The following is a 461,373-nucleotide window of genomic DNA, read 5'->3' as shown; positions in this document are numbered from 1 at the left end:
GGTGCTCGGCGCCCCCGGGCTGGCCGATCCGGCCACCGGCGCCCTGCTGCCCGTCTCCTCGCTCCCCGGCTGGCACGGGCGGCTGCCCGGCGCCCTGCGCGAACGGCTCGCCGCGCCCGTGCGCGTGGAGAACGAGGTCAACCTCGCCGGACTCGCGGAACACCGCGGCGGCGCGGCCCGCGACCTGGACACGTTCGTGCTGCTCTGGCTCGGCCACGGCATCGGCGCCGCCGTGATCCTGGACGGCGCGCTGCGCCGGGGCGCCTCGGGCGGCGCCGGCGAACTGGGCTTCCTGCCCGTGCCCGGCACCGGGAGGCTGCCGTCCGCGACGGACTGCGACGGCGGGTTCCACGCGCTCGCGTCCAGCCCCGCCGTCCGCGCGCTGGCCGAGGCCCACGGGCTGCCCGTGCCGGACGCGCGGGACGCGGGCGCCGCCGAGCAGGCCGTGCGCGCGGCCGTCGCGGCGGACGAGGGGCGCAACGCCGCGTTCCTCGACGAGCTCGCCGACCGCGTCGCGCTCGGCGCGGCCGGGGTGGCCGCCGTGCTCGACCCCGGATGCGTCGTGCTCGGCGGCGAAGTCGGCCGCGCCGGCGGCGCCGCGCTCGCCGACCGGGTCGCCCGCCGCCTGCGGGACCTCAGCCCGCTGGCGACCGAGGTCCGCGCGGCCACGGTGGCGGGCAGCCCCGTGCTCAGCGGTGCGCTGGCCACCGCGCTCGACGCGGCACGGAGCGAACTCTTCGGCGCGCCGCGGTAGTCGGACCCGGCCCGCGCCCCCGGTCCGGATGTGACCCGGGCCACAGCGGCGGGTGCCGGTCCCGCGGCCGTGGCACACTGGGACCCGTACCAATGACGCAGCGCACTCCGGGGTCGGTGAAACTCCGAACCGGCGGTTAAAGTCCGCGACCCGGCCGCTTCCAGCGGCCGGTTGACCAGGTGGAATTCCTGGACCGACGGTTAAAGTCCGGATGGGAGGCAGTGCGCGGCGGAGCGGGACCGGCCGGCCCCGCGCGCCCATCGCGTTCCCGTGTCAGGGAACGGCCGGGCTGCCAGGCCCGCCACCCCGTTGCCGTTCGTTCGCCGACCCCGGAGCCGTGCCAGAAGAGGCAGGAGGACCCGGTGGCCGGCCCGCGAGCCCGCTCCGACGACGACCCCGAGGTCGCGGCGATGCGCCGCGCCATCGAACTGGCCGCACGCGGACTCGGCGCCACCAGCCCCAACCCGGTCGTCGGCTGCGTCGTCCTCGACGCCGCGGGCCGGCCCGCGGGCGAGGGCTGGCACCAGCGGGCGGGCGGCCCGCACGCCGAGGTCCACGCGCTGGCCGCCGCCGGAGCGGCGGCGCGCGGCGGCACCGCCCTGGTCACCCTCGAACCCTGCGACCACACCGGACGCACAGGACCCTGCACCCGCGCCCTGATCGACGCGGGGGTCGCCCGGGTGGTCTACGCCGTCGCCGACCCCAACGGGGAGGCCGCGGGCGGCGCGGAAACCCTGCGCGCCGCGGGCGTCGAGGTGGAGGAAGGGCTCCTCGCGACCGAGGCCGCGGCCGTCAACGCGCCCTGGCTCACCTCCGTCCGGCACGGCCGCCCCCACGTGCGCTGGAAGTACGCCGCCACCCTCGACGGGCGGGTCGCCGCCGCCGACGGCAGCAGCCGCTGGATCACCTCATCCGCCGCGCGCGCCGACGTGCACCGGCTGCGCGCCGCGTCGGACGCGGTGCTCGTCGGCTCGGGCACGGCCCGCGCCGACGACCCGCACCTGGCCGTCCGCGGCGTGCCCGCCCCCCGCCCGCCGCTGCGCGTCGTCACCGACACCGAGGCCGTCGCCGTACGGCCGGGAGCCCGCGTGCTCGACGGCGCCGCGCCCACCCTGATCGCCGTCGCGGACGACGTGCCGGCCGCGCGCACCGACCGGCTGCGCCCCGGCGCCGACGTGGTCAGGCTGCCGCGCGCGGCGGCCGGCCGCGGCCTCGACATCGGCGCGCTGCTCGCTGCCCTGTACGCACGCGACGTCAGGTCCGTGCTGCTTGAGGGCGGTCCCGGGCTCGCGGGCGCGTTCGTCGCGGCGGGAGCCGTCGACGAGGTCGTGGGCTACCTCGCCCCCGCCCTGCTCGGCGCGGGCCCGCACGCCCTGGCGGACGCCGGAATCAGCACCGTCGCCGAGACGTTGCGCCTTCGCGTGACCGACCTGGTCCGGATCGGCCCCGACGTGCGGATCACGGCCGTTCCCGAGTCCCCCGGCCATCCCGAGGCTTCCCACGCCCCCCAGGCACCCGAGGAGTTGTGAGTTGTTCACCGGAATCATCGAAGAACTGGGCGAGGTCGTCTCCGTCGACCGCGCAGGCGACTCCGCGCTCCTGCGCCTGCGCGGCCCCGTCGTCACGGAAGGCGCCCGGCACGGCGACTCCATCGCCGTCAACGGCGTGTGCCTGACGGTGGTCGAGACGGACGGCGGTGAGTTCACCGCCGACGTCATGGCCGAGAGCCTGCTGCGCTCCAACCTCGGGCGGCTGGCCCCGGGCGCCCGCGTCAACCTCGAACGGCCCACCCCGGTCGGCGGGCGGCTCGGCGGCCACATCGTGCAGGGGCACGTGGACGGCACCGCCGCGGTCCTGTCCCGCACCCCGGGCGACCACTGGGAGTCGGTGGCCTTCGAGCTGCCCGCGGCGCTGTCCCGCTACGTCGTGGAGAAGGGCTCCATCACCGTGGACGGCGTCAGCCTCACCGTGGTCGAGGCCGCCGACGACCGGTTCACCGTCGGCCTCATCCCCACCACGCTCGGCCTCACCACCCTCGGCACCCGGCGGCCGGGCGAAGTGGTCAACCTGGAGGTCGACATCCTCGCCAAGTACGTCGAACGCATGCTGGCCCACCAGGAACCGCCGCGGCCGGGAGACCGGGTGGCCCCCCGATGAACGTCCTCGACCAGCTGAACACCACGGCGTTCACCGCGTTCGGGCAGGACGTCATGTGGTCGGACATGACGGGGAACCTCGCCGGCCTCGCCGCCCTCGCCCTGGGCTGGCGCCGCTCCCTGCTCACCTGGCCCGTCCAGCTGCTCTCCGGCGTCATCCTCGTCGCGGCCTACGCCTCCGCCCAGCTCGGCGGCGGCGTCGGCAAGCAGCTCCTGGTGATCACCGTCGCCGTGTGGGGCTGGCGGCAGTGGCAGCTCGGCCGGCGGCAGTCGGGCGACGGGCAGATCGCCATCCGCTTCGCCACCTGGCCGGAACGGGCCGTCCTCGCGGCCGGCACCGCGGCCGGCACCCTCGCCGTCGGCGCGCTGTTCTCCGCGTTCCCCGACCTCTCGTGGAACCCGTGGCCCGACGCCTACATCTTCGTCGGCACGCTGGCCGCCATGTTCGCGCAGGCCCGCGGCCTCGTCGAGTTCTGGTTCGCCTGGCTGCTGGTCGACGTCGTGGGCGTCCCCCTGGCCTTCAGCAGCGGCCTGCCGTTCTCCGGCCTCGTCTACGTCGTCTACCTCGGCCTGGTCCTGTGGGGCCTGCGCGACTGGTGGCGGCACACCCGCACCGCGGCCCCGCGGCCCGCCCCGGAAGGAGTCCCAGCGTGACCGTCACCGACCACCCCGAGACCGTGGCAGCCCCACCGGCCCTCGACCCCATCGCCCGCGCCGTCGAGGAGTTCGCCCAGGGGCGCCCCATCGTGGTCGTGGACAGCGCCGACCGGGAGAACGAGGGCGACCTCGTCGTGGCCGCCGAGCTGATCACGCCCGAGCTGGTCGCCTTCATGATGAGCGAGTGCCGCGGCCTGATCTGCGTGCCGATGGCCGCGGACGAGATCGACCGCCTCGACCTGCCGCAGATGGTCGACAAGAATACCGAGTCGATGGCCACCGCGTTCACCGTGTCCGTGGACGCCACGGCCGCCCACGGCGTCACCACCGGCATCTCCGCCGCCGACCGCGCCGCGACCATCCGGCTGCTCGCCGACCCCGCCGCGGGGCCGGCCGACTTCGCCCGCCCGGGACACATCTTCCCGCTGCGCGCCCGCACCGGCGGCGTCCTGGTGCGCCCGGGGCACACCGAGGCCGCCGTCGACCTCGCCACGCTGGCCGGCCTGCGCCCGGCGGCCGTCGTGGTCGAGATCGCCGGCGAGGACGGCACCATGCTGCGGATGCCCGCCCTGCGGTCGTTCGCGCGCAAGCACGGCCTGGCCATCATCTCCATCGAGGACCTCGTCGCCTACCGCGGCGCCGCGGCGGGCGAGGACGCCGCCCCCGCCACCGTGCGCCGCGAGGCCGACATCGCCCTGCCCACCGTGCACGGCGAGTTCCGCGCGTACGGCTACCGTTCGGCCGTCGACGGCGTCGAGCACATCGCCCTCGTGGCCGGCGACATCGGGGACGGCGAGGACGTGCTGGTCCGCGTGCACTCCGAGTGCCTCACCGGCGACGTCTTCGGCTCCCGCCGCTGCGACTGCGGCCCGCAGCTGCGCGCCTCGCTCGACCGCGTCCGCACCGAGGGCCGCGGCGTCGTCCTCTACCTGCGCGGGCACGAGGGCCGCGGCATCGGGCTGCTGTCCAAACTGCGCGCCTACGAACTCCAGGAGCGCGGGCGCGACACCCTGGACGCCAACCTCGAACTCGGCCTGCCCGCCGACGCCCGTGACTACGCCGCGGGCGCGCGCATCCTCGCCGACCTGGGGGTCCGCTCCGTGCGGCTGATGACCAACAACCCGGACAAGACCGCGGCGCTGCTGCGGCACGGGCTGCGCGTCAACGGCCGCGAGCCGATGCCGGCCCCGGCCGGCGAGCACAACCTGCGCTACCTGCGGACCAAGCGCGACCGCATGGGCCACGACCTGCCCTGGCTCGACCCCGTTCCCGCCCACGCCTGCGGGAACCAGTGACCGCCGGCCGCCGACGGCGCCCACCCGGCGGACCGCGGCGGCCCGGCGCGCGCCGGAGCCCGGCCGGGCACCGGCGGCAGCAGCATCATGTGAACGACGACGACCCACCGCGGACGCGCGCGAACGAGCCGGCCGCGAGACGACAGGAGGCCGACGAGTGAGTGGCAACGGCGCCCCCCAGCTGACCGTGACGGACGCCGCCGACCTGCGGGTCGCGGTGGTAGCCGCCCAGTGGCACACGACCGTGATGGACGGGCTGCTCGGCGGCGCCCTGCGGGCCCTCGAAGAACTCGGGGTGCCGGAGCACACCGTCGTGCGCGTGCCCGGCAGCTTCGAGCTGCCGGTGGCCGCCCGCACCCTCGCGCTGCGCGGCTACGACGCCGTGGCGGCGCTCGGCGTGGTCATCCGCGGCGGCACCCCGCACTTCGACTACGTCTGCCAGGGCGTCACGCAGGGCCTGACCCAGGTCGGCGTCGACACCGGGGTGCCCATCGGTTTCGGCGTGCTGACGTGCGACACCGAGGAGCAGGCCCTGGACCGCGCGGGTCTTGCCGGGTCGAGCGAGGACAAAGGGCACGAGGCGGTCACCGCCGCCGTCGCCACGGCGGCCGTGCTCCGCGCCGTCCCCGAACCCCGGGCGTGAGCCGCCGCGGGCAGGCCGTAGGGTAAGAGGACCATGGCCAACAAGACTTTCGACGAACTGTTCGCCGAGCTGGCGCAGAAGGCCGCCACCGGCGACCCGTCCACCTCCCGCACCGCCGAGCTGGTGGCCGCCGGAGTCCATGCCATCGGCAAGAAGGTCGTCGAAGAGGCCGCGGAGGTGTGGATGGCCGCCGAGCACGAGGGCACCGACCGCACCGCCGAGGAGATCTCCCAGCTGCTCTACCACCTCCAGGTGCTGATGGTGGCCCGGGGCATCACCCTCGACGACGTATACGCTCATCTGTGAGCCGGCCGCGGCCCCCGCCGCGCCGCCGACTCCGTGAACACCGCCGAGCCAGCCGAGCCGAGCAAAGGAAGCCCACCGTCATGCTGCGCATCGCCGTCCCCAACAAGGGTTCACTGTCCGAGCCTTCGGCGGCGATGCTGCATGAGGCCGGCTACCGGCAACGCAAGGACCGGCGCGAACTCGTGCTGATCGACGCGGACAACCAGGTCGAGTTCTTCTACCTGCGCCCCCGCGACATCGCCGTCTACGTGGGCTCGGGCCGCCTCGACATCGGCATCACCGGGCGCGACCTGCTGCTGGACTCCGGGGCCAGGGCCGAGGAGATCATGCGCCTCGGCTTCGCGGCCTCGACGCTGCGCTACGCCGCGCGGCCCGGCACCGTCACCGACGTGAGCGAGTTCGGCGGGCTCACCGTCGCCACCTCGTTCGCGGGCGTCGTCGCCAAGCACCTCGCCGACAACGCCGTCGAGGCCTCCGTGGTGCACCTCGATGGCGCGGTGGAGACCGCCATCCAGCTCGGTGTCGCCGAGGTGATCGCCGACGTCGTGGAGACCGGCACCACCCTGCGGAACGCGGGGCTTGAGATCATCGGTGCGCCGATCCTCGAATCCGAGGCCGTCGTCATCCGCAGGCCGGGCGACACCGCGCAGGAGACGAAGGTGCGGCAGTTCCTGCGCCGCCTCCAGGGCGTCCTCGTCGCCCGCAGGTACGTGATGATGGACTACGACATCAGCGCGGAGCTGGTCGACAAGGCCGTCGCCCTCACCCCCGGCCTCGAATCGCCCACGGTCTCGCCGCTGCACGACAAGGGCTGGGTCGCCGTCCGCTCCATGGTCCCGGTCCAGGACGCGCAGCGCATCATGGACGAGCTGTACGACCTGGGCGCCCGCGCGATCCTGACCACCGGCATCCACGCCGCCCGCCTGTGAACGCGCCCGCCGGCCGGCTGCCGGACCTCCCCGTGACCTTCCGCCCGGTCCTCACCCGGGTGGTGCTGATGAGCATCGGCGCCGTCGTCTTCGGCGTCCTCACGTTCATCGCCGTGCTGATGCCCTCGGGCGGCGCGGTGAGCTGGGCCCTGGCCGAACGCCTGGCCCTGGCCGCCTCGGGCCTGCTCGTGTGGGCCGTGCTCGCCCTGCTGAGCCGGCCGCGGCTGTCCGCCGACCGCGAGGGCGTCACCGTGGTCAACCTCACCACGACCCGGCGCCTGTCCTGGGCCCAAATCGTGCGCGTCACGCTGCGCCCCGGCGACCCCTGGGTCACCCTCGACCTCGCCGACGGATCGGTGCTCCCGGTCATGGCGATCCAGCCGGGCGTCGGCAAGGACAAGGCGCTGGCCGAGGCGCGGGCGCTGCGCACGTTCACCGAGACCCTGGGCGCCGCGCCCGACAACGCCTGACGCCGGCCCGGCCCCGGGCTCCGCGCGCGGCGCGGCCCGGACGATGCGGCTCAGGCGGGCCCGAGCCGCATCTTGAAGCCCACGTGCGAACCGATGAAACCGAGGCGCTCGTAGAAGCGGTGGGCGTCGGGCCGGGCCGCGTCCGAGGTCAGCTGGACCAGGTGGCAGTCCTGGCGGCGCGACTCCTCGACGGCCCACTCCACGAGCCGCGCGCCCAGGCCCCGGCCGCGCTCGGAGCGGTGCACCCGCACGCCTTCGATGATCGAGCGGGTCGAGCCCCTGCGGGACAGGCCGGGAACGATCGTGAGCTGGAGCGTGCCGACCACCTCGCCCCCGCGGTCGGCGACCACGAGGAACTGCTGGGGGTCGGACCGCAGACGGTCGTAGGCGCGCCGGTAGGGAGCCAGGTCCTCCGGGGACTCGCGGGTGGCGCCCAGCGGGTCGTCCGCGAGCATGGCCACGATCGCCGGAATGTCCTCGGGCTCCGCGGGGCGGATACTGACCTGTTCCATGCCGGGCATGCTAGTCGGGCGCCGGTTCCGCCCGGCGACGCGCCCGCCCGTCAGGGCAGCGGCGGCAGCCCGTCCTCCTCCTCGGCCCGCGGATCGCCGCGACCCGAGAGCACCTCGCCGTACGCCTGCATCAGGTCGGGCAGCCGCAGCGTCGACAGTTCGTCGCGGGTCGGCGCCGTGCCCGACTCCGCCAGGCGCATGTCCCGGAACGCGCAGGACGACTCGTACAGCGTGCGCAGGAACCGGCCGTTGCCCAGGTCGTCGATCCAGCCCTCGGCGACCACGTGCCCCGCGATGCTCCGCAGCTCTTCGAGCGCCTCCGCGTCCCACACGTCGCCGTGTTCGGCGGCCAGCAGCTCCCCGATCGCCGTCAGCTCCTCGGGCCGGTAGCTGGGGAACTCCACCCGCGCCGCGAACCGCGAGCCGAGCCCGGGGTTCGCCGCGAGCAGCCGGTCCATGCCCGCCGGATAGCCGGCCAGGATGACGACCAGGTGCTCACGGCTGTCCTCGGCCCGCTTCAGCAGGACCTGGAGCGCCTCGTCCCCGTAGGCGTCGCCCTTGCTGTACCCGGAGTGCACCAGGCTGTACGCCTCGTCGATGAACAGCACGCCGCCGAGCGCCGAATCGATCAGGCGGTTGGCCTTCACCGCCGTCTGGCCGAGGAACTCGCCGACCAGGTCGGCACGTTGCGCCTCCACCAGCCGGTCGTGCGACAGCAGGCCGAGCGCGTGGAACACCCGGCCCAGGATGCGCGCCACCGTCGTCTTGCCTGTGCCCGAGGGCCCGGAGAACACGAAGTGCCGCTTCGGCGGCTGCACCGGCAGGCCCTGGCCCGACCGCAGGCGCGCCATGCGCAACTGCGCCGACATCGCGCGCACCTGCTCCTTCACCGCGCCCAGCCCCACCATGCGGTCCAGCTCCGCGAGCGCCCCGGCCAGCAGCACCGGGTCGGGCTCGGGCGGCGGCCCGGACGGGGCCGGCTGCCCGGCCGCGTGCCCGCCGCCCGCCCCGGCGGGCGCCCCGGGCGAGGGCGCCCGGCCGGCCCGGTGGCCGGGCGCGAACGGCATCTCCTCCGCCTCCCGCACCGCGGCCCCCGGCGGCATGCCCCCGTCGTCCTCGCGCAGCGAGGACGCCACGTGCGCGCCGTCCGGGTCCTCGGCCGCGAGGGCCGTCAGCCGCACCGCGGTGTCCATGAACTCGGGGTCGACCCCGTGCACCGCCCGGTACAACGGGATCGCCGCCGCACTGCGCCCGCTGCCCTCCCGCGCCCTGGCCAGCCAGTACCGCAACTCCTTGCGCTGGGGCTGCTCGCTGCGGCAGCGCATCAGCGCCGCGGCCAGCAGCGGCTCGGCCTGGTCGTACATCTCCAGGCGCACCCGCGCCATGCCGGCGAACAGGCCGGCCTCCACACCGAGCAGCGGATCACCGGTCAGCGTGGCGGTGAACCGGTACAGGCCCTCCCAGTCCTTCGACAGGTAGCAGCGGCAGGCGTGCAGGAAACGCGCGCCCGGGTCGGACTCGGGCGCGGGGCACTCGGCGAGCGCGCGGTCGAGCTCGGCCATCCGCCGCCCGTCCAGCAGGTGCGAGGCGTAGGCGAGCCGCAGGTCGCGGGGGCTCTCCAGGACCGGCTGCACCCACCAGCCCAGCCAGTACCAGGAACTCAGGGGCCGCCCGTGCCGGGCGCGTTGCTCGCCGAACCTGGCGCGGTGCCGGTACATCTGGGCCAGCGCCGCGGGCACGTCCGTGCGCAGCGCGTGCAGCCCGAGCCAGGCGTCCGCCATGCCCGGGTCCTCGCGGACCGCGGCGCGGAACTCCTCCTCGGCCTCCGGGTACGCCGCGGCGGTGTAGGCGTCGACGCCGCGCAACCAGGCCAGGTCGGCCCCGGTGTCCGGGCCGCGCGCGGCGGGCGGGCCCTGCGTGCCTGAACTCATCAAGACCCCCACAACGGGCTTCCGCCGCCCGCCCCGGGCACCCGGTGGGCCTCACGCACAGGCACGGTAGCCGCCATCCCTCGGTACTATCAGGATATCCGCAAAGGGCTTGGACGGATCTTCGGTGAAATGCCGCCGCTCGGCCGCCGTCCACTGGTCCCAGAACGCGTCGAGCGCCGGACCGTCCCGCCGCCGCCCCTGCCCGTGGGCCGTCGCCTCGGGAACGGCGAGCCACACCAGCAGCGCGAGCCACGGCCGCAGGGCTCGCCGTCCGGCCCCCACGCCCTCCACGATCACCACCGGAGCGGGCGGTACGACGGCGGTGCGGGTGAACGCGCGGCGTTCCCAGTCGTAGACGCGGTAGCGCGCGGGCCCTCCGGCGGCCAGCGGGCGCAGCACGTCGTCCGTCAGCCGGTCCTGCCAGCCGAAGAACGTGGCGTGGCTGGCCAGATCGTCCAGGTGGATCACGGGCGCGCCGCCGAGTGCGGCCGAAAGCCGCGCGGCCAGCGTGCTCTTGCCCGAGCCCGCGTGGCCGTCGACGCCGACCAGGCGCACCCGGCCGCACGACGGGCGCAGGGCGCGTACCCGGCGCGCGAGAGCGGGGAGCTCCACGGCGCCGTGCGCCTCCGCGCCGCCCGCACCGCCGTTCGCGTCGAAGATCATCGCTGTCAGCGTAACGGCGCCACTGGTCGACACCAATATTGCTTCCGCGCGTTCCCGGCCGCTTACTGGCCGCAGCGGCGGCGACGGGCGATAGTGGTCGGCACACGTCCGGAGACGACCGGAGCAGACCGGGAGATCATCACCGTGACCACGACGCCCCGCCGTACCGTTCTCGCCGCCGCGGTCGCAGCCGCCGTCGGCACCACCGCCTCCATCGGCCAGGGGGCCGCCGCGGCCGGCGGCCCGGCGCCCGGCCGCCCCAAAGCCTCCACCATCCAGAACAAGAGCTGGCGCACCGCCGCGCAGTGGCGTTCCGGCACGGCCGACGGCGTGGGCGTCGTGACGGGGGCGCGGCCCGGCGTCACGTTCCGCAGGGCCGCGGGCACCGTGGACTACGCCGACCCGCACACCGGGACCACCAGGACCTGGGAGTACGCGACCTGGCTCTCGCCGAGGCAGCGGGCCGCCGTCCCGGCGAGCGAGCTGATCACCTCGTGGAACGCGGACACGCCGGCGGGCACCTGGCTGCGCGTGGAGGTGCGCGGCACCTACACCGACGGCACCGATTCGCCCTGGTACACCCTGGGCATCTGGGCCGCGGGCGACGGGGACATCCGGCGCACGTCCGTCGACGACCAGGCGGACGGCAAGAGCAGCGTGTGGACCGACACCTTCTCGATCGACGACGCGGCGGCCGGGCCGCTGCTCGCCTCGTGGCGGCTGCGCCTGACCCTGTACCGGGCGCCGGGCGGCGACGCCGTGCCCACCGTGTGGCTCCTGGGCGCGATGACGTCCGCGGTGCCGGACCGGTTCGAGGTGCCCGCGTCCGTTCCCGGGCCCGCGGCCGGCGTGGAGCTGACCGTGCCACGCTACTCGCAGAACGTGCACGTCGGCCGGTACCCCGAGTACGACAACGGCGGGGAGGCGTGGTGCAGCCCCACCTCGTCGCAGATGATCGTCGAGTCCTGGGGGCGGGCGCCGAGCGCGGAGGAACTGGCCTGGGTGAACCCGGAGTTCGACGACCCGCAGGTCTGCCACGCCGCGCGGCAGACCTACGACTACCAGTACGCGGGCTGCGGCAACTGGTCGTTCAACGCCGCCTACGCCGCGACCTACCCGGGCCTCCAGGCGGTCGTGACCCGCATCGCGAGCCTGGCGGACGCGGAGCGGCTGATCGCGGCGGGCATCCCGCTGATCACCTCCCAGTCCTTCCACGAGGCCGAGCTGGACGGGGCCGGCTACGGCACCGCGGGCCACCTGATGACGGTCATCGGGTTCACCGAGGAAGGCGACGTGATCGCCAACGACCCGGCGAGCGACGACAACGAGGCGGTGCGGCGGGTCTACCGGCGCCGGCAGTTCGAGAACATCTGGTTGCGCACCAAGCGGTACGACGCGGCCGGGCAGGTGCGCGGCGGCACGGGCGGCGTGTGCTACCTCTACTACCCGACCCGGCTCACCGCGGCGCAGCGCGAGGCGCTGGCCGCCGTCGGCATCGCCTGACCCCACCACGAGCCCGCCGGGCCGCCCTCCCCAGGCCCGGCGGCCCCTTCCCGCGCGCCCGCACGGCGCCCGCGCGCCCGCACGGCGCCCGCGCGCCCGCACCGTTCGCGGGGCCGTGGCAGAGCTGCCGTTCCATTGGAGGCGCCTACCGGGTCACCTGGCAACGGGTCAGTTCGACCACAAGCTGGGATGCGAGAAACCATGGGGACATCGGGTGGCCATAGGGAAGGTGGTCATCGGACGGTGACGGGGACACTCCGTCCGCGGTCGGGAGGAAGAAGCCACCGAAGACGCCCCAGACGCGCGGTTTGCGAGCACGGACCGGAACGGGGTCCGTGAGGTGCGGACAGTGGCGCATGGCCAGGGCAGCGCACGGCTCGCAAATCGGCGGCTTGGTGGACAGGACGCCCTCGGGCCAGTCCGTTGCTGCCTCATCCGCATGAGGGCGTGGCAGAAGAAACAGCACGCCGCGGGTGGTGCGGCTGGCCGGACCACCGCATACCTGGCAGAGCTGCTCCAGCATGCAGCGGCGCTGGCGGAGGGAGTGCAACGCGCGGAACTCCGGACGTCCTTCGCCGGGCCTCTCGGTCAAACGTGCCCACAGCACGCCGTGCCGGTCGCGGTCGGTCGGAAGTTCGTCGCGATAGGCCAGCCCGGCGCGGCTGGGGTGGGTGGTCAGAGCTTTCGCGACCGCGCTGGTTTCCGCGCTCCAAGCGGCGGCGTAGGGGACGGGCAAGTCGTTCCGGCCCCATACCAGTGGTGGCGTGGGCGTGGTTGGGCGAGCAGACATGGTCGGGTTCTTTCCTGGTGTCCGTGAGTGGGCAGAGACGGTCTGAGGAATTGCGGAGACGGGCAGCTCCCGGTCCGGGGAATCGGCTGCTGCGGAGCATCCGCGCCGCCGTATGCCGAACGGCGACAGGGACGATCGAGGCGACGTCGATCGCAACATCTCCCACGAATCCACTTCGCGAGTGCGGGCGAGGCCAAGCGGTCAACGGTCGTGCTCCTCCGCCGAGCGCGGGAGAGTGAGGCGTTCGTAGAGAGGGGCCGAGGTCGCTCCGGGCATGCCGGTGCCTCCAGTCATGGGCAGGGGAGAAGTCGGGCGCCCCGGCCGTCGGTGCTGACGGCCTGGCTTTCTTTCGGCTCAACCAACTTCGCCCGGCAAGAAGTGCATGCGCAATAGAATCTGCTTGAGATTCAGCCTCTCCGTCGGCATTGGTATATGCCCGGGCAAACACATGGGCCGTCGTGCCATGCGTGACGGTGATGGGGGCGATCACAACGAGCCATCGGCGCGCGCATGCGCCGGAACGGAGGGCACATGGCCGCGAGACCGCAGCCGACCGCACGGCGCATCGGGCTGGGGCACGAGTTGCGTCAGCACCGTAAGAAGGCCGAGCTGACGATCGAACAGGCGGTGCGAGGTTTGCCGTTCGACGAGAGCACGCTTCAGCGAGTCGAGACTGGCTGGAAGTCCTTCCGGCAGGCAGGCCATCTGCGACTTTTGCTCGAGCGCTACGGTGTCAGCGACGAGGACGAGATCGAGCGACTGATCGCGATGCACTGCGATGCGGCCAGCCGGGAGTGGTGGACGGGCGTCGGGACCAGCAACCTCATGTCCGGGATGCAACGCTTCCTCGGCGTTGAGTCAGCGGCTCGGGAGATTCGTCTCTTCCACCCGACCGTGATTCCCGGCCTTCTCCAAACCGAGGGCTACGCGCGTGCCCTGCATGAGCTGACCAAGCCCATCGACGAGACGACCACGGAGTTCGGACAGAAGAGCGTGCAACTCCGCATGTTGCGCCGGGAGGCCATCACGCGCGAGGAGGAGCCCACGAAGATCTGGGGCGTCCTGTACGAGCCGGCCCTGCGCTATGCGATCGGCGGTGCGGAAGTGATGCGTGAGCAGTATGCCGAACTCACCAGGCTCGCCGCCCTGGACAACGTGACGTTGCAGGTCCTGCCTCAGTCGGGGAGCGGCTATGTCGCCTACCATGACGTCAACATCATGATTCTCAGTGAGGGTCTGCCGACAACCATCCAGACGGACACCGCGTGGTTCACCGTCGCGGTGTCGGACAAGTCTCGCGACGTCGGGCGGTTCTCCCGGATGTTCGACGCGATGGTGGCTGGGGCCCAGCCTCCCGGTGACACACCCAGGTTCCTGCAACAACTATCGAGAGAGGTCAACGAATGATCAACCGCCCTGCCGAGGTTCCGGCATCAGCTCTGGCGGATGCCGAGTGGTTCAGGTCCTCGTACAGCAACGGCGGGGGCAACTGCGTCGAGGCCGCTGACCTGACCGCCGCACACTGTGGTTCCGTGGCCGTCCGCGATTCCAAGGTCCCCGGCGGCCCGGTGCTGCTGCTGGCCTCCGGGCCCTTCGCCGCGTTCATCGACGAGGTGCGGGCGGGTCGTTTCGGCGCCTGACCCGTGCCGCATACCCACCCGGCCGAGACGGCCGCCTTACCTCCGGATGGCCGAGGCAAGGCGGCTTCTCGGATGCCCCGGGCGACGGCCCGCCGCGCCCCCGGCCCCGCGCCTCGCGGGCGCCCTCGCCCGGCGCCGTTCCACGCGAGTGTGACGCCGCTGGTCCCGCGCCCCGCGTGCCGCCGATGACGCCGGCGGCCGGGCGCGTACGCGCCGGATGCCCTGGGTAGGGCCGAGGCGTGATCCGGACGACATGATCCGGACGAGGAGGGACGAGGAGGCCCGCATGCGGCATCGTGGTGGTGCGCCGGGGGCCGCCGGCTGCCGCCCGCGCGCCGGTTCCCTCCTTCCGCCGAGCCGCCCGCCGACGACCCCGTCGGTGCGGGCGGCGCTTCCCGGCTCGCACTGACCACGACACCGTTCACCGACCGGCGGCCGTGATCCGGCGGCCGGCGTGTGACCTGCCGTCACCCCAGGGAGGAAACGCGATGACCAGTACCACGGACCGCATCGGGCGGGTCCGGCGCCATCTGCCGACCCAGGAGGCCCGCGATCTGCTCGCCCTGGCCGCCGACTTCGTCGAGCGTGAGGTCGGACCCGACGCCGCGGACGGGGAGGCGGCGGGCGCCTTCCCCCGGGACACGTTCGGGCGGCTCTCCGCCGCGGGCCTGCTGTCCCTGCCCTACCCGGGCGAGTACGGCGGCGGCGACCAGCCCTACCAGGTGTACCTCCAGGTCCTTGAGGAGCTGGCGGCGGCGCGGCTGACCGTGGGCCTGGGCGTGAGCGTCCACACCCTCGCCTGCCACGCGCTCGCCGTGCACGGCGCCCCGGAGCAGCGCGCCGCGCACCTGCCCGCCATGCTCGGCGGCGGTCTGCTCGGCGCCTACTGCCTCTCCGAGCCCGCGTCGGGCTCGGACGCCGCCTCACTGGCCACCCGCGCCGTCCGGGACGGCGACACGTGGGTGCTGACCGGCACCAAGGCGTGGATCACCCACGGCGGAATCGCCGACTTCTACACCGTGCTGGCCCGCACCGGGGAAGCGGGCCCGCGCGGCATCACGGCGTTCCTCGTGCCGGGCGACGCGCCGGGCCTGAGCGCCGCGGCGCCGGAACGGAAGATGGGCATGAACGGATCGCCCACCGCGCAGGTCCACTTCGACGGGGTGCGCGTGCCCGACGACCGCCGCCTGGGCGACGAGGGCGAGGGCCTCACCATCGCGCTCTCCGCGCTCGACTCCGGGCGGCTCGGCATCGCCGCCTGCGCGATCGGCGTGGCACAGGCGGCGTTCACTCAGGCACTCGAATTCACCACCGGGCGCAGGCAGTTCGGCCGGCCCGTGGCGGACTTCCAGGGGCTGCGCTTCATGCTGGCGGACATGGCCACCCAGATCGAGGCCGGCCGCGCGCTCTACCTGGAGGCCGCGCGGCTGCGGGACGCGGGTGAGCCGTTCGCCCGGCAGGCTGCCATGGCGAAGCTGTTCTGCACGGACGCGGCCATGCGGGTCACCACCGACGCCGTCCAACTGCTCGGCGGCTACGGCTACACGGCCGATTTCCCGGCGGAGCGCTACCTGCGCGAGGCGAAGGTGCTCCAGATCGTGGAGGGCACCAACCAGATCCAGCGGACCGTCATCTCCCGGCACCTGGTGGGCGCGTCCTGACCCGGCGCGGCGGGCGGCGCGCTCAGGCCGCCTGCCGCAGCCCCGAGTCCACGGCCACGGCGTGCGAGAACGGCTGGAGGCGCCAGTCGAGCCCCTCGGGGAGCGCGGCGAGCAGGACGCCGTCGCCGCAGGCCGGCGGCGCGGGCGCGACCGCGGCCCCGTCGTCGGCGACCACGCGTCCCGAGCCTGCGCACACGGTCAGGCCGAACGGGTTCCACGGGGTGGGGCACAGGGCGTGCACCGGCAGCGGTCCGCCGGGCGCGGCGGGCGCTATGGCCTGCGCGCAGTCGGGGCAGCGCACGCGGGCCAGGTCCGCGACGTCCGCCTCCTCGTCGGGGAAGTCGTCGATGTCGTCGTCGAACTCGGGCGCTCGGGCCGCTGGTTCCTGACGCTTCAGTGGCTTCACGGTGCGCATGTCATCCCCCTAGGGCGGCACGGTGGCGTCGGCCACACCAAGCACTTCCCGCCGCGATCAGCCAATAATCGTGAAGTTCATTCGGACGCCCTCAGTCGTTTGTGTTTTTGATCACACAAACGGTGGGAAAGCGTGGGCACCGTGCCCGCCCGCGGGGCGGCCGGTCACCACCGCCCGCGGTATTGGGTAGGTTACGGGACTGTGGAGGATCTGGACCGGCGCATCGTGGAACTGCTCGTCCGAGACGGTCGGATGAGCTACACCGACCTGGGCAAGGCGACCGGGCTCTCCACCTCGGCGGTGCACCAGCGCGTGCGGCGGCTCGAACAGCGCGGCATCATCCGCGGCTACGCCGCCATCGTCGCGCCCGAGGCCGTCGGACTGCCGCTCACCGCGTTCATCTCCGTGAAGCCCTTCGACCCCAGCGCCCCGGACGACATCGCGGAACGCCTCGCCGGCGTGCCGGAGATCGAGGCGTGCCACAGCGTCGCGGGCGACGAGAACTACATCCTGAAGGTGCGCGTCGCCACCCCGGCCGAGCTTGAGCACCTGCTGGCCCGCATCCGCTCCCTGGCCGGGGTGTCCACGCGCACCACCGTGGTGCTCTCCACCCCCTACGAGTCCAGGCCGCCGCGGCTGTAGAACGCGCTCCGGGCCCGGCCCCCGGGGACACGGCCTCCCGCGCCGGCCGCGAGACTTGCCCCATGACCGAACGCACCACCCGCGACGGCCGGCCCCGCACCGTGCTGCTGCGCCGCGGCGAGATCCACACACCCGCCGATCCCTTCGCCACCGCCATGGCCGTGACCGGCGACCGCGTCGCCTGGGTCGGCGCGGAGTCCGCGGCCGACGCGCTCGCCCCGGCCGCGGACGAGGTCGTGGACCTCGGCGGAGCCCTCGTCACCCCGGCGTTCACGGACGCACACGTGCACACGACGGCCACCGGGCTGGCGCTGACCGGTCTCGACCTGGCGCCGGCCCGTTCCGCGGAGGAGGCGCTCGCCCTGGTGCGCGCCCACACCGCCGGCCGGCCCGGCGGGGGAGCGCTCGTCGGGCACGGGTGGGACAGCAGCCTGTGGCCAGAGGACCGGCCGCCCGCGCGCGCCGAACTCGACGCCGCGGCCGGCGGGCGCCCGCTGTACCTCTCCCGCGTCGACGCCCACTCGGCCCTGGCCACCACGGCCCTGCTCGACCTGGTGCCCGGGGTCACGGCCCTGCCGGGCTACCACCCCACGGGGCCGCTCACCTCGGACGCGCACCACGCCGTGCGGGCCGCCGCCGACGCCGCGCTCGCCCCGGCGGAGCGGCGCGCGGCCCAGCGCGCGGCGCTCGGCCGGGCCGCGTCCCTGGGCATCGCGGCCGTGCACGAGTGCGCGGGACCCGAGATCTCAAGCGAGGCGGATTTCGCCGCGCTGCTCGAACTGGCCGCCGCGGGGGAGGGGCCGCTGGTCTTCGGCTACTGGGCCGGACTGGTCACATCCGCGAAGGAAGCGGCCGAAGTCCGCGAGCTGGGCGCCGCGGGCGCGGCGGGGGACCTCTTCGTCGACGGCTCCCTCGGCTCGCACACCGCGCACCTCCACCACCCCTACGCCGACGCCCCGCACACCGGCACCGCGCACCTCACCGCCGAGGAGGTCGCCGCGCACGTCGCCGCCTGCACCGAGGCCGGGCTCCAGGCCGGCTTCCACGCCATCGGCGACGCCGCGCTCTCCGCGGTCACCGACGGCGTGCGCGCAGCCGCCGGCCACCTGGGCGCGGCTCGCGTGCGGGCGCTGCGGCACCGGGTCGAGCACGCCGAGATGCTGACCGCGGACACGGTCGCCGCCTTCGCGGAACTCGGCCTCGTCGCCTCCGTGCAGCCCGCGTTCGACGCCGCCTGGGGAGGCCGGGACGGCATGTACGCCCGGCGCCTGGGGCCCGGCAGGGCGGCCACGCTCAACCCGTTCGCGGCGCTGTCGCGCGCGGGCGTCCCCCTGGCGTTCGGCTCGGACGCGCCCGTCACCCCCCTGGACCCGTGGGGCGCGCTGCGGGCCGCCGCGTTCCACCGCACCGAGGAGCACCGGATTCCGGTGCGCGCGGCGTTCGCCGCCCATACCAGGGGCGGCTGGCGCGCGGTCGGGCGCGACGACGCCGGGGTGCTCGCGCCCGGCGCCCCGGCGCACTACGCCGTGTGGGAGACGGGGCGGCTGGTCGTCCAGGCGCCCGACGACCGCGTGGCCCGCTGGTCGACCGATCCTCGGTCCGGCACGCCCGGGCTGCCCGACCTGACGCCGGGCGCACCGTTGCCCCGCTGCCTGCGCACCGCGGTGGACGGGCGGATCGTGTACGACCGGCTGAACGAGTGACGCGTCACGCCGCCGATACCGCCGAACGACGTGCGCCGACGCGGTCGCCGTGCGCCGGGCGGGGCCGCACTGACCTGCCCCTTTGACGGAAAGACGCAGGTCGGACGGCTGTTGACAGGCGGCGGGCGGGCAAGGGTAGGTTCGGCCGGGTCCACCACGAGACATCCGGTCGGCGCTCCGCCGCGCAGTCGCCGCATGCCGCTGGGCCAGTGGGCGGGGCACCCGAGCCGGTGCGCCGCCGGCGGGAGCCAGGTCCAGCTGGACGCGGCACGGGGCGGAAGGTTTCGCCAGGCCGGCTGGTGCGACCCCGGGACGGGGCCCGGGCGCTCAGTAGACAACGGCTTTCTGCGGACCCGCAGCCAGCGGGTCCCGGGTCGGACCGAAGGGCGCCGGGCCCCGATCCGCAGCACCCGCGTGGCTTCGGCGCGCCGCATCCGAGGTACGGTCGTTCTTCATTGCCCGCTCTCCCAGAGAGGCCACGACCGTGCCATCGGGCCCAGAGACGACCATGGCAAGCGACACCGAAGCCGCCGGTCCGCAGGTGTCCGCACCGCGGCCCGGGCCGCGGCCGGCGGCCCCCCGCCGCCCCGGACGGCTCCGCAGGGCGGGCGCGGCCCTGCGCGCGCACTGGCGGGCCGAGCTGGTGGCCGTCGCCGCCGGTCTCGCGCTCGCAGCCGCCTTCCCCCCGATCGACATATGGCCGCTGTCGATCGTCGCGGTGGCCGCGCTCTCCGTGCTCACGCGCGGCAGGACCTGGCGCCAGGGCGCCTGGTTCGGCTTCCTGCTCGCCTTCTCCTTCTTCATCGGCCTGTTGCAGTGGCTGCGGGTCATCGGCTGGGACACCGTGGTGGGCCTGTCGCTGGTCCAGGCGCTGTTCTTCGTGCCGCTCGGCGCGGGGCTCGCCGCCACCTCCCGGCTGCCCGCCTGGCCGCTGTGGGCGGCGTGCCTGTGGGTCGCGCAGGAGTGGGCCAGGGACCGGGTGCCGCTGGGCGGTTTCCCCTGGGGGCGGCTGGCGTTCGCCAACACCGGAACGCCGTTCACGCCGCTCGCCGCCCTGGGCGGCGCGCCGCTGGTGACCTTCGCCGTCGCCCTCACCGGCGCCCTGCTGGCCTGGGCCGTGGTGCGCCTGCTGCCCGCGCTCGGCAGCCCGCGGCGCCCCGCCCTGCCCGGCCGGGCGGTCGCGCTGCCGGCGTTCGGCGCCACGGGCCTCGCCGCCGCGGTGGCCGCGGCGGGCTACGCGGTGCCGGTGCCCACGGACGCGGACGACACGGTCTCGGTGGCGGTCGTGCAGGGCAACGTGCAGCAGCCCGGCATGGACTTCCTCGGCCGCCCCATGCTCATCCTCAACAACCACGTCGAGGCCACCATCGAACTGGCCGACGACGTCGCCGCGGGCCGTGTCGAGCGGCCCGACCTCGTGCTCTGGCCCGAGAACGCCTCCGACCTCGACCCCTACCGCGAGCCCGAGGCGCGCGCCGCTATCGAACGGGCCGTGGACGCCGTCGGCGTGCCGATCCTCGTCGGCGCCCTGGTCGACCACCCGACCAGGGACGGGTACGTGGAGAACCAGGGCATCGTGTGGGACCCGGAGACAGGGCCCGGCGACTCCTACACCAAGCAGCACCCGGTGCCGTTCGGTGAGTACGTCCCGTTCCGCGAGCAGCTGAGCAAGGTGATCAGCCGTCTCGAACGGGTGCCGCGCGACTTCTACCCGGGCGAGGAGCCCGGCGTCCTCGACGTCGGCCCGGCCCGCCTCGGCGACGTGATCTGCTTCGAGGTCGCGTACGACGGCATCGTCAGGGACACCGTCAACGCCGGGGCCAGGGCCCTGGTGGTCCAGACGAACAACGCGACCTACGGCCACACCGGTCAGCCCGAGCAGCAGCTCGCGATGTCCCGGCTGCGGGCGGTGGAGCACGGCCGGGCCATCGTCACCGCCGCGACCAGCGGCATCAGCGCCGTCGTCGCGCCCGACGGCACCATCGAGCAGCAGACCGAGGAGTTCACCAGGGACGTGCTCACCGCGGAGCTGCCCCTGCGGGACGACCGGACCGTCGCGGACCGGGTGGGCGCGGCGCCGGAGTGGGCGCTGACCGGGCTCGGCCTGCTGACGTGGGCCGGAGCCGTCGTGCTCGCACGCAGGGGACGGGCGGACCGGAAGGAGAGCGTGTGAGCGACCGAGCGCGCCGCGAGGGCGCGCCGCGGGGCCGGACGCTGGTGATCATTCCCACGTACAACGAGGCCGCCAACCTGCGCCCGCTGATCGCCCGCCTGCGGTCGGTGGCTCCCGAGTGCGACGTGCTGGTGGCCGACGACAACAGCCCCGACGGCACCGGCAAGATCGCCGACGAGATCGCCGACGGCGACGCGCAGGTGCACGTGCTCCACCGGGCCGGCAAGGAGGGCCTCGGCGCCGCCTACGTCGCGGGTTTCCAGTGGGGGCTCGATCGCGGGTACGGCGTGCTGGTCGAGATGGACGGGGACGGGTCGCACCGGCCCGAGGAGCTGCCGCGGCTGCTGACCGCGCTGCGCGGCGCCGACCTGGTCCTCGGCTCGCGCTGGGTGCCCGGCGGCCGGATCGTCAACTGGCCCCGGCACCGGCAGCTGATCTCCCGGGGGGGCAGCGCCTACTCGCGGCTGCTCCTCGGGTTGCCGCTGCGCGACATCACCGGCGGCTTCCGCGCGTTCCGGGCCCACGTGCTGGACCCCGAGCTGCTGGCGGACGTGGACTCGCAGGGGTACTGCTTCCAGGTGGACCTGCTGAACCGGACCGTCAGGGCCGGGCACCGGGTCGTGGAGGTGCCCATCACCTTCGTGGAGCGTGAGCACGGCGACAGCAAGATGAGCAGGGACATCGTGATCGAGGCGCTGTGGCGCGTCACGGCCTGGGGACTCGCCGCCCGGTTCGGGAAACCGGCCGGTGCCAGGCACACTTGAGACATGACGAGCGGCCAACCTCAACCGTCCCCCGCCCGGCAGCCCCGGGCCCGCAGGCCACGCGGCCCCCTGGCCCTGCTCCCGTTGCTGGTCGCGGCCTGGGCGCTGCTGGAGATCTGGCTGCTGCTCCTGGTGGGGGACGCGGCGGGCGGTGCGACCGTTCTCCTGCTGCTGCTCGCGGGTCTCGTGCTCGGCTCCCTGGTGATCAAGCGGACCGGGCGCCGGGCGTGGCAGCAGCTGACCGAAACGCTCCAGGCGGGCCGCGCGGCGCCGGCCGAGCAGCGGCGGGCCCGCGGCGGCAACGGGCTGACGATGCTGGGCGGCCTGCTGCTCATGGTGCCGGGACTGGCCTCGGACGTGCTGGGCCTGCTGTGCGTCTTCCCGCCGACGGCGGCCCTGCTGCGGCGCGCCGGGGCCCGGTGGGTGACCCGGCGCAGCGGACCGCTCGGCGTGGCGTTCCAGGACGCCAGGGCGGCGCACGAGCAGATGCGGATGCGCCGGGACGGCGACCGGGTCGTCCAGGGCGAGGTCATCAGGGACGACGAGGAGCCGCCGGGGCGCCCCGGCGGCTCGGCGCCCGAGGACGGCGGCCCGGAGCGGCGGCCCGAGCGGCCCTGACCGCGTGAGGAACGCGCGGAAGCGATCACACGAGACAACCACGCGAAACAAACAAAACAAAGGGGCCGGGTCACCGCACGTGACCCGAGCCCTCGTGTTCGCCGCAGGAGCGGCGTGCCTACGCCGTCTTGCGGCTGTCGCGCGGATGCACCGCGATGTTCATGGCGCCGGAGCGCAGGACCGCCAGCCGCTCGGCCAGCACCTCCTCCAGCTCCTCACGCGTACGGCGCTCCATCAGCATGTCCCAATGCGTCCGGGCGGGCTTGCCCTTCTTCTCCTCGGGCCCCTCGCCGTCGACGAGCAGGGCCTGGGCCCCGCAGACCTTGCACTCCCACTCCGGCGGGATCTCGGCTTCCACGGAGAACGGCATCTCGAAGCGATGTCCGTTCTGGCATGCGTACTCCACCGCCTGACGCGGCGCGAGGTCGATACCGCGGTCCGTCTCGTAGCTGGTCACCACGAGCCGCGTGCCGCGCAGAGCTCGCTCACTCATGAATCGTGCCTCCCGGGCTGATCGCCCACAGGACAGTTTTCGCTGTCATCATCACTCGGGTCAACGTCCGGTCGGCGATGAAGATTCCCGTTGCTGGTCATACGTCGCCCGTCGTACCGCCCCTTCTCGTACCCGCCGGCGCCCGGTTTGTCACATCTGCCAGGAGATGTCACCCGGCGTCCACGCAGGATGGCTCGGGGTGACGACACATCCGGCGGGACCAAGGGCGTAGAATACCCCGCTGCCGCCGGAGGTCGAAATCCATTCCGGATTCCGGTTTCCGCCACTCGAACGTACGCGGCGGCCACTGGGCCGACGGGCCGATCGCCGGGGCGCGCGGAACGGCGCCCCGGCCGGGCCGTTCCGCTTCGCGCGCGGACGCCCGGGCGGCCCGGTCGGCGGGTCCCGCGTCGACCGGACCTTTTCGCTGGTGTGAGTGGTGCGGCATGTGTCACTCTGTGGCCTGATAAGCGTGAAAAACGAGCGCCAATGGTCGAAAGGTGGCCGTAGCCGATGCCGCATTGGACTTCCACGGTCGGGGCCACTCAGCTCGCCCAGCTCCTCGCCTCCCAGGACAACGGGGAGCGCGCCGCCCGCAGACCCCCCGCCTACCGCGCGCTCGCCGACGGGGTGCGGCTGCTGGTCCTCGAAGGCCGCGTGCCGGTGGCGGCCCGGCTGCCCGCCGAGCGCGAACTCGCCGTCGCGCTGCGGGTCAGCCGCACCACCGTGGCCTCCGCGTTCGAAGCGCTGCGCGCCGACGGCTTCCTCGAATCCCGCCGCGGCTCCGGCAGCTGGACCGCGGTCCCCCCGGGCCGGCCGCTGCCCGCCCGCGCGCTCGACCCGCTGCCGCCCGATGCGGCCGGCTCCATGATCGACCTCGGCTGCGCGGCCCCCACCGCGCCCGAGCCGTGGCTCAGTCGGGCCTGCCGGGCCGCGCTCGACGCGCTGCCCTCGGCCGCCCGCACGCACGGCGACTTCCCCGCCGGCCTGCCCGCGCTGCGGGAGGCGCTCGCCGCCCACTACACGGCGCGCGGCGTGCCCACCATGCCCGAGCAGATCATGGTCACCACGGGGGCCATGGGCGCCGTGGCCGCCATCTGCCGGCTGTTCGTCCCGCAGGGCGAACGCGTCGCGGTCGAACACCCCTCCTACGCCAACGTGCTCCAGCTCATGCGGGAGGCGGGCGCGCGCCTGGTCCCCGTGCCGATGGCGGCCGGCGCCGGCGGCTGGGACCTGCCCGCGTGGCGCCGCGTGCTGGCGGAGTCCTCGCCCCGGCTCGCGTACGTGATGGCCGACTACCACAACCCCACCGGGGCCCTCACGGACGAGGAACGCCGCCGGGACCTGGTGGCCGCGGCCCGCGCCGCCGGCACCCTGCTCGTCGTCGACGAGACGATGGCCGACCTCGCGCTCGACCCGGTCCCCGGCGGGCCGCCCCGGCCGGTCGCCGCGTTCGACCACGGCGGCGCCGGGGTCGTCACCGTCGGCTCCGCCAGCAAGACGTTCTGGGCCGGCCTGCGCATCGGCTGGGTCCGCGCGGCCCCCGAGGTGATCCGCAGGCTGGTGGCCGGCCGCGCCTACGCCGACCTCGGCAGCCCCGTGCTCGAACAGCTCGCGCTGACCTGGCTGCTCACCTCCGGGGGCTGGGAGGAGGCCGCGGAACAGCGGCGCGCGGGCATCAGGCGCAGCCGCGAGGACGTCGTGGCCGCGCTGCGCGGGCACCTGCCCGACTGGGAGTTCACCGTGCCGCCCGGCGGGCTCACCCTCTGGGTGCGCACCGGCGGCCTGTCCGGCTCGCGGATCGCCCAGGCGGGGGAACGGCTCGGGGTACGCGTGCCCTCGGGGCCGCGGTTCGGGCTCGACGGCGCGTTCGAGGGCTACGTGCGCGTCCCGTTCACCGTGAGCGGGGCCGTGGCCGACCAGGCCGCTGCCCGCCTGGCCACCGCCGCCGGCCTCGTCGCGGCCGGGGCCGCGGGGCCCGACGCGGCGCTCGCGCACATCGCCTGACCGGCGCGGGCCGAGCCGTCCGCCGCGCGGCGGACGGCCTCAGTCGGCCGGAGCGGCCTCGGGGCCCTCGGCGATCAGCAGCTCGGCGAGGTGCTCACCGATCTCCTCGCGGTCGGCGGCCGGCAGGCCGGCGTCCGTCACCAGTGTGTCGACCTCGTCGAGCGAGGCGAAGGAACTCAGGCCCGTCGTCCCCCACTTGGTGTGGTCGGCCACGACGACCACCCGCCGGGCCGAACGGATGAAGTGCCGGTTCGTCTCGGCCTCGGCCAGGTTCGGCGTGGACAGACCCGCCTCGACCGAGATGCCGTGCACGCCGAGGAACAGCACGTCGAAGTGCAGAGAGGCGATCGCCGCGTCCGCCACCGGGCCCACCAGCGAGTCCGACGGGGTCCTGACCCCGCCGGTCAGGACCACCGTGGCCGCCCGCCCCGCGGCCCGGCCGCCCTCGCCGCTGCGGTGCGCGTCGTGGAACACGTCCGCCACCCGCACCGAGTTGGTCACCACCGTCAGCTCGGGGACGTCGAGCAGCTGGTGCGCCACGGCGTACGTCGTCGTCCCGCCGGAGAGCGCCACCGCGCTGCCCGGCGTCGCGAGCGCCGCCGCGGCCCGCGCGATCTCGCTCTTGGCGGACAGTTCGAGCGACGACTTCGCCTCGAAACCCGGCTCGTGCGTGCGCCGTTCCGCCACCGGGACCGCGCCCCCGTGCACCTTCTCCAGGGAACCCTGCCGCGCCAGCACGTCCAGGTCCCGCCGTACCGTCATGTCCGACACCTGGAGCATCCGCGTCAGCTCGCTCACCCGGATGCCGCCGCGGCGGCGGACCTCTTCGAGGATGAGCGCCCGCCGCTGGCCGGCCAGCAGGTTCTGGTTGTCGCTCATACCGTCTCCTCGTCCCTCCTGGGCCGCCGCGGGTCGGCGCCCGCGGCGGCACGGCGCCCGTGCCGACGCCCGTCATCCTCCCATGCCCCAACATCCCCCCGGCGGGGGCGGTTCGGCGCGGCCGTCGGCGGAGAAGAGCAAGGCAGGGGCAGCGACGGAGGGGACGGGGATGAGCGCGTACACCGACGGCGATGCCGGCGCCGGGGGCGGCGCCGGGCCCGGCGTGCCGCCGGAGCCGGTGGTCGAGCTGATGGTGCACGGGGTCGGCGGCACCAGCCCGGAGACGATGCTGGAGGACAACCGCACCACCCGCGTCACCGGCGACGCCACGGCCAACATCCACCGCCGCACCGACGACCTCGCCGACCGGCCGTGGGACCGCACGGGACCGGTCCGCGAGGCGTACATCTGGTGCAACCTCACCTCGGGGAACGGGGCCAGGGCCCTGTGGCTGCTCCTGCTGCCGTTCACGATCGTCAACCTGGCCCACTGGATGCGCCCCGCCGCCCCGGGACCGCGGCGCAGCCACGCTTTGTACGACACCCTGGTGCGGCTCACCGCGCTCTCGCTCACCGTGCTGCTGGTCGCGGGGACCTGCGTGGTCTCCCTCGACCTCCTGGCCTGGCAGTGCGCCGGCTCGGCCGCCTGCGCCGAACGCGTCGCGTGGATCGAGCCGTTCGGGCCGGGGGGCGGCTGGTGGGCGCAGCCGGGGCGCAGGCTCGCGCTCGCCGCCCTGCTCCCCGTGGCGCTCGTCGCGCTGCTGTGGGGCCTGTCCCACCGGACCTGGAGCGCCTACGAGTCCGCCTCCCCGCCCGTGCGCTCCCGCCCGGACGGCGGGGACCGGGCCGTGCTCAGCCTGCCGGGGTTCTGGTACGGCCGCGCCCTGGTCGCCCGCCTGCGCGCCGGGCACGTCGCGGTGGCCCTGCTGACCGTGGCCGCCGCCCTGCTCGCCGCGACCGGGCCGCACGACCGGGGCGAGCGGGGCAGCACGCCGCTGGCCGTGAGCGGCTGGCTGCTGCTGGCCGCCACCGCGGCGTTCGCCTGTGTCGTCGCCGCGCAGCAGGCGCGGCACGGACGGACGGAGGACGAGCCGGACGAACGGCCCGAGCCGCCCGTCACCCGCCTCCTGCCGTGGGGCGCGGTGGCCCTGCTCGCCCTGGTGCTGGTCCACACCGCGTGGAGCCGCCCGGAGTGGACGGCCACCGGCCGCCACCCCGCGGGCGCGGGCGCGTTCGCGACGCTGACCGTGGCGCAGGGGGCGCTGGTGGTCGGCATCGCGCTCACCGCGTTCCGGCTGCACCGCAAGGCCCGCGACGCGGACCGCGGCGCGCTCCTCGGCCTCGGCGGCGCCTGTGTGGCGATGCTGGCCTGCGGGGCCGGCGGCGTGCTGACCGGCGGCGTGGCGCAGCGCATCGCCGACTGGCTCGATCCCTCCTCCGCGCCGGGCGATCCCGGCGCGGCCATTCCCGGGCCGCCGGTGCTGCTGACCTGGGAGGCGTCGGCCATCCCCGTGCTGCTGCTGCTCGTCCTGGTACTCGCCGCCGTCGCCCTGGCGCACGTGCGGCGCACCACGAGGCGGCTGGCTCCCGGGGTGCGCGACCAGTACCCGGAGGAGCGCTGCGAGCCGCTCGCGGAGCGGAGCGACCGCATCGCGTCCGCCGTCGCGCGCGCCTCCCTGACCGACCACGCGCCCGCGCTCGTCGGCTGGATCAGCGGGGCCTGCCTCGTCCTCGGACTGGCCTCGGTGGCGGGCTCGGCCACCGGCGACTCGCCCTCCCGCGCGGCGGCCGACGCGCCCGCCGCCCTGTCCTTCGCCGCCGACGCCTGCCAGACGCTGGGCTCCTGGCTCATGGGGATAGGCGTCGTGCTGCTCGTGGCCCTGGGCCGCCGCGCCTACCGCGACAAGGCGTCGCGCCGGACGATCGGCATCCTGTGGGACATCGGAACGTTCTGGCCGCGCGCCGCCCACCCCTTCGCGCCGCCCTGCTACGCCGAGCGCGCCGTGCCCGACCTGTCCTGGCGCATGGGCACCTGGATCGACGCCACCGGCGGCCGGCTGATCGTCTCGGGGCACTCGCAGGGCAGCGTGCTGGCCGCGGCGGCCGTGTGGCAGCTGGACGCGGCCACCCGCAGCCGGGTCGCCCTGCTGACCCACGGCTCGCCGCTCGCGCGGCTCTACGGAGCCTGGTTCCCCGCCTACTTCGGGCCCGCGGCGCTGCGCGCCCTGCACCACGACATGCCGCGCTGGCGGAACCTGTGGCGGGCCACCGACCCGATCGGCGGCCCGGTCGGCGGCTCGGGGCCGGGGGAGCAGGCCGTCGACCTCGGCCCGCTGCCCGACCCGCTGCACTACGGGCGCAACCTGCACCGGCCGCTGCCCGAGCCGATCCTGGGGCACGGGGACTACGAGGAGGACCCGGCGTTCGCCGAGGAGCGCGCGGGACTGTTCCGCGCCCTGGTCGGTGCGCCGGTGGCGCTGCCCGAGCAGCCGACGGCCGACCCGCGGTCGGTCGCGCGGGACCGCCCCTGACGCGCGCCGTGCGCCCGGGCTCGCGGGACTCAGCGCGGCGCCGGCAGGTCCTCGGGGTGCAGCAGGGTCAGTTCCTCCGTGCTCGGCTCGGCGAGCCGGGCCACGCGCCCGGCGTGCCGCTCGACCATGGCCTCGAACGTCTGGCGCGCCGTACGGCCGTTGCCGAACGAGGGGCCGCGGTCGAGCATCGTGAAGTACTTGAGCAGCGCTTCCCTGGTGCCGTCCGCGAGGTCGTACTCCTGCTCGCCCGCCTGCTGGTCGACGATGCTCAGCAGCTCCTCGGGGGAGTAGTCGCCGAAGGCGATGGTGCGTGAGAACCGGGAGGCCACGCCCGGGTTGACCGCGAGGAAGCGCTCCATCTCCGCGGTGTAGCCCGCGACGATCACCACGACCGCGTCGCGGTGGTCCTCCATGAGCTTCACGAGCGTGTCGATGGCCTCGCGGCCGAAGTCGCGCCCCGCGTCCTCGGGCGAGAGCGCGTACGCCTCGTCGATGAACAGCACGCCGCCGCGCGCGCGGTCGAACGCCTCCTGGGTGCGGATCGCGGTCGACCCGATGTGCTCGCCCACCAGATCGACGCGGGACACCTCGACCAGGTGGCCGCGTTCGAGCACGTCGAGGGCGGCCAGGATCTCCCCGTAGAGCCGCGCCACCGTGGTCTTGCCGGTGCCGGGCGAGCCGGTGAACACCAGGTGCCTGCGCGCCGAGGCCGCCTTCAGCCCCGCCTCCTTGCGCCGCCTGCCGACCTCGATCATGTCGATGAGGGCCCGCACCTCGCGCTTGACGGTGTCGAGGCCCACCAGGGACTCCAGTTCGGCCAGCACCTCGTCGGCGGGCCTGCCCCCGCCCGCGTCCCCCGTGTCGCCCGCGGCTGCGGTGGCCGTGCCCGTCCCGGCGGCCGGGGCGGGTGCCGGGGCCGGCGCGGCCGGCGCCGAGGTCTCCCGCCCGGTCGGCGGCGGTGTCTCGCGCGGCGCCTGGGGCGTCTCCGCCTCCTTGAGCCGGACGTCGGCGCCCGGGGCCGTGCTCTCGTCGCTGTGGCATTCGGTGAGGACCGGGCTGTCCTCGGCGAAGACGTAGCCGCCGCGGGCGCAGCGCTCGGTGCGGCAGTGGCTGAGCGCGGTGCGGCAGCCGTCGATGATGTGGAAGCCGTAGCCGCCCGAGTCGGTCACCCGGCAGCGGGAGAACGAGCCGCGCCCGCCGGCGGACACGTAGACGCCCGCCTCGGCCGGGCCGCTGACGGTGCAGTCGGACACCTGGGGGTCGGCCTCCTTGGCCACGATGAAGCCCGTCCGCGCCCCGTCGACGCTGCACCCGGTGACCGTGCCGCCGCTGCCCGGGTCGCGGAACCACGCGCCGGTGCCGACGTTCTGTATCCGGCACGCGTCGAGGCGGGCGGTCGCGCCGTCGCTCACGGACACCGCGGAGCCGCGCACCTCCTCGATGCGGCTGTCCACGACGTCCGCGCGCGATCCCGCGTCGAGCACGAACAGCGCGTCCGGCACGTGGTGCACGCGGCAGGACTCCAGGACCGCCGTCGCGCCGTCGCTCACCCACACCGCCGGGTAGTCGCCCGTGGAGGCGTGGATCTCGCAGTCGTGGGCGTCGGCGTGCGTGCCCGGGTCCCACACCGACATCCCGTTGCGCCCGAAGCCGCTCACGGTCGTGCGCACCAGCGTCAGCACGGAGCGGGACCGCAGGTCGATCGCGTTCTCCGGGACGTCGGAGACCTCGCTGTCGGTGAGGGTCAGCACGGCCTCCGAGTCGAGCGAGATGCCGTCGCCCGTGGGCGTGCCGACCCGGCAGTCGGTGAGGTGGGCGGTGGCCCGGTCGGCGAGCTGCACCCCGGTGCCGCGCACGTCGCGGATGGCGCAGTCGACCGCGTCCACCGCGCTGCCCTCGCCGCTGACCACGAGCCCGGCGCCGCCGGAGCGCCGGATGTCGCAGCGCTCCAGCCGGAGATGGGCCTGGCCGCGTACCGTGACGCCGGGGCGCCCCGACTCGGTGACCCGGCACTCCTCGAACAGACCGCCCGCGCCGTCGGTGACGCTGATGCCCGCGCCGGTCGCGTTGCTGACGCCGCACCGGCGCACGGTGGGGCGCGCGCCGCCGCGCACCTCGATGCCCGAGGCCGACGCCGTGTGCACGGTGAGGCCGGTGAGTTCGGGCGTGCTGTTCTCGATGAGGACCGCGGGCGCCGCCGTGTCCTGCCCCTCGATGCGCAGGTGCTGCACGGTCGCGGAGCCGCGCACGGTCAACGGCACGCCGTCCGGCGGCGCGATCCGCGCGGGGCCGTCCTTGGCCTCGTCGGGGCCGCGCACGGTGACGGCCTGTTCGATCACGAGGTTCTCGCGGTAGGTGCCGGGCGCGAGCACCAGGACGTCGCCGTCGGCCGCGGCGGCCAGGGCTTCGGTGACCGTGGCGTACACGGCGGTCCGCCGCCGCCAGCGTGCTGTTCCGGTGTGCGTCACCTGGACCGAGCCCTTAGTCATGGAACCGATGTGCCCCAAACCTCGTGCGATGGTGGAAGCGCGATATCACGCGTACTTGGCGGCTCCACGGTAGCGCGCCGCGGACCGATCGAATGACTGGATCGCTGTTGACGCACGCGCGCCGTCGGCTCACTCCCGCGCGCTGGTTGTGCGCCCGAGCGCCCCCCAACCCTACGTGGTGACGGAGCGTGCCGGGGTGCGCACACTCGGTGCGTTCGCGCAGGAGCGCGCCTCCGCGTTACCCGCAATTCGCCGCGGAAACCGTCGAGTTGACCCCTCTTTCGAGTGATTGCCCACCATGTGGACAGCATCTAGCTTCGTTCGCGGGAGTCCCCCGAATGGCCCCGAAGTACGACCGCAGATGGGCGGGTGTTTCGCATGTCCACTTCTACCGAGCCGACGACGGAAAACGAGTCGGCGCACCCCAGGCTCAGCCTGGACACGGCGGCGGCGCGCAATCTCGCGACGACCACGAAGACGCCGCCGCAAATGCAGGGGATCACCTCAAGGTGGCTGCTGCGGGTGCTGCCGTGGGTGCAGGTCTCCGGCGGAACGTTCCGCGTGAACCGCCGGCTGACCCACACCGTCGGCAACGGGCGGGTGGAATTCGACTCGACGGGCGCGCAGGTGCGCGTCATCCCGGCGGAACTCGGCGAATTGCCCGCGCTCGCCGGATTCCAGGACGAGGACGTGCTGCGGGAGCTGGCCGCGGCGTGCGTGCAGCGGGACTTCGCGCCCGGTGACGTCGTCGTCGAGCAGGGCGCGACCGCGGACTCCGTCGTCCTCATCGCCCACGGCAAGCTGGCCAGGCGCGGCGCCGGCGCCTACGACACCGAGACCGACCACGGAGTGCTGGCCGACGGCGACTTCTTCGGCGACGAGGCCCTGACCGACGAGGACCCCGGCACCAGGGACGAGGGGCTGACCGCGCTGACCAGCGGCACCGTCCTGACCCTGAGCCGCGCCGCCTTCCAGGAGATCGCCTCCCGTTCCCCCGCGCTCGGCGAGCACCTCGCGGCCCACCGCGCCGCGGTCCCCGCGCAGCGCAACGCGCACGGCGAGGCCGACATCGCGCTGGCGTCCGGGCACGCGGGCGAGCCGGAGCTGCCCGGCACGTTCGCCGACTACGACGTGGCGCCCCGCGAGTACGAGCTGAGCGTGGCGCAGACCGTGCTGCGGGTGCACACGCGCGTGGCCGACCTGTACAACGAGCCGATGAACCAGGTCGAGGAGCAACTGCGGCTGACCGTCGAGGCGCTGCGTGAGCGGCAGGAGCACGAGCTGGTCAACAACCGCGAGTTCGGCCTGCTGCACAACGCCGACCTGAGGCAGCGCGTGCACACCCGCAGCGGCCCGCCGACCCCGGACGACTTCGACGAACTCCTGGCCGCCGTCTGGAAGGACCCGAGCGTCATCCTCGCCCACCCCAAGGCCATCGCCGCGTTCGGCCGCGAGTGCAGTGCCCGCGGTCTTTACCCGGGCACCGTGGAATTCGAGGGCCACGCGGTGCCCGCCTGGCGCGGGGTGCCGGTGCTGCCGTGCAACAAGCTGCCGGTCAGTGCCGCGGGCACCAGTTCCGTGCTCGCGCTGCGCACCGGTGAAAAGGCCCAGGGCGTGGTCGGGTTGCACCGCACCGGAATTCCCGACGAATACCAGCCCAGCCTTTCCGTCCGTTTCATGGGCATCAACGAACAGGCCGTCATGTCCTACCTCGTGAGTGCCTACTATTCGGTGGCCGTGCTCGTCCCCGACGCGCTCGGCATTCTGGAGGACGTCGAAGTCGGGCACTGAGGCGGACGCCGCGCACCGGGCGCGCCGGGGCGCGGCCGGCGCTGCCGGAACGGCGCCGGCATCCGGCGGTCCCCCGCCCGGCGACCCCACCGTTCCACCGATGCGCCGTTCCACCGTTCCACCGATCCACGGCTGTTTCCCGCGAGGCCGGGCAACGCCACCGCACCAGGCACATACCGACGGAAGGCACTCGCCGTGACCCCGCCCGCCACCGCACAGGACAACCGGCCCACCAGCCTCGGCACCAGGGCCGCCGCCAACCTGGCCGGCACCCTCAAGACCCCACCGCAGTCGCAGGCCGTCACCCCGCGCTGGCTGACGCGCGTACTGCCGTGGGTGGAGGTCTCGGGCGGCACGTTCCGGGTGAACCGCAGGCTCGCGCACACGCTGGGCAACGGGCGGGTGGAGTTCGACGCCGCGGGGCAGGACGTCCGGGTCATTCCCGCCGAGCTGACCGAACTGCCCGCCCTGCGCGGCTTCGAGGACCACGGCGCGCTCGACGCGCTGGCCGCCGCGTGCGTCCGGCGCGACCACGGGCCGGGCGACACCATCGCGCGGGCCGGGCAGCCGGTCGACGAGGTGCTGCTGATCGTGCACGGCAGGGTCCACAGGTCGGCGCCGGGCGCCTACGACGGCGAGACCTCACTCGGGGTGCTGGCCGACGGCGACTTCACCGGCGACGAGGCGCTGACCGGCCGGCCCGCCGACTGGCCGCACACCCTCAGGGCCCTCACCCGCTGCACCGTCCTCGCCCTGCCGCTGCGCGAGGTCCGCGCGGTCGCGGACCGCTCGGCCCGGCTCCGCGACCACCTGGCCGGCACCGCGCAGTCCGCCGTGCCGCGGCGCAACAAGCGCGGCGAGGCCGACATCGCGCTGGCGTCCGGGCACGCGGGGGAGCCGGTGCTGCCGGGCACGTTCGTGGAGTACGACGTGGCGCCGCGCGAGTACGAGCTGGGCGTGGCGCAGACCGTGCTGCGGGTGCACACGCGCGTGGCCGACCTGTACAGCGAGCCGATGAACCAGGTCGAGGAGCAACTACGGCTCACCGTGCAGGCGTTGCGTGAGCGGCAGGAGCACGAGCTGGTCAACAACCGCGAATTCGGCCTGCTGCACAACGCCGACCCGCGGCAGCGCCTCCACCCCAGGAGCGGCCCGCCCACGCCGGACGACCTCGACGCCCTGCTCGCCCGCCGCCGCAAGACCCAGTACCTGCTCGCGCACCCGCGCACCATCGCCGCGTTCGGCCGCCAGTGCAGTGCCCGCGGCGTGTACCCCGCGCACACCGAGCTGGACGGGGCCCGCGTGCACGCCTGGCGCGGCGTCCCCCTGCTGCCCTGCGACAAGATCCCCGTGACCCGCGCCGGCACCAGCTCCGTGCTCGCGCTGCGCACCGGGCAGGAGAGCCAGGGGGTGGTCGGGCTGCGCCAGACGGGCATCCCCGAGGAGTACGAACCCGGCCTGAACGTCCGCTTCATGGGCATCAACGAGCAGGCCGTGATCTCCTACCTGGTCAGCCTGTACTTCTCCGCCGCCGTCCTCGTGCCCGACGCCCTGGGCGTCCTTGAGGACGTCGAGATCTGAACGGCCCGCCCCGACCCCCTGCGCCGGCCGGCTCCTCCCGGTGCGCGCCGAGACACCGGCGCGGCGCCCGTCCCCTGCCGCCGCGCCGGACCGGCCCGTCCCGGCCGCGCACGCCGGTCCCCGGCGGCGCGGCCGGTGCGCGTCGGCACCCCGGCCCCGGGCCCGCGCCGCCGGTTCACCGCGAGGTCGTCAGTGGCCCGCCCCCTGCTCCGACCAGTAGCCGGTGCCGGGGTACTGGTGCTGCGCGGGCTGCTGGTGCCCCGGGGCCTGCTGCTGCCCCGGGTAGCCGCCCGGCTGCATCGGGCGCGGCACGGCGGGCCGCGGCGCGGCCGGCCGCATCTGCTGCGGGGCGGGAGCCTGCGGGGCGTGGCCGCCCTGGTAGGGCCGCGGCGCCCCCTGCTGCGGGAAGTAGGGCGCCGCGGGCTGCGGGGCCACGGGCCCCGGCAGCCCGCGCGCGGGCGTGGCCTGGTACCCGGGGTACCCGCCGGGCCCCTGCGGATGCGGCTGGGCGTGCTGCTGCGCGGGCGCCGGGGCCGCCGGCAGCGCGGGCAGGGCCGGCAGCGACGACTGCGCGTGGGCCGGCTGGTAGCCGAGGGAGTCGTAGGCGGCCGGCACCCGGATCGGCGCGATCTGCGGGGTCCCCCGCTCGGCCACCAGCCTGTCATAGATGGGGGTGTCAACGAACGACGGCGCAGAGTAGGCACCGCCGTAGGGGCGCGGGGAGGTCATGCTCCATAAGTTAAGCCCACCATGTGGTCGTTGGGGAGACCGATTAGAGGGTCTTTTCGTGTGCTTGCGCTGACTCCGGGTGGCCAATTCGAAGGAATTACGGGAAAATTCTGGAAAAAGGGTCGAAGCCCCCATGCGTGATGTTGTATCAGGGGTCCCGCAGGCGGTCCCGGGGGCCCGGGGTGGCATAGTGGGCCGTACCCGCAGAACCGGTGGCGTGACGACCGCCGCCCGACGGAGGAACCCACATGCTCAAAGGTGCGAACGTTCCGGTACCCGCCAGGTCGGTCCGTGTCGAGATCGGCTGGAACGCCGGCGGTGGAGTGCCCGACGTGGACGCCTCGGCCCTGCTGCTCGTCGACGGCGGCAAGGTGCGCTCCGACGCCGACTTCATCTTCTACAACCAGCCGCGGCACGCCTCGGGCGCCGTGCGCCACGAGGGCAAGCAGCCCCAGGGCAACGTCGTGACCGACCGCCTCGCCGTCGACCTCGCGACCGTCGAGCCCGGCATCGAGAAGGTCGCCCTCGTCGCCTCGGCCGACGGCGGCACGTTCGGCAGTGTTCCCGGCCTGCACGTGCGCGTCCTGGACGCCGACACCGGCGCCGAGGTGGCCCGCTTCGACAGCGAGGACGCCAGCAGCGAGACCGCGTTCGTGCTGGGCGAGCTGTACCGGCGCCAGGGCGCGTGGAAGTTCCGGGCCGTCGGCCAGGGCTACGACTCCGGGCTCGCCGGGCTCGCCACCGACTTCGGGATCAGCGTCGACGACGAGCCGGCCGCCGCCGCGCCCGCCCCCGTGGCCCCGCCGCCGCCCGCCCCCACACCCGCCGCCGCGCCCCTGCCGCCCCAGGCCCCCGCCGCGCCGCCCGCGGCCCCGGCAGCGCCCGTCGCCCCGGCAGCGCCCGCGGCTCCGGCCGCCCCGGCGAGCCCGATCAACTTGAGCAAGATCACGCTCACCAAGGAGTCGCCGGCGATCTCGCTGGCCAAGCAGGGCGCCTCGGGCCGCATGCATGTCAACCTCAACTGGGAGCAGCGCGCCCCGCAGAAGCAGGGCGGCGGCGGTTGGCGCGAACGCATCACCAAGGCGATGTCGGGCGGCCTCGACCTCGACCTGTGCGCGCTGTTCGAGCTGTCCGACGGCCGCAAGGGCGTCGTCCAGGCCCTGGGCAACGCGTTCGGCTCGCTCGACCAGCCGCCCTACATGCACCTGGACGGCGACGACAGGACCGGCGCCGTCGCCAAGGGCGAGAACCTCACGATCAACCTCGACCACGCGCGCGAGCTCAAGCGCGTCGTCATCTTCGTGACGATCTACTCCGGCGCAAGCAGCTTCCAGAACATCGCCGCCACCGTCACCCTCACCCCCGAGCGCGGCGCCCCCATCGAGTTCCACCTCGACGAGTGCACCGTCGCCTCGCCGGTGTGCGCCCTGGCGTTGCTCACCAACGAGCGCGGCGACCTCGTCGTGCACCGCGAGGCCAGGTACCTGGTGCCCGAGCGCGGCGTCAGCCCGCAGCGCACGGTCGACTACGCGTACGGGTTCGGCATGCAGTGGACGCCGGGACGCAAGTGAGGATCGCGCTCGTCGACTCGGGACTCGGACTGCTCGCCGCGTCGGCCGCCCTGCGGCGGCTGCGGCCGGACGCCGACCTGGTGCTGTCCACCGACCCCGGCGGCATGCCATGGGGCCCGCGCAGCACCGAGAGCATCACGGCCCGCGCGCTCGGCTGCGCGCGGGCCGCGGCGGCCGAGGAGCCGGACGCGCTCGTCGTCGCCTGCAACACCGCATCCGTGCACGCGCTGCCCGCGCTGCGGGCCGAGTTCGAGCCGGCCGTGCCCGTGATCGGCACCGTGCCCGCCGTCAAACCGGCCGCGACCACCGCGGGGCCGTTCGCGGTGTGGGCCACCCCGGCGACCACGGGCAGCCCGTACCAGCGGCGGCTGATCGAGGAGTTCGCGCACGGCGTGCCCGCGGTCGAGGTGCCCTGCCACGGCCTCGCCGAGGCCGTGGAACGGGCCGACGAGGCGGCCGTCGCCGCGGCCGTGAAGGCCGCCGCCGCGCTGACGCCCCGGGAGACCGCGGCGGTCGTGCTCGGCTGCACCCACTACGAACTGGTCTCCGCCCGCATCCGCGACCACATCAGGGAGGCCACGGGCCGGGCCGTCACCCTGTTCGGCTCGGCCGAGGCCGTGGCCGCCCAGGCGCTGCGCCGCATCGGCCGCCCCGCGGCCCCCGACGCCCCGGCCCGCGGCGGCCTGCGGTTCTTCGCGGACGGCCGCCCGGCGGAACTGCCGCGCGCCGCGCTCGCCTACGCGGAAGGGCGCTTCCTGCGCGGCCCCGGGGCAACGCCGTAGTCTCGCCGCATGAGCACTCCTCCCTTCATCCGCGACCTGCGCACCCGCATCGGGCACGACCTGCTGTTCCTGCCGGGCGTGAGCGCCGTCGTGCTCGACGACGCGGGCCGCGTGCTGCTCGGGCGGCGCGCGGACACCGGAGCGTGGGCCCTCATCAGCGGCATCTGCGAGCCCGGGGAGCAGCCGGCCGAGACGGCCGTGCGCGAGGTGTTCGAGGAGACGGCCGTGCACTGCGTGGCCGAACGGATCCTGCTGGTGGAGACGCTCGAACCCGTCCGCTACGCCAACGGCGACAACTGCCAGTACCTCGACATCTGCCTGCTGTGCCGCGCCACCGGCGGCTCGGCCCGCGTCAACGACGACGAGTCGCTCGACGTGGACTGGTTCAGGATCGACGCCCTGCCGCCACTGCGCGAGTCGGCGCTGCGCCGGATCAAGCTGGCGGGCGCGGACGGGCCGACCGCGTTCTCGCCCGGCGGCGGCCCGGCCCCGCGGTGAGGCGCGGCGGGCGTCACGTCTTGCGGTAGGTGTACGCCTCGCCCGCGGCCTCCGCGACCGCGGCCAGGTCGGCGCCCGCGGACGCGGTGACCAGCGCGGCCACCGCGCCCTCGACGAACGGCGCGTCCACAAGGCGCGTGCCGCGCGGCAGTTCGTCGCCCTCGGCGAGCATCGCCTGGACGGTCAGGACCGCGCTGCCGAGGTCGGCGAGCACCGCGACGCCCGCACCGCGGTCCGCGCGGCGCGCCGCCCCCGCGATCAGCTCGGCGCTGGTGCCGAGGCCGCCGTCGGCGGTGCCGCCCGCTGCCTCGACGGGGGCCAGCTCGCCGCCGCCGGCCAGACCGGCGGCCAGGGCGGCCACCGCCTGGGCGACCTCCCTGCTGTGGGAGACCAGCACGATGCCCACCCGGGCCTGCCGCTCAGGCATCGTCCGCCACCTCCGCGAGGGCGAGGAACAGCAGCGCCGTCGAGGCCGAGCCCGGGTCCATGTGCCCTTCGCTCCGCTCGCCCAGGTAACTGGCCCGGCCCCTGCGCGCCCGCAGCGCGACGGTGGCCTCCGCGCCGCGTTCCGCCGCCCCGGCCGCGGCGGCGAGGTCGGGCAGGGCCGCGACGGCGGGCAGCAGCGCGTCCAGCATCGTCTTGTCGCCCTGGGCCGCGCCGCCGAGCCGCGCGACCGCGTCCGCCCCCGCGGCCAGCGCCTCGCGCAGCTCCTCGCCCTCGACCCGTTCCGCGTCGCCCAGGGCCTTGCCCGCGCGGCGCAGCAGCGTTCCGTACAGGGGGCCGGACGCGCCGCCGACGGTGGACACCAGCGTGCGGCCCGCGAGCAGCAGCACGGCGCCCGGCGTGGCCGGCTCCTCGGCGTCGAGCGCGGCGGCGACCGCCGCCATGCCGCGGCGCATGTTGCTGCCGTGGTCGGCGTCGCCGATCGCCGAGTCGAGTGCGGTCAAACGGTCCGCGTCCCGTTCGACGGCCCGGGCGGCCGTGGTGAGCCAGCGCCGGAAGAAACCGGCGTCCATCGCAGCCACCTCTGCGCTCCTCTCAGCGTCTCTCAGCGTCCCCACCGCAGGCCCGGGGTGCTCACCGGGGCGTCCCACAGCCGGAGCAGTTCCTCGTCGGCCCGGCACAGCGTCACCGAGCAGCCCGCCATGTCGAGCGACGTCACGTAGTTGCCGACGAGCGTACGTGCCACGGGGACGCCCCGCTCGTCCAGGACGCGCCGCACCTCGGCGCCGAAGCCGTACAGTTCGAGCAGCGGCGTGGCGCCCATGCCGTTGACCAGCGCGAGCACGGGCCCGTCAGGACGCAGCTCGTCCAGGAGGACGCCGACCGCGGCGTCCGCGATCCCGCCCGAGGTCATCATGCGGCGCCGTTCGCGCCCCGGCTCGCCGTGGATGCCGATGCCGAGTTCGAGTTCGCCGGGCGGCAGGTCGAACGTCGGGCCGCCCTTGGCCGGCGTGGCGGGCGCGCCGAGCGCGACGCCGAAGCTGAGCGAGGAGTCCGCCACCTGCCGGGCGAGGGCGGTGACGCGTTCGAGCGGCGCGCCCTCCTCGGCGGCGGCCCCGGCGATCTTCTCCACGAACAGCGTGGCGCCGGTGCCGCGCCGGCCCGCCGTGTGCGTGCTGTCCTCGACGGCCACGTCGTCGCGGACCAGGACCTTGGCGACCCGGATGCCCTCGTCCTCGGCCAGTTCCGCGGCCATGTCGAAGTTCAGCACGTCGCCCGTGTAGTTCTTCACGACGAACAGCACGCCCGCGCCGCTGTCCACGGCCGCCGCCGCCCGCACCATCTGGTCGGGCACGGGCGAGGTGAACACCTCGCCGGGGCAGGCGGCGTCCAGCATGCCGGGCCCGACGAACCCGCCGTGCAGCGGCTCGTGGCCCGAGCCGCCGCCGGACACCAGGCCCACCTTCCCGGCCACGGGGGCGTCCGCGCGGACGATCACCCGGTGCTCGACGTCGACGACGAGCTCCGGGTGCGCCTGCGCCATGCCGCGCAGGGCGTCGGCGACGACGCGTTCTGCCGCGTTGATCAGCATCCTCACGGGCGGTCCTCCTGAACGGGCGGTGCGGATGTGCCGGGCGGTCCGGTGACCGCGCACCAGCGTACGGACCCGGCGGCCGTTCCACAGCCGCCCGGGCGCGACGCGTCGCGGCGCGAGGGCAGCGGTCCGCCGCGCCGGGGCGGCGCCCGGACGGGCCGCGGGCCGCGCCCGCGTGGACAATGGCGGGGGCAGGCCGCCCGGTGGGGCGCACCGGGGCGGCATCCGCACCAACCGCAGGGAGCCCGCATGCGCAGCGCCGACCTCCTCGCCGACGCGTTCGACCGGACCAGGGAAGCGGTCCACGAGGCGGTGGCGGGACTGACCCCCGACCAGCTGGCCGAACGCCCCGACCCCGGTGCCAACTCCGTGGCCTGGCTGGTGTGGCACCTCACCCGGGTGCAGGACGACCACGTGTCGGAGGTCGCCGGCCGGCCGCAGACCTGGACGGCCGACGGCTGGGAGGGCCGGTTCTCGCTGCCCTTCCCGGCCGAGGAGACCGGCTACGGCCACGGCCCCGACGAGGTGGCCCGGGTCCGCGTCGCCGACCCGGCGCTGCTGACCGGCTACCACGACGCGGTGCACGCGGCCACGCTCGACTACGTGCGCGGCCTCACCGACGCCGACCTCGACCGCGTGGTCGACCCCGGCTGGACGCCGCCGGTCACCCTCGGGGTCCGGCTGGTGAGCGTGCTGGCCGACGACCTCCAGCACGCCGGCCAGGCGGCGTTCCTGCGCGGGCTGCTCCTGCGCGGTTCCTGAACGCGCGCGGGCCGGCGGGGCTCAGGCCGACTCGCGCAGCACCAGCCGGCACGGCAGGTGTTCCGTGCCCGGCCTGGCCCGCCCGTCGATCGCTTCGAGGAGGCGCACGGCCGCGGCGCGCCCGAGCGCGCCGAGCTCCATGTCGACGGTGGTGAGGGGCGGGCGGCTCGCGGTGACCATGACGTCCCAGTTGTCGAACCCGACCAGCGCGATGTCGTCCGGTACCGCGTGCCCCGACTCGCGCAGGCTGTCCGCGGCCCCGCGCGCGATCTGGTCGCTGCCGCAGAACACCGCGTCGCACCGCGGGTCGGCGTGCAGCACGTGCCGCACCGCCCGCCGGCCCCAGGGCTCGTTCCACTCGCCGAACAGCACCGTGCCGCCGGCGGGTTCGAGACCGGCCTCGGCCAGCGCCGCCCGGAACGCCGCCGCGCGCACCTGCGAGGAGTGGTGCCTGGCGGGCCCGGTGATGTGCGCGATCCGCGAACGCCCCGCCGCGAGGAGGTGCCGCACGGCCTCGCGTGCGCCCTGCTCCTCGTCGGGCGCCACGGACAGGTCGTCCGCGCGCTGCGAGGGCGCCATGGCGTAGACGACGGGCACGTCGAGGAGCTGCCGCAGCGGCGGCCTCGGATCGGTGCGCCGCCCCGCGACGATGATGCCGTCGACGCGCCGGGAGGCCAGGGCCTGGAGGTGGTGCCGTTCGCGGATCGCGTCGCCCCGGGTGTCGCAGAGGAACACGGAGATCTCGCCGGCCCCCAGCGCGTCCTCGGCGCCGAGCAGCACCGGCAGGCTGAAGCGCCCGACGTGGTCGGTGGTCAGCAGGCCCACGGTGAAGCTGCGACCGCTCAGCAGGCTGCGGGCCATCTCGTTCGGCCGGAAACCCAGCCGCCTGGCGGCATCGGCCACCCGCGCGCGGGTCTCCTCGCGCAGCTTGCCCCGGTTGTTCAGCGCCTTGGAGGCCGTACCGGCCGACACCCCCGCGAGCGCGGCGACATCGGCGATGGTGGCGCGCGGCCGGGGGTCTCCCCGGCCCGCGTCCGGGCGTGCCCCCGCCCCTGACCGGCTGACCTGCGCATCGGACAACGCTTTTCCTCGATTCCCCCGGCTCCCCGAAGTCCTGTCCCGGGGCCCGTCCGTGCGGGCGCCGCGGCTTCAGGGCCGTGATCCGGCCCGGCAGCGACCGATCATACTCCGCGCCTGCGCCTCTTGACCCGTGGACCGGGCGCGCCTAGATTCCCGATGACGAAGGAAAAGGTTTTCCTTCTTGCCTCCGGCCGGGGCCTCGCCGCCGGCCGCTGACCGTCGTCGTCCCTCGTCCGCCCACCGAGGACCGCCGCATGCCGGTGCCCGCGGTGGGACCACCGCTGCCCGCCGGCCGTTGCGCCGGCCCGTCGACCGCGCACCCCAGGAGCCCGCACATGCCCCGCAGCCCCCGCCCCGCCCCCGGCCCCCTCATACCGACCGCGTCCGCCCGCGGCACGCTGCGCCCGGCGAGCGAGGCCGCGATCACCGGCGGGCTGTGGGCCGCCAGGCGGGCCGTCAACGCCGCCGTCAGCGTGCCCGACGGCTACGAACGCCTCACCGAGGCCGGCAACTTCCACAACCTCAGGCTCGCCGCCGGCACCGCGACCGGCGCGTACGTCAACAACCTGCCGTTCCTCGACTCCGACGTCTACAAGTGGCTCGAAGCCGTGGCCTGGCAGCTCGGCGACCCGGCCACGGACCCGGACGAGGCGGCCCGGCTGACCGAACGCGTCGACGAGGTGACCGCGCTGCTCGCCGACGCCCAGGACGACAACGGCTACCTCCAGTCGTACTACCAGGTGGTGCGCCCCGACCGGCGCTGGGCCGAACTCGGCTGGGGCCACGAGCTGTACTGCGCGGGGCACCTCATCCAGGCGGCCGTCGCGCACGTCCGCACCACGGGCCGCACCGGCCTGCTCGACATCGCCACGCGCTTCGCCGACCACATCGACTCCGTCTTCGGCACGGGCGAGGGCCGCCTCGACGGCGTCTGCGGGCACCCCGAGATCGAGACGGCCCTCGTCGAGCTGTACCGCTGCACGGGGGAGCGCCGCTACCTCGACCTGGCGGGCTGGTTCATCGACCGCAGGGGGCACGGCCTGCTGCCCGCCGGCGGCTTCGGCCCCCGCTACTGGCAGGACCACACCCCGGTGCGCGAGGCCGACGCCGTCACCGGGCACGCCGTGCGCCAGCTGTACCTGCTCGCGGGAGTGGCCGACGTCCACGCGGAGACCGGCGAGGCCGAACTCCTGGCCGCCGCCGAGCGGTTGTGGGAGGAAATGGCGGCCACCAGGACCTACCTGACCGGCGGCCTCGGCTCCCACCACACCGACGAGGCGTTCGGCGACCCCTACGAGCTGCCCTCGGAGCGCGCCTACACCGAGACCTGCGCGGCCATCGCCTCGGTCATGTTCAGCTGGCGGCTGCTGCTCGCCACGGGCCGCGCCCGGTACGCCGACCACATGGAACGCGTGCTGTTCAACGGGTTCCTCTCCGGCGTCTCCCTCGACGGCGCCCACTACTCCTACGTCAACCCGCTCCAGGTCCGCGAGGGGCACGTGACCAGGACCGGGGACCGCGGCGCCTTCCGCACCCGGTGGTTCCACTGCGCCTGCTGCCCGCCGAACGTGATGCGCCTGCTCGCGTCGCTGCCGCACTACCTCGCGGCGGCCGACGGCGCGGGCCTGACGCTCCACCAGTACGCGACGGGCGCCTACGCGGTCGACGACGTGGCCGGCAGCGGTGCGCGCGCGGCCGTCGAGGTCACCACCGACTACCCGTGGGACGGGCGGATCCGGGTCGCCGTCACCGAGACCCCCGACGCCGAGTGGACCCTCACGCTGCGCGTCCCGGCCTGGGCGGCCGGCGCGTGGCGCGCGAGCGCGGCGGGCGAACCCGTCGCCGCCGACGCGGCGGAGGACGGCTGGCTGCGCGTCAGGCGCCGCTGGCGGCGGGGCGACGCGGTCGACCTCGACCTGGACCTCGCGCCCCGGCTGACGGCCCCGCCCGCACGGGCCGACGCGCTGCGCGGCTGCCTGGCGATCGAACGCGGGCCGCTCGTCTACTGCGCCGAGCGCGCCGACCACCCCGAGGGCACCGTCATCGACGACCTGCGCATCGACCCGGCCGCTCCGCTGGGCGAGCGGCGGGAACCGGGACTGCTCGGCGGCATCGTCACCGTGTCGGCAGCGGGCGCGGCCGTCGCGCCCCGGGACACCGGCGACTGGTGGCCCTACCCCGCGGCCGGCGGCGGCCGCGCCGGGGCGCCGGTGGCGGCGGACATCACGGCCGTTCCCTACCACCTGTGGGGGCACCGCGCGCGGGCCGCCATGCGCGTGTGGCTCCCGGCCCTGGGCGCGGACGAGGGACCCGCGGCGGACGGCGCGGTCCGCTGAACCGCGCCGCGGTCGCGTGTGGTCGCGGCCTCGCCGGCGGTCGCGCCCCCGTCGCGACCGCCGGGAACGGGCTCACGGGCCGGTCACGCTCGGTCCGTGAGCCCGCTCCGGCCGGGCGGGCTCCGCGGCGGAGGCCGCCGTCGCGTGCGACGGCGCGCCCCGGGAGGTCCGTCGCGCGCTGACGCCTCCCCCTCGGGCACCTTGGTGCGGGCCCGGCGCCGCCGGGCCGGGCCCGGCTTCCGGCGACCTCGTGCGCGTCCCGTTCCCGGTCCTCCGGGGCCCGGCCCGCCGACACGACCGGGCGCACCGCGCCCCGCCTCGGCCCGACGTGCTCGGCGCCCCGCGCCCGGGCCAGGACAACGTGGGCCCCGTCAGCCGAAGTCGGTCCCGGCGCGGCGCCCGGCACGCCCCCGGCCCCGCGGCCGGGATGTGCCCCCGTCGCCGCGTTGCCGCATCACCCACGTGCGCCAGCACGAGGGCGATGCGGCGCCTCGCGACGCACCGCACCGGATCGCCGCTCCTCGGCGGGCAACCCCTGGCCGACGCGGCACCGGCGGGACCGGCACCGCGCCCCGCCGTTCACCGGCGGCGCCTGTGCGCTGCTCCGCCACCGCGGCCGGACCGGTCCCCGCGTGCCCGGGGGCCGCCCCACCGCGGGAACCGGCGGGGGCGCGGCACCGACTGTCGTTCACGGGGCCGCGCGCGGCGGCCCGTCAGGAGGGAGCAGGCCGTGATCCGCGACCGGGCCGGCGAGACGTCACGTGCCGGGGGGAGTCCACACCGTGCCACGTGCCTCGTACTCCAGCATCGCCTCCACCCGCACGGCGACGTCGGCGCCCAGCGCGCGGCGCGAGAGCCACAGGGCCAGGTCGAGCCCCGAGGTGACGCCTCCGGCCGTGACCAGGTCGCCGTCGTCCACGACGCGGGCGTCGACCAGGGTGCCGCCCTGCTCGACCAGGTCAGCGACGGCGCGGTGGTGCGTCGTGCACGGCCTCCCCTCGATCAGCCCCGCGGCGCCGAGCAGCAGCGCGCCGGTGCACACCGCCGCGAGCGTCAGGCCGGGGCGCGGCGCCGCGGCCAGCGCGGCGGGCAGCGCGCCGTTCTCGATCTCCGCCCAGATGCCGGGGCCCTCCCGGTCCCGGTAGCCGCCGCCCGGCACGACGATGATGTCCGCCTCGCGCGGCGCCCACCGGTGCTCCACCCGGGTCAGCGAGCCGTAGGCCCCCCGGATCAGGCGCGGCCTGCCCAGCGTGACGTACCTGACCTCGGCCCCGGGCGCGCCTCGGATCGCGCCCGCCCCCGAGAGCACCCCGAAGGGCGCGGCGAAGTCCAGTTCCTCGGCCCCGTCGAACAGCACGATGTGCACCCGCAGCGGCCCGTCGTGCCGCTCGCGCCCCGCCGCGTGGGCGCCGGCGGCCCGCGCCCCCGGCTCACCCGCGGCCCGCGCGCCCTGCCCGGCGAGCGCGCCCGCGCCCGCCGCCGTCGACCACTGGAGGAAGTTCCTGCGTTCCACCGCGTGCCTCCTGTTCCGTCCGGGCCCCCATGCCCAGGACCTGTGCGCCCAGCCTCGCGACCGAGCCCGGGCGCCGACAGGCGCGCCGCCGACGGAAGCCGCTAGGTTCCCGCCATGCGCACCGTGGCGGTGCTGGTGCCGCGCGCCGTGGTCGGGTTCGACGTCTCCGCGGCCTGCCAGGCGTTCGCCATGGCCCGGCGCGCGGACGGCGCCCCGCTGTACGAGGTCATGGTGTGCGGGGACGCGCCCGTGGTCGCGACGGCCGCCGGAACGCTGTGCTTCGTGCTGACGCCCACGCGCCCGCTGGCCGCGGCCCGCGCCGCGGACACCGTGATCGTGCCCGGCGTGGACCGGGAGGCCGCGGCGGGGCAGGACGACGTCCTCGACGTGCTCAGAGCCGCGCACGCCGAAGGCCGCCGGGTGGCCGCCATCTGCACCGGGGCGTTCCTGCTCGCCGAGGCGGGGCTGCTCGACGGCCGCACGGCGACGACCCACTGGCTGGCGGCCGGCGGGCTCGCCGCGCGCCACCCGGCGGTCACCGTCGACCCCGATCTGCTCTTCACGGACGAGGACGAGGTGCTGACCTCGGCCGGTGTCGCGGCCGGGCTCGACCTGTGCCTGCACCTGATCGGCCGCGACTTCGGCGCGGACGTGGCCGCGCGCGCCGCCGCCGCTCTCGTCGTGCCCTACCGGCGCGAGGGCACGGCCGTGCAGTACGTGAGGCAGCCGAACGGCGGCGGCGACGGCGGGCGCGGCTCGCTCGCGGCCACGCTCGACTGGCTCCAGCACAATCTGCACCGCCCGCTGCGCCTGGCCGACATCGCCCGCGCGGCGAGTCTGAGCGAACGGCAGTTGCACCGCAGGTTCCGGGCGGGCACGGGGACGACGCCGTTGCGCTGGCTGCTGCGCCTGCGCGTCGAGCGGGCCAGGGCGCTGCTTGAGACGACGGAGCTGCCCGTCGAGCAGATCGCGGGCCTGTGCGGTTTCGGCTCGGCCGTGTCGCTGCGGGCCCACTTCAGGGAACGGCAGGGCTGTGGGCCTGCCGCCTACCGCAAGCGTTTCCGCGCGGCGGGCGGCTCCGCGACCGGCGGGTCGGGCGCGCCGTCCTGAGGCCAGGGGCGCCGCCGCCCCGCGTCAGGACGGCACGGGCAGGGCGCGCCCGCGCCACTCCATGACGGACCAGGGCGGCGCGAGGTCGTCCTGGCTGGTGATCTGGTGCGGTTTGAGGCCGCGCGGGTCGGGCGCCTCGCGGTGGCGTGCGAACGCGCGCTCCGCGTAGCGGTGCCCGGTGTCGGGGCCGATGACCAGGTGCGTGCGGTCCGGGTGGCGCGCGGCCTCCCACCGCGCCGCGAGGTGGGCCGCCCCGGTGGACAGCCCGGCGAACACCGCGTGTTCGCGCAGCAGTCCGACGGCACCGGCGAGCGCGTGGCCGAACCCGATCCAGTGCACGGTGTCGTAGAGGTGGTGGCGGACGTTCCCGAACGGGATGGCGCTGCCGATGCCGGCGATGATCGCCTCCGGGTCCTGGAACCGTTCGCTGCCGAACGTCACGCTGCCGAAGGGCTGTATGCCCACCAGGCGGACGGCGAGGCCGCGTTCGCGCAGGGGCACGACGAGTCCGCCGGTGGACGAGCCGGTGCCGACCGCGCCCACCACCGTGAGGTCGCGCCCGGGCAGGGCGGCGGCCACCAGGTCGGCGAACTCCCGGTAGCCCGCGTAGTGCACCGCGTCGTGGTATTGCCGCATCCAGTGCATGTCCGGGTCCCGCGCGACCAGTTCGCGCACGCGGCGGACGCGGCGCTCCTGGTCGAGGCGCAGGTCCTGGGATGGCGGCATCTGGTCGACGGTGGCCCCCAGGATCTCCAACTGCACGCGCATCGTGGCGTCCACGGTGGTGGAGGCCACGATGTGGCAGCGCAGGCCGTACCGCTGGCAGGCCATCGCCAGGGCCAGGGCGTAGATGCCGCTCGAACTGTCCACCACCGTCTGCCCGGGACGGATCGTGCCGCGGTCGAGGAGGGCGCGGACGGCCCCGAGCGCCGCGTAGACCTTCAGCGTCTCGAAACGCGCCAGCACCGTGTTGGGGGTGAGCCGGATCAGGTCCGGGGCCTTGATGGCGTCGGTGATGTGCTCGTGAACGGCCCATTGCATGGCATTGCCACCTCGAATGAGAATTCCGCCCCGACCCCTTGGGCCGGGCCCGGAAAGGTGAAGTCTCTGGGGGATTCAAAAACATTGAGGGCGACGGACATTGTGCCCGTGGCCGACCGCGTCAAAACGCACCGGTCGGATTCCGACCGGTGCCCGCGGAACGGGAACCGGGCCGGTTTTCCATCCGACCAACAAAGGGGGTCCTGTCCTTCCCTGGGCGGGGACGAGGACGGCGGGATCCCGTTGATCAGTGGATCGGTAATGGCGCGCCGAGGAAGGCCGGTGTTTCCCCGCCGCCGCGGCGGCGGGGAAAGGAGACCGGTCGCGGGCCGGCCCGTGGAAGTTTTTCAGTGCGGTGTTCCGTCGTTCTCCGCGGTGGCGAGCTGGGAAATGAGCGTCTGCCTGGCCCGGGCGACCCGGGAGCGGACGGTACCGACCGGGCAGCCGCTCGCCGCGGCGGCCTCGGCATAGGGCATTCCGAGTATCTGGGTGAGGCGGAACGCCGTGGCGCGGTCGGACGGAAGGCGGGCGAGGAGTTCGTTCAGCGCGACGCCCTCCTCGAATCCCGGCACGTTCCCGTGCTGTCGGCCCTCCACGACGGACATCCAGTCCGGCGTCTCCGCGACGCGCGGGCGGGCCCGCTCGTAGCGGATGCGGTCGACCAGGGTCCGCCTGGCGATCGAGAGCAGCCAGGTCCTGGCCGAGGAGCGGCCCTCGAACGCGGGCAGGCTCCGCAGCGCGCGCAGCAGCGTCTCCTGCGTCAAGTCCTCCGCGCCCTGCGCGTCGCCGCTGAGCCGGGTCAGGTAGCGGTGCAGGTCGTTCCGTACGGCGCGGACGAACAGTTCCACCGCCTGCGGATCACCGTCCCGGGCCGCGAGCGCCCAGGCGGTGATCCGCGCGTCGTCCGCGCCGGCGTCCGGCGTCCTGGCGGCGGAGCGGCGGGCAGGACGGGACGTTTCGTCCCGCGGGGGGCGCGGCGGGTGCGGGGGGCGGCGGTGTCCGCCGGTGGGCTCGGGCACGGCAGTGGGCAGGTGCGTCACAGTCCTGTCGCCTTTCGCGTGGACCGTGCCGTCGGTGGGCCGGCACGGTGGGGAGGAAGGGCCGGGACCTGCCGGATGCGGGCGTGGGTGGGGCGTTGTCAGGCGGGGAGGGCCCGGCCGTGTCGCCGTGCTGCCGCGCGGGCAGCCCACGGCGGTGGCGGCCCGCGCGAGCCGGTGCGCCGCACCAGGAGCAGCTGCCGGGGAACGGGCGCGCTCTCCGGTGCGCGCACCGCGCGGTCGGCCGACGGAGGCGCGAGGCGGGAAGCGGGCCGCAGCGCGGGCAGCAGGACGCGCAGCGCCGCCCAGCGCAGCAGCGCGAAGACGGCGCGCTCGCCCCGCCACAGCCACCACGCGCTCAGCAGGGCGACCACGAGGTGGGCGCCGATCATGCCGGGCGTCTGCGCGGGCAGGGCGTGTGCCGCGCCGTCCACCGCGGCGCAGGCCGGGTCTTGGGCGGCGGGCGGGGCGTGGCACAGAACGCGCCCGGCCGGCGGCCCCGCGGACCCGTCGCCGTGCGGGGCCCCGGGGACGGCAGCCGAGGAAGCCGCAGAGGCCGAGAACGCCGAGAACGCGCCGTGCAGGAGCGCCTGCGCGGCGAGGGCGGCCAGGATCACCGCGGCCCTGCCGCGCTCCCGGCCGGTGAAAGCGGCGGCGGCCACCAGGACGGCCAGGAATGCGGCGGCGGCGGCCCACGGGGACGGCGCGGGGCCCGACATCACCATGTGGCCGGAAACGGCGAGTGTCACGCAGAGCCCCGAGAATACGGCTGCCCGCGCCACTCGCAACACCCGGCCCGCTTCCATGACTCCACCATGGTGACATCGCCGGGTCCGGCTGACGATATGCTCGACAGCACTTTCGTCGCGGGAGAAACACGTGTCGCGTTCCGGGAACCGGCCCGCCGCCCCGTACGACTTCTCAAGTGAATGAGTGCTGTGTCCGAGGCGCGGCCGGAAAGCGCCGCACGCCGACCGGAATCCGGACGCATCACGGAACGTGTCGGCCGGTCCGAGGAGCGGCGGGCCGTTTCCGTTCATGGCGGTGCGGTCCGCCGGGAACTTTCCGGGCCTCGCGGACGACACAAAGAGCAGAAAGATCCCGTGCCCACGGCCGAAACAGTGTCGCCCGCCCCGCGCGGCCGTCCCCGGAATCGAGGTTTCTTTATCCATGCATTGGTACGAGGATGACGGTTTTTGGGTCGATTTCGCCGATGTGATGTTCTCGGAGCCGCGCCGGGTCGCGACCGCGGAACTCGTCGCGGTCTCCCCCCTGCTCGCCCACCCGGCGGGCATGCGCGTGCTCGACCTGTGCTGCGGCCCCGGCCTGTACGTCGTGCCGCTGGCCCGCCGCGGCTGCGCGGTGACCGGCGTCGACCTCAGCCCCGCCATGCTCGATCGCGCCCGGGACGCGTGCGAGCGGGCCGGCGCCAGGGCCCGGCTGATCCGGGGCGACATGCTCACGCACGTCGAACCGGAGTCCTACGACGTGGTGCTGAACATGTTCACGTCCTTCGGCTACTTCCGCAGGCCCGAGGACAACTTCCAGGTCCTGCGCAACGCCTACGACTCGCTGGTGCCCGGCGGCCACCTTCTGATCGACATCATGGGCAAGGAGGTGCTCGCCGGGTGGATCGGGCGCCCGCAGGTCGTCGAGGCCGGCGACGCCTACGTCGTGCAGCGCGACACCATCCTCGACGACTGGACGCGCCTGCGCACCGACTGGACCCTCGTCAGGAACGGGACGGCCCGCGAGGCGTCGATCACCTCGACCCTCTACAGCGCCGCCGAACTGCGGTCCCTGTTCGAACAGGCGGGGTTCACCGACGTCGAGTGCTACGGCGGGTTCGACAAGTCCCCCTACGACAACCACGCCAAGCGCCTCATCGTGCGCGGCACCCGTCCCGCGGCGCGGGAAGGGGCGGGCGGGTGAGCGCGCGCACGTCCGCCGAGGGCCGGGGCGCGGGGGAGGAGCCGGGAGCGGCCGGGCCCGCGGGGACGGGAAGCGGAGCCATGCCGAGGAGTGGAGGAGCAGCACGATGACCATCGCCGCGCTCGAAGCGCTCACCTTCGGCCTCGGACGGATGGCCGCCGCGGCCGGCCGGGCCGGGCACCGCCTGTGCCTGCTGACCGGGAACCGGGCCGTCTACCGGCACGAGCTCGCGCGGCTCGCGCCGGACGCGCCCCTGGACGTCGTCGACGTCGACACCCACGACCCGGCCGCGTGCCGGGCCGCCCTCGCGGCCCTGCCCGACCTGCGCGGACTGATCAACTCGACCGACACCTGGAGCGTTCCCGGCGCCGATCTCGCCGCCGAGTTCGGGCTGCCGGGGCCCGACCCGGCCGCCGTCCGGGTGCTGCGGGACAAGCTGCGCGTGCGCGAACTGCTGCGCGCCCGCGGCGTCGGCGGGGTGCGGGCCGTCGCCGTCCGGCCGGGGCCCGGGGCGGCCGACGACGTGCTGCGGGAGGTGGGCCTGCCCGCCGTTCTGAAGGACTCGGCCGGCACCTCGTCGCGCAACGTGTGGCTCGTTCGCGACGAGCGGCACCTGGCCGCGGCCCTCGCCGAGGCCGGCGAACGGGCCTTCGCCGGACGCCTGTTCGCCGAACCGTTCCTCGCGGGTCCCGTCTACAGCGCCGAGACGCTCAGCTGGCGGGGCCGCACCCGCCTCCTCGGCGTGCTCAGCCGCCAGATGTCGCCGGAGCCGCACGTCCGGGAGGAGGCGTCCGGGTTCCCCGTGGCCCACCCGCCCGCCGAGCGGCGGCGGATCGAGGAGTGGGCGGAGGAGACCCTGCGCGCCGCGGGCCACCTCGACGGATTCGCGCACGTGGAGTTCGTGCTGACCGCGGACGGCCCCGAACTCGTGGAGATCAACCGCCGCATCGGCGGCGCGCTCGTCGGCGAGGCGCTGTGCCGCGCGCACGGCGTGAACGTCTACGAGGCCATGATCGACACCGCGCTCGACCGGCGTCCCGCGCTGCTGGACGGGCCGGAACCCACCGGTCCCGCGACCGCGTTCGTCCTGCTCTACCCCGACCGGGCCGGCACCCTGACCGGGTGGTCGGGGCTCGACGGACTCGGCGCGTTCCCCGGCGACCCGCGGTGGTACCCGACGATGGCCCCCGGCGACCGCGTGGAGCACCTGACCGACCAGCGGGGGTGCACCGGCATCCTCCTCGCCGGCGGGGCGACGGCCGAACTCGCCCTGCACCGCGCGCTGAGCGCCGCCGGCAGCGTCAGGCCGCTGGTGTCGGCCGGGGACTGAGCACGCGGGACCCCGCGGCGCCGCGTTCGACGCGCCCGGAACGGGGAAGTGCCCGGCGCCCGGCCCCTGGACAGGCGCCGGGCGCTGTGCTGTCCTACCAGCCGACCACGATGTACATCGATGGAAACGGGCGGCGGCGTCCACCGTGCCGCGCCCGCGTCCGCCCCGCCCGCTCCGCAGGCCCGGCCCATGGCCCGGCACGACCCCCCACCTGGAGCCGCTGATGTCTCCGTTGCCCGCCGCCGTCCGCACCTCGCCCCTGCTGGCGGGGGCGCTCGCGCTCGCCCTGGTCCTCGCCGCCGCGCCCCCGGCGTCCGCGGCACCCCGCCTCGTCATCGACACCGACTTCCCCGACCCCGACGTCCTCGTGGCCGACGGGACGTACTACGCCTACGCGACCAACGCGGCGGGCGGCAACGTCCAGGTCGCCACCGCGACCTCCCCCGACGGCACGTGGGAACGGCAGGCCGACGCGCTGCCCGAGCTGGGCGACTGGGCCAGGCCGGGGCTGACCTGGGCGCCCGACGTCTCGGAACGCCCCGACGGCTCCTACCTGCTGTACTACACGGCCCGGGACACCGCGTCCGACCGGCAGTGCGTCGGCACGGCCGTCTCCGGCACGCCCGCCGGCCCCTTCACACCCGTGGGCGACGGGCCGCTGGTGTGCCCGGCGGACCAGGGCGGGGCCATCGACGCGGCCTCGTTCACCGACACCGACGGCACCCCCTACCTGCTGTACAAGAACGACGGCAACGCCATCGGCGCCGACACCTGGCTGTACCTCCAACGCGTCTCCGCCGACGGACTGACCCTTGAGGGCGAGCCGGTGCCGCTGCTGAAGCAGGACCGGCCCGAGGAACAGGGGCTGATCGAGGCGCCCACCCTGGTCGTCCGGGACGGCCGCTACGTGCTGCTGTACTCCGCCGGCCGCTACGGCGACGGCAGTTACTTCACCGGCTACGCCACCGCCGACGCGCTCACCGGCCCGTACACCAAGTCGGAGACGCCGCTGATGAACACCGGGAACACCGGCATCACCGGCCCGGGCGGCCAGGACGTGGTCGGCGACGGCACGGGGGACCGGCTCGTCTTCCACGGCGTGCTGAGCGAGGACCCCCTCGTGCGCGGCATGTACGTCGCCCCGCTCACCTGGACGGCAGGCGTTCCCTCCCTCGGCTGACGGGCCGCCGCGGCCCCCGTTCCCCGGGCGGCGCGCGGATGCGGCCGGTGCGGTGGTCTGCCACGATGAGGAGAATGAACGGCCAACGCCCCCGCCCCGGCGCCTCCGGCGGCCGGGAGGAGTCACGGCTCGCGGAGTACCGCCGCAGGCGCGACTTCTCCCGGACCGCGGAGCCGGGCGGCTCCGGCGCGCGAACGGACGGCGAGCCGCGGTTCGTCGTCCAGATCCACGACGCGAGCCGGATGCACTTCGACTTCCGGCTTGAGGCGGACGGCGTGCTCAAGTCGTGGGCCGTGCCCAAGGGGCCCTCGACCGATCCGCAGGACAAGCGGCTCGCCATGCCCACCGAGGACCACCCGCTGGACTACCGCGACTTCGAGGGCGTCATCGCGGAAGGCGAGTACGGCGCGGGCTCCGTGATCATCTGGGACGAGGGAACCTACCGGCACGACGTGGACGCCAAGGGCCGCCGCTCCGGTGACGGCTCGGTGGCCGAGGCGCTGCGCCAGGGGCACCTGTCGTTCCGGCTCAACGGGTCCAAGCTGCGCGGCGGCTTCGCGCTCACCCGCTTCAGGCCCGGGGACGCGGCCGGGCGCGGCGAGGCGTGGCTGCTCGTCAAGCGCGCCGACGGCCGGACCTCCGGGGGCCGCCGCCGGCGCCCGGGCACCCCCGACCCGACCCGCGCCCGGTCGGCACGCACCGGGCGCACGGTCGGCCAGGTGGCGGCGGAGGAAGGACGGACCTGAGGGCCGCGCGGCGGTGGTAGGCCGCTGCCGGAGCCGGAGCGCGACCGCTTCGGCTGCTACCCGGCGGCCGGGCCCGGGGCCACGCAGGCCGGGGCGGAGATCCGCAGCCGACCCGTTTCGGTCAGCCGCCCGGTGCCCGTGTCCAGGCGCAACGTGACGACCGCGTCCGCCTGCTGGGCCGCGACGTGGACCCGGTCCCCGACGACGGCGAAGTGGCGCGGCCAGGCCGCGTCGAGCGGGTGCTCGGCGATGGCCGCCGGCGCGGCGCCCGTCAGGTCGAACACCGCGATCGTGTCCGGCCCCCGGTTGGACAGCAGCCCGAGGCGCCCGTCCGCGGCGAGGGAGAACTGGGCGGGCAGGTTGCCGCCCGCGTGCCGCGAGGCCGGGGCGGAGGCGAGCACGGAGAAGAGGCCGGGCGCCTCCTCCGCCACGGTCAGCAGCCCGGCCGCCAGCTCAGCGACGACGTGGGCGCGGGCCGGATCGCCCGTGCGCACCAGCTGCCTGGGGCCGGTGCCCGCGGGCAGCCGGCTGGCCGCGAGCCGTTCGAGCCGGCCCTCGCCGGTCAGCGTGTACGACCAGAGGGTGTCGCTGCCCAGATCGGTCACGGCCACCGTGCCGCCCTCGGGCCCGAGGGTGACCATGTGCGCGTGCGGCCCCTCCTGGCGGTCCTCGACCGGGCCCGTGCCGCTGTGCTCGGCCAGGTCGGTGCGGGCCGTCGGCGCGCCGTGCTCGTCGAGGGCGACCACGGCCGCGCTCCCCGAGCCGTAGTTGGCGACGAGCAGGTGGCGCGCGTCCGGCGCGACGGCGAGGTGGCACGGCTCGGCGCCGCCGGTGGACACGGTGCCGAGCACCGTGTCCACCGAGCCGTCCGGGCGCAGCGCGACCGCGCTGACCGCCCCTTCGGCCCGCTCGTGCACCGTGTAGACGACCGGCAGCCTCGGGTGCCAGGCCAGCCACGAGCAGTCCGGCAGCGCCAGTTCGCTCACCCGGTCGAGGGCGCCGTCGGCGTGCTCACGCAGGACAGTGATGCCGGGGACACCGTCCTTTGCCGTGTAGGAACCGACGCAGAGAAGTCGGACCGTCATCGACGCGCCTCCCGTCCTTGGCCGCCCCGCCGGGTCGCGGGCGCGGGACGCACCACGGTACCGGCCGGGTGCGGGAGCCGCCGTGCCGGCCGGGCCCGGCGGTCAGTCCGAGGTCACGATCGTGCTGCCGCCGAAGAGCGCCGTGTGCTCAAGGACGTCCTCCAGCGGGTCGTCGATCTGTCCCGTGTTCACCAGGGCGAAGCGCGAACCGATGGTGGTCTGGCCGGAGTAGTGCTCGTCCGCCTCGGCGGCTCCCGTCGTGAGCCCTGCCACGCCGAAGGTCGCCAGGACGAGTACCTGCCAACGTGTCCACCTGTGCATGTCCGCGCCTCTCCGAGAATGCCGACTGACGTAATGTCGCTCGGTCTTCTAATCAGGCGGGCAGCAAAAAGGTTACGGTGTCCAACAGCTCGTATGACCGTGCGTCAGGTGAGGTGCCGCGGGCCGGCCGCGCTCAGCCGGGCGGCAGCCGGTACACGCGTTCCGCGGTGCCGCCGAACACCTCGGCGCGCTCGGTGCCGCCGAGCCCCGCGAGGAGCTCCCCGGCCGTCTCCGCGACCCGCGCGTAACTCGCCGCGGGCAGGCACACCGGCCAGTCCGAGCCGAACATCAGCCGGCGCGGCCCGAAGGCGGTCAGCGCGTGGTCCGCGTACGGGCGCAGGTCCGCGACCCGCCAGCGTTCCCAGTCCGCCTCGGTGACCAGGCCCGAGAGCTTGGCGTGCACGTTCGGCCGCTCCGCGAGCGCCGTGATCAGGCCGGCCCACGGCTCGGTCGCGCCGGAGGCGATCGGCGGCTTGGCCAGGTGGTCGAGCACGAACGTCAGCTCCGGGAGCGCCCTGGCGGTCTCGATGGCGGCGGGCAGCTGGCGGGGGAGGACCAGCAGGTCGTAGGCGAGCCCCGCCGCGGCGACGGCGGCCAGTCCCGCCCGCACGTCGGGCCGGCACAGCCAGCGCGGATCGGCCTCACCCTGCACCAGGTGCCGGACGCCGACGAGCAGGTGCCCGCCCGGACCGGCGCGCAGCCGGTCCAGCTGCTCCGCGACGGCGGGGCCCAGGGTCAGGTCCGCCCAGCCGACGACCCCCGCGACGAGGGCATCGCCGGCCGCGAGCGCCAGGAACTCGGCCGTCTCGCCGGTGTCGGGCAGCACCTGGACGAGCACGGTGCGGTCGATGCCCGCCGCGGCGGCGGGGCCGGCCAGGTCCTCCAGGAGCAGGGTGCGGTGGATCGCGGCGGTGCGCGCCGTGTCGAGCCACGGCTGCGGCCTGCGTCCGAGGTCCCACACGTGGTGGTGCGCGTCCACCCGGACCGGCCGGGGGCCGGGCCCGCCGGCCGGGGTCACGCGCCGGCCCCCGGGCCGGCGGCGGGGCGACCGCCGGGCTCGTCGCTGCCGTCGAGCGCGTCGAGTTCGGCCCACAGCGCGTCGGGCACCTCGACGGCGGCGTCCCGGGCGTTGCGCGCGACCTCGTCGGCGGACCGCGCGCCGATGAGTACGCCGGTGACCGCCGGGTGCCGCAGGGGGAAGCCGATGGCCGCGGCCGGCAGCGGCACCCCGTGGGCCGCGCACCGCTCGGCCATCAGCCGGGCCCGGCGCAGCACCTGCTCGGGCGCGGGCGCGTAGTCGAAGTGCGCGCCGGGCGAGGGGTCGGCGAGCACGCCGCTGTTGAAGACCCCGCCCACCAGCACGCCGACCCCGCGGGCGGCGCAGCGCGGCAGCAGGTCGACGGCGGCCTCCCGGTCGAGCAGCGAGTAGCGGCCGGCGACCAGCACGCAGTCGACATCCGTCTCCGCGACGAAGCGGGACAGCATGGCGCACTGGTTCATGCCCGCGCCGATCGCGCGGACGACGCCTTCCTCGCGCAGCCGGGCGAGCGCCGGGTACGCCTCGCGGACGGCCGGTTCCCAGTGGTCGTCCGGGTCGTGGATCAGGACCACGTCGAAGGCGTCGAGGCCGGAGCGCTCCAGGCTCTCCATGAGCGAACGGCGCACGCCCTCCGCGCTGTAGTCGCGCACCCGCACCCGTCGCGCCGCGCCGGCGAAGCCCTCGGCGTCCGCCGCGGCCTCGGCAGCCGTCGCGGCGCGCAGCAGCCGGCCGACCTTGGTCGACACCACGGCCTGCTCCCGCGGCCGGCCGGCGAGGAAGGCCCCGAGCCGTTCCTCCGCGAGACCCGCGCCGTAGTGCGGTGCCGTGTCGAAGAACCGGATGCCCGCCTCCCAGGCCGCGGCGAGGGCGCCGGCCGCCTGCTCGTCCCCGACGGCCGAGAACAGTCCCCCCAGCGGCCCGGTGCCGAGGCCGATCCGGCCGACGCGGACGCCCGAGCGGCCGAGTTCCGCGGTCGCGCCGATCATCGGGTGCGCTCCGGCGCGTACGCCCGGCCGCGTATGGGCCGCCGCGCGCTCCGGTCGTGCGGGCGGCTCGGCTTCGTCATGGGGACTCCTTCGGGATGCGGCGGCGGGGGAGCGGGCGGCGGGTGCGGGGCGCGGCCGGTCAGTCCGCGCCGAGGTGGTCGCGCAGCCAGCGTTCCGTGCCGCTGACGTGCACGAGGGCCGCGGCCTCGGCGAGCGCGGCGTCCCCCGCGGCCAGGGCGGCGTAGATGGTCTCGTGTTCCGCGACGGTCAGCGCGGCGGCGTCCTCGTCCACCAGGCCGCGCCACACCCGCGCGCGCAGCGTTCTGCTGGAGATGCCGTCGAGCAGGGACACCAGGGTCGGGTTCCCGGTCGCGGCGAGCACGGCGCGGTGGAAGGCGGCGTCGTGCTCGGTCAGCGACTCCGCGTCCGCCCGGGCGGCGCGCATCGCCGTCAGGTGCCCGCGCACCTCGGCGAGCTGCGCGGCGTCGATCCTGGTGGCGGCGAGCCCGGTGGCAACGGGCTCGAACAGCCGCCTGACCTCGGTCAGTTGCAGCAGCGTCGGGCCGCGCAGCATCTCCACCGCCGCCCCGACGCCGTCGAGCAGCAGGTGCGGCTCCAGGCTGGTGACGTAGGTGCCGTCGCCCCGGCGGATCTCCAGCACGCGCGCGACGACCAGGGCCTTGACCGCCTCGCGCATCAGGTTGCGGGACAGCCCGAGTTCGGCCGCGAGCTGCTGCTCCGGCGGCAGTTTCGCGCCCGGCGGCAGCTCCCCTGAGCGGATCAGCTCCCTGATGCGGGCGATGGCCTTGTCCGTCAGTGACACGGGGCGGAAGCCTAGCAAGGCCATCCCATGTCTGGAAGGGGAGCGCCGCACGGGTGGACATGGGTGAACGGGGCCCGCTCCGATATATCGCCCGGAGGGTGCTTTCCGGCCGTGTGGGGTGGACGGCTGTCGCCGGGGGAACTATAAATCCATCCCATGTCCATGCGACGTGAACCGACGTGCACCCTTCCGCTCCGGCCCGCGCACCGGCGGCTGTCGTGACCGAGTCGATCACCGCCGTCGACGTGGTCGACGTGCGCTTCCCCACCTCTCGGCAGCTCGACGGCTCCGACGCGATGAACCCGGAACCCGACTACTCGGCCACCTACGTCACCCTGCGCACCTCCGACGGCGCGGCGGGCCACGGGCTCGCGTTCACCATCGGCCGCGGCAACGAGATCACCACGGCCGCGGTGCGCGCCCTGGAGCCGCTGGTGACCGGCCTGGCCGTGGACGACCTGCTGGCCGACCTCGGGGCGTTCTCGCGGCGCCTGACCGGCGACGGGCAACTGCGCTGGCTCGGCCCGAACAAGGGCGTCATCCACATGGCGGCAGGCGCGGTCGTCAACGCGGCCTGGGACCTGTACGCGCGGCGGGCAGGCAAGCCGCTGTGGGACCTGCTCGCAGGTCTCAGCCCGGAACAGCTCGTCGCCCTCGTCGACTTCCGCTACCTGCGGGACGCGCTCACGCCCGAGGAGGCTCTCGACCTGCTGCGCGCGGCGGAACCCGGCCGCGCGGCGCGCCGCGCCCGGCTGCTCGCCGAGGGGTACCCGGCCTACACCACGTCGCCCGGCTGGCTCGGCTACACCGACGACAAGCTCGTGCGCCTGGCCAGGGAGGCCGTCGCCGAGGGGTTCACCCAGATCAAGCTGAAGGTGGGCGCCGACCCGGAGGCGGACTTGCGCCGGCTGCGCCTGGCCCGCGAGGCCCTGGGCCCCGGAGTGCGCATCGCCCTGGACGCCAACCAGGCGTGGGGCGCGGGCGAGGCCGTCGAACGGCTCGCGCCGCTCGCGCCGTGGGAGCCGTACTGGATCGAGGAGCCCACCTCGCCCGACGACATCCTCGGGCACGCCGCGATCCGCCGCGCCGTCGCCCCGGTCAGGGTCGCCACCGGCGAGCACTGCCACAACCAGGTGATGTTCAAGCAACTGCTCCAGGCCGAGGCCATCGACGTGCTCCAACTGGACGCGGCCCGCGTCGCCGGAGTCACGGAGAACATCGCCGTCCTGCTGCTCGCCGCGAAGTTCGGCGTGCCGGTGTGCCCGCACGCCGGCGGCGTCGGGCTGTGCGAGATGGTGCAGCACCTGGCCATGTTCGACTTCGTCGCGGTCAGCGGCGCCATGGAGGACCGCGTCATCGAGTACGTCGACCACCTGCACGAGCACTTCACCGCGCCGGTCACGGTGCGCGGCGGTCGCTACCTGGCGCCGACCGCCCCCGGCAACGGCGCCGAGATGCGCGCCGCGTCGATCGCCGACCACCGTTTCCCCGAGGGACCCGTCTGGAGCGCTGGGCCGTCATGAGCGAAACCGTCATCGAGAGCGCCGAGTTCAGCGGCCTGTCCGCAGTCGTCACCGGCGGTGCCTCCGGCATCGGCCTCGCCACCGCGACCCTGCTCGCGGGCCGCGGCGCCCGGGTCGCCTGCCTGGACCTGAATCCCGAGGTGCCCGCTCCGCTGACCGGCGTCCGCGCCGACGTGGCGGACGACGCGTCCGTCCGGGCGGCGATCGCCCGCGTCGTGGCGGAGTTCGGCGGCATCGACATCCTGGTGAACAACGCGGGCATCGGCGCGCAGGGCACCATCGAGGACAACTCCGACGACGAGTGGCGGCGCGTCCACGAGGTCAACGTCCTCGGCATCGTCCGCACCACGCGCGTCGCGCTGCCCCACCTGCGCCGTTCGTCGCACGCGGCGATCGTCAACACCTGCTCGATCGCGGCCACCGCGGGGCTGCCGGACCGTGCCCTGTACTCGGCGACCAAGGGCGCCGTGCTCGCCCTGACCCGGGCCTGCGCCGCCGACCTCGTCCGCGAGGGCATCCGGGTGAACTGCGTGAACCCGGGAACGGTCGACACCCCGTGGATCGGCCGCCTGCTGGACGCGGCGCCCGACCCGGCCGCGGAACGGGCCGCCCTCCAGGCGAGGCAGCCCACCGGGCGCCTCCTCGCCCCCGAGGAGGTCGCCGCGGCCATCGCCCACCTGGCCGGCCCGTTCTCCGGCGGCACCACGGGCACCGCGCTCGCGGTCGACGGCGGCATGTCGGGCCTGCGGGTCCGTCCCGCGCCGCCCGCCTGACGGAACGACCACCGGGCGGGCGGCGCGGCACCCGGCCTCGCTAGGAAGAGGACTTCATCAGCTCGGCGAGCAGCGGCAGCTGCGCCGGGTCGTCGAGTGCGGAGCCGACCGCGACGGCCCGGCAGCCGGCGGACAGGAAATCGCCCGCGGTGTGCGCGTCAAGACCTCCCGTGGCCACGAACGACACGTCGGGGAAAGGGCCCCGCAGGGCGCGGATCCATCCGGCGCCCAACTGGGCGGCGGGGAACGCCTTCTGCCACATCAGGCCGAGCGCGCGCGCCCGCGACACCTCCGTCGCCGTGGCCACGCCGGGCAGGTGCGGCAGTCCGCGTTCCCGGCAGGCCGCGGCGACCTCGGGCAGCAGCCCGGGCGCCACGGTGAACGCCGCCCCCGCCTCGGCGACCTCGGCGACCTGCTCCACCGAGGTCACCGTGCCGGCGCCGACCACCCGGCCGCGTTCGCGGCCCGCGGCCACGGCGGCGCGCAGCGAGTCCATCGCGGCCCGGTCCTGCACGGTGACCTCGACCAGCTCGATGCCCAGGTCCCAGGCCCGTGCGCAGGTGTCGACGGTGCGCGGCACGTCGTAGCCGCGGAAGATGCCCATCACGGGTCCCGCGGCGAAGGCGCGTGCGAAGAAGTCGGTCATCGGGATGTTCCTCCAGTGGTCGTGCTCTCGGTCGTGGCGGCGGCCCCCGCCGGGGCCCGCCCCTGCGGCTCGGCCCCGGGGTCGCTGCCGGGGTCGCTGTCGGGGGCGCTGTCGGGGGCGCCGCCGGGGCCCGGGGCCCGGCCGCCGAGTTCGCGCGAGACGCGCGCGACGGCCGTGCGCAACTCCGGCAGCACCGCGCGCAGCGCGGGCAGCGGCGCCACCGCCGACAGGGCGGTCACGGAGACGGCGGCGAGTACCCTGCCGGTCGCGTCCCGCACTGGCAGGGCGAGGCAGTTGACGTACGGCTCGCCCTCCTCGTCGTCCTCGGCCCACCCCCGTTCCGCGATCACGGCCAGCTCCGCCCGCAGCGCCGCGGGGTCGGTGCGGGTCGCCGGTGTCAGCCGCGCGAAGTCGGCCCCGGCCAGCAGCCGTTCCCTGACCTGCGGCTCCAGGTGGGCGAGTATCGCCTTGGACACGGCGGCCGTGTGCAGCACGGCGGGGCGGCCGATCCGCGAGCGCAGCCGCGACGGGCCGCTGCCGTCGACCTTGTCCAGATAGACGATCTCGCCGTCCACCAGCGCCGCCAGGTGGACGGTGTGGCCGCACGCCTCCGCGAGCGCCACCAGGTGGGGATGGGCGATCTCGCGGATGTCGAGCTGGTCGAGGACCTGCTGCGCCAGGGCGATCACGCGGAAGCCCGCGGTGTACAGGCCGTCCGGCCGGCGCCTGGCGAAACCGGCGTTCTCCAGGGTGCGCAGCAGCCGCAGGGCCGTCGACTTGTGGACCCCGAGCAGTGCCGCGGTCTCGCCGAGCGAACGCGGCCGTTCCGCGACGAAGCCGACGATGTCCAGGGCGCGCGCGACGGTCTGGGACACCGGCTCAGCCCTCCGCCGCCGGGACGCCGCCCAGGCGCCACCGCTCGGGCGTCACACCGACGCGGCGGCAGATCTCCGCCTCGTCGGGAAGCGTGCCCTGGTCGCTGATGCTTTCGAGCGCGGCGCCGGCCGCCAGGTGGCCGAGCCGCAGCCGCGCGCCGTGGTCGAACCCGCGCAGCAGGCCGGCCAGCCAGCCGGCGGCGAACGCGTCCCCCGCGCCCACCGGTTCCACCACGTCGACGGCCGGGGCCGGCTCGCGCACGACCGCCTCGGCGCCGCCGTCCCGGGTCTCGCCGGGGAAGCACACGGCCTCGTCCGCGCCGCTCTTGACCACCAGGCACACCGGGGCGCCGATCAGCTCGCGCACCCCCGCCGCGTCCGACACCGGCCACAGCCGCGCCGCCTCGTCGAGGCCGACGAAGACCACGTCGGCCGCCCTGGCCAGGCGCAGCAGGGGCTCGGCCGCCTCCCGCGCGTCCCACAGCGCGGGCCTGTGGTTGACGTCGAAACTCATGACGGCGCCGGGCACAGGGCGGTCGAACAGCAGGTGGTCCACGAGGCGGCGGCAGCCCTCGGACAGCACCGGCGTGATCCCGCTGAGGTGGACGACGCGCGGCGCGGCGGCCACCACGTCCGCCGCGGCGGACACGTCCATCGCGGACGCGGCCGACCCGGCCCGGTAGTAGTACACCGAACTGCCCGAGGGCGCGGGGTCCTTGAAGTACACACCGGTGGGCCGGCCCGGATCGCGCGCGACGAGCCCGGTGTCGACGCCCGCCGCGGCGATCTCCGTGACCAGCAGCTCGCCCAGCGGGTCGGCGCCCACGCGGCTCGCCCAGGCCGCGCGGTGACCGAGCGCGGACAGGGCCATCGCGACGTTCGACTCGGCGCCGCCGGGCCGCAGCACCAGCTCGGAGCGGCTGTCGATCCTGCCGCCCGGCAGCGGCGTGACCTGGGCCATCGTCTCCCCGATGCACACCGCGTCCGGGCGTATTGCATATGTCGCAACCATGGTGCGCATGGTAGCGCGTGGCTGTTCCCCGGTGTCCGGCGCCCCCGCGCCCACCGTCCCGCGCGCGGGCGCGCCGCGTCTGCGCCGCTCGCGCCGCCCTGCGCGCGCAAGCGCCAGGGGGCCGGAGGAAGACGCTCTTTTCCCGCGGTTGGCATAAGACGGCTCCCCGCTGGAAGCCATACTGGGGGACGGCGGAGTTTCCAGGACGAGGACGTCGGGGACGACGGGGGCGAGGGACGGGCGATGGCCGAACGGGCGCTGCTCCAGGGCCGCTACCAGCTGCTCGATCTCATCGGGCGCGGCGGGATGGGCGAGGTCTGGCACGCCCGCGACCGGGCGCTCGGCCGGCGGGTGGCCGTCAAATGCCTGAAACCGCTGGGCACCCGGCAGGAGGAGCCGTTCCTGCGGGTGCTGCGGGAGCGCTTCAGGCGCGAGGCCCGCGTCGCCGCCGGCCTCCAGCACCGCGGGGTCACGGTCGTGCACGACTTCGGGGAGTCCGACGGCGTCCTCTACCTCGTCATGGAGTTCCTCGACGGGCGGAACCTGGCCGAGCTGCTGCACGAACGGCGCCCAGCCCCGCTGCCCGTGGCCGACGTCGCCGACATCGCCGAGCAGGTCGCGGGAGCCCTCGCCCACACGCACGCGCAGGGCATCGTGCACCGGGACCTGAAGCCGGCCAACGTCATGCGCCTGCCCGACGGCACGGTCAAGATCTGCGACTTCGGCATCGCCAGGCTGGCGCACGACATCGGGCTCAGCACCAAGCTCACCGGCACGGGCATGGCCGTGGGCACCCCGCACTACATGTCGCCCGAGCAGATCGCGGGGCTCACCGTCGACCACCGCAGCGACCTGTACTCGTTCGGCTGCGTCCTGTACGAAATCGCCACCGGCGCCCCGCCGTTCGACCTCGGCGACCCGTGGGCCATCCTCGTCGGGCACCGCGACACCCCGCCGGAGCCGCCGCGCGAGCGCAGACCGGAGCTGCCCGAGGACCTCCAGGACCTCATCCTCGCGCTGCTCGCGAAGGACCCGGACGACCGCCCCGCCGACACCGCGGCGCTCGCCCGCGACCTGGCCGCCGGCCTGCGCGCCACGACCGCGCTGCGCGTTCCCGGGCCCAGGCACCCCGAGCCGCTGCCGGAGTGGACCCGCGGCATGCGCGCCGGCTCCCGCGCGTCCGGCTCCTGGTCCCTGCGCCTCCCGCCGCCCGACCGCAGCGCCGGGCTCACCGGCCGGTGGACCACCGGGCTCGCGCCCACCGTCGTGGCGCGGTGCACCGAGGCCCGCACGGGACCCGCCCCCGAGTACCTGGCCGTGCTCGCCAGCAGGCACCGCGCCGGGCTCAGCCTGGGCCGCCTCGGCCGCTGGGAGGAGGCGTGCGCGGTGCACCGCGCGGTCGCCGCCGAACGCGCGCGTGCCCTGGGCGAGACCCACCAGGACACCCTGGAGAGCCAGTACGAGACCGCCTACGCCCTGGCGCGGCTCGGCCGCTGGGGGCAGGCGCTCGAAGGACTGCTGCACGTGGCGGCGGCCCGCGCCGCGCTGCTCGGCCCTGAGCACCCCGCGACCCTGGACGCCCGCTACGAGAGCGGCATCTGCCTGGGGCGGCTCGGCCGCCGGGCCGAGGCACTTGAGCTGTACACCGACCTGGTCCGCGCCAGGACCGCGGCCCAGGGCGGCGACCATCCGGAGACGCTGCGCGCGCGCCACGGCCGCGGCATCAGCCTGGGCCGCCTCGGCCGCTGGGACGAGGCGCTTGCCGAGGCCCGCGAGGTGTGGGCCTCGCGCGCCCGGGTGCTCGGCCCCGACCACCCGGACACCCTGGTCAGCCACCGCGAGATCGCCGTCGCCCTGGGGTGGCTCGGCCGCTGGGACGCCGCCCTCGACGCCTACCGCCAGGTCAGGGCCGCCCGCGAGCGCGTCCTCGGCCCCGGCCACCCGGACGCGCTGACCAGTCGCAACGACGAGGCGCACTGCCTCGAACAGCTGGGCAGGCCGGGGGAAGCCGTCGAGCTGTACCGGCAGGTGGCCACCCTCAAGGACGGCGGAGCGGCGGAAGTCTGATTTCCGCCCCACGTACGATGGGCGGCATGTCCTTTCTCCGCCGCCGCAACGCCGCTTCGCCCGCCGGCCCCGATTTCGACGTGCTGGCCATGGACCCGGGCGACTGGCCGGGAGTACTGGGCGCCGGACTGCTGCCGGCGCCCGACGGCAGCTGCCAGGGCGTCGTGCTGCGCTACGACTTGTTCGGCGGACGCGGCCCTGCCATGGTCATCGGGAACCTCCCCGAGGGCTCACCGGCCAGGGACGTGGCGGAGGGCGAGGTGCCGTTCGAGGTCCACCAGCTTCTGCTCGCCCTGGAGCTGGACGAGGACGTGCGCGCCACGGGCGTCGACGAGGTGCCCGTGATGCACGACGGGAACCTGCTGATCGTGCGGCGGATCTCCTGCACCGAAGGCCGCGTCTCCTGCGTCCAGTTCGACCGCAGCGACGGCGTGCTGGTCACCATCGCCAGTTGGGACCGCCCCATCACCGACGAGCTGTACCAGCTGCTGAAGCCGCTCCCCGCCGAGATGTTCCAGCGCTGAGCGCCGCCCCGGCCGCCGTCACCGCGTGCCGACCGCCGCGCGCACCGCGCGCCGGGCGAGCGACCAGTCCTCGTGCAGGCGGCGCAGCAGCTGCCGCCGCCTCTCGCCGAGGGAGGGGCCGCCGCCCTCCGCGCCCGCCTGCCTGGGCGCCTCGGCCTGGCGCACCGCCTGCTGCACCGCCTCCTCGCAGCGCCTGATCTCGCGCGTCAGGAACAGCGTCAGGTTCACCAGGAACGCGTCCCTGCCGCGCGGCCCGGCCGCCTGCGCGCTGTGGCTGATCTGCCGGCGGGTCAGCGGCGCGTTCCGCAGCCCGGCCCACAGGGTCGCCAGGTCGTAGCCGGGCAGGTACCAGCCGGCCGCCGACCAGTTGATCAGCACCGGGCCCGCCGGCGACATCAGGACGTCGGACAGCAGGGCACCGCCGTGGTTCAGCTCTCTGGGTAACTCGTGCCTGCCGCGCGAACCCAGGCCGTGCAGCAGGGTCGTCAGATCGCTCACGTCCCGGTCCGTGAGGAAGCCGAGCGTGTGGTAACGGGCCACCCACGCCGGATAGTTGACCACGTCGGGGAACAGACCCGCGGGCGGCTGCCAGCCGCCCAGGCGGGTGACCGCGCTGAGCGTGGCGCGCAGGTCGCCGGCCGCGGGCGCGTAGGGGTGCCGCGCGCCGGCCGTCGGCCGGCCCGGCACGAACTCGGTGACCAGCAGGCAGCGGTACGGGTCGTCGGCGACGAGCCGCGGCACCCGCACCGGCGGCCGGTGCCGGGCGAAACCGCGGTGCACCGCGATGTCCCGGCGGAACGCGTCGGCGTCCGAGCCCCCCGGGTCGAGCAGGAGCTTGGCGGCCACGGCACGGCGCCCGGACATGCCGGCGAGCACCAGGCAACGGCCGTTGTCGCCGAGCAGCCGGACGGCCGAGAACTCGGGGCAGACGTCCTGGACGACGGCGAGCGCGTGGCGCAGCCGTTCGCCGCGCGGGCCGGAGAAGTCGAGACCGTTCGCGGCCGGCGGCGCCGCCGCGGGGCCGCGGGCCCTGCGGGGCCGCTCGTCGGGACCGCCACCGGACACGCCACCGGAACGGCCGCCCGGGTGCGGAGGCCGGCGGGGGATCACGGGGGAGGGGGCTGCATACATGGGCGGGCATCGTCCCTTCGGGTGCCGGAGGGTTGCGTGGCGTCCCCGGGCCCGCCGGCCCGGCATCCTGGGGAAATGCCGGGCGCGGCACCGGCCCGGGGAAGCACGGTCCCCACATCACTCCCTCGCGCGGGTGGCACACCATGTGGCGTGCCCTGGCGAACCATGGCGAATCGCCATGCGGCGGCTCCGGGGCGGTTAGTGTCAACTCAGCCGAGATCCTGGGGGCTTGACGTGAGCAGACGACCCAATACCCGACTCGCGGATCTGTTCGGGCTCACCGGGTGGTCCAAGGGCGAGCTGGCCAGGCTGGTGAACCGCCAGGCAGCCGCGCTCGGCCATCCGCAACTGGCCACGGACACCTCGCGGGTGCGGCGGTGGATCGACGTGGGCGAGAGCCCGCGCGACCCGGTGCCCGAGGTACTGGCGACCCTGTTCACCGAGCGCCTCGGCCGTGTCGTGACCATCGAGGATCTCGGGTTGCGCCGGCCCGGGAACGCGGGGACGCGGCCGTCCATGCACGGACTGCCGTGGGCACCCCGGCGCACAGCCGCGGTCCTCACCGAATTCACGGGAATGGACCTCATGCTCAACCGACGCGGCATGGTGGGCGCGGGCGCCGCGCTCGCCGCAGGATCAGCACTCAGCGACGCCATGCACGACTGGCTCCTCGCCCCCCCGGGGCAGGACGCCGCGGGCCCCGACGACCCCCTGCCCAACGCCGACTCCGCAGGACTCGACCGCTACGAGGCCGCTCCGGTGGGCTCCGAGGAGATCGAGGCCCTGGAGCACTCCGTCGAGATCTTCAGGGCCTGGGACGCCGCGCGCGGCGGCGGGCTCCAGCGCAAGGCCGTGGTCGGCCAGCTCAACGAGGTCGGCGGCATGCTGGCCTACCGGCACCCGCCCCACCTCCAGCGCCGGCTGTGGGGCGTGGCGGCCAACCTCGCCGTGCTCGCCGGCTGGATGTCCCACGACGTCGGTCTCGAACCGACCGCGCAGAAGTACTTCGTGATCGCCGCGCACGCGGCCAGGGAGGGCGGCGACCGGCCGCGGGCGGGGGAGGCGCTGTCCCGGGCCGCCCGGCAGATGGTGCACCTGGGCCGCCCTGACGACGCCCTCGACCTCATGCAACTCGCCAAGTCGGGCATGGGCGAGGAGGCCCTGCCGCGGACCCGGGCGATGCTGGCGACCATCGAGGCGTGGGCCCAGGCGTCCATGGGCCGGGGGCAGGCCATGCGGCGCCTGCTCGGGGAGGCCGAGGACCTGTTCGTCGGCGACCGCGCCGACGTTCCGCCGCCCAGCTGGATGCAGATGTTCGACGAGGCCGACCTGCACGGCATGCAGGCCCTGGCCTACCGGACGCTCGCCGAGCACGACCCGGCCGCCGCCAGGGCCGCGGACCGGCACGCGCGGCAGGCCCTCGACCTGCGCGTGGACCAGCGGCAGCGGTCACGGATCTTCGACCAGATCACCCTGGCCTCGGTGTGCTTCATCGCCGACGACCCCGACCAGGCCGACCGGTACGCCAGGCTCGCGCTCGCCGCGATCGGTGAGAACTCCTCGCACAGGACCTGGCACCGGCTGCGGGAGATGTACCGCCTCACCGGCTACTACGCCGAGTACCCGAGGGTCGCCGCGCTGCGCGAGGAGATCGAGGAGGCACTGCCCGCGCGCGCCGCGGGCCTGCCCGCGGCGGCCCGCCTGATCTGAGGACGCGCGGGTCCGCGCCACCCGTCCGCGCCGTGCGAGGGAGCGGCACGGCCGGGTGCGGCGCGGCCCGCGCCCACGCGTTCGTTCCGGACGGTTTCCTGTGGCTGTGGCTGTGGCTGTGGCTGTGGCTGTGGCTGTGGCTGTGGCTGCGGCTCGCGGCCGGGCCGCTGCCCGGGGCCGAGGCGCGCCCGCGCGCCGGGCCGGGGGGCGGGCCGGGGGACGGGCGCCCCGGCGGCGGGGCCCGTTCCGCCCGGCGCCCGGGTCAGCCCCTGACCCGGGCCACCAGCACGCACGCGTCGTCGTCCCGATCCGTCTCGCCGCACGCGTCCACGACCACGCGCAGCGCTTCCATGGCGCTGGAGGCCGCCGTGAGCCGCGGCGCGAGCCCGATCAGCCGGCCGTCCCCCGCGTGCCCGGTGCGGGCACCGGGCGGGATGTCCGAAAACAGGCCATCCGTGTGGAGCACCAGCACATCTCCCGGCTCAAGCCGGTCGGCGCGCTCCTCGTACGCCGCGCCGCTCACCGCGCCGAGCAGCGGGCCGGCCGGGCGCGGCAGCGCCCAGCCCCGGCCGTCCCGGCACAGCAGCGGCGCCGGGTGCCCGGCCTGCCCCCACCGCAGCAGCCGCCCCGCCGGGTCGTACCGGCAGCACAGGACGGCGGCGAGCACCGGGTGCGCCCCGCGGTCGAGGAGTTCGTTGAGGTGGCCGAGCAGCGCCCCTGGACCGCTGCCCGTCATCGCGATCCCGCGGACGGCGCCGAGCGCGGTCGCCGCGCCCGCGGCGGCGGCCGGGCCGCGCCCCGACAGGTCGCCCACGCTCAGCACGCAGCTGCCGTCGGGGAGTTCGAGCGCGTCGTACCACTTGCCGCTCACCGCGCCGCCGGGCCGGGCCGGCAGGTAGTGGGCGGCCAGTTCGAGCGAGCCGGGCAGCCCCTCCGCGCGCCCCGGCTCCGGTGAGCCGAGCCATGGTGCGAGCGCCGAGACCGCGGGCCCCGCGACGGGCCCGCCCCCGGTCGGCCCCGGCCCGCCGCCTGGCCATCCGGCCGGCTCCGGCGCCGCCGCCGGGCCCCTGGCCTCGCTCACGTCGCGGATCATGGCCCACATGGCGACCGTTCCGCCCCGGTCGTCGAGCACCGGCTCGCCGGCCATCTGCACGGTCCGCTGGGACCCGTCCTGGCGGACGATCCTGAACTCGCAGTCCATGGGCCGCCCGTCCACCAGGCAGCCGGTGACGGCGGCGGTCAGCGCGGGCTGGTCCTCGGCGGGGAGGAAGGAGGGCAGTTCGTCCAGGGTGAGCGGGCCGTCCTGCACGGCCCGGCCGAAGATCGAGAACAGCTCCTCGGACCACACCGCCCCGTCGGTCAGCAGGTTCCACTCCGCGCTGCCGATCCTGCCGCCGGCCCGCGCCCGCGGCACGGCCCCGGGAGCCGCCCTGAGCTGGTCGAGCTGCTCGCCGACGTCGTCGAGCCGGTGCGCGGCCAGCGCCCACGCGGCATGCCGTATGCCGTGCCCTGCGCCGTCCGCCGACTCCCGGTGCCGCGCGGCGTCGAGGTCGTCGCGCAGGCGGCGGGCGCGCGCGATGAGGTCGTCGAGCGCGTGCCCCGCGGGAACGTGGTTCGCGGGGTGTTCCGGGTTCTGGGAGGGAAGCATGGGTGATCCCCGTTACGGCGCGGTCGGGCCTGACAGGCCGGAGCGGACGACTCAAGACTGTTGCACAGCCTTCCCCGCTCCGTAAGAGATTCAGCCGCCCGGGCGGGCGTGATCCGGCGCGAAGGTGTAGAACGGCTTCCACCGGCAAGGAGCCGACCGACGGAAATCCCGTTGCCTCGGGATCTCACGCACCGGATGCTGACCATATGTTCGCCAGTCCCAACGAAACAGGCATAGCGCCCAGCGGAAGCCTTCTCGGGCTCCTCCAGCGAGGGCGCGGCGACGGGTGGCTGCACGCCCTCGCGGCTCCCCGGGCGCAGGCCGTGGCCGCCCTGGAGCGCTGCGTGACGCACGACCCGCGCCAGGACTGGCGCCTGGAGCACCGCTCCCTCTACTACGCCAGGCTCTACGTCGAGCTGGACGCCGGCCTCGACGCGCTGGCCGCCCACCTGCTCGACCCGGACGACGCGGCACGGCCCGAGGAGGAGCGCACCGGGCTCACGCTGTCCGTGCTCGGCCACCTCACCTCCTACGGCAACCAGGACGCCATGCGGCTGCTGCGCCGCTACGCCGTCGTGGGCGCCAATTGGCGCTGGGCGCTGGACGAGCTGGCCGTGCGCGACGACGACGCCGGACTGCGGGCGCTCGGCCCCGAGATCCTGGCCAGATTCCCGCGCACCGAGGAGGGCGACGCGGCGCTGACCGCGGCCGTGCGGGACTCGTTCGAACCGCGTCCCTGGCACCTGTGGGCCGAGGACCCGGGCCGCCCCGGGCAGCGGGCCCGCCTCGAACGCGCTCTGGAACACGGTGACTTCGACCGCTGGCAGCGGCAGATGCGCCCGTCGGGCCCCCGGCCGGGCTGGAGCGTGCGCGCCGTGCTCGACTGGGCGCGCGAAGGCGACGAGCAGACGCCGCGCCAGCGGCGCGAGGCCGCCGCCGCCCGGTGCCTCGGCGCCGTCGCCGGCCCGGAGGACCGCCCCGAGCTGCTCGCGGCGGCGGCCGGCGAACAGCCCGCGGTGCGCGCCGCGGCGCTCCGGCACCTGGCGGAACGGGGCGATCCGGCGGTCTTCGGGCTGATCGAGGCCGCGGCGGCGGCGCCGGACAGGGATGTGGCGACGGCCGCGGTGACCGCGTTCTCCCGCATGCGCCAGGACGCGGCCCTGGAGCGGGCCAGGCACTGGGCGCGGCGCGAGGACGACCTCGGCCTGTGCGCCGCCGCCATGGTCGCCGACCGGGGGCGGGCCGGGGACGCGCCCCTGGTGCTCACCGCGCTCCTGCGCGCCGTCCGCACCCGCGGCAGCGACGCCAGGGAGCTGCGGCCCCTGGTGGAGGGCGCGGGGCGGCTGGCGGTGACCGCGGCCGTGCCCGTGCTGCGGCACGTCTATCGCGAGACGTCCTCCTCGCACCTGAGGGGCCACACGGCGCGGGCGCTGGCGGCCACCGACGCGACGTTCGCGGCCGGGTTCGCGGTCGAGTGCCTGTGGGACTGCGAGGAGGACACCCGGGAGGTCGCGGCGCGGTGCGCCACCACCGTCGACACCCGCGTCGTGGAACGGCTGCGCAGCCTCGCCGCCGATCCGGCGGAGCGGGCCGGGGTGCAGACCGCGGTCCGCGGGCGCCTCGCCGGCCGCGGCAGGTGCTGAGGGGCGGCGCCCGCCGCCGTCCGCGAGCGATGCTCATGGGACGTTCTCCGTGCGGACACGCGGATGTGGGCGCCGGCATCCCGGCGGCGGCGACAACAGCCGTATGCGCACGTCCCCGATGCCCGTCCCGCCGACGCGTTCCGCCCCGCTGCGCGTCGCCCTCGTCACCGAGTCCTACCCGCCCGACGTCAACGGCGTGGCCCACTGCGCACTCCAGACCGCACGGCACCTCGTGCGGCGCGGCCACCGGCCCCTGGTGATCGCCCCGGCCCCCGCGCCCGGCGTTCGCGTCCCGCACGAAGGACCCGCTCCCGTCGTGCGCGTCCCCTCCCTCCCGCTGCCCGGCTACCCCCAGTTCCGCGTGGCGCTCCCCAGCCGCAGGCCGGCCGCGGCCGTGGCCGCCCACCGGCCCGACATCATCCATCTGGCCAGCCCCTTCGTCCTGGGCGCGCGCGGTGTCGCCCTGGCCGCGCGGTTCGGCATCCCGGCCGTCGCCGTGTACCAGACGGATCTGGCCGGGTACGCCCGCACCTACCTGGGGGCGGGTGAACTCGCGGCCTGGCGCCGGATTCGCGCCGTGCACGCCGCCGCCGATCTGACACTCGCGCCGTCGAGCGCGTCCCTGCACGCCCTGCGGGCCCACAACGTGCCCCGCGTACGCCTCTGGGCGCGCGGCGTCGACTCCGCGCGCTTCCACCCGGACCGGCGCGACCCCGCGGTGCGCCGCGAACTGGCGTCCGACGGCGAACTGCTGGTCGGCTACATCGGAAGGCTCGCCCCGGAGAAGCACGTCGACCTCCTGGCCAGGGCCGCCGCCCTGCCCGGGGTCCGGGTCGTGGTCGTCGGCGACGGCCCGAGCGAGCGGGCGCTGCGGGCCGCGCTGCCCCGGGCGCGGTTCCTCGGCCGGCGCACCGGGGACGACCTGGCCCGCCTCTACGCCGCCCTGGACGTGTTCGTCCACACGGGCCCGTTCGAGACGTTCTGCCAGACCGTGCAGGAGGCGCAGGCCAGCGGCGTCGCCGTGGTCGCCCCGGCGGCCGGCGGCCCACTCGACCTCGTCGAGCACGGCCGCACCGGACTGCTCGTCCCGCCCCGCGACCCCGAGGCGCTGCGCGAGGCCGTCGCGGTCCTGCGGGACGACGCCGCGCTGCGCGCCCGGCTGGCGGGCGGCGGCCTCGCGGCCGTGGCGGGACGCACCTGGGAAGCCGTCGGCGACCAGCTGCTCGGCCACTACGCGGCCCTGCTCGACGCGAGGGCGGTGGCCGCCGGGTGACCGCGCCCGCGCGCTACCGCCAGCCGCCCGCGGGTCGGCTCACCGCCCGCCCGCGTGCGGCGCGTAGAGGTCGAGCAGCCGGGTGCGCGCCTCCCGCACCCGGTGGGCCAGGACCTCGCTGATCGCCCGCAGCAGCGCGTACCCGAACGCCGGGTCCTCGTCGCAGAGCGCCTGCACCTGCGCCCCGTCGAACTCGTACGCCCGCACCGGGCTCAGCGCCTCCGCGCCGAAGTCCCACTCGAACGGCGGGAACAGCCAGGACCAGCCGAGCAGCGCGCCGGTGTCGAGCGAGGCCACGGCCGTCGGCCGCGGCCCGGAGAGCCACAGGTCGAGCGTCACCGTGCCGGAGCGGATCACCCAGAACCGGTCGGCGAGCCCGCGTTCCTCGAAGACGCGTTCCCCCTGCGCGAAGGACACCTCGCGCGCGAGGCCGAGCAGCCGGTCGCGACCGTCCTCCGGCAGTGCGTGCAGCAGGCGTCGTGGTGCTGTCATCGCCGAGCCTCCTCCCGGCCGGGGCGTTCCCCGTCGGGCCGTGCCCCGGCCGGGACGTCCCGGTGGCGGACGGCGGGTGGCGCCGCGCACGGCCTGACGGCCGCGGCGGATGCCGGCCGTCGCGCGCCGGACGTTCCCGTCGAGGGCGGGCCCTCACTCCATTGGACTCCGAACGGCCCAGTCGCGCATCCCGGCGGCCGTCTGGAGTCGCCCCGGCGACCGAGGTCCGCGACAGTGAGGGGAGGGAGGGCTGCGAAGGACAGGCCCGAGGGAGGAACGTGAGCGCGACCCCGCACCCCGGCGATCCCGGCGCCCCGCCAGGGCCGGCGGCCGTCGTGCTGCTCGGCCCGCGCGGCGAGGTGCTGGCGAGTACCGAGGCGGTGGCCCGGCTCACCGGCCGCACCGCGGCCGAACTGCGCGGCACCCGGCTGGCCGACCTGCTCACCGGCCCGGGCGACTGGCCCGACCTCGACGAGCTGGCGGCGGCCGAAGCCGCGGGCAGCGGCGACCGGGCGCTGCGCCGAGCCGACGGCGGCACCGTGGCCGTCCGGCTCGACGTGCAACCGCTGGCACCCGGTGACGCGGGGCAGCTCGTCACGCTCACCGACCGCGACGCCGCTCGGCGCGCGGAGGAGGACCGCGCGCTGCTGTGCGCGCTGTTCGCGCAGAACCGCGTCGGCCTGGCCATCCACGACCGCGACCTGCGGATGAGCCGGGTGACCGCCGACCCGTCCATTCCGGTGCGCGGCGGCGCGGTGCCCGCCACGTTCACACTGCCGGCCGCCGTGTCCGACGTCCTGGTCCCCGAGGACGCCGGCGCCCTGCTCGACCGGCTGAGCCGCGTCGCGGCCACCGGCGAACCCCTCGACTACTGGGAGCACTCGGCCCGCGTGAGCGCCGCACCGGACCAGGAGCGTTTCCTCGCGGTCTCCGCGTCCCAGCTCCAGGACTCAGGCGACCGCCTGCTCGGGGTCCTCAGCGTCTTCACCGACATCACCGAGCAGCACCTGGCCCGCCGCAGGATGGCTCTGCTGCACACCGCCGCGGAACGCATCGGGCCCTCGCTCGACGTCGAGAGCAACGCCGAGGAACTGGCCGGCGTGCTGGTGCCCGAGTTCGCCGACCTCGCCGCCGTCGACCTGTTCGCCTCCGTGCTCTCGGGAGGCGAGCCGGGCACCCGCCTGCTCGGCGTGCCGGTGCTGCGGGTCGCGGCCACGACGGTCGACGGCGAGCCCTGGCCGGACGACACGTACCGGCGCGGCGCCGCGTTCCGCCTCGACAGTTTGGGCGAGGTGCGGCGGCCGGTCGGCGCGATCCTGCGCGACGCCGAGGTGTCGGCGCTCAGGCCCAGCTCCCTGAACGACATCGCGGGCACCGCGACCGCCCTGCTGCCCACGCGGGCCGGTTCCCGGCTGACCGTCCCGCTGCGGGCCCGCGGCCAGATCCTCGGCTCCCTGTCGCTGTGGCGGGCCGCGGCGCGCCCGCCCTTCACGGGCCCGGACACCGAACTCGTCGAGGAGATCGGCTCCCGCGCCGCGCTCGGCATCGACAACGCCCGCCGCTACACCCGCGAGCACCGCACGCTGGAGACGCTTCAGCGCAGCCTGCTGCCCAGGCCCGTGTTCGAGGTCAGCGCCGCGGAGACGGCCGGCAGCTACGTGCCCGCGAACACCGCGGCCGGTATCGGCGGCGGCTGGTACGACGTGATCCCCCTGTCCTCGGCGCGGGTGGCGTTCGTCATCGGCGACGTGGCGGGACACGGCCTGAACGCCACCGCGACCATGGGCCGGCTGCGGACCGCCGTGCAGACGCTCGCCGATCTCGACCTCGCCCCCGACGAACTGCTGACCCGCCTGGACGACCTCGCCATCCGCCTCGCCGACGTCGGTCCAGGACCCGACGACAGCCCCGGCGGCGCCGTCGGCGCCACGTGCCTGTACTGCGTCTACGACCCGGTCACCGGGCTGTGCAGCATGGCCGGCGCCGGGCGCGTCCCCCCGGTCGTCGCCCGCCCCGGCGCCCCGGCCGAGGAACTGCCCCTCAAACCGGGGCCGGCGCTCGGCGTCGGCGGCAGTCCGTTCGAGACCGTCCGGGTCAGGCTCGATCCGGGCTCGCTGCTGCTCTTCTTCAGCGACGAACTCGTCGCGCGCGCGGCCCGCGAGGGCCTGCCGGACGCGGCACTCGAACCGGGGGACGGGCAGGGCCAGGAGTCCGGGGACGGCAGGCCCCGCGAAACGGCCGACGGGCCGGCGGACGGCGGCAAGGACGGGAAGCGCGGCGAGGACGGCCCGGAGGACCGCGCGGACGGGTCGGACGGCACGGACGCCGGGACCGACCGCGCCCGCGCACGGCGCCTCGGCGTCCTGCGGGAACGCGCCGCCGCGGGCGCCGCGGACGGCGACTCGCCCGATGCCGTCGGCCGGGCCGTGCTCGACGCGCTGCTGCCCGGCCGCTCCCCGGCCAACGACGTGGCGCTCCTCGTCGCCCGCGTCAGGTCGCTGCCGGAAGGCGCCACCGCCGACTGGGAGTTCCAGGCCGAGCCCACCGTCGTGGCCGAGGCGCGCGACGCCGTCCTCTCCCAGCTCAAGGACTGGGACCTGACCGGCAACGCCTTCCCCACCGAACTGATCGTCAGCGAACTGATCACCAACGCCATCCGCTACGCGGGAGGCCCGGTCGGCCTCCGGCTCATCCGCGACGAGACGCTCATCTGCGAGGTGTCCGATCCCAGCGAGACCCAGCCGCACCTGCGGCGGGCCCGCCCGACCGACGAGGGCGGACGGGGCCTGTTCCTCGTCGCGCAACTCGCCCACCGCTGGGGCAGCAGGTACACACCGGACGGCAAGACCATCTGGACCGAACAGTTGCTCGAACGCGGTTGAGGTGCGGGAACGGCGATGTCGGTGGCAGCGCCTAAGGTGTGCCCGTGACCGTATCCGCCCAGGCCCCAGGCCCGCGGCCCGCTCCGGGACCCGCGGCGGACGAGGGGCTCGCCCGCAGGCTCCGCGCCCTCGCCTGCACCGCCCCCCTGCACGACCTCGACGCCCGCAAGGCCAACCTCGCGGGCGAGTACGGCACCTACGCGATGGCCGAGGTCGCGCTGGCCGCGATCGACCTGGTCACCCTCAGCATGGACTTCGACACCGGGGCCGACCACGAGGAGATCGTGACCCGGCTGCTGCCCCGCGTCGCGGCGCAGGCACCCCGCCGCCCCGCCGCCGAGCACGAGCGCGTGGCCCGCTGGGTCTTGGACAACCTCATCAACGTCGGCAGCGTCGACCGCGGGTTCCGCGCCGTCTACGGCACCTTCGGCCCCGACGGCGCCTACGTCCGCAGGGACTACGACTTCAAGCTCATCGAGGAGGTGCCGGGACCGGGCGGCGGCGTCTACCTGCGCACCACCGACGAGGCGGTCAACGTGCTCGTCGGCGCGCTCGACACCGACGTCACCAGCGCCCAGATCGCCGCCGAGGTGAAGCTGGAGGTCCTGATCAGCCGCGGCCGGCTCGCCGACGCCCAACTCGCCGCCGAGCAGGCCAGGTACCGCACCGTCCAGTACGCCGAGACGCTGCGCCGCACGCTGGAGGCCACCCGGCGCGACGTACGGGCCGTCGACTGGCTGCGCACGGTCCCCGACATGATCGCCGAGGCGCTCGACCACATCGGCGACCGCTACCGCCACGAGAACGCGATCCTCACCAACATCCGCAGGGCCAGGGACGAGGCCGTCGAGACCGGCCACAAGCTGCGCGCGGCCGAGCTGGTCGACATCGTCAAGGACTGCATCCGGCGCCACACCCAGCTCCAGACCCGGCTGCTCGAAGCCGGCCCGCTGTTCAGGGCCGAGCAGGACAGGCAGGCGTTCCGGCCGCCGGCCGCCCGGGCCGGCACCGACCTGTACGGCCAGCTGCTCGCCCCGCTGCTGCCGCTGCCGCTTGAGCGGGCCACCCGCGTGACCGACGCCTTCTTCGCCCGGGGCACAGGGCCCCGCCCGCCCGCGGCGGTACGCCTCGCCGACCTCGTCGAGCTGCTGCTGACCCCGCCGCCGCCGCGCGAGCACCTGGGCGCCGAGCTGCCCGAGCCCGACCTGGTCGCCACCCCGGACGACAGCAGGTTCACCGAGGAGCAGCTCGGCGCCGCCCTCGGCCTGCTCCACCTGCCGGAGGACGCGCCGCGGCGCCTGTCGGGACTCCTCGCGGAGGCCCGGCGCGCCGACCCGGACCTGCCCCACCTCGTCGCCCTGCTCGCGGTCCACGCGGCCAGCCCGCCGGTCGGCACCGCGCACCGGCAGGGCGAGCGGCGGCTGCTGTTCGCGGTGGACGACGGAACGCCGCTCGACGACCCCGACTTCGGCGGCGCCGACCTGATCGTCGGCACCGCGCTGCTCGGGCCGCCGTCCGCACCGCCGCCCCCCGCGCCCCCCGAGCCTCCCGGGCTCTCCGCACCCCCCGCACCCGCCGAGCCGCCCGCACCCGCCGAGCCCACGAAGGAGGAGGCACCGTGACCGACACCGCAGCCCCCCAGCACGAGGCGCGCCCCGCCGGGCCGCCCACGCCCGCGGACGCCGCCGACGCCGCCCGGCTCGTCTCCTTCGGCCTCCAGCCCAAGCTCGCGCCGGCCCGCGACGCCGAATACGCCGCACTCCTGCGCCGCTACCAGGAGGAGCCCGCCTTCGCCCGGCTCGCCGACGGCGTCGCCACCGGGCTCGGCCTCGTCGTCCTTGAGGTGTCGCCCAGGGCCGGCATGGCCGTGGCCGCCGCCGAGGACTCGGTCTTCGCCGTCCGCATGGGCGAGTACGCCCGCCGCGCCACCGCCGACCCCGCCGACCGCTTCCTGCACGGCCTGGCCCACCTCGCCGTCGCCGCCCTCGCCTTCCCGCGCCCCGCCGACCTGGCGGACGACGCCTACCTCGGCCGGATCACCGTCAACGGCGTCGAGGCGTTCGTCCGACAGGCGTGCCGCCGCCTGGCCGAGCGCGCCGCCGAGCAGGACGACAACACCGACCCGCCGTCCGACGCGCCCGGCCTCGAAGCCGCGTGGCGCGTGTACGCCCGCCGCAGCGCCACCGGGGCGACCAAGGACGCCCGCAGGCTCGCCGGTTCCACCACGGGCATCGTCGGCAAGGCGGTCGCGTTCCTCGCCGACTCCGGCTTCCTCCAGCGCACCGGGGACGACGCGGGCGGCACCTACCGCACCACGGCCCGCTACCAGCTCCAGGTCCGGGACATGGCCGCGGGCAGTGCCATGACCGAGCTGCTGGCCCTCGGCGTCGTGCCCGTCGACGACGGGGCCGGCAGCCTGCTGCCGCCCACCGAGGACAGCGACCTCGACCTCGTGGACGGGGCAGGACTGCCCTTCCACCGCTGACCCGCGCCCGCCCGCCATCCCGAGCCGAAGCCCACCGGAAGACCACCATGTACGAGCTGTCCCGGATCCGCCTCTACTCCATCGGACCGGCCGGCGCCCGCTACGCCGACACCGTGCTCGACCTGCGGGGGGTCGGCGCCCCGGTGCCGAGTCCCGCTCCCGCCCAGGCCGACTTCTTCGAGGAGGAGCCCACCGGGCCGCCCCGCCGCCCCGCCCCGGCCGGCGTGCTCTTCCTGGAGAACGGCGGGGGCAAGTCCGTGCTGCTCAAGCTGATCTTCTCCGTCATGCTGCCGGGGCACCGCAACACGCTCGGCGGCGCGAGCTCCGGCGTGCTGCGCAAGTTCCTCCTCGCCGACGACTGCGGACACGTCGCCCTGGAGTGGCAGCACACCGTCACCGGCGAGACCGTCGTGGTCGGCAAGGTCAGCGAGTGGCGCGGCCGGCAGGTCTCGGCGGACCCGCGCAAGTTCGCCGAGGCCTGGTACTCGTTCCGCCCGGGACCCGGCATGAGCCTGGACTCCCTGCCCGTCGCCGAGTCCACCGCGCTGCGCCCGCGCGCAGCGGACGACGGCAGCTCGGGCGCCAGGGGCAGGCGCCGCACCATGAAGGGCTTCCGCGACGTCCTCACCGAGACGGCCAAGGCGTACCCCAACCTCGACCTGGTGTGGGAGGAGGTGCACGAACGCTGGGTCGACCACCTGGGCAGGCTCGGGCTCGACCCCGAACTGTTCCGCTACCAGCGCGAGATGAACGCCGACGAGGGCGAGGCCGCGGGCCTGTTCGCCGTGAAGAACGACGCGGACTTCACCGACCTGCTGCTGCGCGCCGTCACCGACACCCGCGACACCGACGGCCTGGCCGATCTGGTGCACGGCTTCGCGCACAAGCTGGGCCGCCGCGCCGAACTGACCGCGGAACGGGACTTCACCGCCGGCTCGCTCGACCTGCTGGCCCGCATCGCGGAGGCCGCCGACGCGCGGGAGTCGGCCCGCGCGGTGCACACCGCGGCCGGGAACCGCGCCCGGGCCCTCGCCCAGCGGCTCGCGGCCCGCGGCGCGCTTGAGCGCGGCCGGGCCGCGGAACTGGCCGGCCGCGTCACCGACGCGGCGGCCGGTGTGGCCCGCGCCGAGGAGGCCAGGCGGCACGCCTCGGCCACCGCGGCCGAGCTGGCCTACCGGCACGCCTCGCTCGCCCTCGCCGCCGCCGAGAAGGCCGGGGCGGCGCAGCGCCGCGAGCTGAGCGACGCCCGCACCCTGCACGCCGCCTGGCAGGCGGCCGAGACCGTGCTCGCGCACCGCGCCGCCGCCGACCGCTCCGCCCGCGTCGCCGCGGCCATCCGCGAGGCGGAACGGGACGCCGCCCCCGCGCTCGCCGCCCGCGGCCGGGCCGCCGCCGCCCTGGTGCGGGCCCTGCACGCGGCGGCCGACGAGGGGGAAGCGGCGGCCACCGCGCACGAGGAGCGCGCCGGCGCCCTCCAGACCGAGGCCGAGACCGCGCACCGCGACGCCACCGCCGCCGCCACCGAGGCGCAGCGCGCCCGCAGCGAGGCCGAGCACCTGCGGCAGCGGCTCGCCGAAGTCGAACAGGAGACGGAACAGGCCGTCAGGGCCGGCTGGCTCGAACCCCCGGCGCCGGGCCGCGACGGCGCCCGGCACTCCGACCCCGCGCGCGCCGCCCTCGCGGCGAGCGACGCCGAGCAGACCGCGGTCGCCGCCTGGGAGGCGGCCAGGGAAGCCGCCACCCGCGCCGCCGAGCGGGCCCGCGAGGCGACCGCCGAGCACGCCCGCGCCGAGCTCGCGGCGGCCAGGGCCGCCGACGCGGCGGACGCCGCCGGCGCCGCCCACGCCGCCGAGCGCCGGACGGCCGCCGCCCTGGCCGCCGAGCCGCGGCTGGCGGCGCTGCTCGGCCTGCCGGGGCCGGCGGACGCCCACCAGGAGGGGCGGGACCGCGGGCCGACGGCCGAGGATCTCGACCGGCTGGCCGACACGCTCGGGGAGCAGCTCGACGAGGCGGTCGCGACGGCGGAACGCCGCCTGTTCGACCTGCGCACCGCCGCCGCCGACGACTCACGAATCCTGGGCGCGCTCGGTGACGGCGGTCTGCTGCCGCCAGGACCCGACGTCACCGCGACGGTCGAGTTCCTGGGCGAGCACGGCGTTCCCGCGCTGCCGGGCTGGCGCTATCTGGCGCAGGCGGTCGACCCGGCCGACCACGCGACCGTGCTCGCCGCCCGCCCCGAACTGGTCGACGGCGTGATCATCACCGACCCGGACAGCCACGCCCGCGCCCGCGACGTGCTCGCCGGCGCGGCCCTGCTGCCGCGCTCCGCGGTCGCCGTGGGCACGGCAGCCGCCCTGCTCGCGCCCACCCCGCCGCCCGGCGGCCGGGACAGCGGCGTCTTCCTCGTACCGCCCAACCCGGCCATGCACGACGAGAGCGCCGCCGACGCGGAACGGCACGCCCTGCGGGAACGCGCCACGGCCCGCGACGCCGACATCCGCGCGCTCGCCGCCCGGCTCGCCGAGGACAGGACGCTCGCCGCGCGGCTGGCCTCCTGGCGCGCGGGCTGCCCCGCCGGGCGCCTGGCCGACCTGGCCGCTGCGGCCGAGGCGGCCACCGCGGCCGCCGACGAGGCCCGCCGCCACCTCGCGGCCACGGCCGCGGAGCGCGCCGCCGCGGAGGAGACCGCCGCCGAGGCGGCCCGCGTCCGCGACGAGCGGCAGGAGGCGGCGCAGCGCGCCCGCAGGTCCGCCGACGCGCTGGCCGGTCTCGCCTTCCGGCTGCGCGAGCGCGACCGCTGGCAGTCCCGGCTCAGGGAGCTGGCGGCCGACGCCTCCGAGGCCGACGCCCGCGCGGCCGAGCTGCTCGACCGGGCACGGGCCGCCGACGAGGACCGCAGGGCGGTCCAGCGCGCCGCGGACGACGCGCGCCGCACCGCCAGGGCCCTGCGCGCCGAACGGGCCGAGGTGCAGGGTGCCCCTGAGACCTCGGAGGACTCGGGCGGAGCGGAGCCCGCCGGCGGGCGCAGGCCGTCGCTGCCCGCCCTGCGGGAGGCGTACCGTTCGGCATCCCAGCTGTACGAGAAGGTCGGCGTCGGCGCCGACCTGCGCGCGGAGCAGGCCAGGGCCGAGGGCGACGAGAGCGGCGCGCTGGCGGCACTCGACCGCCTCAGCAACAAGGTCAGGACCCGCGCGGCGCGCCTCCTGGACGGCCAGGAAGGCGCGGACGGGCCCTCGCGGCAGGCGGCGGCGGCCCGCGCCGAGGCCCTGGTCCAGCTGCTTGAGACCCGGGCCGCCGCGGCCAGCGAGCGCCTGGGCCGGCTGCGCGGCGAGGCCGAGCGCCTGGCGCCCGCGGACGGGGACGCCCACGTCGACCTGCCGGACGGCCTGGTGCCCGCGGACGCCGACGCGGCCCGCGAACTGCTGCGCACCGCGACGGCCGAGCTGAGCGCGCACGAGGACGCGCTCGACGCCGCCCGCACCGCCCACGAGGAGCTGGTCGGCGGCCACCGTGCCGCGCAGGACGCGGCCGGCGCGTTCGAGGAGACGGCCGCGCTCCTGCGGGACCTGCTGCGCGACCCGCCGCCGGGCCAGGCGGCCGGCGAGTACCCGGAGGCCGGCCCGGCGCAGGACGAGGCCGAGCCCTACCCGGGCACCCCGGCCGAGGCCCGCGACGCCGCGACGGAGGCCCGGCGCGCGCTGCGCTCGCGCGCCGCCGACCTGGCCACCGCGGAGGCAGCCGTCCGCGAGGCGGCGGACCGCCTGGTCAGGCACGCCAACGCGACCCGCTTCGAGCAGGTCCGCACCCCCGCGCGGCAGCAGATCAGGGAGCTGCCCGCGGCGGCGCTCCCCGCCCACGCCGCCGCGTGGGCCGAGGCGTTCGAGCCCAGGCTGCGGGTCCTCACCGACGAGCTTGAGCAGTTGGAACGCAACCGGGGCGGCATCGTCGACCGGCTGCGCGGCCTGGTGGAGTCCTCGCTCGACACCCTGCGCTCCGCGCAGCGCCTCTCCCGGCTGCCCGAGGGGCTCGGCGAGTGGTCGGGCCAGGAGTTCCTGCGCATCCGCTTCGACGACCCGGACCAGGCGACCCTGGCCGAGCGGCTGGGCGAGGTCGTGGACGAGACGACGCGCGCCGCCGTGCGGAAGAACTCCGATCTGCGCCGCGACGGCATGTCGCTGCTGCTGCGCGGGGTGCACGCCGCGCTCGGCCCGCGCGGGGTGACGGTGGAGATCCTCAAACCGGACGCGGTGCTGCGGGCCGAGCGCGTTCCCGTGGGGCAGATGGGCGACGTGTTCTCCGGCGGGCAGCTGCTCACCGCCGCCATCGCCCTCTACTGCACGATGGCCGCCCTGCGAGGCAACGACCGGGGCAGGGACCGGCACCGGCACGCGGGCACCCTGTTCCTCGACAACCCCATCGGCCGCGCCAACGCCACCTACCTGCTCGAACTGCAACGCGCGGTCGCCGACGCACTGGGCGTGCAACTGCTGTACACCACCGGCCTGTTCGACACCACGGCGCTGGCCGAGTTCCCTCTGGTGATCCGCCTGCGCAACGACGCGGACCTGCGGGCCGGGCTGAAGTACATCAGCGTCGAGGAGCACTTGCGCCCCGGACTGCCGCGCCAGGACCCGGAGGCCGAGCCCGTGCACGGAGAGATCACCGCGACGCGTGTCTTCCGCCGCCCCAGGTCCGCCTCCGGCGCGCAGGACTGAGCGTCGCGCGCCGGGAGAGGTCCCCGCGCACGCCGGGAGGGCACCCGGCGTGCGCCGGCGCGCTCAACGCCGCCGCAGCAGCCTGCGCCTGGCCACACTGCTCGGCTCCGACACCACGCCGTTGCGCTGGATCCAGGACTGGCGCGTGACCCAGATGTCGAGGACCGCCCACGTCGCGACGAACGTGCTCCCGATCGACGAGAGCGTCATGGGGAAGGCCAGCCAGGACCCGGCGAGCGTGCACAGCAGCACCACCACGACCTGGGTGAGCGTCAGCGCGATGATGATGACGGCGCGCACGGCGGAGGCGCGCACGGGGTCCGGCATGCGGGGTTTCGCGTACACGCCGCCTCGGCTCCTGCGTGATGAGATGCACGGACATGTCTCTGCGTACATGGTAGAACGCCTTGCGTGCCCGGTCGTGACGGGCGAGGATGGTGCGCTCCGCGCGTCAACTCCGGCCCGGTTCCACGATGTCCGCCGACCGCGTCACCGACCGGTAGTAGGCTCGCGCTGCCGGACCGTGTCGGCCACCACCGGACCGCCGGGAACCAAGGGGAGGGCATGCGCTTTCGCGGCAAGTCGATCCGACGGAAGATAGGGGCGCTGACTCTCGTTCCGCTGCTTTCCCTGGTGTCGGTATGGGCGTTCGCGACGGCGATCACCGTGCCGGAGGCCCGCGAGGTGACCGCGGCCAGGGACGCCGCCGAGGCGCTGGCGGGACCGGCCGAGGACGTCACGCTGTCCTTGCAGCGCGAACGCAGGCAGACGCTGGTGCACGTGGCCGACCCGCGCCGGGCCGACGCGCTGAGCCGGCTCACCGAGACGCAGGACGCGACCGACGCGGCCGTCGACCGGCTGCGGCAGCGCGCCGAGGACGTCGGGGACGACCTGAGCGAGGTCGCGGGGGACCGGCTCGACACCCTGCTGGCCACGCTCGACGGCGTCGAGCAACTGCGGGACCAGGTGCGCAACAGCACGCTGTCCCGCCCGGGCGCGCTGGACGGCTACGGCCGCCTGGCCGACCCCCTGCACGGCCTCCTCGCCGTGCTCCAGCCGGTCGACGACACGGATCTGAGCCGGCAGGCGCGGGCCGTCGTCGGCCTGGCAGAGGCGCGCGAGCTGCTCTCCCGGGCCGACGCGCTCATCGCAGGCGCCCTCGCGGCCGGTCAGATCGCCCCGGACGAACTGCGGGCCCTGGGCGACCTGATCGCCCAGCGGAACCTGGTGCACGAGACCTACCTGCCCGACCTGCCGCTTGAGGACCGGCAGGCCCACGCGAGCTTCTGGGAGAGCGGCACCGGCGGCCTCCTGACCTCGACGGAGGAGAGCGTGCTCGACGGCCGGCTCGCCGTGGTCAGGGCCGGCCAGTGGGAGCAGATCGGCGGCGACGCCCAGGAGCAGCTCGGCACCCTGCTGGCCGAGGCGAGGGACCGCTACGGCGCCCGGCTCGACCCCGACGTCGACTCGGTCCTCGTCCGGGCCGCCCTCGCCGGGCTCGGGCTGCTCGCCGTCGTCGCGTCCGCGACCATCGCCCTCAGGGCCGGCCGCGGCCTGGCCCGCGACCTGCGGACGCTGTCGCGACAGGCGGGGGACGCGGCCGAGTTGCGCCTGCCGGGCGTCAAACGCCGTCTCGCCGCCGGGGAGCACGTCGACGTGGAGACCGAGGCGCCGCGGCTCGACTACGGCGACGACGAACTGGGCCGCGTCGGCCGCGCCCTGAACACGCTGCAACGCGAGGCGGTGTCCGCCACGGTGGAGCGCGTGCGGACCCGGCGCGGCGTGTCGGAGGTGTTCGTCAACCTCGCCCGGCGCCACCAGGTGCTGCTGCACCGGCAGCTCAACCTGCTGGACGGGCTCGAACGGCGCACCGCCGGCAGCGAGGACCTCGCCGACCTCCACCGGCTCGGCCACCTCGCGGCACGCATGCGGCGGCACGCGGAAGGGCTGGTCATCCTGTCGGGCGCTGCCCCGGCGCGGCAGTGGCGCAAGCCCGAGCAGCTGATGGACGTCATACGCGCGGCCGTCGACGAGGTGGAGGACTACGAGCGTGTCGAGATCCACCGCCTGCCGTCGTTCACCGTGGCCGGCGGCGCGGTGGCCGACCTCGTGCACCTCGTCGCAGAACTGCTGGAGAACGCGACCGTGTTCTCGCCGCCGCACACGGCCGTGCAGGTGACGGGCGAACGGGTGCCGCACGGCTTCACGATCGAGATACACGACCGCGGCCTCGGGATGACGGCGGACGCCCTGCGCGAGGCCAACGAACAGCTCGCCAGCGTCCCGGACTTCGAACTGTCCGGCACCGACCGGCTCGGCCTGCACGTCGTCTCCCGCCTCGCCGAGCGCCACGGCATCCGGGTCTCGCTGCGCGAGTCGCCCTACGGCGGCACCACCGCGGTCACCCTCATACCCGGCGAACTTCTCACGGAGACCGCCGATGAGCCCGAGGAACGCGACCCGCTGCCGTACGCCCCGGGCCGGCCGGCGCTGCTCGACGGCCCGGTGGACGGCCCGGTCGAGCTGGAGGCCCCGGTGGGCCCGGCGGACGGGATGGGCGCCGCCGAGGACGCGTTCACCGGGCAGCCGCACGTCCGTTCCGCCGACGAGACCGACGGCCTCCGGCCCGGCTGGGACCCCGGCGGCGGCAGCACGTGGGGCCCGGCCCACGAACGCGACCACGAACGCGCCCGTGAGCGGACCGGCGAGCAGACCCGCGACCAGGGCCACGGGGCGGGTCACCCGCCGCCCGCGCCGCGACCGCCCCGGCGCGAGGGCGCGCCCGTGCTGATCAGCGACCACGGCCGCACCGTCGCCGGCCCGCCCGAGGAACGGCGGGCCCCCCGGGCCACGACGACGGGCTCGGGACTGCCGCGCCGCGTCCGGCGGGCAGGACCGGCGGGCCCCGCGGCCGGCGGCGGCGACCGGCCCGTGCCGGGCGAGCCGGGTGACGCCCCCGGCGCACCCGGTACCGGGGGCGGCGATGCCGTTCCCGACCTCGACGCCGAGGAGGTACGCACGCGCATGGCGGCCCTCCAGCGCGGCTGGCGGCGGGGGCGGCAGGAGAGCGACCCCGGCCGGGGCCAGGCCCCGCCGGAACCGGAAGTGTAAGCAGTCAGACCAGCGTTAGGCAGGACCGATGACCGCACCCGAGTCCGCGGCTCACGGCGGCACCCCGTTTCGCGGCACCGCGCAGGACAGCACCCAGATCGGCAGACTCCTCGACGAGCTGGTCGAGCGGGTGCCCGCCGTCCGGCACGCGCTCGTGCTCGCCGCGGACGGCCTCCCACGGGGCGCCTCCCGGGCCCTCGGCAGGGAGGACGGAGAACAACTGGCGGCCATGGCCTCCAGTTTCCACAGCCTCGCCAGGGGCGTCGGCCGGCACTTCAAGACCGGCGGCACCCGCCAGACCCTGGTGGAGCTGGACGACGCGTTCCTCCTGGTGACCGCGGCCGGCGCGGGCAGCGCGCTGGCCGTGTTCGCCGAGTCCGACGCCGACATCGGGCAGGTCGCCTACGAGATGGCGCTGCTCGTGAAGCGGGTCGGCCCCCTGCTCGCCACCGCGCCGCGCGGCCTGCCGGGCGCCCCCGGCTGACGGCCGAGCCCTCACCGCCGCGGCGCGCGGATGTCCCGAACCGGTGACAACGCCGCCCGGCGGCGAACCGCCGTGCGGGCCCGCCGCGTCGCTCGCGATGACGGTGGCGGCCCGGGACCGACGGGGGTGGCTCCGGGCCGCCCGTCGTCCTCCGCGCGGGCCCCGCGACCGGCGGTGGGCACGCGCTCCCGGGCGTCGCCGCCCTGGTGTCCGCGCCGGTGACCTGGCATCGTCCAGACCGTCCGTACCGCGCGCAGCGGGCGGGCGAGCCGTGCCACGCGTACCCGCCGGGAGCCGACGATGACTGCCATGTACGACGCGCCGAACGCCGCCGAGCCGCAGCCCCTGTGGCGGCCAGACCCCGGCCGGGTGGCCGAGGCGCGGCTCACGCGGTTCCACGCGTTCGCCGCCGGGCGCCACGGCGCGCCGGCCCCGCTGCCCGCGGACCCGGCGGGGGACTACGCGGCGCTGCACCACTGGTCGGTCACCGAGCTGGGGGCGTTCTGGCAGGCCGTCGCGGAATGGTTCGACGTGCGCTTCGCCACCCCCTACAGCTCCGTGCTGACCGATCCGGCGCTGCCGGGCGCCCGCTGGTTCACCGGCGCCACCCTCAACTACGCCGAGCACGCGCTGCGCGCCGGCGAGCCGGGCTCGCCGCGCGCGCAGGAACCGGCCCTGCTGCGGGTCGACGAGGAGCACCGGCCCGAGGCCGTCACCTGGTCCGCGCTGCGCGCGCGCGTCGGCTCCCTGGCCGCCGCGCTGCGGGACATGGGCGTGCGGCCGGGCGATCGGGTCAGCGGCTACCTGCCGAACGTGCCCGAGGCCGTCGTCGCGCTGCTCGCCAGCGCGGCCGTCGGCGCGGTGTGGACCTCGTGCGCGCCCGACTTCGGGGCCCGCAGCGTCCTGGACCGCTTCCAGCAGGTCGAGCCCGTCGTGCTGTTCGCCGCCGACGGCTACCGCTACGCCGGCCGGGCGCACGACCGCACCGGCGCGGTGGCGGAACTGCGGGCCGGGCTGCCCTCGTTGCGCGCCGTGGTGCACGTGCCGCTGCTCGGTACGGCGGCTCCGCGCGGGGCGCTGGAGTGGGACGCGCTCACCGCGCCGGGGGCCGAACCGGAGTTCACACACGTCCCGTTCGGCCATCCGCTGTGGGTGCTGTACTCCTCGGGCACCACAGGACTGCCCAAGGCGATCGTGCAGTCGCAGGGCGGCATCCTGCTCGAACACCTCAAGCAGCTCGGCCTGCACTGCGATCTGGGGCCGGGGGACCGGATGTTCTGGTACACCTCGACCGGCTGGATGATGTGGAACTTCCTGGTCTCCGCGCTGCTGACCGGCGCGACCGCGGTGCTCTACGACGGGAGCCCGGGGCACCCGGACACGGCGGCGCAGTGGCGGGTGGCGGAACGCAGCCGCGCCACGCTCTTCGGCACCTCGGCCGCCTACGTCATGGCGTGCGCCAAGGCGGATGTCCACCCGGGGCGCGACTTCGACCTCTCGGCGACCCGGTGCGTGGCCACCACGGGCTCGCCGCTGCCGCCCGACGGGTTCCGCTGGCTGCACGAGGAGGCGGGGGCCGGGTTGTGGATCGCCTCGGTCAGCGGCGGCACCGACGTGTGCAGCTGCTTCGCGGGGGCGGTGCCGACGCTCCCGGTGTGGACCGGTGAGCTCCAGGCTCCCTGCCTCGGCACGGACCTGCGGGCCTTCGGCCCGGACGGGCGGTCGCTGGTGGACGAGGTCGGGGAGCTGGTGGTCACCACGCCGATGCCGTCGATGCCCGTCGGCTTCTGGAACGACCCCGACGGCTCCAGGTACCGGGAGAGCTACTTCTCGATGTTCCCCGGCGTGTGGCGGCACGGGGACTGGACGACCGTGACCTCGCGGGGCACGGTCGTCATCCACGGGCGTTCCGACTCCACGCTCAACCGGCAGGGGGTGCGGATGGGGTCCGCCGACATCTACGAGGTCGTGGAGCGGCTGCCGGAGATCGCCGAGTCGCTGGTCATCGGCGTGGAGGAGCCCGGCGGTGGCTACTGGATGCCGCTGTTCGTCCGGCTCGCGGGGGACGCCGTGCTCGACGAGGCGCTGCGGGAGAGGGTGCGGCGGACGATCCGCGAGGCCCTCTCGCCCCGGCATGTGCCCGACGACATCGTCGAGGTCCCGGGCGTGCCGCACACCCTGACCGGCAAGCGGCTCGAAGTGCCGGTCAAGCGGCTGTTCCAGGGGGTGCCGCTGGAGCGCGCGGCCAACACCGGGTCCGTCGACGACCCCGACCTGCTCAGGCACTTCGAACGAATGGCCCACGAACGCGCCACTGTCAGTGACGATGACTACTCTGGGTAGCCAAGATCTTCCGATCCGTTGAGGGGGACACCATGGCACCCACCACCCGGCGCGCCCGGCGCGCCGACCGTTTCCTGCGCGAGTCGGCCGGGACGGTCGCGGTCATCGCGGACGCCGGCGGATTCGCCGCGATGCGCCGCTACGCGACCTTCCGCTTCACCGACCACGCGGGCTACCTGCGGCAGACGGAGCTGCTGCTGCGCTCCCTGGCGGAGCGCCACGGGCACACCAGCGTCGCGCTGTTCGACCCGGAAGGCTTCGCGGAGTTCTGCGCGCGCGAGGGCCTGGCGGCGGACAGCCAGGCCAGCCGCGCCAGATACACGGCCGAGGTCGCCGCGCGCGGGGCCACGGTCCCCTACGAGGGCCAGCCGATCGCCCGCCTGATGCCGGTGCTGCTCGCCGAGCACCTGCGCTGGGAGACCTGGGAGACGGGCACGGACCTGCTCGCTGCGGCCGGTTCCTGCCCGGCCTGCGACGCCCCGTACTCCCGGTGCGCGTTCCAGCGGGCCGCCGGACTGCTCGCCGCCGTGACGGAGCGGGCCGGCCCCGGCGTGCACCACCTGGTGTGCAGCCTGCTCGTCCCCAGCGGTCCGCTGACCGCGGCCCTGCACGTGGAGCGCGGGGCCGGCGGAGCGCTCGACATGGCGGAGCCCGACGCCCTGGTCCTGTGCACGCTGGTGGCCGTCGGCCTGGCCACCGGCGAGCCCGGCGGCCTGGTGCTGCGCTCGGTACCGGCCGGGGCCGTCGGGGGCCCGTCCTGGGACCGGGAGGAACGGGCGGCGCCGGGGCGGCGGGGGGAGCCGGCGGGGCCGGGCGAGGAGGTGCGGGGCTGGAGCCTGCGCGGCGGCCGGCTGCGGGCCCTGAGCGAGGGCGAGGTGTTCGCCGCGTACTGCACCGACGTGCGCACCGGCGAGCCCGTGCCACCGGAGCCCGGGGTCGCCTACCGCGCCGCCGATGAGCTGCCGCACCGCGACTGCCCAGGGGACTGACCCGCGCGGCGGCGGCGCGGTCACTCCCCGGACAGCACGGCCTGGGCCGCGGCGCGGGCCTGCGCCGCGCTGTCGGCCGCCCGGGCCGCCGCGGCGGCCCGCTCGCACTGCGCCAGGGTGTGCCGGGCCAGCGCGGCGCGCACGTGGGGGATGGCCGCCGCCGCCATCGAGAGACTGGTGACTCCGAGGCCGGTGAGGACGCAGGCGAGCAGCGGATCCGCGGCTGCCTCGCCGCACACCCCGCAGCTGCTGCCCTCGGCCTTCGCGGCGTCCGCGGCCAGCGCCACCAGGTCGAGGAGAGCGGGCTGCCAGGGGTCCTGGTGGCGTGCGAGCGCGCCGGCCTGCCGGTCGGCGGCGAAGGCGTACTGGGCCAGGTCGTTGGTCCCGAGCGAGAGGAACTCGACCTCCTGGAGCAGGGCGCGGGCGCGCAGGGCGGCGGCCGGGATCTCCACCATCGCCCCGTACCTCGCGTCGAGACCGGCCGCCCGGCAGGCGTCGGCGAACGCCCTGGCGTCCGCGCGGTCGGCCACCATCGGCGCCATGACCTCCAGGTGGACCGGCAGCCCCGCGGCGGCACGGGCCAGCGCGCGCAACTGGGTGCCGAGCACCTCGGGCCGGGCGAGCAGCGCGCGCAACCCGCGCACACCGAGCGCGGGGTTGGGCTCGTCGTCGGCCGTGAGGAAGGGCAGCGGCTTGTCCGCGCCCGCGTCGAGCACCCGCACCACCACGCGTCCCTCGGGGAACGCTTCGAGGACCCGCCGGTAGGCGGCCACCTGCTCCTCCTCGGACGGGCCCTGCCCGGCCCCGAGGTCCTTCGCGCGCTCGAAGAACAGCACCTCCGTGCGGAACAGCCCCACGCCCTCGGCGCCGGCCGCCATCGCGGCGGCCACGTCGTCGGGCCCGCCCACGTTGGCGAGCAGCGGCACCCGGTGGCCGTCGGAGGTCGCGCCAGGTCCTGTGGCGGCGGCGACCGCCGCACGGCGCCCCGCGGCGGCCTTCGCCAGCGCGGCCCGCTCCTCGGCGCTCGGATCGACCACCACCTCGCCCGTGCTGCCGTCCACGGCGACGACCGCGCCCTCCGCGAGGTCCCGCGCGCCCGCGAGCCCGACCACCGCGGGCACCCCGAGCGAACGGGCGAGGATCGCGCTGTGGCTGGTCGGGCCCCCTTCCTCGGTGATGAACCCGAGCACCAGCGTGGGATCGAGCAGCGCGGTGTCCGCGGGGGCGAGGTCCCGGGCGATCAGCACGTACGGTTCCTCGCTGTCCGGCACTCCCGGCACGGGAACGCCGAGCAGCCGCGCCACGATCCGGTTGCGCACGTCGTCGAGGTCGGCCACCCGCCCGGCCAGGTAGTCCCCGGCCCCCGACAGCAGCGCCCGGTACACCGCGAACGCGTCCGAGACCGCCTGCTCGGCGGTGGCCCCCACGCCGACCCGCCGTTCCATGTCGGCCAGCAGCTCCGGGTCGCGCGCCATCAGCGCCTGCGCTTCGAGGACGGCCTGGGCCTCCCCGCCGGCGAGGGTGCCGCGGGCCACGAGGTCGGCGGCCACGGCCTCGGCCGCCCGCCTGGCCCGGCCCACCTCCCGCGGCACGTCGGCCGCGGCCGTCGCCCCGGCCGGCGGTTCGAGCACCGCCGTGCCCATGTGCCTGACCTCGCCGATGGCCACTCCGTGGCTGACGCCGACGCCTCGCAGCCTGGTCCCCATCTCACCCGCCTTGTCGCGTTCCACGGACGGCAAACCACCGGAAAGCGTATGCCATCGGCGCGTTGAGCGGCGGTCGGCCCGCCCGGCGCCCCGCGCCGGCAGGCCGGTAAGGTCGGACCCCACAGAGCCGCCCGGCGGTGCGAGGGCCGGCATGACAGTTCGATCAGGAGGCGTCCGGGTGGCGGCCCAGGAGACGGAACAGCAGACGGACCGGGTCTTCACCATTCCCAACCTCCTGAGCATGGCGCGCCTGCTCGGCGTCCCCGTGTTCCTGTGGCTGGTGCTCTCGCCGGTGTTCGACGGCCCCAACCTGGACGGCTGGGCGCTGCTCGTCCTGGCCTTCAGCGGTGTCAGCGACTACCTCGACGGCAAACTGGCCCGCCGGTGGAACCAGGTCAGCGCCCTCGGCCGCATCCTCGACCCGGCGGCCGACCGCCTCTACATCCTCTCCACCCTCGTGGGCCTCACCTGGCGCGACATCCTCCCGCTGTGGCTCACGGCCCTTCTGCTGGCCCGCGAGCTGATGCTGCTGGTGACGGTGTGGCGACTGAACCGGCACGGTTATGCACCCCCACAGGTGAACTTCCTGGGCAAGGCGGCGACCCTCAACCTGATGTACGCGTTCCCGTTGCTGCTGCTCAGCGACGGTGGTGGCTGGCTCGCGTCCCTCGCTGCTATTTTCGGATGGGCGTTCGCCGGCTGGGGTACAGCGCTGTACTGGTGGGCAGGAGTCCTTTACGTGGTCCAGGTCCGCCGGCTCCTTACGGCGGATCCCACGGCCGACTGAGCTCGCCCTGGCAGCGTCGCAGGGGCCTGGCGCCCGCATGTGCCGCAGCTTTCCGGGGAGCCACCCCGGGCCCGGGCCCCTCCAGACGGGCGCAGTCGGAGTGACTGTCGACTCCCCAAGGAGGACACTTCCGATATGAAGGCCGTCGTAATGGCTGGTGGCGAAGGCACCCGGCTTCGCCCGATGACCGCGAGCATGCCCAAGCCCCTGCTGCCCGTGGCCAACCGCCCGATCATGGAGCATGTGCTCCGGCTGCTGAAGCGGCACGGGCTCACGGAGACCGTGGTCACCGTGCAATTCCTCGCCTCACTCGTGAAGAACTACTTCGGTGACGGCGAGGAACTCGGGATGGATCTCACCTATGCGCATGAAGAGAAGCCCCTGGGCACGGCCGGAAGTGTGAAGAATGCCGAGGACGCCCTCAAGGACGACTCCTTTCTGGTGATTTCAGGTGACGCGCTCACCGACTTCGACCTGACCGAACTCATCCGCTACCACAGGGAACGCGGCGCCCTCGTCACGGTCTGCCTGACCCGGGTGCCCAATCCGCTGGAGTTCGGCATCACCATCGTGGGTGAGGACGGCCGGGTCGACCGTTTCCTCGAAAAGCCCACGTGGGGACAGGTGTTCTCCGACACTGTCAACACCGGTATCTACGTGATGGAGCCCGAGGTCTTCGACTACGTCGATCCCGACGTCCCGGTCGACTGGTCGGGAGACGTGTTCCCGCGCCTCATGAAGGAGGGCAAGCCCGTCTACGGCTACGTCGCCGAGGGCTACTGGGAGGACGTCGGCACCCACGAGAGCTACGTCAAGGCCCAGGCCGACGTGCTGGAGGGGAAGGTCGACGTCGACATCGACGGGTTCGAGATCTCCCCGGGCGTATGGATCGCGGAGGGCGCGGAGGTGCACCCCGACGCGAAGCTCAGGGGGCCGCTCTACGTCGGCGACTACGCCAAGATCGAGGCGGGCGCCGAGATCCGCGAGCACACCGTCATCGGCTCCAACGTCGTGGTCAAGTCCGACGCGTTCCTGCATCGGGCCGTCGTCCACGACAACGTGTACATCGGCCCGCAGACCAACCTCCGCGGCTGCGTGGTCGGCAAGAACACCGACGTGATGCGCGCCGCCCGCATCGAGGACGGCGCCGTCATCGGCGACGAGTGCCTCGTCGGCGAGGAGTCCATCGTCCAGGGCAACGTGCGCGTCTACCCGTTCAAGACCGTGGAGGCCGGCGCCTTCGTCAACACCTCGGTCATCTGGGAGGCACGCGGCCAGGCGAACCTGTTCGGCGCGCGCGGCGTCTCCGGCATCCTCAACGTCGAGATCACCCCGGAGCTCGCCGTCCGGCTCGCCAGCGCCTACGCCACCACCCTCAAGAAGGGGTCCACGGTCACCACCGCGCGCGACCACTCCCGCGGTGCCCGCGCCCTGAAGCGCGCGGTCATCTCGGCGCTCCAGGCCAGCGCGATCGACGTGCGGGACCTGGAGAACGTGCCGCTGCCCGTCGCCCGCCAGCAGACCGCGCGCGGCAGCGCGGGCGGCGTCATGATCCGCACCACTCCCGGCGTCCCCGACTCCGTCGACATCATGTTCTTCGACGAGCGCGGCGCCGACCTCTCCCAGGCCAGGCAGCGCAAGCTCGACCGGGTCTACGCACGCCAGGAGTACCGCCGCGCCTTCCCCGGCGAGATCGGCGACCTGCGCTTCCCCGCCAGCGTCTTCGACGCGTACACCGGTTCCGTGCTGCGCGCCGTGGACACCACGGGCGTCGCCGAGTCCGGCCTCAAGGTCGTCGTGGACGCGGCCAACGGCAGCGCCGGGCTCGTGCTGCCGAGCCTGCTCGGCCGCCTCGGCGTCGACGCCCTCACCATCAACCCCGGCCTCGACGAGGCGAGGCCGACCGAGACCGCGGAGGCCAGGCGGGCCGGACTCGTCCGCCTCGGCGAGATCGTGGCCTCCGCCCGCGCCGCCTTCGGGGTCCGCTTCGACCCGGTCGGCGAACGTCTGGCCCTGGTCGACGAGCAGGGCCGCATCATCGAGGACCAGCGCGCGCTGCTCGTCATGCTCGACCTCATCGCCGCCGAGCGCCGCAGCGGCCGGGTGGCCCTGCCCGTCACCACCACGCGCATCGCGGAGCAGGTCGCCGCCTACCACGGCACGCAGGTCGAGTGGACCACCACGTCGCCCGACGACCTGACCCGGGTCGCGCACAAGGAGGGCTCGGTGTTCGGCGGGGACGGCCGGGGCGGCTTCATCGTCCCCGAGTTCTCCTCCGTCTTCGACGCCACCGCGGCCTTCACCCGGCTGATCGCGCTGGTGGCCCGCACCCAGCTGTCCCTCAGCCAGATCGACGCCCGCATCCCGCGCGCCCATGTGCTCCGCCGGGACGTGGCCACCCCGTGGGCCGTCAAGGGGCTGGTCATGCGCCGCGTCGTCGAGGCGGCGGGCGACCGCACCGTGGACACCACCGACGGCGTCCGCGTCGTCGAGGCGGACGGGCGGTGGGTCCTGGTGCTGCCCGACCCCGCGGAGGCCGTCACCCACCTGTGGGCCGAGGGCCCGGACGACGCCGCCGCCCAGGAACTGCTCGACACCTGGTCGGGCGTGGTGGACAGCGCCGACCGCTGAGCGGAACGGCCCCGCCGGCAGGCCGCGTTCCGGCCTGCCGGCGGCGCGTGCGACCATGTGGGCCATGCCCCAGCAGGAGCCCGGCTCCGGCGCGCGCCCCGACGCCTCCATGTCGCTGCTGACCGCCGTCATGAGCCACACCCTCGACGAGGGGTACGCCCAGGCGGCGGCCGGCCGGCGGGCCGCCGGACGGCCGGAGCTGCCGCGCACACTGCGCGCCAGACTCTGGCTGGCCGGCGGCCTCGCCCTGGCCGCCGCGGTGGTCACCCTCGGGGCCGCGCAGGCGCGCGAGGCGGAGCCGGTGCTCGCCAGGGAGCGGGAGGAGCTGCTCACCCGTGTCGAGGCCGGCACGGCGGAACTCGACGCGCTCCAGGCCGAGGTCGACGCGCTGCGGGCCGGTATCGACGCGGCGCAGCGCGACGCCGCGGGCGACGCGGGGTCGCCGGACGGCGAGCTGGCCGCGCTCCTGGCCGGCACCACCGCCGTCACGGGCCCCGGCATCGAACTCGTCGTGGACGACGCGGAGGACGCCACCGGGTCCGCGGTCGGCGGGCCGCGCGACGGGAGTTTCGCCGACACGGGCCGCGTGCGCGACCGCGACCTGCAACGCCTCGTCAACGGCCTGTGGCGGGCGGGCGCCGAGGCCGTCTCGGTCAACGACAGGCGGCTGACGGCCGTTTCCGCCATCCGGGCCGCGGGCGAGGCCGTTCTCGTCGACAACCGGCCGCTGGTGCCGCCCTACACGCTGCTCGCCGTGGGCCCGGGCGACGAGCTGGCGGCGGCGTTCTCCGCCACCGCGGAAGGCCGTTACCTGGAGGCGCTGCGGGAGGACTTCGGCATCCGTTCCGCCACCACCGTCCACGACGAACTCAGGCTGTCCGCCGCGTCCGGCCTGTCCACGCGCACGGCCCGGCCGGCCGCCTCGACGCACGAAGGAGCGACCCCGTGATCGCCGTCCTCGGACTGGCCCTCGGCATCCTCGTCGGGGTGCTCACCCGGCCGGTCGTGCCCACCGGGGTCGAGCCCTACCTGCCCATCGCCGTGGTCGCCGCGCTCGACGCGGTGTTCGGGGGACTGCGCGCCATGCTCGACGGGGTCTTCGACGACAAGGTGTTCGTCGTGTCGTTCCTCTCGAACGTCACCGTGGCCGCGCTGATCGTCTTCCTCGGCGACAAGCTCGGGGTCGGCGCCCAGCTGTCCACGGGCGTCGTCGTGGTGCTCGGCATCCGCATCTTCTCCAACGCCGCCGCGATCCGCCGGCACGTCTTCGGGGCGTGACCCGGTGACCGACGACGCGCGGCCGGCCGAGGAGGCCGGGCAGAGGCGTCCTGGCCCTGCGCCGGACGGGGCCCCCGCGGGCCAGGGGGCGGCCGGAGAGGCCCCCGCGCGGCCCACGGGGCGCCGCGCGCTGCTCGCGGGGCTCTGGCCGCCGCGCGCGACCCGCGGGCAGCTGGTCGCCGCCGTCCTGCTGTTCGTCCTCGGTCTCGGGCTGGCGATCCAGGTCCGCGCGACGGGCAGCGAGGAGACCGCCCTGCGCGGCGCGCGCCAGGAGGACCTGGTGCGCATCCTCAGCGACCTGGAGGACCGCACGGCGCGCCTTGAGGAGGAGCGCGACGGGCTCAGCCGGCAGCGCACGGAACTGGAGACCAGCTCGGACCGGGCCGAGGAGGCGCGGCGGCAGACGGAGGAACGCGAGCGCCAGCTCGGCGTCCTGGCCGGGACCGTGGCGGCCGAGGGCCCCGGCATCACGCTGCGCATCGACGATCCCCTGAGCGCGGTCGAGGCGGATATGCTGCTCGACACGGTGCAGGAACTGCGTGCCGCGGGGGCCGAGGCCATGCAGATCAATGACGTCCGCATCGTCGCGGAGACCTTTTTCGCCGACGAGAACGGGGGCGTCCTGATCGACGGTCGGCCCGTGCGCGCGCCCTTCCTGGTCCGTGCCATCGGGCGCCCGCAGGATTTGGAGCCGGCGCTGAACATCCCCGGGGGTGTGGTGCAGTCCCTGGAGAATCAGCGGGCGGAGGTGTCCGTCGAGCGGCTGGAGATGATCGTTGTGGACGCCTTGCGATCGGCGGAGCAGCCTGACTACGCTCAGTCGTCACCATGAGGCGTCCGGGGCCGCGGGGGCTGCCACGCCTTCGTGGCACTCGGTGAGGGAAACTGAACGAGGCCGGGGACGTCGACACGACGTCCCGCACAGCAGGTGAGAGAAAATGGACCGGTCCCGTGCGACGACGGGCCGGGCTAGGTACGAGGGGATCGCTGGTGAGCTTTTTCGCTAGATTGTTCGGCAGGCGTCGGCGCGGCACGCACAGCGCCGCCCGGGGCCACGCCCGCCAGCAAGGCGACCCAGCGACGGCACCCGGTGGCGAGCCCGGGCGCCCGTTGTTCCGGGACGAGGTGGCGGGGCCGGGGGGCATAGGCTCCCAGGGGCCGGGCGGCGGGACGGTCACCTGCTCGCGCTGCGGTCACAAGTCGGCCGCGACCAGCAGGTTCTGCTCCAATTGCGGCAATGGGCTGCGCGGCGGGCTCGACGGCTCGTCCGAGACGACGTCCACGATCTCGATCAGTGGGCTTGAGGCCTACGAGGCAGAGGTCACCGGCCAGCACCCGGCCCCCGCGCTCTCCTCCGAGGCGCAGGCCGCCGTCGAGGCGCTGCCGCCCGGTTCCGCGCTGCTCATCGTCAGGCGCGGGCCCAACTCGGGCAGCCGCTTCCTGCTCGACGGCGAGCTGACGACGGCGGGGCGGCACCCGCAGAGCGACATCTTCCTCGACGACGTGACGGTCTCCCGCCGTCACGTGGAGTTCCGACGCGGCCAGGACGGCAGCTTCACGGTGAGTGACGTCGGCAGCCTCAACGGCACCTACGTCAACCGCGAGCCACTGGACTCGGCCGTGCTCAACAACGGCGACGAGGTGCAGATCGGGAAGTATCGGCTGGTTTTCTTCGGCAGCCGGCAGGGGTTCTGACCCACCCGGCGGGCCTTCCGCCTGCCGCTCGGCGGTGCTCGACTATCCAAATGCACCGGGCACCGCCTAGGGTTGCTGTGTGAATCAGCTCGACGTCGTGGGCGTGCGGGTGGAAATGCCCAACAATCAGCCCATCGTGCTACTCCGTGAAGTCGGCGGTGACCGCTACCTCCCGATCTGGATCGGGCCGGGTGAGGCCACCGCCATCGCGTTCGCCCAGCAGGGTATGACCCCGCCGCGGCCGTTGACGCACGATCTCTTCAAGAACGTGCTTGAGGCGGTGGGGCAGGAGCTGAGCGCGGTACGCATCACCGACCTGCGCGACGGGGTCTTCTACGCCGAGCTCGTGTTCTCCAGCGGCGTGGAAGTCAGTGCCCGTCCGTCCGACGCCATAGCCCTCGCCCTGCGCGCGGGCACGCCGATCTACGGCAGCGACACCGTGCTCGACGACGCCGGGATCATCATCCCGGACGAGCAGGAGGACGAGGTGGAGAGGTTCAGGGAGTTCCTGGAGAAAATCTCCCCCGAGGACTTCGGAACGGGCAGCCAGTAGCGGCGCGTGGCGATCGTTGACGCGCTGAGTGTGGATGCCTAGCGTCAATGGGGCATGTCTTGGGAGGAGCGCTGTGTGCGTGCTCATCGCAACAGCCGGTGAGCGGCGAGGACACGGTCGGGGCATGCGGAACGGAGGCCGGCGTGACAGGTAACGGGGACAGCAGGGCGGTCGGCGGGATGACCTCCCTCCCCGGCGCGCCGCCGGCGCCGGGCCTCGGACCACCTCAGGCCGCGCAGGACCGCGAGCCGCACGGTCGGCTCGCGTACCGGGGGCCGAGCGCGTGCGCGGCGGCCGGCATCACCTACCGGCAGCTGGACTACTGGGCCCGCACCGGCCTCGTCCAGCCCAGCGTGCGGCCCGCGCACGGCTCGGGCACCCAGCGCCTCTACAGCTTCCAGGACGTCCTCGTCCTCAAGATCGTCAAACGGCTGCTCGACGCGGGGATCTCCCTCCAGAGCATCCGCACGGCCGTCCAGGCACTCCAGTCGGCCGATCTGGCCGATCTGGCCGGACTCACCCTGATGAGCGACGGCGCCACGGTGTACCGCTGCGCCTCGCCCGAGGAGCTGGCCGAGCTCCTGCGGGGCGGCCGGGGCGTCTTCGGCATCGCGGTCGGCGCCGTGTGGAGCGATGTGGAACAGGCGCTCGCGCGGCTCGGCGCGGAACGGCTGGACACGGGCGAGTCCGTCCCCGTCGCCCACCCCGAGGACGAGCTGGCGCGCCGCAGGCACCGGACGGGCTGAAGGCCGCACCCGCGCGCGGGTGCGTTGTCACAGGCGTGCGGCACCATCGGTGGTGTGAGAGGCCGACCGACGGTTCTGCACCTCGACATGGACGCCTTCTACGCCTCGGTGGAGCAGGCGGCCAAGCCGAGCCTGCGCCGCAAGCCCGTCATCGTCGGCGGGCTCGGCCCGCGCGGCGTGGTCGCGACCGCCTCGTACGAGGCCCGCCGTTTCGGTGTGCGCTCGGCGATGCCCATGGCGCAGGCCCGCCGCCTGTGCCCGAACGCGGCGTTCCTGGTGCCGCGCTTCGCCGTCTACCGCGGCATCAGCGAGACCGTGATGGCCCTGCTGGCCGAGCTGTCACCGCTGGTCGAGCCGCTGAGCCTGGACGAGGCGTTCATCGACCTCGACGCCGGCGGCGGCGCCGGGTCGGCCGAGGAGGCCCGCCGCACCGGCGAGCGGCTGCGCGCGCGGATCGAGGAGGTCACGGGCCTCACCGGTTCCGTCGGCCTCGCGGCCTCCAAGATGCTCGCCAAGATCGCCTCCGAGCAGGCCAAGCCGGACGGCCTGCGGCTGATCGTCCCCGGCACCGAGCGCGACCTGCTCGCACCGCTTCCGGTCCGCACCCTGCCAGGCGTCGGCCCGGCCACCGCCGAGACGTTGCGCAGGGCGGGGATCGCCACGGTGGGGGACACCGTGCGGGCCGGCGAGGCGGAGCTGGTGCGCCTGCTCGGCAAGGCGCACGGCGCCGCCCTGTACGCCATGGCCAACGGCGTGGACGAACGGCCCGTGGTGGCGGACCAGGAAGCCAAGTCGATCTCGGTCGAGGACACCTTCCCCGTCGACGTCACCGACCGGGCGCGCGTCAGGTACGAGGTCGCCAGGCTCGCGGACCGGTGCACGGAGCGGCTGCGCGCGGCGGGCCGCGCGGGCCGGACGGTGGTACTGAAGGTCAGGCGGCACGACTTCACCACACTGACCCGCTCCGACACGCTGCGCGGCCCCACGGACGACCCGCGGGTGGTGCGGGAGGCCGCCGGGCGGCTCATCGAGGGCGTGGACACCACGGAGGGCGTGCGGCTGCTCGGTGTGGCGATCAGCGGCCTGGCCGACTGGACCCAGGAGGATCTCTTCGCGCAGGCGTTGCCCGCCGCGGCCGAAGAGCCGGCGCCGGCCGTCGCCGAGCCGGCCGGGGGGCCCGCGGCCCCGGCGCCCGCATGGCTGCCCGGGCTCGACGTGGCGCACGCGCGCTTCGGGCCCGGCTGGGTGCAGGGCAGCGGTCTCGGCCGCGTCACCGTCCGCTTCGAGCGCCCGGGGTCGCCGCCCGGCCGGGTGCGGACCTTCCGCGTCGACGATCCGGAGCTGGGCCCCGGCACGCCGCTGCCCCTCGTGGAGGGCGCGGGGGCCGCGGACCCGCCCGGGGAGCGTGCGCTGCTCCCGCCGCGTGCGCCGGCCTGACGCCCCGGCGTGCGGGCCGGGGGCCCCGCGTGCCCGGCGGGCCGCTACGGGGCGGACAGCGGGTCGTCCGGGCCGACGCGCGGCACGTCGAGCCCGTAGTGGTGGTACAGCTGCAACTCCTGCTCGGGCGACAGGTGCCGCCCGACACCGAAGTCGGGGGCGTCGCGGATGAGGGTGCGCGTGAACGGGACGCGCAGGGCCTCGTCGACGAGCTCGCTGGGCTCCAGGGGGACGAACGCGTCCCGGGTGAAGATCCCGGTGCGCACGGCCGCCCATTCGGGGACCCCGGTGGCATCGTCGAGGTACACCTCGTCCACGGTTCCGATTTTTGCGCCGTCGCGGTCGAACGCCTTGCGGCCGATCAGGCTCCGCGGGTCGATATCGGTCTGCACGCTTCCTCCAACTGATCACCACTGGCCCCGAAGGCGTCCTATCTCTAAGAAAAGCCACTTTTCGCACACTGGCCAGTCGAGTGGCGCGCAGGTCCCCGCGCCGACCTGCGCTGGTACCCTCGGAGGCGGTCGTCAACCCCGTGCGGGAGAGTCCCGGTGCCCACCAGGCCCGGGCGCCGAAGGAGCAACTCCTCCCCGGAATCTCTCAGGCACCCGTACCGCGCGGGGCAGGCCACTCTGGAAAGCAGGGCGGTGCGGGGCGCAGGTGCCCGGGTCCGCCCTCACCGACGGTGCAAGCCGTGCCCCCGCGGCGCGGTGAAGCTCTCAGGTCGAGATGACAGAGGGGGAGGCCCGCCGGGCACCGCCGCCCGGCACCCCCGCAGGTCACCGCGACCAGGAGGAGCCTCCCGATGACCGACCGCCGCATTCCCCTGTCCGCCCTGGAGCAGGGCACTCCGTTCGCCGCCCGGCACATCGGGCCCGACGCGCGGGACCGCGCGAAGATGCTGGCGCAGGTCGGCTTCGGCTCGCTCGACGACCTCACCGCCGCGGCGGTGCCCGAGTCCATCCGCACCACCGAGGCGCTGCGCCTGCCCGAGGCGCGGGACGAGGCCGGCGTGCTCGCCGAACTGCGCGGGCTCGCCGCGCGGAACACCGTGCTGCGTTCCATGATCGGCCTCGGCTACCACGGCACGTTCACGCCGCCGGTGATCCTGCGGAACGTCCTGGAGAACCCGGCCTGGTACACGGCCTACACGCCGTACCAGCCGGAGATCTCCCAGGGCCGGCTGGAGGCGCTGCTGAACTTCCAGACGGTGGTGTCCGACCTCACGGGGCTGCCGACGGCCGGTGCCTCGCTGCTCGACGAGGCCACGGCCGCCGCCGAGGCCATGGCGCTGTCCCGGCGGGTCGGCAAGGTCAAGGAGGGCGTCTTCCTCGTCGACGCGGACTGCCTGCCCCAGACCGTCGCCGTCGTGCGCACCCGCGCGGAGCCGACCGGCGTCGAGGTGGTGGTCGCCGACCTGAGCGGCGGCATCCCGGACGAGGCGGCGGAACGCGGGATCTTCGGCGTGCTGGTGCAGTACCCGGGCGCCTCGGGCGCGGTGCGCGACCTCCGCGGGCTCGTCGACCGGGCCCACGAGCTGGGAGCCGTGGTCACGGTCGCGGCCGATCTGCTGGCGCTGACGCTGCTCACCTCGCCGGGTGAGCTGGGCGCGGACATCGCGGTGGGGACGAGCCAGCGGTTCGGCGTGCCGATGGGCTTCGGCGGGCCGCACGCCGGCTACATGGCCGTACGGGACTCCTTCGCCCGCAGCCTGCCGGGGCGCCTGGTGGGCGTCTCGCGGGACGCGGACGGCGCCCCGGCCTACCGGCTCGCCCTCCAGACCCGTGAGCAGCACATCCGCCGCGAGAAGGCGACGAGCAACATCTGCACCGCGCAGGTGCTGCTCGCCGTCATGGCCGGCATGTACGCCGTCTACCACGGTCCCGACGGCCTCGCCGCCATCGCGCGCCGCACCCACAGGTACGCCGCGCTGCTCGCGGCCGGGCTGCGGGAGGCGGGAGTCGAGGTCGTGCACGACGCGTTCTTCGACACGGTCACGGCCCGCGTGCCGGGCCGGGCCGCCGAGGTCGTGGCCGCGGCCCGCGCGGCCGGGGTCAACCTGTGGCAGGCCGACGCCGACCACGTCGGCGTCACGTGCGACGAGACGACCGGGCGCGGCGATCTGGCGGCCGTGTGGTCGGCGTTCGGCGCCGCCCGGGACGCCTCGGACCTCGACGCGCTGGACGCGCGCACTCCCGACGCGCTGCCCGAGGGGCTGCTGCGCCACGACGAGTACCTGACGCACCCGGTCTTCCACCGGCACCGCTCCGAGACGGCGATGCTGCGCTACCTGCGGCGGCTGGCGGACAAGGACTACGCGCTCGACCGCGGCATGATCCCGCTCGGCTCCTGCACCATGAAGCTCAACGCGACGGTGGAGATGGAGCCGGTGACCTGGCCGGAGTTCGCCGAGCTGCACCCGTTCGCCCCCGCCGACCAGGCCGAGGGCTACCTGAGCATGATCCGGGAGCTGGAGGAGCGGCTGGCCGAGATCACCGGCTACGACCGCGTCTCGCTCCAGCCGAACGCCGGCTCGCAGGGCGAGCTGGCCGGCCTGCTCGCCGTGCGCGCCCACCACCGCGCCACCGGGCAGCCCGGGCGGAACGTCTGCCTCATACCGTCCTCCGCGCACGGCACGAACGCCGCGAGCGCCGTCATGGCCGGCATGCGCGTCGTGGTGGTCGCCACCGGCGAGAACGGTGACGTGGACGCCGACGACCTGCGGGCCAAGATCGAGAAGCACGCGGACGAACTCGCGGTGCTGATGGTCACCTACCCCTCCACGCACGGGGTGTTCGAGGAGGACATCGCCGGGATCTGCGCGGCCGTGCACGACGCGGGCGGTCAGGTCTATGTGGACGGCGCCAACCTGAACGCGCTGGTCGGCCTGGCCCGTCCCGGCCGGTTCGGCGCGGATGTCTCGCACCTGAACCTGCACAAGACGTTCTGCATCCCGCACGGCGGCGGTGGTCCCGGCGTCGGTCCGGTGGCGGTCCGTGCGCACCTGGCGCCCTACCTGCCCGGCCACCCGCTCCAGCCGGCCGCGGGCCCGGCCGGCGGAGGCATCGGCCCGGTCGCCGCGGCGCCCTGGGGCTCGGCGGGCATCCTGCCGATCTCGTGGGCCTACCTGCGGCTGATGGGCGCCGAGGGGCTGCGCCGGGCCACACAGGCGGCGGTACTCGGCGCCAACTACATCGCCAAGCGCCTCGAAGCCCACTACCCGGTGCTCTACACCGGGCCCGGCGGGCTGGTCGCCCACGAGTGCATCATCGATGTCCGCCCGCTGACCAGGGCGACCGGCGTCAGCATCGACGACGTGGCCAAGCGCCTGATCGACTACGGCTTCCACGCGCCCACGATGTCGTTCCCCGTGGCCGGGACGCTCATGATCGAGCCCACGGAGAGCGAGAACCTGGCGGAGCTCGACCGTTTCTGCGACGCCATGATCGCGATTCGTGCCGAGATCGACCGGGTCGGGTCGGGGGAGTGGCCGAAGGATGACAATCCGCTGGCCAACGCCCCGCACACCACGGCCCAGTTGAGCGGCGAGTGGCCGCACCCCTACACCCGGCAGCAGGCCGTCTTCCCCACCGGCACCCGGGAGGAGCGGGACGGCAAGTACTGGCCGCCGGTGCGGCGGATCGACGGCGCCTTCGGCGACCGGAACCTCGTCTGCTCCTGCCCGCCGGTCGCCGAGTACGCCGACCACGCCGGCTGACCGCCGGACCCGGCACGCGAACCGGGGCCGGTCCGCGCCGTCGCGGGCCGGCCCCGGTGCCGCCGTGTCGGTCAGCTCGCCAGGCCGACGGGCGGTGCCAGCCGCGTGCTCAGCAGGGGCAGCAGCACATCGGTGCGCACCGCGCGGCCCGCGGCGATGCCGGGCGGCGCGGGAGTCAGCGGGACCAGCAGGTCCTGCGGCAGCGGACTGCCCTCGCCGGGCTCCGCGGCGGACTCGGAGTGCAGCCAGAGGGTCAGCATGTACAGCTCGGGCACCGACAGCAGGCGCGGCTGGTAGGTCTCGGGCAGGGACTCGGCCAGGCGCACCGTCCGCTCCGTCGACGCGATGTACGGGCCCTCGCAGAAGTGCGAGAACGCCCAGCCGTCCGCCGTGGGCGCGGCTTCCGCCGCCCCGACGGTTCGCCCTTCACGGGTCAGCAGGAAGCGCCAGCCCGTCAGCCGGGCGCCGGGCGGTGTGAGGGTCCCGGCCACCGGCCCGAGCCGGTGCACCGGCAGCGGCAGGTCCAGGTCCAGGTCGCCGTGGTCGAGGTACGGGGGACGCCCGGCCCGCGTCGTCGCGGGGCCGAGTGCGGAACGGACGCATTCCTCGGCGGCAGCCGGGGCCGCGGGGATGTTCACAGGCATGATGGGTCGCCTCTCGCTTCGGAGTAGGTCGCCTCTTGTAGGGAGACACGCCGTGCCGGATTTTATACGCGGCATGTTCTCCCTACGTTTCAAGTAGCCGACCGGCAAGGTTTCCACAAGGGGGGAATTCAGCCGCTCAAGAGGGCCGCGGTGGCGGTGAGTATTCCGTTGGTATATGCCGGGCCGGCGGCGGCGCGGCGGACGCGGCAGGCGTGCCCTCCCGGCCCCCTGGGCAGAATCGAGCGCGTGACACGCCCGACCGAGGAGGTGCCCCATGGGGGAGAAGGTCGTTGCCGACCGGTTCGACCTGGACGCGCGACACCGGTTCCGGGCCCGGCTGCACGCGTGCCTCGAAGCGCTGGAGACGCTGCTCCGCGAGAACCGGTTCGCGGGGCCGCGCGACCGCATCGGTCTTGAGGTGGAACTGTGCCTCGCCGACGCGCGCGGGGCGCCGCGCATGGTGAACGAGGACGTTCTGGCCCGCATGGCCAGCGGCGATTTCCAGTCGGAGCTGGGGCAATTCACCCTGGAACTCAATATGGTGCCCAGAAGGCTCTCCGGCCGGGTCTTCGACGATCTGGCCGAAGAACTGCGCATCGCACTCGGCTATGCCGACAGAATGGCGGGGGAATTCGGCGCCGCCCTGGTGCCGACCGGAGTGCTTCCGACGATCACGGCCGAGCAGATGGCACCCGGCACCTTCTCGGCCGACGACCGGTACACGCTGCTCAACGACCAGATCATGGTGGCCCGCGGGGAGCGGCTGAGCGTCGACATCAGCGGCACCGAGACGCTGCGCGAGACGTTCGAGTCCATAGCCCCGGAATCCGCCTGCACCTCGGTGCAACTCCACCTCCAGGTCACGCCGGAACGATTCGCCCCGACGTGGAACGCCGCCCAGGCCGCCGCCGCCGCGCAGATCGCCGTCGGGGCCAACGCCCCGTTCGTCTTCGGCCGCGAGCTGTGGCACGAGTCCCGCCCCCCGTTCTTCCTCCAGATCACCGACAGCCGGCCCCCCGAGCACGCGGCCCAGGGCGTGCGGCCCAGAACCTGGTTCGGGGAGCGCTGGATCGACTCGGCCGCCGACCTGTTCGAGGAGAACATCCGCTACTTCCCCGCCCTGCTGCCGCTGTGCGGCGAGGAGGAACCGCTCGACGTGCTCGACGCCGGCGGCACCCCCCTGCTGTCGGAACTGGCCCTGCACAACGGCACCGTCTACCGCTGGAACCGCCCGGTGTACGCGGTCGCCGACGGAACGCCGCACCTGCGGGTGGAGAACCGGGTGCTGTCCACCGGGCCCACCGTCACCGACATGGTGGCCAACGCGGCGTTCTACTACGGCCTGGTACGGGCCCTGGCCGATGCCGAGCAGCCGGTCTGGCACCGGCTGCCGTTCGCCGTCGCCGAGGACAACTTCTTCGCGGCGTGCAGGCACGGCATCGGTGCCGAGCTGACCTGGCCCGGCCGCACCGGCGGCCTTGAGCCGCGCCCCGCGGCCGAGCTGGTCCTCGACGTGCTGCTGCCGCTGGCCGCCGACGGCCTCGACGCCTTCGGCGTGGCCGCCGCGGACCGCGACCACTACCTCGGCGTGATCGAGGGGCGATGCCGCCGGGGCGTCACGGGAGCGGGCTGGCAGACTCGGGTCTACCACCAGGCGGTGGCCGACGGAGCGGACCGGAACGACGCGCTGCGCGCGCTCGTCCGGAGGTACAGCGAACTGGCGCGCTCGGACGCTCCCGTGCACAGCTGGCCGGACGGCACCTGACGCCCGGCCGGCCGCGCGGGCGCGCGACCGGGGCGCGTGAACGGAGGCGAAGTGGGGCCGAAGCCCGAGCCGGTGACCGAGGTGCGCGCGGACGGCGGCGGGGGCCTGCCGCGGCGCAGGGTGCTGGGTCAGGAAGTGCTGCTGGTCCTCGGCGTCTCGGTCGGCGCGAGCGCCATCGGGGCGCTGATCCGGTTCTCCGGCGTGCTCACGCGCCCGGGCGGGCTGAGCGAGCAGGCCGCGACGCTGAACGGGTCCCGCGCCCCCGACCGGCCCTGGCTCGACCTGGCGTGGCAGCTGTTCGGCATCACCACGGCGCTGGTGCCGGTCGCCCTGGTCGCGCACCTCCTGCTGCGGGAGCGGGCCGAGGCCGGCGGGCCCGGGCTGCGCGGCATGGGATTCGACGGGCGCAGACCGGCGTTCGACCTGGCCTGGGGCGCGGTCGTGGCGGCGGGCATCGGCGGCAGCGGCCTCGCGCTCTACCTGGGGGCGCACGCGGCCGGCGCCAACCTGACGGTCGTTCCCGAGTCGTTGCCCGACGTGTGGTGGAAGATGCCGGTCCTGGTGCTCTCGGCGATCCAGAACTCGGTGCTCGAAGAGGTCATCGTCGTCGGCTACCTGCTGCGCCGACTCGACCAGCTCGGCTGGACGCCGCTGGGCGCCCTGGTGGCCAGCTCGCTGCTGCGCGGCACCTACCACCTGTACCAGGGCATCGGCGGCTTCTTCGGGAACATCGCCATGGGCGTGATCTTCTGCTGGCTGTACCGGCGGTGGGGGCGGGTCATGCCGCTGGTCGTGGCGCACGCGCTGATCGACATCGTCGCCTTCATCGGCTACGCGCTGCTCGCCGGGCGGGTCGACTGGCTCCCCACCGCCTGAGGCCGGCACCGCTCGCCGCGGTGCCGGGCCGTCAGCGCCCGGGCCCTGAACCGGCGGCGAACGGCTGGGCCTCGATGCGTCCGGCGCCGCAGACCGAGCCGAGGTCCCACCCGGTGCTCGTCGCGCCGCGGGTGTCCGGCGGGATCACGGCGAGCCCGGCGGGGGCGGGGCCGCAGTCGCCGTCGGCCGGGTCCTGGTCGCCGGGCACCGCGCTCCAGTGCAGCCGCGCCCAGGCGCTGCCGCCCGGCTCGACGGTGAGCGCCCGCGCGTCCGTGGACTGGTCGCGGACGGTCGTGGTGGGGAGTTCGCCGCCCTCGCCGGTCGTCAGCTGGAGCCCGGGCCAGCCCTGGGTCCGGCAGCTGGCGTCGGAGGTGTTGGTGAGCACGAGCGCCGCGTAGCGGTGTCCCGCGGCCGGTTCGAGGGCGCGCACGGCGGCCGTGAGCGCGTCGGGCGAGCACCAGGCGGGACGGCCGTCCGGGGCCGCCGCGTCCTCGCGGGCGCCGTCGGCCTCCTGCGGGGCCCGCGCGTCGTCCGTGTCCTCCGGGGCGCTGTCGGGGGTGTCGTCGGCCGGGCCGGCCGCGGCGGAGTCCTGGCCGGCCTCCCGGCCGGAACCGGCGGCGGAGCCGTCCGCCGGTGCGGCGTCCGATGAGCGCGCGGGCTCGTCGGACCCCTCGGACGCGGAGCAGCCGGCGGCGATCAGCACGGCGATGGCGGCGGCCACGGCGGTGCGTGCGGAATGAGAGGTCATGGTTCCTCCGGTGGGGGGGTGTCCGGCTTGGCGGAGGAGTGCTGTGAGGATGGGACGTGCCCTCGTCACAACAGGTTCCCCTGGCGTCGATCGGCACGCCAGGACCGGGAGATGATCCCCCGTAAGGGCGACGAACACCGTTCCAGAGCCCTAGGATGACGGCGTGATCAGGACCGTTCTCCCGCCGCCCGCCGTCTGACGCGGGCGGTCCCGCCGATTCGCACGCCAGGCGGAGCCCTGGCGTCGCCCGGTCCTGCCCGCACTCGGGATGTGATGGCCAATCCTCGTCGTGTGGGAGAACTCTCGTGCGTCATTCCGTCTCAACGGGCCCCGCGGGGCCCTCGTTTCCCCCGGGCGGCCCCGAGCCGTCCGTGCCTGCCCCGGCCGGCCGCGGACGCGGTCTGGTCTTCGTCGCCCTCGCCGCGGTGCTGTGGGGCACCGGGGGCGCCGTCGGCGCCCGGCTGTTCGAGAGCAGCGGCCTCGGGCCGCTGGCCCTGACCTTCTGGCGGATGGCCGGCGGAACGCTGCTGCTGCTCGCCGTTCGCCCGCTGTTCCGCCGGCGCGCCCCGCGCCGGGTGGCGACCGGCGCGCCCCAGGCGAGTTGGGTGCGCCGCGTCGCGCGCGCGGGCGTGCTCGGGGCGTCGTTCGCGCTCTCCCAGGCCGCGTACTTCGCGGCTGTCGAGGGCACGGGGCTGGCCGTCGGCACGGTGGTCACCCTCGGCGCGGGTCCTGTGCTCGTGGCCATCGGCGGCCGGCTGTTCCTGGGCGAACGCCTCGGCCGGGGCGGTGTCGTGGCGGTGGCGGGCGCGCTGGCCGGACTCGTCGTGCTCACGCTCGGCGGAGCGGGCGGCTCGGGCACGGTACAGCTGCCCGGCGTGCTGTTCGCGCTGCTCTCGGCGGCCGGCTACACGGTGATGACCCTCTACAGCCGAGGCCAGGGCCGTGCCGGGGCGGGTGGCGGCCCGCTGGACAACGCCCTGGCCTCGCTGGCCGTGGGCACCGCGCTGCTGCTGCCCTTCGCGCCGGTCGTCGGCGTGCTGCCGCAGGCGGAGAACCTGGGCGTCTCGCTGTGGCTGCTCGGCTACCTGGCGGCCGTGCCCACGGCGCTGGCCTACGCGCTGTACTTCGCCGGGATGGCGGTGGTGCGGGCGGCCACGGCCTCGGTGATCGTCCTCATCGAGCCGCTGACGGCGACCCTGATCGCCGTGGCCTTCCTCGGCGAACGGCTGACCCCCGCCGTGGTCGCCGGCACCTTCCTGCTCCTCGGTTCCGTGGTGGGCCTCGTGCTCGCGGAGGGCAGGTCAGGCGCGGGCGTAAGCCGTCAGGTAGCCGGGAGCGGAGGCGGGCGCACCGGCGGGGACGGGCGGCCCGTGGACCGTGCGGACCGGGAGGACGCCGGCCCAGTGCGGGAGTGAGAGGTCCTCGGGGTCGTCGTTCGGGCCGCCGGCGCGCACCTTGACCGAGACTTCGGCGAGGTCGAGTGCCAGGACACCGGTCGCGGCCAGTTCCCTGGGGTCGGCCGGGCGGCAGTCGGCCGCCCGGCCCGGCACCACGTGGTCGACGAGCAGGTCGAGGACGCGTGCCTTCTCGGCCGTGTCCCGCACCGGGTGGGCCGTGCCGTGGGCCACCACCGACCGGTAGTTGACGGAGTGGTGGAACGCGGAGCGGGCCAGCACGAGCCCGTCCACGTGCGTCACGGTCACGCACACCGCCAGCCCGTCGCCGCGCGCGCCGAGCACGGCGGTCGCGCCGGTCGAACCGTGCAGGTACAGCCGTTCGCCCTCGCGCGCGTAGAGGGTCGGCAGCACGACGGGGGCGCCCTCGCGCACGAAGCCGAGGTGGCACACGTAGCCCTCGTCGAGGACGGAGTGCACCGACTGCCGGTCGTAGCCCACCCGTTCCTTGGCCCGGGCGGGGGTCGTGCGTGCGGTCCTCCGGTAGCCGGAGCCCTCGTGCGGCGTCCGGTCGGCCGCGGTGCCGGTGGGCGGGAAGGACATGGCGCCTCCTCGGTGGCGGACTTGCCGCCGGTATTGCAATAGTGCAAAATGGTCAATGTGCTAGGAGGATATCGGATCGAAGGGCGGCGCGCCGCCGAAATCGCGACCAGCGTGGAGAACGCCGTGAGCGCGGGGGACCTGGCCCCCGGCCAGGCCCTCCCGCCGCTGCGGGAGCTGGCCGCGGAGTTGGGCGTGAACCCCAACACCGTGGCCGCCGCCTACCGGGCGCTGCGCGAGCGCGGCGTCGTCGAGACGGCCGGCCGCCGCGGCACCCGGGTCCGCGCCCGCCCGGCGCACACCCCCCGCGAGGCGCGCGGGCCCGCCGTGCCCCCGGGCGCGCGCGACCTCACCGAGGGCAACCCGGACCCCGACCTGCTCGACTCCCTCGGCCCCGCGCTCGCTGCCTCGGCGGCCGAGGCCGCCGCGGCCCCCGTGCTCTACGGCGGCCCCCCGGTGCACCCCGACCTCGAACGCGTCACCGGGGAGCGGTTCGCGCGCGACGGCCTGCCCGAAGGGCCGCTCGCCGTCACCTCGGGCGCCCTCGACGCGATCGAACGCGTCCTCGCCGCGCGCCTGCGCCCCGGCGACGCGGTCGCCGTCGAGGATCCCGGCTGGGGCGCGCTCCTCGACCTGCTCCCCGCCCTCGGGCTGCGCCCCGTCCCGGTCGCCGTCGACGACGAGGGCCCGCAGCCCGGCCCGTTCGCGCGCGCCCTCGGGCAGGGCGTGCGCGCCGTCATCGTGACCGCACGCGCGCAGAACCCGACCGGCGCGGCGCTCACCCCGGCGCGCGCCGAGGAGTTGCGCGCGGCCCTCGCGGAGCACCCCGACGTCCTCGTCGTCGAGGACGACCACGGCGACGGCATCGTGTCCGTCCCCCTGTTCCCGCTCGCCGGCAGCACGAGGCGGTGGGCGTTCACGCGGTCCGCGGCCAAGGCCCACGGCCCCGACCTGCGGGTCGCGGTGTGCACGGGGGACGCGGACACCGTGGAGCGGGTCATCGGGCGCCAGCGCCTCGGCCCCGGCTGGGTCAGCCACGTGCTCCAGGGCGCCGTGGCCCGGCTGTGGGCGCGGCGCCCGGCCGGAGCGTCCCCGGCGGCGCGCGCCTACGACGAGCGTCGCGAGGCGCTGCTGCGGGCGCTCCGGGCGCGTGGGGTGCCCGCGCGCGGGCGCTGCGGACTGAACGTATGGGTGCCCGTCCCCGACGAGACCGCCGCCGTGGCCGGGCTGCTGCACGCCGGCTGGGCCGTCGCGCCCGGCGCGCGGTTCCGGATCGCCACGCCGCCCGCGGTGCGGGTGACGGTGGCCACCCTGGCCCCCGCCGAGACGGTGCCGCTCGCTGACGCGGTGGCCCGCGCCGTCCGCCCGCCCGCGCCGCGCCGCTACGGCTGAGGCGCGAGGCGGCGGCCCCGCGGCCGGGCACGGCGCCAACCCCCGAAGGTGAAGCAGCCTGAGAGGGAAGGGAGATGGCGCAGTAGCATCGCTACGTGTTGAACATCGACCGGCTCCGCGTCCTGCACGCCATCAGCCAGCACGGCTCGGTGAGCGCGGCGGCCGGCGCCCTGCACGTCACCACCTCCGCCGTGTCGCAGCAGATGGCCAAACTGGAACGGGAGGCGGGGCAGCGGCTCCTCGCGAAGAACGGCCGCGGCGTCCGCCTCACGGACGCGGGCCGACTGCTGAGCGAGCACGCCGGCCGGATCCTCGCCCAGGTCGAGCTGGCCCACGCCGATCTGGAGGCCCAGCACGGCCGCGCCGTGGGGGAGTTGCTGGTCGGCGCGTTCGCCACGGCGGCGCGCGGGCTGTTCCCCCGGGCACTCGCCGCCCTGCGGGCCGGCCACCCCAGACTGGAGCCGCGGCTGCGGGAGATGGAGCCGCAGGACGCGCTGCGGGAGCTCGACCGGGGCGCGCTCGACCTGGCCGTCGTCCTCGACTGGTACAACCGGCCGCTGGCCGTGCCGGGCGGGCTGTCGCGGCAGGCGCTGCTCGACGACGTGGCCGATGTCGCCATGCCCGATGACCATCCGCTGGCGCGCCGGGACCGGGTCGACCTGGAGGACTTCGCCGACGACCCGTGGGTGTCCTGGCCGCCCGGCGCGGTGTGCCACGAGTGGCTGCTCTTCACCCTGCGCGGCCGGGGCATCGAACCGCGCGTCACCCACACCGCGGCCGAGCACCACACCCAGCTCGCACTGATCGCGGCCGGGCTCGGCGTCGCGGTCGCCCCGCGCCTGGGCCGCGCCCCGGTGCCGGCCGGCGTCGCCGTGGTGCCGGTCCGGCGCACCATCACCCGCCGCCTGTACGCGGTGTGGCGGGCCGGCGACGACCGGCGGCCCTCGGTGGCCGCCGCGGTGGGCGCGCTGCGGGCGGCGGCCCGTTCCGTCGCCCAGGACCAGGAGGCGATCGACGCGACCGCCCCCGTGGGCGGCCCCCCGGACGCGGCCGGCTGATCAGGCCAGGCGGACGGTGTCCCCGCTGACGGCGATCTCCCGCGGGGCCAGCGGCTCTGTGGCCGGGCCCCGCACCACGCTGCCGTCCTCGATGGCGAACTTGCTGCCGTGGCACAGGCAGTCGATGGTCCCGTCGCGCACCTCGGAGACGGTGCAGCCCTGGTGCGGGCAGATCGCGGAGAAGCCGCGGTACTCGCCCGCCGCCGGCTGCGTCACCACGACGCCCTGCTCCCCGAACACCGTGCCCCCGCCCTCGGGCACCTGCGAGGCCGAGCCGAGCCGCTCGCCCGGCTCACCCCCGCGCTCGCCGCCGCCGCTGCCCGCGCCGCAGGCGCCGAGCAGCCCGGTCAGTCCCGCGGCGCCCGCCGCGACCACGCTCCGCCTGGTCGTGGGCCGCCGCAGGAGGCCCGCCTCGTCACTCATGTCTCTCCACTTTCCCTCGCCGTGCGGGCGGCGGGCACCGGCCGCCACCCCCGCCGGGGGCCGACCCTAGCGCCCTCGCGGGCGTGCCGACGCGTTCCCCTGCCGGTGCCGCGACAGGAACGGCGGCACAGGATCTAACCTGGGGGAATGCTGCGCGAAACGTTCGCGACCCGGTATGTCACCCCGTTGCGTGAGGGGGGCTCGCTGCCGGGCATCGTGGAGGCCGAGGATCTCGGCACCTATGTGATGAAGTTCACCGGTGCGGGGCAGGGCCGCAAGTCCCTCGTGGCCGAGGTGATCTGCGGCGGCCTCGCCCGCCGTCTCGGCCTGCGCGTACCCGAACTGGTGTGCCTGGAGCTCGATCCGGTGATCGGGCTGAGCGAACCGGACCAGGAGGTGCAGCAGTTGCTGAAGTCCAGCGCCGGGACCAACCTGGGCATGGACTTCCTCCCGGGGTCGATCGGCTTCGACCCGCTGGCGTTCGGCGTCGACGCGGCCGAGGCCGGCCGCGTCGTCTGGTTCGACGCCCTGGTCAACAACGTGGACCGGTCCTGGCGCAACCCCAATCTGCTCGTCTGGCACGGCGATCTGTGGCTCATCGACCACGGCGCCGCGCTGATCTGGCACCACAACTGGCCCACGGCGGCTGCCTCCGCGGCCAGGCCGTACGACGCGTCCGACCACGCGCTGGCGCCCTTCGGCCCCGACGTCGCCGCGGCGGCGGCCGAGTTGGCCCCGCTGGTCACCGAGGAGACGCTGGCCGGCACCCTCGCCGACGTGCCCGACGCGTGGCTCGCGGACGAGCCCGGCTTCGCCGGTCCTGGCGAGGTCCGCGCGGCCTACGCGGAGGTGCTCGCGGCGCGCGCCGCCTCCGTGCACGAACGCGTCGTCCTCGGCGAGCCCACGCCCGACCGCGGCTCCCAAGCCCCCGGCTGGCTGACCTCCTGGCCGCACCGCCGCCGCGACGCGGTCGCCCCCGGCCGGAAGGACGGCGCCCGATGACGACGACCCACCCCACCACCGGCGACGTCGCGGGGACCGCGGTCCGCGACGTGTTCGAGTACGCGCTGCTGCGCGTGGTCCCCCGCATGGAGCGCGGCGAGTCCATCAACGCCGGTGTGGTCCTGTACTGCCGCGCGCGCTCCTTCCTCGCGGCCCGGGTGCACCTCGACGAGGCGCGGCTCCGGGCGCTCGACCCGGCCGCCGACGTGCCGGGCGTGCTGGCGGCCCTGGCCGCGGCCGAATGCGTCTGCCTCGGCGGCCGGGCGGCCGGGCCCGCGGGCGGTGACGACGCCGGGCGCCGTTTCCGCTGGCTGGTCGCGCCGCGCAGCACCGTCGTGCAGCCGGGGCCCGTGCACACGGGACTGACCGCGGACCCGGCCGCGGAACTGGAGCGGCTGCTTCACGTGCTGGTCCGTTGACAGATCGTGCCTCCGCTTTCTAGCGTCACCCCAGGCTGGTTACTTGGCGGTAGCCCGGCTGTCGACGACGACGAGGAGAACACACCATGTCCACCAGCGATCAGCGCGTCGCCATCGTGACCGGAGCGGCCCGGGGCATCGGCGCGGCCACCGCGCGCAGGCTGGCCGCCCAGGGGCGCGCGGTCGCCGTGATCGACCTGGAGGAGCAGGCCGGTGCGGACACCGTCGCGGCGATCACCGAGGCCGGCGGCCGGGCGCTGGCCGTCGGCTGCGACGTCGCGGACGCCGAGGCGGTGCAGGCGGCGGTGGCCCGGGTCGCCGACGGACTCGGCCCGCCGCAGATCCTCGTCAACAACGCGGGCGTGCTGCGGGACAACCTGCTGTTCAAGATGACCGACGGCGACTGGGACACCGTCATGAACGTGCACCTGCGCGGCGCGTTCCTCATGGCCAGGGCCTGCCAACAGCACATGGTGCAGGCCGGGTTCGGCCGCATCGTGAGCCTGTCGTCCAGCTCCGCGCTCGGCAACCGGGGCCAGGCCAACTACTCCGCCGCGAAGGCCGGGCTCCAGGGCTTCACCAAGACCCTGGCGATCGAGCTGGGCAAGTTCGGCATCACCGCCAACGCGGTCGCGCCCGGTTTCATCGTCACCGACATGACCGCGCGGACCGCCGCCCGGGTCGGCGTCGGATTCGAGGAGTTCCAGCAGGCGGCGGCCGACAGCATCCCGGTCCGGCGCGTCGGCCGGCCCGAGGACGTGGCCGAGGCCATCGCGTTCTTCACCGACGAGTCCTCGGGCTTCGTCTCCGGCCAGGTGCTGTACGTGGCCGGCGGCCCGCTGGACTGACAGGCCCGGGACACCGGCCGGCCCGAGACACCGAGGAGCGCGCAGACCCATGAGTACCGCACCCGTCACCGTGATAACCGGCGCGAGCCGCGGCATCGGCCACGGCATCGCGAAGGCCCTGCTCGCGCGCGGCGACCGGGTGTGCCTCACCGGCCGCGACGCCGACGCCCTCGCCGCCGCCGTCGACGCCCTGGGCTCCGACCGGGCGATGGGCGTCGCGGGCAAGGCCCACGACGAGGCACACCAGGACGAGGTGATCGACCGCGTCATGCACGCCTGGGGGCGGGTCGACCACCTGGTCAACAACGCGGGCCGCAATCCCGTGCTCGGCGGCCTCGCCGACGCCGAACCCGCGCTGCTGGCGAAGGTGTTCGAGATCAACGTGCTGTCCGCGTTCGGCTTCGCCCGCCGCGCCTGGCACGCCTGGCAGCGCGAGAACGGCGGCACGGTCGTCAACATCGCCTCCGTCGCCGGGCTGACCGCCTCCCCCTTCCTCGGCGCCTACGGGGTCAGCAAGGCGGCCTTGATCAACCTCACCGAGCAGCTGGCGCACGAGTTCGCCCCCCGGGTACGGGTGAACGCCATAGCTCCCGCGGTCGTCAGGACGAAGTTCGCCGCGGCGCTGTACGAGGGCCGCGAGGAAGAGGCCGCGGCGCCCTACCCGTTGGGACGGCTGGGCGAGCCGTCCGACGTGGCCGGTGCCGCCGCGTTCCTCACCTCGGCCGACTCCGCCTGGATCACCGGGCAGACACTGGTGCTGGACGGCGGTCTGTTCCTCAACGCGGGACTCGGCTGACAGGCCGGTGTCGGTGCCAGGAGGTACGTTCGTGGTGACCGACGGCCCGATGGCGGGGCCGTCGCAAAGCACCGCGTATTCCTGGAGGTTCACGACGTGACCGGCATGCTGCCCGACTCCTGGCAGGGCGTCCTCGGCGAAGAGCTCGACGCGCCCTACTTCAAGGAGCTGACCGAGTTCGTCGAGGAGGAGCGGGCGCGCGGCCCGGTGTACCCGCCGCGCGAAGAGGTGTTCGCGGCCCTCGACGCCACCCCGTTCGACCGGGTCAAGGTCGTGGTCCTCGGCCAGGACCCCTACCACGGCGAGGGCCAGGGCCACGGTCTGTGCTTCTCCGTGCGCCCGGGCGTGCGCATCCCCCCGTCCCTGCGCAACGTCTTCAAGGAACTGCGCGCCGAGCTGGGCCATCCCATCCCGGACAACGGCTACTTGATGCCCTGGGCCGAGCAGGGCGTCCTCCTGCTGAACGCGGTGCTCACCGTTCGCGCCGGCGAGCCGAACTCCCACAAGGGGAAGGGCTGGGAGACGTTCACGGACGCCGTCATCCGCGCCGTGTCCGCCCGGCGGGACCCGGCCGTCTTCGTCCTGTGGGGCGCGTACGCCCGCAAGAAGCTGCGCCTGATCGACACCGACCGGCACGCCGTCGTCGAGGGGCCGCATCCCTCGCCGCTGTCCGCCAAGAAGTTCGCCGGCACCCGGCCCTTCACCGCGATCGACGAGGCCCTGGCGGCCCAGGGCCACGCCCCCGTCGACTGGCGCATCCCCGCTCTCGGCGCCTGAGACCTCAACCGGCCGCCGCGGCCTCCTCGTAGGAGGGCTCGAAGGCGTAGGGCACGGCCGCCGCGCCGGGTGCCGCACTGAAGCCACCCGTGCCCCGCAGTCCCACGAGGCCGCCGGTGGCCGATCCCGGTAGCACCTCGAAGGAACAGTGGACGGTGCCCCCGGCGTCGAACGTGCCCCACGCGCGCAGGACGAACGTGCCGTGGTGCCCGTCCACGCCGCCCTCGCAGCGCTCGAACCCGGAGAAGGAGCCGGTGCCGTCGGCCGCGTAGGAGAGGCTGTACAGGCAACGGGTGTTGTCGGCCGTGATGCGGCCGGTGTACGCGTTGGTGACGACGACCCGGGCCAGCCGCGGCCCGTCCGCCGCACCCGCGACAACCGTCTCCTGCCAGTCCCGGTGGGTGAAGCTGCCGCCGGCGGGCGCGGATGGTCGTGTCGGCATGGTGGTCTCCGTTCTTCGGCGGCGCGGGCCGCTCCCGCGCCGTGCGGTCACTCTGCCGCCCATACCTGACATCCGCTGTCAGGTGGGCGGCGCACAATGTCAGAGTGCGCGCCGACCGACTCCTGACCGTTCTGCTGCTTCTCCAGAACCGCGGGCGCATGACCGCCGGAGAACTGGCCGCCGAACTGGAGGTGTCGGTCCGCACCGTCTACCGCGACGTCGAGGCGCTGGCGGCTGCCGGCGTCCCTGTCCTGGCCGAACGCGGACCGGAGGGCGGCTACCGGCTCATCGACGGATATCGCACCCGCCTGACCGGACTTACCGGCGCAGAAGCGGGAGCACTGCCACTGGTCGGCATGCCATCGGCCGCGGCGCAGCTCGGTATCGGCGCCGAACTGACCACCGCGCAGCTCAAGATGTGGGCGGCCCTGCCCTCCGGGCTGAGCGAGCGGGCCGAGCGCGTGGCCGCGCGATTCCACCTCGACGCGGCCGGTTGGTTCCGCACCGAGGAGCAGGCCCCGTTCCTGGCCACGGTGGCCGCCGCCGTGTGGGAGGACAGGCTGCTGCGGGTGCACTACCGGCGTTGGAGCGGGGAGATCAAACGTGAACTGCATCCGCTCGGCCTGGTACTGAAAAGCGGTATCTGGTACGTGGTGGCCGCCACGGGGGAGCGAGTGCGCACCTACCGGGTCTCCCGGCTGCTGGCCGTCGACGTCGTGGGACCGGCACCGCGGCGCCCGGCCGGTTTCGCCCTGGCCGAGCACTGGACCGCCACGTCGAGCGCCCTCGAAGCCGCGCGCTACCAGGACCTGGCGACCCTCCGGGTCACCGCGCGCGGCCTGCGGCTGCTGCCCATGCTGTTCGGCGCCGCGGGTACCGAAGCCGCTGCCGGGGCCGGTGCGGCGGATGCCGACGGGTGGGTGCGAGTGGCCCTGGCCGTGGAGTCGACGAACGTCGCGGTCGGCGACCTGCTGCGGCTCGGCGCCGAGGCCGAGGTTCTCGGGCCGCCCGCGCTGCGCGCGGCCGTCGCCGAGGCCGTCGACGCGCTGCACCGTGTCTATCGCTGACGGCCCGTCGCGGGCGGCGGGCGGCGGGCGGCGGGCGGCGGGCGGCGGGCGGCGGCCGGGCGTCCGGGGGCGGCGCGTATCCTGCCGGTCCACGCAAGCGCGACCGCCGAGGAGGCAGCGACGTGAGGATCGGCGTGATCGGTCTCGGGGACATCGCCCACAAGGCGTACCTGCCCGTGCTCACCACCCGGCCCGGAGTGCAGCCGCACCTGCACACCCGGACCCGCGCCACGCTGGACCGCGTGGGGGACACCTACCGGGTGCCCGCGCGGCAGCGCCACTCCGATCTCGACGCGCTCATCGAGGCCCGCCCCGACGCGGCGTTCGTGCACGCCCCCACCGAGGACCACCCGGCCCTGGTGACCCGCCTGCTGACCGCGGGCATACCGACCTATGTGGACAAGCCGCTGGCGCAGCGGCTGGACGAGGCGGAAAGCGTCGTCGCCCTCGCGGAGGACCTCGGAGTGGGCCTCGCGGTCGGCTTCAACCGCAGGTACGCGCCCGCCTACGCGCAGCTCGTGAACCACCCGCGGGACCTCATCGTCCTCCAGAAGCACCGCAAGGGACTGCCCGAGGACCCCAGGCGCATGGTGTACGACGACTTCATCCACGTCGTCGACACGCTGCGGTTCCTCGCCCCGTCCGGCATCGACCGGGTCACGGTCGCCTGCCGGGCCAGGGACGGGCTGCTTGACCACGTGGTGCTCCAGCTCGCGGGGGAGGGGTTCACCGCCGTGGGGGTCATGAACCACCGCTCCGGCTCGGCCGAGGAGGTCCTTGAGGTGTCGGGCCAGGACGCCAAGCGGGAGGTGCGCAACCTGGCCGAGATCATCGACCACAAGGGGCAGCCGAGCGTCCGGCGGCGCGGCGACTGGGTGTCCGTGGCCAGGCAGCGCGGGATCGAGCAGGCCGCGGTCGCGTTCCTCGACGCGGTCGGGGCCGGCCGCACGCCCAGCGCGCGGGACGCGCTGCGCACCCACGAGCTGTGCGAACGGATCGTGCTCGCCGCGTACGAGGAGGGCGGCGCGGCCGTCACTCCTCGGAGGTGACCTCGGTTCCGGTGCCGACGTCCTCGCCCGCGGTCGGCTCGATCACGCCGAACCACACCAGGCACAGGATGATCACGCCGATCGCGATCCGGTACCACACGAAGGGCATGAAGCTGCGGGTGGTGATCCACTTCATGAACCACGCGATGATCGCGTAGCCCACCAGGAACGCCACGACCGTGGCCAGGATCGTCGGCCCCCAGGACACGTGCGAGCCCTCTTCGCCGATCGACATCAGCTCGTAGCCGCCGGAGGCGAGCACCGCGGGGATGGCGAGCAGGAACGAGTACCGCGCCGCGGCCTCGCGCCGGTAGCCGAGGAACAGGCCGCCGGTGATGGTGGCGCCCGACCTGGACACGCCCGGCACCAGCGCCATCGCCTGGGCGAAGCCGAACAGCAGGCCGTCGCGGACGGTGAGGTCTTCGAGCGACTTGCGCGGCTTGACCGCGCGGTGCTTGCCGCCGGTGGCGTCCCGCATCGCCATGCGGTCCGCGATGCCGAGGATGATGCCGAGCACGATGAGGTTCATCGCGATGAGCCGCAGGTCGCGGAACGGGCCGTCGATGGCGTCCTGGAGCGTGAGGCCGAGCACGCCGATCGGAATCGACCCGATGAGCACGAGCCAGCCCATGCGCGCGTCGGGGTCCGAGCGGCGCGACCGGTCGGTGAGGGAGCGCAGCCAGGCACGGCAGATGCGGACGATGTCCTTGCGGAAGTAGATGAGGACGGCGACCTCGGTGCCGATCTGCGTCACCGCGGTGAAGGCCGCGCCGGGGTCCTCCCAGTCGAACGCCACGGCGGTGAGCCGCAGGTGGGCGCTTGAGGAGATCGGGAGGAACTCCGTCAGACCCTGGACAAGACCGAGAATCAGTGATTCGAACCAAGACATGGACTCTGCGGCATCCCAGGGGAGAGTGTCGTGACGAGAGTGGTGCGTGAAGCGAGATCACTCTAAGCCAGGTGCGGGCGTGCCTCGTACCGGGGCCCCACCGAAGGCTGTTCGGGGCGCGGCGCGCGGCGGCGCGGGCGCGCGCGGGGCCGGCCGCGGGCCGGTGGCCGGGTCACCGGCGGCCCGGCGCCGGGTCACAATGGACCGGTGAACGAGCCCGTGCCGGTGACGAGGGTCACCGACCTCGGCACCGCGCGCCTGCTGCCCGACCTGGACCGGGCGGGCGCGTGGCTGCTGACCGTGGACGGTGCGGCCCAGTCCTATCTGGACCCGGCCGATCCCACGCACCTGGAGTTCGAGTACACGCGGCGCCTCGCCGCCGTGGTGGACGCCGCGGCGCCGTCCGGGGAGCCGCTGCGCGTGCTGCACCTCGGCGGCGGCGCGCTGACGCTGCCGCGCCGGATCGCCGCCGTGCGCCCCGGCTCGCGGCAGCGGGTGGCCGAGGCGGACGGGCTGCTCGCCGGGCTGATCGCCGAGCGCTTCCCGCTGCCCGAGGGGTGCGGCATCGACGTGGAGGTGACCGACGCCAGGGCGGCGGTGTCGGCGGCGCCGCCCGGCGGCGCCGATGTGGTGGTCGGCGACGTCTTCGGCGGCAGCCGCGTGCCGGCCCACCTGACCACCACGGGATACGCGGCGGCCGTCGCCCGGGCGCTGCGGCCGGGCGGTGTCTACGCGGCGAACCTCGCCGACGCGGCGCCGTTCGCGTTCCTCGGCTCGCAGCTGGCCACGTTCGCGCGCGCCTTCGACTGGCTGTGCGTGATCGCGGAGCCCGCGGTGCTGCGCGGGCGCCGGTTCGGCAACGTGGTGCTGGCCGCCTCCGACGCCCCGCTCGACGTGGCGCACCTGGCCCGGCGGACGGCTGCCGACGCGTTCCCGGCCCGGGTCCTGCACGGAGACGCGCTGGCGCCCCTCCTGGCCGGTGCCCTGCCGGTGACCGAGGACGCGGCGGTGCCCTCACCGAGGCCGCCCTCGGGGGCGTTCAGCGTCGGCTGAGCCGGGGTCCCGACCGGGCGGCCCGGTCAGGAGGCCGGCTCCTCCTGCGGGTAGGGGCGCAGGCTGTTCATGATCTGCTGGACGGTCTGCTCGTCCAGTTCCCCGGGGTAACCGGTGTCCATCACCAGGACCCATGTGGCCAAGTCGTTGTTGAGGTCGAGGTAGGAGACGGCGACGACCTTGCCGTCCGACGTGCCGCACTCGTCCTCGGGGTCGTCGGGAACGCCGGTGATGGTCGCGGTCGCCGTGTGGCCGACGATGCCGTGCTCGCTCTCGAACGGTTCGGCCTCGGTGACCTGGAGGGTGCCCCGCTCCTCCTGGTCGTACGCGGCCAGGGCCCAGGCGCCCGCCTCGTCGCGCACGGCGTCCTCGGTGCCGGTCGCTCCCTGCCCGCCCTTGGTGCCCGCGACGGCGCGCCAGCTGACGCCGTTCTCGGCCTGCGGGCACCAGCCGTCCATGTAGGTGGCGGGCGCGGACATGGAGATGACGGGCGCCCCGAAGGACGAGTCGTCCTCGCCCCCCTCGCCGTCGTCCGTGGTGTCCTCGTAGCCGACCATCATGCTCTCGTTGTGGGTGGTCCAGTCCTCGGGCGGCACGTCGAACGCGTTGTGCCGGTTCTCTATGGTCTGCACCTGCCAGTCGGGGGCCACGACGGGGTCCGGTACCTGGAGCACGCCCTGCCGGGGGTCGTCGGGGTCGGGCCGCCAGTCGCCGGTGTCCTCGGTCGGTTCGACGGTGGCGTCCTCGGTCGGCTCCGGGCCGACCTCCTCGGTCGGGCCCGCGTCCCCGCCGGCCTGCGCGCCCTCGTCACCCTTGCCGAGCACGACCACCCCGGCGATGACGGCGCCCGCGACGACCGCCGCGGCCACCGCGATCGCCAGCGCGGCCCGGCCGCGCGGTCCACGGCCCTGGCCCTTTCCGCCTGAGGCCAGTCCGGTGCCCCTGCCGTCGGTGACGGGCGTGAGCTGTCCCGGCTGTGCCCACTGCCCGGTGGGCTGCTGCCCGGGGAACGCGGGGGAGGGGGGCCCGTCCTGCGGGGCTCCCGGGGCGGGCTGCTGCCACGGGCCGGAGGGCTGCGGCTGCTGGTACGGGTTGGGCTGCTGGTACCCCGGCTGCTGATAGGGGTTGGACCACGGGGAGGACGGCTCTCCCCCCGGCTGTTGTTCTCCTGGCCTCATGGGCGTCGACCCTAAGCCCGGGAAGGCCGCCGGTCGGGGACGGGTGCGGTTTTGGGACGCACCTGCTACTTACTCACCGGTAGTACTCGTTGGTAACCTGCGGCCATGAGCGAAGAAAGCGCCGCGTCCACCGGGGACGCGCTCACCGCCTCCGTGCCCATGGTCCGCACGCTCGGCCTGGAGTTCCTGCACACCTCGGCCGAGCGGGCCGAGGTGCGCCTGCCGGACCGGCCCGAGCACCGCAACCACGTCGGCGGCCCGCACGCCGGCGCCATGTTCACGCTCGCGGAATCGGCGAGCGGGGCCGTCGTGCTCGCCGCGTTCGGGGCCGAGTTGTCGCGCGCCGTGCCGCTGGCCGTGCGTGCCGAGATCGCCTACAAGAAGCTGGCCCGCGGTCCCGTGACCGCGACGGCGTCCCTCGGCCGCCCCGCGGAGGAGGTCGTCGCGGACCTCGACGCGGGCCGGCGGCCGGAGTTCCCCGTCGCGGTCACGCTCACCCGTGCCGACGGCGCGGTCACCGGCGAGATGACGGTGATCTGGACGCTGCGCCCCAACGACGCGGCGCCGCAGGGCGGTTGAGTGCCGGGGCCGGGGCCGGGGCCGCGTGCCGTCCGGACCCCGGCACGGAGGGCGCCGCCGCCCGCGGGCGCTGTCCTCGTGACGGGCCCTCATGACTGCCCGCTGTCAACTGAGTTGATCCCGGCCCGCCGTCCGCTCCCTTTGCGCGACCCTCTCGCGCGGCCCCTTCGCGGCCGACTGCCGGCCGGGCGCGCAGGCCGCCGAGCGGAACGCCGTTCCGCGCCCCCGCGCGGGGGCGCCCGTACCCGGCCCCGTCCCCCACGCCGGGGCGGGTCCCTCCCGAAGCCTCCCGGGGGCGGTCCGCTCCGGGGCCTCGCCCCCTCCCTCATCGCCTCCGGCGAGCGCGTCGCCCCGGCCTGTCCGCCGAGGGCGACGCGCCGGAGCGACGTGCCCGGATACCCCGGAGAGCGGACCTAAAATGCGACATATCGGACCATAATGTAGCGTCTCGTTACGTTGGCATCGCTACTACAGCGAACACGCTGATATAAGGAGGCATTGATGCTCGCTCAGAAGACCACGCCGTTCATCGCGAACCCCACCGAAGAGGCAGCCGTCCACGCGCTGATGGCCGAGCAGGAGGCGCCGTTCAGTGACGCGCCGCTCTACTCGCCCGAAGCCGCCGGCATCCTCCTGCTGCTCCTCCTCCTGTCGCCGAAGTCCCCCTCGGAGCCGGGGGACAAGTGAACCGTGAACGAGACGGCATCGCCCGCCGCCCGCACGCGGCACCGGCCCCATCGGCGGAGCACGCCTGATGCTTCCCGCTGAGGGTTCCGTGCGTGCGGCCTACGCGGAAGCGATCGCTGCCTTGGCACACCGTGTCCTCGACACCCTCCGGGGTGTCGAGGGCACGGCCCCGCTCGCCGACTTCGTCGACGGGGCCGCGGACCCCAAGGCCGCCCTCGCCGCCGTGCGGGTCGTCGGTGCGGACACGCTCGCCCCCCAGGCCCTGGCCGGCGGGGCCCCGCACCCCCGGGACACCGCGATCCTCGCGCAGGCCGCCACGGTGTTCCCCGCCCCCGTCCACTCGCCCGCGCCCCCCGAGGGGTCCGCGGAGAACTGGGCCGTCGCCTGGCGCGACTGGGCCACCGCCCGACTGCTCGAACGGCACGCCGACGGCGGCCCCGAGCCCCACACCCCGCAGCCCGCCACCGGGCCCGCGCTCGCCCCCAAGGGCTCCTGGCAGAGCTGGAACGTGCTGATGGCGCAACTCGCGCCGCTCAGCCTGCCCGGCGTCGAGGGGCCCGTGTCCGAGGCGGCCAGGCGCCACCCCGTTTCCCTGGCCCGCGGCGTCACCCGCGCCATGCTCCGCCGCGACTACCCCACCGCCGCGCGACTGGCCCGCTGGACGGCGGCGCTGCACCGCGACCGGGTGCCGCTGCCGATCGACCCCGTTCCGCTCGTCGAGCACCTCGGGCTGCACGCGGGGGGCGGCCCGCGCCTCGCCCTCGACCTGGCCATCGCGCGCGCCCTGCTCGGCACCGACCCCGGAAGGACCGCAGGATGAGCAGGCAGCCGACATGACGGCGCCCGTCACCTCCATCGCCCACCAGGTCGCCAGCCGCGCGCTGCACTGGCTGCACGCCCACCGCGAACGCGGCGTGCTGCCCGCTGACAGCACCGCGGACCTCGGCGACCCGGACAGCGTCTACAAACCGCTCGGCGAGTCCGCGCTCGCCGGCTCCCTCGTGCTGCGCGAGGCCGCGGCGGGCAGCACGGAGATGCGGCTCGCCCGGGAGCTCCTCGACTACGCGTGGACGCAGTTCCGCGAGGGCGACCTGCTCTACGAGCGGCAGTTGCGTCACCTGCTGATGACCGATCCGCTGGAGACCTACGCGCACTTCACCCGCTCCGGCTACCGCCACGAGGGGATGGAGCGCCTGCTGCGCCACAACGCCGGGCTGAACTCGGTCCGCGCCGTCGAGGTCGTGCCCAACCGCAAGCTGGCCGTCGCCAACGCCGCGCGCCTGGCCGGTGTCGACCACGGCATCGACTGGACGGCGCTGGCCCGCGCCACCTGGCTCGGCGCGACCCCCGAGCCGTGGGCCATCGACTGGATGACGGCCTACGCCATGACGCACACCGTCTTCCACCTCACGGACTGGGGCGGGCGGCCCGAAGGGCTGCCCGCGGACATGGCCGGGTACCTCACCACCTGGCTGCCGGTGTGGATCGACATCTGGCGCGAGGTCGCCCAGTGGGACCTCGTCGCCGAGCTGATGATCGTCGGCGCCTGCCTCGACGAGCCCGTCTGCGACCCCGGGATCTGGGCGCTGCTCGCGGACGTCCAGCACGAGGACGGGCTGGTGCCCCGGGACGGCGACCCCGTTTCCGAGGACGAGGACCAGCGGTTCACCGACCATCAGCACACCGCGGTCGTCGCCGCCGTCGCCGGCTCGATCGCCGTCTCCCGCACCCTCACCGGGGCCGAAGACACCGGCGCATGAGCACCGGTTGGGCCACCGCGCCGGGCACGGACGAGGCGCGCCGCCTGCTCGTGCCGCTCGCGGCGGCGGCACCGGGGGCCAGTGCCGTCGCCGTCGGCGCCCATCGCGGCGGGCGGCGGCTGCTGGCCGCCACCGGAACGACCGAGCACGGCGGCGGCCGGGCGGCAGGCGAACACACCCCGTTCGAGATCGGCTCGGTCACCAAGACGTTCACCGCCCTGCTGCTCGCCGACCTCGCCGCCGCCGGCGTCGTGGCCTACGACGACCCCGTCGAACGCCACCTGCCGCCCGGCACGGCACCCCGCCCGCGCGGCGGCGGCCGGGTCACGCTCCTCCACCTCGCCACCCACACCTCCGGGCTGCGCCGGCTGCCGCCCGGGCTGCTGCGCAGCGCCGCGCCCCGCTGGTACAGCAACCCCTACGAGCGGTTCGGCCCCGGGGACCTGCTGGCCGCGACGCCGCGCGCGCGGCCTTTCGCGCGCCCGGGGGAGCGGGTGCGCTACTCCAACTTCGGGGTGGCCCTGCTCGGGCTCGCGCTCGCAGGCGCCGCGGGCACGGACTACGAGAGCCTGCTCGCCGAACGCGTCCTGCGCCCCCTCGGCCTCGCGGACACGGGACCGGGCGACGCGCCCGGCCGGGCCACGGGGTACTGGCACCGCAGGGCCAGGCCGGACTGGCGCATCCCCGGCCTCGCCGCCGCGGGAGCGCTCCGCTCGACGGCCGACGACCTGCTGCGCTACCTGGAGGCCCACCTCGCCCCGGGCGCCGCCGCGCCGCACGACGGCGCGCTGCGCACCGCGCTGACCGAGGTGACCAGGGCGAGGCTGGCCGATCCGCCGGGCGGCGACCGGATCTGCCTGGTGTGGAACGCGCGGCTGCGGCCAGGACACGAGCTGTACTTCCACTCGGGCGGCACCCGCGGCTGCACCGTGTTCACGGGGTTCAGCCCGCAGCGCGGCGTCGCGTTCACCGCGCTCGCCAACACCTCGCCCGGCGTGCGCGGGGCGTTCGTCCAGCGCGCCTACCTGACCCTGCGCGCGCTGGCCACCGCGCCCGACTGACCGGCCGCGCCCGGGGCCGGAGTGCCGCTCCCCGCTTTGTTAAGCATTGCCTTATATAAGCGAACGCTACTACTGTGGCGGCCGTGCACGCACTCGACGTCCTGGGCGACCCCGTCAGGCGCCGGATCCTCGAACTGCTCGCCGAAGGGGAGCAGCCCGCGGGAGCCGTCACCGCCGTCATCGGGGACGAGTTCGGCATCTCCCAGCCGGCCGTCTCCCAGCACCTCAGGGTGCTGCGGGAAACCGGCTTCGCCACCGTCCGGCCGCAGGGCACCCGCCGCCTCTACGCCATGGCCCCCGCGCGCTTCGCGGAGGCCCACGCCTGGCTCGACCACTTCGGGCGCTTCTGGGAGCAGCGACTCGACGCGCTCGGCACGGAACTGGCCCGCGAGAAACACCGCACGAAGAGGAAAGCCGCAGATGACTGACTTCATCGACCGACTCAACGCCGTCCACCGCGAGGTCGGCCGCCGGCGCATCCCCGCGGGGGACGGCGTCACGGTCGTCCTGCGCCGCCGCTACGACAGCCCACTCGAAGAGGTATGGGACGCCTGCACGAAGCCCGAACGCGTCGCCCGCTGGCTCGCCCCCGTCACCGGCGACCTCCGCCCGGGCGGCACCTACCAGCTGGAGGGCAACGCCGGAGGCGACATCCTGCGCTGCGAGGCACCCACCCTGCTGCGCGTCACCTGGGTCTACGGCGAGAACCCCACCGAGCGGGACGTCTCCGAGGTGACCCTGCGGCTCGCACCGGAGGGCGAGAACGCCACCCTGTTCGAACTGGAACACGCCTCCGTGTCCGACCCGGAGTTCTTCGAACGCTACGGGCCCGGCGCCACAGGAGTCGGCTGGGACGGCGCGCTCCTCGGCCTCGAATTCCACCTGGCCGGCACCGAACTGCCCGATCCGGAGACGATGCACACCACCCCCGAGGGGCGGGAGTTCATCGTGACCAGCAGCCTCAGGTGGGGCGCCGCCCACCGCGCGTCCGGCGCCCCCGCGGAAGAGGCCGACCGGGCGGCGGCCAACACCGCCGCCTTCTTCGCGCCCGACCCCGAGGCGCCGGAGACCCCCGCCCAGGACTGAACCCGCGCCCGCCCCGCCGCCCGCGGCGGGGCGGACCCGGCTCCCGTTCCGCACGGCCTGCCTCTACGATGGCCGGTATGTCCGCACCCGCCCGCCATCTGTGTCTCGCGCTCTTCGCGAACTCGGCGTGGTGCGTCCGCGACATCCTCTGTCGCCCCTGACCCAGGGCCGCTCCGCCCGCCCCCGACCGGGGCCGGCGTTTCACCCCACCCCCACGTCACCGACTGACGCACGTCTACGGAGCCCCCGTGTCCACGACCGCCCCGCCGTCCCCGGCCGCAGCCGCCAAGCGCGCCTCCCGGCCGCGACTGCTTCCCGTCCTCCCCCCGCCGCCCACCAGCGCACCGCCGCCGCCCGCGCCCGAGGCCCCGCCGGTCCGCCGTCTGCCGCTCGCCGTCTCCGCCGTGCTCGCCGCCGCGCTCGGCGCCTACGTCTTCGCCGCCCACGGCGCCCGCCCCGGCGTGCTGCTGCTCCTCGGCCTCGGACTCGGCTTCGCCCTCTTCCACTCCCGGTTCGGCTTCACCTCCGCGTGGCGCCAGCTGGTGGCCGTCGGCAACGGCAGCGGACTGCGGGCCCACACCCTGCTGCTCGGCACGACCGCCACCCTGTTCGCCCTGGTCATCGGCACCGGAACGGGCCTGTTCGGCTCGACGCCCGCCCCCTCGGCCGGGGCGCTCGGCATCGGCCTCCTGGCCGGCGCGTTCATCTTCGCCATCGGCATGCAGCTCGGCGGCGCCTGCGCCTCGGGCACCCTGTTCGCCGTCGGCTCAGGACAGACCTCGATCGTGCTGACCCTGGGCGGCTTCATCATCGGCTCGACCCTCGCGGCCTGGCAGTTCGACCTGTGGAACGACCTGCCCGCGCTCGACCCCTTCCTGCTGTCCGACCACGTCGGCTGGTTCGGCTCCTGGGCCGTGACGATCGCCGCCCTCGCCGTGGTCGTCGCCGTCTCGCGCGTCGTCCAGCGCCGCAGGACCCCGCCGCCGACCGGCGCGATACCCACGAGCAAGGGCGTCGCCGCCCGCGCCGTCCGCGGCGCCTGGCCGCTGGCCGCCGGCGCCGTCGTGCTCGCCCTCCTCGGCGCGGGCGTCCTGCTGGTCTCCGGCGGCCCCTGGGGCGTGACCAGCGCGTTCGCCCTCTGGGGCAGCGAAGTGGTGGGCGCGCTCGGCGGACAGCCGGAGAACTGGACCTTCTGGCAGCAGCCCGGCAACGCCGACATGCTGGCCGGCCCGGTCCTCGCCGACAAGAACAGCCTGACCGACATCGGCATCATGATCGGCGCGGCGGTCGCCGCCTCCCTCGGCGGCACGTGGGCGCTGCACCGCGGCGTGCCCTGGCGGACCGCCGTCGCCGCCGTGCTCGGCGGCATCCTCATGGGCATCGGCGCCCGGCTGGCCGGCGGCTGCAACATCGGCGCCTACCTCGCGGGCATCGCCTCCGGCAGCCTGCACGGCTGGATCTGGGCCGTCTTCGCCCTGCTCGGCACCTGGGCGGGCCTGCGGCTGCGTCCCCTGTTCGGCCTGGCCAACCCGAAGCCGGGGGACGGCGTCTGCTGAACCGCGGTCCGCGACAGTGGATTCGGGCCGGTGCCGCCGCCCCCCGTGCGGCGGCACCGGCCCGTCGCGGCAGCTCCCCCGTGGCTGCCGCGCCCCCGGCGGTCGGGAGACCGGCCCGGACCCCCGCCCTTCGTCGGGACCGTCCCGACGAGTGTCGGCCGCCGGCCGCGCGCTGTCGCCCGTTCCGGTCAATCCCGGTCAGGGCGCCCCGGGCGGCGACAGGATGATCTCGGCCGTGCCGTCGTCCACCGACACCACCACGAGCCCGAGGCGGTCCCGCGCACTCGGTTCCCACCCTCGCCCCGGACCGCCGGGCTCAGCGACCCCGACGTGATCCCCTCAACGACCGCCACGTCCCACGCGCCGGCGGCCCCCTGCCGCGCACCGCCCGCCCCCCTTCCCGCCCGCCGCGGTCGGGGCGAGAGCGAGCACCGCGAACGGCCACCGTCGTCGCGCGTACTCCGGTCGTCACCGCCTCACCCTCCGCCGCCCGGCCGGTGCGGGCAGCACAGATATATGCGGCACGGCCCGTGAGGGGTCCCGAGCACACCGCTCCCGGCGTCATCAATTCCGTCGACACCCGCGCCGGCGCGGGACCACACTGTGCGCATGCCACCCACGCACGGCCCCGCCCTGCCGGTTCTGTGGCTCTGCGGACCGCCCGGAGTCGGCAAGTCCACGGTCGCCTGGCACACGTTCCGCGCCCACGCCCGCTCCGGCACCCGCACCGCCTACGCGGACATCGACCAACTCGGCATCGCCTTCCCCGAGCCACCGGACGACCCCGGCAGGCACCGGCTCAAGGCGAGGAACCTGCGGGCCGTCCTGGCCGCCGCGCGAGCGGCGGGAGCGCGCCGCGCCGTCGTCTCGGGGGTGGTCGACCCCGCGCACGGCCCGCACACGGCGGAACTGGCCGGCACCGCCCCGACCGTCGTGCGCCTGCGCGCCGACCGGGCGGAACTGGGACGGCGCTTCCTCGGGCGCGGCGACCCGCCGCACTCCCTCGACGCGGTGCTCGCGGAGGCCGGCATCCTCGATCGCAGCACCTTCGCCGACGCCACTCTCGACACCACCGGGCTGCACGTCACCGAGGTGGTCCGCCGGGTCCGCGCCCGCGCCGCCGCCCACCCCGCGCGGCCCGCCGCCGCGCCGCCGCCCGCCATCCCGGGAACCGCCCCCGGCGGGCCGGTGCTGTGGCTGTCGGGCACGCGCGGCACGGGCAAGTCGGCCGTGGGCTGGGAGGTGTTCCAGACGCTGCTGCGCGCGGGGGTCGCCGCCGCGTTCATCGACCTCGAACAAATCGGATTCCTGAGCCCGGCGCCCGCGGACGACCCCGGCAACCTCCGGCTCAGCGCCCGCAACCTCGCCGCCCTGTGGACGACGTACCGGGCCGCGGGCGCCCAGGCACTCGTCGTCGTCGGAACGGACGGGAGCGCCCCGGCCGTCGCCCACATCACCGCCGCACTCCCCGAGGCCCGGTTCACACTCCGCCGCCTGCACGCCGGACCCGGCCGGATCACGCGGCGCGTGTTCCTGCGCGGCGCCGGGCACGGCCCCGCGCTTCCCGGCGACCCGCTGCGGGGAAAGCCCGAGCCCTACCTGGCGCGGGCCGCGCGCGGGGCGCGGGCCGAGGCAGCCGCGCGCGAACGAACGGGCCCGCCCGTGCCGCGCGTCCGCACCGACGACCACTCGGCCGCCGAGACCGCCCGGATGATCCTCGCCGCCACCGGGTGGCCCGGGCTCCTCACGGTGCGACCCCCGCGGCGCGCGTGACGCGTGTGACGCGTGTGACGCCCCGGCGGCCACGCGCCGCCTGCCGTCCGGCTCAGTCGCCGAGCGACCCGAGCCAGTCGATCAGCAGCCGGCTGACCTCCTCGGCCCGTTCCTGCTGGACCCAGTGGCCGCAGCCCTCCAGGATGTGCGAGCCCGACAGCCGGGGAAGCGTCGTCGGGAACGCCTCGATCGCACCGGACAGCCACGTCGTGGACGGGTCGAGTGCGCCCGCGATGAACAGCGCGGGCCGCGTGACCGGCGCGCCCTCGTGGTCGGCCAGGTCCTCCCAGTCCCGGTCGGCGTTGCGGTACCTGTTCAGCGCTCCGGTCAGCCCCGTCCGCTCGAACTCCGCGGCGTAGACGTCCAGATCGCGCTCGTCGAGCCACCCGGGCAGCGGCCCGGCGGGGAAGCGGTCCGCCAACCGCCCGCCGTGCGAGACGAAGTACGGCGGCGGCGCGTCCGGCCCAGGCATCGTGCCCGCCGACAGGGCGGCGTAGAACCCGCGCAGCCAGGCACGCACATCCGGTTCGATCTCCGCCTCGGCCCGGCCGGGCTCCTGGAAGTAGCTCACGTAGAACTCCTGCGAGCCGTCGCCGAGCCGGCCGAACATCTCCGTCGGGCGCACGCCGCCGCGCGGACTGTAGGGGACGCCGAGCATGCCAACCGCTGTGAAGACATCGGGTCGGAGCAACGCGCAGTGCGAGGCGATCTCCGCGCCCCAGTCGTGCCCCACGACCACCGCGGAACGTTCCCCGAGCGCCTCGACGACCGCGGCGGCGTCGGCCACGAGCTCCCGCATCCGGTAGGCGGCGACATCCGCCGGCTTCGACGAACGCCCGTAGCCGCGCACGTCCACCGCGACCGCCCGGTAGCCGGCCGCGGCCAGCGCGGGCAGCTGGTGCCGCCACGAATACCAGGTCTCGGGGAAGCCGTGCACCAGCAGGACCAGCGGCCCGGTTCCCTGCTCCACCAGATGAGTGCGCCCGGCCGGAGAGGGCACGATCCGGTGCCTCGCGTCCGTCGTCGTCCCTGTGTCCGCCATGGTGATCTCCTCGGGGCCGAACGGCGCATCCGGAACCACCCGAGGGAACCGGCCGCGCCGTGAAAGCACTGACTGCTCCCGATCATCAGGACGCGCGTCGGCGGACGCCACCGCGGTTGCCGTTCCGGCAACTCGCGCCGCGTCCGCCGCGCCGCCGCGGCACGGCCCGGGCGCAAGGCCCCGGGCCGTGCCGCGTGCGTGCCGGGGCGCGGCCCGGCACGCCGGGCTACCGGACCGGCCCCCGGCTGGCGTCCGGGGCGCCGCGGAGGATGGACCCGAACAGCTCCTGGAGCTCCGGGCCGGGATCGACCCCGTACTCGTCCGCGAGCAGGGTTCTCGTCTGGTGGTAGACCCGCAACGCCTCGGCCCGCCGCCCGGAGCGGTAGAGAGCCTGCATCAGCAGCCAGCTCAGCCGTTCCCGGGTGGGGAAGCGCATCCGCAGCGTCGCCACGTCCGCGGCTATGACGGAGGAATCGCGCCCCTGCCCCAGCTCCGCCTCCCACCGGCTTTCCAGCGCGAGCAGCCGCAGCTCCTCAAGCCGCGCCGCGGCCTGGGCACCCGCCTCGGACTCGCGCACCTCCGGGTACGGCGAGCCGCGCCACAGCGCCAGCGCCTCGTCCAGGGTCCGGCTCGCCCGCTGGAGCTCACCCTGGTGCAACAGGCGCCGCCCATCGCGCAGCAGCCGTTCGAAGCGGTAGGCGTCGACGACATCCGACTCGACATCGAGAACATATCCGGACGGATCGCGCCGCAAAATCCTGTTCCGGTACCAAGGGGGACTGTTCGGCTCCAGCATGCGCCGCAAATTGGACACATAGCTCTGGAGGTTCGCCATGGCCGCGCCGGGTGGTTTTCGGGGCCATACGGCCTCTTTCAGGCGATCCGGGTCCATCGCCTGCCCCGGGGTCAACAGCAGCGCCGACAGTACGGCCCGTTGGCGGGCCGGTCCCAATTCGACCGCGGACTCCCGGGACCACACCCGCACCGGGCCGAGCACGCTGACGTGTAAACCGACAACAAGTGTCACTTAAAGCCACCCTTCGGTCGCTACATGTGATGGCTGTGAACGCACGGGGTTGTGTCGCTCATCTTGGTGCACCGCCTTGAGCGACGATCAAAGCGCAGGTTGGTTGCCTGTCCAAGGGAAGTGTGCCCCGGGATATGGCTGTAAGTCACTTGAATGTTCGGATCCGCGGGGGCGGACGAGGTGACGCCGGGAGCGGCCTGGCGTGCGTGGACGCCCTTCGGTCGGTCTTTCGTGCGACTCATCTCCTCCGCACAGTTTTTCCCAAGGGCTTTGCCGTTTTATTGAAGTCTTCCTTCCCGTAGCTTCTCCAAGTCACCTCCAAGTCGCTGCCAAGAACCCGCCAAGACGGCCGTGGTACCGTTCCGGCAGTCGTGCAAGGAGCGCTCCTTGAGTAAATTCGAAAGCATTGCGTCCGGTGCGCACGAAATTCCGAATGGGGCGGTCTCGGTCGTTGGAATGTTCAGCGATGCGCCGGAGGTCACGGCTCCTGATGAGCTGTGGCGTTTGCTGACGGCGGACACGGAACGGCCTGCTCCCGAGGAAACGCCCGCCCGCTCCTCGGCCTCGGCCACCGCGGAGCCCGAGGCGGCGGCCCGCGCGGCCCTCTCCTCCGCCGGACTCACTCCCGAGCAGGTCATCAGCGCTCGGGCCGGACTCTTCACGCGCCAGGGCGGTGGCGCGGAGGCGTTCGGGCGACTGGCCTCCCTCCTCGGTCCGGCCGTTGCCGGGCAGACGCCCTGCCGCGCCCCCGGGGCGCCCGCAACGGCCGGGAACCCCGCCGCTCCCCACGCGCCGGAGGCGGTCGAGGCCGCGTTCGCGAGCCTGCTCCGCGACGAATGCGAAATCGCCCTTGTCGATGTGTCCCCCCGGGGCGAGCCCGAGGGGAGTATGTTTTTCGTACTTCAATCACTTGAAGGTGCCCTGCGTGACGGGCGCCGCATATCCGCCCTGCTCCGCGGCGAGGAAAACCGTCTGCACCTGCGATCCACCGGCCGGGACGATGTGGTCTTCGTCTTCCCGGGACAAGGCTCCCAGTGGCCCGGTATGGCTCTCGAACTGATGGCGGCATCCGCGGTCTTCCGGGAACACATGTGTGAGTGCGCCAAAGTTCTCGAACCCTTTACCGGTTGGAAATTACTGGACGTGCTCCACGGACTTCCCGGTGCGCCCGCCCTGGAGACCGCCGATGTGGTGCAGCCCGCCCTCTTCGCCGTCATGGTCTCCCTCGCCGCCCTGTGGCGCTCCTGCGGAGTCGAACCCTCCGCCGTCCTCGGCCAGTGCCTCGGGGAGATCGCCGCCGCCCACGTCGCCGGCGCCCTCACACTCGGGGACGCCGCGCGCGTCGTCGCCGCCTGGAGCCGGGCCCAGGCCCGCCACGCCGGACACGGAGACCTCCTGTCGGTCGTGGCCACCCGGCAGGAAATCGAGCCCCTTCTGGCCCGATGGCGGGACCGCTTGCACGTGGCCGGCACCAACGGCCCGCGCTGGACACTCGTCTCCGGCGAGCGCGGCGCCGCGGACGAACTCCTCGACGCACTCGCAGAACGGGGGCTGCGGGCGCGCAAGCTCGGCAACGGTCTCGCCGCGCACTCCCCGAACCTCCCCATCGACCCCGACGCCCTCCGCGACGAGCTCGCCGGCAGCGAAGCCCGGGCATCCGACCTGCCGTTCTACTCCTCCCTCACCGGCGACCGGCACGACACCGCGGGCCTCGACGCCGCCTACTGGGCCCGCAACATCACCCGGGAGATCCGGTTCGAGGCCGCGACCCGCGCACTCGCCGCCCGAGGGCACCGCACGTTCATCGAGATCAGTCCGCACCCGGTGCTGACCGTCGGCGTCCGGGAAACCCTCGACGACGCCGGCCTCGACGACCGGTCCGCGGTCGTGGCAGGAACCCTGCGCAAAGAGCAGGGCGGCGCCCAGCGCTTCCTGGCCTCGCTCCAGGAAGTGCACGCGCGCCAGGCCCCGGTGGATCCCGTCATCGTCCCCGGCATGGCGGAGACCCAGCAGCGCCGCGCCCTCCTGGCGCTGATCCGCACCCACCTGCACCACCTGCTGGGCACGCCGGCCGCGGCCACCCTCGACGCCGACCAGCCGTTCCGTGCCCTCGGCCTCGACTCGGTCACCGCCGTCGAGTTGCGCAACCGGCTCAACCGGGCCACAGGACTTCGACTTCCCGCGACCCTCGTCTACGACCACCCCACGGCGGGCGCGGTCGCCGAGCGACTGCGGCTCGACATCCTCGGCCACCACCCGGGCGCCCCGGGACAGGTCCCGCAGGACGACACCACCCCGTTCATCCCCGCCGAGAGCGCGGAGCCGATCGCGATCGTGGGGATGGCGTGCCGTTTTCCCGGGGGTGTGCGGTCGCCCGAGGATTTGTGGCGGTTGGTGGAGAGTGGGACGGACGCGATCTCGGAGTTTCCTGAGGATCGCGGGTGGGATGTGGAGGGTCTGTTCGATCCGGATCCTTCGGTGCCGGGGAAGTCGTATGTGCGGCATGGTGGGTTCCTCGATGATGCGGCGGACTTCGACGCGGAGTTCTTCGGGATCAGCCCGCGCGAGGCCCTGGCCATGGATCCGCAGCAGCGGTTGGTGCTCGAAACGTCATGGGAGGCGTTCGAACGGGCCGGTATCGACCCCACCACGCTGCGCGGCAGCCGCACGGGTGTGTACATCGGCGCGATGGCCCAGGACTACGGCCCGCGCATGCACGAACCCGCGACCGGCGTCGAAGGGCACGTCCTGACCGGAAGCACCGTCAGCGTGATCTCCGGGCGTGTGGCTTACACGTTGGGGCTTGAGGGTCCTGCGGTGACGGTGGATACGGCGTGTTCGTCGTCGTTGGTGTCGTTGCACTTGGCGTGTCAGTCGTTGCGGCGTGGGGAGAGCGCGCTGGCGTTGGCGGGTGGGGCGGCGGTGATGGCCTCGCCGGGGATGTTCGTGGAGTTCAGCCGGCAGCGCGGCCTGGCCCCCGACGGGCGGTGCAAGGCGTTCTCCGACGACGCCGACGGGACCGCGTGGTCGGAGGGGGTGGGGGTTTTGTTGCTTGAGCGGTTGTCGGATGCGCGGCGGAATGGGCGTCGTGTGCTGGCGGTGGTGCGTGGTTCGGCGATTAATCAGGATGGTGCGTCGAATGGGTTGACGGCGCCGAATGGTCCGTCGCAGCAGCGGGTGATTCGGCAGGCGTTGGCGGATGCGGGGCTTTCCGCGGTTGATGTGGATGTGGTGGAGGCGCATGGGACGGGGACGCGTCTGGGTGATCCGATCGAGGCGCAGGCGTTGTTGGCGACGTATGGGCAGGGGCGTGAGGTGGGGCGTCCGTTGTGGTTGGGGTCGTTGAAGTCGAATATTGGGCATGCGCAGGCGGCTGCGGGTGTGGCGGGTGTGATCAAGATGGTGATGGCGTTGCGGTATGGGGTGTTGCCGCGGACGTTGCATGTGGATGAGCCGTCGGGGCATGTGGATTGGTCTTCGGGGCGGGTGGAGTTGTTGCGTGAGGCGCGGGAGTGGGTGGTGGGTGCGGGGGGTGTGCGGCGTGCGGGGGTGTCGTCGTTCGGGATCAGTGGGACGAATGCGCATGTGGTGGTGGAGGAGGCGCCGGTGGTGGAGGCGCCGGTGAGTTCCAGTTCTGGTGTTGTTTCTGGTGTTTCTGGTGGTGTGGTGGTGTGGGTGGTGTCGGGGCGTTCGGTGGGTGGGTTGGTGGGTGTGGTGGGTCGGTTGCGGGAGTGGGTGGTGGGTGCTGGTGGTGGTGTGGGGGTGGGTGTGGTGGGTGGGGTGTTGGCGGGTCGTTCGGTGTTTGGGGTGCGGGGTGTGGTGGTGGGTGGTTCGCGGGAGGAGTTGGTGGGTGGGTTGGATGGGTTGGTGGGGGATGTGGAGTCGGGTGTGGTGTCGGGTGGTTCTGTGGTGAGTGTTGGTTCTGGTTTTGGTTCGGTGGTGGGTTCTGTTTCTGGGTCGGTGTCGGGTGGTGGGGTTGGTGTGTCGGGTGGTCGTGGGGTGGTGTTGGTGTTTCCGGGTCAGGGGTGGCAGTGGGTGGGGTTGGTGGTGGGGTTGTTGGAGGAGTCGGTGGTGTTTGCGGAGTGGATGGGGGTGTGTGAGCGGGCGTTGGAGCCGTTGGTGGGGTGGTCGTTGGTGGGGGTGTTGCGGTCGGGGGATGAGGGGTGGTTGGGGCGGGTTGAGGTGGTGCAGCCGGTGTTGTGGGCGGTGATGGTGTCGTTGGGTCGGTTGTGGGAGTCGTTGGGTGTGGTGGTGCGGGGGGTGGTGGGTCATTCGCAGGGTGAGGTGGCTGCGGTGGTGGTGGCGGGTGGGTTGTCGGTGGAGGAGGGTGCGCGGGTGGTGGTGTTGCGGTCTGGGTTGGTGGGGGAGTTGGTGGGGGGTGGGGGGATGGTGGTGGTGTCGTTGTCGGTGTCGGGGGTGGAGGGGTTGTTGGGTGAGGTGGGTGGTGGGTTGGTGGTGGCTGCGGTGAATGGTCCTGGGTCGGTGGTGGTGTCGGGTGAGGTGGGGGCGTTGGGGCGGTTGGTGGGGTTGTGTGAGGGGCGGGGTGTGGGGGTGCGGTGGGTGGCGGTGGATTATGCGTCGCATGGTCCGGGGGTGGATGTGGTGCGGGAGCGGTTGGTTGAGGGGTTGGTGGGTGTGGTGGGGCGTCGGGGGGTGTTGCCGTTTTATTCGACGGTGTCGGGTGGGTTGTTGGATATGGAGGGGTTGGGTGGGGAGTATTGGTTTGAGAATTTGCGGCGGCCGGTGTTGTTTGATGATGTGGTTCGGTCGTTCGGTGATGATGTGGTGTTTGTGGAGTGCAGTGGTCATCCGGTGTTGGTGCCGGTGATGGAGGGTGTTTCGGCGGTGGGGTCGTTGCGGCGTGGTGAGGGGGGTATGCGGCGGTTCCTGTTGTCGGTGGGTGAGGCGTTCGTGCGGGGTGTGGATGTGGACTGGTCCCGCCTTTTCCCGGGCCAGGAGCGGGCGGTGGCACAGGCGTGTGGGGATGTGCCGACGTATGCGTTTGAGCGGGAGCGGTTTTGGTTGTCGGGTGGTTCGGGGTTGGGGTCTGGTGGGGTGGGGCGTGGGTTGGTGGGTGGTGGGGTGGAGTTGGCTGGTGGGGGTGGTGTGGTGTTTTCGGGGCGGGTGTCGTTGGAGGGGTATGGGTGGCTTGGTGATCATGGGGTGTGGGGTTCGGTGTTGTTGCCGGGGACGGGGTTTGTTGAGTTGGGGTTGCGTGCGGGGGGTCGGGTGGAGGAGTTGGCGTTGGGGGTGCCGTTGGTGTTGGGGGTGGGTGGTGTGGATGTGCAGGTGCGGGTGGGTGAGGTGGATGGTGAGGGTCGGCGTTCGTTGGGGGTGTTCGCGCGGGGTGGTGAGGGAGAGGAATGGGTCACCCACGCCACCGGAACACTCGCACCCGGGATGCCGTCCGAGCCGCCGCGGCAGGAGGGATTGTGGCCCCCGGCCGGTGCCGTTCCGATGGATGTCGACTACGACCGGCTCGCGGAGAGCGGATTCGAGTACGGTCCCGCGTTCCGTGGGCTGGTCGCGGCGTGGCGGCGCGGGGACGAGGTGTTCGCGGAGGTCCGGCTTCCGCAGGAGCGGCACGGTGACGACTTCGACCTGCATCCCGCGCTCCTCGACGCGGCCCTCCACGCCGGGCTGCTCGCCGGCCCGAGTCACGTCAGGCTGCCGTTCTCCTGGTCCGGGGTGACGCTGCACGCCACCGGCGCGACCGCCCTCCGCGTCCGGCTGGCCCCCACCGGCCCCGACACCATGAGCCTTGAGGCGTTCGACGAGGCCGGCGAGCCGGTCGTCACGGTCGACGCCCTCACTCTCCGGGCCGTCACGCCCCAGCAGCTCCTCGCCGCCCGCTCCGACACACCGCTGTATCACCTGGACTGGGTGCCTGCGGACTCCCGGCCGAGTAGCGGCGCGGCCACCGGCGCGCGGATCGTTCTGCTCGGGACCGAGACGCTGGGGTCGACGCCGCCTTCCTTCCCGGACCTTGCCGCGCTGGCCGCCGGTGACGAGCACGCGCGTACCGCGGACTTCGTCATCGCTCCTTTCCTCCACCCTTCCGCCGGCAACCCCGCCGACGAGGTCAGGGCCGCGATGAACGAGGCCCTGGGCCTGGTGCAAAGCTGGCTCGCCGACGACCGGTTCGCGTCCTCCCAGCTCGTTGTGCTCACCCGGGAGGCGGCCGGCGACGCCCGCGACCTCGTGCACGCACCCCTCTGGGGGCTGATCAGGTCCGCCCAGTCCGAGAACCCGGGGCGGCTGGTTCTCGCGGACATCGACGCGCACGACGCGTCGTTCCCCGCCCTGCTGAACGTTCTGCCGAGCGGCGAGCCACAGATCCTCGTGCGCGCGGGGCAGGCGAGTGTGCCTCGTCTGCTCCGGCCCCGGGCCGGTGCCGGACCCTCGCCGTCCGAGTCGGTGGCGCCGCCCCCGCTCGGCGGAGCGAACGGAGAGGGAACGGTACTGATCACCGGGGGCACGGGAACGCTCGGCGGCCTCGTCGCCAAGCACATCGTGCGAACGCACGGTGTGCGCGAGCTGCTGCTGCTCAGCCGTCAGGGGCCGGCCGCCGAGGGCGCGGCTGCTCTCAGGGCGGAACTGGCGGCCCTGGGGGCGGAGGTCACCGTCCTCGCCTGCGATGTCTCCGACCGTGAGGCACTGGCCGAAGCGCTTGACGGCATTCAGCTGACGGCCGTGATCCATATGGCCGGGCTGCTGGACGACGGGGTGATCACATCCCTGACCCAGGAACGGATCGGCGCGGTACTCCGCCCCAAAGTGGATGCCGCCTGGCACCTGCACGAACTGACCCGGGCTGCCGACCTCTCGGCGTTCGTGACGTTCTCGTCGGCCGCGGGATTGCTGGGCAATCCAGGGCAGGCCAGCTACTCCGCCGCGAACGCGTTCCTCGACGCGCTGGCGCACCGGCGTCGTGCCGAGGGGCTGCCCGGCCTGTCGCTGGCCTGGGGGCTGTGGGCGCGCTCCAGCGGTATGACCGGCCACCTCGGCGCGGAGGAGATGCGGCGTCTCGGCAGGGCCGGGCTGCTGCCACTCACGACGGAGCAAGGGCTCGACCTGTTCGACGCGGCACTCGCGGACCGCCGTGCGGCCCTGCTCGTGCCGGCCGCGCTGGACACGCGGGGAAGCATGCTGCGCGGCGAGGTCCCGTTCCTCCTCCGGCGCCTGGTCCGGGCACCGGCTCGCCGCCAGTCGGCGGGCGAGTCGGCCGAGACGCTGAAACGGCGCCTGCTTGAGGCGTCCGAGGCGGAACGCGAACGCCTCCTGCTGGATCTGGTCCGCGAGCATGTGGCACACGTGCTCGGCCACGCGTCGGCCGGTGCGGTGGATCCTGGGCGCGGCTTCCTCGACCTCGGCCTCGATTCGCTCACCGCCTTGGACATGCGCAACCGGCTGACCTCGGCCACCGGCCGTCGGCTGCCGCCCACCCTCATCTTCGATCACCCGACCCCAGCCGCCGTCGCACGCCTCCTCCAGGCGGAACTCCTGCCGAACGCGTCCGAGCACGAGCCCTCGGAAACCGGCGAGGCGGAGTTCCGCAGGGCCCTGGCCGCCATCCCGCTCGACCGGTTCCGTGCGGCCGGGTTGGTCGGGCCGCTGCTCCGCCTGGCCGAGAGCGAACCCGCCCGCGAGGAAGCGGCGGCCCCGGAAGCGGCCGAGTCACTGGACACGATGGATGTCGAAAGTCTCGTGCGCGTGGCCTTGGGCGATCACTGACCAGTACGTGACCAGAGATTCGGAGTTCGACGATGGCCGCATCCAGCGAAGAAGTCGTCAGGGCACTGCGAGCCTCTCTCAAAGAGGCCGAACTGCTTCGGCAGCAGAATCGCGAGCTGACCGCCGCGAAGTCCGAGCCGATCGCGATCGTGGGGATGGCGTGCCGTTTTCCTGGGGGTGTGCGGTCGCCCGAGGATTTGTGGCGGTTGGTGGAGAGTGGGACGGACGCGATCTCGGAGTTTCCTGAGGATCGCGGGTGGGATGTGGAGGGTCTGTTCGATCCGGATCCTTCGGTGCCGGGGAAGTCGTATGTGCGGCATGGTGGGTTCCTCGATGACGCGGCGGACTTCGACGCGGAGTTCTTCGGGATCAATCCGCGCGAGGCGCTGGCGATGCACCCGCAGCAGCGATTGCTGCTCGAAACGTCATGGGAGGCGTTCGAACGGGCCGGTATCTCGCCCGATTCCGTGCGTGGGAGTCGCACCGGCGTGTTCGCCGGCGTCATGCACCAGGACTACGCGGCTCTGCTGCGTGAGGTGCCGGAAGAACTCGAAGGCTACGTGCTCACCGGTGACACGGGAAGCGTCGTGTCGGGGCGTGTGGCTTACACGTTGGGGCTTGAGGGTCCTGCGGTGACGGTGGATACGGCGTGTTCGTCGTCGTTGGTGTCGTTGCATCTGGCGTGTCAGTCGTTGCGGCGTGGGGAGAGCACGCTGGCGCTGGCGGCCGGTGTGACGGTCATGACCGGGCCGTCGGGGTTCGTCGAGTTCAGCCGGCAGCGGGCCCTGTCCCCCGACGGCAGGTGCAGGTCTTTCGCCGATTCGGCGAATGGCACCGGGTGGTCGGAGGGGGTGGGGGTGTTGCTGCTTGAGCGGTTGTCGGATGCGCGGCGGAATGGGCGTCGGGTATTGGCGGTGGTGCGTGGCTCGGCGGTGAACCAGGACGGAGGCAGCAGCGGTTTTTCCGCCCCGAATGGTCCGTCGCAGCAGCGGGTGATTCGGCAGGCGTTGGCGGATGCGGGGCTTTCCGCGGTTGATGTGGATGTGGTGGAGGCGCATGGGACGGGGACGCGTCTGGGTGATCCGATTGAGGCGCAGGCGTTGTTGGCGACGTATGGGCAGGGGCGTGCGGTGGGGCGTCCTTTGTGGTTGGGGTCGTTGAAGTCGAATATTGGGCATGCGCAGGCGGCTGCGGGTGTGGCGGGTGTGATCAAGATGGTGATGGCGTTGCGGTATGGGGTGTTGCCGCAGACGTTGCATGTGGATGAGCCGTCGGGGCATGTGGATTGGTCTTCGGGGCGGGTGGAGTTGTTGCGTGAGGCGCGGGAGTGGGTGGTGGGTGCGGGTGGTGTGCGGCGTGCGGGGGTGTCGTCGTTCGGGATCAGTGGGACGAATGCGCATGTGGTGGTGGAGGAGGCGCCGGTGGTGGAGGCGCCGGTGAGTTCCAGTTCTGGTGTTGGTTTGGGTGTTTCTGGTGGTGTGGTGGTGTGGGTGGTGTCGGGGCGTTCGGTGGGTGGGTTGGTGGGTGTGGTGGGTCGGTTGCGGGAGTGGGTGGTGGGTGCTGGTGGTGGTGTGGGGGTGGGTGTGGTGGGTGGGGTGTTGGCGGGTCGTTCGGTGTTTGGGGTGCGGGGTGTGGTGGTGGGTGGTTCGCGGGAGGAGTTGGTGGGTGGGTTGGATGGGTTGGTGGGGGATGTGGAGTCGGGTGTGGTGTCGGGTGGTTCTGTGGTGAGTGTTGGTTCTGGTTTTGGTTCGGTGGTGGGTTCTGTTTCTGGGTCGGTGTCGGGTGGGTCTGTTTCTGGTGGTGGTCGTGGGGTGGTGTTGGTGTTTCCGGGTCAGGGGTGGCAGTGGGTGGGGTTGGTGGTGGGGTTGTTGGAGGAGTCGGTGGTGTTTGCGGAGTGGATGGGGGTGTGTGAGCGGGCGTTGGAGCCGTTGGTGGGGTGGTCGTTGGTGGGGGTGTTGCGGTCGGGTGATGAGGGGTGGTTGGGGCGGGTTGAGGTGGTGCAGCCGGTGTTGTGGGCGGTGATGGTGTCGTTGGGTCGGTTGTGGGAGTCGTTGGGTGTGGTGGTGCGGGGGGTGGTGGGTCATTCGCAGGGTGAGGTGGCTGCGGTGGTGGTGGCGGGTGGGTTGTCGGTGGAGGAGGGTGCGCGGGTGGTGGTGTTGCGGTCTGGGTTGGTGGGGGAGTTGGTGGGGGGTGGGGGGATGGTGGTGGTGTCGTTGGGTCGGGTTGGTGTGGAGGGGTTGTTGGGTGAGGTGGGTGGTGGGTTGGTGGTGGCTGCGGTGAATGGTCCTGGGTCGGTGGTGGTGTCGGGTGAGGTGGGGGCGTTGGGGCGGTTGGTGGGGTTGTGTGAGGGGCGGGGTGTGGGGGTGCGGTGGGTGGCGGTGGATTATGCGTCGCATGGTCCGGGGGTGGATGTGGTGCGGGAGCGGTTGGTTGAGGGGTTGGTGGGTGTGGTGGGGCGTCGGGGGGTGTTGCCGTTTTATTCGACGGTGTCGGGTGGGTTGTTGGATATGGAGGGGTTGGGTGGGGAGTATTGGTTTGAGAATTTGCGGCGGCCGGTGTTGTTTGATGATGTGGTTCGGTCGTTCGGTGATGATGTGGTGTTTGTGGAGTGCAGTGGTCATCCGGTGTTGGTGCCGGTGATGGAGGGTGTTTCGGCGGTGGGGTCGTTGCGGCGTGGTGAGGGGGGTATGCGGCGGTTTCTGCTGTCGGTGGGTGAGGCGTTCGTGCGGGGTGTGGATGTGGACTGGTCCCGCCTTTTCCCGGGACAGGAACGAGCGCTCGCGGAGGCGTATGCGGACGTACCCACATACGCGTTTCAGCGGGAACGCTTCTGGCTGAAAGACTTGGAGCCGGACACCGCGGCGAAAGAACGTCGTACGCGGGAGACTGTCGACGATTGGCGCTACCGGATCGACTGGACGCCGTTGACGCCTGCGGCGCCGACGCCCCAACTGTCCGGCACATGGGTCGTTCTCGTTCCGGAGGAGAGCGCCCGGCCGCAGTGGATGGACACCGCCATCCGGGCGCTGGGTGATGGTGGTGCCGCCCGCGTGGTTCCGGTCGCGTTGTCCGTGGCGGATGCCGACCGCGAGGTTCTCGGGGAACGCCTCCGCGCCCTCGTCGACGCCACGGCCCCCTTCGACGGCGGCATCCTGTCGCTCCTGGCTCTCGACGCGCGTCCGCTGCCGTCCCATCCAGGGCTCACGGCGGGCGTGGCACTCACTCTTTCCTTGGTGCAGGCGCTCACCGACCTCGGTGGTACCGGCCGGTTGTGGTCCGTCACCAGGGGGGCGGTGACGACGGGGCCGGAGGACGCGCCGGCTGATCCCGCGCAGGCGCAGGTGTGGGGCCTCGGCAGGGTCATCGCCCTGGAGCACTCGGCACTCTGGGGCGGGCTGATCGACCTGCCGGAGACCGTCGATGAGGACGCTCTCTCCGGCCTCTGCCATGTCCTCGCCGGGCTGAACGGTGAGGACCAGGTCGCGGTTCGCGCCTCCGGCCTGTCCGGCCGGCGTATGGTCCGGGCGGCCGTCGGAGCCGCGGAACCGCGACGCACATGGGCTCCGGCCGGCACCGTTGTGCTCACCGGTGCGACCGGCAGCCTCGGACCGCGCGTCGCTCGCTGGCTCGCCGCCGGCGGTGCCGAACACCTCGTGCTCATCAGCCGCAGGGGACCCGAGGCCCCGGGGGTTGAGGAACTCGTCGCCGAACTCACCGACATGGGCACCACCGTCACCGTGAGCGCCTGTGACGTCGGTGACCGCGGAGCGGTGGAGACCCTGTTGGGGGAACTGCGCGAGGCCGGGCACACGGTACGGGCCGTCATGCACACGGCCGCCCACATCGAGTTGGCCCCCGTGACCGATACCACGCTGGACAGCCTCGCCGCCGTGCTGTCCGCGAAGGTCGCGGGCACAGAACACCTTGCTGACCTGCTCGATCCCGAGGACCTGGACGCGTTCGTGCTGTTCTCGTCGATCGCCGGCGTCTGGGGCAGCGGGGACCATGCCGCCTACGCGGCGGCGAACGCGGCGCTCGACGCGCTCGCGGTGCGCGGCAGGGCGCGAGGGCTGCCGATGACGTCCGTGGCCTGGGGAGTGTGGGAGGACGCGCTCAACACCTGGCGCGGCATGGAAGGGCTCGACCCGAACGCGACGCGCGAACGCGTGCGGGGCCAGGGACTCGCCCTGATGCGCGCCGACTTGGCGATCGCCGCCCTTCAGCAGGCACTCGACCACGACGACACGTTCGTCGCCGTGGCCGAGATCGACTGGGAGCCGTTCGCGTCGCTGTTCACCTCGATGCGGCCGAGCCCACTGCTCGGCGAACTCGCGCTTTACCAGCGGGCGGTGGAGCCCGGGACGCGACCGGCAGAGAGTCCGACGGCCGACGTGGTCCCCACGCGGTCGGCACTGTGGCAGCGGCTCGACGGGCAGCCGCGGGCCGACCAGGAACGCGTCCTGCTCGACCTGGTCGGCACCCACGCGCAGGCCGTGCTTGGGCATGCGTCGGCGGAGGCCGTCGGGCCGGACCGTGCGTTCAAGGATCTCGGTTTCGAATCACTGACCGCGGTCGAGCTGCGCAACCGCCTCGCCGCAGCCACCGGCCTCCAGTTGCCGGCCACGCTGGTCTTCGACCACCCCACGCCATCCGTGCTGGCACGGCACCTGCGTACCGAGGTGCTGGGGGCTGAGGAAGAGCCCGCCCTGCCCGCCGTCACCGCCGCCCCGCGCGCCACGGACGACGAGCCGCTGGCCATCGTGGGAATGGCGTGCCGTTTCCCCGGTGGCATCGACAGCCCCGAGGCGTTGTGGCAGGTGGTCGTGAACGGCGGGGACGTGATCGCCGATTTCCCCGATGACCGGGGCTGGGACCTGGGCAACCTGTTCGACGACGACCCCGGACGGCGGGGGACCAGTTATGTCCGGCAGGGCGGCTTCCTTGAGGACGCCGACCTGTTCGACGCGGGGTTCTTCGGGATCAGTCCGCGCGAGGCCCTGGCCATGGATCCGCAGCAGCGGTTGCTGCTCGAAACGTCGTGGGAGGCGTTCGAACGCGCGGGGCTCACCATGCGGGACCTCCACGGCTCCTCCACGGGAACGTTCGTCGGCGCCATGTCGCACGGCTATGGGCCGAGCGCCGGCGAGGCCACGCAGGCCATCGAGGACTATGTGGTCACCGGGAGCGTGCCGAGCGTGATCTCGGGGCGTGTCGCCTATGCCTTCGGGCTCGAAGGGCCCGCGGTGACGGTGGACACGGCGTGTTCGTCGTCGTTGGTGTCCCTGCACCTGGCGGCCCAGGCCCTGCGGCGCGGCGAATGCTCGCTGGCACTCGCGGGTGGTGCCGTGGTCATGCCGACGCCCGACGCGTTCATCGGGTTCAGCCGTCTGCGGGCCCTCTCCACCGACGGGCGGTGCAAGGCGTTCTCCGACGACGCCGACGGGTTCGGTCTCGCGGAAGGCGTCGGCGTCGTTCTGCTTGAGCGGTTGTCGGATGCGCGGCGGAATGGGCGCCGGGTGCTGGCGGTGGTGCGTGGTTCGGCGATTAATCAGGATGGTGCGTCGAATGGGTTGACGGCGCCGAATGGTCCGTCGCAGCAGCGGGTGATTCGGCAGGCGTTGGCGGATGCGCGGCTTTCCGCGGCTGATGTGGATGTGGTGGAGGCGCATGGGACGGGGACGCGTCTGGGTGATCCGATCGAGGCGCAGGCGTTGTTGGCGACGTATGGGCGGGAGCGGGCGGAGGGGCGTCCGTTGTGGTTGGGGTCGGTGAAGTCGAACATCGGGCACACGCAGGCCGCCGCGGGTGTGGCGGGTGTGATCAAGATGGTGATGGCGATGCGGCACGGGGTGCTGCCGCGCACGCTGCACGTGGGCGAACGGTCATCGCACATCGACTGGTCGTCGGGTGCCGTCGAGCTGCTTGAGGAGACGCGGGAATGGCCGGAGGACGGCCGGCCGCGACGTGCCGCGATTTCTGCTTTTGGAATCAGTGGGACGAATGCGCATGTGGTGGTGGAGGAGGCGCCGGTGGTGGAGGCGCCGGTGAATTCCAGTCTTGGTTCGGGTGTTTCTGGTGGTGTGGTGGTGTGGGTGGTGTCGGGGCGTTCGGTGGGTGGGTTGGTGGGTGTGGTGGGTCGGTTGCGGGAGTGGGTGGTGGGTGGGGGTTCTGGTGTGGGGGTGGGTGTGGTGGGTGGGGTGTTGGCGGGTCGTTCGGTGTTTGGGGTGCGGGGTGTGGTGGTGGGTGGTTCGCGGGAGGAGTTGGTGGGTGGGTTGGATGGGTTGGTGGGGGATGTGGAGTCGGGTGTGGTGTCGGGTGGTTCTGTGGTGAGTGTTGGTTCTGGTTTTGGTTCGGTGGTGGGTTCTGTTTCTGGGTCGGTGTCGGGTGGTGGGTCTGTTTCTGGTGGTGGTCGTGGGGTGGTGTTGGTGTTTCCGGGTCAGGGGTGGCAGTGGGTGGGGTTGGTGGTGGGGTTGTTGGAGGAGTCGGTGGTGTTTGCGGAGTGGATGGGGGTGTGTGAGCGGGCGTTGGAGCCGTTGGTGGGGTGGTCGTTGGTGGGGGTGTTGCGGTCGGGTGATGAGGGGTGGTTGGGGCGGGTTGAGGTGGTGCAGCCGGTGTTGTGGGCGGTGATGGTGTCGTTGGGTCGGTTGTGGGAGTCGTTGGGTGTGGTGGTGCGGGGGGTGGTGGGTCATTCGCAGGGTGAGGTGGCTGCGGTGGTGGTGGCGGGTGGGTTGTCGGTGGAGGAGGGTGCGCGGGTGGTGGTGTTGCGGTCTGGGTTGGTGGGGGAGTTGGTGGGGGGTGGGGGGATGGTGGTGGTGTCGTTGTCGGTGTCGGGGGTGGAGGGGTTGTTGGGTGAGGTGGGTGGTGGGTTGGTGGTGGCTGCGGTGAATGGTCCTGGGTCGGTGGTGGTGTCGGGTGAGGTGGGGGCGTTGGGGCGGTTGGTGGGGTTGTGTGAGGGGCGGGGTGTGGGGGTGCGGTGGGTGGCGGTGGATTATGCGTCGCATGGTCCGGGGGTGGATGTGGTGCGGGAGCGGTTGGTTGAGGGGTTGGTGGGTGTGGTGGGGCGTCGGGGGGTGTTGCCGTTTTATTCGACGGTGTCGGGTGGGTTGTTGGATATGGAGGGGTTGGGTGGGGAGTATTGGTTTGAGAATTTGCGGCGGCCGGTGTTGTTTGATGATGTGGTTCGGTCGTTCGGTGATGATGTGGTGTTTGTGGAGTGCAGTGGTCATCCGGTGTTGGTGCCGGTGATGGAGGGTGTTTCGGCGGTGGGGTCGTTGCGGCGTGGTGAGGGGGGTATGCGGCGGTTCCTGTTGTCGGTGGGTGAGGCGTTCGTGCGGGGTGTGGATGTGGACTGGTCCCGCCTTTTCCCGGGCCAGGAGCGGGCGGTGGCACAGGCGTGTGGGGATGTGCCGACGTATGCGTTTGAGCGGGAGCGGTTTTGGTTGTCGGGTGGTTCGGGGTTGGGGTCTGGTGGGGTGGGGCGTGGGTTGGTGGGTGGTGGGGTGGAGTTGGCTGGTGGGGGTGGTGTGGTGTTTTCGGGGCGGGTGTCGTTGGAGGGGTATGGGTGGCTTGGTGATCATGGGGTGTGGGGTTCGGTGTTGTTGCCGGGGACGGGGTTTGTTGAGTTGGGGTTGCGTGCGGGGGGTCGGGTGGAGGAGTTGGCGTTGGGGGTGCCGTTGGTGTTGGGGGTGGGTGGTGTGGATGTGCAGGTGCGGGTGGGTGAGGTGGATGGTGAGGGTCGGCGTTCGTTGGGGGTGTTCGCGCGGGGTGGTGAGGGAGAGGAATGGGTCACCCACGCCACCGGAACACTCGCACCCGCAGGGCCCGTCGCAGGTCACCCGGAGTTGTCCGGTGTCTGGCCGCCGCCCCAGGCCGTTGCTGTCCCGCTGGCCGGCTTCTACGACCGGCTCGCGGAGAGCGGATTCGAGTACGGTCCCGCGTTCCGTGGGCTGGTCGCGGCGTGGCGGCGCGGGGACGAGGTGTTCGCGGAGGTCCGGCTTCCGCAGGAGCGGCACGGTGACGACTTCGACCTGCATCCCGCGCTCCTCGACGCGGCCCTCCACGCGAGTCTCCTCGACGGTGTCGACGAGGTCAGGTTGCCGTTCTCCTGGTCCGGGGTGACGCTGCACGCCACCGGCGCGACCGCCCTGCGCGTCCGGCTGGCCCCCACCGGCCCCGACACCATGACCCTCTCGGTCGCCGACGAGACCGGTGCCCCGGTGGCGGACGTCGAGTCCCTGGCCGTGCGACCGGTCAGGCGCGAGCAGTTGGGTGTGCCGTTGCGGGACGCGCTGTTCCACGTCGAGTGGGCCGACGTCACGGCGGATGTGGCGGCGTCCGCGGCCCCGGCCCGGCGGGACACGGTCGTGACGTGGCGAGGCGCGGGACCGGTGGACGGCGGGCGGACGGCTGCTCAGGCGGTGGGGCCCGTCGAGGCGGCGGTGCGTGCCGTGGCGGTTCTCCAGGAGTGGCTGGCGCACGAGCGTTCCGCCACGGACCGGCTCGTGTGGCTGACCGGGGGCGCCGTGAGCACGCGGAACGGCGAGGACGTGACCGATCTTTCGGCGGCGGCGGCGTGGGGGGCGGTGCGTTCCGCGCAGGCCGAGCACCCCGGGCGCATCGTTCTGATCGATACCGATACCGACACCGACAGCGGCGGTGCCGACGAGGCCGCGCGGCTCGTGCGTGAGCTGCTGCCCCGCCTTCCGCTGGAGGCGGAGCCGCAACTCGCGCTGCGGGGCGGGCGGGTGCTCGCGCCGCGCCTGGCCGCCGCGCGGCCGGAGGCGGTGGCGCCCGCGGCCGGGAACGGGCACGGAACCGTGCTGATCACCGGCGGTACCGGGACGCTGGGCGCTCTGGTCGCCCGCCACCTGGTGCAGGCACACGGCGTGCGGCGGCTGCTGCTCGTCAGCCGGCGCGGCCCAGCGGCCGAGGGCGCGGCGGAACTGGTGGCCGCGCTGGCCGAGGCCGGTGCCGAGGCGAAGGCCGTGGCGTGCGATGTGTCCGACCGGGCGGCGCTGGCCGAGGTGCTCGGCTCCGTGCCGCAGGAGCACCCCCTCACCGGAGTCGTGCACGCCGCGGGCGTGCTGGACGACGGGTTGATCACGTCCCTGACCGGGGAACGGGTCGGGGCCGTCCTGCGCGCCAAGGCCGAGTCGGCGCGGCACCTGCACGAACTCACCCGGGACGCGGACCTGTCGATGTTCGTGCTGTTCTCCGCGGCCGGCGGCATCCTCGGTGCGGCAGGGCAGGGCAACTACGCGGCGGCCAACGCGTACCTCGACGCGCTCGCCGAGCACCGCCGTGCGCTCGGGCTGCCCGCGGTGTCGATGGCTTGGGGGCTGTGGGAAACGCTCAGCGACATGACGGGCGGGCTCGGCGAGGCGGGCCTGGCCCGCTTGCGGCGTTCCGGCGTGCTGCCGCTGGCGTCGGCGGACGGCCTGGCGCTGTTCGACGTGGCGCTCGGCCTGGAACGGCCCCTGGTGCTGCCGGTGCGGCTGGACCTGGCGGCGTTGCGGGACGCGGCGGAACGGCCGCCGTTGGTGCGCGGCCTCGTGGGCCGGGCGCGCCGCAGGCCGGCCCCGGCGGGCGCTCCCGCGACCGGGACGGACGCCGCGACCGGCCCCGCCCGCCTGGCGGGGCTGTCGGGCGAGGAGCGGGCCGAGGCGCTGTTCCACCGGGTACGCGCCGAGGCGGCCGGTGTGCTGGGGCTGGCCGGGCCGGAACAGGTCGACACCGCGCGGGGCTTCCTCGAATCGGGGTTCGACTCGCTGCGGGCGGTCGAGCTGCGCAACCGGCTGGGCGCGGTGACCGGCCTCCGGCTGCCTGCGACGTTGATCTTCGACTTCCCCACCGTGGCGGCGCTCGCGGCGCACCTCGACGCGCGGCTGGCGGAGGAGGCGGCCGTTCCGCCCGTGCTCGCGCGGCTCGACGGCCTCGAAGCGGTGCTCGGGGACGTGGCGTCCGACGACCCGGTGCGGGGGCGGCTCGCCGCACGGCTGCGCGACCTGCTGGGGCAACTCGACGCCGAGGCACCCCCGGGCGGCGCCGAGGCACCCCCGGGCGGCGGAGCGGGCGAGGCGGCCGGGGGCGGGGATGCCGTCGATGTCGAGGCCGCCACGCTCGAAGACATCTTCGACATCGTCGAAAACGAATTGCGCGGCTCATGAGGGGGCACGCCGGCCCGGGCCGCCGGGCGCGGTCCTCGCGGTGCGCGGGAAGGGTTCAAGGCCAAGATGACGAGTGACGAGAAGGTGCTCGACTACCTCAAGCGCCTGACCACCGACCTGCGCAGGACCAGGCAGCGGCTGCGCGAGGTGGAGGCGGAGTCCCGCGAGCCGGTGGCCATCGTGGGCATGGCCTGCCGCTACCCCGGGGACGTCGCGTCCCCCGAGGACCTGTGGCGGCTCGTGACGGAAGGGCGGGACGCGATCTCGCCGTTCCCCACCGACCGCGGATGGGACCCGGAACTGTACGATCCGGACCCCGCGCGCCACGGCAGGACCTACGTCCGGGAGGGCGGTTTCCTGCGTGACGCGGACCGGTTCGACGCGGCGTTCTTCGGGATGAGCGCGCGCGAGGCGGCGGCCACCGATCCGCAGCAGCGGCTGCTGCTCGAAACGGCGTGGGAGTGCTTCGAACGGGCCGGGCTCGACCCGGCCGGGCTGCGCGGCAGCGCGACCGGGGTGTTCGCGGGCGTCATCTACCAGGACTACGCGTCCCGGTTGCGGCGGGTGCCGCCGGAGTACGAGGGCTACGTGGGCAACGGCAGCACCGGCAGTGTCGCCTCCGGCCGTGTCGCGTACACGCTCGGCCTTGAGGGGCCCGCCCTGACGGTGGACACGGCGTGCTCGTCGTCGCTGGTGGCGCTGCACCTGGCGTGCCAGTCGCTGCGCAGGGGCGAGTGCGCGATGGCGCTGGCCGGCGGGGTGACGCTGATGGCGTCCCCGATGGCGCTGATCGAGTTCAGCAGGCAGCGCGGTCTCGCGGCCGACGCGCGGTGCAAGGCGTTCGCCGGGCGTGCCGACGGCACCAGCCTCGGTGAGGGCGTCGGCCTGCTGCTGCTGGAACGGCTGTCGGACGCGCGGCGGAACGGGCATCGTGTGCTCGCCGTGATCCGCGGTTCCGCCGTGAACCAGGACGGCGCGAGCAGCGGCCTGACCGCGCCGAGCGGTCCGGCGCAGCAGCGCGTGATCAGGCAGGCGCTGGCGGACGCGGGGCTGCCGGCCGCGGCCGTGGACGCGGTGGAGGCGCACGGCACGGGCACGACGCTCGGCGACCCGATCGAGGCCCAGGCGCTGCTCGCCACCTACGGGCAGGACCGGGAGCGCCCGGTGTGGCTCGGTTCCGTGAAGTCGAATATCGGGCACGCCCAGGCGGCGGCCGGTGTCGCGGGCGTGATCAAGATGGTGATGGCGATGCGCCGGGGCGCCCTGCCCCCGACGCTGCACGTCGACCGGCCCACGCCGGTGGTGGACTGGTCGGCGGGCGCGGTGCGGCTCCTCACCAGCGCCCGGGAGTGGCCGCGGGAGGACGGGGAGCCGCGCCGCGCGGGAGTGTCCTCGTTCGGTGTGAGCGGCACCAACGCGCACCTCGTCCTTGAGGAGGCGCCCGCCGAGGCGCCCGAGGCCCCGGCGGAGGACGCGCCCGCAGGGCGGGGCGAAGGCGCGGTGCCCTGGGTGCTGTCCGCGCGCGGCGGCGCCGCGCTGCGCGCGCAGGCCGGGCGCCTCGCCGCCCACGCGGAGGGGCACCCCGAGCTTTCCGCGGCGCGGATCGGCGCGGCGCTGGCCCGCACCCGCGCGGTGTTCGAGCACCGGGCCGTCGTGGTGGGCGCGGACCGGGCGGACCTCGTGCGCGCCACGGCGGCGCTCGCCGACGGCGGTCCTGCGCCCGGCGTGACGTCGGGGGTGGCGGGGGAGCCGGGGAAGGTCGTGTTCGTGTTCCCCGGGGACGGCGCGGAAGCGGGCGGCGTGCGGCCCGCCGCGGTGGCCGAACTGATGGCGGGCGCGCCCGTGTTCGCGCGCCGCATGGCCGAGTGCGCCGACGCGCTCGCGCCGCTGGCGGACTGGTCGCTGACCAGGGCGCTGCGCGGCGAGGACGAGGCGCGCGACGCGGGCCCGCTGCGCTGGGCGGTGCTGGTCTCGCTCGCGGAGCTGTGGCGCGCGCACGGCGTGGCCCCGGCGGCCGTGGCCGGCGGCGCGGCGGACCGGCTCGCCGCCGCGTGCGCGGCCGGCGCGTTACCGCTGGACGCGGCGGCCCGCGCGGTGGTGGCGGGCGGGCCCGTGCCGGAGCCGAACGGCGCCTCCGGGGTGCCGTTCCACGTGCTCGGTGCCGACCCTTCGGCGGTGCTCGGGGCGCTCGCGGCGGGCGGGCACACGGTGTTCGTCGGCGTCGGGGCGGCCTCGCCGCCGGAGCCGGGCCCGGCGGGCGGTGGCCCCGGCACGGCCCGGGTCGCCGTCGGCTGCCCTGCGGCCGGTGACGGCCGCGGGTCCGGCGGTGCCGCCCGCCGGTTCCTGACCGCACTCGCCCGGCTGCACGTCGCCGGAGTGCGGGTCGACTGGTCGGCGGCGTTCCCCGGAGCCGCGGCGGCGGGGCCCGCGGGCGAGGCGGACCTGCCGACCTACGCGTTCCAGCGGGAACGCCACTGGCTGGAGGACGCGCCCGCCGCGGCGGACCTCGCGTCGGCAGGTCTCGCACCCGCGGACCACCCCCTGCTCGACGCCGCCGTCGAACTCCCCGAATCCGGCGGCGTGTTGTTCACCGGCCTGCTCTCGACCCGCGCGCACCCCTGGCTGGCCGACCACGCCGTGCGCGGCGAGGTGCTGCTGCCGGGGGCCGCGTTCGCCGACCTGGCGCTGTGGGCCGCGCGGCGCTGCGGGGGCGGGCACGTCGAGGAACTGGCCCTGCACGCCCCGCTGGTCGTCCCCGCCTCCGGCGGGGTGCGGCTGCACCTGGCGGTCGGCGCGCCGGACACCGCGGGGCGCCGTGCGCTCAGCCTGCACGCCCGGCCCGACGGCGGGGACGCCGCCTGGACGCGGCACGCCGCCGGCACACTCGCGGGCGGGGCGGCCGAGGTGCCGGGCGACCTGCTGGCGTGGCCGCCGCGGGACGCAGAGCCGGTGGGCATCGCGGACGCCTACCGGGACGCGGCGGCGCGCGGCTACGCCTACGGTCCCGCGTTCCAGGGGCTGCGCGCGGTGTGGCGGCGCGGCGACGAGATCTTCGCCGAGGTGGCCCTGCCCCGCGAACAGGCCGCGGACGCGCGCCGGTTCACCGTGCACCCCGCGCTTCTCGACGCGGCCCTCCAGGCGTGGTCCTTCGGGGTGCCGGACGGTGACCGCGGCACGCGGCTGCCGTTCGCCTGGCGCGGCATCGGCGCGCGTGGCGGCGGCGCCTCCGCGCTGCGGGTGCGGATCGCGCCGCGCGGCCCCGACGAGGTCGCGCTCGACATCGCCGACGCGGCGGGGGCGCCGCTGGGGTCCGTGGCCGGACTCGTCCTGCGCCCGGTGCGGGAGCCGCGCGCGGACGCCGAAGGGCCGGGGCGGCCCGATGGCGCGCTGCTGCGTCTCGACTGGCGCCCGGCCCAGAAGCCGGCAGGGCCCGTGCCGACCGGGCGGGTCGCGCTGCTCGGGGACGTGCCGGCCGGCTGGCCCTTCGGGCCGGTGCCGTCCCGCGTCCGCGACCTCGCCGCCCTGGCCGCCGAGCCGCCGCGCGTGGCGCTCGTTCCGGTGCCGCCGCCGGCCGGGGAACCGCCGTCCGCCGTGCGCGCGGCCACGGCCCGGACGTTGCGGCTGCTGCGGGACTGGCTGGCCGACGCGCGCCTCGCCGGCACCCGTCTTGTGCTGGTGACGCGCGGCGCCGTGGCCGCGCGCCCGGCGGAGGCCCCACGGGACCTCGCGGGCGCGGCCGTGTGGGGCCTGGTGCGGGCCGCCCAGGCCGAGCACCCGGGGCGCTTCGCCCTGCTCGACCTCGATCCGGACGACCCGGGACCCGACGCCGCGACGCCGCGGGACGGCGCCCCGGGGGCCGAGGCCGCGCTCGCCCACGACGAGCCCCAACTGGCCGTCCGGGGCGGTGCGGTGGTGATCCCCCGCCTGGCGGACGTGCCGCTGCCCGGCGGCGGGCAGGCGCCGCCGCCCCAGGACGGCACCGTGCTGATCACGGGGGGCACCGGAACGCTCGGCGGCCTCGTCGCCCGCCACCTGGCGGCCCGCGGCGCGCGGCACCTGCTGCTGACCAGCAGGGCCGGCGAGCGCGCCCCCGGCGCCGCGGGGCTGGTGGCCGATCTCGAACGGCTCGGGGCCGACGTGCGGGTGGCCGCGTGCGACGCGGCGGACGCCGACGCGCTGCGGCGGCTCCTGGCCGAACTGCCCGCCGACCGGCCCCTGCGGTGGGTGGTGCACGCGGCGGGCGTGACCGACGACGGCGTCGTGGAGTCGCTGACCGAGGAACGCCTCGCACCGGTGCTGCGGGCCAAGGCCGAAGCGGCCTGGCACCTGCACGACCTCACGCGCCACCTGGAGCCGGCGGCGTTCGTGATGTTCTCGTCGGCCGCCGGCACGCTCGGGTCGCCGGGACAGGCCAACTACGCGGCGGCCAACGCGTTCCTCGACGCGCTCGCGCACCACCGCCGCGCGCTCGGCCTGCCCGCGGTGTCCATCGGCTGGGGACTGTGGGAGGCGCGCAGCGCGCTGACCGGGAACCTGGGCGCCGCCGACCTGGCCAGGCTCGGGCGCACCGGCGTGCTGCCGCTGCCGACCCGGGACGCGCTCGCGCTGCTGGACGCCGCGCTCGCGCCGACCGAGCCGGCCGTCCTCGCGCTGCGGCTCGACACCGAGGCGCTGCGTGCCGCGCCGGACCCGGCGCGGGTGCCCGCGCCGCTGCGGCACCTGGCCGCCGCCGGGCCCGCTGCCGCCGCCGCGCCGGGCGCGCCCGCCGCTTCGGAGGGCGGGCCGGGCGGGGCCGGGGCCGACGAGCCGCTGGCGCGGCGGCTGGCAGGGCTGGCCGACGCGGAACGCGAACGCGTCGTGCTCGACCTGGTCCGCGCCCACGCGGCGGCCGTGCTCGGCGAGACGACGCCCGAGGACATCGACCCGGCCCGCGGCTTCATGGACCTCGGCTTCGACTCGCTGACCGATCTGGAACTGCGCGACCGGCTCGAAGGCGCCACGGGCCTGCGGCTCCCGGCGACCCTGGCGCTCGACCACCCCAACGCGGCGCTGCTGGCCGGCCACCTCGTCGGCGAACTGCGGGCCGCCGCGGCCGACGCCCCCGTCGCCCCGGCGCTCGCCGCCCTCGACCGGCTCGAAGGGGACCTCGCGCCGTTCGCCGGGGACGACGACGCGAGGACCGCCATCGCGCTGCGCCTGAAGGACCTCCTGTCGCGGTGGGGGGCGCAGGACCCGCAGGGGCCCGCGCACGACCTGGCCGCGGCGAGCGACGACGAACTGTTCGAAGTGCTCGAAGGACTGCGCGCGTCGGACAGCGGAGCCCCGATGAACCTCCCCACGTCTTAGGAGCTGGCTCAGGTGGCAAACGAAGAGAAGCTGCGCGAGCACCTCCGGTGGGCGACCGCGGAACTGACCGCCGCGCGCCGCCGCGTGCGCGAGCTTGAGGAGGCAGACCGCGAACCCGTCGCCGTCATCGGCATGGCCTGCCGCCTGCCGGGCGGCGTGACCACCCCTGACGCGCTGTGGCGGCTGGTGGACGAGGGGCACGACGCCATCGGTGAGCCGCCCGCCGACCGCGGCTGGCCCGCGGACTTCCACGACCCGGACGGGCAGCGGCCCGGCACCTCCTACGTGCGAGTCGGCGGCTTCGTCGACGGCGCCGACCGGTTCGACCCGGCCTTCTTCGACATCAGCCCCCGCGAGGCGCTGGCCATGGACCCGCAGCAGCGGCTGCTGCTCGAAGCCGCCTGGGAGACGCTGGAACGCGCCGGGATCGACCCGCTGTCCGTGCGCGGTGAACGCGTCGGGGTGTTCGCCGGGCTCATGTACCACGAGTACGCCGCCCGCCTGCGCGCGGCGCCCGAGCCCGTCGCCGCGTTCCTCGGCGCGGGCAACGCCGGAAGCGTCGCCTCGGGGCGCATCGCCTACGCGCTCGGCCTTGAGGGCCCGGCCGTCACCGTGGACACGGCGTGCTCGTCCTCGCTCGTCGCCGTGCACCTCGCGGCGCGCGCGCTGCGCCGGGGCGAGTGCGCCATGGCGCTGGCCGGGGGCGTGACCGTCATGGTCACGCCCAGCGGCATGATCGAGTTCAGCCGGCAGCGCGGCCTCGCGCCCGACGGGCGGTGCAAGTCCTTCGCGGCCGGGGCCGACGGCACCGCGTGGGGCGAGGGCGTCGGCATGCTGCTGCTCGAACGCCTCTCCGACGCGCGCCGCAACGGGCACCCGGTGCTCGCCCTCGTCCGCGGCTCCGCCGTCAACTCCGACGGCGCGAGCAGCCAGTTGTCCGCGCCCAACGGCCCCGCGCAGCAGCGGGTCATCCGGCAGGCGCTCGACGACGCGGGCCTCACCCCCGACCTGGTCGACGCGGTCGAGGCGCACGGCACCGGGACGCGCCTCGGCGACCCGATCGAGGCCCAGGCGCTGCTCGCCACCTACGGCCGCGACCGGCCGGAGCAGCGCCCGCTGCGGCTCGGTTCCGTCAAGTCGAACATCGGGCACACGCAGGCCGCCGCCGGTGTGGCCGGGGTGATCAAGATGGTGCTGGCGATGCGGCACGGGGTGCTGCCGCGCACGCTGCACGTGGACGAGCCGAGCCCGCACGTCGACTGGTCCTCCGGCGCCGTCGAGCTGCTGACGAGCGCCGCCGACTGGCCGGAGACGGGCCGCCCGCGCCGCGCGGCCGTGTCCTCCTTCGGCGTCAGCGGCACGAACGCGCACGTCATCCTCGAACAGGCGCCGGAGCCCGGCGCCGCCCCCGCGGACGGCCCGGCCGACGCGCCCGTGACCGTGCCGTGGGCGGTGTCGGGGCGGACCGCGGACGCCGTCGGGGAGCAGGTGCGGCGGCTGCGCGACGCGGTGCGCGCGAACCCGGACTGGCGCCCTGCGGACGTCGGCTGGTCCCTGGCCTCCGGGCGGTCGCCGTTCGAGCACCGCGTCGTCGCCGTCGGCGACGACCGGGAGGAACTGCTGCGCGGACTCGACGCGCCGGCCGTGGAGAGCCGGCCCCGCGACGCGGTGTTCGTCTTCCCCGGGCAGGGCTCGCAGTGGCCCGGCATGGCCGTGGAACTGCTGGAGACCAGCGAGGTGTTCCGCGCCCGCGTCGCGGACTGCGCGGACGCGCTCGCGCCGTTCACCGACTGGTCGCTGACCGAGGTGCTGCGCGGCGGGGACGGACTCGAACGCGTCGACGTGGTGCAGCCCGCCCTGTTCGCCGTGATGGTGTCGCTCGCCGCGCTGTGGCGCTCCCTCGGCGTCGAACCGTCCGCCGTCGTCGGCCACTCGCAGGGCGAGATCGCCGCCGCCTGCGTCGCCGGCGCCCTGTCCCTCGACGACGCGGCCCGCGTCGTCGCACTCCGCTCGCGCGCCCTGCGGAGCATCGCGGGTCTTGGCGGCATGGCCTCCGTGCCGCTGTCCCGCGAGGAGACCGAGGCCCGCCTGAGCCGCTGGGGCGCCCGGCTCTCGGTGGCCGCGCTCAACGGCGCGCGCGCCACCGTGGTCTCGGGCGACGCCGACGCCGTCGACGAACTCGTCGCCGCCGGCCTCGGCGCCCGGCGCGTCCCGGTGGACTACGCCTCCCACTCCCCGCACGTCGAACGCCTCGAAGCGCAGATCCTGGGCGACCTGGCGGACCTCTCGCCGCGGGCCGGCACCGTGCCGTTCCACTCCACGGTCACCGGCGGCCTGCTGGACACCACGGGCCTCGACGCCGGCTACTGGTTCCGCAACCTGCGCCGCCCGGTCCGCTTCGACAGCGTCGTGCGGGACCTGGGCGACCGCGTGTTCGTCGAGTGCAGCCCGCACCCGGTGCTCGTCGTCGGCATCGACGACGCGCCGGCCGTCGGCTCCCTGCGCCGCGACGAGGGCGGCATGCGGCGTTTCCTGACCTCTGTGGGCGAGGCGTGGGCCGGCGGCGTGTCCGTGGACTGGCGGCGCGCCACCGCCGGCGGCCGTCACGTCGACCTGCCCACCTACGCGTTCCAGCGGCGCAGGTTCTGGCTCGACGACGCCGGCGGCGCGGGCGACGCGGAAGCCCTCGGGCTGCGGCCGGCCGCGCACCCCCTGCTGCGCGCGGCCGTGCCGCTGGCCGGGGACGGCGAACTGCTCCTCACCGGCCGGCTGTCGCTGCGCGACCAGCCCTGGCTCGCCGACCACCGCGTCCTCGGCGCGCTGCCCCTCCCGGGCGCCGCCCTGCTCGAAGCCGCCGTGCACGCGGGCGACCACGCCGGCTGCGACCTCGTGGAGGAACTGACGCTCGGCGCCCCGCTCGTCGTGCCCGAGGACGGCGGCGTCCACCTCCAGGCGTCGATCGGCGCCCCCGACGAGCACGGCCGCCGCGCGCTTGCCCTCCACTCGCGCCCCGACGACGCGGCCGACGCGCCGTGGACGCGCAACGCCACCGGCGTGCTGGCCGTCGCGGCCCGCCGCCCCGGCGGCGCGCCGCAGGCGCGGGCGGCGTGGCGCCCCGCGGCCTGGCCGCCGCCGGAGGCCGAACCCGTGCCGGTCGACGGGCTGTACGAACGGCTCGCGGCGGAAGGGCTCGACTACGGGCCGCGGTTCAAGGGGCTGCGCGCGATGTGGCGGCTGGGCGAGGACACCTACGCCGAGGTGTCGCTGCCGCCGGGGCCCGACGAGGGCCCCGACCCCTTCGCGCTGCACCCGGCCCTGCTCGACGCCGCCCTGCACGCGGCGGCTCCGACCGGGTCAGGACGGGTGACGCTGCCGTTCAGCTGGTCCGACGTCGCCCTGCACGCCACCGGCGCGACGGTGCTGCGGGTGCGCCTGCGCCCGGCCGGGCCTGACGCGGTGGCGCTCGACCTGGCCGACGAGGCCGGCGCACCCGTCGCCACCGTCGGCTCGCTGACGGGCAGGCCGGTGACACGGGACCGGCTCACCGCGGCCGGCGGGCCGCTGCTGCACGTCGACTGGGTCCCCGCCGCCCTGCCGCGCGAGGCCGCGCCCGGCGGCCGGTGGGAGGTCGACGGCGGAACGGACGACACGGGTCCCGCGCGGGGCACGGACCCCGGCGGCCTCGCGGATCTCACCGGACTCCTCGGGCCGGACGGCCCGCAGCCCACGGGGAACGCCGGGGAGACGGGGAACGCCGCAGCCGCCACAGACGAGGTGCCCGACGTGCTGTTCCGGCTGTTCCCGCCGGCGCCCGCAGGGCCGACCGGCGCGGACGGCGGGGCACCGCAGACCCCGGACGGCACGGCGCACGCGGCCACCCACCGGGCCCTGGCCGCGGTGCGCGCGTGGCTCGCCGACGAACGCCACGCCGACTCCCGCCTCGTCCTGGTCACCCGGGGCGCCGTCGCCGCCGCCCCGGGCGAGTCACCGAAGGACCCGGCGCACGCCGCCGTGTGGGGCCTGGCCCGCTCCGCGCAGACCGAGAACCCCGGCCGCGTCACGCTCCTCGACCTCGACCCCGCCCCCGGGAGCCCGCCCGTGCCGCGCGAGACGCTGGCCCGCGCCCTGGCCGCCGAGGAACCGCAACTCGCCCTGCGCGGCGGCGACATCCTGGTGCCGAGGCTGGCCAGGAGCGGGCCCGCGCTCCAGCCGCCGGCCGGCGAGGGGCCGTGGCGGCTCGACGTCACCCGCAAGGGCACCCTGGAGAACGTCGCGCTGCTGCCGCACCCCGACGCCGCCGGGCCGCTGGCGCCCGGGCAGGTGCGGATCGCGGTACGGGCCGCGGGCGTCAACTTCCGCGACGTGCTGCTCGCCCTCGGCATGGTCGACCAGGACGTCATGGGCGGCGAGGTCGGGGGCGTCGTCGTCGAGACCGGCCCGGGCGTCACCGGCTTCGCGCCCGGGGACCGCGTCATGGGCATGGTGCCCGCGTCGTTCGGGCCCCTGGCCGTCGCCGACCACCGGATGATCACCGCGCTGCCCGGCCCCTGGTCGTTCACCGACGGCGCGACCGTCCCCATCGCCTACCTCACCGCCTACCGCGGCCTGATCGACCTGGCCGGGCTGCGCCCCGGCGAGACCGTCCTGATCCACGCGGCGACCGGCGGCGTCGGCATGGCCGCCGTGGCGCTCGCCCGCCACCTCGGCGCCGAGGTGTACGCGACGGCGAGCCCCGCCAAGTGGGGCACGCTGCGGGCCATGGGCCTGCCGGACGACCGCGTCGCGACCTCCCGCGACCTCGCGTTCGAGGAACGGCTGCGCGCCGCGACCGGCGGCCGGGGCTTCGACGTCGTCCTCAACTCCCTCGCCCAGGAGTACGTCGACGCGTCGCTGCGGCTGCTCGCGCCGGGCGGCCGGTTCATCGAGATGGGCAAGACGGACATCAGGGACGCCGGGGAGGTCGAGGCGGCACATCCGGGCACCACCTACCGGGCGTTCGACCTCATCGACGCGGGCCCGGAACGCATCGGGCGGATGCTGGCCCACCTGGCGGACCTGTTCGCGCGCGGCACCCTCGGCCCGCTGCCCGCCTCGACGTGGGACGTGCGGGCCGCGCCCGAGGCGCTGCGGCACATGGGCCAGGCCCGGCACGTCGGCAAGGTCGTGCTGACCCCGCCGGGCAGGACCGACCCCGAGGGGACCGTCCTGATCACCGGCGGCACCGGCGTCCTCGGCACCCTGGTCGCGCGGCACCTGGTCACCGCGCACGGCGTGCGGCACCTGCTGCTCCTCGGCCGCCGCGGGCCGGACGCGCCGGGCGCGGCCGGACTCGTCGACGAACTCGCCGCGCACGGCGCCCGGGTGACGGTCGCGGCCTGCGACGCGGCCGACCGCGACGCGCTCGCGAAGGTGCTCGCCGAGGTGCCGGACGCCCACCCGCTGACCGGCGTCGTCCACGCGGCGGGCGTGCTCGACGACGGCGTCGTCACCTCCCTGACCCCGCGCCAGGTCGACGCGGTGCTGCGGCCCAAGATCCGCGCCGCGTGGCACCTGCACGAGCTGACGCGGGAGGCCGACCTCGGCATGTTCGTGCTGTTCTCCTCCGCTACGGCCACCCTGGGCGGCGCGGGACAGGCCAACTACGCGGCGGCGAACGCGTTCCTCGACGCCCTCGCCGCCCACCGGCGCGCCCGGGGCCTGCCCGGGCTCTCCATCGGCTGGGGCCTGTGGGAACGGGCCAGCGCCATGACCGGGCACCTGGAGGAGGCCGACCTGACGCGCATGCGCAGGTCCGGCCTGACGCCGCTGTCCGACGCGGACGGCCTCGCGCTGTTCACCGCGGCACTGGACGCGCCGCGCCCGCACCTCGTGGCCACCGGGCTCGACGCGGACCGGCCGACCGGGCCCGTTCCGCCGCTGCTGCGCGGCCTCGCCGGCGTCCCCGCGCGCCGCGCCGCGGCCGGGCCGGGCGCGGGCGGCGGCGAACGCCCCCTGGCCGCGCGCCTGTCGGCCCTCCCCGCCGCGGAACGCGACGCGCTGCTGCTCGACCTCGTGCGCGAGCACGCGGCCACGGTCCTCGGGCACGCCGAGCCGGACGGCATCCGCGGCGGCCAGGCGTTCCGCGCGCTCGGCTTCGACTCGCTGACCGCCGTCGAACTGCGCAACCGCCTGAACACCGCGACCGGGCTGCGCCTGCCGGCCACCGTGATCTTCGACCACCCCACACCGTCCGCGCTCGCCGCGCACCTCGGCACCCGGCTCGCCCCCGCGCCGGCCGCGCCCGCGCGGCCGGACGGCGCGGCGGACGGGGGCGGCACCGACGAGGAGCGGCGGGTCAGGGCGGCCCTGGCCGCCATCCCCCTCACCGCACTGCGCCGGGCGGGGCTGGTCGACACGCTGCTCCGCCTCGCCACCGGCACCGGCGGGGACCCGGCCGGCGGGCCCGGCGGCCCGGCGGCGGAAGCGGAGGAAGGCGACATCGACGCGATGGACGCCGAGGACCTGATCGGCCTGGCCCTCAACACCACGGACCTCTGAACGCGCAAGGGAGGGCGGAGACGACGATGGCGGCATCCAACGAACAACTCCTCGACGCGCTGCGGGCGTCGCTGAAGGAGACCAAGCGGCTCAAGCAGGCCAACCGGGAACTCGCCGACGCGTGGCACGAACCCGTCGCCGTCGTCGCGATGGCCTGCCGCTTCCCCGGCGGGGTGCGGTCCCCCGAGGACCTGTGGCGGCTGCTCGCCGCGGACGGCGACGCGGTCACCCCGTTCCCCGACGACCGCGGCTGGGACCTCGACGCGCTGTACGATCCGGACCCCGACCGGCCGGGCACCAGCTACGTGCGGCACGGCGCGTTCCTCGACGGCGCCGACCGGTTCGACGCCGACTTCTTCGGCATCAGCCCGCGCGAGGCCCTCGCGATGGACCCGCAGCAGCGACTGCTGCTTGAGACGACCTGGGAGACGTTCGAACGGGCCGGTATCGACCCGGAGTCGGCGCGCGGCAGCCGCACCGGCGTGTTCGTCGGCGCCGCGCCCCTCGGCTACGCGGGCGCCGACCAGCAGTCCGAGGGCGCCGAGGGCTACCTGCTGACCGGGACCACGGTCAGCGTCGCCTCCGGGCGCCTCGCCTACACGTTCGGCCTCGAAGGCCCGGCCGTCACCGTGGACACGGCCTGCTCCTCCTCCCTGGTCGCCCTGCACCTCGCCGCGCAGGCGTTGCGCCGAGGCGAGTGCGCCATGGCCCTGGCCGGAGGGGCCGCCGTGATGGCGGCGCCGCACATGTTCGTCGAGTTCAGCAGGCAGCGGGGCCTCGCGCCCGACGGGCGGTGCAAGGCGTTCGCCGCCGGGGCCGACGGCACCGCGTGGGGCGAGGGCGTCGGCATGCTGCTGCTCGAACGCCTCTCCGACGCGCGCCGCAACGGGCACCCGGTGCTCGCCGTCGTCCGCGGCTCGGCCGTCAACCAGGACGGCGCGTCCAACGGACTCACCGCCCCCAGCGGCCCGGCCCAGCAGCGCGTCATCACCGACGCCCTCGCCGACGCCCGCCTCGCCCCGGCCGACGTGGACGCCGTCGAGGCGCACGGCACGGGCACCTCGCTCGGCGACCCGATCGAGGCGCAGGCGCTGCTGGCCACCTACGGGCGGGAACGGCCGGAGGGGCGCCCGCTGTGGCTCGGTTCCGTCAAGTCGAACATCGGGCACACCCAGCTCGCCGCGGGCGCCGCCGGGGTGATCAAGATGGTGCTGGCGATGCGGCACGGGGTGCTGCCGCGCACGCTGCACGTGGACGAGCCGAGCCCGCACGTCGACTGGTCCTCCGGCGCCGTGCGGCTGCTGACGAGCGCCACGGACTGGCCCGGGACCCAACGGCCGCGGCGCGGCGCCGTGTCCTCGTTCGGCATCAGCGGCACCAACGCGCACGTCATCCTCGAACACCCGGGCCCCGAGCAGGACATGGGTCCCGCGACGGGCGCGGACCCGGGCACCGGCGCGGCCGTTCCCGCGCCCGTGCTGCTGTCCGCGCGCTCCGGTGACGCGCTCCCCGCGCAGGCCGCGCGGCTGCGCGACGCCGTCGCCGCACACCCCGCGTGGCAGCCGCGCACCGTCGCCCACGCGACCGCCACCGCGCGCTCCGCGCTCGAACACCGCGCCGCCGTCGTGGCCGCCGACCGCGCCGCGCTCCTCGCCGGACTCGACGCGCTCGCGCACGGCGACGACGCGCCCCACGTGGTGCGCGACCGCGCGCCCGGGCCGGGCAGGACCGCGTTCCTGTTCACCGGGCAGGGCGCCCAGCGGCCCGGCGCCGGGCGTGAACTCCACGCCCGCCAGCCGGCGTTCGCCCGTGCCCTTGACGAGGTCTGCGAGGCGCTGAGCACCCGCACCGGGCAGGCGCTGCGCGACATCATGTTCGCGCCCGAGGGCGATCCGCTCGCCCGCCTCCTCGACGACACCGCCGTCGCCCAGGCGGCGCTGTTCGCGCTGGAGGTGGCGCTGTTCCGGCTCACCGAGTCCTGGGGCCTGCGGCCCGACCTCCTCCTCGGCCACTCCGTGGGGGAAATCGCCGCGGCCCACGTCGCCGGCGTCTTCACCCTCGACGACGCCGCGGCCCTGGTCGCCGCGCGCGGCCGGCTGATGGGCGCCCAGCCGCCCGGCGGCGCGATGGTGTCCCTCCAGGCGGACGAGAGCGAGGTCCGCGCCCTCCTCGACGGCCGCGACCACCTGGCCGCGATCGCCGCCGTCAACGGGCCGAGGACCGTGGTCGTCTCCGGCGACGAGGCCGCCGTCCTCGGCATCGCCGCCCACCTGAACGCCGAGGGGCGCCGCACCAGGCGGCTGCGGGTCTCGCACGCCTTCCACTCCCCGCACATGGACGGCATGCTGGAGCCGTTCCGCGAGGTCGTCGCCGGCCTGGCGCCCCGCGAGCCCGGGCTCACCGTCGTCTCCAACGTCACAGGACTGCCCCTCACCGCCGAGCAGGCCGTGTCCCCCGAGTACTGGGCGCAGCACGTGCGCCGGCCCGTGCGCTTCCTCGACGGGCTGCGCCACCTGGCCGCCCAGAGGACCACCACCTGCCTCGAACTCGGGCCCGCGGGCGTGCTCTCCGCGCTCGCCCACGAAACGTTCACCGCCGACGCGGCCGACGCGGCCGACGCGGCCGACGCGGACCGCGACGGTGCGGCGGGCGGGCGCGGCGACGCGGCCGTCGTCGCCGTCCCGCTGCTGCGCAGGAACCGGCCCGAGCCGGAGACCGTCGCCGCCGCCGTCGCGCGGGCCCACGCCCGCGGCACGGCCGTGGACTGGGCCGCGTTCCACGGCGGGGCCGCCGCACCGCGCGTCGCGCTGCCGACCTACGCGTTCCAGGGGCGGCGGTACTGGCTCGCGCCCGCGCCGCGCGGCGGCGACGCCGCCGCCCTCGGCCTCGACACGGCGCACCACCCGCTGCTCGGCGCCGCCGTGCACCCCGCCGACGGCGACGGGCTCGTGCTCACCGGCCGGCTGTCCACGCGCTCCCACCGCTGGCTCGCCGACCACGTCGTGCTCGGCGCCGTCGTCGTGCCCGGCACCGCCTACCTCGAACTCGCCGCGCACGCCGCCCGCCTGACCGGCTGCGACCTCATCGAGGAACTCACGCAGGAGGCGCCCCTGGTCCTCGCCGCGGGCCGGGCGGCCCGGGTCCAGGTGACCGTCGGCCCCGCGGACGCCACCGGACGGCGTGCCGTCACCCTGCACTCCCGCCCCGACGAGGCGCCCGACGCCCCCTGGACCCGGCACGCCGACGGCGTTCTCGCGCCCGGCGCGCCCCAGCCGGGCCCGACCGGACAGGACGGCGCGGCGGGCCAGGACGGCCAGTGGCCGCCGGCCGGCGCCGTTCCCGCCGACCTCACCGGCTTCTACGCGACGGTGGCCGCGCACGGCTTCGCGTACGGCCCGGCGTTCCGCGGCCTGCGGGCCGTGTGGCGGCGCGGCGACGAGGTGTTCGCCGAGGCGGCGCTGCCCGAGGACCACCGGGCCGGAGCCGGTGCCTACGGCGTGCACCCGGCGCTGCTCGACGCCGTCCTGCACGCCGGACTCGTCGGCCACACCGGCGGTCCCGTGCTGCTGCCCTTCGCCTGGCGCGACGTCGCCGTGCGCGCCGCCGGGCCGTCCGTCCTGCGGGCCCGGCTGGCCCCCGCGGGCCCCGACGCCAGGTCCCTGACCGTGACCGACGGCACCGGCGCGCCCGTCGCGACCGTCGCGGCCCTGCGCGCCCGGCCCGTCACCCCCGCGCAGTTGCGCGCGGCCCGCGCCACCCACCACGACGCCCTGCTCCGGGTGCGGTGGACACCCGCCCCCGGCCCCGAGGGCGCGCCGGCCGGCGCCTACGCCCTCGTCGGCGGCGCCCTCGCGGCCCCGGCAGGCCCCGGGGCGCCGGCCGGGTACCGGGACCTCGCGGACCTCGCCGAGGCCGTGGCCGGCGGCGCCCCCGTGCCGGCCACCGTGTTCCTCACCGACGACGCCCCGCGCGAGGACGTCACGCCGGCGGCGGTGCGCGCCGCACTCGACCGCGCCCTCACCGCGCTGCGCACCTGGCTGGCCGAGAGGCGGTTCGCCGGGAGCAGCCTGGTCCTGGTCACCCGCGGCGCCATTGCCGTCGCCGACGACGAGGACGTGCCCGACCTGACGCGCGCCCCCCTGTGGGGCCTGCTGCGCGCCGCGCAGGCCGAGCACCCCGGCCGGTTCCGCCTGCTCGACACCGACGGCCCCGCGCAGGGCACGGAAGAGGGCGCCGGGGAGAGCGCGCTGACGGCCGCCCTGCCCGCGGTCGCGGCCTCCGACGAGCCCCAACTCGCCCTCCGCGCCGGCCGCCTGCTCGCCCCCCGGCTCACCCGTGCCGACCGTCCTGGGCCGGACGCGGGCGCCGCACCGGCCACCGAGGGCACGGTCCTGATCACCGGTGGGACCGGCGCGCTCGGCGCCGCCGTGGCCCGGCACCTCGCCGCGACGCGACGCGCGCGGCACCTGCTGCTCCTCAGCCGCGGCGGGCCCGGCGCCGAGGGCGCGGACGGGCTGCGGGCCGACCTGGTGGCCGCGGGCGTCCAGGTGACCGTCGAAGCCTGCGACGTCGCGGACCGCGACGCCCTCGCCAAGGCCATCGCCTCGGTGCCCGCGGAACATCCGCTGACCGCCGTCGTGCACGCCGCCGGCACCCTCGACGACGGCGTTCTCGACGCGCTCACGGCGGAGCGCGTCGACGCGGTGCTCCGGCCCAAGGCGGACGCCGCCTGGCACCTGCACGAACTCACCCGCGACCTGGAGCTGACCGCGTTCGTGATGTTCTCCTCCGCGACCGCGACCCTGGGCGGCGCGGGACAGGGCAACTACGCGGCGGCCAACGCGTTCCTCGACGCCCTGGCCCGGCACCGCGGCGCGCTCGGGCTGCCCGGAGTCGCCCTGGCCTGGGGCCCGTGGGCCGGCGGCGGGATGGCCGGCGGCCTCGACGCGCCGACCCACCGGCGCATGCGCCGCGCCGGTGTGGCGCCCCTGGCCCCGGCGGACGCGCTCGCGCTGCTCGACCACGCCTGGTCGGGGCCGGAACGCAACCCGGTGCCGCTGCGGCTCGACCCCGCCGCCGCGCGGCGCGCGCCCGAGGACCCGCCACCGCTGCTGCGCGACCTGGTGACCGCCGGGCCCGGCACCGGCGAGCCCCCCAGGCTCGCGGAACGGCTCGCCGGCCTCCCAGCGGCCGAACGCGAGGCCGCCGCCCTCGACTTCGTGCGCGCCCAGGTCGCCCAGGTGCTCGGCCACGGAGCCGTGGACGGCATCACGCCCGACCGGGCGTTCGACGACCTCGGGTTCGACTCGCTCACCGCGGTCGAGCTGCGCAACCGGCTCAACACGGCCTCGGGGCTGCGCCTGCCCGTCACCCTGATCTTCGACTACCCGACCACGGGTGCGCTGGCCCGGCACGTGCTCGCGGAACTCCCGCTCGACGAGGCGGGAGGCGAGCACACCGCGGCCGGGGCCGTGCTCGCCGAACTCGACCGGCTGGAGGCGGCGTTGACCGGTGTCGCCCCCGACGACCCCGGCCGCGCCGGGGTGGCGGCCCGCCTGCGCGCGCTCGCCGCCCGCTGGGACGACGCCAGGAGCGGCGGCGACGAAGCACGCGCCGGCGGCCTCGAAACGGCCGCCGACGACGAAGTCTTCGACTTCATCGAGAAAGAACTCGGCATCTCCTGAAAGGGCGGGCCGACGTGGCCGCAGAAGAAAAACTCCGCTACTTCCTGAAGCGGGTCACCACCGACCTGCACGAGACCCGAAAGCGCCTGGAGGAAAAGGAGGCCGCCGACGGCGAACCCATCGCCATCGTGGGAATGGCGTGCCGATTCCCCGGCGGCGTCGACAGCCCGGAGGGGCTGTGGCGCCTGCTCGCGGAAGGCCGCGACGCCATCGCCCCGTTCCCCGACGACCGCGGCTGGGACCTCGACAACCTGTTCCACGACGACCCCGACCGCCGCGGCACCACCTACGGGCGCGAGGGCGGATTCCTCGACGGCGTCGCCGAGTTCGACGCGGAGTTCTTCGGCATCGGCCCGCGCGAAGCCCTCGGGATGGACCCGCAGCAGCGGCTGCTGCTCGAAACGTCCTGGGAGGCGATCGAACGGGCCGGGATCGACCCCGCCACCCTGCGCGGCAGCGACACCGGTGTGTTCATGGGCACAGGACACCAGGAGTACGCGGCCCTGATGCAGCGGGCCGAGGACGACTTCGAGGGCTACCTGCTCACCGGCGGCGCGGCGAGCGTCATCTCCGGCCGCGTCTCCTACGTCTTCGGGCTTGAGGGTCCTGCGGTGACGGTGGATACGGCGTGTTCGTCGTCGTTGGTGTCGTTGCACTTGGCGTGTCAGTCGTTGCGGCGTGGGGAGAGCGCGCTGGCGTTGGCGGGTGGGGCGGCGGTGATGGCCTCGCCGGGGATGTTCGTGGAGTTCAGCCGGCAGCGCGGCCTGGCCCCCGACGGGCGGTGCAAGGCGTTCTCCGCGTCGGCCGACGGCACCGGTTGGGGCGAGGGCGTCGGTGTTCTCCTGGTCGAACGGCTCTCCGACGCGCGCCGCAACGGGCACCCGGTGCTCGCCGTCGTCCGCGGCTCAGCCGTCAACCAGGATGGTGCGTCGAATGGGTTGACGGCGCCGAATGGTCCGTCGCAGCAGCGGGTGATTCGGCAGGCGTTGGCGGATGCGCGGCTTTCCGCGGCTGATGTGGATGTGGTGGAGGCGCATGGGACGGGGACGCGTCTGGGTGATCCGATCGAGGCGCAGGCGTTGTTGGCGACGTATGGGCGGGAGCGGGCGGAGGGGCGTCCGTTGTGGTTGGGGTCGGTGAAGTCGAACATCGGGCACACGCAGGCCGCCGCGGGTGTGGCGGGTGTGATCAAGATGGTGATGGCGATGCGGCACGGGGTGCTGCCGCGCACGCTGCACGCGGACGAGCCGAGCCCGCACGTCGACTGGTCGTCCGGCACCGTGCGGCTGCTGACGAGCGCCATCGACTGGCCCGACACCGGGCGTCCCCGCCGCGCCGCCGTCTCCTCCTTCGGGGCCAGTGGGACGAATGCGCATGTGGTGGTGGAGGAGGCGCCGGTGGTGGAGGCGCCGGTGAGTTCCAGTTCTGGTGTTGTTTCGGGTGGTTCTGGTGGTGTGGTGGTGTGGGTGGTGTCGGGGCGTTCGGTGGGTGGGTTGGTGGGTGTGGTGGGTCGGTTGCGGGAGTGGGTGGTGGGTGGGGGTTCTGGTGTGGGGGTGGGTGTGGTGGGTGGGGTGTTGGCGGGTCGTTCGGTGTTTGGGGTGCGGGGTGTGGTGGTGGGTGGTTCGCGGGAGGAGTTGGTGGGTGGGTTGGATGGGTTGGTGGGGGATGTGGAGTCGGGTGTGGTGTCGGGTGGTTCTGTGGTGAGTGTTGGTTCTGGTTTTGGTTCGGTGGTGGGTTCTGTTTCTGGGTCGGTGTCGGGTGGTGGGTCTGTTTCTGGTGGTGGTCGTGGGGTGGTGTTGGTGTTTCCGGGTCAGGGGTGGCAGTGGGTGGGGTTGGTGGTGGGGTTGTTGGAGGAGTCGGTGGTGTTTGCGGAGTGGATGGGGGTGTGTGAGCGGGCGTTGGAGCCGTTGGTGGGGTGGTCGTTGGTGGGGGTGTTGCGGTCGGGTGATGAGGGGTGGTTGGGGCGGGTTGAGGTGGTGCAGCCGGTGTTGTGGGCGGTGATGGTGTCGTTGGGTCGGTTGTGGGAGTCGTTGGGTGTGGTGGTGCGGGGGGTGGTGGGTCATTCGCAGGGTGAGGTGGCTGCGGTGGTGGTGGCGGGTGGGTTGTCGGTGGAGGAGGGTGCGCGGGTGGTGGTGTTGCGGTCTGGGTTGGTGGGGGAGTTGGTGGGGGGTGGGGGGATGGTGGTGGTGTCGTTGTCGGTGTCGGGGGTGGAGGGGTTGTTGGGTGAGGTGGGTGGGGGGTTGGTGGTGGCTGCGGTGAATGGTCCTGGGTCGGTGGTGGTGTCGGGTGGGGTGGGGGCGTTGGGGCGGTTGGTGGGGTTGTGTGAGGGGCGGGGTGTGGGGGTGCGGTGGGTGGCGGTGGATTATGCGTCGCATGGTCCGGGGGTGGATGTGGTGCGGGAGCGGTTGGTTGAGGGGTTGGTGGGTGTGGTGGGGCGTCGGGGGGTGTTGCCGTTTTATTCGACGGTGTCGGGTGGGTTGTTGGATATGGAGGGGTTGGGTGGGGAGTATTGGTTTGAGAATTTGCGGCGGCCGGTGTTGTTCGATGATGTGGTTCGGTCGTTCGGTGATGATGTGGTGTTTGTGGAGTGCAGTGGTCATCCGGTGTTGGTGCCGGTGATGGAGGGTGTTTCCGCGGTGGGGTCGTTGCGGCGTGGTGAGGGGGGTATGCGGCGGTTTCTGCTGTCGGTGGGTGAGGCGTTCGTGCGGGGTGTGGATGTGGACTGGTCCCGCCTTTTCCCGGGCCAGGAACGAGCGCTCGCGGAGGCGTATGCGGACGTACCCACATACGCATTCCAACGCCGCCATTACTGGGTGGACACCGTTCCCGCCGACCACCCGCTCGGCCCGGACCCTGACCGCACGGCCGTCCCGGCGTTCCGCCGGCAGGTCGCCGCGCTTCCCGAGGGCGAACGGCCCCGCGCCGTCGCCGACCTGGTCGCACGGCACATCGCCGCGGTACTCGGCCGGGACGAGCCGATCGCCCCGGAACGCCCCTTCACCGCGTTGGGTTTCGTGTCCCTCACGGCGGTCGAGCTGCGCAACCGGCTCGGCGCGGCCACCGGGCTCGCCCTCCCCGCGACCGTCGTCTTCGACCACCCGACGCCCGCCGCGCTCGGCGCGTTCCTCCTCACCGGGCTCGCCGGAACCGAGGACGCCCCCGCCGACGAGGAGGCCCCCGCAGCCCTCGCCCCGGCCCCGGACCCGGTCGGCACCGCGGAGGACCCGGTCGCCATCGTCGCGATGGCCTGCCGTTTCCCCGCCGGCGTCGCCTCGCCCGAGGACCTGTGGGACCTGCTCGACCGGGGCGGCGACGCGATCGGCCCGTTCCCCGAGGACCGGGGCTGGGACCTCGACGCGCTGTACGACCCGGACCCGGACCGGCCCGGCACGTCGTACACCCGGCACGGCGGATTCCTCGACGGGGCGGCCGAGTTCGACGCGGGCTTCTTCGGCATCAGCCCGCGCGAGGCCCTGGCCATGGACCCGCAGCAGCGGCTGCTGCTTGAGGCGGCGTGGGAGACGTTCGAACGGGCCGGCATCCCGCCGGAGACGCTGCGCGGCACCAGGACCGGCGTGTTCGCCGGAACGAGCGGCCAGGACTACCCCCTGCTCGTGCGCGGCACCACCGGCGCCTCCGAGGGGTACGCGCTGACCGGCAACGCCGCGAGCGTGCTCTCCGGGCGCCTCGCCTACACCTTCGGCCTCGAAGGGCCCGCGGTGACCGTGGACACGGCGTGCTCCTCGTCCCTGGTGGCGCTGCACCTCGCCTGCCAGTCGCTGCGCAGCGGCGAGTCCTCGCTCGCGCTGGCCGGCGGCGTCACCGTGCTCTCCACCCCCGAGGCGTTCGTGGCCTTCAGCCGGCAGCGCGGCCTGGCCCCCGACGGCCGGTGCAAGGCGTTCTCCGCGTCGGCCGACGGCACCGCGTGGAGCGAGGGCGTCGGCGTTCTCCTGCTCGAACGCCTCTCCGACGCGCGCCGCAACGGCCACCCGGTGCTCGCGCTCGTGCGCGGCACCGCGACCAACCAGGACGGCGCCTCCAACGGGCTCGCCGCGCCCAACGGCCCCTCGCAGCAACGCGTCATCCGGCAGGCGCTGGCCAACGCCCGTCTGACGCCCGCCGACATCGACGCCGTCGACGCCCACGGCACCGGCACCCCGCTGGGCGACCCGATCGAGGCCCAGGCGCTGCTCGCGACCTACGGTCGGGACCGCGGGGCGGAGAACCCGCTGTGGCTCGGCGCGGTGAAGTCGAACCTCGGTCACACCGCGGCGGCGGCGGGCGTGGCCGGCGTGATCAAGATGGTGCTCGCCATGCGGCACGGCACGCTGCCGCGCACCCTGCACGCCGACGAGGCGAGCCCGCACATCGACTGGTCGGCCGGCGGCGTCGCACTCCTCACCGCGCCGAGGCCGTGGCCGCAGGGGCCGCGCCCCCGCCGGGCGGGCGTGTCGGCGTTCGGTATCAGCGGCACCAACGCCCACGTCATCCTCGAACAGGCCCCGGAGGCCGAGCCGCAGGCCGGACCCGGGCCCGAGCCGGCCGGGGACGGGACGGCGCAGCCGCCCGCCGCCGTGCCGTGGCTGCTGTCCGCCGCGACCGGGCCCGCGCTGCGCGCCCAGGCCGGGCGGCTGCGCGACCACCTCGCGGAACGGCCCGAGGTGCCCGTGCCCGACATCGCCCACGCCCTCGCGCTGACCCGGGACGCGCTCCCGCACCGCGCGGCCCTCGTCGGCGGCGACCGCGCCGCGCTGCTCGCCGGGCTCGACGCGCTCGCCTCCGGCGGCGTCGCGCCCGGGGTGCTGCGCGGCGTCGCGGCCGGCGGCGCCACCGCGTTCCTGTTCCCCGGGCAGGGCAGCCAGACACCGGGCATGGGGCGTGCGGCGCACACGGCGTTCCCCGCGTTCGCCGCCGCGCTTGACGAGGCGTGCGCGCACCTGGACCCGCACCTGGAACGGCCGCTGCGCGACGTGCTGTTCGCCAATGAGGGCACCCGGGACGCGGCGTTGCTCGACGAGACGGTGTTCACGCAGGCCGGGCTGTTCGCGGTCGGCGTCGCCCTCGCGCGGCTGCTGGCGTCCTGGGGCGTCGAACCCGACGTCGTGGCCGGGCACTCACTCGGCGAGCTGACCGCCGCCCACGTGGCCGGCGTCCTGTCGCTGCCGGACGCCGCCGCGCTGGTCGCCGCCCGCGGCCGGCTGATGGCGGCCACCGCGCCCGGCGCGATGGCGGTGGTGCGGGCCGCCGAGGCCGAGGTGCTGCCGCTGCTCGCCGGGTGGGAGGGCGCGGCCGGCATCGCCGCGGTCAACGGCCCCGCCGCGACCGTGGTCTCCGGCACCGAGCCGGCCGTGACCGCCATCGCCTCGGCCCTCGCGGAACGCGGCCACCGCACCCGGCGGATGCGGGTGAACCGGGCGTTCCACTCGCCCCTGATGGACGGGATGCTGGACGATTTCGCGCGCGTCGCCAAGGGCCTGGACTACCGGCCGCCGCGCACGACGCTCGTCTCCAACGTCACCGGGACCGCCGTCACCGACGAGGTCTGCTCGGCGGAGTACTGGACCCGGCACGTGCGGCACCCCGTCCGGTTCCTCGACGGGCTGCGGGGCATGGCCGCGGCGGGGGTGACCACGTTCGTCGAGGCGGGCCCGGGCGGCGGTCTTTCCACGCTGGTGCGGGACGCCCTCGCGGACGGCGCGGACGGCGCGGGCCCGGTCGGCAGCGCCGCGGCCGTGCCGCTGCTGCGGCGCGGCCGGCCCGAGGCCGACGGCGTCCTCGCCGGGCTGGCCCACGCGCACGCCCGCGGCGTGCCGGTGGCGTGGGAGCGGGTGTTCGCGCCCTGGGGCACGCGCCCGGTCGCGCTGCCGACGTACGCGTTCCAGCGGGCGCGCTACTGGCCGGAGGCGGCGCCGCCCCGCCCGCGGGTGGCGGCCACCGCGCCGCCGGAAGCCGCCCGGGCCCCGGCAGGACCCGGGGAACCGGCGGAACCGGCCGAGGAGCGGGGCGCGTTGCGGCGGCGGCTCGCCGGGCTGGCCGGCCCGGACGCGCACGCCGTGCTGCGGGACCTGGTCGCCGCCCACGTCGCCGCCGTGCTCGGCCACCCCACCACCGAGGCGGTGGAGGCCGCGCTCGGCCTGCCGGAGCTGGGGTTCGACTCGCTCGCCGCCGCCGAGCTGCGCGGCTCGCTGCACGAGGCGACGGGCGTGCCGCTCGCCACCGCCGCCGTGTTCGAGCACCCCACGCTCGACGCGCTGGCCGCCCACCTGCGGGCCGGGCTCGACGCCACGGCAGGACCCGCGCCCGCAGGCGGGGCCGCCCCCGGCACGCTGACCGGCCTCGCGGCCCGGGCAGCCGCGCAGGGCAGGGCGGCGGAATTCCAGGAACTCCTCGCGGTGGCCGCGCGGTTCAGGACCTCGTTCACCGCGGCGGCCCCGCCGGCCGGGCCCGCCGCCGTGCGGCTCGCCCGAGGCGGCGACGGCCCCGCCCTGCTCTGCTTCCCCTCGTTCGCCACGCGTTCGGGCGCCCAGCAGTACGCCCGCCTCGCCGCCGCCCGGCGGGGGCACGACATCTGGGCCCTGCCCGCGCCGGGGTTCACCGGCGACGAGCCGCTGCCCGCCGACCTCGACGCGCTCACGGCACTGCACGCGGCCGAGGCCGAACGCCGCGCGGACGGCCGCCCGTTCGTGCTCCTCGGCCACTCGGCCGGCGGCTGGATCGCCCACGCCGTCGCCGCCCGCATGGAACGCACGGGGCCGCCTCCGCTGGCCGTGCTGCTGCTGGACAGCTACTGGCCTGGCAGCGCCGCACTCCCGCTGATCCAGGCCGACATCGCGGGACGGCTCGGGCCCGGCGCCGTCCCGGACACCGGCGGCGCGGGGCGGGCGGGCCACTCCCGGCAGGACCCGTGGGACGACACCTGCCTGACCGCGATGGGCGGCTACGCACGGCTGTTCGCCGACTGGCGGCCCACCGACCTGGCCACCCCCGTGCTGCACCTGGCCGCCGCCGGGCCGCTGCCGGGCTTTCCCACCGAGGGCTGGCGGTCCTCCTGGCCGCCCGCGCACCGCGCCGACCAGGCTCCCGGCGACCACTTCACCCTGCTGACCGAGCACTCGGACACCACCGCGCGCGCCATCGGCGACCTGCTCACCGGCCTGTCCCGGGCCGCGCGGGCACGCGCCGGCACCCCGACGGAAGGACAGTGATGACCCTCGACCACGACCCCGCGCCGGACGCCGACCACCGGGCCGTCCACGACGGCCAGGCGCCCTACCACCGGCGGGCCCTCGCGTTCTACGACCTGTTCGTCATGCACGGCAGCGCGCCCTGGTTCTGGCGCTGCCCGCCGCGCAACTTCCGGCAGCTGTACGACACCTGCGCCGGCGCGCGGCACGTCGAGATCGGCGTCGGCACCGGATACCTGCTGCACCACGCCCGCTTCCCCGTGCCGGACCCGCGGATCACGCTGGTCGACCTCAACCCCGCGACGCTCGACTACACCGCGAAACGCCTGGCCCGCTACCGCACGGAACGCGTCGTCGCCAACGCCCTGGAACCGCTGCCGCTGCCCGAGGGCGAGGCCGACTCCGCCGCCCTCAGCTTCCTGCTGCACTGCCTCCCCGGCAGCATCGCGGACAAGGGCGTGGCCCTCGCCCACGCGGCGCGCGCCGTGCGGCCGGGCGGCGTCGTGTTCGGCAGCACCATCCTCGCCTCGGGCGTGCCGGTCACCCGGGCCGGTCGTTTCCTCATGCGTGAGCTCAACCGCAAGGGCGTCTTCCACAACGAGCGCGACTCCCTGGGCGACCTGCGCGACCGGCTCGACGCGCACTTCCCCCGGCACGAGCTCGTCGTCCGCGGCTGCGTCGGCCTCTTCCGCGCCTGGACCCCCGCCTGACCGTCCCGCGCCCCGCGCGGTCCCGGCCGCCCGCCCCTGCCCTGGCCGGCCGGCCCACCCGCCCGCCCGCCATCCGTTTCCCCGCCGACCCGCACCCCGAGCCCCGGAAGGACCCGCCCATGGGCAGCCACTGGTATCCGATAGAGGAAGCAGACGACTCGTTCCTCACCGCGGCACCGCTGCGGCACGCGCGCTCCGTCGATGTCCCCTTCTCCGCCGAGGAGACCTGGGCGGCGCTCACCGGCGACGGTGTGTCGAGCTGGACGCGGGGGATGCGCCGGCTCACCTGGACCTCGCCGCGGCCCTTCGGCATCGGCACGACGAGGGAGGTCGCCATGAGCGGCAACTTCACACTGCGCGAGCGCTTCTACCGCTGGGACGAGGGCCGGCGCAAGACGTTCACCGGCGTCGCGGGAACCCGGGCGATCTTCCGCCGCCTCGTCGAGGACTACGTCGTCGAGCCCACGCAGGAGGGCGCCCGGTTCAGCTGGCGATGGGCAGCCGAACTGCGGACGCCCTGGCGGTACTTCAGCTACCCGCTCGACCTGCTCGCGTTCGCGCCGACCGGCCGCTCGCACATCGACGGGCTGCCCGGCTACCTGGCGCGCCGGGCGGCGCGGCCCGGCAGCGCGCCGTCCGACAGCCGGCCGGAAGGGCAGTGACATGTGCGGAATCACCGGCTGGATCTCGTTCGAACGCGACCTCGCCCGCGAGGGCGCGGTCCTCGCGGGCATGAACGCCACCATGGCCTGCCGCGGTCCCGACGCCGAGGGCACCTGGCTGGGCCCGCACGCCGCGCTCGGCCACCGCAGGCTCGCCGTCATCGACATCGAGGGCGGCGCGCAGCCCATGACCGCCGAGACGCCCGACGGGCCCGTCGTCGTGACCTACAGCGGGGAGGCGTACAACTTCACCGAGCTGCGGGCGGAACTGCGCCGCCGGGGCCACGCGTTCCGCACCGCGAGCGACACCGAGGTCGTTTTGCGCGGCTACGTCGAGTGGGGGGCGGCCGTCGCGGACCGGCTGAACGGCATGTACGCGATGGGCATCTGGGACGGCCGCGCCGACCGGCTCGTGCTGATCCGCGACCGGCTCGGCGTCAAGCCGCTGTACTACCACCCGCTCGGCGACGGCGTGCTGTTCGGCTCGGAGGCCAAGGCCGTCCTGGCCCACCCCCAGGTCGAGGCGGTCGTCGACACCGACGGGCTCCGCGAGCTGTTCGGGTTCGTCAAGACGCCGGGCCGGGCCATCTGGTCGGGTATGCGGGAGGTGCCGCCCGGCACCGTCGTGACCGTCGACCGCTCCGGGGTGCGCGAACACACCTACTGGCGGCTTGAGGCCACCGAGCACCGCGACGACACCGACACCACCGTCGGGCGCGTCGCGGAACTCCTCGACGACATCGTCGCCCGGCAGCTCGTCGCCGACGTCCCGCTGTGCGTCCTGCTCTCCGGCGGCCTCGACTCCAGCGCCCTGACCGCGCTGGCCGCCAGGGCCATGGGGCGGCGCGGCGAACGGGCCCGCAGCTTCACCGTCGACTACGAGCAGCGCGGCGAGTTCGCCGCCGACGAGCTGCGCGGCAGCCGCGACGCGCCGTTCGCCCGCGAGGTCGTCGAGCACGTCGGCACCGAGCACCACGCCATCACGCTCGACCACCAGGAGCTGGCCGACCCCGAGGTCCGCGTGGCCACCGTCACCGCGCGCGACCAGCCGTTCGGCTTCGGCGAGGCCGACAACTCGCTCTACCTGCTGTTCCGGGCCATCCGCGAGCACTCGACCGTCGCGCTCTCCGGCGAGTCGGCCGACGAGGTGTTCGGCGGCTACCCCTGGTTCCACCTGCCGGTGGTGCAGCGGGTGGCGGCGTTCCCGTGGGTCACCGCCTCGCAGCTCGACCCCGCGGGCCACCCGACCAAGCTCATCGACCCGGACCTGCTGCTGTCCACGCTCGACATCCCCGGCTACTGGGCGCAGCGGTACGCCGAGGCGGTCGCCGGCCTCCCCGTCCGCGAGGGCGAGGACCCGCACGAGCGGCGCATGCGCGAGTTCTGCCACGTCCACCTGACGAGCCTGCTCGGCATGCTGCTCGACCGCAAGGACCGCATGAGCATGGCCGTGGGCCTCGAAGTGCGCGTCCCCTTCTGCGACCACCGGCTGGTCGAGTACGTGTACAACACGCCGTGGTCGATGAAGACGTTCGACGGCCGTGAGAAGAGCCTGCTGCGCGCCGCCGTGCGCGGCCTGCTCCCGGCCTCCGTCGCCGACCGGCGCAAGGCGCTGTACCCCACCACGCAGGACCTCCGCTACGTCGCCGCCCTCCAGCGGCAGGTGGGCGACCTGCTGTCGGCCGCCCACCAGGCGACCGACTGGTTCGACCGCGACGCGCTGCGCGCGGCCGTCTCGGGACCGCCGGAAGCGGTGGCCCGCGACGCCAGGGAGGCGTTCGAACGCGTCCTCGACCTGGCCACCTGGCTGGATGTCAGGCGCCCCGTCATCAAGATCTCCTGAGGAGAAGCCGACCATGGCCGTCGACAACGACCTGTACAACGCTCCTGACGCCTGGTGGCGGGACGATCAGCCCTTCGCCACGCTCCAGGCGTTCACCCCCGCCCGGTTCGCCTACTTCCACCGGGTGCTCACCGAGACCCTCGGCGTCGACCTGAAGGACACGCCCGTCCTCGACATCGGCTGCGGCGGCGGGCTGCTGGCCGAGGAGTTCGCCCGCGCGGGCTGCCGCGTCACCGGGATCGACCCCTCGGCCGCCTCGCTGGAGACGGCGACGGCGCACGCCGCGGCCTCCGGGCTGCGGATCGACTACCGGCAGGCCGTCGCGGAACGGCTGCCGTTCCCCGACAGCAGTTTCGACCTCGTCTACTGCTGCGACACGCTCGAACACGTCACCGACACCGACCAGGCGATCCGCGAGGTCGCCCGCGTGCTGCGGCCCGGCGGCTACTACCTGTACGACACGATCAACCGGACGTTCAAGTCCTGGATCGGCATGATCAAAATGGCGCAGGACTGGAAGTCGGTGGCCTGGGCGCCGCGCGACCTCCACGACTGGCGGAAGTTCATCAAACCGGCCGAGCTGTGGGCCCTGTTCGACCGGCACGGCCTGGACAACCTCGAACTCGTCGGCTTCGCCCCCGCCCGCGCGCCGCGCGAGGTGCTGCGCCTGGCGCGCAGCCGCGTCCGCGGGCAGATCACCTACGGGGAACTCGGGCGGCAGCTCGGCATGGACGTCAGCAAGGACACCTCGGGCCTCTACGCCGGCTACGCCCGCAGGACCGGGGAGGCGCACCGATGACAAGCGGCCAGGGAACGGCCCCCGACATCCGGGTGCCGGTGCTCATCGTCGGCGGGGGCCCGGCCGGCCTGACCGCCGCACTCGCCCTCTCCCGCTACGGCGTGCCCCACCTGCTGGTGAACCGCCACCACGGCACCGCCCACACCCCCCGCGCGCACCTGCTGAACCAGCGCACGGGGGAGATCTTCCGCGATCTCGGCATCGCCGACCGCGTCGAGGCCCGCGCGACTCCTGGCCACCTGATGGCCAACCACGTGTTCATGTCCACCTTCGCGGGACCCGAGGTGGCCCGTATCGGAGCCTACGGGAACGGCCCCGACCGGATCGGGGAGTACCGCGCGGCCAGCCCGAGCGGCCTGTGCAACCTGCCGCAGCACCTGCTGGAGCCGCTGCTGGTGGAAGCCGTGGAGGAGGCGTGCGTCGGACAGCTGCGGTTCGGCCACGAGTTCGTCTCGCTCGAACAGGACGGGCACGGCGTCACCTCCCGCATCACCGACCGGCGCACGGGACGCGACTACACCGTGCGCTCCGACTACCTCATCGGCGCCGACGGCGCGCGCAGCCGCGTGCTGGCGCAGCTCGGCATCGCCCTCGACGGCGCCACCGGCATCGCACGCGCCGTCACCACCTGGTTCGAGGCGGACCTGTCCCGCTACAGCGCCCACCGGCCCGCCCTGCTCTACATGGGCGCGGTACCTGGCAGCCCCCCGGCCGACGGGCGCGTGTTCGTCAGCCTGCGGCCCTGGACCGAGTGGCTGCACCTCACGTTCCCGCCGCCCGCGGCGGACGTCGACGTCGACGACCACGAGGCGGTGCGCGCCGGCATCAGGGAGAGCATCGGCGACCCGACCGTGGACGTCACCATCAAGAACGTCTCCGCCTGGGAGGTCAACAGCGCGGTCGCGCCCCGCTACGCGAGCGGCCGGGTGTTCTGCGTCGGCGACGCCGTCCACCAGAACCCGCCGACGAACGGTCTCGGTCTGAACTCGGCCGTCGCGGACTCGTTCAACCTGTGCTGGAAACTGAAACTGGCCCTCGAAGGACTGGCCGGCCCCGGGCTCCTCGACACCTACCACGACGAACGGCAGCCCGTCGGGCGGCAGATCGTGGACCGGGCGTTCCGCAGCATGGTCGACCTCATCGGCATCCCGCAGGCGCTGGGCTTCACCGAGGGGCAGAGCCCCGAGGAGCAGTGGCGGCTGCTCGACACCCTGCACGAGGACACCGAGGAGGCCAGGCGGCGGCGCGCCGCGCTCGCCGCCGCGACCGCCGCCATCCACGGGCAGGCCAACGCGCACGGGGTCGAACTCGGCTACCGCTACCGCACCGGCGCGCTCGTGCCCGACGGCACGCCGGAACCGGCCGACGAACGCGACCCCGAGCTGTACTACCGGGCGACCACGTGGCCGGGCGCCCGGCTGCCGCACGCCTGGCTGGAGAACGGCAGGCACCGCTGCTCCACGCTGGATGTGACCGGCCGGGGCAGGTTCACGCTGCTGACGGGGCCAGGCGGCGAGCCCTGGCGGGACGCCGCCAGGGACGCCGCGCTCGACACGGGCGTCGAGGTCGCCGTCCTGCCCATCGGCGCGGGCGGCGGCCCGCGCGACCCGTACGGGACCTGGGCCGAGCTCCGCGAGGTCGAGGAGAGCGGCGCCGTCCTGGTCCGGCCCGACGGGCACGTCGCCTGGCGCGCCAGGGACCACGGGCACGCCAAGGAACTGCCCGAGGTCATGGCCCGCGTCCTCCGCCAGCCCGACCCCGCCCCGCGCCGGGCCGCAGGCCCCGGCGCCTGACCGGCCCCGGCGCTCGCCGCCCAGGCCGGCGGGGCGCGGTCAGCCGGGCGGGCCCGGCTTGGCGAAGTGCCAGATCAGCATGGCCGGCACCCCGGCGCTCGCGGCCCTGGCCGCCTCGGGCGCCAGGGCCGCGAGCGCCCACGCCCCCCGCCGCGCCGGTCCCGGTCGCCGGGACCGGCGCGGCGGGGGGAAGCGGCTCGTCGCAGCCGCGCACGACCAGACCGGCCGCGAGCGCGGCCCGCAGGTAGTCACCGACCGCGTGGCGGTGGCTGGCGATGCGGCCCGGCAGGCCGTCCCGGCCGCGCACCGGGGGTGCCGAGCCCCGCGCCACCCGTTCCGGGTGGACATCCGCGATCACCAACTGCCCGCCGGGGCGGAGGGCGCGCGCCAACTCGGCCATGACCGGCCCGAGTCCGGGCACGTGGGTCAGCGCGAGGGAACAGACCGCCAGGTCGAAGGCCGCCGTGCGCACGGGCAGCCGGTCCAGAGCGCCGCGTGCGAACGCCGCTTCCGGTACCCGCCGCGCGGCCCGCACGAGCATGTCGGGCGAGGCGTCCACCCCCACGACGCGGTGGCCGCGCCCGGCCAGGCGCACGGCGAGCCGGCCGGTGCCGCACGCGGCGTCGAGCACGGCAGCGGCGCCTGGCAGCCCGTCGGCGAGCCGGTCGACCACCTGCTCGTCGTGGCCGAACGCCGCGTTGGGCGCGTCGTCGTACGTTTCCGCCCAGAGGCGGTAGCCCTCGGCCGGTGGCACGCGCGCGACCTCGACCGCGGCGTTCGCCAGCTCCTCGTCGTCGAGCAGGGCGCGGATCTCCGCGAGCCGGGCCGCCACGAACGCGCGGTCGTACTCGCCGGTGAACGCGCGCATGAGGGCCAGGCCCTGAAGACCCAGCACATAGGCAAGCGGATGTTCGACGGACACGGAGGCAGCCTACGGGGCGGCCCGGCGGGGACGGTACGGCCGTCGCTGCCCCGCTCGACGGCTCGCTCGGGCGGCGTGAGCCGGGAGGTTCCCGGGCGCGCGGGCGGGTGCAACGGGTGCGCGGCGCCCGCGCCGTCCGGGCCGCCCGCGCAGCGGCGGGGGCCCGGACGCGTCGGGTCGGTTCAGCCCTGATAGGGGGCGGCGACGTCCAGGACCCAGGTGACGCCGAACCGGTCGGTGAGCATGCCGTACAGCGGCGCCCACTGCGCGGGCTCCAGCGGGCGCACGACGGCCGAGCCCTCGGCGAGCCTGCCCCACAGGGCGCTGATCTCCTCGGCGCTCTCGCCGCGCACGGAGACGAAGAACGGGTTCTCGCCCCGGCTCCAGGGCAGCTGCGAGGGCACGTCGTAGGCCATGACGTGGAAGCCGTTCTCGCCGACGACCTCGCCCCACATCACCCAGTCGGCCTCGCTCTCCTCCTGCACGGCGCCGGCGTCCTTGTAGGTGACCGTGACCGCACGCCCGCCGAAGACGGAGTGGTAGTAGTCCAGCGCCTCCCGCGCGTTGCCCCGGAAGTTCAGGTGGGTGGTGGTCGTGACGGACATGGCCTGCTCCTTGCCTCGATGTGAACGCGCCGCCGACCGCCGACGGTCCGGCGGCTGCCGTGACCGGGAGCGATGCTCCCGAACGGCTCGTACGCCACGATGGCAGAGGTACAGGACAGCTTCGGTCCTGTACTGCGGGACGGGCGTCGCCTGGCGGGTGGCCCCGTGGTCCGTGGCTCGTGGCTCGTGGCTCGCGCCCGACGCGGCGGGCGTGCCGGCGTGGTGCGGACGCGCCCGGCGCGCGACGCGCGCGTGCGGCGCACCCGCGCCGTCGAGCACGCATCGTCACGGTGAAATCGCCAGGAGTGATGGACGGGTGGGGGTGCGGCTTGCTTGAGTCGTCGGTATGGCACCGCAGATGAGGCCCCCGGCCCTCGCAGCAGCAGCAGTCCTCCTCCTCGCCGTGGCTGCTCTGCCCGCCGTGGCCGCGCAGGGCGCCGTGCCCCGCGACTCCGGGCCGGCCCGCGCCGAGCCGGCTCCGCTGCACCGCGCCGCCGACCCCATCCCCGGCCGGTACATCGTCACCGTCGGGGAGGGCGCGTCCCCGGGCGCCGTTCTGGACGAGGCGCTTCCCGGCGTCGAGCCGCTGTTCACCTACACAGTCGCGCTCAACGGCTTCGCCGCGGAGCTGAGCGCCGATCAACTGGCCGCGGTGCGCGAGCGGCCCGAGGTGACGGCTGTCGAGGAGGACTCCTACGCCTCGGGAAGTCCCGCCGCCGCGCCCACGCCCCGGGCGGACGCCGCGAGTTGGGGTCTCGACCGCATCGACCAGCCCTACCTGCCGCTCGATCAGCGGTTCACGGTGCGCGGCACCGGAGCCGGTACCACGGTCTACGTGGTGGACTCGGGGATCGAGTTCGCGCACGCGGAGTTCGAGGGCCGCGCGGTGCGCGGCTTCGACTCGGTCGGCGACGGGCGCGACGGCGCCGACTGCGCCGGGCACGGCACGCACGTCGCGGGCACCGTGGGCGGCGCCACCTACGGGGTGGCCCGGGAGGCGGCCCTGGTCAGCGTGCGCGTCCTCGGGTGCGACAACCGGGGCTCCTGGGCGCAGATCATCGCGGGCTTCGACTGGGTCGCCGAGCACGCGGAGCGACCGGCCATCGCGCAGGCGTCCTTGGGCGGCGGGTTCAACCGGGCCGTCAACGAGGCCGTCGACCAGCTCGCCGAGCGGGGCATCCTGCCCGTCGTCGCGGCCGGCAACGACAGCAGGGACGCCTGCGAGGTGTCGCCCGCGAGCGCCGAGCGGGCGCTGACCGTGGGGGCGAGCGACCCGGAGGACCGGGAGACCGGCTTCAGCAACTTCGGCCCCTGCCTTGAGCTCTACGCGCCCGGGCAGGCGGTCGTCTCGGCGCGACTCGGCGGCGGCGGCACCGCGAAGGACGGCACGTCCATGGCGGCCCCGCACGCATCAGGCGTCGCCGCGCTCCACCAGGAGGCCAACCCCGGTGCCACGCCGCGCGAGACCGGGGACTGGATCGTCGAGCAGTCGACCGAGGACGTGCTCGACGTGACCAAGACCTCGCCCAACAGGCTGCTCGCCACCGGCGACCTGTGACGCCCGGAAACGTCCCGGGCCGGCGCCCCCGGCCGTCCCCGGCCGGGCGCAGGCCGGTCGGGGACGGCCAGGGGCACCGACGCGTTCACCGGGCCGGTGCGGCCGAGCGCGCGCGGCAGGCCGTCAGCCTGGCCACGACCTCCTCGAAGCTGTCCGCCAGCCAGGTGGGCCGTGCGGCGCGCAACTGCGGTGCGCCGTGCAGCCCGTAGGTGACGGCGATCGACCGCATGCCGCAGGCCCTGGCCATCACCAGGTCACCGGCGGTGTCCCCGACGAGCACGGCCCGTTCCGGCGCGGCGCCCAGGGAGCGCAGGATCGTCAGGCCGGTCTGCGGATGGGGCGTCGGATGGGTGACCTGGTCGGCGCCGACCACCACGTCGAACAGGTCGCGCAGGCCGGCCGCCGTCAGCAGCGCGTCCGCGTCCTCGCGCAGCGTCCCGGTGGCCAGGGCCAGGGCGAGCCCCTGGGCGCGCAGGGCCGCGAGGCCGGCCGCGACGCCGGGGAAGAGCAGGTCGGGTGCCCGGGGCAGCACGATGATCCGGAAGTGCCGCCGGTACTGGCGCATGCCCTCGGCGACTCGTTCGTCCTCGGGGCCCGCGCCCATCAGCCGCCCGAAGGCCCGGGCCGGCGGCAGGCCCACCGTGGCCCGCACCTCCCGTGGGTCGGGCCGGTCCCAGGCCATGGTGGCGAACGCGGCCGTGAAGGTGTCGACAATGCCCCGTGGCGTGTCGATCAGCGTGCCGTCGAGGTCGAAGACGGCGACATCCGTCATCGTTCCCCCTCGCCACGTGCCCGGATCCGCGCCGGAATCCGGGGGAGTGCCCCGCGTGTGCCGGCCCGGGCGCGGTTCCTTGCGCGGTGTAAGTCTGCTGCGGCGGATGTGGTCACGTGACGCGTACCCCCCGGTGATCGGTGAGACCGGTGCGCCGCACCGGCTGCGTGCGGCGAGTCCCGCCGCTGCGCAAGATCACCAAAAACGCTACCGGGCGGTGTGTGAAACGGCAACGGAATCCGGAAGGATGGCGAATTCTCTCCACGATCGCCATGTCGTGCGTCAGGGAAGGCGCGAATGGGACCGGCTGGTAATTGGCGGTCCCGCCGGAGAAGACGGTGCGTAATATGCCCCGGGCACAACAAAATTCGCTGTCGACCCGGCATTGTCCCGGACATGGCCCGCCGGGTGCGCGCCGATCCGGCCACGCGGCGGTGAATACCGGGCGTTTGGCGTGGCCGGGCGACCCGCCCGCCGGCCGGCCCGAGCCGCGACTCAGCCGTGCCTGGGCCACCAGTGCGGGAGTTGGGCCGCGATATCGGTGGCCGCCGCCTCCACGTCGGTGGCGTCGCCCAGGGCCCACGTCTCGAACGCGGTGACGACGCCGCCGGCGATGTATCCGGCGGGATACCCGGCGGCGGCGCCGGGCACGGCGACGCCCAGGCGGGTCAGTTCGCGGATCGCGGCGAGCGCCCGTTCGCGCTGCGCCGCCTCCAGGCGGCGGCGGAAGCCGGCGTCCGTGTCGGAGGTGAACAGGGCCCGGTAGGCGGCGCGTTGATCGAGGATTTCCCGCAACTGCCCGCGCAGCGCCCGTTCGTACGCCGCGGCGAGGTCGGCGGGTCCCGCGGCGGCGCTGATCACGTCCTGCGGCACGCGCGCCAGCCTGTCGACGGACTGGGCGAACACCTCGGCCGCGAGAGACCGGATATCGGGCCAGTGGCCGTAGAACGTCACCCGGTGGACGCCTGCCCGGCGGCAGATCTCGGCGACGGAGAGCTGGTCGAGGGAGGTTTCCGGCAACGCGTCGCGGAAGGCGTTCGTCAGGCGTTCGCGGGTGCGCACGGCTCGCGGCTCGGCGCGGTCGGCGGCCTCCGCGCTGCCCCGCCGTGCGCTTGAACCGGGCATGGGTGTCCTTCCGGGGGGTCAGGACCGAAGGCGGGAACCCCCCGGTCGGCGTTCATCGTACGGAAGTCTGGCCTCCGTCGACCGGGATCAGCTGCCCGGTGATGAAACGGGACGCCTCGGAGGCGAGGAAGACCATCACGGGGCCGAGGTCGCGATCGGGGTCGCCGTACTTCTGGCCGAGGGCGATCGACTGCTCGTTCTGCCAGAAGTGGGCCGTCATGCCGTCCTCGTCGAGGCGCCCCAGCGCCTCCTCGTACATCGGGGTGGCGATGGCGGGGAGGATCGCGTTGACGCGGACGCCGTCGGCGCCCCAGGCAGCGGCGGCGGTGCGGGTCCAGGAGTGCACCGCGCCCTTGGACGCGGAGTACGCGGGCGCCCCCGGCTCGGCGCGCAGACCGGAGACCGAGCCGAAGTTGATGACCGAGCCGCGTCCGTTCCGCGCCATCAGGCGGTGGGCCGCCTGGTTGGTGAGCATGGTGCCGCGCACGTTGACGGCCATCATCACGTCCCAGTCCTCGGGCGTGACCGAGGAGGCGTCGCCCGAGCGCTGGATCGCGGCCGGGTGGGCGAGCACGTCGAGGCCGCCGAGCTGCTCGGCCGCCGCGTCGAACGCGCGGGTCACGGACTCCGGGTCCGCGATGTCGACCGTCATGAACGCCGCCGAGCCCGGGCCCGCCTCGGTGGCCGCCGCGGCCACCCGCTCGCCGCTCTCGCGGTCGACGTCCATGCCCACGACCCGCGCGCCGGCGGCGACGTAGGACCGCACGGTGGCCGCGCCCATGCCGCGCGCGCTGCCCGTGACGATGATCTTGTAACCGTTCAGTTCCATGGGGTGACTTCCTTGTCCACTGCCGGCGCCCCGGGGCGGGGGCGCCGTGTTGCCGGCCGCGCCGATCGGCGCGGCCCCATCTAATTTACGCCTGTAGTCCAGCATCCCGGCGACCGGGATCCGCGGACCCGCCCGGTGGGCGTGGTCGACGCGATTGCGAGTGCGACGTTCGCGGTCCCCTGGTGCGGGTGGCCGAAAAGCATCCATTACAGTGCTGCGTATGAAAATCGTTTTCAGGAGGGCGGTGCTCGCCGTTGCGCTGCTCGTGGTGGGCTCGACCGCCTGTGGCGCCGGCGGCGCGGACCGGGAAGCCGGCGAGGACGGGGCGCGCGACGGCGTCGGCGTGACGAGCTGCGGCCGGGAACTGGCCATCGCGGAACCGCCGGAACGCGCCATCGCCCTGGAGCAGAACGCCACCGAGATCATGCTGGCCCTCGGGCTTGAGGACCGCATGATCGGCACCAGCTACCAGACCGACCCGGTCCTCGGCACACTCGCCGACGCCTACGCGGACGTGCCCGTCCTGGCCGAGCAGTACCCGAGCCGCGAGACCGTCCTCGCGGAGGAGCCCGACTTCCTGTTCTCCACGCTCTCCTCGGCCTTCGCCCCCGACGCGGCGGGCGAACGGGCCGACTGGGCCGCGCTCGACGTGCCCGCCTACCTGTCCGGCCACGACTGCGAGGACCCGGCGCTCACCTGGGAGGAGGACACCCACGAGGCGCTCTTCGCGGAGATCACCGAGATCGCGGAGATCTTCGGCGTCCCCGAACGCGGCGCCGACCTCGTCGACTCCCTGAACCGGCGGCTGGACACCGCGCTCGCCACCGCGCCGGACGCCAACGGCCTCGACCTCATGTGGTACTACTCCGGCACCTCGACGCCCCACATCGCCGGCGCCGGCGGGCTGCCCTCGACGACCAGCCGGTCCATCGGCGCGCGCAACGCCTTCGACGACGTGGACCAGAAGTGGTTCGCGGGCGCCTGGGAGGACATCGCGGAACGGAACCCCGACGTGATCGTCCTGGCCGACCTGACCCGCGGCGGGGACGGCGACAGCGCCGCCGCCAAGGAGGACTTCCTGCGCTCCCACCCCGCCGCCTCGCGGCTCGACGCGGTCCGCGCCGACCGGATCATCACCGTCCCCGGCTCCGCCATGGACCCGTCCGTCCGCAGCGTCGGCGCCGTCGAGGCGCTGAGCGAGGGACTCGCGGACCTCGACGGCTGACCCGCGCTCCGCCACCCCCCGCACACACACCCGCAAGACCTGCCACCACCGCACCCGAAGGACCCGGCATGACCGACCACCCCCCGTCGCCGCGCGAGCTGCTCACGCGCTGGGACGACCAGCAGGCCGCCTACATAGCCCACCGCGAAGCACGCTTCACCACCATGCTCGACGTGCTGCGCCTGTACCTCCCCGAGGACTTCACGGCCCTCGACCTCGCCTGCGGCCCGGGCTCGCTGTCCGACCGGCTGCTGAGCGCGTTCCCCCGGGCGTCCGTCACGGCCGTCGACTACGACCCCCTGCTGCTGCGCCTGGCCACCCTCGTCCTCGCCGACCACGGCGACCGCGCCACGACCGCCGAGACCGACCTGGCCGAGCCGGGCTGGCTCGCCCGCCTCGGACCGGGGAACTGGGACGCCGTCGTCACCTCGACCGCCCTGCACTGGCTGTCCCCGGGGCAACTCCTGAACGTCTACAGCGAACTGGCGGCCCACCTGGCGCCCGGCGCGCTGCTCATGAACGCCGACCACCTCAGGTACGGCCCCGGCTTCCCCACCCTGCGCGCGCTGGCCGAGCGGCACGACGAGGAGACGCAGACGGCCGCGTTCGCCGCCGGCGCGGACACGTGGGGCGACTGGTTCGCCCGCGCCGCCGAGGTGCCCGACCTGGCCGCCAGGTCCGCGGAGCGGGAACGCCGGTTCGCCGACCGGCCGCCGCAGCCCCTGTCGGGGCTCGACTTCCACCTGGCCGCCCTGCGGACCGCGGGGTTCTCCGAAGTCGGCACCGTCTGGCAGTACCTGGACGACTACGTCGTCTTCGCCCGCCGATGACCTCCGGCCCCGCCACCGCGCGGCAGCCCGCGGCGGGGCCCGGGCGCGCCCAGGCCCCGCCGCGGGCCGCCCGGCGCCCGGCCGTCCTGTGGGCCGCGGCCGGTGCCGTCGCGCTCCCGCTGTCCGCGCTCACGGCCGTGACGGTCGGCAGCGCCGACCTGCCGCCCGGCGAGGTGCTGCGCGTCATCGCCGGACGCCTCGGCGCGGTCGGCCCGGCGGAACCCACGCTGCGGGAGACGATCGTCTGGGACCTGCGGGTGCCGCGCGTGCTGCTCGCCGCCCTCGTGGGCGCCGGCCTCACGCTGTGCGGCACGGTGCTCCAGGCCCTCACCCGCAACCCGCTGGCCGACCCCTACCTGCTCGGCGTGTCCTCCGGCGCGTCGACCGGCGCCGTCACCGTCCTGGTGCTCGGCGCCGGCTCGGGCGCGGCGCTCGCCCTGCCGGCCGGCGCGTTCGCCGGGGCGCTGCTGGCCTTCGGCTGCGTGCTCCTGCTGCTGGGACGCGCGCTCGGCGGCACGACCAGGGTCGTGCTCGCCGGCGTCGTCGTGTCGCAGCTGTTCATGGCGCTCACCAGCCTCACCGTGCTGTGGGCGGGCGACGCGGAGCAGACCCGCAGCATGACGTTCTGGCTGATGGGGTCGCTGGCCTCGGCCACCTGGGGGAGCGTGGCGGTCTGCGCCGCCGCCGTCGCCGCGGGGCTCGTGCTGTGCTGGAGTCACGCGGGCGCCCTCGACGCGCTGGCCTTCGGCCGGGAGGCCGCCGCCGGCCTCGGGGTCCGGACGCGCCGGACGGAGATTGCCCTGTACACGGGCACCGCCGTGCTCGCGGGCGCGCTGGTCTCGGCCAGCGGAGCCATCGGCTTCGTCGGGCTGCTGGTCCCGCACGCGGCGCGGTTCCTGGTGGGCGGACGCCACCGCGCGCTGCTCCCGGTGGGCGCCCTGCTCGGGGCGACGTTCCTGGTATGGGCCGACACCGCCGCCCGCACCGTGTTCGCGCCCCAGGAGATGCCGGTGGGCGTGCTCACCGCGCTCATCGGGGTGCCGGCGTTCGCCGTCCTCCTCATGAGGCGGGTGTCCGCGCCGTGAACGCTCACGCCGCCGTGCTCTCGGCGCACGAGGTCTCCTGGACGGCGGGCGGTCGCCGGCTCGTCGAGGACGTCACACTCACCGCGCCCGCGGGCGGCTTCACCGGGCTGATCGGCCCCAACGGCTCGGGCAAGTCCACCCTGCTGCGGCTGCTCGCGGGACTGCGGCGGCCGTCGGCGGGCCGGGTGCTGATGGACGGTGTCGACCTGGCCTCGCTCCGCCGCGCGGACGTGGCCAGGCGCCTGTCCTTCACCGCCCAGGAGGTCGCCTCCGAGGTCGAGCTGCGGGTGCGGGACGTCGTCGCGCTCGGCCGCCTCCCGCACCGGCCGCGGCTGGCCGCGCCGGGCCCCGAGGACGAGCGTGTGGCACGGGAGGCCATGGAACGGCTCGGTGTCGCCGGCCTCGCCGACAGGTCCTGGCCCACGCTCTCGGGCGGGGAGCGGCAGCGCGTGAACATCGCGCGGGCGCTCGCCCAGGAGCCGGGCGTCCTGCTGCTCGACGAGCCCATGAACCACCTGGACGTCAGGCATCAGCTCGGCCTGCTCGAACTCCTGGCCGCCGCTCCGGTGACGGTGGTCGCGGCCCTGCACGACCTCGACCTCGCGGCGCGGTACTGCGGGCGGCTCGTGCTGCTGGACGCGGGCCGCGTCGTGGCCCACGGGCCGCCGGACGAGGTGCTCACGCCGGCGCACATCGAACGGGTCTACGGCGTGCGGGCCACCCTGGTCCCCGGGCCGTTCGCACGGCCGCACCTGCGCCTCGACCCCCTGCCAGGACCGGCGACCGCCTGACGCGTCCGCGGGCGGACGCGCCGGGCCGCCGGGGCTCATGAGGAGTTCTTGAGGACGCTCCAGCCGCCGTCCACGACGAGCGAGGCACCGGTCACGTAGGAGGCGTCGTCGCTGACGAGGAAGGCGATGGCCGCGGCGACCTCCTCCGGCCTGCCGAGGCGCCCCGCGGCGGTCTCCCCGGCCGCCGCCCGGCGGTCCTCCTCGCCGATCCCGTCCCAGGCGTGGGTCAGCACCGGTCCTGGCAGCACGCTGTTCACCCGGATCCTGCCGCCGTACTCGACGGCCAACTGCCGTGCCAGCCCGGTGAGTCCGGCCTTGGCCGCGGCGTAGGCGGGCCGCCCGGGCAGTCCGACGAGCGCGTGCACGGAGGAGACGAGCACCGCGCTGCCGCCGGTGGCGGCCAGATCGTCGAGGCAGGCGCGCACGCCGAGGAAGGACCCGGTGAGGCTCACCGCGAGCTGCCGGTCCCACTCCGCCGCGCTGGTCTCGTGGGCCGGCGCGACGCGGACGGCGTAGGCGTTGCTCACCAGTGCGTGCACCGGCCCGAACGCCGAACGCGCGGCTTCCGCCGCGGCGGCCCACGACGCCTCGTCCGCGACATCGCAGCGCTGGAACCGGGCGTCGCCCCCGGCCCGCCCGATGGCCGCGGCCACCTCGGCGCCCGCCTCCTCGTCGATGTCGGTGACGAGGACGCGGGCTCCCTCGGCGGCCAGCCGGTGGGCGGTCGCGGCCCCGATGCCGGAGGCCGCGCCGGTGACCAGCGCGCACTTCCCGGCGAGGCGCTGTGCGGACGGGACGGGGGCGGGACGCATGGTGGCTGCTCCAGCGGGGCCGACGGCAACGACAAGCGAGATTGAATATGAATACTTGCGGCGCGCCAAGGGGCCCCGGGCGCGATCCGTGTCGCGCGGGGCGCGGCGGGCTTTCGCCACGCCCCGCGCCGCGCGCGTGTCCGAAAGACCCTCTCGACCCCTCCCGCCCGCTTGCGCGGCCGGACCGGTGCCGTGAGGCTGGCCGGGGCCGCGGTGCGCCCGCCATGGCGACCCGGCGGCCGGTTCGTTCGGTGATCGCGAAAGAAGGGGAGCTTTTGCCATGGTCGCCATTCAGACCCGGGGAATCTGGCAGAACCCGGACAAGGACGCGTCGTATTTCACCGGTCTCGGTTCCGAGCACCTCAGTTGGGGCACGCCGGTGGACAGCGAGCAGAGCGCTTACCGCTTCAAGGGAAACTCCGCGGTGGCGGACATAGACGGCCCCGCGGTCGTACTCGGCACGTTCACGCATTACAACTTCCGGGTGCAGATGCCGTTCACGCGCTTCCAGGTGGAGCTGAAGGTCACCGTGACCGTCGAGGGCGGGATCAGGCGCCAGTTCACGCTTCCCTTCAGTCACTACGAGTCGCCCAACCGGGGCCCGGTGCACGACGACGAGGTCGGCATCGGCGTCGTCGCGGTGAAGAAGGCCGTGGAGATCGACGACGTCGAGTGCGACATGAAGGTCACCGGGTTCTACCAGTCCCTTCTCTCCGACGAGGTCACCGAGACGTTCATCAGTCCCGAGGACCAGTCCAACAGCGGGCAGCTCCTGGTCCAGTTCACCCGTTACGACGGCCCGCTGTAGCCCTGCGCGCCCGCCGGCCCGCGCCGCCGGTGCCCGGCGCCGGCGTCTTCCCGCCTCGTGCACAGCGGGTTAAGCTGACCCTTCGGCTTGTCGACGCGTCGTCAGGGGGAGCGGATGCCAGGATCGGACGCCCGGTCGCAGCGGGGCCGGGCCGGTGGCGCGTTGCGCCGGATCGCGCTGCGACTGCGGACGCCGAGGTTCCTCGCCGCCCGCCGGCGCCGCGCCGCGGACGCGCGCTCCGCCGCCGGCACCGCCTTCGCGCGGCAGGCTCACCAGCCCTCGCCGGCCGCCGACCACTACGCAGCGCAGGCGCAGGCGAGCCAGGCGTACCACCGCTGGCCGCAGTGACCCGCGGCGCGGCCGGTCACCGGGCGCGGCCCCGGCGCGGTCAGCGCAGGCCGCCGATCTCGATCGCCGGGCAGCGGTCCATCACCATGTCGAGTCCCGCGGCGCGCGTGCGCGCGTACGCGTCCTCGTCGACCACCCCCAGCTGGAACCACACCGCCTTCGCGCCGATGGTCACCGCCTCGTCGGCGACCGGGCCGGCGAGCGAGCTGTTGACGAACACGTCCACCACGTCGACGGGGAACGGGATCGCCGAGAGGGACGGGTAGCCCGGCTCCCCGTGCACCGTCTCGGCCTTGGGGTGGACCGGCACGATCCGCTTGCCGAACCGCTGGAGCACCGCGGCGACGCCGTGGGCGGCCCGGCCGGGGTTCGCTGACAGCCCCACGACCGCCCACGTGTCGCCGAGGTCGGTGAGGATCTTCCTGGCGGTCGCCGCGTCGCCGTACATGTCTGCCTCCTGGGGGTCGGCTCCTGCCCCCGGTACAACGGCCCGCGGCGCGTGGCATTCCCGCCCGGCCGCCCGGGCCCCGGCCCGGCCGCCGCACCGCGCGGGAAGCGGCGCGGGTGCCGCTGCATAAGGTGACGGGATGCGGGACGAGTACCTGACCGTGGCGCGCGAGGGCGTGCACGAGACCGAGGTCAACCGGTCGCGGTTCCTGTGCGCGCTGGCGCCGGCCGCCACCGAGGAGCAGGCGCGGGCGTTCATCGCCCGCGTGCGGGCCCTGCACCCCACCGCCACGCACAACTGCACCGCGTACGTGATCGGCGCCGACGCCGCCGTGCAGCGGGCCGACGACGACGGGGAGCCGGGCGGCACGGCCGGGGCGCCGATGCTCCAGATGCTCCTGCGCCGGGAGGTTCGGTATGCCGTCGCGGTGGTCACTCGGTACTTCGGCGGCACCAAGCTCGGCGCCGGGGGTCTGATCAGGGCGTACGGGGGTGCCGTCGGGGCGGCGCTCGACGCGCTCGGGACCGTCCCCAGGCGCCGGCTGCGGCTGGTCGTGGTCACCGTCGACCACGGGCGCGCCGGGCGCCTTGAGAACGACCTGCGGGCCACCGGCCGGGAGGTCAGGGGCGTCACCTACGGTGCCGAGGTCGTCATCGAGGTGGCACTGCCGGCGGCGGAGGTGGACGCCTTCCGGGCCTGGCTGGCCGGCGCCACCGCCGGCGCGGCCCGGCTGGCGCCCGGTGGCGAGACCTTCGGGCCGGGCGCGGCGGAATAGCGCCGGGGCGGGCGGCGTTCCGGGGTTGGTTGAACGGTAAACTAGCGAGGTGGGCACCATGCAGACCGGTATGCAGTTCGGGATCTTCACCGTCGGTGACGTCACGACCGACCCGACCACGGGCCGGACGCCGACCGAGCACGAGCGGATCAAGGCCATGGTCACGATCGCGCTGAAGGCGGAGGAGGTCGGCCTCGACGTCTTCGCGACCGGCGAGCACCACAACCCGCCGTTCGTCCCGTCCTCGCCGACCACGATGCTGGGCTGGATCGCGGCCCGCACCGAACGGCTGCTCCTGTCCACCTCGACCACCCTCATCACCACCAACGACCCGGTGAAGATCGCCGAGGACTTCGCGATGCTCCAGCACCTGGCCGAGGGGCGGGTGGACGTGATGATGGGCCGCGGCAACACCGGCCCCGTCTACCCGTGGTTCGGCCAGGACATCCGGCAGGGCATCCCCCTGGCCATCGAGAACTACGCGCTGCTGCACAAGCTGTGGCGCGAGGACGTCGTGGACTGGGAGGGGCGGTTCCGCACCCCGCTCCAGGGCTTCACGTCCACGCCGAGGCCGCTGGACGGCGTCCCGCCGTTCGTGTGGCACGGCTCGATCCGCAGCCCGGAGATCGCGGAGCAGGCCGCCTTCTACGGGGACGGCTTCTTCGCGAACAACATCTTCTGGCCCAAGGAGCACTTCCAGCGCCTGATCGGCCTCTACCGCGAACGCTGGGCGCACTACGGCCACGGCACCCCCGAGCAGGCGTACGTCGGGCTCGGCGGGCAGGTGTTCATGCGCGAGAGGTCCCAGGACGCGGTCCGCGAGTTCCGCCCCTACTTCGACAACGCGCCGGTCTACGGCCACGGGCCCTCGCTTGAGGAGTTCACCGAGCAGACGCCGCTCACCGTGGGCAGCCCGCAGGAGGTCATCGAGAAGACCCTGACGTTCCGGGAGTCCTTCGGCGACTACCAGCGGCAGCTGTTCCTCATGGACCACGCCGGGCTGCCGCTGAAGACCGTGCTCGAACAGCTCGACCTCCTCGGCGAGAAGGTGCTCCCGGTGCTGCGCGAGGAGTTCGCCAAGGGCCGCCCCGCCGAGGTCCCCGGGGGGCCGACCCACGCGGCCCGGGTCGCCGCCGCCCGGGACGCGGTGCCCGCCGACACCACCGCATGACCGGCGCGGACCGCGCACCGCGCCACCGGGGACGCGGCGGCGCCCCGGCCGGCGCGCACCAGGACGCACACGAGGAGGAGAGCAGGATGACCACCCACAGGCTCGTCGTGGTGACGGCAGGACTCGGCCGCCCTTCGGCCACCCGGCTGCTCGCCGACCGGCTGACCGAGGCGACCGGCCGCCACCTCGCCGACGCGGGGCGGCACGCGGAGCCGGAGGTGATCGAACTCCGCGAGCTCGCCACCGACATCGCCGGCCACCTGGTCACCGGATTCCCCGCGCCCACGCTCCGCGCGGCACTCGACGCGGTGGAGAACGCCGACGGGCTGATCGCCGTCAGCCCCGTGTTCGCGGCCTCCTACAGCGGCCTGTTCAAGTCGTTCTTCGACCTGCTCGACCCCGCCGTCCTGACCGGCAAGCCCGTGCTGATCGCGGCCACGGGCGGCACCCCGCGCCACTCGCTCGCCCTGGAGTACGCGCTGCGCCCGCTGTTCGTCTACCTGCACGCCACCGTCGTGCCGACCGCCGTGTTCGCGGCGGCCGACGACTGGGGCTCGGGCGCGAGCGCGGGCACCGACACCCTGCCGGCCCGGGTCGACCGCGCCGCCGCCGAACTCGCCGCCCTGCTGCCGGCCGCCCGGCCGGCCCGCGCCGCCGAGGAGCAGGTCGTCCCGTTCGAGCAGCAACTCGCCGCGCTGCGGCCCGACTGAGCCAGGCGCGCCCGGCCCCCGCGCGCACGGGCCGCCGGTCCCGCCCCGACCGGGCGCGCGACCGGCGGCCCGTTCGCACCCCGTGCCATCGCGCCCGCCCGGCGCCCCCAACGCCGCCCAACGGCGCACCGGGCAGCCGCCGTTGCCGCCCGTGGACGCCCCGCGCCCGCCGCCTGTCGTATCCCGGTGGCACACTGAGGCGGACGAACGGACAGGTCCGCGGGCGCGGGCCGCACGCGGCGGAAGGCGGGCGATGAGGTTCCTGCACACTTCGGACTGGCACCTGGGGCGGGGCCTGCACCGGGTCAGCCTGCTCGACGCGCAGGAGGCGTTCCTCGACCACCTGATCGCGACCGCGCGCGAGGAGCGCGTGGACGCCGTGCTCGTCGCCGGCGACATCTACGACCGCGCCGTGCCCCCGCTGCCGGCCGTCGACCTGTACGACGACGCCCTGCACCGGCTCGCCGGCCTCGGCGTGCCCACCGTGATGATCCCGGGCAACCACGACTCGCCCCGCCGGCTCGGCGTCGGCTCGGGCCTCATCGGCCGCGCGGGGGTCCACCTGCGCACCGACCCGGCCGACTGCGCCACGCCGGTGCTCCTGGCCGACCGGCACGGCGACGTCGCCGTCTACGGCCTGCCCTACCTGGAACCGGCCCTGGTGCGCGAGGAGTTCGGGGTGCGCACCGCCCAGCACGCCGCCGTCGTCGGCGCCGCCATGGACCGGGTGCGGGCCGACCTCTCGGCCCGCCCGGCAGCGACCCGCTCCGTCGTCCTGGCCCACGCGTTCGTCACCGGAGGCACGACCAGCGACAGCGAACGGGACATCACCGTCGGCGGCGCCGCCGCCGTGCCCGCCGCCGCCTTCTCCGGCGTCGACTACGCAGCGCTCGGCCACCTGCACGGCTGCCAGACCATCACCGAGCGCGTCCGGTACTCGGGTTCGCCGCTGGCCTACTCCTTCTCCGAGGCCGCGCACCGCAAGTCGATGTGGCTCGTCGACCTCGGCCCCCGCGGCGAGCTCGCCGCCGAGCGCGTCGACTGCCCCGTGCCGCGCCCGCTCGCCCGCATCCGCGGCCGGCTTGAGACGCTGCTGATCGACCCGGCGCTCGCCCCGCACGAGACCGCGTTCGTCGAGGCCACCCTCACCGACCCGGCCAGGCCCGAGGAGCCCCTGGCCCGGCTCGCCGCACGCTTCCCGCACGTCCTCAGCCTCGTGTTCGAGCCCGACCGGCCCCCGGCGGAGCGCACCAGCTACGCGCGGCGTCTCACCGGCCGCACCGACCAGGAGATCGCCGAGGACTTCGTGGCCCACGTCCGCGGCGGCCTCGGCCCCGACGCGCGGGAACGCGCGGCCCTGCGCGACGCCCTCGGCGCGGCCCGCGCCCGGGAGGTGTGAGGTGCGGCTCCACCGGCTGACCCTGACCGCGTTCGGCCCGTTCGGCGGCACCCAGCACATCGACTTCGACCGGCTCTCCGCGGCCGGCCTCTTCCTGCTGCACGGACCCACGGGCGCGGGCAAGACCTCCGTCCTCGACGCCATCTGCTACGCCCTCTACGCCGCCGTGCCCGGCGCGCGGCAGGGCAGCCCGCAGGCCCTGCGCAGCGACCACGCCGACCCGCACACCGCGACCGAGGTCGTGCTCGACCTCACCGTCGGCGGGCGCCGCGTCGAGGTCACCCGCAGACCCGAGCAGGAACGGCCCAAGCGCCGCGGCGCGGGCACCACCCGCGACCGCGCGCGCAGCCTCCTGCGCGAACACGACCCCGCCACCGGGACCTGGCGCGCCGTCAGCCACTCCCACCAGGAGATCGGCGAGGAGCTGACCGCGCTGCTCGGCATGAGCCGCGACCAGTTCTGCCAGGTCGTGCTGCTGCCGCAGGGCGACTTCGCGCGCTTCCTGCGCGCGGGCGCCGAGGACCGCGCCAAGCTGCTCGGGCGGCTGTTCGACACCCGCAGGTTCGCCGGCGCCGAGGCACACCTCGCGGAGCTGCGCGCCGAGGCCGTGCGGCGGGTGCGCGCCGGGGACGAACGGCTGCTCGCCACCGCGCACCGCGTGCAGCAGGCCGCGGAGCCACTGGCGGGCGAGCCGGCGGACCCGGGCGAGGTCGCCGCGGGCGACCCGGAGCTCGACGACGCGGTCCTCACGTTCGCCGCCGTGGCCCGCTGCACCGCCAGGGAGCGCCGGGACATCGCCGCCGCCGCGCTGCGCGCCGCCGAGTCCGCCCACGCAGCCGCCCGCCGCGCGCAGGCCGACAGCGTGGAGCTGGCCCGCCTCCAGGCGGCGCACGCGGACGCCACCGCGCGGGCCGCGGCGCGCGCCGCGCGCGGCGCCGCGCTCGACGCCGACCGTCTCGGGCTGGAGCGGGCCCAGGCCGCCGAGACCGTCGCGCCCGCCCTGCGCCTGCGGGACGCGGCGGACCAGGAGCACGCCGCCGCCGCGCTGGCCGAGCGGCGGGCCAGGGCCGCGCTGCCGCCCGCACTCGCCGGCCACCCCGCCGCCGCGCTCGCGCGGCACGAGCGCGAGCTGCGCGAACGGCTGGGCGCCCTCGCCGCCGCGCGCCGCGCCGAGGAGCGCGCCCGGGCCGTCACCGCGGAGCTGGCCGCGCTCGACGGCGAACAGGCCGCCGCGCGCCGGCACGCGGCCGAGCACGAACGGCGCCTGGCCCCCTGGCCCGGCGAGCGGGAACGGCTGCGGCGGGCCGTCGAGGCCGCCCGCGACGCCGCCGCGCGCGCCGACCGCCTCGCGGCCCAACTGGCCCCCGCCGAGGACCGGCTGGCCGCCGCCCGGCGCCGCGACGCCCTGGCGGCCGGCCTCGGCGCGGCGGAGGCCGCGCTGCTCGCGGCCCGCGAGCGGGCCGCCGACGCCCACGCCACGTGGCTGGACCGCAAGGAGGCGCGGCTGCGCGGCATCGCCGCCGAACTGGCGGCCGGGCTGCGGCCCGGCGAGCCGTGCGCCGTCTGCGGCTCGGCCGACCACCCGCGCCCGGCGCGCGCCGGGGAGGGCCACGTGGACCGGGCCGCGGAGGAGGCCGCCGAGGCCGCGCACCGCGCGGCGGATGAGGACCGCGTCGCGGCCGAACGCGCCCTCGCCGCCGTCCGCGAGGACCACGCGGCGGCCCGCGCCGCCGCCGGCTCCGAGGACACCGGGGAACTCGCCGCGCTGGTCGATGAGTTGCGCGCCCAGCGGGACGCCGCCCTGGCCGGCGCGGGAGACGAGCCGGCCGCGCGGGCCGCGCTCGCCGAGGCGGAACGCGCCCACGAGGACCTGCTGACCGCGCGGCAGGACGCGCACCGCCGCATCGCCGCGCTCTCCTCGCGGCACGACGCGCTGCGCGCCGAGCGGGACGCGCTCCTCCAGGAGACCGGCCGGGCCAGGGGCGACGCACCCGACGTCGCCGCGCGCGCCGCCCGGCTGGCCGCCGAGGCCGACGCGCTGGCCGCGGCGGCGGACGCCGCGGGGGCCGCGGAGGAGAGCGCCGACCGCCGCAAGCTGGCCGACGGCCGCGCCGAGGACGCGGCCCACCGGGCCGGCTTCGCCTCCGCCGAGGCCGCGCAGGCCGCGCTGATCGACGCGGCGGGCCGGCGCGAGCTGCGCGAGCGCCTCGACGCCTGGCAGGCCGAGGAGGCGGCCATCACGGCCGTGCTCGCGGACGCCGCGACCGCCGCCGCGGCGGCACGGCCGCCCGCCGACCCGGCAGCCGCCGAGGAGCGGCTCGCCGCCGCCACCCGCCGACTGCGGGCGGCCTCCGCCGCCGAGGCGGCGGCCACCACCCGCTGCGCCGAGCTCGACGACCTGTCCGCGCGGGCGGCGGCGGAGGCGCGCGCCCTCGCGCCGCTGCGCGACGGCAGCCGCCACATCACCCGGCTCGCGGGGCTCACCGCGGGCACCGCACCGGAGAACGAGTACCGGATGCGCCTGGAGACCTACGTCCTGGCCGCCCGGCTCGAACAGGTCGCCGCCGTGGCCAGCGTCCGCCTGCACCGCATGTCGGCCGGCCGCTACGCGCTGGTCCACTCCGACGCCAGGAGCGGCCGGGCGCGTTCAGGCCTTGGACTGCGCGTGCTCGACGCCTGGACCGGCCGCACCCGCGACACCGCGACGCTCTCCGGCGGCGAGTCGTTCTTCGTGTCCCTCGCGCTCGCCCTCGGTCTGGCCGACGTGGTGGCGGAGGAGTCGGGCGGGCAGCGTCTTGACACGCTGTTCATCGACGAGGGGTTCGGCAGCCTCGACGAGCAGGCCCTGGACGAAGTGCTCGACGTGCTCGACTCGTTGCGCGAGCACGACCGCTGCGTCGCCATCGTCAGCCACGTGCCGGACCTGCGCGGCCGCATCCCCGCCCAGCTGCGGGTCGACAAGAGCCGCCGCGGCTCCACCGTCCGGGTCTCGGCCACCCCGGCCGGCACCTGACCGGCCGCGAAGCGGCCGCTCAGGCCGGGGCCGTGCCGGTGACCTCCTGGTACGGCCCGAGGTAGGCGAACCGCCCGTCGCGCACCTCGTACAGGTACAGCGCCTCGACCGGCACGTAGGCGCTGGTGTCCTCGGTGAAACGGTAGGTCGCCGTGATGCCCGTGTGTGCCGTGCCGCGCAGCCGCCGCATGAGGTTGCGCCGCGTGACCTGGCCGTCGGCCAGCTCGCCGACGGCCCGCGCCACGAACCCGACCGTGTCGTACGCCTCCGCCGCGTACGGGGCCGGTCCGTCGCCGTACCGCTCGCGGTGCGCCCGCGCGAAGCCGGCGGTGCCCGCCGCGGCCTCCGCGTCGAGGAACGGGCAGCTCACCACCCACCCGTCGGCCGCCCGCCCCGCCTCCCGCAGGAAACCGTCCGCGGGGTCGGACCGCACGGCGCCGACGGCCCCGGCGAAGCCCGCCTCCCGCAGCGCCCGGGCGAGGGCCGCGGCCCCGGGTCCGGACAGCGGCCCGGTGAACAGCACGGTGTCCACCCCGGCGGCCACCGCCTCGGCGGCGGTCCGCGCGGCGGCCCGCTCGTCCGGGGCGGCCGGCAGCCGCACCTCGACGGCCTCGATCCCTGAGTGCGGCAGCTCGCGGCGCAGGGACTGGCTCATCGCCCACGACGGGTCGCCGCCCCCCGCGTCGGTCACGACCGCCGCCCGCGCCGTCCCGGTCCGTTCGATCACCCAGGCGAGCAGCGGCGCGTTCAGGAACAGCCCGTCGAGCCGGACGGGGAAGTAGCTGTCGCCCCGTTCCGCGGTGAGCGCCGACAGGGTCGCCGATACCGGTAGCCAGGGCAGGGAGTCGCCGCCGTAGACGGGCGCCGCGGCCCGGCACGCGTCCTCGCCGGTCGGTCCGACCACCGCCAGAACGCCGGGTTCCGCCGCCAGCTGTCCGGCGACCTCCCCGGCCCGCGCCGCGTCGCCCCCGTCGTCGAGAACGCGCAGCCGCACCTCGAACGGGCGGTCCGCAGCGGTGTTGAAGTGCTCGACCGCGAGTTCCGCGCCCCGCCGCTGGGCACGCCCGAGGGCGGCCAGGTCGCCTGACAGGTCGGCGTGCAGGGCCACGGTCCTGGTTCCGCCGGCCGCCTGGCCCGGCCTCTCGCGCCGCGTCCACAGCACCGCGCCGCCGGCCGCGGCCGTCAGGGCGCCGCCGGACAGGGCGGCGAGCACCCGGCGCCTGCTCTGCCCGGGCCCGCCGCGCCGCGCGCCGCCGGGCGGACCGCCGCCCGCGGCCGTCGGGGCCGCGGCAGCCGCGCGCGTGGCGTCGCCGGGAGGAGAGGGGGCCTCCGGCAGGTCGAGCAGCACCGTGGCGCGTTCCGCGACGAACCGCGTCACGGGCTCGGGCAGCCAGCCGTCCCCGAGCCGCGGGTCGGCGGGCAGCAGCTCCCGCGCCCCGGCGGCGTCCGGTCTCGCCCCGGGCTCCTTGCGCAGCAGCGCACCCAGCGGGCCGGTCAACTCCTTCGGCACGCCGGTGAGATCGGGCGGGTCGTGCACCGTGCGGTACAGCAGCGCGGCGGCCGGGCCCTCGCCGAACGGCGGCCGGCCCGAGGCCGCGAACGCCAGCACGCAGCCCAGCGAGAACATGTCGCTCGGCGGGCCGACGTCCGTCTCGGCGAGTGCCTGTTCCGGGGAGAGGTAGCCGGGCGACCCGATGGCGGAGCCCGGCGCGGTCAGGGCCGTCTCACCGGCGTACCTGGCGATGCCGAAGTCGATCAGGCGCGGGCCGTCCAGGGCGAGCAGCACGTTGCCCGGCTTGACGTCGCGGTGCACCAGGCCCGCCGCGTGCACCGCGAGCAGCGCCCGCGCCAGCCGGTCGCCGACCGCCCGCACCGTCCAGGCCGGCAGCGGGCCGAGCGCGTGCACCACGTCGGCCAGCGACGGCGCGGGCACATAGGCGGTGGCGAGCCACGGCACGGGCGCGTCCGGCCCCGCGTCGAGCAGCGGAACGGCGAACGGGCTGCTCACCCGCCGCAGCGCCGCGACCTCCCGGCGCAGCCGGGTGCGGAACGCCGCGTCGGCCGCGTGCCGCGGGCGGATCGTCTTGAGCGCCACCAGGGCGCCGCCGGCCGATCTGGCCAGGTACACCACGCCCATGCCGCCGGCGCCCAGCCGGCCGAGCAGCCGGTACCCGCCGATGGCCCGCGGGTCGCCCTCGCGCAGCGCCTGCACGCGCGGCCCGCCCTACTCGGCGCCGAGGGACGGCGCGGGCCCCTCGAAACGGAAGGCGCCGTCGCGCACCTCGTAGAGGTACAGGCCGTCGTCGGCGTACGGGTAAAGACCTTCCTCGTCGAAGCCGAGCCGTTTCCCGACGCCCCGGTGGTCGGCCTGCCTGGCCCGCGCGAGCAGGGCGGCCCGGTCGGCCCGCCCCTCGGCGGCCGTGTCCCGCAGCGCACCGGCCAGCAGCCGCACCGCGTCGTGGGCCTCCGCGGCGAACGGCTCCGGCGCGTCTCCGTCGAACCGCTCCCTGTGCAGCCCGGCGAACTCGGCGGCGCGTTCGTCGGTGTCCGGGGCGACGCACGTGGCGATCAGCCGCCAGCCCTCCGCCGCCCGGCCGGCCAGCGGGACGAACCCCGGGTGCAGCACGGACTCACCGGCGAACGCCGTCCCGGTCCATCCGGCGCGGTCGAGCGCGATCGCGAGCTGGGCGGCGCGTTCGTGGTGGCCGCCGAACAGCACCGTGTCGGCTTCGCTCGCCACGAGGTCGGCCGCGACGGCGTCGAAGGGCGCGCTGAGCCTGGGCACCACGTGCGGGACGACCTCGAAGCCGGGCGGCGCCTGCTGGAAGTTGATCGCGGCCCTGGTGATCTCCCAGCTGTGCGTCCCGGCCGAACGGTCGTCCACCAGACCCACCCGGCGGGCGCCGAGCCGGTTGTCCAGCAGTTCCTGGAGGGCCAGCCCCTGCCAGAGGGTCGCGGGCCGCGCGTGCAGCAGGGTGGTGTACTCGCTCAGGGTGGTGGTGATCGGGAAACTTCCCACGGAAACGGACAGCAGCGGCAGACCGGCGGCGTCGTAGACCTGCCCGGCCGCGGCGGCCACGGACGTGTCGGTCGGCCCGATGACGGCCAGCACCGCGTCGTCCGCGGCCAGTCCCTCGGCGGCCCCGACCGCGCCCTCGGGCGTTCCGCCGTCGTCGACGACGCGGAGTTCGAGGCGGAAGGGCAGGTCCTCCGCCTCGGCCAGGAACCGTTCGAGACCGAGCACGGCGCCGCGTTCCTGGGCCAGGCCCCGGGCCGCGTACGCGCCGCTGAGGTCCGCGTGCAGGCCGATGACGTGCCGCGGGCCCTGGCCGGCGCCCCCACCCGAGCCGCCGCGGGCGCGCAGCAGGCCGGCCAGGCCGCCGCCGGCCGCCACCACCCCGGCCCCGGCGAGCAGCAGCGCGCGGCGGGAGGGCCGGCGCCCGCCCGCGGCCGGCCGTTGCCCGTCCGGCCCGGCGCCGGCCGCGGGCACCGCCTCGGTCGGCACGATGCCGGGCAACGCGGCGGCGGCGGCCGTGCGTTCCCCGATGAGTCGGGTGACGGGCTCGGGCAGCCAGCCGTCCGCGATGTCCTCCGCCAGCTCCTCGCGCAGCGCCTCGGGCGCGGGCCGTGCCGCGGGGTCCTTGGCCAGGCAGCGCGCCACCACATCCCGCAGCCCGTCGGGGACACCGGTCAGGTCGGCCGGATCGTGCACCGTGCGGTAGAGCACGGCCTCGGCCGTGCCGGTGCCGAACGGGGGCCGCCCGCTCGCCGCCTCGGCCAGCACGCAGCCGAGGGAGAACACATCGCTCGGCGGGCCCACCGGGCCGGCCGCGACCGCCTGCTCGGGGGAGAGGAAACCGGGCGAGCCGACGACGACGCCGCTGCGCGTGATCGCGGTGCCCTCCACCGCCCTGGCGATGCCGAAGTCGATCAGGCGCGGGCCGTCGAGCGCGAGCAGCACGTTGCCCGGCTTGACGTCGCGGTGCACCAGGCCCGCCGCGTGCACCGCCAGCAGCGCCTCGGCGAGCATCGCCCCGAGCGCCCGGGTGCCGCGCGCCGGAAGCGGTCCGCGGGCCGCGATCACCTCCGCGAGGGAGGGGCCCGGCACGTAGGGGGAGGCGAGCCACAGCACGCCCGCCTCCTCGCCGTCCGCGATCACCGGCAGGGCGAAGCGGCTGTCGACGCGGCGCGCGGCGGCGACCTCGCGGGTGAAGCGGGACCGGAAGCCGGGCTCCTGCGCGAACTCCTCCTGAATCGTCTTGACCGCGACCAGGGCGCCGCCGGCCGACCTGGCCAGGTACACCACGCCCATGCCGCCCGCGCCGAGCCGGCCGAGCAGGCGGTAACCGGCGAGCCGCGCGGGGTCGCGCGGCCCCAGCTCCTCGGTCATCGCCGCGTCACCCCAGTTCCGCGTCGGCGTTGGATTCGAGCAGCGCGAGCGCGGGGGCGCTCACCCCAAGGAGTTCGTCCGGCCCGAACTCCGCCGAGCCCTTGACGGACAGCGCCACGGTGACCGGACCGATCCGGGAGACGAGCCACTGGTAGCCGTGGGGGCCGCCGTGGACGTCGCTGTGGAACTGGCCGGTTTCGTAGATCTGGTCGTCGACCGACAACTCCTCCGGCGGCATGCTGCTCGACCCGAGACCCGTGACCCGCTCGTCGGCGCGCAGGCGCTGCTCGGGGCAGCGCAGCACCTCCTCGGCGATGCCCGCCATCCGCGCGTCCGCGGTGCGGACGCTGTCGTACACGGTCACGGACGACATCACCTGGAGCGGGCCGCCGCCCTCCCGCTCCGGTGGCAGCTCGGCGTTCCGCGTGACGTTGGCCAGCACGCCGTCCGCGAGCGGTTCGCGCTGCCACACGCAGGCGTCGTCGAGCACCGCCCACGTGGCCGGGTCGGGCTCGTACGGCTCCTGCGCGACGAAGCCGGGCCCGAAGTCCTCCGGGGCGATCGCCACGGCGCGGGCCAGTGCCAGTGCGTCAGCGGCTGACGCGGGGCCCGGCCGGTCGGCGGCGTCGGCCTCGGCCGAACGCTCGCCCCCGGGGGACGGCTCGGCCGCCGGCGTGCGCCGTTCACCGGGGGACGGCTCCCCGTCCGCCCCGCCCCCGTCGTTCCCGCTGCACCCCGCCGCCCCGAGCGCCAGTAAGGCGACGGCACCGGCGGTGACGCGACGGATCATGTGAACCCGCCCCACGGCAGGTCACCCCCCACTCGACCCACGCTGCGTTCGTCCGGCGCCCAGCCTAACGACGGCGACGGTCCGCTGCCACGACTCTGTGTCACGTTCTCGCCACAGTTCGGTCCCCGCCCCCGGGGCCGGCAACTCCGGTCAGAGCGCCGACAACTCGGCCACCAGGTCGTCGAGTCCGAGCGAACCGAGGGAAAGGCCCGCCATGTGCCACCGCTTCGCGTCGAACGCCGCGCCGTGCGCCCGGCGCGCCGCCTCCCGGCCGCGCAGCCAGGCCCGCTCGCCCAGCTTGTAGCCGATGGCCTGGCCCGGCATGCCCAGGTAGCGCACCAGCTCGCTCTCCACGAAGTCGCCCGGCCGGCCGCTGTGCCGGGCGAAGAACTCCTGCGCCAGAGCGGGCGTCCAGCGCTCGCCCGGCCGGAACGGGGAGTCGGCGGGAATCGGCAGCTCCAGGTGCATGCCGATGTCGATGATCACCCGCACCGCGCGCATCATCTGGCAGTCCAGGTAGCCGAGCCGCCGTTCCGCGTCGAACAGGAAGCCCAGTTCGTCCATGAGCCGTTCCGCGTACAGCGCCCACCCCTCGGCGTTCGCGCTGACCATGCCCACCGTCGTCTGGTACCGCGACAGGTCCTCGGCCACGTGCACCCACTGCGCGAGCTGGAGGTGGTGGCCGGGGACGCCCTCGTGGTACCACGTCGACACCAGGTCGTAGACGGGGAACCGCGTCCTGCCCTGCGTCGGCAGCCACGTGCGGCCCGGCCGGGCGAAGTCCAGCGACGGGCTCGTGTAGTACGGCGCCGCCGCGCCGCCGGGCGGCGCGATCATCGACTCCACCCGCTTGACCCGCTCGGCGAGTTCGAAATGGGTGCCGTCGAGCGCGCCGATCGCCTCGTCCATCAGCGACTGGAGCCAGGCCCGCACCTCCTCGACGCCCTCCACGGCCTCGCCCTCGGTCTCCAGGTGGCGCAGCGCCTCCCACGGGTTCGCGCCGGGCAGGATCTTCTCCGCCTCCGTCCGCATCTCCGCGTGCAGCCGGTGGAACTCCGACCAGCCGTACGCGTACGCGTCGTCGAGATCGAGGTCGGTCCCGTTCCAGTGCCGCACCCAACGCGCGTAGCGCTCGCGCCCGACGATGTCGGGCGCGCCCTCGACGGCCGGCGCGTAGGTGTCGCGCATCCAGTCCCGCAGCGCCGCGACGGCGCCCGTGGCCTCGCGCGCCGCGGCGTCCAGCTCGGCCCGCAGCGCCTGCGGCCCGCCGGCGGCGAACTCGGCGAACCAGCCGCCCTTGGCCCCGCCGGCCCACTCGCCGAACTGCCCGATCACCGTGGCGACCTGGCGCGGCCCCGCGGGCAGCGAACGGGCGAGCCCCTCGGCCAGCGACGCGCGATACCCCGCGAGCGCCTCGGGCACCGCGCGCAACTGCCGCGCCACCGCCGCCCAGTCCTCCTCCGTGTCCGTGGGGACGAGCGTGAACGACTCGCGCACCGAGTGCGCCGGGGAGCTGAGGTTGCTGACGGCGCGCAGCGGCTCGCCCGCCTCGTGCACGGCGAGTTCGGCCGTGAGCCGTTCCCTCAGCAGGCGGGCGCACCGGCGTTCCGCGTCGCTGTCCGCGCCCGGCAGCGCCTCGGCGGCGGGCAGCCGGCCCAGCGTGCGGCGGGCGAGGTCGGCGAGGGCCTCCTGCCCCTCGGGCGAGAAGTCGGGCAGCCGGCCGGCCGCGCCGGGAACGCCGAGGTAGGTGCCGGTGATCGGGTCGAGCTCGACCAGCTCGTCGACGTAGGCGTCGGCCAGCCGGCGCGGAAGCAGCGTGTGCGGGTCTTCTGACATGGACCCATCCTGGTACGCGCGGGCCGGTTCGTCACCACCGGCCCGCCTCTTCCGGCCGCGGCCGGCCGGTTCAGCCGCAGGACCGCGCGGACAGCGCCGTCGGGTGCCCGGCCAGCCGGGCCGTGAGCACCAGCGCCCCCTCCGCCACGTGCCGTTCCACCCGCAGCCCCAGGCCCCGCATGACGGCGAGGATGCCGGCGGCGGAGGCGTGGGTGACCGCGTACACCGAGTCGCGGTGGGACTGCTCGGCCAGCCTCAGCAGCGCCCGCAGCAACGCCGTGCCCACGCCGAGCCGTTGCCAGCCGTCCTCCACCAGCAGGGCCACCTCGGACTCCCCGTCGTCCTCAAGCAAGTGGCCGAGGCCCACCACCTCACCGCCCGCTGTCTCGGCGACCACGCTCTGCCCGTGGCGCGGACTCAGCAGGTGCGCGAGGTACCCGTCGGCCTCGCCGGCCTCGCCGTGGTAGCGCTGGGCCAGCGTCTGCGGCGAACACCGCGCGTGCATCGCCAGCGCGGCGGCCAGGTCGGCAGGGGAGGCCGCCCGCAGCACCAGCGGGCTGCCGCCCGCCGTCAGCGTCTCGCGCCGGAGCCCGGTCACCGGCGCGGGAACGGCCGGACACGGCCGCCCCGACGCGTACCCGCCGGAGGTCCGGCGGAGCCGGAGACGGGGGAAACGGACCGAGGAACGGGGTAGGTCGGAGTCTGCCATGCAAGCACTCTCGCGCCCGGTTGTTGCCTGATCACGAACGCCCTGTGACCGAAGGGTAAAGCGCACCCACGGGGAAAACGCCTGCTCGGGCGCGATGCGGCGGGAAACGGCTCACCGGTCGCACCGGGCCGCAACCGCCCCGCGGGCACCTGCCGTTCCGGTGCCCCCGCCGGTGCCGCCCCCGCCCGTCACAGGCCGCCCGAGACGCGCAGGACCGCGCCGGTGGTGTAGGACGCCTCGGGGGAGAGCAGCCAGGCCACGGCGCCCGCGATCTCCTCCGGGTGCCCGGGGCGCCGCATCGGGACGCCGTCCGACTTCCGCCAGGGCCGCTGCGGGTCGCCCATGGCGGCGTGCATGTCGGTCAGGATCATGCCCGGCTGCACGGAGTTGACGCGGACGCCGTCCGGGGCCAGCTCCTTCGCGAGCCCCGTCGTCAGCGCGTCGACGGCCGCCTTCGTCGCGGCGTAGTGCACGTACTCGCCCGGGCTGCCGAGCGTCGCGGCCACGGAGGAGATGTTGACGACCGCGCCGCCCGCGCCGCCGTGCCGGGCCGACATCTCCCGCGCGGCGCGCCGGGCGCACCACAGGGTGCCCAGCACGTTGACCTCGACCACGCGGCGCATCACGTCGGTCGACGTCTCGGTGAAGCGGCCGAGCGGGCCGGTCGTGGCCGCGTTGTTCACCAGGCCGGTCACGGGGCCGAGCGCCTCGCGGGCCGTGTCGAACAGCTGGTCGACGTCGCGTTCCCGCGACACGTCGACCCGGACCGCGACGGCGGCGCGGCCGGCCTCCCGCACCGCGGCCACGACACGTTCCGCGGCCTCCTCGTCGGCGACCCAGCCGATCGCCACGTCGTGCCCCGCCGCGGCCAGCCGGACCGCGACGGCGGCGCCGATGCCGCGGCTGCCGCCGGTCACGACGGTCACGGGCGGGCGCGATGCCCCGTCCGGCGCGCTCGTGTCCTGCCGCGGCCCGTCCTGCCGCGGCGCGGGCGTTTCCTGGTCTTCCGATGCGATGGGCTGCACGGGAGCAGCTTACGGTCAGGGGATTGGTCTTGACCAAGCCACCCGACCGGCCTAGGGTCCCTACATACGCAACAACCTTTCATAATCGCGCCGTCCGGCGTCCGGCCCCGGCGCGGGGGGAGGCAGGGTGAGCACGTCCTCGCCGGCCCGGCAGCAGCCCGAGCCGAAGTACTGGCACCTCAAGACGGTCCTCGCGCAGGCGCTCGACACGGAGTTCAGCGTCGGCCAGACCCTGCCGAACGAACGTGACCTCGCCGCCCGCTTCGGCGTCGCGCGCGCCACGCTGCGGCAGGCGCTCGACCAGCTCGAACTGGAGGGCCGCCTCCAGCGCCGGCGCGGCGTCGGCACCACGGTGGCGCCGCCGCGCGTCGGGGTGGACGTCAGCCCGGGGCGGCACGCGGGCCCGGCCGCCGACGGCGGCGCGTGGGAGGCGGTCGACTGCGCCGGCTCGGCGCCGGCGGCGGCCGTCGCCCGCGACCTCGGCCTGCCCGCGGGCCGTCCCGTGCGGACGGTGCACCGCGTGCTCATGGCCGAGGGGCAGCCCGTGGCCACGGAGCAGCTGTACGTGTCGCCCGGCCTGGTGTCCGCGCCGGGCGCCGCGCAGGAGCAGGGACCAGGTCCAGAACGCGCCCGCGCCGTGCTCGACCGGCTGCGGACCGTGCCGTGGGACGGCCAGGACCGCGCCGTCGAACTGGGTTCCGCCGGGGCCGAGGACGCCAGGCTGCTCGACCGGCTGCCGGGCTCGCCCGTGCTGATCGTCACCACGCGGTACACGGCGGCCGGACGCACCGCCGCCGTCGCGGTCGCCACCTACCGGGCCGACACCTGCCGGCTCACCTTCGGCGACCGCAAGGCCCTGACCCTCACGGCCGGCTGACCACCGCAACCGGCGCGGCGCCGCGGGTGCCGTCGGGGCGGGACCGCGCGGCGCGGTCAGCGCGGTTCCGACCCGCCGCCCACCGCGAACAGTTCGCCCTCGATCCGGTCGAGCGCCAGCCGCAGCGCGCCCGTGGCCACGGCCCCGCCGCCGAGCGCCGAGGCCACCACGCGGGGGGTGCGCAGGCAGTAGCGCCTCAGCTCCTGGCGCAGCGGACCGACAAGACCGTCGAGGCCGGTGGCCCAGCCGCCGACGACGACGAGTTCCGGGTCGAGGGCGAGCACCAGCGCCGCCACGTCGTGCACCAGGCGCTCCACGAACCTGTCCACGGCCGCCGCCGCCCGCCGGTCACCGCCGCGCGCCGCCGCGAGCACGCGGGTCACGGCCTGCTCGTCCAGCGGGTCAAGCGGGTCGCCCGAGACGGACAGCAGGCGCTCGGGACGCGCCTGGCGGCCCAGCAGGTGCAGCGCGCCGATCTCGCCCGCCGCGCCGCGGTGCCCGCGGTGCAGCCGGCCGCCGATGAGCGATCCGGCGCCCGGGCTCAGCCCGGCGAGCACCATCACCACGTCGTCGGCCCCGGCCGCCGCCCCCACCCAGCGCTCCGCGAGCACGGCGGCGTTCGCGTCGTTCTCCACGAGCACCGGGCAGCCGAACGCCGCACCGAGCCGCTCACCCAGCGGCAGGCCCGTCCAGCCCGGCAGGGCCGCGCACAGTTCGACCGAGCCGTCGGCGGCCACGATGCCCGGGCTGCCGACGCCGACCGCGCGCAGCTCGCCCGCCGCGCCGCCGTGCCGCGCGAGCAGCTCGCCCGCGACGGCCCGCGCCCCGGCCAGCCGTTCCTCGGCCGCCGCCCGCGTGGCCACATCGAGGGCCGCCGTCCCCAGCCGCCGCCCGCCCAGGTCCGCGAGCACCGCCGACACCCGGCGCGACCCGATCTCGATGCCGAGCAGCCGGCCGGCCTCCGCGCGGAACCTGAACCGGCGGGCCGGGCGCCCGGGGCGCCGTTCCCCGGCCGCCTCGGCCGCGCCCGTCTCCGCGACGAGCCCGGAATCGGCCAGCCCTTCGAGCACCCCTTCGAGCGTCGGGCGGGACAGGCCGGTGGCCCGGGCCAGGTCGGTCAGCGAGCACGGCGGCCCGGCGGCACGCAACGCCCGCAGCACGGCTGCCGAGTTGATCCTCCGCAGCAGCGACGGCCCGCCGCCGGTGTGACTCACCACGCCCGCCTCCCCCCGCGAGGGCCCTACAGGATGGCCCCCGGCGCGTACGCCGCCGCCTCGGGGTACCGCTTGACGACCTCGTCGATCCGGCCGACGACGGCGGCGACCTGCGCGCCGGCCGCACCCGTGAACGACAGCCGGTCCGCCATCAGCGCGTCGAGCCCGGCCCGGTCGAGCGGGATGCGCTCGTCGGCCGCGAGCCGGTCGAGCAGTTCGTTGCGCTCGGCGCCCTCGCGCAGCCCGAGCGCGGAGGCCACCGCGTGCTCCTTGATGACCTCGTGCGCCGTCTCCCGGCCCACGCCGGCGCGCACGGCCGCCATCAGCACCTTCGTCGTGGCGAGGAAGGGCAGGTAGCGGTCCAGCTCGCGGGCCACCACCGCCTCGAACGCCCCGAACTCGTCCAGCACCGTCAGGAACGTCTCGGCCAGTCCGTCGAACGCGAAGAACGCGTCGGGCAGCGCCACCCGCCGCACCACGGAGCACGAGACGTCGCCCTCGTTCCACTGGTCGCCCGCGAGTTCGCCGGTCATGGAGGCGTAGCCGCGCAGGATCACCGCGAGGCCGCCCACCCGCTCGCACGAGCGGGTGTTCATCTTGTGCGGCATCGCCGACGAGCCGACCTGCCCCGGCTGGAAGCCCTCGGTCACCAGCTCCTGCCCCGCCATCAGCCGGATCGTCCGCGCCAGCGACGCGGGCGCGGCGGCCAGCTGCACCAGGGCCGTGACGACCTCGTAGTCCAGCGAGCGGGGGTAGACCTGGCCCACGGAGGTGAGGACCCGGCCGAAGCCCAGGTGGCCCGCGACCCGGTCCTCCAGTTCCGCGAGCCGCGCCTCGTCGCCGCCGAGCAGGTCGAGCATGTCCTGCGAGGTGCCCACGGGACCCTTGATCCCGCGCAACGGGTACCGCGCCAGCAGGTCCTCCACCCGGCCGAGCGCGACGAGGAGTTCGTCGGCGGCCGTGGCGAAGCGTTTCCCCAGCGTGGTGGCCTGGGCGGGGACGTTGTGCGAACGGCCGGCCATCACCAGCTCCGCGTACCCGGCGGCCAGGCGCCCGAGCCGCGCGAGCATGGCCACCGCCCGGTCCCTTGCCAGTTCGAGGGAGAGCCGCACCTGCAACTGCTCGACGTTCTCGGTCAGGTCGCGCGAGGTCATGCCCTTGTGCACGTGCTCGTGCCCGGCGAGCGCGTTGAACTCCTCGATCCGTGCCTTGACATCGTGCCGGGTGACCCGCTCGCGCTCCGCGATGGACGCCAGGTCCACCCGGTCGAGGACCCGCTCGTAGTCCGCCACGGCCTCGCGCGGCACCGCGACCCCGAGGTCCGCGAGCGCCCGCAGCACCGCGAGCCACAGCCGTCGCTCCAGCACCACCTTGTGCTCGGGGGACCAGTAGGCGGCCAGGTGCGCGGAGGCGTAGCGGCCGGCCAGAACGTTCGGAATGCGCGGCTTGTCAGTCACGCCACCGGATTCTACGGGTAGTGCTCCGCCGCGAACGGCGCCAGCTCCGGGCGCCGGGCGCCCGGCCGCGTCGGCGCCGCCTGTCAGTGCGCCGCGCCGGGTTCGGGGAACCACTTCGCCGCGGTGAGGTAGGCGGCGCAGCGGCCGAACAGCTCCCGGTCGAACGCGGGGCGCGCCACGTCCGTCGCGGCCAGCGCGGTGTCGGTGGCGGTGGGGTCGAAGGTCAGGCTGCCCTCGGAACCGCCGCCGGTCAGTTCCGCGGCCAGCGTGCCGAGGAGCGGGAACGCCGCGTTGGCGGGGTCGGCGCCGATGCGGTCCAGCCACGCCTCCGGGGAGACCTCCGGCAGGTGGTGGCCCATGGCCCGCAGCCAGTCGAGCGCCGTCTCCAGCCGCAGCAGCCGGCCCGCGGCGAGATGGAAGGTCCGTCCTGTGGTGCCGGGGAGCAGGGAGAGCGCCACGACGGCATCGGCGACGTGGTCCACCGGCACCAGGTCGAAGGCGGTGTCCACCGGGGCGGGGGCGGCCTGCGCCTGGACGCAGCCCTTGAGCATCAGCCACAGGTAGTCGCCCGTCTGGCAGGCGCCGGTGCGGCTGTGGCCGGCGATGCGGGTCGGCCGGTACATCGTGACGGGCAGTCCACGCCGGCGGGCCTGTTCGACGAGCCCTTCCGCCACCCACTTGCTCCGGGTGTAGCCGTGCTCCAGCGCTTCCGGCGGCCCGGTCGGGTGCTCGGGACCGATCGGGTGCGGGGACGTGCCCGCGTACACGCCCACGGTGGAGACGTGGTGGACCGGGACGGTGCGGTGGCGCGCGGCCAGCCGGAGGATCTCGGCGGTGCCGTCGACGGTCGCCGCCTTGAGCTGTCCGTAGGAGGAGACGAGGTTGACCGCCGCCCCCACGTGGTGCACGGCGTCCACGGTGCGGGCGAGGTCGTCGAAGGCGTCATCGGACAGGCCGAGCGACGGCCGGGCGAGATCGCCGTGGACCGCGGTGACCCGGCGGGCGCGGCGTTCGTCCCACAGTCCGTAGGTCTCCAGGGCGAGGCGCAGCCGCTGCGCGGCGTGCTCGGGATCGCTGCCGCGCACCAGGCAGTGCACGGTGGCGTCGGTGCGCTCCAGCAGGGCGTTCAGGGTGAAGGCCCCGAGGAAGCCGGTGGCGCCGGTGAGCAGGACCCGCGCCGGGGCCTGCGCCGCCGGGGCGGCGCCAGGCGCCGGAACGACGTCGGCGGGCAGGCGGACCTCGGCGGGCAGGTCGAGGGTTCCCGCGACCGGCCCCGCGCCGTCGTTCCCGTCCTTCCCGTCGCGCCCGTCGACCAGGGCGGCCAGCGCGGCGACCGTCGCGGAGGCGGAGACCGCGCCGGGCGGGATCCGCACGCCGAGGTCCCGGTGTATCGCGAGCACGAGCCGGGTGGCCAGCAGGGAGTGGCCGCCCAGGGCGAAGAAGTCCTCCCGGACGCCGATGCGGGAGACGCCCAGCAGGTCGCTCCAGATCCGGGCGATCCGGTGTTCGGTGGGCGTGGTGGGCGCGGCGGAGGCCGCGGGCGACTCCGGCTGGGTGTCGGAGTCCTCCGGGCGGGGCAGGGCGGCGCGGTCCAGCTTGCCGCTGGGGGTGAGGGGGAAGCTCTCCGGGTTCAGGACGGCGGCCGGGACCATGTACGCGGGGAGGCGTTCCGCCAGCGCCTGCCGCACGGCGGCGGGGCGGGGGGCGGTCGCGTCGTCGGCGGCCGTGAGGTAGTGCGCGACGAGCCGGCGCCCGGAGGGGAGGTCCTGCGCCACCACGGCGGCATCGGCCACCCCGGGCAGCGCCCGCAGCACGGCCTCGACCTCCCCGGTCTCCACCCGGTGCCCGCGGATCTTGACCTGGTCGTCCCCGCGCCCCAGGTACGCCAGGCGGCCGTCGGGGAGGTGCCGGACCAGGTCGCCGGTGCGGTAGAACCGGGTGCCCTCGCGCAGGACGAACCTCTCCGCGGTCAGGTCGGGGCGGCCGAGGTAGCCGTCGGCGAGAACGGGGCCCGCGACGCACAGTTCGCCCGTCGTCCCGGGCGGGACCGGTCGCAGTGCCCCGTCCACCACGAGTACCCGCGCGCCCGCGACGGGGCGGCCGATGGGAGGCAGGTCCGGCCAGGCGGCCGGGTCCTTCGCGAGGCGCTCGGCGACGACGACGTGGGTCTCGGAGGGGCCGTAGTGGTTGTCGAGCACGGCCCCGGGGGCGTGCGAGCGGAAGAACTCCCGCAGGGCGGGCGTGGCGAACAGCTGCTCGCCCGCGGTGGCCACTTCGCGCAGCTCCGGCAGGGTCCGCCCGGTGGCGCAGGCGTACTCGGCGAGTTGCTGGAGGGCGACGAACGGCAGGAACAGCCGCTGCACCCGCCGGGCCGCGAGGATGTCGAGGAGGCGGGCCGGGTCGCGGCGGGCGTCGTCGTCGACCATGACCAGGGTGCCGCCGGTGGCCCAGGTGCCGAACAGCTCCTGGAAGGCCACGTCGAAGCTGAGCGGGGTGAAGTGCAGGGTGCGTGTGCCGGTGCCCGCGGCGGACCGGTCCCGCTGCCAGGCCAGCAGGTTGGCCAGGGCGCGGTGCGGCATGGCCACGCCCTTGGGGCGGCCGGTCGATCCCGAGGTGTAGATCAGGTAGCCGAGGTCGTCCGGGCCCGCCGCGGGCAGCGGCACGGCGGGGGCGGGCGGAAGGCCGTCCACGACGACGGGCTCGGCGCCTGCCGTGCCCAGCCGGCCCAGCAGGTCCACCAGGTCGCGCTGGGTCAGTACGGTCCCGATCCCGCTGTCGGCGGCCATGAAGGCGATGCGGTCGGCGGGGTAGTCGGGGTCGAGCGGCAGGTAGCTGCCGCCCGCCTTGAGCACGCCGAGAACGGCGACGGCAAGGTCCGGCGAGCGGCGCAGGCAGATCCCGACGGGCCGGCGCGCCGCGCCCAGGGCCACCAGGTGGGCGGCGACGTTCGCGGCGGCTGCCTCCAACTGGGCGTAGGTGAGCGTCCGGTCCCCGTGGACGACCGCGGGAGCGTCGGGGGTGCGGCGGGCCTGGGCGGCGACGGCCTCGTGGGCGAGCGGCAGGTCGCCGGCGGGCGCCGGGCCGTGCGTCCACTGCTTGAGAAGGGCGTGCTCCTCGGGAGGCAGGACGTCCAGCTCGGCCAGCGGCCGGTCGGGGTCGGCGACGGCGGAGGCCAGCAGCGCCGTCAGACGGCCGGTGAGCCGTTCCGCTGTGACGCGGTCGAAGAGGTCGGTGGAGAACTCCCAGTAGCCGCGCAGGCCGCCCGCTTCCGGAACCATGTGCAGGAACACGTCGTACTTCGACGTTCCCCCGTGCACGTACAGCCGCTCGGCCGTGACGCCGGGCAGGTCGAGGGCCGGGGCGGGGGCGTCGTCGAGGCCGAACACCACCTGGAAGAGCGGGAAGCGGCCGGTGGACCGCTCCACCCGCAGGTCGCGCACCAGGTCGGAGAAGGAGGCGTCGCGGTGCCGTACGGCGTCCCACACCGCGGCCTTGGTCCTGGCCGTGAGCTCGGCGAAGGAGGCGTCGGGGCTGAGGCGCTGGAGCAGCGGCATGACGTCGGTGAGGCAGGCCAGCATCGGTTCGAGGCGTTCTTCGTCCCGCCGGGAGACCGGTGTACCGATGACCACCTCATCGCGGCCCGAGGACCGGGCCAGCAGCGCGCCCAGGGCGGTGGCCAGCACGGTGAACGGCGTGGTGCGGGCCCGCCGGGCGAGCGCACGCACCCCCTTGACCAGGTCGGGCCCCAGGGTGAACTCCACGCGGTCGCCGCCGGCGCCGAGCACGGCGGGGCGTGGCCGGTCCGTGGGGAAGGAGGACTCCGGCGGCGCTCCGGCCAGTGTGCGGCGCCAGTACTCCAGGGAGGTCCGGGCGGGGGCGGGGCGGGCCTGAGCGTACGGGCCGAACTGCACGGGGAGTTCGGGCAGGCCGGGGTCCGAGCCGTCCAGGGCCGCCCGGTAGAGGGCGCTGAACTCGGTGTCCAGCAGACTCCAGCACCAGCCGTCGATGACGGCATGGTGGACGGCGACGACCAGGACCGCGTCGTGGTCGCCGCCTCCGCCGGCGCTTTCGCCCGCGTGGGCGTCCAGGTGGAGCAGGGTGGCCCGCAGCAGCGGCGGCCGGTCCAGGGACACCGGCCGGGTGGCCGCCTCGGTCAGTGCGGCCGGCAGTTGGCCGGGGGAGACGCGGCGGATCTCAAGGCCGACCGGTCCCGGCGGGAGCACCGTCTGGCGCGGCTCGCCGTCGACGAGGTGCAGGCGGCTGCGCAGGGCCTCGTGCCGCGCGACGATGCCGTCCAGCGCGGCCCGCACGGCGGCCGGCACGACGCGGGCCCCGCGCAGCCGGTACGCCCAGGACTCCACGTAGCGGGAAGTCCCCGTCTGGAACTGGTCGTTGAGCCAGATCGACTCCTGTTCCGAGGACATCGGGTAGCTCGGGCGGCTGGGCAGGTCGTACGGCATGGGGTGTGGTCCTCGGTCAGAGCCAGGCGGACAGGGAGCGGCGGTCGAGCTTGCCGTTGTCCGTGGTGGGCAGGGACGCGCGGCGCCGCACGGTACGGGGCACCAGGGCGGCGGGGAGCGCGTCGGCCAGGGCGCGACGCACGGCCGCCGCGTGGGAGTCCTCCCCGTCGCCGTCCCCGCTCCTGTCCTGTGCGGTGTAGAACAGCGCGAGGCCCTCGTAGCCCCCCGCGGGCGCGGGCACCGGGACGACAGCCGCCTCGCGGACGCCGGGGACGCGGCGCGCGGCCGTCTCGATCTCCTCCGGCTCCACGCGGTGGCCGGCGATCTTCACCTGCCGGTCGGTCCGGCCGCGGAAGGACAGCGTTCCCTCGGCGTCCAGCACGCCCAGGTCGCCGGTCCGGTAGAGGCGAGTGGGCGAGCCGTCGAGGACGAGGGTGACGAAGGACGCGGCGGTGGCCTCGGCGTCGTCCAGGTAGCCGAGGGCCAGGCCGTCCCCGGCCAGGCAGATCTCGCCCGGCTCGCCGGGCGCGGCGGGGCGGTCGCCGTCGAGGATGTGCACGGTCGTCTCAGGCACCGGCACGCCCACGGGTATGTCCTCGGCGCGCGCGCAGTCGGCGGCGGTGACCCGGTGGGCGGTGGCGAACACGCAGCTCTCCACCGGCCCGTAGCCGTTGACCAGCACGGTCTCCGGGTAGCGGGCCAGGAAGCGGCCGGCGTGCGCGGACGACATGCGCTCACCGCCGGTGAGGACCTGCCGGATGCCGGCGAAGCAGGGGCGGTCCGGTGACTCCTCGTCCACGAAGAGGTTGAACAGGGACGCGGTCAGCCACACGGTGTCCACGCCGGCCCTGGCGACCAGATCGGCGAGTGCGTCCGGGAGGAGGTAGTCGGAAGGGGCGATCACGCAGGTGCCGCCGCTCGTCAGCGGGCCCCACAGCTCCAGGCTGAAGGCGTCCCAGGAGACCGGGGCCGCCTGGAGGACCACCCGGCCGGGACCGAAGTCCGCGAACGGGGCGCCGTCGGGGGGAAAGAGGCGGGTGGTCGCACGGTGGGGCGACAGCACGCCCTTGGGAACGCCGGAGCTGCCCGAGGTGAAGAAGACCGCGGCGGGGTCGTCCGGGGCGACGGCCACCTCAGGCGCGGTGGTGCGCCGGGCCGCCGCCTGCGCCAGGTTCTCCGCGGCGGGCGGGGCCCACGCCCGCGGCCTGCCGTCCTCGGCCACCGCCACGGGGGCACGCAGGCGGGAGACGATGTCGTGGATCCGCCGGTCGGGCCAGCGCCGGTCCAGGGCGGCGTAGGCGGCACCGCACTTGAGCACGGCGAGCAGCACCGCGACGAGCCGGGGCGAGCGGGGCAGCAGGACCGGTACGACGGCGCCGGGACGCACCCCGGCCTCGGTCAACTCCCTGGCGTAGGTGTCCGATGCGGCGTCGAGGGTGGCGTAGTCGACGCGTTCGTCGCCGCAGACCAGCGCGAGAGCGGTGGGACGCAGACGCGCCTGGTCGGTGACGGCGGCGGGCAGGGAGCGCCTGGCGGTGGGTGTCCGCTGGGCGTGGGGGGAAGGTATTCGCCCGGCGGCGGGTGCCGCCGGGCCGGTCGCGCCCGGAGCGAGCCCGGCCAGGAAATCGGCGAGGGTGTCCGCCTCGAACAGGGCCTCGGGGGCGGCCTGCACCCCCAGGTCCTTCGCGAGCCGGGCGCAGATCCGCATGGCGTGCAGGGAGGAGCCGCCGAAGTCGTAGAAGTTGTCGGTCCCGTGGGCCTCGGGAACGCCGAGCACCTCGGCGACGATCTCCAGCGCGGCCTTCGCGGTCCTCCCGGCCGAGGCGGACGAGGAAACGGGCACGGGACCTCCTGATGACGCGCCGCTGCTGGGCAGAGGCGCCAAGTGCGACGGACGCGGCGGGCGTTGGCTTCCGGTCCTCGGGCGGGTGGGCCGATGGCCCGTGCCGGTGGCCGGGTCGGCGCACGGCCGCTGAGGCACGAGCCGGCCACCTGCCGCCGGGCGGCCAGGTCAGCGTAACAACGGCCGCCGACTTATCCGTTGCGGTGTCGTCACGCCGCACGTCGACGGCGGGGGCGAGCCCTGTGCCGGCGGGACCGCCCCCGACGAGGCGCGGGGCCCGCCGCATGACGGCCGTTCAGCCCGAACGAGGCGGGCCGCGGGCCTGGCTGCCTCATGCGCCATGGGTCCCAGGGTCAGGCGGAGGCGCGGGCGATGGTGCCCGCGGTGAGCGTGGCCAGCATGTCCTGGAGGGCGGTCGCGAAGTCCAGCTTGAACGCGGTGAGTGAGGGGTCGGCCTCGTAGGCGGCGAGCATCGCCCGGGAGGGCCGTGCGTGCGTCCACACGGCACCGACGGCCATGATCATGGCCGCGGTCAACCGCGGTGCGCTGTCGCCCAGCTCGGGGAGGTGCCGGCGGGCCAGCGCGGCGATGCCGGTGACGTTGGCCACGGCCGCGTGCTTGGAGCGGGCGGCGACCCGCGGGGAGACGTTGTGTTCCAGCACGCCCGCCTGCGCGCTCAGCAGGTCGCACAGCACCCGGCGTTCGGCGAGGGAGTCCGCGACGACGGCGGCGAACTGCTCTCCGCGCCGGCTCACCGGGGCGTCCTGATCGATGCCGGCGTCCATCAGGGCGGGCAGGTCGGCCACCCACTGCCGCCAGGCACGGTCGAGCAGTTCGAGCAGGATCGCCTCACGGGATTCGAAGTAGCGCAGCACGTTGGACTTCGCGAGCCCCACGCGGCGGCTCAGCTCGTTCAGGCTGACGTCGCCGACGGGCATCTCCCGGAGCATGGCGGCGGTGGTGTCGAGGACGGCCCGGCGCCGGATCTCGCGCTGCTCCTCACTGCGTGCGCGCTGGAAGGTCGTCATGCCCCCATGCTACAAACCGCCGGTCTTTTGACAGCAGACCGGCGGTCCGTTACGTTGGGGCCGCGCCACAACAGACCGCCGGTCTGAAACGCGGCGGGTCCTCGGCCGCACACCGGGGACCGGCGCCCGAGTGCCGCACGACCGAGCACAGGAAGCAGCGAACCGATGAGCGTGACAGCGATGACCCACTGGACCCCCGACGACATCCCCGACCAGACCGGCCGCACCGCGCTGATCACCGGCGGGAACAGCGGGATCGGGCTGGAGACCGCCCGCGCGCTCGCCCGGCACGGGGCCCGCGTCATCCTGGCCGGACGCAGCGGGACCAAGCTGGACCGGGCCGCGGAGGCCGTGCGCGCCGCGACGCCAGGAGCCCGCGCGGACACGCTCGTGCTCGACCTCTCGGACCTCTCCTCCGTCCGCGACGCGGCCACCCGCGTCGCCGAGACCGAGACGGTCGACCTGCTCCTCAACAACGCCGGCGTGATGAACCTGCCCGAGCGGCGGACCACGCGCGACGGCTTCGAGATGACGGTCGGCACCAACCACCTCGGCCACTTCGCCTTCGACGCCCAGGTCTGGCCCGCCGTGCGCCGTTCCTCCGCACCGCGCGTGGTCACCGTCAGCGCCGCCGCGGCGCGGTGGCGGATGGGCGGGCTCGACGACCTGATGAGCGAGAAGGGCTACCGCGGCATGAGCGCCTACGCCAGGTCCAAGCGCGCCAACGTCGTCTACACCATCGAACTCGCGCGCCGCACCGCGAACAGCCCGCTCAAGGCGCTCGTCGTCCACCCGGGCGCGGCCATGACCGGCCTCCAGCGGCACGGCAGCGGCGCCCTGAGCCGCGTGGTCACCACGGTCGCCGCGCGCCTGCTCATGGGTTCGGCCGAGGGCGCCGCCTGGCCCTCCCTGTACGCGGCGACCAGCCCGCAGGCCCGGTCGGGCCAGTTCATCGGGCCCGCGGGGCGCGACCAGACCTCCGGCACCCCCAAGCCCGCCAAGCTTCCCCAAGGCGCCGGCGACCCCGAGGAGGGCAGGCGGCTGTGGGCGGCGAGCGAACAGCTCACCGGCATCCCCTTCGACCCCGGAGCCGAGTCCGCCCTCTAGAGCACGTCCGTCCGGCGTGGGGGCGCCGGCCCCCGGCGATGTCATCCCCTCGACGACTCCGAGTCTTCCGCCGTTCGCCCGGGGCTCGCCCGCCCGGGTAGGAGGCGCCCATGAGCGCCGAGTCGCTGCCTCGCGAGTACCACCTGGTCACCCGCCCGCGGACCATCGCGCTCGGGGCCACGGGAGTGGGGCTGTTCCTGGTCGCGGTGACGCTGTGGGCCACCGGGGACACACCCCCCGCGCTGCAAGTGGTGGTCCCCGTGCTGTCCGCGGCGCTCTTCGCCTGGCAGGTGGTCGCCCTGCGCCGCTCCGGGACGTACGTCGACCTCGACGGCATCCGGGTGCGCGGCCTGCTGGTGACGAGGCGGCTGCGCTGGGCGGAGCTGAACGAGATCCGCGCCGAGCCGAACGCCGAGGCGTCGCCGCTGTTCGGCGCTCCGGCCGACCTCGCCTACGCCTACGCGCGGGACGGCCGCCGGATCCAGCTGCTGTACTTCGACGGCAACCAGCCGGTCTTCCGCCAGGAGGTCGAACTGGTGCGGCACGCCTGGGAGGAACTGCGCGGGCCGCAGTGGACGCCCTCGCCGGAGGCCGACGCCGCCCAGGTCCGGCGCCGCCGGCTGCGGCTGGTGCTCAACGCGGTGGGGCCGGCGGTCGTGCTCCTGACGCTGGCGTTCTTCCTGTTCGTCGGCTGACCGGACGGCGCCGCGGCCGGCTGCCGGCCGGCCGGGCGGCGGTGGTGGGTGGCGGGAAGGACCCCATTACGGCTGCTACAGGGCCAGGCGCAGCACCTGCTCGTGGTCGAACACCTCGCCGGTCTCGGCGAAGCCGTACCGCACGTAGAAGCCCAAGGGTGAACCCTTCCCCGGCACGACGCTGGTCACCAACTCCCGCGCGTCCGGCCGGGACCTCAGGTGCTCGGTCACCGCGTCCAGCGCCGCCCGCCCGTACCCACGGCCCTGGAACCGGCCGTCGATCAGCATCCGCCACAGGTAGAACGGCCAGGGGACGTCCGGATTGCCTTCGGCCACACCGTCGGCGAGCAGGACGAATCCCACCGGCCGCTCCCCGGCGTAGACCGCTCGCGCCCAGGGCGCGAGTTCCGGGTGCTCGGCGGCCTCGCGCAGCGAGGAGGCCACATCGTCGACGAAGCCCTCCTGTCCGGCGGCCACCCGCAGGTCCAGCACCGCAGGTCGGTTGAGGTCGGTGATCACGCGCAGGGTGACGGGTTTGGTCATCCGGCCACCCTCGCCAGACGGTGCCTCCTCGTCAACAGACTTCCCGTCGCGGCGCCCTACCCCAGCGTTGACCGTTCCGATCGAAATCTGACCGGCTCCGGCCCCGCCAAGAGCGTTCACGGAATTCCGGTCAGAACCTGCGCTCAGTGTCGGACTGGCGGTCCGCCCAGATGTACGTACACACGTACTCGTTCTGCCAACCGGGCAGGGTGACGGCCACGCGCCGCCCGGCACGGCACCCGCGACGGCGCGTCACATCACAGGGCGGACCTTGCCTGCTACGGCACTATCAGTGCCCCACCCGGCGCCAGTCCGTCACCGGGCCGGGGTCCGTGTGGTCCGCGGGAGTGACCCAGAAGGCCCTGCCCAACTCGGCGCTGAACTGGGCGCCCGCCCGGCCGTCACCCGAGGAGCGGCCCGTCAGCCGCCGCCCGACCCACGGCAGCAGGTGCTCGCGGGCGAACCGCAGATCCGCCCCCCGCCGCGCCACCCAGCTGCCGGGCGCCGTCAGCGGCAGGGGCGTGTCCCAGTCGAACGCGGGCTCGTGGCCCAGGTGCTGCCACACCGCCTCGGCCACCCGCTGGTGGCCCTCGGTCGTCAGGTGCAGCCGGTCGTCGGCCCACAGCCGCGGATCGCCGAGCGCCCGCGACGCGTACAGGTCGACCACGTGCGCGCCGTACCGGGCCGCGAGCGTGTCGATGAACGAGAACAACGCCTCCATCCGGCCCCGGTAGCGCTCAAGCACCGGCCCCCTGCGGCCCGGGCTGCGCATCAGCACCAGCCGCCGGCAGGCCGGCGCGAGCCGGGCCACCGACTCCTCAAGCAGCCCGCAGACCTCGGCCATGTCGCAGCGCGGGCGCAGCACGTCGTTGAGGCCGCCGACCAGCGTCACCAGGTCCGCGTCCATCGCGGCGCCGGCCGGCACCTGCTCCTCGGCGATCTGCCGCATCAGCTTCCCGCGCACGGCGAGGTTGGCGTACTGGAACCCGGCCCTGCGGGCCGCGAGCCGCTGCGCGAGCAGGTCGGCCCAGCCCCGGTAGGTGCCGTCGGGCAGGAAGTCGGACATTCCCTCGGTGAACGAATCGCCCAGGGCGACGAAACTGCGGATCTCCGGTGCACTGTCCATGGCACCCGCCATCGTAACCAGCGGCGGGCCGGGGCACCGGCCGGGCCCGGACGCGGCAGCCGCGCCCGGGCCCGTGCGAGCGGAACGGTCCGGCAGCCCGGCCCGTTCGCGGGTCAGGAACCGAAGTCCTCGGCCCGTTCCTCCTGTTCGTCCTCCGCGATGTGCATGGCCGCCTCCTCGGCCGCGGCGGCCCCGCCGTCGATGCCCACGTCGGAGGCGGCGATGCCGTCGGTGCGGCGCAGGGTCTCGTTGTCGTCCCTGACCAGGCGGCCCGCCCGGTCCTCGCCCGACAGCTCGGCGGCCAGCGGCTCGCCCGCCATGCCCGGGTGGTCGCCGATCCCGTCGCCAGGCGGCGCCGAGACGTCGGGCACCTCCTCGGACAGCCGCTCATCCAGCGTCTCCCGCTCGCGCTGCCCGGCCGCCGTGGTGGCGGGGTCGTTGACGGCCAGCGGTTTCTCCGGCGGCGAGTAGCCCTCGTCCAGCGTCTCGTCCTGGTCCTTCTGGCCGAGCGCGTTGTCGAGGTCGACGTCCACCGGATCGTCGCGGGTCTCGTAGTCGGGCGGCTGGTACACCTCGTCGCCCATGATGTCGTCGTCGAGCGCCGCGTCGGGCGCCCCCGACCTGTCGTCGGACATGCCGCCCTCCCTTCGGTTCAGGCTGCCGACGGGCCGGAACTGCCCGCGAACAGCACATCGGCCAGTTCGTCGTCCAGGGAGCCGCGGACCTTGCCCGCCAGGGCGCCGACCGTCGCCTCGTCGGTCACCTCGACGACGCAACGCGCCTCGTGCACCGCCTTCGGCAGATCCGCGCCCGACCGCTGGGCGACCCGGTCGAAGAACTCCTCCCGGCTCATCCGCACCCCGGTGGCCGGCAGGTCGGGCGCGTACGCCACCCGCAGCAGGTGCTCCCCGATCTCGCGCGGCAGTTGCGCGGCGAGCTTCTCCGCCAGCGACGGCGGAATGCGCTCGGCAAGGGTCTCAAGGCTCGCCCTGGTGGCGGCCTCGGCCGCGCCGCGGCTGTCGAGCCGGGCGCGGTTCTGAACCTGTCCTATGAACTCGTCGTGCTGCATGATCGCCTCCCCTCGGCTCGCGGCTCGGGTTCCCGCGCACCCGCGGGCAAAACCGGCCGGCGGCGGACCGGCGGGTCCGTGCCCCGCACGGGCCGGCGGCTCAGCGGCCCAGGACGGCCATGGCCGCGTTGTGCCCGCCGATGCCGCTGACCCCGCCGCCGCGCACCGCGCCGGCCCCGCACAGCAGGACGTTCGCGTGCCGGGTCGCCACGCCCCAGCGCGCCGGGCCCGTGGAGAGGTCGGCGTCGTCCTCGGCCCACGGAAAGGACAGGTCCCCGTGGAAGATGTGGCCGCCCGGCAGGGCCAGGTCGCGTTCCAGGTCGAGCGGCGTGCGCGCCTCGACACAGGGCCGGCCCTCCGCGTCGGTCGCCAGGCACCCGGCGAGCGGCTCGGCCAGGTGCTCCTCGAACGCGGCGAGCGTCGTCGCGAGCAGTTCCCGGCGCACCGCCTCGTTGCTCCGGCCGGGCGAGCGGAACAGCCGGGCCGGCGTGTGCAGGCCGAACAGGGTGAGCGTCTGGAAGCCCTCGGCCGCCAGCTCGGGCGCGAGGATGGAGGGGTCGGTCAGCGTGTGGCAGTAGATCTCGCTCGGGGGCGTCGCGGGCAGGTCGCCCGCCGCGGCCTGCCGCCTGGCGGCCTCCAGTTGCCGGTAGCCCTCCGCGACGTGGAACGTGCCGGCGAACGCCTCCCGCGGGTCCGCGGCCGGATCGCGCAGCGCGGGCAGCCGCCGCACCAGCATGTTGACTTTGAACTGCGCGCCCTCGGCCGCCGGCGGCGGGGGCTCGCCGAGCAGCGCGGCCAGGACGTGCGGCGAGGCGTTGACCAGGACGTGCCGCGCGCCCACCGCGCGCTCGCCGGCGAGCCCCGCCGTGTCGCGGAAGGCCACCTCGGCGGTCGTGCCGTCGGTGGCGACGGACGTCACCTCGTGCCCGGTGCGGATCTCCGCGCCCGCGGCGCGCGCCGCCGCGGCCAGCGCGTCGGTCAGCGCCCCCATGCCGCCCACCGGGACCTGCCAGGCACCGGTGCCCTGCCCGATGACGTGGTAGAGGAAGCAGCGGTTCTGCGCCAGGCCGGGGTCGTGCGCCGACGCGAACGTGCCGATCAGCGCGTCCGTCAGCACCACGCCCCGCACCAGGTCGTCCGCGAACGTGTCCTCGATCACCTCGCCGACCGGTCGCTCGAACAGCGCCTCCCAGGCCGGCCCGTCCCCGAGCGCTGCCCGCAGCGCCGCGCGGGTGGGCAGCGGCTCGGTGAGCGTCGGGAACACCCGCTCGGCCACCCGGGCCGTCATCGCCTGGAACCGCCGCCAGGCCGCGTACTCGCGGTCCGAGCCGGTCAGCCGCGCGAGGGCCGCGCGGGTGCGGTCCTCGCCGCCGCCGATCAGCAGCCCGGTGGGCCGCCCGTCGCGCACGGCGGGCGTGTAGGAGGAGAACGGGCGGGCGCGCACGGCCGTGCGCACGCCCAGGTCGTCCACCACGCGCCGGGGGAGCAGGCTGACCAGGTAGGCGTATCGGGACAGGCGCGCGGCGACGCCGGGGAACACCTCGTCGGACACGGCCGCGCCGCCGGTGCGCGCCGCGCGTTCGAGCAGCAGGACGCGCCGCCCCGCGCGCGCGAGGTAGGCGGCGGCGACGAGTCCGTTGTGTCCACCGCCGACGATCACGGCGTCGTACGTGCTGGCGACCGGCATGCCCCCTGCCTAACACGGGAGCCCGCGTCCGGCCAGGGGCACGGCCGCCCCCGGCTCCCGCAGCGGCCCGCCCGACGACTCCTGCGGTGTCAGCGCGCCGCCGTAGGGTGGGTGCCGACCGCTCGACGAAAGGAGCCCATGCCCGACGACCCTTCCCCCGCCGGTGGCGCGCCGCCGGCCCCCCGCGTCCGCCGCATCCTGCGGCTGTTCCGCCCCTACCGGGGCCGTCTCGCCGTCGTCGGCCTGCTGGTGGGGGCCTCCTCGCTGGTCGCCGTCGCCACCCCGTTCCTGCTGCGCGAGATCATCGACGTGGCGCTGCCCGAGCAGCGCACGGGCCTGCTGGCCCTGCTCGCGCTCGGCATGATCGCCACCGCCGTGACCAGCAGCGTCTTCGGCGTCCTCCAGACCCTGATCTCCACCACGGTCGGCCAGCAGGTCATGCACGACCTGCGCACCGCCGTGTACACGCGGCTCCAGCAGATGCCCCTCGCGTTCTTCACCAGAACGCGCACCGGCGAGGTCCAGTCCCGCATCGCCGACGACATCGGCGGCATGCAGGCCACGGTCACCTCGACGGCGACGTCGCTCGTCTCCAACCTCACCGCCGTGGTCGCCACCGTGGTGGCGATGCTGGCCCTCGACTGGCGGCTCACCCTGGTCTCGCTCGCGCTGCTGCCCGGCTTCGTGTGGATCGCGCGGCGCGTCGGCCGGGAGCGCCGGCGGATCACCACCCAGCGGCAGCGGCAGATGGCCGCGATGGCCGCGACGGTGACCGAGTCGCTCTCCGTCAGCGGCATCCTGCTGGGCCGCACGATGGGCCGCGCCGAAGCGCTCGCCCAGGACTTCGCGAGCCAGTCGCGGCACCTGGCCGGTCTTGAGATCCGGGCCAGCATGGCCGGCCGCTGGCGCATGGCCACCATCGGCATGATCATGGCGGCCATCCCCGCCCTGCTGTACTGGTCGGCCGGCGTGATGTTCTCCCTGGGCGGCACCCCGCCCTCGATCGGCACCCTCGTCGCGTTCGTGACCCTCCAGCAGGGGCTGCTGCGGCCCGCGGTGTCCCTGCTGTCCACCGGCGTGGACATCCAGGCGTCCCTCGCGCTCTTCCAGCGGATCTTCGAGTACCTGGACCTGCGGCCCGACATCACGGAACGGGCGGACCCCGCCCACCTCGACCGGGCCCGCGGCGAGGTCGCCTTCGAGCACGTGACCTTCGCCTACGACCCGGCGGGGCCGCCCGCCCTCGACGACGTGCACCTGACCGTCCCGGCCGGCGGCTCCCTCGCGATCGTCGGCCCGACCGGCGCGGGCAAGAGCACCCTCGGGTACCTGGTGCCGCGGCTGTACGACGTGACGGCGGGGCGCGTGACGCTGGACGGCGTGGACGTGCGGGACCTGAGCTTCGACAGCCTGGCCCGCGCCGTCGGGGTCGTCTCCCAGGAGACGTACCTCTTCCACGCCTCGGTCGCGGACAACCTGAGGTTCGCGAAGCCGGACGCGACCCGCGAGGAGATCGAGGCGGCGGCCCGCACCGCGCACATCCACGACCACATCGCCGCCCTGCCCGAGGGCTACGACACGGTCGTGGGGGAGCGGGGGTACCGCTTCTCCGGCGGCGAGAAGCAGCGGCTCGCCCTGGCCCGCACCATCCTGCGGGACCCGCCGGTGCTCGTGCTCGACGAGGCGACCAGCGCGCTCGACACCGCGACGGAGCGCGCGGTGCAGCGGGCCGTCGACGCGCTCGCCGCGGGCCGCACCACCATCACCATCGCGCACCGGCTGTCCACGGTCCGCGACGCCGACCAGATCGCCGTTCTCGACGGAGGCCGCGTCGCCGAACTCGGCACGCACACCGAACTGATGGCACTCGGCGGCCTGTACGCCGGCCTGGTCGCGCGGGACGCCGCCATGGACCCGGACGGCGCCGAGCCCTCGCCCGCGCTGTGAGCCGCGCCGGGCGCGCGCCGCCGGGCGCACACGCCCGGCGCGCGGCTCAGCGCAGCCGGCCCGCGCCCGCCAGGTCGTCGAACACCGCGTGGTCCACCGGCGCCGTGCGGTGCCGGTCGGCGAACGCCAGCCACGCGATCTCCTCGATCTCGCCGCTCGCCCGCGGCTCGCCCTCGTGCCGCGCCGTGTAGCAGGCCATCCGCACCAGCGTCCCCTCCGGGTGGCCGTCGGCCTGCGCGGTGTAGGTCCCGACGTGCACGGCCGACTCCGGGTCGAGCGTCACCGCGAGCTCCTCCCGCACCTCGCGGGCCAGGGTCTGGACGTCGCTCTCGCCCGGCTCGCGCTTGCCGCCGGGGATGTAGAACAGCTCCCTGCCGCGCGAACGCGCCCCCAGGATCCGGCCGTTCTCCACGAGTACCCAGGCCACGGTGTCGATGAGCCGCGTCACTGTCCGTCCCCTCCGCTCCCTGCGGCCGTGCCGCACCTCCCGCGCGGGGGCGTCCTCTCGTCCCCGGCGCCGCACGATGATGTCATGGACGAGGGAGGGAACGATGGACCATCCGGAGCACCGCGGCCACCCGCCCGCCCCCGGCGGGTCGTTGTGGCTGCACCCCGATGACGACCTGGCGCCCAACCGGCCGGGCGAGACCCTGCACGGCCAGGTCGCCGCGCTGCCCACCGGGCGGCTGCGCGCCGCCCGCGACCGCCTGCTGCGCAGGTCGGCCGACGCGGACGCCCTGCGGGCCGCGCTGCGCGCGCAGCAGCGGGCCGGCGCGGTGCTCGACGCGTTCGGCCCGGCCGGCTGGCGGGTGCTGCACTCCGTGCCCCTGCCGGGGGGAGCCGACCTCCCGCACCTCGCCATCGGCCCCGGCGGGGTCTTCGCGATCCGGTCGGTGCCGCTCGACGGGGCGCGCGTGGAGGTGGGCGAGGACGTCGTGCGCGTCGACGGCCGCCGCGCCGAGCCGCACGTGCGGCTCAGCCGCAGGGCCGCGACGCGCGCCGCCCACGCGCTCGGCCGCGCCCGCGGGCACCCGGTCGGCGTGCGCGCCGTCCTGGTGTGCGTGGCCGCCCACCGGATCACGGCCGGGGAGCAGCCGCGCGACGTCGAGGTGCTGGACGAGGCCGCGCTCGCCGGGCTGTGCGGCCGTGGGGGCGTGCTCACACCGGCCGGGGTCGAGGCACTGCACTCCGCCGCCAGGGACCGCGGGACGTGGCGGCACGCCTGAGCCGGCGTCCGCCCGCCCGCGGCGGCGGGCCGTTCACTCCGTCAGCCCGCCCTCGGCCACCACCCGCCGCGGCCTGACCCGCACCAGCAGCTCGCCCGGCGCCGCGTTGCGCGCCCCGAACTCCCGCGCCCGCTCCTCGCCCATGTACCGGCCGCCGATCCGCGTGGCCCACGTGCGCAGCGCGTCCGGGTCCTCGCTCAGCTCCGCGTCGCCGCGCACCATCACGTACCCGAACGGTGGCTCCTCGTCGTCCACGCAGACGCACACGCGGGGGTCGCGCCGCAGGTTGCGCCCCTTGACCGTGTCCGCGCCGGTCGTGAGGACCAGGTCCTCTCCGTCGACCACGAACCACACCGGCGAGACGTGCGGCGAACCGTCGGCCCGCACAGTGGCCAGCTTCGCCGTCCGCGTGCCCGTGCCGAGGAAGCGCAGCACGTCGTCCTTCGTCATCCTGTAGCTCATGGGGCCATGCTGGGTCATTCCCGGGCGCGCCACCAACGGGCGGGCAGGCCGTGCGGATGAGCCGTGGCCAGCACCTCCTCGGGCCCGGTCCCGCACCGGACCGTCAGGCGGAAGTCCGGCTCCCCGGCCCCGGGGCCGGTGTCCGCGTCGTCCTCCCGGGGCTCGAAGGCGATGACGGCGAAGCCCGCGTCGGGCCCCGACGCCGCCGCGAGCCGGTCCAGCTCCCGCCGCACCGCCCGCCACTCCTCGCGCGGCACGTACTGCCGCATGATGGAGTGCCACACAACGGTCAGCGTGCCCGGCTCAAGCTCCACCCCCGACAGGAACTCCGCCGCCCCGGCGGCCTCGACCGTCGCGGGCACCTTCGCGGCGATGCGCAGCGCCCCGTCGAGGCGCTTCAGCCGGCGCGGCTGGTCGGCCCACACGTAGGAGCGCAGGGCCAGCGAGCCCTCGGCGGACAGGGGGTCGATGGGCGAGGGGTCGCAGCCGCGCCGCTCCACGATCCGCAGCGCCTGGTGCCTGGCGGCGCCCGCGGCGAGCCAGTCGGGCACCCCGCCCTCCCAGGCGTCCGTGAGCAGGACCGGCGAGTCCACGGGCCCCCACGCGTAGCCGTCGGCGGCGTAACGGAACTGCTCCGCGCGCAGGTTGAGGCCCGCGCTCGACCCCAGCTCGAACAGCCGGACCGGCAGCTGCGCCGTGGGCACCGCGTACAGCAGCCCGGCGAGGAGCAGGGAGGCGCGCCCGACCTCGTTGGTCTGCGGCGGGCGCTCCAACCAGCCCGCGATCCACTCCCGTTCCGCGTCGACCGCCTCCCGGAAGGCCGCCCACGCCTCGTCCGCGTGCCGCGGCTCGGGCGCCTGCCCGCCCGCGCTCGGGTAGTGGGCCGCGAGCGCGGGCGCCCGGCCCGTCAGCGCCAGCGCGTGCACGGCGCCGAACAGGCGCAGGGGCAGCGCGTCCTCGGCCGCGGTGTCCACATGGCCCGCCAGGACTCGCGCGCAGGGCCCGCCGTCGCGGACATCGCCCGCCGCCCGCGCCATCAGCGCCGCGTACAGCGGGGAACCGAGGCGCTCACAGGCCCGTGCCTGCCGGACGAAGATCTCGGCGACGTGTTCGCGGGGCATCCATACTCCTCCCAGGGGGTGTCCACGATCATGGGGTCCTGCGGGGGGCCAGTGGAAGACCTGCCAGGGGAATATGCCGTGTGATATTCCACCGGTCCGGTCGCCGTCCTGTAACCCGTGCCCGGGATGGGCGTGCTCATGGCATGCCCGGCGGCCGGCCCGGGCGACGCCGGCGCGAGGGCTCCGGGCCGGGCGCGAAGGCCCCGCCTACGATGGGGAGTCATGAGCGCTCCCCACATCGTCGTTTTCACCCGTACCACCGGCTTCCGGCACGACTCGATCCCGGACGGCGTCGAGGCGCTGCGGCAGCTGGGCGGTGAGCACGGCATGCGCGTCACGGCCACCGAGGACCCCGGCGAGCTGGCCGCGGCGCTGCCGGGCAGCGCCGCCGTGGTGTTCCTCTCGACGAGCGGCGACGTCCTGACCGACGACGCGCGCCGGGCCCTGCGCGGCCACCTGGCGGACGGCGGGGGCTTCATGGGGGTGCACGGCGCGTCCACCACCGAGTACGGCTGGCCGTGGTTCGGCGAGGACTGCGTCGGTGCCGTCTTCGACGGGCACCCCGAGCTCCAGCCGGGCGTGGTCGTGGTCGAGGACCACGACCACCCGGCGACCGCGCACCTCGGTGACCGCTGGGAGTTCACCGACGAGTGGTACAACTTCTCGGTCAACCCGCGCGGTCGGGTCCGCGTGCTCGCGACGGCGGACGAAACGACGTACACCGGTGGCCGGATGGGCGTCGACCACCCCCTCGTGTGGTGCCACGAGCTGGCCGGCGGGCGGTCCTTCTACACCGCGCTCGGCCACACCTCGGAATCGTTCGCGGACCCGGATTTCCGCCGTCACCTCCTGGGCGGCCTGACCTGGGCGGCCCGGCTGGCGTGACGGCGGGGCATCCTCACTCCCGTGCCGCGAGCACGGGTGCGGGCCCGCCGCGCGGGTCCGGTTCCCGCGCCCCGCGTGCCGCCTCCGCGGGCCGGCGCCGACCGGGGAGCGTGGCCAGGGCGACCCCGCCGATCAGCAGGAGCGCGGCGGGCCAGCGGGCCGCGGAGACCTGCTCGCCGAGCAGCAGCGCGGCGGCGCTCATCCCGAACACGGGGACCAGCAGCGAGAAGGGCGCCACCCGCGACGCGTCGTAACGGCGCAGCAGGTACCCCCACGCGCCGAAGCCGAACAGCGTCGCCCCCCACGCCACGTAGGCGACCGCGCCGAGCCCCGACCAGCCGAGCCCCCGCAGCGCGTCGACGTTCGCCTGCGGCCCCTCGACGAGGACCGAGAGCAGCGCGAGCGGCACGATGGGCACCAGGCTGACCCACACCATGAAGCCGAGCGCGGACGCGGGTGCCGCCCTGCGGGTGAGCACGTTGGACACGCCCCAGAACGCGGCGGCGGCGATGACCAGCGCGAAGCCGAGCACCGGGCCGGACAGGCCCTCGTCCACCGCCGCCACCGTGACCCCGGCCGCCGCGACGGCCATGCCCGCCACCCGGCGCCCGCCGGGGCGTTCGCCCAGCACGGCCATGGCGATCAGCAGGGTGAACACCGCCTGGCTCTGGAGGACGAGCGAGGACAGCCCGGCCGGCATTCCGGCCTCCATGCCGACGAACAGCAGACCGAACTTGGCCACGCCGAGCGCGAGCCCGACCCCGACGATCCACCGCCACGCCACGTCGGGGCGCGGCAGCAGGAACACGGCGGGCACGGCCGCCACCAGGAAGCGGAGCGCGGAGAAGAGCAGGGGAGGGCAGTGTTCGAGACCGACCTCGATCACGACGAAGTTGACGCCCCATACGGCGGCGACGAGCACGGCGAGAAGCAGATGGACCGGACGCATGGCTGAAGCATCCCGTGCGCCCGACCGGGTACACCAGCGAAACTTTCTTGCCTGAACGCTTCAGCAGCGCTGAACTGTGCGGTGGTCGGCGGACCCCCGGGAGCCCACGGGCGCCGGCCGGATGTCAGCCCTCGTCCGGCTCGCCCGCCGGCTCGCCCAACTCGGTGAAGAGGGTCAACTGGAGCGCGCCCGGGGCGTCGAGACGGGAGTTCAGCGAGTTCCAGGGCGTGCGCGTCGGTTCCGCGATCACCTCGGCCCCCGCGGCGGCGAGTTTCGACGTCATGGCGGTGGAGTCGTCGACCTCGAAGGCGACCCGGATGGGTCCGGCCACGCGCCGCCCCACCTCGACCTCGTCGATGAACGCGGCGTGGTTCGGGTCGGTCAGCTCCAGCGTGGCGCGGCCGGCGTCGAGGATGGTGACCCGGCCGCCGGGCGAGGAGAACGCGCCGCGCTCGGTCAGCCCCAGGACGTCGCGGTAGAAGTGCAGCGCCGCGTCGTAGTCGGCGGCCGTCACGACCAGACGGAGTTCGCGGACGGGGTTGGAGTCGGTCACAGGGGGCTCCTCACGGGTTCGCATGTCACGCCGCCAACGCCCGGTCCCCGCACGCGGTTCCCGGCCCCCGACCCGCCAGGTCGCGGCGGTCGTGCCCACCACCGGCCCCCTGGGTGGGCGCGAACCCGGCGAGCAGCGCCCCGGCCACGCGGGAAGCGGTGGACCACGCCTGGCCCCACCGCGGTGGAACGCCGGGCGGCAGCCCGTGGCGCAGCACGGGAGCCGTCGCCAGGACCGCCGGGGCCGATTCCGGCGGCCGGGCGGGCGGGGTGCGCCTTCCGCCGTCGCGGCCGTCGTCCGCCCCGGGCGGGGCCCCGCCGCCCGCGCGCCGTCACTCGCGCAGCAGGACCACCTCAAGCGTGCGCGGTCCGTGCACGCCCTCGACCCGGTCGAGCTCGATGTCGCTGGTCGCCGAGGGGCCCGAGATCCACGTCAGCGGGCGCGTCGGCACCAGCCGCGCCAGCGCCTGCGGCACGGAGTCCACGACCTGTTCGGGGACGCGCACCACGCACACGTGGTGGTCGGGCACCAGGGTGATGCGGCGCCTGCCCTGGTCGGGAGAGCCGTCGAGCACGAGCGTCCCGGTCTCGGCCACGGCCACGGCGCATCCGGTGACGACGCTGTCCACCGCGTCGAGACGGCGCGGCGTCAGATCCGCCGTGTCGGCGACGCGCGCGGCGTTCGTCGCGGCCAGCCACTCCTCCGGCAGGCCCGGCGGCACCACGACCGTCTGCGCGTCCCGCGCGGCCAGCAGCCGCGCCACGAGGCCCGGCAGCCCGGCCGCGTCGGCGCGGTGCACCACGGCCCGGTAGTCCGCCAGGTTCTCCGCCAGCAACTCCACGGCGTCGGCGGGGGAGTGGGTCGCCAGGTAGTCGCGCGGCACCGGGACGTCCTCGGGGCGCTCCCCGCGCGGCACGTCGGCGAGCGCCCGCCTGATGCGGCCCAGCACGAGATCGCGGCTGCTCACGCGCCCGCCTCCCGTCCACCGCCGGTGCGCTGCCACCAGTCGCGGAACGACTCGGCCGGCACCTCGGGCACCGCGCGCGTATCGGTCCAGGCCCGCCCCGGCCCCGGCAGCCGGTCGGGATGCAGCCGGCGCGTGCGCGCGGCCAGCCGCTGCCCGGCGCGCAGCACCCCGGGCCGGTCCAGTGCCCAGCGGGCCGCGCGCATGGCGGCCCGTTCCGCCGCGTGGCCCCTGGCCGGCTTCAGCCGCACCCGCTGCCCGCCCACCGAGGCGGGGCCGCCCTGCACCACCCGCTCCCGCAGGTGCACCAGCACCTCGGGGATGTCGATGGCCACCGGGCAGACCTCGTAGCAGGCGCCGCACAGCGACGACGCGTACGGCAGCGAGGCGTCCACCTCGCTCGCCGTGCCGCGCAGCTGCGGGGTGAGGATGGCGCCGATCGGCCCCGGGTAGGCCGAGCCGTACGCGTGGCCGCCGGCCCGCTCGTACACCGGGCACACGTTCAGGCAGGCCGAGCACCGGATGCAGCGCAGCGCCTGCCGCCCCACCGTGTCGGCCAGCGTGTCGGTGCGCCCGTTGTCCAGCAGCACCAGGTGGAACGCGCGCGGCCCGTCGGACTCGCCGGGGCCCGTCCACATCGACGTGTAGGGGTTCATCCGCTCGGCGGTCGAGGAACGCGGCAGCAGCTGGAGGTAGACCTCCAGGTCCCGCCACGTCGGCACGACCTTCTCGATGCCCACCACCGAGATCAGCGTCTCCGGCAGCGTCAGGCACATCCGCCCGTTGCCCTCCGACTCGACGACGACGAGCGTGCCCGTCTCCGCCACCAGGAAGTTCGCGCCCGAGATGCCGACCTTCGCGGTCAGGAACTTCTCCCGCAGGTGCAGCCGCGCCGCCTCCGCCAGCTCGGCCGGCCGGTCCGACAGGCCCTCGGGCGCCGGGCGGCCCCAGTCCGCCATGCGCTCCGCGAAGATGTCCCGGATCTCGCCCCGGTTGCGGTGGATGGCGGGCACGAGGATGTGCGAGGGCAGGTCGTCGCCCAACTGGACGATCAGCTCGGCCAGATCCGTCTCGTAGGCGCGGATGCCCGCCCCGGCGAGCGCCGCGTTGAGACCGATCTCCTGGGTGGCCATCGACTTGACCTTGACCACCTCGCGCTCGCCCGTCTCCCGGACCAGGCGCGTCACGATCCGGTTGGCCTCCCGCGCGTCGGCGGCCCAGTGCACGGTGCCGCCCGCGGCCGTCACCGCCTCCTCCGCCTGCGTCAGATAGGTGTCCAGGTGCCGCAGCGTGCGGTCCTTCACCGCCGCGCCCGCCGCCCGCAGCGCCGCCCAGTCGGGCAGCTCCGCCACCGCGGCGGCCCGCTTGCCGCGGATGGTGCGGGTGGCGTGCGTGAGGTTCGCGCGCAGCCGCCCGTCGGCGGTCGCCGTGGCCGCGGCCACGGGGAACGCGGGCATGCCCAGATACGTGCCGCTCACCACTGCTCCTCTCGCGTGCTTGCCAGGATCTCGGCCAGGTGCACCGGCCGCACCCGGGACCCGAGCCGGGACAGCGTGCCGCCGATGTGCATCAGGCAGGAGTTGTCCACCGTGCACACCGCGCCCGCGCCCGTGCCCTCGACGTGCCGTGCCTTGTCCGCGCCCATCGCCGCGGAGACCGCCGCGTTCTTCACTGCGAACGTCCCCCCGAACCCGCAGCACTCCTCGGCCCCGGGCAGCTCGACCAGGTCGAGACCCGCGACCGCTTCCAGCAGCCGCCGCGGCCGGTCGCCCAGACCCAGCATGCGCAGCCCGTGGCACGTGGGGTGGTAGGTCACCCGGTGCGGGTAGTAGGCGCCGACATCGGTCACGCCCAGCACGTCCACCAGGAACTCGGACAGCTCCAGCGTCCGCGGCACCACCGCGTCCGCCGCCCGCGCCAGCTCCTCGCCCCGCCCCTCGGCCGCCGCCTTCGCCCCGATCCGCGGGTAGTTGTCCCGCACCATCGCGGCGCACGAGCCCGAGGGCGTCACGATGTGGTCGAACCCCTCGAACGCCGCCGCGAACCGCCGCACCAGCGGCTCGGTCTCCCACCGGTACCCGGTGTTGAACTGCGGCTGCCCGCAGCACGACTGCGCCTGCGGGAACTCCACCTCCACGCCGAGCCGCCGCAGCAGGGACACCACGGCCTGCCCCGTTCGTGGGTACAGCGTGTCGTTGACGCACGTGACGAACAGCGCCACCCGCATGCCTCAGTCCTCTCCGCCGGTCAGCCGGGCCGCCGCCCGTTCCCAGACGGCCGTGTCACCCGAGGGCTCATGGTGCCGCAACGGCTGCGTCGCGCGCAGCAGACCGCGCGCGTGCGCGAGCCCGCCGGGCACCGCGCCCGCCGCCCCGGCCTGCACCATGACGTTCCCCAGCGCCGCGGCCTCCGCCGGGCCCGCCACCACGGGCAGCCCGCACGCGTCCGCCGTCAGTTGGCACAGCAACTCGTTGTGGGCGCCGCCGCCCACGATGTGCACCACGTCCACCGCCCGCCCCGACAGGCGCCGCGCGTCCGCCACCGCCGCCCGGTGGGCCAGGGCCAGCGAGTCGAGCACGCACCGCACGGTCTCGGCCGCGTCGCGCGGCTCGGGCTGGCCGGTGCGGCGGCAGGCCGCCGCGATCCGGTCCGGCATGCCGCCGGGCGCGATGAACCCCGGGTCGCCCGCGTCCACCACGGAACGCAGCGCCGGCGCCCGCGCCGCCTCGGCGAGCAGCGGGCCGAGCTCGTACGGCGTGCCGGCGGCGGCCCAGTGGCGCAGGCACTCCTGGAGCAGCCACAGGCCCATGATGTTGCGCAGGTACCTGACCGTGCCGTCGACGCCGAGTTCGTTGGTGAAGTTCGCGCGGCGGCTGTCCTCGCCGAGGACGGGAGCCGGCAGCTCCACGCCCGCCAGCGACCACGTCCCGGTCGCGATGTACGCGAACCGGTCCCCTTGCGCCGGCACCCCCGCGACGGCCGACGCGGTGTCGTGCGAGCCGACGGCCGTCACCGGCACCGGCCCGGTCAGCCCGGTCTCGGCCAGCACCTCGGGCAGCAGGGTGCCCGCCGGGTCGCCCGGCCGCCGCAGCGGGGCGAACAGCCCCAGGTCCACGCCCGCCGCCTCGGCCACGCGCGCGGACCAGTCGCCCGTGCGCGGATCGATCAGCTGCGTGGTCGAGGCGTTCGTCAGCTCCGTGCCCGCCTCGCCCGTCAGCCAGTAGGCGATCAGGTCGGGTATCAGCAGCAGCCGCCGCGCGGCGGCGAGACGCGGCCCGTCGCGCTCGGCGGCCAGCTGGTAGACCGTGTTGAACGGCAGGTGCTGGATGCCCGTGGCCGCGTACAGCTCCGCGGGCGGCAGCCGCCGCGCGACCCGTTCCGCCATGCCCTCGGTCCTGCCGTCCCGGTAGTGCACCGGGTTGCCGAGCAGCGCGCCCGACGCGTCGAGCAGACCGTAGTCGACCGCCCAGGAGTCGATGCCGACCCCCGCGAGCCTGCCCCCGGTCTCCCGCCCGGCCGCGCGCAGCCCAGCGAGCACCCCCCGGTACAGCCCCAGGATGTCCCAGTACAGGGTGCCGCCCACGCGCACCGGCTCGTTCGGGAACCGGTGCACCTCGCGCAGGGACAACGCGCCCTCGCCCACGGACGCCAGCATCACCCGCCCGCTCGACGCCCCGAGATCCACCGCGGCGAACGGCCGCGCGCCCGGCCCCCGGGACGCGCCGCGCGCGCCCCGGGGGCCGGCGTGCGGCACGGCCCCGCTGTCGTCGTTCACTTCCGCCACGCCGCCCACGCCTCAGCGCAGGAACGCCGCGGCCACCCCGGCGTCCACCGGAATGTGCAGCCCCGTCGTGTGGCTCAGATCGCCGCCGGTCAGCGCGAACACGGCGTTCGCCACGTGCTCGGGCAGCACCTCGCGCTTCAGCAGCGTCCGTTGCGCGTAGAACTCGCCCAGCTTCTCCTCCGGCACCCCGTAGACCGCGGCGCGCTTCGCGCCCCACCCGCCCGCGAAGATCCCCGAACCCCGCACGACGCCGTCCGGGTTGACGCCGTTGACGCGGATGCCCAGCTCGCCCAGTTCCGCCGCGAGCAGCCGCACCTGGTGCGCCTGGTCGGCCTTGGTCGCGCCGTAGGCGATGTTGTTCGGCCCGGCGAACACCCCGTTCTTCGAGGCGATGTAGATGATGTCGCCGCCCAGGCCCTGGTCCCGCATCACCCGGGCCGCCTCGCGCGACACCAGGAACGAACCGCGCGCCATGATGTCGTGCTGGAGGTCCCAGTCCCGCGCCGTCGTCTCAAGCAGCGGCTTGGACACGGAGATGCCCGCGTTGTTGACCACCAGGTCCACGCCGCCGAACGCCAGGACCGCGGACGCGAACGCCGCGCGGATCTGCTCCTCCGAGGTGACGTCGACCGTGACGGCCACCGCGCGGTCGGGGCCGCCGAGTTCACGCGCGACCTCGGCCGCGGCCTCGCCGTTCAGGTCCGCCACCACCACGCACGCGCCCTCGGCCGCCAGCCGCTGCGCCGTGGCCCGCCCGATGCCGGAGCCGGCACCGGTGATCAGCGCGACGCGCGTCGCCAGCGGCTTCGGCGGCGGCATCCGCCGCAGCTTGGCCTCCTCCAACTCCCAGTACTCGATGCGGAACTTCTCCGACTCCTCGATCGGCGCGTAGGAGGAGACGGCCTCGGCGCCGCGCATCACGTTGATGGCGTTGACGTAGAACTCGCCCGCCACGCGCGCCGTCTGCTTGTCCTTGCCGAAGGAGAACATGCCCACGCCGGGCACCAGCACGATCGCCGGGTCCGCGCCGCGCATCGCGGGCGAGGAGGCGTCGGCGTGCCGCTCGTAGTAGGCGCGGTACTCCTCGCGGTACTCCGCGTGCAGCTCCTTCAGCCGGGCCACCGCCTCCTCCAGCGGCGCGCCCGCCGGCAGGTCGAGGACCAGCGGGCGGACCTTGGTGCGCAGGAAGTGGTCCGGGCACGAGGTGCCGAGGCGCGCCAGGCGCGGGTGCTCGGCGGCGGCGAGGAAGTCGAGCACCACGTCGCTGTCCGTGAAGTGCCCCACCTGCGGCCGGTCGGCGCTGGCGATGGCGCGCACCACCGGCGCGAGCGCCGCGGCGCGCTCCCTGCGCTCGGCCTCGGGCAGCGCCTGGTAGCCGTCGAGGACCGGTCCGAACGGCTCCGGCCTGCCGCGCTCCGCGAGGAACTCCTCCGCCGTCCTGATGATGTGCAGCGAGTTGCGCTCGCACTCCTCGCTGGTCTCGCCCCACGCCGTGATGCCGTGCCCGCCCAGGACGCAGCCGATGGCCTGCGGATGGGCGCGCCGCACGGCGGCGATGTCGAGGCCGAGCTGGAAGCCGGGCCTGCGCCACGGCACCCACACGACCTGCTCGCCGAAGCACTCCTTCGTCAGTTCCTCGCCGTCGGCCGCGCAGGCCAGCGCGATCCCCGAGTCCGGGTGCAGGTGGTCCACGTGCGCGGCCTCGACCAGGCCGTGCATGGCCGTGTCGATCGACGGCGCCGCGCCGCCCTTGCCGTGCAGGCAGAAGTCGAACGCGGCGACCATCTCGTCCTCGCGCTCCACGCCCGGGTACACGTCCTTGAGGGCGCGCAGCCGGTCCAGGCGCAGGGCGGCCAGGCCCTCGGGCCTGAGCGTGCCCAGGTCGCCGCCCGAGCCCTTCACCCACATCAGCTCGACCTCGCCGCCCGTCACCGGGTCGGCGGCCGTGCCCTTGGCCGAGGTGTTGCCGCCCGCGTAGTTGGTGTTGCGCGGGTCGGCGCCCAGCCGGTGCGAGCGCGCCAGCAGGTCGGCGACCGCCGGGTGGTCGTTCGTCGTCATCGCTCTCAGGCTCCCCATCCGGCCTGCTGGCCGCCCTTGCGGTTCTCGGTGATCTGCTCGGCCCAGCCGGAGCGGTGGTACGCGGCGACGGGGTCGGGGTCCAGGCCCGACTCCTCGCGCAGTTCGGCCAGCAGGGGGCGCACGTCGGTGTTGTAGGCGTCCATCAGCACCGCGTTGGCGCCCAGGACGTCACCGGCCGACTGGGCGGCGGCCAGCGCGTCGCGGTCCACGAGCAGGGCCTTGGCCGTCGCCTCCTGGACGTTCATCACGGAGCGGATGATCGCCGGGATCTTCGGCTCGATGTTGTGGCACTGGTCCAGCATGAACGCGACCCCGGGACCGAAGCCGCCGCCGCCCACCACCTCGCACATGATGCGGAACAGCTGGAACGGGTCGGCGGCGCCGACCATCAGGTCGTCGTCGGCGTAGAAGCGCGAGTTGAAGTCGAAACCGCCGAGCTTCCCCTCGCGCAGCAGCAGCGCGACGATGAACTCGATGTTGGTGCCGGGCGCGTGGTGCCCGGTGTCGACGACGACCTGCGCCTTCTCGCCGAGCTTGAGGCAGTGCGCGTAGGCCGTTCCCCAGTCGGGCACGTCCGTGGTGTAGAACGCCGGTTCGAAGAACTTGTACTCAAGGAGCAGCCGTTGCCCCTCGCCCAGCCGCTCGTACACCGCGGCCAGCGCCTCGGCCAGGCGGTCCTGGCGGGCGCGGATGTCGTCCTGGCCCGGGTAGTTGGTGCCGTCGGCGAACCACAGCTTCAGGTCCTTGGACCCGGTGGCGTCCATGATGTCCACGCATTCGAGCAGGTGGTCGAGCGCCTTGCGCCGGACGGCCGCGTCGGGGTGGCAGACGCTGCCGAGCCGGTACTCGTCCTCCTGGAACACGTTCGCGTTGATCGCGCCGAGCCGCAGCCCGCGCTCCCGCGCGTGGCGGGCGAGCGCGGCGTAGTCGTCGACCCGGTCCCACGGGATGTGCAGGGCGACGACGGGGGCGACCCCGGTGTGCCGCTGGACCTGCGCCGCGTCGTCGAGCTTCTCCCAGGGGTCGCGGGGCACGCCCTGCTGGGCGAACACCTTGAACCGGGTGCCGGAGTTTCCGTAGGCCCACGAAGGGGTCTCTATGGCCTGCGAGGACAGGGCCGCCTTGACGGCGGATGGGGCGGTCATGCGATCAGGGCTCCCAAGGTGCTCAACGCCGCTATGAATCGTTTCACTATGCAGGAAGCTAAGAGCGCCCGGCAAATGCTGTCAAGGGAGCGGACGGCCTCCGCGGGGTCGCCGCCCGGCGCCCGGCACCGGCCTCGCGGATCTTGACTCGGCGCGAGCGGCGTGGCTAGTTTGCCCGCGAGCCGAATGAATCCTTTCAGAAGGGGTGAGGGCCGTGCAGCGCGTCTGTTTTCTGCTGAAGGTCCGGGCGGACCGCACCGAGGAGTACCGGGCCAGGCACGCCGAGGTGTGGCCCGAGATGTGCCAGGCGCTCTCGGAGTCCGGCTGGCACAACTACTCGCTGTTCCTGCGCGAGGACGGCCTGCTCGTCGGCTACCTGGAGACCGAGGACTTCGAGGCGGCGAAGGCCGCCATGGACGCCACCGACGTGAACGCGCGCTGGCAGGCCGAGATGGGCCAGTTCTTCGAAGCACTCGACGGCGCGCGCCCCGACGAGGCCATGCGCCCCCTGACCGAGGTCTTCCACCTCGCCTGAAGCCCACCGGGTTGGGCACGGCCGCCGCCCATCCCGCGCATACGATGGCCGGCGGTGGGAGCGCTCACGAGACGAACGGGGCACGGACATGGCACACACGGTCGGGATCAAAGAGGTGGCCAGGCAGGCCGGGGTCTCGGTGGGCACCGTGTCCAACGTCATCAACCGCCCCCACATGGTCGCCGAGGAGACCAGGCAGCGCGTCCAGCAGGCCATCGCGGAACTGGGCTACGTCCGCAGCGAGTCCGCCCGCCAACTGCGCGCCGGGCAGAGCCGGATCATCGCACTGCTCGTGCTCGACATGGCCAACCCCTTCTTCGTGGACGTCGCCTCGGGCGCGGAACGCGTCGCCCGCTCCTCAAACCTGGGCGTCATGCTGTGCAACAGCGCGCAGAGCACATCGGAGGAGAGCGACTACCTCTCCCTGTTCGCCGAGCAGCGGGTGCGCGGCGTGCTGGTCACCCCGGCCGACATGTCGGGCCGCAACCTGGCCGATTTCCGGCGGCACGGCATCCCGTTCGTGTTCGTCGACCGCGTCCTGCCCAGCGCCGAGGGCTGCTCCGTCTCGGTCAACGACGTACTCGGCGGCACCCTGGCGGTGCGTCACCTGCTGGAGCAGGGGCACACCTCGATCGCCTACGTGAGCGGTCCGATGTCCCTTCAGCAGTGCCAGGACCGCAAGGAGGGCGCGGTCGCCGCGCTCGCCGAGGCCGGTCTCGGCGAGGGCGAACTGCGCCACGTGGAGGCCGACCGGCTCGACGTGGCCTCGGGCCGCGACGCGGGCGCCCGCCTGCTCGGCATGTCGCCCCGCCCCTCCGCCGTGTTCTGTGCGAACGACCTGCTGGCGCTCGGCGTGCTCCAGGCCCTGTTCGCCGCGGGCGTCTCCGTGCCCGACGACATGGCGCTCGTGGGCTACGACGACATCGAGTTCGCCGCGGCGGCCGCCGTGCCGCTCACCTCCGTGCGCCAGCCCGCGGTGCGGATGGGCAGGCAGGCGGCGGAACTGCTCCTTGAGGAGACGGGCGAGGACGCCGGCCTGCACCGCCACCAGCGCATCGTGCTCGACCCGGAACTGATCGTCCGCCCCTCCAGCCTCGCCGTCCGCCCCTGAACGCGCCCGCCCCGTACCGTGTCCGCATGAGCGACTCCTTCCGCACCACCGTCCTGCACGTCACGACCGGCTCCTCGGAAACCGTCACCGACCTCACTCGCGACTGCGAGTCGTTCCTCGCGGAACAGGCCCGCGGCGCCGACGGCCTCCTCAACGTCTTCGTCCCCCACGCCACCGCGGGCGTGGCCATCCTGGAGACCGGCGCGGGCAGCGACGACGACCTGCTCGCGGCGCTGCGCGACCTCCTCCCCGCCGACGACCGCTGGCGCCACCGCCACGGCTCCCGCGGGCACGGCCGCGACCACGTCCTGCCCGCCCTGATCGCCCCGCACGCCACCCTCCCGGTGATCTCCGGCCGCCTCCAACTGGGCACCTGGCAATCGGTCTGCCTGGTGGACACCAACGGCGACAACGCGGAGCGGCAGGTGCGGCTCAGCTTCCTGGGCGGCGTCGGCGAGGCCTGACTGTACGGGGTACGTCCGGCCGCACCAACTGCAAGGGGCCATGGTGGGAGGCCGTACGGTACTCACGCTCTCCCGGCTCCGCCGCCGATGTGCGGTCGTGGTGCGGCCCTGCTGTCCCTGGGAGATACAGCCCACCCGGCTGACGGACCACCGGCCCGACTCCTTGGCGGGCGAAGTGGGCCACTGGGCTCAGTAGTCCGCCGGAGACGATGCGTCCCAAGCGGTAGCGGAGCCTCTGGGCGAGATCCGCTGCAGGAGTGCCCTGTGCATGGAAAGATCCTCTGATCAACCATGAGCGCGAGAGGGCTGCGTGCCACTTGCCGCACCGGGAGGGGAGCCCGAGATGACCCTGCTGCCAGTGAGCCCGAAGTGGCCCATGCTGCCCGAGTATTTCCACGACTGGGCGCTGGTGGACGTGGAGACTTCTGGGCTGAGGCCCGGCCGGGATCGCGTCCTGTCCCTCGCGGTCGTCACGCTGGACGGACACGGCCGGCGGACCGGCGAGTTCTCCACGCTTCTCAACCCGGGCTGCGACCCGGGGCCTGTGCATGTTCATGGGCTCACCCGCGCGGGCCTGGCAGGCGCACCCACCTTCGAGGAGATCGCGCCGCAGGTTGGTGCGCTGCTGAGCGGTCGCGTCTTTGTCGCCCATAACGCGCAGTTCGACTACGACTTCCTGGCCCACGAGTTCGCCCGGGTCCGCTCGTGGGTGCCCGTGAGCAGACGTCTGTGCACCCTGGCTCTCAACAGGCTGATCGCGCCCGCGACGCCGGATCTCAAGCTGGGGACGCTTGCCGCGCACTACGGCGTGCGTCAGGAGCGGGCCCACGACGCGCAGGACGACGTCCGGGTGCTCACAGGGATTCTGCAGGGCTCGCTGGACGCCGCGGGACGTCTGGGCTTGGCCCTTCCGCTCCTGGCCTGCCCGCCGCGCCAGGACTACAAGCCCTTCGTCCCGAAGACCCCGTGTCCGTACCGGAACCCCGGCCGGTTGGAGACGGGTGGGCCTCTGGTGCAGGGGATGAAGGTCGCCGTCACCGGGGAGACCCGGATGCCTCGCGAGGAACTGGTCGCCCGCTCGGTGGCGGCCGGCCTCAACATGATGACTTCGGTCAGTGGACAGACCAGCCTCCTGGTCACCAATGGTTTTGGTGACGGGACCGCCAAACTACGCCGGGCCGTTGCCGAAGGCGTTCCCCTGGTGGACGAGCGGACCTATCTGCGGTTGCTGGACGAGGTGCGGTCCGGTCAGGCCAAGGGTGTGGCCCGAGCCGGAGTCGCCGGCCGACGTCGTGCCGCGGAGACGCCGGGGGAGGCGGCGGCCGCGCCTCGTACGCCTACGCCCGCATTGCCCGCGCAGCGCACCGCCGCACCGGTCGCACGCACCGGTCCCGCCAGGGCGGACGGACCGCTCGCCGGGCGCCGCGTGCTGGTGCTGGGTGGCACCCATGAGGAAGCCGGGGCGGCGCGCGTCCGAGTCGTCGAGCTCGGCGCCTCCGCGGCGGTCAACCTCTCGGCGAGGGTCACCGACATCGTGCTGCTCCCCGGCGGGGAATTGGACCGTCGCATGAGCCGCATCACCTCGCTCGGCATGCCCGTCCACGGCGCCGACTGGCTCCTCGCGCTCACCACGGCCCCTGTCCCCGAGCTCGATTCTGTGCAGCAGGACCCGGCCGCCGAGTCGCGGGACACGGCGGAAGTCCTGGTCCGGGGAGCGGTTGTCGACCTGCCTGAGACCGGCGCGGCGTGGACGGTGGCGGCCACATGGGGGCAGCTCACCGCATGCGACGTCGATGTCGTCGCCTTCCTGCTGGACGCGCAAGAGCAGGTCGCGGGAGACGAGGACTTCGTCTTCTACGGAGCGCCCGAACACCCTGATGGGACGGTGCGGCTCGCCACGGACGGTCCGACGGAGCAAGCCGTCGGCGTCGACCTGGAGCGGCTGCCCCTGGAGGTGACCAGGGTCGTGGTCGCGGCGGCGATCGACGGCGACGTCACATTCTCAGACGTGGGCGCGGTGGAGGTCGTCGTCACCCGCGGGATCGGCGAGGCCCCGACGGCACGGGCCACCCTCGATGCCGCCACCACCGAGCGCACCATGATCCTCGCCGAGGTCTACCGTCGGGGCGAGGGGTGGCGGCTGCGGGCGGTCGGGCAGGGATACGACCATGGTCTCGCCGACCTCTCCCGGTCCTACGGCGTCGACGTCGCCGAATGACTGCGCAGCAGGACCGAAATTGATGGGGTCGGGCGGAGCGTTGGTACTCCAGCAGCGGTTCGTTTCCTGAGCTGGCTCTTCGCCGGTAGTGACAGCGCCGGGCTGTGGCTTGTCGGCGGCGTCGCCAGTGGGACCTGCTCAGTGCGTGATCTCGAGGGTCGTGCGGCGTTCGGCGGTCGGGCAGGAGATGGTCCAGCAGTCTGCGGATCTCTGCCCCGGTGAGTGAGGTGATGTTGCTGGTGGGATCGTTTCTGTACCCCCCTTTGCCGTCTCGTCGGCTGCGAGGTCGGCGAGGAAGGCGTGGGCGAGCATGGCGAGGGTGATGTGCCGGTACCACCAGCGGCATCCCCCGCATCTGCCCAGCTCGGGGCAACCGGTGGCCCTGCGCGTGCGGCGCTTCCTCGCTGCTTGCTGAGTGGGCCGAGGCGCCAGTCGGAGCGGTCCTCGCAGGGGCGACGATGGTGGTGACCAAGCGCTACGACTCCTGATCGGGCGCCCGGCAAGGGGCTCGTGATGTCAGCGCGTCGGACCAGCCATGCGCCGACTTCTGCATGCCTCGCTCGTGTTCCAGCCTGCCGTGGGCATCCCGGAAGGGGATGACCACTGCACCAGACTGTGTGCGTGGCCGTCCGGACAGGCTGGGGTTGTCCTCACGGAGGTTGGCGGACACCAACGGCGACCAACGCGGAGCGGCAGGTGCGGCTCGGCTTCCTCGCCTGATCCAGCGGTCCGCCCAGGTACGGCGGCCCAGGCTCCGTACCCCGCGTGGTACCCCGCGTGCGCTCGCGCGTCGTCGCCGCCCAGGTCGGCGGCATCGGGGCGGCGCGCCTCGGCCCGCTCGACCTCTTCGGCGCCCCCTGTCCCCGCCGGATCCGCGCCGTCCGGCAGGGCGGACGCCCGGGACGGGGCGGGGCTTCGGCGCCCCGACATGGCGCGCCCGGTGGGCAGTTGCCCGGTGGGGAGATGTCTCGGCCCACCCATGCGGCGCGCGGAGCCTCGCATGTCCGGGTGCGTGGGCGGGAAGCGTTGGCCTTGATGTCACATTCGGCAATAACGTAAAGGGAGAGCATGACTGCTCGCTTCCGCCACCGTCTCAAGGCAGCCCTGGCCCTCGCCGCCGCGACCATCGGCATTCTGGCATCCGCCCCCGCCGCGACCGCTGCCCCCGGCTCCGAGCTCTCCACCCGCATCGTCGGCGGCACGCCCGCGACCACCGACGACCACCCCTACGTCATGCAGATCACCGGCACCGGCTCCGTCTATGTCCCGTTCTGCGGCGGCGCCCTGGTCGCGCCCACGAAGGTCGTCACGGCCGCCCACTGCGTCAGAGACCGGACACCCGCGCAGATCAACGTCATGGGAGACCGCACCGAGCGAATGGGCAGCGGCACGCTGAGGGCGGTGGCCGACATCTGGGTGCACCCGGACGACAACGGGACGACGAAGGTCGGCGACATCGCGGTGCTCACCCTCGCCGAGGAAATGCCGTACGCGACCATCCCGTTCGCAGGACCGGACGACGCCGACCTCTACACCTCCGGCACGATGGCCCAGGTCTTCGGCTGGGGCTTCCTCTCGGAGAACGGCACGGTTCCCTCGCAGTTGATGAAGGCCGAGGTCCCGGTCGTCTCCGACGCGGACTGCGAGGCGGCCTACGCCACGTACCGGATCCAGGTCGACGGCACGGCCATGGTGTGCGCCGGCTATCCCGAGGGCGGCGTGGACGCCTGCCGGAGCGACAGCGGCGGGCCGCTGGTCGCCGAGGGCGTGCTGATCGGCGTCGTCTCCTGGGGCAACGGCTGTGCCCGGCCCGGCTACTACGGCGTCTACAGCGACGTACTCGCCTACAGCGCCGACGTTGCCGCGCAGATAGCGGCCTGAGGGACCCCGCGGCACCGTCCGGGGAGCGCGCGCACCGCGGCTCCCGGGACGGGTCCCGAATGCCCAACGGCCGGGCCCGCACGTCCGCGGACCCGGCCGGTGCGGTGCGGTCGGGGTTCCGGCTCAAGCCGTGAGCGGAACGCCGCGAGTGGGGCTTGCGCCGCATCGGGAGGTACTGGCCTGCGCGGCAACCTCTCGCGCGGAACAGGCACATCCGGGGCGATCCCCCGAGGACTCCCGGCCCCTCCTCAGCGACGACGAGCCGGTAGTCGCCGAGGCGGATCATTCAGGCGGCGTACCGCTGCTGGAAGGACGCCCCGGTCCGGGACGGCGCGGCCACGGCCACCGAGCCGGCGGCGGGCGGGTGTCTCCTTCCGCACCGAGGTGAAGGACCACGGGCGACACCGCCCCCGGACCGTCAACGACGCCTGCCGCACCACCTGACGGCCGGCCGGTCCACCGGACCACGTCCGGCCGGGGCCCGCCCCCGCTCGGGGGAGCGGGCCCCTCGCGTCCCACCGGAATACCCCATTCCCGTGTGCACCGCGCCGCCGCCGGACAGAACTCACGGGACAGCACCGCCGATGAAGCAACACCACCCTGGAGGGGAAGAGTTGAGACGCTTACGCAGGGGCCACTGGGTGACCGCCACGGTCGCCGCGGCGGCCCTGGCGGCCGGCTGGACAACACCGGCCACCGCACAGGAGGGGGAGTCCCGCGCGCCCGGCGCGCGGGCCGGGGAGCACGCACCGGTCACCCTGATCACCGGTGACCAGGTGCTCTTCGAGACCGACGGAACCTTCGCGGGCATCGCCGCCGCACCCGGCCGGGAGTCGGTGGTGACCCGCACCGCCACCCTCGGCGGGGACACCTACGTCCTGCCGCGCGACGTGATGCCGCTGATCGCCGACGGCACACTGGACCGCGAGCTGTTCAACGTCAGCGAGCTGAGCCGCGCCGAGTACCGCGCGCTGGACGGCCTGCCGCTGATCGTCACCTACGAAGGGGAGCGGGACCGCGTCCGCGCCCTGGACGCCGCCGCCGACAGGACCGTGCTTGAGGCCGTCAACGGCGAGGCGCTGACCGTCGCCGCCGACGAGGCCCCCGCGTTCTGGAACGCGCTCACCGACCCGCGGGACCGCGGCACGCTGGCCGCCGTGCGGGGAGTCGCCACCGTCTCGCTGGACGGCCTGGTCACCAAGTCGCTCGCCGACAGCGTGCCGCAGGTCGGCGCGCCCGAGGCGTGGGAGGCCGGCTACGACGGCACCGGCACCACCATCGCCGTTCTCGACACCGGCATCGACGCCACCCACCCGGACCTGGACGGCCAGGTCGTCGCCGCGCGGAACTTCTCCGGCTCCGACTCGGCCGAGGACCGCGACGGCCACGGCACCCACGTCGCCTCCACCGCCGCGGGCGGCGGCGCCGCCCCGGGCGTGGCGCCCGGCGCCTCGCTGCTCAACGGCAAGGTGCTGGACGACACCGGCTTCGGCCGGGAGTCGGACATCATCGAGGCCATGCAGTGGGCCGTCGATTCCGGCGCCGACATCGTCAACATGAGCCTCGGCACCGACGACGGCCCCGGCATCGACCCGATGGAGGAGGCCGTCAACACCCTCTCCGCGCAGAGCGACACGCTGTTCGTCATCGCCGCGGGCAACAGCGGCCCGCATGCCGGCACCGTGGGGTCCCCCGGCAGCGCCGCCGCCGCGCTCACCGTGGGCGCGGTGGACAAGTCCGGCGCGCTGGCCGACTTCTCCTCGGTCGGCCCGGTCATCGGGAACGCCGCCCTCAAGCCCGATGTGACGGCGCCCGGCGTGGACATCCGCGCGGCTGTCCCCGGCGGCGGCTACGCGACGCTCTCCGGCACCTCGATGGCCACCCCGCACGTGGCGGGTGCCGCCGCGCTGCTCGCCCAGGCCCACCCGGACTGGACCGGCGAACGGATCAAGGCCGCGCTGACCGGATCCGCCCGGCCCGCCGCCGGCCTCACCGCGTTCCAGCAGGGCACCGGCCTGATCGACGTGCCCGCCGCCCTCACCCAGACCGTCACCGCCGAGCCGCTGAGCCTCGGCACGGTGACCTGGCCGCACGAGGAGGCGGAGCCGGTCACCGGGGACCTCACCTACACCAACCACGGCGACACCGACGTCACCCTCCGGCTGACCGCCACCGGAAGCGGCCCGGACGGATCCCCGGCCCCCGAGGGGATGTTCACCCTCGGCGCCACCGAGATCACGGTGCCCGCGCACGGCACCGCCACCGTCCCGGTCACCGCCGACACCACCCCCGGCGGCGAACTGTACGGCGGATACAGCCTGTTGATCACCGGGACCGGTGACGGAGCGGAGCGCGTTCCCGCGGTCGCCGGCATCCTCCGCGAGGGCGAGACGGCCGAGCTGACCGTCGAGGCCACCGGCCGGGACGGCGCCCCCGCCGGCAACTGGTACAGCTGGCTGCTGGACCTGGAGACCCAGGACATGTACCTCCTGGACGCCTCCTCGCCCACCCTGCGACTGCCGGTCGGCGACTACGTCCTCGACACCACCGTGGAGTTCTTCCAGCCGGGCGCCGATGTGCCCACCGGCATCGACTGGCTGGTGCAGCCGCATCTGTCGCTCACCGAGGACACCACCGTCGCCGCCGACGCCGCCGACGCCGAGCCGCTGGACGTCACGGCGCCCGCCTCGGCGGGCGAGGGCATGACGCTGCTCACCGACGTGGAGCTGATCGGCCCGGACGGATGGCCCATCACCATCGGCACCGGCGGAGCTCTCCCCGACGGCGTGGAGACCGGCCAGGTGGGGGACCCGGCCGAGGGCTGGGAGATCAACGGCTACGTGTCCGCCTCGTGGGCCCGCCCGGGCGTCGAGTACCACACGGCGATCGAGCAGCGGGGGTCGTTCCCCACCGGGCTGACGCACCGCACGACGCAGTCCGACTACGCGCGGATCCTCACCCACGCGGGAGCGTCGGTGCCGGGCGTCAGCGGCTCCCTCTACACCTTCCCTGACCTGCCGACGGCCTTCGTGGCCCCCCAGCATGAATTGCCGTACCGTGCCGAGGTGTTCGTGGACGCGGACCTCGACTGGTCCCAGTTCCTCTTCCAGGACGGGTCCAGCCACCAGTCCGCATTCCGTGCCTATCAGGCCGGCCGCAGCTACCAGCAGAAGCTGGGCATCGGGGTGATCGGCCCGTCCTTCGCCGCCCTGGAGCGCTCGGGCAACACGATCTACGGCTGGACCGCCCCGTTCACCGACGGCGCGGGCAACTGGGGCTTCAGCGAGTACGACAGCGCGGGCACCACGCTCTACCGGAACGGTGAGCCCTACGCCGAGGCGGCGGACATCCTGGACGTCGTGGAGTTCGAGGTGCCGGCGGACGAGGCGGAGTACGAGCTGGTGACCACCTTCAGCCGCGGCGCGCCGGTGGCGTCCGTGAGCACGGAGGTCACGTCCTCGTTCACCTTCACCTCCTCGGGGGCGGGCGAGGAGGAATGGCAGGAGCTGCCCGCGTCGGCGGTCCGCTTCGCGCCGAACCTGACCTCCTCAAGCACCTCGCCGGCCGGCCGCACGGTCGGCGTGCCGGTCACCGTCGAGGGCACCGGCGGCGCGCTGGCGCTTGAGGTCTCCACCGACGGCGGCGCCACCTGGCGCGATCTCCCCGTCACCGGCGGGATCGCCCGCGTGACCAACCCGGCGGCGGGCGGCAGCGTGTCGTTCCGCGCCGAGGTCACCGACCCGGCGGGCAATGTCACCACCCAGACCATCATCGACGCCTACCGCACGGCCTGACAGCCGCAGGTTGGGCCGGTCCTCTCGGGCCGCTTCGCGCGTCAGCCGAAGCGGCCCGAGAGGCCGTCCTCGGCGGCCAGGACGGACGGGTCGGAGAAGATCCTCTCGGCGCCGCCCGCCTCGATCAGCCGGCCCGGCTCGCCGATCGCGGCGAGGTCGCGGAACGCGGCGCGGTCCGGGACCCGGGCCGCCTGCCGCAGCTGTGGGCCACGATGACGATCGTGCAGTGGGCCTTCATCCTGCCGATCAGGCCCTCGATCGCACCGCGGCGATCGGCTGGGGGACGGCGTAGAGGCAGGCGCTCGCGAGGAGTCTGTCCCCACGGTCTCCCCTCCCCTGCTCCACTCCGCTGCCTGAGACCTGCGGAGTCCCACCCCATGACCGAGCGCGCCGCAGAGCCCAGTGGCCCCCTCATTCCCATGCCGGAAAAGACCCCCGCTGCGCTCCGCGTCGCTGTCGGACGCCTCGCCCCTGGAACCCTCACAACATTCGACCAGCACTGGGACGAGGCGATGCGCCAAGCCCGCGACGCGTACACCCGCACTCCGCCCCGCGCCTTCGTCGAGCACTGGTGGGCATGGGTCGGAGTCGCCCGTCACCCGCATCGCCCGGCCCGCTTCCGTGAGTGCGAGCGCATCGTCAGCGAGTCGGACGACCGCGCCGAACGCCGCGCCGCCGCGGCCGAGTTGGCGGCCATCCTCGCCGAGGCCGCCGCCGCGTGAGCGACTGGACCCGGGAGTACGAACCTGACGCCGAGAACGTTGCCGGCGGCCTGGAAGCGGCCCAGCGGTTGGAGGTCGAGGCGCTTGCACAGCGGATCGCCGATGCCGTGGGGGTCCGTCGCATCGGTAAGCCTTTCACTATCACCGAGTCGGCGTCCGGCGTCCGGACGTTCGCTGAGGGCGGCGTGATGGTCTGGTATCAGGAGGACTACCGCGACGACGTTGTCCTGGTTCTTCGGGTACAGCATTTCGGAGTGCGGCATTCCGACTCCTGACCCGCACCGAGCGAGGCTTCCGTGCGGGCCATCGCCTGCCCCGCCGGGCTGTCCGCCGGCGACCGTAGAAGCGGCTGAGCAGGGCACCTGACCCACCGAGCCGGCCGCGGCCGGGTGAGTTGGCGGGGACCCTGATGGAGAAGGGACCGGGCACGGCTCGGGCATCCGGCGTGCTCCGACGGAGTCTCCCGGCACGTCGGCTCCTGCGCGGCACCGTCCTGCGTCTGCGTGCCGACGCCCTCCGTCGGGCTCAGCGGAGCCCGACGGTCGTGCCGTTCCGTCTGGCAGCTGCGGCTCGGGCGCCATCGCGGCGTGACTGATCCGACCAGCCGCTTGGCCGGTGGCACTGGCGGATGCAAGGCGGCGTCTTCACCGGCCCCGCCCGCGCCGGCGGCCGATGGCCCATGCGCGCAGGGGCCTCCTCCGCGCGATCACTTTGCGCTTGAAGTCATCGCTGCTATCTTACTTCATGCGTGAACTCATAGTGAGGGAGCGCACCGTTATGGACCGGAAGAGGAAGCATCATGAGCACCGTCACCTTCGGCATCACCCCCGGCTACGGCGAGAAGCTGCACGAGGCCCTCGGCTACAGCGGGGCCGTCCGCGTCGGGGACCGGGTCGAGATCTCCGGCCAGGCCGGCGTCGACGACGACCTGGTCGTTCCCGACGCGCTGGAGGACGAGATCGTCCTGGCTTTCGACAACGTGGAACGCACGCTCGCCACGGTCGGCGCGACCTGGCGGGACGTCATCCACGTGAACTCCTACCACAAGGTCGCGCCGGGGGACGACGTCATCGGAGAGGACCACAACAGGGTCATGGCCGAGCAGTTCCGCCGTCGCCTCGGCGGCCGGGCGCCGATCTGGACCGAGACCGGCGTCACGGTCCTCGGCCTCGCCGCCATGCGCGTGGAGATCCGCGTCACCGCCGTCGTGGGCTCCGGGAACTGAACGACCGCCCGCGTGCCCGGACAACCGGGCCGTCGCCGGGCGCGCCCCACGCCTTCCGCCCGGCGGCGGGGACCGGCCGCGCCGCCTCCCTCAGATGTGCGGGCCCGCGAGGGCGGGGGACGCGTACGCGGCGGGTGGCGGTTCGGACAGCCGGGCCACGTGGATCAGTGCGTCGCCGGGGCCGGGCGGGAGCCCGAGGAGCCGCCCGGAGAATATGTCCACGAGCACCACGGTGCCGTCGGGCAGCATGCGCGGCTCCTCGCCGAGGTGCAGGCGTTCCGTGCTGAGGGGCCGGAACGGCCCGACGTCCGGCGGGGGCCTTTCGCGGCGGTCGGGAGGAGGGCGTGCGGGGGTGGCGCGCGGCTGATGAGCCGTCGGGGTGGCGCGGCGCGTGGTGGGCCGGGGCCGGCCGCGGGATCACGAGGAGTTCTTCAGCGCGCTCCAGCCGCCGTCCACCACGAGCGAGGCCCCGGTCACGAAGGAAACGTCGTCGCTGAGCAGGAAGGCGATGGCGGCGGCGACTCCTCGGGCGAGCCGAGGCGGCCGATGGCGGTCTCCCCGGCCGCCGCCCGGCGGTCCTCCTGGCCGATCCCGTCCCAGGCGCGGGTCGGGATCGGGCCGGGAAGCACGCTGTTCACCCTGATCCGACCGCCGTAATCGACGGCCAGTTGGCGGGCCGGCCCCGTCAGACCGGCCTTCGCCGCGGCGTACGCGGGCCGGCCCGGCAATCCCACCCGCGCGTGCGCCGAGGAGACCAGCACGATGCTGCCGCGCCCGTCGAGACCAGGTCGTCGAGACAGGCGCGCGCACCGAGGAACGCCCCGGTGAGGCTCACGGCCAGCTGCCGGTTCCACTCCTCCGCGCTGGTGTCGTGGGCCGCCGCGACGCGGACGGTGTAGGCGTTGCCGACCAGGGCGTTGATCGGTCCGAAGGCCGACCGGAGCACCCCGTCACGATGTGCGATGAATGCATCTGGGCATGACTCAATAGAATTGGACTCATCGTTGCGTATTGAGTCATGACCGATCATGAGGTCGCGGCCGCTGTGTCTCGACTCCTGATCCCGAATACGGCGGGCGGCAACCCGTCTCCGGCGCCGTGGGGTCCCGGAAGCGCCTCAAAGACCGGCCTGCGGAGAAGAGATAACCTCAGCTCAGTGCCGTGATGAGAAGCATGGTCAGCGCCGTCCGCCAGGCTTGTCGCCCGGGTCCGCCCTTCACGGGCCCTCCAGCCGGCCCCGGCCGGGCGGCACCGGGGAGATGAATCGTTCGCCGGCAGCCCTCTTGACCGGTGCATGTCCTGTCAATATGTTCTCCTAGTCTGAAGCGTAAGCGCCAACTTGATGCATTTGTGCTTACCTCTGTTCATGGCTATCCGCTGTGAAACGGCGAGACCGACAAGTGAACTCATCTGTCCGAGGGGCGGGCATGGATGATGCTCGCCCGTACGGGAGCCGCCATGACTATCCATACACTTCGCATGTCGCGAAGGACACTGGCCGTAATGCTCGCCACCGCCCTCGCCACGGCACTGCTCGTCGCGTTCCCCGCTCCGCGGGCAGCGGCGGCGACCATCGACACCAACGCTTCCTACGCGCTGATCAACCGGCACAGCGGTAAGGCGCTGGACGTCCACAACCGGGCCACCGATGACGGGGCCGGGATCGTGCAGTGGGCGCGCAACGACGGCGCCTGGCAACAGTGGCAGTTCGTCGAGTCCGGCGGCGGCTGGTACCGCCTGAAGTCCCGGCACAGCGGCAAGGTGCTGGACATCTCCGGCTTCTCCACCGCCGACGGCGCCGACGTCATCCAGTGGACCGACAACGGAACCGCCAACCAGGAGTTCCGTGTGGAGGACATGGACGGCGGGCACATCCAGCTGATCAACCGCAACAGCGGCAAGGCACTTGAGGTGTGGGAGCGGTCCACCGCGGACGGCGGCCGGATCTCCCAGTACACCGACAACGACGGCGCCAACCAGCAATGGCGGCTCGTCGAGCTCGGCGGCGGCTCCCCCCAGCCGGAGGGCGACCGGCGGATGGAGTCGCTGGGCCGCGGCGTCGTGGCCGTGCGCTCCAACCAGACGGATGTCATGGTGAGCTGGCGGTTGCTGGGGCTGGACCCGCAGGGCATCGGCTTCAACGTCTACCGCTCCACCGGCGGAGGTTCCTGGGGCAAGCTCAACGGCCAGGTTCTGACCGGGGGCACCAACTACGTCGACAGGTCCGCCAACCTGTCACGGTCCAACAGCTACCGTGTGGCACCGGTGATCGACGGTCAGGAACAGCAGCCGAGCGGGGCCTTCACCCTCGGCGCCGACCACGCCATCGAACCGGTGGTCCGGGTGCCGATGCGCGACGGCGGCCCGGTGAAGTTCGTCTGGGCCGGCGACCTCGATGGCGACGGCGAGTACGACTACGTGGTGGACCGGCAGACCTCCCCCCAGCGGCTGGAGGCCTACCGCAGTGACGGGCAGTTCCTGTGGCAGGTCAACATGGGGCCCAACAGCCAGAACCAGGACAACATCGAGGGCGGGTCGTCCACCATCAACGTGGGCCACAACGACGGAGTCACCGTTTACGACTTCGACAGCGACGGCCGCGCGGAGGTGGCGGTGCGGATCGCCAATGGCGTCACCTTCGGGGACGGCACCACCTTCTCCCGCTCCAACAACAACCACCAGTTCATCGCCATCCTCGACGGCCCGACCGGCGCCCTGCGCGCCTCCGCCCAGGTCCCGACGGACTACCTGTCCGACGGCCCGATGTACGCGCGGTTCGGAGTGGGGTACCTCAACGGGACCACGCCGAGCCTGGTGGCGTACATGAAGAACCGGGTCGGCGACGGAGGCTTCAACCTCATGATGACCGCCTGGAACTTCGACGGCAGCGAGGTCCGCATGGGGTGGAAGTGGCTGCGCGGCAACCAGAACGCGCCTGACGGGCACAACACCCGCATCATCGACATCGACGGTGACGGCAAGGACGAGATCGTCGAGATCGGCTTCGTCCTCGACGGAGACGGCACCCTGCGCTACTCGCTGGGGGACCAGGGCGTCGTCCACGGCGACCGCTTCCACATCGCCGACATGGACCCAGGCCGTCCGGGCCTGGAAGGCTATGGCGTGCAGCAGCGGAACCCCAGCGGCTTGCAGGAGTACTACTACGACGCCGCGAGCGGCGACATGATCTGGAGGCACTTCGGGAACGCCGACGATGTGGGACGCGGCATGGCGGGCGACATCGACCCGCGCCACCCCGGCATGGAGGTCTGGTCCTTCTACGGCCTCTACAACGCACCCACCAACCGGCTCACGGAGCCGGACACGTCGCTGAGGCCCTGGCCGCAGCTGGGCCTGTGGTGGGACGGCGACCTCTCGATGGAACTGCTCAACAGCGGCAAGATCGAGAAGTGGGACCCGCAGAACCCGACGCCGACCGGAAGGCTGCCGCGGTTGGTCTCCACCTGGAACTACGGCGCGGTCACCGCCGCTCAGGGCGGACCCACCCTCGTCGGCGACCTCTTCGGTGACTGGCGCGAGGAGGCTGTGTACACCAACGCGGCCCACAACGAGCTGATCATCTTCACCACCGACCAGCCGACCAGTACCCGGCTGTACACGCTGGCGCACAACCCGGCCTACCGCAACGCCATGACGTTGAAGGGCTACATGCAGTCCCACCACGTCGACTACTTCCTCGGGAACGGCATGAGGACCCCACCGAGGCCGGCCATCACCTACTGAACCAACCGCAGCGGAAACCACTGCGGTCCGCCCCGGGAACAGAAGCCGTTCCCGGGGCGGACCACCGACGCCCCCGCCGCTTCGCCAGCACTCTCGACAGTCGGCCGTCGGCCGCCGTCAGTGACCCCACCACTCCAGCCACACGCTGACCGGACAGACCACGGCGGGCCCCCGGGTCACGCCGGGAGGACCGTCAGACGGCCGTGCGCGACCACTGCTGGTTGGCGCCGGAGTTGCACGTGTACTGCTTGAGGATCGCGCCGTCCGCGGTCGAGGCGGACGGGACGTCCACGCATTTGCCGCTGTGGCGGGCCCTGAGTTGGAAGTAGCCGCCTTGGGCGACCATCTGGAACTGCTGGTTGGTGCCGGTGCCGCAGGTGTACTGGATGAGTTCGGCGCCGTCGGCGGTCGAAGCGCTCACCACGTCGAGGCATTTGCCGCTGTGGCGGCTGACGATGCGCCAGTAGCCGCTGCCGGCGTCCTCGAAACGCCACTGCTGCCACGCGTCGCCGTTGTAGGTGTACTGGCCGACTCGTGCGCCGTTGTCGGTGTTGGGTTGCTGGACGTCCATGGCCTTGCCGCTGTGGCGCACGGTGATCCGGTACGCCTGGGGCACGGGCGTGGAGCCGTCGCCCCAGGCGTACCGGATCCGATCGGCGCCTGAGACGTTGCGGATGGTCAGGTTGAGGTCGGTGCCGCTGCCGCTCAGGGCGTACATGGAATAGTGGTCGTAGTCCAGGTTCCCGGTCCGCTTGCCGCCGAGAGCGGGCCAGTAGGTGCCGCCCATCCCGTTGTCGCGCATGACCTGGGCCATGGCGCGGATGTGGCGCACGAAGTTGTCGGTGCTGTTCGCGTCGCCGTAGTCGAGGCCGGTGGACATCGGCGCGCCGAACTCGGTCGCGATCGCGCGGGAGGCGCAGTCGCCCAGCCGCGTCTGGATGTGGCTGCGGAAGGCGTCGTAGGTCATCGGGCTGTAGAAGAAGGCGTAGTGGTGGAAGGACAGCAGCGTGGAGTCGAAGCGGCTGTCGTCGCAGATGTCACGGAGGTCCTGGCTGTAGCCGGTGCCGCCGATGAGTACCCGGCTCGGCACGGCCGAGGTGTGGTGGCTGAGCCAGTTCGCCGCGACATCGCGCCACTCCGCCGACGTGTAGCCGTGCGGCTCGTTCATCGGCTCGAAGTAGACATTGCCGTTCGAGCCGTAGGTGTGGGTGACGCTGGACCACATGGTGTTCCACGCGGCGACGTCGGTGATTCTGCCGCCGGAGGCGGCACCGTCCTCCCAGTAGGCGAGGATGACCTTGAACCCGCGTTCGGTGGCGGCGTCGATGGCGCCGCGGTAGGCGTTCCACCAGGCCGTGTCGGCCACGGTGTGGGTGTTGATGGGCAGCCGGACGGTGTTGACGCCCATGCTGGCGGCCATGTCGTCGTAGAGGGCGTTGGCCTTGGCCCGCACCGTCGCGTTGCTGTCGGACTTGCTCAGCCCGTGCAGAACGAGTGGGTCGGTGCTGAAGTTGTCACCCAGCACGGCCCAGTTCATGCCCCGGAACTGGCTGGTGGCGGCACTGGCCGGTGACGATGCGAAGACGACGAGGCTCGCCGCCGCGGTGAACACGGTCACGGTGAGGGCGACCAGCCTCCGGAGCGACGAACGTGCGCTTCGTGGCGGTGCCGGCGAGTAGCCGTCGGACGCCGTGATCAGTCTCATGAGGTGTCCCATCACTGGATCGATGTGCCAGGCGGCCCGTGAGCCGCCGGTGCCGAGCGCCCGCGCGGTGGCCGTCGCGGGCGCTCGGCCTGCCGGTCGTGCTCAGACCTGGGTACGGCTCCACTGCTGGTTGGCGCCCCCGCCGCAGGTGTACTGCTGGATGTCGGTGCCGTCGGCGGTGCCGGAGCCGACGACGTCGAGGCATTTGCCGCTGTGGCGGGCGACGATCCGGAAGTGGCTCCCGGTGGCCTGCCACTGCCATTGCTGGTTGGTGCCGATTCCGCAGGTGTACTGGATGATGTTGGCGCCGTCCGCGGTGGAGCCGTTCGCCACGTCCAGGCACTTGCCGCTGTTCTGGTTGACGATGCGGAAGTAGCCGTCGCCGCTGTCCTGGAACACCCACTTCTGGTTGCCACCGCCGTTCCATGTCCACTGCTTGACCTCGGCGTTGTTCGCGGTGGAGGCCGAGATGACGTCCATCACCCCGCCGCTGTAGCGGTTGGTCACGCGGTAGGCCGGGGCCGGGCCGGGCACGTCGGCCACCGGCAGGATCGTGCCGTGGCGGCAACCCGGGCACGTGATCTGGCTCAGCCCCGACCAGGAGTTCAGGTCCGAGCTGGTTGCCGTCCAGATGCCGCCGTTGGTGTACTTGTCGATCCAGATGCGCCAGGAACCGTCGCTCATCCGCAACACGGCCGGTCCCTCGTAGCCCGCGCTCCACAACGGACCCCGGTTGGTCCACCCGCTGGTGAGGCTCGTGCTGGTCCAGTGCTCGATGTACTTGGACGTCTCGTTCTTGGCGAAGGCGTGGTAGGTGCTGCCCGACTTCACGACATAGGTGTCGATGTAGTTGTAGCCGAGGCCGCCCATCTGCACCGGCCCGCTCCAGGAGGTCAGCGAACTGTTCTCGGCGGTGAAGACGTAGGGGCGGAAGCAGTTGGAACACGTCGTCCGGGCGATGCTCACGATGACCCGGACGGTGCCGTTCTCGACGTAGAACTCGGGCGCCCAGGTGAATCGCGTGTCGGCCACGCCGGAGTCGACGCTGGCCACGTGCGTCCAGTTGACCAGGTCGGGGCTGGAGGCGATGTTGAAGTGCGTCGAGTTCGTGGTCCACGACTGGACGGTGTGGGCGATGTAGTAGAGCCCGTTGTGGTGGATGACGCTGGGGTCGCGCAGCACGCCGGACGGGCCTCGGTAGTTGGTGTCCGCCAGCACGCTGAAGTCCCTGCCGTTGGCCGAGGAATAGACCCAGAGCTCCTGATCGGCGGCGGCGTCCCCCTTGAACGTGGTGTAGACGTAGCCGGGGGCGGCCTGTGCGGGTGACGCGGCCGTCACCGCGGTGCCGGCGGCGGCGAGCACCATGAGGCTGAGTCGGGCCAGCCAGCGTCTCGCCTTGACGCATCTGAACACGGAAGACCTCCTGGTGGGGGAAGTGCCGACCGGAGTCGGCCTGGGACGAGGCGATCCTGTGCCGTTTCGGTCAATCCGTCGTGCGGCTGCGGCGGGCGCCGGCCGGCGCACTGATCCAGGACCGCCGGGCGACATCGGGTGGGGAGGCGACGCGTCGTCCGTCGGGGGAGGCGGTGGTGTCGGCGACGGAGGTCGTCCTGCTGAGCGGTGTGCTTGTGATCAGCGCTTCCGGCGGAGTGCGGCTCGCCGTGCCACGCCGGGCTCGGCCGCCGCGTGGCGCGAACGGGGGGCCGCGGGAGGGAGCGTTCATCGTCGATCTCCTCGCAGGGGAGTTCCACGGAAGGCGTCGCGCCCGGGGACAGGAGACCGGATGGTGCGATGACCCGGTCGTGTCCGAGGGGCGAGAGTGCGTGCGGCGCTGTTCACGGGTGTGCAGGTCGGCGGCCAGTCGCGGCGCAGGGCACAGGAGTGGACGAATCTTGAGCGAAAGCGCTCATGATTGTTCAAACATGGTGACAATCGGTGACATTGTGCGACCAGCGCTGAAGGCTGTCAAGAGTTGGGCGCGATCCGTAATGAACGATCCCGTCCGGGGGTTGAAGGGCCACCGGACGGGATCAGGCGTGACGAGTGCGGACTGGAGCTTGCCCGGAGTTCGTGCCTGGACGGCCGACCGTCGCCGAGGCGTCAGGAATCCACTTGATCGAACAAGTTGGCACACTCGATCCGTGCACGTGTCTTGCCGCTCCCGGTGACACGCCTCTAACCTCACCGAGAGCGCTCCCACTCCCGTGAACATCGAAACCCGGCTCTCGTCCGCGACGCGTGTGAATCGTTTCATTGCCCTTTCGTCGGGAGCACGCGAGCCGCTACCCGCCCACCCGAAGGAGCCGCACATGTCCGTCCGACATCTGCGAAGAACCCGCGGGCCGGTCACGTTCTTGCTCGCGGTGCTGCTGGCCGCTGTCTCGCTGGTCGCGCTGCCCGCGTCCCCCGCCAGCGCGGCCGTGGTCGACACATCCGCCTACTACCAGCTGGTCTCACGGCACAGCGGCAAGGCCATCGACATCTCCGAGCGCTCCACAGCCAACGGGGCCGAGGCCATCCAGTGGACTCCGGGAGCAGGCACCAACCAGCAGTTCCAGTTCGTCGATTCGGGCAACGGGTACTACCGGATCATGGCCCGGCACAGCGGCAAGGTGCTCGATGTCGAGGGAAGGTCCACGGCCAACGGCGCGAACGTGATGCAGTGGACGGACAACAACGCCGTCAACCAGCAGTTCAGCGTGGTCGACATCGACAGCCAGTATGTGCAGCTGATCAACCGCAACAGCGGTAAGGCACTTGAGGTGTGGGAGCGGTCCACCGCGGATGGCGGCCGGATCTCCCAGTACACCGACAACGACGGTGCCAACCAGCAGTGGCGGCTGGTCAAGGTCGACGGCGGCACCGACCCGGACCCGGATCCGCCAGTCGGTGAAGCGCGGCAGATGGAGGATTTGAACCGGGGTCTGGTGTCGGTGCGTTCCGGCGGCGGGAACCTGGTGTCCTGGCGGTTGCTGGGTACCGAGGGCTATGACACGGCGTTCAACGTGTACCGCGACGGGACGAGGGTGAACGGTTCGCCGGTCACCGACTCCACGAACTACTTGGACAGCGGCGCCCCTTCCGGCGCCTCGTACACCGTTCGCGCGGTGGTGGGCGGGGTGGAGCAGCCGGCGTCGGAGCCGTCGTTGCGTTTCACCGGGGGGAACTATCTGGATGTTCCGTTGCGGAGCCCTGGTTCTGGTTATACGCCGGTCGAGGCGAGCCCGGGGGATGTGGACGGTGACGGGCAGTACGAGCTGATCGTGAAGTGGGACCCGAACAACGCCAAGGACAACTCCCAGTCGGGCACCACGGGGAACGTCTATATCGATGCCTACCGGCTGGGCGGCGAGCGGCTGTGGCGTATCGACCTGGGCCGCAACATCCGGGCCGGGGCGCACTACACGCAGTTCCAGGTGTACGACTACGACGGTGACGGCCGGGCCGAGGTGGCCATGAAGACGGCCGACGGCACGCGCGACGGGCAGGGAGCGGTCATCGGCAACGCCGGTGCCGACCACCGCAACTCCAGTGGGTACATCCTCGCCGGTCCCGAGTACCTGACCATGTTCAACGGCCTGACCGGCGCCGCGATGGACACGGTGAACTACGACCCGCCGCGCGGCAACGTCGCCTCCTGGGGCGACAACTACGGCAACCGGGTGGACCGGTTCCTGGCCGGAACCGCGTATCTGGATGGCCAGCGGCCCTCGTTGATCATGGCCCGGGGCTACTACACCCGCGCGGTGATCGCGGCCTGGGACTTCCGCGACGGGGAGCTGACCAAGCGCTGGACGTTCGACTCCAACGCCTCGGGCAACTCCCGCGCCGCCGGGCAGGGCAACCACCAGCTGTCGATCGCGGACGTGGACGCGGACGGCCGCCAGGAGATCGTGTACGGCTCCGCGACCATCAACGACAACGGCACCCTCATGTACGCCACCGGCTTCGGCCACGGCGACGCCCTGCACGTGGGAGACTTCGTGCCCTCCCGCCCGGGACTTGAGGTGTTCACCATCCACGAGTCCGGCAACCAGCCCGGCTCCGACCTCCACGATGCCGCCACCGGCGCGGTCATCCACCGCACCCCCACCAGCGGAGACGAAGGGCCGGGCCGCGGGGTCGCCGGCGACATCCACGCCGGCAACCCGGGCGCGGAGTTCTGGGGCTCCGGGCCGAACATGAACCAGCTCCGCAACGCCTCCGGCGGCAACGTCGGCCGCAACCCCTCCTCGGCCAACTTCCTCGCCTGGTGGGACGCGGATCCCGTGCGCGAACTCCTCAACGGCACGCAGATCGACAAGTACGGCACCGGCGGCGACACCCGGCTGCTCACCGGCAGCGGTGTGGCCTCCAGCAACGGCACCAAGTCCACTCCTGTGCTGTCGGGCGATCTGTTCGGCGACTGGCGCGAGGAAGTCATCTGGCGCCACTCGGACAACAGCGCCCTGCGTATCTACGCCACGACCACGCCGACCACCACCAAGCTGCACACCCTGGCCCATGACGCGCAGTACCGGGTGGCGCTGGCCTGGCAGAACACCGCCTACAACCAGCCGCCCCACCCGAGCTACTTCCTCGGGGCCGGCATGACCCGCCCGCCGCAGCCCCACATCTACGTGCGCTGACCTGCGGTCGGCACGCGGGAACGGACACCACCTCCGGGTCGGCCGGGACTGCCCCGGCCGGCCCGGAGGCCCCGGACCGAGGACGAACGTCTCCCGCCGGTGCCCGCCTCCACCGCGAGATGGTCCGTTCCGACGCGGCCCACGTGGAGCGGGGACCGACCCCGGTCCGCCGGGCTCGGCCGTCGGCCGCGGTGCCTCGCCGCGTTCCCGGTTCGCCCAGGTACGCACAGGGCCGGCGAGTGGCGCGCAGGCGCCACACCACGCACTTCCCCCGGCCCTCCAAGCCGGCTGGGGAAGACGCGAGCCCTTCCGGGACCGGTGGAACCGGCCCCGGACGGGCTCGCTGAAACACCGTGTGCCCCCGTCCCAGGGGCACGGAAATGAGGAACAGGCAACGATGCGAAAGCACTTCTTCCGCACGGCACTCAGTGTCGCGACCACGGTCGCCCTGGGGTGCGGCGCGGTAGCGCTCGGGCCGGTCGGCTCGGCCTCCGCGCACTTCGGGGAGGCTGAGATCTCGCCGATCGAGAGCGATATCAGTGAGCGGCCCTGGGCCGGCGTCGAGGTCAGCAGCGGCGCGTCGAGCGCCGACCTGGCGATCGATCAGGAGGACAGCACCGCGTGGGTGGCTGACGACACCTCGTCGGGCCAGTGGCTGACTCTCGATCTCGGCGGCGCCTACGACAACGTCAGGAAGACCGAGGTCGTCTTCCCGGACGCCGGGGCGGTCTACCAGTACGTGATCGAGGCGTCCGCGGACGGCGACCAGTGGCACGTCATCGCCGACCACTCGGCCAACGACCAGCCCACGCGGGGATCGGTCGACCTCTTCACCCAGCCGGGAACGCGATTCGTGCGCGTGACATTCACGGGAGCCTCGCCCGGCGCGACCCTGGGGATCAGCGAACTCAGCGTCTACAACTACCTGCGCGACGACCTGGTCCTCGGCGCCGACGCCTCCTGGGTGGACAACGATGTCGCCGAAGGACGCGACTACTGGGTGAGTCCGACGGAGGAGGACCCCGGTGCGGGCCCCCACCTGCTCGACGTGCTCCAGGACCGCGGCGTCGAGTACGTCAGGCTGCGGATCTTCAACGAGCCCCGCAGCGAGTCGTCGGGCGACGTGCTGCCCGTCCCGTACCAGGGTCCGGAGCGGTCACGTGAGGTCGCCGAGTGGATCAAGGCCGAACGGGACATGGGCCTGGGGATCGACTTCCACTACGCGGACTCGTGGGCCGATCCGGCCAAGCAGCCGAAGCCGCGGGAATGGGCGGAGCTGGAATTCGACGACCTGAGCCAGGAGGTGTACGACTACACCTACGACTATGTCGAGCAGCTGATCGAGCAGGGCACGACGCCGGACAAGGTGGCGGTCGGCAACGAGATCATCAATGGCTTCATGTTCGGCAGTGAGGCGGCGTTGATCGGCACCACCGATCCACCGTACTTCCGCGACCACCCGGAGATCTATCAGTCGCAGCCCGGCGGCGGCCTGCTCTGGGACTACTGGGGCTCCGAGGATCCCGAGGAACAGCGGCTCTACGACGAGGCGTGGGACCGGTTCACGACGCTGTCCGCGCAGGGGATCAGCGCGGTCCGCGACGCGTCGGCCGACCACGGTGAGGACATCGACGTCGAGGCGCACATCGCCACCGGCCGGAGCGACAAGGCGCTTGAGTTCTGGGACCAGTACCTGACCCGGCTGAATGCCAAAGGCGTCGACCCGGACGTTCTCGCCCACTCGTACTACCCGGAATGGCACGGGTCGCCGGAACAGATCGAGCAGACCCTGAACGCGGTGGCGGCGGCGCACCCGGGGTACAAGATCGACATCGCCGAGACCTCGTACCCGGCGTCGGGCGGCGGCGGGGCCCCGATGCCCAACTCGACGTACCCGCGGACCGTCCAGGGACAGGCGGACGCCCTCCAGCGCGTGTTCCAGATCGCCAACGACATCCCGAACAACCAGGGCGTGGGCGTGCTGGTGTGGGAGCCGGCGCGTTGGCAGTCCATGTTCACCGCCGTACCGGGTATGGCGCGCACCTGGGAGCCGAACGCGTCGATCGATGTCTTCAGCGAGAGCCGCGCGACCCACGTCGTGGAGGACACCGTGTACGCGGGCGTCCTGGTCGACGGCGAGGTCGCGCTGCCGGACTCCGTCGATGCGCTGACCACGGCCGATGGCTCGACCGAGCCGGTGCCGGTGGCGTGGGACCCGGTTCCGGACGGCGCCACGGAGGAGGCCGGCCGGCTCACGGTTCAGGGCTCGACCGAGTACGGCCCGGTCACAGCGATGGTCGACGTGGTCGAGACCTATGCCGGTCTCGACTGCGACCGCGTGATCACCGGCCGGCACACCGGGCCGTTGACGGTGACCGAGGGTGTGACCTGCCTGGACGGAGCGACGGTGTCAGGTCCGGTGTCGGTGCGCGACGGGGCCTCGCTCCAGGTGGACGGTGCGGCGATCTCCGGCCCGGTGCGGGCCGACGGCGCGGCAGCGGTGGTGATCTGCGACAGCCGGATCTCCGGCCCGGTGACGTCCTCGGGGACTTCGTCGGTGACCATCGGCAACCCGGTGCTGGGATGTGCTCCGAACACGATCTCCGGCCCGGTGGCGGTGACGCAGACGCAGTGGTGGAACGTGATCGCGGGAAACACGATCAGCGGCCCACTGACGTGCCGCGAGAACGCCCGGCCCCCGGTGAACAATGGTTCGACCAACACGGTGAGCGGTCCGAAGTCGGCGCAGTGCCGAGACCTGTAACACCCTGACGCCCGGTTGTTCCGAGGTGCTGCCGGGCCGGGAAGTCCGGCCCGGCAGCACGCTCACGGAACGCGCGACGTGCTGTCCGGTTCTGATGACCAGGTCGGGTTGACATGCCCATGACTGGAGCTCGTCGGGGTGGCGTCCGATCCCGCCGCCATACCACGCTGCGCCGGGGCGGCGAAAATCTTTGGACGCGTCCGGAGCCGGTACGGGACACTGACGGGTCGCCGCCCCGTGCTCGCGGGATCTTCCCGCCGGTACCGCGCGGCGGCCCGGCTTCGCCCGGTCCTTCCCCGCAGGGCGCCCATCAGAGGGACCCACTCGAACCGATACTCATCGCGGCCGGTTCCCCAGCGACCTGCCTCCCTCCCGGAGGACGTGCGGGGCGGGCCGCCCGCACGACCGTACAGAGGTGGGATGGGAACGTCGCTCGCACACGAGAACCAACAACCGCAGAAGGGCTCCATGCTCCTCGCCCTTCGCCAGTACACGGGCGAGCTCGTCCGGCTGCGCCGGCTGGCCGTGCCCGGACTCCTGCTCCCGGCGCTGGGAACCATCGGCACGAACTACATCGCGCCGCTGATCGTCGCCAAACTCGTCGGCCACATCGCCGACGGCGGCGCGACGTCCACCGACGCGACCCTGCCCTACATCCTCGCCTTCGCCGGGGTCCTGCTGCTGGGCGAGGCGCTGTGGCGCATCGGCATGCACTGCCTGAACCGGCTCGACGCGTACGGCATCGAGCACCTGTACGTCACCGGCATGGACGAACTGTTCAGCAAGGACGCCGCGTTCTACCACGACAACTTCGCCGGGTCCCTGACCAAACGGGTGCTCAGCTTCGCGTCGCGCTTCGAGGAGTTCGTCGACACCCTGGCGTTCTCCGTGATGGGCAACCTCGTGCCCCTGGCCTTCGGCTCCTTCGTGCTGTGGGGCTACGAACCGCTGCTCGTCGTCGGGCTCCTGGGCGTGATCGCGCTGACGGCGCTGTTCGTGGTGCCCCTCATCATCCGCCGCCAGGCACTCGTCGACCAGCGCGAGCAGGCCATCGCCCGCGTGTCGGGACACGTCGCCGACAGCCTGATGAACATGGACACGATCCGCGCGTTCGCCGCCGAGAAGCGCGAGGCCGCCGAACACCACTCCCGCGTCGCGGAGTCGAGACGGCTGATGCTGCGCGCCTGGGACTACGGCAACCTGCGCATCGACACGCTGGTCGCGCCGATGTCCGTGCTGGCCAGCACGCTCGGGCTGGTGCTCGTGCTCAGGTCCTCGGGGAACGGGCTCGGCGTCGAGGCGCTCGTGGTCACGTTCACCTACTACAGCAACGCGACCCGGCTCATGTTCGACTTCAACCGGATCTACCGGCACCTGGAGAACTCCCTCACGGAAGCGGCGCAGTTCACCGAACTCCTGCTGACGCCGCCGACCGTGGTCGACGTGCCGTCGCCCGAACCGCTGAGCCCCCGGGGCGCCGACGTCCGGTTCGAGCGGATCTCCTTCACCCACGCGGGCGGCAGACCGCTCTTCGACGGGCTCGACCTGCACGTGCCCAGCGGGTCGCGGATCGGGCTCGTCGGCCGTTCCGGCGGCGGCAAGACCACCCTCACGCGGCTGCTGCTGCGCATGACGGACGTCGACGCCGGCCGCATCCTGGTCGGCGGACAGGACATCAGCAGACTGAGCCAGGCGGACCTGCGGAGCCAGATCGCCTATGTGCCGCAGGACCCGGCGATGTTCCACCGCACGCTGCGGGAGAACATCGCCTTCGCCCGCCCGGACGCCACGGACGCCGACATCCGGCGCGCGGCGGAGGCCGCGCACGTCGCGGAGTTCGCGGACACGCTGCCGCACGGCTTCGACACCATGGTGGGCGAGCGCGGCGTGAAGCTGTCCGGCGGGCAGCGCCAGCGGGTGGCCCTCGCCCGGGCGATCCTGCGCGACGCCCCGATCCTGCTGCTCGACGAGGCGACCAGTGCCCTGGACTCGGAGAGCGAACTCCTGATCCAGGAGGCGCTGTGGCGCCTCATGGAGAAGCGCACGGCACTCGTGGTCGCGCACCGGCTGAGTACGGTCGCCGGGATGGACCGGCTCGTCGTCCTCGACCAGGGGCGGATCATCGAGCAGGGCACGCACGAGGACCTGCTCGCGCTGGACGGCACCTACGCGAAGCTGTGGCAGCACCAGTCCGGGGGGTTCCTCGACGAGTCGGCCGTGCCGCTCGTCCAGGACTGACCGAGGGCGCGACGGCGGGCCGCAGGTACGGTTTCCCGGCGGTCCGCGGTCGCCCCGCCCGCCACGGCCGGCGGCGGCCCGGCAGGCGTTCGCCCGCCGGGCCGCTCGCACCGGCGCCGCGGGCGGAGGCGGGTCAGACGGCGGGAGATCCACTTCTCCCGGATTGGCCTTCGCCCGGTCGTGATTGGCACGGCTACAGTCGCGGCATGCGTATCCATGTCGTAGACGCCTTCACCGACCGGCCCTTCGCGGGCAACCCCGCGGGCGTGTGCCTGCTCGATGCCGGGGAGTGGCCGGAAGAATCCTGGATGCAGCAGGTGGCCGCCGAGATGAACCACGCGGAGACCGCCTTCGCACGGCCGCTGCCCGGCGGCGGGGACGCCGACTGGGAGATCCGGTGGTTCACCCCGCTCGTCGAGGTCAATCTGTGCGGCCATGCCACATTGGCCACGGCGCACACCCTGCGGCGGGAACGGGGTGTCGCGGGCGAGGTGCGTTTCCGCAGCCGCGTCAGCGGCATCCTCGGCGCGCACGTGCGGGAGGACGGCAGCATCACCCTGGACTTCCCGGCCGCGCCGAGCACCGAAGTCCCGGTGCCGGACGGCCTCCCGGAAGTCCTGGGGGTGGAGCCGGTGGCCGCGTTCGGCACCGGGGCGCTCGGCGATCTGCTGGCCGTCCTGCCCGACGAGGCCGCCGTCCGGGCCGCGGCCCCGGACCTCGACGCGCTGGCCGACATGACCCGCCGCGAGGATCTGCGCGGTGTCATCATCACGGCCGCGGCGTCCGGTGCCGACTCGGCGTACGACTTCGTCTCCCGTCTCTTCGCACCCGCCGAGGGCATCCCCGAGGACCCGGTGACGGGCAGCGCCCACACCGCACTGGCCCCCTACTGGTCGGCTCTGATCGGCCGGGACCAGCTCACCGGCCTCCAGGTGTCCGCGCGCACCGGGCTGGTCAGGACCGAGGTGCGCGGCGACCGCGTCCACCTCACCGGGCACGCGGTCACCGTCCTCGACGGGACCCTGCACGTCTGACCGGCCGCCCGCCCGGTGCCTCGGGGACGCCGCGCCCCTTCCGGGGCGGCCGGGCAGGAGCCGGCACCGCTGCCGGCGTCCCGACGAGCCCGCTTCGTCGGCGGGCGGGGGCGGGCCGAGCTGTAGGATTCCGGGACACGCGCGGTGGGCGGCGTTCACGCGGCATCGCCTCCGCCGGCGACTGGAGGAGCGGGGGCGGATGGCGCGGCGGCCTACGGTGTACGACGTCGCGGCGCGGGCTGGGGTGTCCATCGCGACGGTGTCGTTCGCGTTCTCCCAGCCGGAACGCGTGCGCAAGCCCACGCTCGACGCGGTACTCGCCGCGGCGGCGGCCCTGGGCTATGTGCCCAACGCCAGCGCGCGCGGGCTGGCGAGAGGCCGCACCGGTGCCATCGGCCTCTACTCGTTCGACTACCTGCTCGAAGTCGGCCCCGCGTCCGCCGAGGCCCCGGTCCCCACGGAGAGTGACGCCCGGCTCTTCCCCCTGTACTCCGACGAGGTGCAGCGAGGAGTGGAGCTGGAGTGCCGCCGGCAGGGGTTCGCGTTGATGCTGGGCGCAGGCGGTCGCAGCGCGCCGCACGTGCCGGGCGTCGTGGACGTCGCGGGCCGCGTGGACGGCCTGATCGCCTTCGCAGGAGTCGCGTCGAGCGAGACGCTGACCCGCATCGCCCGGCGCGTCCCGGTGATCGAACTCGGCGGTGAGACCAGGGTCAAGGGCGCCAGGACGGTCCACGTCGACAACGGCTCCGGCATGCGCGGCCTGGTGGAGCACCTGGTGCGCGAGCACGGCCACCGGCGCTTCGCCTACGTCGGCGAACGGGGCAACGCCGAGTTCACCCAGCGGTTCGACGGCTACGCCGAGGTGCTCACGGCCGCCGGAATCCCGGTGCACGAGCCGCTGGCCAGCAAGCCCGATGCCGAGGCGGCCACCCGCGCCTCGGTGACGCGAGTCCTGGACCGGGGGGAGCTGCCCGATGTCTTCGTGTGCAGCACGGACCAGGAGGCGCTCGTGGTGCTCGACGTGCTGCGCGCGGCCGGCGTCGACGTGCCCGGCCGCGTAGCGGTCACCGGCTACGACGGCATCCTGGCCGCGCGCCTGTCCCGCCCGGCCCTGACCACGGTGCGGCAGCCGATGGAGGCCGTGGGCCGCGTGGCCGTGCGCACACTCGCCGCGCGGATCTCCGGCCGGACCGAACCCGAGCCCGACCCGCTGCCGACGGTCCCCTGGATCCAAGAGAGCTGCGGCTGCCGCCCGCGCGCCTGACCTGCTGCCAACCTCGGTGTCTTCTCTTGACCCCGGAAATCTAAGCGCTTAGATTCTCCCCACCCAGCCGTCACGACGCCGGACGGCGGGGGAGGCCGGCGCGCCACGACCTGGTCACCACCGATGCCGAACCGCGCGCGTCACCGCGGCCCGTGCGGCCCCCGTCGCCGCCGCGCGGCACGCATCGCCCGCGGAGACGGCAGCGGGCCGATCCTTTCGGCCCGACGAAAGCCCGGGGGACGGGGCCCGGCACGTCTTCAACCATTTCGATCGACGGCCGGACCGCGCGCGGCGAGCGGGCCGGCCAGGAGGAGGTGCGCATGCCCGTGTCCCTGGGGAGAACGCGACGGACCCGGATCGCTGTGATCGGTGCGACGGCCGTCGCGCTCCTGGTGGCGGGGTGCGGTGGCTCCGGCGGCGGGGGCGGTTCGACGCCGCCCGACACGCTGGTGGTGCCAGGACAGTCCGGTGACCAGATACGCAACTTCAACCCGTACTCCCCGACCGCGGTCGAGGGGCCGGGGATGATCTTCGAGTCGTTGTTCTACTTCAACCTCGCCGGCCAGGGCGACCCGCAGGAGGTGCTGGGCACCGGCTTCTCGTGGAACGAGGACGGCACCGAGCTGACGATCACCCTCCGGGAGGGCGTGACCTGGTCGGACGGCGAGGACTTCACCGCCGACGACGTCAAGTTCACGTTCGACCTGGTCGCCTCGGGCGGCGTCCCCAACACCATCGGCTTCACCGGGACCACCGAGGTCGTGGACCCCGCCCAGGTCGTGGTGCGTTTCGAGGAGCCGTCCTACATGGACGCCCCGCAACTGCTCGGCAAGACCTGGATCGTGCCCGAACACCTCTGGAGCACGATGGAGGACCCGTCGAGAGACCCGGTGGCGGATCCCGTCGGCACCGGCCCGTACACCCTGGGCGACTTCAAGCCCCAGGCGTTCACCCTCACCGCCAACCCCACGTACTGGGACGGCGAGCCGGCCGTCGCCAACGTGCGGTACGACTCCTTGTCCGGCAACCAGGCGACCACCGACGCGCTGGCGGCGGGGGAGGTCGACATGTTCAGCGGCCCGGTGCCCGACATCGCCAACGTCGAGGAGAACTACCCCGGTTACCAGGTCATCACGGTACCGATGAACCAGATGGTCCTCGACACCTGCGCGAACGCGGACCTCGGCTGCGAGGGACCGCAGACCGACCCGGCGGTGCGCCGGGCGCTCTACTACGCGATGGACCGCGACCAGCTCAACCAGCTCGCCTTCCAGAACACCGCGAGCGCCGTGTCCCCGGGGTTCGCCCTGCCGGAACGGGACGCGGCCTACGTCTCCGGCGCGCTGGAGGAGCCGACGGCCCCGATGTCCGCGGACCTGGACCGCGCGGAGCGGATCCTCACCGACGCCGGGTACACGCGCGGTGGCGACGGCATCCACCAGCGGGACGGCGAACGCCTCGCGCTGACGGTCACCGTCGTCGGCGGCTGGACCGACTACATCACGGCCCTGGGCGTCCTGACCGAGCAGTACGCCCAGGCCGGCATCGAACTGACCGTCTCGCAGTCCTCCTGGAACGAGATGTCGGACGCGCGTGCCCGCGGCGACTACGAGCTGATGATCGACTCCCTCTACCCCGGCCCCGCGCCTGACCCGTACTACATCTACAGCTACTTCTTCGGCTCGCAGAACACCGCGCCCGTCGGCGAGCCCTCCGACACCAACTACGCCCGTTACTCCGACCCGGAGGTCGACGAGGCCATCGAGGCGCTGAGCCGGCTGAATCCCGAGGACACCCAGGCGCGACTGCCGCACTACGACACCATTCAGGCGCGCATCGAGCAGGACATGCCCTACATCCCGATCCTGACCGCGGGCACCAGCACCGAGTTCCACGCCGGCAAGTTCAGCGGCTGGCCCACCGCGGACGATCTCTACGCCTTCCCTGCGACCTGGAGCCGCCCGGACCAGGCGGCGATCTACAAGAGGCTTGAGCCCGTGGCGGAGTGACCACGGGCCCCACGGACGGACGGCCGGTACCGCGACGCGGTACCGGCCGTCTGTCAGGCGGCGCGTGCCGCCGCGAGGGCGCCGGCGGCGGCGGCCAGGGCTTTCTCAAGCCCGGACCTGGCCGCCGCCACCGCGGCCCCGACCTCGGCGTCCGGCCCCTCGGAGCCGGCCGCCGCGTCGAACGCCAGCCAGGCGGCGTACACGCGTCCCGTCACCTCGCCCGGCAGCCGGGCCAGCTCCGCCATCTCCGTGAGGGAGCGGCCCGAGCCCTTCGCCACGCCCCGGAACCAGTCCTGGTACAGGGCCTGCTCGGTGAGGTACCTGCCCAGCAGCGCGTAGGCCGGATGCCCGAGGAACGGGCAGCTCAGCAGGAGCACGACCAGGTTGTGGTGGGTCGAGGCCGTCGGGCGTCGCAGCTCCGGCGGGGGCTCCCACCCCGCGGGTGAGGCGAGAATCCGCCTCAGCTCCGCGAGGTCGTCCTGGTCGTCCGGCACGCTCATCGCCGTCCGCGCCTCCGTCCTCCCGGCGCGTGGCGCCCGTGGTGCCGGATGAACCACGCGGTGGTGTTGTACATCGAATCCGTGGGGATGCCGGGCACGCCCCCTGCGTTCAGGACCTGCGCGCAGTAGGTGATGCAGCTCTGCGTTTCCAGGTCGTAGGCCGGCCACTTGCCTCGGGCCGTCTTCGCCATCGCCACCTCGATGAAGGCGAGCGCGCCCCCGGGGTTCGGCAGCGACACATGCACGTTGAGGATGACCGGTGAAAGCGTCGCGGGGTCGAATTCGGAGACTCCGTTCGTCGGCAGGTTCACACCGCCGAACTGTTCTGTGCGAAGCGTGTCCGTCCCGTCCGTGACGGTGATCAGGGCATGCGCTTGCGGCCTGTCCAGGTGGACGATCGCCTCGCCGCAGTTGTGAACGAGGAGCGGGGTGGTGCCGGCGAGGACGTAGTAGCTGTGGATGTCCTCGACGGTCAGGTCGTGGGTGCGCTGCTGTTCGGTGAAGCGGGTGACGGCCGTGATCTGCACGTGGGTGCCGCTGCTGGTGCGCAGCCACTGGCCCGTGTGCAGCTCGCCCGCCGGGATCCAGTCGTCGAGTGCGGGAACCCAGAACGGGTGGGTGTCGGTCGCGATGATGCGCGACGGGCCGTCCTCGGCGTCGATGGTGAGCTCGGTGAAGTCCTTGTCGTACTCCGTGGTGATGGCCGCGACAGCGGTCTTCGCGACGGTCTCGCCCGTCTCGGGGTCGGTGGCGAGGACGAGGTCGCCCGTCTCCACTTCCTCGATGGGCTTGGTGGTGCCGTCGGCGAGGAGGACCTCGGTGCCGGGCAGGAAGCTGTGGCAGGAGTTGCCGGCGCTGCCCGTGGGGCTGTGCGCACCTCCGCCGCCGCCACCGACGTTGCCTCCGCCTCCGCCGCCACCACCGCCGGACGAGCCGCCGCCACCGCCGCCGCGTGGGCCGCCGCCACCGCCGGAGGAGCCGCCTCCGCCGCCACCACCGCCGGACGAGCCGCCGCCACCGCCACTGCTTTCGGGAGTGCGGTCACCCCTGTTGCCGGACGGGCTCGGGGTGTCGCCACGGGGCTTGATCGACACGGGAAGCTTGCGGGTGGCCAGGCCGATGACGACGTCGAACAGGACGGTTCCGGTCGCCTCCGCGTAGCGGCCCGCCTTGATGTCGTCATAGATGCCCGTGACGTGGTCCCAGGTGCCGGTGGCGGTGTTGACCCACGCCTGGGGGTTGAGGGCGTTCATGTCCCACCAGCTCGTCACGGCGAACTCGCCGGCGCGCATGGCCGCGTCGCCCCAGCAGCCGCTGGCTCCCGAGCGCAGGCACTGGTTGAGCAGTATGTGGTCGCGGTGGGCGGCCTGCGCGGCGGGCGCGATGGACTCCCACGCGGTGTCGCGGAACGCGTTCCAGCCGCGCTGCCACGCGTTTCCGCCGGTGGAGCCGTACCACGAGGGGGTCCAGGCCGGGGCCTTCGGGGTGGAGGGCCTACCGATCGCCTTGCCGGGGGACTTCTTCTTGCCGCCCCTGCCCAGCTTCTTGCTGTAGAGCCCGGTCGGGTCGGAGTAGGTGAGCGGGTTGTTGTGGGCGTAGGCGTAGCCGTTGATCTGCTGCGGGTCGGTCAGGTCCATCAGCGGGTCGGCGGAGATGAACCGGCCGAGCGCCGGGTCGTACTCGCGGGCGCCGAGGCTGACGAGTCCCGTGGTGCCGGTGTCGTCGATGCCGCCGACGAAGCCGCGGCTGCCCGGCCAGGCCGTGTCCGCCTCGCTGTCGCGCGGGCCGCCGAACGGGAGCGTGCGGCGCTGGGTGATCGCCTGCGTGGCGGCGTTCACCGAGAGGTTGCCCGTGCCGTGGTGGTCGGCGAGGTTGAACGACGTCGTGCCGTCCTCGGTGACCACCGCCTGGTGGCCGCCGCCCAGGTCGTAGTAGCGGGTCGCCTCGGCCGTGTCGGCGCCCTCGGGCACGGTGAGTTCGGTGTGGCCGAGGTAGAGCGTAGTGCCGGCGGCGGTCCTGGCGATCAGGCGGGAGCCGTCGGCGCCGTAGAGGTATTCGGCGCCGGTGCCGTCGGCGTTCTCCACCTCGGCGACCCTGCCCTCGGCGTTCCAGGTGAGGGTCTGGGTGTTGCCGTCGAGCTGGCGGGAGACGGTGTTGCCCGCCGCGTCGTAGCCGTACTGCTCAAGCGAGGTGACGCCGGGGGCCTCCTCGGTGACCGAGGTGACGGCGTGCGGCTGGTCCTCCGCGTAGGTGTAGGCGCGGGTGGTGTCCTGCTCGTGGCGGGTCTCGGTGAGCCGGTTGCCGACCAGGTCGTAGGTGTACTCGTGGTGGTACGGCTCGGGGCCGCCGACGCTCGCGGCCGATCCGCTCGCGGCGCACTCCGTGACCGCCTGGGTCCACGCCTCGGTGAGCCGGCGCAGGTGGTCGTAGGTGAAGCACTGCACGTCGGTGCCGGTGCGGGAGACGTCCGCCACGGCCAGGACGTTGCCCGCCGGGTCGTAGCGGAACGTCTCGTGGCGGTCGACGCCGAGCTGGTCCTGGCGCTCCACGCGCGAGGTGAGCAGCCGCCGGGTGCCGTGCTCGTACGTGTGGGTGGCCGTGACCTCGGGGCCGTCGTCGGCGGAGAAGACGTACCGCAGCGGCTTGCCGGTGAGGCTGTAGGTGGCGTCGGAGGACAGGCCGGAGAAGGTGGAGACCGTCAGCGGCCGGAGCGTTCCGTCCTCGTAGGCGAAGGACACGGTGTCCGCGGGCAGCCCGCCCGCGGCCGGCAGGCCGACGGAGCCGACCGCCCCTGACGCCTCGTACCGCGCCGTGGAGGTGTACGTCCCGGCGAGAGCGCCCTCGGACTCGGGGATGGTGATGGCCGTGCGCAGCGGCCGGTTGAGCACGTCGACGGCGAGCGTCTCCGAGACGTACGCCTCCCCGTTCTCCCAGCGGATCGCCTTGGCGGTCAGGCCCTTGGCGCCCGGCAGGGTGTCGTGCAGCCACTCGGCGCGCAGCGGGCCGTCGGGGCCGCCCTCCCGCATCTCGGTGACGCGCCCGAGGCCGTCGTAGGCCGCCGCGAGGGTGACGCCGCGGCCGTTGGTGGTCGAGGTGGTCTGGGCTCGGTCGTCGAAGACGTGGGTGGTGGTGCCCGTGTCCGGGTCCGTGGTGGAGACCATCCGGCCGAGCTGGTCGTACCGGTATGTCCACTCGTTGCCGGCCGGGTCGGTGACGGACGCGAGTTCACCGCGCGGGGTGTAGGTGTAGCGAGTGGTGTCGAACGGCGCGTCGGCGGACGGGCTGTGGTGCTCGCGCAGCTCGGTGAGCCGGCCGTGGGCGTCCATCAGGCCCGTGGTGGCCGTGCCGCCCGCGGGCGGGACGGTGGTGACGCGGTCGCCGTCGTAGTGGGTGCGGGTGACGGACAGTTCGCGCCCGCCGTCGCCGTCCCCGGCCATCAGCCTGGTCTCGGTCTCGCGGCCCAGGGCGTCGAAGCGGTGCCGGGTCTGCGTCTCGACGGCGGATTCCTCGGCGGGCAGGAACAGCGCGTGGCCCGGCGCGCCCTCGGCGTAGTAGGCGGCGAAGGTCTTGGTGGTCAGGCCCCGCTCGTCGTAGAACGTGTCGGTGAGCAGGCGTCCGCCGTCGGGCCCTGGCGTCTGGGTCTGGCGCGGGCGCATCAGGCCGTCGTAGATGGTCCAGGAGGTGTCCTGCCGGCCGCGGTTGCCGATCACGGAGGAGCTGATCGCGACGGGCTCGTTCTCCACGATCCGGTAGTCGAACGCGTAGCTCGGCGTCGCGCTCGTGCGCCGGTCGGGCATCCAGACCGCGGTGTTGCGGCCGAGCGCGTCGTAGGCGTAGGTGGTGGTGGCGCCGTTGGGGTCGATGGTGCGCTGCGGCTGGCCGCGCGGGATGTCGTTGACGGTGGTCTCGGTCAGGGCGCTCGCCGGGTCGCCCGGCGTGGCCGGTGGCGAGGTGGTGCGGATGGTGGTCGCGAAGCCGGTGGCCGGGGAGTACGAGGTGGTGGCGGTCCGCCCGTCGTCGCGGGGCGTGCGCTGCACCCTGGCCGCGCCGGTGCCGTCGCCTGGGACGGTGAGGTCGGCGGTGAGGTCGGTCTCGGACAGCTGGCGGCCGTAGCGGTCGAAGGTGGCGCCGGACTCCAGGTAGGTGCCGGTGGTTCCGTCGTGCTCCTTGAGGACGGCGGTCGCGGTGGCCGCGCCGTACCGCGGCGCCGCCCCGTAGTCCCTGCCGTCGTAGGCGAACCGGGTGGCGCCCAGCACGTCGGTGGCGCGGTCCGGGGTGGCCGAGCAGCCGACCGCGACCTGCTCCTCGTGGGCGATGAGGCCGCGGATGTTCCTGTCGTCGACGGCCGCGTAGGTGATGCGGGTGCACTTCTCGTCGCCGGCGACGGAGGTGTCGCCGAGGTCGTCGACGCGGATGACGTCGCCGGTGTCCGGATTGAACGCGGTGCGCTGCTCGGTGACCCGCCACCGTTCCGCGGAGCCCTCGCTGAGCGAACTCCACGACGTCTGCCGGGACGTTCCGGTGAAGTGCGCGGCGATGGTGCCCCAGTCGCGCTCGTCGCGGGCGGTCTCCTGGCGCCAGGGCCGGGAGACGGTCCTGGAGACGGGCGAGCCGTCGGTGCCGTCGAAGATCACGGTCTTGTACGGGAAGCCGGCGTGCGCGGCGTGGTCGGTGATCGGGTCGCCCTCGCCGGCGCCGAGGGCGACGCTGACGGACTTGGTGCCGCCGTCCTCCTCGCGCCGGTCGCCGTGCATGCCGCGCAGGAAGTAGGTGTCCTCCTGGGAGATCGAGGAGTCCTGCCCGCCTTCGAGGACGCGGACGTGGCCGTAGCCGCGCCACTGGGACCAGGTCTTCTCCTCCTCGGGGACCAGGCCGTTGTCGTCGTCGTAGTGCCAGGCGGCGTCACCGAGGTAGCGGTAGCGCGTGACCTGGTTCGGCGAGCCGCCGGTGCGGTCGGTCACGGTGACGTCGGTGACGACGTACTTGTTGAACCACTGGAGGTCGGGGTCGTGCTCGGGGCCGCCCGCGAGGTACTGGGGGAAGCAGCGCGTGGTGTTGGACTCGGGCCTCGGCAGGTCGCCCGCGGTGCAGGCGGGGGCGGAGAAGCCGGCGTTGATCTGGCCGCCGAGTTCGTCGACGACTTGCGAGAGCCGCGCCTTGACGAACGGGGCGTAGCCGTCGCCCGTTTCGTCGAGGCGGTTGGCGAGCTGGGTGTAGTCGAGCCGGGTCCACGGCAGGGAGATGGGCTCGTCACCGGTGTGGCCGGTGTGGCGGATGCCGTCCAGCAGGAGCTGGTAGTCGGCGTCCGCGGTGCCCCAGTGGTGGGTCAGCTCCCAGGAGTCGACCTTCTGGTAGGCGCTGCCGACGCGGACCTCGGTGGTGACGCCGGTGAGGCGCTTGGTGGTCCAGAACGTCGGTGAGAAACGCCCCGCGTCGCACTCCTCGCCCGCGTCGCAGTTGAGGTCCCAGGGGGTGTCGTACCAGTGGTACGGGTCCTCCTCGATGTCGGAGCAGTCGGCGCCGTCACCGGGCAGGCAGCGGTCCTCGTTGGTGAAGCGCACCCGGGCGAGCGGGACGCCCCCGGCCACGTCGTCCTCGTTCAGGCCGTACTCGATGCGGTCGAGGGTGCCGCCGCGGGTGTACCGGGTGTCGTCCTCGGCTTCGAGGAAGCGGCCGTAGGAGTTCCGTTCCCGGTCGTAGTAGTAGGCCATGGCGTTGCCGCGCACGTCCACGACGTAGTCGAGGTTCCAGCGCCAGCCCTGCTGGCACCAGGCGTCCTCGGTGGCGGAGGCGTGGCAGGGCTCGCCGCTGTTGTTGCCGTAGACCGGGACGGTCCAGGTGGAGTCGGTGGTCTCGTCCCCTTCGGTCCAGCCGGGGAGGCGGTGGTAGCCGAAGTAGTACTGGGTGCCGGCGGTGTCGGTGACGCGCCAGTACTCGTTGTTGTTGTCGCCGTTGGCGCGCGCGGAGCCGGTCAGGCGCTCGATGCGGGTGCCGTTGTCCTGGCGCAGCCGCCAGGTGTTCGCGCCGTCGGGTACGAGCTCGCCCGACATGCCGTTGAGGGAGATGAACGCGTTGTCGTACTCCCAGCACAGGTCGCCGACGTTCTGGTCGTGCTCGTTCTGCACCTCGTCGTAGCCGCACGAGGTGTAGGCGCGTTCGATGTAGCCGGGCCACATCTGGAAGCCGTCACCGGCCCAGGAGCCCTGGTTGTTGGTCGAGGAGGTGCGGCCGTCGACGCCGCCCGCGGAGTACGACAGGCCGAGCGTCGGCAGCAGGCCGCCGGGGACCGCGGGGGCCGGCATGTCGTAGGACCAGGTGAAGTCGCCGGAGTTGAGGTCGGCGCCCCAGGTGGAGGCCGCGGAGAGTTCGGTGGCGGCGAAGTCGCCGCGCTCGCTGCCCTCTTCCGAGACGGCGGCGAGAACGGTCGCCGTGCCGGCGGTGAGGGTGATGCCGTCCGCGGTGAGGGTGCCGTTCTCGGTGTCGTTGGTGAAGTCCACCGGGGCGGGGGTGCGGCACGCGGCGTCCCCCGGGGTCTCCAGGGCGCAGGCCGGCAGTTCGGCCAGGCCGAGCCTGGCGCCGAAGCCGCCGCCGAACGCTCCGGCGAAGTCCGAGTAGTCGAGTTCCACCTCGGCGGTGGGCGCCTCCTCCGCGGGTGTCTCGCCTGCGGGCGTCTCCCCGGCGGGCGGGTCCGCGGCGGGGGCGTCGGCCGGCTCCGGTGCGTCCGCCCTCTCGGGGGCGCCGGAAGCCGTGCTCTCCTCCGGGCGGATCACCACGACGGGTCCCGCGGCGCCCACGGCCCGGCCGGCCTCCGCGTCCAGCAGCGTGACCTCGGCCGTCAGGCCCGGAGCGTCGGCGGCCAGGGCGACGGGGAGGCCGGCGACGGGCTCGGGCGCGCCGGCCGTGCCGTGGCCGGCGAGGTCGACGACGGCCGTCTCGGCCTCCGGCCAGGCCGCCACCGGGGTCGGGGGCGCCGGCCGCCGGGCGGGCGGCGCGTCCGCGACGGCCGCGGCCTCCCCGGCGACGGGGCGTTCGCTGTCGGGCAGGGGGGACGTCCCGTCGTCGAACTCCTCCCGGAATCCGCTGGCCGTGAGGAGGGTGGCGGCCATCACGGTGGCCAGGACGAGCGCCAGGTGGGCGCGCAGCCGTGCGGTGGCGCGCCAGCGCCGTGCCGGGGGTCTCATGCCGCCTCGTGTCCCTTTCTGGACGGATGGCTGACGGTGGGGGTCGCGCGGTGCCGCGCCGGCGGGGGTCATCCGGCGCTCGGGACCTCGGTGGGCAGGCCGGGCTGGCCCACGGCGAGATGGCGCACCTGCTGCTCGGTGAGGGCGCCCCGGAAGACCCACAGGTCGTCCACGCCGCCGGGCCAGTGGCCGCCCCAGGCGCCCTCGCGCAGGGTCCGGCCCACTTCGAAGGAGCCCGTGGCCTCGAAGGTCAGGACGTTCTCCGCCCACGAGCCGCCGTCCTGGGTCTCCTCCAGGACGCCGTTGACCCACAGCCGGGCCTCGTTGGCGTATCCGTCGTAGACGAGGGCGATGTGGTTCCAGTCGCGCACGTCGTGGAAGAGCCGGCTGCCGACGCGGACTTCGGTGGCCCCGGCGGCGTCCTCACCGCTGAGGACCGCCTGCCACGTTCCCCAGCCGGTCTCCTCCGGGTCGGGCACGAAGTCGATGCTGAAGGCGCTGCGTTGGCTGCCGGTGGCGCTGACCAGCGACACCTCATCCCCGGGCGCGGCGGCTGCCCGCGCCCAGCCGCTGACGGTGAAGCTGCCCGAGGTGTCGGCGGGCACGGCGCCGGCGGCGTGGCCGGTGAGGCCGTCGAGTTCGAGGGCGCCCGAGTCGACCCAGCCGCCGCCGATGGCGGCGCCGCCGGCCAGGGTGAGCGGGTTGCCGTGCTCGGAGGCGTCCGGCGTGGTGGTGCCCGCTTCCTCGAACATCCAGCGGCCCGCGACCTGGGGCGTCTGCTGGAACAGCTGGCTCGCCTCGGGCGCGGTGACCACCCGGTCCCACACCCGCACCTCGGCGATGTCGCCGGAGAAGAACGCCCCCTGCGTGCCGCCGTACTGCCCGGCGCCGATCTGGACCGGGCCGCGGGCGTGCCAGCCCACGTGGTCGGTGCGGCCGGCCTCGCGGCCGTTGACGTAGAGCGTCAGCGTGTCCCGCGTGGCGTCGTGCACGCCCAGCAGGTGGGTCCATTCGCCGTCGCGGGCGGTGGTGCCGCTCGGCTGGATGGCGCGGACGGGCGTGGCGCCGGCGCTGTCGGCGGAGTACTGGTTGAACGCCCAGCGGTCGTAGGAGCGGGAGTAGTACAGCTCGAAGCCGGGCTGCTGGTCGGAGACCTGGGTGGCGATGATGCCGGCGCCGGTGGCGCCTGACTTGTCGAGCCGGGCCCAGGCGGACACCGCGAAGCTGCGGTCGGTGCGCACGACGCCCGATGAGGTGGTGGCCACCCCGTCGGTGCCGTCGAAGCGGGCGGCGGTCGAACGCGGGCCCTCCACGCCGGGGGTGACCCCGCCGGAGATGGCGGCGGGCACCACGTCCCCCGCGCCCGACACGGCCGTGGCGTCGGCCGGCTCGTCCAGGGCGAACAGGGCGGTGGCGGGCCGGCCCGGTGCCTCCCGGATGCGTTCGCCGGCGGCGAGCCTGGCGATGTCGGGGTCGCCCTCGCGGAAGAAGCCGCCGTAGACCTGGACCTCGTCGATGGTGCCGGGGAAGAACGACGCGACCTCGGAGCCGTACTTTCCGGCGCCCAGCAGCATCGGCCCCCGGGCGTCCCAGGCCCCGGTGTGGGCGAGCGACCCGGCGAAGGCGCCGTCGACCCACAGGCGCAGGGCGCTGCCGTCGTAGGAGCCGAGCAGGTGGGTCCACTCTCCCGGCACGACCTCCACGTCATCGGCGACGACGCGGGCCTGCCGGTCCTCGTCCGGGGCGTCGGCGCGGTACTGGCCGAGGGCCCAGGCGTCCTGCGCGGCCGAGTAGGAGAGCTCCAACCCGGGCCGGTGCCTGCCGGTCTGCGCCGCCACGACCGCGTCCGCCTCCGGCGTGCGGTCGAGCCTGGCCCACGCCGAGACGATGTAGACGCCGCCGGTCTCGACCACCGTCGTGTCGGTGGCGGCGTGGCCGGTCGCGCCGTCGAGCCACAGCCCCTGGCCGAACGCCCCTTCGGCGCCCGGGCGCGCGTCGCCCGCCAGCCGTGCGGCCCGCTCGGCCGCGGTGGCCTCGAACCGGGTCGCGCCGCTGCCCTCGTCCATGGCCCAGGTGGCCCGCGGCCCCGGGCCGCTGCCGACCCGGAAGGTGTAGGTGCGGGTCTCCGAGGCGTTGCCCGCCCGGTCGATGGCCTGGGCGGTGACGAAGTGCACCCCGGGCTGCTCCGGCAGGACCTCGAACGCGGCCGGTGCGCCGGCGGGCGCCGTGACCTCGTTTCCGGGCCGCGGGTCGCCGTTGACGCCGAACCGGTAGCGGGTCACGCCGGGTTCGTCGGAATGGGCCGTGAAGGTGCCGTACCGGCCCACGCCGTCGTGCCAGGGGTCGTCCGGGTCGGCGGGGTCGGAGGCCGGGTAGTGGGCGGAGTCGATGACGGGTGCCTCGGGCACGGAGGTGTCGTAGGTGAAGTAGCAGGCCGTGGCCGAGCCGCCGGAGGACCAGGGGCTGTAGTCGTGCCCGTCGTACACCCGGGCGTGCCAGTGCAGCGGCACGTCCGTCGGCAGGTTGGCGGGGAGGGCGGCGGAGAAGGCGGAGCCGGACTTCTTGGCCGTGCTCAGGCCCGAGGTCCACAGCACGGTGGCGCCGTTCTTGACCTGGAACTGGACGCGGACGTTGTCGCCGTCGGGGTCGGTGACGTTGGCTGCGCTGATCTGGCCGAGGGTGCGCACGTGCACCGGCTGGGCCGGCGCCTTGCAGGTGCCGCCGTACTCCATCGTCAGCCGGGACATGGGGATCTGCTGCGGCGGGCGGTTGTACTCCACCCGCAGGTGGGCGGCGGAACCGAAGCGCTTCCAGTGGTTCGGGTTGGTCTCGTTGCTCGCCCGCAGCCCGAAGGTGAGGGTGGACTGCCTGGCGTCGGCCGCGGTCTGCACCGCGCCGGTGATCGGGAACTCGGCGTCGCCCGCCGGCTTGCAGTGGTCCTGCGAACCGCCGTAGTTGAAGCCCTCGGTGCGCAGCCGCTCGATCCAGAAGCCGGAGGCCGCCTGGGTGTTCCAGGTCGTGTTGGAGCTGATGCCCTTGGTGCGCCAGAGCTGGACGGCGTGGTCGGAGCACTGGGCCGAGAAGACGTTGCGCACGGTGAACTCGGCGCTCAGCACGTTGGTGCCGGCGAAGCGCGAGGTGTCGATCCGGTAGAAGAGGCGCTTGACCTCGCCGGACGGGCAGCCGTACCAGCCGGTGCAGTTGCCGACGCCCTCGTCGGACTTGCCGTTGAACTTCCAGTACGAGGTGCCCCGGTAGGTCTTGGAGGCCATGGTCCACGCCGAGGACCTGGGCGAGTGCCACTGCGGGTCGATGTAGACGGGGTAACGGGTCGCGTCGTCGTGGAGCAGGCCGGGGTCGGGCGTGAGGACCAGCGCGTCGTCGCCCTCGGGCACCTCGACACCGGTCCTGGCCACGCGGGACGCCTCGGTGGGGCCTTCCGCGGGGTCGCCGGCTGGGTCGCCCGTGGGGGCGTCGGCCTCGTCGTCGGCGGCGAGGGCGGCGGCGGTCCTCGCGGTCGCGGGCGCCTCCTCCGGCTCGCCCGAGTCCCACATCAGCGGGGCGGGCGCGGTGAAGACCGCGCCGCCGCTTCCCTCGTCCACGGCCTCCAGGGCGCCCTCGTCCGTCACCGAGACGTCCAGGCCCTCCGCGCGCATCCCGAAGCGCAGCTCGGCGACCTCGGGGCGGGCCGCCGCCTCGGGCGTCCTGACGACGAGCAGGGAGAGGAAACCGTCGGGCACCGCGGTCATGCGCAGGTCGACGTCCGGCAGCACCTCGGGGTACGTGGCGACAGGGCCTTCGAGGGTGGGAACGGGCAGCTCGCCCGGCCAGGTGAGGGCGAGTTCCCTGCCGTGGCGCACCATGCGCACCAGGTCGTCGTCCCCACCGCCGGAGAAGGACAGCTCGACGGTGGCGGCGCGGGGGCCGACCGTCCCGTCGGGCCGGGGCGCGAGGTCGTGGTCGACGGCCTGCCAGGCGCCGTCCACCCGCGTCCAGCGCGGGCTGAGGTACTCGCGTGCCTCCAGGGTGCCGGCGGGAGTGGCGAACACCTCGCTGGTCTCGCCGCGCAGCTCCATGACCTCGACCGGCTCACCCGACTCCGCGGCCAGTTCGAGCGCCTCCGCCTCGGCGGAGGCGGGCTCGGGCTCCGGGTCCCAGGGCGCGGTGTGCGCGGCCCCGGATCCGGTGCCGTCCTCCGCGGCGGGCGTTCGCGCCGCGGCCGGTCCGGCCGGGGCGAGCCCCGCCCACACCGCGACGGCCAGAACCGCCGCCGTCCATCCTCGCCACCGTGCCGACCGTGTCCGCCGCGGTCTCGCCGTCCGACGCCCCATGTGCCCACTCCCAGGCTCCGCCTCGGTGCCGCACCGGCGCGGACATCGGCATCGACCGCGCCCGTACGGGCAGTCGGGATGCTCGATCGCCCGACGCCCGTGAGAGTAAGGGGAGTTCGGCATTTCCGGTGACGGTCGTTCGACCGACATGTGGAGCCGTCGTGAGAGGTGCGTGACCGCCGCCCCGGGGTGCGGCGGGAGGGACGGCGGGTGCGGCTCCGGGCGCCGGACCGGCCGGGGGCGAGAAGGCATCCGCCTGGGCGCCGAGCTAACTCCGGCTGCGTAGAGGGGAGTTGCTGCCTCGGGCGGGACTGGTGCGGCGCCAGTCGAGGTTGGCCCGCCAAGGATCGGCGATCCGGTGCGGTGCATCGCCAGGCGCCGGATCGCCGCTCGTACTCGGTCGTACTCGCAAGATTCGGCAACGCGGCGAGGTGCCGTGCCGGGCGCCGCGACGGGGCGAACTCCGGCCGACGGGGCACTAGGGTGGGCGCACCGCGGGGAACCCCCCGGGTTCCGGTGCGTCACGGGGGAGGGGCCGTGGACTACAGAGTTCCCCTCGTGGGCCTCTTCCTCGTTCCGGCGGTGGGGGGCGCGGCGAACCTGGCGAGCGCGCTGACGGCGCCTTCCGAGGTCGTGTGCCCGGGCGAGAACGTGGGCGAGGACGGCGAGGAGCACCCGGGTCCGATGGAGCCGGGGGACACCCGCTGCTCGGTCCTGGACGGGACCGTCGCGGTGGGGACGCGCAGCTACGAGCAGCAGCGGCGGGTCCAGTCCCTGGAACGGCGCCGGGACGCCAGGGACGGAAGCCTTCTCCTGGCGTACAGCGCCGCGGGGGCGCTCCTGGCGTGGCGTGCCACGCGGCCGGGCCCGAGGGAGGATCTGACCGGCTGACCGGCTGACCGGCTGACCGGCTGACCGGCTGACCCGCGCCCGGTCCTGCCGCGGTGCCTGACGGGCGCTCCCGCGGCCTCCGGCCTGCGGAGCGCGGGGCGGGACGGCGGAACGCCACCGGGGATGGGACCTGGACCGGCCCCACCCCCGGCGCGGGCGGCGGGTGCGGCGCCGCCGCGGCGGCTGTCACCCGGACGTGATGCCCAGGGGGGCGAGCACCTCGTGCAGGGCGGCCCGGGTCGGGGCGTCGAGCGGGCGCGCGGGGGAGCGGACGGCGGCGTCGGAGATGAGCTTGCGGGCCAGGAGCACCTCCTTGTGTATCGCCCAGGCCCAGCCCTGCTGGAGTCCGTGCAGGATCAGGGGCAGCAGCCGCGCGAAGCCCTCCCGGGCCTCCGCGCGACGCCCGGCGGCCCAGTCGTCGAGCACCGGGCGCAGCAGATCGGGGAACTCGCAGGCCGGCATGGTGCCGATCGCCCCGCGGGCGTACTCGTCGAGGCAGAACTGGGCGTTCAGGCCGCCGAGTACCGCGAAGTCCTCGCCGGCGGACGCGGCGGCCACGGCGGTCACCTTGGCCGGTGTCGGCGGCGCCTCGACCTTGACGGATGTGACGCCGGGCAGCCTGCCGAGTTCGGCCAGCGTCGCGGGAGCCATGGTCACGCCCGTGACCGCGGGCGCGTCCTGGACCATCACCTCGCAGTCGGTCGCGGACGCGACGTCCGCGTAGAAGTCGAGGACCTGCGCGGGGGTGGGCTTGACCATGTACGGCGGCAGCACCATGAGCGCGGCCGCGCCGTCCGCCGCCGCGGCCCTGGCCTGTTCCACGGCGGTGACCGTCGAGGTCGCGTTGACCCCGGCCACCACGGGAACGGCGCCCGCGGTGACGTCGACGACCTCCCGCAGCACCCGGGCGCGCTCCTGCGCGGTCAGCGCGAAGGTCTCGCTCGCCATGCCGGAGACGGCCAGCCCGTCGACGCCGCTGGCCAGGTTGAACTCCACCACGCGGCGCAGCGAGGGCAGGTCGAGGGAGCCGTCCGACGCGAAGGGGGTCGCCAGGATCGGGGCGAGCCCGTGGACGAGGGGCATGGGGGGATCAGTCCTTTCGGGCGAGGTCGCGGACGACCTGCTCGTCGACGTCGATGCCGAGCCCTGGCCCGGCGGGAAGGGGGAAGTGGTCCGGGTGGACCGCGAGCGGGGTGCGCAGCACGCGCTGCCCGACCTCGGTCGAGGTGGGCTGGTACTCGAAGGCCAGCAGGTCCTCGACGGCCGCCGCCACGTGCAGGCCGGCGGCGAGGGAGACCCCGAGCCCGACGGAGTGGTGCGGCGCCACCGGAATGTGCGAGGCCGCGCACAGTTCGGCGATCGCCATCGCCTCGGTGATGCCGGTCCTGGCCACGTCCGGCTGGGCGATCTCCAGGGCGTGACCGCGCAGCCAGCGGGCGAACTCGTAGCGGTTGCGCAGGGTTTCACCCACCGCGACGGGCAGGTCCGCCCGCTCGCCGAGCCTGCGGTGGCCTTCCTCGTCCTCCGGGGCCAGCGGCGCTTCGAGGAACCAGCAGCCGCGGTCGGCCAGGCCGGCGGCGAGCCGCCGGGCCTCGGCCTCGCGGTAGGCCCAGTGCGCGTCCACGGCGACCTTCAGGCCGGGCGCGGCGGCCCTGACGGCGTCCACCGTGGCCAGGTCGGCCGCCACGCCGTGCCCCAGGTGCAGCTTGACGGCACGGGCGCCCCGGCCCGCCCAGTCGGCGGCGAGGTTGGCCCGCTCGTCGTCGGTGGCGCGGGGCAGCCCGGAGACGTACGTCGGCAGCCGGTCCCTGAACGCCCCGCCGAGCAGGGCGGCGACGGGTGCGCCGCGCAGCCGTCCGGCCAGGTCCCACAGCGCGATGTCCACGGCCGCCAGCGCGTCGGCCTGGTGGCCCGTGAGGTGCCCGCGCTCGCGCATCAGGCCCCGCAGCATCACCCAGGCGGGGCGCGGCGCGAGCGCGTCCCGCCCCTCCAGGACGGGAGCGAGCAGCAGGTCGACGATGTCCGCCGGCACCTCGGGGGCGACCGGCGCCAGCGCCTCGCCCCAGCCCGCGGTGCCGTCTTCCGCGGTCACCTTGACCAGCAGGGTCTCGAACCGGCGCGAGTACAGGCTGCGCCAGGGCGCGCGCACGTGGTAGCCCGCCGGCACCTCGCTGCCGTCCGGCAGGGCGCCGAGGTAGGCCTCGTGGTGGAAGACCTTGAGGACGAACGTCTCGACCGAGGTGATCTGCATGCAGTCATCCATTCTTCGGCTGATCTATTGCGCTGAGCGGATAGCCTAATGCAGTATCCATCGCGTAAGGCAAGTGTTTCGGATGTGGGAGAGCTGGTAATGGGTGCTGAGCAGGGCACGAGCACGAACCAGAGCGTCGAACGCGCGGCAGCCGTTCTCGCGGCGTTCCACGACGGGCGACCGCTCCGCGTCGCCGACGTCTCCTCCCGCGCGGGGCTCGGCCAGTCCACGACCTCCCGCATGCTGGCGACGCTGGAAGCCCTCGAATACGTGGAGCGCGACGCCGAGTCCGGCCTCTACCGGCTCGGCACCGGGCTGATCACCCTGGCCGGCTCGGCGCTCAACCAGCACCCGGTCTACCGGGCCTCCCGGCGGCACGCCCAGGAGGCCGCCGCGCAGCTCGGGCTCGGCGTCAACGTGTCCGTGCTGCACCGCGGCACCGTCTTCTATCTCGCCAACTACGAGGGGGCGATCGCGCCGAAGTCGATGACGCTGGCCGGACAGCGCAACGCCCTGCACGCCACCGGCATGGGCAAGTGCCTGCTGGTGGGCACCACCGCGGAGCAGCGGCGCGCGCTGCTCCCCGAGCTGCCGAAGTTCACCGGGCGCACCGTCGGCACCCACGAGGATCTTGACGCGCAGGTCGAGCTGGTCGTCGGGCGCGGATACGCCACCGAGGTCGAGGAACTCGCCCTGGGCCGGGCCTGCGTGGCGGCGCCGATCCGCGACGCGGCGGGGGAGGTCGTCGCCGCCGTCTCGATCTCGGGCTCGCTCTCGGCCATCGACCTCGACCACCGCGAGGGGGAGCTGGCCGGCCGCGTGATCGAGACGGCCGACGAGGTCAGTACGGCGCTCGGCTACACCGGGCCCGCCGTGTACCCGAACCAGGCCGGGCCGTCCGCCGACTCGGCGCGCACGCCGGGCGGTGTCGGCTGATGTCCGCGCTGCGCAACGGCCCGCCGTCACGTCCCGCGGGGCCCTCCCGGCGGAACGTGCTGTCACTGGGGCTGGCGGCGGCCGCGGGCGCTGCCCTCTCCGGCTGCCGCTCGGGCGGGGGACCGGCCGATGGGAGGACCGTGCTCGAATTCCCCTCCTGGCAGGCCGACGAGGGCACCTTCTCGCTGTGGTGGCGGGAGCTGATCACCGAGTTCGAACGGATTCACCCCGAGGTGCGGGTGGACCTGTACGCGCTGCCGTTCGACAGCTACGTCGACCAGCTCACGATCAGGTTCGCCGCCAACGACCGTCCCGAGATCGTGCACCTTCCGGCGCGCAACGCCGCCGAGTTCGCCGGCCGCGGCTGGCTGGCGCCGCTGGAGGACCGCCTGCGGTCCACGGACATCCCGCGCACCTGGACGCCGTTGCAGGAGGTGATGGCGCTCGACGGCGAGGACTACGGCGTCCTGCTGCTCGGCTACGGCTACACCCTCTACTACAACCAGCGGTTGCTGGAATCCGTCGGAGCGGAAGTCCCCGCCACCGCCGAGGAGATGATCGCGGCGGCCGAGGCGATCACCGGCGACGGGATCTACGGCTTCGGCGCCACGACGGCTCCCAACCCCGACAACTACACCGAGCTGGCCGCCTTCGTCGTCGGCAGCGGCGCCGCGCTGTCCACCGACGACGGCGCGTTCACCGCCGACAGCGACGCGGCGGTCGCGGGCCTCGACCTGTACCGCCGGGCGCTCGCCCAGGCGCCGCAAGGCATCCAGTCCCAGCAGCGCAACGAGCTCTTCCTCACCGGGAAGATCGCCATGCTCCTGGACGGCCCGTTCTTCCTGAACGAGCTGGACAACGCGACCGACGCGGTCCGCCCCGGCCTCAAGGTCGCCAGGGCGCCGTTCCCGCGGGTGCCGGGAGGCGTCTCGAACAGCATCCACATGCCGGCCGGCATCGACCCGCGCAAGGCGGAGGCCGCGTGGAACTTCATCGCGCTGGCCGCCACCCCCGAGTGGCAGCGCCGCTACACCGAGCTGACCACCAACCCGGCACCGCGGGCCGACTCGGTCACCGCCCGGGCCGTCGCGGAGACTCCGCAGCTCGAACTGTTCCAGCGGCTCGCGGACGAGGCCGTGTCGGTCTTCCCCGGCCACCAGGCCCACCGGGAGCGGTTCGGCCGCATCAGCGACATCGTGTCGGCCGCCGCCACGTCTTTGATCACCACCGACGAGTCGACCGCTTCGATCGCGGCCCGGCTACAGGACGAGCTCAAGCAGGCCATGGAGTCCTGATGACAACCGAACCGCAGCGCACCCCGCGCAGAGGTGCCGCCGAGCCCACCGGCCAAAGGCCGCCGACCGCGTCCGAGCGCCCGCCCGGGCTGCGGCGCGAGCACCGGCGCCGCAGCGCCTTCGCGTACCTGACGCTCTCGCCGACCCTCGCCATCGTCGGTCTGCTGATGGCCTACCCGCTGTACGTGGCGATCGACCTCAGCCTCCGCGGCGGCCAGATCGCCGACCTGCTCAACCTGGAGCGGAACCCGCTCACGCTCGACAACTACGGCGACGTCCTCGGCGACCCCGGCCTGGCCGGCGACATCGTGCGGTCGATCGTCTACACCCTCGGCGTCGTGATCCCGGCCTTCGCCATCGGCCTCGGACTCGCCGTCCTGCTCAACAAGGCGTTCCCCGGGCGCCGGATCATCCGCCCCCTGGTCCTGCTGCCCTGGGCGGTGCCGGGAGTGGTCGTGAGCGCGGCGTTCGCCTGGATGTTCGACGCCTCCTACGGTGTCGTGAACTACCTGCTGCGCACGGTCGGCGCCATCGACAGCAACGTCGCCTGGCTCGTCGACTCCAACACCGCGATGTTCGCCGTGATCCTGCCGACGGTCTGGAAGTACTACCCGTTCTTCGTCCTGGTGCTCCTGGCTCAACTCCAGTCGGTGCCCAACGAGTTGTACGAAGCGGCGCGGGTGGACGGGGCGTCGCCCCTGCGGCAGTTCACGCACGTCACCTGGCCCGCGATCCGCACAGCCGCCTCGCTGGCCATCGTGATCACGGGCATCGGAGTGTTCCGCGAGTTCGACTTCATCTTCCCGCTGACCGGTGGGGGGCCCAACGAGGCCACCCAGACCCTCGCCATCCGGATCTACAACGAGGCCTTCCAGTTCTTCGAGATGGGCACCGCCGCCGCGCTCGGCATCGTGACCATGGCGATCTGCGGAGTCCTGCTGAAGGCGGCGGGCCGGGCCGTGCGCCGCGAGTTCGGCTGAACCGGCCCGTCACCACAGGAGGACCCATGTCCACGACACTCTCCCGGCCACGACGGTGGTCCCTGCTCGCCCTGGCGATCGCGGCCACCTCCGTGCTGATGTTCCCCATCTACTGGATGATCATGACCTCGGTCGTGCCCTCGGAACGACTGCTGGTCTCGGAACCACCGCTGGTCCCGCCCGCCGACGCCACCTCGTTCAGCGCCTGGACCTCCGTGTTCCGCGACGTGCCCGTCCTGGAGTGGATGCGCAACTCCGCGATCACCACCCTGGGCGCCGCCGTCATCTCCACGGTGGTCAGCACGCTCGGCGGCTACAGCCTCTCCCGCTTCCGCACCAGGGGGCAGCAGGCGATGGGCTTCACCCTGCTGTTCAGCCGGATGCTGCCGGGCACGCTGCTGATCATTCCGACCTTCGTGCTCTTCGCCAACTTCGGCATGGTCAACAACCTGTGGTCGGTCACCCTGGTCAACACCGCGGCCACCGTTCCGTTCACGACCTGGTTGATGAAGGGCTTTGTCGACGCCGTCCCGGTCGAGATCGAACAGGCCGCGATGATCGACGGATGCGGCAGGGCGGGGGCCCTGTGGCGCGTGATCGTTCCCCTGCTCAAACCCGGGATCGCCGCGACGTTCACCTACGCGTCGATCCTCACCTGGGGCGACTTCCTCTTCGCCCGTACGCTCATGGGCAACCCCGACGGCTGGACCGTCACCGTCGGCATCGCGTCCTTCATCGGCGAGTTCAGCGTCGACTGGTCCGGCCTGATGGCCGTCGGCCTGACCTCGATGGTGCCGATGATCATCCTCTTCCTGTTCCTCGAACCGTTCCTGACCAAGGGCATGACGACGGGGTCGGTGAAGGGCTGAGCCGCCGGCACGGCGGGCGGCGCCCGACGCTCCTGGCGGCTGCGGCCCGCGCTTCCCGCGGCACGGGCCGCGTCAGCCCGCAGGACCGGCGGCCGGGGCCGCCTCGGTTCCGGCCGCGGACGGCTGCCCGGCTGCGGACGGTGTGCGGTAGGCGCGCAGGGGAGCGTTGGCCGCGGCCACGGCGGCGACCGCCGCGAGGGCGGACAGCCCGCCGAAGACAAGGGAGAACGAGGCGGAGGTGGCGGAGGCCAGCAGGCCGCCGCGGAAGTTGCCGAGCTCCGGGCCCGCGACGCCGATGACGTGCTCGACCGAGGAGACACGCCCCCGGTAGGCGTCCGGGGTCTCCAGCTGGACCAGGGCGCTGCGCGTGATGACGGACACGGTGTCGGCGGCGCCCGCCACGGCGAGGCAGCCGAGCGCCAACCACAACGGCCCCGCCAGGCCGAAGCCCGCCAGCGCCAGGCCCCACAGGCCGGCCGCGGACAGCTGGACCAGCCCGCCGCGGCGCCAGTGCGTCACCGTGCCGGAGAACAGGCCGGCCGTGATGCCCCCGACGGCGACGGCCGAGAGGAACAGGCCGAGCGTCCGCGGGTCTCCGCCGAAGCGGATCTCGTTGACCAGGGGGAAGAGCGCGACGGGCATGGCGAGCAGCGTCGCGGACAGGTCGGTGGCCAACGAGCCCCACAGCGTCGGGCGGCGCAGGACGACCCCCCAACCGCCGCGCTTCGCCCGGCGCCTGCCGCCCGCCGCGGCGGCGCCCTGCGGCGGCATCGCGGGCAGGCGGATCACCGCGAGCATCGCGACCGCCCCGGCCACGGCCTGGGCGGCGTAGGCGGCGGAGAAATCCCAGCGGGCGATGATCAGCCCGGCCAGCGCGGGCCCGGCCAGCATCGCGGCCTGGAACGACACGTTGGTCAGCGCCAGACCGGCCGCGACCTGGTCGGCGGGCAGCAGCCGGACCGGGAAGGTGCGCCGGGCGGGAGCGCCGAGAGCGCCGCAGCCCGCCTGCGCGGCCACCAGGGCGAACAGCAGCAGCACGTTCCGGTTGTCCGCCGCGGCCTGGGCGCACAGCCCCGCGGCGGCAAGCAGTTGGCCCGCGGTGGTGGCCCGCACCACCGCCCGGCGGTCGACGGTGTCGGCCAACGTGCCGCCGAGCAACCCGAACAGCACCATCGGCAGGCCGGTGGCGAGCCCGATGGCCCCGGTGCCCACCGGGCTGCCGGTCAGGTCCCAGACCTGGGCCAGCACCGCGACGTTGGCTATCTGTCCGCCGAGCTGGGCGGCCGAGGTGCCGATCCACAGATCCCGGAACGGCCGACTGCCGCGCAGCGGGCGGGTGTCGAGGAACCGGATGCGCGCACGCCTCTTCATCGCGGCGGCTCGACGAGATGGCGGCGGATGCGCTGCCGCATCGACCGCCGTTCCAGCGCCCGCCGCACGTCCTCGACGACGGCGGTCATCGGGTACGGGATCTCGCCGTCCAGCTCGGCGACCGTCGCGTGGGTGGCACGCCACTCGGCCTCAAGGAACGGCACGAGCGACCGCCCGCGCGCGGTCAGGTCGATCCGCCGGGTGCGGGCGTCGGGGCCCGGCTCCGAGGTGACCAGACCCTCCTTGCGCATGGCGGCGACGGTCTGGCTGGTCGCGGAATGCGAGCGGTCCAAGGACTCCGCGAGCTCGCGAATGGTCAGGGGCCCCGCGTGGGCGAGCCGGATGAGCGGATAGGCGAACCGCGGCCGGACCCCCTCGATGCCGCGCTCCACGTAGACCTGCTCGATCTCGGCGTCCATGGCGGCCAGGAGCTCGTGCAGCGTGTGCCAGGGGTCGGGCCGTGTCGTGGGATCCGGAAGTGTCACAGCGCTAATATAACAGCGCTGTGATAACGCGTGCGCGCACGATCGCCGCACCGGCGGCCCGGGGAACGGATGCCCGTCCCCACCCCGGGAGCCCGCCGGTGGACCGGCGGGCTCCCGGAGGGCCCTCAGGAACCGGAAACCCCCGTCACCACTCGATCTGCTGGGCGGTGCCGTCCACGATGGTCGCGGTGGCGGACAGCTCGCCCCCCTGCACGACCTCCTGGAGGATCTCGGCGGTGCAGTCCGTCTGCTCGATGTCGTAAGTGCCGCAGTTGTCGCTGCCCATGATCCGCGTCTCCTCCGTGACGAGGAAGTGGCGGTCCTCGATCTCCAGCACTCCCTCGCCCACGAACGACACCGGGCCGGTCGCCGAGACCTCCCAGCCGCTGACGGGGCCGTCGACGCCGGGGCCGTCGACCCGCACCGCGACTCCGTCCCTGATCTGGACGAGCACGGTCATGTCGCCGTTCAGCGCGGCCTGCTCCAGCTGGTCGGTGGTGCACGTGCTGTCCGGGACCTCCGGGTCGGCGCAGAACGCGCCCCCCACGACCTCCGTGTCCTCGGCGATGTGGAACGCCTGGTCACCGACCATCAGTTCGCCCGGCGCCAGATGGCTCAGCGTGCCGGTGAGCGCACCGGTGAAGCCCTCGCCCTCCGGGATGACCTCTCCCTCTTCCCGGCCCGGACCGGCTTCGGAGCCGGAGCCGCCCTCGGAGCCGGAACCGCCCTCGGAACCGCTGCCGGAACCGGACGTGCCGCCGGAGCCCGGGCCGTTCCCCGGGCCGGCGACCTCGTCTTCGTTGCACGCGGTCAGGAACAGGCCGGCGGCGGTCATGAGACCGACGGCGGCGAGCGTACCGGTGCGGCGAGTGCGGTTGACAGACGTCACAGGGGCTTTCCTTCGTTCGCGGTGTTCTCGTACCTGCCCCACGACACGCGGCGCGGCGGCGCACCGGTTCTGCGGCCCCGGCCCTGTTGCCCACTCGGGACGGATCGTTGACGTCTGTTGCACAGCGCCGAACCGCTGTGACCTCCCGGGAACGTGCGGCCGGTGCTAGGCGTCCGCGCCGGGTGCGGGGAGCGGGTCGCGGAGAGGCAGCAGGCGCGGTACGGCGCGGACGTAGACCACCATGCCGACGACCTCGACCAGGGTCTGGGCGACGATGACCACCGCCGCGACGGCCAGGTCGTCGGGCAGGGCCAGGGCCAGGGGCAGGACGACGAGGGAGTTGCGGGTCGCGCCGGAGAAGACGATGGCGCGGCCGGCGGGCACGTCGAGCCGGAAGAGGCGGGCGACGGCGAGCCCGGCGAAGGCCATCACGACGAGGAACAGGACGTAGAACGGCACGACGCGGGCCACGTCGCCGAGGTTGCCGTCGAGCTTGGGGACCTGGGAGGCCACCACCGTCAGCAGGGTGGCCGCCATCAGCGGCACCATGGCCGTTCCCGCGGCGTCGGCGGCCCGCCGCCCGGCCCGGCGGCGGGCGGCCCACGCCTGGGTGAGCCAGGCCAGGCAGAGCGGGATGGCGATCAGGACGACGAACGCCTCGACGAACGGTCCCGTCTCGACGATGTCGGTCAGACCGGAGCCAAGGAACAGCAGCAGGAAGACCGGCAGCAGCACCATCTGGGCGATCAGCAGCAGCGGTGTCGCGGCCAGCAGCCGGCGGCTGCTGCCGCCGGCGAGCCCGCTGAAGACGATCACGTAGTCGACGCACGGGGCCAGCAGCACCAGCAGCGCACCCATGCGCACGGCCCGGTCGTCGGGCAGGAAGGCGAACATCGCCGCGACCACCAGCGGCACCACCGCGAAGTTGACCAGCAGCGCGGCGCCGAGGAACCGGCCCGCCCGCAGGGAACGGAGCAGCCGCGAGGCCGGTACTTGCAGGAACGTGACGTACAGCAGGGCGGCGAGCACGGGGTTGATCACGTGCTCAAGGCCCGGCCCGGCGCCGGGTGCGGCCCAGCCGGCCAGCCCGCCGGCCGCGAGGGCGCCCAAGTAGACGCTGACCTGGTGGCGTTCCATGCCCGCGACCAGGCCGGACGACTGCGACACGTACGGGCTCCTCGGTGGGCGGGTGCGACCTGGCGGTCAGGGCATCCCCCTCACCGTAGCCGCGGCGCCCCAGGGGCGGCCGGGCGCGCCCCGGCGCGACGCGCGACGGCGCGGCGGGCGACGGCGTGGCGGGCGCCGGCGCGGGAAAACGGTTGCCGCCGTGGGCGGCACCGGCGGATCATGGCTCGCCATGATGCCCCTGACCGACATCGACCGCCTGAAGCGCACGGTGACCGACGCGTGGGTGAGCCCCGTCGCCGACCAGGTCGCCGCCGCCTGGGGGCGTCCCCCCGGCACCGCCAAGTGGCTGCGCTCCAGCGCCTGCCATGTCTTCGTGCTGCCGGGCGACGACCAGCGCTACCTGCGCTTCATACCCGACACGTGTCGCGGCCCGGCCGCCGTGGCCGCCGTGGCCGGGCTGATGGCGCGGCTGCACGACAGGGGCGCGGCGGTGGTGCGGCCGGTGCCCTCCGCCTCCGGCGCCCTGACCGAGACCGTGGACACCGCTCTCGGTGCCATGCACGCCATGGTGGTCGAGGCGGCCCGAGGCGAGCGGACCGAGGTCTCGGCACTCACGCCGACCAGGGCGCGGCATTGGGGCCGGGCGCTGGCCCGCCTGCACGCCCATGCCGCGGGACTCGGCACCGGACTGCCCGACCGCTTCCGGGAGATCCGGCTGGTCCCGAGGCTCTTCGCCGGTGACACCGCGCTCATCGAGGCGGCGGCCGGGCTCGCCGCGCTCATGGACGGCCTGCCGCGCGACCCGGGTCGCCTGGGCGTCATCCACGGCGACTTCGAACTGGACAACATGACCTGGCGCGGAGACACCCCCGTCGCCTACGACTTCGACGAGGCCGGCGTGTCCTGGTACGGCGCCGACATCGTCTCCGCCCTGCGCGAGCTGACCGACGACACGGGCCGGCCCGAACCCCGGCACCGGGAGCGGTACGACGCCTTCCTCGCCGGATACCGCGACGTGCGTCCGCTCGGCGAGGAGGACCTCGCACACCTGCCGCTGTTCACCGGCCTGAACGCCGCGACCTTCCTCGTGCGCGTCACCCGGGCGCTGGACGGCGCCGCCGAGACCCCGCAGGACCTGGCGGGACTGCGCGACGCCCTGCGCGAGGTGGCCCGCACCTACCGTGCGGCGGTCATCGAGATCGACCGGCGCATGCGCCGGGGAGCCCGTCCGCTCCGATGAGCGGGCTCAGCCGGGCTTGACCATGGTGTACGTCTCGTGGAGCGTCTGCGAACCGGTCGGCTGGCGCGTGTAGTTGTCGAAGACCTTGATCCCCCCGAACCCGGCCTGGGCCACCAGGCCGCGGACCATCCCCTGATCGGGCGTGAACAACCGGTGCTCCTCGCTGCTCCTGGCGTACGTTCCGGTGGCGTCGTCGCGCACATACCGCACCATCGTCATGTCGTAGAAGCCGCTGGTCGCCGAGCGGCGGCAGGTGAAGAGAAACGTGCAACCCTCGCCCAGTTCGATGGCGCGCGTGGCGGGCGTCGTCTGCTCGACCTGACGCGCCAGGAGCGCGTCGGTGTAGAGGTCGAAGACGAACGTGCCGCCGGGGCGCAACACGCGGTGCACGGCCTCGAAAGTCCGCAGCAGCGACGTGTCGTTGGGCAGGTAGTTCAACGCTCCACCCGTGGAGTAGGCGGCGTCGAACTCCTTGCGGAGCGGGATGTCCGGCAGGGTGGCCAGGACGAGCCGCTCCCGGTCCTCCGGCTCAAGTTTCCGCGCGGCCTGCTCCAGCATGGCCGGGGACCGGTCGAGCCCCGTGACGCGGTACCCCCGCTGTGTCATGGCCACGAGCGTCAGGCCCGTACCGCAGCAGAGGTCGAGCGCCTCGTTCACCGGCGCGTCACCCTCCGACCAGATCTCCTCGATGAAATCCGCCTTCTGTAGCTGGGAAGGCTCCTGCCAGTCGCGGCGCACCCAGTCCTCGGTCGCGTCGTGGTGCTGAGAGGTGTGCGCGTAGGGAGCGACCGGGTCCGAGGTGTGTGTGCTCATGGATCAGCCCTTTCTCGTGCGAGTCGGCGGTCGGGGATGTCATGGGGGCGCCGCGCCGAGGTGCCGGTCCGACGGCCCTCGGGGGCCTGCCGGTCTCCTCGGCCCGGGGCCGCCCCTCACACGGGCCGCGCGGACCTGCGGCAGACGACGACGGGGCGCGGCGGCGAGCCGGGGGACCGGTGCTCGACGGCGTCGTAGCCCGCCGCCCTCGCGTCCGCGTGCAGTTCGTCGAGCGTGTAGTCCGACACACCGCACATGGCCAGCGTGAGCAGGTTCAGCGTCAGCGTCTCCCGGCCGCCCGGGCCGGCGCCGCGGAGCCTGTGGTCGTACACGATGAGGGCGCCGCCGGGGTTGGTGCTCAGGTACGCCCTGCGCACGAGGGACCGCCGCTGTTCGGCCTCCCAGTCGAGCAGGACGTTGCCCAGCAGGACGATGTCCGCCCTCGGAAGCGGATCGGTGAAGAAGTCGCCGGGGCGGAAGGCCGGCACCTTGGCCGCCCCTCTCGCGGCCATGGTCTCCTCGAACAAGGGGGCCATGAACGGCAGGTCGAGAACGACGGCGTCGAGGTGAGGGCGGGCGGCCACGAGGCCGGCGGCCACGCTTCCGCGCCCGCCGCCGAGGTCGAGCAGCGTCCGGTGGTCGTCCCAGTCCTCGTAGGCGGCGAGCAGCGAGGGCACGATGTCGCCCGTCAGCATGTCCATCGCGGCCATGGAGGATCTGAGCAGTGCGGGATCGTCGGCGACGGCCGCCATGCCGCCTCCGGGAACCTGCGACTGTCCCGTGCGCAGGGCGGTGGAGAGGTTGCCGAGTGAGGGGACCATGGCCTTCAGGATGAAGTCCCCCAGGTACTGCCGGCCGGAACGGGCCAGGTGCAGGGCCGCCTGAGGCGTGTTGCCGTACCGGTCGCCGTCCCGCTCCAGCAGGCCCAGGGGCACGAGCAGGTCGAGCCACTGGCGCAGTCCGCGACCGTGCAGGCCGAGCGCCGAGCGGATCTCCTTCTCAGAGGCGGGGCCGGTGTCCAGGACGGTGAAAAGGTCGAGTTCCAAAGCGCTCAGCAACGCCTGGGCGCAGGAGTAGGAATCGGCCAGGCGCGAGATGTCGGCGAAGCCGGCCCCCGGCGGGGCGGCGAGAAGCCCGGTGTGTTCCACATGGGCTAGCCTGCGCCAGGCCGCGGAAGTGCAAACCATCGGTCGGGCACGGCATTTCCCATTGCCGGCCGACCCGCGCGGGGGCGCTGCGGAACTACGCGCGCGGGCTGGTTTGGCATTCCGGTAAGGCGCCCCGCTGACGTGGGGTTATCACCCACATGAGTGGACCACTCCTGGACCTCGCATGGGCGGTGGCCGGGACGGAAAGTTCATCATCCGTGCGTGGCCGCGAAGCCGTCCGCTCCGACGCGGCTTCCCTTCGGTTGTTTCGCTCAGCTCTTTCGCAGACCGCCTTTTTCATCGGCTCTCGCACATCGCACGGTAATTCCTCGGCAGGCCGCAGTCACGTGAAAGGAAGCGCATCATGGAGCCGCAGGCAGCCACTGAATCCGTCACTCCCCGCGACACGATGGCCGGGAATTACGATGTCATCGCCTCGTGGTTTCTCACCGACTGGCACGAGGCGCCGCGGGAGCAGGTCGCGGAGTTCCTGCGGCGGATCTGGGAGCAGCAGGGCGAGCCGGTGGCCAAGGTGCTCGACCTCTGCTGCGGCACCGGCCTGCTGCTGCGGGAGCTGGTCGAGTACGGGTACGACGTCACCGGCGTCGACGCGTCCCCGACCGCGTTGAAGCTGGCCGAGCAGCACCTCGGTCCTTCGGCCCACGCGCGGCTGGTCGAGGCCGAACTGCCGGCCATTCCGCTGGAGGAGCAGTTCGACGCCGTCGTGTGCTCCGGAGGCGCGTTCACCTACCTGCCCAACTCCACCGTGCTGCTCCAGTCGTTCCAGGCCGCGCACCGTGTGCTGCGCCCCGGTGGCACGTTCGTCTTCGACCTGTTCAGCGAGACGCTCATGCGGCGGTTCGTCGAGTACACGGAGGGCGCGCCGCGCGGCATCAACGTGGAGAGCAGGGGTCTCACGTTCTTCCTCTCCTGCCACCGGCCCGCGGTCGCCGACGCCTACGACATGACCTTCGTGCAGTTCGCGCGCAACGGCGCCACGGAGACCTACACCCGGAGCAGCGAGGTCCACCGCGTGCACACCCGGCCCCGGGACAGGGCCGTCGACCTGGCGGTCCAGGCGGGCTTCCGGCAGGTCGAGGTCTTCGACAACTACCAGCGGCGGCCCTGGAGCCCGGAGACCCTCTACGAGACCTACGTGGCGGTCAAGCCCGGCGGGCCGTCCGCGTAGTCCCGGGCGTCGTCCCGCCGCACGGCCGTCCACCACGCCCGCGGCCACCGGCCGCGGCCGTATGTCGAGAGGAAGCGATCCATGCTCGCGCAAGGCCACGAACCCTCCCTGCCCTACTCCTACCTGCCCGAGGGGTACGACGCCGCCGACGTGTGGTGCGTCGACAAGTTCCGACTGGCGCCGCGGAGCCAGGTCGCCGACTTCGTCCAGGAGATCTGGAAGGAGCGCGGCGGACAGGTCGACAAGGTCCTCGACCTCTGCTGCGGCAGCGGCCTCCTGCTGCGGGAACTGCTCCAGCGCGGCTACGACGTCACAGGACTCGACCGGTCGGCGGCCCAACTGCGGCAGGCCGAACGGAAGATCCGCGGGCAGGAGCGCGCACGGCTCGTCAGGTCGGAACTGCCGGCCATCGAGCTTGAGGAGCAGTTCGACGCGGTCGTCAGCACCGGAGCGCTCGTCCACCTGCCCAACGACGTCACGCTGCTGCGGACGTTCGAGAACGTGCACCGTCTGCTGCGTCCCGGCGGCACCTTCGTCTTCGACATGTACACCAAGCACCACGCGGAGTCGCTGGCCACGTACACGACCCCGACCGCCCGGGTCATCGAGGACGGGCCGTTCACCCTGCTCATGAGCATCACCAGGACCGCCATCGAAGGCACCTACAACTGGCACGGCCTGATGTACCTGCGCGAGGAGAACAGCCAGGTGTACGTCCGGCGCAGCGAGACGCACCAGCTGTACGCGTGGCCGCAGGAGCGGATCGTCGGCCTCGGCGCCCGCGCCGGCTTCCGCGACATCGAGGTCTTCGACAACTTCACCCGCCAGCCCACCGGCTCGCAGACCGTGTGCGAGACCTACGTCATGGTCAGGTGAGGATCGACCTGACCGTGGCCGCGGGAGCCGGTGCGCGGGCGGCGGGCGGGTGGACCCCGCGTCAGTTCGTCCTGGCGTCGCTCCGCGGGACGGTGGCACGGTCCCCGGGGCGGCCGGTGCGACCGGGACCGATGAGCCCGGCCGCGCCGGCCTTGCGCAGGGCGTCCACGCGGGACACGGCGTTGAGTTTGGCGTAGATGTTGGTGAGGTGCCGCTTGACGGTGGCCTCGGTGATGAACATGCGCTTGGCGATCTGCGCGTTGCTCATGGCCTCGGCGACCAATTGCAGGAGCGCCGACTCGCGTTCCGTGAGCAGCGCCTTCTGCGGGCGCGGGGCCTGGCGGCGCAGTTGGGCCGCCGTCTGCCGGGAGACCACGAGCACCACGCTGCTGGTGCGCCGGCTCGTCACGGAGCGGACGACGGCGATCAGTTCCTCGCGGAGGATGGACTTCAGCAGGTAGCCGGCGGCGCCCGCCTGGAGCATCTCGTGCACCATGTCGGGGTCGTCGTGCATGGTCAGGACGAGGACGCACGTCTCGGGCGCGACGTCGGCGATCTGCCGGATCGCCTCGGAGGCGTGCGGCCCGGGCATCTCGACGTCGAGCAGCAGCACATCGGGGCGCAGGCGGGCCGCGAGCGACACGGCCTCCGAACTGGTCGACGCCTCTCCCACGACGGCGAACCCCGGCGCTGTGCACAGGACTTCCTTGAGGCCGTCGCGCATCAGGGTGTGGTCGTCGGCCAGGCAGATGCGGACGGTCGGTGCGACGGCGGTGCTCACGGGGCGGGCTCCCCGAGCGGAACGCGCACGTCGACCCGGGTGCCGGCGCCGGGCGCGCTGGTGGTGGAGAACTGCCCGTTCAGGCCCAGGGCGCGTTCCCGCATGGCGGACAGCCCGCCCGCGGGGGAGCAGGCGCCGGGGAGGTAGCCGCGTCCGTCGTCGGTCAGCGTGGCGCGCAGGGCCCGGTCGTCGACGGTGACGGAGACCTCAAGCCGGGACGGAGCGGCGTGGCGCACCGCGTTGCGGGCGGCCTCGCGGAGGATGAGGTAGACCTCCTCGCTGACGTGCGCGGGGAGCGAGGCGAGATCGCCCCTGGTGTGCATCACGACGTGCACCGGCGGTTCGACGTGGCTCGCCAGGTAGGAGCGCAGCGCCTGCTCCAGACCGCCGTCGGCCACCGGCCGGCGCAGTTCGAGGGTGAACTGCTGGAGCGTGTGGACGACCTGGCGGAGCAGGCCGATCGCCGTATCGATCTTCGTCCGGGCCAGCACGGGTGAGGTCTGCGCGTGGTAGCGGTGGAGGTCGAGGCCCTGGATGGCCAGGCCGATCCCGTGCAGGACCCGGTCGTGCAAGTCACGCGCCATGCGCCGGCGTTCCTCCCGGCGCGCGGACAGCACCCGGTCGTCGAGGAACGTGGCGCGGGCCTGCGAGCCGCGCACGACGCGCGTCAGGATCGCCTGGTGGAGCAGCACGCTGATCCGGTGGGGGTCCGACGCGTGCGGCGGTGGCGCCAGCTCGCGGAGCGCGATCGGCAGGACCGCTTCGAACAGGGTCGTCCCCGCCCGTAACGACTCCCCCCAGTCGATGCCGCACCGGGTCCACTCGGCCCCGCCGCGCGGCACCCCGTCGAGCGGCGCGTCGAGGGCGGCGGCGACGTCGTCGAAGACGGCGCAGGCGAGAACGGTCAGTTCGGTGACGTCCTCCGGTCGGTCGGTGAGGAGAGCCCCGTCCCGGCGCAGCGCACGGCGCACCGAGGCGACGATCTCCTCATGGACGCCGGAACGGACCGAGAGCGATGCGGCATGTGCCGTGCGGGTGGTCAACGGTGTCTCCTTCAAAGCTCCGAGTCGACTGGGAGCGCTCCCAGTCGTAGTACGAGGCAGCCCTTTCCCGGCTGCGGACGCGTGCTCTGCCCCCGCGGATTCCCACGGTCACAGTAGGGCCTCCACCGGTCTTTCACCAGGTGTTCTCATATCACCGCTGTGTGAACGCCTCGGAACCGGCAGCCAGGACGGCGGCCGGCGGCCGGTGCCCCCGGCGGCCCGGCGGCGGCCCGGCCCTGCGACCTTCCGTCCCGTCGGTACGCGGCGGGCCGCGCCCCTGGTACGCCCTTGGTCGTACCCGCGCCTTGCACTTTCGCCGACGCCTCCCGGCGGATCGGGGTCTGCTACTGCCGCCCGGCCGCCCCGTGTCCGTAGCGTGCTCACGTCTGCCGCACATCCGTCCGATCCGCTCCGCTCGCCGAAACGGACACCACATGGCCTGGGAACAACCGGCGGCGCCGGTCCTGCTCACGCGTCGCACGCACACCGGCCGCCGCCCCGGGAGGGCGGCGTGAGAAGCCCCGCGTGGCGCCGCGCCCTGACCGCGGTCTTCGCGGTGGCCGTGGTGGCCGGCGCCGTGGCCGCCCTGCGGGGGCAGGACTGGTCCGTGCTCGCCGGGCTCCTCCACGGCGGTTCGGTCGCCGCGCTGCTGGGGGCGACCGCGGTCACGGCGGCCGGGCTGCTGTGCGGCACCCGGTCCTGGATGCTGACCCTGTCGACGATCGCCGTGCCGATACCGGCGGGCACCGGCGTGCGGATGTTCTTCGTCGGCTTCCTGGGCAAGTTCATCCCCGGACGGGTGTGGGGCCTCATCGCGCAGATGAGGATGGGGGAGCGGGCCGGGGCGACCAAGGCCCAGCTGGCGGGGACGTACCTGGTCAACCTCGTCATCGTGCTGCTCACGGGCGGCGCGGTCGGTCTGCTGGTCGCGCCGACCCTGCTGCCGGACGGCGCCGCGTGGCTGCTGCTCCTGCCCCTGGCCCTGCTGATCGCCCTGGTCGCCCGCCCCACGCTCATCCACGCGCTCGTGGGCCTCGCGGCCCGGGTCGCCAGGCGGCAGCCGCCCCCGGCCCCCGGGCAGCCGGCCAACCTGCGGCTCGCCGTCGTCTACCAGACCGCCGCCTGGGTGCTGTCCGGCCTGCACGTGTGGGTGCTCGCGGTCCTGCTGGGCGCGGAGCCCCTGCCCGCGCTCCCGGCCGCGGTCGGCGGCTACTCCCTCGCCGTCGTCGCCGGCACGCTCGCGGTGTTCGCGCCCGACGGCGTCGGCGTGCGCGAACTGCTGCTCGTGCCCGCCCTCGTGCCGGTCCTGCCCCTGCACGCCGCGGTCGCCGCGGCCCTCGGCAGCCGGGTCCTGACCCTGGTCGCGGAACTCGCCACCTCGGGCGCGGCACTCGGCGCCGTCGCCCTCCGCGACCGTGCCACTGCTCCCGCTCCCATCCGAAAGGAGACTCCCGCATGACAGAACTCATGACCGTCGAGGACGCGGAAGCGCTGTCCATCGACCACGTGCACGATCTGTACCGCCGGTACGTCAACAAGAGCCAGGTGTCCTTGATGACGTCGTTCGGCTTCGGCAGGGAACTGGTCGACCGGGCCGAGGGCGCCTACGTGTGGACGCGGGACGGCCGGCAGATCCTCGACTTCACCGGAGGCGTCGGCGTCCTCAACCACGGCCACAACCACCCGCGCATCCTCCAGGCGCGCAGGCGGTTCGCCGAACGCGGGCGGATGGAGGTGCACAAGACCTACTTCTCGCCGTACCTGGCCGCGCTGTCGCACAACCTGGCCGCCGTGCTCCCGGGCGACCTCGACATGTCCTTCCTGCCCAACTCGGGCGCCGAGGCCGTCGAGGGCGCGGTCAAGCTCGCGTACAAGTACCACGGCGGCCGGCGGAACACCATCCTCCGCAGCGACATCAGCTTCCACGGCAAGCTCCTCGGCTCCGGCAGCCTCACCGGCAGCTCGCAGAACCACTTCGCCTTCCCCGGCATCCCCGGCGTGGTCAGCTTCACCTACGACGACCTGGAATCCGTCCGGGCCGCCGTCGAGGCGAGCCGGGACGCCAAGGGCAAGTGCGACGTCTACGCCCTGCTCATCGAGCCGTTCAGCGCCTCGACCATCAGGTGGTGCTCCGAGGAGTTCCTGCGCGGCCTGCGGGAGTTGTGCACCCGGGAGGACATCATCCTCATCTTCGACGAGATCTACAGCGGCTGGGGGAAGACCGGGACGATGTTCCACTTCATGCGCCACCCCGGCCTCGTCCCGGACGTGGTGACGACGTCGAAGTCCTTCGGGGGCGGCAAGTCCTCCATCTCCGCGTACGTCGCCCGCAGGCCGGTCTTCAAGAAGGCGTACGACAACCTCCAGGACGCGCTCCTCCAGAGCACGAGCACCACCTACTACGGCTTCGGGGAGGAGTGCGCCACCGCCGTCGAGGCGATCAACATCGCCGTCGAGGAGGACTTCCCCGCCCGCGCCAGGGCCATCGGGAAACTCCTGGGCCCCGGCCTCGAACGCATCGCCAAGGAGCACCCCGACATCGTGACCGACGTGCGCGGATCCGGTGCCCTGTGGGGGTGCTTCCTGGGCAGCACCGCCCTCCTCGACCTCGTCGCGAAGCTCGCCCCCGGCGGCCTTGCCAAGGACCCGCAGTTCGGCACCAAGGTCGTCACCTGCGCCGTCATCGACGCGCTCTACCACGACCACGACACCTACGCCTACTACACACTCAACGGGCAGAACCCCCTGGTCGTCGGCCCGCCGCTGGTCGCCGGCGAGACCGAGGTCGAGCTGTTCCTCGAACGGCTCGACGCCACCCTCTCCGCCGGGCTGCCCCGCCTGGTCACGCGTTTCATCAAGCAGAAGGTGTCGTCGCTGTGGTGAGGACCGTGCTGGTGACGGGCGGCAGCGGGATGCTGGGCGGCAACCTGGTCAGGTCGCTGGCGGCGGCGGGGAACCGGGTCCTGAGCCTCGATCTGCGCCCGCCCGTCGAGGCCCTGCCCGGCGTGGAGCACCTGACGGCGGACGTGCGGGAAACGGACCGCGTGCGCGCCGCCCTGACCGGCGCCGATGCCGTGGTGCACACCGCGGCGGCGCTGCCGAGCTACCCCGAGGACGAGATCCGCTCGATCATCGTCGACGGCACCCGGAGCGTCCTGCGGGCCGCGCGGGAGGCCGGTGTCGAACGCGCGGTGCACATCTCCTCGACGGCCGTGTACGGCCTGCCGGACACCGTGCCCACCACCGAGGACTACCCGCGCAGCCCGGTCGACGCGTACAGCAGGGCCAAGGCCGGCGCCGAGGAGGTCGCCGAGGAGTTCAGGGCCCGCGGCCTGTGCGTTCCGATCCTGCGCCCCAAGACGTTCGTCGGGCCGGGCCGGATGGGCCTGTTCGCGATGCTCTTCGAATGGGCCGAGGAGGGCCGCAACTTCCCCGTCCTGGGCCGGGGGGACGTGCGCATCCAGATGTTCTCGGTCGACGACCTGGTCGACGCGGTCGCGGTCACGCTCGCCGCCCCGGCCGAGGCCGCCGACGACACCTTCAACCTGGCGGCGGCCGAGTTCGGCACGATCCGGGAGGACTTCCAGGCCGTCCTCGACGCCGCGGGGCACGGGAAACGGGTGGTGTCCATCCCCGCGGCCCCCGCCGTCCGGACCCTGGACGTGCTGAGCCGGCTGCGCCTCTCACCGGTCTACGGGCGGCTGATCCACAAGCTGCGCGCCGATTCCTACGTCAGCATCGACAAGGTGCGCGAGGTGCTCGGCTGGTCGCCCCGCCACTCCAACGAGGACGCCATCCTCGCCACCTACCGGTGGTGGCGCGAGCACCGGGCCACCACCCGGGCGCCGGGGTCCACGGGGCGGACCAGCAGGGAGCCCTGGAAGCAGGGCGCCCTTGGCCTGGCCAAAGCCTTCTTCTGAGCGAGGAGACCACTGTGACGACGAGTGCCGACCGGCCCCTCGACACCGCACCACTCGTGGAACCCGCACCACTCGTGGAACCCGCGCGGATCGGGACGCCGGGCCGGACCGCGGCGGGCCCGCGGACCGCCGCGCCCGCCGGGCCCCGGCGCACCGGCCTGCCGCGCGACCTGCTCGCCCTGGTGAGGCCGGGCCAGTTGCCGAAGAACCTGCTGGTGGTGCCCCTGGCGCTGCTGGACGCCGAGACGGCCCCGGCGGGGCTGCTGGCGCGCGTCGGCTGGGCCATCCTCCTGTTCACCCTCGCCTCCTCCCTCGTGTACGTCTGGAACGACCTCTACGACCGCGACCGCGACCGCGCGCACCCCACCAAGCGCGAACGGCCGATCGCCTCCGGCCGCGTCGGTGTGCCCACCGCCGTCGCGTTCGGGACCGCGCTCGCGTTCCTGCTGGCCGGCGCGGCACTTCTCGGCCCCGTCACCGCCTGGTGGCCCATAGCCGTCTACCTCGCCCTCAACGCCGCCTACAGCCGCGGCCTGAAGCACGTCCCCCTGCTCGACGTCTTCCTCGTGGCCGCCGGATTCGCCCTCCGCGTCGTCCAGGGCCACCTCGCCGCCGGCACCGAGATCCGCAGCTGGCTGCTGGTCTCGGTGTTCTCGCTGTGCCTGATCTTCGTCCTGGGCAAGCGCAGACACGAGATGCAGGCCGGCGGCGTCTCCCACCGCCCCGCGCTGCGCGGCTACTCCGTGCCGTACCTCGACCACCTGATCGTGCTGTGCGCCGGAGTGACCGTGACCGCCTTCCTCATCCATCTCCAGCAGGCGGCCGACCCCCGCGCCGCCGACCTCGCGGTGTACGGCTCCGCGCCGCTCGCGCTCTTCGCCATGGCCAGGTACCTGCAACTGCTCCAGGTCCACGGCGACCGTGGCGGCGAACCCACCCGCATCCTGCTGCGCGACCGCGCCATGCTCGTCAACTCCCTGCTCTGGGCACTCCTGCTCGGCGGGACACTCATCGTCAACCACGGCTAGCACGACCCCCGTTGGAGGAACCCCCTTGTCCCGGCCCCTCGTCTCGGTCGTCATCCCCAACTACAACTACCGCAACTCGATCGGCCTGTGCATCGACGCGGCCCTGCAACAGACCTACACCCCGCTCGAAGTCATCGTGGTCGACGACCACAGCACCGACGACTCCCTGGAGATCGCGCGCCGCCGCGACGTCACCGTGCTGCGGACCCCGCGCAACAGCGGTGTCGCGGTGGCCCGCAACACCGGCGCCGCGGCGGCGCGCGGCGAGATCCTGTTCTTCGTCGACTCGGACGTGGCGCTGCGCCCCGACGCCGTGGAGAAGGCCGTCGAGGAACTGCTCGCCCACCCCGAGTACGGCGCGGTGTGCGGCATCTACGAGGACCAGCCGCTGATCCGGGACAGCGTGGTCGAGGAGTGCCGCGTGCTCCAGGCCTACTGCTGGCGGATGGACTCGCTCGGCACGGTCAGCTTCCTGTTCTCCTCGCTCACCGCGATCCCGCGCCGGGTGTTCCAGGAGATCGGACCGTTCAACCCCCGGCTGCGCCAGACCGAGGAGGTCGACTACGGCGAGCGGATGTCGGAGCACTACCGGATCAGGGTCACCCCGCACGTGCTCGGGCGGCACGACGACGACGAGAAGCTGCTGCCCCTGCTGCGCAAGCTGTTCCGCCGCGCCCGGCTGCGGGTGCCGCTGTTCGCCCGCCGCAGGCGCTTCGCCAAGGGCTTCGAGACCGCGCCCCGGTCCATGGCCGCGGTCGCGGCCCTCGGCACGGTGCTCACGCTGCCGCTCGGCCTGCTCGGCCCCGTGTGGCTGGCCGTGCCGCTGGCCCTGGCCGGGGTCACGATCGCCGGCGACTTCTCCATGTACCGCTACGTGCTCAAGCGGCGCGGGGCGGGCTTCCTCGTCGTCTTCACCGCGGTGGCCTTCGCCACGAACGTCGCCATCTCCGCGGGCATCGCGGTGGGCGCCCTGCACTGGCTGGCCTCGGGCCGCTTCCGCCGCCTGTACGACTCCCACCTGTCGCCCGACGGCGAGCACGCGCCGCGGCCCCTGGGAACGCGCCCGGAGCAGCGGCCCGGGATGACGGCATGAGCACACGCCTCGCGGAGGCGCGGGAGAGCGACGCGGCCCGCGAGGGCCCGCGGCCGGCCGCGCCCCCGCCGTCGCGCGGGCGGGCGGCGCGGCTGCTGGCCGCGGCGATCGCGGTGTGGACGCTGTTCGTCGCGGTCTTCATGGTTCTCACCGGCGAGCACTGGTGGTGGCGGCCGGCGGAGCTGATGCCCCCGCTGACGTTCGTGGTGGTGCCGCTGATCCTGCTGCTCCTCGCGCCGCTGGCGCGCCCGGCCCGGCTGCGCCTGGGGGCCGCGGCGCTGTGCGGCGTGCTGCTCGGACTGCCCCTGGCGGGACTGAACGTCCACGCGCTGCCCGGGGTCTCCGGCGGGTCGCCCGCGCCGCCGGACGCGGTGCGGGTGTTCGCCTGGAACACCGAGTACTGGGCCGACGGCGACGACCCGGACGCGTTCTACGCCTACCTGCGCGCCCAGCGGGCCGACGTCTACCTGCTCCAGGAGCACGTCTCCTGGGATCTCGACGCGCACCGCCCGGTCCCCGCCGACCACGTGGCCGCGCTGAGCGAGCACTTCCCCGGGTTCCACGTGGTGGCCCTCGGTGAGCTGCTGACCCTCTCCCGCTACCCGATCGAGGACTGGCGGGGGCTGGACAACTGGCCGCACCTCTCCGATCCCGCCATCGGCATGCCGCCGGCGGGGGCGTTCCCCGACTACTACCGCTACAAGACGCTGCGCACCGATCTGCGGATCGACGGACGGCTGACCACCTTCTACAACGTGCACATCCCGGTGCAGCTGGATGTGTCGATGGACCCTTTCTCGTCGCAGTTCGTCTCCTTCATGCGGGCCCAGGAGGTCAGGCGGCAGGCGACCTACCGGGCACTTGAGGAGGACCTGGACGGCAACGAGCTGCCCGCCGTGGTGGCGGGGGACATGAACGCCACCTCGGCCATGGGCGAACTGGGCCGCCTCGGCGACCGGTTGCGGGACGCGCTGCACGCGAGCGACCAACTGCACCCCGTCTCCTGGCCCGCGGGCGGCCCGGCCATGTGGCGCCTCGACTGGGCCTTCACCAGCGACGCGGTGACCGTCCACGACTACCGCATGGTGGACAGCGAGGGCCTGTCCGACCACCGGGCGCAGGCGCTCACCGTGACGCCCGGCGGATGAGCACCGCGCGCCCCGCGCCCCGCCGGTGGCAGGTCGTACGCCGGCGGCAGGACCCGTACGACGAAGGTCGTAGAGCAGGCGCTCCGAAACGCCCGGATCACACCTGAGGCGTCCCTGAGCACCCGCGGATTCTTCTACGGTGTCCTCACCATCAGTCAACGGCCGTACGGGCGAACCGAACAGCGGCGCCCAGGACCGTGACCACTCTCGGAGGAACGATGCAGCAGCGAACCCTGGACGAGGCCTCAGGCACCCGGGTCAGCGCACTGTGCCTGGGCGCCATGCCCTTCGGCACCACCGTGGACGAGGAGACGTCCTTCGCCATCCTGGACCGCTTCGTCGAGGCGGGCGGGACCACCATCGACACCGCGAACTGCTACTCGTTCTGGGTGCCGAACGGCGAGGGAGGCGAGAGCGAGAACGTGCTGGGCCGCTGGCTGAAGGACCGCGGCGGCCGGGACCGGCTGACCATCGCCTCCAAGGTCGGTTCCGGACCCGCGGCCGACGGCGGGGCGGAAGGGCTCGCGCCCGAGGTGATCAGGACCGAACTCGAAGGGACCCTGCGCAGGCTGGGCACCGACCACCTCGACCTCTACTACGCGCACCGCGAGGACCGGTCGACCCCGGACGAGGAGACCATCGCCGCGTTCCACCAGGCGGTGACGGACGGCAGGACCCGCACGCTGGGCGCGAGCAACCACGCCGCCTGGCGGCTCGCGGAGACCCGGTCGCTGGCACAGCAGCGGGGGTGGACCCCGTACACCGCGGTGCAGCAGCGCTGGTCCTACCTGCGGCCCCGGCCCGGCACCACGCTGCCCGAGGGCGGGCACGTGCACGCCACGGACGACCTGCTCGACTACGTGCACAGCCACGGGCTCACCTTCTTCGCCTACACCACGCTGCTCTGGGGCGCCTACAGCCGCCCGGGCCAGCCGCTGCCCGAGCACTACGACCACCCGGGGACAGAACGCCGCCTGGGCGCGCTCGCCAAGGTGTCCGCCGAGCTCGGGGCGTCGCCGGTCCAGGTGGTCCTGGCCTGGCTGATAGGCGGCGAGCCCGCCGTCGTCCCGATCATCGGGGTCAGCTCGGTCGCCCAGCTCGACGAATGCCTCGCCGCCGCCGACCTGGAACTGCCCAGGGAGCTGCGTCAGGTGCTCGACGAGGCCGTCTGACCCGAACCCATCCAACCGCCGGCCGCGCCGGTGAGCGGCGCCCGGCCGGCGGTACCCCGCCGGCCCGCGCCGCACCGGCCGCGCCACGCCCGGAGGTGTCACCCATGACCGCGTCCTCCGTTCCCGCCGCGGGGAACTCCCGTTCCCAGGCCCGGGTCTCCGTCGTCATCCCCAACTACAACTACGCCAGGACGCTCCAGCTGTGCCTGGCCTCGCTCGCCGCGCAGACCCTCCCACCGCACGAGGTGATCGTCTCGGACGACGCGAGCACCGACAACTCCGTGGAAGTGGCCCTGCGCGCCGGCTGCCGCGTCCTGCGGGCCGACCGCAACGAAGGCGTCTCCGCCGCCCGCAACAGGGGGGCCGCCGCCGCGAGCGGCGACATCCTCTTCTTCCTCGACTCCGACCAGGCGCTGTCCCCCGACTCCCTGGAGAACGCCGTCGCGCTGCTCTCCGAAGACCCCGGGCTCGGCTGCGTGCACGGCATCATCGCCGCCGAACCCCTGGTGGACGACGGCCCGGTGGAGTGGTACCGCACCCTGCACGCGCACTACTGGCGGCTCAAGGGCGTCGGCCCGACGCCCACGGCGTACTTCGCCGCCGCGGCCCTGCCGCGCCGCGTGTTCGAGGACGTCGGGCCGTTCGACCGGGCGTTGCGCGACAGCGAGGACGTGGAGTACAGCGAACGGCTGTCCGCCAGGTACGGCATTCGGCTCACCGACCGGATCGTGGCGGCACACGACGAGGAGCACCGGCTCGGCCGGATGCTGCGCGAGCAGTTCCGCCGCGCCCAGTACCTGCTGCCCTTCGCCGCCGCGCACCGCCGGCGCCCCGGCGCGCTGCGGGCCAACAGCGAACTCGGCGTGGCGGCGGCCCTCTTCACCGCGGCCACCGCGCCCCTGGCCGTGCTCCACCCCGCGCTGCTGCTGCTTCCCCTGGCCGGCGCCGTCGCGTTCGCCGCCGCCGACCCCGGGCTGCTCCGGTTCGTGCGCCGCAAGCGGGGGGCCCGGTTCCTGCCCCTGTTCGTCGGCCTGCACCTGCTGGTCAACGTCCAGATAGCCCTGGGGGCCGCGACCGGGTGGGCGCGCGCCCGGCTCGACCGCGACTTCGGACGCGGGGCGCACGACCGGCGGCACAGGACCGAGGGGATGAGCAGCGGTGTCTGACGCCGTACGCGCCCACATCGGCCAGGCGGCCTGGAGCCTGGTGCGCCGCGTGGAGTCCTGGCGGGCCGGCGGGGGCCGGACGCCTGCGCGCCCCCTGCTGGCGCCGGGGCCGCTGTTCCGCGTCCCGGCCGGGGCGCGGGGAGGGAACGCGCCGTGCCGGGTGGCGCTGACCGTGGACGACGGCCCCGACCCCCGGTGGACACCGCGGCTGCTGGACGTGCTCCACGCCCACGACGTGCGGGCGACGTTCTTCGTGGTGGGCGAACGAGCCGCCCGCCACCCGGAGTTGCTGCGGCGGATCGCGAGGGCGGGGCACACGCTCGGCAACCACAGCTACAGCCACCCGCAGCCCTTCGCCGCCCGCACCGCCGAGGCGATCCACGAGGAGATCCGGCGTACCCAGCACGTCGTCGCGCGGGAGACCGGGCGCACGCCCGTGTATTTCCGCGCTCCCGCCGGGGGCTGGTCGCGGACCGTGCTCGACGCCGCGCGGGACCAGGGGCTCACGCCCGTGGACTGGAGCGTGGACCCCAAGGACTGGCGTTCGCCACCGGTGCCGCGCATCGTGCGCGCCGTTCTGAAGGCGCGGCACGGCGACATCGTGCTGTGCCACGACGGAGGCGGGGAGCGTTCGCGGACCGTCGCCGCGCTCGACGTGGCGCTGGGTCAGCTGCGCCGGCGCGGAGTGGCCGTCACCCCGCTGTGACCGGCGGGGCCGCGAGCACGACGGCGGCCGTTCGCGCGCCCGTCACCGCCGATCGCGGCGCGCGGCGGGCAGCCTGGGCACGACAAGGTCGCGGCGGAACGTCATCACCAGCGTGTCGTCCTGGGTGCGGCCACGGGTCTCCACGGCCACCTGCCCCCGCTCCGCGCGGCCGGGGACGTCGGAGAGCGCCAGCACCTCGCTCTCCGCGTAGAGCGTGTCGCCGTGGAAGACCGGCGCGTGGTGCTCGATCCGCTCGAAGCCGCGATGGGTGAGGGCGCGCCCGGCCACGTCCGCCTCCGACAGCCCGAGCAGCAGCGAGAAGAGGTAACTCCCGATCACCAGCGGCTGCCCGTGGCGCGTTGCGGTCCTGGCGTAGTGGGCGTCGGTGTGCAGGGGATGCCGCACCATGGTGAGCAGGGAGAACAAGTGGTGGTCGTATTCGGTCACCGTTTTCCCCGGCCAGTGCCGGTAGACCGCGCCGACCTCAAATTCCTCGAAATACCTGCCGAATCCCGTCACCGGTCTCCCTCCCGGCGCCCCGGGTCCGTGCGCGCGGCCCCCGGCGCGGCCGTGCGGAAAGCACGAACGGCGGACGCGGTGGCCACCGCGGCGCGGAACCGGCGCCTTGTCGTCATGGAGCCCTTGTAGCGCAACGCGGCCGCGTCCGGCCGGGCCCGTCGGCCGCGCCACCCGCGCAGGTGATAAGTCACACCGGCGCGGCGCGGTGGACGTGCGGCCTCGTGCGGGCGGGCGCATGGGTCGGCGGCCCGTGCCGGTATGGGGGGTTCTCCAGTGGATTGTCGCAACGCGTTTCGTCTTTCGCGTCGCTCGCCGTGTTGACAGGAATCCACGGAAACCCTAATTTCCCTGCAAAAGACAACGTTTATGCCCGGCCGCCGTGCGATCGCGAGTCGGGCACCAGGAAACGTTCGAGAAGGGCGGAGTCCGCCGCGCGGCAGCGGTGGCCCATGGCGTGGTTCCCCCTGCCGTATTTCCCCTTTTTCCGGGTTCGCCCGAGCCTCGCCACGCCGCCGGGACGTGAGGTCCCACGCCGGGAAACGGCAATCCGCACGCCCGTGGAACGGCGTCCTGCCCGCCCCCGGCGAAACGCGCACCGCACGAAGAACGGAATTGCCCCGAGCCGCGCGAAGGAGTCGGTTCCATGCATGCAAGGCCACGTCGCCATACGGCGGCGACCCTGGGGGTCGCCCTGGTCGGCGCGCTGATCTTACCGGTGGCCGCGGCCGAGGCCGCGTCGCGGGACGACCTGCCGCCCCAGGAGCCGGGCGTCACACTCCGGGTCTTCGACGTCGGATTCGAGCCGGAGGAGATCTGCACCCTGACCGAGGGGCAGACGCCGAACATCGATGTCCTGCGGCCGACCGTCGACTGGACGTCGAACGAGGATTTCGGCGGCATCGCCAACAACTTCATGGGCCATGTGATCGGCCATCTCCACGTGCCCGAGGACGGCACCTACCACTTCCGCCTCATCAGTGACGACGGCTCCCGGCTGCGCCTCGACGGCGAGGAGATCATCGAGAACGACCGGCGCCAGCCGCCGACGGCGGCCGACGGCTCGGCCGAGCTGACCGCGGGCGCCCACGCCCTGCGCATAGACTACTTCCAGGGCGCCTACGACAAGGCGCTGCGCCTGGAGTGGAGGCCGCCGGGCGCGGACGCGTTCGGGCTCGTGCCCGAGTCCGCGCTGACCACCGACGCCGGCGTCACCCGCGTGACCTCGCCCGGGGTGAAGACCTGCGAGGACGCCGACGCGAGCCCGGGGGACGGGGCGCCGCTCGCCGGGGTCCACCCGAACTACACGCTGACCGACCTGCGGCCCGAGGGGTTCGAGCCGAAGGTCACCGGCATGGACTGGTTCGACGACGGCCGCATGGTCATCACCACCTGGGCGGGCAGGGAGACCTTCGACGGCGCCGTCGAGGTCGTCGACGGCACCCTCGGAGAGGACGCGGGACCCGGGAGGGTCACCACCGAGGTCGTCGCGAGGGACATGAACGAGCCGCAGGGCGTGCTCGTCGAGGACGGCGAGGTGATCGTCGCGGAGAAGCACCAGCTCAGCAGGCTGGTCGACGCCGAAGGCGACGGCTTCTACGAGGCCAAGGAAACCATCGCGACCTGGCCCAACGGCGGTACCTACCACGAGTTCGGGTTCGGTCTCCTGGCCGACGAGGACCACTACTACCTGAACCTGTCGGTGGCCATCACCCCGGGCGGCAAGACCCAGGTCCCCCAGCCCGCCGAGAACCGCGGCACCTCGGTCCGGATCGACAAGGAGACCGGCGCGCTCGACTACGTCGCCGGCGGCCTGCGCACCCCGAACGGCATCGGCTGGGGGCCCGGCGGCGACATCTTCGTGACGGACAACCAGGGCGACTGGCTGCCCTCGTCGAAGCTGGTCGCGATCGAGGAGGGGGCGTTCTACAACCACTACACGAACCCGCCGGGGCCGTTCGACGACCAGCCGGTCACCGAGCCGGTGCTGTGGCTGCCGCACGGCGAGATAGCGAACTCGCCGACCAATCCGGTGCTGGTCGAGGAGGGCGTGTTCGAGGGGCAGCTGGTCTTCGGCGACGTCACCTACGGCGGCATCCAGCGGGCGTTCCTTGAGGAGGTCGAAGGGCAGCGGCAGGGCGCGGTCTTCCGGATGACCCAGGGGCTCGAATCGGGCGTCAGCCGTCTCGCGATCGGCCCGGACGGCTCGTTCTACACAGGCGGCATCGGCGGTGGCGGCAACTGGGAGCAGCCGGGCAAGGTCCCCTACGGGCTCCAGAAGCTGACGCCCACGTCCGAGGACGCCATGGACATCCTGTCGATGGAGGTCACGGGGACCGGGTTCGACATCACGTACACCAAGCCGGTCGCGGCGGACGTGATCGAGAACGCGAGCGAGCGGTACGCGGTGGAGCAGTGGTCGTACACCCCGACCTCGCAGTACGGCGGGGAGAAGAAGAACGAGGAGGTCCTGGCCGTCGCGGATGCCTCGGTCTCCGCCGACGGGCGCACGGTGAGCCTGGACATCCCGGGGCTGCGCGAGGACCGGGTCGTGCACGTGCGCTCGCCGCGGCCGTTCGAGTCCGCCGACGGCACCCCGCTGTGGAGCACCGAGGCCTGGTACACCGTTCACCAGATCCCCGGCTGGGTCGAGCCGCCCAACGAGACCGGCACGTACGAGGCCGAGGACGGGGAGCTGCGCGGCTCCGCGGACATCGACGACGAGCACGCGCACTACACGGGCGGGGGCTACGTGGACGGGTTCGGCGACGTCGGCGCGGAGCTGACCTGGGACGTGCGCGTCGATGAGGCCGGCACCTACCCGGTGACCTTCCGCTATTCCAACGGCCCCCACCCGTACGCCGGCACCAAGACGATCTCGCTCGGCGTCAACGGCGAGGACAAGGGGCAGCTGGCGTTCGAGAGCACCGGGACCTGGCAGACATGGGCCGATCATGTCGAGCGGCTCGAACTGCGCGCGGGGACGAACACCATCACCCTCTCCGCGGGGGAGGACGACGACCGGCATCTGAACTGGGACCACCTGCGCGTCCAGCAGGAGCCCTGCGCCCCCGCCCGGCCGGACGAGGGCTACCGCGTGCTGTTCGACGGCACCCAGGAGACGTTCGCCGACTGGGAGATGGCCGCTCCCGGTGACTTCATCCTCCAGGCCGACTGCACCATGCGGTCCGTCGGCGGACTCGGGCTGATCACCCACCCGGAGGAACTGACCGACTACCGTCTCGAACTGGACTGGAAGATGGCCGGGGACGACAACTCCGGCGTGCACATCGGCCTGCCGGACCCGGCCGGCGACCCCGAGGCGCGCAACCGGGGGTTCGAGGTGCAGATCGACGCGACGGACGAGCCCGAGCGCACGACCGGCGCGATCTACGACTTCCAGGGCGCCGACATCGCGGCCAGGGACGCGGCGCTGAACCCGCCGGGGGAGTGGAACAGCTACGCGATCGAGGTCGAGGACCTGCGCGTCAGGGTGTACCTCAACGACGTGCTGATCAACGAGTTCGACACCGAGGGCGCCGACCCCGACCGGGACCTCGGCTCGGGACGCGTCGGGTTGCAGAACCACCACACCGGTTCCGACGTCTGGTTCCGCGATGTGCGGGTGAGGGACCTGTGACGGCGGCGCGCGGCGCACGCGCCGGAGGGTGAGCAGCGGGAGGGCGGACACGCGGTACCGTGTCCGCCCTCCCGGCGCCGGGCGTCACCGGGCCGGGCGGGGCGCCTCGTCCTGGCGGGCCTTCCGGCCCTCGGGGCCATCGCCCGGCCGCCGGCTGTCCGGCCCCTGGGTCGCGGCCCAGGACGCCAGCAGCGCGAACGCGTCCGCGGACCGCGTTCCCGGGGCGGGGCTGTAGGTCACGATCTGCAAGCCCGCCTCGCCCGGCATCTCGAACACGTCGAACGACACGTCGAGGACACCGACCTCGGGGTGCCGGAACGACTTCACTCCGGTGCGGTGGGAGTGCACGTCGTGGCCGGCCCAGTCCGTGCGGAACAGCGGACTGCGGGTGGACAGCTCCCCGATGAGCGCGGTCAGCTCGCCGTTCAGCGGGTCGCGCCCGGCCTCAAGGCGCATGATCGCCGCCGTGGTGCGGCGGGCCAGCGGCCAGTCGACGTAGTAGTCAGGGGCGCGGGGGTCGAGGAAGACGAAACGGGCGATGTTCGGCTGGTGCGGGGTGTCGTAGTGCGGCGCGTACAGGGCGCGGCCCATGAGGTTGGCCGCGATCAGGTCCTGGTTCGCGTTGTGCACGAGGGCCGGCAGCGTCAGGTTGTCGAGCACCCGCTGGACCGAGGCCCGCACCGAGCGCAGGGCGGGCTTCCCGCCGCGCGACCTGGCGGGCGCCGGGGCGGTGCGGGCCAGGTCGAACAGGTACTCGCGCTCCACATCGTTGAGCTGGAGGGCGCGCGCGATGGCGTTGAGCACGCTCTCCGAGGCGCCGCGGATGTTGCCGCGCTCAAGACGCGTGTAGTAGTCCGGGCTCACCCCGGCGATCATCGCCACCTCCTCGCGGCGCAGCCCGGGGACGCGCCGCTCCCCGCCGACGCCGGTGAGGCCCGCCTGCTCGGGGGACACGTTCGCGCGGCGGGAGATCAGGAACTCCCTCACCTCATCCTTCGTGCTCATGACTCCACCGTAGATCCGGTCCGCGGTCGGTCGGGGTGCCCCCGGGCGCCCGCGGCGCGCCCGGGGGCCGGCCGCCGTCAGGCGGCGTCGAGCGTCGCGGCGTCGATCACGAACCGGTAGCGGACGTCGGAGGACAGCACCCGCTCCCACGCCTCGTTGATCCGCTCCGCCGGGATGATCTCGACCTCGGGGGCTATGCCGTGCTCTGCGCAGAAATCGAGCATCTCCTGGGTCTCGGCGATGCCGCCGATCTTCGAACCGGCGAAGGACCGCTGGTTCTCGAACAGCGTGAACAACGTCACAGGCACGGCCTCCGGCGGGGCGCCGACGCTGACGATGGTGCCGCCGAACGACAGCAGCGCCAGGTAGGCGTCCAGGTCCAGCGGGGCGCTGACGGTGTTGACGATGAGGTCGAAGGTGTTCGCCAGCTGCTTGAACGTCGCCGGGTCGCTGGTGGCCCAGTAGTGGTCCGCGCCGAAGCGCAGCCCGTCCTCGCGCTTGCCGAGGGTCTGCGAGAGGACCGTCACCTCGGCACCCATGGCGTGGGCGATCTTGACCGCCATGTGCCCGAGCCCGCCCATGCCGACGACCGCGACCTTCGTGCCCGGGCCGGCGTTCCAGCGGCGCAGCGGCGAGTAGGTCGTGATGCCGGCGCACAGCAGCGGGGCGGCCTTCTCGAACGGGATGGCCTCGGGGACGCGCAGCACGAAGTGCTCGTCCACGACGATCCCGGTGGCGTAACCGCCCTGCGTGACGCTTCCGTCGCGGTCGGTCCCGTTGTAGGTGTCGGTGAAGCCCGCCAGGCAGTACTGCTCGCGGCCCGCGCGGCAGTTGTCGCACTTCCGGCAGGAGTCGACCATGCAGCCGACCCCCACCCGGTCGCCGACCCGGTACCGCGTGACCTCAGGGCCGACCTCGGCGACCACGCCGGCGATCTCGTGCCCGACCGTCAGCGGGTAGGGCACCGGACCCCAGTCGCCGCGGACGGTGTGGATGTCGGAGTGGCAGATTCCGGCCCAGTGGATGTCGATGCGCACGTCCCTCGGGCCCACGTCGCGCCGCTCGATCACTCCGGGGACCAGCGGTCCTGCGGCGGAAGTGGCGGTGTAAGCGCGTACGGAAGTCATTGCTGTCCTTGCGAAGACGATCATGGAAAACCTTGCCGCGCCGGTGGACCGGGGCCTCGCCCCCGTGCCGGCGCGAACGGCGGCGGAGCGCCGTCACGCTCCAGGGAACCACCCTCCGCCCGGCCTCCGGGAGGCCCTGAGAGGGCCCCTCACACCCTGAGCGGCGGTTGGTGGCGACCGCCTCCCGGTCGTCTCTCGGCCGGACGCTGTCCGCTGCCGCGACCGATCTTTTCTTGGAATTCCTCGAAACTGATGGGAGTGAGAGGTGTTGACGTCGGGCCGCCGACGCCTATCTTGGTCGTATCTCGTCTGAAAAACCGGCCAACGTCCGGCATGGCGAACGGAATTGGCTCCCTCGTCACTTCCGCCCCACCCGTACCGCACGTTTGCGCCGAGCTGCCCGAAACCACGCCCGGTACTGGCCGCCGCCGGCGGCGACCCGCCGGGCGCCGTGCACCGCGTGTCCGGCTTCCGGATGACGGTCGAGGCCGTCCGGGAGCGCTTGCACATCGTTCTCGCAGGAGGGACGACAGATGAGTCACCACCATCCGGCGGGCGGACGGCCCGCGCCGTGGCGACGGCTGAGAGCACTGGTCGCACTGGTCGTCCTGGCGCTCCTGGCCACCGGCATGTCGGCGACGTCCGCCGGCCCGGCCCGGGCCGGCGCCGCGCCGGGAGCGCCGGCGGCCGACCACGAGCCGTACGTCGACACCGGCGCCTGGTACGTGCTCGTGAACCGCAACAGCGGCAAGGCGCTGGACGTGTACAACCTGGCGACGAACGACGGGGCGCGCATCACGCAGTGGTCGCGCAACGATCAGGCGCAGCAGCGGTGGCAGTTCGTCGACTCGGGCGGGGGCCACTACCGGCTGAGGTCCGGGCACTCGGGGAAGGTCCTCGACGTCCACAACTGGTCCACCGCCGACGGCGCGTCCGTCGTCCAGTGGTCGGACCACAACACCGCCAACCAGCAGTTCCGGCTGTCCGAGCAGGGCGACGGGTACGTGCGCCTGATCAACCGCCACAGCGGCAAGGCGCTTGAGGTGCAGGGAGCCGCGACCACCGACGGCGCGAACATCGTCCAGTACACCGACTGGGGCGGGGCCAACCAGCAGTGGCGGCTGGTGCCCGTCGACGGCGGCGAGCCGCCCGACTCGTCGCTGCCCTCGTCGTTCCAGTGGAGTTCGAGCGGCGTGCTGGCCGGTCCGAAGTCGGACGCGAGCCACGACATCGTCGCCATCAAGGACTACTCGGTCGTCCGGCACAACGGCCAGTGGCACGTGTACGCCACCACCGCGAGCCGGAGCGGCGGCTGGAACCTGGTGCACTTCGCGGCCCCCGACTGGTCGGGGATGGCCGATGCCAGGCACACCTTCCTCGACACCGCGTCCGGCGTCGGCACCGGGTACCGCGCCGCGCCCCAGGTGTTCTACTTCGCCCCGCAGGGACTGTGGTACCTGGTCTACCAGACGGGACTGCCCTCGTACTCGGTCAGCAGCGACCCCGGCGACCCCGGGTCCTGGTCGGCGCCGCGCAACTTCATGGACAGCATGCCGGAGATCGTCCGGCAGAACATCGGCGACGGCCACTGGCTCGACTTCTGGGTCATCTGCGACGCGGCCCGCTGCCACCTGTTCTCCAGCGACGACAACGGCCACATCTACCGGGCCCAGACCTCCCTGGCGAACTTCCCCCGCGGCTTCGGCGACACCGTCATCGCCCTTGAGGACTCCAACCGCAACAACCTCTTCGAGGGCAGCGCGGTGTACAGGGTCGGGGACACCGGAACCTACCTGCTGCTCCAGGAGGCCATCGGCTCCGACGGCCGCCGCTGGTACCGCTCCTTCACCTCCACCGGCCTCGCCGGCCCGTGGGCTCCGCTGGCCGCGACCGAGTCGAACCCCTTCGCCCGGTCGAACAACGTGTCCTTCCCCTCGGGCGCGTGGACCCGGGACTTCAGCCACGGGGAGCTGATCAGGGCGAACAGCGATCAGACACTCACCATCGACCCCTGCCGCCTCCAGTTCCTCTACCAGGGCATCGACCCCGGCGCGGGCGGCGAGTACAGCCAACTGCCCTGGCGCATGGGCCTGCTCACCCAGACCAACTCCGCCTGCTGAGGCAGGCCGGGCCCCAGTGGCGGGCATGACGAAGGGGCGGGCCGCCCGATGACCGAGCGGTCCGCCCCGCGCCGCCGAGACCTGGGGCACCGGCGCGTCGCCACCCTCACAGGACCGCCCCCACTCCCCGCGCACCGGCTCAGCCGCGCACCGGCGGGAACGGGCCGGGGCCGGGGCGCCGCGGTCACCAGGCCGGGAGCCAGCCGCCCGCCGTGAAGGTCGCGAAGACCGCGAGCATCAGCAGGTACAGCCCCGACCAGTCGATCATGCCGGTGCCCAGCGGCCCCCGGCACACCCGGACGGCGAGAAGGGCCGCCCACGGCAGCGTCACCAGGGGCAGCAGCGGACCCCACGCCCCGAGACCGAGCGCCGTCAGCGCCAGGAACCCGTAGCAGCCGGCGAGGCCGGTGACGTACAGCGCCTTCACCGCCGCGGGCGGGATCAGGTGCGGCAGGGTGACCTTGCCCGCCTCCCTGTCCTTGGCCAGGTCGCGGGCGTTGTTGTGCAGCATCAGCGTCATGAACAGGAACCCGCAGGCGAGCGCCGCGCACCAGAGGGCGGCGTCGAACGCGTCACCGTTGAGCCGCCCGACGACCAGCGTCACGGCCGTGCCGGTGACCACGAAGTCGAGCAGCTCGCCGAAGCCCCGGTGGCCGAGCGGGCGCCGCCCGCCGGCGTAGGCGAAGTAGGCCGCGTACATCGGCGGGATCACCAGCAGCAGCAAGGGCTCGGAGGTGAGCGCGAGGACGAGGAGGCAGACCCACGCCGCCGCGAACCCGCCCATGCCGGCCCACCGCACCCGGTTCATGTCAAGACCGAGCGCCATCGAGCTGTCGGGGCGCACCCGGTCGGGCCTGTCCACGCCCCGCCTGTGGTCCTCGAAGTCGTTCACCAGGCGCCGGCCGATTCCGTCGCAGACGAACAGGAGCACCGTGAGCGCGACGCGCCACCACTCGACGGCGCCCTGGTGGCGCACGGCCGTCACGGCGAACGCCCCCTGGAGGACCAGCACGAGGACCAGCGGCGGTCCCGCCGCCTGCACCCAGATCCGCGCCGACTCCCGCGCGGCGGGTGGCTTCGGAGGAACGTCGGCATCCAACCGCAACGGCCGCCTCTTTCTCAGGTTCTCGGATTCTCGGATTCTCGGATCGTGCATCGGGACCGCCTCGACCGGGGCAACGCGGCTCCGACGGCGGGGGGTCAGCTTTCCCCACCCGTCCGTCCGCGGGCAACATCCGCCGGGGCGGGCAGGAGCGGTTGAACGCGCGCGTCGCCAGGCCGCTCCGCGAGCCCGTACGATGCGGCGGCGTCGCAAGTCCCCTCCCGGGGGCGGGAGAAGGAGTGGTGTGTCCCAGGAGCGTGTACGTCCTCTGGCCCGGCCGGTGGCCGGCCGCAGCCTGCCGGGCGGGCGCGTCGCCGACCGGCTCAGCCTGCCCCCGGCCCGCATCCTCGAACTCCTCGACGCCGCGTACCCGGCCGACCGCGCCGAGAGCGCGCGCCGCGTCCGCGAGACGCTCGCGCGCGGCAAGCACGCGCTGCTGATCACCTTCAGGGCCGGTGGCGGTCGCGTCGCCACCCCCGTGTGGGCCGCGGTGGAGGCCGAGCGGGTGTACGTGCGGACCCAGCGCGCCTCGGGGAAGGTCGCCCGCGTCGGCCGCCGCCCGCACGTGCTGCTCGGCGTGTGCTCCACTCGCGGGCGCCCCCTGACCGGCGTGGTGCCCGCCACCGCCCGGGTCCTGCCCGCAGGCGAGGAACGGCATGCCGAACGCCTGCTGCACCGCAGGTACGGGGCGGTGCGGGCGTTCTGCGCGACCGCCCAGGACCTGATGCGGGTCGACATGTGCTACCTGGAGATCACCGTCGGGGACGACGACCCGGCCGGGTGACCGCGGGCGGCGCGGTGGCAGCCGGGAGAACCACCAGAACCGCGAAGACCGCGAGAACGCAACGCAAGGAACAGTGGTGACAGACCAATCGCACAAGCCGAACGACGCGCAGGTGGGGGCGGCCGTCTCGGCCGCCGTCTCCGCCGCCTTCGCCGCCCAGGCGGAGGACGGCGCCTGGCCGGGGGAGATCCTCACGGGCGGGACCTCCTACGAGGCCGCCGACATCGTGATGCGCACCCTGCTCGGTGCCACGACCCCGCGGCACGTCGAGGAACTCGCCGCCTGGATGCTCGCGGACCAGAACGAGGACGGCGGCTGGTCCCTGTTCCGCGGCGGCCCCTCCGACCTGTCGAGCAGTGCCTTCACCCACATCGCCCTGCAACTGGCCGGGTTCCCGCTCGACCACGAGGCGCTGCGCCGGGCCGCGGCCTTCGTGCGGTCCGCGGGCGGCCTTGAGGCGATCGACATGGTGCCGGTGAAGTTCTGGCTCGCCTTCACGGGCATCGTGAGCTGGGACGAGATCCCCCGCGTGCCGCCGGAACTGGTGCTGCTGCCCTCCTGGGTCCCCGGCGCGCTCGGCGACTACGAGCCGATGGCCAGGGAGGTCGTCGTCGCCGTGGGCATCCTGACGACCGTCAGGCCGGTGCGCCGCCTCGACGTGGACGTCACCGTGCTGCGCAGCGGCGTCCCCCACCCGCCGTCCCGGGCCGAGTCCGTGCTGACCGGCACCCTGCGCGCGGTGCACGCGGCGACGCCGAGGACGCTGCGCGCCAAGGCCCTGCGGGCGGGCGAGGACTGGCTGATGGCCCGGCAGGAGTCGGACGGCAGCTGGGGCGGCAGCTGGACGGAGACCCTGGTCTGCGTGCTGGCGCTGTGGAGCCGCGGCTACGGCATCGGGCACCCCGTGCAGCGCCGCGCGCTCGCCGCCTGCGACGAGCTGAACGTCCGGGTGGACGGCACGCGGCGGGTGCAGACGTTCCGCACCGTCGTGATGGACTCCGCGCTCATGATGTCGGCCCTGGACGCCACCGGCCGCACCGACGTACGGGAGCCGCTGCGCCGCGCGGGCCGCTGGCTCATCGACCACAGGGCCGACACCTCCGTCAACACCAAGGGCGTACGGCCCCTGCGCGCCTGGGACTTCGAGGGCATTCCGACGATCAACGCCGACCCGGACGACACGGCCATGGCCATCACCGCCCTGCGGTCCGCCGGCGCCTCCGACGGCGGCGCGGACGACGAGGCGGTGGCCGCGACCTCGGAGGCCGCGCGCTGGCTGATCGCGTGCCAGTCCCCCTCGGGCGGCTGGGCCGGCTTCGGGGTGGACCGCTGGTCGCGTCTTGGCGAGAAGGCGCTCACCGGCATCGGATTCGTCGAGGGGGCCACCGCCTGCGTCACCGCCCACGCCGTCGAGGCCCTGCACGCCGAGGGCCTGGGCTGGCACCCCGGCTGCCGCCGCGCCGTGCGCTGGCTGCTCGACGCGCAGGACGCCGACGGTTCGTGGCCGTCGCGCTGGGGCGTCAGGCTGTACGGAACGAGCCACGTCGTCTCCGCGCTGCGCACGGCCGGCGCCCCGGCGGACCATCCGTCGATCGTGGCCGCCCGCCGCTGGCTGCTCGAACACCAGAACCCCGACGGCGGCTGGGGCGAGAACATCGCCCTCAGCCTCAGCGACCGCCGCCGCGCGACCGGCGAGAGCAGCGCCATCCACACCGCCTGGTGCCTGCGCGGCCTGCTGCGGGCCGGCGAGGTGGACGAGGAGGCCGCCGCGGCCGCGGCCGGGTACCTGATCTCCCACCAGAACGAGGCCGGCACCTGGACCGACCCCACGGAGTGGATGATCGTCATCCCGGACAGCGTGTACATCAGCACGCCGAGGATGACCCACGCGTTCGCCCTGTGGGCGCTCGCCGACTACCAGCGCCACCTCTCGGCGGTCGCGTCGGGCGCGGCGCACCCGGACCAGGGAAAGGCAGCGGAATGACCACCCCCTTGCGCGACACGACCGAGTACGACGAGTGGTCGGGGCAGTGGTGGGACCCGCGCGGTCCCTTCTCCACGCTCTCCTGGATCGCCAGGCAGCGGGCCTCCCTCATTCCCCGGGCGCCCGCGGGCACCGGCGGGACGCCTCTGCTCGTGGACGTCTGCTGCGGCGGCGGCCTGCTCCACCCGCACATCGCGGACAAGGGGTACCGGCACGTGGGCGTGGACGCGTCCGCGCTCAGCGCCGAGGTCGCCCGCAGCCACGGCGTGGACGAGGTGATCCACGCGGACGTCCACCGCGTGCCGCTGCCCGACGGGTGCGCGGACGTCGTGGTGGCCGGGCAGTGCCTGGAGCACGTGGACCGCCCCTGGGAGGTGATCGCCGAGTGCTGCCGCCTGCTCAAGCCGGGCGGACTCGTGATCGCGGACACCATCGCGGACACGCTGCTGGCGCGGCTGGCCATCATCACCCTGGCCGAGAACGTGCCGTTGAGCTGGATGGCGCCCAAGGGGTGCCACGACCACCGGATGTTCGTCAACCCGAGGCGGCTCGCGTTCGAGTTCGCCAGGAACGGGGTGCCCGTCCAGACCTACGGGCTCTTCCCCGACAAGCGCGACCTCCTGGCCTGGGCGCTGAACCGCACCGACCGGGTCAGGCTGCGCCGCATCGCCTCGACCGACGTCATCTACCAGGCCATCGGCCGCAAGCCGGCCGCCTGAGCCATCCCTCCGGGCCCGGCGGCACAGGCCGGGCCCGGCGGCGCGTCAGCTCCACGCCAGCACGACCCGGCCGAAGTTGCGGCCCTCGTCCAGGTAGCGATGCGCCTCGGCGGCGTCCTCGACGCCGAACGCCCGCCGTTCGTCCACCACCGGCCGCAGGCCGCCGGCCGCCGCCGCCCATGTCGCGTCCACGTCCGCGAGCCTGGCGGTCCGCACGCCGAGCACGCGCTGGCTGCGCAGGTAGAGCGCGCGCAGGTCGAGGCGCGCCGTGCCCGCCCCGAGCGCGCCCGAGCACACCAGGGCACCGCCGGGTGCCAGCACGGCGGGCAGGGCGGCGGCCAGTTCCCGGGTGGCCAGGTTGTCGACGACCGCGGCCACGCCCCTGCCGTCCGTCAGCGACCCGACCGCGGCGGCGAAGTCATCGGCGCCGGGGTCGAGCGCGGCCTGAGCGCCCAGCGCCCGCAGCGCCTCCCGCTGCCACGGCTGCCGGGCACAGGCGAGCACCCGCAGCCCGCGGTGGAGCGCCACCGCGCACAGCGCCGTGCCGAGGCCGCCGGCGGCCCCGTTGACCAGGACCCAGTCGCCCGGCTCCACCCCGGCGACCTCCAACTGCCGGTGCGCCACCGGCCCGTTGAGTGCCAGGGCGCAGGCCGCGCCGTCGGACATGTCCTCGGGCACGGGCCGCACGTTGGCCGCGGGCACGCGGCAGTACCCGGCGTACGCGCCGGGCCGGTGCACGCCGATCAGCTCCATGCCGCCGCACAGTTCCGTCCTGCCCGCGGCACACGCGTCGCACCGCCCGCAGCAGACGACGGGGAAGGCGGCGACCCGTGTGCCGAGCGCGGGTCCGTCCACCCCGTCCCCGTGGGCGACCACCTCCCCGACGTGGTCGGCGCCGAGCACGTGCGGCAGCCGCACCTGCGGGGCGAACGGCGGCAGCCCGGCCCGCGTGGCGAGGTCGAGGGTCCGCCCGACGCTCACGGCCCGCACCGCGATCAGCACCTCCCCCCGGCCCGGTGCGGGAACGGGGTGCCGCTCGGTCAGTTCGAGTGCCGTCTCCGGGTCTCCGAAGCGGCGCAGCACCATGGAGCGGGTGACAGAGGGTACGCGCACGGCGGTCGAGATCATGTCCTTCACCCGGTCATCCTGTCGCCGCCCGGCCGGCGTCCGCCAGGGCGTTCAACGGCCCCGCGGCGGCCGGGGAGTCCGGTGCCCGACCGGGGCCGCCGGCGCGGGTGCGCCGGCCGGACGGAAGCGTTCAACTGCTGCCGCCTGGGAGCAGGTCGGCACGTGGGCTCCCCGCGTCCGCGGGACCGCCGCCCGCGCCCGGGCCGACGCGGGAGCGGGCGCGGGGTCAGCCGGCGGTGTCGGCGGCGCGGGCGGCGGCCATGATCCCCCGGACCCCTTCCGGGCTGGTGAGCCGGCGCGCGTACTCGCTCCTGCTCAGCGTCGCGCCCATGAGGACGCGGGAGTTGCGGTGCGTCATCGGGCCGTCGACCGTGGTGCCGGCGCTGAAGTGGATCTCCCGCGCGCCGGTGAGACGCAGCACGCGGGCCACGTTGCGTTCCGTCACGCCGCCGCCCGGCATCACGGTGAGGCGGTTCCCCGCCGCCCGGACCAGCCGGGCGAGCAGCGGCGCGCCTTCCAGGGCCGAGACCTCCTGGCCCGAGGTGAGGACGCGCTTGACGCCGAGGTCGACCAGCCGCTCCAGGGCGTCGAAGGGGCCCCGGGCCATGTCGAACGCCCGGTGGAAGGTCACCGGGCGGCCGGCGGTCGCGGCCAGCAGCCTGCGGCACACCGCCATGTCGACGCCCGCGTCGGCCGTCAGCGCGCCCAGGACGATCCCGTGGGCGCCGAGGGCGAGCGCCGTCTCGATGTCCCGTTCCATGGCGCGCACTTCGTGGGCGTCGTAGACGAAGTCACCGCCGCGCGGGCGGATCAGCACGAACACCTCGATCTCCCGCGCCGCCTCCAGCACCGTCTCCACCAGGCCCGCGCTCGGCGTGAGGCCGCCCTCGGACAGCGCGCCGCACAGCTCCACGCGGTCGGCGCCGGCGTCCTGGGCGGTCAGCGCGCCGCGCGCGGAGTCGACGCAGACCTCGAAGCGCGGGCTCATCGGCGTTCCGCCGGGGCGCGGGTGAGGCGAGGGGCGGGTGCGGGTGCGTGGCTCATCGTGCGACCGGGGCTTCCTGCGCGGGTTCGGTGCGGGGACCGTGGACCAGGGTAAGGGCCGCGTCGCGGCGCGCGGCGGGCGGGCGAGGGCCGCGGGCGGTCATCCGGCCGTCGGCTGCCGTTCCCCTCATTGGTCTGTACATGGCTACCGTCCGCGTCGTACCGTCCGGTCGAACGCGTCCCCCGCCCCCACCGACGAACGGACCCCTCATGCCCCTGCGCACCCGGCGACGGCGCCACGCGGCCATGACCGGCCTGCTCGCCCTCGCCACCGCCGCCGCCCTCGCCACCGCGCCGCCCGCCGCGGCGGCGGACACCTGGACCGAGGTCGGCTCCGACCGCGCCCGGCCGCTGACCGAAAGTCAGGGCCTGACCTCGGTCGAGGTGCCGGCCGACAGCCCCAACCGCTATACCGGCATCGGCACCATTCCCGCCGATGTCTCCCTGCGCGGCTGGAACCACGTCGGCGACCCCGACGCCTCCTACGACGGCCACTACATCGAGCCGTACCAGCGGGACTCGGGCGGTGCCAAGATGTTCCGCGTGCAGGCGCCCGACGGGAGCTGGGCGGAGTACGTGCACGCCCTCGGCCCCGGCGAGGCGCTCAACAACTCCTGGGTCGCCGTCTCGCCCGACGGCCAGTGGATGCTCGCGGGCGAGTACGGCACGATGAGCCGGTTCCTGGTCTTCCCGACCCCGGGCGCCAACCCGGCCACCTCGCCCTCGGCCGACCTCCCGCACGTGGCCACCGTCCACCTCGACCGGCCCGTGCGCGACGTCCAGGGCTGCGACTTCTCGGGTCCGACGACGCTGCTGTGCTCGTCCGACGACCCGGCGGGCACCCTGTTCGGCATGACCAAGCCGCTGCTCCAGGTCGACCTCTCCGCCGCGCCCAGCGGAACGGCCGACGTCTCGGGGCAGGTCACCGCGCTGCGGCAGCTCCCGCTTCGCAGCGGCTGCTCCGGCGCGTTCGAGGCGCAGGGCGTCGACTACGACCGGCGCAGCGGCACGCTGCGCGTCATCGTCATGTCACCGGGCTTCTGCGTGCTGACCGACAGCATGACGTACCGCTTCACGCGCGGCTGACGTACCGCGCCGCGCGCCCGGCCCGCGACGGCGGGCGGGGCGCGCGGCGCCGTGCCGGTGGCGGGCGGCGGCCGGTCACGGGGCCGGGGGTGGTCGCAGGGTGGCGGGCTCCGTGGTGGGCAGCACGAGGCGCACGCCGTTGCCCTCAAGCGTGCGGTGCACCGGGGGCGGGGGCTCGACATCCGTCACGACGGCGTCCAGCCGGTCCCAGCCGCACAGCAGTACGGGAGCGGTGGTCGTGAACTTCCGCCGCCCGATGAGCAGGACGACCCGTTCGGCTATGTCCATCAGGGTTTCCTTCACCTGCCGTTCGACGTCGGCGGCGGCGTAGATCCCGCGCTCGTCCACGCCCGCCGCCCCCAGGTAGAAGGTGCGGACCTTCAGGCGCTTGGCGGTGTCCACGGTCAACGAGCCGACGAGCGCGCGGCTGGGGGCGAACAGGTCGCCGCCGAGCGCGATGCCCCGTGCGCTCGGCCGGTCCATGAGCAGGTCGATCACCGGCACGGAGTGGGTGACCACGGTGCCGTGGAACGAGTCGGGCAGCGCGGCGGCCAGCTGGTACGCGGTGGTGCCCGCGTCCACGGCGATCACGTCGTCGTCGCGCACGCAGGTGGCGGCGACCCGGCCGACGGTGCGCTTCTCCTCGACGTCCGCGGCGGAGCGGCTGCTGTAGGCGGGCGCGGAGCGGTCGCGGGGACCGGCGGGCAGCACCACGCCGCCCCGCACGGCGAGCACCTCCGCGTCGGCGGCGAGCCGGCGGATGTCGCGGCGGGCGGTCATCTCGGAGACGCCGAGCCGGGCCGCGACCTCCGCGATGGACAGGAAACCCGTCTCGCGCAACGCGTCGAGGATCTCGTCGCGGCGAGCGGGGGCCGCCCGGTACTTCAGCGGATCTTGCGGCACGGCTACCTCGTCGCGGATCGGGGGCGGGCGGAGGCGAGGCCGCCGCCGGGCGCGGTTTGAAACGAATCTAACAAACTTTTCCGCCCGGGCGCAGCCGTGCGACCGGCCGTCCCCAGCGTCGCGCCCTCGGCCATGTTGTTCGCTACTTGACAGATTATTGTTGATCGAGTCAATGTGTTGTTGCTTCTAGAACATTTCTCTGTCGTATCGGAACAGTGAGGTACCGAATGTCCGGGACTGAGGCCGCCGTGGTGTGTGTCGGGGTCGTGACCCTCGACGCACTCGCGCTCGTCGATCGGCATCCGGACGCGGACGAGCGCGTCCTCGCGGAACGGGTGGCCATCACCGGCGGCGGCCCGGCGGCCACCGCGGCCGTGGTCATGGCCCGGCAGGGCGTGCGAGTCTCCTTCGTGGGCCGCGTGGGAACGGACGCCGAGGGCGAACAGGCCGTGGAGCTGCTGGCCCGCGAGGGCGTCGACGTGAGCCGCGTGCTGCGCGACCCGGCGACCGCCACCCAGTCGTCCGTGGTCCTGGCCGCGTCCGGCACCGGCACCCGCTGCATCGCCACCCGCGCCGTTCCGCCGCTGCCCGCGCTCGACGGCCCGGCCGCCGACCTGGTCGCGGGCGCGGACTGGGTGCACACCGACCACCTCGGTTTCGCGCCCGTCGCCGACCTGCTGGAGCGGTCGGCACGGCCGGGGGCGCGCCGCCCGGCGCTTGCCGTCGACGCGGGCAACGACGTGCCCGGCCTCGACGGCCGACTCGGCCTGGTCGACCTGTACGTGCCGACGGCCGCCTCGCTGACCGCCCGCTACGGCGCCACGCGCACCACCTCCGACGCGCTCGCCGACTGCGCCGCCCGCGCGCTCGCGGAAGGCGCCGGGGCGGTCGTCGCCACCAGCGGCGGCGAAGGCAGCGCCGCCTGGTGGCCGGGCGGCGGGCACGCCGCCGCCCCCGCCGCCCGGGGAGTGGAGATCGTCTCCACCCTCGGGGCGGGAGACGTCTTCCACGGCGCGCTGCTCGCCGCCGTCTGCCGCGGCCTGGAGTGGCCCGAGGCGCTGCGGCACGCCAACGCCGCCGCCGCCCTGTCCTGCCGCGCTCTCGACGGGCGCGGCGCCGTGCCGGACCTGGCCGAGCTGACCGCCTTCCTGGCCGCCGCCCCGGCCGCCTGACCCCCACCCTCGAAGGAGTAGGACACCGATGACCGCAACGACCGACAGGGCCGCAGTGCTGGCCGACATCGCCCGCCCGTCCGGGGGCTTCGCGATGCTCGCGGTGGACCAGCGCGAGGCGATGCGCCTGATGTTCGCCGCGGCCGGCACGGCGCCCGTGCCCGACCAGGTCCTCACCGACTTCAAGGTGAAGGCCACCGAGGTGCTCTCGCCCCACGCCTCGGGCGTGCTGGTGGACCGGCAGTTCGCCTACGACGCGGTCCTCGACGCCAAGGCCGTGCACCCGGACTGCGGCCTGATCGTGGCCGCCGACGCCTTCCTGCCGGGCAACGGCGTCCCCGTCGACGCCGTGGCGATCGACGAGGACGTGGACCCGGCCGCCGTCCGCGCGCGCGGCGGCGCCGCGCTCAAACTCCTCGTGCTCTGGCGGCAGGACGAGGACCCCGAGGAGCGCCGCGCGATGGTCGCGGACTTCACCGCGCGCTGCCGCGCCGCCGGCCTGGTCAGCATCATCGAACCGGTGGTGCGCCCGCCGCGGCGCGGCTGGGAGTTCGACCGCGAGGCGGCGATCGTGGCCGCCGCAAGGGAACTGGGCGACAGCGGCGCCGACCTGTACAAGGGCGAGATGCCGCACGGCGGCGACGCCGACGACGCCACCCTGCTGAGCGCCTGCCGGGCGATCGACGACGCGGTGTCGATGCCCTGGGTGATCCTCTCCTCGGGGGTCGAGGCCGATCTCTTCGGCAACGCCGTGCGCATCGCCTGCCGCGCCGGGGCGTCCGGATTCCTCGCCGGGCGGGCCGTGTGGAAGTCCGTGATCGGCGCGCGGAACACCGAAGCGGTGCTGCGCGACGTGTCCGTGCCCCGCCTGCGCCGCCTCGCCGACATCGTCGACGAGGCGGTCGCCGCCCGCTGACCCCGCCCGCCGGGGCGGCCGGGACGCGCCCCCCGACCCGCGCTCCCGGCCGCCCCGGCGCCCCGCCCCCTTCCGGAGGTACCCGCACGATGACCACCACCGTTTCCCGCATCCTCTTCACCGCCCCGGGCGAGGTCGCGACCGAGACGACCGAAGAACCGGACGCGCCGCTGCCGGCCGGCCACGTGCGGATCGCGCCGCAGTACCTCGGCATCTGCGGCAGCGACCTGCACGTCCTGCACGGCGGGCACCCGTTCGCCAAGCCGCCGCTCGTGCCGGGCCACGAGCTGTCCGCGGTCGTCGTCGAGACCGCCCCCGACGTCACCGGCGTCGCGGTGGGCGACCGGGCCGTCATCGACCCGATCATGGCCTGCGGCGCGTGCCGCGCGTGCCGCGCCGGGCGGCCCAACCTGTGCGAACCCCCGCGGGTCGCCGGCTTCCGCGCCCCCGGCTTCGGCCGCACCTCCCACATCGTGCCCGCCGCCAACGCGCACGTCGCGCCCGCCTCGCTGCCGCTCGACCAGCTGGCGTTCGCGGAACCCGTGGCCTGCGCCGTGCACTGCCTGAGCCGCTTGCGGGACCCGGCCGACCGCGAGGACCTGCTCGTGATCGGCGCCGGGACCATCGGCCTCACGATCGTCCAGGCGCTGCGCGTCAGCGGCGCCGGGCGGCTGACGGTGCAGGAGCCCGACCCGGCCAAGCGGGACCTCGCGCGCCGGCTCGGCGCCGATGTCGCCGTGGCGCCCGGCGAACTGCCGGAGGGCGCCGCGTTCACCGCGGTCATCGACGTCGTGGCGGCGCAGGCCACACTGAACGAGGCCACCACCCGGGTCCTCCCCGGCGGCCCCGTCGTCGTCATGGGCGTGCCGAGCGGCCCCCGCGAGGTCCCGCTGCCGTCGATGCAGCGATTCGAACGCGACCTCCTCGGCTCCGGCATGTACGTCCCGGGCGACTTCGACACCGCGATCGCCTGGCTGGCCGACGGCAGGTTCCGCACGGACGGCCTGATCACCGACACGTTCTCCCTGCGGGAGGCCGCCGCCGCCTACCGGCGGGCCGCCGCACCCGACTCCATCAAGGTCCTCGTGCGGCTCGCCGAGTAACCTCCCGCCCTTACGCACGCACCGTGGAACGCACATGAGCACCTCACAACCGGCCGTCATCCGCCGCCCGCAGGATGTCGTCGACCTCGTCAACAGCCACCCCGCCAAGCGGGGCGGCACGGGCGTCGCGCTGATCGCCCTCGGCGGCGTGCTGATCGACGCCTACCAGGCCGCCATGGTCGGCTTCGGCAACTCCTACATCGCCGACGAGTACGACATCAGCACGGGCGCCGCCGCCGCGGTGAACGCCACCGTGCTCGTCGCCGCCCTCGTCGGCGGGCTGATGGCCCGGCCCCTGATCGAACGCCTCGGCCAGCGCCGCGCGTTCCTGCTGGGCATGGGGCTGTGCACCGTCGCCGCGGCGGCGGTGGCCTTCGCCCCGAGCATCTGGTTCGTCCTGCTGTGCCGGGTGGTGATGGGCATCGGGCTCGGCATCGACTTCCCCCTGGCCACCTCGGCGGTCGTCGAGCTGTCCGGCTCCAAGAGCTCCAAGTCCGGCCGCTCGGTGAACCTGTGGCAGATGGGCTGGTACATATCGACCACCGTCGTGTACCTCGTCCTCCTGCCCCTGCACCAGGCCACCTCCGTGGAGTCCGACCTGTGGCGGTACGGCATCTTCGTCGGCGCCGCCTTCGCCGCGCTCGTCATGGTGCTGCGCTACGTCTTCATCGGGGAGTCGGCCCTGTGGGCCGCGCGCCGGCAGCGGTACGACGAGGCCGTGCGCATCCTGCGCGAGCGCTACGGCGTGCACGCCGTGGTCGCCCACGACGCGGTCGGCGCCGCCCCCGGCTCGGAACGCCCCCGGGTGCGCGGCGCGTACCGGGTCATGTTCAACCGCACCTACCGGCGGCGCACCGTTCTGGGCTGCGTGGTCGCCACCATGCAGGCGTGGCAGTACAACGCGGTCGGCATCTACCTCCCGGTGACGCTGGGCGGTGTCCTCTCCGGAGGGCTCGCCGGCAGCCTGGGCGGCTCGGCCCTCGTCAACGCGGCCTTCGGCATCACCGGCGGCCTGCTCGGCTCGCTGTGGGTGCAGCGCCACGGCGCCCGCAAGCTCTCCATGGCCGGGTTCGCGGTCGTCGCGGCCTCGCTCCTGGTGCTCGGCGCGCTGGGGTCTGGCGCCCCCTGGGTGGCCCTGTTCCTGCTCGGGCTCATCATCTTCGGCCACTCGGCGGGACCCGGCGGGCTCGGCATGACCATCGCCACGCTGTCCTACCCGCCCAGCATCCGCCCGGCCGGGGTCGGCTTCGCCCGGGCCATCATGCGCACCGGTGCCATCGCGGGACTGGTGCTGTGGCCGATGCTGTGGGACGCGCTCGGCACGGACGCCTTCTTCTGGCTCGCCCTCGTCCCCGCCACCGGCCTCGTCACCTGCCTGGTCATCCGCTGGGAGCCCATCGGGCAGCCGGTGGACGACGAGGACGCCGACGTCCTGCGGCAGATCACCGTCACGCAACGCGCGGCCTGACGCGACGGGCGCGCGGACGCCCTCAGCTTCCCCTTCCCACCTTCTGTCCCGAGGAGATCCCCATGTCCAGGACCACCCGCAACGGACCGGTCATCGGCTTCGTGGGCGCGGGCGCGATGGGCGGTGCCGTGTGCCGCCGCCTCGCGTCCGGCGGCCACCGCGTACGCGTCTTCGACCTGTCGCACGCGGCCGTCGCCGCGTGCGTGGCCGCGGGCGCCGAGGCGGCGGCGGACGCCGCGGACGCGGTGCGGTCGGCCGACGTGGTGTTCACGTCGCTGCCCACGCCGGAACTCGTCGCGGGATTCTGGGGCGACAACCTGCCCCACCTCGCGCCGGGCGCCGTCGCCGTGGACCTGTCGACCGTCGACCCGGCCACCTCGCGCCGCGTGGCGGACCGCGTGACGGCGCACGGCGCCTCGTTCGTCGCCTGCACGCTGGGGCGCACCCCCCAGCACGCCGAGAACGGCGACATCCCGGCGTTCGTGGGCGGCGAGTCCGAGGCGGTCGAGCGGGTCCGCCCGCTGCTGGACCGCCTCGCCTCCAGCGTGCACCCGCTGGGCGACGTGGAGGCCGCGACCGCGTTCAAGCTGATCTCCAACCTCATCGGCATGACCAACCTCGCCGTCCTGGCCGAGGGGTACGTCCTGGCCCGCAGGGCCGGGATCGCGCCGGAGGCGTTCGCCGCCGCGCTGGAGGAGACGGGCGCCGAGTCGTTCCAGAGCCGGGTCCGGCTGCCGTGGATCATGGCGGACGACCTGGCGGCCCGGTTCTCCGTGGACCTGGCCGCGAAGGACGTCCGGCTCGCCGTCGAGGCCGCCGCCCGCTGGTCCGTGCCCACGCCCGTCGCGGCGGCCGGCCTGTCCGCCCTCGTCGCGGCCGGCGCGGCCGGCCACGGCCGCAGCGACGCCGCGGCCGTCGTGGAGACCTACGACCCGCGCCGCACCGCGCGCGGACCCGTCACCGACTGATACACCGCAGGCGGGGGGCGGTGCCCCGACGCACCGCCCCCCGCCCCACCTTCGCAACCGAGAGGTACCCCATGGGTCGAGGCAATGGCGCCCACCCCGCCCACGCGCCCGGTGACGGGCTGCGGAAGGTCGTGCTGGGCAGTTTCGCCGGGGCGCTGCTGGAGTGGTACGACTTCTTCATCTACGGCGTGGCATCCGCGCTCGTGTTCGGCGACCTCTTCTTCCCCGAGGCGGACCCCGCGGTCGGCACGATCGCGGCCTTCGCGACCTTCAGCATCGGATTCTTCGCCCGGCCGCTGGGCGGCGTCGTCTTCGGCCACCTGGGCGACCGGGCCGGCCGCCGGGCGGCGCTGATCTGGACGCTGCTGCTGGTCGGCGCCGCCACCTTCCTCATCGGCCTGCTGCCCACCTACGAGCAGGTCGGCATCCTCGCCCCCGTGCTGCTGGCGCTGCTGCGCCTGGTGCAGGGCTTCGGGCTCGGCGGCGAGTACGGCGGCGCGGCGCTGCTGACCATCGAGAGCGCGCCCGAGGAGCGCCGCGGCTTCTACGGGAGCCTGCCGCAGGCGGCGGCCTCGGCCGGGATCATGCTCGGCACCGGGGTGTTCAGCCTGTGCCACTGGCTGCTCGACGACGACCAGTTCGAGGCGTGGGGGTGGCGGATTCCCTTCCTCATCAGCGCGCTGATGCTCGCGGTCGGGATGTTCATCCGCCTGCACACCGAGGAGACCCCGGACTTCCGCGACACGCGGCCGGCGGCGCCCGCGGCCGAACGCCCGCCGCTGCTCGAACTGCTGGCCGGACACCGGCGGAACCTGCTGCTCGCCCTCGGCGCCCGCCTCGCCGAGACGGTCTCGTCCAACGTGGTGAACGCGTTCGCCGTCGCGTACGTCGGCACCCAGCTCGCCATGGACGACCGGGTGCCGCTGAACGGCATGCTGGTCGCCTCCGCGGTGGGCCTCCTGGTGTGTCCGCTGGCGGGCCGCCTGTCGGACCGCGTCGGGCAGCGCCGCGTCTACCTCTTCGGCGCGGCCTTCGCCGCCGCGTTCGCGTTCCCGTTCTTCCTGCTGCTCGACACCCGCAACGCGCTGGTGATCGGGTGCGCGCTCGTCCTCGGGTACAACCTGGGCCCCACCACGATGTTCGCGGTGCAACCCACCATGTTCGCCCGGATGTTCGGCACGCGTGTGCGGTACACCGGTCTTTCGGTCGCGTACCAGGTCTCGGCGATCCTGGGCGGCCTCACCCCGCTCATCGCCAGCGCCCTGCTCGCGGCCGGGGGCGGCGCCCCGTGGCTCGTGGCGGCGTTCACGGCGGTGATCGCGATCCTGTCCTGGGCGTGCGTGCGCCTGATCGGCTCCCCGGAGCGCTTCCCCCGCCCGGCCGCGGCCCAGGCGGGTCCCGGCACCCCGGGGCCGCCGGCGGACCGGGACCCCGCCCGCCCTGACACGGCCCGCCCGTCCTGACCCGGCCGCCCGGGCCGCCGGGTCAGGACGGGCGCGTGAAGCAGGTGCCCCGCTCGCCCGGGAACAGCTCGGGTGCCATGCCGATCGCGAAGTCCCGGACGAGGACGTCGACATCGAGGTAGGTCTTGGCGCGGCACTCCTCGAAGTTGGCGTCGACGCCGGCGACGAAGGCGCCCTCGGCGAAGGGCCGGAACCGGTCGAACCGCGGGTCGGCGTCCAGGGCGTCCAGGGTCGGCTCCATCGGGTCGTAGACGACGAAGAAGTCGGCGTCGGCCGCGGTGCCCACCGCCTCCTCGTAGTCGTAGGGGCGGCCGTTGGGCCCCTCGTTGCCGGGGGCGAAGACGTTGTCCGCGCCCAGGCGCGCGAGCAGGCGGCCCGCCAGCGTCCGCTCGCCGTGGGCGTGGACGAACTCGCAGCCGCGTTCCGGGCTGACGCACAGGTAGCCCGCGTCGCGATCGGCGACCGCGCCCGAGACGCTCGCGACGACCTCGTCGAACTCGGACCTGATCGCCTCGAACTCGGCGTTCGCCGCGCCTTCCGCGTTGTAGAACGCCCCGATCATCTTGATCCACTCGGCCGAGGCCAGGGCGCCGCCCTCCATCCGGTTGGAGACGCTCACCCCGGGCAGCCCCGCGGCCCGCGCGTTGCTGACGTCGTCGTACCCCGCGCCGAACCCGGACATGAGGATCACCTCGGTGCCCAGGCCGAGGACCGCCTCCCGGTCCAGATCGGTGTACTCGCCTATGGACATCGGCCCGCCCGCCTCCTCGACCACACCGGCGTACCAGGCGTCGCGCTCGGCGTTGCCCAGGAGCTGGCCGCTGAGCCCCGTCACGGTGTCGGCCTCGCCCAGCCGGTCCACCATGGCGAGCGCGTTGAACGAGGTGACCGACACGCTGGTGACCGGCACCTGGACGAACAGCGCGTCGGCCAGTTCCCCGGCCGCCTCGGGGCGCGGTGTCCCGCACTGGTACAGCACGTAGGTGAGGTCACCGCCCGCGGCGTCCTCCGTGTCGGCCAGCGTGATGGTCTTCCACGAGCCGTGGTAGGCGATGTCCCACAGCTCGGACTCCTCGACGGTGGCCTTGTCGGGGAAGTAGTCCCGGCCCTCCGCGTAGTCGGTGACGCAGCCCTCGGGCGCCGCCCGGTCCTCCGGCGCGCCGGGCCCGGTGCCCGCGCAGCCGGTGAGCGCGGCGGTCAGCGCCAGCAGGGCCGCGGCCGGCCGGTTCGTCTTCCTCACGTGGTGCTCTCCTGCGGGTCCGGCGGACGGCCGGGGAACGGCTCGTCCGGCAGCCGATGGGGTCCTGGCGGCGGCGGGGCGGCGGCCCGCGCGCGCAGGTGCGCGACCAGGGCGCCGAAGCCGGCGCCCCCGGCGCGCTCCGCGGCCGGCGCGCGGGCCGGACCGAGCCACCAGCGGCACGGCGCCCCCGCCTCGACCCGCAGCACGAGGCCGCGGCAGCCCTCCGGTTCCGGCACCCAGCCCGCCCGCCGCACGGCGTGCTCGGCCCACTGCCGCAGCCGCCCTTCCGCGGCCACGCGCACGCTGCCGCCCGGCACGCCGCCGTCCGCGACGACGATCGTGGCCGCCGCGTCGTCGAAGGCCATGTTGTCCCCGGCGAAGGCCCGGGCGATCTCGCCGCCGTAGGCCAGCTCCTCCGGCGCGCCGGCCGTCACCGTGCCGTCGGGACCGGCCAGCCAGACCTGGTCGGCGCGGCGCAGCGCGAAGCCCAGGTCGTGGGTGGACAGGATGATCGCCGCGCCGGTGCTCGCGGTGAGCCGGGTCAGCATCGCGGCGAACTCGATCCTGCGGGCGGCGTCGAGGAACGCCGTGGGCTCGTCGAGCACCAGCACCGCGGGCTCCTGGGCGAGGGCCCTGGCCACCATCACCCGCTGCCGCTCGCCGTCGGACAGGGCGCCGAGCGGGCGGTGGCGCAGCTCCTCGACCCCGGCCTCGGCGAGCGCCCGGCCGACGGCGGCGCGGTCGCCCGGGCCGCCGCGGCCGAGCCAGGAGCGGTGGGGCAGCCGGCCGAGCGCCACCACCGCGTCCACGCTCATCAGCCCCACGTCCACCGGTTCCGTCAGGGTGACCGCCAGCCGCCTGGCGCGCTGCCTGGGGGAGAGGGCCGCCATGTCCTGCCCGTCGAGGAGCACGCGCCCGGCCAGGGGCGGCTGGGCGCCGGCGAGCGTCCGCAGCAGGGTCGACTTGCCGGCCCCGTTGGGCCCGAGCAGCGTGATCAACTCCCCTGCGTGCGCGGTGAGATGGATGTCGCGCAGGACGGCGGTCCCGGGCCGTCGCCGGCGCCGCCGGTAGCCCGCGCTCACGGCGACGGCCTGGAGTGCCGGCCGGGGTTCCGCGCTCATCGGCCCTCCCGCCTGGCCCGGCCGGACAGGAGCACCCACAGGATGACGGGCGCTCCGACGAACGCGGTCACCGAGTTGAGCGGCATGGCCGTGCCGGCGAGCCCGTTGCCGCCCGCGATGTACTCGGCGACGAGCACGATGACCGCCCCGATGAGGGCGCTCGCGGGCAGGACCAGCCGGTGGTCGGCGGTGCGCAGCAGGCCGCGGGCCAGGTGGGGCGCGGCGAGGCCGACGAACCCGATGGCGCCGCAGTAGGCGGTGGTGACGCCCGCGAGCACCGCGACGGCGGTGAGGGACAGGAAGTGCACCCGCCGCACGTCGATGCCCAGGCTGCCGGCGTACCGCTCGCCGAGCAGGAGGGCGTTCAGCGGCTGGGCGAGGAACAGCGAGAGCACGAGAACGGCCCCGCAGGCCGCGGCGACGACGCGCAGCTCGTCCCACGTCACGTTGCGCACCGAGCCGCGGGTGAAGGTGGTCAGCGCCTGCAACCGGTCGGGGTCGGTGTAGTAGACGAGCATGTCGACGGCCGCCCCGGCCAGGTAGCCGAGCATGACGCCGACGACGAGGACGACCACGGGGTCGCCGACCCGCCGGGCGACGCCGAGCGCGACGACGAGGACCGCCGCGGCCCCCGCGACGGCCGCGCCGGTCACCCCGAGCTGGCTCAGCACGTCGAGACCGGCCAGCCACCCCACCCCGCCGGTGCCCAGGATGACGACGGCGGCGCCCAGGACCGCGCCCGAGCTGACGCCGAGGACGAACGGGTCGGCCAGCGGGTTGCGGAACAGCGTCTGCATCTGGGCGCCGCCGACCGCGAGGGCGGCCCCGGCGAGCAGCCCCGCGACGACCTTGGGCAGCCTGGCGTCCAGGACGATGGTGCGGCTGACCTCCGACTCGGCCTCCCGGCCGGTGAGGACGCGGATCACCTCGGGGACCGGGATGGGAATCGTGCCCTGCGAGATCAGCAGCACGACGATGCCGAGCAGCAGCAGGACGAGGAGCAGGAAGAGCCCCGCCACCCACCCGGCGCCCCGGCGGGGCCCGGCCCCGCCCGGCGGCGCCGGGCTCTCACGCCCGGACCGCTCCTCGACCCGCGTGCCGCTGTCGGACACCGTGCACCGTGTTCCCTTCCCTCCGCGCGGCCCCCAACCGGCCGCATGGCGGAGTCGTTCCATGGGTCGTGCGGATCGGATGCCCGGTTCCCGGGCCCGCGCCGGGAACCGGGAGGGCCGGTCGGCCGACCTGTTGAGTGTGCCGTCTCCAGGCGGCGCGCGGTGCCCGTCGGGGTCCCGTTCGGCACCGGCGGCCGGGAGGCCGGGGCGGGCGCTCCGCGGCCTCCGCGCGCCGGTGCGAGATGTCACGCACCACTCCGCACCACCCCGCACCACCCCCGGGCCGACCGGGCGGCCACCGCCGCGCCGACCGCAGGCGCACCCGGCCCGGGCCGCACGCTGGCCGTGAACCGACCTTCGGGGAGGACCGCACCATGGAGCACTACGGACCGGAGACCTACGGCGAGCTGAACGCCGACATCTACGACGAGTGGCACGCCGCACTCGACCCGGCGGAGGCCGTTCGGTCCCTGGCCGAGCTGATCAAGGAGGGCCCCGCCGGGCCGGTGCTCGAACTGGCCGTCGGCACCGGCAGGGTGACCATCCCGCTGGCCGCCGAGGGCATCGACCTGCGGGGCATCGACGCCTCCGAGGCGATGGTGGCCCGCATGCGCGCCAAACCGGGCGGCGAGCACATCCCCGTCACCATCGGCGACATGGCCGACGTCGCGCCGGACACCGAGGAGCAGTTCGCCATGGTGTTCGTCGTGTTCTCGACGTTCTTCTTCCTCATGACGCAGGACGAGCAGGTGCGCTGCTTCGTCAACGTCGCCAGGCGCCTGCGCCCCGGCGGCCGGTTCGTCCTCGAATGCCCGATGCCGGACGTGGCGCGCTACGACCGCAACCAGCGGGTGGCCGCGCACGAGGTGGGGCTCGGCCAGGTCCGGCTGACCGCGGTGCGCCACGACCCCGTCGAGCAGCGCTTCGAGGGCCAGCACGTGCTGATCACCGACAACGGGGTCCGGCTGGCCCCGGCGTTCATGCGGTACGCCTGGCCGAGTGAGCTCGACCTGATGGCCCGTATCGCCGGCCTCGAACGGCACGCCAGGTGGGGCGGCTGGCGGCGCGAGCCCTTCCGCGGCGAGGGCAACTACGTCACCGTCTACGAGAAGCCCGCGACGCCCGCCCCCTGACCGCGCGGGACCGGCGGCGGCAGCAGCAGGCACTGCGCGGCGACGGCCAGCCAGAACCCCGCGAGCAGGTCCGCCCGTTCGAACATGCCGTAGGCGGCGCCGCCGATCGCCCCGCTGAGCAGCGAGCCCACGCCGACGGCCAGCCGCTGCTGGCCGAAGGTCACCGTGGCCGAGCGCCCGGAGCGCGCCAGCGCCTCCAGGTCGTTCTTCAGGAACAGCACCGCGTTGCCCAGGCTCATCACCACCGCGCCCGCCGCGACGCCGGCCGGACGGCCGCCGGCGATGGCCGCCATGCCCGCGGCCATGCAGGAGAAACCGAGCACCATCGCCACCGCGTAGCGGGTGCGCCCCACCCAACTCGCCAGCAGGGGCTGGAACACCGCGAGGCCGAGCGAGTACCCCATCATGATCAGGCCGTACGTCGCCGTGGCCAGCCGCCCGTCCGTGAACGTCGACAGGTACTGGTAGAACTGCATGTACAGGTAGTGGGTGACCACCGTCACCGTGAACGGCACCACCGCCAGGCCGTGCAGCACGCGCCGGAACGGCTCGACGGTGCTTCCGTCCTCGACCGGCCGTTCGGCGCGCAGGAAGCCGTGGCCGATGCCGAGCAGCGCGTAGAGCGCCGTGCTCAGGGTGAACAGCAGGGCCGGCTCGTGCAGGAACAGCGCCCCGGCCACCGGCCCGACGGCGATGCCGAGGTTCCCGGCGGCACTGCCCGCCGACACCAGCCGGGGCCGCTGCTCCGCGGTCGCCGCGTGCACCAGGTAGCCGCGGTACGCGGGGGAGTACAGCGCCCCCGCGCCGCAGGAGACGAACAGCCCGAGCACCATCAGCGCGGGCTCGCCGACCCCGCCCAGATAGGCCAGCGCCCCCAGGCAGTACAGGCCCGTGGCGAGCGACAACGAACGCTTGAGACCGACGCGTTCGGCGAGCGCCGCGGTGAACGGCGCGCTCGCGAACTGCGCCAGCGTGGCCACGCCGAGGATCATGCCGACCTGGGCCATGCCCACGCCCAGGCGCTCGCGCAGCAGGACGGCCAGGTAGGGGTAGACGGCGAAGGTGCCGACGTTGATGAGGAATCCGCCGACGAGCAGGGCGCGTTGCGCGCCGGTCAACGCGGGGGACGCCCGGCGGGCGGGAAAGCGGCGCCGCCGCGCGCCGGGCGCGGCCCGCGTACTCATCGGCCGGCGGCCCGCGGGGCGCGGGCCCGCGCCGGCCCTGGCGGCGCTCCGCGCGGCGCCGCGGCGCGGCCGGGTACCGGGCGCTGCCGCCCCATGCGTGACCTCCATGCGCTCCGTCGTGACGGCGAGGGGCGCTGCCGCGCGCCGCGCCCAGGCGCGAACCCGTCCCCGTGCGGTACCGGGGAACGCGAACGAAGGATTGGTCGGCCGGCGGGCCGGGAAAGTTCCCGCCGCCCGCATCACCGACCGCGGCCGGCGGGGCGTGCGCCGTGGCTGCGACGGCGCGGGGACCGGGGCCGGCGGCCAAAGCCCGTGGCGCCCGCCCTTCCGGCACCTGACGCCGCGTGAGGTGCGCGGATGGGGCCCGCCGCGTGGCGACGGCCCCGAACCGCCATCCGCCGTTCACGAGCGGGCAGTGAGGCGTTCCCCCGCGCCCGAAACCGTCACCGATGGCCCAAAAATCCGGTGCACGCGCCGGTCACCGGCCCGCGCGACCCACGGCAACGAAGAGGCACCATGCTCCACACACGCATACGCCGGAGACTCCTCCGGCTCCGGGACGCCGGCGACGGCGCGAACGCGGCGGGCCCACCGGGCCCGCCGCCGACCGGTCGCCGGCACCGGAGGAACGGCAGGCCGGTCGCGCTCCTCGCCACCGCGAGCCTGCTGGCCGGCACGGGCGTGGCGGCCATGACCACCACGGGCGCGCAGGGGGCCACGGCGGACCTGAGCGCGTTCGACGCGGTGGACCAGTTCATCGGCACCCAGCACGACACCACGCAGAACAAGGGCAACAGCGCCTACGGCAACACCTGGCCGGGGGCGACCGTCCCGTTCGGCATGGTGCAGTTCACCCCCACCACCCATCACACCTCGGGCGGTGACAACTGGGGCGGCTACGAGTACGGCGCCGACCAGCTGCGCGGCTTCGGCCTCACCCGGCTCTCCGGCACCGGCTGCGCGGGCAGCAACGGCGCGTTCGACGTGCCGATCCTGCCCTACACCGGCGAACTGACCAGCAACCGCGCGCTGCCCATCTCGCCCGCCGACGCCATCGGCGACTACTACCTCGACTTCTCGCACGACAACGAGACGGCCGAGCCCGGCTACTACTCCGTCGGCCTCGACAACGGCGTCGACGTGGCCCTGACCGCGACGACCAGGACCGGCGTCGCGACGTTCGACTTCCCCCGGGACCGCGCGTCCTCGACCCTCATCTTCGACGTCGCCGGCTCCAACAACGGCTCGACCGGCAGCTCGGTCACCGTCTCGGGCAACACGGTCTCCGGCTGGACCGAGACCAGCACGGTGTGCCGAGGCGGCTCCTACCGCATCCACTTCTCGGCCGAGTTCGACACGGAGTTCGACTCCTCCGGCACGTGGAGCGGTTCCGAGGTCACCGCGGGCGCCGCCGAGGCGTCCGCGACCACCTCCCACGGGGCCGGCGCGTTCGTCAGCTTCCCCAGAGGCGCGGACGTGACGGCCCGGGTCGGCATCTCCTACGTCAGCGTCGAGAACGCCGCGGAGAACGCCGCGACCGAGACCGCGGGCCGCGACGCCGCGGACATCAGGCAGGCCGCGGCCGACACCTGGCGCGAGGCCCTGGGCACGGTGGAGGTGACCGGCGGCAGCGCGGAGGCGCGGACGAGCTTCTACACCGCGCTCTACCACGCGCTGCTGCACCCCAACACCTACGACGACGTCAACGGCCAGTACATGGGCTACGACGGAACGGTCCGCGAGGTGGCCGAGGGACGGCACCAGTACGCGACCTACGCCAGCTGGGACGGCTACCGGGGCCACGCCCAGTTGATCGCGCTGCTGTTCCCCGAGGTCGGCTCGGACATCAACCAGTCGATCACCGACCTCGTCACGCAGACCGGGCGGTGGCCCAACTGGCCGCACAACGGCGTCTCGCAGCAGAAGATGAGCGGCGACGGGCTCCAGACGGTCCTGGCCGCGACCGACGCGTTCGGCAGCACCGACTACGACCGGCGCGCCGCGCTGCGCTCGATGATCGACACGCAGACGCTGCCCGCGGACAGCAGCAACCGGCAGTTCCTCTACCAGTACGCCGGCCTCGGCTGGGTGGAGAGCCGCAACAACAGCTCGGCGACCTCGCAGACGCTCGAATACGCGATCAACGACTTCTCCATCGCGCAACTCGCCGCCCGGCTCGGTGAGACCGGCGCGCACGCGTCGTTCATGGCCCGCGCGCAGAACTGGCGCAACCTGCTGGACCCGCAGACCGGCGAGATCCGGCCGCGCGACCGCAACGGATTCGACCGGTCGTTCGACCTCGGGGAGCGCGGCTCGCAGTTCGAGCAGGCCACCGGGCACCAGTACGGCTGGCTCGTGCCGCACAACGTGGGCGCGCTGGTCGAGGCCCGCGGCGGCGCGGACGTGGTGGCGGGGCACCTCGACACCTTCTTCACCGAACTGGACGCGGGCGTGTACAACACCCCGTACGCGTACCTGAGCAACCAGCCCACGATGCACACGCCGTGGCTGTACAACTGGCTCGGCCGCCCCTGGCAGACCACGGACGTGCTGGACCGCGCGGTCACGGAGATGTTCGACACCTCGCCCACCGGGCTGCCGGGCAACGACGACCTCGGCTCGCTGTCGTCCTGGTACGTGTTCGCGAACATCGGCCTGTACCCGGCCGTCTACGGCACGGCCGACCTCATGGTCTCCTCGCCGATGTTCGAGCACGTCGAGATCCGCAGCGCGGGCGGCGACCGGTCGATCGTGATCGACGCCCCGGGCGCGCAGGAGCGGCGCTACATCCAGTCGATGTCGGTCGACGGGACGGCCAGCACGGCATCGTGGCTGCCCGAGTCCTTCGCCCGCGAGGGCGGCGACATCGCCTTCACCATGGGCGCGGCCCCCGGCGACTGGGGCACAGGCGCGGGCGACGCGCCGCCGTCCCACGCGGAGGGCACCGACGCCTACAACAACATCGGCACCACGCCCGAGGGCGCGGGCAACACCGGCTCCCTCGACGCCTCCTCGAACACGCTGCCGCGCGAAAGCCTCGCCGAGTCCGGCGCGACGCCGGGCGGCACGCTGCGCGTCGAGGCCACGGGCATGGAGTTCACCTGGCCCGACACCGAGCCGGGCGAGCCCGACAACTGGGTGCCGCACGGCCAGCGGCTCGACATGGAGGACACGAACGCCGCGTCCGTGTCGTTCCTCGGCCTCGCCACCAACGGCCCCTCCCAGGGCACCGCGACCGTCCTGTACACCGACGGCAGCAGCCAGGAGGTCCCGGTCCAGCTCACCGACTGGACGCCGGGCGGCACCTACCTCTACGGCAACACGCCCGTGCTGACCGTTCCCGGCCGCAACGCCGCGAACGGCACGCGCGACAACGTGGAGGCCGTCGTCCTGGCCACCGCGCCCGTCGCGCTCGACCCGGCGAAGACCGTGGACGCCGTGCTCCTGCCCGAGGGCAGCGACCGGGGCGTGATGCACATCTTCGACGTCGGGCTCAGCGACCAGGCGCCCCCCGCACCCGACGAGACGCCGGAACGCGTCGTGCTGACCCCGGCCGACGACCCAGCGACCGCGCAGCACGTCACGTGGCGTTCGCTCGCCGGCGAGGGCACCGCCCAGATCAGGGCGGGGCAGGACGGCGAGATCCGCACGGCCGAGGCGACCGCGGAGGCCGAGACGGTCGTCGGCGGGAACACGGCGACCAGCTGGACCGCGACGTTCACCGACCTGGCCCCCGGCACCCAGTACCAGTACCGGGTCGGCCGCGAGGACGCGTGGAGCGACTGGCACGGCTTCACCACGGCGGCGACGGAAGCGGAACCGTTCACCTTCCTCTACTACGGCGACGCCCAGGTGGGTCTGCGGGACGTCTGGCCCGGAACGGTCGCGCAGGCGAACGAGGCGCACCCGGACGCGCGGGCCGCCGTGTACGTCGGTGACCTGGTCGACACGGCCAACGAGGCTCAGTGGTCCGACTGGTTCGCAGCCGACCCGGACGCGCTCGCGGCGCGGCAGTCGATCGTCGCGGTGGGCAACCACGAGTTCAACGCGGGCAACGGCCTGCTCCAGACCAGCAGGGCGTCCTTCGCCTTCCCGGCCAACGGCCCCGTGCCCGCCGACGCGGGCGAGGACGCCGACCGGTGGGGCGAGCACCTCGCCGAGGCGATGCGCGAGAGCGTCTACTACGCGGACTACCAGGGCGTCCGGTTCGCCGTGCTCAACGCCAATCGCGACGACATCTGCGAACTCGTCAGGCCGGACGGCATGGCGGACTTCGACTGCGGCGAGGCGCGCGGCGTGTGGGTGCGGATGCAGGCGGCCTGGCTGGACCGGGTGCTGACCGACAACCCGCACCGGTGGAGCGTGGTGGTCCAGCACCAGCCGGTCCTGTCGACCGGCGTGGGCCGGGACGAGCCGGACATCCGCGAGGCGTGGGTGCCGGTCTTCCAGGAGCACAACGTCGACCTCGTGCTCGCGGGCCACGACCACACCTACGGCCGGGGCCACATGACGGAGGACGAGACCGCGACGCCGGGGCTGACCACGGGTCCCGTCTACGTGGTGTCGAACGCGGGCGCGAAGCACTACGAGATCCAGCCCGAGGACGACAACGTGTGGACGCGCAACGGCGCCAGGCAGGACGCCCGCGCGCAGCAGACGTCGACCTACCAGGCGATCACCGTGGACGGGGACACCCTGAGCTACCAGTCGGTCATCACCCACAAGGGGGACGACCGGGCGGCTCCCGGCGAGGTCGGCGACACGCTGGACTCGTTCACCATCACGGAGTACGACGACGGCACCAAGTGGGTCGCGAACGCAGGCGTCGAGGTTCCGCCCGCACCGGGCGACCCCGGTGACCCGGGCGACCCCGGTGACCCTGGTGACCCCGGTGACCCCGGCAATCCTGGTGACCCCGGCAATCCTGGTGACCCCGGTGACCCCGGTGACCCGGGCGATCCCGGCAACCCGGGCAACCCCGGTGACCCCGGTGATCCGGGCAACCCAGGTGACTCGGGAGGGACGTCCGAGGGGGCCGGCGGCTCCGGTGACTCGGGCGGTTCCGGTTCGTCGGGCGGCTCGGGCGGTTCCGGTGATTCCGGCGGCTCGGGCGGCTCGGGCGGCTCCAGTGGTTCGGGAGCCTCGGGTGGTTCCGGCGGCGGCCTCGGACCGGACTCCGGGGCGGGCGGTTCCTCGTCCGGCACCGGACTGGGCGCCGACGGCGCGCTGGCCGGCACCGGCAGCCAGGCGTTGACGCTGCTCGGCCTGGCGGCTGCCGTCGCCGCGGCGGGCGCGGCCCTGGTCCTGTGGCGCCGCGGCCACTTCGGCCGGTGACCCGGCCCGCCGCCCCGGGCGGCGCCGCCCGGCCCTGACCGGCGGTCATCCGCGGGTGCGGTGCACCACGCCCACGGGCGTGGTGCACCGCACCCGCACCGGGCGCACCGGCGGCTGACGCCCGCTCACGGCAGCAGGATCAGCTTCCCCGTCGTGCGCCGCGACTCCAGGTCCTCGTGGGCGCGCCACGCGTCCGCGAGGGCGTAGCTGTGCGACTCGGTCCGCAGTTCCCCCGCGACCGCCCGCCGCCAGACGTCGTCAGCCCGCCGCGTCAGCGCGGCCCGGTCCGCGATGTAGTCCACGATGCCGGGCCGCGTGAGATAGGCGGAACCGGCCCGCAGCAACCGCCCGGTGTCGAACTCACGCACCGGACCGCCGGACGCGCCGAGCAGCACGAGCAGCCCGCGGACACGCAGGCAGTCCAGGCTTCCGTCGAAGGTGGCCGCGCCCACCCCGTCGTACGCGACGGCCACGCCCGCGCCGCCGGTGAACTCCCGCACCGCGTCGGCGAATCCCTCGTAGGCCACCGCGGCGTGCGCCCCGGCGGCGCGCGCGGCCTCCCGTTTCGCCGGGGTCGACGCGGTGGCGATCACGCGGGCGCCGAGTGCCACCGCGTACCGCGTGAGCAACTGCCCGAGGCCGCCGCCGGCCGCGTGCACCAGGACGGTGTCCCCGGGGCCCACCGGGTAGGTGTCGTGCGTGAGGTAGTGCGCGGTCATGCCCTGCATCAGCAGGCCGGCCGCCGTCTCAAGCGGTACCTCGGCGGGGACGCGCACCAGCCGTTCCGCGGTCACCACGGCGTGCTCGGCGTAGGCGCCGCAGGCGGTGGTCGGGCTGCCGTCCATGGCCCACGCGACGCGGTCCCCGATGCGGATGCCGAGCCCGGCGCCGTCCACGCCGGGGCCGAGCTCGGACACGTGCCCCGCCGCCTCGACGCCGGGCACGAAGGGGGCCGCGACGGGGAAGACGCCGCGCCGCTGGGCGACGTCGATGAAGTTCACGCCGGACGCGGCGACATCGACGAGCACCTGCCCCGGTCCCGGCTCGGGGATGTACTGGTCGTCGACGTGCCGCAGGACTTCGGGCCCGCCGAAGCGGGTGGCGACGATGGCGCGCATGAGCGTGACTCCCTTTCGCGGTGTTCCGCGGTGCGAACGAACCGTCCGCACGGTCTTCCGGTGTCACGATCCTGGGCGAACGAGCGCCGCCGCCCCATCCCGCAGGCGGGGGGAGAAGCATTGGCCCCGGCTCGCCGCCGGGCCCGCGACCGCAGGTCACGGGCCCGGCGGGGGCTCACGCGTACGGCGTCATGAACTCCTCGGGCCCCAGCGCACGGGCGACGATGCGGGTGTCGCCGATCCATCCGTAGAAGCCCTGCCCGAATCGCTCGTGCGACTGCGTGCCGCCGATGGTGAACGGCTTGCCCAGGGTCGCGATGCCCGTGGACGTCTGCGTGGGGTTGCGGGCGATCTTCGAGCCCTCGACGTAGAGGATCGTCCGGCGGCCGTCGTTGACGATGGCGATGTGGTGCCACCGCCCGGTCCCCAGTGCGTGGCTCCACGAGGTCGGGTCGGCGTCCTGGACGTGCGGATAGACCACGTACTGGAGGAAGCGCTCGCCGGTGACGTTCAGGCTGCACGTGGGCTCTTCCGTGGTCCAGCCGGTCGTCTTCCCGGCGTCGCCGTTGCGCCCCTGCCAGCTCAGGATGCCCATCCAGGCGTGCTCGCCCACGTAGGGCTCCGGCAGCCTGATGAACGTCTCGATGGTGTAACCGCCGGTGAACTTCATGCTGTTGAGCGGTGCGTCCGGCGCGGTCTGGAGGATCGCGCCGCGGTCGGGGGACTGGCCGCCGTCGAACCGCAGGCTGGCGTGCGCGGGCTGGCCCTCGTGGTGCTCGGCGGAGTGGACCAGCACGTCGGGGCCGCTGCTGTGCAGCCGCGACGCCGTCAGATCGTTGCCGCCGCCGGTCAGGTCGCGCACCACCGTTCCCTCGTCCAGGGGAACGCCGTCCGCGCCGCCCTGGAGGCCCTCGGCGTCGAAACGCCAGTAGGCGACCGTGTCGCGCGGCATGACCTCCCGGGGCGGGCGCGGCGCGACCGGCGGGACGGGCGCGAAGCCGGCGAACCGCTCGTCGAAGTCGATGGCGAGGCTGAACCGGTCCACCTCGCTGGAGAGTTCCAGGTTCTCGGCGGCGAGCAGGGGGCGCGAGCCGGGCTCGCGTGCCATGAGCCAGGGCGCGAACGTCTCGACGTCGACGACCTTGCGCACCAGGTCGAACGCGTACAGCCGGATCGTTCCCGCGCCGCCGTAGTACCGGTCCTGGTAGTTGGCGAGGTGCACGTGGACGTCGTTGCCCGCGGCGTTGGTCAGCACCGTGCGCCCCGAGGGCCAGTAGTGCCCGCCCAGGGCGAGGAAGATCTGGTCGTGGTCCCGGATCAGCCCCTCCCACAGCCGGGTTCCGTGGCCGGAGAGCTGCGCGGCGCCCTCCTCGTTCGCGTACGCCAGGTCGTGCGTGGTGAGCACGGTGGGCAGCGTCGGGTGCTCGGCGAGCACGCCCCTGGCCCAGGTCAGACCGGCGTCGGACACCCGCCAGTCGAGCGCGAGCAGCAGCCACTCCCGGCCGCCGGCGCGCAGCACGTGGTAGGTGTTGTAGCCGTCGGGGGACGCGCCGCCGAAGGTGTCCATCCGCGCGTAGCGCTCCGGGCCGAACGCGTCGAGGTAGGGCGAGTCGCCGCGCTGGTCGTCGGTGCTGCTGGGGATGTCGTGGTTGCCGGCCAGGACGCTGTAGGGCACCTTGTCGCGCAGCGCCCCGAAGGTGCGCGCGGCCAGCTGGATCTCGTGCTCGGTGCCGTGCTCGGTCACATCGCCCAGGTGGGCCATGAAGGCGATGTTCCCGCTCGCGCGGTGCTCCGCGAGGTACCTGAAGGTGGCCCGCAGCGGCGCAGGGTCGGAGCTGTCGGCGTCGAAGAGGTACTGGGTGTCGGGCAGGACGGCGAGCGCGAACCGCGGGCTGTCCGCGTCGAATCCGCCGCTCCCGCCGCCGATCGGTTCCCATCCGCCGGGCGCGGCCTGCGCCGGCGCCGCGCCCATCGCCGTCGCCGCGGCCCCGGCCGCGGACACGCCCACCGCCGTCTGCAACAGCCGCCGCCTACCGACCCCATGACCCTCGGTTGTGCCTGCCACCGCACTCTCCCTGCGCTCGTCGCACGTAACGGCGGCAGTCTGCGGAGCGATCGTGGCCCCCCGGTGGCAGGGGCCTGAACACCGGGACACGCACCCCTGCCGGTTCGGCGGCACATGGTGCCGGGTGAACGCGCCCGCGGGACCGGTGCCGTGGGCCAGGAGGCGGGAGCCGGGCGGGGCGTCAGAGCAGGTCGCGCGGGACGGTCTGGCTCCAGCTGCGGGAGAAGACGCGGTGCCCGCCCTCGTAGGCGTCGAGGGTCGCGTGCACCACGAAGTCCGTCGCGGTGCACTCAAGCACCGTGCGGGTCTCGGTCCGCGTCTCCCACGCGCCGCGCCGGAAGGACATCGTCCAGGCCGACTCGCCGCGCACGGAGCAGAACTGGTCGGCCACCGAGTCGTACCGCTCGTAGGCCCGGCGCCGCACTTCGAGGCCGTGCTCGTCGAACCGCTGCACGCCCTGGTCCTTGACGATCTCAAGAGCCGAGCGGTAGTCGACCAGGTCGCGCGTCACCTGCCAGCGCTGCTCGGCCGGGGTGAGCCGGGTGACCGGCGCGGGCGCGGTGCCCTCGGGCTCGCCGAACGGGCGGTCGCCCGCGTCGTCGGGCTCGCAGCCCGGGCGGACCGGCAGCGTGAGGCACCCGGCGCCGCCGTGCACGGTCATCAGCACCGGCTCGGGCGGCGGCCAGGCGAGCGGCCAGTAGGACGTGGACAGCGACAGCCGCACCCGGTGCCCGGGCGGGAACGCCTGCGCCACGCCGTTGAGCGCCACGCTGACCCGGTAGCGGCGGCCGGGTTCGAGCGGGGTCGGCGTCCTGAGGCTGTCGCGGCGGGTCAGGTTGAGCAGTCCGTAGGTGACGCGGGTGGCGCTGCCGTCCTCGGCGACGTCGGAGAGGCGGGCGGCGACCATGGCGACCGGCCGGTCGACCGAGACGTCGAGCTCGACCGTGGGCGAGCCGAGGATCTCCAGCCGCTCGGCCAGCGGGTCGCTCTCGTAGACGATCGACCCGCCGTCCTCCTCGCGCTGGTCGTAGGGCAGGTCGGGCGGGGCGTTGTAGGAGGCCCACTTGCCGGCGAACTGGCCGACGGACAAGGGGGAACGGAGGGTGCGGTCCGCCGGCGGCGGGTCGGCCGTCTCGCCGGGCGCGCCGAGGCGGCGGCCGAGCAGCGGGTACGCGACCTCCGTGATGTGCGGGGACGGCCAGTGCGGTTCGCCGACCCAGCGGCCCGGCCGCTCCTCGTAGGACGTGGACGGCGGCACGCTCTCCTGCATCCAGGCGCGCAGCATGGGGCCTTCCATCACGCCGTTGTCGATGTCCTTGAGCCAGTGGTCCCACCAGCGCACCAGCTCCTGGAGGTAGCCGATGGCGGGTCCTGGCTCGCCCTGGTGCGGGAACTTGTGGGACCACGGCCCGATCAGCCCCTTGCGGGGCACGTCGACGTGTTCGAGCAGGCGGGTCACGGCGTTGGAGTAGCCGTCGGCCCAGCCGCTCGACGCGAGCACGGGACAGGCCAAGGACCGGTAGTCCTCGCACACCGAGGCGTGCTGCCAGTAGGCGTCGCGGCGCTGGTGGCGCAGCCAGCGCGTGACCCAGGGGCCGGCCGCCTCCAGGCGTTCGAACCACTGGTCGCGCCAGGCGTCGCCGGCCAGTTCCGGGTCGGGCGGGCAGGTGGCGTAGGCGAACATCGTGCCCGCCTCGGCCAGGTTGTCCGACAGCATGCAACCGCCCATGTAGTGCATGTCGTCGGCGTGCCGGTCGTCGGTGAAGGACGAGATGGCGATGGCCCGCAGGCCGGGCGGGCGGCGGGCGGCGACCTGGAGGGCGGCGAACGCGCCCCAGGACAGGCCCATCATCCCGGTGCGGCCGTCGCACCAGGGCTGGGCGGCCAGCCACGCGAGCACGTCCTCGGCGTCGGCCTGCTCCCGTTCCAGGTACTCGTCGAGCAGCACGCCGCCGGACTCGCCGGTGCCCCGCAGGTCGACGCGGACGCAGGCGTAGCCGTGGCCGGCCAGGTAGGGGTGGTGCACCGCGTCGCGCGCGGACGTCAGATCCCGCTTGCGGTACGGGATGTATTCGAGCACGCCGGGCACCGGCCGGTCGTCGGACGAGACGGGGCGCCAGATTTTGGCGGAGAGCAGGACGCCGTCCGAGACGGGCACGCGGACGTCCTCCTCGGTCATGACGGCGTGCGGCAGCTCCGCCGGGTCGACACAGCGCATCACCCGTCCACCTCCTTGAAGGTGAAAGGCAGCGATCTCACCACGTCCTCGTACTTGGCGACCAGCTCGGCCTCGTTGTGGGCGGCGGTGACGATGTGCGCCAACTCGTAGCTGTAGGAGTCCTGTTCCGGCAGTTCGGAGAGCCGGGCGCCGACCGGGGGCACCCGGTGGACGGCGGTGCCGGGAATGCGCCCGGTGAGCGCGGCGATGTCGTCCGCGGTAGGGGAGCGCAGCACCACCGCGTCCTCGAACCGGCGGTGGTACCACTTGGCCGCGATCGCGTACTCGCCCTGGCGGTGCGGCAGCCGCGGGTCGCGGCCGAGCGCGAGGCTCAGCATCGCGTGGTGGTTCGGCGCGCCGTCCACGTGCTCGAAGAGTTCCGCGTGCGCCTGGGAATGGCGGGGGTTGACCTCAAGGAGATTGATCGTGTCGGTCTCCTGGTCGTAGAAGAACTCGATGCTGAACGTCGCGTGGTCCATGCCGATCCGGGTGATCACGCGCGCGGAGATGTCCCGCAGCCGGCCGACCACGCGCTCCGGCAGCTGCGAGGGGTACTGGTGCCGCAGGAAGCAGGGGCTGTCCGGGTAGGTGAGGGAGTCGAGCGTGCCGTAGACGGTCACCTCGCCGTTGTGCACGTAGCCCTCGACCGCGACCTGGCCACCCGTGATGGCCTCCTCGGCCAGGCAGGCCTGGCCCCCGGCGTCCGCGATCTCGGGCGGCAGTTCCAGCCGGTCGAGCACGAAGTCGAACGGCCTGCCGACGCGTGCGACGCCGGCGCGGATCTCCGCGACGGCCGCGCGGAACTCCTCGCGGTCACCGACGCCGAAGGCCAGCTCGGAGGAGTAGGCCGTCACCGGCTTCAGCCACATCGGGAAGCGCACCCCGCGCGGCGGCTGCGGATCCTCGGCCTCCAGGTCGACCAGCCCGAACCGGGGCAGCGCGTCGGTCACCTTGGCCTGCTCGATGCGGCTCCAGTACTTGTGCTCGCACTTGACCACGGACTCCAGGCTGGTGCTGCGCAGCCCGTACCGCTCGGAGAGGATCGGCACCAGGGTCGAGACCGGGAAGTCCCAGTAGCCGACGATGGCGTCGGGCGAGCCGTCGAACGCGTCGAGCCTGGACTGGGCCTTGTGCACCAGGGCCGGGAAGTCGATCTCGCCGTGCTGGAGTTCCTCGATGGTCAGCAGGGGATGCAGCCGGTAGTCGGAAGCGTGCGGAACGTCGCGCAGCGCCGCCTCGTTCGCCTCGTCCATCCCGATCACGAAAACGTCCAGCCGACTCACCGATGACCCTCCTCGCTCGCCCCGGCCCTGGTGGTCCGGGTCAGTCCGGGGTACCCGGACACCGCGGGGCCAATCAGCGCGGGGCCTACCGCTGCTCGGCGAGCCAGGCGTCGAAGGTCGTCGGCGCGATCCGGGCGCCCGGGCCGGGCAGCAGGACGTTCCCGGCCATGCCCGTGCCGAACGGCCCCGACCACGTCGGCACCAGCCTGACCGACCGGCCGCGCGCCTCGTTGGTGCGCCGGGCCATGTCCACGAGGTCGTGGGTCTCCGGCCCGGCGATGTCGGGGTAGCGGCCCAGCGGCGATCCCGTGGCGACCTCCGCGAGGATGCCGGCCACGTCCGCGGGCGCGATCGGCTGCACGAGCAGCGGCGCGACCGTGGCGGCGCCGTCCCGCTCGGTCCAGCCCGTCACCATCGCGGCGAAGTCGTGGAACTGCGTCGCGGGCACGATCGTCCACGGCACGGGCCCCTCGGTGACCAGGCGTTCCTGCTCGCGCTTGCCCATGTAGTGCGCGTTCCCCTCGACGCGGTGCACCGCGGTGATCGAGAGCAGCACGTGGTGGCGCACGCCGGCCCGCTCACCGGCCGCGAGCAGGTGGCGGGTGGCGGTGCCGAAGTAGGCCACGGCCTCCCGGGGATCGGTGCCGGTGAAGTTGGTGGCGTCGATGACGGCCTCGACGCCGGCGAGCGCGGCGTCGAGGCCCTCCCCGGTCGAGAGGTCGACGCCGAGCGAGCGGCTGATGCGCACGACATCGTGCCCCGCCCGTTCGAGAGCGGCGACGGTGAGGGTCCCGATGTTCCCGGTCGCGCCGGCGACAGCGATACGCATGATGGCCTCTCCTCGGTCCTTCTGCCTGCTGGGACGCTATAACGGACCTTCAGGATCCGCAATATCCGGTTAACCTGGGCCCATGAAGCTGCCCGTGAGCACCGAATGGCTGCTGCACTGCTCCGCCGCCCTCGCCCAGCTCCCCCGGGGGGCGACCGCGTCGGCGGCCCAGCTGGCGCGGCACCACGACCTCCCCGCGGCCTACCTGGCCAAGCAGCTTCAGGCCCTGGTCAGGGCCGGGGTGCTCGCGGCGACCACGGGGCCGCGGGGCGGGTTCCGGCTGGCCCGGCCGGCCGCCGAGGTCACGCTCCTGGACATCGTCGAGGCCGTGGACGGCGCGTCCCCGCCCTACGAGTGCCGCGAGATCCGGCAGCGGGGGCTGGGCGCGGCGCCGCCGGAGGAGTGCCTCGCCCCCTGCCTGCTGGCCGAGAAGATGGCCGACGCGCACGAGGCGTGGCGGCGCAGCCTGGCCGGGGTGTCGCTCGCCGACGTGGCCGGCGCACTGCCGCCCTCCGTGCGCGAGCGCACCCGGCGGCTCCTGGAGCGGCCGGGGTAGCCCGCGCCGTCCGGCCGCGCCGCGCCGTGCCCGTGGGCCGCGCGGCGCCGGGCCCCGCGGCGGGCCTCAGCGGGGGGCGGGCCGCTCGGACTCCAGGTGCACGTGCTGGGCGTCGGCCGCGCCGCGGTGCTCCTGTTCGAGCGCTTCGCTGTGGGCCACCAGTGCCGCGTAGTCCACGGCCGCGCCGCGCAGCAGGACCTCGATGGCCCGTTCGGCCTCGGCGTCGGTGAGGTGCCGGGGACCGAACAGGGCGCGGTAGTGCACGAGCGCCCCGACGATGTCGAGCAGCTGCTCCCGGTCCGTGCCGGCCCGCAGGTCCCCGCGCGCCACGGCCCGGTCGAGCGTGCTGCCGACCGCCCGGCGGGACGGCTCGACCACGGTCTCCAGGTAACGCGCCCGCAGCCGCGGGTCGGGGGCGCACTCGGCGTAGAGGCTGCTGAGCACGTCCGGCCGGATCGTGCGGTAGGCGGCGAGGAACACGTTGAAGCTCTCGCCGAGGTCGCACAGGGTGCAGCCGGTGTCCGGCGGGGACGGCACGTCGAGGCGGCTCGCGATCGCGGCGAGCGCCAGCGGGGCGCGCCCCGACCAGCGGCGGTAGATCGCCGGCCGCGAGGTCCCGGCGCGCCGCGCGACCTCTTCGAGGCTCAGGCCGGCGTAGCCCGCCTCGTCGAGCACCTCAAGGGCCGCCGTGAGCACGGCGTGGTCGATCTGCGGGTCCCGGGGCCGTCCGCCGCCGCCCCGCCCGGTGGCACCGCGCCGGTTGGACATCGGGCCACAGTACTCCAGTGCTCCGCTGCTCCGGGCCGCCGAGCGGCCCCGGTCGGCCGGGCGGCGGTGGGCGGCGCGTCCGCCGTCGAGTATCGTTACGTTGCGAGATGGAACGGAACTCGCGAAGGAGCCGGTCATGAGGACCACCACCGAGCGCACTCCCGCACCCGCGGGGCGGGACCGATGAGCGGGGCAGCCGCGCCCGTGCGGCAGGAGGGCGGCGGGACGCCCCCGGCGCGGGCCACCGCGCGCGAGTGGGCCGGACTCGCCGTCCTGGTGCTGCCCATGCTGATGCTGTCGACCGACCTGACCGTGCTGTTCTTCGCCCTGCCCACGCTCAGCGCGGACCTCGACGCGAACGCGGCCGAGTCGTTGTGGATCGTGCACGTCTACGGGTTCCTGATCGCGGGCTGCCTGGTGACCATGGGCCGGCTCGGGGACCGCGTCGGGCCCAGGCGCCTGCTGCTGTTCGGCTCGACGGCGTTCGCGGCGCTCTCGGTCGCCGCCGCCTTCGCCACCTCGCCCACGATGCTCATCGTCGTGCGCGCCCTGCTCGGCGTCGCGGGCGCCACCTTGATGCCGTCGCTCTTCTCGCTGCTGAAGACGATGTTCCGCGACGACGGCCAGCGCCGCATGGCCATCGCCATCATGTTCAGCGCGTTCTCCGTCGGCGGTGCGATCGGGCCGCTGATCGGCGGCCTGCTGCTCGAAGTCTTCTGGTGGGGCTCGGTGTTCCTCATCAACGTGCCCCCGATGCTGCTCCTCCTGTCCGCCGGCCCCCGACTGCTGCCCGAGAGCGGCGAGCGGGCGCGTGCGCGCCTCGACGTGGCCAGCGTCGCGCTGTCCGTGTCCGGCACGCTCGCGCTGGTCTACGGGTTGCAGGAACTGGCCGCCGGCCAGGAGACCGGCACCGGCTCGGTCTGGCCAAACCTCGCGGTCGCCGCCATCGGCCTCGGGGTCCTCGGCGTCTTCGTGCGCAGGCAACGGGAGCTGCGCGACCCGCTGTTCGACCTCGCCCTGCTCGCCGACCGGCGGGTGGCCGCCGCCCTGGCCACGCTGCTGCTCGTGGGCGTCGGCATGGTCGGCACGTTCTACCTGTTGACGCAGTACCTCCAGTGGAGCGGCGGCCTTACGCCCCTGGCGGCCGGGCTGTGGACGCTGCCGTACATCGTGGTGAACATCGCGGGAGCCCTGCTCGCCCCCATGCTCGCCGCGCGTGCGCGCCCCGCGGTGGTCGTCGCCTACGGGCTCGCCGTCACGGTGGCGGGCGCGGTGCTCGTCGCCCTGGTCGCGGTGGCGGACGCGGCCCTGCCCGTGGTGGCCGCCGCGGCCTCGGTCATCGGGCTCGGCCAGGGCATGGCGATGGCGCTGATCAGCGATCTCATCATCACGAGCGCGCCGGAGGGGCGGACGGGTTCCGTCGCGGCGGTCCAGGAGGTGGGCGGGGAACTGGGCACGGCGCTCGGGGTCGCGGCGGGCGGCGCGATCGGCACGGTCGTCTACCGCGCCACGCTCTCAGGCGCCATGCCCCCCGGGGTGCCCGAGCCGGACGCGGAGGCCGCGCGGTCCAGCGTGCACGCGGGCGTCGACACGGCCGAGGGGCTCGCCGTGCACGGTCCCGCCCTGCACGACGCCGTTCAGGAGGCGGTGGCGAACGGCCTGCGCGTCTACGCCGGAGTCGGCGCCCTCCTGGTCGCCGCCGGGCTCGTCCTGGTCGCCGTCTTCCTCGTGGGGCGCGTCGGTGGCTCCGCCCGGCGCGCGTAGGCCCCCGCGCCCTCCCCGCGGGCGCCGCGGCGGGCAACTCCGCCGCGGCGCCCAACCCGTTCGCGTCAAAGCGCAGTTGACGTGCGGGCTTCCGGATGGCGGAGGAACCGGCCTGTTCCGGTGGTCGCCGTGTGAAGGGCCGGTGGAACAGATCCGGCAGGTGTACGGTCGGAGCCCGGACGGACGACGGAACGCGGCGGCGAGCGGCCGGACCGTGCCACCGCGCGTGCGAGCGGGTGACCGGCACCCGACCGCGCCCGCGTGCCGCTGAAGTGGGTGTTGGAGGATGCACGGTGGAGGCGCTGCTGCCCGGGGACCCGCCGGCGATCGGCCCGTACCGACTGCTCGGGCGGCTGGGCGCGGGGGGCATGGGGCAGGTCTTCCTGGGGCGTTCGCAGGGCGGGCGGATGGTCGCGGTCAAGGTCGTGCACCAAGAACTGGCCCGGGAGCCGGACTTCAGGCGCCGGTTCCGCGCGGAGGTCGCGGCGGCCCGGCGGGTCGGCGGCCTGTGGACGGCCCCCGTGCTCGACAGCGACACCGAATCGGCCGTCCCCTGGGTCGCCACCGGCTACGTGGCGGGCGTTCCCCTGCGGCAGCTCGTGGACGCGTGGCACGGGCCCCTGGCCGAGCACGCGGTGTGGGCGCTCGCGCTCGGCCTCGCGCAGGCACTCACCGAGATCCACGGCAACGGGCTGATCCACCGGGACCTCAAGCCCTCGAACGTGATGGTGACGCTCGAAGGGCCCAAGGTCATCGACTTCGGCATCGCGCGCGCCGTGGACGCCAGTTCGGTGACGCGCACCGGCGCCATGGTCGGCTCGCCCGGCTACATGCCCCCCGAGCAGATCAGGGGTGAGGAGCTGACCGGCGCGGCGGACGTGTTCGCGCTGGGCGCGGTGCTCGCCTACGCCGCGACCGGCTTCGACCCGTTCTCCTGGGACGGCGCCCAAATGCACACCGTGCTCTACCGGGTGATGTACGAGGCGCCCCAACTCGGCCCCGAGCGCGGCCGGCTGACCGGCGAACTGCGCGCGTTCGTGACCCGCTGCCTGGCCAAGGAGGCCGGCGCCCGCCCGGCCCTGGCCGAGATCGTGCCGCTGGCCGAGGACCGGGCCGGTACGGAGTTCTGGCTGCCCGCCGCGCTGGCGGCCCGGCTGGGCCGCCACGCCGCCGACCTGCTGGCCCTCGACGGCCCCGGCGCCGTCGACGTGGCCGCCGCGGCCTGGGGGCCCGGTCCCTCGGACCGGCCCGCGCCGCTCGGCCGGCCGCTCGGGAACACGCCACCCCGGTACGGGGACCAGACCACGTACGCGTCCGACCCTTCCCTGCCGGCGACCCCGCCCGCGCCGGCCGCGCCACCGCGGCGCGGCGCCCGTTCCGCGCTGTGGGCGGCGGCCCTGGGCGCCCTCGCGCTCGCCGTGGCCGTTCCGCTGATCGTGCTGAACACCGGTGGCGGGGGAGGGGAGCGGCGGCCGGACGCCGCGGGTGAGACGGCCGGGCAGGGCGGGGACGCGGATCCGGCCGGAGCGCCGCTGTCCCACCTCGTGCCCGAGGACGTGCGCGAGGCGGGGGGCCTCACCGTGCACGTGGCGTCGGAGTCGCAGCCGGTGCTCTTCGTCGAGGACGGCGAACCGGTCGGTTTCGAGATCGATCTCGCGTGGGCCGTCGGGAGACGGCTGGGCGTCCATGTCGACTTCTCACTGGCCGGCGATTCCGAGAACGCCGCACGGGCGGCGGTCAGGGAGGGCGGGGACGCCGCCGCGCACATCGCGATGGCGGGGTACCCCGACACCCCGGAGGAACGGGAGGCCCTGGGCGTGGACCTCGTGAACCACTACTCGGACGGCTGGGCCGTGCTCAGCGGGGACCCGGAGCGCGCGGGACTGTTCGACGAACTGTGCGGCATGACGCTGGCCACCTACGAGGGGGAGTTCATGGAGGGCATGGTGCGCGAGCACACCGCCGACTGCCCCGAGCCCGTCGAGGTCCTGCCCCTGCCCACGCGCGACGCGATGGGCGAGGCGATCGCGGCCGGGGAGGCCGATGCCGCCGTGGTGCTCTACTCCCAGATCGCCTACTGGGCGGGGCGGCACCCCGAGAGCGGGCTGAGCGTGGGGTACCCGGACGAGCAGCGCGGCCTGCGGGGCATCGCCGTGCCGCGCGGGCAGGACGAGCTGCGCGAGGCCGTCGCCGCGGCCGTCGGCGAGCTGGTGCGGGACGGCACCTACGCGGAACTGCTCGACCGCTGGCACATCTCCGAGGCCGCCATCGACTGGCCCACGGTGAACGCCGGCAGCTGACCGGCGCGGCCCGGGCGGCCCCGTTGCCGTGGCCGCTGCGTCGCCACGGCCCCGGCCTGCCGCCCCTCGCCGCCCCCGGCGGGGTCACCCGCCCGCGGGGCCGGGCGGCCCCGCGGGCGCGGTCCTGGTCCCCGCGGCGGCGGGCAGGCCCCAGGCCACGTGCATGTCCCGCGAGGTCAGCACCTGGTCAGGGGCGCCGGCGGCCAGGAGCCGGCCGCGCCCGAGGAGGAGGCAGTGGTCGGCCCGCAGGGCCAGGTCCATGTCGTGGGTCGCGTGGACCACGGTGACGCCCTCGGCGCCCGCCGCGTCGAGCACGTCGGCGATGCGCGTGTGCGCGTCCTGGTCGAGCCCCGACGTCGGCTCGTCCAGCAGGAGCAGCCCGGGGCGCTGCGCGAGCGCCTGCGCCACGAGGACGCGCTGGCGCTGCCCCCCGGAGAGCGACCCGAGTTGACGCCCCGCCAGGTCCGTGATGCCGAGCCTGGCCATGGCGTCCTCGACGAGTTCCCGGTCGCGCGCCGTCCGGCGGCGCCAGAGCCCCAGGTCGGCCCAGCGCCCCATGCCGACGGCCTCCCGCACGGTCAGCGGGAGCGTGTCGGGAACGGAGCTGCGCTGCACGACCAGCGCCGGGCGCCCGGGCCCGAGGCCCGTGACGCTGCCGGCCAGCGGGGCGAGGACGCCGGCGAGCACCGAGAGCAGGGTGGACTTGCCGGCCCCGTTCGGGCCCACCAGGGCGGTCACGCGGGCGTGCGGCAGGTGCGCGGTGAGGTCGCGCAGGACGGGCCGGCCGGCGTAACCGGCGGACACCGCGCGCAGATCGATCGGGGGCTGTTCTGAGTCGCGCATCACATTCCACCTCGTGCGTCTGATAATCATTTTCACTATAGAGTGCTCCGCATGGAGTGGTTGTTCGAGCCGTTCGAGGTGTCCTTCGTGCAGCGGGCGCTGTGGGGCGGCGTTCTGGTGTCCCTCATCTGCGCCCCCGTCGGCACGTGGGTCGTGCTGCGCGGGACGGCGTTCCTCGGTGACGCCATGGCGCACGGCATGCTGCCCGGCGTCGCCCTCGCCTCGCTGCTCGGCGGCAGCCTCGTCCTCGGGGCCGCGGCCAGCGCGGCGACGATGGCGCTCGGGGTCGCGGCGCTCACGCGCTTCCCCCGGCTCTCCGGCGACACGAGCATCGGCCTGCTGTTCGTCGGCATGCTCTCCGCGGGCGTCATCATCGTGTCGCACTCGGAGTCCTTCGCGGTCGACCTCACCGCGTTCCTCTTCGGGGACGTGCTCGCGGTCCGCCCGCAGGACCTGCGCAACCTCGCGCTCGCGCTCGCCGTCGTCGTGGCCGTCTCCGCGCTGGGGCACCGGGCGTTCACGGCCCTCGCGTTCGACCCGCGCAAGGCGGGCACCCTGGGCCTGCGGCCCGGCGCGGCACACGCGACGCTGCTCGGCCTGATGACGCTGGCCATCGTGGCCTCGTTCCACGTGGTCGGGACCCTGCTCGTCCTCGGCCTGCTGATCGCGCCGCCCGCGGCGGCGGCCCTGTGGGCCGGGCGCATCCCGCTGGTCATGCTCGGAGCCGCCGCCGTCGGCACCGTCTCGACCGTGCTCGGCCTCGTCATCTCCTGGCACGCGGGCACCGCCGCGGGCGCCACCATCGCGGCGGTCGCCGTGACCGCCTTCTTCCTCGCGGCCGGGGCCGCCGCGCTGCGGGACCTGCGGCGCGGCCCCACGGCCGCCGCACACGAAACCACCATGGAACGGGAAGTCGAGCACGCATCGTGATATCCAGCCGGACCACCGGAGCCATCACGGCCGCCATCGCGGCCACCGCCCTGCTCGCCGGCTGCGCCGGCGGCGGGGACGACGAGGGCGGCACGGACGCCGCGCCCGCCGACGAGGCCGTCCCGCACGGCTACGTCGAGGGAGCGGAGGAGACCGCGGGCACGCAACCCCGCCTGGTGCTGGCCGAGTCGGCCACGGGCCGGGCCGCCGTCCTCGACCTGACCACCGAGGACGTCGTCGAGATCGAGAACGCGGGGGAGGTGACCGGCATGCACCAGGACGGCAGGTTCGCCTACCTGGCCTCGGCGGGCGATGAGGTGCACGTCGTGGACGGCGGGAGCTGGACGGTCGACCACGGCGACCACGTCCACCACTACCGCGCCCCCGCCCACGGCGTCGGCAGCCTGCCGGTGGGCGGCCCCGCCGGCGTCCACGGCGACGCCTCCGTGACGGCCCTGACCCTCGACGACGGCTCCGTCCACCTCCTGGACCGGGCCGCGCTCGACGACGGCCGGCTCGAAGAGGCCGGGACCGCGGCCGTCTCCGCGGGAGCCGCGGCCGTGCCGTTCGAGGGCGGCCTGCTCGTGCCGACCGCAGAGGACGGCACCGTCGAGATCCGCGAGCAGGACGGCGGCGCGACCACCACGCTGGATGAGCGCTGCGAGGACCCGCGCGGACAGGCGCTCACGCGGCGCGGCGCCGTCCTCGGCTGCGCCGACGGCGCCCTGCTGGTGACGCACGAGGACGGCACGTTCGACGGCGTCGAGATCCCCTACCCGGACGGCACGGGCGACGACGCGCGCGCCACCGCGTTCACCCACCGCCCCGGCAGCGACGTCCTGGCCGCGCGGGCGGGCGACACCGGCGTGTGGACCCTGGACCTCGCGGAACGCACGTGGCAGCTGGTCGAGACCGGCCCCGTGCTGGCCGCGAGCACCGCGGGCGACGGGTCCACGCTGCTGGTCCTCACCGAGGACGGCGTGCTGCACGCCCACGACTCCGCCGACGGCAACCGCACCGCGAGCACCCCGCTGCTGTCCTCGCCGCCGCGGGACGACGCGCCGGCGCCCGTCATCGAGACGGACACCACGCGCGCCTACGTCAACGACCCGGCGGCCCGCACGGTGCACGAGATCGACTACAACGACGACCTGCGCGTCGCCCGCACCTTCGAACTCGACTTCGCGCCCGACCACATGGTGGAGACGGGCCGGTGAGCCGCCGCACGCGCCCCTCCGCGCCCGCCCGGCTCCGCCCGTTCCTCGTGGCCTGCGCCGCCGTTCCGCTGCTGCTCACCGGCTGCGCCGCCGGGGAGGAGGACCGGGGGAGCGTCGTCGTCACCACCAACATCCTCGGCGACGTCACCCGCGAGATCGTCGGCGACCAGGCCGAGGTGACGGTCCTGATGCCGCCGGGCGCCGACCCGCACTCCTTCGGGGTGTCCGCCCGGCAGGCCGCCGGGATCGAACGCGCCGGACTCGTCGTCCACAACGGGCTCGGGCTTGAGGAGGGCATCGCGCGGCACGTCGACGCGGCCGAGGGGCAGGACGTGCCCACCCTCGCCGTCGGCGAGGGCGTCGACCCGCTCCCCTACACCTCGGACGCCATGGAGGGGCAGCCGGACCCGCACTTCTGGACCGATGTCGAACGCATGGAAGCCGCCGTCCAGTTGATCTCGGACGCGGTCGTCGAGCACGTCCCGGGCGTCGACGAGGCGGCGGTCCGCGAGAACACCGAGGACTACCTGGGCGAGCTGGCCGAACTCGACACGTGGATGACGGAGCGGTTCGCGGAGATCCCCGAGGAGCGCCGCGACCTGGTCACCAACCACCACGTGTTCGGCTATCTCGCGGACCGGCACGACTTCCACGTCGTCGGCGCCGTCATCCCCAGCGGAACGACACTCGCCTCGCCGAGCGCCTCCGACCTCGACTCCCTCGCGGGCGCCATCCGCGAGCACGACGTGCCCGCCGTCTTCGCCGACTCCTCCCAGCCGGACCGCCTCGCCGAGGTCCTGGCCGAGGAGGCGGGGCTCGACGTCGAGGTGGTCGCCCTGCACTCGGAGTCGCTGACCGACGAGGGCGGAGGCGCCGCCACCTACGCGGAGATGATGCGCGCCAACACCGACGCCATCGTCGACGCGCTGGCCCCCGCCGCCCGCTGACCCGCCGGACGGGCCACGAGCCCCCCGCACCCCCCGCACAGGGAAATCGAGAAGGAGCAAGTACACCCATGTCCCAACGGCACCGGCCCCGCGGCGCCGCGCTCTGCGCCGCCGCCCTCACCGCCGCCCTCACCGTGAGCGCCTGCGGCTCGGACGACTCGTCGGACGACGCGGCGGGCGAGCCGTCGCCCTCGGCGTCGGCCGCCGCCGTCACCGACCCGCTCGTCATCACCTACGACGGCGGCCTGCACGTCCTGGACGGCGAGACCCTCGACGTCGCGGCCGACATCCCGCTCAGCGGCTTCAACCGCGTCAACCCCGCGGGCGACGACCGGCACGTGCTGGTCTCGGCCTCGGGCGGGTTCCGCGTCCTGGACGCCGTCGGCGCCGAACTCACCGAGGAGGAGTTTTCCGCCCCCGAGCCCGGCCACGTCGTCCGGCACGCCGGCCGCACCGTGCTGTTCGCCGACGGCACGGGCGAGGTCACGGCCTTCGACCCCACGGAACTCGGCGACGGGCTCCCCGAGACCGAGCAGTACACGGCCGCGGCGCCGCACCACGGCGTCGCCGTCGAGACGGAGGCCGGCGAACTCGTCGTCACCCTCGGCACCGCGGAGGAGCGCAACGGCATCGCCGTCCTCGACGAGAACCGGGAGGAGGTCCTGCGCAGCGAGGAGTGCCCGGGCGTCCACGGCGAGGCCACGGCCCAGGGCGACACGGTCGTCGTCGGCTGCGAGGACGGCGCCCTGGTGTACCGCGACGGCGAGATCACCAAGGTGCAGAGCCCCACCGAGTACGGCCGCATCGGCAACCAGGCGGGTTCCGAGGAATCGCCCATCGTACTCGGCGACTACAAGCAGGACCCCGACGCCGAGCTCGAACGGCCGGAGCAGGTCGCGCTCATCGACACGACCACCGGCGGCCTCGAACTCGTCGACCTGGGCACGAGCTACACGTTCCGCTCGCTGGCCCGCGGCCCGCACGGCGAGGCACTCGTGCTGGGCACGGACGGCGCCATCCACGTCATCGACCCGGAATCGGCCGAGGTGACCGGCACCGTGCCCGTGCTCGACGCGTGGGAGGAGCCGCTGGAGTGGCAGCAGCCGCGCCCCGCGCTCTTCGTGCGCGACCACACCGCCTACGTCACCGACCCCGCCGCGCGGGAGATCCACGCGGTCGACATCGAGACGGGCGAGGTGCGCGCCACCGGGTCGCTGCCCAACGTGCCCAACGAGATCAGCGGGGTCGTCGCCGGCTGACCGCGCGTGCCGCCGTCTCCTTCCCGCCGGCCGGCGGGAAGGAGACGGCGGCACCGCCCCGGCCCGGGACGCCATGGCCCGACCGCCCGCCCGCCCCTTAAGGTGGGACCGCACGGCGTGAGCCGGGGCGGGCCGACGGCACGGCGCCGGCGGCCGGCGCGACCCGCGGGCACGCCGGTCGGACCGCCGCCGGGTATCGGAGTCGCCGCATGACCTTTCAGGTTCCGCCCGGGACCGCCCACTTCGTCGACCGCGCCACGGAGCAGGCGGCCGTGCTCGCGGCCGTGGCGGACCGGCCGGAACGGACCGGGCCGCTGCGCGTCGGGCTCAACGGACTCGCCGGCGTGGGCAAGACGGAGCTCGCCTTCCGCCTCGCCCGCACGCTGCGCGACCGATACCCCGACGGCGTTCTGTTCGTCGACCTCGACGACCTGCGCCAGGACGGGACGGTCGACCTGTCCGACGCGCTCGGCGAGCTGCTCCGCGCCCTGGACGTGGCGCCCGACTGGCTCGAACGCTCCTTCAAGGCCCGGTGCCGGCAGTACTGGACGCGGACGGACGGCAAACGCCTCGTCGTCATCGTGGACAACGCCAGGTTCGGCGCCGAGGTGGTGCCCCTGCTGCCCGCCTCGGACGCGAGCCTGGTCATCGCCGTCAGCCACGGCCCGCTCCACGACATCGACGGCGGCCTCACCGCGGACCTCGCGCTGTCCCCGTTCGCCGACGCCGACGCGGCAGAACTGCTGCGCAGCGTGGTCGACGACCCGCGGCTGACCGCGGAACCCGACGCCGCCACCGGCATCGTGCGCCTGTGCTCCGGCCTGCCGGCCGCCGTGCACGTGGCGGGGCGCTGGCTCCGCAGGCACCGCCGCCGCCCCCTGGCCCGCCTGCTCACCGACCTCGGCACCGAACTGCACGAACGGGGGCTGCCCGTGGTGGAACGGGTCTGGGACGCCGCCTACCGCGAGCTGGGCGAGGACGCCGCCCGCCTCTACCGGCTGCTCGGGCAGGCGCCGGGCCGCTCGTTCACCGCCGAGACCGCCACCGCCCTGCTCGGCCGCGGGCGGGACGCGGCCGACGACGCCCTCGAAGAACTGGAGGCGGCGGGGCTGCTGGACGGCAGGCGTGAACGGATGCGCATGCCCGATCTGTTGCGCGCGCACGCCGCGCGATGCGCCGCGCGCACCGGCGACGACGGCGGTGAACGGGAGCGGACCGAGGCGCTGCGGCGCTGCGTGCGCTGGTTCCTGCGCCAGGCGCAGCGCGCCGACCTCGCCGCGGCCGGCCCGCGCCTGACCCTCGCGCCCGAGGCACCGGAGCTGCCGGGCGCCCCCGACGTGGAGTTCGGGCCCGGCGCGCCGGGAGCGGGCGGGCCGCCCGCGGACCCGAAGGGCAGCGGCCACCGGTGGCTTGAGGCCGAACGCCACACGCTGCACGCGTGCGTGCGCCTGGCCCACCGGCTCGGCCTCGACGCCGAGGCGTGGGCGCTGTGCGAGCCGTTGTGGACCCACTTCCTCGACCACCCGCGCCACGCCGAGGCGATCGAGACCTTCCGCGTCGGCGTCCTGGCGGCCTCCCGGGCCGAGGACCTGCCGGCCCTGGTGCGCATGCGCTGCCAGCTGGCCCGCCCGCTGTGGGAGCACGGCGGGCACGAGGCGGCGGAACGGGAGCTGGCCGCGGCGGCGGTGGCCGCCGACGCGCTCGGCGCGTCGGAGCGCGACCGCAAACTCGCCGCGTCCACGCGCGAGTTCCGCGGCATGCTGCACGCCGCGCGCGGCCGGTGGGAGGCCGCGGCGGCGGACTACGAGGAGGCCAGGCGGCTGCACGCCGGCATCCCCAACCCGTACGGCGTGCTGCTGCTGACCTACCGCCTGGGCGAGGCGGTCGCCGCGCTCGGCGACCTGCCGCGCGCCGTCGCGTTGCTCACCGAAGCGCACTCCGCGGCGCGCGACATGGGGCGCGAACGCATGACCGCGCGCACCGGCTTCGCGCTGGGCACGGCCCTGGCCGGTCTCGGCCGGGCGGCCGAGGCGCACGCGCTGTACACGGCGGCCCTGGCCTCCGCGCGGCGGCGCGGCTCGGGCCACGACGAGGCGCGCGTCCTCGACGCCCTCGCCCATCTCGCCGAGAACGCCGGCCGCCCCGCGGAGGCGCACGAGCACCGGGAGGCCGCACGCGCGGTCCGCGTCCGCCACGGAGCGCTCACCCCGCAGGACTGAAGGCGCGGGGCCGCCCGGGCAGCCGCGCCCCGCCACGCGGCGGCTACCCTGGAACCCCGGCTCGACGGCCGGGGGAGAGCGGCGCCCGAGGGCGCGGCAGGGAGGACGACGTGCGCATCGGTGACCTCGCGGCACGGACCGGGGCCAGTATCCGTTCCCTGCGCTACTACGAGGAGCAGGGCCTGCTCACCAGCACCCGCAGCGCGGGCGGGCAGCGGCACTACACGGAGGCCCAGGCCGAGCGGGTCTTCTTCCTCCAGCGGCTGTACGCGGCCGGCCTCTCCAGCCGGGTCATCGCCGAGCTCCTGCCGTGCGTCGACACACCGAGCGAGCGGAACTCCGAGGCCGCGTTCGAGCGCATGGCGCGGGAACGCGACCGGCTCACGGAGCACATCACCGACCTCGTCCGCACCAGGGACGCGCTCGACGAGCTGATGGCGGCGCACAGGGCGCACCGGGAGTCCCCGTGCCCCACCGACGGGCCGGCCGAGAGGCCGGCAGCACCCGCGCGGCCGGTCCTGGCCCGCGCCGGGCGGACACCCAGGACCAGGTCGGCCGCGTAGGGACGCGGAGCCGGGGCGCGCCCCTCAGCACTCGCGGGCGGCCTCGGCGGCCGAGGCGGGCCGCAGCCGCACGGCGAACGGCAACCCGCCCACCACGCACGTCACCTCGTGCGCCGAGCCGGGCGGAGCGCCGTTGCCGACGCCCTCGCCGAGCCAGGCGTGCACGCCGCTCAGCACGGCCGCCGGATCGGTGCGCACCACCCGCCCGCCGCGCCGCAGCGGCTCGATCCGCACCGAGAGCAGCGGCCCGCGCCGCCCGCGCGCCACGCAGTGGTCGGGCGACAGCACCACGCCGGCCGTGCGGCACCCCGGGTGGTCCGCCAGCGTCTCCTCCGTCCAGCCGGCCACGGTCCACGCCGCGCCGTGCCCGGCGGCCGGGTAGTCCGGCCCGCGCGGCACGCGGCGGTAGAGCACGGCCGCGCTCATGGCGTGGCGCTCGGGGGCGCGGCCGGCTTCCGCGGCGAGGTGGTGGGCCGGCGCGTCGGTGCCGGTGGGCAGCCGTTCGACGGTGACCGTGCGGCCGTCGACGCGCGCCCTGACCGCGAACGAGGCGGGAACGCCCCGCGGCGGCGCGGCGGGTTCCGGCAGGAGCCGCGGCACGACCTGGCCGCGCGGCGGCGGCACATCGAGCAGGCGGTACAGCTCGGCGCGCAGCCGTTCCAGCGCCCGGCCCCGTTCGGCGAACGCGCCGTCCGCCGGAGCGCGCACGGCGCCGGGGCGCTGGGCCCCCAGCGCGGCGTCCAGCCCGTCGGCGTCGGCCAGGAACGGGCTGCGGTCCAGGAGGTCGGCCATCGGGCTGCCGGGGACGAGCTCACCGCCCCCGTCGTACGCGGAGACCACGGGCCGGCCCAGGGCGGCCGCGTACAGCGCGGCCGAACCGTGGTCGGTGATCACCGCGTCGCACGCGATGAGCACCGCCGCCCACTCCTCGAACGGCCCGGCCAGGAACATCCCGGCGTCGAGCGCGGGCGCGAGGCGTTCCGCGAGGTTCAGCTCGCCGAGGCGGCTGCGCTCGTTGGGGTGCAGGATGAGGGCCAGCTGGTAGGTGTCCCACGGCAGTCGGGCGGCGAGATCGGTCGGCAGGGCGGGGCGCCGGCGCAGCAGCGACTCGGGCCCCCAGGTGGAGGCGAGCGCGATCAGATGCCGCGCCCCGGTGCCGAGCGCCGCGCGGTAGTCCTCCCGCCGGCCGCGGGAGGCGAGCACGCGTTCGAGCGTCGGATCGCCGACGACGGCCGCGCGGGCCGCCGCGTGCGGGCTCAGCGCCGCCAGGCGGCCCACCTGGCTCGGGTGGGCCAGCGCGTGCAGGGACAGCAGGGCGTCGCCGTCCGGCACCAGGAACGCGGGATCGAGCCCGGAGGGCGTGCCCGGCGTTCCCTCGCCCTCGACCGACTTGCCGAAACCGGCGCCGTGCGGCAGCAGCACGCGCCGGCCGCGCAGCAGCGCCAGCTCCCCCTTGGGGCTGGCCATGAGCACCAGGTCGTGCGCGCGGCGGCTGGCCTCCTCCCAGGGCGTCGTGCGGGCCCCGGCCCGTTCGACGGCGGCCAGCGCGTCCACGCCGAAGTCCGAGCCGGGCACGAGGGTGAACGCGCGGTCGATCCGCTCGTCGCCCGCGAACACGGGCAGCACATCGAGCAGCCGGTGCAGCGCGGTCGCCGAGCGGGCCGCGAAGAGCACCGCGCGCCGCGCGTCACGTGCCGCCCGCCGCTCGCCGCCCGCCGCCGGCGCGGCGTCCGGGGCCTTCGAGGGCATGGGCCGATGGTACCCGGGCGGCACCGGAAGGGCGTTCGAGCGGATCCGCACCGCGCCGGGCGGCCCGGCGCCCGCCGGCCCGCGCCTTCCCGCCCGCCGGGGCCCTGTCGGGCGCGGGGCTTCCGCGGGGAAGAATGGGCGCATGAACGAGTGGGGCGTCGCGCTGATCGCGGCCGGGTCGGCGCTCGCGGGCAGCGCGGTCACGGGCCTGTTCGCCTTCCGCGCGGGGACCAGGCAGGCGGAGGCGGCACGGCACGCGGGGGACCGGCAGGCGGACGCGGTGCTCGACACGGTCCGGATGACGCTGGCCGAGCAGCGCGCGGTGCGGGTGCTCGACCTGCGCCGGCAGACCTACGTGGCCTTCCTCGACGCCGCCGAGGCCGTCCTCCTCTCCCGGCGCACCGGCGAGGGCCGGGCGGGGGACCGGGCCGATCTGCACCGCGCGCTCGGGGCCGTGGCCCTGGAGGGCCCGCCTGACGTCGCGCGCGCCGCCCGGTCCCTCGTCGACGCGCTCCGCGGCAACCGCGCCCCCGACGACCTTGAGGCGGCCCGCCTCGTCTTCGTCGAGGCCGCGCGGGCGGCGCTGGACGACGCGGGCCCGGCGGCCTGACCGGGGACGAGCCGGACCGTTTTTGCCTGTGGGGCAAAAAAGTTGCCCGCCAGGCACGGCTCTGGCTGAATCGTCGGTATGACGACCGGCCCGCACGAGGACGCCGGAGCGCTGCCCGCCGTCGCGGCGCGGCTGCGTGACCTGCGCCGCGACGCCCGGCTGACCCTGGAGTCCGCGGCCGGGCGCGCCGGGCTCTCCCCGGCGCACCTCTCCCGCCTGGAGACCGGCCACCGCCAGCCGTCGCTGCCCGCGCTGCTGAGCCTCGCGCGCGTCTACGGCACGACGGTGTCAGGACTGCTCGGCGAGGCCGCCCCCGTGCCCGACCCGGTGGTCAGGGCGAGCGGCGCGGCGGCCTGGGAGGCGGGCGGCTGGACGTACCGGCGGGCCGGCGGGGCGGGCCGGGCGTTGCAGGCGCTGCGGGTCCACGTGCCGCCCGGCGATCCGCAGGGCGAACTGGTGCGCGTCCACCCGGGCGAGGAGTGGCTGTACGTCCTGTCGGGAGAGCTGCGGCTGTTCCTCGGGGACGCGGCGTACACGCTCGGGCCCGGGGACAGCGCCCACTTCGACTCGCTCACCCCGCACCGCATCGGCACCCTCGCCCCCGCGGGGGCCGAGCTGCTGTTCGTGCACACGCTGCTGCAAGCAGCCGCCGGCCCGTGCCTGGGCGGCGGCCCGCGCTGACCGCCCCGGCCCAAGCCCGACCCAGCCCGAACCAGGAGGAGCCGAGAATGCAGGAAGAGACGCGGAGAGAACAGAAGGCCGCGAAGGACACCAGGGACCGCATCCCGCACGGTCTGTGGATCCGCATGCTGATCTACGGGCTCGTCGGCCACCTGTTCGCCGCCTTCCTCGTCTTCCTGTTCTCGCTGGGCGCCTGAGAGGCCGCGCCTGCGGCCCGCCGAGGCCGTTGACTTCAAGCCAAGTCGAAGTTCTAGGCTGCCGCCCATGAACGAGACGGACGAGCGAGACATCCGGCAGCTCCTGGCGACCTACACCGACCTGTGGGTCCGGCACGAGATGGACGCGTGGGGCGCGCTGTTCACCGAGGACGCGGACTTCATCACCCACCGCGGCATCTGGTGGCGCTCCAGGCGGGAGAACGTCGCGGGCCACCAGGACGTCCCCGACGCGGTCCTCGCGCAGAAGGGCGACTACACGCAGGAGGTGGTGAGCATCCGGGGCGTCGCGCCGGACGTCGCACTCGTCCACACGGCCTGGAGCTGGCCGGGGCACCGGCCGCGCCCCTCGGCCGCGCCCGAGGACCGCCGCGGGCTCGTCACCCTCCTGCTGGTGCGGCAGCCGGACGGCGCCTGGCGGATCAGGGCCGCGCACAACACCAGGGAGAACGGGCTCGACGACTTCTCCGCCCGCTGACTCAGCCGGCGGGCGGCGGCGCGGTGCTCGCGCGCGTCACCAGCCGGGTGGGGACCAGCACGGTGCCGCGCCGCGGCGCGTCGGCGCGCACCTGGTCCAGCACGCCTTCCACCAGGCGCCGCCCCACCTCGGCGAAGTCCTGGCGGACGGTGGTGAGCGGCGGGATGAACGAGCCCGACTCGGGGATGTCGTCGAAGCCGACGACGCTCACCTCGCCCGGCACGGCGCGGCCCCGTTCGTGCAGGGCCCGCAGCAGGCCGAGCGCCATCTGGTCGTTGGCCGCGAAGACCGCGGTGCACCCCGGCTCCTCCGCCAGCCGCAGCCCCGCCAGGTAACCCGACTCCGCCGACCAGTCGCCGCGCACCGCCGGCGGCACCGCGCGCCCGGCGGCGCGCAGCGTCGCGCGCCACGCGGCGGCCCGGCGTTCGGCGGCGAACGACTCCGGCGGGCCGGCCAAGTGCCAGACCGTCCTGTGGCCGAGGCCGAGCAGGTGCCGCACGGCGTCCCTGGCGCCGCCCGCCTGGTCGGTGTCGACCACGCTGTACCGGTCGCCCGCGTCGGAGTCGGCCACCACGACGTGCACGCCCGGCGGCAGCGACAGCTCCGCGGAGTCGAGCATGTGCACCTCCATGATCACGATGACCGCGTCCACGGCCAGCTCCCCGAGCCGGGTGAACGCGCCGCGCACCTCGTCCCGGGTGGGCGCCGCCACCGGGAGCAGCGTGGTCGCGTAGCCCTCCTGGGCCGCGCCGGCGGCGATGGCCTCAAGCGTGCGGACGTTGCCGGTGGTGGAGAGCGTGAAGAGGATGACGCCGATCGTGCGGAACTCACCGCGCTTGAGCGCCCGCGCGGCGCTGTTGGGCCGGTAGCCCAACTCCCGCATGGCCGCGAACACCTGCTGCCTGGTGGACTCAAGGACGCCGGGGTGGCCGGTGGACACGCGCGAGACCGTCTGCGAGGAGACCCCGGCGAGGCGCGCGACGTCCGCCATGGACGCCCGCCGCCGCGCGGCCGAGTCGGACACGGAAGCCTCCTACGGTCCGAAGTGCCTTCGCCGCCCTGCCGCCGCTTGACGGCGGGCAGGGCCGGTGCCACTATCCCACGACCGATGTTTACGTAAACATCGGTCGGCCGCGGCCGTCGAGCAGTCCGCACGAACCGAGGAGAGCAGCCCATGCCCCGCGACCGCGCACCCCGGTGGCTCCGCAGCGCGCCCGGCGACACCGCGCCTCGCATCGCCTACGGCGCCGACTACAACCCGGAGCAATGGCCGCGCGAGGTGTGGGACGAGGACGTGGCCCTGATGCGCGAGGCGGGCGTCACCGTCGTCTCGGTCGGCATCTTCTCCTGGGCCCACCTGCAACCCGGCCCCGACACCTGGGACTTCGAGTGGCTCGACACGGTGCTCGACCTGCTGCACGCCGGCGGCATCGGAGTCGACCTGGCCACCGCGACCGCCTCGCCGCCGCCCTGGCTCACGACCGCGCACCCCGAGATCCTGCCCGTCACCGCGACCGGGGAGACCGTCTGGCCCGGCGCCCGCCAGCACTGGCGCCCCACCTCCCCGGTCTTCCGCGCCCACGCGCTGCGCCTGGTCACCGCACTCGCCGAGCGGTACGCGCAGCACCCCGCGCTCGTCGCCTGGCACGTCAACAACGAACTCGGCTGCCACAACGTCTACGACTACTCGGACGACGCCGCCCGGGCCTTCCGGGCCTGGCTCATGGCCAGGTACGGGGACCTCGGCGCGCTCAACCACGCGTGGGGCACCGCGTTCTGGTCGCAGCGCTACACGGCCTGGGACCAGATCCTGCCGCCGCGCCTGGCCGCCTCCCACCCCAACCCGACCCAGCAACTGGACTTCAAGCGCTTCTCCTCCGACGCCCTCGCGGACCACCTGCGGGCCGAGCGCGAGGTGCTGCGCCGCTTCACCCCCGACGTGCCCGTCACCACCAACTTCATGGTGATGGGGGAGACCCGGGGCATGAACTACGCCGACTGGGCCGCCGAGGTGGACTTCGTCTCCAACGACCACTACGTCCGGCCGGGACCGCAGGCGGTGGACGAGCTGTCGTTCTCCGCCAACCTCACCGGCAACCTCTCCGGCGGCCGGCCGTGGTTCCTGATGGAGCACTCCACGAGCGCCGTCAACTGGCAGCCCGTGAACCGGGCGAAGCAGCCGGGCGAACTGGCCCGCGACTCGCTGCTGCACGTCGCGCACGGCGCGGACGCCGTGTGCTTCTTCCAGTGGCGGCAGTCGGCCGCGGGCGCGGAGAAGTACCACTCCGCGATGGTGCCGCACGCCGGGCCCGACAGCGACCTCTTCCGGGACGTCACCCGCCTCGGCCGCACCCTGGACGCCCTCGCGCCGGTCGCGGGCAGCGAACGGAGGCCGGCCGCGGCGGCCATCCTCTTCGACTGGGAGTCCTGGTGGGCCGCGGAGCAGGACTCCCACCCGACCTCCCTGCTGCGCTACCGCCAGGAAGCGCTCGACTGGTACTCGGCGTTCCTCGCCCTGGGCGTGCGCGCCGACGTCGTCCCGAGCGGCGCGCCGCTCGACGGCTACCGGCTGGTCGTCGCGCCCATCCTGCACGTGCTGCCCGCGCCCCTCGCCGAGCGGCTGACCACCTGGGCGGAACGGGGCGGCCACCTGGTCACCACCTACTTCTCCGGCATCGTCGACGAGAACGACCACGCCTGGCTCGGCGGCTACCCCGGCCCGCTGCGCGACCTGCTGGGCATCCGCGTGGAGGAGTTCGCCCCGCTGGCCGAGGGGGAGACCGCCCGGCTGGACAACGGCGGCACCGGCACCCTGTGGACGGACCGCGTCCAGGTCACCGGCGCCGACGTGTCCGTGCTCGCCTCGTGGACCACGGGCCCGCAGGCGGGCCGGCCCGCCATCACCCGCCGCCCGGCGGGGGAGGGCTCGGCCGCGTACGTCTCCACCCGCCTGGGCGCCGAGGGCCTGCCCGGCACCCTGGCCCCCCTGCTCGACGCCGCGGGCATCGCGGGCGAGCTGCCCGCGGCGCTGCGCGGACGGGTCGAACTGGCCGTCCGCGGCAAGGGGGACGAGGAGTTCTGGTTCCTGGTGAACCGCACCGACGAGCCCGTGGTGCTGGCCGGCCTCGACGGCGAGCCGCTGACCGGGGCCCGGGCCGGGGAGCCGGCCGGCACCGGCCCGGCGCACGTGCTCGACCCGCGCGGCGTCCTCGTCCTGCGCCGGCCGGCCGCCGCGCGTTGAGCGCCGCGCGTTGAGCGGCGCGCGTTGAGCGGCGCGCCCGCCCGGGCGCCCGCCCCCGCGCGCCGCGTGCAGATCACGGAGGTGTTGGCCCCGGCCTGTGACGGGCGCATGGAGATCCGTCCCCGACGCATTGACAGCCGCAACGCCCCACGCGACGGTGAGTGCGCTCTCGCTGAGAGCGCTCTCATCACCGGCGGGGCGGGCCCGTGGGCGGCGCCGCCCACCCCGGCCGGGACCGGCTGACAGGAGGAGGAAGCGGTGTTCCGCTTGCCAAGAGTTCTGGCGTCCGTGGCCGCGGCGCTGGCCGTCGCCGCGGGCGTCGGCGCCTGGGGGCCCGCCCCCGAGGCGCAGGCCGTGCCCGACACCATGGCGCAGGCCGTGCCCGACACCATCCCGCTCACCATCACCAACAACTCGGGGCGCGCCGAGCCCGTCTACATCTACAACCTCGGCACCCAGCTCAGCTCGGGGCGGCAGGGCTGGGCCGACGCCGCGGGCACCTTCCACGCGTGGCCGGCCGGCGGCAGCCCGCCGGTGCCGGCTCCCGACGCGTCGATCGCGGGCCCCGCCGACGGGCAGACGATGACGATCCGGCTGCCGAAGTTCTCCGGCCGGGTCTACTTCTCCGTCGGCGAGAAGCTCGTCTTCTCCCTCGCCGAGGGCGGCCTGGTGCAGCCCGCGGTGCAGAATCCGACCGACCCCAACCGCGACATCAGGTTCAACTGGTCCGAGTACACGCTGAACGACGCCGGGCTGTGGATCAACAGCACCCAGGTGGACATGTTCTCCGCCCCCTACTCGGTGGGCGTGCGCGACGCCGCCGGGCAGACGCGGACCACGGGCACGCTCAAGCCCGGCGGCTACCACGCCGTCTTCGAGGGGCTGCGGGCCTCGGGCTGGGGCGGGCTGATCCACGAGGGGCCCGACGGCCGGCCCGTGCGCGCGCTCTCGCCGGGGCACGGCATCTCGACCGGCGGGGTGCCGGCCGACGCCATGGCCGACTACATCGACCGGGTGTGGCGCCACTACGCCTCCGCGACGCTGACCGTGACGCCGTTCGCCCACGAGCCAGGCACCCGCTACACCGGTCGGGTGTCCGGCGGCGTCATGCACTTCACCGACGCCGCGGGCAACGTCGTCACCAGTTTCCAGAAGCCGGACTCGGACAGCGTCTTCGGCTGCCACAAGCATCTCGACGCCCCCAACGACCAGGTGCGCGGCCCCATCTCCCGCACGCTGTGCGCCGCGTTCAACCGGACCACCCTGCTGACCAACGCGCAGCAGCCCGACCAGGACGGCTCCGGCTTCTACCGCGACGCCGTCACCAACCACTACGCGAGGGTCGTGCACGAGCAGATGGCCGACGGCAAGGCGTACGCGTTCGCGTTCGACGACGTCGGCGCGCACGAGTCGCTGGTGCACGACGGGAATCCGGCCGGGGCCTCCATGACCTTCGAGCCGTACGACTGAGCGCGGGGCCGCCCGCACGGACGGCGCACGGGTGGGTGCTCCGGGGCCGCTGGTCCCGGAGCACCCACTTATGTAACTTGCGGCTTACGAAAGGATCGTGTTACAAAAGGGCGATGTCAGAGAAGGTCTTCGAGGCGCTGGCCGACCCGACCCGGCGCAGGCTGCTCGAACTGGTCGCCGCCGGGGAGCGGACCGCGGGAGAGCTGGCCGCCGAGTTCGACGTGAGCCGGCCCGCCGTCTCGCGCCACCTGCGCGTGCTCTCCGACGCCGGTCTGGTCACCTGGCGCGGGGAGGCCCAGCGCCGGGTGTACCGGCTGCGGCCCGCGGGACTCGATGAGGCGGGCGACTGGATCGCGCGCACGCGCGACAACTGGGCGTCCCGGCTCGACTCCCTGGTGCGGCACCTCGATGAACAGCGGAAGGAAGCATGACGATGGCCGAGACGGACATGGACCTGGCCCCCGCGGCCGACGACCGGCGCGGAACCCTGGGCGTCGGCCAGGACGGGGCGTGGCAGATCCGGTTCGAACGCCGGCTGGCCCACGCGCCGGAACGGGTCTGGGCCGCCCTGGCCGAGCCGGAGCAGCGCGCGCGGTGGATGCCGGGCGTGACCCTCGACGCCGCCCCCGGCGCAACCGCGCGCTACGACTTCGGCGAGGAGGGCGCCGCGGAGGGCCGGGTCCTCGTCGCCGACCCGCCGCACCGACTCGAACACACCTGGCGGTGGCCCGGGGAGCCCGAGGCCGTCGTGCGCTGGGAGATCACCCCCGAGGGCGAAGGCTCCCTGCTGGTCCTGCTGCACCGCCCGCTCGCGGCCGAGCCCGCCGTGCACTACTGCGTCGGATGGCACGCGATGCTCGACGGGCTCGGCGCCCACCTGGCGGGCGACGCCCCGGCCGAGCCGGACTACGCCGCGCTCGCGGAGGGCTACGCCCGCGCCGCGTCCGCCGGCTGACACCGCGCGCCGGCCGCTGCGCCGGAACGCGGGTGCGCGCGCCCGCGTGACCACCGCGCCCCGCCCGCGACGCGCGGGGCGCGGCACCCGGCCCCCGGTGCCCCGCCCCGACCGCCCCGGTTTGCCGGAACGGCAACCACGTTTGCCGTACGGCGCCGCGTCGCGCAGGGTGGCCGTGGAGGTGGTCGAGATGACGGAACAGAGGAAGAGTTCTTACGACGTCGTGGTCGTCGGCGGCGGCGCGGCGGGACTCAACGGGGCGCTCATGCTGGCCCGCGCCCGGCGATCGGTGCTCGTGATCGACGCCGGCGAGCCGCGCAACGCTCCCGCGGACGGCGTGCACGGACTGCTCGGGCACGACGGGACGCCGCCGGGCGAACTGCTGGCCCGCGGACGCGCCGAGGTACGCCGCTACGGCGGCCACGTCGTCGAGGGCCGGGTCGTCACCGCGGCCCGCGAGCCGGACGGCGGCTTCGTCGTCGAGCCGGCCGAAGGCCCCGCGGTCCGCGCCCGGCGGCTGCTGGTGACCACGGGACTCGTCGACGAACTGCCGGACGTCCCCGGGCTGCGCGAGCGGTGGGGCAGGGACGTGCTGCACTGCCCCTACTGCCACGGCTGGGAAGTGCGCGACCGGGCCATCGGAGTGCTGGCGGGCGGCCCGTTCTCGGTGCACCAGGCGCTGCTGTTCCGCCAGCTCAGCCAGGACGTGACGCTGTTCGCCCACACCGCGCCGCCGTTCACCGGCGAGGAGGCCGAGCAGCTGGCCGCCCGGGGCATCCGGGTGGTCGAGGGCCGGGTGACCGGCCTGGAGACCGACGAGGACCGGCTGCGGGGCGTGCGGCTGAGCGACGGCTCCGTGGTGGCGCGCGACGTGGTGGTCGTGGGCACCCGGATGACGGCGCGCGCCGGTTTCCTCTCCGCGCTCGGCCTGCGCACCGAGGAGCACCCGGCGGGCACGTTCGTGCCCAGCGACGCCACCGGCCGCACCGAGGTGCCCGGCGTGTGGGCGGCGGGCAACGTCACCGACCTGGCGGCCCAGGTCGGCGCCTCCGCGGCGGCGGGCGCCTTCGCCGGTGCCCAGATCAACGCCGACCTGGTCACCGAGGAGACCCGCGACGCGGTCGCCGCCCACCGGAAGGCGCACGGCGCCTCGGTGGAGGCCGCCGCGGGGTGAACCGCCCGGGTGGGAACGCCGTCGGCTCCGGCCCCCGCCGGGGCCGGCGGCGTCAGCGCAGCGTCGCCGTGAAACTCCTGCCGTGCGCCCGGCGGGTCGTCACCTCGATCCGGGTCCCCCCGGGCACCCGGACGACGTCGACCCCCTCGTCCGCGGCCACCGCGGCCCTCGCCCTGCCCCTGAGCGTGACCGAGACCCGCTCCCGCCGCATCGTCGGGTCACAGACCGCGATCTCCACCGCGCCCGCGCGCGTCCGGCGCGCCAGTACGGACGCCGGGCCGTCGAGATGGAGCCAGGCCGCCCGGTGGGGGCCGGGGGTGAAGGCGTTCGCGGCGAGCAGTCCGAGGCCCGTGTGCCGCACCGCCTGCAACCCCGTGTCGTTCGCCACGACGGACAGCGGCCCCCGCGCGTACGCGGCCAGCCGCCGCTCGCTCGCGCCGGGCACCAGGGCCCAGGCCATCGAGGCGGCGGGTGCGCCCGCCGCGCCCGTGACGCTCAGCGCGAAGACCCGCTTGGTCACCACCGTGTCCGGATTGGACAGGCGCACCACCCGGCGGCTGCGCGCCACCGTCTCCCGTTCCACCGTGGGCGGCGGGCCGGCGAGGAAGACGTACCCCACGGACGTTCCCCGGCCCGCGTCGGCGTAGCGCAGCCACGCGAGGGGCGCCGTGCCCGTGCCCGCCCAGCGCGCGCCGTCGCGCAGCCGGCCGGTGACCGACACGGCGGCCCCCGGGTCCGCGATCCGGGTGTCGACGGTCGTCGTCACCGCCCGGCCCGCGTCGTCGCCCACCCCCGCGGACAGCACCACCACCTCGTCGTCCAGCAGGAACCACGACTTGGTGGCCCGCGCGTTGCGGTACGCCACGAAGTCGTCCGGCAGCAGCCCCGCCCGCCGCGCCGCGTACGCCGCGTCGTCGCCCTGGACCAGACCGGCCGCGCCGAAGGCGCCCAGCGTCGCGCCGCCGGAGAACGTGTTGGTGCCGCGCGGGAAGTACACGTACGTGTTCTGGGACTCCGAGGACGCGGTGAACCCGCGTTCCGGATTGTCGTACCACAGGTTCCCGTACAGCTCGGGCACCGTCCCGCGCTCCTCGGCCGGCGCGGTCACCCCGGCCAGCCGGTAGGGGGACACGGCCGTGAAGTAGTCCACGCCGAACGCCTCCGACTGGTCCTCGCCGGACAGGTAGAGGTAGTGCGCGCCGTCCCCCTGGAACCAGGGCATCAGGTTCTCGCCGTTCATGTACTCGTACTTGCTGATCCGGTCGGAGCTGCGGGCCAGCGCGAACGCGAAACCCGGGCGGCGGTGCACCGTCTTGTCCATCGCGTTGAACGCCAGGCTCCGGGCGGGCGGGTTCAGGTCGGCCGCGGGCACCGCCGGGTCGGCCAGGATGCCGGCGTACCGCGCGACGCTGACCGGCGAGACGAAACCGCCGGGGTCCGGGGGCACGCGCGAGGTCTCCGCCAGGTGCTTCACGTACGCCCGCAGCGCGGCGGCCTGCTCCCGCGGCACGTAGGCGGAGAGGTCCGCGACGGACTCGGCGACCGCCGTGACGGCCGCGTACCCGCCGGCCGTCCGGGAGACCGCGCGGCCCCTGACCACCTCCATCATCCAGCCCTCGAAGATCAGCGGCGCGAACCCGCGCGTCACCCACTCGCGCAGGACGCCGGCGAGCACGTCACCGTCGGCCAGGCCCGTGCCGTCGAGGAGCTTGAGCGTCTGCGTGACCCGGCCGAGCAGCGCCGTGCCGTACGAGCCGGTGTAGGCCACGGACGCGTGCTGGATGAACGAACCGTCCGCGTAGAAGCCGTCCGTGACACCGTGCCGCAGCCGGTAGGGGTCGATCGTCGCGTACACCGTCTCCTGGTCGGCCACGGCCTTGGCCACGCGCCGCGCGTCCCCGGTGACCGCGCCCTGGAGCATTCGGTTGGTCGTGATGTCCGCGAGGTTCGCGCCGGTGTGGAAGCGCGAGTCGAGGTCGGCGTCGCCGTCCTTGCCGTTGCGCAAGTAGGCGTCCATCGACGCGATGTACAGGCCGGTCAGCTCCGGCCGGTACGCGGCGACCTCCTCGCGCAGCAGCGCCAGGGTCCGGCTGACGTGGGAGGAGATGCCGATCTCCCACGTGAACCAGTTGCCGTAGTAGCCGCGTTCCTGATCGCCGTAGTGGTGCTCGTGCAGCCAGGACAGGCCGTCGAGGACGCGCCGCCGCACGGCGGTGTTCCCCCGCAGGTCCGACGCGGGACCGCCGTCCGCGACGCGCGTGGCCAGCGCGATCTCCCACAGGTACTGGAACGAGGCGTTGAGGTTCGCCTCGCTGGTCCCCAGCGGCGTGCCCATGAACAGCTCGCCCGGGCCCGCGCCGTCCAGCGCCGCGAGCCGCCGCCTGGCCGCCGTGTCGATGGCGGTGAGCTTCGCGGCCACCTCGGCCCGCGCGTTGGACGCGGTGTCGCCGGCGAAGAGCGCGTCGGCGTTGGCCAGGAGCCGGTCCCGGCCGCCCGGCCCGACCGGTCCGTCGCGCCGCCGGCCGGCGGCAGGGGCCGCCGGCGGCCCGCTTCCGGCCACCAGGGTGGCCGCGGCGGGCAGGGCCGACATGAGGGTGCGACGGGAGATGTCCACGGAAACGCTCCAGGGCTCGACCGCTCGGCGTGTGCGCATCCAACCAGCGCGCCGCCGCTCTGTCACCAGCCCGCGCGCCACGTCCTGCCCGGGCCGCCGGCCGGCCGCACGCGCGGGCCCGGCACGAGGGGGAGCCCGCCGACCCCGTAGCCTGATCGCCCACTCGGGCCGGTGACGCCGCGCGCGGAGTGGGCGAGTGAGTAAGCGGCCAGGAAGCGAGGCCCGACCGTGCGACGGAACGGCAGGACGCGGACCATGCCCCTGCGGCGCGTGCTGCTGGCGCGCACCGCGACGACGGCGACCTGTACGCGCGCATGACCGACGCGGGTGACGGCCTCGTCGCGCTCCTGGCCATGGGGGTCGTCCTGCTGCGGGGGGCGGCCATCGCCGGTGCCGCCCGGCCGGGGTCCGACCCCGCGCGCCGGCCCGGCCGCCGCCCGCCCCTGGTCGGCCCGCGGTCGCGGCGGTGACCGGCACCGCCGCCAACGGCCGCCCTGTGCACGGGTGTTCATGTGCGCACGTGGGGCCGACCGCGGATGCGCGCCGTTTTCTGGAGGCCGGCGCGGGCGGACGTTAGGCTGGTCCCGTGGGATGGTTCCGCCGACGTCGCAGTCACCCAGCACCGCAGGACGAGGCGGCCCGCCCGCCCGCAGGCCCGGTCAGGCTTCCCGACGGCGGCCCGCACCGCCGCCGGCTGGGCGACCGGGAGCTGCCGCCCGTGGCCGTGCCGAGCCAGACCGCTTCGATCATCAAGCGCAACGTCGCGCCGTACCTGCTCGGCTCGGGACGCATGGTGCAGATCCGGGCCCGCTACGAGGACCTCAACCACCGCACGGGCGCCCCTGTGCACCTCGGCGTCGGCGGCCGGGCGGCCATCCTGCTCTGCCTGAGCCCGGAGCAACGCGCCGACCTGCGGGGCCTGGACGAGCACCTCACCACCGAGGGCGCCGTCCTGTACGTGCAGGCGCACCGGCTCGACCGGTACGGCATGCTGCGGCTGGTCCTCGCCCTCGCGCCCGGGCTGGTGTTCAGGACCCCGCTCACCCTCGCGCACGGGGACGTGCAGGAGTTCCTCATCGCCGCCCACGCGCGCGAGTCCGTGGAGCTGCACGTCTCGCACCAGAACCGGCAGCGCCTGCCCGCGTTCGTCTGCACCGCGGGCGGTCTGCGCGGGCGCGTGGAGCGCGCGCTCGACGCCATCGGCGACCTGGACCACCCGGCGGGGCCGCACGAACAGGCCGGGCCGCTGGGCAAACTGGCCGCGCTGTACCCCGGTGTGCTGGACGGCGTGGAGGACGGCAGCGCGGTGCCGCTGCGCGTCGGCCACCGGGGCGAGGACACGGTGCTGGTCACCGCGACCTGACCCACCCCGTCGCGCGTTCGCGAGGCGCCGGGCCCGGGCCCCGGCCCGCTCCTGCCGGAGCGGGCGGGCCCGCGCCGGTCAGCCGGCGGCCGGACCGGGGGCCGGCGCGGCGCCCGCGCCGTCGCCCGGGGGCGTCCGCCGCCTGGCCCGCACCTCGCCGAGCACCGCGAGGGCCACGAGGGCGGCGCCGAGGATCAGCAGGCCGAGCGGGATGACCAGGCGGACCAGCCACAGCAGGTTCGCGGCCGACGCGGCGTCGTCGGCCTTGTCCGCCACCGTCTCCTCGGTGCCCTCGACCGTCATCGTGTTGACGGGAGCCAGCGGTACCGGCCCATCGGGGCCGGGCGCCTGGGCCACGATGGTCTGTTCGAGCGTGCCGTTGAGCACCGAGCCGGTCTCCGCGTCGATCCAGGCCACGCGGCGGGTGGTCGCCGCGTACGACAGCGGCACCTGCTCGGGCAGCGCCTGGAGCATGGCCGGGTCGGGCCCCTGCTCGCCCAGCGCGCCGGCGATGCCCACCAGGACATCGCGCGGCAGCTGCGCGGGCAGCCGTTCCGCGATGGCCTGGTCCGCCAGTTCGCCCGCCGCCTCGATCTCGTAGACATACGCCTCGCGGCCCTCGACGTCCTCGGTGCGGTCGTAGACCGCAGGTGCCTCGACGCCCGTCGTCGGGTCCCAGAACGTGTAGTCGCGCTCCTCGGGGTCCAGGGGCCAGGAGATCACGAGGCCCTGGTGCTCCTCCGCCTCGCTGCCCTCGGGCGCCGGGCGGTTCTCCAGGTCGGTCCTGTCCACGGCCCAGCGGTGGCTGGTGCCGGAGAGTTCCGCGTCGTCGGGTCCCGTCACCACCACGTCGTCGCTCACCACGGCGACGCCGCCGTCCGTGTCGACGACCTGCACCCGGCGTTCGACCGTCACCGGCACGTCGGCGAGGAAGGCGTTGGCCAGGTCCCCGGCCTCGATGGCGGGGGCGTTGAGCAGCGAGGCCGTCCCCGAGTACACGAAGGTGGTGTCGGTGTCGGACGGGATCTGGTGCACGGCCGGATACACAGCGAACCGGGTCACGGCCGAGGCGGCGACCAGCACGACGGCCGTTCCGGAAAGAATCCAGGTGCTTCTTCGCATGGTGTCTCCCGACTGCGGGCGCACAACGGCGTGCGCGGCTGGGTCAACTTAGTGAGCGGCCCGACGAGCGGTCAATAAGTCATCGTGAACGCAACGTAGTTGAGACCTGTCGGTGTGCGGCGCGCGCCCCCGGGGCCCGGGACGCGCCCCCGGGCGGCCCGGGCGCGGCGCGCAGCAGCCTGTCTTCGGCCGGGAGAACGGGTGCCGCACGCCTCCTGACGGGACCGGTGCCGAGGCCAACGGGCGGGCCGCGGCGGCCTGGTGCGGCACCGACCGGGGGGTGCCGTACCCGCGCTACGAGGCCGGCGGCCGGCTCCCGGGCGGCATCGCCGTGGCCCGGGGCCGAGCCGCCGCGCACCCGGCGCCAGGACCGCCGGGTCACGAGCGCAGCCGGATCAGGTCCACGCGCGAGCGCAGCCCCAACTTCCGGTAGACCTGGCGCAGATGGAAACCGACCGTGTGCGGCGAGACGAACAGCTGGCTGGCGACCTGGCGGTTGGTCAGCCCGCCGGCCACGAGTTCCGCCACACGCCGTTCCGCCTTGGTGAGGCTGTCCCAGCCGGACATCGGGCGCTTGGCGTGCTTCCAGTGCCGCCGCCGCACGCCGAGGTGCCGCAACTCCCGCCGCACGCGGGCGCCGTCGCGTTCGCCGTCGAGCGCGCCGTAGCCGTTCATCGAACGCTCCAGCTCGCAGATCGCCGCCTCGCGGTCGCCGTGCGCGAGCAGCAGCCTGGCCCGGTCCTCCGCCGCCGCGGCCCTGGCCCACGGGTCGCGGTGGGCGCGGCCCACCTGCGCCAGCCCTTCCGCGTCCCCGTCGAACAGCGCCCTGGCGTGCGCCGCGGCCACGGCGAGGCCCCGCAGGTCCCGGTTGTCCCGCCGCAGCGACTCGGCCGTGTCCACGGCGGCGCGGGCGATGTCCTCGCGGTGGGCCTCAAGCGCCCAGCGGACGCACCCGGCCGCCGCGGCCACGTCCTCAAGCAGCAGCTCGCGCCGCGCCTCGGCGCTGGCCCACACGCCGCAGAGGTGGTCGACCGCGGCGGCGGGGCCGCTCCTCGCCTCCGCGATCTGGGCGCCGAGGAGCTGCCGCATCGCGCGCCACGGCCGGGCGGAGTCCGGCGGGCAGCAGTCCTGGAGGGCGCTCAGATGCGCCTCCGCCTCACCCAGCAGGCCGCGCCGCAACGCGACCAGCGCCCGCACCCGCCACGCCTGGGGCGCGAGCATCGGCAGGCACAGCCCCTCGCCGGCGGCCAACCCGGAACGGGCGTCCTCGTCCGCTTCGCCCAGGCGGCCGTTCGCGAGGTGCACGGGCGCGCGCAGCAGCGCGGAGACCGCGGTCCTGGCGGGCACGGGCACGAGCCGCGCCGCGGCGCCCACCACGTCGAGCGCCTCCTCGAACTCGCCCGCGCGGGTGAGCATGGGCACCAGCAGCCAGCGCGGATCGAGCAGCCTGATGACCTGGGGCAGCCGGTCGAGCTCCGCCGCTTCCCGCAGGATGCCGATCGCCTCGGCCGCGCGGCCCTCGCGCCACCGGCCCAGGGCGCGCACCGTCAGCGCGCCGGCCCGCACGGTCCGCGGCGGCTCGGTCCTGCCGCCCAGCAGCCGTTCCGCGTGCTCGGCGGCGGCCGGCCCCTCGGTCAGGCAGTGCGCCGCCAGCCGGGAGGACTCGGCGCGCTCCCGGTCCTCGCGGGACCCGGCCCCGGCGGTCAGCGCGTCGCCCGCCATCCGCCCGGCCTCGTGCGCCTTCCCCTTCATCAGCAGGGCCACGGAGAACCAGGTGCGGAACGCGGCGACCGCGTCGGTGTGCGCCGCCGCCGCCCGCTCCCGGGCGAACGCGGCCACCTCGCCCACCGCGTCCTGCGCGAACTCCGCGGCCCGGCCGGCGTCCCCCGCCCGGACCAGGGCCTCGGCCGCCGCGGCGGCCAGGCGCGTCCACTCCGGCTGATCGGATGACAGCAGCTTCATGCCCTGCCGGGCGAGGGCCGCGGCGGTCAGCGGTTGCGAGGCGAGCATCCGGTCCACGGCGCGCGCGATGATCCGCACGGCCTCGATGTCGCCCGGCTCCGCGACGTGCGCCACGTGCAGGGCCGCGGCCTCCACCCCGTCGGGCCGGGAGAGCAGCATCGTCGCCGCCTGCCGGTGCAGCAGCGCCCGCATCGGGGGCGGCACCGAGTCGAGCGCCACGCGCCACAGCGCGTCGCTGCGGAAGGCGAAGTCGGTCACCCGGCAGACCAGGAACCCGCGCGCGATGGCCTCGTCGAGCGCGGTCAGCAGGTCGGCGGGCGATTCGTCGAGGAGGGCGAGCAGGTCGGTCGGGGTGAACGGGGAACCGAGCACGGCGGCGAGCTTGAGGACCTTGGTCGTGAACGGGGAGAGCGACCGCAGGTCCTGCCGGACGATCGTGGCGAAGCTGCCGGGCACCGGCGCCGGTGTGCGGACCGCCTCGGGCTGCCGCGGCGGGGGCACCTGCTGGGCCACCAGCCTGGCCATGCCGTCGGACACCTGGACCTCGCCCTCGGCGAGCAGCGCGCGGGCCAGCTCGATGACCGCGCGCGGGCGGGCACCGACGCTCTCCGCGAGCAGGGTGATCGACGCGCTGGGCGGCGCACCGAGGTGGTCGGCGACGACGTCGGCGGCGGCCTGGCCCGACAGCGGTCCGAGTTCCGGGAGCCGCTCCACGGGCAGTTTGCCGAGGCCGATCTCGCCGAGGGAATGGCGCGCGGACGAACTCCCCGTGCCGGTGGCGAGCAGCCACAGCACGGGGTGCCCGCCGAGCTGGCCGATCAGGTCGCCGAGGCCGAACAGGGCGAGCGGGTCGGCCAGGTGCAGGTCGTCGAGTGCGACCACGGCCTGGCCGTGTTCGAGCGCCTCGCGCAGGCGCGCGCGGATCTCCTTGGCGAACGAGACGCCCGCGGGGACGGCTGACGCGGTGTCCGCCGCGCCGAGCCGGTACACGTGCCCGGTGAGCGCGGCGGGAACCGCGCCGAAGAGCGCGTCGGAGGCCGCGGAGACGCCGCTCACCACCCCCATGCCCCCGCGGACCGCGAGCCCGACGGACTCGATGAGGAGATGGGTCTTCCCCGTTCCCGGGCCGGATTCGAGCAGCAGTACCTTTCCATGGCCGCTGCGACTCACCGCCTGGAGCGCCGCGGTGATGTGGGATATCTGCTTTTCCCGTCCCCGCAACGGACGCAACGGCGACCGTCTGTTCGGTCCGCCCACCTTGTGATTGCCTCGATCATATGATTTCGACGTGTTCACCAAGGCCCCTTTTGGTCGCCGTGACGTGCGGGTCAGGCGATCGACAACCCTATCAAATGAAGCCCGGAAGAAACAATGATTACCGGGTGGGCGAGGGGGCGGAAAACCGCAAGTGGGAGGCGAGTCGCGCGGGTGCGCGGCGCCCGGTGGACACGGCCCGCCGTGACCGTTTCCGACCGCTGGTTTCGTTTTCCTTGGCGAGCTGTCCTGTTTTATGCGGCCACTTACTTCTTGCCGTCGTGCCTGTTCCTTGGAATGTCCATATCATATGTAGAAAGGTGTTCCCCTGGGGATGGGTGCCGCCTCTCCGCCTCCGCGGGCTCGGATCCGCCGGGTCCGCCCGGCTCGTTGAGGAATGCCATCAGCCGCTCCGCCGACCGCAGGGGCACCCGCATGCCCCGGCAGGCGCGCGCCGTCCGCCCCACCGGCTCGGCGAACCACACCCCGAGCGCCAGGGGTGCCAGCAGGGCGGCCGGATCGTCCACGTCCGCCAGCAGCAGGGCCGCCCCGGCGCACACCACCAACGCGCCCGCCCCCTGCGCGAGTCCGGACACCACCGGCCGGTGGCGCAGGGCCCTGGCATCGGTCCGCAGCGTGAGCACCGCGGGCACCATCGAGGGCACGAGGCACAGCGCGGCCACCGCCACCCGCCAGTCCAGGACCGCGAGGGCGAGGACCGCGGCCGGCGGCGTCAGCGCCGCCCCGACCATCGAGCGCAGGTGGTGCACGAACAGCCCCGACGTCGTCACCACGTCCGCGGTGCCCACCCGGGCCAGCGCGTCCACGCGCGCGTCGTCCCCGGGAGCGTCGGGCAGCGCGAGCACCCGGTCGAGGAAGCGGTGGGACAGCAGCCGCGCGATCCCGACCCCGGCGGACTGGTAGGTGGCCAGCGTCCACCACAGCGACCCCAGGTAGCCGGCGGCCACCGGGAGCAGCGCCCGCAGCCACGGCTCCGCCGCGTCGGCGCCCTCCGTCAGCAGGCGGCCGAGCGCCACCGCCGCGAGCACCAGGGCCGCCGCCTCGGCGAGCACGGTGACCCCCGCACTCGCCGTCATCCGCCCCAGCGAGCCGGAGGTCAGCGGTCCCGTCACGGCGCGCGCCCGCGCCAGCACCAGGCCGTCGCCGCGGCGCGATCCCGCGGCCCGCCGCTGCGCGTCCGGGGTGCCGGGCGCGCCGCGCGCCGACTCGCTGAGCTTCGCGGCGCAGACGCCCGCCACCGGCGCGAACAGCGCGCAGGCCAGCACCCGTTCCTCCGGGGTGCCGAGCGCGGCCCCCGCCACCAGGACGACGGCGAGCAGGGTCACCGGCGAGAACGTCGCCTCGGTGAGCCAGGCCCGGGGCACCATGCGCCGCGTCATCGCGAAGAAGACATCGTGGAAGCGGTCGACCGTCGACAGCTGCTGGAGCCTGACGATGCCGGTCCTGCCCGTCGCGCGCACCACGGGCAGGGAACGCGCCGTGTGGACGATGCCCCGCTGCACGTGGACCATCACCTCGTGCGCCGCGGCGGCGCCGCGCGTGTGCAGCCCCGCGGCGTGCCACGCGGTGAGCGTGCCCACCGCGAGCGGGACGGCCACCCAGGCCGCGAGCGAGGGGGCGGCCCACAGGAGCCCGGCCACCGAGAGCGCCGCGGCGGCGGCCGTCTCGGCGGCCTCGGGTTTCCCGACCCGCGGCACGGAGGGGACGAGCAGGCGCACGCCGAGCGCGAGGGCGACGAGGGCCGCGGTCCAGCCCACGGCCGCCGTGCCGGCCCCGCCGTCGGAGAACACCAGCAGGCCCAGGGCCACGAGCCCGGCGGGCGGCCCGAGGCGGGCGAACAGGGCGGCCGTTCCGTCGGCCAGCCGTGGCAGAAGCGCAGTGGCCATACCGGTCCATCAACTCCCGGATGCGTCGGGGCAGAACGCGCGGAGACCGCACGGCTCGTGACCGCCCGCGCCGTCCGGCCCGGGCGGCCCGCCGCTCGGGGGCTGAGGCAGTGACCGCACGACGTCGGGAGCGTAGCGGTGGCGGCGCCGACCCCAGAAGAACGTTCCCCGAGGCCGCCGATGAACCTGCGTACCCGCGTGGGATGCGGCCGGGGCCCGGCCCCGCCACCACGGCGGCGACCAGCGGAAACCGTGCCGTGCCCGCCGCGGCGGGGGATGTGGCCGCCCGTTCCCCCGCCGCAGAATCGGTCTCGCTGAGCTGCGTCGGGAAGGGGGAAGAACCGCGTGAACAGGTTCGATGCGAGGTCGGTGGCACGAGGTGGCAGGGCCGCGGTCGCGGTGCTCGGTGCCGGAGTCAGCGGACTGGTCGCGGCCTACGAGTTGCAGCGGCTCGGTCACGAGGTCGACGTGTTCGAGGCCGACCACCGCGTGGGAGGCCGCGTGTACACCCACCGGTTCGCCGGCCCCGAGGGGCCCTACGCGGAACTGGGCGCCATGCGCATCCCCGCCGACCACCACCTGACGCTGCGCTACGTCGACGCGTTGGGCCTGCGCGGGCGGCTGCGGCCCTTCCGCACCATCCTCAGCGACCCGGCGAACCTGATGAGCGTCGCCGGCGAACTCGTCCGGGTGCGGCACGCCGCGAAGCCGCTGATGCGCTACACCGCCGAGCTGTCCGGCCGCGGCTCGCACCGGCCGGAGGCGCTGCTGCTCGTCGGCTGGCTGCACGCGGCCGTGCGCGCCATCGCCCCGCGCGAGCTGCGCGAACACGCCCGCCGCGACGTCGGCAAGCTGCTCGCGGCGGCCGACCGCGTCGACCTCGCCGACGCCCTGAAGGGCGAGCGGCCCGACGTCGGCGGCGCGCTGCGCCGCCACCCCGAGCTGTGGGCGGCGTGCAGCGAACGCCTCCAGGGCTTCCTCGACGACCTGATCCGCGAGTCGGGCAGCGGCATGTACCGCCTCGCGGGCGGCATGGACCAGCTGACCGACGGGCTCGCCGCGCGCCTGCGCCGCCCGGTGCGCACCGGACGCGAGGTCACCGGCATCGACGTGCGGCGCGACGAGGTGCGGGTGCGCTTCGGAGGCCGGGCGAACGACACCCTCGGCTACCCCGTGGTCCTGTGCACCATCCCGTTCTCGGTGCTGCGCCACCTGCCGCTGACCGGCGTCGAGGCGGACAAGCTGGACGCCATCGGCACCCTCGACTACGGCTCCGCGACGAAGGTCGCCGTCCACTGCCGGCGGCCGTTCTGGAGCGACCAGGGCATCGCGGGCGGCGGCTCCGCCCCCGGCGGCCGGGTCCGCCAGACCTACTACGGCGGCACCGGCCGGGACCCGGCGAAAGGCGCGGCGATGCTCGGCAGCTACACCATCGCCGAGGACGCCGACGTGCTCGGCCGGATGTCCGAACCCGTCCGCCACGCCGCGGTGCTCGACGAACTGCGCGTTCTGCACCCGGAACTCGGCCACGCCGGCATGGTGCGCGACGTCGTCAGCGTCGCGTGGGGCGAACGCCCCTGGCACCGCGGCTGCGCCGCGCGCCGCTGGGGCATGTCGGCCGCGGCGCTGGCCCGCGAGGTGGAACGGGCGGCGCGCCCCCAGGGCCGGCTGTTCTTCTCCGGCGAGCACTGCTCGGCCGCGCCCGCCTGGCTCAACGCGGGCATCGAGTCGAGCCTCGACGCGGTCCCGCGCATCCACGACCTCGCCCGCCGCTCCGGCGCCTGGTACGGGAGGTCCGCGTGAGCGTCTTCGACCTGCCCAGGGTCCACTTCACCGGCGTCGGCGTCACCCGGCTGCCCACAGGGCCGCGGTCCGGGCTGTTCGACCTGTCCGCCAACGCGCCGGTCGCCGACGGGGCCCGCGTGCCGGCCGACCGCCCGGCCGCGGAGCACCACGCCTACCTCGCGCGGCAGGGCTTCAGGTACGAGCCCGACGGCACCCGGGGACCCGAGGGGCGCTTCGGCTCGGTCAAGGGCTGGAACTTCGGCGGCAACGGCCACTTCTGGGTGGACGCCACGGTCGTCTCCTGCGAACGCGAACCCGGCCGCCCCGACACCGCCGACCCGCTCGTGGGCCGCGGGCTCGACCTGTGGGGCCACTACAACGAGGCCATCGGCACCACCGCGAACCGCGGGCGCGTCTTCGACGTCGACCCCGCGTCGAACTGGACCACCACCATCATGGTCGGCCAGTTCGCCCTCGGCCGCCTCGGTCGTTCCCACGACGTCGGCTACCTCGCCATCGGCGACGTCCACGACACCTCGCCGCCCCGCTGGCACAACGCGCGCCACGTGCTGCGCGACGATCCGCACCCGCTCGCGCACGCGTTCCGCGCCTCCGTGGTCCACCAGTTCGTCGTGCCGGCCTCCGACCGGCTGTTCTGGCGCGAGGGGACCGGCGCGTCACCGACGCTCACGGCGCTGCGCGACACCGTGCGGGCCGAGGGGTTCGGCGGCCTCGTCGTGCAGTTCGCGCTGTTCAACATGGCCACCCCGACCGCCAACGACACCCCGGACCGCTGGCAGCTGCGCGGCACCATCGCGCCCTGGCGGCCCGAGGAACTGCGCACCTACCCGGCGGGCCGGCTGCTGACGGGCCGCAGGCGGCGGCTGGCCGGGCGGTCCGCGCCGCTGCACAACATGACGCTGGCCGTCGCGGGCGAGCACGTGACGGCCAACCTGATCACGGCCCTGCCCGCCGTCAGCCGCTCCCCGCGGCCCGACCCGGGCCCGCTGCACCGGCTCGGGCCGCCGCCCGACCTCGGGGACCTCCAGGTGCGCACCGTCTCGGGCCGCCTCCTCGCCGTCCTCCCGGCCTCCTCGTACCTGTCCGGCACGCTGGAGACCACCGCGGGCGTGCTGTCCGTGCCGCGCGCCGACGGCGCGCGGGACGACCCCGGGGACGAGCTGCGCCTGCTGGCGTCGGACGGAACGCTCCTGCTGGCCGAGGAGGAGATCAACGTCCAGACCGACCAGGCGAGTTGCTTCATCGAGCACCCCGACAGGAAAACGGGGCGCGACTTCGCCGCCGACATCACCGTCCGCTCCTTCGTCCGCGGCAGACCCGCGCCCGTCGAGGGCATCGAGGTGCACCAGTTCTTCAACCCGCGCGCGCTGCCGCTCGACCGGCGCGCCACGGCGCCCACCGCGCGCCCGGCCGATATCCGCGTCGTCGAGGTCGCCGCCCCCGACGCCCCGGGCGGCGGGCCCGCGGCGGCCCCGCGGTTTCGCGCCGGATGCGTCCTCGCGACCGACGGCACCGGGCGCGCCCGGCTGCGGATCAGGGGCGCGGAACCGGGCGCGACCCAGCTCCTGCTGCTGCCCCCGGGCCGCCCGCTGCCCTGCAACCCGGACGCCCCCGGCTCGGCCGCCGTCGCCTACGACAACGAGGACCGGCTCGGGTACTGGCCGGCCGCCGGCTGCGTGTCGGTGCGGGTGCTGCCCGACCACTGGCACCTCACGGAACTCGACCCCGCCGAGATCACCGCCGACCGCCTCTACCGCGAGGTGCTCTCCTCCTACGAGCTGATGTACTCGTTCATGAAGGACGAGGTCTTCAGCTTCGAGGACCCGGCCAAGGTCGCCACGTACGCCCGGCTCATGTGGCTGATGGCCGACCCGCGGCACCGCGACAAGACGTTCTACATGCCGTCGACGCGCGACATGACCGCGCCGCAGACCCAGCTGCTGCGGGAGTTCGCGCGGCGCACCGAGGCCGCCAGGCAACTGCCGCCCGTCCCGCTGGCCGAAACCGCGCGGCCCCCGGTCCCGGCCAACCGCGAGGAACTCGCGGCGGCGCTGCGGCAGGCCGCGACGATCGAACTGGCCGTCATGCTCCAGTACCTGTACGCCCTGTGGTCCCTCCCCACCTACTCGGCCGGCCTGCGGCACGTCGAGCGCGGCGAGTGGACCCCGGGCCAGCTGCGCCTGCTGTGCGGCGACGGCCCCCACACGACCGCGGGCGGCCTGCGCGAGACGCTCCAGAACGTCGCCCGCGAGGAGATGATCCACTTCCTGGTCATCAACAACATCATCATGGCGACCGGGCAGCCCTTCCACCTCCCCGACATCGACTTCAGGAACGTCAACCACCAGCTGCCGGTACCGCTCGACCTCAGCCTTGAGGCGTTCGGGCGCGGCAGCCTCCAGCGGTTCATCGCCCTTGAGGCCCCGCACGGCCTGGTGCGCGACCTGGCCTCGCCGTCGGGACGCGCCGCCGCGCCGCCGCCGACCGCCTCCTACCGGTACGGCTCGCTCAGCGAGCTGTACGCGGCGATCCGCGAGGCCATCCAGCGGCTCGACGGCATCTTCCTCGTGGAGCCGGGACGCGGCGGCGGCGAGCACCACCTCTTCCTGGGCGAGAACATCAACTACAGCCACCCGGACTACCAGCTTGAGGTCGACGACGTGCCCAGCGCCCTGTTCGCGATCGACTTCGTGACCGAGCAGGGCGAGGGCGGCGTCCTGGACGCCCCGCTGCCCTCCGACTCGCACTTCGACGTCTTCCTGCGCGCGGCAGAGGCGCTGGCCGGCGAGTACGTCCTGGGCCCCGGCGGCCGGCGGATGCCGTGGGACCCGGCGTACCCCGTGCTGCGCAACCCGACCCTGCGGACCGGCGACGCCGCGGGCGACCTCGTCACCCACCCCGAGGCCAGGGCGGCCATCGAGCTGTTCAACGGCTGCTACGGGCTCATGGCCCAGCTGATGGCCCAGCACTTCGGCCTCGCCCCCGACCGCAGCCTGCGCCGCTCGCGGCTGATGAACGCCGCGATCGACCTCATGGCCGGCGTGCTGCGCCCGCTCGGGGAGCACATCGTCACCCTGCCCTCGGGGCGCCCGGGCCGCACGGCAGGACCCACCTTCGAGATGGGCGGTGCGCCCCAGGTCGTCGGCCGGGCCGACGTGGCGCTGCGGCGCCTGGCGGCCACGGCGGCCGACCTGGCCGACCTGGCCGCCAAGTGCCCAGAACTGACCGCCTCGGTCGAGCAGTTGCTGCGCGGCTGCGCCCACGACTTCGCCGCCATGGACCCACGGGAGCTGTGACCATGCCCGATTCAGCTCCCGCCCCCGCCGAGTTCCGGCGGCGTGTGCTGGCCGGCCTGAACGACCCGTACCCCGTGTACCGCGCCTACCTCGGGGCCGGTGTCCTGCACCCCGTGCCGCCACCGGGCCCCGCGCACCGGCGCGAATGGCTGGTGTTCGGGCACGAGGAGGCCGTGGTGGTCCTCGCCGGGCGCGGCTTCGGGCGCGAGACCCGGCCGCCGGACCACGCCGTCGGCGCCGACAGAGCCGACAGCGGAGCGCCGGGCCCGGTGCCGCCCGGCCACCCGCGCCTGGCCGCCCTGCTGGAGGACTGGCTCACGTTCATGGACCCGCCGCGGCACACCCGGGTGCGTTCCGTGGTCGCGGGCTGCCTGGCGCGCCGGATGCGGGCGGGCGTGCGCGCCCGGCTCAGGGAGAACGCCCAGAGCGTGGTGGAACGGCTCGCCAAGGAGCCCGGGTTCGACCTCGTGGACGAGTACGCCGCCGTCCTGCCGGTCCTCGCCGTGCTCGACGTGCTCGGCGTGCCGGGGGCCGACCAGGAGTGGCTGCGCGGCCAGGTCGCCTGCCTGCGCCCGGCCGCCTCGGCCGCCGCCGCGCGCCGCGACCTGCGGGGCACCGGGCTGGCCATCGCGGAACGGGCGGCGGGCGCGCTGACCGAGTACTTCCGCACGGCACTCGCGCGCCGCCGCCGCGAGCCGCGCCGTGACCTGCTGAGCCTGCTGCTCGCGGCGCCGTGGGAGGAGGACCTGGCCGGCGGCCCGGCGAAGGAGGACCTGCTCGTGGCGACCTGCGTCCACCTGCTGTCCGCCGGGCACGAGACCGCCGCCGCGGCCCTCGCGAAGTCGGCGCTGCTCCTGCTGCGCGACCCGGAACTGCTCGCCGGGCTGCGCACGCGCCGGGACATGACGGCGGCGGCGGCCGACGAGTTCCTCCGTTTCGACTCGCCGGTGCAGGCCGTGTGCCGGTGGGCGCAGCAGGACGAGGAGGTCGCCGGGCACCGCATCGCCCGGGGCGAGAAGGTCACCGTGGTGCTCGGCGCGGCCAACCGCGACCCGGCCGCGTTCACCGAGCCGGACAGCCTGCGTTTCGACCGCGACAGCCACCGGCACCTCGGCTTCGGCATGGGCGGTCACTACTGCCTCGGCGCGGCCCTGGCCCGCGCCGTGCTCGAAACGGGCATCGACGGCCTGCTCGACCTGCTCCCGGGACTGAGCCCGCCCGCGGGCCCGCTCCCGTACCGCGACGACCTGGCCTGCCACGGGCCGCTGAGCCTGCCGGTGACGCGCGTGGTGTGAGCGCGGCACGGGCAGGCGGGAGCCGGGGCGGTGCCGTGCTCCGCGCCCGGCCGGGCGCGGAGCACGGGCCGCTCCTCAGTCGCTGTCGCCGCCGGGTAGCGGCGCCAGCACGGCCTCCCGGCCCGGGGCGGCCGGGACCGTCCAGCCGAGGAACCTCCGCATGCCGTACATCAGCGGCATCCGGGCCGAGAGCGCGATGTGCGCCACGGCGCCCACCACGACCACGTGGTCGCCCACGGGCAGCTCCGCCGACACCCGGCAGTCGGCGCAGGCCAGGGCATCGAGGTGCAGATGCGGCAGCCCGGAGGGCCGCCAGGCCCGCCAGGACACCTCGGCGAACCGGTCGGCGCACGGCCCCGCGAACACCTGCGCCGCCCGCTGGGCGTCCTCGTGCAGAAGGTTGACCGCGAACCTGCCGGTCTCCCGGACGGCCTGGAGGGTGCCGCCGTCCGTGCGGAGGCAGACCAGCAGCGTCGGCGGTGCGAGGGTCACGCTGGACAGGGACGAACACGTCGCCCCCTGCGGCGTGCCGTCGGCGTCGACCGTGGTGACCACCGAGACCCCGGTGGGGAACCTGCTCATCAGCTCCCGGAACTCGGCCGCGCCGGCCTGCGCGTCCTGCCGCGGCCGGCCCGTGCCCGTTCCGGTGTCGTCCTGCCGCTCCATGTCTGGGTGATCTCCCTTCGCCGGGGCCGCCAACTGCCGTGGACCGCGCGCACCGCGGCGGCCCCCCTGGAACCCTCGGGGGCGCGCCCGTCGCGCCGCGGCGCGCCTTTCCTCTCCCGCCGGGCGGGGTCAGCCGTGGTGCTCGGGCCGGGAACTCCGGGCGCCCGGCGCGCCGGTGCGCATTCCCGGCGCCCCCGGCATCGTGCGAAGCGTGCCGGAAACCGAGCGGCCGACGTTTTTCCGGTGAACGGGGCGGCGGTCGAAGAGGCCGCTGTGCCCCCATCCGGAACGACGGCCTTGCTGATCCTGTCGTCCAACACAATTCCTCACAGTTCCTCACTTCCGCCGAGGAAGGAGCCGGCGCCGCCGACCCCTCTCGGCGCGGCGTTCCGCGGCACCGGAACCGGGCCCGGCGAGTCCACCGTAGGTCAGCGAAACGCGGGGCGACAGGCAGCCGAGCAGCACCGACCTGGAAACCCACGCGCTCGCGTAGGCTGCCGGACCCCGATCGGGAAGGCCGCCGACAAGGCGCCGCACAACCTACCCGAATCGCTACAGCAGCGCGTGATAAAGGAGTTGACGCCGCTGCTCGATACTCATGGAGCACGGTATTCCGACGGGCCTCGGAAGAACTCACCGCGTACGGTCCGGCGAGAAAACCGGGCGCCGCGCGGGAGTTTTTGGAATTCGTGCGCCGCGGCCAGGCGGCACGGGCCCGGTGCCCGCGGGACGCCGGGAGCACCGGCCGGGAGTCCGGCCATGGCAGAGGCAATCCACCCGACAGGGAGTACTGAATGATCAGGAAAGTGGCCATCGTCGGCGGCGGGACGGCCGGCTGGATGACGGCGTCCTACCTGAAGGCAGCCTTCGCCGACCGTCTGGACGTCACGCTCGTCGAGTCCGAGGCGGTCGGCCGCATCGGCGTCGGGGAGGCGACGTTCAGCACCGTCCGCCACTTCTTCGACTACCTCGGGCTCGACGAGGCCGAATGGCTGCCCAAGTGCGAAGGCGGCTACAAGCTCGCCATCCGCTTCGAGAACTGGGCGAAGCAGGGCCACCACTTCTACCACCCCTTCGAACGGCTGCGGAAGGCGGACGGCTTCTCCCTGGCCGAGTGGTGGCTCGCGCTCGGCGACCACTCCCAGCCGTTCGACCGCCAGTGCTTCGTGACCTCGGCGCTGTGCGAGGCCAAACGCTCCCCGCGCATGCTGGACGGCAGCCTCTTCGCGACCGGCCTCGACGGTTCCCTCGGCCGGTCGAGCCTGGCGGAGCAGCGGGCCCAGTTCCCCTACGCCTACCACTTCGACGCCGACAAGGTCGCCGCGTTCCTCGCCGCCTACTCCAAGGAACGCGGCGCCAGGCACATCGTGGACGACGTCGTGCACAGCGCGCTCGACGACCGCGGCTGGATCAGCCACGTGCAGACCAGGGGCGGACTGCGGCTGGACGCCGACCTGTTCATCGACTGCACCGGATTCCGCGGCGCGCTGATCAACAAGCTGATGGGGGAGCCGTTCGAGTCCTTCCAGGACGTGCTCCCCAACAACAGGGCCGTGGCGACCCGGGTCAGCCGCCCGGAGATCACCGACATGAACCCCTACACGACGGCCACCGCCATGGACGCGGGGTGGATGTGGCGGATCCCGCTCTTCCACCGGGACGGCGTCGGCTACGTCTACTCCGACGAGTTCGCCTCGCCGGAAGAGGCCGAACGCACCCTGCGCACCCGGGTGGGCGACCTGGAAGGCGAGCTGGACGTCAACCACATCGCCATGCGCGTGGGTCGCTGCCGCGACTCCTGGGTGAAGAACTGCGTGGCCATCGGCCTGTCCAGCGCGTTCGTCGAACCCCTCGAATCCACCGGCATCTTCTTCATCCAGAACGGCATCGAACAGCTCGTCAAGCACTTCCCCGACGAGCGCTGGGACCCGGAACTGACCCGGAACTACAACACCCGGATCGCCCAAGCCGTGGACGGCGTCAAGGAGTTCCTCGTCCTGCACTACCGGGGCGCGGCCCGCAGCGACAACGACTACTGGCGGGCGGCCAAGACCCGCAAGGCGCCCGACGGCCTCGTCGAACGGATGGAGCAGGCGCTGCCGCACCTCATCGACGAGGAGGCCACCTACCCCTACTACCACGGCTTCGAGCCGTACTCCTGGAACACCATGCTGCTCGGCCTCGGCAACCAGCCGGCCCGCGCCCGCCCGGCACTCGCCCACATGGACCCCGCGCGCGCCCGCGCGGAGTTCGACCTGCTGCGCGCCGAGGCGAACGCCGTCATCGAGAAGCTGCCCAGCTGCTACGAGTACCTGGAGCGCATCCACACCCCGTAGCGCGCCGCCGCCCGGACGCGGGACCCCCGCGCCCGGGCGCCGCACCGCACTCCTCGCGGGCCGTCCGCGGACGGCCGCGGACACCCGCGAACGAGGGATCGGAGCGCCCCGTTGTCCTCCACCGCACCGACCGAGGCCGACGGCCACCGCGCGCCCGAGGTCTCGGCGACCGTCTGCGTCGTCGGGGCCGGTCCCTGCGGCGCCATGCTGGCCCTCCTCCTGGTCCGGGCGGGCATCGACGTGGTCCTGCTGGAGAAGAACACGGACTTCCAGCGGGACTTCCGCGGCGACACCGTCCAGCCGACCACCATCGACGTCCTGGACCAACTGGGCATCGCCGAACGCTTCCACACGCTCCCGCACCGCAAACTCGCCGGCATCAGCCTCGTCCAGAACGGCATCGGCGTCGAACTGGCGGACTTCACCGGCCTCGGACTGCGGTTCCCCTACCTCGCGGTCGTCCCGCAGCGGGACTTCCTGCACCTCATCACCGCCGAGGCCGCCCGCTACCCCGGCTTCCGCCTCCTGATGCGCACCGAGGCCACCGGCCTCCTGCGCCGCGACGGCCGCGCCGCCGGCGTGCGCTGCCGCACCAGGAACGGCCCGCTGACCGTGCGCAGCAGCCTCGTGGTCGCCGCCGACGGCCGGCACTCCGTGCTGCGCCGGGCCGCAGGACTGACCCCGCGCAGCCTGGGGGCGCCGCTGTACGTCGCCATGTTCCGGCTGTCCCGGCGCGCCACCGATCCCGACGAGGGCCTGACCCTGCGCATCGGCCAGGGCCGCACCGCCAGCCTCACCAACCGCACCGCCTACTGGCAGGTGTCCTACGAGACCGGCCGGAGCGGGAACGCGCCGTCCCCGGGCCACGACGTCGAACGCCTCCGCAGGGAGATCGGCGGCCTGGTGCCGTTCCTCGCCGACCGCACGGACGAGATCAGGGCCGACACCCTGCGGCTCGTCGAGGTGCGCCCCGACCGGCTGCGCCGCTGGCACGGCCCGGGGCTGCTGTTCATCGGGGACGCCGCCCACGCCATGTCGCCCGTCGGGGGCTCCGGCGTCAACCTGGCCGTGCAGGACGCCGTCGCCGCGGCCAACCTGCTCGCGGGCCCCCTGCACACCTGCCGCCGCACCGGCCGGCCGCTGCCGCGCCGCTTCCTCGCCGCCGTGCAGCGCAGACGCCGCCTGCCGGCCGTGCTCACCCAGGACTTCCACCGCCTCCTCCAGCGGGTGGGCATCCCCAGGGCCCTGCGGGGCGATCAGACACTCGCCCGCCCGGACGGGCGGGCGGCACGCCGCATGCTGCCGCTGCTGCGCCGGCTGCTCAGCCGCGTCACCGGGGTCGGCCTGCGGCCCGAGCACGTGCGCATCCCGCTCACCGCCCGCCCGGCCGACCGGCCGCGCTCCCGTCCGGCGGACGACGAGGGGACAGGGCCGTCAGCGGACCGGTGCCCCCTGTGACGGGCTCTGCGGGGAGATGCCGACCTCGGCCATGTACGCCGAGAGGACCAGCCGGCCCACCGCGGGGTAGGCGCCCAGGGGCTCGGCCGCCGGACAGCCGGCCGCCTCGGCGCCGATGGCGAGCAGCCCTTCGGGCAGCTCGGGGCCGATCAGGCAGGGCGCCAGGGCCAGTTGCTGCGACCCCGCCTCCCGCAGCCGCTGAGCCGTCTGCGCCACGGAACCGTCCTCGTCGAGCGCCGCGGCGAGCACCGGAACGGCGAGCCGCGCCGACAGCAGCATCCCGGTGATCCCCGCCGCCTGGACCGCCTCCTGGCCGCCGACGGTGCCGAGCACGATGCCGTCGGCCGCGGTGGCGACGGTGAACAGCCGGGCGCGGTCCGCGCGGGCGAGCCCCGCCTCGGAGAGCCTGACGTGCACCGCCTCGGCCAGCAGCGGGTGCGGCCCGAGCGCGTCGGTGACACCGGCCTTGACACCGCTGTCCCGCACGATGGCCTTGACCGTGTCCAGGTAGGCGGAGTCGGGGCTGGCCAGCAGCGGCACCACGACCGGCGGCGGACCGGCGGGCTCCTCCCCGTCCTCGGCCGGCCCGCCCAGGATGTCGGCGAGCGAGGGGAACTCTTCCTCCTCCTTGCTCTCCACGAACGCGATCAGTGCCTGGAGCCCCGGCAGTTCGGAGCGGGCGATACTCACGATTTCCTCGGCCAGGCCGCGGCCGGCCGCCGACGGACTTCCCGGCACGGCGAGCACCAGCGCCGGGGCGCCCTCGGGGGCGGACACGGGCTCCGGCCGACGGTGACGGCCGGACTGACGCGGACGCGGCATACGTACGGGTAGGCCGGCTGGGGGCTCAGTGGAGGAGCTCATGTCGCCGCATGTTAATGCCTTCAGGTGACCGGCCGTTCGCCCGGGGGGACCCGGCTCTGATCTGTCCGCTTTTGTCCCGCGCGTCGGTGTGAAACGCCGATGACCTGCGCGGCTTCACGCCGGCACGTGCAGCAACGCCGGATCGTGTGGCAGGTCCCGGCCGCCCCCGGTGAGCCCGGCGGCGATGAGCAGCGCGCCGTCCAGCGGCCCGCCGCCGGCCGGCACCACCGAGGCCGCCGGCAGGCGGCGCGCCAGCGCCGCGCGGAGCGGCGCGAGCAGCGGCTCGCCCAAGCGGAACAGGCCGCCGGTCAGTGCCACCTCCGCGCCCTCGGCGGGCGGGCACACGGCCGCCGCCGAGGCGGCGATCTCCTCGGCCGCCCGTTCCAGGATGCCGAGCGCCACCGGGTCGCCCGCCCCGTCCGCCGCGCACGCGGCGACCTCGGGCGCGAACGAGCCCAGCACCGCGGGCCGTTCCGCCCTGGGATACAGCTGCCCCGGCAGCCCGGCCACGGGCCCGAACACCGCCTCGGCGCGGGCGAGCAGCGCGGAGGAGCCGCCGGTGCGGCCGTCGTGGGCGCGCAGCGCCGCTTCGAGCCCGGCGCGGCCGATCCACGCGCCGCCGCCGCAGTCGCCGAGCAGGTGCCCCCAGCCGTCCGCCCGCCGCCAGGCCCGCAGGTCGGTGCCCAGCGCGATCATCCCGGTGCCGCCCGCCACCACAGCGCCCGGCCGCACCCCCAACGCCCCGGCGTACGCGGCCACCGCGTCCGCGGCCAGCGCGACCCGACGCGCGCCCAGGCGCTCCCTGAGCGCGCCGGGCAGCTCCGCGCGCAACTGCCCGCCGAGCGTGGCCATGCCGGCCGCCCCGACGCACACCGCGTCGACGCCCTCGACTCCCGCCCCGGCGAGCAGGGCCCCGGCGGCCGGGAGCACCTGCGCCAGCAGGTGGCCGGCGTCGATCCCCGCCGGCCCGGTCCGCACGGCCTGCGCCTCCACCACCTCGCCGTGCCGCCGGGGGCGCGGCCCCGCGCCGTCGTCCTCGGCCTGGGCCAGTGCCACGCGCAGCCCGGAGCCGCCCGAGTCCACACCGAGCACCCACGCGCCCCGCTCGGCGGCGCTCACGGCAGTTTCCAGTCCACGGGCGCGGCATTCTGCTCGGCCAGCAGGGCGTTGGCCCGGCTGAAGGGCCGCGAGCCGAAGAACCCGCGGTCGGCGGACATGGGGGAGGGGTGCGCGGACTCCACGGTCGGCACCGGCCCGAGCAGCGGGCGCAGCCCGCGCGCGTCCCGCCCCCACAGGATGGCGACCAGCGGCCCGCCACGCGCGGCGAGCGCCCTGATGGCCTGGTCCGTGACGTCCTCCCAGCCCTTGCCCCGGTGCGCGCCCGGCTTGCGGGGCGCGGTCGTCAGGGCCCGGTTCAGCAGCAGCACCCCCTGCCGGGTCCACGGCGTGAGGTCGCCGTTGGATGGCCTCGGCAGGCCGAGGTCGGTGTGCAGCTCCCGGAAGATGTTCTCCAGACTGCCGGGCAGCGGACGCACCTCGGGCGCCACCGCGAAGCTGAGCCCGATGGCGTGGCCCGGTGTCGGATAGGGGTCCTGACCCACGATCAGGACGCGCACGTCGTCGAAGGGCTGCTGAAACGCCCGCAGCACGTGGGCCCCGGCGGGGAGGTACGTGCGGCCGGCCGCGATCTCGGCCCGCAGGAACGCGCCCATGGCGGTGATCCGGTCGGCCACCGGGGCCAGCGCTGTCGCCCAGCCGGGCTCGACGATCTCGTTCAATGCTCGTGCTGCCACGGTCGGTCACCCTACTGGCCGCACACCCCCGAGGTCTCCCCGGTGCGGACCGGAAGCTCGCGCGGACGTCCGCCGGCAGGTCGACGCCCCGGCTCGCGTACCCCGTCGGGGGACCGGCCGGTGGACGAGCGGGCCGCACCGTGCGGAACGCCCCCGGGTCCCAGCGCGCGGTGACCGCCCCGGCCCGGGGGCGCGCCCGGCGCAGCCCTGAGGGCGGCGGCCGGAACCAGGGCGTCGAGCACCGGCGTGCGGGCGCCGGGCGCGCGCCGCCGATGTCACCGGTGGGCGCCGCGCGCGGCCGCCAGCAGCCCCGCCCAGTCGCCGATCTTCACGCTGCCCCGGGAGAGCGAGCGCCCCAACGCCGCCTCCGCCGTCTCGATGCCCAGCCAGCCTGGCCACTCCACCGGGTCGAGGCCCAGGGCCCGCAGTCCCGTCAGCGGGTCGCCGGCCGCCACCCGCCGCGCGGCGAGCGCGGGCGCGTCCGCGAGCAGCGCGTGCGCCGTCTCCTTCGCGCAGGGCCGGTTCGTGCCGATCACGCCGGTCGGCCCGCGCTTGATCCAGCCCGCCACGTACTCGCCGGGCGAGCGCTCCCCGTCCCGCAGCACACGCCCCTGCTCGTGCGGCACGGTGCCGCCGGCCGGGTCGAACGGCAGACCGGGCAGCGGAACCCCGCGGTAGCCCACGGAACGCAGCACGAACTGCGCGGGGATGTCCACGAACGTGCCGGTGCCCCGCACGCCCCCGGCCGCGTCGGGCGCCGTCCGCTCGAAGCGCACGCCGGCCACCGACCCCGTGCCGTCGTCCAGGATCTCCACGGGGCGCAGGAAGAAGCGCAGGTGGACGCGCCGCTCGGCGCCGCCGCCCGGGGCGCCGGCCCAGCCGCGCAGCGCCGCGACGTTGCGTTTCGCCGCTCCCGGCAGGGCCGAGGGGTCCGTGTACCCCGGGTCCGCGGCCAGTTCCGTTTCGTCCACGACGACTTCGGCGCCCGGCAGCGTCCCCAGCTCGCGCAGCTCCTTGGTGGTGAACTTGGCCTGCGAGGGGCCGCGGCGCCCGACCATGTACACGTCCCTGACCGCGCCCGCCGCGAGGGCGTCGAGGGGGCCCTGCGGCATGTCCGTCAGCCGCAGTTCGGCCTGCCCGCGGACCAGGATGCGGGCGACGTCGACGGCGACGTTGCCCACCCCGATGACGACGGCGGCCCGCGCGGAGAGCGGGAACGCGGCGCCGGGGGCGTCCGGGTGGGCGCTGTACCAGGCGACGAAGTCGGTGGCGGAGAAGCTGCCGGCCAGGTCCTCGCCCGGGATGCCGAGCCTGCGGTCGCGGGCCGCGCCGACGCAGTACACCACCGCGTGGTACAGCTCCCGCAGCCGCGCGGCCGGCACGCCGCCCTCGCCCACCTGCACGTTGCCGAGGAACCTGACCTCGGGGCGTTCGAGGACCTGCCGGAGGGTTCCCTGGAGGGACTTGATCTTCTCGTGGTCGGGGGCCACCCCGTAGCGCACGAGTCCGAACGGGCACGGCAGCCGGTCGAGAACGTCCACGGCGACCGGGACCCGCTGCCCGGCCGGCTGGTCGAGCAGGGACTGGGCCGTGTACACGCCGCTCGGTCCTGACCCCACCACAGCGATGCGAAGCATGTGCGAGAACTCCTTGCGCCGACGAGTCGAAGGCCGGTACGAAGCCGCTCAAGCATCCCATCGAAGGGGCTGGGAAGGGAGTGAGCTGACGGGGTGCTGTGCGTCCGGGGAGTGCGCGCCGCCCCGCGCGGCGCGTGGGCTTCGGTCTACGTTGCCTCCGTGGTGAAGAGTAGCTTTTCCGGCTTTTCGGGTGGCCATCGGCGGGACGGCTCCGGGTCGGACCGGCCGGTGTGGGAGCTGCGGGGGCACGGCTCCGGTGCTCCCACACCGGCCGGTGGGGCGCCGGGCCTGTCACCGTGGTTCAGCGTCGGGCTCATGCTCGCCGACGGGGTGCGCGTGGACGTCCTCGCCCAGGTCAGTGGCGACCGGGTGCTCATCGAGGACATGCGGGCCGACCCGCCGCTTCCGGTGGACGGGTTCGGCAGTTTGACGGAACGTCTCGGCGAGCCGCTGCGCGACGTGTGCCGGGCGCTCACCGGCCGTCCCCCCGCGGAGCACTGCCGGCCGCCGGCGGACGACCCCGCGCCGGCCGGGGCGGTCGCGCGGGACCGGCCGACGCCGGGGCCGGAACCCGCCGCGTCCTCCGCGCCCGCCCCCGGGGCGGCGCCGGAGACATCGGCCGCGCCGGGATGCGGGCAGGAGGGCTGTTCCGGGCAGCAGCCGGCACCGGAGCCGGAAGCCAACCAGAAGCCGGGACTCGAACAGAGGTCGGGAGCCGACCGGGAGCCGAAACCCGAACCCGAACCGGAACCCGAGCCGGAGCCGGACGAAGGCCGGACCCCGGTGCGCACGGCCGAACGCCCGGCCGGCCACCGCGCCCCCCGCCGGCGCGGCACCGGGCGGGCGGGCCGCCGGGCCGCCGCCGAGGTCTACCTCGCCGCCCAGGCCGCGGGCGCCGACCCCGTCCTCGCCGTCATGGACGCCACGGGGCGCAGCCGCCGGCGTTCGCTCAGGCTCATCGCCGCCGCACGCGACAAGGGCTACCTCGGCCCGCGCCACGCGCGCCGCTGACCCCCGCCGCGCCGCGGCATCCGGGACTACACGGCCCGACGCAGGTCTGCCATGCGTTCGATCTCCACGGTCTGGGTCGCCAGGATGTCGTTGGCCAGCTGCTCCACCATGACGTCACCCGTACCGGCGAGCACGTCCGCGGCCATGAGGACGCCGCCCTCGTGGTGCCGCGACATGAGGTCGAGGAACAGCGCGTCGAACGCCTCGCCGCGCGCCGCCGCCAGCTCGGCCAGTTCCTCCTCCGACGCCATGCCGGGCATCCCCGCCTCCTCGTGCCCCCCGTGCCCGCCGGCGTCCGCCGGGTGCCCCGCGTGCCGCGTCAGCCAGGCGTTCATGACGTCGATCTCCGGCCCCTGCGCCGCGGCCACGCGGCGCGCCATCCGCCGCACCCGGTCGTCACCGGCGCGCGATCCCGCCAGCTCCGTCATCACCAGGGCCTGCTCGTGGTGTTCGACCATCATCCGCATGAACACGAAGTCGGGCGCGGCCGGTTCGGCCGCCGCCTCGCCGGCCTCCCCGGCCTCCTCGGGGGACAGGGTGCGGGCCGGCTCGCCCGGCCGCCCCGGCGCGATCACCGGGGGAGCGTCCTGCTCCGCCGCGTCCCGCCCCGCCGCCTCGTCGGCGGGCGCCGGGTCGGCGGTGCAGCCGGCGAGCAGCAGTGCGGACAGGGCGAACAGGGCGACGGCCCCGGTCCTGGCGGGGAAACGACGGCGTCGGGTCAACGGTTCCTCCCACGGGAAGCCTGCGACGACACCCACCACATTACCCACTTTGAAATGGACATGGCCGGGCGGATACTGAGGGGGCCCACGCACCGGGCAACTCCGCATGCCCACAGCGGATTTCTCAGGGAGGACGCGGTGACATCGCTGCACAGACAGCACGTTCGGCGCACAAGGTTCGGCGTGGCCGCGGTCGTGGCCGGCCTGCTCGCCGCGCTCTGCACCACCACTCCGGCCTCGGCCACCCCCGACCCAGGCGACGCGCCCGCCGCCCCGCGTGAACTGCCCGCCGCCGAGCGGGAACAGGCGGAAGCGGCCATCCGCGGCGGCGGGATACCGGGCGTCGACGAGATCGCGCACAGCCGCAACGTCAGGCACCTGGCCACCGTGCCCCGCGAGGAGGGCCTGACCGGGACCAACTCCGACCTCGCCTTCCAGGGCCGGTACGCCTTCGCGGGCAACTACGACGGCTTCGTCATCTACGACATCAGCAGGCCCGCCTCCCCGCGCATCGTCAGCCGCGTGCTGTGCCCGGGCGGCCAGGGCGATATCTCCGTCGACGGCGACCTGCTCGTCTTCTCGGTCGACTCCTCGCGCAGCGACGACTCGTGCGCCAGCACGTCCCAGTCGGCCACCCAGAAGTCCTCCTGGGAGGGCCTGCGCGTCTTCGACATCAGCGACAAGCGCAACCCCGAGTACGTGGCCGCGGTCGAGACGGCCTGCGGCTCCCACACCCACACCCTGGTCCCCGACCGGCGCAGCGTGTGGGTGTACGTGTCCTCCTACTCGCCCAGCGCGACCTTCCCCGACTGCCAGCCCCCGCACGACGGGATCTCGGTCGTCGAGGTGCCGCGCGCGGCCCCGGAGCGCGCGGAACTCTCCAGCTTCGAGGTGACGTTCCCCGACGGCGGCTTCCCCGGCGACGAGAACAGCTCCGCCACCACCGGCTGCCACGACATCACCGCCTACCCCGCGATCGGCCTGGCCGCCGGCGCCTGCATGGGCGACGGCATCCTGATGGACATCTCCCGACCGGACCGGCCGCGCGTCATCGACCGGGTCAGGGACGAGGACAACTTCGCGTTCTGGCACTCCGCGACGTTCAGCCACGACGGCCGCAAGGTGGTCTTCACCGACGAACTCGGCGGGGGCGGCGGCGCGACGTGCAACGCCGAGGTCGGTGACGAGTTCGGCGCGAACGGCATCTACCACGTCACCGGGCGCGGCGACGGCCGGGAACTGTCCTTCCGCAGCTACTACAAGATCCCCCGCCACCAGGCGGACACCGAGAACTGCGTCGCGCACAACGGTTCGCTGATCCCCGTACCGGGCCGCGACATCATGGTGCAGGCGTGGTACCAGGGCGGCGTCTCCGTGTGGGAGTTCACCGACTCGGACAACCCCCGCGAGATCGGATACTTCGAACGGGGCCCGATCACGGCCGACGTCCTGGCCTTCGGCGGCGCCTGGTCGTCCTACTACTACAACGGGCACATCTACTCGAACGACCAGAAGGGCCTGGACGTGCTGCGGATCGACGACCGCCGCACCGACGGCGCCCGCCGCGTCCACCTCGACCAGCTGAACGCGCAGACGCAGCCCCGCTACTACCGCTGAGGCAGCAGGACCTGCGGCGGCGTCCCGCCGGACGGCTCATCGCCCGGCGGGACGCCCAGACTCCACGGCAGCCCGTACCGCGAGAACACCTCGGCCCGCAACCGCGCCAGCGGCAGCGCCGCCCCCGGCAGCAGCTGGGCGACCACCGTGCCCATCAGCAGCGCCCGCAGCAGCGGGTAGTCCCGGTCCGGGTCCGCCGAACCGTAGCGGGTGATCGCGTCGCGCAGCAGCGCGGCGAGCCGTTGCTGCTCCACGCACTGGATGAAGCCCTCCTGCTGGAGCAGCCCCGCCATGTGCGCACGCATCAGCACCGGCCGGTCCCGGGCCAGCCCGAGTATGGCGTCGATCGCGCGCGCGAGCCATTCCTGCCCCGCGTGCGGCCCCGAGGGCTCGGGCTCGCGCTCCAGCGCCTCCTGAAGTGTGAGATGCATCATGCGGTGCACCGCCGACTGGAGCAGCTGCCGCTTGCCCGGGAAGTAGTACGAGATCAAACCGCGGGCCGCCCCCGCCCGGTCTGCGATGTCTCCGAGCGTCGTGGCCTCGTAGCCGCGCTCGGAAACCAGCTCGACGGTCGCGTCGAGGAGCCGTTGGCGAGAGCGTCGGCGCATTTCTTCATTGACCGAAGCGCTTCGAGGGGACATGCTGGACTCCCGTTGACTGGCTCACAGTCAATATACTCAGCACGGCACCGGACAGCCGCCCCGGTCGGGCGGACCACTGCCCGGCGCCGGTGGCGGTATCGGGCGGCGCGGGGGACCGCCCGATACCGCCTTCTCCCTGCCACCACCTGCTCCTTTTCCGCCGCCCCCGCCCGCAGGGCCGGTCAGCCCACCAGCCGGAGCACTGGCAGCAGCCCGTCGGGGCGCTCCCCGGTCGGCAGGTGAGCCACCAGGTGAACGGCGCACCCGAGCGCCGCCGCGCCCGCGTCCGCCACCGGGTCGTCGCCCACCATCAGCGCCTGCTGCGGCGGAACGCCGAGCGCGTCGCACGCCTCGCGGAACAGCCGGGGGTCGGGCTTCTGCACACCGTGCTCGTACGACAGCACGAACGCGTCGACCCACCGGTCCAAACCGTGCGACCGGAACAGCGGGCGCAGGTCCCAGCCGATGTTGCTGACCACCGCCACGCCCAGGCCGCGGTCCGACAGCTCGCCCAGCACCCGGGACGTGTCCGGATAGGGATGCCACGCCTCGGGCTCCATGTGCCGGTCGTACAGGACGTCGTACAGCTCGGGCCGCGGCAGCGGAACCTGCCGGGCCAGCCCGGTGTACAGGGCCCGGTGCCCGCTCGCGTCCCGGTCCCTCTCCCGCCAGAGCCCGGCCAGCTCCGGCGGCACCGACTGCGGCGGTCCGCCGCCCGGCAGCGCGCCGGCCGCTTCGAGGGCGGCGGCCCGTTCCGCGAGCTCCGAGGGCTCGAACGCGGTGCCCGTGCGTTCGGCCGCGACCCGCAGCCAGGACTCGGCCGACTCGATGCGCATGAGGGTCCCGGAGAAATCAAAAAGCACTCCCGCGATCGCCATGGAACGATCCTGCCCGTGCGCCCGGGGCCCCGCCAGCCCGTGTCAGCCGCCGAGCGACGTCCCTGATCGCTGCGACCGGGCTTCCTCAGCCGCGACGCGCGGCGCCCGCGGGCCAGACGACGTCCACGGGCAGGCCGGCCTCCCGCGCTTGCAGCACGGTGTCGGCCGTGCCGCCCCTCCCATTCGGCGGCCGGCCGTCCCACACGGCCACGAGCCGGTCGGCGCGGCGCAGCAACTCCTTTCCCGCGGCTTCGTACGCCTCCCGCCCGGCGCGCTCCACCGGCATGGTGACGACCTCGGCGGCGGCCTCGGCCAAGCGGTCGAACTGCGCGGCCTGCTCGGGCTTCACCTTCCGTTCCCGGTAGTCCCGGGAGGGGATCACCAGGACCAAGCGGCCACCGGCCGCCACCACGGCCTCGGCGAACAGGCTGTCCGCGCCGGCCGCGAGGCACGAGACGCCGACGAGGTCGGCGGGCGGGTACGCGGCCAGCAGGTCGCGCAGGGCCGCGGAGACCAGGGGCACGGTCGCGTCGGTCAGGTCCATGTGGCCGGTGACGGCAATGGTCGGCATGGGCCGCCCTTCTCGGGGTGGGATCAGGTGGACAGTGGCTCGCGAAGGACGGACCGCCAGGGCCGTTCGCTGTCGGCCTCAAGCTGACGGAGGGTACCGTCCTGAGTGCTACCGCCGGACGAACACGGAGACCATCATGCGCGCAGCACGGCCCGCGCACACCACCGCCGCCGGGACGGTGCGGTGATGGACGAGGCGCAGTCCATCGGCCAACGGATGCGCGACGCGCGCCTCCGGCTCGGCCTCACCCAGGCCGATGTCGCCGCCGCTCTCGGGCGCACCCAGGGATGGGTGTCCAAGGCGGAGAAGGGCCGCATCGAGCTGGACCGCACCAGTGTCATCAACGCCGTCGCCGGGGCCCTGCACATTCACCCCAACGAGCTGATCGACCGGCCGTACACCCGGGCCGCTCCGGCGAACCAGTGGCTGATCAGCGCGGCGGCGATCATAAGAGAGCTGCGGCGCTACGACCTGGCGCCCGTGTTCGACGGCACCCCGAGGCCGGCGGAGCAACTATGGGCCGACACCGGGAAGTTGCACCTGTCGCGCGACAACGCACAGCACAGCGGCATCCTGGCCGCGCTGCCCGACCTCCTGCGCGAAGCACGGGCCCTGGCCGAGCAGTCGAGCGGCCGGGAGCGGGAGGAGGCGTACGCGGTCTACGCCATCGCCTGCAAGTTCGGCCACACCTCGGCGCATGCCCTGGGCCACCCGGAACTGGTGACGATGACGTGCGAGCGAGCGGCGTGGGCCGCGTCGCACAGCGGTGATGCGTTGATGCCCGCCGTCGCCCACTGGATGCGCGTCTGGGACATGTGGGCCACGGCCGACTGGGACGACGCCGTGTCCCTGTCCGACAACGCGCTCGGGGACATCGAGCCGCTGTATCGCAGGGGAGACCCGCCGGCCACGCGGCTCTGGGGGACGCTGCACCTTCGCGCCGCCGTCTCGGCCGCCAGGGGAGGCCGACACGGCGAAGCGCGGCACCGCATCGAGCAGGCCCGGGAGGCAGCGGAGCGCGCGGCTCATGCGCCCCTGCCCTTCGACCGCCACAGCCTGACCTTCAGCGCGGGCAACGTCGCACTGCACGCGGTGAGCGTCGAATTGGAGATGTCCAACCAGGACGAGGCGCTGCGCCTCGACCGCCAGATGGATCACGCCGTTCTCGCGACGCTCCCCAGATCCCGGCGTGGGCACTACGCACTCGACCTGGCTCGCGCGCACCTGTGGTCGGGGGACCGTGAGCGCGCTCTGGCCCAACTGGAGAAGGCGGAGGCCACCGCGCCGCAGCTGATCCGCAATCACCCGATCGCGCGAGCGACTCTCCGCCGCATCCGGAGTGCGGAACGAGCAGGAGTGTCCGAGCGCCTGCGCCGCATGTCGTCACGTTTCCATCTGGACCACTGACCGAAGCGCCGCATTCGCGAAATCCCGAACCTATGCTGGGACATGACTGACCATCAGGCATAGGGCGGCAGGCATGGGCGACGACAACGCAACCGGCCGGCGGGTGCGACGGGCGCGGGAGGATCTGGGACTCACCCAGGAGCGTCTGGCCGAGCGGGCCGGGCTGAGCCTCGGCGTGATCAAGAAAATCGAGCGGGGCGGCGTCTGCCGCATCGACACCTACCACGCGATCGCACGCGCCCTCGGACTGCGCACGAGCCAGCTCTTCGAACCGCTGGAGCTGGGCGCGGACATGCATGCCGGCGACCGGTCGATCGCGCTCATGCCACTGCGGCAGGCGATCTCACCGCCTGTCACCGTCACCGGTCACCCGGCCCTCGGGGAGATGGGCGAGGAGATCCGACTCGACCACCTCAGGGAGACCGTCAGGGCCCTCGCGGGCCTCTACCACGCGGACGACTACCGTGCGCTCGGCGCGGCGCTGCCCGGCGCTGTCGCGGCGGCCCACCAGGCCGTGCGGCACTTCGACACCGGGCCCGAGCGTCGCGAGGCCCTGCTGATCCGCGCCACAGCGCTGCTGGAGGCCGGACGGTACCTGACGCAAGTGCGCGCCTACGACTTGGGGCACGTGGCGCTGACCGACGCCGTGCGCGACGCGGTCGCCGCAGGGGACCGGATGAAAGCGGCGGCGGGCGTCTACCTCCAGGGCTGGACGTTGCTGCGGCAGTCGCGGTTCGACGAGGCGGAACGTCTGTCGATCGCGGCCGCCGGCGAAGTGGAGCCGCGCCTGTCGCGGGCGACCAGGGCCGAACTCGGCCTTTGGGGGCGTCTGCTGCTGCGCGCGTCCACTTCGGCGGCCCGGAACGCCAAGGACACGGAGGCTCGGCAGTTGCTGCGCGTCGCGCGAGCCGCGGCCGTGGCGCTCGGGGAGGTGTCCGCGACGGACCCGCACAGCTACGGCCGGTTCGACTGGTCGTCGGTCGCGCTGATGGGCATCGAGAACAACATGATCGCCAAGCGGTACGACCGTGTGCTGATGCTGTCGGAACGACTGCCGGAAGGTCTGACGCTGACGTCGGACAACAGGCACCGGCACATGCTGGACGTGGCGCTCGCGGAGGCCGAGGTGCGCCGTCCGGACGAGGCGTTCCGCACGCTTTCGAGGCTGCGCAGCACGACACCGGAGTGGTTGCGGCACCAGCAGCTCGGGCGGGACGTCTTCCGGGCGGCGCGGAAACGGAAGCGGGCAGCGCTCACCGGGGAGCAGCGAGAGATCGGGGAGTTCCTGGGAGTGCAGTAGGGGGTGCACGCTCCGTGCACCCGCGCTCGTCGGAGAGTGCCCACAGGGCCACGCCGCGTGCCTGTTGACGGTGGAGCGCCCTCCGTAGTGTCGCTGGTCGCAACCTCTCAAGGAGCCGACCATGACGCGACCCGACGCTGTGCCCCCGTGGATGCCCCTCGGCGGCGCGGCGATACCGCCGTCCGGCCGGGGGCGGGATGCGCTGCACCGCTGCCACGCGTTCCGCGCGCCCCAGGCCGTCACCTGGTTCGGTGCGGCCGGTGAGCGGGCGATCGCGGTCAACTGCCCTGCCCCCGCCCGCATGCGTGTGGCCTGCTTCTCTCTCGTCCCGTAGGAGCGCTGTCGTGTCCACATCCGGATGTCCTCATGGCGGTGAGCTGGTGTTGCGGTGGGACGGGAAGCACTGCTCGTCCTGCGGTGTGCTGATCTACGCGGCGAACGTGTGCATCGACCCCCTTCCGCCCGCGCCCGCGCCTGAGCCCGGGGCCGCCGCCCCGAGTGGGGAGGTGAACCGGTGAAGGGGGTGATCGTCGCCGTGGAGATCGACGCCCGCACGGTCGCCGTCGGGGACCAGGTCATGATCGGCGGCCAGAGCTTCGTCGTGCGGGACTTGACCGCGCTGGGCGCTGGCCGCAAGCGGCTGGAGTTCCACTCGGGCGAGACGTTCGTCATGAACCGCACCACCGTGCTGTGGGCCGCCCGCCGCCACGACCCCCGCATCCCGAGGGGACGCCCCTGGTGACCCGCGCCCTGCGGCCCGAGCGCCCGTCGGCGCGGGTCAGCCGCCGAGGGCCCGCAGCCCTGGGGCGAAGGCGACGAGCAGGGGCACCGCCGGGATCAGCGTCGCGGCGGCGGCCAGGCGCAGCCGGTGCGCGGCGGGCAGCCGCTGCGCGGGCCCGAGCAGCCGGTGCACGCGGTGCGGCACGTGCGCGTGGTGCGGGTCGCGCGCGAACGCCCCCCGGTCCTCGTTGAGCCCGACCAGCGCCAGGGCCGTGGTCAGGCGGCCGAACCGGCGGGACGCCACGTCGTCGGCGGCCAGTTCGATCAGGCGGTGCACCTGCTGCTGGAAGGCGGCGAACACCGGCACCTGGGGGAACCCGCCCGCCAGCGCGCCCGCGCAGTGCAGCAGCCAGTGGTGCCTGGCCCTGACGTGCCCCTGCTCGTGCGCGGTGACGGCATCGAGCTGCCTGCGGTTCAGGCGGCGCAGCGCACCGGTCGTGATCACCAGCCGCGGCGTGGGCCCGGTGAGCAGCCAGGCATCGGGGCGGTCGTCCTCAAGGACGACCAGCCGGTCCGAGGCATCGGCCGCCTCCCACGGCAGCCGCGGCGAACGGGTCAGCAACTCCGCGCGGCGCCTGCGGCGTTCCGCGCGCCCCCGGCGCACCTCCCGCGTGAGCATCACAGCGGTCCAGGCGCCTCCGCAGGCCAGCAGCAGCGCCAGCGCGGCGGCCCAGCGCTGCCCGTCCTGCCCGAGCGCGTAGGCGTCGATGACCTGGCTCGGAGCGGGCGCGAACAGGTGGCCGCGCACGCCGTTCCACGCGGCGGCTCCGGCGAGCGCCATCGCCAGGACACAGCACAGCAGCACCGCGGCCACCACGCACTGCCAGACCCACAGCGCGACCACCGGCTCCCGGTCCGGCCACGACCCACGGGCCAGCACGCGCGGCGCCATCGCCGCGGTGAGGCCGCCCAGCACGAGCAGTGTCATGGCGATCACCATGCCTCCAGCCTAGAACGCGGCGCCGCGCCCACCGCGGTCGGGCACCCGTTCCTGTGGCGTACGCCTCAGCGACCGCCGGCTCCCGTGCCGCCACCGGTGCCGGGCGGGCGGCACCGGGCGCGCCGTACGATGCTGCGCGTGGGGACGAGCGGAGAGACCACAGGTTCGCTGGGATTCAGGACCGCGACCGAGGCCGACGTGCCCGCGGTGGTGGCCCTGGTGGAGTCCGCCTACCGCGGCGAGCGGAGCCGCGCGGGCTGGACGACCGAGGCCGACCTCCTCGACGGCCGGCGCACCGGGCCCGACGAGGTGGGTGCCGCGCTGGCGGATCCGCGCGGCCGGCTGCTGCTCGCCGAGCGGAACGGGGACCTGGTCGCCTGCTGCCGCCTCAGCCGCGAGGACGGGAAGGAGGGCGGGGACGAACGGGGAACGGCGCTGTTCGGGATGTTCGCGGTCCGGCCCGACCTCCAGGCGGCCGGGCTCGGGCGCCTCGTGCTCGCCGAGGCCGAACGGGTCGCGCGCGAGGAGTGGGGCGCCGGGCGGATCGAGATGCAGGTGCTGACCCCGCGCGCGGAGCTGATCGCCTGGTACGAGCGCCGCGGGTACGCGCGCACGGGCACCACGTCCCCGTTCCCCTACGGCGACGAGCGGTTCGGCCTGCCGCGGCACGCCGGGCTGGAGTTCGAGACGCTGGTCAAGCGTCTGTCCTGACGGCCCGCCCCCTCACTCACCTCACCCACCCCCCTTCCCCCTTCCTCCCTGCCCCCTGCCCGCCCGTCGCCGCGCGCGGGCGCGCACCCGCGCGCGGCGGCCGGTCCGCGGTGTCCGCGGGGCGGCCGTGGGCCGCTCCCCGTCTTCGGCGGCGACCGCCGGCCCTCCCGCGACGGGCGAGCCGTTCACATTCCCGCTGCCCACCTGGTTGAGCGGATGATCTGCTCAGGATACCGTGGTATCACGCAAAATCTACTGTGGAGGGTGGGTCATGACGGTAACTTTGGCGTCTTCGGGGTCGGAGGGCGGCGCTGTCGCTGACGTCCGCGTCGTCGACCACCCGGCCTGGGGCGAGCTGAAACGAGCCGTGGCGGCCATCCGCCCGGCCCAGTCGAAGGACGGTTCCATCGACTTCGGTGCCGAGGCGGCACCGGACCGCGCCGAGGTCACCCGCCTGGCCGAACGCGCCGTCGCCGCGATCGAGCGGCTCTCCCCCCTGCTGCCGCACGACGCCGACTACCACCGGGCCCTCGTCGCCGACCTGCGCCGCTGGGCCGCCGAGGGCTTCGGCGTGCCCGACTTCCTCGACTCGCTGCTCGCCTTCCGGCCGAGCGCCGACCGCGCGGACAGGCGGCAGCATCTCGTCGTCTTCCCCATGTACACGCAGAACGGCAACCCGGACCGCAACCTGGAAGCGGTCGTCGTACGCGTCGTGTGGCCCGACTGGCTCGCGGAGCTGGAGCGCACCCGCTTCGACAACCCGATGTTCCTCGGCATCACCTTCGAGGACTTCACCCCGGGCTACGACACGAACTCCGCGGTGCTCTTCCCCGAGACCGTCGCGGTCCGCAAGGCACCGGAACGTTTCACCTGGGGCGCCATCTTCTGCGACCGCGAAGCCGCCCGCTTCCGCCGCGTGGTCGGCGCGGCCTGCGAGACCACCGGTCTGAGCCTGCCGGAGGAGGCCCGCGGGCTGCTCACCGACCAGGAACGCTGCCAGCAGACGTTCGTGCTCTGGGACCTGATCCACGACCGCACGCACAGCCACGGCGACCTGCCGTTCGACCCGTTCATGATCAAGCAGCGGCAGCCGTTCTGGATGTACGGCCTCGAAGAGCTGCGCTGCGACCTCACCGCGTTCCACGAGGCCGGCCTGCTCGCCGCCGAGGGCCACCCGCAGGGCCGGGACGTGCAGTACGCGGTGCTGCTCGACCGCGTGTTCCGCTTCCCGGTCACCGGCGCCCGCAGCCGCAACTACGACGGGCTCGGCGGGCAGCTGCTGTTCGCCTACCTGCACCAGCACGACGCGCTGCGCTGGACGGACAACCGGCTGAGCGTCGACTGGGAGCGCGCCCGGGTGATCACGGCCAGGCTGCGCGAGGAGATCGAAGTCCTCTACCGCAAGGGCATCGACCGGCCCAAGATCGTGCACTGGCTCAAGGCGTACGAGCTGGTCGCCGCCCACCTCGCGCCCCACCCCGCCTCGCGGTGGGCCAAGGGCGCCGACGCCCTCGACCTGACCCTGCCGCCGCGCAAGCTGGTCGACGACGTGCTTCCTGACGAGTTCCCGCTGAGCCTGTTCTACGAGGCGCTCGCCAAGAAACTGCGCACGGTGATCGAGTCGACCCGCGGCATCACGGCGGACGAGCGGCGGGCGGAGGCCGCGTGATCACGGCCTCGCGTCCGGGGGCATCATGGAGCCCGGAGAGGGAGGCCGCCGGGGCGGCGACCACGACGAGGAAGGCGCACACATGACCAGCAGCACGCCGGAACCGGCGGACGGCAGCGCCCTCGCGGGCGCGGTCGTCGCCGTGGCGGGCGCGGGCGGCCCCGCCGGCCGCGCCGCCCTGCTCGGCCTGGCGCGGCGCGGCGCCACCGTCGTCGCCGCCGACGCGGACGCGCAGCGCCTGGCCGAGGCCGTGGACGCGGCGCGCTTCGCGCACGGCGGCGCCCGGGTCACCGGGGACGCCGTCGACCTGCTGGACGCAGGAGCCACCCGCGCGTGGGCGGCCAAGGCGGAGAAGGAGTACGGGCGCGTCGACGGACTGGTCCACCTGGTCGGCGGCTGGCGCGGCTCCGCGTCCTTCGCCGAGACCGACCTCGCCGACTGGGACCTGCTCCACGACCTGCTGGTCCGCACCGTGCAGCACACCTCGCTCGCCTTCGAGGGCCCGCTGACCCGGTCGGGGAACGGCCGCTGGGTGCTGGTCAGCGCCGCCGGCGCCAGCCGCCCGACCGCGGGGAACGCCGCCTACGCCGCCGCCAAGGCCGCCGCCGAGGCGTGGACCCTCGCCCTCGCCGACGGCTTCCGCAGGAGCGCGGCCGGCGGCCCGCCGCCCGCCGCCGCCGTGGTCCTCGTGGTCAAGGCCCTGGTGACGCAGGCGATGCGGGACCGGAAGCCCGGCGCCGCGTTCGCCGGCTTCACCGACGTCGAGGAGCTGGCCGAGACCATCTGCGGCCTGTGGAGCAGGCCCACCGACGAAGTGAACGGAAACCGCCTGTGGCTGACTCCCTGACCCGCACCGACGCCGAGCGCCGCCACGACCCGGACGCGCGCGGCTTCGCCAGCGACAACTACGCCGGCGTCCACCCCGAGATACTGGCCGCGCTCAGTCTCGCGAACGGCGGCCACCAGCCCGCCTACGGCGCCGACGACTACACCGCGCACCTGCAACACATATTCCGCGACCACTTCGGCCCGCGCGCCGAGGCGTTCCCCGTCTTCAACGGAACCGGCGCCAACGTCGTCGCCCTCCAGGCCCTCACCGACCGGTGGGGCGCGGTGGTGACCACCACGAACGCGCACGTCCACACCGACGAATGCGGCGCGCCCGAGCGCGTCGGCGGCCTGAAGCTGCTGCCCGTGCCCACGCCCGACGGCAAGCTGACCCCCGACCTGGTGGCCCGGGAGGCGTACGGCTTCGAGGACCAGCACCGCGCGATGCCGCAGGTCGTGTCGCTGACCCAGAGCACCGAACTCGGCACCCTCTACACGCCCGAGGAGATCCGCGCCGTCGCGGACTTCGCGCACGAGCGCGGCATGGCCCTCCACGTCGACGGCGCCCGGATCGCCAACGCGGCGGCGGCCCTGGGCCTGCCCCTGCGCGCGTTCACCACCGACGTGGGCGTGGACGTGGTGTCGTTCGGCGGCACCAAGAACGGCATGCTGTTCGGCGAGGCCGTGGTGGTGCTGCGGCCCGAGGCCGTGCGCGCCATGCCCCACGTGCGCAAGCAGTCCATGCAGCTGGCGGCCAAGATGCGTTTCGTCTCCGCCCAGTTCGAGGCGCTGCTCGCGGGGGACCTGTGGCTGCGTTCGGCCGGCCGCGCCAACGCGATGGCCGCCCGGCTGGCCGCCGCGGTCCGCGACGTGCCCGGCGTGCGGGTGCTGTACCCGGTGCAGGCCAACGTGGTCTTCGCCCGCCTGCCGCACGAGACGATCGAACGGCTGGGCAAGCGGCACCACTTCTACGTCTGGGACGAGGCGGCAGGCGACGTCCGCTGGATGTGCTCCCACGACACGACCGAGGCGGACGTCGACGCCTTCGCCGCCGCGCTCCGCGAGGAGGCGGCCCGCACGGAAGCGCCGGCCTGAGTCCTGTCCCGCGGTCGTGCCCGTTCGGCTCGCGCCGGGGGACACCTCCGGCCGCCGGGTCGGGAGGGGCCCGGCGGGAGCGTCGGGACCGCGCCTAACGTGCCCCTGGGGCCGGCGCGGTCCCGCCCAGGTGGGCCGGCAGCCACCACGCGTCCTCGGGGCCTTCGGGCTTGGCGGGGTAGGCGCGCTGCGCCGCCTCAAGCAGCTCCTGCACCCGGTCGCGCAGCCGTTCCGTCAGCGACGCCGCCGACTCCTCGGGATCGGGGGTCATCGGCTCGCCGACCCGGATCGTGATCGGCACGTGGCTGCGGCTGAAGTCGCGCTTGCGGCCCTTGGTCCACAGCCGCTGCGTGCCCCACAGCGCCACCGGCAGCACCGGAACGCCGGCCTGCTGCGCCATGCGCGCGGCGCCCGACTTGAACTTCTTCAGCGTGAACGACGGGGAGATCGTCGCCTCGGGGAACACCCCGACGATCTCGCCCGAGCGCAGGGCCTTCAAGGCGTGCTCGAAGGCGTGCTCGCCCTGGGCCCGGTCCACCGGGATGTGCTTCATGGCACGCATCAGCGGACCCGACACGCGGTGCTTGAAGACCGATTCCTTGGCCATGAAGCGCACCAGCCGCTTGCGGGGGCGCGCCGCGAGTCCGGCGAAGACGAAGTCGAGGTAGCCGATGTGGTTGCTGACCAGCACGGCACCGCCGCGCCGCGGCACGTGCTCGCTGCCGGCGATGTCGAAGCGCAGGTCGAGCGCCTTGAACATCGTCCGGGCAACGGCGATGACCGGCGGGTAAACAAGCTCTGCCATGCGGGGCCCTTCTTCCGAGCGGGAGGAACCTACGCCTCCGTAACTTCCGGCATCGCCCGATCGTGCCCGAAAGCGGTCTCGAACGCCAGCCCGGCGCCCGGCCGGCCCCGCGGGGCGGGGCGGCGGCGGAATGAAACGGGCGGCCGACCGCGCTGCACCCCGTGACGCGACGGTGAGGGAAGCACGGCGGGAGACACGGCATGCGGGACCGGGACCACGGGCAGGACGGGGCGGGGCAGGGCGAGCCGGAGGCGCCCGGCCGGCTGACGGCCGCGGCGCTCGGCGTGGGGCGGCTGGGGGAGCGGGCGACGCTGGTGCAGTTCTCGACGGCGTTCTGCCGGCCCTGCGCGGCGACCCGGCGGGTCCTGGCCGACGTGGCCGCGATGGTCGGAGGGGTCGCGCACGTGGAGATCGACGCGGAGTCCAGGCTCGGCCTCGTCCGCGGGCTCGGGATCACCGCCACCCCCACCGTTCTCGTGCTCGACGCGGCCGGCCGCGAGGTGCGCAGGGCCGCGGGGCAGCCGCGCAGGGCGGACGTCATCGCGGCGCTCGGCGCGGCGATCGACGCGGAGCGGCCGGCCGGGGACGGCGGCGGTGCGGCGGGCTGATCCGGGGCAGGGATCAGGGGACGGCAGGTGGCGGAACGGCGCACGGACACCGCGTTTGATCTGACCATACGCACGTTGGCAAGGTCACAGTGCGACATTCTTGCGGAGGGGGGATACCCTGGTTGTACTGACGAGTAACAATCCGGGTGATCTTCCCGTGCCCGTGTGCGGACCGAGAGCGGTAGGAGAGAGACGGCGTGAGCTTGAAGATCGTTGTCTGTGTGAAGTACGTGCCCGACGCCACCGGTGACCGGGGCTTCGCCGAGGATCTGACGACCGACAGGGAAGCCGTGGACGGCTTGCTGTCCGAACTGGACGAGTACGCGGTCGAACAGGCGCTGCGCCTCGCCGAGGACGCGGACGACGCCGAGGTCACCGTCCTCACCGTCGGCCCCGAGGACGCGAACGACGCGCTGCGCAAGGCCCTGTCCATGGGCGCGGACAAGGCCGTGCACGTCGAGGACGACGACCTGCACGGCACCGACGTGATGGGCACCTCCCTGGTGCTCGCCAAGGCCGTCGAGCACACCGGCTACGACCTGGTGATCTGCGGCATGGCCTCGACCGACGGCAGCATGGGCGTGCTGCCCGCGCTGCTCGCCGAACGCCTCGGCGTCCCGCAGGTGACGCTGCTCTCCGAACTCGGCCTGACCGACGGCAAGGTCGGCGGCCGGCGCGACGGGGACGCCGCGACCGAGCGGCTCGAAGCGGACCTGCCCGCGGTCGTCTCCGTCACCGACCAGTCGGGCGAGGCGCGTTACCCCTCCTTCAAGGGCATCATGGCCGCCAAGAAGAAGCCGGTGGAGAACCTCGACCTGGAGGACCTCGGCATCGAGGCGGACGAGGTCGGCCTGGCCGGCGCGAGGACCGAGGTGCTGTCCGCGACCGCGCGCCCGCCGCGCACGGCGGGCGAGATCGTCACCGACGAGGGCGAGGGCGGCAAGCAGGTCGCGGCCTTCCTCGCGGAGCACAAGTTCATCTGACGGACCGGCCCCGCCCGCACCCCGTCACCAGACCACCCCGCCCGCACCTCTCGCTGGAGAACGATCCCATGGCCGAAGTCCTTGTCTACGTCGACCACGTGGACGGCGATGTCCGCAAGCCGACCCTGGAACTGCTCACCCTCGCCCGCCGCGTCGGCGACCCCGTCGCCGTCCACCTCGGCCCCGGAGCCGGCAACGCCGCGGGCGTCCTGGCCGAACACGGCGCCGTCCGCGTACTCGCCGCCGACGCCCAGGAGTTCACCGACTACCTCGTGGTGCCCAAGGTCGACGCCCTCCAGGCGGCGGCCGAGGCCGTCGGCCCCGCCGCCGTCCTGATCCCCTCGTCCGCCGAGGGCAAGGAGATCGCCGCGCGCCTCGCGCTGCGCCTCGGCTCCGGCCTCATCACCGACGCCGTGGACCTGGAGGCGGGCGAGGAGGGCCCCGTCGCCCACCAGTCGGTGTTCGCCGCCGCGTTCACCACCACATCCCGCGTCACCCAGGGCACGCCGGTCATCACGGTGAAGCCGAACTCGGCCGCCCCCGAGGCCGCGCCCGCCGCGGGCACCGTCGAGGAACTCGCCGTCTCCTTCGGGCCGTCGGCCACCGGCACCCGCGTGGTCTCGCGCAGCCGGCGCGAGTCCACCGGAAGGCCCGACCTCACCGAGGCCGCCATCGTGGTCTCCGGCGGCCGGGGCGTGAACGGAGCGGAGAACTTCGCCCTGATCGAGGAACTCGCCGACGCGCTCGGCGCGGCCGTCGGCGCCTCGCGCGCCGCCGTCGACGCCGGCTGGTACCCGCACGCGCACCAGGTCGGACAGACCGGCAAGACCGTCTCCCCGCAGCTGTACGTCGCCGCCGGCATCTCCGGCGCGATCCAGCACCGCGCGGGCATGCAGACCTCGAAGACCATCGTCGCCATCAACAAGGACAGCGAGGCGCCGATCTTCGAGCTGGCGGACTACGGCCTGGTCGGCGACCTGTTCGACGTCGTCCCCGCGCTCACGGCAGAGGTGCGCGCCCGCAAGGGCTGACGCCCGGCCCCGCGCCGCGCCCGCCGCGCGCTCCTCATCAGGTGACCGCGGCGGGCGCCGCCGCGCGCGAACGCCGGAAGAACCCGCGCCGGCTTCCCCCGCCGGCCCGCGGCGCGGCGTCGCGCTCCGGGGCCGCCGGGCGGCGCGTCCTGCGCCGCTCCGCCTCGTGCCCCGGCAGGGCGGGCGGCGGCCCGCTCCCGTCGTCCTCGGCCAGAAGCCCGAACGCCAGCCCGGCGAGCATGTGCTGTTGGTCCATGACCGTCTCCTCCACGAATCCCGGATGCGGCGGAATCCCCGCCGGCCACCAGCCTGCGGCAGGCATATGACGCGCTCTTTGCCCGGCGGTCAACTCTCCGTGGCGGCGCGGCGGCACGGCGTGAACGCCGGATGACGCGCGATCCGTTGTGTTCCCTCCCGCCGCCGGGTACGTTGCTGGCGCACCGCATCGCCGACGAGGTGCCGAACGGGGCGCTCCCCGCCCGACGGGAGGCCGCATGGCAGCGGGGGAACCGGCCACCAGCCTGACGGCCGCCGCGCGCGCGGCGGCCGACGCCTCGCTCGCCGCCGTCGACGCCGACCTCGCCCGCCGCTACCCGGGCGATCCGACCGGCCGGCAGCCGGTGCACACCGTCTACGTCCCCGCCGACCGCTTCGCCCGGGACACCGTGCACGCCTGGGGCGAGGCCGCCCGGGCGCTGCTCGCCGAACACGCGCCGGACGCGCCGGCGTTCGCCGCGGCCCTCGGCCTGCCGCGCGCGCTGGCCGGGCCCGTGTACGAACGGGTGCTCGCCAAGCTCGGCCGGGAGCCCGTGGAGGACCTGCGCGTCGACTTCGAGGACGGCTACGGAACCCGCCCGGACGCCGAGGAGGACGCCGACGCCGCCCGGGCCGCCCGCCTGCTCGCCCGGGCCCGCGCCGACGGCACCGCACCGCCGTTCGCCGGCCTGCGCGTCAAGAGCCTGGAGGCCCCCGCGCGGGCCCGCGGCATCCGCACCCTCGACGTCTTCCTCACCGCGCTGGCCGACGCGGGACCGCCGCCGCCCGGCCTGCGCATCACACTGCCCAAGGCCGGCTACCCGGAACAGGTCGCCGCGATGGCCCGGCTGTGCGAGGAGTTCGAGCGGGCGTTCGCCCTGCCGCGCGGGCGCCTAACGTTCGAGATCCAGATCGAGACCACGCAGGCCGTCCTCGGCGCCGACGGCCGGGCCACCGTCGCGCGCATGATCGACGCGGCCGAGGGCCGCCTCGTCGCGCTGCACTACGGCACGTTCGACTACAGCGCGGCCTGCGGGGTCGGCGCCGCCCACCAGAGCCCCGACCACCCCGTGGCCGACCACGCCAAGGCCGTGATGCAGGCCGCCGCCGCGGGCCGCGGCGTCCAGCTCTCCGACGGCTCGACCAACGTGCTCCCCGTCGGCTCCACGCAGCAGGTGCACCGGGCCTGGCGGGCGCACCACGGCCTGGTCAGGCGGGCCCTGGCGCGCGCCTACTACCAGGGCTGGGACATGCACCCCGGCCACCTGCCGACCCGTTACGCGGCCGTGTACGGCCACTACCGCGAGGGACTGCCGGAAGCGGCGGAACGTCTCGCCGCCTACACGGGCGGCACCGCGTCCGGCGTGCTCGACGAACCCGCCACCGCGCGGGCGCTCAGCGGCTTCCTGCTGCGCGGACTCGACTGCGGAGCGCTCGACACGGCCGAGGTGACCGGCCCCACCGGCCTGACCCGCACCCGCCTCCACGCGCTGGCCGGCCGCCGGGACCCGTGACCGGCGCCGCCGGGAGCGTCCCGCCGGCCCGGGCGCCGGCGCATCCGACTGGACAACCCGGGCCACCACGGATCAGGCTTCCTGTCCATGACCACTGATCTTGTCGCTGCCGTGGACATCGGCGGCACGAAAATCGCCGGCGCCCTCGTGGACGCCGACGGTGTGCTTCTCCACCGTGTGCAGCGCCCCACCCCGGCCAAGGACCCGGCCGAGGGCGTCATGCGTGCACTGACCGGCGTGCTCACGGCGCTGACCGAGCACGCCGCGTGGGAGCGTGTCGTGGCCGTCGGCATCGGCAGCGCGGGCCCGGTCGACGCCCGCCTCGGCACGGTCAGCCCGGTCAACATCCCCGGCTGGCGCGACTTCCCGCTCGTCGACGGCGTCCGCGCGACCGTCGGCGCCCTGCCCGTCACGCTGGTCGGCGACGGCGCGGCCATCGCCGCGGGCGAGCACTGGCGCGGCGCCGCGCGCGACCGCGCCAACGCGCTGTGCATGGTGGTCTCCACCGGCGTCGGCGGCGGCCTGATCCTGGACGGGCGCCTGCGCCCGGGACCCACGGGCAACGCCGGCCACATCGGCCACATCAGCGTCGACTTCAACGGCGACCTGTGCCCCTGCGGCGGTCGCGGCTGCGTGGAACGCATCGCCAGCGGCACGAACATCGCCCGCTACGCGCTCGCGGCCGGCTGGCGCCCCGAGCCCGAGGACGGCGACGCCACCGCCGCGGGTGTCGCCCGCGCGGCGGCCCGGGGCAACCCGGTGGCCGTCGAGGCGTTCGAACGGTCGGCGCACGCGCTCGCCGCCGGCATCGCCGCGACCGCGACCCTCGTCGAGCTGGAGACCGTCGTGGTCGGCGGGGGAGTGAGCCTGTCGGGCGAGGTGCTGTTCGGCCCGCTGCGCCGCGCGCTCGGCGCGTACGCCACGCTGCCGTTCGTGCGGTCCATCGAGGTCGTGCCCGCGCAGCTCGGTGCCGACGCGGGGCTGGTCGGCGCCGCCGCCGCCTGCTGGAGCGACGCGGCCACGTTTCTGGCCCACGGCGCAGCGGGCAACTGACACAAGGGCGAACAAGGAGGGGGACCGTGATTATCTGGCTGAACGGCGCCTTCGGCGCGGGCAAGACGACCGTCGCCCACGAGCTGCTGCACCTGCTGCCGGGCAGCACGCTCTACGACCCGGAGCTCGTCGCCGCCGGGCTGCGCGCCATGCTGCCCAAGGAGCGGCTGGCCCACGTCGACGAGGTCCAGGACCTGCCCTCCTGGCGCCGGCTCGTCGTCGACACGGGGGCCGCGCTGCTGGCCGAGCTGCCCGGCCCGCTGATCGCGCCCATGACGCTTCTCGAACAGGAGTACCGCGACGAGATATTCGGCGGGTTCGCCGCCCGCCGCATACCCGTGCAGCACTTCCTGCTCCACGTAGAAGAAACGTTCCTGCGCAGCCGGATCGACCAGCGCGCCGCGGTCGACGGCGACGCCGTGCGCGGCTGGTGCCTCGGCCACCTGCCGCGCTACGGCGCCGCACTCCCGTGGCTGACCGCGGACGCCCACACCCTGGAGACCTCGCGGCTCACGCCGCGGCAGACCGCGGAACTGCTCGCCGAGGGCGTCAGAACGGGCGCCGGCACGTGCGAGATCGTGCAGACCCCCGCGCCGAGCGCCGAGACCCTGGCGGCCGGCGTCCTGTTCTTCGACGACGAGGACCGCGTCCTGCTGGTCGACCCCACCTACAAGCCGGGCTGGGAGTTCCCCGGCGGTGTCGTCGAGGCCGGCGAGCCGCCGGCCCGGGCCGCTGTGCGCGAGGTCGCCGAGGAACTGGGCCTGCACCTCACCCACGAACCCGCCCTGCTCATCGTCGACTGGGAGCCGCCCTCCCCGCCCCGCTTCGGCGGCCTGCGCCTTCTCTTCGACGGCGGGCGGCTCGCCCCCGACCGGATGCGCGACCTGCTGCTTCCGGGCGCCGAGCTGCGCGGCTGGCGGTTCGCCGCCCAGGACGAGGCAGAACGGCTGCTGTCGCCCGGCAGGTTCGCCCGGTTGCGCTGGGCGCTGCGCGCCCGCGCCGAGGGCCGGCCGCTCAACCTGGAGGCGGGCGTCCCCGTGGGCGGCTGACACCGGCCGCCGAATCGCGCGCCGGCCGCGCCGCATCTAGCGTGGCGGTGACGGCCCCGGACCGGGGAGAGCCCTGCCGGATCGGTGACAGCCATGCGCCTGCCGGAGCACCCGGAGTACATAGCCAACGCCCATGACGGCCCCGCCGGCGAACCGCCCGGCTGGGGGCCGCGGGCGGCCCTCGCCCTGCTGGCGGGCACAGTCGTCCTGGGCATCTCCGTGATGGCGGCGGGCACAGGGCAGCAGGCACCTCCGCCCCAGCCGGGCGACGCGCGGCGCGCGGCCGGCGCCGCCGCGCCCGGCGGCGCCGCGGGCGCGGCGGCACCCCTGCGGCCCGCCGTTCCCACCTGGGTCTCCATCCCCGCCATCGACGTGGAGGCCCCGCTCATGAACGTCGGCCTCGACCCCGAGGGCTGGGTCGACGCGCCCCCGCAGGAGATCGCCAACCTCGCCGGCTGGTACCAGGACGGCGCCGCACCCGGCGCCCGGGGCACCGCCGTGATCGTCGGCCACGTGGACAACGCCTCGGGCCCTGCCGTGTTCTACGGCCTGGGCGTACTGCGCCCCGGGGACGCCGTCGAGGTGATCCGCGAGGACGGCGTGGCCGTCCGCTTCACCGTGTACGACGTCGCGGTCTACGACAAGGACGAGGTGCCGCCGTCGGTCTACCACGACACCGGGCAGCCGGAACTGCGCGTGATCACCTGCGGCGGCAGCTTCGAGCAGGACTCGGGCTACGAGGACAACGTCGTGGTGTACGCGCGCATGACGGACGCCGGGTGACGGACGCCGGGTGACGCCGGGTCACGCGAACGGCGGCACCCCCTAACCCGTATGTCGCGCATGGTGCGTTATAGGGCATTTCATCCGCTTAATGTCGCTGTGCAGGGTGACGCGCACGTCGACAGAGGAGCTTGATGATGACAGCACTGCGTACCGCACTGGCCGCCGCCGGACTGGGCGCGGCGGTCTGGGCGGCGGGCGCGCCCGCCGCCCTCGCCGAGGAACGGCCGGCCCACCCGAAGGCCGCGTCCTTCGGCTTCAGCGTCTCGCCGGCGGCCGTGCGCCCCGGCGGGGCGATCGACCTGACCGTCACCAACTGCACCCGCCACGAGGCGACCGCCGAGTCCGCGGTCTTCGACCGGGTCGTGCTCGGCATGCCGGGCGAGTTGCAGAGCGCCCGCACCACCGTCGACACCGACGCCAGGCCGGGCACCGAGTACGAGGTGCGGTTCACCTGCGGCGGCCAGTCGGGCACGGCGACGCTCGACATCCTCTCCGCGAGCGCCTCGCCCACGCAGACCGGCTCGGCACGGCCGACGGCGAGTTCCACCGTGCTGCCCACCCGCGGCGCCCAGGCCGGCGTCGGTGGCACCCAGTCGAACGGCGACACGATGCTCTGGGCGGGCGCCGGCCTCACGACCGCGGCCGTGACCGGAGCCGTCCTCGTCGCCGCCCGCCGCAGGACCGGCAGGCACCGCTGACGGCCGCACCCCCCGGCGCCCCGCACACCCGGCCCCGCGCGCCGGCCGGCGCGAGCACCGCGCGGCGAGCCGCGGTCCACCGGCGGCGCGGCCCGTTCCGCGGCGCTCAGCCGCGCCCCGCCGTGGCGCACCGCCGCAGGAAGAGGGCCTCGGCCACGGCCAGGCGCCGCAGCTCCTCCGGCGACACGCTCTCGTTCACCGCGTGGATGCGCGCCTCGGGCTCGCTCAGCCCGATCAGCAGGATCTCCGTCTCGGGGTAGAGCCCGGCGAGCGTGCTGGTCAGCGGAATCGACCCGCCCTGCCCGACCACCGCCATGCGGGTGCCGTCGTACGCGTCGCGCAGCGCCGACTCCATCGCCTCGTACGCCGGACTCGCGGTGTCGGCCAGAAACCCCTCCCCGGTGCCCACCAGTTCGGTCTCGACCCGCACGCCCCACGGGGCCCGCGCGGTCAGGTGGGCGGCCAGCAGGTCACCGGCCTCGCGCGCCGGCACTCCGGGCGGCACCCGCAGGCCGAGCAGCGCCCGCGCGCCGGCCTGCACCGCCGGCGTCGCGCCCACCACCGGCGGGCAGTCGATGCCGCACACCGTCACCGAAGGCCGGGCCCACAGCCGGTCCGCCACGGAACCCGAGCCCATGAGCCCCACCCCGTCGAGCACCTGCGCGTCCGCCCGGAACCGCTCCTCCGCGTAGTCGCTCCCCTGCCAGGTGCCGTCCCCCGCGAGCCCGTCGATGGTGGTGGACCCGTCCTCCGCGTGCAGGGAGGCCAGCATCCGGATCAACGCGGCGAGCGCGTCCGGCGCCGCGCCGCCGAACGCCCCGGAGTGCAGGTTGCCCGCCAGGCTCTCGACCCGCACCCGCAGCGCCGCCATGCCGCGCAGCGAGGCCGTCACCGTCGGCTGCCCCACGCGGACGTTCCCGGTGTCGCCGATCACGATCACATCGGCGGCCAGCAGCTCGGGGTGCTCCTCCGCGTACCGCTCCAGGCCGCCGGTGCCCTGCTCCTCCGACCCCTCCGCGATCACCTTCACGCCGACGGGCACCCCACCGGTGGACCGCAGGGCCCGCAGCGCGAGCAGGTGCATCAGCACGCCGCCCTTGCAGTCGGCCGCGCCGCGCCCGTACCAGCGGCCGTCGCGTTCGGTCAGCTCGAACGGCGGCGAGATCCAGCGCTCCTCGTCCAGCGGCGGCTGTACGTCGTAGTGCGCGTACAGCAGAACGGTCGGCGCGCCCTGCGGGCCCGGCAGGTGCCCGTACACCGAACGCGTCCCGTCCGGCGTGTCCAGCAGCGCCACCTCGTCGAAGCCCTCCGCCCTGAGCGCCGCGGCGATCCAGTCGGCCGCCGCGTGGCACTCCTCGACGGGGTACTGCGCCGGGTCCGCCACGGAGCGGAAGGCGACCAGCTCGGCCAACTCCTCCCGGGCGCGCGGCATGAGCGCCGCGACAGCGGTGGCGACGGTGTCCTGCTCCGGACTGTGCTGCATCACATTCCTCCTCCGTGCGGGCGCACGAAGCAGGCCCAAGAGAGCGACGCACCCGCCACACGTTCGGCAAAAGGGGACCTGTCGATGATCCCACAGCCGGGTTGCCGGAAGAGCGCGAACTAGGATGCCTCGCGGTGACCGAATCGTCAGACGCAAGCGGGGAGCGGCAGCACATCGTGACCAGCGAGAACGAAGCCGGGGCCGAACTGGTGTGGGACGTCGTGGTGGTGGGTGCCGGACCCGGAGGGGCGTCCGCCGCCCGGGCCGCGGCGGAGGCCGGCCGGCGCGTTCTGCTCCTGGAGAAGGCGGAACTGCCCCGCTACAAGACCTGCGGCGGCGGCATCATCGGGCCGTCGAGGGACGCGCTGCCACCCGGGTTCGAACTCCCCCTGCGCGACCGCGTGCACGCCGTCACGTTCTCGCTGAACGGCCGGCTCACCCGCACCAGGCGCTCCAAGCGGATGCTGTTCGGCCTGGTCAACCGCCCCGAGTTCGACCAGCGGCTGGTCGAGGCCGCGGTGCGGGCGGGCGCCGAACTGCGCACCGGGGCCGCGGTGTCGCGCGTCGAGCAGCACGGCCCCGCCGTCCCCGACCGGCGCACCGTCGCCGTCGTGCTCGCGAACGGGGAGACCGTGCTCGCCCGGGCCGTGGTCGGCGCCGACGGCAGCGCGAGCCGGATAGGCGCGCACGTCGGCGTGCGCGTGGGGCAGGTGGACCTCGGCCTCGAATCGGAGATCCCCGTGCCACCCGAGGTCGCCCGCGACTGGGCCGGCCGCGTCCTGATCGACTGGGGGCCGCTGCCCGGCTCCTACGGGTGGGTCTTCCCCAAGGGCGACACCCTCACCGTGGGTGTGATCTCCGCCCGGGGCGACGGCGCCGCGACCAAGCGCTACCTGGAGGACTTCATCGCGCGCCTCGGCCTGGCCGGGTTCGAGCCCTCGATCTCCTCCGGCCACCTCACCCGCTGCCGCACCGACGACTCGCCGCTCTCCCGCGGCCGGGTCCTGGTCTGCGGCGACGCGGCCGGCCTGCTGGAGCCGTGGACGCGGGAGGGCATCTCCTTCGCCCTGCGCTCGGGGCGGCTGGCCGGCCAGTGGGCCGTGCGCGTCGCCGAGGCCGGCGACGCCGTCGACGCCCGCAGGCAGGCGCTGAACTACGCGTTCGCCATCAAGTCGGGACTCGGCGTCGAGATGGGCGTCGGGCGCCGCGTGCTCGGGGTCTACGCCGAGCACCCCCGGCTGCTGCACACCGCCATGGTCGGTTTCCGCCCCGCGTGGGCCGCGTTCGGGCGCATCACGCGCGGCTCGACCACCCTGGCCGGCCTGGTCCGCGCCCACCCCGTGGCGCGCAGAACGCTGGCCGCCCTCGACCCGGCGCCGGGCAAGGACGGGAACGCGGGGGAGGGCGACAAGGCGCGGAAGCGGCCGGCGGGCAGCGGGGATCAGGAGACCAGCGCGGGCTCCGCCAGCAGCAGCCCGGGGTCCTGACGCAGGATCCGCTCGTGCAGGGCGCGCAGCGCCGGCCCCGGGTCCGCACCCATCTCCACGGCGATCCGGCGCCGCGCCTCCTCGAACTCCGTCAGCGCCGCCGACGCCTGCCCGCTGCGGTAACGCGCGAGCATCAGCAGCCACACCAGGCGCTCGCGCAGCGGGTGCGCGGCGACCTGCCTGACCAGTTCGTGCACGCACTCGTGGTAGCGGCCCAGGCGCAACTCCCCTTCCAGCCGGGCTTCGAGCAGCATCAGACGCTTCTCCGCCCACCGCAGCCGCTCCGCCGCCAGGAACGGACCCGCCAGCCCCTCGGCGAACTCACCGCGCCACAGCGCCTCGGCCTCGCCGGCCAGCCGCACCGCGGTCCGCAGGTCCCCGGCGTCCCGCGCGACGCGGGCCCGGCCCAGCAGCGCCAGGCGTTCGCGCACGTCGGCGGCCTCCGCGCCGGTCAGCAGGTAACCGCTCCCGGTCCACCGCAGCTGCGGAACGCCGGGGCCGCCGCCCGCGGACGCGAACGCCCGGCGCAGCCCCGAGACGTACTTCTGCACCAAGTTCCGCACGTGCGCGGGCGGTTCCTCGCCCCACAGCGCGTCGACGAGCGCCGCGTACGACAGCGGCCGGCCCTCCTGGAGCAGCAGGACCGCGAGCACGGCCCGCTGGCGCGGCGCGCCGAGCGGCACCTCACCGCGGGGACCGGACGCGCGCAGCGGCCCGAGGAGTTCGAAACGCAGACCGTCAGCCATGGCCAGAGCCTAACGCGGAGGCCGCCCGGCGCCCCCGCGGCGCGTGTCCCGCGGGCCGCCGCCCCGGGGCGGCGACAGCGTGCCAGCGGACGTTCCAGCGCGCGTTCCAGCGCGTGGTCAGCGGCGCGCGTCAGCGTGGCGGCACACCACGCGACGGACGGAAGGAAACGCGGACCATGGCGCAGCACGACGGGGACGGCGGGCCACTGGCCCGCCTGGGCCGGTTCACGGTCCGGCGCGCGGGAGCGGTACTCATCGCCGCCCTGGTGATGTTCCTCGGGGCCGGCATCTACGGCGCCGGGGCCCAGAGCGATCTCGACATGGCCCGCTGGGACGCGCCGGGCACCGAATCCGTACGCGTGCAGGACGTCCTGCGCGAGGAGTACGGCACCGGCAACCCCAACCTCGCGCTGCTCGTCACCGCGCGGCACGGCGACGTGGACACCGCGGCCGTGGCCGCCGCCGGGCGCGACCTGGCCGCGGAACTGGCCGGCCACCCCATGGTCACCGACGTGGCCGCCTACTGGGAGGGGCGCGACCCGGCCCTGCGCAGCACCGACGGGCAACGCGCCCTGGTCCTGGCCCGGCTGGAGGGCACCGCCACCGACACACGCGCGGAACTGGCCGACCTCTCGCCCCGACTGGCCCGCACCACGCCCGACATCGACGTCGCCGTCGGCGGCCAGGAAGAAGTCTCCCGGCAGGTCGGCGAGCAGGCGGCGCAGGACTTCCTGACCGCCGAGGCCGTCGTGCTCCCGGCCGTCCTGCTGCTGCTGATCCTGGTGTACCGGCGGACCGTCGCGGCCCTGCTCACCGTCGGCGTCGGACTGCTCTCGGTGCTCGGCACCCTCGCGGGACTGCGGCTCCTCGCCCAGTTCACGGAAGTCTCGACGTTCGCCGCCAACCTCGCGCTCGTCCTGGGGCTCGGCCTCGGCATCGACTACTGCCTCTTCGTGATCAACCGCTACCGCGAGGAACGCGCCGCCGGGCTGCCGCGCGAGGACGCCGTGCGGCGCTCGGTCGCCGTGGCGGGGCGCACCGTCATGTTCAGCGGCCTCACCGTCGCCGTGTCGCTGTCCACGCTGCTGGTCTTCCCGTTCTTCTTCCTCAGCTCCTTCGCCTACGCGGGCGTGCTCGTCGTGCTGACCGCCGTGGCCGGCGCCGTCGTCGTGCTGCCCGCCGCGCTCGCCCGCTGGGGGCACCGCGTCGAACGCCCCGGCACCCCCGCCGCCCCGGGCGACGGAGGCTTCTGGCGGCGCACGGCGCTGGCCGTGATGCGGCGGCCGGTCCTGGCCGGCGCGGCGGCGCTCGCCGTGCTGCTCGTGGCCGCCTCACCCGTCCTCGGACTGCGGTTCGGCCTCCCCGACCAGCGCACCCTGCCCGAGGGCACCTCCAGCCGCGAGATGTCCGAGGACGTGCGCGAGCACTTCCCCGCCGAGGCCACCGACACCCTGTACGTCGTCAGCGAAGGCCCCACCGGGGTAGCCGAGGCGGACGTCGCCGCCTACGCCGCCGAACTCTCGCGCGTCCCCGGCGTCTTCCACGCCGTCTCCGCCGCCGGCACCCACCGCGCGGGAGAACTGGTCGCGCCGCCGGGCGCCGCGGCGCAGGACGCCGTGTCCGCGTCCGGCGGGGCCCTGATCTCCGTGGTGCCCACCCAGGAGGCCATGGAGGGCGACGTGCCCGGCCTCGTCGCCGACATCCGCGACGTGCCCGCGCCCTACGCGGCCGAGGTGGGCGGCTACCCGGCCGAGACCAGCGACTTCCGCGCCACCCTGCTCGAACGCGTGCCGCTCGTCGCCGCCCTCGTCCTCCTGGTGACCTGCGGGGTCCTGTTCCTGATGACCGGCAGCGTGCTGCTGCCGCTCAAGGCGACGGTCCTGAACCTGCTCAGCCTGTCGGTCATGTTCGGCGCCCTGGTGTGGATCTTCCAGGACGGCAACTTCTCCGGACTCCTCGGCTTCACCCCGACCGGCTCCATCGAACCCAGCATCCCCATGCTGATGTTCTGCATCACCTACGGCCTGTCCATGGACTACGAGGTGTTCCTGCTGTCCCGCATCAAGGAGGAGCACGACCTGACCGGCGACACCCGGCACGCCGTCGCCACCGGCATCGCCCGCACCGCGCCACTGATCACCGCCGCGGCCGGCATCCTGGTCGTCACCTTCGCCACCTACGCCACCAGCGGCATCGTCTTCCTCAAGGAACTCGGGGTCGGCACCGCTCTGGTGATCCTGGCCGACGCCACCTTGATCCGCATGGTCCTGCTCCCGGTGTCGATGCGCCTGGCGGGCGCCGCCAACTGGTGGGCCCCGCCCCTGCTGCGCCGGGTGCACGCCCGGTTCGGGCTGCGCGAACACGCCGCGCCCCCCGCGGCTCCGACCCCGGTGCCACACGAGACCGGGGCACCGCGACGCGAGTACGCCGGCTGAACACCACTGGCCGGCCCGGCCCCCTCGGGGGCCGGGCCGACCGGTGGCCCGGGGCGCGGCGGGCGGGCCGTTCCCCGCGCCGGTGCTCGTCACCGGACGCGGGAGCGCGCACGCACTCCGCCGCGGGAAAACCGGCGGCCCGCCCGCCGCGCGGTGCCCGTCGGCGCCCGCGCCGCGGCGCGGGCCGGGCTACGCGCCCGGCACGGCGGTAGGGGCGGGGCCGGCGGCACCCGGCGCGCGCTTGCGCCGCACGTACAACTGCTTGCGGACCCGCGCGACCACGGTCCCGTCCGCCGCGACCACGGTGCAGTCGAACCAGGGCAGCACCTTCGCACCGCCCTCGGCCGCCGCCCTGATCGCGGCCACGCGCTCCTCGTCGAGCACGAACTCCGCGAACACGTCGCCGCGCCCCGGCGTGACGTACTCGATCTCCGCCGCCTTGTCCCACACGACATAGCCGCTGCCGAGCCGGTGCAGCACCAGCAGCGCCCAGAACGGGTCGCACATGGAGTAGAGCGAACCGCCGAAGTGCGTGCCGAACCAGTTGCGGTTCAGCCGGCCGAGACGCAACCGGACCCGCGCCGCCCCCCAGTCGTCCGCGATGCTCAGCACCTTGATGCCCGCGAAGCGGTACGGAGGCCACCAGCGCATGAGGCGGCCGAGCGTTCTCGGCCTGACCGAGCGTGCCATGGCCCGAAGTTACCACGCTCGTTACTGGCCGGTAGCCGGTGGTGTCAGACGCCGCCCGCCTCGGCCCACAGCGCGGCGACCGACCGGTCACCGGTGACCTTCACCTCCGGGCCCCACGCCGACCGGTTCCACAGCACCGGGTAGAGCGCCTCGACCGGGCCGGCGAACTCGCAGTCCGCCGCCACGGCCCCCGTGACACGCTCACCGCGCGGCGCCCCGCCGGAAACGCGCACCACCCAGTCGTCCCCCGGCCTGTCCGTCGCGCGCACCCGGAGCACCGCCGGCACCGGGCGGCGCAGCCGGCTCCGCGACCGGCTGTGGAACCCGGTCAGCAACTCGTCGACGCCGTCGGCCGCGAACGCGGCCGGGACGGGGGAGAGGGGCACCCCCGCCGCGCGTTCCGCGTCCATCCGGTGCACGGCCGTCTCGTGCGCCTGCCGCCTGGCCCAGAAATGCCGCGCCGACGGCGAACCCGCCAGAAACGTCAGGCACTCCAGGTCCTCCGGCGCCGAGGCGAACGCCGTGAGCAACGCGTCGTGCCCCGCGCGGAACCAGGCGCCCAACTCCCCGTCCGGCACCCGGTGCTCGGGCAGCGGGCGGCGTTCCATGTGCCCCGCCGTCAGGTACTCGGCCGCCCAGCGGTGCACCGACCCCGTGTGCAGCACGAGGTCGCGGACGCGCCAGCCCGGGCAGGTCGGCACCGCGGCGTCCGGCCCGGCCCGGAGCGCGGCGGCGGCGAGCGCCGCCCCCTCGGCCCTCAACTGCCCGAGCAGCAGGTTCGTTTCCACGGGCCGATTGTGGCAGGGCCCCCGGGCCGCGTCATCAGGCCCGCGCCTGCAACGCGCCCCGCAGCACGAAGGCCGTCACGGCCGCGACCGCCGCCAGCATCGCCACCGTCGTCAGGGCGGCGGCGAGGCCGAACCAGTCCGCGAGGAACCCGATCACCACAGGCCCGAGGAGCATGCCGCCGTAGCCGAGTGTCGAAGCCGCGGCCACCCCGCGCGGACCCGCGAGCTGCCCGGCCCGGCCGATCGTGATCGGGAAGATGTTGGCGAGCCCGAGGCCCGTGACGACGAAGCCCGCCAACGCCAGCCACACCGTCGGCGCCAGCGAGGCGACCAGCATGCCCACGGCCGCGGTCGCCCCGCCGAGCACGAGAGTCCGCTGCTGCCCAAGCCGCTCCACCGTCGCCGAGCCCGTGAGCCGTCCGATCGTCATCGCCAGGGCGAACACCGCGTATCCGGCCGCGGCGAGCCCGGGCCCCGCCTCAAGCGACTCCCGCAGGTGCAAGGTGCTCCAGTCCGCCAACGCGCCCTCCCCGTAGGTGGTGCACAGCGCGATGAAGCCGAGCAGCAGCACCAGTCGCCGCACCGGGCCGCCCAGCAGCCCCCCGGCCCCGTCCCGCCCACCCGTGTCCGCCCCCGCGCCTCGAAGTCCCGGACCTTGCCGTTCGGCGCGTGCCCGTTCCTCCGCGTCCGCCTCCCGCGCCGCCGCGGGAGGCGACGCGGCCAACAGCGCCCGCCCGGCGACCACGGCGATCAGCAGGCCCGCCCCGGCCAGCAGGGACAGGTGCCACGCCGCGCTCAACCGGCCCGCGAGCAGCCCGCCGGCCCCCGCGCCCAGCATGCCGCCCAGGCTGAACGCCGCATGGAAACTCGGCATCACCGGCCGCCGCAGCGCCACCACGAGGTCGACCGCCGCGCTGTTGCTCGCCACGTTGACCGCGCCGAAGGCCGTCCCGAACACCAGCAGCATGACCCCCAGCGCCATCGCGGAACCGGCATGTGCGGGCAGCGCCACGCTCAGCGCCAGCACCACGCCCGCCGCCACCGTCACCGGGTGATTGCCGAAGCGCTGGCACAGCCGTCCGGTCAGCGTCATCGTCACCACGCCGCCGGCCGACACCCCGAGCAGCGCGACACCGAGCGCACTCGCGGAGGCCCCCGTCTGCTCCTTGATGTCGGGAATGCGCACGACCCACCCGGCGAACACCAACCCGTCCAGCGCGAAGAACGCCGTCAACGCGGCCCGCAGCCGCCGCAGTCCGGGGTCGGCGGCCGGTCTCCCCGCGCCACCGGGGCGCCGGCCGGGGGAGAGGATCGTCCGCAATTTGTTTATTGGAGGCACAAAGCCAGAATAGGGGCGTGACCCACACTCGTACCAGGCTCGACAGAGGCCGCAACGCGCTCGGCCCCGCACTGGAACTCGTGCACACCGGCCGCGCCCCCACCCGGGCCGTCCTCACCACGGAACTCGGTGTCACCCGGGCCACCGCGGGCGCCGTCGCCGGCGAACTCCAGACCCTCGGCCTCATCACGGTCGACTCCCGCCCGAGCGCGTCCCCCGGCAGCCACGGCCGTCCCTCCCACCGGCTGGCCATCGCCGACGACGGCCCTGTCGCCCTGGCCGCCCAGGTCCACGTGGACGGATTCCGCGCAGCGCTCGTGGGCCTCGGTGGCCGCATCGCGGCCACCGCACCCGCCTGCGTGACCGTCGACGCCGACCCCGCCCACGCGATCGGCGAAGTCGTCGCCGCCGGCGCCGCGCTGCTGCGCGACAGCGGGCGGCGCTGCGTCGGCGCGGGCCTCGCCGTGCCCTCCGCCGTCGCCGAACCCGAGGGCACCGCCCTCAACCCGCTCCACCTCGCCTGGCCGGTCGGTGCCCCCGTGCGCGAGATCTTCAACCGCTGCCTCGCAGAAGCCGGCCTCGACGTCCCCGGCTTCTGCGGCAACGACATCAACCTCACCGCCCTGGCCGAACACCGCCACGGCGCCGGCCAGGGCGCCGCGCACCTGCTGTGCGTCGCCACAGGGCACCGGGGCGTCGGCGGCGCACTCGTCCTCGACGGCCGCCTCCACACCGGCAGCGCCGGCCTCGCCCTGGAAGTCGGTCACCTCACCGTCGACCCCCAGGGGCGCCCCTGCCACTGCGGCAGCCGCGGCTGCCTCGACGTCGAGACCGACCCCCTCGCGCTGATCGAGGCCGCGCACCGCAGCCCCGACCCGGAGGGCTCGCTCCTCGACCAGGCCACGCACCTGCTGCGCACGGACCGCACCCCCGAGGTGCGCGCCGCCGTGGCCACCGTCATCGACCGCCTCGGCCTCGGCCTGGCCGGCCTGGTCAACATCCTCAATCCGGACCGCATCATCCTCGGCGGCCTCCACCGCGGGCTCCTGGAGGCGGACCCGGCCCGCCTCCGCGCCGTCGTCGAGGAACGCAGCCTGTGGGGCAGGAGCGGCAGCGTCCCCATCCTGCCCTGCACCCTCGACCACACCAGCCTGGTCGGCGCCGCCGAACTGGCCTGGCAGCCCGTCCTCGACGACCCCCTGGCCGCCCTCACCCGCTGACGGAGCCCCACCACCGCCCGCGGCCGAGGGACCGGCAACCGCACCCCCGACGCCGGTCCGCGGAAGACCGCCGTCCGTCCGCTCCCGAGGCGGCGACGGAGCGGCCCTGCGGCTGTCCCGGACGCCCACCACCGCCCGCCGCCCTGGCCGACCCGGCACAGCCCCCGCCCTCGCCGCTCCCGCCCTCGAACGCCCGCCCCCGGCCGCGAACGCCCGCCTCCGCCGCCGCTCCCGCCCCCGAACGCCCGGCCCCGACACCGCCCCCGCCTCCGACGCCCGGCCCCGACACCGCCCCCGCCTCCGACGCCCGGCCCCGACACCGCCCCCGCCTCCGACGCCCGGCCGCGAACGTCCGCCTCCGGCGCCCGGCCCCCGCCGCCGCTCCCGCCCCCGAACGCCCGGCCCCCGCCGCCGCGCCCGCCCCCGAGTGTCCACCCCCGACACCGCCCCCGCCCCCGCCACCCGGCCCGGGAACGCCCAGCGGCCATACCCGCCGCCACCCGGGCCGATGCCCGCACACCCCGCCGGGCAGCCGCACCCCGCCGCGTCACGCCCCGACACCGCACCCGCCCGGCGGCGTCACTCCCGCCCCGCCACGGACCCCTCCCGGCCCACCCAGCCCGGCAGCAACGCGAGGACCGCACGCCGGGCCGCCTCGTCCGCCGCCTCGTCCCCCGGGTCCGGCGTCGCCGGCACCTGCAACCGGTACACGGGCCCCGCACCCAGTCGCGCGAACCCGCGGCCCGGCGGAACCACCCCCGCCGGAGCCACCCGCGGCGCCGCCCCCAGCACCCCCGCGACCTGCTCGGCCGATGCCGCACCCAGCACCACCCGGGCCCGCGCGCAGGCCGCCACCGCTCCCAGCACGGCCAGCCCCTCGAACTGCTCCGCCAGCGCCACCGTCACCCGGCCCGCCCGCCCGAAGCGCAACGGCACCCGCAGCGATTCGAGCGGGTCCCGAAGCCCCTGCACCGCCGCCAAGTGCCCCAGCAGCGCGGGCCGGTCCACCACGATCCACAGGGCCCGCGCGTCCCGCGCCCCGTCGCACGGCGCCAGCAGCCGCCGCTCGGTCTCCCGCGCCGCCCACTCCAGGGCCGCCACCCCGCCGGAGGGCGACGACTCCACCGACACCACCCCCGACCGGCCGGCGAAGCAGGAGAACTCACCGGCGCCCGACCCGTCCACCAGGAGCACATCGGCGTCCTGAAGGGCCTGAAGCGCCACCGACCGCAACAGCGACGACGTCCCCGACCCCGGCACCCCCACCGCGAGCAGGTGCGGCTCCGCGGTCCTCGGCCCCGCCCGCCACACCACCGGCGCGGCCTCCACCGGCTCCCCGCACCCCGGCCCGCCCCGCACCGGCACCGTCCGGTCCACCGCGCCCGCGTCCGTGAACCCGAGCACCACCTCGCCCGAAGCGGCCACGAACCGCTGCGCCCCGATCCCCGTCGGCAGCGGCTCCACCGCCACCATGTCCAGCTCTCCTTCCTCCTCGTCCCACCGGAACCGGAACTCCCTGCCCCGTCCCGCCTTCGCCGCGAGCAGCCGCTCCACCCGCTCCCGGCACTCGGGATCGCCGTCCGGGAAGAACGCCGGATACCGCAGCCTGAGCCCCGAGATCCGCCCGTCGTCACTCACTGTAACCGAAGGGAAGCAGCGCTGCCAGACCCCGCCGTGCGCGTACAGCGGATCGGGTGACGGGTCGGACGGCAGGGAGAAGTGCGGCACCAGCGCCTCGTACAGCACGGCGAGCCGCTCCTCCGCCGCCGCCCGCGCCGCCCGCCGCTCCCGTGCGGCGGGCCCGCCGCCCCACCCCGACCACGCCGCGGCGGTCAGCACCGCGCCGCACGTCAGCCACAGCGCGTACGGCGTCAGCCACAGCAGCAGCCCCACCGCACCGCCGAGCAGCATCGCCGGCCCGCGCTGCTCGCGCGACAGCCCGCGCCACCACCGCCACACCGACCGCGCGAGCCGCCCGAGGCCGCGCACCACAATCGCGAACGGAGACACCGCACCCCCTACAGCGTGATTCCGCCCAGCAGGTTGGCCAGGCTCGCGCCGCCGGCCTGGATGCTCGGCGCGATCGCCGTCCCCGCCAGGTAGAACCCGAACAGCGCGCACACCACGGCATGCGACAGCTTCAGCCCGTCCTTGCGGGCGAACAGCATCACGATGATGCCGAGAAAGACGACCCCCGAGATGGACAAGACCATGAGGACTCCCGATGCGTGTCAAAGGCATGTGCGATACGTGCGAGCGGTCGGTCGGCGTTCCCGCAAGCACTCTAAAACTCGCAAAGCATCATTTTTGCGCTGACGAGGCATATGGAGGACAGGGGCGCACCGGCACCCCGGCGCCGCGACCCGGCGGCCCGAGAGCCGGTGCGGTGCGGGACCCGCCCGGGAGGTCGATAGGCTGGTCCCCGGCCAAGGGCGAGGAGGAACAAGGACGATGGCAGAGAGCGCGCAGCCACTGTCGGCGCGAGCCAGGCTGGCGGTGACGGCGGGCAAGGCGGCTGCGGCCGTGTCCCGTGCGGCGGGCCGCGGCAGCGGGTCGGTGATCGGCGGACGGGTGGCCCTCAAGGTGGACCCGGAGCTGCTGTCCCGTCTCGCGGGGCACCTCGAAGTGGTGCTCGTCTCGGCCACCAACGGCAAGACCACCACCACGCGACTGATCGCCGAGGCGCTCCGCGCCGGCGGCGAAGTGGTCTCCAACGCCCTCGGCGCCAACATGCCGGCCGGTATCACCTCCGCCCTCTCCGCCGGAGCCACCGCGCGCTTCGGCGTCCTTGAGGTCGACGAGAAGTACCTCGCGGGCGTCGCCAGGGACGTCACTCCCCGGGCCATCGCCCTGCTGAACCTCTCCCGCGACCAGCTGGACCGCGCGGCGGAGACCCGCATGCTCGCCGAGCGCTGGCGCGAAGGGCTCCAGGGCAGCAAGGCGACGATCATCGCCAACGCCGACGACCCGCTGGTCGTCTGGGCCGCCTCCTCAAGCCCCGACGTCATCTGGGCCGCCGTCGGCCAGGAGTGGAAGGACGACGCCTGGTCGTGCCCCGCCTGCGGCGGCGTGCTCCACCGCCCCGACGCCGTCCACTGGCAGTGCGGCGAGTGCGGCTTCGGCCGCCCCGCGCCCAGCTGGGTCCTCTCCGGTGACACCGTCGTCGATCCGCACGGCACCCCCTGGCCGATCCGCCTCCAGCTGCCGGGCAGGGCCAACAAGGCGAACGCCGCCACCGCCGCCGCGGTGGCCGCCGCCTTCGGCATCCACCCCCAGGTCGCACTCGAACGGATGCAGTCCGTCGCCGCCGTCGCCGGCCGCTACGACGTGGTGCAGCACCAGGGCCGCGACATCCGGCTCCTCCTGGCCAAGAACCCGGCCGGCTGGCTTGAGACCTTCTCCCTCATCGACCCGCCCCCCGCGCCGGTCATCCTCTCCGTCAACGCGCGCGGCGCCGACGGAACGGACACCTCCTGGCTGTGGGACGTCGACTACGGGCGCCTGGCCGGCCACCCCATCGCGGTCATCGGCGACCGCCGACTCGACCTCGCGGTGCGCCTGGAAGTCGCCGGCGTGCAGTTCCGCGTCTGCGAGACCCTGGACGAGGCGGTGCAGATGCTGCCGCAGGGCCGTATCGAGGCCATCGCCAACTACACCGCCTTCCAGGACATGCGCCGCATCGTCGGCAACTGACCCGATCCCCAGAAAGGGACCGACCCATGAGCACCTCAGGTCTGCGCGTCGTCTGGGTCTACCCGGACCTGCTGAGCACCTACGGCGACCAGGGCAACGTCCTCGTCGTCGAACGGCGTGCCCAGCAGCGCGGCCTGGCCGTGGAACGCATCGACGTCCGCTCCGACCAGGCCATCCCCACCTCAGGCGACATCTACCTCATCGGCGGCGGCGAGGACCGCCCGCAGCGGCTCGCGGCCGAGCGGCTGCGCCGGGACGGCGGCCTCCAGCGCGCCGTCGACAACGGCGCGATCGTCTTCTCGGTCTGCGCCGGCTACCAGATCCTGGGGCACGAGTTCATCAACGACCTCGGGCAGCGCGAACCGGGCCTCGGCCTGCTCGACGTCATCAGCGTCCGCGGCGGCGGGGAGCGCTGCGTCGGTGACGTGCTCGCCGACGTCGACGAAACGCTTCGCCTGCCGCAGCTGACCGGGTTCGAGAACCACCAGGGCGTCACCCAGGTCGGCCCGGGCGCCCGCCCCCTGGCGCGCGTGCGCCTGGGCAACGGCAACGGGACGGGGGACGGCACCGAGGGCGCCTGGGCCGGCACGGTCTTCGGCACCTACATGCACGGCCCGGTCCTCGCCCGCAATCCGCAGATCGCCGACCTGCTGCTGAAGCTGACCCTGGACGTCAACGCGCTTCCGCAGGTCGACGACCGCTGGTACGAGGCGCTGCGCGCCGAGCGGATCGCCGCGGCGACGCAAGCGGCCTGAGAAACGCACGAAGCAAGGAGCACAGGGCATGGGCAGCGGACACGACGGCCACGGCGGGGCGATGGACCTGCCGCCGTTCACCGTCGGACGCGCGTTGGAGATCAGCGTCGACGAGGTCTTCCTCCTCGGGTCCCTGGCGGTCCTGGCGCTCTACGGCTGGGGAGTCCTGCGGCTGCACCGCCGCGGAGACTCCTGGTCCGTGCCCCGCACCGTGTCGTTCACCCTCGGTATCGCGTCGATCCTCGCGGTCACCTGCACCGGGCTGAACGACTACGGCATGGTCCTCTTCAGCGCCCATATGACGCAGCACATGGTCATCAGCATGATCTCGCCGATCCTGCTGCTCCTCGGCGCGCCCGTCACGCTGGCGCTCCGCGCCCTCCCGCCGGCGGGCCGGGGCCGCAGGGGACCGCGCGAGGTGCTGGTCGCGGTGCTGCACAGCCGCTGGATGCGCGTGGTGACCAATCCGGTGTTCACCATCGCGATGTTCATCGCCAGCCTTTACGGCCTCTACTTCACGGCGCTGTTCGATTTCCTGATGGACACCAGGGTCGGGCACGTGGCGATGATGCTGCACTTCCTCGCGGTGGGTCTGGTGTTCTTCTGGCCGGTCATGGGAGTCGACCCGGGACCGCACCGCCCGGGACACCTCATGCGCATGCTGGAACTCTTCGCGACCATGCCGTTCCACGCCTTTTTCGGCATCGCCCTGATGATGGGCTCCGAGCCGCTGGTGGATTCGTTCGCGGATCCGCCCGCGTCCCTCGCGGTGGACGCGGTCGAGGACCAGTCGGCGGCCGGAGGCATCGCCTGGGCCTTCAGCGAGATCCCCACCGTGATCGTGCTGGTCGCCCTCGTCGTGCAGTGGTACGTCTCCGAGCAGCGGCGGGCGCGCCGGCTCGACCGGGTCGCCGACCGGGACGGCGACCGCGACCTGGCGGACTACAACGCCTACCTGGCCTCCCTCCAGACCCGAGGCTGAGGCCGGTCCAGGAACGCGCGCCGGGCACGCGCCGCGCGATGCGCACGCCTTCCCGGCACGACGACGGCCCGCCCGGCACGAAGCCGAGCGGGCCGTGGAGGGGGATTTCCTCAGTCCTCGCTGGTGAAGACGGGACCGTTGATGCAGTCCCGGGCTTCCTGCTCCGCCTCGGACTTGACCGGGACCTTCTTGGTGAGCAGCTCGAAGTTCGAGGCGCACACCGTCACCGGACGGAACTGGATGTTGGAGTTGAACGAGGAGCCGAAGTCGACCTCGACATCGGCGGCGGCGGTGCTGACCATGCCAGCAGCGCTGAACAGGGACGCGGTGACCGCGGCGACGGCCAGAGCTGAACGGAGACGCATAGCATCCTCTCCCATTCGGAACAACAGGACTTCACACAAGTTGCACCATGGCGACGCGCATTTCGCTGCCCGACATGCGCATTGGTTCCAAAGAGCGACGGAATGCGTGCGGTGGTGTGCCGTCTTTTGCTCGGGCCGGAGAAGCAAGGCGAGAAGCCGACCATCGCATCATGTGGATTCCGCGTGTTGTCGGCCTCGTCCGCAACGGGCGGGGCGCCGCGACGGCACCCGCCGGCGGGCGCGACGCCCCGACGGCGTCGACGGTTCAGATCGCGTCCGCCGGCCCCGCCGGCTCACGGCGAGGTGGCTGACGCCCCGCCGTGCGCCCGGCGTGACAGGAGCACCGAGCCGATCTCGGCGACGTTCTTCGCCAGCTCGACATTGACCCACGCGGCCACGTTCCCCAGCGGCTGACCCTCGCCCCACGGCAGCCCCGCCGTCCGCCCGGCCGAGTCCAGCTCCTCGTCGGTGAGCGCGAGCAGCCCGGCGCGCCACGTGTCCTTCAGGCCGCGCAGCCACCGCGTCGCGGCCTGCGCCCCGCCCGGCCACGCGATGGCCTCGCGCTCCGGCGCGCCCGCCCCGAAGCAGTGCCCCGCGGTCGTCGTCCACCAGTACCCGATGTGCCAGGTCAGCCAGCCCACCGTCGGGGTCGGCACCGGGTCGGGCTCGGGAACCCGCCAGTCGGCCACCCACCGGCCCGAGAGGTCCTGCCGGACGGTCCAGCTGTTCGGCGACGGCTCCCACAGGCAGGCCGCGTCGTCGAGCTCCCGCACGTGATACTCGAACAGGGCCCAGATGATGTCGAGCTGGTGCGCCAGCAGATCGGCCCGGGGCGTGGTCATGGGGAGACGCTGGCACCGATCACCGCGCCGGGCAAGCGCATTACCGGCGCCCGGCCTCCGCCGCGGGACGGCCCACGTCAACCGCTCTGCGATCACTCCCGGAACGGGTGAGGCAACGCCCTCCCAGGCGACGGCCGTTCGCCCCACCGCCGGGCCATCGGCCTCGGGCGCGGCCCCCGTCCGCCCACCGGCACCGGGCCCGCCGCCGACGCCGGGCCGCGCCGCTCCCGTGCGCCGTAAAGTCCCACCCATGCCGGAACTCCAACTCCTGCGGCACGATCACGGCCCCGCGCTCCTCGCCTTCGAGCGGGAGAACCGGGCCTACTTCGCCATGTCGCTCCCCGACCGCGGCGACGACTGGTTCGCCGACTTCGACCAGTGGCACCACCGCCAGCTCGCCGAACAGGCGGCCGGACGGCACTACTTCCACGTACTGGTCGGCAGCGGCGGCGACATCCTCGGCAGGATCGACCTGCTCGACGTGACCGACGGCCGGGCCGGTCTCGACTTCAGAATCGCCGAGCGGGCCGCGAACCGGGGGCTCGCCACCTCGGCCGTCCGCCAGGTCTGCGCCCTCGCCGCCGCCACCTACCGTCTCACCGCGCTGCGCGCCGCGACCACGCCGGACAACGCCGCCTCCCGCGCCGTCCTGGCCCGCACCGGCTTCGTTCCCGCCGCCGAAGCCGCCCTCGACCGCGGCCCCTGCCTCCGCTTCACCCGCACCCTGCCCACCGGCTGAACCACCCTCCCGGCACCCGGCCCTTCCCTTCCGCCGACGCCCCATGATGGGGTGTCACCGATGGAGCACCCGCCCCCACCGCCGCGCCAGTGCTGGCTGCACCCCGCCGTGGCACCCGGCCCGTCACCGATCGCCGGCACCGGCCTGTTCGCCTCGGCCCCGGTACCGGCCGGCACCCCGGTCTCCCGGCTCGGCGGGCGCCTGGTCTCCACGGCGGAACTGCACGGACTGTTCGCCGAGGCCGCCACCCGGCCGGACCCGGCCTACATCGACACCATCTCGGTGACCGAAACACTCCACCTGGTCATGCCGCCGGGCGCCCCCAACCACTACGGCAACCACAGCTGCGACCCCAACCTGTGGTGGGCCGGCGACTACACCCTCACCGCCCGCCGCGACATTCCCGCGGGCGCCGAAGTCACCCTGGACTACGGCACGGTCAGCACCGCACCAGGATTCCGCCTGGTCTGCGCGTGCGGCTCAGGACCGCTGTGCCGCGGCGTGATCACCGACGAGGACTGGCGCCGCCCGGAACTGCGGCGACGGTACGGCGGCCACTGGATCCCCGCACACGCCGACCGGATCGCGCGTGAGCGCCGAACGAGCCACGGCCGCCCGCCGCCGCACGGCTGACAGCAGCCGCGCCCCCGCGCTCGCGTCCCACGCGCCCCGCGCACGCCCCTTAAGGTGCCGTGCCATGACTCCCGCGCACCCCGCACCTGCCGGTGCACGCGCCTCCCTGCCGCCGGCACTGTCCCGCCGCGGGTTCCTCCAGGCCGCGGCGACGGCCGGGGCCGTGGCCCTCGCAGGACCGGCCGCCGCCGCGACCCGGCCCGCCGCCGGCACCACCACGACGCTCACGTTCACCACCGCGACCAACGGCGCGGCCGCGCTCGCCCCGGCCGGCGACCGCATCGTCGCCGAGATCCAGGGCGTCCTGTGGTCCGTCCCCCGCGACGGCGGTCCCGCGACCGCGCTCACCGACCCCGAACTCGAACCGACCCGCCCGCACTGGTCACCCGACGGCTCCGCGCTGGCCTTCAGCGCCTACCACGACGGCGTCCACCACATCTGGACGGTGCGCCCCGACGGGACCGGACTGCGCCGCCTGACGGACGGACCGTTCGACGACCGGGCCCCGAGCTGGTCACCCGACGGCACCCGCATCGCCTTCTGCTCCGAACGCGGCGGCGACATCACCGACCGCGCGCCCTACCGCGTCTGGACCCTCGATGTCCGCAGCGGCGCCCTCACCCGCCTCACCGGCAACCCGGGCCAGGAGGGCCCCTACCAAAGCGGCGACTGGGAGGACTTCGACCCGGCCTGGTCCCCCGACGGGCAGCGCGTCCTCTTCGTCCGCGCCCCCGCCACCGCCCCCGGCGAACTCCGCGCCCGCACCATCGCCTCCGTGCGCGCCGACGGCACGGGCCCGGTGGGCACCGAGCACACCGACCCGGCGGAAGGGCAGATCATGGCGCCCGCCGTCTCGCCCGCGGGACGCATTGCCTACCTGCGCACCACCCCGGCGCCCAGCGCGTCCTGCACGCTCGTGGTCGACGGCGCGCCCGTCCCGATCCCCGGCGACGTCCACCCCGCCCCCGTGCGCTGGACCACCGACGACACCCTGCTGCTCACCGTCGACGGCACCTTCCGGATCCTGCGCCCGGACGCCCCGCACGACGCCCGCACCATCCCCTTCACCGCCGCCCTCCCCGTCACCCGCCCCCGCTACCGCGACAAGCGGTACGACTTCGACGACGGCGGACGCCACCGCGTCCGCGGCCTGCACCAGCCCGCCCTCTCCCCGGACGGCCGGCACGTCGCGTTCGCCGCGCTCAACTCGCTCTGGACCGCCCCAGTTCACGGCCGCGAACGACCAAGGCGTGTGCTGGCGGCCCCGCCCACCGGCTACCTCCTCGCGCCCTCCTGGACCCCGGACGGCCGCTCGCTGATCTACGCCGACGACAGGGACGGCTCGTTCACCGTACGCCGCCGCGACCTGCGCTCCGGCCGCGAGACCGTCCTGGCCACCGGCGGCCGGGTGTTTCCCGCGCTCTCCCCGGACGGACACCGCCTGGCCGCCCTCACCATGGCCGGCGACCTGACCGTGCGCGACCTCGGCACGGGCGAGGAACGCGTCCTGGCCCCACCGCTCACCGGCGGCGGGCTCCCCGGCCCCCCGAGCTGGTCCCCGGACGGCCGGCACATCGCCCTGTGCGACCGCAACCGCCTGAACAACCGCTTCCGCGAAGGCCACCACCTCATCCGCGTCATCGACACCCGCGACGGCGGCTCGGCGCTCCACTCCATCGCACCGCACGCGTCCCTGTCCGACCGCTACGCCTCGGGACCGGTCTGGTCGCCCGACGGCCGCTGGATGGCGGTGATCGCCGAATCCGCCCTGTGGCTGCTGCCCGTGCGGCCCGACGGCACCCCCGACGGCCCGGCGCGCCGGCTCACCCGCGAGGCCGCCGACCACCCCTCGTGGTCCGCGGACTCCCGCACCCTGCTCTACCTCTCCGGTGGTTCCCTCCGGCTCATCGCCGCCGAAGGCGGCGATCCGGTCGACATCCCCGTCCGGCTCCACCACACACGCCCCCGCGCCGCCGACATCGTCGTGCACGCCGGGCGCCTGTGGGACGGCACGGGCGAGCACGTCGAGCGAGACGTCGACATCATCGTCCGCGACGGCCGCGTCGCCGCAGTCGAACGCCACCGGGCCGGCCGCCGCGCGGAACGCCACCTCGACGCCTCGGCCCGCACCGTCGTGCCCGGCCTGTGGGACGCCCACGTGCACCCCTGGCAGTCGACCTACGGCGGCCGGCAGACCGCCCTCCAGCTCGCCTACGGCATCACCACGAACGTGTCGCTGGGCGGCTTCGCACACGAGCAGGCCCGCATCCGCGAAGCCGTCGCCGCCGGCGAACTCGTCGGCCCCCGGCTGCTGACCACCGGCGAACTGCTCGACGGCGCCCGGGTCGCCTACAGCATGGGCCGCGCCCACCGCACCCCCGAGGGACTGCGCCGCTCCCTGTCCCGGGCCGCCGACCTCGACTGGGACTTCGTGAAGACCTACGTCCGCGCCCCCTACTGGATCATGCGGGAGGCGGCGGACTTCGCCCACCAGCGCCTCGGGGTCCGGGCCGGCAGCCACTTCTGCTCCCCGGGCGTCCAGTCCGGACAGGACCTGACCACCCACCTCCAGGCCACCAACCGCCGGGAATCAGGCACCGCGACCTCCGCCACCGGCCGGGTGGGGCAGGACGTGACCGAGATCTACACGGCCACCGACTTCCACCTCGTCGCCACGCCGTTCACCGCCCTGCCGCTCCTCGGCGCCGACCCCGGCCTCGCCGACGACCCGCGGGTCACCGCCCTGATGCCCGCGTGGGACACCGATCTCGTCCGCGAGCGGGCGGGCCGGCCGCCGACCGCGGGCGAACTGGCCACCCTGGACACGGAAACAGCCGTCTACCGCCGGATCCTGGAGCGCGGCGCACTGGTCGCCCTCGGCACCGACCAGCCGCTCGTCCCCGTCGGCCTGCACCTCCACCTCGGCCTGCGCGCCCTCCACCGCGCCGGTCTCACCCCGGCCGCGGCGCTGCGCACGGCCACCGCGATCCCGGCCCGCGTGTTCGGGGCCGACGCCGACCTCGGCACCCTGGAACCGGGCAAACTCGCCGACCTGACCGTCGTGGACGGCGACCCGTTCACCGACTTCGCCTCCCTGACGCGCACGGTGACGGCGGTGCGCGGCGGACACGTCCACCACCGGGACGACCTGGTGCGCGCGTTCACCGAGGAGGGCGGGAGGGCGGGCACCGGCCCGGCGCTCCCCGGCACGGCCGGCCCCGAGCACTGGCACGAGGTGGCGGAGCGCATGCGCCGCGACGGCTGCTGCGTGCCATGACCGCGCCCCGCGTGTGCCGCCGCACGACGGCACACGCGGCCCCGGCGGTCAGCTCCTGAGGAACGCGAGCAGGTCCGCGTTGAACTGCTCCTTGAAGCCCGGCACGCTGGCCAGCCCGTGCGGCGCCCCCTGGTACACCTTCAACGTCGCGTCCGGGATGATCTCGGCCGACCTGCGGCCCGCCGCGTCGATCGGGACGATCTGGTCGTCGTCCCCGTGGATGACGAGTGCGGGAATGTCGAACTTCTTCAGGTCCTCGGTGAAGTCCGTCTCCGAGAAGGCCCGCACGCAGTCGAGCGCGCCCTTGATGCCCAGCTGCATGCCCATCAGCCAGAAGGCGTCCTTGTTCCCCTGGGTGACCTTGTTGCCGGGCCGGTTCGCGCCGAAGAACGTCTCGCTCAGGTCCCGCCAGAACTGCGACCGCTCCGCGCGGACCCCTTCGCGGATCGAGTCGAACACGTCGATCGGGGTGCCGTCCGGATTCGCGGGCGTCTTGAGCATCAGCGGCGGCACGGACGCGAGCAGGACGGCCTTGGCGACGCGCGAGGTGCCGTGGCGGCCGATGTACCGCGCCACCTCGCCGCCACCGGTCGAGTGGCCGACGAGGGTCACGTCGCGCAGGTCGAGGGCTTCCATCACCTGGGCCAGGTCGTCGGCGTAGGTGTCCATGTCGTTGCCGTACCACGTCTGGGCCGAACGCCCGTGCCCGCGGCGATCGTGCGCGATACCGCGGAAGCCGTTTTCCGCCACCACGTCCATCTGGTCGTCCCAGACGTCGGCGTTGAGCGGCCAGCCGTGGCTGAAGACCACGGGCGGGCCGTCGCCTCCCCAGTCCTTGTAGAAGATCACCGCGCCGTCGCGGGTGGTGACGAAACCCATGAGAAGCCTCCGGTCGGCAACTGTCGAGCAGTGAAGAAGTGCAAACAGCACCATATGCATTTTCCGTGACAATTCACCCACGGTGGCGTGCGGACCGGTGCGGCGTGTCCCCACACCGGCACGCCCGCCGCCGGCACCACCGGACGCGCGGGCCGGGCGGGGGAGAGGCCCGCCCACACACCTCCGCGCGCACCCGGCTCCACACGGCGCGCGATGCGCAACACCGGCGCCAAACAACGTTCTTCACGCTCTGGTGACCGCAAGCACCGAGACAGATGCTGTGGGTGGTGGAGGGGTGACCGTCATCCACTCCACGGCCCACCTAAGGAGAACAGGGATGCGACTCACGCCCCGCACACCCACCGCACACCGCGCCCGGCGCGCCCCCGCGCCCCCCACCGCCCGCACCGCGGCCCGCCGCACCGGCACGGGCGACGCCGCGTGAGCGCCCCCCCAGTCGCGGTCCTCGGAGCCGGACGCATGGGCGGCGCCATGGCCCGGGCGCTCGTCGGAGCCGGCCACCCCACCACCGTGTGGAACCGCACCCCGGAGAGGACCCGCCCCCTGGTCGCCGCGGGCGCGGTCGCCGCGGACACCCCGGCCGCCGCTGCCGCCGCGGCACCCCTCGTCATCCTGTGCGTCACCGACGACGACGCGGCCCGCGCGGTCCTCACCGACGCCGCTCCGGCGCTCCGGGGGCGCACCCTGGTCAACGTCACCACCAGCACCCCCGAGCAGGCCCGCGCCGCCGCCGCGCTGGCCACGTCGTACGGCGCCGACTACCTGGCCGCCCCCGCCATGGCCGATTACCGCACCATCGGCCGCCCCGAGACCCACATCATGTACTCGGGGCAGCGGGAGGCGTACGACCGGCACGAAGACACGCTCCACGCCCTGGGCAAGGCCGCCCGGTACGTCGGCGCCGACCCCGGACTCGCGCCGCTGTTCGAGCTGGCGATGATGAGTCTCTTCTTCGAGGTGTGGACCGGCTACCTGCACGTCCTGGCCCTCATGCGGCACGAGGGAGTGCCGGCCCGCGACTTCGCCCCGGCCGCGGCCCGTACCTTCGGGGAGATCCCCCACCTGCTGCCGTTGATCGCCCAGCAGGTCGACACCGGCGACCACGACCCCGCCGCCTACGGCGGCGTCGCCGAACAGGCGGCGTTCACGGACACCGTCATCGAACTGCGGCGCACCCGCGGCATCGACACCACACGGCTCGAACACCTCAGGGCCCTGATGGAACGGGGCATCACCGAGGGCAAGGGGGAACAGGGCATGTCCGCGCTCTTCGAAACCCTCCTGGCGGCGCCCCCGGGAACCTGACCCCCCGCACCCCGCGGGCCCTCACACCGGCCACCGGCCGGGACGCGGCGGGCACCGGAAGGCCAACGGCCTCCGGCGCCCGCCGCGTTCACGTGCGCCTCCCGGCCGCCGGGCGCACTCCGGCGGTCCCAAGGGGCAAGGAAACGGCGCCCGAGCTCCACATCCACGCACCCACACGGGATTGACTCCCCGAAACGCGCGACCGGCCCGCGAACCGGCGGCGGTTCCCACGCGTCCGCGCAGGCGCCTGGGGTTATGGCACGGAGGCTCGCACGGCCAGACTCGTGCGCAGGGTCCGCCGACCGGGCGCGACCCCGGCGGACAAGGAGCAGTATGGGCACTGGCGCGGCAATCCCACTGGCGGACAAGTCGATTCCCTTCCTCGGGCACGCCTTGCCCCTCCTCCGCGACCCGCTGGGCTTCATGTCCTCCCTGCCCGACCACGGAAGCCTCGTGACCATGCGCATGGGGCCGCTCTCCGTGGTCATGGTCTGCGACCCCGAACTCGCCCGCCAAGTCCTCCTCGACGACCGCACCTACGACATGGGCGGCCCCGTCTTCGACCGCGCCAGGGAATCCGTCGGCGGCGGACTCGGCACCTGCCCCCACAGCGAACACCGCCGCCAGCGCCGGCTGTGCCAGCCCGCGTTCCACCGCAGCCGCATGCCCGCCTACGCCACCGTCATGTCCTCGGCCTGCGACGCCATGACCACCACCTGGCAGGACGGCCAGACCATCGACCTCAGCGCCGAGGCCGCGGCCATGGCCCTGCGCGTCAACGTCGAGTCGATGTTCGCCACCGCCCTGCCCCGAGTCGCCCAGGACGTCGCGGACGACTTCGTCGCCCTCTCCCGCAGCGTCTTCTGGCGCATCATCATGCCGCCACTGATCAACCGCCTGCCCACCCCCGTCAACCGGCGCTACTTCCGGGCCCGCAAACGCCTGTTCCACACCGTCGGCCAGATCATCGCAGCCCGCCGCCAGGACACCACCGACCACGGCGACCTGCTGTCCTCACTCATGAGCGCCCAGGACCCCGACAGCGAAGCCGGCAGCCGCGGCCTGAGCGACCGCGAAATCACCGAACAAGTCCTGACCTTCTTCTTCGCCGGCGCCGAAACCACCGCGGCCACCCTCGCCTGGGCCCTCTACCAGGTCAGCAGGCACCCCCACATCGAACAGCGGCTCCAAGCCGAAGTCGACGAAGTCGTCGGAGACGGCCCCGCCACCCACGACCACCTGCCCCGCCTCCCGCTGACCGAACGCGTCATCACCGAGACCCTGCGCCTCTACGCCCCCGCATGGCTCGGCAGCCGCATCGTCGCCCACGACACCGAACTCGGCGGCTACCACCTGCCCGCCGGCACCCAGATGGTCTGGAGCCCCTACCTCATCCACCGGCGTCCCGACATCTACAAGAACGTGGACGGCTTCGACCCCGACCGCTGGCTGCACACCAAAGCCGAACGGGAGGCCTACTTCCCATTCGGCGCCGGAGCCCGCAAGTGCATCGCCGACCGCTTCGCGCTCAACACCGCGATCCTCTCCCTCGCCACGATCTCCGCCCGCTGGACCCTCAGGCCGGTCACGGACGAGCCGTTCAAACCCGTCGTCCGCACCCTGCTGGTCCCGCACGGCCTGCGGATGCGCCTCGCACCGCGCGCCCGCGTCACCGCGTAGCACACCCCCGCGCACCCCCGCCCGGCCCGAAGCCGCCACCTCAGCCCGCAGAGGCGCCGGGCGGGTCGGCGGACAGCGCGGCGAGCCGCTCGTGCAACGCCCGAAGCGCCCCCGGGCGACCCCCGGGCACCGCGCGGCGCAACGGCTCCAACTCGTCGGCGAGCAGCCGCGCGGCGGACACGTCCACAACCCGCAACCAGCAGTGATGAGCCTGATCCACCGCCCGCACCACGTCAGCGGAGTCCGCGGCCTCCCCGGCGGCCAGCCGCGCCGCCGCCACCCGGATCCACCCGGCCGTGGCCCGCTGCGGCTGCCCGGCCAGCCAGGCGATGTCGGCCTGCACCTCCAGCCAGTGCACCGCCTCGGGCGACCGCGGCCCACCCGCCCGCAACGCGGCCTGCTCGCACGCCGCGGCCAACGCCGCCGCCTCCGCGAAACGCCCCGCCCTCGCCGCCGCGCGCACCGGCCCGTGCGGGTCCGCGCCCGCCGACTCAACCGGCGCAGCCGGCACCCCGGCAGGCGCACCCAGGTCCAAAAACGGCGCGCCCACCACATCCGGATGCCCCAGGACCGCCCGGTGCACCTCCTCAACCGGCGGGCGCGCCGCCACAGAACGCAACACCGCCGCGAGCACCCGCGCGTACCTGGGCCGTACCGACTGCCGACGCCGCGGCGGCGGAGCGAGCGCGCCCAACACCCCCAGACCCGCGACCCCTCCGCCAAGACAGCCCGGCTGCTCCCACACCGCGCCGTCCGCCACCAGGTCCGCGATCACCGTCGTCGAGCCACCCGGCCGCCCCGCGAGTTCGGCCGCGAGCCACGACCACGGCATGCCGTCATAGCGCACGGTCCGCGGCGTGCTGCGCGCCAGCGCCAGATGCGGCGTCCGCCTCCTGTCGAGCATCACCTGCCCGACGACGACCACCAGCACCGGCCCCGGATGCCGCGCCGCCGTCCGCAGCGCCGCCAGCACCACATGCGGGTCCAGCGGATACTCCAACTGCACCACGCTTCCCGTCCTCGCTCCCGTCAGAACACCCGGCGGAACAGCGGCCAGCGCAGGCAGCACGCCCTCCACATCCACCAGAGCCCCACGGGCCGGTGCCGCCGCGAGCAGCAGCGCATACCCCGCGGGCGCCAAGTCCTCCGACAGCTCACCCCTGTTGATCCCCATGCCCGCACGGTAACCGGCCCGCGGCCCACCGGGCGCCCCAGCCCCGCACACGCGCCCCCCGGCACCCCGAATCCCCCACCCCGCCGAGGAAAAGCCCCGACCGAGCACAGAACCACGCGCCCCCCGCCCCGCCCCGGCCGCACCCCGCACGACGCCACCGACCACACGGCACGGGACACGGGGGCGCCGGGCACCCGACCGGAGAAGGAAGGCACCCGGCGACCGGCCCTTGCCGGGCCCGCAGCACCCTCCGGCTCAGCGCGTGACCACATGCCGCTCGTTCGGGACGCAATGCGTCATCGTGAGCCCCTCCACGTCGCGCGGCGGATTGTCCCCCAGCCTCGCCAGCCGCCGCTCGTCCTCCTCCGTGAGAGTCTGGGAAGCCAAGGGCGCCAAGCCACGCACATCATCCGGCGTAATACCGAGCCCCTCACCGACCCGCAACCCGAGGTCGTTCTCAACCAGCAGGAAGTGCCACACCATCCGCTCCTGCACCGCCCGCTCGCACTGGGAGAGCAACGACACCATGTTGTGCACCAGGTCGTCCCGCTCCCACTCCTCCATCAGCAGATAACGCTGACCCGCCTGCTGATAGTCATTCGTCCGGGGGATCCGCTTGCGGGTCACCCGTCCGCGGATCTCGGGCCCCTCGTCGTCGGTCGTGCTGTACGTGGCCTCCCGGAGACCGCCCAGAAGGGAAGGCTCATAGTTGACCTCCGGATTCTCGCCCGAATCATCCACCCCGACCGCCATCTGGCCGTCACGCTGATTCGTGCGCACCGGAGCGCCCTTCGCCGCGTTCACCGGCAGCTGGAGATAGTTCGCGCCCACACGGTAGCGCTGGGTGTCGCTGTAGGAGAACGTGCGCCCGACCAGCATCTTGTCGTCGGAGAAGTCCAGCCCGTCCACGAGCACACCCGTGCCGAACGCGATCTGCTCGTTCTCCGCGAAGTAATTCGACACCGTCCGATCCAGGACCATGCGGCCCACAGGGTGGGGCGGGAACTCCTGCTCCGGCCACACCTTGGTGTCGTCGAGCGGATCGAAAGCCAGCTCCGGGTGCTCGTGGTCATCCATCATCTGCACGAGCAGCTCCCACTCGGGGTGATCGCCCCGGCGGATCGCCCCGTACAGGTCCTTCGTCGCATGCCCCAGCTCACCCGCCTGAATGGCCGCCGCGTCCTCCTCCGTCATGGAACGCACGCCCTGCTTGGGCATCCAGTGGTACTTGACGAGCTTCGTCTCGCCCCGCCCATTGACCCACTTGTACGTGTTCACACCAAAACCCTGCATGTGCCGGTAGTCCGCAGGAATCCCCCGCGGACTGAACAGATTGACCAGCATGTGCATGCTCTCGGGAGTCTGCGACATGAAATCGAAGATCCGGCCCGGCTTCTGTTCATGCGAGACAGGATCGGGCTTCAAAGAGTGAATCACGTCGGGAAACTTGATCGCGTCGCGAATGAAGAACACCGCGAGATTGTTGCCGACCAGATCCCAGTTCCCCTCCTCGGTATAGAACTTCACCGCGAAACCCCGCGGATCCCGCGCCGTCTCGGCCGAGTCCCGCCCGCCGATGACCGTCGAAAAGCGCACGGCGACCTCGGTCCGCTTGCCGCGCCCCTGGAACAGCTTCGCCCGGGTGAAACGGTCGATGGGCTCCTCACCCCAGGCGCCGTAGGACTCGAAGTACCCGTAGGCCGTGACCCCCCGCGCATGCACCACCCGCTCGGGCACCCGCTCCCGGTCGAAATGACTGATCTTCTCCAGGAACTGGTAGTTCTCCAGCGTCGCCGGGCCCCGAGCCCCCACCGTCCGCTGATTCTGGTTGTCGTACACCGGATGGCCCTGCCGGTTGGTCAGCACCTTCCGCTCGTCACTCGGCTCCGGTCCCTTGCTGGACACATCTGTCATGCTGCGGCTCCTCGCCTCACCACACGCGCGGACGTTCCCCCCCTCCCATGGCTACCGCACCCGCGGCGACCCCGCCACCGGAGCTGCGCCCCAGCGCCCCTCCGATGGCGGAAGCAGCACTACTCGAAGTCGCACCCCGGATTGGGCGCGTCATTGGCCAGCGGAGCACCATGCGGCAGCACGTACAACGCGTACAGAACGAGCGGCTCCGACCCCTCGTTGCGGCCGAAGTGCACCGCATCGGGCCCGTGGCCCTCCTCAATGGCACTCCCGGCCGGGTACACCCCGTCCGACGCGCACGTCGCGTCGTAATGACTGAGGGTGCCCCGCGCGATGTAACCCCGCACGGGACCATCGTGATAGTGCCACCCGGTGGCCTGCCCAGGCGGAATGGTCAGCTCACGGAGAATGTAGTCCGTACCCCCCACGGTCCGCTGCGCGATCACGGTGCCCGTGACCCCCGGCCCCGGCGGCGTCGCGTGCGCGCTGCCGCCCGGCAGAGACAGGGCGGCGACAGCCGCCGCGATCAGACCGCCGCGAACCAGGGCACGCCGATATCCGCGCATGGCGCAACGCCTCCTTCAGTGAACGAACGAGAAGGACGGGACCGCCGACGCGGCACCGCCGGGTCATTCCTACCGGCCGCGGACCCCGCGCGACAGTACGCCCCACGCCCGCCCGGCCGCCCCGCGAGGGCGGAACGGCCGGGCAGACCAGTGATCACTCGTAGGGGATGCGGACGAAAGACCGGTTCCCTGTCCCCAGGAGCGAGGACGCGCCACCGATCGCGTTCCACACCTCGACCCTGACCCGGCCACCCGCCAGATCACCGTGACTACCAGTGGCCGAACGCAGCCCCCGCGCCTGGGTGTAGTGCTCCCAGCCGGGGACCGGGTCGGTCGCGAAATACGTGTACGTCTCGACACGTTCCCAACTGCCGTCCCCGGTCCTGTCGTAGGAAACGCGCACCTGCTGCCCATTGGCGATCGCGGTGCCCGCATCCACGAAAAGATCAAAAGCAGTGGCGCCACCATTCCAAGCACCGGTGACATTCGACGCCGTGAACGTCTGCGGCTGATGCGGCACACCGTCGTAATTCGCACCGCCCGCGGACGCCACGGACACGGACGACCCCGCGCCACCCGCCGCGCCCAGCACGCCGCCCTCACGCAGATACAACGGTGCACCCGGCCCCGGCTCGGTGCCACCGCCGCCGCGCGTCCACACCGCGACGTAGTCGACCAGCATGGGACGGCCCGGCACCGTGGACGCCGTCGGAGTGGCATGCCCCGCGACCCCGTCGGGAAAAGCGCCGCCCATGGCCACGTTGAGCAGAATGAAGTACCCCGCATGCTCCGTCATGTTGGCCCACGTGGTGGCATCGAGCTGATTCTGCGCCACGCTGTGGTAGAGCTGCCCGTCGACGTACCAGCGGAGCTGGTTGGGCGACACCGAGCGGTCCCACTCGAAGCTGTACGTGTGGAACGCGGACTGGCACGTGCTGCCCGGACACGGGCGGCTGGCCCCCAGCCCGTTGCTCTCGTTGCAGGGCCCGCCGGGCGCCGTACCGCAATGCAGCACGCCCCACACCGAGTTGATGCCATTGACGTTCTCCATCACGTCGAACTCGCCGATGCCCGGCCAGTTCCAGTAATTGCCGCGGTACGGCGACCCCAGCGCCCAGAACGCCGGCCAGTAGCCCAGGGCGGCGGCACCGGTTACGTTCGGCACCTGGAGGCGGCTCTCCATCCGCAGCACCCCGCCCGCCGGCGCCTTGAAATCCGCCCGGCGGGTCTCGATACGGCCCGACGTCCAGTTGCCCGCGGCGTCGCGCAACGGGGTGATGCGCAGATTACCCGTACCATCAAGGCTGAGATTGGCCGGAGAATCGGTGTACGTCTGCACCTCGCCCGTGCCCCAGGCATCCGGCCCGCCCGGATACGAACGACCAATATCGATCTGCCAGTTGGCGGACGAGGGCAGCGAACCCGACGGACCGGTGAAATCATCGCTCCACTGAAGTGTCCAACCGGGAAGAGACGGCACCGCGCCACGTGCGGGCGGCGCCGCGAGCAGCGCGGCAACCAGACCAAGCAGCACGACAAACGCGGTGGCAAGCGGCGTAACTCTCCGCAAAGCCGCGGATCCGGACATGAATGAGCGCCTTCCTGCCGACGAAAAGGTGCGGGAACGGCCCGGCGCACGACGCGCCGCACCGGAATGAGAGCGCTCTCACCGGATTTGTAGCCCCAGGCACCCACCACGTCAATCCCCACCGCAGCACCCCGAACACCGGGCCAGGCCGCCGCCCGCCGACGGCAGCCCCACCCGGCCGGGCACCTCAGCCCGAACCACCCGCGAAAGCACCCGTGGAGTCCTCACCCGTCTCCCACCAGACGCCGAGACGCTGACGGGCCAGACGCCAGCCGGCCTCCGTCCGGACGAACTCCCAATCGTACGGACCGCCCATTGCGTAGGGCGAGGTGCGCATACCGGGTTCAGGAACGGCGACAAACCACATGTAACCGATGCCACCGGCCCGGTCGCCGCGCACATCGAAAGCCACATTCAGAATGTGATGCTGCATGAAGGCATACCCGGCCTCCGCCTCCATCACAGTGCGGCGAATGGCGTCCCTGCCACGCACCTCCTGCCACGGCCCGAACTCCAGGACCGCGTCCGGCGCCCAGTTCTCGATCCAGGTGTCCCAGTCCCTGAGATCCAACGCGCGCCAGCCCCGGACCAGCAACGCCCGCAGGTCCCGCTCGTCCTCCAACGCGCGCACCCGGTCCAAAAGCGCGGCCGTCGCGGCGGCGTTCACTGGGCCCCCGCAGCCGGGCGAACGATGATCTCGTTGACATCGACCTCCGCAGGCTGGGCGACAGCGTAGGCGATGGCATCAGCGATCGCGGACGCCGGCAGCGCCACCGCGCGGTAGGCGAGCATGGCCTCCCGCGCGTTCTGATCGGTAATGCTGTCCGCCAGCTCCGACTCGGTCACCCCAGGAGACACCAGCGTGACACGGATATCGCCCGCCGACTCCTGGCGCAACCCCTCGGAGATCGCGCGCACCGCGAACTTCGTCGCGCAGTACACGGCGGCTGTCGGCACGACCTCGTGGGCCCCGATCGAGGCGACGTTGACCAGATGCCCACCCCCCTGCCGCCGCATACGCGGCAGCACAGCGGCGATCCCATGCAGCACCCCGCGCACATTGACGTCGATCATGCGATCCCACTCCTCGGTCAACAGCGCCTCCATGGGCGACAGCGGCATCACCCCGGCGTTGTTCACCAGCACGTCGACCCGGTGGCCCCCGGCCGACGCCGCAGCCACAAAGGCACGCATGTCGGCGGCGTCCGTGACATCCAGACGCCGGTACCCGACCTGCCCGCCCGCCGCACGGATCTCCTCCGCCAGCCGCTCCAGACGCTCTCCACGCCGGGCACCGAGGAAGACCCGGTGGCCGTCAGCCGCGAGACGCCGGGCCGTCGCCTCACCGATCCCGCTGCTGGCGCCCGTTATCAGAACGTTCTTGATGTCGCTCGTGAATGTCA

The 461,373-nt window shown here is 74.4% G+C and carries 348 protein-coding genes, 5 pseudogenes and 3 riboswitches (1 of these 356 only partly in view); of the genes and pseudogenes, 209 read left to right on the top strand and 144 right to left on the bottom strand.

What is annotated here, in order from left to right:
• From LC193_RS01800 to LC193_RS01760, 9 genes are all read left to right on the top strand, one after another.
• Positions 1–754: the 3' portion of an ROK family transcriptional regulator gene (locus tag LC193_RS01800; protein ID WP_226070690.1), read on the top strand. The gene continues 446 nt to the left of window position 1, outside the view; 754 of the gene's 1,200 nt are visible here — the last part of the coding sequence; its start codon lies off the left edge, out of view; its stop codon occupies positions 752–754.
• 98 nt (positions 755–852) lie between these two features.
• A riboswitch (FMN riboswitch) is annotated at positions 853–983 on the top strand.
• Positions 984–1,164: 181 nt separating this feature from the next.
• Positions 1,165–2,283, top strand: a complete 1,119-nt coding sequence (gene ribD / locus LC193_RS01795; protein ID WP_226078444.1) for a bifunctional diaminohydroxyphosphoribosylaminopyrimidine deaminase/5-amino-6-(5-phosphoribosylamino)uracil reductase RibD — start codon at positions 1,165–1,167, stop codon at positions 2,281–2,283.
• 1 nt (position 2,284) lies between these two features.
• Positions 2,285–2,911, top strand: coding sequence for a riboflavin synthase (locus LC193_RS01790; protein ID WP_226070688.1), 627 nt, complete (start codon positions 2,285–2,287; stop codon positions 2,909–2,911).
• Positions 2,908–3,564: a nicotinamide mononucleotide transporter family protein gene (locus LC193_RS01785; protein ID WP_086161608.1), complete on the top strand. Its 657-nt coding sequence runs from the start codon at positions 2,908–2,910 to the stop codon at positions 3,562–3,564. The genes LC193_RS01790 and LC193_RS01785 overlap by 4 nt, the downstream gene beginning before the upstream one ends.
• The gene (locus LC193_RS01780; RefSeq protein WP_318842121.1) at positions 3,561–4,862 is read left to right on the top strand and encodes a bifunctional 3,4-dihydroxy-2-butanone-4-phosphate synthase/GTP cyclohydrolase II; all 1,302 of its coding nucleotides are present in this window, start codon (positions 3,561–3,563) and stop codon (positions 4,860–4,862) included. The genes LC193_RS01785 and LC193_RS01780 overlap by 4 nt, the downstream gene beginning before the upstream one ends.
• Positions 4,863–5,019: 157 nt before the next feature.
• Positions 5,020–5,505, top strand: a complete 486-nt coding sequence (gene ribH / locus LC193_RS01775) for a 6,7-dimethyl-8-ribityllumazine synthase (protein ID WP_226070686.1) — start codon at positions 5,020–5,022, stop codon at positions 5,503–5,505.
• Between the two features lie 33 nt (positions 5,506–5,538).
• The gene (locus LC193_RS01770) at positions 5,539–5,811 is read left to right on the top strand and encodes a phosphoribosyl-ATP diphosphatase (protein WP_086161611.1); all 273 of its coding nucleotides are present in this window, start codon (positions 5,539–5,541) and stop codon (positions 5,809–5,811) included.
• Positions 5,812–5,891: 80 nt separating this feature from the next.
• On the top strand, positions 5,892–6,740 hold the full coding sequence (hisG, locus tag LC193_RS01765; RefSeq protein WP_226070685.1) for an ATP phosphoribosyltransferase: 849 nt from the start codon (positions 5,892–5,894) through the stop codon (positions 6,738–6,740).
• Positions 6,741–6,772: 32 nt separating this feature from the next.
• Positions 6,773–7,210 carry a PH domain-containing protein gene (locus LC193_RS01760; protein ID WP_318842120.1) on the top strand — a complete coding sequence of 146 codons (438 nt, stop codon included), beginning with the start codon at positions 6,773–6,775 and terminating at the stop codon, positions 7,208–7,210.
• 50 nt (positions 7,211–7,260) lie between these two features.
• Here the strand turns inward: LC193_RS01760 and LC193_RS01755 are convergent, their stop codons facing one another.
• The 3 genes from LC193_RS01755 to LC193_RS01745 are packed head-to-tail and all read right to left on the bottom strand — an operon-like array spanning position 7,261 to position 10,316.
• The gene (locus tag LC193_RS01755) at positions 7,261–7,722 is read right to left on the bottom strand and encodes a GNAT family N-acetyltransferase (protein ID WP_226070680.1); all 462 of its coding nucleotides are present in this window, start codon (positions 7,720–7,722) and stop codon (positions 7,261–7,263) included.
• A gap of 50 nt (positions 7,723–7,772) precedes the next feature.
• The gene (locus tag LC193_RS01750; protein ID WP_226070678.1) at positions 7,773–9,653 is read right to left on the bottom strand and encodes an AAA family ATPase; all 1,881 of its coding nucleotides are present in this window, start codon (positions 9,651–9,653) and stop codon (positions 7,773–7,775) included.
• Between the two features lie 51 nt (positions 9,654–9,704).
• On the bottom strand, positions 9,705–10,316 hold the full coding sequence (locus LC193_RS01745; protein WP_226070676.1) for a uridine kinase family protein: 612 nt from the start codon (positions 10,314–10,316) through the stop codon (positions 9,705–9,707).
• Between the two features lie 138 nt (positions 10,317–10,454).
• Between LC193_RS01745 and LC193_RS01740 the strand changes: the two genes are divergently transcribed.
• The 4 genes from LC193_RS01740 (at position 10,455) to LC193_RS01725 (ending at position 15,910) form a co-directional block, all read left to right on the top strand.
• Complete coding sequence (locus LC193_RS01740; RefSeq protein WP_226078442.1) at positions 10,455–11,819, top strand: peptidase C39 family protein; 1,365 nt, start codon at positions 10,455–10,457, stop codon at positions 11,817–11,819.
• 1,321 nt (positions 11,820–13,140) lie between these two features.
• On the top strand, positions 13,141–14,016 hold the full coding sequence (locus LC193_RS01735) for a helix-turn-helix domain-containing protein (RefSeq protein ID WP_226070674.1): 876 nt from the start codon (positions 13,141–13,143) through the stop codon (positions 14,014–14,016).
• The gene (locus LC193_RS01730; protein ID WP_226070672.1) at positions 14,013–14,249 is read left to right on the top strand and encodes a DUF397 domain-containing protein; all 237 of its coding nucleotides are present in this window, start codon (positions 14,013–14,015) and stop codon (positions 14,247–14,249) included. Before LC193_RS01735 ends, LC193_RS01730 begins: the two co-directional genes overlap by 4 nt.
• Before the next feature lie 488 nt (positions 14,250–14,737).
• Positions 14,738–15,910 carry an acyl-CoA dehydrogenase family protein gene (locus LC193_RS01725; protein WP_226070670.1) on the top strand — a complete coding sequence of 391 codons (1,173 nt, stop codon included), beginning with the start codon at positions 14,738–14,740 and terminating at the stop codon, positions 15,908–15,910.
• Positions 15,911–15,932: 22 nt separating this feature from the next.
• Here LC193_RS01725 and LC193_RS01720 read toward each other — a convergent pair whose 3' ends face one another.
• The gene (locus LC193_RS01720; RefSeq protein WP_226070668.1) at positions 15,933–16,325 is read right to left on the bottom strand and encodes a hypothetical protein; all 393 of its coding nucleotides are present in this window, start codon (positions 16,323–16,325) and stop codon (positions 15,933–15,935) included.
• Between the two features lie 201 nt (positions 16,326–16,526).
• Between LC193_RS01720 and LC193_RS01715 the strand changes: the two genes are divergently transcribed.
• From LC193_RS01715 to fxsA, 5 genes are all read left to right on the top strand, one after another.
• Positions 16,527–16,967, top strand: coding sequence for an Lrp/AsnC family transcriptional regulator (locus tag LC193_RS01715; protein WP_086161618.1), 441 nt, complete (start codon positions 16,527–16,529; stop codon positions 16,965–16,967).
• 62 nt (positions 16,968–17,029) lie between these two features.
• Positions 17,030–18,670: an amidohydrolase gene (locus LC193_RS01710; protein WP_226070667.1), complete on the top strand. Its 1,641-nt coding sequence runs from the start codon at positions 17,030–17,032 to the stop codon at positions 18,668–18,670.
• Between the two features lie 508 nt (positions 18,671–19,178).
• The gene (gene lnt / locus LC193_RS01705) at positions 19,179–20,843 is read left to right on the top strand and encodes an apolipoprotein N-acyltransferase (RefSeq protein WP_226070665.1); all 1,665 of its coding nucleotides are present in this window, start codon (positions 19,179–19,181) and stop codon (positions 20,841–20,843) included.
• Positions 20,840–21,607, top strand: coding sequence for a polyprenol monophosphomannose synthase (locus LC193_RS01700; protein ID WP_226070663.1), 768 nt, complete (start codon positions 20,840–20,842; stop codon positions 21,605–21,607). The genes lnt and LC193_RS01700 overlap by 4 nt, the downstream gene beginning before the upstream one ends.
• 3 nt (positions 21,608–21,610) lie before the next feature.
• Positions 21,611–22,225, top strand: a complete 615-nt coding sequence (gene fxsA / locus LC193_RS01695; RefSeq protein ID WP_226070661.1) for an FxsA family membrane protein — start codon at positions 21,611–21,613, stop codon at positions 22,223–22,225.
• Between the two features lie 118 nt (positions 22,226–22,343).
• On the opposite strand, the gene LC193_RS01690 is transcribed toward fxsA, so the two are convergent.
• Positions 22,344–22,718 (bottom strand): RNA polymerase-binding protein RbpA, encoded by a 375-nt coding sequence (locus LC193_RS01690; RefSeq protein WP_059008394.1) that lies wholly within the window; start codon positions 22,716–22,718, stop codon positions 22,344–22,346.
• Positions 22,719–23,231: 513 nt separating this feature from the next.
• Between LC193_RS01690 and yczR the strand changes: the two genes are divergently transcribed.
• On the top strand, positions 23,232–24,725 hold the full coding sequence (yczR, locus tag LC193_RS01685) for a MocR-like transcription factor YczR (RefSeq protein WP_226070659.1): 1,494 nt from the start codon (positions 23,232–23,234) through the stop codon (positions 24,723–24,725).
• Positions 24,726–24,764: 39 nt separating this feature from the next.
• Here the strand turns inward: yczR and LC193_RS01680 are convergent, their stop codons facing one another.
• Complete coding sequence (locus tag LC193_RS01680) at positions 24,765–25,604, bottom strand: DeoR/GlpR family DNA-binding transcription regulator (protein WP_226070657.1); 840 nt, start codon at positions 25,602–25,604, stop codon at positions 24,765–24,767.
• Positions 25,605–25,773: 169 nt separating this feature from the next.
• Between LC193_RS01680 and LC193_RS01675 the strand changes: the two genes are divergently transcribed.
• On the top strand, positions 25,774–28,134 hold the full coding sequence (locus LC193_RS01675) for a hypothetical protein (RefSeq protein ID WP_226070649.1): 2,361 nt from the start codon (positions 25,774–25,776) through the stop codon (positions 28,132–28,134).
• A gap of 29 nt (positions 28,135–28,163) precedes the next feature.
• Here the strand turns inward: LC193_RS01675 and LC193_RS01670 are convergent, their stop codons facing one another.
• Entirely contained in the window at positions 28,164–30,623 is a 2,460-nt protein-coding gene (locus LC193_RS01670) for a right-handed parallel beta-helix repeat-containing protein (RefSeq protein ID WP_226070647.1), read from the bottom strand.
• Positions 30,624–31,001: 378 nt separating this feature from the next.
• Here LC193_RS01670 and LC193_RS01665 point away from each other — a divergent pair, with 378 nt between their 5' ends.
• Together LC193_RS01665 and LC193_RS01660 are read left to right on the top strand one after the other, a co-directional pair.
• Entirely contained in the window at positions 31,002–32,414 is a 1,413-nt protein-coding gene (locus tag LC193_RS01665) for a family 2B encapsulin nanocompartment shell protein (protein WP_226070645.1), read from the top strand.
• 195 nt (positions 32,415–32,609) lie between these two features.
• A complete protein-coding gene (locus tag LC193_RS01660; protein ID WP_226070643.1) occupies positions 32,610–33,995 on the top strand; it encodes a family 2B encapsulin nanocompartment shell protein in 1,386 nt (461 codons plus the stop codon).
• Between the two features lie 189 nt (positions 33,996–34,184).
• On the opposite strand, the gene LC193_RS01655 is transcribed toward LC193_RS01660, so the two are convergent.
• Complete coding sequence (locus tag LC193_RS01655) at positions 34,185–34,724, bottom strand: DUF6643 family protein (protein WP_226070635.1); 540 nt, start codon at positions 34,722–34,724, stop codon at positions 34,185–34,187.
• Between the two features lie 248 nt (positions 34,725–34,972).
• Here LC193_RS01655 and LC193_RS01650 point away from each other — a divergent pair, with 248 nt between their 5' ends.
• From LC193_RS01650 to LC193_RS01640, 3 genes are read left to right on the top strand one after another with little or no spacing between them, the layout of a single operon-like run.
• Positions 34,973–36,295, top strand: coding sequence for a TerD family protein (locus LC193_RS01650; RefSeq protein WP_226070633.1), 1,323 nt, complete (start codon positions 34,973–34,975; stop codon positions 36,293–36,295).
• A complete protein-coding gene (locus LC193_RS01645) occupies positions 36,292–37,077 on the top strand; it encodes a glutamate racemase (RefSeq protein WP_226070631.1) in 786 nt (261 codons plus the stop codon). Before LC193_RS01650 ends, LC193_RS01645 begins: the two co-directional genes overlap by 4 nt.
• 9 nt (positions 37,078–37,086) lie before the next feature.
• Positions 37,087–37,575 (top strand): NUDIX hydrolase, encoded by a 489-nt coding sequence (locus tag LC193_RS01640; protein WP_226070629.1) that lies wholly within the window; start codon positions 37,087–37,089, stop codon positions 37,573–37,575.
• A 13-nt stretch (positions 37,576–37,588) separates the two neighbouring features.
• Here LC193_RS01640 and LC193_RS01635 read toward each other — a convergent pair whose 3' ends face one another.
• From LC193_RS01635 to dhaK, 3 genes are read right to left on the bottom strand one after another with little or no spacing between them, the layout of a single operon-like run.
• Positions 37,589–38,002, bottom strand: coding sequence for a PTS-dependent dihydroxyacetone kinase phosphotransferase subunit DhaM (locus LC193_RS01635; protein ID WP_226070627.1), 414 nt, complete (start codon positions 38,000–38,002; stop codon positions 37,589–37,591).
• Complete coding sequence (dhaL, locus tag LC193_RS01630) at positions 37,995–38,591, bottom strand: dihydroxyacetone kinase subunit DhaL (RefSeq protein WP_226078441.1); 597 nt, start codon at positions 38,589–38,591, stop codon at positions 37,995–37,997. The genes LC193_RS01635 and dhaL overlap by 8 nt, the downstream gene beginning before the upstream one ends.
• 32 nt (positions 38,592–38,623) lie before the next feature.
• A complete protein-coding gene (gene dhaK, locus LC193_RS01625) occupies positions 38,624–39,616 on the bottom strand; it encodes a dihydroxyacetone kinase subunit DhaK (RefSeq protein ID WP_226070625.1) in 993 nt (330 codons plus the stop codon).
• Between the two features lie 246 nt (positions 39,617–39,862).
• On the opposite strand from dhaK, the gene LC193_RS01620 reads away from it, so the two are divergent.
• Positions 39,863–40,375 carry a mycothiol transferase gene (locus LC193_RS01620; RefSeq protein ID WP_226070623.1) on the top strand — a complete coding sequence of 171 codons (513 nt, stop codon included), beginning with the start codon at positions 39,863–39,865 and terminating at the stop codon, positions 40,373–40,375.
• A gap of 21 nt (positions 40,376–40,396) precedes the next feature.
• On the opposite strand, the gene LC193_RS01615 is transcribed toward LC193_RS01620, so the two are convergent.
• Entirely contained in the window at positions 40,397–41,455 is a 1,059-nt protein-coding gene (locus tag LC193_RS01615; RefSeq protein ID WP_404819328.1) for a LacI family DNA-binding transcriptional regulator, read from the bottom strand.
• Between the two features lie 335 nt (positions 41,456–41,790).
• Between LC193_RS01615 and LC193_RS01610 the strand changes: the two genes are divergently transcribed.
• The gene (locus LC193_RS01610; RefSeq protein WP_226070621.1) at positions 41,791–43,791 is read left to right on the top strand and encodes a glycoside hydrolase family 127 protein; all 2,001 of its coding nucleotides are present in this window, start codon (positions 41,791–41,793) and stop codon (positions 43,789–43,791) included.
• A gap of 757 nt (positions 43,792–44,548) precedes the next feature.
• Here the strand turns inward: LC193_RS01610 and LC193_RS01605 are convergent.
• A complete protein-coding gene (locus tag LC193_RS01605; RefSeq protein ID WP_226070619.1) occupies positions 44,549–45,304 on the bottom strand; it encodes a DJ-1/PfpI family protein in 756 nt (251 codons plus the stop codon).
• 114 nt (positions 45,305–45,418) lie between these two features.
• Between LC193_RS01605 and LC193_RS01600 the strand changes: the two genes are divergently transcribed.
• A complete protein-coding gene (locus LC193_RS01600) occupies positions 45,419–46,414 on the top strand; it encodes a GlxA family transcriptional regulator (RefSeq protein WP_226070618.1) in 996 nt (331 codons plus the stop codon).
• A 24-nt stretch (positions 46,415–46,438) separates the two neighbouring features.
• Here LC193_RS01600 and LC193_RS01595 read toward each other — a convergent pair whose 3' ends face one another.
• From LC193_RS01595 to LC193_RS01585, 3 genes are all read right to left on the bottom strand, one after another.
• Positions 46,439–47,455 carry a pyridoxal-phosphate dependent enzyme gene (locus LC193_RS01595; protein ID WP_226070616.1) on the bottom strand — a complete coding sequence of 339 codons (1,017 nt, stop codon included), beginning with the start codon at positions 47,453–47,455 and terminating at the stop codon, positions 46,439–46,441.
• 347 nt (positions 47,456–47,802) lie between these two features.
• Positions 47,803–48,486, bottom strand: coding sequence for a sigma-70 family RNA polymerase sigma factor (locus LC193_RS01590; protein ID WP_404819508.1), 684 nt, complete (start codon positions 48,484–48,486; stop codon positions 47,803–47,805).
• A gap of 107 nt (positions 48,487–48,593) precedes the next feature.
• Positions 48,594–49,241, bottom strand: coding sequence for a hypothetical protein (locus tag LC193_RS01585; protein ID WP_226070614.1), 648 nt, complete (start codon positions 49,239–49,241; stop codon positions 48,594–48,596).
• Positions 49,242–49,662: 421 nt separating this feature from the next.
• Between LC193_RS01585 and LC193_RS01580 the strand changes: the two genes are divergently transcribed.
• The 4 genes from LC193_RS01580 to LC193_RS01565 all read left to right on the top strand — a co-directional run bounded on the left by LC193_RS01580 (position 49,663) and on the right by LC193_RS01565 (position 53,680).
• Entirely contained in the window at positions 49,663–50,424 is a 762-nt protein-coding gene (locus LC193_RS01580; RefSeq protein WP_226070613.1) for a class I SAM-dependent methyltransferase, read from the top strand.
• Between the two features lie 106 nt (positions 50,425–50,530).
• Positions 50,531–51,754 (top strand): ATP-grasp domain-containing protein, encoded by a 1,224-nt coding sequence (locus LC193_RS01575; RefSeq protein ID WP_226070611.1) that lies wholly within the window; start codon positions 50,531–50,533, stop codon positions 51,752–51,754.
• 223 nt (positions 51,755–51,977) lie between these two features.
• On the top strand, positions 51,978–52,934 hold the full coding sequence (locus tag LC193_RS01570; protein WP_226070609.1) for a glycoside hydrolase family 43 protein: 957 nt from the start codon (positions 51,978–51,980) through the stop codon (positions 52,932–52,934).
• A 74-nt stretch (positions 52,935–53,008) separates the two neighbouring features.
• A complete protein-coding gene (locus LC193_RS01565) occupies positions 53,009–53,680 on the top strand; it encodes a DNA polymerase ligase N-terminal domain-containing protein (RefSeq protein ID WP_226070607.1) in 672 nt (223 codons plus the stop codon).
• 56 nt (positions 53,681–53,736) lie between these two features.
• Here the strand turns inward: LC193_RS01565 and LC193_RS01560 are convergent, their stop codons facing one another.
• From LC193_RS01560 to LC193_RS01540, 5 genes are all read right to left on the bottom strand, one after another.
• Positions 53,737–54,765 carry a lactonase family protein gene (locus LC193_RS01560; protein ID WP_226070605.1) on the bottom strand — a complete coding sequence of 343 codons (1,029 nt, stop codon included), beginning with the start codon at positions 54,763–54,765 and terminating at the stop codon, positions 53,737–53,739.
• 102 nt (positions 54,766–54,867) lie between these two features.
• Positions 54,868–55,086, bottom strand: a complete 219-nt coding sequence (locus tag LC193_RS01555) for a hypothetical protein (RefSeq protein WP_226070603.1) — start codon at positions 55,084–55,086, stop codon at positions 54,868–54,870.
• Between the two features lie 133 nt (positions 55,087–55,219).
• Positions 55,220–56,104, bottom strand: coding sequence for an amidohydrolase family protein (locus LC193_RS01550; protein WP_226070601.1), 885 nt, complete (start codon positions 56,102–56,104; stop codon positions 55,220–55,222).
• On the bottom strand, positions 56,101–57,111 hold the full coding sequence (locus tag LC193_RS01545; protein WP_226070599.1) for an aldo/keto reductase: 1,011 nt from the start codon (positions 57,109–57,111) through the stop codon (positions 56,101–56,103). The genes LC193_RS01550 and LC193_RS01545 overlap by 4 nt, the downstream gene beginning before the upstream one ends.
• A 139-nt stretch (positions 57,112–57,250) precedes the next feature.
• Entirely contained in the window at positions 57,251–57,934 is a 684-nt protein-coding gene (locus tag LC193_RS01540) for a FadR/GntR family transcriptional regulator (protein ID WP_226070597.1), read from the bottom strand.
• Between the two features lie 218 nt (positions 57,935–58,152).
• On the opposite strand from LC193_RS01540, the gene LC193_RS01535 reads away from it, so the two are divergent.
• Positions 58,153–59,457 (top strand): enolase C-terminal domain-like protein, encoded by a 1,305-nt coding sequence (locus tag LC193_RS01535; protein ID WP_226070595.1) that lies wholly within the window; start codon positions 58,153–58,155, stop codon positions 59,455–59,457.
• Complete coding sequence (locus LC193_RS01530; RefSeq protein ID WP_226070593.1) at positions 59,454–60,230, top strand: SDR family NAD(P)-dependent oxidoreductase; 777 nt, start codon at positions 59,454–59,456, stop codon at positions 60,228–60,230. The genes LC193_RS01535 and LC193_RS01530 overlap by 4 nt, the downstream gene beginning before the upstream one ends.
• A gap of 40 nt (positions 60,231–60,270) precedes the next feature.
• Here the strand turns inward: LC193_RS01530 and LC193_RS01525 are convergent, their stop codons facing one another.
• Genes LC193_RS01525 through LC193_RS01515 form a run of 3 tightly spaced genes read right to left on the bottom strand, consistent with a single transcriptional unit; the run spans position 60,271 to position 62,763 of the window.
• The gene (locus LC193_RS01525) at positions 60,271–60,876 is read right to left on the bottom strand and encodes a bifunctional 4-hydroxy-2-oxoglutarate aldolase/2-dehydro-3-deoxy-phosphogluconate aldolase (protein WP_226070591.1); all 606 of its coding nucleotides are present in this window, start codon (positions 60,874–60,876) and stop codon (positions 60,271–60,273) included.
• Positions 60,873–61,751 carry an IclR family transcriptional regulator gene (locus tag LC193_RS01520; RefSeq protein ID WP_226070589.1) on the bottom strand — a complete coding sequence of 293 codons (879 nt, stop codon included), beginning with the start codon at positions 61,749–61,751 and terminating at the stop codon, positions 60,873–60,875. Before LC193_RS01520 ends, LC193_RS01525 begins: the two co-directional genes overlap by 4 nt.
• A gap of 4 nt (positions 61,752–61,755) precedes the next feature.
• Positions 61,756–62,763: a sugar kinase gene (locus tag LC193_RS01515; RefSeq protein WP_226070586.1), complete on the bottom strand. Its 1,008-nt coding sequence runs from the start codon at positions 62,761–62,763 to the stop codon at positions 61,756–61,758.
• A gap of 243 nt (positions 62,764–63,006) precedes the next feature.
• Here LC193_RS01515 and LC193_RS01510 point away from each other — a divergent pair, with 243 nt between their 5' ends.
• Together LC193_RS01510 and LC193_RS01505 are read left to right on the top strand one after the other, a co-directional pair.
• Positions 63,007–64,830: a serine/threonine-protein kinase gene (locus LC193_RS01510; protein WP_226070584.1), complete on the top strand. Its 1,824-nt coding sequence runs from the start codon at positions 63,007–63,009 to the stop codon at positions 64,828–64,830.
• A gap of 26 nt (positions 64,831–64,856) precedes the next feature.
• On the top strand, positions 64,857–65,354 hold the full coding sequence (locus LC193_RS01505; protein ID WP_226070581.1) for a hypothetical protein: 498 nt from the start codon (positions 64,857–64,859) through the stop codon (positions 65,352–65,354).
• Between the two features lie 18 nt (positions 65,355–65,372).
• Here LC193_RS01505 and LC193_RS01500 read toward each other — a convergent pair whose 3' ends face one another.
• Positions 65,373–66,485: an aminoglycoside phosphotransferase family protein gene (locus LC193_RS01500; RefSeq protein ID WP_226070579.1), complete on the bottom strand. Its 1,113-nt coding sequence runs from the start codon at positions 66,483–66,485 to the stop codon at positions 65,373–65,375.
• Positions 66,486–66,719: 234 nt separating this feature from the next.
• Here LC193_RS01500 and LC193_RS01495 point away from each other — a divergent pair, with 234 nt between their 5' ends.
• Positions 66,720–68,195: a DNA-binding protein NsdB gene (locus LC193_RS01495; protein WP_226070577.1), complete on the top strand. Its 1,476-nt coding sequence runs from the start codon at positions 66,720–66,722 to the stop codon at positions 68,193–68,195.
• 262 nt (positions 68,196–68,457) lie between these two features.
• Here the strand turns inward: LC193_RS01495 and LC193_RS01490 are convergent, their stop codons facing one another.
• Complete coding sequence (locus LC193_RS01490; protein WP_226070575.1) at positions 68,458–69,843, bottom strand: SpoIIE family protein phosphatase; 1,386 nt, start codon at positions 69,841–69,843, stop codon at positions 68,458–68,460.
• A 206-nt stretch (positions 69,844–70,049) separates the two neighbouring features.
• Here LC193_RS01490 and LC193_RS01485 point away from each other — a divergent pair, with 206 nt between their 5' ends.
• Positions 70,050–71,486, top strand: coding sequence for a HEAT repeat domain-containing protein (locus tag LC193_RS01485; protein WP_226070573.1), 1,437 nt, complete (start codon positions 70,050–70,052; stop codon positions 71,484–71,486).
• A gap of 148 nt (positions 71,487–71,634) precedes the next feature.
• Complete coding sequence (locus LC193_RS01480) at positions 71,635–72,759, top strand: glycosyltransferase family 4 protein (RefSeq protein ID WP_226078438.1); 1,125 nt, start codon at positions 71,635–71,637, stop codon at positions 72,757–72,759.
• 39 nt (positions 72,760–72,798) lie between these two features.
• On the opposite strand, the gene LC193_RS01475 is transcribed toward LC193_RS01480, so the two are convergent.
• On the bottom strand, positions 72,799–73,251 hold the full coding sequence (locus LC193_RS01475) for a Crp/Fnr family transcriptional regulator (RefSeq protein WP_226070572.1): 453 nt from the start codon (positions 73,249–73,251) through the stop codon (positions 72,799–72,801).
• A gap of 278 nt (positions 73,252–73,529) precedes the next feature.
• Here LC193_RS01475 and LC193_RS01470 point away from each other — a divergent pair, with 278 nt between their 5' ends.
• The 4 genes from LC193_RS01470 to LC193_RS01455 are packed head-to-tail and all read left to right on the top strand — an operon-like array spanning position 73,530 to position 83,333.
• On the top strand, positions 73,530–76,133 hold the full coding sequence (locus LC193_RS01470) for a SpoIIE family protein phosphatase (protein ID WP_226070570.1): 2,604 nt from the start codon (positions 73,530–73,532) through the stop codon (positions 76,131–76,133).
• A 44-nt stretch (positions 76,134–76,177) separates the two neighbouring features.
• Positions 76,178–77,755, top strand: a complete 1,578-nt coding sequence (locus LC193_RS01465; protein ID WP_226070567.1) for a hypothetical protein — start codon at positions 76,178–76,180, stop codon at positions 77,753–77,755.
• A complete protein-coding gene (locus LC193_RS01460; RefSeq protein WP_226070565.1) occupies positions 77,752–78,618 on the top strand; it encodes a hypothetical protein in 867 nt (288 codons plus the stop codon). The genes LC193_RS01465 and LC193_RS01460 overlap by 4 nt, the downstream gene beginning before the upstream one ends.
• 47 nt (positions 78,619–78,665) lie before the next feature.
• Entirely contained in the window at positions 78,666–83,333 is a 4,668-nt protein-coding gene (locus tag LC193_RS01455) for a hypothetical protein (protein ID WP_226070556.1), read from the top strand.
• A gap of 63 nt (positions 83,334–83,396) precedes the next feature.
• On the opposite strand, the gene LC193_RS01450 is transcribed toward LC193_RS01455, so the two are convergent.
• Positions 83,397–83,678 carry a hypothetical protein gene (locus LC193_RS01450; protein WP_226070554.1) on the bottom strand — a complete coding sequence of 94 codons (282 nt, stop codon included), beginning with the start codon at positions 83,676–83,678 and terminating at the stop codon, positions 83,397–83,399.
• A 219-nt stretch (positions 83,679–83,897) separates the two neighbouring features.
• Between LC193_RS01450 and LC193_RS01445 the strand changes: the two genes are divergently transcribed.
• The 4 genes from LC193_RS01445 to LC193_RS01430 all read left to right on the top strand — a co-directional run bounded on the left by LC193_RS01445 (position 83,898) and on the right by LC193_RS01430 (position 90,260).
• The gene (locus LC193_RS01445) at positions 83,898–86,444 is read left to right on the top strand and encodes a nitrate- and nitrite sensing domain-containing protein (RefSeq protein ID WP_226070552.1); all 2,547 of its coding nucleotides are present in this window, start codon (positions 83,898–83,900) and stop codon (positions 86,442–86,444) included.
• A gap of 28 nt (positions 86,445–86,472) precedes the next feature.
• The gene (locus LC193_RS01440) at positions 86,473–86,928 is read left to right on the top strand and encodes a roadblock/LC7 domain-containing protein (protein WP_226070550.1); all 456 of its coding nucleotides are present in this window, start codon (positions 86,473–86,475) and stop codon (positions 86,926–86,928) included.
• Positions 86,929–87,237: 309 nt separating this feature from the next.
• Positions 87,238–89,271, top strand: a complete 2,034-nt coding sequence (locus LC193_RS01435; RefSeq protein ID WP_226078437.1) for an acetoacetate--CoA ligase — start codon at positions 87,238–87,240, stop codon at positions 89,269–89,271.
• 32 nt (positions 89,272–89,303) lie between these two features.
• On the top strand, positions 89,304–90,260 hold the full coding sequence (locus tag LC193_RS01430; RefSeq protein WP_226070548.1) for a hypothetical protein: 957 nt from the start codon (positions 89,304–89,306) through the stop codon (positions 90,258–90,260).
• Between the two features lie 20 nt (positions 90,261–90,280).
• Here the strand turns inward: LC193_RS01430 and ptsP are convergent, their stop codons facing one another.
• A complete protein-coding gene (gene ptsP, locus LC193_RS01425) occupies positions 90,281–91,966 on the bottom strand; it encodes a phosphoenolpyruvate--protein phosphotransferase (RefSeq protein WP_226070546.1) in 1,686 nt (561 codons plus the stop codon).
• A 178-nt stretch (positions 91,967–92,144) separates the two neighbouring features.
• On the opposite strand from ptsP, the gene LC193_RS01420 reads away from it, so the two are divergent.
• The 9 genes from LC193_RS01420 (at position 92,145) to LC193_RS01380 (ending at position 101,093) form a co-directional block, all read left to right on the top strand.
• Positions 92,145–92,753, top strand: coding sequence for a CDP-alcohol phosphatidyltransferase family protein (locus tag LC193_RS01420; RefSeq protein WP_226070544.1), 609 nt, complete (start codon positions 92,145–92,147; stop codon positions 92,751–92,753).
• 135 nt (positions 92,754–92,888) lie between these two features.
• Positions 92,889–95,384 (top strand): mannose-1-phosphate guanyltransferase, encoded by a 2,496-nt coding sequence (locus tag LC193_RS01415; protein ID WP_226070535.1) that lies wholly within the window; start codon positions 92,889–92,891, stop codon positions 95,382–95,384.
• A gap of 64 nt (positions 95,385–95,448) precedes the next feature.
• The gene (locus tag LC193_RS01410; RefSeq protein WP_226070533.1) at positions 95,449–96,333 is read left to right on the top strand and encodes a DUF881 domain-containing protein; all 885 of its coding nucleotides are present in this window, start codon (positions 95,449–95,451) and stop codon (positions 96,331–96,333) included.
• Positions 96,330–96,662, top strand: a complete 333-nt coding sequence (locus LC193_RS01405) for a small basic family protein (RefSeq protein ID WP_086161673.1) — start codon at positions 96,330–96,332, stop codon at positions 96,660–96,662. Before LC193_RS01410 ends, LC193_RS01405 begins: the two co-directional genes overlap by 4 nt.
• A 4-nt stretch (positions 96,663–96,666) precedes the next feature.
• Positions 96,667–97,494, top strand: coding sequence for a DUF881 domain-containing protein (locus LC193_RS01400; RefSeq protein ID WP_226070532.1), 828 nt, complete (start codon positions 96,667–96,669; stop codon positions 97,492–97,494).
• A gap of 158 nt (positions 97,495–97,652) precedes the next feature.
• The gene (locus tag LC193_RS01395) at positions 97,653–98,357 is read left to right on the top strand and encodes an FHA domain-containing protein (RefSeq protein WP_226070529.1); all 705 of its coding nucleotides are present in this window, start codon (positions 97,653–97,655) and stop codon (positions 98,355–98,357) included.
• A gap of 79 nt (positions 98,358–98,436) precedes the next feature.
• Positions 98,437–98,910 (top strand): bifunctional nuclease family protein, encoded by a 474-nt coding sequence (locus LC193_RS01390; protein ID WP_086161676.1) that lies wholly within the window; start codon positions 98,437–98,439, stop codon positions 98,908–98,910.
• A 179-nt stretch (positions 98,911–99,089) separates the two neighbouring features.
• Positions 99,090–99,656, top strand: a complete 567-nt coding sequence (locus LC193_RS01385; RefSeq protein ID WP_404819507.1) for a MerR family transcriptional regulator — start codon at positions 99,090–99,092, stop codon at positions 99,654–99,656.
• A gap of 54 nt (positions 99,657–99,710) precedes the next feature.
• Entirely contained in the window at positions 99,711–101,093 is a 1,383-nt protein-coding gene (locus tag LC193_RS01380) for a DNA polymerase IV (RefSeq protein ID WP_226070525.1), read from the top strand.
• Positions 101,094–101,137: 44 nt separating this feature from the next.
• On the opposite strand, the gene LC193_RS01375 is transcribed toward LC193_RS01380, so the two are convergent.
• The gene (locus LC193_RS01375) at positions 101,138–101,485 is read right to left on the bottom strand and encodes a PRC-barrel domain-containing protein (RefSeq protein WP_226070523.1); all 348 of its coding nucleotides are present in this window, start codon (positions 101,483–101,485) and stop codon (positions 101,138–101,140) included.
• Positions 101,486–101,618: 133 nt separating this feature from the next.
• A riboswitch (glycine riboswitch) is annotated at positions 101,619–101,716 on the top strand.
• A 1-nt stretch (position 101,717) separates the two neighbouring features.
• A riboswitch (glycine riboswitch) is annotated at positions 101,718–101,833 on the top strand.
• Positions 101,834–101,895: 62 nt separating this feature from the next.
• Between LC193_RS01375 and gcvP the strand changes: the two genes are divergently transcribed.
• Positions 101,896–104,808, top strand: a complete 2,913-nt coding sequence (gcvP, locus tag LC193_RS01370) for an aminomethyl-transferring glycine dehydrogenase (protein WP_226070520.1) — start codon at positions 101,896–101,898, stop codon at positions 104,806–104,808.
• Positions 104,809–104,879: 71 nt separating this feature from the next.
• Here the strand turns inward: gcvP and LC193_RS01365 are convergent, their stop codons facing one another.
• Positions 104,880–105,452 (bottom strand): hypothetical protein, encoded by a 573-nt coding sequence (locus tag LC193_RS01365; protein ID WP_226070518.1) that lies wholly within the window; start codon positions 105,450–105,452, stop codon positions 104,880–104,882.
• A gap of 274 nt (positions 105,453–105,726) precedes the next feature.
• Between LC193_RS01365 and LC193_RS01360 the strand changes: the two genes are divergently transcribed.
• Together LC193_RS01360 and LC193_RS01355 are read left to right on the top strand one after the other, a co-directional pair.
• Positions 105,727–107,217 carry a glutamate--cysteine ligase family protein gene (locus LC193_RS01360; protein ID WP_226070516.1) on the top strand — a complete coding sequence of 497 codons (1,491 nt, stop codon included), beginning with the start codon at positions 105,727–105,729 and terminating at the stop codon, positions 107,215–107,217.
• 72 nt (positions 107,218–107,289) lie between these two features.
• A complete protein-coding gene (locus tag LC193_RS01355; RefSeq protein WP_226078436.1) occupies positions 107,290–108,093 on the top strand; it encodes a CPBP family intramembrane glutamic endopeptidase in 804 nt (267 codons plus the stop codon).
• Positions 108,094–108,124: 31 nt separating this feature from the next.
• On the opposite strand, the gene LC193_RS01350 is transcribed toward LC193_RS01355, so the two are convergent.
• Positions 108,125–108,841, bottom strand: coding sequence for a DUF4232 domain-containing protein (locus LC193_RS01350; protein ID WP_226070514.1), 717 nt, complete (start codon positions 108,839–108,841; stop codon positions 108,125–108,127).
• Between the two features lie 371 nt (positions 108,842–109,212).
• Here LC193_RS01350 and LC193_RS01345 point away from each other — a divergent pair, with 371 nt between their 5' ends.
• Positions 109,213–110,256, top strand: coding sequence for a DMT family transporter (locus LC193_RS01345; protein ID WP_226070512.1), 1,044 nt, complete (start codon positions 109,213–109,215; stop codon positions 110,254–110,256).
• Here the strand turns inward: LC193_RS01345 and LC193_RS01340 are convergent.
• Complete coding sequence (locus LC193_RS01340) at positions 110,143–110,838, bottom strand: pyridoxamine 5'-phosphate oxidase family protein (protein ID WP_226070510.1); 696 nt, start codon at positions 110,836–110,838, stop codon at positions 110,143–110,145. The two genes, LC193_RS01345 and LC193_RS01340, sit on opposite strands and share 114 nt — an antisense overlap.
• 57 nt (positions 110,839–110,895) lie before the next feature.
• Between LC193_RS01340 and LC193_RS01335 the strand changes: the two genes are divergently transcribed.
• A complete protein-coding gene (locus tag LC193_RS01335) occupies positions 110,896–112,227 on the top strand; it encodes an aminotransferase class I/II-fold pyridoxal phosphate-dependent enzyme (RefSeq protein ID WP_226070508.1) in 1,332 nt (443 codons plus the stop codon).
• A 95-nt stretch (positions 112,228–112,322) separates the two neighbouring features.
• Positions 112,323–113,285 (top strand): LysR family transcriptional regulator, encoded by a 963-nt coding sequence (locus LC193_RS01330; protein ID WP_226070506.1) that lies wholly within the window; start codon positions 112,323–112,325, stop codon positions 113,283–113,285.
• Here the strand turns inward: LC193_RS01330 and LC193_RS01325 are convergent, their stop codons facing one another.
• A complete protein-coding gene (locus tag LC193_RS01325; RefSeq protein ID WP_226070503.1) occupies positions 113,286–113,708 on the bottom strand; it encodes a Rieske (2Fe-2S) protein in 423 nt (140 codons plus the stop codon).
• Positions 113,709–113,855: 147 nt separating this feature from the next.
• On the opposite strand from LC193_RS01325, the gene LC193_RS01320 reads away from it, so the two are divergent.
• From LC193_RS01320 to ung, 5 genes are all read left to right on the top strand, one after another.
• Positions 113,856–114,710 carry a HipA family kinase gene (locus LC193_RS01320; RefSeq protein ID WP_226070501.1) on the top strand — a complete coding sequence of 285 codons (855 nt, stop codon included), beginning with the start codon at positions 113,856–113,858 and terminating at the stop codon, positions 114,708–114,710.
• On the top strand, positions 114,707–115,129 hold the full coding sequence (locus LC193_RS01315; protein WP_226070499.1) for a DUF3037 domain-containing protein: 423 nt from the start codon (positions 114,707–114,709) through the stop codon (positions 115,127–115,129). Before LC193_RS01320 ends, LC193_RS01315 begins: the two co-directional genes overlap by 4 nt.
• Positions 115,130–115,215: 86 nt before the next feature.
• Entirely contained in the window at positions 115,216–115,977 is a 762-nt protein-coding gene (gene fabG / locus LC193_RS01310; RefSeq protein ID WP_226070497.1) for a 3-oxoacyl-ACP reductase FabG, read from the top strand.
• Positions 115,978–116,026: 49 nt separating this feature from the next.
• Entirely contained in the window at positions 116,027–116,773 is a 747-nt protein-coding gene (locus tag LC193_RS01305) for an SDR family oxidoreductase (protein ID WP_226070495.1), read from the top strand.
• A gap of 105 nt (positions 116,774–116,878) precedes the next feature.
• Positions 116,879–117,550 carry a uracil-DNA glycosylase gene (gene ung, locus LC193_RS01300; RefSeq protein ID WP_226078435.1) on the top strand — a complete coding sequence of 224 codons (672 nt, stop codon included), beginning with the start codon at positions 116,879–116,881 and terminating at the stop codon, positions 117,548–117,550.
• A gap of 4 nt (positions 117,551–117,554) precedes the next feature.
• On the opposite strand, the gene LC193_RS01295 is transcribed toward ung, so the two are convergent.
• Positions 117,555–117,992, bottom strand: a complete 438-nt coding sequence (locus LC193_RS01295; RefSeq protein WP_226070493.1) for a DUF3224 domain-containing protein — start codon at positions 117,990–117,992, stop codon at positions 117,555–117,557.
• A gap of 104 nt (positions 117,993–118,096) precedes the next feature.
• On the opposite strand from LC193_RS01295, the gene LC193_RS01290 reads away from it, so the two are divergent.
• Positions 118,097–119,059, top strand: coding sequence for a helix-turn-helix transcriptional regulator (locus LC193_RS01290; RefSeq protein ID WP_226070491.1), 963 nt, complete (start codon positions 118,097–118,099; stop codon positions 119,057–119,059).
• A gap of 122 nt (positions 119,060–119,181) precedes the next feature.
• Complete coding sequence (locus LC193_RS01285) at positions 119,182–120,108, top strand: Gfo/Idh/MocA family protein (protein WP_226070489.1); 927 nt, start codon at positions 119,182–119,184, stop codon at positions 120,106–120,108.
• On the opposite strand, the gene LC193_RS01280 is transcribed toward LC193_RS01285, so the two are convergent.
• Complete coding sequence (locus LC193_RS01280; protein ID WP_226070487.1) at positions 120,092–120,997, bottom strand: undecaprenyl-diphosphate phosphatase; 906 nt, start codon at positions 120,995–120,997, stop codon at positions 120,092–120,094. The genes LC193_RS01285 and LC193_RS01280 overlap by 17 nt on opposite strands.
• Before the next feature lie 207 nt (positions 120,998–121,204).
• Between LC193_RS01280 and LC193_RS01275 the strand changes: the two genes are divergently transcribed.
• Positions 121,205–122,050, top strand: a complete 846-nt coding sequence (locus tag LC193_RS01275) for a spermidine synthase (RefSeq protein WP_226070485.1) — start codon at positions 121,205–121,207, stop codon at positions 122,048–122,050.
• Between the two features lie 26 nt (positions 122,051–122,076).
• On the opposite strand, the gene LC193_RS01270 is transcribed toward LC193_RS01275, so the two are convergent.
• Positions 122,077–123,228 carry a hypothetical protein gene (locus LC193_RS01270; RefSeq protein ID WP_226070483.1) on the bottom strand — a complete coding sequence of 384 codons (1,152 nt, stop codon included), beginning with the start codon at positions 123,226–123,228 and terminating at the stop codon, positions 122,077–122,079.
• 105 nt (positions 123,229–123,333) lie between these two features.
• Between LC193_RS01270 and LC193_RS01265 the strand changes: the two genes are divergently transcribed.
• The 9 genes from LC193_RS01265 to LC193_RS01225 all read left to right on the top strand — a co-directional run bounded on the left by LC193_RS01265 (position 123,334) and on the right by LC193_RS01225 (position 131,730).
• Positions 123,334–123,807, top strand: coding sequence for a DUF4442 domain-containing protein (locus LC193_RS01265; protein ID WP_226070481.1), 474 nt, complete (start codon positions 123,334–123,336; stop codon positions 123,805–123,807).
• 501 nt (positions 123,808–124,308) lie between these two features.
• Entirely contained in the window at positions 124,309–124,494 is a 186-nt protein-coding gene (locus tag LC193_RS01260) for a hypothetical protein (protein ID WP_226070479.1), read from the top strand.
• Positions 124,495–124,615: 121 nt separating this feature from the next.
• Positions 124,616–125,314 carry a hypothetical protein gene (locus LC193_RS01255; protein ID WP_226070477.1) on the top strand — a complete coding sequence of 233 codons (699 nt, stop codon included), beginning with the start codon at positions 124,616–124,618 and terminating at the stop codon, positions 125,312–125,314.
• Positions 125,315–125,327: 13 nt separating this feature from the next.
• On the top strand, positions 125,328–126,254 hold the full coding sequence (locus tag LC193_RS01250) for a DUF6895 family protein (RefSeq protein ID WP_226070476.1): 927 nt from the start codon (positions 125,328–125,330) through the stop codon (positions 126,252–126,254).
• Complete coding sequence (locus tag LC193_RS01245; protein WP_226070474.1) at positions 126,251–127,315, top strand: serine hydrolase domain-containing protein; 1,065 nt, start codon at positions 126,251–126,253, stop codon at positions 127,313–127,315. The genes LC193_RS01250 and LC193_RS01245 overlap by 4 nt, the downstream gene beginning before the upstream one ends.
• A gap of 74 nt (positions 127,316–127,389) precedes the next feature.
• Positions 127,390–127,743 carry an ArsR/SmtB family transcription factor gene (locus LC193_RS01240; RefSeq protein ID WP_226070473.1) on the top strand — a complete coding sequence of 118 codons (354 nt, stop codon included), beginning with the start codon at positions 127,390–127,392 and terminating at the stop codon, positions 127,741–127,743.
• A complete protein-coding gene (locus LC193_RS01235; protein WP_226070471.1) occupies positions 127,736–128,401 on the top strand; it encodes an SRPBCC family protein in 666 nt (221 codons plus the stop codon). Before LC193_RS01240 ends, LC193_RS01235 begins: the two co-directional genes overlap by 8 nt.
• 248 nt (positions 128,402–128,649) lie before the next feature.
• Positions 128,650–129,957 (top strand): YeeE/YedE family protein, encoded by a 1,308-nt coding sequence (locus tag LC193_RS01230; protein ID WP_404819327.1) that lies wholly within the window; start codon positions 128,650–128,652, stop codon positions 129,955–129,957.
• A 609-nt stretch (positions 129,958–130,566) separates the two neighbouring features.
• Positions 130,567–131,730: a nucleoside/nucleotide kinase family protein gene (locus LC193_RS01225; protein ID WP_226070469.1), complete on the top strand. Its 1,164-nt coding sequence runs from the start codon at positions 130,567–130,569 to the stop codon at positions 131,728–131,730.
• Between the two features lie 52 nt (positions 131,731–131,782).
• Here LC193_RS01225 and LC193_RS01220 read toward each other — a convergent pair whose 3' ends face one another.
• Positions 131,783–132,772: an alpha/beta fold hydrolase gene (locus LC193_RS01220; protein ID WP_226070461.1), complete on the bottom strand. Its 990-nt coding sequence runs from the start codon at positions 132,770–132,772 to the stop codon at positions 131,783–131,785.
• A gap of 226 nt (positions 132,773–132,998) precedes the next feature.
• Positions 132,999–133,751 (bottom strand): AfsR/SARP family transcriptional regulator, encoded by a 753-nt coding sequence (locus LC193_RS01215; RefSeq protein WP_226078433.1) that lies wholly within the window; start codon positions 133,749–133,751, stop codon positions 132,999–133,001.
• 504 nt (positions 133,752–134,255) lie between these two features.
• Here LC193_RS01215 and LC193_RS29050 point away from each other — a divergent pair.
• From LC193_RS29050 to LC193_RS01135, 11 genes and pseudogenes are all read left to right on the top strand, one after another.
• A complete protein-coding gene (locus LC193_RS29050; protein WP_318842119.1) occupies positions 134,256–141,533 on the top strand; it encodes an SDR family NAD(P)-dependent oxidoreductase in 7,278 nt (2,425 codons plus the stop codon).
• A 32-nt stretch (positions 141,534–141,565) separates the two neighbouring features.
• Positions 141,566–151,699, top strand: a complete 10,134-nt coding sequence (locus tag LC193_RS29265; RefSeq protein WP_226070459.1) for a type I polyketide synthase — start codon at positions 141,566–141,568, stop codon at positions 151,697–151,699.
• 66 nt (positions 151,700–151,765) lie between these two features.
• Positions 151,766–157,045: a type I polyketide synthase gene (locus tag LC193_RS29045; protein WP_318842118.1), complete on the top strand. Its 5,280-nt coding sequence runs from the start codon at positions 151,766–151,768 to the stop codon at positions 157,043–157,045.
• A gap of 18 nt (positions 157,046–157,063) precedes the next feature.
• A pseudogene (locus LC193_RS01170) lies at positions 157,064–163,582 on the top strand (SDR family NAD(P)-dependent oxidoreductase); the annotation flags it as partial.
• Positions 163,579–169,266, top strand: coding sequence for a type I polyketide synthase (locus tag LC193_RS01165; RefSeq protein WP_404819505.1), 5,688 nt, complete (start codon positions 163,579–163,581; stop codon positions 169,264–169,266). The pseudogene LC193_RS01170 and the gene LC193_RS01165, both read left to right, overlap by 4 nt.
• Before the next feature lie 26 nt (positions 169,267–169,292).
• Positions 169,293–176,471: pseudogene (locus LC193_RS01160) on the top strand (type I polyketide synthase); the annotation flags it as partial.
• A complete protein-coding gene (locus tag LC193_RS01155) occupies positions 176,471–177,160 on the top strand; it encodes a class I SAM-dependent methyltransferase (RefSeq protein WP_226070437.1) in 690 nt (229 codons plus the stop codon). The pseudogene LC193_RS01160 and the gene LC193_RS01155, both read left to right, overlap by 1 nt.
• A 119-nt stretch (positions 177,161–177,279) precedes the next feature.
• On the top strand, positions 177,280–177,822 hold the full coding sequence (locus tag LC193_RS01150; protein ID WP_226070429.1) for an SRPBCC family protein: 543 nt from the start codon (positions 177,280–177,282) through the stop codon (positions 177,820–177,822).
• A gap of 1 nt (position 177,823) precedes the next feature.
• Positions 177,824–179,665, top strand: coding sequence for an asparagine synthase (glutamine-hydrolyzing) (gene asnB / locus LC193_RS01145; RefSeq protein ID WP_226070427.1), 1,842 nt, complete (start codon positions 177,824–177,826; stop codon positions 179,663–179,665).
• A 13-nt stretch (positions 179,666–179,678) separates the two neighbouring features.
• Positions 179,679–180,464, top strand: a complete 786-nt coding sequence (gene ubiG, locus LC193_RS01140) for a bifunctional 2-polyprenyl-6-hydroxyphenol methylase/3-demethylubiquinol 3-O-methyltransferase UbiG (RefSeq protein ID WP_226070425.1) — start codon at positions 179,679–179,681, stop codon at positions 180,462–180,464.
• On the top strand, positions 180,461–182,257 hold the full coding sequence (locus LC193_RS01135; protein ID WP_226070423.1) for an FAD-dependent monooxygenase: 1,797 nt from the start codon (positions 180,461–180,463) through the stop codon (positions 182,255–182,257). Before ubiG ends, LC193_RS01135 begins: the two co-directional genes overlap by 4 nt.
• Here LC193_RS01135 and LC193_RS01130 read toward each other — a convergent pair.
• Positions 182,193–183,179, bottom strand: a complete 987-nt coding sequence (locus tag LC193_RS01130) for a class I SAM-dependent methyltransferase (protein ID WP_226070421.1) — start codon at positions 183,177–183,179, stop codon at positions 182,193–182,195. The genes LC193_RS01135 and LC193_RS01130 overlap by 65 nt on opposite strands.
• A gap of 182 nt (positions 183,180–183,361) precedes the next feature.
• Complete coding sequence (locus LC193_RS01125) at positions 183,362–183,784, bottom strand: VOC family protein (RefSeq protein ID WP_226070419.1); 423 nt, start codon at positions 183,782–183,784, stop codon at positions 183,362–183,364.
• Between the two features lie 358 nt (positions 183,785–184,142).
• Here LC193_RS01125 and LC193_RS01120 point away from each other — a divergent pair, with 358 nt between their 5' ends.
• Positions 184,143–185,342 (top strand): S8 family peptidase, encoded by a 1,200-nt coding sequence (locus tag LC193_RS01120; protein ID WP_226078430.1) that lies wholly within the window; start codon positions 184,143–184,145, stop codon positions 185,340–185,342.
• An 85-nt stretch (positions 185,343–185,427) separates the two neighbouring features.
• On the opposite strand, the gene LC193_RS01115 is transcribed toward LC193_RS01120, so the two are convergent.
• The 3 genes from LC193_RS01115 to LC193_RS01105 all read right to left on the bottom strand — a co-directional run bounded on the left by LC193_RS01115 (position 185,428) and on the right by LC193_RS01105 (position 188,068).
• Complete coding sequence (locus LC193_RS01115; RefSeq protein ID WP_226070417.1) at positions 185,428–186,114, bottom strand: HAD family hydrolase; 687 nt, start codon at positions 186,112–186,114, stop codon at positions 185,428–185,430.
• Between the two features lie 495 nt (positions 186,115–186,609).
• Positions 186,610–187,239, bottom strand: a complete 630-nt coding sequence (locus tag LC193_RS01110; protein WP_226070415.1) for a TetR/AcrR family transcriptional regulator — start codon at positions 187,237–187,239, stop codon at positions 186,610–186,612.
• A gap of 52 nt (positions 187,240–187,291) precedes the next feature.
• The gene (locus LC193_RS01105) at positions 187,292–188,068 is read right to left on the bottom strand and encodes an SDR family NAD(P)-dependent oxidoreductase (RefSeq protein WP_226070413.1); all 777 of its coding nucleotides are present in this window, start codon (positions 188,066–188,068) and stop codon (positions 187,292–187,294) included.
• A gap of 220 nt (positions 188,069–188,288) precedes the next feature.
• On the opposite strand from LC193_RS01105, the gene LC193_RS01100 reads away from it, so the two are divergent.
• From LC193_RS01100 to LC193_RS01085, 4 genes are all read left to right on the top strand, one after another.
• The gene (locus tag LC193_RS01100) at positions 188,289–189,293 is read left to right on the top strand and encodes an ABC transporter substrate-binding protein (protein ID WP_226070411.1); all 1,005 of its coding nucleotides are present in this window, start codon (positions 188,289–188,291) and stop codon (positions 189,291–189,293) included.
• Positions 189,294–189,361: 68 nt separating this feature from the next.
• A complete protein-coding gene (locus tag LC193_RS01095; RefSeq protein ID WP_226070408.1) occupies positions 189,362–190,123 on the top strand; it encodes a class I SAM-dependent methyltransferase in 762 nt (253 codons plus the stop codon).
• On the top strand, positions 190,120–191,208 hold the full coding sequence (locus tag LC193_RS01090; protein WP_226070406.1) for a FecCD family ABC transporter permease: 1,089 nt from the start codon (positions 190,120–190,122) through the stop codon (positions 191,206–191,208). Before LC193_RS01095 ends, LC193_RS01090 begins: the two co-directional genes overlap by 4 nt.
• Positions 191,205–191,999, top strand: coding sequence for an ABC transporter ATP-binding protein (locus LC193_RS01085; RefSeq protein ID WP_226070404.1), 795 nt, complete (start codon positions 191,205–191,207; stop codon positions 191,997–191,999). Before LC193_RS01090 ends, LC193_RS01085 begins: the two co-directional genes overlap by 4 nt.
• A gap of 35 nt (positions 192,000–192,034) precedes the next feature.
• On the opposite strand, the gene LC193_RS01080 is transcribed toward LC193_RS01085, so the two are convergent.
• On the bottom strand, positions 192,035–192,811 hold the full coding sequence (locus tag LC193_RS01080) for an SDR family NAD(P)-dependent oxidoreductase (protein ID WP_226070402.1): 777 nt from the start codon (positions 192,809–192,811) through the stop codon (positions 192,035–192,037).
• Positions 192,812–193,091: 280 nt separating this feature from the next.
• Between LC193_RS01080 and LC193_RS01075 the strand changes: the two genes are divergently transcribed.
• Positions 193,092–193,619, top strand: a complete 528-nt coding sequence (locus LC193_RS01075; protein ID WP_226070401.1) for a choice-of-anchor K domain-containing protein — start codon at positions 193,092–193,094, stop codon at positions 193,617–193,619.
• Positions 193,620–193,733: 114 nt separating this feature from the next.
• Positions 193,734–193,967, top strand: a complete 234-nt coding sequence (locus LC193_RS01070; RefSeq protein ID WP_226070398.1) for a hypothetical protein — start codon at positions 193,734–193,736, stop codon at positions 193,965–193,967.
• A 40-nt stretch (positions 193,968–194,007) separates the two neighbouring features.
• On the opposite strand, the gene LC193_RS01065 is transcribed toward LC193_RS01070, so the two are convergent.
• Positions 194,008–194,415 (bottom strand): CoA-binding protein, encoded by a 408-nt coding sequence (locus LC193_RS01065; RefSeq protein ID WP_226070396.1) that lies wholly within the window; start codon positions 194,413–194,415, stop codon positions 194,008–194,010.
• Between the two features lie 139 nt (positions 194,416–194,554).
• Between LC193_RS01065 and LC193_RS01060 the strand changes: the two genes are divergently transcribed.
• The 5 genes from LC193_RS01060 (at position 194,555) to LC193_RS01040 (ending at position 201,483) form a co-directional block, all read left to right on the top strand.
• A complete protein-coding gene (locus tag LC193_RS01060; RefSeq protein WP_226070394.1) occupies positions 194,555–195,190 on the top strand; it encodes a YigZ family protein in 636 nt (211 codons plus the stop codon).
• Between the two features lie 70 nt (positions 195,191–195,260).
• Positions 195,261–196,361 carry an LLM class flavin-dependent oxidoreductase gene (locus LC193_RS01055; RefSeq protein ID WP_226078429.1) on the top strand — a complete coding sequence of 367 codons (1,101 nt, stop codon included), beginning with the start codon at positions 195,261–195,263 and terminating at the stop codon, positions 196,359–196,361.
• Positions 196,362–196,447: 86 nt separating this feature from the next.
• A complete protein-coding gene (locus LC193_RS01050; RefSeq protein ID WP_226070392.1) occupies positions 196,448–197,071 on the top strand; it encodes an FMN reductase in 624 nt (207 codons plus the stop codon).
• Between the two features lie 253 nt (positions 197,072–197,324).
• Positions 197,325–198,470, top strand: a complete 1,146-nt coding sequence (locus tag LC193_RS01045) for an exonuclease SbcCD subunit D (RefSeq protein ID WP_226070390.1) — start codon at positions 197,325–197,327, stop codon at positions 198,468–198,470.
• Between the two features lies 1 nt (position 198,471).
• Positions 198,472–201,483, top strand: a complete 3,012-nt coding sequence (locus LC193_RS01040) for an AAA family ATPase (protein WP_226070388.1) — start codon at positions 198,472–198,474, stop codon at positions 201,481–201,483.
• Positions 201,484–201,502: 19 nt separating this feature from the next.
• Here the strand turns inward: LC193_RS01040 and LC193_RS01035 are convergent, their stop codons facing one another.
• The 6 genes from LC193_RS01035 to LC193_RS01010 form a co-directional block, all read right to left on the bottom strand.
• Positions 201,503–203,695 carry a bifunctional serine/threonine-protein kinase/ABC transporter substrate-binding protein gene (locus tag LC193_RS01035; protein ID WP_226070387.1) on the bottom strand — a complete coding sequence of 731 codons (2,193 nt, stop codon included), beginning with the start codon at positions 203,693–203,695 and terminating at the stop codon, positions 201,503–201,505.
• A gap of 12 nt (positions 203,696–203,707) precedes the next feature.
• The gene (locus LC193_RS01030; protein WP_226070385.1) at positions 203,708–205,873 is read right to left on the bottom strand and encodes a bifunctional serine/threonine-protein kinase/ABC transporter substrate-binding protein; all 2,166 of its coding nucleotides are present in this window, start codon (positions 205,871–205,873) and stop codon (positions 203,708–203,710) included.
• Positions 205,874–205,880: 7 nt separating this feature from the next.
• Complete coding sequence (locus LC193_RS01025) at positions 205,881–206,663, bottom strand: hypothetical protein (RefSeq protein WP_226070383.1); 783 nt, start codon at positions 206,661–206,663, stop codon at positions 205,881–205,883.
• A 150-nt stretch (positions 206,664–206,813) separates the two neighbouring features.
• Positions 206,814–208,499: a DUF885 domain-containing protein gene (locus tag LC193_RS01020; RefSeq protein WP_226070382.1), complete on the bottom strand. Its 1,686-nt coding sequence runs from the start codon at positions 208,497–208,499 to the stop codon at positions 206,814–206,816.
• A gap of 70 nt (positions 208,500–208,569) precedes the next feature.
• On the bottom strand, positions 208,570–209,097 hold the full coding sequence (locus tag LC193_RS01015) for a GNAT family N-acetyltransferase (RefSeq protein ID WP_226070374.1): 528 nt from the start codon (positions 209,095–209,097) through the stop codon (positions 208,570–208,572).
• A gap of 299 nt (positions 209,098–209,396) precedes the next feature.
• On the bottom strand, positions 209,397–210,134 hold the full coding sequence (locus tag LC193_RS01010; protein WP_226078428.1) for a glucose 1-dehydrogenase: 738 nt from the start codon (positions 210,132–210,134) through the stop codon (positions 209,397–209,399).
• Positions 210,135–210,360: 226 nt separating this feature from the next.
• Here LC193_RS01010 and LC193_RS01005 point away from each other — a divergent pair, with 226 nt between their 5' ends.
• Positions 210,361–211,110 (top strand): GntR family transcriptional regulator, encoded by a 750-nt coding sequence (locus tag LC193_RS01005; RefSeq protein ID WP_226070373.1) that lies wholly within the window; start codon positions 210,361–210,363, stop codon positions 211,108–211,110.
• 56 nt (positions 211,111–211,166) lie between these two features.
• On the opposite strand, the gene LC193_RS01000 is transcribed toward LC193_RS01005, so the two are convergent.
• The 5 genes from LC193_RS01000 to LC193_RS00980 form a co-directional block, all read right to left on the bottom strand.
• Positions 211,167–212,327, bottom strand: a complete 1,161-nt coding sequence (locus LC193_RS01000; RefSeq protein ID WP_226070370.1) for an ROK family protein — start codon at positions 212,325–212,327, stop codon at positions 211,167–211,169.
• Between the two features lie 23 nt (positions 212,328–212,350).
• Entirely contained in the window at positions 212,351–213,781 is a 1,431-nt protein-coding gene (gene purB / locus LC193_RS00995; RefSeq protein ID WP_226070368.1) for an adenylosuccinate lyase, read from the bottom strand.
• 83 nt (positions 213,782–213,864) lie between these two features.
• A complete protein-coding gene (locus LC193_RS00990; RefSeq protein ID WP_226070366.1) occupies positions 213,865–218,241 on the bottom strand; it encodes a non-ribosomal peptide synthetase in 4,377 nt (1,458 codons plus the stop codon).
• A 16-nt stretch (positions 218,242–218,257) separates the two neighbouring features.
• On the bottom strand, positions 218,258–220,084 hold the full coding sequence (locus LC193_RS00985) for an amino acid adenylation domain-containing protein (RefSeq protein ID WP_226070364.1): 1,827 nt from the start codon (positions 220,082–220,084) through the stop codon (positions 218,258–218,260).
• Positions 220,085–220,437: 353 nt separating this feature from the next.
• Positions 220,438–221,112, bottom strand: coding sequence for a TetR/AcrR family transcriptional regulator (locus LC193_RS00980; RefSeq protein ID WP_226070362.1), 675 nt, complete (start codon positions 221,110–221,112; stop codon positions 220,438–220,440).
• Between the two features lie 165 nt (positions 221,113–221,277).
• On the opposite strand from LC193_RS00980, the gene LC193_RS00975 reads away from it, so the two are divergent.
• Positions 221,278–222,219: an oxidoreductase gene (locus LC193_RS00975; RefSeq protein WP_226070360.1), complete on the top strand. Its 942-nt coding sequence runs from the start codon at positions 221,278–221,280 to the stop codon at positions 222,217–222,219.
• A 110-nt stretch (positions 222,220–222,329) separates the two neighbouring features.
• Positions 222,330–222,914 (top strand): PH domain-containing protein, encoded by a 585-nt coding sequence (locus LC193_RS00970; RefSeq protein WP_226070357.1) that lies wholly within the window; start codon positions 222,330–222,332, stop codon positions 222,912–222,914.
• Between the two features lie 75 nt (positions 222,915–222,989).
• On the opposite strand, the gene LC193_RS00965 is transcribed toward LC193_RS00970, so the two are convergent.
• From LC193_RS00965 to LC193_RS00945, 5 genes are all read right to left on the bottom strand, one after another.
• Positions 222,990–223,457: a GNAT family N-acetyltransferase gene (locus LC193_RS00965; protein ID WP_226070355.1), complete on the bottom strand. Its 468-nt coding sequence runs from the start codon at positions 223,455–223,457 to the stop codon at positions 222,990–222,992.
• Positions 223,458–223,746: 289 nt separating this feature from the next.
• The gene (locus LC193_RS00960; RefSeq protein WP_226070353.1) at positions 223,747–224,583 is read right to left on the bottom strand and encodes an SGNH/GDSL hydrolase family protein; all 837 of its coding nucleotides are present in this window, start codon (positions 224,581–224,583) and stop codon (positions 223,747–223,749) included.
• A 113-nt stretch (positions 224,584–224,696) separates the two neighbouring features.
• Positions 224,697–225,218, bottom strand: coding sequence for a DUF5709 domain-containing protein (locus tag LC193_RS00955; RefSeq protein WP_226070351.1), 522 nt, complete (start codon positions 225,216–225,218; stop codon positions 224,697–224,699).
• A 17-nt stretch (positions 225,219–225,235) separates the two neighbouring features.
• Positions 225,236–225,652 (bottom strand): DUF2267 domain-containing protein, encoded by a 417-nt coding sequence (locus tag LC193_RS00950; protein WP_226070349.1) that lies wholly within the window; start codon positions 225,650–225,652, stop codon positions 225,236–225,238.
• 100 nt (positions 225,653–225,752) lie between these two features.
• Positions 225,753–227,339: a phytoene desaturase family protein gene (locus LC193_RS00945; protein WP_226070347.1), complete on the bottom strand. Its 1,587-nt coding sequence runs from the start codon at positions 227,337–227,339 to the stop codon at positions 225,753–225,755.
• A gap of 138 nt (positions 227,340–227,477) precedes the next feature.
• Here LC193_RS00945 and LC193_RS00940 point away from each other — a divergent pair, with 138 nt between their 5' ends.
• On the top strand, positions 227,478–229,286 hold the full coding sequence (locus LC193_RS00940; RefSeq protein ID WP_226070345.1) for an ABC transporter ATP-binding protein: 1,809 nt from the start codon (positions 227,478–227,480) through the stop codon (positions 229,284–229,286).
• Between the two features lie 46 nt (positions 229,287–229,332).
• On the opposite strand, the gene LC193_RS00935 is transcribed toward LC193_RS00940, so the two are convergent.
• Positions 229,333–229,734, bottom strand: a complete 402-nt coding sequence (locus LC193_RS00935) for an NUDIX hydrolase (RefSeq protein ID WP_086161750.1) — start codon at positions 229,732–229,734, stop codon at positions 229,333–229,335.
• A 103-nt stretch (positions 229,735–229,837) separates the two neighbouring features.
• Here LC193_RS00935 and LC193_RS00930 point away from each other — a divergent pair, with 103 nt between their 5' ends.
• Positions 229,838–230,512 carry a nuclease-related domain-containing protein gene (locus tag LC193_RS00930; protein WP_226070343.1) on the top strand — a complete coding sequence of 225 codons (675 nt, stop codon included), beginning with the start codon at positions 229,838–229,840 and terminating at the stop codon, positions 230,510–230,512.
• Positions 230,513–230,545: 33 nt separating this feature from the next.
• Here LC193_RS00930 and LC193_RS00925 read toward each other — a convergent pair whose 3' ends face one another.
• Positions 230,546–230,974: a PPOX class F420-dependent oxidoreductase gene (locus tag LC193_RS00925; protein WP_226070341.1), complete on the bottom strand. Its 429-nt coding sequence runs from the start codon at positions 230,972–230,974 to the stop codon at positions 230,546–230,548.
• A gap of 14 nt (positions 230,975–230,988) precedes the next feature.
• Complete coding sequence (locus LC193_RS00920; protein ID WP_226070339.1) at positions 230,989–232,095, bottom strand: DUF2332 domain-containing protein; 1,107 nt, start codon at positions 232,093–232,095, stop codon at positions 230,989–230,991.
• A gap of 222 nt (positions 232,096–232,317) precedes the next feature.
• Between LC193_RS00920 and LC193_RS00915 the strand changes: the two genes are divergently transcribed.
• Positions 232,318–232,980 (top strand): ThuA domain-containing protein, encoded by a 663-nt coding sequence (locus tag LC193_RS00915; RefSeq protein ID WP_086161754.1) that lies wholly within the window; start codon positions 232,318–232,320, stop codon positions 232,978–232,980.
• 13 nt (positions 232,981–232,993) lie between these two features.
• On the opposite strand, the gene LC193_RS00910 is transcribed toward LC193_RS00915, so the two are convergent.
• The 8 genes from LC193_RS00910 to rhaI all read right to left on the bottom strand — a co-directional run bounded on the left by LC193_RS00910 (position 232,994) and on the right by rhaI (position 242,454).
• Positions 232,994–233,929 (bottom strand): EamA family transporter, encoded by a 936-nt coding sequence (locus tag LC193_RS00910; RefSeq protein ID WP_226070337.1) that lies wholly within the window; start codon positions 233,927–233,929, stop codon positions 232,994–232,996.
• Between the two features lie 124 nt (positions 233,930–234,053).
• A complete protein-coding gene (locus LC193_RS00905) occupies positions 234,054–234,482 on the bottom strand; it encodes a VOC family protein (protein ID WP_226070335.1) in 429 nt (142 codons plus the stop codon).
• A 331-nt stretch (positions 234,483–234,813) separates the two neighbouring features.
• Positions 234,814–235,449 carry a LutC/YkgG family protein gene (locus LC193_RS00900; RefSeq protein WP_226070333.1) on the bottom strand — a complete coding sequence of 212 codons (636 nt, stop codon included), beginning with the start codon at positions 235,447–235,449 and terminating at the stop codon, positions 234,814–234,816.
• Complete coding sequence (locus LC193_RS00895; RefSeq protein WP_226070331.1) at positions 235,446–236,924, bottom strand: lactate utilization protein B; 1,479 nt, start codon at positions 236,922–236,924, stop codon at positions 235,446–235,448. The genes LC193_RS00900 and LC193_RS00895 overlap by 4 nt, the downstream gene beginning before the upstream one ends.
• Positions 236,921–237,673 carry a (Fe-S)-binding protein gene (locus LC193_RS00890; protein WP_226070329.1) on the bottom strand — a complete coding sequence of 251 codons (753 nt, stop codon included), beginning with the start codon at positions 237,671–237,673 and terminating at the stop codon, positions 236,921–236,923. Before LC193_RS00890 ends, LC193_RS00895 begins: the two co-directional genes overlap by 4 nt.
• Positions 237,674–237,676: 3 nt before the next feature.
• Positions 237,677–239,200 (bottom strand): rhamnulokinase, encoded by a 1,524-nt coding sequence (locus tag LC193_RS00885; RefSeq protein WP_264086288.1) that lies wholly within the window; start codon positions 239,198–239,200, stop codon positions 237,677–237,679.
• 42 nt (positions 239,201–239,242) lie between these two features.
• On the bottom strand, positions 239,243–241,288 hold the full coding sequence (locus LC193_RS00880) for a bifunctional aldolase/short-chain dehydrogenase (RefSeq protein WP_226070319.1): 2,046 nt from the start codon (positions 241,286–241,288) through the stop codon (positions 239,243–239,245).
• A 5-nt stretch (positions 241,289–241,293) separates the two neighbouring features.
• Positions 241,294–242,454, bottom strand: coding sequence for an L-rhamnose isomerase (rhaI, locus tag LC193_RS00875; protein ID WP_226070317.1), 1,161 nt, complete (start codon positions 242,452–242,454; stop codon positions 241,294–241,296).
• Positions 242,455–242,668: 214 nt separating this feature from the next.
• On the opposite strand from rhaI, the gene LC193_RS00870 reads away from it, so the two are divergent.
• From LC193_RS00870 to LC193_RS00855, 4 genes are all read left to right on the top strand, one after another.
• Entirely contained in the window at positions 242,669–242,989 is a 321-nt protein-coding gene (locus LC193_RS00870; RefSeq protein ID WP_226070314.1) for an L-rhamnose mutarotase, read from the top strand.
• 88 nt (positions 242,990–243,077) lie between these two features.
• Positions 243,078–244,100 (top strand): LacI family DNA-binding transcriptional regulator, encoded by a 1,023-nt coding sequence (locus tag LC193_RS00865; RefSeq protein WP_226070312.1) that lies wholly within the window; start codon positions 243,078–243,080, stop codon positions 244,098–244,100.
• 26 nt (positions 244,101–244,126) lie between these two features.
• Positions 244,127–244,564: a secondary thiamine-phosphate synthase enzyme YjbQ gene (locus LC193_RS00860; RefSeq protein ID WP_226070310.1), complete on the top strand. Its 438-nt coding sequence runs from the start codon at positions 244,127–244,129 to the stop codon at positions 244,562–244,564.
• A 343-nt stretch (positions 244,565–244,907) separates the two neighbouring features.
• Positions 244,908–246,782 carry a TerD family protein gene (locus tag LC193_RS00855; protein ID WP_226070308.1) on the top strand — a complete coding sequence of 625 codons (1,875 nt, stop codon included), beginning with the start codon at positions 244,908–244,910 and terminating at the stop codon, positions 246,780–246,782.
• A gap of 138 nt (positions 246,783–246,920) precedes the next feature.
• Here the strand turns inward: LC193_RS00855 and LC193_RS00850 are convergent.
• Positions 246,921–247,118 (bottom strand): annotated as a pseudogene (locus tag LC193_RS00850) (IS701 family transposase); the annotation flags it as partial.
• A gap of 732 nt (positions 247,119–247,850) precedes the next feature.
• On the opposite strand from LC193_RS00850, the gene LC193_RS00845 reads away from it, so the two are divergent.
• Positions 247,851–248,663 carry a S1 family peptidase gene (locus LC193_RS00845; RefSeq protein ID WP_226070305.1) on the top strand — a complete coding sequence of 271 codons (813 nt, stop codon included), beginning with the start codon at positions 247,851–247,853 and terminating at the stop codon, positions 248,661–248,663.
• A 641-nt stretch (positions 248,664–249,304) separates the two neighbouring features.
• Entirely contained in the window at positions 249,305–252,457 is a 3,153-nt protein-coding gene (locus LC193_RS00840; protein WP_226070302.1) for a S8 family peptidase, read from the top strand.
• Between the two features lie 41 nt (positions 252,458–252,498).
• On the opposite strand, the pseudogene pstB reads toward LC193_RS00840, so the two are convergent.
• A pseudogene (gene pstB / locus LC193_RS00835) lies at positions 252,499–252,719 on the bottom strand (phosphate ABC transporter ATP-binding protein); the annotation flags it as partial.
• A 115-nt stretch (positions 252,720–252,834) separates the two neighbouring features.
• Here pstB and LC193_RS00830 point away from each other — a divergent pair.
• The 3 genes from LC193_RS00830 (at position 252,835) to LC193_RS00820 (ending at position 254,404) form a co-directional block, all read left to right on the top strand.
• Positions 252,835–253,179: a DUF6247 family protein gene (locus LC193_RS00830; protein WP_226070300.1), complete on the top strand. Its 345-nt coding sequence runs from the start codon at positions 252,835–252,837 to the stop codon at positions 253,177–253,179.
• Entirely contained in the window at positions 253,176–253,454 is a 279-nt protein-coding gene (locus tag LC193_RS00825) for a hypothetical protein (protein WP_226070298.1), read from the top strand. Before LC193_RS00830 ends, LC193_RS00825 begins: the two co-directional genes overlap by 4 nt.
• A 524-nt stretch (positions 253,455–253,978) precedes the next feature.
• Positions 253,979–254,404 carry a Rid family hydrolase gene (locus LC193_RS00820; protein ID WP_226070297.1) on the top strand — a complete coding sequence of 142 codons (426 nt, stop codon included), beginning with the start codon at positions 253,979–253,981 and terminating at the stop codon, positions 254,402–254,404.
• 90 nt (positions 254,405–254,494) lie between these two features.
• Here the strand turns inward: LC193_RS00820 and LC193_RS00815 are convergent, their stop codons facing one another.
• A complete protein-coding gene (locus LC193_RS00815; protein WP_226070295.1) occupies positions 254,495–254,653 on the bottom strand; it encodes a hypothetical protein in 159 nt (52 codons plus the stop codon).
• 168 nt (positions 254,654–254,821) lie between these two features.
• A pseudogene (locus LC193_RS00810) lies at positions 254,822–255,344 on the bottom strand (SDR family NAD(P)-dependent oxidoreductase); the annotation flags it as partial.
• Positions 255,345–255,883: 539 nt separating this feature from the next.
• On the opposite strand from LC193_RS00810, the gene LC193_RS00800 reads away from it, so the two are divergent.
• Entirely contained in the window at positions 255,884–258,148 is a 2,265-nt protein-coding gene (locus tag LC193_RS00800) for a rhamnogalacturonan lyase family protein (protein WP_318842117.1), read from the top strand.
• A gap of 193 nt (positions 258,149–258,341) precedes the next feature.
• Here LC193_RS00800 and LC193_RS00795 read toward each other — a convergent pair whose 3' ends face one another.
• Both LC193_RS00795 and LC193_RS00790 read right to left on the bottom strand, forming a co-directional pair.
• Positions 258,342–259,853, bottom strand: coding sequence for an RICIN domain-containing protein (locus LC193_RS00795; protein ID WP_226070293.1), 1,512 nt, complete (start codon positions 259,851–259,853; stop codon positions 258,342–258,344).
• Positions 259,854–259,955: 102 nt separating this feature from the next.
• Complete coding sequence (locus LC193_RS00790) at positions 259,956–261,266, bottom strand: RICIN domain-containing protein (protein ID WP_226070291.1); 1,311 nt, start codon at positions 261,264–261,266, stop codon at positions 259,956–259,958.
• A gap of 896 nt (positions 261,267–262,162) precedes the next feature.
• On the opposite strand from LC193_RS00790, the gene LC193_RS00780 reads away from it, so the two are divergent.
• The 6 genes from LC193_RS00780 (at position 262,163) to LC193_RS00755 (ending at position 273,790) form a co-directional block, all read left to right on the top strand.
• On the top strand, positions 262,163–264,481 hold the full coding sequence (locus tag LC193_RS00780) for a rhamnogalacturonan lyase family protein (RefSeq protein WP_318842116.1): 2,319 nt from the start codon (positions 262,163–262,165) through the stop codon (positions 264,479–264,481).
• Positions 264,482–264,878: 397 nt separating this feature from the next.
• On the top strand, positions 264,879–267,245 hold the full coding sequence (locus tag LC193_RS00775; RefSeq protein ID WP_226070289.1) for a glycosyl hydrolase 53 family protein: 2,367 nt from the start codon (positions 264,879–264,881) through the stop codon (positions 267,243–267,245).
• Between the two features lie 468 nt (positions 267,246–267,713).
• Positions 267,714–269,483, top strand: a complete 1,770-nt coding sequence (locus LC193_RS00770; RefSeq protein ID WP_404819504.1) for an ABC transporter ATP-binding protein — start codon at positions 267,714–267,716, stop codon at positions 269,481–269,483.
• Between the two features lie 206 nt (positions 269,484–269,689).
• A complete protein-coding gene (locus LC193_RS00765; protein ID WP_226070285.1) occupies positions 269,690–270,517 on the top strand; it encodes a PhzF family phenazine biosynthesis protein in 828 nt (275 codons plus the stop codon).
• A gap of 199 nt (positions 270,518–270,716) precedes the next feature.
• On the top strand, positions 270,717–271,781 hold the full coding sequence (locus LC193_RS00760; protein WP_226070283.1) for a LacI family DNA-binding transcriptional regulator: 1,065 nt from the start codon (positions 270,717–270,719) through the stop codon (positions 271,779–271,781).
• Between the two features lie 320 nt (positions 271,782–272,101).
• Complete coding sequence (locus LC193_RS00755) at positions 272,102–273,790, top strand: ABC transporter substrate-binding protein (RefSeq protein ID WP_226070282.1); 1,689 nt, start codon at positions 272,102–272,104, stop codon at positions 273,788–273,790.
• Between the two features lie 53 nt (positions 273,791–273,843).
• Here the strand turns inward: LC193_RS00755 and LC193_RS00750 are convergent, their stop codons facing one another.
• The 3 genes from LC193_RS00750 to LC193_RS00740 form a co-directional block, all read right to left on the bottom strand.
• Entirely contained in the window at positions 273,844–274,290 is a 447-nt protein-coding gene (locus tag LC193_RS00750; RefSeq protein ID WP_226070280.1) for a hypothetical protein, read from the bottom strand.
• Positions 274,287–281,471 (bottom strand): RHS repeat-associated core domain-containing protein, encoded by a 7,185-nt coding sequence (locus LC193_RS00745; protein WP_226070272.1) that lies wholly within the window; start codon positions 281,469–281,471, stop codon positions 274,287–274,289. Before LC193_RS00745 ends, LC193_RS00750 begins: the two co-directional genes overlap by 4 nt.
• A gap of 68 nt (positions 281,472–281,539) precedes the next feature.
• Entirely contained in the window at positions 281,540–285,721 is a 4,182-nt protein-coding gene (locus tag LC193_RS00740; RefSeq protein WP_318842115.1) for a LamG-like jellyroll fold domain-containing protein, read from the bottom strand.
• A gap of 618 nt (positions 285,722–286,339) precedes the next feature.
• Between LC193_RS00740 and LC193_RS00735 the strand changes: the two genes are divergently transcribed.
• The gene (locus LC193_RS00735; protein ID WP_226070270.1) at positions 286,340–286,693 is read left to right on the top strand and encodes a hypothetical protein; all 354 of its coding nucleotides are present in this window, start codon (positions 286,340–286,342) and stop codon (positions 286,691–286,693) included.
• A 186-nt stretch (positions 286,694–286,879) separates the two neighbouring features.
• Here the strand turns inward: LC193_RS00735 and LC193_RS00730 are convergent, their stop codons facing one another.
• Both LC193_RS00730 and LC193_RS00725 read right to left on the bottom strand, forming a co-directional pair.
• Entirely contained in the window at positions 286,880–287,776 is an 897-nt protein-coding gene (locus tag LC193_RS00730; protein WP_226070268.1) for a dihydrodipicolinate synthase family protein, read from the bottom strand.
• A 7-nt stretch (positions 287,777–287,783) separates the two neighbouring features.
• Positions 287,784–288,944 (bottom strand): mandelate racemase/muconate lactonizing enzyme family protein, encoded by a 1,161-nt coding sequence (locus LC193_RS00725; protein ID WP_226070266.1) that lies wholly within the window; start codon positions 288,942–288,944, stop codon positions 287,784–287,786.
• A gap of 99 nt (positions 288,945–289,043) precedes the next feature.
• Between LC193_RS00725 and LC193_RS00720 the strand changes: the two genes are divergently transcribed.
• From LC193_RS00720 to LC193_RS00705, 4 genes are all read left to right on the top strand, one after another.
• Positions 289,044–289,880, top strand: coding sequence for an IclR family transcriptional regulator (locus LC193_RS00720; protein ID WP_226070258.1), 837 nt, complete (start codon positions 289,044–289,046; stop codon positions 289,878–289,880).
• Positions 289,881–290,020: 140 nt separating this feature from the next.
• Complete coding sequence (locus tag LC193_RS00715) at positions 290,021–291,175, top strand: extracellular solute-binding protein (RefSeq protein ID WP_226070256.1); 1,155 nt, start codon at positions 290,021–290,023, stop codon at positions 291,173–291,175.
• A complete protein-coding gene (locus tag LC193_RS00710) occupies positions 291,175–292,155 on the top strand; it encodes a carbohydrate ABC transporter permease (RefSeq protein ID WP_226070254.1) in 981 nt (326 codons plus the stop codon). The genes LC193_RS00715 and LC193_RS00710 overlap by 1 nt, the downstream gene beginning before the upstream one ends.
• A 26-nt stretch (positions 292,156–292,181) precedes the next feature.
• Positions 292,182–293,024 carry a carbohydrate ABC transporter permease gene (locus LC193_RS00705; RefSeq protein ID WP_226070252.1) on the top strand — a complete coding sequence of 281 codons (843 nt, stop codon included), beginning with the start codon at positions 292,182–292,184 and terminating at the stop codon, positions 293,022–293,024.
• Between the two features lie 72 nt (positions 293,025–293,096).
• On the opposite strand, the gene LC193_RS00700 is transcribed toward LC193_RS00705, so the two are convergent.
• The 4 genes from LC193_RS00700 to LC193_RS00685 form a co-directional block, all read right to left on the bottom strand.
• Positions 293,097–294,395, bottom strand: a complete 1,299-nt coding sequence (locus LC193_RS00700) for an MFS transporter (protein WP_226070250.1) — start codon at positions 294,393–294,395, stop codon at positions 293,097–293,099.
• Positions 294,392–294,880 carry a MarR family winged helix-turn-helix transcriptional regulator gene (locus LC193_RS00695; protein WP_226070248.1) on the bottom strand — a complete coding sequence of 163 codons (489 nt, stop codon included), beginning with the start codon at positions 294,878–294,880 and terminating at the stop codon, positions 294,392–294,394. Before LC193_RS00695 ends, LC193_RS00700 begins: the two co-directional genes overlap by 4 nt.
• A 145-nt stretch (positions 294,881–295,025) precedes the next feature.
• On the bottom strand, positions 295,026–295,769 hold the full coding sequence (locus LC193_RS00690; protein WP_226070246.1) for a hypothetical protein: 744 nt from the start codon (positions 295,767–295,769) through the stop codon (positions 295,026–295,028).
• Positions 295,770–295,934: 165 nt separating this feature from the next.
• Complete coding sequence (locus LC193_RS00685; protein WP_226078424.1) at positions 295,935–296,906, bottom strand: arsenic resistance protein; 972 nt, start codon at positions 296,904–296,906, stop codon at positions 295,935–295,937.
• Positions 296,907–297,126: 220 nt separating this feature from the next.
• Between LC193_RS00685 and LC193_RS00680 the strand changes: the two genes are divergently transcribed.
• Positions 297,127–298,137 carry a phosphotransferase enzyme family protein gene (locus LC193_RS00680; protein WP_226070244.1) on the top strand — a complete coding sequence of 337 codons (1,011 nt, stop codon included), beginning with the start codon at positions 297,127–297,129 and terminating at the stop codon, positions 298,135–298,137.
• 6 nt (positions 298,138–298,143) lie between these two features.
• Here the strand turns inward: LC193_RS00680 and LC193_RS00675 are convergent, their stop codons facing one another.
• Together LC193_RS00675 and LC193_RS00670 are read right to left on the bottom strand one after the other, a co-directional pair.
• Positions 298,144–298,950: a class I SAM-dependent methyltransferase gene (locus LC193_RS00675; RefSeq protein WP_226070242.1), complete on the bottom strand. Its 807-nt coding sequence runs from the start codon at positions 298,948–298,950 to the stop codon at positions 298,144–298,146.
• 116 nt (positions 298,951–299,066) lie between these two features.
• A complete protein-coding gene (locus tag LC193_RS00670; protein WP_226070240.1) occupies positions 299,067–300,098 on the bottom strand; it encodes an acetylserotonin O-methyltransferase in 1,032 nt (343 codons plus the stop codon).
• A gap of 364 nt (positions 300,099–300,462) precedes the next feature.
• Between LC193_RS00670 and LC193_RS00665 the strand changes: the two genes are divergently transcribed.
• Together LC193_RS00665 and LC193_RS00660 are read left to right on the top strand one after the other, a co-directional pair.
• A complete protein-coding gene (locus LC193_RS00665; RefSeq protein WP_226070238.1) occupies positions 300,463–301,287 on the top strand; it encodes a class I SAM-dependent DNA methyltransferase in 825 nt (274 codons plus the stop codon).
• Between the two features lie 81 nt (positions 301,288–301,368).
• Positions 301,369–302,163, top strand: coding sequence for a class I SAM-dependent methyltransferase (locus LC193_RS00660; protein WP_226070236.1), 795 nt, complete (start codon positions 301,369–301,371; stop codon positions 302,161–302,163).
• Between the two features lie 61 nt (positions 302,164–302,224).
• Here LC193_RS00660 and LC193_RS00655 read toward each other — a convergent pair whose 3' ends face one another.
• Together LC193_RS00655 and LC193_RS00650 are read right to left on the bottom strand one after the other, a co-directional pair.
• Positions 302,225–302,944 (bottom strand): response regulator, encoded by a 720-nt coding sequence (locus LC193_RS00655; protein ID WP_226070234.1) that lies wholly within the window; start codon positions 302,942–302,944, stop codon positions 302,225–302,227.
• Positions 302,941–303,987: a sensor histidine kinase gene (locus LC193_RS00650; protein ID WP_226070232.1), complete on the bottom strand. Its 1,047-nt coding sequence runs from the start codon at positions 303,985–303,987 to the stop codon at positions 302,941–302,943. Before LC193_RS00650 ends, LC193_RS00655 begins: the two co-directional genes overlap by 4 nt.
• 511 nt (positions 303,988–304,498) lie before the next feature.
• Between LC193_RS00650 and LC193_RS00645 the strand changes: the two genes are divergently transcribed.
• The 9 genes from LC193_RS00645 (at position 304,499) to LC193_RS00605 (ending at position 314,220) form a co-directional block, all read left to right on the top strand.
• Positions 304,499–305,446, top strand: coding sequence for a lysylphosphatidylglycerol synthase domain-containing protein (locus LC193_RS00645; RefSeq protein WP_226070230.1), 948 nt, complete (start codon positions 304,499–304,501; stop codon positions 305,444–305,446).
• Entirely contained in the window at positions 305,443–306,870 is a 1,428-nt protein-coding gene (locus LC193_RS00640; protein WP_226070227.1) for an aspartate aminotransferase family protein, read from the top strand. The genes LC193_RS00645 and LC193_RS00640 overlap by 4 nt, the downstream gene beginning before the upstream one ends.
• Positions 306,864–307,907 carry an NAD-dependent epimerase/dehydratase family protein gene (locus LC193_RS00635; protein WP_226070225.1) on the top strand — a complete coding sequence of 348 codons (1,044 nt, stop codon included), beginning with the start codon at positions 306,864–306,866 and terminating at the stop codon, positions 307,905–307,907. The genes LC193_RS00640 and LC193_RS00635 overlap by 7 nt, the downstream gene beginning before the upstream one ends.
• A gap of 14 nt (positions 307,908–307,921) precedes the next feature.
• Positions 307,922–308,935: a UbiA prenyltransferase family protein gene (locus tag LC193_RS00630; RefSeq protein WP_226070224.1), complete on the top strand. Its 1,014-nt coding sequence runs from the start codon at positions 307,922–307,924 to the stop codon at positions 308,933–308,935.
• Positions 308,936–308,960: 25 nt separating this feature from the next.
• Positions 308,961–310,028, top strand: a complete 1,068-nt coding sequence (locus LC193_RS00625; protein ID WP_226070221.1) for a glycosyltransferase family 2 protein — start codon at positions 308,961–308,963, stop codon at positions 310,026–310,028.
• On the top strand, positions 310,025–311,176 hold the full coding sequence (locus tag LC193_RS00620) for an endonuclease/exonuclease/phosphatase family protein (RefSeq protein WP_226070219.1): 1,152 nt from the start codon (positions 310,025–310,027) through the stop codon (positions 311,174–311,176). The genes LC193_RS00625 and LC193_RS00620 overlap by 4 nt, the downstream gene beginning before the upstream one ends.
• A 218-nt stretch (positions 311,177–311,394) precedes the next feature.
• The gene (locus LC193_RS00615; protein WP_226070217.1) at positions 311,395–312,348 is read left to right on the top strand and encodes an aldo/keto reductase; all 954 of its coding nucleotides are present in this window, start codon (positions 311,395–311,397) and stop codon (positions 312,346–312,348) included.
• Positions 312,349–312,452: 104 nt separating this feature from the next.
• Complete coding sequence (locus LC193_RS00610) at positions 312,453–313,514, top strand: glycosyltransferase family 2 protein (protein WP_226070209.1); 1,062 nt, start codon at positions 312,453–312,455, stop codon at positions 313,512–313,514.
• Positions 313,507–314,220, top strand: coding sequence for a polysaccharide deacetylase family protein (locus LC193_RS00605; RefSeq protein ID WP_226070207.1), 714 nt, complete (start codon positions 313,507–313,509; stop codon positions 314,218–314,220). Before LC193_RS00610 ends, LC193_RS00605 begins: the two co-directional genes overlap by 8 nt.
• A 42-nt stretch (positions 314,221–314,262) precedes the next feature.
• Here LC193_RS00605 and LC193_RS00600 read toward each other — a convergent pair whose 3' ends face one another.
• A complete protein-coding gene (locus LC193_RS00600; RefSeq protein WP_226070205.1) occupies positions 314,263–314,739 on the bottom strand; it encodes a MaoC family dehydratase in 477 nt (158 codons plus the stop codon).
• Between the two features lie 643 nt (positions 314,740–315,382).
• On the opposite strand from LC193_RS00600, the gene LC193_RS00595 reads away from it, so the two are divergent.
• Complete coding sequence (locus tag LC193_RS00595; protein ID WP_226070203.1) at positions 315,383–318,376, top strand: family 16 glycoside hydrolase; 2,994 nt, start codon at positions 315,383–315,385, stop codon at positions 318,374–318,376.
• An 84-nt stretch (positions 318,377–318,460) separates the two neighbouring features.
• Here the strand turns inward: LC193_RS00595 and LC193_RS00590 are convergent, their stop codons facing one another.
• Both LC193_RS00590 and LC193_RS00585 read right to left on the bottom strand, forming a co-directional pair.
• Entirely contained in the window at positions 318,461–319,381 is a 921-nt protein-coding gene (locus LC193_RS00590; protein WP_226070201.1) for a helix-turn-helix domain-containing protein, read from the bottom strand.
• 77 nt (positions 319,382–319,458) lie between these two features.
• Positions 319,459–320,508, bottom strand: coding sequence for an NAD(P)-dependent alcohol dehydrogenase (locus LC193_RS00585; protein ID WP_226070199.1), 1,050 nt, complete (start codon positions 320,506–320,508; stop codon positions 319,459–319,461).
• 533 nt (positions 320,509–321,041) lie between these two features.
• On the opposite strand from LC193_RS00585, the gene LC193_RS00580 reads away from it, so the two are divergent.
• The gene (locus LC193_RS00580; RefSeq protein ID WP_226070198.1) at positions 321,042–322,628 is read left to right on the top strand and encodes a non-reducing end alpha-L-arabinofuranosidase family hydrolase; all 1,587 of its coding nucleotides are present in this window, start codon (positions 321,042–321,044) and stop codon (positions 322,626–322,628) included.
• A 184-nt stretch (positions 322,629–322,812) separates the two neighbouring features.
• Here LC193_RS00580 and LC193_RS00575 read toward each other — a convergent pair whose 3' ends face one another.
• Complete coding sequence (locus LC193_RS00575) at positions 322,813–323,727, bottom strand: prenyltransferase (RefSeq protein WP_226070196.1); 915 nt, start codon at positions 323,725–323,727, stop codon at positions 322,813–322,815.
• Positions 323,728–323,974: 247 nt separating this feature from the next.
• Between LC193_RS00575 and LC193_RS00570 the strand changes: the two genes are divergently transcribed.
• From LC193_RS00570 to LC193_RS00560, 3 genes are all read left to right on the top strand, one after another.
• Positions 323,975–324,514: a PPOX class F420-dependent oxidoreductase gene (locus LC193_RS00570; protein WP_226070194.1), complete on the top strand. Its 540-nt coding sequence runs from the start codon at positions 323,975–323,977 to the stop codon at positions 324,512–324,514.
• A 76-nt stretch (positions 324,515–324,590) separates the two neighbouring features.
• A complete protein-coding gene (locus LC193_RS00565) occupies positions 324,591–326,498 on the top strand; it encodes a prenyltransferase/squalene oxidase repeat-containing protein (protein WP_226070192.1) in 1,908 nt (635 codons plus the stop codon).
• Positions 326,495–327,217, top strand: coding sequence for a methyltransferase domain-containing protein (locus LC193_RS00560; protein ID WP_226070191.1), 723 nt, complete (start codon positions 326,495–326,497; stop codon positions 327,215–327,217). Before LC193_RS00565 ends, LC193_RS00560 begins: the two co-directional genes overlap by 4 nt.
• 45 nt (positions 327,218–327,262) lie before the next feature.
• On the opposite strand, the gene LC193_RS00555 is transcribed toward LC193_RS00560, so the two are convergent.
• The gene (locus LC193_RS00555) at positions 327,263–328,345 is read right to left on the bottom strand and encodes an alcohol dehydrogenase catalytic domain-containing protein (protein ID WP_226078423.1); all 1,083 of its coding nucleotides are present in this window, start codon (positions 328,343–328,345) and stop codon (positions 327,263–327,265) included.
• A 226-nt stretch (positions 328,346–328,571) separates the two neighbouring features.
• A complete protein-coding gene (locus tag LC193_RS00550; RefSeq protein ID WP_226070189.1) occupies positions 328,572–329,333 on the bottom strand; it encodes a copper homeostasis protein CutC in 762 nt (253 codons plus the stop codon).
• Between the two features lie 266 nt (positions 329,334–329,599).
• Between LC193_RS00550 and LC193_RS00545 the strand changes: the two genes are divergently transcribed.
• Positions 329,600–330,475 carry a hypothetical protein gene (locus LC193_RS00545; RefSeq protein WP_226070187.1) on the top strand — a complete coding sequence of 292 codons (876 nt, stop codon included), beginning with the start codon at positions 329,600–329,602 and terminating at the stop codon, positions 330,473–330,475.
• A 75-nt stretch (positions 330,476–330,550) separates the two neighbouring features.
• Here LC193_RS00545 and LC193_RS00540 read toward each other — a convergent pair whose 3' ends face one another.
• Positions 330,551–331,378, bottom strand: coding sequence for a DeoR/GlpR family DNA-binding transcription regulator (locus LC193_RS00540; RefSeq protein WP_226070185.1), 828 nt, complete (start codon positions 331,376–331,378; stop codon positions 330,551–330,553).
• Between the two features lie 227 nt (positions 331,379–331,605).
• On the opposite strand from LC193_RS00540, the gene LC193_RS00535 reads away from it, so the two are divergent.
• From LC193_RS00535 to LC193_RS00510, 6 genes are all read left to right on the top strand, one after another.
• Entirely contained in the window at positions 331,606–332,550 is a 945-nt protein-coding gene (locus LC193_RS00535; protein ID WP_226070183.1) for a PfkB family carbohydrate kinase, read from the top strand.
• Between the two features lie 28 nt (positions 332,551–332,578).
• A complete protein-coding gene (locus tag LC193_RS00530) occupies positions 332,579–333,466 on the top strand; it encodes a hypothetical protein (protein WP_226070181.1) in 888 nt (295 codons plus the stop codon).
• Positions 333,467–333,555: 89 nt separating this feature from the next.
• Positions 333,556–334,569 (top strand): zinc-dependent alcohol dehydrogenase, encoded by a 1,014-nt coding sequence (locus tag LC193_RS00525; RefSeq protein WP_226070172.1) that lies wholly within the window; start codon positions 333,556–333,558, stop codon positions 334,567–334,569.
• A gap of 34 nt (positions 334,570–334,603) precedes the next feature.
• Positions 334,604–336,037: an MFS transporter gene (locus LC193_RS00520; RefSeq protein ID WP_226070170.1), complete on the top strand. Its 1,434-nt coding sequence runs from the start codon at positions 334,604–334,606 to the stop codon at positions 336,035–336,037.
• A gap of 62 nt (positions 336,038–336,099) precedes the next feature.
• Complete coding sequence (locus LC193_RS00515; protein WP_226070169.1) at positions 336,100–337,005, top strand: NAD(P)-dependent oxidoreductase; 906 nt, start codon at positions 336,100–336,102, stop codon at positions 337,003–337,005.
• Between the two features lie 71 nt (positions 337,006–337,076).
• On the top strand, positions 337,077–338,468 hold the full coding sequence (locus LC193_RS00510; RefSeq protein WP_264086251.1) for an MFS transporter: 1,392 nt from the start codon (positions 337,077–337,079) through the stop codon (positions 338,466–338,468).
• A gap of 22 nt (positions 338,469–338,490) precedes the next feature.
• On the opposite strand, the gene LC193_RS28885 is transcribed toward LC193_RS00510, so the two are convergent.
• From LC193_RS28885 to LC193_RS00495, 3 genes are read right to left on the bottom strand one after another with little or no spacing between them, the layout of a single operon-like run.
• Positions 338,491–339,708: an ABC transporter substrate-binding protein gene (locus tag LC193_RS28885; protein ID WP_264086250.1), complete on the bottom strand. Its 1,218-nt coding sequence runs from the start codon at positions 339,706–339,708 to the stop codon at positions 338,491–338,493.
• The gene (locus LC193_RS00500; protein ID WP_226070167.1) at positions 339,705–340,829 is read right to left on the bottom strand and encodes an ABC transporter ATP-binding protein; all 1,125 of its coding nucleotides are present in this window, start codon (positions 340,827–340,829) and stop codon (positions 339,705–339,707) included. Before LC193_RS00500 ends, LC193_RS28885 begins: the two co-directional genes overlap by 4 nt.
• A complete protein-coding gene (locus LC193_RS00495) occupies positions 340,826–341,941 on the bottom strand; it encodes a FecCD family ABC transporter permease (protein ID WP_226070165.1) in 1,116 nt (371 codons plus the stop codon). Before LC193_RS00495 ends, LC193_RS00500 begins: the two co-directional genes overlap by 4 nt.
• A gap of 374 nt (positions 341,942–342,315) precedes the next feature.
• Between LC193_RS00495 and LC193_RS00490 the strand changes: the two genes are divergently transcribed.
• A complete protein-coding gene (locus LC193_RS00490; RefSeq protein ID WP_226070163.1) occupies positions 342,316–343,074 on the top strand; it encodes a class I SAM-dependent DNA methyltransferase in 759 nt (252 codons plus the stop codon).
• Here the strand turns inward: LC193_RS00490 and LC193_RS00485 are convergent.
• Positions 343,044–344,192: an MFS transporter gene (locus LC193_RS00485; protein ID WP_226070155.1), complete on the bottom strand. Its 1,149-nt coding sequence runs from the start codon at positions 344,190–344,192 to the stop codon at positions 343,044–343,046. The two genes, LC193_RS00490 and LC193_RS00485, sit on opposite strands and share 31 nt — an antisense overlap.
• Positions 344,193–344,774: 582 nt before the next feature.
• On the opposite strand from LC193_RS00485, the gene LC193_RS00480 reads away from it, so the two are divergent.
• On the top strand, positions 344,775–349,592 hold the full coding sequence (locus LC193_RS00480) for a GH92 family glycosyl hydrolase (protein ID WP_226070153.1): 4,818 nt from the start codon (positions 344,775–344,777) through the stop codon (positions 349,590–349,592).
• Between the two features lie 125 nt (positions 349,593–349,717).
• Here LC193_RS00480 and LC193_RS00475 read toward each other — a convergent pair whose 3' ends face one another.
• The 5 genes from LC193_RS00475 to LC193_RS00455 all read right to left on the bottom strand — a co-directional run bounded on the left by LC193_RS00475 (position 349,718) and on the right by LC193_RS00455 (position 357,105).
• Positions 349,718–350,710 carry a quinone oxidoreductase family protein gene (locus tag LC193_RS00475; RefSeq protein ID WP_226070139.1) on the bottom strand — a complete coding sequence of 331 codons (993 nt, stop codon included), beginning with the start codon at positions 350,708–350,710 and terminating at the stop codon, positions 349,718–349,720.
• A 175-nt stretch (positions 350,711–350,885) separates the two neighbouring features.
• On the bottom strand, positions 350,886–352,682 hold the full coding sequence (locus LC193_RS00470; RefSeq protein WP_226078422.1) for a LamG-like jellyroll fold domain-containing protein: 1,797 nt from the start codon (positions 352,680–352,682) through the stop codon (positions 350,886–350,888).
• Between the two features lie 274 nt (positions 352,683–352,956).
• On the bottom strand, positions 352,957–354,993 hold the full coding sequence (locus tag LC193_RS00465) for a CocE/NonD family hydrolase (protein ID WP_226070137.1): 2,037 nt from the start codon (positions 354,991–354,993) through the stop codon (positions 352,957–352,959).
• Positions 354,993–356,246 (bottom strand): ATP-grasp domain-containing protein, encoded by a 1,254-nt coding sequence (locus LC193_RS00460; RefSeq protein ID WP_226078421.1) that lies wholly within the window; start codon positions 356,244–356,246, stop codon positions 354,993–354,995. Before LC193_RS00460 ends, LC193_RS00465 begins: the two co-directional genes overlap by 1 nt.
• Before the next feature lie 115 nt (positions 356,247–356,361).
• Positions 356,362–357,105 carry an SDR family oxidoreductase gene (locus tag LC193_RS00455; RefSeq protein ID WP_226070135.1) on the bottom strand — a complete coding sequence of 248 codons (744 nt, stop codon included), beginning with the start codon at positions 357,103–357,105 and terminating at the stop codon, positions 356,362–356,364.
• A gap of 82 nt (positions 357,106–357,187) precedes the next feature.
• Here LC193_RS00455 and LC193_RS00450 point away from each other — a divergent pair, with 82 nt between their 5' ends.
• Positions 357,188–357,661, top strand: coding sequence for an RrF2 family transcriptional regulator (locus tag LC193_RS00450; RefSeq protein WP_226070134.1), 474 nt, complete (start codon positions 357,188–357,190; stop codon positions 357,659–357,661).
• 66 nt (positions 357,662–357,727) lie between these two features.
• On the opposite strand, the gene LC193_RS00445 is transcribed toward LC193_RS00450, so the two are convergent.
• On the bottom strand, positions 357,728–358,429 hold the full coding sequence (locus tag LC193_RS00445) for a TetR/AcrR family transcriptional regulator (protein ID WP_226070132.1): 702 nt from the start codon (positions 358,427–358,429) through the stop codon (positions 357,728–357,730).
• Between the two features lie 183 nt (positions 358,430–358,612).
• On the opposite strand from LC193_RS00445, the gene LC193_RS00440 reads away from it, so the two are divergent.
• Together LC193_RS00440 and LC193_RS00435 are read left to right on the top strand one after the other, a co-directional pair.
• The gene (locus LC193_RS00440) at positions 358,613–360,193 is read left to right on the top strand and encodes an MFS transporter (protein WP_226070130.1); all 1,581 of its coding nucleotides are present in this window, start codon (positions 358,613–358,615) and stop codon (positions 360,191–360,193) included.
• A gap of 293 nt (positions 360,194–360,486) precedes the next feature.
• The gene (locus LC193_RS00435; protein ID WP_226070128.1) at positions 360,487–362,493 is read left to right on the top strand and encodes a serine/threonine-protein kinase; all 2,007 of its coding nucleotides are present in this window, start codon (positions 360,487–360,489) and stop codon (positions 362,491–362,493) included.
• An 84-nt stretch (positions 362,494–362,577) separates the two neighbouring features.
• Here the strand turns inward: LC193_RS00435 and aztA are convergent, their stop codons facing one another.
• Positions 362,578–363,336, bottom strand: coding sequence for a zinc ABC transporter ATP-binding protein AztA (aztA, locus tag LC193_RS00430; protein WP_226070125.1), 759 nt, complete (start codon positions 363,334–363,336; stop codon positions 362,578–362,580).
• A 51-nt stretch (positions 363,337–363,387) separates the two neighbouring features.
• On the opposite strand from aztA, the gene aztB reads away from it, so the two are divergent.
• The 6 genes from aztB (at position 363,388) to LC193_RS00400 (ending at position 370,471) form a co-directional block, all read left to right on the top strand.
• Positions 363,388–364,266 carry a zinc ABC transporter permease AztB gene (gene aztB / locus LC193_RS00425; RefSeq protein ID WP_086161834.1) on the top strand — a complete coding sequence of 293 codons (879 nt, stop codon included), beginning with the start codon at positions 363,388–363,390 and terminating at the stop codon, positions 364,264–364,266.
• Positions 364,263–365,483 carry a hypothetical protein gene (locus LC193_RS00420; protein ID WP_226070123.1) on the top strand — a complete coding sequence of 407 codons (1,221 nt, stop codon included), beginning with the start codon at positions 364,263–364,265 and terminating at the stop codon, positions 365,481–365,483. Before aztB ends, LC193_RS00420 begins: the two co-directional genes overlap by 4 nt.
• A 47-nt stretch (positions 365,484–365,530) precedes the next feature.
• Complete coding sequence (gene aztC / locus LC193_RS00415) at positions 365,531–366,430, top strand: zinc ABC transporter substrate-binding protein AztC (RefSeq protein ID WP_226078420.1); 900 nt, start codon at positions 365,531–365,533, stop codon at positions 366,428–366,430.
• Positions 366,431–366,498: 68 nt separating this feature from the next.
• Complete coding sequence (aztD, locus tag LC193_RS00410; protein WP_226070121.1) at positions 366,499–367,689, top strand: zinc metallochaperone AztD; 1,191 nt, start codon at positions 366,499–366,501, stop codon at positions 367,687–367,689.
• A 209-nt stretch (positions 367,690–367,898) separates the two neighbouring features.
• Positions 367,899–369,908 (top strand): P-loop NTPase fold protein, encoded by a 2,010-nt coding sequence (locus LC193_RS00405; RefSeq protein WP_226070119.1) that lies wholly within the window; start codon positions 367,899–367,901, stop codon positions 369,906–369,908.
• 110 nt (positions 369,909–370,018) lie between these two features.
• On the top strand, positions 370,019–370,471 hold the full coding sequence (locus LC193_RS00400) for a MerR family transcriptional regulator (RefSeq protein ID WP_404819324.1): 453 nt from the start codon (positions 370,019–370,021) through the stop codon (positions 370,469–370,471).
• A 24-nt stretch (positions 370,472–370,495) separates the two neighbouring features.
• Here the strand turns inward: LC193_RS00400 and LC193_RS00395 are convergent, their stop codons facing one another.
• On the bottom strand, positions 370,496–372,220 hold the full coding sequence (locus LC193_RS00395) for a glycosyltransferase family 9 protein (RefSeq protein ID WP_226070117.1): 1,725 nt from the start codon (positions 372,218–372,220) through the stop codon (positions 370,496–370,498).
• A gap of 142 nt (positions 372,221–372,362) precedes the next feature.
• On the opposite strand from LC193_RS00395, the gene LC193_RS00390 reads away from it, so the two are divergent.
• From LC193_RS00390 to LC193_RS00375, 4 genes are all read left to right on the top strand, one after another.
• Positions 372,363–372,830, top strand: a complete 468-nt coding sequence (locus LC193_RS00390; protein ID WP_226070115.1) for a hypothetical protein — start codon at positions 372,363–372,365, stop codon at positions 372,828–372,830.
• A gap of 78 nt (positions 372,831–372,908) precedes the next feature.
• Positions 372,909–373,511, top strand: a complete 603-nt coding sequence (locus LC193_RS00385) for a helix-turn-helix domain-containing protein (RefSeq protein WP_226070113.1) — start codon at positions 372,909–372,911, stop codon at positions 373,509–373,511.
• Positions 373,512–373,558: 47 nt separating this feature from the next.
• Complete coding sequence (locus LC193_RS00380; RefSeq protein ID WP_226070111.1) at positions 373,559–373,708, top strand: DUF6126 family protein; 150 nt, start codon at positions 373,559–373,561, stop codon at positions 373,706–373,708.
• A gap of 67 nt (positions 373,709–373,775) precedes the next feature.
• A complete protein-coding gene (locus LC193_RS00375; RefSeq protein WP_226070109.1) occupies positions 373,776–374,204 on the top strand; it encodes a YybH family protein in 429 nt (142 codons plus the stop codon).
• A 1-nt stretch (position 374,205) separates the two neighbouring features.
• Here the strand turns inward: LC193_RS00375 and LC193_RS00370 are convergent, their stop codons facing one another.
• Positions 374,206–375,195 (bottom strand): LacI family DNA-binding transcriptional regulator, encoded by a 990-nt coding sequence (locus tag LC193_RS00370; RefSeq protein ID WP_226078419.1) that lies wholly within the window; start codon positions 375,193–375,195, stop codon positions 374,206–374,208.
• 183 nt (positions 375,196–375,378) lie between these two features.
• On the opposite strand from LC193_RS00370, the gene LC193_RS00365 reads away from it, so the two are divergent.
• From LC193_RS00365 to LC193_RS00345, 5 genes are all read left to right on the top strand, one after another.
• Positions 375,379–377,445, top strand: a complete 2,067-nt coding sequence (locus LC193_RS00365) for a beta-galactosidase (RefSeq protein WP_226070107.1) — start codon at positions 375,379–375,381, stop codon at positions 377,443–377,445.
• 258 nt (positions 377,446–377,703) lie between these two features.
• A complete protein-coding gene (locus LC193_RS00360) occupies positions 377,704–378,915 on the top strand; it encodes a glycoside hydrolase family 64 protein (RefSeq protein ID WP_226070105.1) in 1,212 nt (403 codons plus the stop codon).
• Positions 378,916–379,028: 113 nt separating this feature from the next.
• The gene (locus tag LC193_RS00355; RefSeq protein ID WP_226070103.1) at positions 379,029–379,346 is read left to right on the top strand and encodes an ArsR/SmtB family transcription factor; all 318 of its coding nucleotides are present in this window, start codon (positions 379,029–379,031) and stop codon (positions 379,344–379,346) included.
• Positions 379,347–379,348: 2 nt separating this feature from the next.
• Positions 379,349–379,870, top strand: coding sequence for an SRPBCC family protein (locus tag LC193_RS00350; RefSeq protein WP_226070101.1), 522 nt, complete (start codon positions 379,349–379,351; stop codon positions 379,868–379,870).
• Between the two features lie 190 nt (positions 379,871–380,060).
• Complete coding sequence (locus LC193_RS00345) at positions 380,061–381,044, top strand: NAD(P)/FAD-dependent oxidoreductase (RefSeq protein ID WP_226070099.1); 984 nt, start codon at positions 380,061–380,063, stop codon at positions 381,042–381,044.
• A gap of 52 nt (positions 381,045–381,096) precedes the next feature.
• Here LC193_RS00345 and LC193_RS00340 read toward each other — a convergent pair whose 3' ends face one another.
• Positions 381,097–383,658: a polysaccharide lyase family 8 super-sandwich domain-containing protein gene (locus tag LC193_RS00340; RefSeq protein WP_226070097.1), complete on the bottom strand. Its 2,562-nt coding sequence runs from the start codon at positions 383,656–383,658 to the stop codon at positions 381,097–381,099.
• A 314-nt stretch (positions 383,659–383,972) separates the two neighbouring features.
• Here LC193_RS00340 and LC193_RS00335 point away from each other — a divergent pair, with 314 nt between their 5' ends.
• On the top strand, positions 383,973–384,128 hold the full coding sequence (locus LC193_RS00335) for a hypothetical protein (RefSeq protein WP_226070095.1): 156 nt from the start codon (positions 383,973–383,975) through the stop codon (positions 384,126–384,128).
• Between the two features lie 116 nt (positions 384,129–384,244).
• Positions 384,245–385,021, top strand: coding sequence for a hypothetical protein (locus tag LC193_RS00330; RefSeq protein WP_226070093.1), 777 nt, complete (start codon positions 384,245–384,247; stop codon positions 385,019–385,021).
• 78 nt (positions 385,022–385,099) lie between these two features.
• Here the strand turns inward: LC193_RS00330 and LC193_RS00325 are convergent, their stop codons facing one another.
• The 3 genes from LC193_RS00325 to LC193_RS28875 form a co-directional block, all read right to left on the bottom strand.
• On the bottom strand, positions 385,100–386,143 hold the full coding sequence (locus LC193_RS00325; RefSeq protein ID WP_226070091.1) for a porin PorA family protein: 1,044 nt from the start codon (positions 386,141–386,143) through the stop codon (positions 385,100–385,102).
• Between the two features lie 378 nt (positions 386,144–386,521).
• A complete protein-coding gene (locus LC193_RS28880; protein ID WP_404819323.1) occupies positions 386,522–389,362 on the bottom strand; it encodes a helix-turn-helix transcriptional regulator in 2,841 nt (946 codons plus the stop codon).
• A 263-nt stretch (positions 389,363–389,625) separates the two neighbouring features.
• The gene (locus LC193_RS28875) at positions 389,626–391,266 is read right to left on the bottom strand and encodes a hypothetical protein (RefSeq protein ID WP_264086248.1); all 1,641 of its coding nucleotides are present in this window, start codon (positions 391,264–391,266) and stop codon (positions 389,626–389,628) included.
• A gap of 345 nt (positions 391,267–391,611) precedes the next feature.
• Here LC193_RS28875 and LC193_RS00310 point away from each other — a divergent pair, with 345 nt between their 5' ends.
• From LC193_RS00310 to LC193_RS00300, 3 genes are read left to right on the top strand one after another with little or no spacing between them, the layout of a single operon-like run.
• Positions 391,612–393,069: a flavin monoamine oxidase family protein gene (locus tag LC193_RS00310; RefSeq protein ID WP_226070089.1), complete on the top strand. Its 1,458-nt coding sequence runs from the start codon at positions 391,612–391,614 to the stop codon at positions 393,067–393,069.
• Entirely contained in the window at positions 393,066–396,368 is a 3,303-nt protein-coding gene (locus tag LC193_RS00305) for a ferritin-like protein (RefSeq protein WP_226070087.1), read from the top strand. Before LC193_RS00310 ends, LC193_RS00305 begins: the two co-directional genes overlap by 4 nt.
• Before the next feature lie 2 nt (positions 396,369–396,370).
• A complete protein-coding gene (locus LC193_RS00300; protein ID WP_226070085.1) occupies positions 396,371–397,663 on the top strand; it encodes a cytochrome P450 in 1,293 nt (430 codons plus the stop codon).
• A gap of 75 nt (positions 397,664–397,738) precedes the next feature.
• Here the strand turns inward: LC193_RS00300 and LC193_RS00295 are convergent, their stop codons facing one another.
• Positions 397,739–398,329: a flavin reductase family protein gene (locus LC193_RS00295; RefSeq protein WP_226070083.1), complete on the bottom strand. Its 591-nt coding sequence runs from the start codon at positions 398,327–398,329 to the stop codon at positions 397,739–397,741.
• Positions 398,330–399,123: 794 nt separating this feature from the next.
• On the opposite strand from LC193_RS00295, the gene LC193_RS00290 reads away from it, so the two are divergent.
• Both LC193_RS00290 and LC193_RS00285 read left to right on the top strand, forming a co-directional pair.
• The gene (locus tag LC193_RS00290) at positions 399,124–400,665 is read left to right on the top strand and encodes a tryptophan halogenase family protein (protein ID WP_226070081.1); all 1,542 of its coding nucleotides are present in this window, start codon (positions 399,124–399,126) and stop codon (positions 400,663–400,665) included.
• A 111-nt stretch (positions 400,666–400,776) separates the two neighbouring features.
• A complete protein-coding gene (locus tag LC193_RS00285; RefSeq protein WP_226070079.1) occupies positions 400,777–402,123 on the top strand; it encodes an FAD-dependent oxidoreductase in 1,347 nt (448 codons plus the stop codon).
• Here LC193_RS00285 and LC193_RS00280 read toward each other — a convergent pair.
• The 4 genes from LC193_RS00280 to LC193_RS00265 all read right to left on the bottom strand — a co-directional run bounded on the left by LC193_RS00280 (position 402,100) and on the right by LC193_RS00265 (position 406,417).
• Entirely contained in the window at positions 402,100–402,987 is an 888-nt protein-coding gene (locus LC193_RS00280) for a sirohydrochlorin chelatase (RefSeq protein WP_226070078.1), read from the bottom strand. The two genes, LC193_RS00285 and LC193_RS00280, sit on opposite strands and share 24 nt — an antisense overlap.
• Positions 402,988–403,101: 114 nt before the next feature.
• Positions 403,102–404,106 carry a BadF/BadG/BcrA/BcrD ATPase family protein gene (locus LC193_RS00275; protein WP_226070076.1) on the bottom strand — a complete coding sequence of 335 codons (1,005 nt, stop codon included), beginning with the start codon at positions 404,104–404,106 and terminating at the stop codon, positions 403,102–403,104.
• Positions 404,103–404,780, bottom strand: coding sequence for a uracil-DNA glycosylase (locus LC193_RS00270; RefSeq protein WP_226070074.1), 678 nt, complete (start codon positions 404,778–404,780; stop codon positions 404,103–404,105). The genes LC193_RS00275 and LC193_RS00270 overlap by 4 nt, the downstream gene beginning before the upstream one ends.
• 275 nt (positions 404,781–405,055) lie before the next feature.
• Complete coding sequence (locus LC193_RS00265; RefSeq protein ID WP_226070072.1) at positions 405,056–406,417, bottom strand: FAD-dependent oxidoreductase; 1,362 nt, start codon at positions 406,415–406,417, stop codon at positions 405,056–405,058.
• 93 nt (positions 406,418–406,510) lie between these two features.
• On the opposite strand from LC193_RS00265, the gene LC193_RS00260 reads away from it, so the two are divergent.
• Complete coding sequence (locus tag LC193_RS00260) at positions 406,511–407,428, top strand: DUF6214 family protein (RefSeq protein ID WP_318842114.1); 918 nt, start codon at positions 406,511–406,513, stop codon at positions 407,426–407,428.
• Positions 407,429–407,454: 26 nt separating this feature from the next.
• Here the strand turns inward: LC193_RS00260 and LC193_RS00255 are convergent, their stop codons facing one another.
• Positions 407,455–408,150, bottom strand: a complete 696-nt coding sequence (locus tag LC193_RS00255) for a DUF305 domain-containing protein (RefSeq protein ID WP_226070069.1) — start codon at positions 408,148–408,150, stop codon at positions 407,455–407,457.
• 138 nt (positions 408,151–408,288) lie between these two features.
• On the opposite strand from LC193_RS00255, the gene LC193_RS00250 reads away from it, so the two are divergent.
• Complete coding sequence (locus tag LC193_RS00250; RefSeq protein WP_404819322.1) at positions 408,289–409,767, top strand: LVIVD repeat-containing protein; 1,479 nt, start codon at positions 408,289–408,291, stop codon at positions 409,765–409,767.
• Here LC193_RS00250 and LC193_RS00245 read toward each other — a convergent pair.
• The 3 genes from LC193_RS00245 to LC193_RS00235 form a co-directional block, all read right to left on the bottom strand.
• Positions 409,758–410,408 (bottom strand): TetR/AcrR family transcriptional regulator, encoded by a 651-nt coding sequence (locus tag LC193_RS00245; protein WP_226070065.1) that lies wholly within the window; start codon positions 410,406–410,408, stop codon positions 409,758–409,760. The two genes, LC193_RS00250 and LC193_RS00245, sit on opposite strands and share 10 nt — an antisense overlap.
• Before the next feature lie 182 nt (positions 410,409–410,590).
• Positions 410,591–411,286, bottom strand: coding sequence for an HAD family hydrolase (locus LC193_RS00240; protein ID WP_226070064.1), 696 nt, complete (start codon positions 411,284–411,286; stop codon positions 410,591–410,593).
• 85 nt (positions 411,287–411,371) lie between these two features.
• Positions 411,372–411,857, bottom strand: a complete 486-nt coding sequence (locus LC193_RS00235; protein WP_226070062.1) for a hypothetical protein — start codon at positions 411,855–411,857, stop codon at positions 411,372–411,374.
• A gap of 183 nt (positions 411,858–412,040) precedes the next feature.
• Between LC193_RS00235 and LC193_RS00230 the strand changes: the two genes are divergently transcribed.
• The 4 genes from LC193_RS00230 (at position 412,041) to LC193_RS00215 (ending at position 415,306) form a co-directional block, all read left to right on the top strand.
• Positions 412,041–413,264 (top strand): helix-turn-helix domain-containing protein, encoded by a 1,224-nt coding sequence (locus tag LC193_RS00230; protein ID WP_226070060.1) that lies wholly within the window; start codon positions 412,041–412,043, stop codon positions 413,262–413,264.
• Positions 413,265–413,337: 73 nt separating this feature from the next.
• The gene (locus LC193_RS00225) at positions 413,338–414,564 is read left to right on the top strand and encodes a helix-turn-helix domain-containing protein (RefSeq protein WP_226070058.1); all 1,227 of its coding nucleotides are present in this window, start codon (positions 413,338–413,340) and stop codon (positions 414,562–414,564) included.
• A gap of 121 nt (positions 414,565–414,685) precedes the next feature.
• Positions 414,686–414,898 (top strand): hypothetical protein, encoded by a 213-nt coding sequence (locus LC193_RS00220; protein ID WP_226070055.1) that lies wholly within the window; start codon positions 414,686–414,688, stop codon positions 414,896–414,898.
• A gap of 180 nt (positions 414,899–415,078) precedes the next feature.
• Entirely contained in the window at positions 415,079–415,306 is a 228-nt protein-coding gene (locus LC193_RS00215) for a hypothetical protein (protein ID WP_086161868.1), read from the top strand.
• Between the two features lie 36 nt (positions 415,307–415,342).
• Here LC193_RS00215 and LC193_RS00210 read toward each other — a convergent pair whose 3' ends face one another.
• Positions 415,343–416,284, bottom strand: coding sequence for a M56 family metallopeptidase (locus LC193_RS00210; RefSeq protein WP_226070053.1), 942 nt, complete (start codon positions 416,282–416,284; stop codon positions 415,343–415,345).
• Positions 416,285–416,413: 129 nt separating this feature from the next.
• Here LC193_RS00210 and LC193_RS00205 point away from each other — a divergent pair, with 129 nt between their 5' ends.
• The 4 genes from LC193_RS00205 to LC193_RS00190 all read left to right on the top strand — a co-directional run bounded on the left by LC193_RS00205 (position 416,414) and on the right by LC193_RS00190 (position 420,587).
• The gene (locus LC193_RS00205; RefSeq protein WP_404819321.1) at positions 416,414–416,995 is read left to right on the top strand and encodes a GNAT family N-acetyltransferase; all 582 of its coding nucleotides are present in this window, start codon (positions 416,414–416,416) and stop codon (positions 416,993–416,995) included.
• Positions 416,996–417,266: 271 nt separating this feature from the next.
• A complete protein-coding gene (locus LC193_RS00200) occupies positions 417,267–418,664 on the top strand; it encodes a DUF6421 family protein (RefSeq protein WP_226070047.1) in 1,398 nt (465 codons plus the stop codon).
• Positions 418,665–418,746: 82 nt separating this feature from the next.
• On the top strand, positions 418,747–419,511 hold the full coding sequence (locus LC193_RS00195; RefSeq protein WP_226070033.1) for an SDR family NAD(P)-dependent oxidoreductase: 765 nt from the start codon (positions 418,747–418,749) through the stop codon (positions 419,509–419,511).
• Positions 419,496–420,587 (top strand): threonine aldolase family protein, encoded by a 1,092-nt coding sequence (locus tag LC193_RS00190; protein ID WP_226070030.1) that lies wholly within the window; start codon positions 419,496–419,498, stop codon positions 420,585–420,587. Before LC193_RS00195 ends, LC193_RS00190 begins: the two co-directional genes overlap by 16 nt.
• Positions 420,588–420,681: 94 nt before the next feature.
• Here LC193_RS00190 and LC193_RS00185 read toward each other — a convergent pair whose 3' ends face one another.
• The gene (locus LC193_RS00185; protein WP_226070025.1) at positions 420,682–421,392 is read right to left on the bottom strand and encodes a lysophospholipid acyltransferase family protein; all 711 of its coding nucleotides are present in this window, start codon (positions 421,390–421,392) and stop codon (positions 420,682–420,684) included.
• A gap of 200 nt (positions 421,393–421,592) precedes the next feature.
• Between LC193_RS00185 and LC193_RS00180 the strand changes: the two genes are divergently transcribed.
• The 3 genes from LC193_RS00180 to LC193_RS00170 all read left to right on the top strand — a co-directional run bounded on the left by LC193_RS00180 (position 421,593) and on the right by LC193_RS00170 (position 424,014).
• On the top strand, positions 421,593–422,000 hold the full coding sequence (locus tag LC193_RS00180; RefSeq protein ID WP_226070014.1) for a TlpA family protein disulfide reductase: 408 nt from the start codon (positions 421,593–421,595) through the stop codon (positions 421,998–422,000).
• Positions 422,001–422,197: 197 nt separating this feature from the next.
• A complete protein-coding gene (locus tag LC193_RS00175; protein WP_226070011.1) occupies positions 422,198–422,983 on the top strand; it encodes an electron transfer flavoprotein subunit beta/FixA family protein in 786 nt (261 codons plus the stop codon).
• A 68-nt stretch (positions 422,984–423,051) separates the two neighbouring features.
• On the top strand, positions 423,052–424,014 hold the full coding sequence (locus LC193_RS00170; RefSeq protein WP_226070009.1) for an electron transfer flavoprotein subunit alpha/FixB family protein: 963 nt from the start codon (positions 423,052–423,054) through the stop codon (positions 424,012–424,014).
• A 37-nt stretch (positions 424,015–424,051) separates the two neighbouring features.
• On the opposite strand, the gene LC193_RS00165 is transcribed toward LC193_RS00170, so the two are convergent.
• Entirely contained in the window at positions 424,052–424,270 is a 219-nt protein-coding gene (locus tag LC193_RS00165) for a hypothetical protein (protein WP_226070007.1), read from the bottom strand.
• Positions 424,271–424,508: 238 nt separating this feature from the next.
• Here LC193_RS00165 and LC193_RS00160 point away from each other — a divergent pair, with 238 nt between their 5' ends.
• From LC193_RS00160 to LC193_RS00140, 5 genes are all read left to right on the top strand, one after another.
• The gene (locus tag LC193_RS00160) at positions 424,509–425,783 is read left to right on the top strand and encodes a DUF6986 family protein (protein WP_226070004.1); all 1,275 of its coding nucleotides are present in this window, start codon (positions 424,509–424,511) and stop codon (positions 425,781–425,783) included.
• An 87-nt stretch (positions 425,784–425,870) separates the two neighbouring features.
• On the top strand, positions 425,871–426,836 hold the full coding sequence (locus LC193_RS00155; RefSeq protein WP_226070001.1) for an ROK family protein: 966 nt from the start codon (positions 425,871–425,873) through the stop codon (positions 426,834–426,836).
• A gap of 26 nt (positions 426,837–426,862) precedes the next feature.
• Entirely contained in the window at positions 426,863–427,885 is a 1,023-nt protein-coding gene (locus LC193_RS00150; RefSeq protein WP_226069998.1) for an NUDIX hydrolase, read from the top strand.
• Between the two features lie 222 nt (positions 427,886–428,107).
• The gene (locus LC193_RS00145; protein WP_404819503.1) at positions 428,108–428,668 is read left to right on the top strand and encodes a class F sortase; all 561 of its coding nucleotides are present in this window, start codon (positions 428,108–428,110) and stop codon (positions 428,666–428,668) included.
• A 137-nt stretch (positions 428,669–428,805) separates the two neighbouring features.
• Entirely contained in the window at positions 428,806–429,369 is a 564-nt protein-coding gene (locus LC193_RS00140) for a hypothetical protein (RefSeq protein ID WP_086162535.1), read from the top strand.
• Positions 429,370–429,475: 106 nt separating this feature from the next.
• Here LC193_RS00140 and LC193_RS00135 read toward each other — a convergent pair whose 3' ends face one another.
• Positions 429,476–430,852 carry a dipeptidase gene (locus LC193_RS00135; RefSeq protein ID WP_226069974.1) on the bottom strand — a complete coding sequence of 459 codons (1,377 nt, stop codon included), beginning with the start codon at positions 430,850–430,852 and terminating at the stop codon, positions 429,476–429,478.
• 176 nt (positions 430,853–431,028) lie between these two features.
• Between LC193_RS00135 and LC193_RS00130 the strand changes: the two genes are divergently transcribed.
• Positions 431,029–432,339, top strand: a complete 1,311-nt coding sequence (locus LC193_RS00130) for a geranylgeranyl reductase family protein (RefSeq protein ID WP_226078417.1) — start codon at positions 431,029–431,031, stop codon at positions 432,337–432,339.
• On the opposite strand, the gene LC193_RS00125 is transcribed toward LC193_RS00130, so the two are convergent.
• Positions 432,294–433,085, bottom strand: coding sequence for an AfsR/SARP family transcriptional regulator (locus LC193_RS00125; RefSeq protein ID WP_226069970.1), 792 nt, complete (start codon positions 433,083–433,085; stop codon positions 432,294–432,296). The genes LC193_RS00130 and LC193_RS00125 overlap by 46 nt on opposite strands.
• A 176-nt stretch (positions 433,086–433,261) precedes the next feature.
• Here LC193_RS00125 and LC193_RS00120 point away from each other — a divergent pair, with 176 nt between their 5' ends.
• Positions 433,262–435,520 carry an MMPL family transporter gene (locus LC193_RS00120; protein WP_226069967.1) on the top strand — a complete coding sequence of 753 codons (2,259 nt, stop codon included), beginning with the start codon at positions 433,262–433,264 and terminating at the stop codon, positions 435,518–435,520.
• Between the two features lie 189 nt (positions 435,521–435,709).
• Here the strand turns inward: LC193_RS00120 and LC193_RS00115 are convergent, their stop codons facing one another.
• From LC193_RS00115 to LC193_RS00105, 3 genes are read right to left on the bottom strand one after another with little or no spacing between them, the layout of a single operon-like run.
• Positions 435,710–436,210, bottom strand: a complete 501-nt coding sequence (locus LC193_RS00115) for a DUF4442 domain-containing protein (protein ID WP_226069963.1) — start codon at positions 436,208–436,210, stop codon at positions 435,710–435,712.
• Positions 436,211–436,254: 44 nt separating this feature from the next.
• A complete protein-coding gene (locus LC193_RS00110; protein WP_226069959.1) occupies positions 436,255–436,998 on the bottom strand; it encodes a maleylpyruvate isomerase family mycothiol-dependent enzyme in 744 nt (247 codons plus the stop codon).
• Between the two features lie 34 nt (positions 436,999–437,032).
• Positions 437,033–438,337, bottom strand: coding sequence for an MFS transporter (locus tag LC193_RS00105; protein ID WP_404819320.1), 1,305 nt, complete (start codon positions 438,335–438,337; stop codon positions 437,033–437,035).
• A 17-nt stretch (positions 438,338–438,354) separates the two neighbouring features.
• On the opposite strand from LC193_RS00105, the gene LC193_RS00100 reads away from it, so the two are divergent.
• The gene (locus LC193_RS00100) at positions 438,355–439,557 is read left to right on the top strand and encodes an ROK family protein (protein WP_226069946.1); all 1,203 of its coding nucleotides are present in this window, start codon (positions 438,355–438,357) and stop codon (positions 439,555–439,557) included.
• Positions 439,558–440,136: 579 nt separating this feature from the next.
• Here the strand turns inward: LC193_RS00100 and LC193_RS00095 are convergent.
• Both LC193_RS00095 and LC193_RS00090 read right to left on the bottom strand, forming a co-directional pair.
• Entirely contained in the window at positions 440,137–441,567 is a 1,431-nt protein-coding gene (locus LC193_RS00095; protein ID WP_226069944.1) for a hypothetical protein, read from the bottom strand.
• Between the two features lie 8 nt (positions 441,568–441,575).
• The gene (locus tag LC193_RS00090; protein WP_086161889.1) at positions 441,576–441,770 is read right to left on the bottom strand and encodes a hypothetical protein; all 195 of its coding nucleotides are present in this window, start codon (positions 441,768–441,770) and stop codon (positions 441,576–441,578) included.
• 238 nt (positions 441,771–442,008) lie between these two features.
• Here LC193_RS00090 and LC193_RS00085 point away from each other — a divergent pair, with 238 nt between their 5' ends.
• Genes LC193_RS00085 through LC193_RS00075 form a run of 3 tightly spaced genes read left to right on the top strand, consistent with a single transcriptional unit; the run spans position 442,009 to position 444,987 of the window.
• Positions 442,009–443,250 carry a Mur ligase family protein gene (locus tag LC193_RS00085; protein WP_226069942.1) on the top strand — a complete coding sequence of 414 codons (1,242 nt, stop codon included), beginning with the start codon at positions 442,009–442,011 and terminating at the stop codon, positions 443,248–443,250.
• Positions 443,251–443,276: 26 nt separating this feature from the next.
• Positions 443,277–444,005, top strand: coding sequence for a type 1 glutamine amidotransferase (locus tag LC193_RS00080; RefSeq protein ID WP_226069939.1), 729 nt, complete (start codon positions 443,277–443,279; stop codon positions 444,003–444,005).
• A gap of 28 nt (positions 444,006–444,033) precedes the next feature.
• The gene (locus LC193_RS00075; RefSeq protein ID WP_226069937.1) at positions 444,034–444,987 is read left to right on the top strand and encodes a cytochrome c oxidase assembly protein; all 954 of its coding nucleotides are present in this window, start codon (positions 444,034–444,036) and stop codon (positions 444,985–444,987) included.
• Positions 444,988–445,097: 110 nt separating this feature from the next.
• On the opposite strand, the gene LC193_RS00070 is transcribed toward LC193_RS00075, so the two are convergent.
• Both LC193_RS00070 and LC193_RS00065 read right to left on the bottom strand, forming a co-directional pair.
• A complete protein-coding gene (locus tag LC193_RS00070) occupies positions 445,098–445,352 on the bottom strand; it encodes a hypothetical protein (RefSeq protein WP_226069935.1) in 255 nt (84 codons plus the stop codon).
• Between the two features lie 293 nt (positions 445,353–445,645).
• Positions 445,646–446,194 (bottom strand): DinB family protein, encoded by a 549-nt coding sequence (locus LC193_RS00065; protein WP_226069933.1) that lies wholly within the window; start codon positions 446,192–446,194, stop codon positions 445,646–445,648.
• 250 nt (positions 446,195–446,444) lie between these two features.
• Between LC193_RS00065 and LC193_RS00060 the strand changes: the two genes are divergently transcribed.
• From LC193_RS00060 to LC193_RS00050, 3 genes are all read left to right on the top strand, one after another.
• Positions 446,445–446,933 carry a GNAT family N-acetyltransferase gene (locus LC193_RS00060; RefSeq protein ID WP_226069931.1) on the top strand — a complete coding sequence of 163 codons (489 nt, stop codon included), beginning with the start codon at positions 446,445–446,447 and terminating at the stop codon, positions 446,931–446,933.
• A 60-nt stretch (positions 446,934–446,993) separates the two neighbouring features.
• Positions 446,994–447,566, top strand: coding sequence for an SET domain-containing protein (locus LC193_RS00055; RefSeq protein WP_226069929.1), 573 nt, complete (start codon positions 446,994–446,996; stop codon positions 447,564–447,566).
• A 64-nt stretch (positions 447,567–447,630) separates the two neighbouring features.
• A complete protein-coding gene (locus tag LC193_RS00050) occupies positions 447,631–450,843 on the top strand; it encodes an amidohydrolase family protein (protein WP_226069927.1) in 3,213 nt (1,070 codons plus the stop codon).
• Positions 450,844–450,891: 48 nt separating this feature from the next.
• Here LC193_RS00050 and LC193_RS00045 read toward each other — a convergent pair whose 3' ends face one another.
• On the bottom strand, positions 450,892–451,722 hold the full coding sequence (locus LC193_RS00045) for an alpha/beta fold hydrolase (protein ID WP_226069925.1): 831 nt from the start codon (positions 451,720–451,722) through the stop codon (positions 450,892–450,894).
• 441 nt (positions 451,723–452,163) lie between these two features.
• Between LC193_RS00045 and LC193_RS00040 the strand changes: the two genes are divergently transcribed.
• Together LC193_RS00040 and LC193_RS00035 are read left to right on the top strand one after the other, a co-directional pair.
• On the top strand, positions 452,164–453,048 hold the full coding sequence (locus tag LC193_RS00040; protein ID WP_226069923.1) for an NAD(P)-dependent oxidoreductase: 885 nt from the start codon (positions 452,164–452,166) through the stop codon (positions 453,046–453,048).
• Positions 453,049–453,381: 333 nt separating this feature from the next.
• Complete coding sequence (locus tag LC193_RS00035) at positions 453,382–454,728, top strand: cytochrome P450 (protein WP_226069921.1); 1,347 nt, start codon at positions 453,382–453,384, stop codon at positions 454,726–454,728.
• Between the two features lie 40 nt (positions 454,729–454,768).
• Here the strand turns inward: LC193_RS00035 and LC193_RS00030 are convergent, their stop codons facing one another.
• From LC193_RS00030 to LC193_RS00005, 6 genes are all read right to left on the bottom strand, one after another.
• Positions 454,769–455,902 carry a hypothetical protein gene (locus LC193_RS00030; RefSeq protein WP_226069919.1) on the bottom strand — a complete coding sequence of 378 codons (1,134 nt, stop codon included), beginning with the start codon at positions 455,900–455,902 and terminating at the stop codon, positions 454,769–454,771.
• 255 nt (positions 455,903–456,157) lie between these two features.
• Complete coding sequence (locus LC193_RS00025; protein WP_226069917.1) at positions 456,158–457,816, bottom strand: catalase; 1,659 nt, start codon at positions 457,814–457,816, stop codon at positions 456,158–456,160.
• Positions 457,817–457,935: 119 nt separating this feature from the next.
• The gene (locus tag LC193_RS00020; protein ID WP_226069915.1) at positions 457,936–458,382 is read right to left on the bottom strand and encodes a cupin domain-containing protein; all 447 of its coding nucleotides are present in this window, start codon (positions 458,380–458,382) and stop codon (positions 457,936–457,938) included.
• A 154-nt stretch (positions 458,383–458,536) separates the two neighbouring features.
• Positions 458,537–459,970 carry a glycoside hydrolase family 16 protein gene (locus LC193_RS00015; RefSeq protein ID WP_226069913.1) on the bottom strand — a complete coding sequence of 478 codons (1,434 nt, stop codon included), beginning with the start codon at positions 459,968–459,970 and terminating at the stop codon, positions 458,537–458,539.
• 187 nt (positions 459,971–460,157) lie between these two features.
• On the bottom strand, positions 460,158–460,637 hold the full coding sequence (locus LC193_RS00010) for a nuclear transport factor 2 family protein (protein WP_226069911.1): 480 nt from the start codon (positions 460,635–460,637) through the stop codon (positions 460,158–460,160).
• Positions 460,634–461,356 (bottom strand): SDR family oxidoreductase, encoded by a 723-nt coding sequence (locus tag LC193_RS00005; protein ID WP_226078416.1) that lies wholly within the window; start codon positions 461,354–461,356, stop codon positions 460,634–460,636. The genes LC193_RS00010 and LC193_RS00005 overlap by 4 nt, the downstream gene beginning before the upstream one ends.
• Between the last annotated feature and the right edge of the window lie 17 nt (positions 461,357–461,373).

It is taken from the genome of Streptomyces marincola, from assembly GCF_020410765.1.
In the GTDB taxonomy this organism is placed as follows: Bacteria; Actinomycetota; Actinomycetes; order Streptomycetales; family Streptomycetaceae; genus Streptomyces; species Streptomyces marincola.
Note: the sequence above shows the minus strand (reverse complement) of the source record. Positions and strands in the feature narration are given on the sequence as shown.

Coding starts and splice junctions, on each gene's coding strand:
- LC193_RS01075 (WP_226070401.1), top strand. CDS start 193,092: ATGGTCGCCATTCAGACCCGGGGAATCTGGCAGAACCCGGACAAGGAC.
- LC193_RS01725 (WP_226070670.1), top strand. CDS start 14,738: ATGACCAGTACCACGGACCGCATCGGGCGGGTCCGGCGCCATCTGCCG.
- LC193_RS01430 (WP_226070548.1), top strand. CDS start 89,304: ATGGCACCCACCACCCGGCGCGCCCGGCGCGCCGACCGTTTCCTGCGC.
- LC193_RS00080 (WP_226069939.1), top strand. CDS start 443,277: ATGAGCACCTCAGGTCTGCGCGTCGTCTGGGTCTACCCGGACCTGCTG.
- aztB (WP_086161834.1), top strand. CDS start 363,388: ATGGAGTGGTTGTTCGAGCCGTTCGAGGTGTCCTTCGTGCAGCGGGCG.
- LC193_RS00945 (WP_226070347.1), bottom strand. CDS start 227,339: ATGCCGGTCGCCAGCACGTACGACGCCGTGATCGTCGGCGGTGGACAC.
- LC193_RS01020 (WP_226070382.1), bottom strand. CDS start 208,499: ATGTCAGAAGACCCGCACACGCTGCTTCCGCGCCGGCTGGCCGACGCC.
- LC193_RS01090 (WP_226070406.1), top strand. CDS start 190,120: ATGACCTCCGGCCCCGCCACCGCGCGGCAGCCCGCGGCGGGGCCCGGG.
- LC193_RS00590 (WP_226070201.1), bottom strand. CDS start 319,381: ATGAGCACGAAGGATGAGGTGAGGGAGTTCCTGATCTCCCGCCGCGCG.
- rhaI (WP_226070317.1), bottom strand. CDS start 242,454: ATGACCGCCCCATCCGCCGTCAAGGCGGCCCTGTCCTCGCAGGCCATA.
- LC193_RS01060 (WP_226070394.1), top strand. CDS start 194,555: ATGCGGGACGAGTACCTGACCGTGGCGCGCGAGGGCGTGCACGAGACC.
- ribD (WP_226078444.1), top strand. CDS start 1,165: ATGCGCCGCGCCATCGAACTGGCCGCACGCGGACTCGGCGCCACCAGC.
- LC193_RS00830 (WP_226070300.1), top strand. CDS start 252,835: ATGACCGAGCGCGCCGCAGAGCCCAGTGGCCCCCTCATTCCCATGCCG.
- LC193_RS01580 (WP_226070613.1), top strand. CDS start 49,663: ATGCATTGGTACGAGGATGACGGTTTTTGGGTCGATTTCGCCGATGTG.
- LC193_RS01030 (WP_226070385.1), bottom strand. CDS start 205,873: ATGACCGAGGAGCTGGGGCCGCGCGACCCCGCGCGGCTCGCCGGTTAC.
- LC193_RS00385 (WP_226070113.1), top strand. CDS start 372,909: ATGACGACCGGCCCGCACGAGGACGCCGGAGCGCTGCCCGCCGTCGCG.
- LC193_RS01720 (WP_226070668.1), bottom strand. CDS start 16,325: ATGCGCACCGTGAAGCCACTGAAGCGTCAGGAACCAGCGGCCCGAGCG.
- LC193_RS00205 (WP_404819321.1), top strand. CDS start 416,414: ATGCTGCGCGTGGGGACGAGCGGAGAGACCACAGGTTCGCTGGGATTC.
- LC193_RS00815 (WP_226070295.1), bottom strand. CDS start 254,653: ATGCTGCCCGACGGCACCGTGGTGCTCGTGGACATATTCTCCGGGCGG.
- LC193_RS01070 (WP_226070398.1), top strand. CDS start 193,734: ATGCCAGGATCGGACGCCCGGTCGCAGCGGGGCCGGGCCGGTGGCGCG.
- LC193_RS29045 (WP_318842118.1), top strand. CDS start 151,766: ATGACGAGTGACGAGAAGGTGCTCGACTACCTCAAGCGCCTGACCACC.
- LC193_RS00195 (WP_226070033.1), top strand. CDS start 418,747: ATGACCAGCAGCACGCCGGAACCGGCGGACGGCAGCGCCCTCGCGGGC.
- LC193_RS00710 (WP_226070254.1), top strand. CDS start 291,175: ATGACAACCGAACCGCAGCGCACCCCGCGCAGAGGTGCCGCCGAGCCC.
- LC193_RS00445 (WP_226070132.1), bottom strand. CDS start 358,429: ATGTCCAACCGGCGCGGTGCCACCGGGCGGGGCGGCGGCGGACGGCCC.
- LC193_RS00585 (WP_226070199.1), bottom strand. CDS start 320,508: ATGACTTCCGTACGCGCTTACACCGCCACTTCCGCCGCAGGACCGCTG.
- LC193_RS00240 (WP_226070064.1), bottom strand. CDS start 411,286: ATGGCGATCGCGGGAGTGCTTTTTGATTTCTCCGGGACCCTCATGCGC.
- LC193_RS01690 (WP_059008394.1), bottom strand. CDS start 22,718: ATGAGTGAGCGAGCTCTGCGCGGCACGCGGCTCGTGGTGACCAGCTAC.
- LC193_RS01555 (WP_226070603.1), bottom strand. CDS start 55,086: ATGCACAGGTGGACACGTTGGCAGGTACTCGTCCTGGCGACCTTCGGC.
- LC193_RS01490 (WP_226070575.1), bottom strand. CDS start 69,843: ATGCTTCCCTCCCAGAACCCGGAACACCCCGCGAACCACGTTCCCGCG.
- LC193_RS00965 (WP_226070355.1), bottom strand. CDS start 223,457: ATGACCAAACCCGTCACCCTGCGCGTGATCACCGACCTCAACCGACCT.
- LC193_RS00930 (WP_226070343.1), top strand. CDS start 229,838: ATGGACCATCCGGAGCACCGCGGCCACCCGCCCGCCCCCGGCGGGTCG.
- LC193_RS00910 (WP_226070337.1), bottom strand. CDS start 233,929: ATGCGTCCGGTCCATCTGCTTCTCGCCGTGCTCGTCGCCGCCGTATGG.
- LC193_RS01135 (WP_226070423.1), top strand. CDS start 180,461: ATGACAAGCGGCCAGGGAACGGCCCCCGACATCCGGGTGCCGGTGCTC.
- LC193_RS00580 (WP_226070198.1), top strand. CDS start 321,042: ATGAGTCACCACCATCCGGCGGGCGGACGGCCCGCGCCGTGGCGACGG.
- LC193_RS00180 (WP_226070014.1), top strand. CDS start 421,593: ATGCGGGACCGGGACCACGGGCAGGACGGGGCGGGGCAGGGCGAGCCG.
- LC193_RS01325 (WP_226070503.1), bottom strand. CDS start 113,708: ATGAGTGACGAGGCGGGCCTCCTGCGGCGGCCCACGACCAGGCGGAGC.
- LC193_RS00865 (WP_226070312.1), top strand. CDS start 243,078: ATGGCACACACGGTCGGGATCAAAGAGGTGGCCAGGCAGGCCGGGGTC.
- lnt (WP_226070665.1), top strand. CDS start 19,179: ATGGCAAGCGACACCGAAGCCGCCGGTCCGCAGGTGTCCGCACCGCGG.
- LC193_RS00530 (WP_226070181.1), top strand. CDS start 332,579: ATGACCGCAACGACCGACAGGGCCGCAGTGCTGGCCGACATCGCCCGC.
- LC193_RS01410 (WP_226070533.1), top strand. CDS start 95,449: ATGCCCCAGCAGGAGCCCGGCTCCGGCGCGCGCCCCGACGCCTCCATG.
- LC193_RS00820 (WP_226070297.1), top strand. CDS start 253,979: ATGAGCACCGTCACCTTCGGCATCACCCCCGGCTACGGCGAGAAGCTG.
- LC193_RS00350 (WP_226070101.1), top strand. CDS start 379,349: ATGGCCGAGACGGACATGGACCTGGCCCCCGCGGCCGACGACCGGCGC.
- LC193_RS00560 (WP_226070191.1), top strand. CDS start 326,495: ATGACCACCCCCTTGCGCGACACGACCGAGTACGACGAGTGGTCGGGG.
- LC193_RS01365 (WP_226070518.1), bottom strand. CDS start 105,452: ATGCCTGTGAACATCCCCGCGGCCCCGGCTGCCGCCGAGGAATGCGTC.
- LC193_RS00460 (WP_226078421.1), bottom strand. CDS start 356,246: ATGGACGAGGCGAACGAGGCGGCGCTGCGCGACGTTCCGCACGCTTCC.
- LC193_RS00490 (WP_226070163.1), top strand. CDS start 342,316: ATGGAGCACTACGGACCGGAGACCTACGGCGAGCTGAACGCCGACATC.
- yczR (WP_226070659.1), top strand. CDS start 23,232: ATGCCGCATTGGACTTCCACGGTCGGGGCCACTCAGCTCGCCCAGCTC.
- LC193_RS00665 (WP_226070238.1), top strand. CDS start 300,463: ATGGAGCCGCAGGCAGCCACTGAATCCGTCACTCCCCGCGACACGATG.
- LC193_RS01105 (WP_226070413.1), bottom strand. CDS start 188,068: ATGGAACTGAACGGTTACAAGATCATCGTCACGGGCAGCGCGCGCGGC.
- LC193_RS00860 (WP_226070310.1), top strand. CDS start 244,127: ATGAGCGACTCCTTCCGCACCACCGTCCTGCACGTCACGACCGGCTCC.
- LC193_RS01045 (WP_226070390.1), top strand. CDS start 197,325: ATGAGGTTCCTGCACACTTCGGACTGGCACCTGGGGCGGGGCCTGCAC.
- LC193_RS00135 (WP_226069974.1), bottom strand. CDS start 430,852: ATGCAGCACAGTCCGGAGCAGGACACCGTCGCCACCGCTGTCGCGGCG.
- LC193_RS01360 (WP_226070516.1), top strand. CDS start 105,727: ATGGGGGAGAAGGTCGTTGCCGACCGGTTCGACCTGGACGCGCGACAC.
- LC193_RS01510 (WP_226070584.1), top strand. CDS start 63,007: ATGGCCGAACGGGCGCTGCTCCAGGGCCGCTACCAGCTGCTCGATCTC.
- LC193_RS00615 (WP_226070217.1), top strand. CDS start 311,395: ATGCAGCAGCGAACCCTGGACGAGGCCTCAGGCACCCGGGTCAGCGCA.
- LC193_RS01080 (WP_226070402.1), bottom strand. CDS start 192,811: ATGCGTCCCGCCCCCGTCCCGTCCGCACAGCGCCTCGCCGGGAAGTGC.
- LC193_RS00345 (WP_226070099.1), top strand. CDS start 380,061: ATGACGGAACAGAGGAAGAGTTCTTACGACGTCGTGGTCGTCGGCGGC.
- aztA (WP_226070125.1), bottom strand. CDS start 363,336: ATGCGCGACTCAGAACAGCCCCCGATCGATCTGCGCGCGGTGTCCGCC.
- LC193_RS00070 (WP_226069935.1), bottom strand. CDS start 445,352: ATGCGTCTCCGTTCAGCTCTGGCCGTCGCCGCGGTCACCGCGTCCCTG.
- LC193_RS00685 (WP_226078424.1), bottom strand. CDS start 296,906: ATGGAACGCCACCAGGTCAGCGTCTACTTGGGCGCCCTCGCGGCCGGC.
- LC193_RS01270 (WP_226070483.1), bottom strand. CDS start 123,228: ATGAGGCCAGGAGAACAACAGCCGGGGGGAGAGCCGTCCTCCCCGTGG.
- LC193_RS00335 (WP_226070095.1), top strand. CDS start 383,973: ATGACCGACGCGGGTGACGGCCTCGTCGCGCTCCTGGCCATGGGGGTC.
- LC193_RS00290 (WP_226070081.1), top strand. CDS start 399,124: ATGATCAGGAAAGTGGCCATCGTCGGCGGCGGGACGGCCGGCTGGATG.
- LC193_RS01785 (WP_086161608.1), top strand. CDS start 2,908: ATGAACGTCCTCGACCAGCTGAACACCACGGCGTTCACCGCGTTCGGG.
- LC193_RS00235 (WP_226070062.1), bottom strand. CDS start 411,857: ATGCCGACCATTGCCGTCACCGGCCACATGGACCTGACCGACGCGACC.
- LC193_RS00845 (WP_226070305.1), top strand. CDS start 247,851: ATGACTGCTCGCTTCCGCCACCGTCTCAAGGCAGCCCTGGCCCTCGCC.
- LC193_RS00755 (WP_226070282.1), top strand. CDS start 272,102: ATGCCCGTGTCCCTGGGGAGAACGCGACGGACCCGGATCGCTGTGATC.
- LC193_RS01050 (WP_226070392.1), top strand. CDS start 196,448: ATGACCACCCACAGGCTCGTCGTGGTGACGGCAGGACTCGGCCGCCCT.
- LC193_RS00015 (WP_226069913.1), bottom strand. CDS start 459,970: ATGTCCGGATCCGCGGCTTTGCGGAGAGTTACGCCGCTTGCCACCGCG.
- LC193_RS00535 (WP_226070183.1), top strand. CDS start 331,606: ATGTCCGGGACTGAGGCCGCCGTGGTGTGTGTCGGGGTCGTGACCCTC.
- LC193_RS01235 (WP_226070471.1), top strand. CDS start 127,736: ATGACTGACTTCATCGACCGACTCAACGCCGTCCACCGCGAGGTCGGC.
- LC193_RS01710 (WP_226070667.1), top strand. CDS start 17,030: ATGACCGAACGCACCACCCGCGACGGCCGGCCCCGCACCGTGCTGCTG.
- ptsP (WP_226070546.1), bottom strand. CDS start 91,966: ATGGGGACCAGGCTGCGAGGCGTCGGCGTCAGCCACGGAGTGGCCATC.
- LC193_RS01320 (WP_226070501.1), top strand. CDS start 113,856: ATGCTGCGCGAAACGTTCGCGACCCGGTATGTCACCCCGTTGCGTGAG.
- LC193_RS01770 (WP_086161611.1), top strand. CDS start 5,539: ATGGCCAACAAGACTTTCGACGAACTGTTCGCCGAGCTGGCGCAGAAG.
- ung (WP_226078435.1), top strand. CDS start 116,879: ATGCTGCCCGACTCCTGGCAGGGCGTCCTCGGCGAAGAGCTCGACGCG.
- LC193_RS00160 (WP_226070004.1), top strand. CDS start 424,509: ATGGCAGCGGGGGAACCGGCCACCAGCCTGACGGCCGCCGCGCGCGCG.
- LC193_RS01500 (WP_226070579.1), bottom strand. CDS start 66,485: ATGTATGCAGCCCCCTCCCCCGTGATCCCCCGCCGGCCTCCGCACCCG.
- LC193_RS01220 (WP_226070461.1), bottom strand. CDS start 132,772: ATGGCGGACACAGGGACGACGACGGACGCGAGGCACCGGATCGTGCCC.
- LC193_RS00030 (WP_226069919.1), bottom strand. CDS start 455,902: ATGGGGATCAACAGGGGTGAGCTGTCGGAGGACTTGGCGCCCGCGGGG.
- LC193_RS00390 (WP_226070115.1), top strand. CDS start 372,363: ATGAACGAGTGGGGCGTCGCGCTGATCGCGGCCGGGTCGGCGCTCGCG.
- LC193_RS29050 (WP_318842119.1), top strand. CDS start 134,256: ATGTTCAGCGATGCGCCGGAGGTCACGGCTCCTGATGAGCTGTGGCGT.
- LC193_RS00990 (WP_226070366.1), bottom strand. CDS start 218,241: ATGCCGTACGACCTGCCCAGCCGCCCGAGCTACCCGATGTCCTCGGAA.
- LC193_RS01670 (WP_226070647.1), bottom strand. CDS start 30,623: ATGACTAAGGGCTCGGTCCAGGTGACGCACACCGGAACAGCACGCTGG.
- LC193_RS00440 (WP_226070130.1), top strand. CDS start 358,613: ATGAGCGGGGCAGCCGCGCCCGTGCGGCAGGAGGGCGGCGGGACGCCC.
- LC193_RS01155 (WP_226070437.1), top strand. CDS start 176,471: ATGACCCTCGACCACGACCCCGCGCCGGACGCCGACCACCGGGCCGTC.
- LC193_RS01110 (WP_226070415.1), bottom strand. CDS start 187,239: ATGCCCGGTTCAAGCGCACGGCGGGGCAGCGCGGAGGCCGCCGACCGC.
- LC193_RS00890 (WP_226070329.1), bottom strand. CDS start 237,673: ATGCGGGTGGCGCTGTTCGTCACGTGCGTCAACGACACGCTGTACCCA.
- LC193_RS00185 (WP_226070025.1), bottom strand. CDS start 421,392: ATGGCAGAGCTTGTTTACCCGCCGGTCATCGCCGTTGCCCGGACGATG.
- LC193_RS00025 (WP_226069917.1), bottom strand. CDS start 457,816: ATGACAGATGTGTCCAGCAAGGGACCGGAGCCGAGTGACGAGCGGAAG.
- LC193_RS00050 (WP_226069927.1), top strand. CDS start 447,631: ATGACTCCCGCGCACCCCGCACCTGCCGGTGCACGCGCCTCCCTGCCG.
- LC193_RS00970 (WP_226070357.1), top strand. CDS start 222,330: ATGAGCGCCGAGTCGCTGCCTCGCGAGTACCACCTGGTCACCCGCCCG.
- LC193_RS01745 (WP_226070676.1), bottom strand. CDS start 10,316: ATGATCTTCGACGCGAACGGCGGTGCGGGCGGCGCGGAGGCGCACGGC.
- asnB (WP_226070427.1), top strand. CDS start 177,824: ATGTGCGGAATCACCGGCTGGATCTCGTTCGAACGCGACCTCGCCCGC.
- LC193_RS00800 (WP_318842117.1), top strand. CDS start 255,884: ATGTCGCGAAGGACACTGGCCGTAATGCTCGCCACCGCCCTCGCCACG.
- LC193_RS01610 (WP_226070621.1), top strand. CDS start 41,791: ATGCCCCGCAGCCCCCGCCCCGCCCCCGGCCCCCTCATACCGACCGCG.
- LC193_RS00855 (WP_226070308.1), top strand. CDS start 244,908: ATGACCCTGCTGCCAGTGAGCCCGAAGTGGCCCATGCTGCCCGAGTAT.
- LC193_RS00780 (WP_318842116.1), top strand. CDS start 262,163: ATGTCCGTCCGACATCTGCGAAGAACCCGCGGGCCGGTCACGTTCTTG.
- dhaL (WP_226078441.1), bottom strand. CDS start 38,591: ATGGACGCCGGTTTCTTCCGGCGCTGGCTCACCACGGCCGCCCGGGCC.
- LC193_RS00170 (WP_226070009.1), top strand. CDS start 423,052: ATGGCCGAAGTCCTTGTCTACGTCGACCACGTGGACGGCGATGTCCGC.
- LC193_RS00700 (WP_226070250.1), bottom strand. CDS start 294,395: ATGAAGAGGCGTGCGCGCATCCGGTTCCTCGACACCCGCCCGCTGCGC.
- aztD (WP_226070121.1), top strand. CDS start 366,499: ATGTCCCAACGGCACCGGCCCCGCGGCGCCGCGCTCTGCGCCGCCGCC.
- LC193_RS00035 (WP_226069921.1), top strand. CDS start 453,382: ATGGGCACTGGCGCGGCAATCCCACTGGCGGACAAGTCGATTCCCTTC.
- LC193_RS00295 (WP_226070083.1), bottom strand. CDS start 398,329: ATGGAGCGGCAGGACGACACCGGAACGGGCACGGGCCGGCCGCGGCAG.
- LC193_RS01620 (WP_226070623.1), top strand. CDS start 39,863: ATGCGCAGCGCCGACCTCCTCGCCGACGCGTTCGACCGGACCAGGGAA.
- LC193_RS00020 (WP_226069915.1), bottom strand. CDS start 458,382: ATGCGCGGATATCGGCGTGCCCTGGTTCGCGGCGGTCTGATCGCGGCG.
- LC193_RS00480 (WP_226070153.1), top strand. CDS start 344,775: ATGCTCCACACACGCATACGCCGGAGACTCCTCCGGCTCCGGGACGCC.
- LC193_RS01315 (WP_226070499.1), top strand. CDS start 114,707: ATGACGACGACCCACCCCACCACCGGCGACGTCGCGGGGACCGCGGTC.
- LC193_RS00660 (WP_226070236.1), top strand. CDS start 301,369: ATGCTCGCGCAAGGCCACGAACCCTCCCTGCCCTACTCCTACCTGCCC.
- LC193_RS01265 (WP_226070481.1), top strand. CDS start 123,334: ATGAGCGAAGAAAGCGCCGCGTCCACCGGGGACGCGCTCACCGCCTCC.
- LC193_RS01600 (WP_226070618.1), top strand. CDS start 45,419: ATGCGCACCGTGGCGGTGCTGGTGCCGCGCGCCGTGGTCGGGTTCGAC.
- LC193_RS01750 (WP_226070678.1), bottom strand. CDS start 9,653: ATGAGTTCAGGCACGCAGGGCCCGCCCGCCGCGCGCGGCCCGGACACC.
- LC193_RS01455 (WP_226070556.1), top strand. CDS start 78,666: ATGTACGAGCTGTCCCGGATCCGCCTCTACTCCATCGGACCGGCCGGC.
- LC193_RS01065 (WP_226070396.1), bottom strand. CDS start 194,415: ATGTACGGCGACGCGGCGACCGCCAGGAAGATCCTCACCGACCTCGGC.
- LC193_RS00365 (WP_226070107.1), top strand. CDS start 375,379: ATGCCCCGCGACCGCGCACCCCGGTGGCTCCGCAGCGCGCCCGGCGAC.
- LC193_RS00515 (WP_226070169.1), top strand. CDS start 336,100: ATGTCCAGGACCACCCGCAACGGACCGGTCATCGGCTTCGTGGGCGCG.
- LC193_RS00760 (WP_226070283.1), top strand. CDS start 270,717: ATGGCGCGGCGGCCTACGGTGTACGACGTCGCGGCGCGGGCTGGGGTG.
- LC193_RS00770 (WP_404819504.1), top strand. CDS start 267,714: ATGCTCCTCGCCCTTCGCCAGTACACGGGCGAGCTCGTCCGGCTGCGC.
- LC193_RS01340 (WP_226070510.1), bottom strand. CDS start 110,838: ATGTCCTTCCCGCCCACCGGCACCGCGGCCGACCGGACGCCGCACGAG.
- LC193_RS00090 (WP_086161889.1), bottom strand. CDS start 441,770: ATGGTCTTGTCCATCTCGGGGGTCGTCTTTCTCGGCATCATCGTGATG.
- LC193_RS01525 (WP_226070591.1), bottom strand. CDS start 60,876: ATGACCGACTTCTTCGCACGCGCCTTCGCCGCGGGACCCGTGATGGGC.
- LC193_RS00210 (WP_226070053.1), bottom strand. CDS start 416,284: ATGGTGATCGCCATGACACTGCTCGTGCTGGGCGGCCTCACCGCGGCG.
- LC193_RS00115 (WP_226069963.1), bottom strand. CDS start 436,210: ATGGCACGCTCGGTCAGGCCGAGAACGCTCGGCCGCCTCATGCGCTGG.
- LC193_RS01440 (WP_226070550.1), top strand. CDS start 86,473: ATGACCGCACCCGAGTCCGCGGCTCACGGCGGCACCCCGTTTCGCGGC.
- LC193_RS00300 (WP_226070085.1), top strand. CDS start 396,371: ATGCCCGATTCAGCTCCCGCCCCCGCCGAGTTCCGGCGGCGTGTGCTG.
- LC193_RS00325 (WP_226070091.1), bottom strand. CDS start 386,143: ATGCGAAGAAGCACCTGGATTCTTTCCGGAACGGCCGTCGTGCTGGTC.
- LC193_RS00545 (WP_226070187.1), top strand. CDS start 329,600: ATGCCCCTGCGCACCCGGCGACGGCGCCACGCGGCCATGACCGGCCTG.
- LC193_RS28875 (WP_264086248.1), bottom strand. CDS start 391,266: ATGGCCACTGCGCTTCTGCCACGGCTGGCCGACGGAACGGCCGCCCTG.
- LC193_RS01735 (WP_226070674.1), top strand. CDS start 13,141: ATGGCCGCGAGACCGCAGCCGACCGCACGGCGCATCGGGCTGGGGCAC.
- LC193_RS00960 (WP_226070353.1), bottom strand. CDS start 224,583: ATGGACAGTGCACCGGAGATCCGCAGTTTCGTCGCCCTGGGCGATTCG.
- LC193_RS00750 (WP_226070280.1), bottom strand. CDS start 274,290: ATGAGCGTGCCGGACGACCAGGACGACCTCGCGGAGCTGAGGCGGATT.
- LC193_RS01260 (WP_226070479.1), top strand. CDS start 124,309: ATGCTCGCTCAGAAGACCACGCCGTTCATCGCGAACCCCACCGAAGAG.
- LC193_RS00950 (WP_226070349.1), bottom strand. CDS start 225,652: ATGCAGCACGACGAGTTCATAGGACAGGTTCAGAACCGCGCCCGGCTC.
- LC193_RS01125 (WP_226070419.1), bottom strand. CDS start 183,784: ATGTCCGTCACGACCACCACCCACCTGAACTTCCGGGGCAACGCGCGG.
- LC193_RS00120 (WP_226069967.1), top strand. CDS start 433,262: ATGGCGCAGCACGACGGGGACGGCGGGCCACTGGCCCGCCTGGGCCGG.
- LC193_RS01485 (WP_226070573.1), top strand. CDS start 70,050: ATGTTCGCCAGTCCCAACGAAACAGGCATAGCGCCCAGCGGAAGCCTT.
- LC193_RS00925 (WP_226070341.1), bottom strand. CDS start 230,974: ATGAGCTACAGGATGACGAAGGACGACGTGCTGCGCTTCCTCGGCACG.
- fxsA (WP_226070661.1), top strand. CDS start 21,611: ATGACGAGCGGCCAACCTCAACCGTCCCCCGCCCGGCAGCCCCGGGCC.
- LC193_RS00620 (WP_226070219.1), top strand. CDS start 310,025: ATGAGCACACGCCTCGCGGAGGCGCGGGAGAGCGACGCGGCCCGCGAG.
- LC193_RS00720 (WP_226070258.1), top strand. CDS start 289,044: ATGGGTGCTGAGCAGGGCACGAGCACGAACCAGAGCGTCGAACGCGCG.
- LC193_RS00065 (WP_226069933.1), bottom strand. CDS start 446,194: ATGACCACGCCCCGGGCCGATCTGCTGGCGCACCAGCTCGACATCATC.
- LC193_RS00745 (WP_226070272.1), bottom strand. CDS start 281,471: ATGAGACCCCCGGCACGGCGCTGGCGCGCCACCGCACGGCTGCGCGCC.
- LC193_RS00730 (WP_226070268.1), bottom strand. CDS start 287,776: ATGCCCCTCGTCCACGGGCTCGCCCCGATCCTGGCGACCCCCTTCGCG.
- LC193_RS01250 (WP_226070476.1), top strand. CDS start 125,328: ATGACGGCGCCCGTCACCTCCATCGCCCACCAGGTCGCCAGCCGCGCG.
- LC193_RS00555 (WP_226078423.1), bottom strand. CDS start 328,345: ATGATCTCGACCGCCGTGCGCGTACCCTCTGTCACCCGCTCCATGGTG.
- LC193_RS00355 (WP_226070103.1), top strand. CDS start 379,029: ATGTCAGAGAAGGTCTTCGAGGCGCTGGCCGACCCGACCCGGCGCAGG.
- hisG (WP_226070685.1), top strand. CDS start 5,892: ATGCTGCGCATCGCCGTCCCCAACAAGGGTTCACTGTCCGAGCCTTCG.
- LC193_RS00140 (WP_086162535.1), top strand. CDS start 428,806: ATGACAGCACTGCGTACCGCACTGGCCGCCGCCGGACTGGGCGCGGCG.
- LC193_RS00955 (WP_226070351.1), bottom strand. CDS start 225,218: ATGTCCGACGACAGGTCGGGGGCGCCCGACGCGGCGCTCGACGACGAC.
- LC193_RS01560 (WP_226070605.1), bottom strand. CDS start 54,765: ATGACGGTCCGACTTCTCTGCGTCGGTTCCTACACGGCAAAGGACGGT.
- LC193_RS01640 (WP_226070629.1), top strand. CDS start 37,087: ATGAGCACTCCTCCCTTCATCCGCGACCTGCGCACCCGCATCGGGCAC.
- LC193_RS00395 (WP_226070117.1), bottom strand. CDS start 372,220: ATGCCCTCGAAGGCCCCGGACGCCGCGCCGGCGGCGGGCGGCGAGCGG.
- LC193_RS01530 (WP_226070593.1), top strand. CDS start 59,454: ATGAGCGAAACCGTCATCGAGAGCGCCGAGTTCAGCGGCCTGTCCGCA.
- LC193_RS00265 (WP_226070072.1), bottom strand. CDS start 406,417: ATGCTTCGCATCGCTGTGGTGGGGTCAGGACCGAGCGGCGTGTACACG.
- LC193_RS00795 (WP_226070293.1), bottom strand. CDS start 259,853: ATGAGACTGATCACGGCGTCCGACGGCTACTCGCCGGCACCGCCACGA.
- LC193_RS00450 (WP_226070134.1), top strand. CDS start 357,188: ATGAAGCTGCCCGTGAGCACCGAATGGCTGCTGCACTGCTCCGCCGCC.
- LC193_RS01150 (WP_226070429.1), top strand. CDS start 177,280: ATGGGCAGCCACTGGTATCCGATAGAGGAAGCAGACGACTCGTTCCTC.
- LC193_RS00510 (WP_264086251.1), top strand. CDS start 337,077: ATGGGTCGAGGCAATGGCGCCCACCCCGCCCACGCGCCCGGTGACGGG.
- LC193_RS00465 (WP_226070137.1), bottom strand. CDS start 354,993: ATGCGCTGTGTCGACCCGGCGGAGCTGCCGCACGCCGTCATGACCGAG.
- LC193_RS01435 (WP_226078437.1), top strand. CDS start 87,238: ATGTACGACGCGCCGAACGCCGCCGAGCCGCAGCCCCTGTGGCGGCCA.
- LC193_RS01305 (WP_226070495.1), top strand. CDS start 116,027: ATGAGTACCGCACCCGTCACCGTGATAACCGGCGCGAGCCGCGGCATC.
- LC193_RS00610 (WP_226070209.1), top strand. CDS start 312,453: ATGACCGCGTCCTCCGTTCCCGCCGCGGGGAACTCCCGTTCCCAGGCC.
- LC193_RS01675 (WP_226070649.1), top strand. CDS start 25,774: ATGAGCGCGTACACCGACGGCGATGCCGGCGCCGGGGGCGGCGCCGGG.
- LC193_RS00680 (WP_226070244.1), top strand. CDS start 297,127: ATGATGCCCCTGACCGACATCGACCGCCTGAAGCGCACGGTGACCGAC.
- LC193_RS00705 (WP_226070252.1), top strand. CDS start 292,182: ATGTCCACGACACTCTCCCGGCCACGACGGTGGTCCCTGCTCGCCCTG.
- LC193_RS00245 (WP_226070065.1), bottom strand. CDS start 410,408: ATGTCCCCTCGAAGCGCTTCGGTCAATGAAGAAATGCGCCGACGCTCT.
- LC193_RS01515 (WP_226070586.1), bottom strand. CDS start 62,763: ATGGTTGCGACATATGCAATACGCCCGGACGCGGTGTGCATCGGGGAG.
- LC193_RS01680 (WP_226070657.1), bottom strand. CDS start 25,604: ATGAGCGACAACCAGAACCTGCTGGCCGGCCAGCGGCGGGCGCTCATC.
- LC193_RS00470 (WP_226078422.1), bottom strand. CDS start 352,682: ATGGGCGCGGCGCCGGCGCAGGCCGCGCCCGGCGGATGGGAACCGATC.
- LC193_RS00370 (WP_226078419.1), bottom strand. CDS start 375,195: ATGGCGGACGTCGCGCGCCTCGCCGGGGTCTCCTCGCAGACGGTCTCG.
- LC193_RS00550 (WP_226070189.1), bottom strand. CDS start 329,333: ATGAGCCCGCGCTTCGAGGTCTGCGTCGACTCCGCGCGCGGCGCGCTG.
- LC193_RS00220 (WP_226070055.1), top strand. CDS start 414,686: ATGACGCGACCCGACGCTGTGCCCCCGTGGATGCCCCTCGGCGGCGCG.
- LC193_RS01120 (WP_226078430.1), top strand. CDS start 184,143: ATGAGGCCCCCGGCCCTCGCAGCAGCAGCAGTCCTCCTCCTCGCCGTG.
- LC193_RS01635 (WP_226070627.1), bottom strand. CDS start 38,002: ATGCCTGAGCGGCAGGCCCGGGTGGGCATCGTGCTGGTCTCCCACAGC.
- LC193_RS01505 (WP_226070581.1), top strand. CDS start 64,857: ATGTCCTTTCTCCGCCGCCGCAACGCCGCTTCGCCCGCCGGCCCCGAT.
- LC193_RS01225 (WP_226070469.1), top strand. CDS start 130,567: ATGCCACCCACGCACGGCCCCGCCCTGCCGGTTCTGTGGCTCTGCGGA.
- LC193_RS01445 (WP_226070552.1), top strand. CDS start 83,898: ATGCGCTTTCGCGGCAAGTCGATCCGACGGAAGATAGGGGCGCTGACT.
- gcvP (WP_226070520.1), top strand. CDS start 101,896: ATGACCGACCGCCGCATTCCCCTGTCCGCCCTGGAGCAGGGCACTCCG.
- LC193_RS01055 (WP_226078429.1), top strand. CDS start 195,261: ATGCAGTTCGGGATCTTCACCGTCGGTGACGTCACGACCGACCCGACC.
- LC193_RS00145 (WP_404819503.1), top strand. CDS start 428,108: ATGGCGGCGGGCACAGGGCAGCAGGCACCTCCGCCCCAGCCGGGCGAC.
- LC193_RS01730 (WP_226070672.1), top strand. CDS start 14,013: ATGATCAACCGCCCTGCCGAGGTTCCGGCATCAGCTCTGGCGGATGCC.
- LC193_RS00405 (WP_226070119.1), top strand. CDS start 367,899: ATGACCTTTCAGGTTCCGCCCGGGACCGCCCACTTCGTCGACCGCGCC.
- LC193_RS00765 (WP_226070285.1), top strand. CDS start 269,690: ATGCGTATCCATGTCGTAGACGCCTTCACCGACCGGCCCTTCGCGGGC.
- LC193_RS00920 (WP_226070339.1), bottom strand. CDS start 232,095: ATGCCCCGCGAACACGTCGCCGAGATCTTCGTCCGGCAGGCACGGGCC.
- LC193_RS01280 (WP_226070487.1), bottom strand. CDS start 120,997: ATGTCTTGGTTCGAATCACTGATTCTCGGTCTTGTCCAGGGTCTGACG.
- LC193_RS01115 (WP_226070417.1), bottom strand. CDS start 186,114: ATGACGGATGTCGCCGTCTTCGACCTCGACGGCACGCTGATCGACACG.
- LC193_RS01100 (WP_226070411.1), top strand. CDS start 188,289: ATGAAAATCGTTTTCAGGAGGGCGGTGCTCGCCGTTGCGCTGCTCGTG.
- LC193_RS00060 (WP_226069931.1), top strand. CDS start 446,445: ATGCCGGAACTCCAACTCCTGCGGCACGATCACGGCCCCGCGCTCCTC.
- LC193_RS00525 (WP_226070172.1), top strand. CDS start 333,556: ATGACCACCACCGTTTCCCGCATCCTCTTCACCGCCCCGGGCGAGGTC.
- LC193_RS00940 (WP_226070345.1), top strand. CDS start 227,478: ATGCCCGACGACCCTTCCCCCGCCGGTGGCGCGCCGCCGGCCCCCCGC.
- LC193_RS29265 (WP_226070459.1), top strand. CDS start 141,566: ATGGCCGCATCCAGCGAAGAAGTCGTCAGGGCACTGCGAGCCTCTCTC.
- LC193_RS00500 (WP_226070167.1), bottom strand. CDS start 340,829: ATGAGCGCGGAACCCCGGCCGGCACTCCAGGCCGTCGCCGTGAGCGCG.
- LC193_RS00055 (WP_226069929.1), top strand. CDS start 446,994: ATGGAGCACCCGCCCCCACCGCCGCGCCAGTGCTGGCTGCACCCCGCC.
- LC193_RS01415 (WP_226070535.1), top strand. CDS start 92,889: ATGAAGGCCGTCGTAATGGCTGGTGGCGAAGGCACCCGGCTTCGCCCG.
- LC193_RS00640 (WP_226070227.1), top strand. CDS start 305,443: ATGACAGAACTCATGACCGTCGAGGACGCGGAAGCGCTGTCCATCGAC.
- LC193_RS00075 (WP_226069937.1), top strand. CDS start 444,034: ATGGGCAGCGGACACGACGGCCACGGCGGGGCGATGGACCTGCCGCCG.
- LC193_RS00280 (WP_226070078.1), bottom strand. CDS start 402,987: ATGAGCTCCTCCACTGAGCCCCCAGCCGGCCTACCCGTACGTATGCCG.
- LC193_RS01570 (WP_226070609.1), top strand. CDS start 51,978: ATGTCTCCGTTGCCCGCCGCCGTCCGCACCTCGCCCCTGCTGGCGGGG.
- LC193_RS01755 (WP_226070680.1), bottom strand. CDS start 7,722: ATGGAACAGGTCAGTATCCGCCCCGCGGAGCCCGAGGACATTCCGGCG.
- LC193_RS00225 (WP_226070058.1), top strand. CDS start 413,338: ATGGGCGACGACAACGCAACCGGCCGGCGGGTGCGACGGGCGCGGGAG.
- LC193_RS00520 (WP_226070170.1), top strand. CDS start 334,604: ATGAGCACCTCACAACCGGCCGTCATCCGCCGCCCGCAGGATGTCGTC.
- LC193_RS00380 (WP_226070111.1), top strand. CDS start 373,559: ATGCAGGAAGAGACGCGGAGAGAACAGAAGGCCGCGAAGGACACCAGG.
- LC193_RS00675 (WP_226070242.1), bottom strand. CDS start 298,950: ATGAGCACACACACCTCGGACCCGGTCGCTCCCTACGCGCACACCTCT.
- LC193_RS00775 (WP_226070289.1), top strand. CDS start 264,879: ATGCGAAAGCACTTCTTCCGCACGGCACTCAGTGTCGCGACCACGGTC.
- LC193_RS01565 (WP_226070607.1), top strand. CDS start 53,009: ATGAACGGCCAACGCCCCCGCCCCGGCGCCTCCGGCGGCCGGGAGGAG.
- LC193_RS00200 (WP_226070047.1), top strand. CDS start 417,267: ATGACGGTAACTTTGGCGTCTTCGGGGTCGGAGGGCGGCGCTGTCGCT.
- LC193_RS00475 (WP_226070139.1), bottom strand. CDS start 350,710: ATGCGCGCCATCGTCGCCACCCGCTTCGGCGGGCCCGAAGTCCTGCGG.
- fabG (WP_226070497.1), top strand. CDS start 115,216: ATGTCCACCAGCGATCAGCGCGTCGCCATCGTGACCGGAGCGGCCCGG.
- LC193_RS00085 (WP_226069942.1), top strand. CDS start 442,009: ATGGCAGAGAGCGCGCAGCCACTGTCGGCGCGAGCCAGGCTGGCGGTG.
- LC193_RS00455 (WP_226070135.1), bottom strand. CDS start 357,105: ATGCGTATCGCTGTCGCCGGCGCGACCGGGAACATCGGGACCCTCACC.
- LC193_RS00915 (WP_086161754.1), top strand. CDS start 232,318: ATGAGCGCTCCCCACATCGTCGTTTTCACCCGTACCACCGGCTTCCGG.
- LC193_RS00725 (WP_226070266.1), bottom strand. CDS start 288,944: ATGCAGATCACCTCGGTCGAGACGTTCGTCCTCAAGGTCTTCCACCAC.
- LC193_RS00375 (WP_226070109.1), top strand. CDS start 373,776: ATGAACGAGACGGACGAGCGAGACATCCGGCAGCTCCTGGCGACCTAC.
- LC193_RS01295 (WP_226070493.1), bottom strand. CDS start 117,992: ATGCCGACACGACCATCCGCGCCCGCCGGCGGCAGCTTCACCCACCGG.
- LC193_RS01475 (WP_226070572.1), bottom strand. CDS start 73,251: ATGACAGCACCACGACGCCTGCTGCACGCACTGCCGGAGGACGGTCGC.
- LC193_RS01545 (WP_226070599.1), bottom strand. CDS start 57,111: ATGATCGGCGCGACCGCGGAACTCGGCCGCTCGGGCGTCCGCGTCGGC.
- LC193_RS00880 (WP_226070319.1), bottom strand. CDS start 241,288: ATGACGACGAACGACCACCCGGCGGTCGCCGACCTGCTGGCGCGCTCG.
- ubiG (WP_226070425.1), top strand. CDS start 179,679: ATGGCCGTCGACAACGACCTGTACAACGCTCCTGACGCCTGGTGGCGG.
- LC193_RS00975 (WP_226070360.1), top strand. CDS start 221,278: ATGAGCGTGACAGCGATGACCCACTGGACCCCCGACGACATCCCCGAC.
- LC193_RS01665 (WP_226070645.1), top strand. CDS start 31,002: ATGTCCACTTCTACCGAGCCGACGACGGAAAACGAGTCGGCGCACCCC.
- LC193_RS01595 (WP_226070616.1), bottom strand. CDS start 47,455: ATGCAATGGGCCGTTCACGAGCACATCACCGACGCCATCAAGGCCCCG.
- LC193_RS01025 (WP_226070383.1), bottom strand. CDS start 206,663: ATGATCCGTCGCGTCACCGCCGGTGCCGTCGCCTTACTGGCGCTCGGG.
- LC193_RS01350 (WP_226070514.1), bottom strand. CDS start 108,841: ATGACCTCTCATTCCGCACGCACCGCCGTGGCCGCCGCCATCGCCGTG.
- LC193_RS00980 (WP_226070362.1), bottom strand. CDS start 221,112: ATGACGACCTTCCAGCGCGCACGCAGTGAGGAGCAGCGCGAGATCCGG.
- LC193_RS01650 (WP_226070633.1), top strand. CDS start 34,973: ATGCTCAAAGGTGCGAACGTTCCGGTACCCGCCAGGTCGGTCCGTGTC.
- LC193_RS00165 (WP_226070007.1), bottom strand. CDS start 424,270: ATGGACCAACAGCACATGCTCGCCGGGCTGGCGTTCGGGCTTCTGGCC.
- LC193_RS01095 (WP_226070408.1), top strand. CDS start 189,362: ATGACCGACCACCCCCCGTCGCCGCGCGAGCTGCTCACGCGCTGGGAC.
- LC193_RS01575 (WP_226070611.1), top strand. CDS start 50,531: ATGACCATCGCCGCGCTCGAAGCGCTCACCTTCGGCCTCGGACGGATG.
- LC193_RS01245 (WP_226070474.1), top strand. CDS start 126,251: ATGAGCACCGGTTGGGCCACCGCGCCGGGCACGGACGAGGCGCGCCGC.
- LC193_RS01655 (WP_226070635.1), bottom strand. CDS start 34,724: ATGACCTCCCCGCGCCCCTACGGCGGTGCCTACTCTGCGCCGTCGTTC.
- LC193_RS00045 (WP_226069925.1), bottom strand. CDS start 451,722: ATGGGTTTCGTCACCACCCGCGACGGCGCGGTGATCTTCTACAAGGAC.
- LC193_RS00155 (WP_226070001.1), top strand. CDS start 425,871: ATGACCACTGATCTTGTCGCTGCCGTGGACATCGGCGGCACGAAAATC.
- LC193_RS01385 (WP_404819507.1), top strand. CDS start 99,090: ATGACCTCCCTCCCCGGCGCGCCGCCGGCGCCGGGCCTCGGACCACCT.
- LC193_RS00125 (WP_226069970.1), bottom strand. CDS start 433,085: ATGGCTGACGGTCTGCGTTTCGAACTCCTCGGGCCGCTGCGCGCGTCC.
- LC193_RS00595 (WP_226070203.1), top strand. CDS start 315,383: ATGCATGCAAGGCCACGTCGCCATACGGCGGCGACCCTGGGGGTCGCC.